Raw genomic sequence first — 368,505 nt, forward strand, 5'->3', positions numbered from 1 at the left:
TGCCGTTGGTAATGATGGCGGCGATTTCCTCCTGGGTCATCCGATTGCCTACGCCAATCAATGCAGGTCCTACAGCACCGCTAAAGTCTGCCGCATGGCAACCGATGCATTGCGCTTGGGCAATGGACATGGCTGGATCATCAGCTTCAATAATCGCCGCTGCTTTTTTGAGCGGATTAGGCCGCGGCTCTCCTCTTTCAATCGCTTCCCTTGCCTTGTCCGCACGTTCGTGATGCTCAGGGATTGTGTTGTTCTCAGCCAGCATGTGCTGGTAATGATCCCAGGAAACGACGGTAAGGTATACGCATGACGCCAACGTTAGCAGCATCAGGGACGAGGCTATGGGACGGCGGTAGAAGCGGCGTTCCTTGCCAGTGTCAAGAAACGGAGCCAGCATCAAGGCGCCAAACATAATTCCCGGGATGCCCATCGTGCCCAGCAGGACGTAATCCTGCGAAACGTATGGATATTTCAGGAATTGATACAAAAAGAGAAAATACCAGTCCGGCATCGGAATAAAGGATGCGTTAGTGGGATCGGCAGGATAACCTAGCGGAGCAGGCTCCGCAATAACCCATACGAGAAACCCGACCAGCACCACGCAGCCGACCATCCATTCCTTTAACAGGAAGTTTGGGATAAAAGCTTCCGATTTTCCCGGAAATGCCGTGTAATCAGGCGGCGTCTGAAACATGCCGGCTTTTTTGACGCGAGAGTCGCCGACAAAGACAACCTTTTCGTTCGATTTATGACCATGAGCCATAAGTAAGCCCTCCCTCCCTTATAGTACGTTCAAAAAGTCCCGCTTAAAGAGGTCCTGAGATGCCTTGTTTCCGAATCATAAGGAAATGCGCAGCCAACATGGCAATCAACGCGCCAGGCAAGAAAAATACGTGAATCGCGAAGAAGCGCGTTAGCGTTTGCGCGCCTACAATGTCGCCGCCGTACAGGAAGTCGGCGATGTAAGGCCCGATGTAAGGAACGGAAGCGGCAATTTCAACCCCTACCTTGGTCGCGTAATAAGCTTTGTTATCCCATGGCAGCAGGTAGCCGGTAAAGCCCAATCCTAACATAATAAAGAAGATGAGCATTCCGACTACCCAGTTCATTTCGCGTGGAGCTTTATACGAGCCCGTGAAGAAAACGCGCAGGGTATGTAGGAACATCATAACAATGACAAGGCTTGCTCCAAAATGGTGCATGCCCCGAACAATCTGGCCAAATGCAACCTGATGCTGCAAAAAGTCAACGCTTGCATAAGCGTGGATGATATCAGGCACATAATACATGGTCAGGAACATGCCGGACAAAATTTGAATTACGGTAATAAAAAACGTCAGACCGCCAAAGCAATACACAAATGCGGAAAAGTGATGCGCGGGATTGACATGCTCCGGCACCTCGTGATCCGCCACGTCTCTCCAAAGCGGCGTAATATCAAGACGTTCATCAATCCAGTTGTATACGTTTTTAAACATCCGAAAATACGCCCCCCTTAGACTCTAGTGTTCGGCTTGATGGCCCCCAAATAAACAATGCCGTCATCAACCTTGACGTCATATTCGTCAAGCGGCAATCTGGCTACCGTAATGTTTTTGCCGTCTCGGGTATAACGGGCATCGTGGCATGGACAATCATATTCATTGTGGCCTTTCGTATTCCAGAAGATCGTGCAGCCCAAATGCTTACATACCGGCGACAAAGCAAAAATTTTGCCTTCGGCATCCCGTGAAATCCAAGCGACCAGCTCCGGCTCGCTTTCATACCACCCGTCAACCTGATGCACTTTGAATTTGAACTCTTGCGGTTCTGTTGTAATCTTGCTCTCTTCAACAACCTTTACGAAAGTCCCTTCACCCTTCTTCACGAGAAGAGGGTCAACTGCAAAACGAACCATCGGCAAAACCGCTCCGCCCATCATAAAAGCTGTAGTGCCTCCTAGCGTATAGGACAAAAATTGACGCCGGGACATTTCTTTTCTCTGAACGGGCCGATGCGCCGACTCATGCTGTTCATGGTTACTCATTTTCTGTTCTAACCCCCTTTGCCAACCATATCTCGCGAATTACTTTCATGGCAGGTACCAAGACATTACTTATCATAGCTTAGGCGTTAGGGAGCGTCAATAATTTGGTCACAATTTTGTGTCAAATACGCAAACTTGTTCAATGATTTGTTAATACTTTGTCACAATTAGATGTTGCTAAAGCTTGTTTTGCCCATAATAGCCCAAAACTATGCACTTACATTTCCATATTGAAAACTATTTCCCGTTCCATAATGACCGGATTATCATAGAGACCTCCCCCTGCGCAGGAAGCTCGTCATCGCTGTTTGGGGAGATAACGGCATCTGCTCCGCAGTGCTCCAGAGCAAGGCTTGCGCTGGCAGCGGCAAGCACGACATATTTAAAGCCCGTTTGGCGCAGCGAATGAATCCATTGGCGCAATGCCTCGTTCAAATGTTCTTCATCCTGGGCGTAATGGCACGCAGGATAGGTGACGACTCTTCCTTTAAAAGGAATTTCAATAAGATCCAGGAGATCGCGAAGCTTCTCCAGCGCCATAGTTGCTTCCGGCGGCGTTTCTGTTCCGTTTAACCCCGTCACCGGCAAAAGGCATGTATCCAGGTAAGGCTGCAGCTCGTCCCAGTCAGAAAGGCTGATATCGCTGAATTTCATTATAACTTCCCCTTCTATGTATAATTAGTTAATATAAATGCACGCTCCTTAAAATCCTTTCCATTTTACATAAGAAAGGCTCCGAATGCCAGAGAAGAAATGCTCTTCCCGCATACGGAGGCCCCCTGGTCAGGTTTGAAGTTCGTTAAGCTGCCGGACTAGAAGATGAAACGTATCCTCGTCGCCAGCAGAAAGCGCATTGTCGATAGCATGCTGAAGCCTGTTTGTCTGAAACCGGAGGACTGCATCATCAAGCACCATCTCCGCTGCCAGTCCCAACATGGCTTCGTACGTCATTTTCATTTTGTCCATAGGATACACCTCCACGCCGGCGCTAAGAGATCCTGAATTCCACCCCTTTTGTCACATAACCCTCCATCGTTTTTTTCATTCGCAGCAAATCGTCCTCTGTCAGCTCCCTGACGACTTTGGCGGGTGAACCCAGCGATAGAGTATAGGGTGGTATTTTTTTGTTCTCTGTAACGATTGAACCGGCTCCTATTAAAGCATATTCACCAATATCGGCGCCGTTAAGTACGATGGCCCCCATTCCGATTAATGTGCCTTTGCCCAATCTGCAGCCATGAATGATGGCGCTATGGCCGACCGAAACCTCGTCCTCTACGATGAGCGGCTGGTTCGTATTGACGTGGCCCACTGTCCCGTCCTGAATATTGCAGCTGTGTCCGATCATAATGGGGGCAAGATCGCCTCTCAGCACCGCATTGAACCATACCGAGCTTTTTTCACCAATTTGCACATCGCCTATTATCTTGGCGCCTTCCGCTATAAAAACATGTTCTGCAACTACAGGATGTATGCCTTTAAACGGCAGCAGCATAAGCCACTCTCCTCCCTCAATATGGGAGTGATTCTAGCAGTGCCTGCTCATCCTGTCAACGTCGGTCTGCAAGCCCTTCTCCCTTTACGATCGCATTTCCGGCTCTCGTCATCCTAAGCACCGTCCCATGAACGGGATGTTCACCGATCCGCAGCAGTCCGAGGTGTAGCATCATCGTCCAGACACGTCTCTCCAGCACGGCTTCGGCGCTATCGTAATAATAAGGCTTTACGAACGGAAGGAGATTTTTTTTGAGCGATTCGGCCGTGACCCATTCCGACGCCAGCGCTTGTATCCAATGGACTAGAGACAACAGATTGGATACCGGCGTTTTATAAAGCTTGAGCCAATACCGGTACAGCCTTTCATCCTCATTACGCGGCGGGTCCGCCAATCTGGCGCGTCCACCTTCCGTTAACGACAATTGCCCTCCGCTCTCCTCCAATGCCCCTATGGACATGCAATAATCATACAGGAGAGAAAAGCGGTCAGGATAATGATTGAAATGCCTGCCATAGCCGAATCTCCACTCGCCCTTTGAAGGAAGCTCCTCCCGGATCGCCATATGCTCTAGCGCCTGTTGAACAAAGCGCTTATACATGGAGCCGTCCGGCATCAGCCCTATTTCATGACGCTGCACGTATTGTAAAAACAAATGGATGTCATCCTTAAGCAGCGTCTGCTCATCCCTATAAAAAGGCGGTTCGTCGCTGTAGACCAGCGCTTCCGCAAATCTTCTGCGCAGCGTTTCCCGGAAACGATGCTTCAAATCGCCGGGCACCTGGAACATATAACGGCTCGGTCCGCTGTAGCCGTTAAACAGCCAGCCCTGATGCTTGAAGCGGGCAATCATATCGCGCGGACTGAAGGGCTGCGGCTCAGGCTGCTGCTTCTTTTTCCGCTGTTTTGATTTGGAAGGAGCATTCTCCGGCGCCTTGGCTTCCCCTTCAAGCCCGAAGCGGCTCTGCTGGGCTCTGGCGATCAAATCTTCCAGACTATATGATTCGCGGCTTTCAAACAATAGCGAATTCAGAAAGCGCAGCTCATCCAGCTTCATTGTATCAATCTGGCTGTCAAATACATCATGCCGGCTGACAGTTGACAAAATAGCTTGAATCAAATCATTTTTTGAATTGCCATTGCACTGGCAACGGTATACGGCGGCTATCCGGCTTAGTTGGCCAATATCCGCATATCCCAGCATATCCGATAAATTCATCATGCTCTCCTTTCTGATGTACCCCAGTAAACAATCACTTGGAGGAACCGGCGTTTTTATCGTGCTGCCTGCATGGAATGCAACAACCTCTTCTAGTACCATTATTGGACAATTCGCAAAATTCATACCCGGAAATCATGCAAAAGCGGGGCCTATTATCTTGCAGTCATACAAAAACAAAAAAATCGCAAGCTCAGGCGGTCCAATTGTCCCGGGAGCTTGCGATCGATATGATGGCTGTAGCTTGGAAGCCTGTTGAGCTTCACAATGATTGAAAATTATGGCAAAGCGACGGAGTCGCCTTCCTTCAAACCTTCCAGCACCTCGGTTTTATCAGAGGTTTCCAGACCGGTCTTAATATCCCTGCGTTCGAATTGACCCGATCCGTTATCCAGCATAACATAAGACGAGGTTGTGTCCTTCATGATGGAAATGGATGGCAAGGTAAGCACATCTTCTTTGCGCGTTGTTTCAATATCACCGGTAAGCGACAAACCCGCAATCAAATATTCGCTTGGCTCAAGTGCAATCGTGACCTCGAACTGGGCCGCCTGATTAAGCGAGTTTTGGTCGGTTCCTGTTTTAGCAAATTTGGATACTTTGGTTACTTTGCCTGTCAGAGGCACTTCCTTCATCGCGGACATCGTAACCTGTACACTCATATCCGGCTTTATGCGGAATACGTCCTGTTCTCCGACAAGAGCTACAAACTCAAGCTTGCTTAAATCAACGATTTTTCCGACATACTGATTATCGCCCAATACCCGGGCTTTTTTCGAAGCAGCGTCAAACAGGAAAATCCCTGTTGCAGGGGAGCGATAGGCCGCTTCCTTCAGCTGCTGTTTCTTTTGCTCAAGGCCTTTTTGCTGAATCGACTTTTTGACATTGTTCAATTCCGTAGTCAAACGGGAAATTTCCCGATTAGCCAGCATTTTTTTGCGGCTTTCTTCGGTCAGATCAGCACCTGCCGTCTCATCGTCTATCGTTTTGAGATAACCCTGCAGTTCCGCCTCAAGAGCCGATTGGCGAAGCTCCGCTTCTTCTTGTGTTATAGCATTATTTAGATCCGTTTGATCCAGTGTGAACAAGATATCGCCGGCATTAACCTGCTGTCCGTCCTCAACCTTCCATTCCGTTACTTTAGAGCTGAATGGCGAATAAACGGAGGTTTCTTGCTCATACAACGATTTCCCCTTAACCTTAACCGTATGCGACAAGGTTTCCTTCGTTACCTGAAAGGTGATGGCATCCATTTCCAACGAAGGATCGGCGATAGGCGCCGGCTTTGATATCGAATAAAGAAAAAAACTGACTCCTGCCAAAACAATAGCAATCACTATCCACTTTATTTTTTTCTTCACTTTCCCTTTCCCCTTTTCTGCAAGTTGATATCCTCCTGCTCCTCAAAACGCCCATTGCATCATTAATCTCGCTTAATAGCTGTTAACGCATCCGTTCTCGAAGCGCTGACCGCTGGATAAATACCGGATAAAATGCCTGTCATGATGGCAAAAGTCATACCAACCGGAATGGCGGAATATGGGATGAAAATAGAAATATCCGTTTGTCCATTATTCAACGAAAGAATTAATGCGTTGATGCTCCAAACAATCCAATAAGAGAATAAAATGCCTAGCAGGCCTCCCAGCAAACCGAGCAATGCAGCCTCAATAATAAACATATTGCGGATCTGCGACAGGTTGGCTCCTAAAACCTTCATAATGCCGATCTGCCTCCGGCGCTGGTAGGTGGACATAGTCATCGCAACAATAATAGAAATGGAAGCAATAATAAGAATAAAGACACCCGCTCCGATTGCTATAGCTTTAAAAACAGCAAACTGCTCTTCCAGCTGTTCCCTTTGCAGCAAATTCGTTTGAGTGGATACCGTCAGCTTCTTCAGCTTTTCTTCAACCTGCTTGACATTTTCTTCAGCGTCTACTTTGATTTTGACGGAATTAAACGTAACTGTGCTTTCCGCGGCATCGGAGGAGGGCTTTAGCTCTGATTTAAGCAGCTCCGCCGTTTCCATCGACACATAAATAGTGCGGTCAAAGGAAATGTTCATATCGCTTTGCCCTTTTGGCTTTTTCAATACGCCAATGACACGGTAAGCCGAGCTTGTCCTTTGTTTGCCGTTCTCATCTGTACTGGTAAATTGAATTTGCTGATTAAACATGGATGTCGGCACGACCATCATATTTCGATATTGCTCCTGCACAGAAGGATCATACGGATTGCGGTCCATCGCATCATACAGCTTTTGCCTGTCATCAGGATCAATAAGCCCCATTGTCGCCCCATAGCTGAGCACAACCCCGGTTACATCGCCGTCATCGGCCTGCCCTTGCATAAAGGTTGAGCCAAAGCTTACGAGACTGTTCAGGTCAGTCGCGATGATATTAGCGCTGCCCTGCTTGTTGTCAACCGTCGCATATTGCGTATACTCAAATGGCTGGTACGGGGCAACGGCTTTCACATGCTTCAGGTTTCTCATAATTTCCAGCTTTTGCTCTGTGATCAAGCCTCGTTTTTTAGCTTCATCGCTGCCGCCACCGTTATCGGCCATGACCGTAATCTCATCCATCTTTAAAAATTCATTCAGCTCTGATTCCACAATTTTTTGTGTCGATTCGCCAATGCTCATGGCAAGAATAATGGCGGCGCAGCCAATGGACAAGCCCGCAGCGCACAGCATGGTAACAACCTTGCGGCGCCGGACCTGATCCCAGGACAACCTTGTCAAATCGCTTATTCTCAAGCCAGCACCTCCTCTGCATGCGTTTCCGCAGGAGCATCCGACTTTTCACGGTTAGGCCTAAACGAGGATTCCAGCTTACCGTCCCGCAATGTAAGGATGTGCTGGGTTTGCTGAGCTACCTCGTGTTCATGCGTAACGATAATAAATGTCGTATTCATTGTCTGGTTCAACCGTTTCAAAATTTCCAGAATTTCCTCTTCCGTCTTTGTATCCAGATTACCCGTAGGTTCATCAGCAAAAATAACGGACGGCTCCGTTATCAGCGATCTTGCTATACTGACACGTTGCTGCTGCCCGCCGGACAATTGGGACGGAAACAATTCGGCCTTTTCGGGAATGCCTACCTGCTCAAGCAGCTTCAACGCCTTTTGCTTGCGCAGCGACGGCTTGATCGACTGAAAAACTAGCGGCAATTCAATATTTTCTCGCACCGTCAAATTAGGAAGCAGCTCATAGGCCTGAAAAATAAAGCCGATATGCGTCCTGCGGAACTCAGCCAGTTTATTTTCGCTCATCTTGACAATATCATGATCCGCTATGTAAATATGTCCTTCCGTCGGTTTCATAAGCCCGGCCATCAAATTAAGCAAGGTAGATTTCCCGGAGCCTGAGCTGCCAAGTAAAGCAAACATCTCGCCCTTGCGGACGTGAAAGTTAATTTCCTGCAAAACTAGCGTACTTTCAGTTCCATTTTTGAATGCATGGGATAAGCCTTCTACACGAAGCAATTTCTCCACTCCTTTATGCACACAATCTCTCTTCTAAAAACAGACGAACAAAGCCGCTTAAAACCCTGCAAAAAAACATAAATGTACTTTTTTCCGAACACCCTCTCCATATCTCCGGCCCTAAAAAAATATGCCTTCTGTCATACGCAGAAAGCAGTAACAGGTTTCATTTTTTCCCATAATTACTGCATAAGGCCGTAACGAGAACACTTATTACTTATTTTTACATATTGAAAAGAATCTGCGAATCTCTTTTTACCATATCAGATTTTTACAGAAAAAAAAACGCGACCTTAGTCTACGTTTTTTTTAGTCAGCCTACCGCTTATTCATTTAGATGCCTGGTACAGTTATGCAGCAGCGGATGCCAGGCGTTCACCCGTTTTTCAAGAATGGAGTAGGAAACATTGCCAAGCTTGATATCCTCAAGCCCTTCACACAATTCCAGCAGCATCTGGGCAATAAGGCTTCCATGGGAAACAACAAGAATATTTCTGCCGCTCTCGCGCTCCTCCAGTTTCCGCACAGCCTCCCGGCCGCGCTCTCTAAGGGCCTTGTCGCTTTCAATGCCAAGCTCCCGCTGCTTCCAGTCCAATCCCCATCTGGCCTCACGCTGAGCCAGCGTGGTGCCTTCCGCTTCGCCAAAATGCCTCTCTCTCCAGCGCATATCCGGCTCAAGCAGCGGAATCGACAGCTTGTCAGCAATTACCTTCGCCGTAGCATGCGCCCGTTGCAAATCGCTGGACACAACGGCATCCCAGAGCCGCGACTCCTCTGCAAGGCGTTTAGCCAGTCTGGCAGCCTGCTCCCTGCCTTCGTCATTTAAAGGAATATCGCTTTGGCCTTGTATGATGCCCCGCGCGTTCCAGTCTGTCAAGCCATGTCTGACCAAACCAATTTTCACTCTATTGTTCAACTCCTAGTTTCTTGTTCGGGAAAGCCAATTCAGCGTCAAAAGTGCCATAACAAGACCCAGCAGCGACAAAGCAACGTAATATTGCGGGAAAGCGGGAACGACTTTTAACACAAAGGGATCGCTGATGCTCGCAACCGGAACCTCGGCATAAAAGCCCGCCGCCATGATGCTATTGTCGCCTGTTACATTGCCTGTATCCATCAAGCCGCTTAACTGCATGATTTCCTGTTGCGGCGTAGCGTCGCGGTAATCAAAAACAAATACAAAAAACGCACATGCAAACATGGCCATGCATGCCGCAATGATGATAGCCAGATTTCGGCGGAATGAACGGGAAAATTGATAGCTTTTGCTGGGTACCGGCATCAGCCAGGACTCTTCCGCATAAATTCGGTCCATAACGGAACGATTAATGTGTTCGGACGGTCCAAAAAACGACGGTTCGTTAGCCAGCTCGCCCAGCATTTCGTCGGTGTCCTCCCAATCATGAAATAAAATGGAACAGTGAGGGCAATCCAGCACATGGGCCTCTATCGCAATCCGTTCTTCATTGTCATCATCCATATCCCAGTACTGGGGAAACCGGTTTTGCACCTCAACACATTTCATCATGTATTCATCCTTTCAAAAGGCTCCGATGCGGGAGAATTCCCGAAATAAGGCTCCAGCTGCGACTTGACGCTGGCCCTGGCCCGAAAAAGCAGCGACTTGACCGAACTGACCGTTTGCCCAAGAATGCTGGCGATCTCCTGATAATCTAGTTGTTCGTATTCCCGAAGTATAAGCGCCGAACGCTGCTTCTCCGGCAAGTTGTTAATGGCATCGCGCACCATATCCACCCGTTCATTCCGCAGCAAGCTTTGTTCCGGAGTAGCTTCCATCGGAGCAGCAGGCTCGTAACCGGCCTCATCCAGCGATACATTGGCCGATTTCTGCTTCCTGAGCTCGCTTAATACGGTATTGCGGGCAATCGTATAGAGCCAGGTCGAAAAAGAAGCATCCATTTCCCTGAAAGAATGAAGACTGCGATAGGCTTTATAAAAGGTTTCCGAGCACAAATCCTCAGCCAGCAGCTCAAGCTTTGCGCTTTTCAACATATGAAAGATAAAGGCCATGATTTTTCGCTGGTAACGCCGCATCAGCTCGGAGTACAGTTCGACATTGCCATCCTTTATCTCGCGTATTAACTGGGAATCCGTCATGACAGGCGAACCTCCTCACCTGCAGAATATTCCCGGACCTCTCGATACATTGTACCTGCCCGGATTCAAAAAGTTGCGGTCATTCCATCAAAAACCCAATTCATACGGGTAGGTTAACTATTCGTGTTCCGTAAGCAAATTCCTGCTTCATTCGACATTTGTACCCTCCAGAAGTCATGAAATTATTCTAATAACCCCTTTGAACAAAAAAAAACCACTCCGAGGAGTGGTCATCGTTCATGCCGAACGATACAGTTATTGGATAGGAGTGGAGAGAAACCATACTGTACTTTTATTATATGTATACGCTTCCAAATTGTCAATAAGCGTTTTCATTTTTTATTAAGAAAAAATAAAAGCGCTTTGGAGGGGAAGAAGAGATTTGCACAGAAATATGTGTTTGCTCAAAAATCCCTTGCTCCGCCCCCCATCTCCGTTGAAATCAAGGCCGATTTCTGTTTTGCTGATTTTGTTTCCAGACAAAAACATTTTATTGATGAACGTCATAACCTCGATCGCCGAGCAAGGCAATCGCCAGGTCCAGCTGCTCCTGGCTGCGGAACGAAAGCCGCAAAGTACCAGGCACGTCTTCCCTGCTTTCGATAATTTGCAAATTGCTGAGATTGATCCCGCTATTGCCAAGCTCCGTGGCAATACGTCCGATGATCCCGGGATGATCCGGCACATCCATATAACAATCGTAGACGGAATGAATCATGCCCTTGCGCCTCTCCGGCATCCGGCTGCGGAACTCTCCGGCTTCACGGAAAGCCTGCTCCACCGCTTCGCCGTCCATCGCCTCCAGCTGATTCGCAAACTTCGCCATTTCCGTATTCCAGTCGCGCAGCAGACGCAACAGCACATCGCGGTTATCCAGCAATATATCGCGCCAAAGCGGCGGATCGCCCGAAGCGATCCGGGTAATGTCGCGGAAGCCTCCGGCCGCCAGATTTTCATAGACGCCGTTGCTGTCGTTGTAGCCCTTGATTTGATTGACCAGCGCCACCGCAATGATATGCGGCAAATGGCTGATTGCGCCTACGACATTATCGTGAGAGTCTGCATCAAGCGTTACAATGTTGGCTCTTGTATGCGAAAGCAGCTCCTTCAGCCGGTTCAATGCCTCGGGGGAAGTTGACTTTTCCGGCGTCAGCACATAAAAGGCATTTTCCAGCAAATGATAGGATGCCGCCTCCACGCCAGAGCGTTCGGAACCAGCCATGGGATGGCCTCCGATAAAGCAGGCTTCCCCCAAATTCAGAGAACGGGCATAAGCTGCGACGGAGGCTTTGGTGCTGCCCACATCCGTAATGATGCAGCCCGGCTTTAACGGATATGCGCTAATTTTGTCCAGATATTCCGCCAAATTGCCCACCGGCATGCACAGGAAAATAAAATCCGCTCCGGCAACCGCCTCTTCGATAGAAGTAGTGCCTTCGTCAACAACCCCCCTTTGCACATATTTTTCAACGGAGGAGGCACGGTGCGAATATCCCGTAACCTTAATCCCCGGTTTTCCCTTCAAGCACAGTGCGATGGAGCCGCCGATCAGGCCGACGCCAAATATAGATACTTTTATCATATTAGTTTCTCTGCACCGCCGCTTCCTGAATGACTTGCTCCAGAGCCGCGATAAACTTGGCGTTTTCCTCCGGAGTGCCTACTGATACGCGCACATGGTTCGGATACTTTGCCCAGCCCGAACGAACAATAATGCCTCGTTTGAGCAAGCCTCCAAACACTTCCCCTGAAGGACGCTTGGCGTCAAACATAATAAAGTTGCCATGCGCAGGGAAATAGGTCAATCCGAGCCTGTCAAACTGCTCCCGCATATAGGCGAGACCCTCCAGGTTCTTCTGTCGGCTGCTTGCCACAAACGCATCGTCGCGAAGCGCAGCTTCGGCAGCGGCTTGTGACATCCGCGTCGTATTAAAGGGTTCCCTTACCTGATTGATAGAGCGAACGACATCAGAATGTCCTACGCCATAGCCGATGCGGAGCGCGGCCAGTCCATATGCTTTGGAAAAGGTCCGCAGAATCACCAGATTAGGGTAATGAGGCAGAAGCTTCACTCCGTCGCTGTACGAAGGATCGTCGACAAATTCGCCGTAAGCCTCGTCCAGCACAACCATGACATGCTTCGGCACCGCTGTAAGAAAAGCAACCAGCTCATCATGGCTTACGATGGTGCCGGTGGGGTTGTTGGGGTTGCAGATCCATATCACTTTAGTCCGGTCGGTTACGCGGGCGAGCATCTCCGTCAGATCATGCTTGCCGTCAATTAGCGGCACAGTAATAATGGCGGCATTTTCGACCTCGGCGTTATGCCTGTATTGGGAAAAGGTTTCGTCGGCCATAATGGTTTCATCGCCAGGAGCCAGAAACGCCCGGGCTATCATCAAAATAACTTCACTGGAGCCCGTCCCAAATATAATCTGGTTTGCAGCTACGCCCAGATGCTCCGCCAAGGCAGAGGTCAGAGATACGCTTGCTCCATCGGGATATATGTTGGATCTGGACAGCTCCTGAATCGCTGCTTCTCTCGCCAGCGCGGAGGAGCCTAGCGGATTTTCATTGGAGGCCAGCTTGATCACTTCTGTTAATCCCAGCTCGCGCTTTACATCTTCAATCGGCTTGCCCGGCTGGTAGACTGGCAAGTGGACAATATTGCTTTTAGGCTGCATGCGCCGTTCACCTCTTCAACTTTTTAGTCGGCAAATCAACTATTCCCCATTGTCTCATATCTCTTTCACGATTTAAAGTATAAAACAAGCAAAAACAAGAGTAAACAAAAAAAGAGAGCTGCACCCCCTGCTAGGCATAAGCCGGGCTTGCAGCTCTCTAATTCGTCAAATCTATCATCAGGGCTTATTTTCTGCTTCTCTCCATGTTATTGCAATGAATGGATGAATGCCGTCATTATCCCTTCAGCTGCGAAACAAATTGCCCGATTCTTTGCAGCCCTTCCGCCTTGGTCGCCGGGTCATGCAGCAGAGGAAGCGACTCCTCGATCACTCTTACAATCGCGCTGCCTACAACAACTCCGTCGCAGAGCGCCTCAAAGCGCTCCACCTGCTCCCGGCTGGAAATGCCAAAACCGATGCTGATCGGCAAGTCGGTAGCTTCCTTCACCGTCGCCAAAAAATGATCGATATCGTTGTGAAACTCTGCCCGTACTCCCGTTACGCCAAGGGAGGATACACAATAAACAAATCCTTTTGCCCGTTTGGCGATAGCCGTAACGCGCTCTCGAGAGGTTGGCGCAACAAGCGGAATCAGATGGATACCGTAGTTTTCCGACATTGTACGAACCTCGCTGTCTTCCTCCAACGGCAAATCAGGGATGATCAGTCCGCTGATGCCTTTGTCCTTTACCAGCTCAAAAAATGGCTCCAGCCCGAATTGCAGCACCGGGTTGTAATAGGTAAACAGAATAAGCGGAATGGTTACGCCTTCCGCTCTGGCCCGCTCTGCCATCAGAATGCAGTCGCGGAGCGTGACAGAGCTTCGAAGGGCCCGTTCGGAAGCTCGCTGTATAACAGGACCGTCCGCAAGAGGGTCGGAGTAGGGAACGCCAAGCTCGATCATATCCGCCCCGGATTGCTGCAGCTGCTTCAGGATATCAAGCGACAAATCAAGATCGGGGTCGCCTACCGACACAAACGGCATTAGCGCCGTTTTCCCTTCCTCTCGCAGCCTGGCAAATGTTTGATCAATGAGATTCATGTTCTGCGCCTCCCAAATAACCCATGATTGCTTCTACATCCTTGTCGCCGCGGCCGGAAAGGTTAACAACAACAATTTGGTCCTTGTCCAGTGTTGGAGCCAGCTTAAGCGTTTGTGCAATTGCATGGGCGGACTCCAGCGCCGGTATAATGCCTTCCGTGCGGGAAAGCAGCTGGAGCGCCTCCAGTGCCTCTGCGTCTGTAATCGGCACGTATTCCGCACGCCCCGAATCCTTCAGGTAGGCATGCTCCGGTCCTATGCCGGGATAGTCAAGCCCTGCGGAAATGGAATGCGCGGGCAGCACCTGGCCATGATTGTCCTGAAGGACATAGCTTAGCGAGCCCTGGAAAACGCCGTGGCGGCCCTTGGTCATCGTTGCGGCATGCTCATTGGTGTCCACGCCGCGTCCGGCGGCTTCAACCCCCAGCAAGCGCACGCCCTCATCCTCGACAAACGGATAAAAAATGCCCATCGCATTGCTGCCGCCGCCTACCGCCGCCACCACATAGTCAGGCAAGCGGCCTTCCGCTGCCAGCATCTGCGACCGCGCCTCGTCGCCAATGATGCGCTGGAAGTCGCGCACCATCATCGGATAGGGATGCGGACCCGTAACGGAGCCCAAAATGTAATAGGTGTCCGTTACATGGCTAACCCAATAACGCAGCGTTTCATTGCAGGCATCCTTCAGCGTTCTGGTGCCCGAAGTTACAGGCACAACCTCGGAGCCCAGCAAATTCATGCGAAACACATTCAGCTGCTGCCGCTTCATATCCTCTTCGCCCATAAACACCTTGCATTCCAGCCCTAGCAAAGCCGCAATCGTAGCGGAGGCGACGCCGTGCTGGCCAGCTCCCGTTTCGGCGATAATTTTGGTTTTGCCCATTCGTTTGGCCAATACGCCTTGCCCGATCGTGTTGTTAATTTTGTGCGCGCCCGTATGGTTCAAATCCTCGCGCTTGAGATACACCTTGGCCCCGCCGAGATGCTCCGTCAGCCGGCGCGCGTAATAAAGCGAGGTTGGCCGGCCGGAATAGCGGTATAACAGCTCTTTCACTTCGGCCTGAAACGATTCATCCTTGGAATAATGGGTATAAGCCTCCTCCAGCTCCAGGAGGGCATTCATCAGCGTCTCCGGCACATATCTGCCGCCAAACTTGCCAAACCGTCCGCTGCTGTCCGGTATTTGTGTCATGATTGAATCACCTTTCTCACAAATGCTCTTATTTTGTGTATATCCTTCACTCCGTCTGATTCTACTCCGCTGGACACGTCGACGCCGTCCGGGTTATGGTTCAGCAATAGCTCCTGCACATTCTCCTCGCGGAGTCCTCCCGCTACATAGAGTGGTACGCCCGCTTCCTGCGCCGCTGCCTTGTAAGCCTCAATAACCGCCCAATTAAAGGGATGCCCCGTACCGCCGCCCGGCGCGTCAATCAAGCAAGCATCGATTATACCCCCATAAGGCCGCAGCTTTGCTTCTGCATCGCTCCGCGCCGCCTCATCGCCCGAAGCCGTTTCCTTGACGGAGATGACGCGCCATATCAAAACATCTGGATGGCGGGATTTCAGCTCCCGGCAATAATCCGGCGATTCGTCGCCATGCAGCTGCACAACGTCCAGCGGCGCGATATCCAGAATCCCATCCAGCTCCGGCGGGGCGGCGTTGACAAATACGCCAACGGTTCGCGGCGAAACGCCGCCCGCTCCGCTGATTTCATGCACGCTCCGGATCAATGCAGCGGCCTGCGCCGCACTTACTCTTCTTTTGCTTGGAGCAAAAACAAAGCCGATTTCATGGATGGGCAAACCGTCCATTTCGGCAATGATGCCTTCGTCCCTCAAACCGCAAATTTTGATGCGGGTTTCCCGGCTTGTCATCCCTTCACCGGTCCCATCAAGCTTTCCACGGCTTCACTGACATCAGGCTGGCGCATAAAATGCTCGCCGATCAGCACCCCTTGCGCACCAATGCTTTGCAGATAATCCATATCCCCGTTCCCGGCAATGCCGCTTTCGCTAATGACCAGCACGTTGTCCGGTATGGAGCCGATCAGTCTTTCCGTTGTTTTCAAATCCGTAACAAAGGATTTCAAATCACGGTTGTTAATGCCAACAAGCGTTGCTTTGCCCATGGACAGAACCGAATCCAGCTCTTCCTCGTTATGAACCTCGACCAATACGTCCAGGCCAAGCGCCTTGGCCAAGTCATGGAATTCCTTAAGCTTTTCGTCGGACAAAATAGCAGCAATAAGCAATATGGCATCCGCGCCGATCAGACGCGCCTCATAAATTTGCCGGTAGTCGATCGTAAAATCTTTGCGAAGCAGCGGCAGAGAGACCGCCTCCCTGACCTGGGTCAAGTAATCATTCGCGCCTTGAAAATAATCTCTATCCGTCAAAACGGAAATGCAGTCCGCACCTGCCGCTTCATAAGAAGACGCCAGCTGTACGGGATGAAAATCCGGCCGGATCAGCCCTTTGGAGGGGGAAGCCTTTTTCACCTCGGCAATCAGTCCCATATCGCGCTTGCGCCGGTTTGCCGAAAGCGCGTTTTCAAAACCGCGGCAAGGCTGAAGCTCCGCAATGCGGCGCTCGCAATCCGCCAGCCAGAACGAGGCGGCAAGCTCCTCAACCTCGGCTTTTTTGGTGGTAACGATTTTATCTAGAAACATGGGCCAACTCCCCTGTCATTTGAATTAACTGCTCCAGCTTGGCGGAGGCTTTGCCTGTGTCGATTATTTGCCCTGCAAGCTTTGCTCCTTCAGCGATGGATGAAGCCAAACCGCCGATATAGATGCACGCGCCGGCATTGGCAAGCACGATATCGCGGTAGGCCCCTGTTTCCTCGCCGAGGAATACACGGCGAATGAGAGCCGCGTTAACGTCTGCTTCTCCGCCTTTTACGTCCTCGATGGAATACCGGGCAAAACCAAGCTCCTCCGGTGTTACATCATAGGTTTTCACTACGCCGTTTTTCAGCTCAGATACCTGCGTCGGCGCGGATATGCTGATTTCGTCCAGGCCGTCATGGCTGCTCACAACAAGCGCCTGACGCAAGCCAAGCTCGCCCAGCACCTCTGCAATCGTTTCCGTGCGGGAGCGGTCGTACAGCCCCAAGAGCTGGCGGTCGGCTCCCGCCGGATTGGTCAGCGGTCCCAGCATATTGAATATGGTCCGCACTCCCAGCTCCCGGCGCGGTCCGGCTGCATGCTTCAGCGAAGGATGGTACAGCTGGGCGAACATAAAGCAAATGCCTATTTCCCGGAGGCACTCCGCGGCGGCTTCCGGAGACAGGTCCAGCTTGACGCCCAGCGCCTCCAAAACGTCCGCGCTCCCGGATTTTCCCGACATGGCGCGGTTCCCGTGTTTGGCTACCTTGATTCCGGCCGCCGCCGCTATAATGGAAGAAGCCGTTGAAATGTTAAATTTATGAATGCCCGAGCCGCCCGTTCCGCATGTGTCCAGCAGCTCCTTATAGTCCGTCACCACATGGCTGGAATGCTGTCTCATCGCCGCAGCGAATCCTGTAATTTCGTCCTTTGTTTCACCCTTCATTCGCAGCGCCGTTGCAACAGCGGCTATTTGCGCAGCCGTTGCTTCGCCGCTCATGATACAGCTCATTACAGCGGTTGCCTCTTCCCGGCCAAGGCTGCGGCCTTCCATCAAAGCGCCAAGCGCTCTTTGCATCGTAAGTGGAGAGTTCATATTAAACCTTCTCCCTTCCGGCAGGAACCTCGTAATCGGAATTAATGGAAGAGCCGGAAAAAGGCTTCCCCGCAGCAGGAGTTAATTCGCCAAAGCTGGCTTCAGCCGCTCGAATGGCCTTTAAAAGCGCCTTGGCTTTATTGATCGTTTCCATGTATTCATTTTCCGGCACAGAATCCCATACAATCCCCGCTCCGCTCTGAACATAAGCCTTTCCGTTTTTAAAAATGATCGTCCGAATTGTGATGCACGTATCCATCGTGCCGCCAAAGCCCAAATAGCCGATTGCTCCAGCATAAGCGCCGCGCGCTTCATTCTCAAGCTCCGCAATGATTTCCATTGCGCGCAGCTTGGGCGCTCCCGATACGGTTCCCGCAGGCAAGCAGGAGATGAAGGCATCAAAAAAGTCTTTATCCGGGCTCAGCTTGCCCGATACATTGGAAACAATATGCATGACATGAGAATAACGCTCAATCTCCATAAAAGAATCGCATTTCACCGTACCAAACCTAGACACCCGGCCAATATCATTTCTTCCCAAATCCACCAGCATCAAATGCTCCGCCCGTTCCTTCTCGTCGGCAAGCAAATCGCGCTCCAGCGCTTCATCCTCCTCCGGCGTTGCGCCGCGGGGTCTGGTGCCTGCAATCGGCCTTGTCTCCACATGATCGCCGCGGATTTTGACAAGCGCTTCAGGCGAAGTGCCTACAATAACCTCTTCTCCCATCTTCAAATAGTACATATAAGGGGAAGGATTCATCGTTCGCAAAACGCGGTAAACAGCCAGCGGGTCTACCTCCGTTTCAACGCTGAAGCGCTGCGACAGCACCACTTGAAAAATATCGCCCGCGCGTATATATTCCTTGGCGCTTTCAACGTTCGCAATAAACTGCTCCTTCGTCAAATTGGATTGTACATTGCCGAGCTCAGGGTCCGGAGGATAGGTCCCGCTCATGGACGGCAGAGCCTTTATCGGCTCTCTGAGCCGGCTAATCAATCGATTCAGCTTGGCTGATGTATCATTATAGCTTTTTTCTATATCAGCATCGGTTGCGCCCGCAGGAATATGGACATTGCCGATGATTTGCAGCTGCTGCTTGAAATGGTCAAAAACGATAACCTGATCGCAAAACATAAATTGCAAGTCGTCCATGTCCAGATCATCCGTTTTATGAGGCGGCAAATTTTCATAATATTGAAGCAGGTCGTATCCAAAAAATCCGATGGCCCCTCCGGTAAAGGGCGGCAGCTCCGGCAGAGCCGGACTTCTGAACGAACGCAGCTTGGCTTTAAGCAGCTCAATCGGCTTATCGTCCAGCACCGTTGTTTCTCCTCCGTGCTCCAGCACCATCTTGCCGTTTTTTCCATGCAGCTTCAGAAAAGGGTCGTTGCCGATAAAGGAATATCGCGCCCATTTGGCGCCCCCTTCTACGCTCTCCAGCAAAAAGGCGTGTTCCTCGCGCGCAAATTGCTGAAAAATCGAAATTGGCGTTTCCGTATCCGCCATCACATGTCGGACAATGGGAATCAGATTATATGTTTCCGCCAGCTTTTGAACCTGCTTCAATTCGTTTGACATTGCAAACAACCTCCATCCATCAAATAAAATCTCATTTTCGCCCAATAAAAAAGCCCCTGCCTGAGCAGGGGGGCTTGTGATAGGAGAATGATGAAGATGGCTGTTGATGTTCTGCAGCCCTGCAATACGGTAAAGACCAACAGCAAAGAGAAGCATGTTTAGTTCATCCCGAACTCTCTGCTCAAGCCTTCTGGCTCTTATCTGATCTACCTTCTTGCACTCGCTCTATGCTCTTCTCATCTCGTCTCAGCTAAAAACCTGCTCTGCTCTAACTCATTCTATGCGTATTAATATAATTCAAAAGGATGCCCCGCGTCAACCGCTAGTTAAGGTTGTTCAAAAAGTTAACTTCCCATTACACGGCAAGCCTGGCGTACAGCCAGCATCGGAACAGGGTGTTTTACTTGCTCAAATCCGGTCGAAGCGCCTTGGCGCCCCCAAGATAAATATGCTTGATGTCACGCTGCGACTTGTCCGTATTTACCGTTACCATAAGCCGGATACAACGCTCAAGGCTGCCCTTTACAGGAACCTCCAAAGCGCACATCAAGGGCACAAGCTCCCAGCCAGGCAGCTGGCGGATGCTTTGTGCCGGGAAAGCCTGGTCCAGATCGCCCGTCACCGTAATCAATACACTGCAAATATCCTCAGGCAGCACCTCGTTTTGAGCCATAACTTCCATAACCATGGTTTTGGTCGCATCGGCAATTTGCGCCGCATCATTGGCTTCAACCGTAACTGCTCCACGTATTCCCCGTACACTCATAGCTGTTTATGCCTCCCGTTTTAATTCCTCAACGATTTCCCTCACCCACGCTAACGGAACATCCGGCTTGATCTCGACAGAACCAATTGAAGTCGGAACAACAAAAACGGCTGTGCCCTCCGAAAATTTCTTGTCGTGCATCAGCGCCGCCATAATGGCATCGGTATCCATATGCGCCGGCACGGCAACCGGCAAGCCGCAGCTCTGAAGCGCTCGCTTCGTGGTTTCATAAACCTCGACAGGCGCGCCATATCGCACGCCAAGCTTCGCGGAGCCAATCATGCCGATAGAAATCGCCTCGCCATGCTGCAGCTCGTTGTAGCCAGCCACAGCCTCCAGCGCATGACCGATTGTATGGCCCAAATTCAGAATGGCGCGCAAGCCGCTTTCCCGTTCATCCTGCGAAACCACATTCGCTTTCACTCCGCAGCCCTTGAACAAGGCGTAACCCAAGGCGTCGGCATCCAGCTCTAGCAGCCGGTTTGCATTTTCCTCACACCAGGCTGTAAACTCCGCATCCCAGATCAGGCCGTGTTTAACGACCTCGGCAAGTCCCGAAGAAACCTCGCGTGGCGGCAGCGTTTTGAGCGTAGACAGATCATACAGGACAAACTCCGGCTGATGAAAAGCTCCGATAATGTTTTTGGCAAGGGGATGGTTAACCGCAACCTTGCCGCCGACACTGCTGTCATGAGCCAGAATCGTTGTAGGAATTTGAATAAATTTAATTCCACGCATATAGGATGCTGCCGCAAACCCGGCCAAATCGCCAACCACGCCGCCCCCTAAAGCAACAATGGCAGACTTGCGGTCCAAGCCCGCTTCCAGCGCTTTGGTGACCAGTTCCTCCAGCATAGCCAAGCTTTTGGAGCTTTCGCCGGACGGCACAGCCGCAGCTGCCACCGTGAAGCCGCCTTGCGCCAGATTGGCAGACAAAGCTTCCAAATAATGCGGGGCAACCTTGCTGTCGGTCACAATCATAAGAGGAGACTTGGTGCTTACGCCATGTTTTATAAAGTAGGAGGAAGCCTCCTGCAGAAGGCCCTCTCCTATATAGATGGGATAGGAACGGTCGCCAAGATCAACGTGTACGCTGCGCATCGTCTAATACCGCTCCAATTGCTCTTGATAGCTTTTCAGATTGGCGCGAATTTCCTCCATGGAGTCTCCGCCAAACTTCTCCAGGAATGCTTTGGCCACTTCCCAGGCCACAACATGCTCCATCACAACGCTTGCAGCCGGAACGGCGCAGCTGTCGGAACGCTCAACCTGTGCGGTAAAAGGCTCCTTAGTGTCGATATCTACGCTCCTGAGCGGCTTGTACAAGGTTGGAATCGGCTTCATAACGCCGCGAACGACAATTTGCTCGCCATTTGTCATGCCGCCTTCAAAGCCGCCAAGACGGTTAGAGGCGCGATGGTATCCCTTCTCCTCGTTATACATGATTTCATCATGCACCTGAGAGCCCCGCAAACGGGCCGCTTCAAAGCCGATGCCAATTTCGCAGCCTTTGAAGGCATTAATGGAAACAACGGCTCCGGCAATTCGTCCATCCAGCTTGCGGTCCCATTGGACATGGCTGCCAAGACCAATCGGAACGCCTTCGACGATACATTCAACAATGCCGCCGATGGAATCGCCTTCAGCCTTGATTTGATCAATGTACGCGGTCATTTTTTCCTCGGTCTCCTTGTCCACCACGCGAACGGAGGATTCCTCCGTCAGACGGATCAGCTCATCTACGGGAAGCTGATTGGGCGGAGCCTGAATTTCGCCGATGGAAATCACTTGTCCGGCAACCTTGATGCCAAACTCGGCCAGAAGCTGACGGGCAACAGCCCCGACGGCAACGCGCGCAGCCGTCTCGCGAGCGCTTGAACGCTCCAATACGTTGCGCAGATCCTTCAGGTTGTATTTCAAGCCGCCGTTCAAATCGGCGTGGCCGGGGCGAGGACGATGCACACGGCGTTTTTCCTCGTCGCTGCCTTCAATGGGTTCAATGTTCATAACGGAAGTCCAGTGCTTCCAGTCATTGTTTTCTACAACCAATGCAACAGGAGCGCCTGTTGTCCGGCCATGACGAACGCCGCCAACAATAGCTGCCGTATCCTTTTCGATTTGCATTCTGCGGCCGCGGCCGTGACCCTTCTGCCGACGATGAAGCTGGAAATTCAGCTCTTCAAAATCAAGGGTCAGATTGCTTGGCAATCCCTCTATAATGGCGGTCAGCTGCGGACCGTGGGTTTCTCCAGCTGTCAAATAGCGTAAACTCAAGTAAAAGCTCCTCCTTCAATGCCAGGCCAGTTGGCGTCAGGCGTTGTCTTTATCCCGTAACATCTTTGCTCATTATAGTACAGCACCGACCGTTTGACAAGAAAACTATTTTTTTGCTTCAACGCGTCAGAGCAAATGGGCAAAAAGGAGCCGGGAGCCCATTTCAGCAATGGATTCCCGGCTTCGGCCGCCGTTATTGATGAGGCTGCAGAACGTCCCGCCTGGCCGCTGTTGCGGCCAAACCCGCGTCCATGCTCCGTGTCCAGACCTTCATCAATTCCTTCATTTGCCTTCCCTCTAAACCAATAATTTGCGCGCATTCCTGTATCGTAATGTCTCCTCGGCGATAAGCAGAAATGACTTTGCGCTTGTCCATTGTCCGTCTCCCTCCATATCCAGGAGCTGCTGCTTTTAAAACATGCACAGGAAGTGCCTGTTCCTAGTATAGGAGAAGTTGAAAGGGGCTATACCCGGCGATAAAAAAACGTATCCGCCGTTTCAAAGCCATATTGCGCCGGAGAAAAAATTTGTTCCGTGCTTCCAACAAACAGAAGTCCTCCCGGACGGAGCGCAGCGGAAAATTTATGATAGAGCGAATGCTTGGCTTCCTCTGTAAAATAGATCATAACATTCCTGCACACAATGAGGTCAAAGCCGCTGTCGAACTTATCATGCAGCAAATTTTGCTGACGGAAGGTTACGGCTTTCTTCAGCTTGTCCGACACATGGAAAGCGCCCTCCGACTCGGAAAAATATTGCTTGCGGCATTTAGCCGGAACGTCGCGGAGAGATCGCTCCAGATAGACGCCTTCCTGAGCTTTGGCCAACACGCCGTTATCAAGATCGGTGGCAAGGAGCATCGATTTTTCCAAAACGCCCAGCTCCGACAAAATCATCGCCAGCGTATAAGGCTCCTCGCCTGTGGAGCAAGCGGCGCTCCAAATTTTCGGCTTGGCGCTGTGCTGAATCATCTTGGGCAAAAATGTATTCATCAGCACCTCCCATCTTCCCGGGTTGCGCCAAAATTCGGAAACGTTGATGGTCATCCGATCCAAAAATTCATTCATTAGCGCGCGGCTTGATTCCAGCGCTTCGCCATAGGCCGCAAAGGTGGAATAGCCGTGCTTCATGCGGAGTGTAGTGAGACGCCGTTTCATTTGCGCTTCCTTATACTGCGACAAATCAATATCCGTTTTCCGTTTGATGCGTGTAATAAACTGTATGAAATCCTGGTCCTCGGACATATTGGCCTCCTGGTCGCGTGGCTAAATCCACCGCTGAATGCTATGCTCGTATTCCACAAGCTCGTGAGGGGCAAAAAACAAGCTGATTTCGCGTTTTGCGTTTTCCGGCGAATCGGAACCGTGAATCAAATTAAAGTTGGTATGTACGGCAAAGTCGGAGCGAATCGTGCCAGGAGCCGCATCGACGGCATTGGTTTTTCCAATCAACGCTCTGGTCAGGGCAATAGCATTATCTCCGCTCCATACCATGGCAAATACCGGACCGGATGAAATAAAAGACAGCAGCCGCTCATAAAAATCTTTGCCTTTATGCTCGGCATAATGATTTTCCGCAAGCTCTCGCGAAATGACCATGAATTTCGCTGCTTTCAGCTGCAGCCCCTTGCGTTCAAACCGGGAAACAATTTCACCGATAAGTCCGCGCTGGACGCCGTCTGGTTTGATCATTAGAAATGTCTGTTCCATGCCCACTTCATCCCTCCATTTATTAATAATTACGCTTGCCCACAAAATGGGCGATGTCGATCAGGTTTTTGCGAGCGGGAATCGCAGGCAAATCGTTAAGGGCTTCAAGCGCTTTGGCAATATAGCGATTCGCCATTTCGTCCGCCAGCTCTCCTCCTTCGCTGTTCCTGATAAGCGTAATAGCCCTGCGCGTGTCAGCCATCCCTTCCTGTGAACGAATCATACTGATTTCGTTTAACAAGGGACCGCGAATCTTCTGATCCCTCAGCGCAAGCAATACAGGAAGCGTTATATTGCCTTGCCGCATATCAGAGCCTGGCGGTTTGCCGATCTGCTTTTCTGTGCCGTACAAATCAAGCAAATCATCACGGATTTGAAAAGCCATCCCGACGTTGTAGCCAAACCGGTATAGCGCGCTGGAATGCGTCCGGCTTACCCCCGTCGCCACTGCCCCAAGCTCACAGCTGATTGCGATCAGCAATGCCGTTTTTCTGCGAATGCGCAGCAAATATTGACGCATGGTTTGCTCCGTGTTGAAAAAATCGCGGATTTGCTCCATCTCGCCAATACACATTTGCACAAGCGCTTTGGATAATAGCTGATGAATCCGGGGATTGGGAAGCTCCGTTGCTATGCTGAGAGCTCGGCCATGTATATAGTCTCCCGTATACATCGCGATACGGTTGTCCCACTTCGATTTAACGGTGGGCTGCCCTCTGCGGGTGTCTGCGTCATCAATGACATCGTCATGGACAAGCGAAGCCATATGTATCAGCTCAAGCGGAACGGCAACCCGCTTCAGCACATCGAGATTGTAGTCTCCGAATTTCCCTGCAAGCAGCACGAACACGGGCCTTATTCGCTTGCCGCCCGCTTTCAGCAGGTGCATGGACGCTTCGCTGAGCAGCATATGGTCATCGCTGACGCTGCGCTCCAGCTCCTGCTCGATCACAGATAGATCGCCTTTCATTTTGGCATACAGATCTAATAGTTTCATTCCTTCACCTTTAGAGGGGATTGTAGTTCCAAAAAGGATAACTTGACGTCCTGCGGCAGCAGCTCCATCTCTTTGGCTAGCCGGAAATAAAGCTCCAGCCCTTCTTGCAGCCGAGGGCAAAAATCGTATTGCAGCGTTTCAAAATACATGCGCCAATAGTCGCGCGTTCCGCCAAGCCGCGAGCAAGCTTCGTCAACAAGCGGCTCCGTCTCAGCGCAGTTTCTGATTCTGCATTCTTTAAGTAAGCGATATACATCCGCAATGCCGTCCGGGTTTTTCTCCACCGCTTCCTTGCGTGCGGCTACGACGGCATAGGTCATGCCCAGCCCCGTCCATTCCTGCCACAGCTGGCCAAGATCCAAAACCTCGTAGGAATGGTTTTGCCAGGAGGCGGCAATGGCAGGGTCCCCGATCAGCAATGCAGCATCCGCTGTTTTCAGCATTTCATCCAGATTCGGCTCCGCCGGGATATAGCTGGGATTACACTGAAATCGTTTAGCCATAATGATTTTCAGCAAATTGACCGACGTTTCGGATGTTGTCGTGACGGCAATGGTGCCTGGCTTTGCCTTGGCGATCGGCTGCTTCAAAAACAGCAAAATGGAATGGACCCGTCCAACCGTGCCAACCGACAAGCCGGGAAGCAGCGTATATTGATCGACATGTTTTCCATAAGAAAAAGAGGATATCGCCGATACGTCCAGCTCTCCGGCAGACAACATTCCATTTAGCTTCGAAGGCACTGCGGCTACCAGCCGGTAAAGCCCGTCCATTCCTTTGTCATCCAGGCCATGAAATAACGGCCAGGCATTTGCGTAATCAATTTCACCGATGATGATCGGGCGTTTCAAGCCCATACTGCTCATCTCCCCATCTTCTGTACAAATCATGCTCCACATCCATGCTGTCCAGTACTTTGCCAACAAGGAAATTGATCATCTCATCCATGCTTTGCGGCTTATAGTAAAAAGCGGGCATGGCAGGAAGAATTGTAACGCCAAGCCTTGCCAGGGTCAACATGTTTTCCAGATGAATCGCGTGCAGGGGCGTTTCCCGCGGCACCAGCAGCAGCCGCCGCCTCTCCTTAAGCATAACATCTGCGGCTCTTGTCATCAGATCGTCGGATATGCCGTGAGCGATGGATGACAAAGTTCCCATAGAGCAAGGGGCCACCACCATTCCGCTAACGCGGAAGGAGCCGCTTGCTATAGATGCCCCGATGTCGCTATTGGGATGATAAACCAGCCTTCCATTGACAACGAACTCCCCAAAGCGGTCTTGAAGCATTTGAGGACGCTTGGATGCTTGCCAGCCCATTTCTTCCTTCAGTACCCGCCATCCGGCTTCCGTTACGACAAGATGAACCTCTTTGTCGCGCTTCAGCAGCTCCTCCGCCAATCTAATCCCATATATGGAGCCGCTGGCTCCGGTAATGCCGACAACCCACCTGTTATGGTGCGGGGCAGTTCCCTTTTGTTTCTCTGCCATTAACGAAACACCACCACATCGAGCAGCGCAAAGGCGAACAGCACGACGCTAAGCGTCCCGTTCATACCGAAAAACGCCGTTTGCACCCGGGATAAATCATCTGCCCTGACCATGTAATGCTGATAAAAAAGCAGCGCCAGCGAAAGCAGGACGCCAGCCAAATAAAGCCAGCCCAAATCGGCTACCCAGAACAGCGCCACAAACCCGATCCCAGTTACAATATGCAAGGCCCGGGCGATCCAAAGCGCGCCTGAGAGGCCGAACCTTGCCGGAATGGAATGAACGCCGTTGCTGCGGTCGTATTCATAATCCTGAGTCGCGTAAACAATATCAAAACCCGCGATCCAAAGCGCAACCGTGCCGAACAAAATCCAAGCGGCAGGATGAATTTGCCCGGTTACCGACAGCCAGCCGCCCAGCGGCGACAGGGCGATGGTTACGCCAAGAAACAAATGGCAAAGCCATGTAAAACGTTTTGTGTAGGAATAGATAACGAGAAAAAAAACAGCGATCGGCATTAATTGCATGGCGATCGGGTCCAGATTGGCCGCTCCGAGAAACAGCATGCCGAAGGATATCGCTACAAAAAGCAGCACCTCTGCGGATTTTAATATTCCGGCAGGCAAGGCGCGGTCTTTTGTCCTTGGATTTTTTAGATCTATCGCCTTGTCGATTAACCGGTTAAGGCTCATGGCGGCGCTTCTTGCGCCAAACATGGCCAAGGAAATCCAGCCAATTTCCGCCCATGACGGCAGACGATTATCCAGAACGATAGTGCCCAAAATTGCGCCCAGATAAGCAAACGGGAGCGCAAAGATGGTATGTTCAAACTTAATCATTTCAAGAATAATGCGTAATTTGCGTATCATTGCCCAATTTCAGATCCCTTCGTTCCCATATGAAGAGCGGCTACGCCGCCAAAGAACAAAGAAATATCGATTTTCTCCAAGCCGGCCTGCGTATAAAGCTCCGCCAGCTCCTTATGGTTCGGAAACAGCTTCAGGGAATCCGGAAGCCACTGATATTCCTTAAATCTTTTTGCAAGCAGTTTGCCGAATTGCGGCATTACCCGCTCGAAATAAAAATAATAAATGCTTTTGAACGGCTGCCAGGTAGGCTTGGACAGCTCCAGGCAAACGACCTTGCCGCCAGGTCTGACAACTCTGGTCATTTCTTTGAGCACCTGCAAATAATCAGGCACATTGCGCAGGCCAAAGCCGACGGTCACATAGTCAAAGCTGTTGTCTGCAAACGGCAGGCTCATCGCATTGCCCTGCACCAGCTCGATGCTGTTCTGCAAGCCGGAAGCTGCAATTTTCTCGCGGCCAACCTGCAGCATATTGTGGCTGAAGTCAAGACCTACAATTCTTCCGCTTTCGCTCGCCTTTGCAAGGTCAATGGTCCAATCGCAGGTTCCGCAGCAAATATCCAGCGCATCGTCGCCTGGCTTGACAGCCATTTTGTTCATCGTAAATTTGCGCCAGGCCTTATGTCTGCGGAAGCTGATGACGTCATTCATGAAGTCATATTTGGGCGCAACCGTCTCAAACAGGGCATGTACATGGCTTTTGGCGTCGTTGCTCACGGTTTCACCTCGTTTCGTTAAGTGCGGGCCAAGCGCCAAGCTTGCTGGCAAAATGGTCCACTATGCTGTTCAGCTCGCCGGCCAGTCCTCCTGATTCAAGCCTTGCCGCCACGCTGCTAACAGCATCAGCGGCTTGCCTGAACTTAGCCGCAAGCTGGCTTGTTACGTCGTATTTCTGAACGAGCTCGAAAAAATGCCCATGATCCGTTTTGCCGTAAGCCAGCTGATGGCGCTCCTCTTCATTGCCGACCTGAAGAAGATGCCAGTAAGCCCAGCCCTGCTCGAAACGGTCAGGGTTTTCACTGCGTCCGATTTCCTCGATCGCAACCTCGCAACGGGCAACGCCTCCCAGCAGCTCCGGCCATAAACGCGCGGATTGCCCGTTCAGCAAATTCGCAAAATGCTGAAACATCTCGCTCTTCAGCTCAACAGCATAACCATAATACTCGTCGGCGTTTATTTTCAATCCCCGCATCCGAGTGTACAGATTAACCTTGATGCGATTGACCTCGCATACCGCCTGGCTTAGTCTGGCTATCATGTCGATTTGCCCCGCAGCCGCAAGCAAATGATAGAAACGGGCGCTGAAGTAGTCCCCGGCAAGGACGTTAAGCTGTCTCGTTCTCATTTTGCTTTCCCGTTGCTTGCGGGTATCCACATCAATCAAGTCATGGGTATCCATGCCAAGCTGTACCAAAGATGTCGCTAGCGTGTACAACTCACTGCGCCCCTTGATGGCGCCATCCTGCTCCAGCGCCGCGTAAAGTATGCGCAACCTGGGACTTGACAGCGGGGGCAGCTCCGCATGGCTTTGAATCATATCGTGTTTAGTGTAGTGTTCCGCCAGTTCCGGAATACGGTAAGTTTTCATGGTAGAAGCCTCCGAACATAAATAACAGGATTGCCGCCCGATAATCTAAATTATTATAGCATAAACTGCACAAAAGGTCATACAGCTTGCCATCGTTTCATCAAAATCTATCCAGCGGCGTCGCAATATAGCCTGAGGATGCTCCAAACCGCTCCTTCCAGGCATCAGTAAGCCTTAATCGGAGCCGTTTGCGCCATACTTCATCGTGCACAGGATTAATCTGCGCAAGAGCGTCCAGCTCATCCTTCAGCCATGTGTCTTCCGCTCTTACGTCCATGACGGCAAGCAGCCTTCGCTCGGCTCCATAGCCGCTTTCCGTTATCCGAAACAAAAGACGCTTCACATTGTCAAGCTGGCCGAAGGACAGGGCAATAAACGACTTTGCGTCGTCAAACCAGGCCTCAGGTCTTCCTTCATCAGCAGAAACGCGAAGCTCCAGCGTCAATACGGAGCCGTTCCATTCCACTCTTCCCAAACGCTCCTTAAGCTGCACTCCGGCCAGCACCTCTACCAGATTGCCATCGCCCAGCCGCTCTGGCGCTTCATGGTGAATTGCGGGAAGAACGCCTTCCCTGCTGCCGAGCCCGTCCAGCGCCAGTCCCAGAAACATGGTAACAACCAGCGTGGCTACGCCAGCTTTCAACCATGGCATTATGCTTCGCAACCCGCAGCGCCTCCCACAATGGATATAATAACCATTTTGTTCATTCTGCGCCGCTTCCATACGGCTCACAGAAATCCCTACTCCATTGTACGAAGACGCTTGGCTCATTATGACGCTTGTCTTCAAGCTTGCTAAACCGTTTTCGGATTCCAGCACGCCAAAAACAAAAAGCAGGCTGCGCCTGCTTCCTCTCTGTTGCTTTTATTGCTTTTATTGATCCGTTTCCACCGTTCCGTATTTGGTCATTACGGTAGCTTTGCCTCTAATCTTGATGGCAGAGGTGTGATCGGTAAATTGACAGATCAGCACTTCATTGCGGTCAAGCTTCTCCATATGATGAAATCTTGTATCTTGCCCGCGGGTGAGACCGATGACTTGCACTCCCTGGTCCTTCGCTTTGATGACTACATAATCGCCAACCGTCGGTTCCATGATGTTATCTCCGCCCTTCCTGTTCCCAAGGCTTGTTTACAAACACGCCTAATGAAAAATTATAGAACAAGTTCTCCCAATGCGCAACGGTGACGTCAGCTAATAGGAAACGGCCTCCGGACACCGCCGTTTATAAAGCAAACGGCTTCTATGGTGAAAATGATGCAAAAACGCTCAAAACGTTGACCGTTCGAGCGTTTATGCCATCATATACGTTAATTGGATACAAGGTCTTTAAGCGATTTACCTGGTTTGAATGCCGGCATTTTGCTTGCGGCGATATCGATTTCTTCGCCTGTTTGCGGGTTGCGGCCTTTACGGGCTTGACGCTCGCGCACCTCGAAATTACCGAAACCAACCAGTTGAACCTTGTCACCGCTTTGCAGCGCATCGGAGATGGCTTCAAAAACAGCGTCCACCGCCTTAGTTGCATCCTTCTTGGACAACTCGGACAGCTCGGCCACTTTGTTGATCAGATCAGTCTTGTTCATTTTCTCACCTCCTTAAAAGTTTGCCAAGCAAACTTGGCTTCGTAAGCATCGGCTTTGAGTTTGCGAAGCAAACTTGGCTTCGTAAGCATCGGCTTTGAGTTTGTGATCTTATCCCTCTTATTAACGGAAAACTTGAAATATATACCTTTTCGACCGAACAAACCTATAGTAATACAGCAGAATGGCAATTTCAAGTGCCAATGCCTCCAAACAAGCCAAAGCCGCCCCTGGCAATTAAGCGGGGCGGCTTGATTTATGGGCGTTATACGCCCGATTATTGAAGTTGCATTGTCTCCCGAAACCTAGAGAATAATCGCAATCAGTCCGCCGGAGCCTTCATTGATGATGCGGCCCAGCGTTTCCTGAAGCTTGTAGCGGGCATTATCCGGCATCATGGCAATTTTGCCCTGAATGCCTTCCCTCACGATGGAATGAAGCGAACGGCCGAAGATGTCGGATTCCCAAATTTTGATCGGATCGTTTTCGAAATCCTGCATCAGGTAACGCACCAGCTCTTCGCTTTGCTTCTCGGTGCCGATAATCGGCGCAAACTCCGATTCCACGTCGACCCGTATCATATGGATGGACGGCGCCGTTGCCTTAAGCCTTACGCCAAAGCGCGAACCCTGTCTGATGAGCTCCGGCTCGTCAAGCGCCATTTCTGCAAGCGATGGAGCCGCGATGCCGTATCCGGTTGTTTTGACCATCTCCAGCGCTTCCGCAAAGCGGTCGTATTCCCGCTTGGCGTGGGAGAAATCCTGCATCAGCTGGAGCAGATGGTCTTTGCCGCGGATTTCGACGCCAACAACCTCCATCAAAATTTGGTCATACAGCTCGTCGGGCGCATACAAGTCGATTTCGGCCACGCCTTGCCCCATGTTCATTCCGCTCAGACCTGCCCGAGCAATAAAATCATAATCCATAAATTGGCTTACGACCCGGTCAACATCGCGTAATCTCCGGATGTCCTTTACTGTGTCGCGCACCGAATTTTCATAATTGCTGCGCAGCCAATGATTTTCGTTCAGCACCATGACCCAGCTTGGAAGATTGACATTGACTTCATGCACAGGGAATTCATAAAGCACTTCCCTCAGAACAGCCAAGCCTTCCTCCTCGCCCATCGTTGCGGCGCTGATCGCCATAACCGGAATATCGTATTTGGCCTGGAGCTCGCTGCGGAGCTGCTGCGTCTCTTCGCTTTTGGGACGGGTGGAGTTGATGATGAGCACAAATGGCTTGCCAACTTCCTTTAATTCCTCTATCACTCTTTCTTCGGCAACAACATAGGAGCTGCGAGGTATTTCAGCAATGCTGCCATCTGTCGTCACCACCACGCCAAGCGTGGAGTGCTCCTGAATAACTTTGCGGGTGCCGATTTCGGCAGCTTCCTGGAACGGGATCGGCTCTTCAAACCATGGCGTCGTAATCATGCGCGGGCCGTTTTCATCCTCGTAGCCTTTGGCGCCCTCCACCGCATATCCGACACAATCCACCAAACGAACATTCACCTCAAGTCCATCCGCCACCTTCAGCTGAACGGCTTGATTAGGCACGAATTTTGGCTCGGTCGTCATAATGGTTTTGCCTGCGGCGCTTTGCGGCAGCTCGTCAACGGCTCTGGCCCGGTCCGATTCATTTGCAATGTTAGGCAAAACAACCGTTTCCATAAACCGCTTGATAAACGTTGATTTGCCTGTGCGAACCGCACCTACCACGCCGAGGTAAATATCCCCGCCGGTACGTTCGGCTATGTCCTTGAAAATGTCCACTTTCTCCACTGAATATCCCCTCCCAATTGAATTTCCGGTTCGCCGCCTTCCACCGGACAAAAGGGCAGGCCAGCGACGCAACTCGTACATGCTTTTTGGACTAGTAACATCTTATGTCCAGACTGTCCAAATATGCTTATTTCCTCTACGAAAATTGTTGTTATTTTCCCGTCGCGAGCTTCGCAGTCTTCCCTTCCAAGATTGAAATATATGAAAGCCCTGGCTGAACTATGTCGCGGAAATAAAAAAATCTCTTCCCGGGTTAGGAAGAGATTTCATATCGATGGGCTTAAGCATGGAGTATAGCTCAGCTCTTGACCGCAACGGGCTCGCCGTCTTCATTCAAACGGTAAGCCGGCGATTTGACGGGTACAAATTCGGTATTGTCAATAAGCAGCCTGCGCAAATCTTCGTTTTTCCATAAGGAAACATCCTCCTCGCGCTGCAGGCGCTGCATGATGTCAATCCCGTAATCGATAAAAACGGTTCCTTCATCATCCAGCATTGCCGGAAGCGTACCGCCCGAAAACATGCTTTTTATAACAGGCTGCTTGCCTCCCAACGCCTCAAAATCAATACCGTAAAAGCCTGGGTAGAGGGCTTCTGACAGCGGAGGTTTTCCATTGGCGGCCACATAGCTGCTAACGCGCTTCTGCAAATCATTAACTTGCTGAAAAGAAACGATGTCCTGCAAGCGGATTAACGGCTTGCTTTCCTCGTCGATAATAAGAAAATAATAGTTTCCTCCATTTTCAAAGGCAGCCGCGGGAATCGAGCTGATGTAGCCCTTGCCCTGAAGCTTTTTGAAATCAAGCCTGAATTTCTCATACACCGGCACTTCCTTGCTGGCATTGACCATCGGAAGCAGCCCCTGCTCGCTGTAATATTGATCAACAGCCGACTGAATATTGCGCACCGCCTCCTTTGGCGGAGCAGATTGGCTGTTTTCCTTGGGATATAGACAGCCGGAAGTCAACATTAGCAGAATCGCACAAGCAAGCGCGGCAGCGGGCTTGCCTACAATGCGACGAATCGCCCTATTTGCAGCCACTGTCATGTTAATTCCTCCATTTCGTTACCATAAGTCATCTTCCTGCTGGCGCGCCAGCTGTCTTGCAACCGCAGCGCGAAGCGGATCGGGCGGAATTTCAACTTCGCAATTACCGTTCGCTCTGGCTTGACATGACAAACGCATGCCTTGTTCTTCTAATCCGGCAAGCTTTCGGCTCTCTATATCGCCAACCGGCAGAAGCTTGCTTCCCGGGAGTACTTGAACCTTGCACATAAAACAGGAGGCTTTACCGCCGCAGCGCGTGGCGATATGAACGCCTGCGCGTCTTGCCGCATCAAGAAGCGTTGTGCCTTTGCGTACCTTTATCGACCGGCCTGAAGGCTGGAAGCGTATTTCAGCGTCCAATCCCTATCACCGCCCTCTTCCTGATTTATCCAATTATGAACCTGCGTGACATATCCATTCGGAAATCCATTTCGCTCCTCGATCGCATTCATAGCGGTCCAATGCTTTTCCCGATGGAGCGACATTCCGCCAACGATGGTTTCCACTCTGTCCGCCCTGCCTCGAAGCGCATTGAACCATAGCTCATGCGCAAGCGGCACCAGCGTTATGGACTCACCATCGCCAAACGTTACAGCTTCACCCAGAGGGAGCAGCACCTCTTTTACTTCAACCCGGTACCGGCAGCCCATAGCCGCGACTTGAAACCCGGCCACAAGCTCCACGCGCCAGCCTCCTACTGCATAATGGCTCAGGGTTGAGCGGTAAATATCACTTTCACTGTAATGAGGAGTATTCAGTGCATACTGCTTCAGTCTGTGATGAAGCTCCGCTCCGTCCTCATCGTCGCAATAAAGATCCAGATCCCGCGGAGACGAAGCAAGGGGCAAGCCGCGAAGCATAAGCGCCGCGCTTCCCCCTGTTACCCAAAGATCATTGCCGGCCGCTTGGACAATTTGAGTCAGTGCATCATGAAGGGGTAATTGTGTAGTCATGTCCAGCACACCTCTAGAAATACGTTTTATTTACGGCGGCAATCCGGCCGGCGCCTTCCTTGACGACGGCCTGGCAGCCAAGGCGGAAACCTTCTTCAAACTCCTCAGGCTCCAGCCGGTCCCATTCCTCGTCCGTCACTTCCTCCAGAAACTCCGCCCCTTCCGTGACAAGGCATCTGCATCTGGCACAGGTCCCGCGCGTACAGGAGAAGCTCCAGTCAATTTTGTGCTTGATAGCGTGATCCAGCAGCGTCAATCCGGACTCCGCCGGAACCTCAGCCGTTATCGTTTTTCCCTTTAGCTCAATCATAGGTTACCTTCCTTTGCTTTTGACAACATGGCTTTATGTAAACATCCACCCTGAACAGAATGACTAAATAATTGAAAAGAATCCGTAAATAAATCCGAAAACGAGTAAAATAAACGCTACAATCGATAAAACAACCTTCAGCACGCCTTTCGTTTTTGCCCTGGCGAACGTAATCAGGAAAGCGGCAATTGCCATTAAGCCAATGCCTACAAACGAAATCCACATCTTAGTCATCGGATCCATTATGATACCATTCTCCTAATCTATGTCGAATTTATGCTTTTCATTATAGCATCAGGCCAAAAAAAGGACAAAAGGTTAAACCAAAAACGGGACTGTCCAAAAAGTCTGTTACGGTGAATCATAATTCAGCAAAACCGGTTCCTGCCGGAAAAGGATGTCTTGGAAGCTCAAACATTTTTGTACGCTTTTTTTGATCCTATTTTTTACTGGATAAAAGCGGACAAAAAAACTCGCCCTCAAGACACCCTTTCCCCTCCGGTCCTCTCTGCTGAATCCTTATTCATTCCGCTTGACTTTTCGGACAGCCCCGTTTTGACAGACCTTTGCCGCCTGACCGCCAGCCTTTATTTTTTCAACATCATTTTGACCAGCGATTCCATATTGGACGGACTTAAGCCACTGGCTTTGACCGCTTTGACAATATCGTTTATTGCGCCATCCGGCACTTTAATATTGGCCATGTCTGCCACTTGCTTGATCAGCTTGCGAAGCTCAGCCTCGTTTTTCATCGTGTTTGCGTCAACGCCGCTGGCCAGCTTTTTGACAGCACTTTCGGAAATGCTTTTGCCGGTCTTTTTGTTGATGGCGCCAAGGATATCCTTCGGCGTTCCTTTCGACAAATGCTTCACCCTCCTCGACGATAAGTTCCTGACATCATATGAGGAGGGATAACCGATGGTGTAGGCGCGGGCTTATCCGATGCTTTCAATCTCGTGCGTTTTGAGCCGTCCCATCAGTTGTTCCACAGCGGCCTTTGGTTCTTTGCCTTGAAACAAAACCTCATACAATTGATGGGTGATTGGCATTTCCACGCCAAAACGCTGTGCCATTTCATAGGCGGCTTTAGTCGTGCGCACGCCTTCAACAACCATGCCCATCTTCTCCAGCACGACGGGCAGCGGAGTGCCGTCAGCCAGCATGGAGCCGGCCCGCCAGTTGCGGCTGTGGGTGCTGGTGCAAGTGACGACCAAGTCGCCAACGCCGGCAAGGCCCGCAAAGGTCAACAGGTTAGCGCCCATAGCTGCGCCCAGCCTGCCGATTTCCGCGAGTCCCCGTGTCAGCAAAGCCGCCTTGGCGTTATCGCCAAATTTCAAACCGTCCGACAAGCCGGCGCCCAGCGCAATAATATTTTTGATGGCGCCGGCAACTTCAACGCCAATGACGTCGGGATTGGTATACACGCGAAAGTCGGAATTCATCAAAGCATCCTGAGCCTTCTCGGCTTCCTCCAGTTGCTCGGCGGCAACCACAATTGTCGTAGGCTGCTTGCGGATCACCTCTTCCGCATGGCTGGGTCCGGACAACACAACGATAGATGCTTGCGGCCTGTTCAGCTCCTCCGCCAATACAGCAGACATTCGCTTCAGGCTTTGCTCCTCGAAGCCTTTGGTTGCGTGAACAACCAGCGCATGAGCCGGGAGCCACTCTGCCGCTTGCTTTGCGACCTGCCGCATGGCGGAGGAAGGAGCAACAAATAACGCAAGCTCCGCTCCCGTAAGAGCCTCCTCCATGCTGGAGGTTGCCGTTATAAGCGGCGGCAGCTCGCATCCAGGCAAATATTTGCCATTGAAGCGAGTCGTATTGATTTCACTAGCCTGCTCCGCGCTACGGGTCCACAAATAGACGGAATAGCCGTTGGCAGCAAGTACCGAAGCCAGAGCGGTGCCCCAGCTTCCGGCCACTAATACAGCAGCTTTGCGTCCCTCAGATGATGGATTCAAAGTCATATGCATTACGCTCCTTTTTTGGCGCCCAGCTTATTTTCAGTTCCCTTAACCAGCTTGACAATATTGCTGCGGTGACGGAAAAACGCAAACAGGCAAAACGCCAACGTTCCATAAAACAGCGGCATGGGATAACCCAGCAGCAGCACAAATAATGGGGTTAACAGGGCAAACAGAAGAGAGCCCAGCGACACATAACGCGTCAGTACAATGGACGCTATTGCGACGATGCCGGCATAAAGAGCGGGCAGGAAACAAAGCACCACCACAATTCCGATTGCAGTAGCGATTCCTTTGCCGCCTTTAAAGCCAAACCAGATCGGCCAGTTATGTCCCGTGATGGCGGCCAGCCCGCATAAAACGGGAATCCAGCTGTTATCCCCTAACCAATGTCCGATGCCTACGGCCGCTATGCCTTTAACGATATCCAGAGCAAAAACGGCAATGCCGGGTCCTTTGCCTAAAACCCGGAGCGTATTGGTCGCTCCCGCATTGCCGCTGCCATGTTGTCTGATGTCAATGCCTTTAACCCATTTGGCAATGACAATACTGAACGATACAGAACCAAGCAAATAACTGATGACAATTGCGATAACGTTTAAGACCAACTTTCTTCTCCCCTAGTCCTCGTCTGATTTCCTGCGCGTAAAGATTCGGACTGGCGTGCCCTCAAAATTAAACGCGGCTCTAATTTTATTTTCAAGATAACGCTCATAGGAAAAATGCATCAGATCCGGATCATTAACAAAACAAACGATGGTTGGCGGCTTGGTGGATACCTGAGTCACATAATTGATTCGCAGACGCTTGCCTTTATCCGTCGGCGGCGGATTAATCGCCACCGCATCCGAAACAACATCGTTCAGCAGATGCGTCTGAATACGCAGCGCATGCTGCTCGGATACATGATTGACAACGGGAAGCAGCTTATGTAAGCGCTGTTTGGTCAAGGCCGACAGGAATACTACAGGCGCATAGGTCATAAACAGGAAGTGATCGCGAATTTTTTGCGTAAAACTCGCCATCGTTTTTTCATCCTTTTCGACCGCATCCCATTTATTCACGACAAAAACAGAAGCTTTGCCCGCTTCATGAGCATATCCGGCAATATGCTTGTCCTGTTCAATGATGCCTTCTTCGCCGTTAATAAGCACCAAAACAACGTCAGCGCGTTCGATTGCCTTCATTGCGCGCATAACGCTGTATTTCTCTGTTGTTTCATAAACCTTGCCCCGCTTGCGCATGCCCGCTGTATCTATAAGCACATATTTTTGCCCGTCATGCTGAAAAGGGGTGTCGATAGCATCGCGTGTTGTTCCGGCCACGTTGCTGACAATAACCCGGTCTTCGCCGAGCAGCGCATTAACTAGCGACGACTTGCCTACATTGGGGCGTCCAATCAGAGCAACGCGGATGACGTCTTCCTCATAGCCGTCGTCTTCAAGCTCGGGCAGCAGGTCGGTAGCTGCGTCCAGCAAATCTCCGATACCGATACCATGCGAGCCGGAAATAGGGACAGGTTCGCCAAAGCCGAGGCCATAGAACTCATAAATTTCGTCTCTGCGGCTTTCGTTGTCCACCTTGTTTACCGCAACCACCACAGGCTTACGGGAGCGGAACAGCATCTGGCCAACTTCTTCATCGGAATGGGTCAAGCCGCTTTTGGCATCTACCATAAAAATGATGACATCAGCCTCTTCGACGGCCAGCTCCGCTTGCATCCGAACCGACTTCATAATTTCATCTTCGCCATCAATTTCGATGCCGCCGGTATCTATGATGCTGAACGGCTTGCCGTTCCACTCGCCAGTTCCGTAAATGCGATCGCGCGTTACGCCAGGTTTATCCTCAACAATTGCCAGCCGATCGCCTATTATTCGATTAAATATAGTCGATTTCCCCACATTGGGCCGCCCGACGATGGCGATAACAGGTCTAGCCATAATTGGTTTTTCACTCCTTCAATGTTACTCACGTTACCCATCATAGCAAAAAACGATGAACTTGGCTAACAAATACTTTACAGCAGTTGTATTATTTTAACGATGATTAACCAGGATCATGGTTCCGTTTTTTAAATCATGGGCGCTTGCGTCCAAAATTTTTTCCAGCAAAAACGCGGACGACTGCAGTTCCTTTTCATCCTCCGCTATAAAGATAGGGGCGCCGCCGCCAACCTTGGATGGATGGACGGAAACAACCGCAACAATTTCACCCATGCTCCTCCGCCTCCTTCCGGTTAACAGCCGATTCCGTTGGCATTCGCACCGCGGACTCCAGTATAGGCACCCTTTTGACCACTTCTACTCCTTTATGTCCATCCAACTCTTGAGGCAACACAAATACGGCAAGGCTGCCGTTTTTCATATCCAGTTTGGCAAGCGGCACCAAAGCCGGTTCTCCATCATCGCGATATACGCCTAATATAGTCGCAAGATCGTAAAGAATAGCCTGGCGTTGCCCAAGGTTCGACAATGTGGCTTTGCCGTTGGCGTTAAAGGGTTTGATAACAAATCCCATACCGCGCTCCATCATAATGGCTTGATTTTCCTGAAGCCCAACATTCATAATATAGATGCCGGATACGAAAAGGTCTGGACCGACAACCTCGATTTTACCCAATTGAACGTCCGCAATATGGCTGATGGACTTGCCCGACTTTAATTTCAGCACAATAAGCAAAGACAAAAGTCCGGCAGCAATGCCGTACCAGATCGATAGCATAATCGCAAACAGACTGGTTAGCAAAGCCGTCATTATCACCAAATAGTTGCGGCCTTCAAAAACCATCGCTATCCCTTCAATGTAAGTACTGCCTCTGCCAACCAGCTCCAGACTGTCGATTTTTGTTAGCGTGTCCCGCTCCATTTTACGTACATCCCTGAATTGCTGGGCGGCCAGCGTCAAAAAGGTTATCGCCGTATAATCTTTATTGAACAATGCCGGAACGGCAACCGCTCCAAGAGCTGCTGCAATGACGCCAAGCGAAATATGAATGATTCGCCCATGCGGATAGGTAGGGTATTGTCTATAATCCGTTTTGAGCATGACCAGCCTGGCGATAATGCCAAACATAATACCTAAAAGAACACCGATCAAATGATGATTTTCCGTAAAAAAACGGCTCATAGCTCCCTCATCCTCCCTTTGGACCCAATCGCGCAAAAATGCGGCTTAGTCTTAAGCCGCCGGCCTTTGCCAAAGCTTGAGCGCCATTACCGCATATTGCGACGGCATATGACAGCAAAACAATGTCCCACCAGCGCGCCGAACCCATCACCGCATAATAAGAGCCCTGGTCCAGCCATGCCGCAAAACCTTCCCCCAGCACTGAGCACCATATCAGAAGTCCCGGTTGCCTGCGGACATCGCTAATTAATAAGCTGACCAATAGTCCGCACAAAACCGGTATGTCCCATCCGGGCTTGAGCCAAGCCAAAAATGGCTCATAGCTGTACAAGCTGTGCAAGCAGCCCCAAATTAATGACAGCAGACAAGCTACCATGACAAGGTAGCAGCTTCCCGTAAAAGTGCTGCGTGCAAATAAGCTGACAATGCCCGCCAGCATCAGCGGGATTGCGAACGGCTGGATATACACAATACCTTGAACGGGCAATTTCCAGGCAGGGAGAACATACAAAATCAGGGTTAATGCTGCTATGACACAGATGGAGACATTGGATAGGCCGGGGGCCACATATGGCTTCCAGCCGGTAGCCAAAAGAATACAACCGGCTAGCAAAAGCAGACAAGCGATATATCCTGGCATCATAATAGTTCACCTCGCGTCTACCTATTATGGCCCAAAGAAAAGAGGCTATTCCTGCAAATTGCTGCAGGAATAGCCTCTATAGAAATTACAAATTACTTCAATTTGCTAAGCTTATCGCCGAAACGCTCGCCCAGGGAATAGCTCATGCTGGAGCTGTTCAGGCTTACGTTAGGATTGTTGATTTCTTCCATCTTAGGAGCACGCGGAGTACGAGGGGCGCGAGAATCGCGCTCTCCTTTTGGAGCCGAAGCCGGCTGCTCCGGTGCTTCCTCGGTTTCCTTAATGCTGAGGGAAACGCGTTTTTCAGCTGCATTGAAGTCAAGAACTTTAGCTTTAACTTCTTGACCTTCCGTCAACACCTCGTGCGGAGTTCCGATATGACGGTGTGCAATTTGGGAAATATGAACCAGGCCTTCAACGCCAGGAGCAATTTCTACAAACGCGCCAAACGTTACAATACGGCGAACGGTGCCTTCAACAATATCGCCAATGTTGAATTGGCCGGCAGCCGTATCCCATGGACCCGGTTGAGCTGCTTTAACGCTCAAGCTGATTTTGCCAGCGGCTGGATCAACTTTAAGCACTTTAACGTTCAGCTTTTGGCCTTCGGATACAACATCCTTCGGATGAGCAACATGCTGCCAGGACAGCTCGGATACGTGAACCAGGCCGTCTACGCCGCCGATATCAACAAACGCGCCAAATGGAGTCAGGCGTTGAACCGTCCCTTCAAGCTCTTGGCCAACTTGAATGGAGCCGATTACTTGCTGTTTGTTTTGCTCGAACTCAGCGTCCAGCACGTCTTTTTGGGAAAGGATTACTTTTTTGTTTTCAACGTCGATTTCTTTCACTTTTACGCGAAGCGTACGGCCTTTGTAGTCGCTGAAATCTTCAACGAAATGACGCTCTACCATGGAAGCCGGAATGAAGCCGCGAACGCCAACATCGGCAACCAGACCGCCCTTTACAACGTCAGCTACAACAACTTCAAATACTTCGCCGGATTCAAAGCGGCTTTGCAGCTCATCCCAAGCCTTTTCTCCGTCAACAAGCTTTTTGGAAAGAACCAGGCTTTCCTTGTTGTCGTCAATGCTGACAACCTTCAATTCAACCTCTTGGCCAACCTGTACAGCATCAGCCGCATTTTCCAATTGAACGGAAGAAAGCTCACGCAGCGGAATAACACCGTCATATTTATATCCAAGGCTTACGTAAGCTTGGTTATCTTCGATTTTGACGATAGTGCCTTTTACGGAATCGCCTTTTTTCAAAGACACGAAATTATCCATTGCGTCTTGAGTAACTTCCTCCGCAACGGTTTCTTGCACATTGATCTCTTCTGACATTGAAATAACCTCCTCAGTTCATACCCCAACTTTATTTAAATCCGATGGACGAAGCCCTATCGGCATTTAAAACAACTTAAACAAAAAAAACATTAACCATATTGCTTTGCCGTCTTATGAATGCCATCCATAATAATTTCCGTCGCGCGCTCCAGCTGATCGCCCTCGAAGTCTTCCATGCGGGCCGCCAAATCGATGGGTTCGCCATAGCAGACATACATTTTGCGAAAAGGCTTATACGTGCCCACAATAGCGACAGGAACAATCAGCCCTCCGCCTCGCAATGCGATCATGGCCGCTCCTTTTTTGGCCGCTCCTGTATGGCTGCGCGAGCCTTCTGGAAAGATAGCAAGCATTTTGCCTTCCTTCAAAAAGGTAATCGCGGACTTGATCGCTTCTTTACTGACGCCGCCCCGTTTGACGGGGAACGCGCCGAATGAAGTAATTAGCGATCCAAAAACCGGAATTCGGAACAGCTCCTCTTTAGCCATAAACAGCACCTGACGTTCCACCTTGACGCCAATCGTAGGCGGGTCAAAGTTGCTGATATGGTTTGACGCCAGAATAACGGCCCCGGAGGATGGTATATTGTGCAAGCCTTTTGGCTCAAGACGGAATAAAACAGCGTAAATCGCATTAAGTAAGGATCGAAAAATGACATATAACATAGTTTACTTCGCCTCCGCCAATTTGGTTCGGCTCATTTTGACAATTGCGTCAACGACCTCGTCTATGGTCATGTCGCTGCTGTCCAGTTCAATGGCGTCGGAAGCTTTAAGAAGCGGAGCAAGCTCGCGCTGCTCGTCCAATCTGTCCCTCTCGGCAATCTCTTCCTGCAGCTGCTGAAGCGTTACGACGGCTTCCTGACCCAATTCCTTGAATCTGCGCAGCGCGCGCTCCTTGACAGAGGCAGTAAGAAACACCTTAAGTTCGGCATCCGGCAACACATGCGTGCCGATATCCCTTCCATCCATCACGATCCCTTTGCGCAACGCCATGTTGCGCTGCATTACGCCAAGCACTTCGCGCACAATACCGCTTGCGGCATAATGAGAAACCGCCCCGGTAACCTCTCTGGTGCGAATCAATGAGGTAACGTCCTCTCCGTTCATATAAACGAATTGTCCGTTTGCCCCCGGTTTCAGCACGATGTCCAGGCTTTTCATAAACTGCGTAAGCCTTTCTTCATCGTCTGCAGCTAATCCTTGGCGCTGAGCGCCTAACGTTACTGCCCTGTACATCGAACCTGTATCGACATACACATATCCCAATTGCGCGGCGACCATTCTTGCAACCGTGCTTTTGCCCGCGCCTGCCGGCCCGTCAATTGCAACATTGATCAAATCGCTGTCGCCATCTTGCTGCACCACGTACAGTCAACCTCCTTTAATCAAGGCAAGACGCGCTTTCAAAGAAAAAGCAGGCATTGCCTGCGAACGTGAAAATTATACCACACTATCCCCCAAGATGCAAAAGAGAAGCGCTAGCCAAGAGAGGTTCCCTCCCATCTGGCAGCGCTTGTAAGCCACTCTCTTATCGTCTCGTTCTGTAATGCCAGCTGCGATAAAACGATGGCTGCAAGCAGCGCCAATACGGCAATACGCGCCACTTTCATCGCCTTGTCCATACGGGCGGCAAGCTTCTCCTTGCTATGTAGCAACGCGTTAAGTTTTGACAACATCCTATTTTCCCTCCACTGCTGCAGAATGGAATTAGGTTGCTCCAATAATGGTTCACTCATTCAACGATTGCGATATTCCAGCTGCCTTTCAAAGCAATAACGAATAATTTTTTGCCGCTCGGAGTCGGAAATATCAATGAATTTAATCATGGCTTGTCTGCGCCCGCTTTCCAACTCCTTGATCCGGACCACCTCGGCCGTAAAAGAAGCATGGTCAACCGAGCCGTTTTTGTAAGGAAGCAGCAGCCAGCACTGAATGGCGTCTTCGCTTTTCAGCCCTTGCGGTTCGCGATAGAGAAAGGATATTCCTCCTCCGCCAACATCATCCGTTTTGCAAACAAAACGGCCTTTCCCGGAAATCTTGACGGCCAGCTCCAATTCCGCCGGCACGCGCAAAAAACTGCGCCGCTGAACCCTCGTCATTTTTTCGGGGTCCGGCTTCATGATTTTGACAAGACGGACGCCATCCTCCTTAAAGCCGATGACATGAGAGTCAAAGTAATGTTTAACTCCGTCGGCTTCCACAAAAAAAACCGACATTTCGTCACCAAGATACAGCCTCTTGGTCCGACCGGTCTTTTCATTTAATGGATATTCGATTAAAAGGCCGTCTTCTTCTTCATCTGCGATCCTGGATTTGTACTCCACTGCAGCTTCCGATTCATCGGAGGAAGCAATGTGATAATAAAGCATGGTATTAACTTTTGGCAACAAAATAGCTCCCCTCCCGTATACCAGACATTATAGCATGCCTGTGGTCGGGGAGCTATAAGAGGTTGCTCAAATTAGAACCTGTCTTAAGCCGCCGCCTTTTTGTCCTCAGGGCTAATAGGCTCAATGGCTTCCTCGTAGCCCGTGTCCGCGTTAATATAAATTTTATACAGGTAGCCGTTAATGCCGCCGGTAAATTCATGGCAGAGCACTTCTTCGCCCATCTCGTTTTTAATAAGCGCCAGTTCCTCGCCGGATACCTTCATTTCCGGATTTAGAGACTTCCTCGCCTGCTCCTTCGACATAATGGGGCTTGGCATTTCGCGTTTGCGGTGCTCATACACATAATCGTTTGCTTGCATGGCAACGACCTCGCCTTTGTCCAATGCAACCTTGACAGTCAGCTTTTCAGGATAAATCAATACGCCGTTTTGTGTTGCAACGTAAGTAAAGCTTCCCGAATCTCCATATTGGTCATAGCTGACTGGCTTCATTCCTTTGAAATCATGACTGTCGAGAAATTGATCCGCTGCAATGCGCGCCTTCTGGAAATCTACTGTGCTTTGACCGATTTCCCGGCCGTTTCGGTAGGACAGAAGCTGCCCCCCTTTTGCTGTATATTCCAGCTGGATCAAAGAGCCATTGCTTTCCGTCTGCGCGGAGTAAGACGCGTATTCAGTGTCCTTGCCATTTTCCCCAACCTGAATGCCCGAAGCATCCATACCCAAAAAAGAGGCTGCCTTCGTTTTGATAGTATCGGCGGTAACCGGCTCGCCGGAGAGAAGCTTGATGGAACGCCGTTCATACATGCTGCTGACGGACGGACCCCAATCCAGCTCTGGGTATGCGCTCACCTTTTTGTCCATAGACCTTAATCCGTCCACAATCAGGTTCCCGCTATTGGCCTGATCAGCCGCAATAGCTACCTCTACATCCATCCATCTCAAATTGCTGGCGATGACGTCCTGCTGCATCCGGTTCAAATCTTGCACAATTTCGCCGGACTTATCATACAATGCCTTTAACGTCTTGAATTCACCCTCCGTCAGGGGTTGGCTGGACAAATCGCGGACTGCGGTTTTGTAGGCGAAATTGGAAATGTGGGACAAGAAGTTTTCAGCTTCCGTAAACGGCAAAAAGCTTAGCGGCAGCTGGCTGATTTCATTTTGCGCCTGGCTGGTCAGCCTCCACACATTAACAAGGCCTTTACGGTGAAAGTCCTTTGAAGTGGAATTTACCGCAAGCGTATTGCCCAACTGCTCATGCAGCTTGTCGACATGAAAAGCAAGATCGTGAAATGCCCGCTGATATTGATTTTCCGCTTTAATCAAAATCGAGTTTTTTTCCTGATGCTCCTGATACCCCCAGAATAACGCGCCGGTCAGCAAAACGGCGAGCACGGGAAACATAATGGAGCTAAGCCTGCGATATACCATACAAAAAGCTCCTTTCTCGTTCCAAACCTGCCATTAGTTTGGATTGGAAAAAGGAGCTTTATGCATCCATTGCCTGTTTAACTGCCTCTTCATATTGACCGTTTCATTACAAGCCAGCGTGCTCCTCGATATCGAGGTCGCTGCTGTTGTTGCAAATGCACTGGCGAAAGCCGGTTTCAACGCTTCCTTTTTCCTTCCGGCCTCGCAGCACAAACTTTTCGCCGCATACATTGCAGCGAATGGTTACCTTGATCCTTGCGGTGTCCATATCTGCCTCCTTTGGTCAGTCATTAAACCACTATAGAGGTTGTTCAAAAAGTCCGCTTTTTGAACACGCACTAATAGCCAGTATGGACGGAAGCCTTACAATTTAATCTCATCTTCCCGTCTAACAAACCGAAACGGAGAGCGGCTGGTGGCAGAGTTCATCTTGTGCAGCCCCCACATCCAGAGAAGTACCATAAAAGGGATAATGAACCAAATCCAGACCTGCTCCAAAGCAAGCAATATCCAGTCATATACGCCATGCAGCAGCAATGGCAGCAGCAACGAAGTGGAAAGTAACCATCTTCTGGATTTCAGTTTTGTTGAAAACTTGGCCTTGCCCAAATAATAACCCATCATAACGCCGAACAACGCATGGCCGGATACGGGCAAAAGCGCCCTCAGCAGCAGTTGGCCGAAGGATGAGGTGGAATACATGGCATAGAGGACGTTCTCCATGGTAGCGAAACCAAGCGATATGGATGCCGCATAAAGGATGCCGTCGTATGGCTCGTCAAATTCAGTATGATTGTAGATAACGTGAAACAAAACAAACCACTTAACAAATTCCTCTACGCCTGCCGATTGTATAAAGGTTGTAGCAAGCAGCATATCCTCGCCAAAATAAATCTCCAAGCCCCGCTGAATAACCATGATGGGCACCACAACCAACACACCCAGCAAAAACATGCGTACGATCATATGAATTGGCTCGGCATCGTATTTGTCGCGCAAATACAAATAGGTAAGCAACGATACGCCTGGCGCAATCGCTGCAATTAAGATAGAAAACAACACCACGCGCGTCCCTGCTTTCTTGTTATCCCTGTCCGGAAGGACGGGAACAGAAATGACACTGTCATGCCTTAATTATACATGGGCAAAGCTTTCCCGGAAATAGCAAATACTGTCGCGGAGACGAAAAAGGGCATCGGCGGTAACAACCCGCCGTTGCCCTGTCATGTAAGTGATGAATCAAAAGGAAAAATGGCCGCATATCTCCCGAATCGCGTACTCTGGCATAATTAATTTCCCATATTCCTCCAGCATAGCATAAGTGACCGAGGTTGCTTCGCCATACTCCGCCAATAGCGCAATGACGCCATGATACTGAGGAGGTTCCATGCCTGCAGGCTCAAGTGTCAAAATCCATTTGCCGTTGTAGGAGAACAATTGGCCTCCCTCCGTTAAACCGGAGCGTTTAAGCTGCTCGGCTGCGGAAATGACATCCTCGAAATCCCTGAATGCATACATAACCACATCGCTTTGCTCCATCGTTACTTCCATGTCCAGAATGTCATCATCGGCATCGTCAAAATCATCTCTGCCATGTTCGTCCGATGAACGATTGAGTTTGCCGCGTGTTACAATGATCACCATACCTTGAGCCGGCATAGCCAACACTTCCACCGCCAGCGGGCCGGATGCTTCAAAACCCAGCTCTGTATATGCCTGGTCCATCATTTCCATAAAAAGCTCTTGAAGCTTGGGCGGTTCGCGCCACATATCATCCTTATGGATCCCCCGCTCCAGCAAATCGTCAAATGTCAGGAAAATCCGTATCCGGTCCTGACTCAGCCGCTCGATCTTCATGATAGGATCCTCCTTTGCAGCGTCTATCGTAATAGCGTATGAAGCCGCATTTTAATGGTGAATAAAATGGACTTTTTACGTTATGCCTTTACTTTACCATGTTCGAACGGCAAATGCACTAGGATTGAAGGAATAATGGACGAAAAAGAATCGGCCCGCCAAAGCCCCGCTTGGGCTGTGCTGACCGATTCTCTGTACCAAAATCATGATCTAGTGCATTGCGGCGGAGGCTTCCGCTTTAATTTTATCCACTTCCTGTTTCACTTCGGGGTCGCTCTGAATCCATTGCTCCATCTGCATCCACGTTTCACGGGAAGATTTATCCGTTTTTCCGGCATCGCGAGTTGACGATTTGGATAGCTGCTGCGAGCTGCCGTTTTTGGAGCGGAGCATGCTTCCCACCATTTTGCCCGTTGCCGCATGGCAAATGCCGCTCATAGCGCCTGCGGCCCAGGCGACAGCTCCTGGACGCTTGCGGGCCATATACAATGTAGCACCTGCCCCAATCAGTCCGCCAAGTAATAATCCGCGCCACTTCATCAGTGTTGCACCTCATTTCAAATGAATTACAACTATTAGTGTCTCATGGCGGGAGGCCGGCCATTCCCTCTAAATTCAGGAAATTGTCCTTGCTTATACGCTGCCCTTTGTTAGCGCGGCAAGCTCCAGCTTGTCCAGTATCATTCCGTATTCATTGCTCATTTCAAAATGGGAGGGCATGGGAAGAGAATCGAAATAAGCTGCAAGAGTTTCCCCTGAATGAAACCAGTCGCCTGGCTCCGGCGGTTTAAGCTCCACATCGTCCCAGGCATCCCTTAGCTCAGGACTATACAGAAGCGGCGCATCCTTTTTCAATTTTCCTCCCGCCAGCTTCTCTACAGGGGGAATACGCGGAGGCATATTTTTTTGAAACAGAGAAGGGGCGTAATCCGCCCTGGACCCCGTGTGCCTGACCGCCGCCGCAAAGCAGCGCGCACCATGCAGTACAGCAGGAATACCGAACAACATGGCATACAGCCTTTTGCCAAACTCGATTCGCTCGCTGATATCTCTGAATTTTTCGATAATCAAGCCTGCAAGCTGCAAGCCGGAGCCGCTTTTTCCATCACTTGTGCCAACCCCGTAGGGGAACACGACTCCGTTAAGCTGCAGGATGGATTGGAGCTCTGTTATCAGGGAATGAACCGCAGGTTTGTAGGCAGGATTCTGTACAACCCGGCCTTCAATAAAATGCTGCTCATTAATAATTAGCGCAACGGACAGGAGCGCTGAATCTCCCTCACGCAAAAACTGCGACCAGACCGGCCCCATAAAGGAGGAAACGCCAAGTCCAGGCAGCAAATGAAACAAGCTGCGTCCTTCCCTGCGGCTCCATTGATAAAGTAAAAGCTGGGGGTAGGCGTCTCCGAATATAAGCGCGTTGCATCGCTCCAGAAAGTGAAACAGCTCTTTCCTCTGCGGCTCCTTTAACAGCCGGGGCAGCCATTCGCCCTTGAGATCCGTCATATTCCAGCCGCCGTTACGCGACACCAGATGGGCCAAAAGCGACCAGTGCAGCTCCGGCGAATGAAAATAAACGGTGCGGTACGCCTCTGTCCGGGTCACATTATTGCGGTTGTGACGCCTTGTTTCCCCAATGATATGGTTCAGCAGCTCCCGCTCCTCCGGCTGCCAATCCCTTGGCGTCCCTATACGGTTTTTCCGCTCTGCCTGCTTTAAGCCCTCCAGGAGGCGGTATCCCGCTCCAACGGACAACACAGGGGGCGCAGCATGCTGGAGAAGCTCCCTGGAGTACTGGAACGCCTTGAATTTGCCCGCCGTATAGGCAGCAGCGGCAGCGGGAAGCTCAAGCAAATAACGCAGCCAATTCACGACTCTCGACCCCCTGCGCAAACATTTCGGCAAAACCCTGCTACCTATAAGTTTGCGCAGAAAAAAACTTTATAAGCATGGAAGGAACTTCAACGAAACATTCCCCACAGCTTGAGCAGATGGAACGTATTGTTAGGATCGATTTTTTGGGCTATAACAAACGCAACAATACCATCTTCCTGGGATTCTGTAAGCTTCTCCTGCAGAATAACAGAGGCGGATTTCACAAGCCTCCGCACCTTCGCCCGATCCTGAAGATCATGCTTGGTTACGTGAGCCAGCAGACCCCGAATGCGTTCCTTCACTGCCGGGTTTTTCATTTTTTGCTTTACGCGTTCTACAAACTGCGGTTTAATGCCGTAATTCTGATAACTCATTAGTTCTGCACCTCCACTAGGGCATAGTTCCTCAATGACTAAACTATATGCCAAAGGAGAGGCGTTGTTTCCTAATCCAATTGCTCGCTCTGAAATAAACCATCCTTAAGTATGGTTTCCCTCAGCGCCTTATATGTATCTCCGCTCCAGAAACCATCGCTTTCCGTAAGCTCGCCGGCGTCCTCCCGTGCAATTTCAAGCCATTCATAATCGCTGACCAAATCTGCAATTTTGAATTCCGGCAACCCGCTTTGCTTTGTTCCAAAAAAATCCCCGGGTCCTCTCAGCTCCAAATCCCTTCTTGCCACCTCAAACCCGTCCGTCGTTTCCGTCATTACCTTCATCCTTTGACGCCCCGTCTCCGATTTAGGGTCCGCAATCAGAATGCAATGGGATTGATGCTCGCCCCGTCCCACTCTTCCTCGCAGCTGGTGCAATTGGGACAGTCCGAAACGCTCCGCGTCCATAATGATGATTAACGTTGCATTTGGGACATCCACTCCGACTTCAACAACCGTAGTTGCAACCAGCACCTGACAGCTATTGCTGGCAAACTCGCCCATTGCCTCTTCCTTCTCCGCAGCCGTGAGCCGGCCATGAAGCAGGCCGACCTTCAGCTCGGGACATGCCTGCTGGAATTGCATATAGGCATCAATGGCATTTTGCACATCCAGCTTGTCCGACTCCTCGATCAAGGGACAGATCACGTAAGACTGGCGGCCCGCCGCGGCTTCTTTTCGGACAAAAGAAATCACCCTGTCCAGCGCATTATGCTTCACCCAATAGGTTTTGATCGGTTTTCTGCCCTTGGGCATTTCCTTAAGCGTAGAAACATCCATATCGCCAAAAGCCGTAATGGCCAGCGTGCGCGGTATAGGAGTAGCCGTCATTGTCAACACATCGGGGCTGATGCCTTTGCGGCGCAGCACGCTTCGCTGATTAACGCCAAAACGATGCTGCTCATCCGTCACAACCAGGCCTAGACTATGAAAAACAACCGGCTCCTGAATCAAGGCATGCGTTCCGACAACAACATGAACGATGCCCATTTGCAAACCTGCGATGACGTCCCTCTTTTTACGATCGCTCAAGCTGCCTGTAAGCAGCCCCACCACAATGCCCGTCCCTTGGAACAAGCGCTCCAGCGACCTGACATGCTGCTCGGCCAAAATTTCCGTAGGCACCATAAGCGCGCCCTGATGGCCTGCTTTAAAGCTGCCGAACAATGCAATGGCTGCAACTACCGTTTTGCCTGAGCCCACATCGCCTTGCAGAAGCCGGTTCATTGCGCTGCCGCGGCGCATATCGGTTAAAATTTCGTTGACGACTTTCTTTTGCGCATCCGTTAGCTCAAAAGGAAGCGTGGAAGCAAATTCTCGAATAGACGCACTGTCGATGACATGGGCGATGCCGTCCTTTCTTCTTTTGCCCAAGGAGCGATAGGCTTGAAGCTTGAGCTGAAAGAGAAACAGCTCCTCATAGACCATTCGGCGTCTCGCTTCCTGGCCTTGCTTGACGTCATCCGGCAAATGGATCAGCTCCACAGCCTTGGCTCTGCTCATTAGCCGATGCTTCTCAACCAATTGTGCCGGAAGCACCTCTGGAATCCATTCTCCATACTGCTCAAGCGCGGCTCCAATCAGCTTGCGGATCCAGCCTTGCGTCAAATTGCCGCCTATGGAATAAACGGGTTGAAGACTGCCTGCCCGGCCGCCCCCCGCAGCGTCGGCGAACTCGGAATGTGTCACCGTTATTTGCAGCCGCTGCTGCTCCCATTTTCCGGTCAATATTATTTCACGGGATAACGTCAGCTGCTCCGCCAGATAATGGCGGTTAAACCATACCGCTGTAACTAAAAGACCGCCAACCTCCACCTTGCAGGTCAGACGATTTTTTGCCCGGCCGTAACGCTGAAGCATGGGCATGCCTCGAATAATGCCTAGAACCGTCGCTTTTTCTCCGTTCTTCACCTCGGACAAATCGACTATGCGATAATCCTCATACCGAAACGGAAAATGGTTCAGCAAATCCTGTATTGTATAGATGCCAAAGGCGTGAAGCTCCCCCTCTTTCAGGGCGCTCACGCCTTTCAATTTCCTGACTGTTATTTCATTAAGATTATTCATAAATGCTCACACCTTGTATGCAAATACGGCCGATGTTCCCGGTCCTGTATGCGTGCCAATGACGGCGCCTACGGTTGCATAAGTAATAGACTCAACGTTTAATACTTCCCTTACCTTTGCCTCCAGCTCATCTGAGTTATCCAGCTCGTCCGTTCCCGCTATCGTTACGGCAACAGGATCATTTCCAAACTGCTCCTGCAGCATTTCGCCAATTCGCGCAATCGCTTTTTTAATTCCGCGCGCCTTATCGGCAGGCATAACGGTGCCTGTCGCCTTGTCCAGCGTCAATATCGGCTTAATATTCAGAATGGAGCCGATCAATGCTGCCGCTTTGCCGATTCGTCCGCCCTTGCGGAGCCATTCCAATGAATCCACGAGGAAATAGATACGCGTTTTTTGCTGCAGCTCTTTGATTGCGGCAAGTATTTCTTCCTTGGATTTACCCTCCTTGGCCATCCGGGCCGCCAGCATAACCTGTAAGCCTATGCCGCAGGAAGCGGAGCAGGAATCCACGATTTCGATATCCCCCTCCTGCTCCAGCATGGATTTGGCAATCGTCGCGGATTGATGCGTGCCGCTGAGCACGGACGCAAGATGAATGGAAATAATGGAGCAGCCCGGCTCCTCCGTCAGCAAGCGCTCATACACCTCCGAAAAATCCAGCGGCGACGGCTGCGACGTCGTGGGCTGTACCTGCGACGTTTTTAGCTTGGCGTAAAATTGATCCGCCGTCAGCGTCACGGCATCCAGGTAGGTTTCCTCTCCAAACAGCACCTGCAAGGGAACAACTGTAATATCCAGCCCTTCTTTTAGCTCCGCCGGAATATCGGATGTGCTGTCAGTCACAATTCTTACCTTGCTCATGGCATGACCTCCAAATAATCAATATTGGCATTACTCAACGCCAAACAGGTATGGGTAAAGAGGCTGTCCGCCTCGTTGAACTTCGATTTCAAGGTCGGGATATTGATTCTGCGCCCAATCGCAAATAGCCGCAGTATCGTCATTATCCGCCTCCTCGCCTGTCAGGATAGTCAGCAGGTCTCCGCCATCTGCCAGCATGGTGCCAAGCAGCGACGTGCAAGCTTCCACAAGATCCGCATGGGAGACTACAATCGCTTTTTCCCGAATGCCAATATAGTGGCCTTCCTTTACATCAACGCCATCTATTGAGGTATCCCTTACCGCTTTAGTAACCTGCCCCGATACAATGCCTTGCGCCGCCCCGCTCATCCAATCCAGATTGCGCTGAGGGGACTCGTCCTCCTTGAAGGAGAGAACGGCCGCCAGACCTTGCAAAATAGTTTTCGTTGGTATGACCGTAACGTCTCGTTCGCTCAGCTCGGCAGCTTGCTCAGCCGCAAGAATAATATTTCCATTGTTCGGCAAAAGAAAAATATGATCTGCCGATAACGCATCAATTGCTTTCAGGAAATCCTCCGTGCTGGGATTCATGGTTTGACCGCCGGACAATACGGTGTCAACATCGCTGGCCAGAAAAATATCTGCAATGCCATCTCCCATTGCAACGGCAATCATGCCATAAGGAGCCTTCTCATAAGCCTGGCTTGGATTGAACTCGTTAACGGCGCCGCCTGCAAGCAGCTCGGCTCCAGACAAATCCGCAGTTGCCAATTCCTCTTGCTCCAGCAAATCACGGTGCTGCTCTCTCATATTCAAAATATGAATATCAATCAATTCGCCATAAGGAAGCGAAAAATTGAGCACGTCCCCAGGCTTCCGCGAATGAACATGAACCTTAATAATGTCATCGTCGGCAATAACCAGAATGGAATCTCCGTCCCGCTCCAGCTGTTTTTTGTAAGCGGATTCATCAAATAACACCGGGGCTTTTCCCGCATGCTTGCGATCAATGAAAAATTCCATATCGTAAAGGAACTCGATATCCTCTGTCGAAAGGCGCGACTGGGCAGAGGAATAATCCTTCTGCGCAAGCCCGCGGCTTCCGGCCGGGAGCGCAACTTCGTCCGGCATTGCAGCTTCCGAAGGCTGCATATAAAGCTCCTGGTAACCGGAGTTTTCCCTTTCGGAAAGGCTTCTCACAAAGCCCTCATAAATATAAACGAGACCTTGCCCGCCGGAATCCACTACGCCAACCTGCTTTAAAACCGGCAGCAGATCCGGCGTTTTTTGCAACGCTTCATTGGCTTTGCGGTACACTTCCTGCATCAAATCGGCAACATCGCTTGAGCGTCTGGCATAATGGACAGCATGTTTAGCCGCTTCTCTCGCAACAGTCAGAATCGTTCCTTCAACAGGCTTGACCACGGCTTTATACGCCATGTCTACGCCATGCTGAAGCGCCGCAGCCAAATCGGCGGCGGTTGCCTCCTGATGGCTGGACAACGATTTGGCCATGCCGCGAAACAGCTGCGACAAAATAACGCCCGAATTGCCCCTGGCGCCCATCAGCAATCCTTTGGACAAGGCTTCCGCGCTTTTACCGATATGATCGGAAGGTTTGCTTCTCAGCTCCCTCACGCCTGAGCCCATCGTCAAATTCATGTTGGTTCCCGTGTCTCCGTCTGGAACCGGAAAAACATTTAATGCATTAACGCGTTCCGCGTTGTTTTGCAACAGCTCCGCACCGAGCAATGCCATTGCGGCAAAGTCCGATCCGTTAATAGAGCGCTTACCCAATGAAAATTCCCCTTCCGCTACCTGGATACCCTTACATCCTGCACAAAAATATGAACTCCGTCAACCTGCAGGCCAATTACATTATTCAGAACGTATTCAACTTTGGATTGAATATTGTGAGCGACCTCGGAAATTTTGGTACCGTAACTTACGATAATATAAAGATCGATATGCAGCTTGCCGTTTTCCCGTCTGATCTCTACGCCGCGAGACATATTCTCGCGTCCAAGCAATTCTGCAATGCCGTCCTTCAGCCCTTTGCGGGAAGCCATGCCGACAAGCCCATAACAATCCAAGGCTGCGGAGCCGGCCAACAGGCTTATGCAATGATCTGAAACGTAAACGGAGCCAAGCTCGCTTTGAAGCTGCAGTGACATGGTAACACACTCCTTACTCCACTAGTATGAACCAAGTCTTATTGTACTATAAAGAACGACGTTATTGAAGTCCGTACAGAAATTCATTCCATTTTCCTCACATTTGGGTTGAAGAGAACTCGTCTTTATGATACGATATTCAAGTGTGTTCAGCGTAAAGCTCAATGATCGTCCTGAAGTGGCGCCGTATTGGCTTCGCGATGAATGATCGGTTCGGCATGTATGAACTTGAATATGTTTACTTGAATTATGCTTAGGAGGTGTAGTCATGTCCCGCAAATGTTATCTGACTGGCAAGTCGCCGCGTCAAGGCAACAACGTATCCCACGCCAATAACAAAACACGCCGTTCTTGGGGAGTCAACGTGCAGAAGGTTCGCATTCTTGTTGACGGTAAACCAAAACGCGTCTATGTGAGCGCCCGCGCTCTGAAATCCGGCAAAGTGACACGCGTATAGTTTCGGCTTGCGTGCATAGACAAAAGCACCTGTATCCCAGGTGCTTTTATTTTTTTGCCTCATCGCCAATAATGCCCGGAAGCATCAACTTTTCTGAAAAGTGTTCAGGATGGCTTTTACAAACCCGCCTAGAAATTTGGGCAGCTTGATCGTATAAAACTTCATGCCTCTTCCCTCCTCGGACACGCTCATGGAATAACTCCGCAACAATTCCATCACTATATGTAATCATCCTATGCGAAGGCATATTGTCCTATTCCATTGCAAGCGCTCCAAAAAGCATCATCTAGGCCGCTCCCGACATAAAATCGGGATTATCCCGTATAAACAGCACTGCGGTAAAAATGATGGCGGCGGCAAAATAAAAAATAAGGGCCAGGACTACGAACAATATCCGCAGCCCTGTCGTTTCCACCTTGCGAAAATACAGAATTCCCATTAAAAGAGCCAGCAGCGAAAACAAATATTTGATAAAGTGGTCCAGTTGGCTGAATACGGCCAGGAAAAGCCCGGCAAGCAGGCTGTACAGAAATACTCTCAGTATGGTTTTGATCCGCTCATTCATAGCCCTACCGCCCTAGCGCAATGCCGCGATTGCGGCGGCACGGTCTGATTGTCCAAATACGGCATTGCCCGCAACTAACACATTTGCGCCTGCTTCGCGAATGCCCGGGGCCGTAACCGGATTGACGCCTCCATCTACCTGAACATATACGCCGTCAAGTCCCCGCTCCTCCAGCATCGTTTTGACCTGGCGCAGCTTCACCAGAGAATAGGGAATAAAGCTTTGCCCGCCGAATCCCGGATTAACCGTCATCACGAGCACAAGATCCAGGTCATGGATAATGGGCTCCAGAACGGAAACCGGAGTTGCGGGATTAATAGCAACGCCCGCTGGCAAACCTCGCTCCTTGATCCAATGAATGGTCCGGTGAAGATGCGTACAAGCTTCGGCATGCACGGTAATCCGGCTAGCCCCTGCCGCAACATAATCAGCCAGTGACAGCTCCGGCTGCTGAATCATCAGATGAACATCAAAAGGAAGCGTTGTTGCGGCGCGGACTGCCGCAATAACAGGCGGGCCAAAGGTCAGGTTCGGAACAAAATGTCCGTCCATGACATCCACGTGGATCCAGTCCGCGCCGGCTTTTTCTGCACTGGCTATTTCTTCTCCCAAGCGGGAAAAATCCGCTGACAATATGGAAGGCGCAATCAAGGTCATGGCAGTTAGTACCTCCGTTTAGTATCTTTCATCTCTTCCATAAACAATAAATAGTGATCATATCGGCTTTTGGCCACGGTCCCTTCTCCCACAGCGGCAATGACGGCGCAGCCAGGCTCGTGGACATGAGTGCAGCCGCGAAATTTGCAGCTCGGCGAAAGCTCCCTCATTTCTACAAAACAATAACTTAAATCCTGTATGCCAAGCTCGTGAAAATCAAGCTGGCTGAAGCCAGGCGTATCCGCAACCAGACCGCCCCCGATATTAATCAGTTCAACATGGCGCGTCGTATGCTTCCCACGGCCGAGGCGGCTGCTGATTTCATTCGTTTCCAGATCAAGTCCCGGCACAATAGCATTCAGAAGCGAGGATTTGCCAACGCCGGATTGACCCGCAAACACGGCCAAATGCCCCCGAAGCCGCTCCTGCAGCTGCTCTACGCCGTCCCCTTTGCGCGAGCTGGTGCCAAATACCTCGTAGCCCAGCGCCCCGTAAATACGGTTGACGGACTCCGCTGCCGCTTTGGCTTCGGCCGTTTCCTCGCCTTCTTCCTCCAGATCCTGCTTGCTAAGACAAAGCAAGGCGGGAATGCCGGCATGCTCGATATGAACGAGAAACTTGTCCAGCAGCTGCAAGTTCAGGTCGGGCTCTGACACGGAAAACACCAGAATGGCCAAATCAACGTTGGCCACCGGCGGGCGAATCAGCTCCGATGTCCGGGGAAGGAGCTCCTCTACGGTTCCTTCCCCATTTTCAGTCAGGCTGTAGCGCACGCGATCGCCAACTAAAGGAGACTCTCCACGCTTCTTAAAAATCCCTCTGGCGCGGCATTGAACCGTCTCCTCATCAACGTCGCCATCACTCGACCGCACATAATAGTAGCCGCTTAATGCCTTGACGATCACTCCGCTCAGCATGCCCGCAGCGCCGTCGCTAGCCTTCATTGCCATTGCCTTGTTCTGATCCGTTTTCATCATTATCTCCATTTACCTCCGCTTGCGCAGGCTGTTCCTCTTCCTGGCTCGGTTCCTCTGTTTGCGGCGGCGGCTCCTGCCCTGGTATTTCAAGACCTGGCGAATGGTTGCCGGACAACGCATCCTCATACCTTATTTCCTTGATATCCATAAAGTTTCCGTCACGAAGCACGGATACTCGGGCTACGGTATCCGGCGCCATTATAACCGTTACCGGTATATCCACCGTACCGCTAATCGTTTGAGTTCCCGCATCAATATTTTCGCCGGTTGCATCGGAATAAAGAATTTGAACCTTGCTGGATTTCCCCGAAACTGCGGGTGAAATCCGGACAGTAAAGACATAAGAGATTGCATCCGCAGGCAAGCCTGTGCTGACCTTGAGCTTTACATTGGTACCCTTGGCGACCATTTCGCCGGGCAATATTTCTTTATCGCCCACTTCCTGGAGCGTTATATGATCCTTTTTGTGCAGGTAGCTTGGAACATAGCTAATATCGCTTTCCTCCAGCACCAGCTCCAGAGAGCTGAGCAGCGTTCTTGCGTTTGAAAGCTTCATATCTATGAGATCGGGCATTTTGACCTGCTCCCTGCCTTGGCTTACCACAAAGTTGATTTCATCCGTCTCCGGATTAATCATTTCTCCTCGTTCCGGGCTTTGGCTAAGGATCGTTCCCGGCTCCTCTTCGCTGAACTCTTGCTTCACCTTAATCCGGTCCTCGGATATCCCCAGACCCGTCAGTTCATCCTTAGCCTCCTGAAGCAGACGTCCTACATATTGCTTCAGCTCCTTAAGCTCAGGACCATCGCTGACGGTCAGCTGAATAGTCGTGCCTTTTTTGGCATTCATATTCTTTTTGGACTGCTCCATCACTATATCCTTAGGGATATCTTTGCTAAATTCGCGGGTTACGGGGTCTTCCACCCGAAGCCCCTCCGCCTCCAGCTTCTCACGAGCCTCGGTCTCCGTTATGCCGACTACATAAGGAATCTTGACCTCCTCCGTGTCAAGCTGCTTGAGCAGCCACCGGAAGCCCATAATAAGCAAAAAGAGCAATACCAGCGTAATACCCGCAACGATTAGCGGCTTTCGCCAACTGCTTCGCTGTGGAGAAGCTTCAGCCGGTGAAACCGCCGCTCCTGCTCCAGACGGCTTATTGCCCCCCGACGAGCGAATATCCTGTTGTTTGTTTTCAGGACGGTACATAGGTTCATCACTCCGAATCGCCGGCATCACTTTTGTTTCATCCAAATCGTTAAAGGTCTGGAACACGATTGGAGGTTCGTTCAGCCGTTCTTCTAACAGGCAAGTATCCAAATCCTCCTGCATATCCCGTGCTGTCGCATATCTCTCAGCCGGATTTTTACGCATAGCCTTCAAAATAATATTTTCCACGCTTTGCGGGATATGCGGATTAACCAGACGCGGATCTTCAAATGACTCCTGCAAATGCTTCAGCGCGACACTTATTGGACTTTCTCCCAAAAAAGGCAGCTTAGCTGTAAGCATCTGGTAAATGACAATGCCAAGGGAATATAAATCCGATTTTTCTCCCGTGTTGATGCCTTTGGCATGCTCCGGAGAAAAATAATGGACCGAGCCCACAACAGAGCCTGTATGTGTTATCGTCGATGAGGTAACCGCTCGGGCAATGCCAAAATCCGTTACCTTGACTCGACCGTTGTTTCCGATAAGTATGTTATGAGGTTTAATATCCCGGTGAATAATGTGATTCTGATGCGCATGATCCAGAGCATCGCATATTTGCGCTGCAATGCGCACGGCCTCCTGCACTTGAAGCGGCGCGCGCTCTTGAATGATTTCATTCAAATTGTGGCCTTCCACGTATTCCATAACAATATAATGCGTATCGTCCTCTTGTCCTACATCGTATATGCTGACGACGTTGGGATGAGACAAAGCGGCGGCGGATTGCGCTTCTCTCCTGAATCTGCGAATAAATTCTTCATCGTTGACGAACTGCTGCCTGAGCACCTTGACCGCGACATTGCGATTAAGCAATACGTCGTGGGCTTTGTAAACAAGCGCCATGCCGCCGCCGCCGACTCTGGATAAAATTTCGTATCTTCCGCCCAAATCATGTCCTATCATACAGCCTCCTCCTTCCGCTTCGCGCCGGCTGCTTCCTGCAGAAGAACGACTGTTACATTGTCTTCTCCCCCCGCTTCAAGCGCTTGCTGAATGAGTTGGTCCGCTTTAGCCGCAAGATCGTCGCTTTCCTGGGCCAATACGGCCAAAATTTGTTCCTCGCTGACCATATTGGTCAAGCCATCGCTGCAGAGCAGCAGCATATCCTCAGCATCCCACGAAAGCGACTGCACATCAATGTCCACATGCGCGTCGGTGCCGATAGCTCTGGTCAGTACATTTTTGCGGGGATGGTTGGCTGCTTCCTCATAGCTAAGCTGGCCCGATTTGAGCAGTTCGTTCACAAGAGAATGGTCCTCGGTCAAAAGACTTAGCTTCTCCTTGGAAATCCGATAGGCGCGGCTATCCCCGACATGGCCAATAACGGCGCTTCCGCCCCCCAGCAAGGCGGCAACAACAGTTGTCCCCATGCTGTGGTAGCGTTCATTGCGGGAAGCCATCCCATAAACCTTCTCATTGGCTTCCGCAATGGCCTGGCGAACCAGCATTTTGGCTTCCTCCTGGGAAACCTCTGCTTTCTCATGCTGGCGCTCCAGCATATTGCAGAAGGAATCTACAGCCAGCTTGCTAGCCACATCCCCGGCTTGATGCCCGCCCATGCCGTCGGCCACAATGGCATACGTAAGTCCGCCGGAAAGCTGGCCGACCCAGGCATGATCTTCATTTACGTGTCTTACCCGTCCGATATTGCTGCGATTTGCCGTTAACAAAAAACTATCACCTCGCCGTGGACTCCATATGTTTCGCTCTTAACTGGCCGCATGCGGCCGCTATATCATGTCCTTGCTCTCTGCGTATGGTTACATTGATTTTATTGCGCTCCAGCACTCTCTGGAATTCAAAAATATCCTCGCGCGGCGTGCGGACATAGTTGCGCTCCGGCACGTGGTTGACGGGAATCAGATTGACGTGGCAGAGCATATCCTTGAGCACGTCGGCAAGCTCCTGAGCATGCTCGGCGCTGTCGTTTACGCCGCCAATCAACGCATATTCAAACGACATTCTGCGTCCCGTTTTGGCAATGTAGTAACGGCAAGCTTCCATTACATCCTCAAAAGGATACCGCCGGTTGACCGGCATCAGCTTGCTTCTTAATTTGTCATTGGGAGCGTGAATCGAAAGCGCCAGATTGATTTGCGTGTTTTCATCCGCAAATTTGTACATGCTGGGCACTATGCCGCTTGTGGAAACCGTAATGTGGCGCTGCCCGATATTAAGTCCTTTTTCGTGAATCATCAGCCGCAGAAAGGTCATAGTGGCGTCATAATTTTCGAAAGGCTCGCCTGACCCCATAATAACGATGCTTGAAATGCGCTCGCCTGTAGCGTCCAGCATTTGCTGGGCCGTTACGACCTGGGCCACGATTTCGCCCGCGGTCAGATTACGTTTCAAGCCGCCAAGCGTCGAAGCGCAAAATGTACAGCCGATCCGGCAGCCTACCTGCGTCGTTACGCAAATGCTATTGCCGTAGCTATGTCTCATAATTACCGTTTCAATCGCATGGGCGTCATGCAGGCCGAACAAAAACTTTACGGTACCGTCGCGCGATTCGAATTTTGTTATTTCCTGAAGCGTAACAAACTGAAAATGCTCATCCAGCTTCCTTCTCAATTCCTTGGACAAGTTGGACATGTCCTCGAATGTGCTGACCCGCTTCACATAAATCCAGTCAAACAGCTGGTCGCCGCGAAATGCGGACTCGCCGTTTTCTTTCATCCAATCGCGAATCTGCTCTAATGTATAATCATAAATAAACGGTTTCATCTCATCACACCTGTATTTAAATTAGACAGCAGCAGCAATGCCGGCTGATGCCGTCGTTTTATTCTACCACAAACGTCCATGCCGAGCCATAATCGCGGTTTTGCGCCTTGTATTAAACCGTTACACGCGCCTTTTCATGCGGGCAATAAAAAATCCGTCGCTGCCAAAATGCTGCGGAAGCAGCTGAAGCTGTCCATCAAAGGTTTCATCAATCAGACCTGCGGCAGTCAGCCGTTCAAGCAGAGGCTTGGGCCAATTTGCATCCAATTCAAAATGGGGATGGTCGCTGAGAAAACGCTGGATTTGATCCTCGTTTTCCTCACGCAGCATCGTGCAGGTGCTGTACACAAAAGTGCCTCCAGGCTTGACCAGATCGCAAACCGCATCCAGAAGGGAACGCTGGATGGCGGAAATATCGGCGACATCGCCTGCCGTTTTGGTCCATTTGATCTCCGGCTTGCGGCGGATAACGCCAAAGCCCGAGCAAGGAGCGTCCAGCAAAACGGCGTCCATGGAAGCAGGAGCAAAAATCTCGCTCAGCTTAAGCGCGTCGCCGGTTGTTGCCTCCACATTACGAAGCTTTAGCCTTTCGGTTTGACCCGCAATGATTTTTCGTTTGTGGGCATGCAGATCATTTGCCCAAACCTTTCCTTTTCCGCCCATCAGCTCAGCCAGATGCGAGCTTTTGCCTCCGGGCGCCGCACAGCAGTCCAGCACCTTCATGCCGGATTCGGGGGCAACGACCTCCGCAACCAGCATGGAGCTTTCATCCTGGAGCGACCAGCGCCCGCCCGCATAACCTGCAAGCTCGGTCAGGTTGCCTCCGCCGCGAACCGCAATGCCGGATGGTGTTAACGGGGAAGCTTCGCCTTCAAGACCGGCCTCCTTGAGCTCTGCAAGCACCTCCTCCAAGGTGGCAGCCAGCGGGTTGACCCGGATGCCGGCATGCGGCGCTTCGTTGCCGGAAGCGCACATCGCTTCCGTCGCCTCAATGCCAAACTGTGCGCTCCACTTTTCCACCAGCCATAACGGATAGGAATGGCGCAGCGCAATAGTTTGCGCTATATCCGGCAGGCTGATCAGCTCCGGCTTTAAATCAGCGCGATTCCGGTCAATGCTGCGCAGCACGCCGTTCACCATGCCCGCTATTCCGCCATGCCCGCGGCGTTTGGCGATTTCCACCGCCTCGTTAACGGCTGCATGCGTCGGAATGCGGTCCAGATACAACAGCTGATAAGCGCTAAGCCGCAGCAGCTGGTGCACCCAGCCCTGCAGCTTGCCAACCCCTTTTGCCACAAAGCGGTCCAGCCAATAATCAAGCGTCGCTTGCCTGCTGATAGTTCCATATACAAGCTCCGTGGCTAACGCGGCGTCGCTGCGCGACAACCCCGCTTCCTGGAGTGTTTTGTTGATCTGCAAGTTACTGTACGCGCCGGAGGTTTCAACTCGCACAAGGATGGTTAAGGCGGCTTCACGGGCGGTTCCAAGCGCAGCCTTGCCGGAGCGTTGCTTGCCCCGCTGTCCGCCCCCGCCCCGACCCGGGCGCGGCTGGCGGCTCATCGTCCGTCTCCTTCGCCAAAGACCGCTCCAGGCGAAAGACGGGAGCCTTTAAGCCATTCCGAAGCTTTCATGACAACCTTGCCTGCTGGCTGAATGTCCTTTAGCAGCAGTCGCCCTTCGCCGCATTGCACCACGATGCCTTCAGAGCCGGTTTCAACAACCGTGCCCGGCGCGATCCCGGACGAAGTTGCCCCGCCCCCCTGCATTGGCGAGCAGGACCAGATTTTGAACGTTTCCCCATTAAGAAGCGTAAACGCTCCCGCCATTGGATACAGGCCGCGGGTCTGGTTGAAAAGACTGCGCGCGCTTTTTCCCCAATCTATACGTTCGTCCTCTCTTGTCAGGTTGGGGGCGTAGGTAGCCAAGGAATCATCCTGAGGGATCGCTTTTGCCGTGCCGTCCAGTATGGAAGGCAGCGTTTTGATGAGCAGCTCCGCTCCCGCGATGCTAAGCTTGCTGAACATAGTCCCGGAATGATCGCTATCTTCAATCGGCAGCTCCACGCTGCTGATCATATCCCCGGTGTCCAGCCCCTCCGCCATATACATAAGGGTCACGCCCGTTGATGGCTCGCCGTTTATAATAGAACGCTGAATGGGCGCTCCGCCGCGATATCCCGGCAGCAGCGAGCCGTGAACGTTGATACAGCGGTACCGGGGCATTTCAAGCACCGCCTTGGGCAGAATCTGGCCATAAGCCGCCGTCACAATGAGATCAGGCGCGTAGGCCCGCAGCTCCTCCACCGCCTCCGGGTTACGCATACGCTCCGGCTGCAGCACCGGCAATCCAAAACCTAAAGCCGCCTCCTTTACAGGAGAAGGCGTCAGCAACTTCTTGCGGCCTTTCGGCCGGTCGGGCTGGGTAACAACGGCAACAACATTGTACCCTTCATCCAGAAGGGCACGCAAAGAAGGGACGGCGAAATCCGGCGTCCCCATAAATACGATACGCATAACCTTATTCGCCGCCTTTTCTTGGTCTTTCCGAAATGTCGTAAATGCTTTCCGCCAAGTCGGTAAATAAAATGCCGTTCAAATGGTCGATTTCATGCTGGAAGGCGCGCGCAAAAAAACCGCTGGCATTTACGCTAAACGTATTGCCGTCGCTGTCTTGTCCCTGCACGACGATAGTGTCCGCGCGGCGTACATCTCCGTTCAAATTCGGAATGCTGAGGCAGCCCTCCGGTCCGAATTGCTCGCCTTCCCGGGATACGATGACCGGATTCACCATTTCCACCAGCCCGTGATCGTCTCCCACGTCAACAACGATTACTCGTTTGGATATGCCCACCTGCGGCGCGGCCAGCCCAACGCCCTCCGCATCGTACATCGTTTCAGCCATGTCCTTCAGCAGCTTTTTGAGATTGGCGTTGAACTTCGTCACCTCCCTGGCGACCTCGCGCAATACCGGATCAGGGTCCTTTACTATCAATCTGATGCTCATCTTTCGTTCCCATCCTTTGTTTTGATCTATTCCTTGGCATATCCTATTTAAAAATCCTTATAAAATTACCTGCGGATCGACGTCCACGCTAAACTGCACGGTATTGCCCGCCGCGCCTTCCGTAAAAGGCTTCAGAGCCAGCCGTACAAGCGAGGATATGTCGATGCTTCCCCGATATTTTATCACACATTGAAACCGGTAGCGATCTTTCATTCTCGAGATTGGAGAGGAGACGGGGCCCAGCACTTCTATTGCTCGTGGAAAACCGCCGGAAAGCGGCATTAATAACCCCTCATGCTCCGCCAGCGCCCGCAGCTCCGCAGCAAAGCCTTCGCTGACTGATGCCAGCAAAGGCAGCTGCTCATGCGACATTGTAATTAATACAAGTCTGCAGTATGGAGGGTACCCCATGTTCGCCCGATGGCTCAGCTCCTCGCGCAGGAACGCCTCGTAATCATGCTGCTGCGCCGTCGTTATGGCATAGTGCTCAGGGGCATAGCTCTGCACAACAACCTCGCCGGGCAGCTGGTGGCGGCCCGCTCGGCCCGCTACCTGAGTCAGCAGCTGAAAGGTGCGCTCGGCCGCCCGGAAATCGGGCAGATGCAGCGACGTATCCGCCGCAATGACGCCTACGAGCGTCACGTAAGGAAAATCCAGTCCTTTCGCCACCATTTGCGTTCCCAGCAGCACGTCCGCCTTACGTTCTCCAAACTGCTTCAGCAGCTTTTCATGGCTGTTCTTCTGGCTTGTTGTATCCACATCCATCCGAATAACCTTTATGCCGGGAAACAGCTTGGACAACTCTTCTTCAACCCGCTGCGTGCCCGTGCCAAAATAACGGATGTTTTCACTCTCGCAGGAGGGACACTTGGACGGAGCTCCCTCCGCATGACCGCAATAATGGCAGCGCAGCACGCGCGTTTTTTGATGGAAGGTTAGCGAAATGTCGCAATGGGGACATGTGGAGGTATAGCCGCAGGAGCGGCACATCACAAAGGTGGAATAGCCTCTCCTGTTCAGCAGCAGCACGGACTGCTCTCCGCGCTCCAGCCTGTCGGCAAGAGCGGAATGCAGCTTGCGGCTGAACATGGAGCGGTTGCCCTCGCGAAGCTCCTCGCGCATATCCACGACTTCAACCTGCGGCAGCGGTCTGCCTCCCACCCGGTCCCGCATAGGCAGCAGCGCCGGCTCCTCGCCTGCCGCGGGAATGCGGCTGGCAGCAGCATAGGTTTCAAGCGACGGCGTTGCGGAGCCAAGCACTACGGCGGCGCCGTGCTGCATCGCCCGTCTTACCGCAACATCCCGCGCATGATATTTCGGACTTTCCTCCTGCTTGTAGGATGACTCATGCTCTTCGTCGATAATAATAAGCCCAATGCTGGAAAATGGCGCAAAAATCGCGGAGCGGGCGCCAATCGCCACCTGCGCGGCGCCGCTGCGGATTTTGCGCCATTCGTCAAAACGCTCGCCGCTGGACAAACGGCTGTGCAGAACAGCCACAGCATTGCCGAAACGGCCTTTGAAGCGCTCCACCATTTGAGGCGTTAACGAAATTTCGGGCACCAGCACAATAGCTTGCCGCCCCGAATCCAGGCAATGCCTGATGCTTTGCAAATAAACCTCGGTTTTTCCGCTGCCGGTCACGCCATGCAGCAGCATAGTTCGGGCTTTGGCCCCGTCGAGCGCCCGCCTGATCGTCCCATAGACTTTGTCTTGCCCTTCAGTCAGCGGCAGCGGTTCTGTCGCCGCAAAGCTTCTATCGCCATATGGATCGCGCGATTTCTCCACCTCGCGCAACGCTACCAGCCCTTTGTCGGCCAAAGCCTTGATGCTGGAAGCCGCAGCCCCCGAGGCGGCTGCAAGCTCCTGAAGAGGCATCGGCTCTCCACGTTCAAGAAGACAAAGCAGGGCAAGACGCTGCTTTGCCGCACGCGGGGGGAATTGTTCCGCAGCTGTGGCAGCGGCGGCCGGATCAACATCCAAAAACACCGTCAATACGCGCCGGACGGACAACCGATCGCGAATAGCCGACGTTTGCTGAAGGTCCCCGCTTCGCAAAGCCGCCTTTACAGCAGAGGTATATTGAGGATACCTCTCCAGCAATGCATCCAGCCTGACAGTTCCGCCAGACGCGCTGACCCATTCCAGAAGCTCCGGCGGCAAGCCGCAGCTCTCCCCATATTCGCCCAAAGAAACTTTCCGTTCTTCTTTGCCCTTTAACGCAGCGGGAATCATCGCCTGAAGCGCTTGAATGCGGGAGCAGCAATATTTGTCGCTCATCCATCGGGAAAGCTCCACCAGATCGGGCAGGAGAGGCGGCAAGGCGTCCAGCAGCTCCGCTATCGGCTTGAGACGGCTGCCCTCAAGCGATGATGATTCCGCCAGTCCGATAACAAAGCCTTGCAGCACCCTGCCCCCAAAAGGGACGCCAACGCGGCTGCCGCATTCAATCCATGGCTCCATCCCTTCAGGAACCAAATAATCAAAAGGCCTGTCGTTCTGCCGGCTAGGCACATCCACAATGACTTTGGCAATCATTCACCTAGTCCTCCGAATGGCGTCGACGCAAGCCTTGCAGCCATTATGGCCATCAGACGTCCGGCCAGCTCCCGCTTCGGCATAACGGGATAACGCTCCACCAGTCCATTATGATCAAAAACGGATACGGCATTTGTATCCACGTTAAACCCGGCGCCTGCCATGCCGATATCGTTCGCAATGATCAAATCGCAATTTTTGCGTTTGAGCTTGTCCATGGCGTAATGATCCAGCTGCTCCGTTTCGGCGGCAAATCCGACCAGCAATTGCCCCTTTTTGCGTTCACCCAGCAGCTGCAAAATATCCGTTGTACGCTCAAGCTCCAGCTGATAGCGATCACCGGTTTTTTTCAGCTTCTCGCGGTGGACCTGAACAGGCCGGTAATCTGCGACGGCCGCCGCTTTAATAACAATATCCGACTCATCAAAACGATCCAGCACCGCCTCCAGCATATCCTGGGCCGAAACAACCGGCACAACGGCGACGCCCGCCGGCGCTTGACCGGAGGTGCGGCCGGCAACCAGGGTAACATCGGCTCCCATGAGCTTTGCGGCTTCAGCCAACGCAAAGCCCATTTTGCCGGAGGAATCATTAGTCAAATAACGCACCGGATCAAGCCGCTCGATCGTGCCGCCCGCCGTAATCAATACACGCTTCCCGCGCAGCGCATCGGATTTGGCAAACAAATTGTTGGCAGCCAAAACGATATCCTTGGGCTCCGCTAGTCTGCCTTTTGCAACATACCCGCATGCCAGCTGTCCTGTTCCAGGCTCGACGAATAAAGCACCGCGCTGAGCCAGCTTATTCATGTTTTCAACAACGGCGGGATGCTCGTACATATGTACGTTCATGGCAGGCGCAATCAATACCGGGCAAGTTACGGCCAGCATCGTTGTGCTGACCATATCGTCGGCCAGTCCATTTGCCAGCTTTCCGATTATATTGGCGGTTGCAGGCGCTATAATGGCCAGGTCGGCATGATCAGCCAGATGGATATGAGAAACAACAGATGGGTCCTGCTCATCGAATGTATCAACAAAAACATGATTTCGAGATAATGTCTGCAGGGTAAGCGGCGTAATAAATTGGGTGGCGGAACGGGTCATCAGAACATGCACATTCGCTCCGGCCTGCACCAGCTTGCTGCACAACGCCGCTCCCTTGTAGGCGGCAATTCCGCCCGTAATGCCAAGCAATACGGTTTTGCCCTGAATCATGATGACATCTCCTGTTCATTCTGGGGCGTGCCTTAAACCTCCACAGTGGTAAGACATGCCCTGGTTGGTGTTACCAGTTATTGCGCTCTCTGAGACCGGAAATATGTGCGACATGATGTCTGGCATGCCAGGTTACATATCCTAAATAATATGAAAGCTTAAACTGGCGGCCTTTGCCGGGATGATAAAATTCGCGTTCGAAATCCGCACGGTCCAATGAACGAAGAAGCAGCGCCCATCTGGCACAGGTGCCTTCAATCATGCTGATGCTGGTTTCAGTCGGGGCATGCAGGCCGTCTTCGGTAGCCGCCCACGCCTCCTCATCAAACGGTTTAATGGTTGGATTGGATTCTGTCAAGGCAAGCTTGAAGCGGCTATAGTTGTTAATAATGGCGTCGGCCAAATGATGAACAACCTGTCTGGAAGACCATCCGCCCTTGCGGTATGCAAGATCCAATTGAGAATCATCCAGTCCGCTTATCGTTTCACGCAGCACCTTAGGCAGCTCCTCCAGCTCGGAAATCCACTTTTCCTGTCTCGCCGCATTCATGCCTTCAAACCGGTAACGCCCAATAGGATAACGCAATGCATCCATAACAAATCCCTCCTGAATATTAGTATATAAGTTGAGCAAAAGAGTCTCAGCAGTGTGGGCCGGCGTGTGAGAAGTTCTTCCGGGAACACAAGCGACCGCTTAAAACGTTCTAGAAGAACGTTACTTCGTAAGCATATGCTTTTCTCCAGAACCCCTCACACTCTGGCCTGATGCTACTGTTCTTTTGTTCGACTTATATTAGATAGTTCACGACGCCAATGCCAACTAACATAACACCAAACACAATGACAAAAGCAAGGATTGCCCGGCTCCAGAACGAACTTTCTGTATTGGAATGGCTCCGCAGCCGCTCAACCTCGGCCTCCAGTGACTTTACCCTCTCCAGCAGCTCCTTGTTATCGGGGGCATGCTCGCGGCGGGTTTCGGAATCAGGCAATGGTTCCACCTCTTCCTTTTATCTCTTTAAGCTCCTTGCGCAGGATTTGAATCTCGACAATCAGCTCATCCAGCTTGGCAGAGGTTTTGGATTGATCAATAGCAGAGCGAATAATGAATAGCAAAAGCCACAAAAAAAGCGCAACGCCTCCAATAGCCAAAGCATAAACAAGTATTCCCAGACCGAAGGAACTATCCACGTTTTCCCACCTCCCATTTGTACAAAAAAAGAGGTGTCTACTGTTGCCAGCGCGCACCCCTTTTTCTGAATTAATACTGATCATGCTGCTTTTTGGAGACGTTATTCTTCCTTGCTGGCGATTGTTTCGACCTGCACAATGTCACCGTAAATTTCTTCCAGCGCCACGCCTACAAATTTGTGAGAGCGCGGATTGACCAGCTCTGTTTTTTCACCGTTGCGCAGCATGCGGGCTCTTCTGGAGGCCGCTACGACCAACGTATATTTGCTGTCAACCTTTTTCACCATTTCATCAATGGACGGATATAACATTGTACATTCTCCTCACTCAAGCTTTCTCGATTGCCGTTCTCATATGGGCTACAGTCGGCATAACCCGGTAGCCCTTGCAATGCTCTGCAATAATAATACTGCGAATACGGTCGCTTGCAGCATCGATTTCGTCGTTAACAACGGCGTAATCATAATGGCTGAGAAGCCCCAGCTCTCTGTTCGCTTCGTTCATTCGGCGTTCGATGGTATCCTTGGTTTCCGTGCCTCGACCTGTAATGCGTTCCTTAAGCACGTCAAACGACGGCGGCAGCAGAAAGATAAAAATGGCCTCCTGGAACTTTTCCTTTACCTTCAACGCGCCTTGTACATCAATTTCCAGAATGACATCTCTGCCGCTCGCCAGGGTCGTATCCACAAAATCACGGGGCGTGCCGTAGTAGTTGCCTACATATTCAGCATGCTCAAGCAAGGCATCCCGCTTGATCATATCCTGAAACTGTTCTCTGGTTCTGAAAAAATAGTTGACTCCATCTATCTCGCCCTGTCTCGGCTGCCTGGTGGTAGCGGACACCGAATATACAAGTTCGGGCATCCGTTTCCGCAGCGCGGCGCATACCGTGCCTTTGCCTACTCCGGCAGGACCGGACAAAACAATTAACAATCCCATTTGCTCCAAGCTCCCCGTACTATTCGTCGTTATCGTCATCCTTGGTGGACAAACGATGGGCAACCGTCTCCGGTTGAACCGCTGATAAAATAACATGGTCGCTGTCCGTAATGATGACAGCCCGGGTACGGCGTCCGTAAGTTGCGTCAATCAGCATATGACGGTCGCGCGCCTCCTGAATAATTCGTTTGATTGGAGCCGATTCCGGACTCACAATAGAAATAATGCGATTCGCCGAAACGATATTGCCGAATCCGATATTAATCAGCTTTATAGCCAAGCCAGATCCCCCTCCGCGTTCGTTATGAACGCAACTGTCCCATTTCCAACATCCACGGCATACATGCGAGAAAACATTTCTAGTTTAGTTTGGACAAAAAAACGAACAAGCAAACGTATTTTCCCGCCTGCTCCGACTCGTATGCCTATTTTAATTGATTTTGAAGCCATGAACAAGCAAAAAATAACATGGCAGCGTCACTTTTGATAAATCGGCTATTATTTTTTTGTTTTTTGCCACACATAACGGGTTAGTTGAACCGCCATATCATGGTACATAAAAGGTGTTATCAAATAAATGCCGTTAAAATGAGGCAACGCCGCATCCAGCAGCTCCTGAGCGATCCGAACGCCCTCCGCCCGGCCGGCTTCGCCTTCCAATCCCGCCATGCGCTTGCGTACCTCGTCCGAAAGCTGAATGCCGGGCACCTCGTTATGCAAATATTCCGCGTTGCGTCCGTTGGCGAGCGGCATAATGCCGATAAATACCGGCACGCCGATATTTTTGGTCGCTTCCGCAATCCGCACCATCAGCTCGGGATCATAAACGGGCTGCGTCATAATATAGTCGGCCCCTGATGACACCTTGCGCTCCAGACGCTGCACGGCCTTGTCCAGATGCTTCACATTGGGATTAAACGCCGCGCCCACGATAAAGTTTGCTTTTTGCTTAAGCGGCTTGCCCGAAAATGCCGTCCCTTCGTTTAACTGCTTGATCATGCGGATCATTTCGAAGGAGGTCAAATCATAAACCGAGCTGGAGTCCGGCAAATCGCCAAACCTGGCGGGGTCGCCCGTGACAGCCAAAACATGGTTGATGCCCAGCGCATCCAATCCCATCATGTGGGACTGCGTGCCGATCAGGTTCCGGTCTCGTGCCGCGATATGGACAAGCGGCGTAATATCGACCTGCTCCCGCAGCAGCGCCCCCAGCGCCAGATTGCTCATGCGCGTGACGGCAAGCGAGTTGTCGGCCATGGTGATCGCATCGGCGTTAACGGCTTTCAAAGCAGCTGCTCCCGCCATAAACCGGCTAATATCCAGATCGCGAGGCGGGTCCAGCTCCACAATAACGGTATGGCGCTGCTTCACGAGATCAACGATGGTTTGAGGAGCGTCTCCGCCCGTTCTGGAAAACTTTCCTGCTGTTGAAGCCTGGTTCGGCGCAGATTCTGCAACTGCCGCTTTAGGCCGTTGAATGGCTGCTTCCGACTGAGGGGCGTAGCCCTCAATTGCCGCAGCCATAGCGGCTACATGCTCCGGCGTGGTGCCGCAGCAGCCGCCGATAATTTTGACGCCGCGATCGGCAAAACGGCGCGCGCACTCTCCGAAGTATTGAGCGCCTGCCGAATAGCTGTATTTGCCATCGACATAATCCGGTATACCGGCATTGGGATATACCGACAGCGGCAAATGGACCGGCCCTTCAATGGACTCTACCGCCTTCAAAATGCCGTTAGGACCGCTATGGCAGTTGAAGCCAACGACATCGGCGCCAAGCTTCTTCAATTGCTGGAACGCATCGGCCAGCGCTACGCCGTCACGAGTGCGGCCGCTATCCTCAACCGCAAACTGGCATATGACGGGGATATCCCCTATTTTTCGGGCGATGGACAAAGCAAGCTTCATTTCCTTCAGGTCATAGAAGGTTTCGAGCAGCAGGCCGTCCGCTCCCGCCTCCACCAGCGCTGTCATCTGGCGTTCATAGGCTTCCTCCACCTTGGAGGTGCGAACGTTATTAAGCTTGCCATCCCGCACCGATCCAATAGAGCCTATAACAAAGGCATCTTCGCCAACTGCGGAGCGGGCAATCGCCACTCCGGCCCGGTTAATGGCCTCCATCTGGTCCTCTAGCCCGTATTTAGCCAGCTTCACCAGGTTGGCGGAATACGTATTGGTCTCGATGATTCGCGCTCCTGCTTCATAATATAGCCGATGCACATTTTGGATTACCTCGGGGCGAAGAACGTTTAATTCCTCATAGGAAACTCCGATCGGAAAACCAAGCTGATACAGGTACGTGCCCATCGCACCGTCCCCGATCAGGATGCGCTCCTTAAGCGCCTCGCGCAAACTTTCTCTCTGACGTTCCACTTCTTCCGTTAACCTCCTCTACCTTTTCCCGGAAAATACGACTGCGGCCGGTCCCGTCATATAGACATGGTTGTCTTCTTCATTCCACTCAATAAACAAATCTCCGCCCTTCAGCGACACCGTCGATTGACGGTCCGAAACACCGTTCAGCACGGATGCTACCAGGGTTGCGCAAGCGCCGGTGCCGCAAGCCAGCGTTGGACCCGCTCCGCGCTCCCATACCCTCATGTCCGCTTGCGAGCGGGAATTTACCGTTACAAATTCGACATTGATCCGGCGCGGGAACAAGGGATGATTCTCCAGCTTGGGTCCCCAGGTTTCCAGATCAAAGCTTGCTGCGTCGTCCACATAAATAACGCAGTGGGGATTGCCCATAGATACAGCAGTGAAGAGGAACGTCTTCCCGTCCACCTCGACAGGGTAATTAACAACCGGATCGGCATCAATGGTGGTAGGAACCTGCAGGCCATTCAGCACCGGCTGCCCCATGTCGACGCGTACGGTCTGAACCTTGCCGCCCTCAACCGTCAGGCCAACCTTTTGCACGCCCGCTCCCAGTGTTTTTATCGTAATTTCCGTTTTGTCGGTCATTCCATTGTCATACACGTATTTGGCTACGCAGCGGATTGCATTGCCGCATTGCTCGGCTTCCGAACCGTCGGAATTGATTATGCGCATGGCAAAATCCGAATTGTCCGAAGGCAAAATATAAACCAGGCCGTCCGCTCCAATGCCGAAGAAGCGATTGCAAAGGTCAAGCGCCAGCTCCGATGCGTTCCCTGGAAGCTCTTGTTCACCTGCTACTACAATAAAATCATTGCCCAACCCATGCATTTTGGTAAAATTCATTCCGTTTCCTCTCCTTCAGCGATTGCCTGGCAAGCCTGCACGCGTGTCCCATAGACTATTCTCCGTGCGTCTCGCCTCTCTATTATTCCTATTAGCATACCTTAAAGACGAGAGAAACGCTATTCACAATTTGCATCAACATTTGCATAAAAAAACCGGGAGGCTGGCTTAATCTCGCCCCCCGGCTGCATTATGATTGCATAATTTGCACTTTTTGAACTCCCGTCTTTCGCTTTAACGGGATACTGTCTGAGGACCGAGAGGCCATTTTGCGTTTTTCCCTTTTCCCGGTTTGCCAAGCACGCTTCCGATGCCCATAACAAATGATGGAATGCCGGCGGCCACAAATACGAGACACCATTCCCGCAGGCCTATCGGAACGGTTTTGAATATAGGCTGGAGCGCTTCAATGTACAGAACGCCCAGCATCAGCAGCAGCGAGGACAATACCGCCAGCACCAAATATTTATTTTGAAGGGGGTTGCGATGAAAAATGGATCTGGAGCTCCTGCAATCAAACACATGGATCAGCTGCGCCATAACGAGGGTGGCAAACGCTACCGTCTGCGCCGTCATCAAGCCCTGAGGACTGGAGCCAGCCTCCTTCAGCGTAATCCAGAACGCGCCCAGCGTGCATATGCCGATCAGGATCCCGCGACTAATGATTTTCCAGCCTAATCGTCTGGAAAAAATACTTTCTTTGGCTTGCCGCGGCTTTTGCTGCATCAGATCCTTCTCCGCCTGATCGACGCCCAGCGCCATAGCAGGGAGGCCGTCCGTCACCAGGTTGACCCATAAAATCTGGATGGGAACAAGGGGCAGCGGCAGTCCCGCCATCATCGCAAGGAACATGACGAGAATTTCTCCGACATTCGACGCCAGAAGATAACGGATAAACTTGCGAATATTTTCATAGATGCCGCGTCCCTCTTCAATCGCCGCCGCAATCGTAGAGAAGTTGTCATCGCCCAGCACAAGCGACGATGCTTCCTTGGACACATCCGTACCCGTGATGCCCATAGCAATCCCGATATCCGCCGCCTTGATTGCCGGCGCGTCGTTTACGCCGTCGCCGGTCATCGCCACCACATGTCCTCTGCGCTGGAGCGCCTTGACGATGCGAAGCTTATGCTCCGGCGAAACTCTGGCAAACACGTAAACGTTGTCCACAACGCGATCAAGCTCGTCTTCGCTCAGAGCCTGAAGCTGCTTGCCGCTCATTGAAATACCGCCTCGCGGAATAATGCCAAGCTGTCCTGCGATCGCTTCGGCCGTCAGCTGATGGTCCCCGGTTATCATGACGGTTTTGATGCCCGCTCTGCGGCAAGTAACGATAGCCTCCTTCACCTCTCGTCTCGGCGGATCAATCATTCCGGTCAAGCCGACAAAAATAAGGCCGTTTTCAGCTTCGCCTTCCGTTTCACAGCGTTCATTCGGCTTCAGCTCCCGATAAGCAAAGCCAAGCACGCGAAGCGCCGATTGGGCCATCCCTTCTCCCGCCTCGGCGACCTTCCGCTTGAGCGTCGAAGTAAACGGCATGACCTTGCCGTCCCACAGCACATACGTGCACAGATCCATCAAGGAATCCGGCGCTCCCTTTGTGCAAAGCAGCTTTCCGCCCTGATGGGACAAAATGACCGACATTCGTTTACGCTCGGAGTCAAACGGAAATTCCTTTACCCGGGTATAGAGCTTTTCCAGCGATCTGGCGGATGAACCCAGCTTCTCCGCCAGAACGGCGAGCGCTCCTTCGGTAGGGTCGCCGCTCAGGCTCCACTCCGCTGCTGACTCCATGCCCTTGCGCTTTTTGGATTCCTCCTGCTCTTTGCGCTCCAATCTTGCGTTATTGCATAACGCCCCGATCTGCAGCAATCGCTTCAGCGGCTGCTCTCCCTTTATATCCAGCGGTTTTCCATCCTGAAAAATACCGCCCGACGGCTCGTACCCCTCGCCTGTTACCTGCAGGCTGCGGCCGCCCAGCCATACGGAGGTTACTGTCATTTTGTTCTGAGTCAGGGTGCCCGTTTTGTCAGAGCAGATGACGGAGGCGCAGCCCAGCGTTTCCACGGAGGGCAGCCTGCGCACAATCGCCTTTCGCTTGATCATCCGCTGCACGCCAAGCGCCAGCGCGATCGTTACAATTGCAGGCAGCCCCTCCGGAATGGCCGCCACGGCAAGACTGACGCCTGCCAGGAACATGCCGTAAGCCGGCTGTCCATGCAAAATCCCTGCAACCACCACCATGACGGTGAGGCCAATGGCTACGGCTATCAATATTTTGCCAAGCTGCTCCAGGCGATGCTGAAGCGGCGTTTCCATGCTTTGCGCGTCTTGAATCATTTCTGCGATTTTGCCCATTTCCGTTGCCATGCCGGTACGCACGACAACCCCTTTGGCCGTGCCGCGCGTCAGCATCGTACCCATAAATCCGATATTCCGCTGGTCGCCAAGCGGCAAATCCGCCTCGTGGATCGCATCTGTATATTTGCCAACGGGAACCGATTCTCCCGTCAGCGCCGATTCCTCGACATAGCAGCTATTGCATTCAATAAAGCGAATATCTGCCGGAATGCGGTCGCCGCTCTCCAGATAGACAATATCGCCCGCTACCAGCTCTCGTGCGGCAATGCTGCGCAGCTCGCCTTCCCGATACACCTTGGCGGTCGGAGCGGACAGCTCCTTGAGCGCGCGCAGGGAGCGCTCCGCGCGGAATTCCTGGGCAAAGCCAAGCACCGCATTTATGACGATGATGGCAATAATCGTGATGGCGTCAAGGTATTCGCCCAGCAGGCCGGATATAAGAGTGGCTCCCATCAGAATCAGCACCATAAAATCTTTGAACTGATTCAGGAACAAAACGAGAGGAGATATCTTTTTTCCTTCCGAAAGTTCATTATGACCTTGCTGGGCCAGCAGTTCCGAGGCTTGACCGGCCTCAAGCCCTTTTTCCAGCGAGCTTCCGAGCGCTTGGGACAGCTCCTCCGCGCTTAGTTGATGCCACTTTTTTTGCTCCATGTTCCCTTTCCCTCCCGTAGATCGCCTATTACGGTGACATTCCCAACCTAAACAACCTCGTTACAAAGCTTGTCAAATGGTTGTTAATCAAGACAATGGAAGTTCAAAAAGTTCGGTTTTCAGTGCCGAGAAGATGGAATGAAGCTAGAAATCGAGGACCGGAGCGTAGTGATAGCTACGTGAGGACCTCAAATGTTTCTGAAAGAAACATACTTCGTAAGCATATGCTTCTTTCGGCTGAATTCCATATTCGACGTCAGCCATGCCGCCAGGCATGACCTGCAATGGAAAGCGGACTTTTTGAACAACCTATATAGGGAATGTATTCGGACAGCCTATAAAATATCCCAGCAGCACTTAAGTTTTTGTCCGTAATATGGCATGATAGAGTCATACTGCAAGAAGAAAGGAAACAAGCAACATGTCATTAGACGGTATTGTTACTGCCGCGATCGCGCACGAGCTGCAGCGCTGCGTTGGCGCGCGCATTCATAAAATTCATCAGCCGACGAGCCACGAGCTGGTGCTTAGTATTCGAGGCGGAGGATTTGGAGGAAAGCTGCTATTGTCCGCTAATCCTACCTATCCGCGCGTCCATTTTACCAATGCGGCTTATAGCAACCCGCTGGAAGCCCCTATGTTCTGCATGCTGCTCCGCAAGCATTGCGAAGGCGGCGTCATTACCGCCGTTTCCCAGGTAGGACGGGAACGCATCCTCCATATCGGGGTCAGACACCGGGACGAGCTTGGCGATACCTCGCACAAAACGATTATCGTAGAAATTATGGGAAGGCACAGCAATATTATTTTGACGGACACCGGCTCGGGAATGATTCATGACGGCATTCATCATGTAACGCCCGCCATCAGCAGTCATCGCATCATCTTGCCGGGCAGCCTGTACACACCGCCGCCTCATCAGGGGAAAACAGACCCTCTGACTGTTGTCAGCGAAGCCGCCTTCCTTGAATGCCTGACTGCGCAGGAGGACAGCGACGCTCCAATGCATAAAGCGCTTGTGGACGCATTCAGCGGCATAAGCCCCCTGCTGGCGAAGGAGATGGTGCATCGCGCGTCAAAAGGCGGAAATCAGCCGGAGCCGTCCTCCCTCTGGAGCAGCTTTAATGACTTGATGGAAGTGGCAAGAAATCATGTCTTCACACCCGTCATCGCGACGCAACGCAGCAGCGGAAAAGCTTTTTTCTCCATTACGGAGCTGACTCATATTGAGGATGCGGAGGTCCAATCGTTCCCATCGGCAAGCGAATGCCTGGAGGATTTCTACGGGGACAAAGCGGAGCGCGACACCGTCAAGCAGCGCGCTGCGGACCTGATCCGGTTTGTGCAGAATGAACGGGCCAAAAACGGCCTCAAAATCAAAAAGCTGCAGGATACGCTGCAGGAAGCCAAGGATGCCGAAAAATACCGCGTGCTGGGCGAGCTGCTGACCGCCTATATGCATAATTTCAATCGTGGCGACAGCGAAATAACGGTGATCAACTTTTATGATGAAAACGGGGCGGAAGTAACGATCCCTCTTGACCCGCAGCTGTCGCCTTCCGAAAATGCACAAAAATATTTCCGCCGTTATACCAAACATCGCAACAGCGTTTCGATTGTCAAGGAGCAGATGGAAATGGCGGAAAACGAAATCACGTATTTCGAAAGTCTGCTTCAGCAGCTGGAAAACGCCTCTCTTGGCGATATCGAGGAAATACGGGACGAGCTGGTCCAGCAGGGCTATATGAGGGAGCGTCACAAGCGCGGCCCGAAACGCAAAAAAACGGGAAAACCCTCCCTGTTATGTTATACATCCTCGGAGGGCATCTCCGTCTATGTCGGCAAAAACAATACGCAAAACGAATATTTGACCAACCGGCTTGCTGCCGCCTCTGATACATGGCTGCATACCAAGGATATTCCCGGCTCCCACGTCGTTATCAGGGGTACCGGCTTTGGAGATGCAACGCTGGAGGAAGCCGCCATGCTGGCAGCCCATTACAGCCAGGCTAAAGCGTCCAGCCTGGTGCCAGTGGATTATACTCAAATCAGGCATGTGCGCAAGCCAAGCGGAGCGAAACCCGGCTTTGTCATTTACGACAATCAGAAAACGCTGTTTATTACTCCCGATGAAGGCCGTATAAAGGGGCTTGCCTCGGAAATCAAGGCTTAATGCGTAAAAAAACGGAAGCATCCTCATGCCTGCGACAGGCCGTTGGATGCTTCCATTTTTTATGGTCGCTATATTTTTTGTATGTTGGCTATAAATGGCTTGCCGATGGCTGGCGGCGTAGAGCCTCCAATTCTTCAACCCTGCTCAAGGGCACATTTCGGCTCCCCAGGTCGCCATGGTAGCTTTGATTGCCGCGCAAGCCGTGAAAGTCGGAGCCGCCTGTCTCCAGTATGCCGCACCGTTTAGCCATGGCCGAATAACGCTTCTCTTCCGCGGGGCCATGATCGGAATGAAAAACCTCCACGCCGTCCGCACCGCTGCGGCAAAGCTCCTCCACTAATTCATCCGCTCCATAGAGTCCCGGATGAGCGATGACGGCGACGCCTCCCGCTTCCTTAATCCAGCCGATAGCCTCCAAAGGATGCACTCGCGACTGAGAGACATAGGCGGCAGCTCCTTCCGCAAGATAAACGCGGAAGGCCTCCTCCATATCGGAAACAAAACCGTTATCGATCAGCGCTTGTGCAATATGAGGACGGCCTATGGTGAGCGCGGATAAAGACTCAGGACCAACTCCTGCTCTCTTCATTGCCGCCGCATGTACATCAGCCATTTGCACGGGCAAGCCCAACTGCCGCAGCTTGCTCAAAATCTCTTCATTTCGATGGGAACGGCCGCCTCGAAGACGGATAAGCCTCGACAGCCATTGTTCATTACCGTTATCCGTGAAATAACCCAGCACATGAATGTCCTGCCCTCCGGCATTTGTGCTTAATTCGACGCCAGGTACAATTTGTATGCCCAGCTTCATACCTGCCGCCTGCGCCTCCGCAACTCCGGCTATCGTATCATGATCCGTTATCGCAATAGCGGCCAATCCGGCTTTTACCGCCATCGCTACTACTTCCCCCGGAGCGTGCAAGCCGTCCGACGCTGTAGTATGGGAATGCAAATCTGCGAGCTTTGTTATAGCCATTGCTGTAAATCCCTCTCTCTCAAAAAAGTTAGGAAGGTAACGGCTGAAATAGGCAGCAAGGCCGATTTCAAATAAATAGAATAAAACTGGCGCTTGAACGTGGTATCGCTTAGCTCGATTATTTTAATCAGTCCCAGAGCAATCTCATGCTTGACGGAGGAAGAGGACAAGATGGAAATGCCAAGTCCAGCTTCGACCGCCGACTTAACCGCGCCTGTGCTGCCCAGCTCCATCCCGATTTTCATGGTGGCGGGATTCATGCCTCTGCGGACAAGCTCATCCTCCATAACCTGCCGGGTGCCGGAGCCCTTTTCCCTCAAAACAAAAACATGCTCCAACGCCTCCTCAAGCGTCGCTTTGCCGACTGACGCCAGCGGATGGCTGCTTGCGGCAACAAGAACAAGCTCATCGTTCATTACAGCCTCCATATGCATATCAGGATGGCTGACTGGCGCCTCCACCAAGCCAAAGTTGAGCTGATGGTTCAAAATTTCGTCCAATATTTGCGTTGTGTTCATAACCTTCATGCTGATTGCTATTTGAGGATATTCCTGGCCAAAAGGCCCCAATAACCGCGGCAAAATGTATTCTCCGATGGTAAGGCTGGAGCCTAGCAGCAGCTTGCCCTTAAGCTGGCGCGTAAAAGCCGACATAGCCTGATCCGTGTTCCGTATCAGCTCTATGCTGCTTTTTGCATACGGCATCAAGGCAAGGCCGGCTTCGGTCAATTCGATTCGTTTCGTTGAACGTTGCAGCAGCTTTGTCCCAAAATAGTCCTCCAGCGATTGAACCTGCATCGTCACAGCAGGCTGAGTCATATGCAAAGCTTGAGCGGCGGCGGAAAAGCTGCCGCGCTCCGCTACGGTATAAAAGATGTGCAGCTGATGAAAGTTGAGTGCCATAAGGTCCAATCCGTCCTTTCTTCTTGCTGTTATTATACTACAATGCAGGTAACCAATTGTACACAAAACGACAGAAAGCGCCATCCCTCAAGGAGGCGCTTGTCTCCGCTTTGCTAAGCTTTGTTTTTAAGCTTTGCTCTGCATTGCTGTATTGAAGCAGGCCGGATTTATTTCCGCTTGCGGCTATTTTTGACCAGTGTCATGCGGCGAGAATGGCGCAGCCAGGAATAATAGGATTTAAGGTCCCTAAGCTCGATTGTTTCCGACATTCGCCCAAGAAACGTAACAACAATCATTTTTTGCAGAGGATTGCCAAGCAAATCCATATCATTGGGCGCATCCGAAAATTCGGCGACAAACACCAAATCGCCATCGATTAAATAAACATCTTCCTCGTTTCGATAATAGGATTCAACCCGTCCCTTCTTCAAACATTCCCATAAAAATTCGGCAATGTCGTCGTATCCGGTATTGGCGCTTTCCACACGGTCCAGCCAGCGGGTTTGGGCATGATTCGTAATGATAATGTCGGATATTTTTTTGTCGCCAAGCTCTACATAAAAAGCCTCATATGTATTCCATCTTCTAGTCATTTTATCCTTCATATCGTCCCGCACTCCTTCTACAGAACCAGTTCTTTATGCCTATATATCTAGTGCCTATTTTACCATGTCCGTCCGATATTTCAACAAAAAAATAAACGGAAGGCATAAATGTAAATAAATGTATTTAAATTCAAATAAATAACGCTTTTGCACCAGAAATTTCCGATACAAAAGCGTTATTTCCTCGTCTATTGAAAACGCTTGGCTACAAGCTGTAAAATCTGGTTTTATCTTCGCTGTCCTTGGTGTATTCCGTCTTCAGCTCGCTTCGATAGGAACGCTCGACCTTGCGCACGAAGGAAAGCCGCGACATTTGCTTGACTGCTTCCTCCGCCCTGTCGGCATTCATGTACAACACCACGTAATGAAGTTTTCTGGACATGTAATGAACATTCCCGAAACGCTCCAGGGATCGTGCTGCCTTCAAATCGCTAACCCATACAATAAAGCCTGTCCGATCCGGCAACATGCCTTCTTCCCCCTTACAGAAATTATCCGCAGCCGCCGCTTCCGCAGCCGCATGAGCCGCCGCTTCCGCAACCGCCCCCGCCCTTTTCGTTACCGGGGACTTTGATGGTATGCGATACCGATTCGGCGATAATCGTCGCCATATCATGCAGCATATCATCAACCGCTGCTTCCGCCAGCTTGAAGCGCCGAACCTCCTCCAGCTCCCCTAGCGCTTTTTCCGCTTCTTTCACCTTGCCGCGCGCCTCGTGGAAGTCGGGATGAAAGCGGCCAAAACGCTCGCAGTCCGCAAACTGCTCCTTGGCTTTCAGAAAAGCGGCCTGAAGCTTTTTGGCTTCCGCGCTTTCGTTTACGGCTTTTTTCCAGTATGCATATTCGGCTACTTCAGCCGATAAATTAACCATATCGCCCAACTCATAAGCTTTGAGCAGCAATGACGCCATATCTAGTGAAGCATAGGCGTCTTCTGTCAGATGTGCAGCCGAGTCTCTATATTCGGCAACCGCCATTGATCCACCTCTTTCCTCCAGCTTGCTATTACATTATCACATAACAAACTATTAGCCAATAGATGAAGGGTAAGTTCGGCAGCTGGCATTATTGCCGCTTTCTGCCGTTTGCCGCCTCCGTCGGGAGCACCAGTCTGATTTCATCCCATTGCTCCGGTCCCAAAACATGATTTTCCAGCTTACGCTCGCCGTACAGCCTGCCGCTTACCGCCCACTCATTTCCCCGCTGCTCCGTCGCTTCAGGAATAAACAAAACGCTCCTCCCCTCCAGGGAAAGTTCAACCGCGGTTTCCAGGGAAATCGCCTTTGCAATTAGCTCCCTGCTGGTGGAGGGATGATAGGAGCGGCGCTGCTTCAGCCACATCGCCGGAACGGCAGCTATTTTTTCGCTAAAAGCATGATGCATGTCCCGATTTATCTCCAGCCGGTATAGCCCTGCCCGATCCTGCTCCAGCCGCATAGGAACAGTCTGCTGTGGAATCCCTGGGAACTGCTGAGACCGCTGCTGGTTTGGAAGCCGGATGATTTCCAAAAAACATGGCTGCGAGCTATAGCTGCTTTGCAGAGACTCGCCCGATTTTTGGGGACCGGATTTTTCTATACCGCAGAAGGAGGATCGCTTGGAGCCTTTATGCACCCAGCTTTGATGCCATTGCTGCAGCATGTTATGCACAGCTTCCGGAAGGCTCTCCCTCCCGCTTATGTTTTGCAGAATAGCTTCGATTTCCTCCAATTGCGCGCCTCTCCCCAGCTTCCAATGAAGACGGTTTTCGGACAGGCGGTATAGCGTAAACCAATCATCGCTTACCCGGTCTGCTATTTCCTCCAGCTGCCAGCGAATAGAGCCGCTTATTTGCGGTCCCGCAAGTATCTCGCCGTCAGGCTGGAGCATCACTTCATTTTCAATAACATGGCTGAAGGGACGCCAGCGAAATACAGCTTCGGGCTTTTCACCCTCTATATAACCGCTCTCAAGCCAGCCGCACTCACAAAACAAATCCAGCCAGTTTTGCGCGTATTGAAGCTGCTCCATAACCGCCTCCCGGCCCTCGCCTGCCGCAATATCGTCAACGAAGCGAGGTTCTGCGTACAAATCCTGAACGCGGCGCCAGCTGCCATCCTGAATCCGGCACATTCTCGCCCCGCAATGAGCGGCAGCGCCGGCGGCTGGAAAAATCAAATCGCACAGCCAGCTTCTCAGCTCTATTTCCCTTGCTTGTTCGTCTTGCTTCAGCCATAGCTCAAGCGCAACTTCGTTTATGCAAAAGCCCTTGTCACCGGCAATCAGCAAACGGAGTCCCAAGGCCGCCTCAAGCAGCAGCGCAACGCTTGGGGAATAGCCGCATTCCTCCTTGACGCCAAAGCCAAATGCTTGAAGAGCATCCCGCGAAAACGGGAAAGCACGCTCCAGCCTGTCGCTCATTTTGCGAGATAAGACGCCTTTTGCCGTAAAACCGGCTGAAGGCTCACGGCTAAGCCGCGACAAGCCATACAGCAGCGCTCTGCCCAATGGCAGCGTGCCGCCAGTTCCTGTGCCCGCTTGGCCAGCTTGCAGAGAAGCAGCGGGATAAACGTCGCCGCAGCAGGGCGAAGAAGATGCAGAGAGCGGTAACAAACACGGCAATAAGGCCGCATAAAGATCGCTTGGAGCAAAGATGAAGCGTTCGCCCCATGCCTTGCCGAGCGCAAACAAAAAACCTCCGCGCTCCAATGCATCCAGCCCCAGCCTGATTTCCGCCCCGGTCAAAGCGGAGCGCTCCCGCAATATGACAACAAGGGCCTCCTCTTCGACAGGTGAAGCGCCATGCAGATCCATATGCAATTGCAGCACTTGAAGCTCCGCCGCGCTTAATTCCTCCAACGGCTTGCCTGAAGCAGCCAGCCTCAACGCCTCATCCCAATCAACGGCAGTCAAGCTTCCTTCTACGGAGCCTTTAAGCCAAAAATATTCACAGTTGAGCAGCTGCTCCTCCGTGAGCTTTTCCGCGACTTCCTTCAGCCTCATGATGTCGGCCTCCCGGCTTCGGAGACAGGTTCCGCCTCCCCCTGCTCCGCCATCCGCTCGTAGACATACCCTTGCTCCATCATAAATAGCTGGCGCTTGAGTGCAAACTGTGTTTCCTTTGTCCCCTCTGTAACAATGCTGTAGAACCAGGCCTTATTGCTTCCCGCCTTGGGCCGCAGCAGCCTGCCGATCCGCTGCGCTTCCTCTTGCCTGGAGCCAAAGCTTCCCGACAGCTGAATCGCAACGGCCGCATCGGGCAAATCAATGGCCAGATTGGCCACTTTGGACACAACAAGTACCGAAATATCGCCTCGTTTGAAGCGGCTATACAACTCCGCTCTTTCCTGCGGCGGCACTTCTCCGGTTAATATCGGCGCGTTCAGGCTTTGCGCAATGTCATTCAGCTGCTTCAAATATTGGCCGATAACCAAGGCTGGCTTGCCCTCATGCTGACGCAAAAGCCGTTTTACAATTCCAAGCTTGTTATGATTTTCGGCCGCTATCCGAAGCTGGCCCCTGCCCCCGGCCGCATGGTAAAGCTTCCGCTGCGACGGGTGAAGCGGAACGGTAATTTCCTTGCAGCTGACAGAAGAGATGTAACCCCCAAGCTCCGCATCCTTCCATGCCATGTCGTACAGCTTGGGTCCGATCAGGGAATACACGTCCTCGGCGCAGCCGTCCTCGCGAACCAGTGTTGCCGTAAGACCCAGCCTTCTTGTCGCTTGAATGGAAGCAGTCATTCGGAATACCGGCGCCGGCAGCAAATGAACCTCGTCATATATGACAAGCCCCCAGTCCCGTTTGGTCAACAGCTCCATATGACGGTATTCATCCCCTGCGGTCGCGCGCCGGGTCAGCAAATTGTAAGTCGCTATCGTCACGGGAGCAATCTCGCGCTGCTTGCCGCTGTAAATGCCGATGGAGGAAATGTCCAGCGTTGTTTTGTCCAGAAGCTCGTCACGCCACTGGAGCGCGGCGCTGTGGCTGGAAGCAAGAATGAGCGCCGCTGCTCCGACGCCTGCCAAAGCCGCTAAACCAACAACCGTTTTTCCAGTGCCGCAGGGCAATACAGCAACTCCGCTTCCACTCTGGACGGCCCCTTCCTGCAGGAAGCGGTCCACGGCTGCTGCCTGATACGGACGCAGGCTAAAAGGACGGCCGCGCAGCGTCAGCTTCCGCAGCCCGATATCCAGCGCTTCGCCGTCATGATAGCCGGCATAATCCAATACAGGGTAGCCGAGGCGCGTCAGCTCTTGCTTGAGAAGTCCGCGGCAGTGCCCGTGAAGCACCCATTCGCCTTCTGCTGTTTTGTCCTTGATCCAATCGGCTAGCTGCTTTTGCTGCGCTAACTGCGACAGAAGCGCTGTATCGCCGCCAAGCACCAGTTCTCCTTCCCTCAGCTGCAGTCTAAGCTTGCCAAAGCGTTGTCCCCAGCCCCGGAGCGTCGCCGCGGCGGTAAAGGGCAATCCGTACCGTGCATGACGCTCCAGGCACTCCAATGCGTTTTGCCAGGAAACGCCCGCGCTCATGGCATTCCACAAAGCAAGCGGCGTAAGCCTGTAGGTATGCAGGCTGCCCACCGTTTTGACAACCTCTCCAAACATCAGCAGCTGTTCGCGCGCTTCGCGCGCCGTTTCTATTTGCTCATCCAGCAGAACGGTCATATCGGATTGAACGATTAATGCGCCTTTGCCAGCTGTCATAGTCAACAACCCTCATTTCTATATTCTTTCATCAGTATGAAGGGTTTTTCGCCATTTTATCCCTACGGATAGTGGCGCCGATAATTTGCCGGATTGCGGTCCTGTATAGTAAGATGAAAAAATGGAGACATCATTTTATTTATTTGCTGGAGGCATTTGACCCATGAGAAAGCTTTTTACATCTATAATCGCCATGTTGTCTCTCCTGCTCGCCAGCTGCGCCGCTTCCAATTCCGAGGCAACACCAACTGTCAAAAGCGATACCTGGTATCCCGTTTCCGGCTATGTGGATGGAGATACATTCAAAATAGACACGGGCTCCGGACATGCTGTTATTCGAATGCTGTACATTGATACGCCCGAAGCCAAAAAGGAAAATACGCCGGTCGAGCCTTTTGGACCGGAAGCCTCGCAGCTAACTGCCCAGCTGCTGGAGGACTCCGGAGAAGTCCGCTTGACCTTCGATAAAGAAATCAAGGACCATTCTAACCGGACGTTAGCGATTGTTGAGCTGAAGGACGGCGCCATTCTGAACGAGCTGCTGCTCCAGGAAGGCCTTGCCAAAGTGATGATTATTGAGCCCAATACCAAAATGGAAAACGTCTATAAACAATTGGAGCAAGAAGCCAAGCAAAACAAGCTGGGAATCTGGAGTACGGGCACCGAAACCAGCCAAAGCGATTTGCCGGTGCGCAAGGCTCAGCAGGTCGGCATTGAGCTGAAAGTGGACAAGCAGGCCGAGCTTGTGACCATTACGAATACGTCCCCTCAAGCCATTGATCTGGACGGCTGGAAGCTGATTAGCGTTCGGGGAAACCAGACCTATACCTTTGAGCCTTACATGCTGGATGGACAAGAAAGCCTCATTCTCGCTTCGGGCGAACATGCTGTTGCTAAAGAAGGCGTCTTGTTATGGGAAGTCAACAATGTATGGAGCAACAATGAATCCGACCCCGCCGAGCTGTATAATGACAAAAATGAGCTTGTAGCGCTATGGGAAGACGAATGATCCTTCGTCCTCCCGCGTTGCAAGCTCATTTGTATAACCGGGACAGCGGGCCGCCGACTTTCACGATCCTCTCTCCCCCGTATCCCAATCCATCTTCCAATCCTTATGGCTCAACCGAATCCGCCACGTAGTTCTCCGCCATGGCAATCATCAGCTCCGCCGCTTTTAACATGGCCCGCTCGTCAAAGTCAAACATGGGATGATGGTGAGAATAAACCGCTCCGCATTCCGGATTTCCGGCGCCAACAAACATAAAACAGCCAGGCTTCTCCAGCAAATAATAGGAGAAGTCCTCCGCAACCGTCAGAGGCTCCGATTCGGTCACATGCTCATCGCCGAAAACGGTCTCCGCCACCTTGAAATATCGGGCCGCTTCCGCTTCATTGTTAACGACTGGCGGATAACCGATGCGCATGTCGTAGTGGAAGGAGGCGCCATGCATTTCGCAGGTATGTCTGATTATCGTCTCCAGCCTCTGACGTGCCAGAAGGCGCGTATCTTCGTCAAAGGAGCGGACAGTGCCTTTGATTACACATTTTTCGGCAATGACGTTTGTGGTTGTTCCCGCCTGGAAGGAGCCGAAGGTTACGACGGAGGGCTGATTGGGGCTAATATTGCGGCTAACAATTGTTTGTGCCGCTTGCACAAGCGCAGACCCAATCATAACGGTATCCGTTGTTTGATGCGGCATGCCTCCATGGCCGCCCCGGCCGACAATTTCCAGAACAAATTCATCGGCCGCGCTCATTAAAGCGCCGGCGCGCGAGAAGGAAGAGCCGTAAGCCAGCGGCGTCCACAAATGAACGCCATAAATAACATCAACGCCTTCAAGCGCTCCGTCGCGGATCATTTCGATCGCTCCGCCAGGCGTTACCTCTTCCGCTGGCTGGAACAAGAGCCGCCGCTCTCCCCGCAGATATGCCTTGTTTTCCCAGTAGAAGCCGGCAATGGCCAGCAGAGCGGCCGTATGTCCGTCATGTCCGCACGCGTGCATGACGCCGGGCACTTTTGAGGCGTAATCGCAGTTTTTTTGATCCTGAATCGGCAAAGCGTCCATATCGGCGCGCAGCGCTACGACGGGGCCGGGCAATTGCCCTTTAATGGAAACGATCAGCCCGTTGCCTCCTATTCCCTCCGTAACCTCGCAGCCTGCCTTCTTCAGCTGGCTGCTGATCCAGGCTGACGTCCCCTTCTCTTGAAAGGAAATCTCGGGATATTGATGCAAATGACGGCGCCAGGCGACCATTTGGTCGTAATGCTCCGATAGCCAATCCTTTGCCACGCTGTTCAGCTTCATTTGGCGCAGCCTCCTTTTTTTAAAATTGCCCTCTGGCGTAGTCTTCTTCTATTAACAAGTGTACCAGCAATGAATCCAATAACTCCATCCTTTTTTCAATTTCCCGCGCCGCTCTTCGCAAGCAAGCCCCTGTTATCCATTTGACGCCCCGCATTATGCCGACTAAGGCTTGCGCTGACTGGGGAAACATACTATCATGGGTAAAGAATGCACAACATATGATTGATGAATTTGGGAGGAACTGTGATGATCATTGAAAACTCCGGGCTGAATGGCCTTCAGAGCGAACTTGCGCATTTGGATAATGAGGCTGAAAAAGCCGGTTTTGTTCGGTGGCAATGGGAATATTACCGCGCTACATATGATTTGAAGCTGGTTGATCGGGCTAGCGGAAATGAATATTTTCTGCGTCTGAATACGCGCGCAGTGGAAGGCAAGCTGGAATCTCCCCATGCCGTGCTTGTTATCGAGGCTGTTTACATCGGCCGCGCCACCTTCCCGCACGGCATGGAATACGAATCTCCGGTTCCCCAGCATATTTTGGACACAGCCGAACAGCGCCTTGCTCAATTGAAGAAAGCGCTGCTTTAGAGACTCACCATGAAAGCGACAGAAAAAGCCAGCCGGGGAAGGCCTGACTTTTTGCTCCTCATCATGACACTTCTGCTTGTCGGATTTGGTCTGGTGATGGTTTTCAGCGCCAGCTCCGGCATTGCTGCAGTAGAGGCCAAGTTTCAAAACGATCCTTTATATTTTACAAAAAAGCAACTCGCCTTTGCAGTTCTTGGCCTTTTTTCAATGTTTTGGGCGATGAATGTACGCTATCAGGCATTTAAAAAGGGCTATATTCTTTTTTTTATTCCTGTTGTCATCATGCTCATACTGGTTCCGATCGTCAGCGACCCGCTTCATGGCGCGCGAAGCTGGTTTAGAATCGGCTCCTTTGGTATTCAGCCAACAGAACCAGCCAAGCTTGCACTTATCCTTTACATGGGCGCGTTAATCGCCAAAAAAGGCGAGAAATTCCGCGATTTCAAGCGCGGCCTGCTGCCGGTTATTGTTATTGTCAGTTTTATATGCGGACTTATTATGCTGCAGCCTGACCTTGGCTCCTGCCTGGTTCTGGCTACCTGCGCACTCGTCATGATCATTGCGAGCGGGGCCAATTTGAAGCAGGTTTTTGCAGTAGGGGCCATTGGGAGCGTCGTTCTGACACTGCTAGTCAGCATATCCATGGCCATTAATCCAAAAGCCTGGGTATACCGGATCAAGCGGATTACCTCCTTTATGGACCCCGAAGCCCATGCACAGGATGGAGCGTTTCAGGTTACTTCATCTCTGCAGGCGTTAAGCCATGGCGGCTTGACGGGCGCAGGCTTTGGAGAAAGCGTACAAAAGCTTCACTACTTGACATTTGCGTACAATGACTTTATTTTTGCGGTAATCGCAGAGGAATTTGGTTTTATCGGCAGTGCTATTTTCCTGCTGTTTTTTCTGTTTTTCCTGTGGCGCGGGCTGATCGTTTCCCTCAGATGTCCCGACATGTACGGGACGGTTGTGGGGGTCGGGATCGTAGCGCTGCTTGCCGTACAAGCCTTCATCAACATCGGAGGCGTAACGTCAACCATTCCGCTTACAGGCGTTACGCTGCCCTTTATAAGCTACGGCGGCTCCTCCCTGCTGTTCTGTCTGTTCGGCATGGGCATTTTGCTCAGCATATCCAGAGAATCCAACCGGCTCGAACCCTCTGGCGACAAACGCAGATCACGGACTTGATTGTACCGCATCAGCTCATTTCTAACCAAATATGCAAACGGCGCCCCCTGTTGTCAGGAGGCGCCGTTTTGGTTATCCGTATTATTTCAACCGTAGCTGCGGCTCTTCTACTTCCTCTTCCTTGAAAGCAACGCCTTCCACCTTGACGTTCACTTCAACGACCTGCAAACCAGTCATGTTTTCCACGGATTCGCGCACATTAAGCTGCAATTGGCGGCAAACCTCCTGAATCGGAATGCCGTAATGTACGATAATGCGCAAATCGATGGCGGCTTCTAACTGACCGACCTCAACCGAAACGCCTTTTTGTACGTTTTTGCCGCTAAGCCGTTTTGCCAAACCTTCTGATATGCCGCCCGACATGGCGGCAATACCCGGCGTTTCGAGTGCTGCAAGTCCTGCTATGGTAGCTACTACATCGTCGGAAATTCGGATAATGCCTGTTTGAAGTTCTTCGGTCATGTCATTCACTCCTCGTATTTGCCATATATGTTCATTGTAATAGAACGGAAGGCGCGAAGCAAGGCGAATAACCCCGTCCACAATGGTTCTCTTCGACAAAAAAAAAGCAGACTCCGAGGAGTCTACCCTTTACGTTCCATAGCTTCATATAACACAGCAAGATTGCGTTCCAGCTTGCTGACGATTTCTTTGCCCGCTAGCTCGCCGATCAGTCCGGCGCGAGTAGCAAAATCGACTTGACGGGACAAGCCGTACATTTGAGTATCCAATACCTCTTCATAAAGTGGACAATGACGAGTCGTCAGGTTTTCCATCTGAACTTCAATCAGCTTCTCTATCTTACTCGCGTCTTCCTGAAGAAGACGAAGCGCTCTTTCATGCAGAACATCAGTGATTTCCGGTGCAGTCATACTTCTCCCCCCTGTGCGCGTCCCCGCCAGCATCTATATCCTTTATATTAGACGAAAACCGGGGAATACACAAGGACAAAACAAATGAGCGCCCCCTCCTAAAGGAAGAAGCGCCCATTTAATGAAACATAATGTTATTCAGCAACAATATTTACATTCAAATTATGCTTGGCGAACACTTCAGCCATTGCTTTTTTGGCTTCGTCGGCATCTGGACCATGTACATGCAGCTCATAGTCATGGCCTCCCACCAGAGTAGTGAACAGACCCAAAATGCTTTTTACATCGATATATTTGCTTTCGGCTTGAAGAACGATTGAGGATGTAAATTTGCCGGCTGTTTGAGAAATTTCTACGATAGCTGCGTTATTGGACATGGGAGATCCCTCCAGTTAGATTAGTAAAGCTTACCTTTCCATCATGATAACCCGAATCCACCTATCCATCAATAGGTTTTGCGAAATTAAAGACTTCATTTTCAATTATTTCAAGTTATCGGGGTTTAGCCCTTCCAGCTCTGGAATAACAAAAAGACCGTCCTTGCGAATCAGCACATCGTCAAAATAAATGTCGCCCCCGCCGTATTCCGGTCGCTGGATCAGGACCAAATCCCAATGCACCGCGGAGCGGTTCCCGTTATCCGTCTCCTCGTAAGCCTGGCCCGGCGTAAAATGCAGGCTTCCCGCGATTTTTTCATCAAACAACGTATCGTTCATGGGATGAAGGATATGCGGGTGGAAGCCGATAGCGAATTCGCCGATAAAGCGAGCTCCTTCGTCCGTATCCAAAATTTCGTTCAAACGCGCGGAGTCGTTACTTTCCGCTTTGACGATTTTGCCATCCTTAAACGTAAACACGATGTTCTGAAACGTAACGCCAGAGTATACGCTAGGCGTATTGTATGAAATGGTTCCTTGCACGGAATTCCGCACCGGAGCCGAAAACACTTCTCCGTCCGGGATATTGCGATGACCTGAGCATTTTTTAGAGCCAATGCCCTTGATGGAAAACGTCAAGTCTGTTCCGGGAGCTACGATGCGTACCCGGTCCGTACGATCCATTAGATTTTTGAGCGGCTCCATCGCTTGCTCCATTTTGGCATAATCCAGATTGCAGACGTCAAAATAGAAGTTTTCAAACGCATCAGTGCTCATTTGCGCCAATTGCGCCATCGACGGGCTTGGATAGCGAAGCACAACCCACTTTGTATGCTTGAGGCGCTGCTCCATATGTACGGGCGTATTGTAGATCAGATTGTAAAGCCTCATCTTTTCCTCAGGCACATCGGACAATTCATTCACATTGTCCCCAGATCTGACTGCAATGTAGCCTTGCATCTGCTTCATTCGCTCCAGATCATGCTTCGCCCAAAGCTCAAGGCTTTCCTTTGTGGAATGGGTCAGCAGCGTACGCAGCATGGAACGGTCCATCGTATCCAGGAACGCGTTTCCGCCCCGTTTTGCCACTTCTTCAATCAGGCATTTCGTTAATTCTCGCTCGTTGCCGATCATATGAATCAGAACATTTTCGCCCGGCTGGACATCAATGGAATATTGCACCAGGTTGCGGGCCAGCGTCTGCAATCGCGGATCTCTCATTGGTTATTTGCTCCTTCATGGTTAGACATGTCTTCAACATACCTAACATCCTACCATGATTTTCATTTCAATGCACTTTAGTCGCTCACAGTTTTCAAAAATGCTGAAACCGAATTGACGTGCTCCGCGTCTCATGCATCGGGACGCCGTTCCGCTTGTAATTAAATTCTGTATTTTCCATCATTTTTAGAGGAAGCAGCTTTTTGCGATGAATGCCGAGCTGATAGACGGACGTGGCGTTCAAGGTTGCCAGCATGCCTTCAAGCTCCTCCTTTGCCTTCAGCAGCGTCTGCTCTCTCAATGCAGTCGTCTCGCGGCTTGCTGCTGACATGCCTATCCCGTTTAATTCAGCCAGCCCGTCCCGCAAATGCTGCCGCCAGCGCTCTGTCGTTTCCTCCGGCTTGCCCTTTATTTGAAGCCAAATTATATCTTCTGCGGGAAACTCGCCGTCTCCCTGTCCTTCGCGATTTATCGCCACGCCGTCGTTGCCGCGGTTTAACCTGGCTAGCACATCGGCCGGATTGCCGTAGAGCGCATGCTGCCCCTCTGCCTGCAAGGTGAGCTGATGATGGTCCACGACCTTTCCTTCAAACGTTTGCGGCTTGTTCATAACCCCCTCGTTCATTCCCATTGTGAGCGATCCGGCAAATGAAAACTCGTCTAATGCAGCCAGTCCCGAATAAGAAAGACTTAGCCATTCCTGTGGCGTTCGGCGCTCCGTCATTCCCGCGCATCCCCAGACCATTAATAAAGCCAGTAGAGCAGCGCTTAACCTGATCCAGCGCAGCCTGCTATTTTTACCCATCCTTATTCACCTCGTCAGCCGTCTTGTCATAGGGAGGTATACTTTCCTTGCCCTATAGCTATCACTACTTAGGGTTTGTGTTATGGGACCGTAATATTCTCAAAAAAAAGACGCCCTTCATGCATGTCCTGCTGCTACAGGATTGCGATTCGGGCGTCAGCCAACCATTATGCAGTTTCTGCCTCTGTTTTTGGCATCGTACAAGGCCATATCCGCCCTGTAAAACAGCGATTCAACACTGATCTTCTCATGATCCAGCGCCCATTCCGAAACACCGCAGGATACGGTTACGGACGGCTCCGTTTCCTCAAGCACCCTCTGCCTGATCCGTTCTGCAATGAGCTGGGCCTGCTCCTTGCGCACATCGGGCAAATAAACTGCAAGCTCCTCGCCCCCCCAACGCGCCGCTATGTCCCCCTGGCGGATTACACTTTTAATAATTTCGCTAACTTTAATTAATATCTGATCGCCCACCTGGTGGCCAAACGTATCGTTTACCTGCTTGAAATAATCAATATCCACCAATATAAGCGAACCAAACGCATCTTTATGCAGCCTGTTTTGAATTTGCTCATCCAGATAATGTCTGGCATGCAGACCCGTCAAATTATCCGTAATGACCATTCTTCTCACCTCCGCATGCAGAGAAGCATTGGTGACAGCGAGTCCGATATGCGTGCTCATAACCTGCAGCAGCTTATAGTTTTCGTAGGAGAAAAAATTAGGAACCTTGTTGGCGACAAATATAACTCCCACCACCTCGCCTTCCACAAAAATAGGCGTGGCAATCAATGAACGAGAGCCTGTATTATCCATTAGCTTGGATGTGACAACCCTTGTATTCCAGTAGTCGGAAATAATTAAAGGTTCCTTTGTACGATAAATGATGCCGCAAAAGCCGTATTCCGTAGAAAACGCCTCTCTGGACATGGCCGGGATATTGCTGGCCTTAACTTCAAAAATCCCGTTGCTTCTATCTAATTGCAATACACAGCAATAATCTGCTTCGAATATGGTCAGGAGCTCATCGGTTGCAAACTGGAAAATTTCTTTCAGACGCAACGATTGGTTAAGACGTTTGGTCATTTCATTAATAAGCCTCAGCTCGTTGATCAGCAAATTCGACTGCTCGTATAGCTTGGCGTTTTCAAACGCGGAGCCCGCAGTATCGGCAAGCAGCAAAAATGCGGGCAGGTTCGTCTCATCCCACTTCTCCGCTTCCATGGAAATGCACAAAACGCCATACGCCGCCTGCTTTCCCGTTAGCGGAACCGCAAGGCGCATATTGCCATGTCGGTCATGCTCCCTTGCAGGCTTGCCGTCCAGAAACGCCTTGGCGACGATATCATGCGCCGTGTTGCGGAAGACAAGAGGTTTAACCCGGGGATCGCCTTCAACGTAATCCTGGGAAAGAAACAAATTGACTTGCGATTGCGGATAAAGCGCTTCGAGACTTTGCAGCATTTCCGAAAGCACCTTGGTGGCGTCGATCTGGTCATAGAGCTTTTTGGCAGTCAGGAACAAGGCGTCTCTGCGGCTTGCCTCACGGTCCGACCTCTCTTGCTGCTCCATAATTTCCTTTACATAAAGATGCTCAAAGCTTCGGTAAAACAAGCTTCGAAAATGAAGTGCGCCAGACTGCAGCTCGCCGGCCGGAAGCCCCGCGTCGGTGACGGCGGCATACGCCAGCAGCGCAAATATTCCATCATTGGTCCGCCTTCGCAGAGGAATGGCGCAAGCTTGAAGGTTCTCAACCGCTGCAATGCGGGTTTCATTGCTACGCAATGCGGCCCTCAAAGCCTCGTTCACAACAGCGTCAAGGCCTGCACTGGCTTCAAGCTCCATTCTGCCGGCAGCACCGTGACATTGAAGCGATATGCTGTATAATCGATAGAGCCCGCTTTTGAAAGCAGGCAGCTCGTCATTTTCCGATTTCCACTGAAGAAAGCTTTCTTCCAGCAAGGACGGAAGATAAGGCTCGTCCGCGTCATGAATATCTTCATTGGTAATCCAAATGGGATGATTCATCTTCCATTCATTAACCATGCAGCGTCCAACCCTTTCCTTTATAACCAGGGAGATAAGCTTTTCTATTCAGTATCATACTTTATTTTTAAGAATTTTGCACTAGCAATATCCAAATTATATAGGACTTTAGGCGCGTCAGCCTATATTGCCTTTAGTCATTGCCATTAAACATTTGCTTTCTCCCCTTCAAGCTGTCAATTTTTCTTACATATAAGCTGAATCCCCTTTATGTCGCTACACAGGATTCACTTGACATTTCTGTTGAATTTCATATAATATAAGTTGTTGGAAATATGGGCGTACGGTTTTGTGTCACCCTCAGGAGTAGGACTCGCAAGCAAGCCAGCGGCTGAAGTGTTTGCTTGGGACGAGCAATTGTCCGTAGAGTGTTATTCCGCGCAACACAACCCCATTCTCAAAATTTACTTTGATGAAGGAGTTAATAAGACACATGTCACGTTATACTGGACCTAAATTTAAATTAAGCCGCCGCCTCGGCATTTCCCTGAGCGGAACAGGCAAAGACTTGAAACGCCCATTCCCTCCTGGTCAACATGGACCTAACCAACGCAGAAAAATCAGCGGTTACGGCGTTCAATTGCAAGAGAAACAAAAGCTTCGCCACATGTACGGTTTGAACGAGAAGCAATTCCGCAACCTGTACGACAAAGCGGCTAAGCAAAAAGGTAAAGCCGGCGAAAACTTCCTGGCCCTGCTGGAAAGCCGTCTGGACAACCTTGTATACCGTTTGGCATTTGCCAACTCCCGTGCAGGCGCGCGTCAGCTCGTTGCTCATGGACACATTACAGTAAACGGCAAAAAAGTTGATATCGCATCCTACACTGTTTCCGTAGGCGATGTAATCAGCTTGCGCGAGCGCAGCCGCTCACTGAAATCCGTTAAAGAAGCAATTGAAGCTCGTCATCACCTTCCTAACTACATTGAATTCAACGAGCAAGCTGTTGAAGGCAAGTACATCCGCCTTCCAGACCGCTCCGAGCTTACGCAAGAGATCGACGAGAAACAAATCGTCGAATTCTACAGCCGTTAAGCCAAATTCCAGAACAACCTTGCATGTCTTGGACATGCAAGGTTGTTTTTTTTGATTAATCGTTACTGCCCACATTAGCCTTGCGCTGGATGAGCCGACACGGATTGCACTCCGTGCGTCTACATCTTTTTAGTGCTAAAGTCCCGTTTTTTTCCACAACAAATAAACAGCATGGCAGGCATGCTGTTTATTTGTAAAAAGCTTTAGGTTCAAGCCGGATCTGTCGTATCCAGCGCTTTGATGTTCCTGGCAATAGCAGCCGCTGCTTCCCCGCTTATTGCAGGCTTTGCTTGCGCCGGCGCTTCAGACGCCTTGCTTGAAGGCGCAATCGCTTTGGAGGTCAACCCCTGAATGAGCTGATTGACGTCGATGCCGGATACGCTCTTCAGCATTTCAGGCGCTGTTGACATAAGCGAAGTGACATAGTTGCTCAGGCGAGCCGCCCCTTCCCCATTGCCGGTATCCACAACTGTCAGCTTGTCAATGGAGCTGATCGGCTCAGCAACCTTGCCAGCAAGCTCAGGCAGCATTTTGACGATGATATCGAGGACTGCCGCTTCTCCGAACTTGGCAAACGCATCCGCCAGCTTTTCCTTCGCTTCCGCTTCCGCAAGACCGCGCAAACGAATAACTTCCGCTTCCGCCGTACCTTTGGCCCGCTCCGCGTCCGCTACCGCAAGACCCTCCAGACGCTTTTGCTCCGCTTGGGCCTTCGCTTCCGCTTCGATGCGGTATTGAAGCGCGTCGGCTTCACGCAATTGCTTGGCTTTGTTCGCTTCCGCCGCTTGCTCTACCGCATAACGGTCGGCATCCGCTTTTTTCTTAACCTCAGCGTCGTATTGCTTCTCGCGACGCAAAATTTCTTTTGCTTCAAGATCGATTTCACGCTCTTTGCGAACCAGCTCAACCTTCATTTGCTCCTCGACCACGCTTTGTTTGGCGCGGGCTTCCTGAATGGAATACGCCTGGTCCGCTTCCGCTTTAGCCGTATCCTGATCACGTTTAAAGGAAGCAACCTTCATTTCTTTATCTTTTTCGGCTTCCGCTATATTGGTATCGCGCAGCAGCTCCGCTTTTTGCCCCGCTTCCGCCGCATGCGCCTTTTGGATACGCGCGTCGCGCACCGCTTCGGCTTCCGCAATTTCGGCGTCGCGCTTTACCGCTGCAATACGCGGTTTGCCCAGCGCGTCCAGATAACCATGCTTATCGCGCAAATCCTTGATTGTAAAGGAAACGATCTGCAGGCCCATCTTCTTCAGATCCTTCGCAGCTACGCCCTGAACCTCCTGCGCAAACTTGTCCCGGTTCCGGTAAACCTCCTCTACCGTCATCGAGCCCAGAATGGCTCTCAGGTGACCCTCCAGCACTTCCTGAGCTTCTCCTTTAAGCGCTTCCGTAGGCTTGCCCAAAAATTGCTCCGCAGCTGTCGCCACATCATCGATGGCTCCCCCGATTTTAATAATCGCGACGCCGTCCGCCATGACAGGAACGCCTTGCTCCGTGTATACCTCGGGAGTGGAAACGTCCAGTTTATGGGAAAGCAAGGATAGAAACTCCGCTTTTTGGAAAACCGGCAAAATAAATGCGCCGCCGCCCCGGATAATTTTTACTTTACGGCCAGATTCGTCAACCAGCGTATTGCGGCTCCCCAGAAACGATCCCGTAATCAGCATCGCCTCATCGGGGCTAACCGTTTTGTATCTGGCCCAAAACGCCAGACCCAATACAACCAGCACAGCAACAACAATAATTGGAATTGACAACCACTCAATGTCTCCCATACCATATCTCCTTTCATGTACGGGCTGCCAGTCCGGGTAACGGAAACAAATCCGAGATGGCCGGACCGGCCGCCCTTAGACGTTCAGGTCGATTTCCGATACGTAAAGCACGCTGTCCTTCACTTCCACCACGACAACACGGGCCGAGGAAGGAATTTCTTTGTTGTCGAAGCTTGCGGCAATCTGGTTGGTATGGCCGGCGCCAACTTTGACCAATACCTCGCCGTAGCCTGCTGCAGGGATGGGGACTGTGACATCGCCCAATGCTCCAGACAGCGACTGCATGGTAAAGCCAATCGAATTTTCGCTATTCTCCATTGGCTTCACATACAGGAAGAAGACGGCTATGCCCGCAACAACGGCTATGAGCAGCGAAATCAAACCGACGGGCCAAGCTCCCAGCGATGTATAGCGGGAGAGCATTACGCCGGCACCGCCAAACACCGTGATTCCTCCCACCAGCGTCATCGGCTGTAGAAAATCCAACGACAAGAAGTCAAAAATGCCGTCCAGCAAATCGCCGAAAATGACGCTGACTAGAGCATAAACAACTCCACCGATCAAACACGCCATATACAGGCCTTCCATCTTCCTCCTCCTTCACATGTATCATCCATAACCTGCTATCATTTCCTTATTATTTACGCTATAGCGTGAAAAAGGTTTCAATAATAACTGCCGAATTTCGACAGAACCGTCCAAAGCTATGAGGGAGACGTTTTGAACAAGCTCTATAATACAAGCTTGACGAATTTGCGTTTGCCCACCTGCAGCACGTCGCCGGCTTGCGGCGTCACGTCAGCGGCAGGATCACTCCATTTTTCTTCATTAATACGTACAGCGCCCTGTTGAATGCTGCGTCTTGCTTCGCTTGCCGACGATTGCAAGCCCAATATCACAAGCAGCCTCGCCAGCTTAATACTACCGTTCGCAAGCTCCTCCGCAGGCACGGTGACCTCCTCGATGTCCTCCGGCAACGCCCGTTTCTGGAAAACGGTAATGAAATTTTGCTGGGCGGCTTCCGCTTCCTCTTGCCCATGGTACATACGGACGAAGGAATGAGCAAGCGCCATCTTGGCATCGCGAGGATGGACGCTGCCGTTTTCCAGCCCCGCCTTCAGCGCGGCAAGCTCCTCCTTGCCGATATCGGTAACCAGCTCATAATATTTAAGCATAAACTCGTCAGGAATCGACATTGATTTACCGTAAATCTGGCCTGCATCTTCGTCGATTCCGATGTAGTTGCCCAAGCTTTTGCTCATCTTGTTTACTCCGTCAAGCCCTTCCAGCAGCGGCATCGTAATTGCAACCTGGGCTTCCTTGCCATATTCCTTCTGAAGAGTGCGGCCCATCAGCAGGTTGAATTTCTGATCCGTTCCGCCAAGCTCCACATCGCTATCCATCGCCACGGAATCATAACCTTGCATCAGCGGGTAGAAAAATTCATGGATGCTTATAGGAAGCCCGTTGGTATAGCGTTTGGTAAAATCATCTCTTTCCAGCATTCGGGCAACCGTTAATTTAGCCGCGAGTGTAACAACGTCCGCAAATTGCATAGGCGCCAGCCAATGGGAGTTGAAAAACAGCTTCGTTTTTTCCTCATCCAAAATTTTAAATATTTGCTTCTGGTAGGTCTCCGCATTTCGTTTGACATCCTCGGGAGTAAGCTGCTTCCGCGTCTCCGACTTGCCCGTAGGATCGCCGATTTGGCCCGTAAAGTCGCCAATCAGCAGCTGCACCTCATGTCCCAATTCCTGAAACTGGCGCAGCTTGTGCAGAACGACGGTATGTCCGACGTGAATGTCCGGCGCCGAAGGGTCCAGTCCCAGCTTAACCTTCAACGGTTGTCCCTTGCTAATCGATTTGATCAGCTTCTCCTTCAACGCTTCCTCCGGCACTATTTCAACAGCGCCTCTTTTCAGCGTATCCAGCTGCCTTTCCACCTCTGCCTGCTGCTCAGGCGTCAACTCTTTCCACTCTGCCATAAAACTTTTCCTCCCTTTCATGCGTCCAATAATAAAATACGTGCTGAAGCAGTCTTGCGAAAACACAAAAAATCCTTCCAGCCCCAAGGGACGAGAAGGATTAGCTCGCGGTACCACCCTCGTTAGAGACATGTCTGAGCCAGCTAAGATAGTTCAAAAAGTCCATTTTTGATCACGACACATGACCTTTCTGAACACATACTTATTGGAATCGACGCGCTCTCACTTCGTTGCTTGATAACGGAGCTTCACTCCGAAACGGACTACTGAGGGGCCGGCCCCGTTCCTCCGTTTGGCTCTGGACGGTAATTCAACAAGCGGCGCCAGCCGGTTCGCACCAACCACCGGCTCTCTGGGCTTTAACGTCACGCTTCCTACTGATGTCCTTCATCGCCTTAAATATATAGACTTTTATACCATAGGCCCTACCGGAAGTCAATTGTTCCTGTGAAGCGCCGCTCATGTACCATTTGGCGATTTATGCTATAATAAAAATGCTATTTTGGAGGAGGAGACTAAAGAATGCAAGAGGAACAGCAATCACCGCCCAAACCATACAGCAAGTGGCGGCTATTTGGACTGATTTCATTTATCACTGTAAAGTGGATTATTTATTTCGGAATATTCTTCGGCTTGCTGGCGGGCGGAGCGGTAACGGGGTATGTCGCCGCGCTCGTCAAGGATGAGGAAATCCGGCCAGAAGCGGAAATTCAAAATAAAGTCGGCGAATATTCCATGACCGGGTATGTCTATTTCCGTGACGACTCTCTTGTGGGACAGCTTCGTACGGATGAAGACCGCATTGTCGTTGAATACGACGACATCCCGCAAAACGTCATTGACGCCTTGCTGGCGATTGAGGACAACGAGTTTTTTGAACATAGCGGCGTTAGCATCAACGGCTTGGGCCGGGCTGTCAAGCAAAAGCTCTTTAATGAAGATACGCAAACGGGCGGAAGCACGCTTACCCAGCAGCTTGCGCGTCGTGTCTTTCTAAGTCTTGATCAGACGGATAGCCGTAAAATAAAAGAAATTTTCCTTTCCTTGCGGATGGAGCGATTTTTAACAAAGGAAGAAATATTGGCTGCTTACTTGAACAAAATGCCGTTTGGCAACGGCTCCAACGGCTATCAGGTATTTGGCATTCAAGCTGCGGCAAAGGGCATTTTCGGCATCACCGACCTGAAGCAGCTGAATGTTGCGCAATCCGCCTATTTGGCAGGTTTGCCGCAGCTGCCTTCCCTGTACAATGCGTTTACAGGCTCCGGCAAGTTTAATGAAGCCGGCTTCGAGCGGGCCATGAAGCGGCAGCAGCGGGTGCTGACCCAAATGCTGGCCAAAGGACGAATCACGCAGGCGCAGTATGATGAAGCCACGAAATTCGATCTGAAGGCTTCACTGGCTCCGCCAGCCGAAAAAGCGTATACGACCTATCCATATCTCATGCTGGAAGCGGAGCGCCAGGCGGCGGAAGCTTTGCTGCTGCAGCAAAATCCGGAGATGACAAAGGCCGATCTGCGCAAGAAGGAAAATTCGCAGCTGATCGAGGAAGCCCGAGACCAGCTTCTTCGCGGCGGGTACCATGTTTATACGACCATTGACAAGCAGGTCTACAGCATCATGAGGGAAATCGGCAGCAACCCGGACAATTTCTCCCCTTACAGCGAAACCAAAGGGCTGGAGCAAATTGCCGCCATGATGATCGACCACAAAAGCGGCGCTATTATCAGCATGCTGGAGGGCCGCGATTTTTACGAAGAGCAGATGAATTTTGCGACACAAATGATTCGCCAGCCAGGCTCAGCCATGAAGACGCTAGCGGCATATTTACCCGCTATCGACAAAGGGCTTGTGCAGCCGGCCAGCATTTTGGACGACGCGCCCGTTGTTCTGAAGGACGGCCAAAAAGGCTATCATATACCAATGAACGTTAACCGCAAATTCGCCGGACTTGTGACAGCGCGCGAAGCGCTTAACAAATCAATGAATTTGCCCGCTCTTAAAATTTTCAACGAGGAATTAACGATTCCGGTTGCTCTGGATTTTGTCAGAAGCCTTGGCATTACTACGCTGACGCCTGAGGACGAAGGTGCTCAAACCGGCGTTATCGGCGGCTTGCGACAGGGCGTTTCCGTTGAGGAAATGACCAATGCCTACGGTGCAATACCAAACGGCGGCGTCTTAAACGATGCCTATATGATTGAAAAAATTACCGATGCCAACGGTAAAATCGTATACGAGCATAAAGATAATCCAAAGCAGGTATTTTCGGAGCAAACGGCCTTTTTGATGACGGATATGCTTCGGACCGTCATTTCGGATCGTTCCGGAACAGGCAATTCCTTGACCAAGCAGTTTAAGCAATACGGAAAAATACCGATTGCCGGCAAAACGGGCACAACCCAAAGCTATGGCGACGTCTGGTTCGTTGGCTTCTCTCCAGACGTTACCCTTGGCGTATGGGCTGGCTACGAGGAGCAAATCAATGCTTTGTCCAATGACGGACGAACAAGAGCCCGCTCCATTTGGGCGCTCATTATGAACCAGGTATCGGAGCAAAAACCGGAAATATTCGCCACCGAGGCGTTCCCTCAGCCCGATGGAATCGTCAAAGCAACTGTATCGTCTGCCAGCGGACTTCTGCCTACAGCCTTGACGAGAGAAGCCGGCATGACAGTTACCGACTGGTTTAATAAGCAATATCTGCCTAAAAAACAGGACGACGCTTTGGTCAAAATGGCTTATATTACGTACGAAGGCGTTAACTATGTGCCAAATGAGCTGACCCCGGCTGATATGCTCAAGGAAAAGGTCGTTATCAAGCGCAAAAAACCGCTTGACGAGCTGATGGATGAGATTAAGCAGGCCCAATCCAAGCTGCCGGGCAAAGATCGCCGTTCAATGGAAATTTATTTGCCGGCAGATGCAGGCAACGATGCGCCGTCCAAGACCGATCCGCGCAAGGACGACGGAGCGAATCCTGCACCGCCAAATGATGCCAAGCTGACTGTGGCTGGAGAAGGCAATTTGACGATCACCTTTACCGGAAGCAGCTCGCCGGATGTTGTAGGCTACAGACTTTATCGTTCCGTTAACGGCGGGCCATTTGCCAAAACGGGCGATTCCATCCTGCTAGACGGAGAATATGTATTCAAAGTAACCGCTTCTCCGCTTGAAAAAACCTCCTATTATGTCGCTGCGGTTGATGTAGTCGGCAAGGAGTCAGGATCAACTCCAGGTATGGAATACGGCGCTTCGCCAATTGTTCCTGAAATACCTGAGCTGCCTGAAATACCGGGTATTCCTGGATCGCCGGGCAATGACGGCGGCGGCAACGCCGGTGGTGAAAACAATTCCGGAGGTTCGGAGGCCGTAACGGCTCCGGGAGCGCCAAGCGGCCTGCACGCGGAAAGCACCGATCTTGGCGTTACTCTGAGCTGGGCATCCAATCCCGTTTCGGACCAAGTCGTTCAATACAGTGTTTACTACAGCGCTGCTAACGACAGCCATTACGTCAAGCTGGCTTCCACCAGTCAAACCAGCTTTGAGCATGCGTCGCCTATGATATCGGGAGCGTATTATATCGTAGCTGAAAATAGCGCAGGCGCCTCAACGCCTTCGGCTAAAATCGTCATTGGCGGCTAATCTCCGCCTTGACGATTTTCCCTAAGCGGCGCATGAATAGCGTATGAAAAAGCCTCAATCTCCACTGAACGCGGAGATTGAGGCTTTTTTTGTAGCGTATAGCTGGGAGCGTGGTTTTTTTACATTTTTACATTGTTGAACTACTGTTGCGGACTTTTGCTCCAGGTCGCTTTCACCGCTTTCACTCAGTCCGCGCTCTACTCCCTATCCTTGTCTTGTACGTCCTTTAATCCTCGATTGTGGACAAATCTCCAGTCGGCAAGTCAAGCTCCCATGCTTTAAGCACGCGACGCATAATTTTGCCGCTGCGCGTTTTCGGCAGCTTATCCTTAAACTCAATTTCCCGCGGAGCGGCATGAGCGGACAAACCCGCTTTGACAAAGGATGATATGTCCTTCTTTAACTCCTCGGAGGGCTGGAAGCCTTCTCTAAGCGCGATAAACGCTTTGATAATCTCTCCCCGCACGGGGTCGGGCTTACCGATAACCCCTGCCTCCGCCACAGCGGGATGCTCAACCAGCTTGCTTTCGACCTCAAACGGTCCAACCCTCTCCCCCGACGTATTGATAACGTCGTCTATGCGGCCTTGAAACCAGAAATAGCCGTCTTCGTCCATATAAGCGGAATCGCCGGATACATACCAGCCCTTGATCCTGAAATATTCGCTATATTTGCTTTCGTTGTTCCACACTTTGCGCATCATGGACGGCCAGGGCACCGCTATTGCCAAATTGCCCATCCGGTAAGGCGGCAGGACATTGCCCCCGTCGTCGATAATAGCGGCTTTTACGCCGGGAATCGGCTTGCCCATAGAGCCTGGTTTAATATCCATGGCGGGATAATTGCAAATAAGCTGCGCGCCGGTTTCCGTCATCCACCAGGTATCATGAATGCGCTGCCCATATACTTTAAGTCCCCAGCGCACAACCTCCGGATTAAGCGGTTCTCCAACGCTAAGCACATGACGAAGGCTTGAGAGATCATAGTCTTTGACCAGATGATCGCCCGCTCCCATCAGCATGCGGAAAGCCGTTGGCGCGCTGTACCATACCGTGACGCCGTATTTTTGAATGACGCCGTACCAGTCGCCAGGGCTGAAGCGTCCTCCCCGCACGACCATCGTTACAGCATTCAGCCAAGGAGCAAAAATACCGTATGAGGTGCCTGTTACCCAGCCGGGATCCGCTGTGCACCAATAAACATCATCTTCACGCAGGTCCAGCACAATGCGGCCGGTATAATAATGTTGAACCATTGCATTCTGGACATGAAAAACACCCTTTGGCTTGCCGGTGGAGCCTGATGTATAATGGAGAATAAGACCGTCTTCCCGGTCAAGCCATACGATATCGGCTTGATCGGACGCTTCGTTGACTGCATCCTTGTAGCTGATTAAACCGGAATCCTCCGGTATATCACCGCCATACACAATAATATGCTTCAAAAGAGGCAGCTCCTCCCTCTTAATGCGAGGCAGCAGCGCGGGAGTGGTTACGATAGCGACTGCGCCGCTATCCTGCAGCCGGTCCTTCACCGCTGTTTCCATAAAGGCTTCAAACAGCGGGCCAACAACAGCGCCAATCTTTAGCGCTCCAAGCACGCTGGCATACAGCTCCGGCGTTCGCGGCATAAAAATGAATACCCGCTCGCCCATTGTTATGCCAAGCTTGCCCAGCACATTGGCGAAGCGGTTAGACAATTTCGCCAAATCGCGGAAGGTGTACGTTTCATCACGTACGCCATCGCTGTAATGAAGGGCTGCTTTATCGCCTTTTCCGGCTTCCACGTGGCGGTCAATCGCCTCGTAAGCCATGTTCACCTTGCCTGTGGTATGCCAACTGAACTGCTTTTCAACTTCCTCCCAAGAGAAGGAAGCCACTGCTTCGTCGTATTGCTTGAGATGACTGTTTGCTGCTGTTGCCGGTATACGTTCCTGATGCAAGTTGACCATGGATTCACTCTCCTATCCATTCCTATTGTGATCAGAAAAGAGTATGCGCTTACAAAATTGCCTACCCCATTATAGCACAATTAAATTCATTTTCACTACGGTTTTAACTCCTTATGAAAGGGGCAACTGTGATATGGAGCACCGCAAGTATTATCAACAGATAGAGCTGCCGGACAGAAATAGCGGCTCGCTCGTTCTTGAAGGTCCAGTACCGCCGGAGCAGCTGGCTGCCTATGAAATGCATCCTTCCCTCCACGCATTCCGCCGTCCCGCGGAGCAGCATGAAGCCTTGATTGAAATTGCCGGGCTACCGGAGGGAAGAATCATTATCGCGCGCAACGGGGCAACCATTGTGGGATATGTCACGTTTCATTATCCGGATGAGCTTGAGCGCTGGTCAGAAGGCGGCATGACGGATTTGCTGGAGCTTGGGGCCGTAGAGGTAGCTAAGGACTACCGCTCGCTTAGCTTGGGTAAAAAAATGATTTCCCTTGCTTTCGACAAGGAACAGCTGGAAAACATGATCGTTTTTACAACGGAATATTATTGGCATTGGGATTTGGAGGGGACCGGGCTGAACGTCTGGGATTACCGCTCCATGATGGAAAAGCTGATGAAATCCGCCGGCATGATCTGGTACGCCACGGACGACCCTGAAATCTGCTCCCATCCCGCTAACTGTTTAATGGTTCGCATTGGCAAGGAAGTGCCGTTGGACTCCATCCAGCAGTTTGACAGCGTACGCTTCCGTAACCGCTACATGTACTGATATGAAACCGCTCCAGGCGGGAAAGGACTTGAGGACTCTATGAATGGGAATGCTTATTTCTTTCATCATCGTGCTGCGGAAGCTTATAAATTTAACGAGGAACATCCCTTTGATCCTGTCAGGTTAATGTTGAGCATAGACCTGTTAAAGGAAGCCGGCGCCCTAAAGGATGAGGAAATAAGGGAGCCTGACGTTGAAGCTAGCGACGAGCTGCTAGCTCTCGCCCATCGAACGGATTATATACAAGCAGTCAAGCAACTCGACAATGAAGCCGATCCCCGCAGCAAAAGCGTGTTAAGCGAGCAATTCGGGCTTCAGGATGGGGACGATACCCCTTTTTTCCCTGGCCTGCATGGAGCTGCCTCCAGCATCGTGTCGGGCACCGTATCCGCCGCAGCAGCTGTTATGAGCGGCAAGGTTCAGCATGCCTACCATATGGCCGGCGGGCTACATCATGCCTTTCCGGATCGTGCTGCGGGGTTTTGCGTCTATAACGATGCGGCCATAGCTATAGCCTACATTCGGCACCACTACAAGGCAAAGGTTTTGTACATCGACACGGACGTTCATCATGGCGACGGCGTTCAGTGGTGCTTTTACGACGATCCCGAGGTTTGCACCTATTCCATTCATGAAACGGGAAAATTTCTGTTTCCCGGAACGGGATATGTTTATGAAAAAGGAACGGATAAAGGATTTGGCAGCTGTGTCAATCTCCCTCTGGAGCCTTACACCGAGGATGATTCGTGGCTGGAATGCTTTGAGGGCAGCTTGAGGAAGGTCGTGGCCAGCTTTCAGCCCGATGTCATTTTGAGCCAACACGGCTGTGATGCCCACGCCTTTGATCCATTGTCTCATATTCATTGCAGCATGAACATTTATTCGCGCATACCTGCCCTTATTCATCAATTAGCCCATGACCATTGCCAAGGCCGCTGGATTGCCGTAGGAGGAGGCGGATACGACCACTGGCGCGTAGTACCGCGCGCCTGGTCAATGGTTTGGCTGGAGATGACCGATCACAAACTGGCACGGGAAATCGCAAACCATAAAAAGCTGAGGCTGCCAGGCGGCTGGCTGAAGCGCTGGAGGATGCGCAGCCCGTTTCCTCTGCCCCGTTATTGGCTCGACGAAAAAAAGGACATTCCCGCTATACCTAGACGCGAGCAAATAACCGAAGCCAACCGTTCCATGCTGGCAATTGCCATTCAAGACCTTTAACGGCAAAAAGAAAGAGACTGCCCGAAAAGTCTGTTACGGTGAATAATGATTCAGCAAACCGGTACCTACCGAAAAAGGGTGTCTTGGAAGCTCAAACATTTTTGTCCACTTTATTTTGATCCAATTTTTTAGTGGATAAAAGCGGACAAAAAAACTCGCCCTCAAGACACCCTTTTCCCTCCGGTCCTCTCTGCTGAATCATTATTACTTCCGCTTGACTTTTCGGACAGTCTCTTTCGATACGATAAAACGGACTTTTTGAAGCCCGTTTATAAGCCTTTAACGATTTCCTGAATCATCAGGAATGAATGCTCCGAGGCTTGTATAGTAAATTCCGCAAAGTTAACATGTGCTGAACCATCCGCCTTGTCCGACATGGAGCGAATGACGACAAAAGGCGTTTCATTCATATCGCATACCTGGGCGACTGCGGCGCCTTCCATCTCGGCGCAAGCTCCGCCGAAAGTACGATACAGCTCATCCACAACGCTTCTGCTGGCGATAAATTGATCGCCCGATAATACCTTTCCAACCAGGCAGCGGCCGGTAAACAAGTTTTCTCCTGCCTCCTGCGCCAGCCGTACCAATGTTTTGTCAGCAACATATTCAGAACGGGCCTGATATGGAATTTCGCCACGCTTAAAGCCTAGCGGCGTCACGTCAACATCATGCTGAATGCAGCTTGAGGAAATAACGATGTCCCCAATAGCAAGCTTGGGGTCCAGCGCTCCCGCAACTCCTGTAAACAATATGCTGGTTGCTCCCGCATCCAGCATGGCTTGCGTACAAACAGCCGCGTTAACTTTTCCAACACCAGATTTACAGAAAATAACGTCCTTGCCGTAAAAATGGCCTTCATAAAACGAAATGCCTGCTTTTACAAAATGCGACGCCTTTTTGACCTGCTGATGCAGCAGCTCGATTTCTTCATTCATAGCGCCGATGATACCGATTTTCTGATTGGACATGTTGCCTAAATGCCTCCAACTGACTGGCGAACCACTATTTCATGCGGCAATACAACCTTGGATTGCTCTACATTTTCTTTTTTCATCAATTTGGTCAAAAGACGCATGGAAACAGCGCCAATATCGTACATTGGCTGTGCTACCGCAGTCAATTGAGGACGGACCATGGAGGCCATCCGGCTATTGTCCACGCTAATAATGGAAATGTCGCCAGGCACCTGCAGACCTGAATCCTGAATGCAATGAATGGCGCCAATCGCCATTTCGTCCGTTGCGGAAAAAACCGCAGTCGGGCGCTCAGGCAGCTCAATAAAATATTTCATGGCTTCCACGCCGGATTCATAACGGTAGTTGCCAATTCGAACCAGGCTTTCATCATAAGCAATGCCTGCGGATTCCAATGCGCTTTTATAGCCTTGGAATCTGGCATAACCGTTAGAAGGGTCCTGAAGAGTGCCGCTTATCATTGCGATTTTGCGGTGGCCCTGATCAATCAGCTTCATTACGGCATCATAAGCAGCCGCTTCATGGTTAATGTCCACGGAAGGAATGACATTATGGTCATCGCTTGTCGCGCAAAGCACGATAGGAACATTAGCGCTTTTGAACGCGCCAACATGATCCTCCGTCACGGCTCCGCCCATAAAGAGCAAGCCGTCTACCTGCTTCTCCAGGAGCGTGTTAATGACGCGGATTTCCTTATCCTTTTTCTTGTCGGCATTGCACAAAATAATATTATAGTGATACATATTGGCAATATCTTCTATACCACGCGCAACTTCCGCGAAAATAGCGTTGGAAATGTCGGGAATAACGACGCCAACCGTCGTGGTTTTTTTGCTTGCGAGACCACGGGCAACCGCATTGGGGCGATAGCCGAGACGCTCGATTGCTTCATAAACCTTTTTTCGGGTAGCCGGCTTCACATTGGGGTTGTTGTTGACGACCCGGGAAACCGTAGCCATGGATACACCTGCTTCTCTTGCTACATCATAAATTGTTACCGTCACGGATTCTCTCCCCATTTGCTCAGATTTTTAATCTATCGCTCGACGCATATTAACGTAATCATACGACAAATTATTACTTTTCGCAATGTTACCGTGAAAATGGAATGAAAACGGCGCAAGCCAGATGAATCCAAATCAACCTGTAAAGGCTGCTATATAAGTGGAAAAAGGCCTATGTATGCAACTGGCGGCGGCTTAACTGCCCCAGCCGTTTTTTCAAATCCGCCAGCCATGTCTCGTCGTTCAGGCTTTGAGCCAATAAGTACATGTCCAGCAGCGCATTGATCCGGTGAGTGATAAGCTCCTCAACGTCTTGCGTTTCGGGACGGACTTTGTTTACCTTGGCCTCCACTAACAAATCTGCCCATTCATTGCATTCATTAAACAGGAAGGTCTGTTTTCCCGGCTCAGAACCAAGTCCGGCAATCAGTCCGGTCAGATCCGGCTTGACTTCAGGAATGACTTCGCTTCTGCTGCATGATTGGCAGGAGAAGATTGGTACGTTATCAATTTCAACTTTGCCGGAGTAAATGACCGTACGCAGCTTCATGGTCATCATTTCTCCGCAATTGCATTTTTTCCGCAAGTGGGTCCACTCCTATCCTTCTAATAGCGTGGTAACGCTATCCATTCTTACATGTGCATAATGAGACAGAGTAAATTATTCGACCTTTTTTGCCAAAACTCCTGCTTGTCTGACGTATGTAATTTTTGCTACAATCCGACCCTTAAAAAGACCGTTTTTCCTTCTCCGTCCAACGTCTCCACCGTGTCCTTACGAACGGAACGGATACAAAAAGACACCAGATGGCGGCTCCGATCATATCATTGCGAAGATCAGCGGCGTCCATCAGCCTTCCACCAACAAACTGCTGATGATATTCGTCCGTCACCCCGTATAAACCGCAAAGCAGTATAATCAGAAGCTTGAAAACAATCCGGTCGCTGCGCCGGCCAAAGCCGTAATCAAAAGCCGCAGCCAATATAAAATAGGCAACAAAATGGCCCCAGTTAAAGTCCGTCATAAATGGAAACAGCTTCTGGAACAATGGCAGCACGCTGCCGATTTCATCTCCTGTGCGAGAAGACAACCAAAAGATGACGCCCATCCAGATGAAGGCGGGAATAAATCGAGCCGCGCGCCGTAGCCAATCTCTGCTAGCGGCTTTATGGATTTGCTTCATGATAGCTCCTTCGTTACAATGAATTTGTAGGATTTATTAATACGATCGTATGGATTTTGCTCTCTTTTATTGAAGCTCTTTTAAAAAAACACTCACTTTAGGAGGAATTGGAGCATGACGTTGCAGAACAAAACCGTCATCTGCCTGCTGGATGATGAATTTGAGGATCTGGAGCTGTGGTATCCCGTTTATCGGGTCAGGGAAGCCGGAGCAACTGTATTGTATGCAGGGCCGCAAAAAGGGAAAACCCATATTGGCAAATATGGCGTGCCTGCCGTTGCCGATTTGTCCTTCGACGAGGTTTCAAGCAGCGATATCGCCGGGCTTCTGGTGCCGGGAGGCTGGGCGCCGGACAAGCTGCGGCGTTATCCCAAAGTGCTTCAGCTTGTTCAGGAGCTGAATGCGCAGGATAAACCGATCGGTCAAATCTGCCACGCAGGCTGGGTATTGATTTCCGCCAAAATTTTGGAGGGCAGAAGGGTTACCTCAACACCTGGCATCCGTGATGATATGGAGAATGCAGGAGCAGCCTGGTACGACGAAGCAGTTGTTGTGGACGGCAATCTGATTTCAGCCCGCCGCCCGCCCGATCTGCCGCCTTATGCCAAAGCGTTTGTTGATGCGCTGGAACAGCGAATGGGTTAACCATTCGCTGTTTTTTCATCCAACTTATCCATAAAGATTTGCAGCTCCGCGATCAGCTCGCGGCTAGTGCGGCAGCGCTGAAGCTTTTCCCCAATTCCGCTGCATGCCTTGCGTTCAGTCAGCAGTACTCTTTCTTTCATCGGCAGAATGGAATGCGCCGACATGCTGAGCCCGTCCACATCCAGACTGAGCCATAACGGTAAAGCTCGCATATCCCCCGCCAATTCGCCGCATACGCCAACCCGAATGCCTTGCGCCTTTGCAGCATCCACTGTCAGCTTCAGCATCCGAAGCAAAGCGGGATGAAACGGCTCATACAGATGTGAAATCTCCTCGTTCATCCGGTCTACAGCCAGTGTAAATTGCACTAAATCATTTGTTCCGATACTGAAAAAATCAACCTCACATGCCAGCAAATCCGCAATCATAACAGCCGCTGGCACCTCAATCATAATACCGACCTCAACATCCCTGTCATAATCCAGACCTTCCGCATCCAGCTCGCTTTTGGCCTCGGCCAACACTTCGTTGGCAGCCCGCACCTCATCTACTGATGTAATTAGCGGATACATCAGCTTAATATTTCCATAAGCGCTTGCTCGCAATATAGCGCGAAGCTGCGTCTTGAACAAATCCTTTCGATCCAGCGAAATTCGAATGGCGCGGTATCCCATAAAAGGGTTATCCTCTTCCGGGTGCTGGAAATAATCCAGATGTTTATCGCCGCCAATGTCCAGCGTGCGAATGACCAGATTTTCCCCGCCCAGCTTTTCCGCCACGCTGCGGTAGACAGCTAACTGCTCCTCTTCCTTCGGAAAGCGATTGCGGTCCATGTACAGAAATTCGGTGCGGAACAACCCAACGCCCGCCGCCCCTCCGGCCAAAGCAATATCCAGCTCTTTCAGGGAGCTGATATTGGCATCCAGCCTTAGCGCTTTTCCGTCCGGCGTAATCGAAGGGGTGTTCACCAAATGCTGAAGCCGCCGCTTGTCATCGCTCTGCCGTTGCTGGAGCTGCCTGTAAAAAGAGATGGTATCCTGATCGGGCTCAATATAGACCGCCCCGTCCGTACCGTTGATGATTAATGACTGTCCCGTTGTTATCGGCTCCTTTAAGGCGGCCTCTACGCCAACAACCAGCGGAATGCCAAGCGCGCGCGCCATGATGGAAGTATGGGAGGTTGTGCTGCCCGCAAGCGTCACGATACCTAATACATGATCGGAATTAGTATTGACCAGCTGGGAAGGAGACAGCTCCTTTGCAATGAGAATAAACGGCTGCGTATCCGACGGCAGCTTGATTTCGGGAACTCCCAGCAGATGCTTGAGCAGCCGGTTGCCAACATCCTTGATATCCAGCGCGCGCTCCTTCATATAATCGTCATCAAGCAAATCAAACATGGTGACGAAATGATCTATCGCTTCCTTGACGGCAACCTCGGCCGCTTTGTATTGCCGTTGAATAATGCCTTGAATTTCATTCATGAAAACAGGATCGTCCAAAATGGCGATATGCGCATCGAAAATATGGGATTCTTCCCGTCCGACCACCTCGCACAGCTCATCTCTGATTTGCTGAATTTCGTGTTTGGATGTTCGGATGCCCTCATAGACCCGTTCAAACTCTCTGGCGAAATCAGCCACATCGATTCGCTGCTCGGGCACCTCCCATTCCCAGTTCGGCAGCACAAACGCTTTGCCGATCGCTATACCCGGCGAAGCTCCAATCCCTGTAATCATTTTCTTTCCCCTCCACTGTTTCTCTCTTTAAGTACAACAGACATGACCGAGGACTGTCCCTTTTTGACCGCTTTAAACGGCGCATACCGCCAGGACTGCACCATATCGGGATTTGTAATAACCATGGGCGTTGCCAGCGATTTGCTTTCCTTGCGAATGCGCTGCAAATTAAAACGCACTAGCAGCATGCCGGGGGTGACCTCGTCGCCTTCGCCAACCATCGCCTCGAAATACCCTTTTCCAGCTAGCCCGGACGTATCAATCCCGATGTGCAGCAGCACCTCAAGTCCCTCCGGCGTTCGGATGCCGAGCGCGTGCATCGTAGGATAGATATGCATAATTGTCCCTTTTACAGGGGAAACCAGCTCCCCCCTATCCGGGAGGAAAGCAACCCCTTGCCCAACCAGCTTGCCCGAAAAAATGGGGTCTGGCACTTCCTCCAGCGGAATCATGCGCCCTTGCATAGGCGAGTGGAACAACACCTGCTCCTGATCGCGCTGTATCGCCTTCAGCATTTCCGCCCGAATCAATTCTGAATAAGTTCCGAAAACAACCTGCACATGTCCCCCGCCAAGCTGTATGACGCCGGCCGCGCCCAAGCTGCGCAAGGCGTTAATGTCCAATACGCGCTCATTAGCCAGCTTTAGCCGAAGACGCGTAATGCAAGATTCCATCTGGACAATATTTTGCTTGCCGCCGATGGCCTGCAGAATAAGAGGGGCGCGGTAAGGAATGTCGCCCGCCCATTCATCCAGCTGCGAGCCCTCCTCGCGTCCAGGCGTCGGAATGCGGAATCTGCGAATGGCCCATCGGAACAAGGTGTAATACAACACGCTGACGACGATGCCAATGGGAAGGATCAGCCAGCCACGGGTAGCCAAATGCTGATTGAGCAAATAATCAATTGCTCCTGCTGAAAATGAAAAGCCGTGCAAAATGCCTAGCTCATAGGTAACCCACATAATAATGCCGGACAAAATAGCGTGCACGATATACAGATACGGAGCGACAAACAGGAATGCAAACTCCACCGGCTCCGTCACTCCGGTTAAAAAGGAGGCCAACGCCGCATAAAGAAACGTTTTGCGGATTTTGGGCTTTAAATCCTCGCGCGCCTCATGAATAATGGCAAACGCGATAGCGGGTAATGCAAACATCATGGTGGGATATAACCCCGCCATATAAGAGCCCGCCGTTGGATCGCCGGCAAAGAAACGAGGCAGATCGCCATAGACAATATTTCCAGCCGCCGTTTCGTAACCTCCGATCTGAAACCAGAAAACGTGGCTTACCAAATGATGCAGCCCGAAAATTACGAGAATTCTTTGAATAAAGCCAAATAAAAAAACACCAAAACCGCCGCTTTCTTCCGTCAGCTTTCCAAGCGCAATAAGCAAATGCTCCAGTTGGGGAGCAAAATTAATCATTCCGATGGCAAACAGGAGCGACATTACGCTCATAAAAAGCGGCACAAATCTCGGGCCGCCAAAAAATTGAATATATTCCGGCAGTCTTAGATCCTTAAACCGTTCGTGGCTCATCCCTGAGGCGATGCCGATTATGGCTCCGATTAATACGGTTGTTTCGATATCAGGATTGGCCGAGCTTGTAATGCCGCTGTAGATAAACATTCCTACTAGCGAAGCAAGTCCGGCGGAAAGCGCATTTCCCGTCATGCCTAAAGCTATCCCTACTGCAAATATATACGGTAAATATAAAAATATAACATCGCTTGCGGCGCGCAAATGCTGGGACATGTCGGGCAAACCTATGTAATCCCACGGCAGTTGGCTCAGGCTGAGAAACACCGCGGCTGCCGGTAATACGATCATTGGCAGCATAAAAGCCCGGCCCAACTGCTGCAGGTTTCCCATAAATGACATAATGAACCTCCTACCAGGGACAAAATGGATAAATTACAATTTACAAGCCAGAAAGCGCTCCCTTTTTCTCTCTCTCGATGTTACGCGCTCCGTTGCTTTTTGTCAAAATACTTTTGCATGAAAATAAAGGGGCATTAAAAAGCGGGCCGATCCGGCCCGCTTTGTTGATGATTCTTGGACTGCGACAGTCAGGAGCGATTGTTAAAACCGGCTTTTAACGGTTGCCGCCCTGATATCCGCCTTGGCTGTTATTTTGCCAGCCGCCGAAATGCGAGATCACCGGACCTGCTTGTTCATAAGCATGAGTCGCTTGATAAACCGGGTTTAACGGCGTTTGGGAATGTGCTGGCGTCCCGAAATTTTGGGATGCATTCATGTTTCCGTATGGCTGCCCCGCCATCGGCGTTTGAGCCTGCTGCTGGTAACCAATAGTTGACGGTTGGTACAGTGAATGTTGCCCGCCGTATTGTTGCTGCGTGCCGGCTTGATAGCCGACATGGGCGATAACCGGTCCTACATCGCCAAATGCCGTTGCCGGCGAGCTTGCATGGCTCTGTACTTGCCCGTGCGACACATACGATTGGTTCGAAACAGCCGGCTGCGTATACATACGGGAAATAGGAGCAGCTTGCTGCATGCCTCCAAAACCTCCGGATTGCATGCCGGAATATCCGCCTTGCGGGTTGCCTACAATGGAATTGGACTGTTGATTAAACGTAGGCTGGCTGAGCTGGCCCTGATAATGGGATTGCACATAACCGCTTGGCTGGTATTGCTGCTGTTGCTGAAAACCTTGTCCCTGATACGAACCAGACTGCTGCGAAAATTGATTCACGTAAAGTCCTCCTTGGCCTAAGCTTAGGGTCTTCCGTCTGGAAGCCTTTCTTATTGTGCTGGAGAACCGGTCATTTTATTACCGTCAGGTTTTGGATTTTCCATTCGGGAGCAAAATGGAGTCTTCTACTTTAATGCAGCGGTCCATAATAACTCTTAGTCCGCCCTTTCCGGCAATCGCAGCAGCGTCCTCGTTTAATACGCCGAGCTGAAGCCAGAGCGTCTTCGCGCCAATGGCAACGGCCTCCTCCGCAACGGGAGGCGTATGCTCGCTGCGCCTGAACACATTAACAATGTCCACCGGGACCGGAACGTCGCCAAGCGATTTGTAGCTTTTTTGCCCCAGGATGGCTTCGGCATTGGGGTTAACCGGAATAATGGTGTATCCCTTCTTCATCATAGCCTCCGAAACCATGTAGGAAACGCGCTCCGGATTATCCGACAGTCCCACAACGGCAATGGTTTGACTTTCATTCAAAATATCGCGTATTTCCTCCCGCGAAGGATTCTGGAATGTCATCGCTAACCCCTCATTTCCTGATTATGCGTTATTCTCCCTGTCCCGCTTCAACCCATTCCACTTGTGCGCCCAGCGCCTTCAAATGGTCAAAATAAATGGGATAAGACTTCGCAACATGATGCGCATCGCGAATTCTGATCGGCTTTTTGGAGCGAAGGCCAACAATGGTAAGCGCCATAATGACGCGATGGTCGAAATGTGCGTTAATTTCCACTCCGCCCTCCACGCCTTCCGGCCGGCCATGCACGATAATTTCACTCTGGCGCTCCTCTACGGAAGCTCCCGCCTTGCGCAGCTCGTTCAAATAATCGGTAATGCGGTCGCATTCCTTGTACCGTAAATTTTCTACATTATAGAAGCGGGAGGTACCTTCCGCAAACACGGCCGCAGCCACCATGGCCAAAACAGCGTCTGTGGCGTTATCGCCGTCATACTCCACAGCTTTCAGCTTGCCGTTGCCTTTAATGGTAACGATATCGTTATTGTGGCTCAGCGGCACCTCCATCATGCGAAGCACGTCCACAACGGCGCGTTCTCCTTGCTTGCTGTTTTCCACGAGGCGGTGCACAGTGATATCGGACTCCGTAACGGCGGCAGCAGCCAAAATGGCAGCGGAGCCGGGATAATCTCCCTGCACGGAATACGTTTTGGCGGCATAACGCTGATTGCCCGGTACGCGGAAACGCATGTAATCCTCGTCTGCATGAATGACGATGCCCGCTTGCTCCAGCACCTCCAGCGTTTGACCAACAACCACCTTGGATTTCAGATCATGCAGCACCTCGATTTCACTATCTTCCGCCAGAAGTGGCGTCAGGAAAAGCAGCGCGCTTAAAAATTGGGAGCTGATGTTGCCGGATACTTGAATATGCCCGCCCTTAGGTGAACCGCCCTTAATGTTGATCGGCAGTTTGCCTTCCCTATGCTCGATGGAAACGCCCATACTTATAAGCGATTGAATCAAATCATCGTGGGGCCGTTTTCCAAGCGATTCCGGGTAACGGTTAATAAAAGTAACATCAGGACATAAACTTGCAATTGCCATCAAAAACCGGAGAACGGCTCCCGCATTTCCAACATCCAGTTCTTTAACAGGCTTTGGATTCCGACCAAACCCCGTAATGACGATTTTTTCGTCATCCTCTTCCACAATTGCGCCCAAATCGCGGATACAACGACGCATAGCATCACTGTCCTCGCTATGTGCGGGATAATAAATCGTGCTGGTGCCCTCCGCCAAAGCGGCAACGAGCAAATAACGGGTCGTATAATTTTTGGAGGAAAGCGCCTGCAGCTCTCCTTGAAGCTTGGGCGTTGGCGTTACGATAACATCCATGATAGGCGATATCTCCTTTATTTAGACAATAGATTGGGGTGTTTTTCCAGTAGAGCCTTCATAATAAGATTAGCAACTTCTTCTGTAGATAACGAGGTTGTGTCAAGGCTCAGGTGAGCAAAGTCGTATGCGTTTCTGCGTTGCTGCATCAGCGTACGAACGCGCGTTTCAACATCGCCTTGCAGCAGCGGACGCCCCTTGTCGCCCATCACTCTGGCGATAATGGTTTCCGGGTCAGCAGTGAGCGCCACCACAAAACCATTCTTGAGCATGGTCTCGCAATTATGCTTTCGCAGCACAGCCCCGCCGCCGGTAGCGATAACAGCCGGTTCAGGTTCAATCAGAAGGCGCCTCAATGTATGCGCTTCGATATCCCGGAATGCATCTTCCCCGTCGCTGGCGAAGATGTCGGCGATGCTTCGGCCCTCCGATAGAACGATCTCTTCGTCGGCGTCCTTTCGGCTCCAGCCAAGCCGTTCGCTAAGCAAGCTGCACACGCTGGATTTGCCTGTTCCCATAAATCCGACGAGCACCAGCTTGTTTGTTGCTGTCGATTCCATAAGGTTCATCCTCACATCATATCATTTTTTTGCTAGCACGGGGTATAAAAAAACGGATTAAGCCGTATGGTGAATAAGGAGTCCCTTTATTCCATTTTTTCAGGAGTGATGTTGATATGACGGGCGATGCCGCCTACCCTTCAGCCGATTCCGTGGAACGGCGCATCCGTACCATTCTGGATGTCCAGCACCCTCTATGCCGAGAGGACGTTGTATGGATGCTGGGTTACATTAAAAAAAAGGTGGCTGACGTCGACCCAGCTATGCTGAATCTGTCGCAGCCACGTTTATTGCTTAACTTTCTTGCTTTCGCCGAAGCTTCGATGGCGCTGATCGAACGAAGACATTATTCCGACCAGGAAGCCGGAAGGCTTCGGCGTTGGCTGGCGGAGGCCTCATACGGCCTGACCGCCGAAAAAAGAGATTAGGACTGCAGCCAGTTGAAGTGGAAGGTGCCTTCCTTGTCAACGCGCTTGAACGTATGAGCGCCGAAGTAGTCGCGCTGCGCCTGAAGCAGGTTGGCAGGCAGACGCTCGGTGCGGTAGCTGTCGAAATAAGCCAGCGCGCTGGAGAATGCAGGAACCGGTACGCCGCATCCTACGGCTGCCGATACAACCTCGCGCCATGCGCCTTGGTACGATTCCACGATGTCCTTGAAGTAAGGATCCAGCAGAAGGTTGCGCAATTCCGGATCACGGTCGTACGCGTCCTTGATGTTTTGCAGGAAGCGGGCGCGGATAATGCAGCCGCCGCGGAAAATCATGGCGATGTCGCCGTAACGCAAATCCCAGCCGTACTCCTCCGATGCGGCGCGCATTTGAGCGAAGCCTTGAGCATAGGAGCAAATTTTGCTGGCGAACAGAGCTTTGCGAACTGCTTCGATAAAGGCCGCTTTGTCGCCTTGGAACGGAGCCTTTTTCGGGCCGCTCAGCACTTTGCTTGCAGCGACGCGCTCTTCCTTCATAGCGGACAGGAAGCGGGTAAATACGGATTCTGTAATGATGGAAAGCGGAACTCCGAGATCCAATGCGCTTTGGCTTGTCCATTTGCCAGTTCCCTTTTGACCCGCGGAATCCAAAATAACGTCAACCATCGGCTTGCCGGTTTCAGGATCGTATTTGGCGAAAATATCGCGCGTAATTTCGATCAGGTAGCTGTCAAGCTCCCCTTTATTCCACTCCATAAAGATTTCATGAAGCTCTTCCACGCCCAGACCCAGCACGTTTTGAAGCAAGTCGTAAGCTTCGCAGATCAGCTGCATGTCGCCGTATTCGATGCCGTTGTGCACCATCTTCACATAGTGGCCTGCGCCGTCCGGACCGATGTACGTACAGCAAGCATCCTCGCCAACCTTTGCAGAAATTGCTGTCAGGATAGGCTCAACAAGCTCATAAGCCGATTTTTGTCCGCCTGGCATGATGGACGGGCCTTTCAGCGCGCCTTCTTCGCCGCCGGATACGCCTGTGCCGATAAAGCGGAAGCCTTTGGCTTCAAGCTCTTTGCTGCGGCGCTGCGTGTCAGGGAAATAAGCGTTGCCGCCGTCGATAATGATATCGCCTTGGTCCAGGAACGGCACCAGGGAATCGATTGTAGCGTCAGTACCTGCGCCGGCTTGAACCATGATCAGGATTTTGCGCGGCGTTTCGAGCGATTGCACAAACTCTTCAATTGTATACGTAGGGGTCAGGTTTTTGCCTGCCGCTTCTTTTACGAGATCATCCGTTTTTTCGCGGGAACGGTTGTAGACCGATACCGTGAAGCCTCTGCTTTCGATATTAAGGGCAAGGTTTTTACCCATTACAGCAAGTCCAATTACACCAATTTGTTGTTTTGACATCAGGTTTTTCCATCCTTCATCTTTATTTTAGGTGGCAATAGCTTTATTCTACTCTTTTTAAGCCAATATGAAAACCGTTTGCCCCGAAAAAGGTCATTTTGAAGCCATCAAAATTATTGAAGCGTAGCTTCAGTTTTACTTATGAACCGCAGCTTTTTTCGCCCCGTAATGGAATCCCTTTATTTGGTTGGCCCCTTTAGGCGCTGCCTGATATAATAGATGGATTCAGCTGGAAGCCGGGCGTCGCTATTAAGCGTGTCGGCTTGGCATAGATACGGGATGGAATACTGGAGGCTTTCTGGATGTCAAAAGGACTTGGATATGCATTGCTTGCTTATTTGGCTTGGGGATTTCTGCCGCTGTACTGGAAGGCGCTTGACCAGGTGTCCGCATGGCAAATATTAGGACACCGGGTTGTCTGGTCGGCCGTTTTTGTCGCCATTCTGCTTGCTGCAACCCGTAAATTCCGGGCTTTTGCAACGGCGCTGAAGAACAAAAAAACGGTTTTTTTGGTTATCGCGTCTTCGCTGCTCATCAGCTGCAACTGGCTTGTTTTTATTTGGGCCGTCAACAACGGACATATGGTGGAAAGCAGCCTTGGCTACTATATGAATCCGTTGCTTAACGTGCTGCTTGGCGTGCTTTTCCTCAAGGAAAAACTGCATGCCGGGCAATGGGCCGCTATCGCTCTAGCCACAACAGGCGTTGTCATCGTTACAGTCGAGCATGGAAGATTGCCATGGATTTCGCTTGTGCTTGCAGGGTCCTTTGCTCTTTATGGTCTATTGAAGAAAAAAACCGGGCTTGCCTCCACCATTGGTCTGGCCTGGGAAACGGCTTTTGTTACGCCGATTGCTGCCGGTTATCTGCTTTATGTGCAAAATGCCGGAACTTCGGGAACAGATGCGTTAAGCACAGGCGGCTGGATACTGCTCTTGCTGGCGGGCGCCGCTACGGTGATGCCATTATATTGGTTTGCGCAAGCTACAAGAACGCTGCCTCTTTCCACGATCGGAATTATCCAATACATCGCTCCTACAATTACGCTTGTTATTGGCGTTGCGATTTATAAGGAAAGCTTCGACGCCGCCCGCCTGGTCAGCTTCGGCTTTATCTGGTGCGCTCTGCTCGTCTATACGATATCCTCTTACCGCTTTTCGCTTCGTGCGGCAAAGGCGCATATTTAAGAGGCTGCTCTAACTGTTCACTTTCCATTACAAGTCATACCTGAACACATAGAAATCAAGGCATAACGTATTAAGCCCATCAAAAAAAACGGTTCTTATCCCATCCTTCCGGATGAATAAGAACCGTTTTTTTACGGGCAGAAAACGCCGTCATCATCCCTTGTTACCTCCATGCCATACGCTGCGGGCAGCCTATTTTCATTCGTCTTTAAGATTTGAATGCCTTACTATAGCTCCAGCTGCAGCATTTCGCTTCTTAAGCCGCGAAGCTTATCTTTGGAGGCTGCAACCGCTTCCTCGTCACCGGATTCCAAAGCCTCGTGCAAAACGGCCAGCTCGTAGTCCAACTCGTACCTTAGCACCAAAGCTCTTTCCTCCGCACGCTTCGATTGAAAAGCCTTGATCATTTCTTCTATAGTGACAGACGGCTTTTTCTGATAAATAATGCGATGCTCCATGCCAGACACCTCCACAAGTCGAATAATTTCACCGAACATAATGCTTTCAATGACAATTTGACGATCCTTGATGCGTTTGACAACTGCATGTCCGCGGGAGTCATTAATCAGCTTTTCAAGCAGCTCCGAAAGCTTTTCATCCTTGATCACGTAGTCTCCGACTATTCGGTACCGGCTGCCGAGACGCTGGAATTGCAGCTTTACCAGCTTGCGGCCGGTGCGGATTGAAACCAGGAATTGTCCTTCGGTTTCGCTCCAGTATAAAGAGTAACCTTCCTGAATGAGCTCGCGGATCAAATTCTGGATTTGCCGGCGTTCGAACCGCAACTCCAAATTGCAATATTCGACCTCGTAGTTCTTGTTCACGGCAATCCCTCCCCCAATTAACGGAATGTTCAGATAATTTGTTCTTATCATTATCTTATACTTCATCTTATGTTATGGCAACTTGGTTTATTGACTAATTTTATTGCTGCTTGCACGATTATTGCTAAGGGAAGGACAAGCGAGGGGAATGATTCAGGACTTGGCCGCCTATTCCCCCCTTGAGCAGTCACACTTTGGCCTATGCTTGTTTTTATCAGTCAACTTTTATTACTTTCTCTTATCGTTTGATAAAGTGATTTCCTCTACTGCTTTTTCCCAAAGGATTTCGCGGCTTTCTCCATTGACCTTCCATTCAATGATACCTTGAGCAGCGCTTCGTCCGACAATCAGACGATCAGGAATGCCAAACAAATCGGCATCCTTTAATTTTACCCCTGGCCGTTCATTCCGCTCGTCCACCAGCACGTCGAGATTAGCGGAGCTTAACGCCTTTGCCAATTTTTCTGCCAGTTGCCGCTGCTCCGCATCAGCGATTGCGATTACCACAAGATGAACATTATACGGCGCAACCTCACGCGGCCAGACTATGCCCGTTTCGCTGCCATGCTGCTCTACCAATGCGGCCATCAAGCGCGATACGCCAATTCCGTAGCAGCCCATCACATAGTGGCTTTGCCGTCCGCCGCGATCCTGAAACGAAGCGTTAAGCGGAACGCTGTATTTGATGCCAAGCTTAAAAACATGGCCTACTTCAATGCCCCGGCGAAAGACCAGCTTCCCCCGGCTGCATGTTGGACATGCTTCTCCTTCCTTAACATTGCGAAAATCCCCGACAGACAACGGCTGAAAATCAACGCCGGGCCTGACTCCGCCAAGATGCCAATCCTTCTCCCGGGCCCCGACTAAGGCGTTTTCCATTGCCATAACGGCTTCATCGGCATAAACAGGAATATTAAGGCCGATTGGCCCGGCAAACCCTTTGGCCGAACTCGTAGCCGCTACTGTAACATCGGCGCCCGCCAGCTCCACCATCACGGCTCCGACAGCCTGTTGCAGCTTTGTTTCATTAACCTCATGGTCGCCTCGGACAAGAACCGCTATCGGCTTGCCGTCCGCTTCATAAATGAGCGTTTTGATGATTTCCTGGGGTTCGATGCCAAGAAGCCCGCATAATTCCGGTATCGTGGAGGCGTCAGGCGTATGAAGGCGTTGACGTGAATCCGCTATTCCGTTAATTTCTCTAGCGTTGTTTGCCCCATCGCCGCTTTTGCCAGGCGTCCTGCCCGAGGCTTTCTCCAGATTCGCTCCGTATTCACAGCAGGAACAGGTTACGACGGTGTCTTCGCCAATGTCCGCCAGCGCCATAAACTCATGCGTTCCGCCGGCATCTCCAATTGCGCCTCCATCGGCTTCGACAGCAAGATAATTCAAGCCAGCCCTGGAGAAAATCGCCCTGTATGCCTGAAACATGGCTTCATAGGAGACATCCAGACCCTCCATGTCTTCGCTGAAGGAATAGGCGTCCATCATCACAAATTCGCGGCCCCGCAGAAGCCCAAAGCGCGGTCTTTTTTCATCGCGAAATTTAGTGCCGATCTGATATAGCGTTAGCGGCAATTGCTTGTACGAATCCACATCGCCATGTATCAGCGCCGTCACCACCTCTTCATGAGTGGGACCAAGAGCAAATTCCCGATTATTCCGATCCTTGACCCGCATCAGCTCCGGGCCGTAATCGTCATATCGTCCGCTCTGCCGCCAAAGATCGGCCGGCTGCATCACAGGCATGGTTACCTCCTGCGCACCGGCGGCGTCCAGTTCCTCTCGAATGATGTTCTCAAGCTTGCGCAGCACTCTTCGCCCAAGCGGCATATACGTATATACACCAGAGGCAAGCTGGCGAATCATTCCGCCGCGCAGCAGCAAACGATGGCTAAGCGCCTCTGCCTCGGCAGGCGTCTCGCGAAGGGTCGGCATTAGCTGTTTGCTTTGATAATGGATCATGTTTCCACACTCCCTGCTTCTATAATGGTTAAAGACTCGTTCAAAATAGCCCGAAAACACAAAAAAGAGCATATTCGCCAGGGACGAATATGCTCGTGGTACCACCCTGTTGCCGTACATAACACATCTGTGGCGTTATTGTACGCTTCATTGTTATAACGGAATGTTCTATTCCGTCAGCGCTTGTTCCATAGGGAGTCGCTGAGGCTGCAAGGCGGGAGCTGCGGTTCCTCTGATGAATGCCTTTCAGCGGCGGCATTCTCTCTGTAATCAGCGCCTTCCGTTGCTATATCCTTGATCATGGCCTTTGGGATATTATGGTTTTTATCATTCTAGACAGGAAAACGCAATTTGTCAAGCACTTTAAAAATTATGCTCTAAAGAAGTTGATGACTGATTAATTTTGACCGTAACGGGTCCTTGATTCCGTAAACCATTTCTGACTTTATGGGATTGACCTTTGCTATTTACGGCGCAAACGTAATAATTAGTTCCGGCCTGTACTCCGTTCCTCCTGCTTGCTCTCCACTTTCAGCACGTCAGAAGCTAGCCCTACTGGGACATGGAGTTTGTCCGCAGCGGGCAAAATTCCATCGGCAATTCCAATAGCTTAAAATTCCAAACACTAGTAACATGATGACCAAAAAGCCAATGGCTGCTATACTGTGTAAATGTCCCGAGACCAAATTTCCGAACTTCCCCTTTATGGAAATATTATCAGTATTTGATATAGGTCAAAAACACAAGAAAGAGGCGTCCAGCGTAAGTTCGAAAGACTTTCTGAACAACCCCCGTTGATAGCTACTACATGATGAAACAGTACATCTCGTCTTGCTTATCTTCCGAGATTTCGACAGAGGAGTCTATATCATCAGCGTGTCTTATCCTTGGAATTACAGTGGAGCTAAGTTCATGCTCTGCGGGTTTTAGTATTTTCAGACTGAACATTAAGTCCAAATCCTCTACTACTCTCGGGAGAACAGTGGATAGAAGATCAGCGTCCCCAACTGCTCTGACTAGAAAACTAGAGGATAAATGATGCTCCCCGTCTATCCTTACCGTGACACTTGAGTTAATAAAGTCAGATATTACAAATAGGCTGGAAGGTAAATCATCATTTTGGGCAGAACGTATCGTAACCGCTCCACTAAAATCACGATATGACCTTACAATAACAGAGCAATCTTTGTCAGGAGTGTTGACCATAATGTAGGATGGAAAAGTACTGCATCCTGCTCCACGGACCTCCAATGTTCCCGCCATATCAATGTAAGGCCTTACGATTATGGAACCTTGTCTCTCGGGAGTATTCACGGTAACTGAGAAACTCAGGTCCTCCGCCATAGAACCAAATACAAAAAGTAAGGCTTCCAAATCAAAGTGTGGTCTTATATATATGGATACTGGAATTTCCGGCTTAGATATCTGTACCAGACTCTTTAGATCATCTGCGGCGTTTAATCGAATCATTACTCTGCTTGGCATATCTTCTCTGTCGCTCTGTACGATAACCATGCTACAAGGCAATGTATCGCGACTGACATGAACAGAGGAACCCAAATCTTCCACGGAAGGTTCGTAAGGATCTCTTACAAAAACACTTCCTGGAACATCTTGCGTCTCTAGGTAATTAGAGACTACTACGGAGCTCTCAATTACTTTGGAACCCAAGCCAACAATGAATACACTACTTCTAATTTCTTCTTTCTTTATACTGTAGACCACAGGGTCGTAATATTCAATTTCCAAGCTCGGGAAAAGATCGCTTTCCCTTGAGCCGTATTGTTTGTATGCACCTACGGCAAATTCGTCCAGTGTCCTGAGCATGAAACCGTTATGCTCTCGGCGTCCTTCGTACCACTCTTCTATATAGGAGGTTAAATCAATTTCGTTAAGTCCTGCATAAGTTCCGCTATCATACGTTTTAATCAAAGCTCCTTGACTTGGTTGATTACCCCATGTCAACCCGTACTCTGTCCAAATCTCCCCAACGGGTATATCATACAAACCAATGGGGATAGCGGGTCTTGAATTTAGCCTATGCAATACTAATGTTGCCTTCTTTATCTTTTTGTCCAAAGGAATAGAGTCGATCCTGAATCGCAAGAACCCCCTGTATCTATTCCCTTCTGAGGATCCTGCTCCCACAAACAAATCGTGGTCTCTGCCGTAGTTAAATCTGGGATTTGATTCCCTTACATGTGTGTCCTCAATCGGACTAAGAACCATTTTCACTAAAGGCGGCTCTACAAGCTCTAGTTGTACTTTCATTCGGTTATGATGCCTAATTCTGATAATTGAATCCAGATCATAGGAGTGGTTAATGATAACTGTGCCATTTAGATCATTGTAATGAGCCCCTATGATAGATAGCTTAATCGGCATCTTATTCCAAAAAGAGGGTTTGTTTTGTTGTATTTCATTATCTTCAGGCATCATGTCCTCCGCCCCACTCCATTGCATTGGAATCGAACCATTAATCTGGGTCCGCTACTACAACTATTTCTTCTATTCCTGCACCTGGTGCGCTACCAAGGACTGTAACTACTCGCGCAAAAAACGTTACTTCCTCGCCATGTCCAAGGGTTTCAGGGAATATCAATTCCTTGTCAGTTTGGAACAGTTTATTTGATTTGCTAAGCTCCACTTTCGCCCCAACAGGAAACGATGACTGCTCTCTCCACAGACGAATGTCCTTGATGTTTGTTCCTGTTTTATTAATAAGCCTGATTGGGTAAGTATCCGATATTTGCCCTGCTATCATAATACCTGCATCCAAGTACTGTAAGACTTCCTCAAGATCGGTAGAGTAATATCCCCCCAGTTCATCTGCAAACATAAGTCCAGAATACTCCCCTACAAAGTTAACGGTTCCATGGCTCTCTCTGCCGAGCTTGTCCTTTACTACAACGGTCAAGGTGTTGTTAGTGCCTATATTGATTTCATTACTCCTAAACGATCTAGTCCATGTGATAGGCGGGTGGGCAAGGCCTGTGAATTCCCCATCCACCTGTGCTGCGGGGTGTATTTGTTTGCCATTAAGGAGGACTTTTAGAGAAACCGTATCCCCGTCAGAGTCATCTATTGTCGCTTGCGCCCTCATCCCTAACATAGACACGATTACGCTAGGAGCGGTATTGATAAGAGTGACTGTGCCGCTATTGATTACAGTGGTTCCGTTATCCTGTTCCACTGTAACCCTGATAGTATATGGATTGTCACTGGTCACATATTGACTTTTTATTACAGCGTGATCGCTTACAGCAGCCTTTCCCCACGAACTCCATGGCTTTAGTTCCCCATGTCCTTCCATCTCCACTTTATAGCGATAGTTCATGTACTTCTCCCCCTCCACTCTTAAATTAAGAGGCCTGTCAGAGGGCACGTCACTCCAGGTTATTACATCAACGTCTCCGTCCAAAAAGTCGATTGGTTTGAACGTATCGTATGTCTCCGTTACCATTACGTTTACCTTATCCGGACTATCTGTCCAAGAGTGAATCTCATATGGACCGTTTATAGATTGCCATCCGGACTGAGGAATCACAAGTGAATTGACGATACCATGCTTGTGAAAATCAGAAGCTGTTGCATTTGTACCCAAGCTGATCCATGCGCCATTTGAGTAAGTTTTAAATAAACCCTCATGCTTGATCAGGAATACATCAGGAAAAGCGGATATAACATCGTTATAGATTTCTAGCTCGTCAATATCGCAAACAGTGCCTCCATTTCCAGTAAGCCCCCCCAACGTTACATAAGAATAAGTATGGATAAAATCATTACTTATCGCTGCGCTTGCTACTGCATTCGGGGTGCTCATATCGTCTACATAGAGTTTCACATTATCTGTACCGATTTTACCATCCCAGGTAAAAAGAATATCATGCCACTGGTTATCGGCAATATTCTGTGTTGATTGTACGTAAACAATAGGCAGTCCAACTCCTCCAAAGCCAAAATACACCCCCCCTGTTCTCCAGTCTACACATGCAGTCATTCCACGTTGGGTTGCATATGCAGTAAGAGTTCCCATAAAATAAGCCCAGGTTGTGTCAAGCCTTGCTTTTCTAATTTTAACTCTAATGGAAACTGCTCCAGTTAAAGTAAGCCCGTTAATCTGCACTCTGTTTGTTGTTCCATTAAATCTCCTTGCGTTGCCGCTCACTCCCTGAATGACCGTACTGCCGTTATTTGTTCCAACGAAGTTCCCTTTACTGTCTACCAAGTTGCCGCCTGATTCATCCATCTTGAACCAAGCCACGCCACAGCGTTGCATATTATCGACTGTATTAGCCATATAAACCCCCTTCACTGTACATGGATTGATTTAGTTGGTATAGCCGAGGTAACCGGCGTTACAAAGACTTTTCCCGCACCTGACGAGTAGCTGGATGTAGAGTTAAATCGATGTGTCGAAACATCTTCTGTCCACTCCTCCGGTGTCATTACCCCATGTTGATCTAAGATCGACTTTGTAAGGAAGTTTCCTACGGCTCTCCACTCCATAAATCCAGGGAAAAACTTGAAATAATGACTATCCTTGAATATGACTGAACGATCTGGCTGATTAGAAATGACATCGTTATATACCTCCAGCCCATCTAACGTTGCAAGGAGAAAATTGGAATTAGCTTCAGGGTTTTTACCTATCGTAAGGTTAAAGCCAGGTGCAGCAGTCTCGTTTCTTTTAGCCGTTTTTCGAGATTTGGGGTTAACCATATCATCTACAAAAAAACGAGCACCTTCCACATTAGTGGTCCCATCCCAAGTGAAAAGAACATCATGCCACTCATTGTCACAGATATCTATACCTGAACCCAAATTAATATTAAGGTCGCTCCATCCCCTTGCATCAAGAACAGCTATTGCTAAATGTCCGGCTGGCTCGACTGAACAATAAATTCCATTTCTAATAGTCGCATCAACTGCATTTCCCCACACAACCTGAGCAACTGCAGGCCTGCTTGCTTTTTTAATTCTAAATCTCACGCTCTTTTTTCCTAAAGGGATGACTGGGTTGTTAAATGTGATGTAGCTGCTGCTTCCATTAAAGTTCCGAGCATTTCCGCTAACTCCGGGTACACTAGTAGTCCCGAAATTTGTTCCGACGAAATTGCCTTTACTATCCACTAAATTGCCGGTAGATTCATCCATCTTGAACCAAGCCACACCACAGCGGTCCATATTAACTATTGTACTAGCCACATGAGCCCTCCTTTACTGTACGTGGATTGATTTTGCAGGTATTACCGTTGTGACTGGCGTCACCAAAACTGTCCCAGCCCCCGATGAATAGCTGGCTATAGAGTTAAATGCATGAGAAAAAACATCCCTGGTCCATTCCTCTAGAGAGTCCTCGCCGTATTGATCCAAAATTGACTTAGTTAGTGACGCTCCAACTGATCTCCACTCCATATACTCAGGGAAAAATGTTAGATAACTTCCGTTCTTGTGAATGAGCGATCGGTCAGGCTGAGTCGTTATGACATCGTTATATATCTCTAGCTCATCTAGTTGCCCTCTAAAGTAATAAGGATATCCTCCCCAACCTAGGCGCAGATTTACCGTATGAATTTCGCCGGGAAAACTCTTCGTATTCATTGCCTTTGGTGTTATCAGGTCATCCACATACAACTTCAAGCCATTTAGATTTGATGTACCATCCCATGTAAAAAGGACATCATGCCATAGGTTATCTGAAATATTTAGATGCGATACGTAAACAGCTTGCGTTGCAAATATCATGCCAAAATAAAGGTTTCCCTGATAAACAAAACATACCAACCCTCCGCCGGTTGTTAGATTGGTACCCCTAGTATCAAGAACAAATGCATAGTCGCCTGCGGGAGATATCTGATTTGTTTTAATTCTGAATCTCACGCTCTTTTTCCCTACAGGTATGACTCTTCCATTAAATTGAACCACGTTGTTAATACCGTTAAAATTTCTCGCATTGCCTGAAGTACCTGGAACTATCGTTGTTCCTGTGTTGGTTCCAACAAACGCCCCTTTGCTGTCTATCAGGTTGCCTGAGGCCTCGTCCATCTTAAACCAGGCTACCCCGTACCTATCCATGTTTATCGCTGTACTAGCCATATCCCTTACCCCTCAGTTCGCATTCTGATAATTCTATCCCAGTCATTCAGTTTGATTGTAGACTTCCATATGTGTCCGCCGCCAATAGTTCCATCCTCAACCATGAGGTTATTCTCCACTGTATCTAAAGGCGCGGTGGGGAATATGGAAAAATTAAAGGAATAGTCGGTATTTCGAGCTAAAAGAACATCCTTATCTTCATCACTGATTTGGAGTTCAACCCTGCCAAACAAATCCACTTCTGCATCTGCCCATCTTACAGTACCTAGAGAAAAGTTATGTTTAGTGATTAGATCAGTCGTATGTGGACCAGCCCCCTCCAGAAATCTGAGATACCTGGTGAGACCAATCTCTTTACCTGTTAGCATGTAATTATAGTTATTTCTTATCTGAAAATCTGCTCGCTCCACACTCCAAATCCTAAACTCATCCAGAAGGCCGTTGAAAGGTCGAGATGAAGCAAATCCGCAACCAAGCACTATATTGTGAAACTTTGTTGGAAACGAAGTGTAATTTTCCAGCTCAAATACTTTTGCACCATTAAGGTACCCTTTATAAGTCATTTCTGCAACATTCCAGGTTACGGCCAAGTGATTCCAAGTATTAGGCTTAAGTCCAATTTTAATGAAGTAACCGCCTGAGTAAACACCAGAATCGTTACCCATAATTGCACTTAAATTACCTGCTGCATCGTACTCTACCCGAAAACCTATATTCCCTCCGTTAGCCCCATTAGTGCTAATTGGATTCCGATAGTTGGCCAGATCATAATTCTTCATCCAGAACTCAATAGTCCCTTGTTGAGTAAAGGGCATCTCACCAATCGTTAAAAGAGATCCGTTATTAAATTCCAGCGCATGCTTGTTGTTTCTCGCCATGTCACCTCACCGCCCACATTAATTTTCCGCCAACGCCTTTCTTGAGCGGAGTCTCAAACTCAGATATTTCAGTTCCGTTTTTCTTAAAAAGCAACTGCCCTTCCAAGTCAGTATCCGCTACAATACTAACTTGTAAGTTTACAGGAGCATTGTACGGAATTGTTACAATTGCTTTGATACTGAACTGGACTCCGCTTACATCAAGCTTAGTCTTCCATCCGAAATTAAACGCAGTTATGCGAGTAGGAAACTTGTGTGTATCGCTATGCCCTCTGGAGGACCATGCCTCTGCATCCTTGAACGCAATTACGTCATTGTAAGGATGAAATTGACCCGTTAGATAATATTCTTTATTTCCTACTCTGTACACGATCTCATAAAGTGAGCCATTTAATTTAAAAAACCCTCCGCCTACTTCGTAGTACAGCCTCATCCCGTGTCCAATTAGACCAAATCTAATGAGTTTATCGCGCTTAATGGAATAGAAATCAGACCTTTGTTTCGTATTGATGTCATATTCATAAAGACAAGTGCCATCGATGTACTCTCCTATCCATGTATAATCTTGTTCTACAATCGAGTATGGACTTATGTTGGCTAACAATGCAGCTGCCTCCTCCATGGTTGTCCTGTATTACACAAACTGGAATGTTGTTCTTGAACGGAAGTTAACCAAACCCTGAGATGCATTTCCTGGTATTCGGCATTGCAGGGTTACTTTAACGAAATTCCCTTTAGAATTTGCTAAAGAACCGTCGTTGGCCACCCCAAGTATGCTAACCTCTCCGTTTGTTGTTGTGTGAGGAGCTGTGTTAGGTGTAGAATTCACTCCGTTAAATGTTGTGCTTCCTGATGCCTTTAAAGGATGAGCTACAGGTTGGTTGGTTAAAGCGTCCCACCCTACTTTATGGAAAGTGGAATCTTTTTGGTCTACCTTAACCTCAATCCATTGACCCTCCACCAATTCTCCTGTATTGCCGCCATGTTCGTCCTTTGTCATAAATACAGCATTCTGCATGTCAGGGACATCCGTGTCCCCTTTGCGGTTGTTCCAAATCAAAAATTCGAAGCCTTGGGACACTTCCGATGCATTAACTACACCTATATCCCAGCGATTTATTTGTTGATTGTCCTGGTTTGTTGCCGCATACCAAGACACGAGTGGTTGATTGGCCATTTTATATTCCCCTTTGCTTTTGTGTTGGTAGAGCGACTACTCGTCCCCTACCTGCTTAAGTAATGCCTGAATAAGTTTCAACATTTCATCTTGTTTGGCTTCCATCTTCCTGACGGCTTGTAGTAAGTCAACCTTTTCGAAGTTACTCTCGTTATTTAATGAAATCTCTGTTCTAGACAAAAATACACCTCCCGTCGTCCTATTCATTATAGGAGTCAGGGAGGTGCTTTTAACTTATACGAGAACTGCAGTTGATAATACCTTGGTGGTAGTGCCAGCCTCCAGAAACAGCTTGACCCTTACCCCGGTGGCGTTCTCCATGTTATACATTTTGCTATTGAATTCGGATAAGATAAATCCGGCATAATCATAAGATAGTTGTACACTTACATCTCCCTCAAACTCAGCAGTAACCATCGTATAGTAAGAGTACTCCGGCAGCAGGACTGTGTCGAGAACGACAGAACCGCTTTGACTAGGATTGAGCAACGCTAGTTCTCCGTTAGAATTTATACCTACGTTATCCATTGATTCCAGGTAGGTAGTGCCGTCAAATCTTTCAATTACGATGTTATTGAACTTCTCTCTTTGTCCCATTGTTATGGCAGTATTATGGAATATCATCTTAGCAATGGCTATTTTGGTTTGTTTAAGGTCTTCAGCCACCTTGTAAAGGGAAGCGTCCATTATCTCCTTGTCCGAAATAGTGTAGTTGACGGTCGCCTTATCAAGCATAGCGCTGGCAATTCCATCGGCAGTCTTGCTATAGAATTGAAATTGGAATCGTGTTCCTTCCGGAGATAAAACTGTGCTATCTGCGTTCAAGTCCGACCACTCGGACCAATTGCCGTTAATAAAGGTGCGTGTTTGGATGTTGTATTGTTGCCCATCAGATGTAATCTGAGCATCCATTGTAGTGAACCTACAAAGATATCCGGAGTCTAACACAGAGGATCTATACCAACCCTCATTCTTAGTGTATAACCCCGCCTGAGCATGTAGCTCTAGCGGCAGTTTATCCGTTACCTTTATATGCAAGCTCTGTGACGGGATGTCTGTGTACGTAACTACCCCCTTATGACTGACTTCTCTCAGGAGCTTGCTGTTTATAGCAGCCAAACTGCGCATGCCATGGTTTTCTAGAACTTCAATTAGTTCTGTATCCGACAAAGGTAAAACAGCTACTTCTTGCCACTTCCCTTCGTGAACTTTTTTGAGTTGGCCTCCATCATTCCAAAGGGCCAGCATACCTCTCAGATAAGCGGAAGATATGGTTGGTTCTGGCCATACAATGTTTCTATAAATAGTATCAGAAAAAATTGCTATGTAACCTCCACCTCCTCCTCCTCCTCCCCCCCAACAGTTGGAGTTTGATGTCCCGCCCGCTCCACCCGCTGTAGCGTTGGCTGCGCCAGCAGCAATTGTAGCATTACTCCCCGCCTGCGCGCCTCCTCCCCCACCGTTGCAGCGAAATCCCCCACTAGCCGTTCCGCGTATAGCTCCACTCCACCAGCCCGGCTGCCCGTTTCCAGCTGCTGTGTTAGTGGGTGCTCTAAATACAGGAGGCGTTCCTGTTCCGCTAAGGTTTCCTGTACCACCGGATGCATTGCACCCTACTTTATAGTCCGTCATCCCCTTGATTAAAACAGCATGTATGATCGCAGTGCCTCCTGCTCCACCTCCTGCTCCGGGTAATCCCCATAGTGTTCCGTCAGCAGTACCATGACTGTTTATTTCACCATTAGTTATATCTAGAACTTGGCAGGTGATATAAACGATACCCCCGCCTGTACTGCGGGGATTAGTGACCCCGCTGTGCGGTGAACCACTGCCGCCAGCCCCTCCGAAAGTCATCCGTTTCGTTAAATCGATGGCACCTAGGCCTACTCCTCCTATACCTCCATTACCTACTGAGGGAGACCTACCTCCGGCGCCACCTGAGAATTGATTGGCTCCACCTCCGCCACCGGAGCCTACATAGTTCGTGCCAGAGGCGCTGCCTGAACCAATTCTGCCGTTTGTAGGCGAGGCTGCACCATAGTAGAAACCTTTACCAGTAGCACTAATGGTACCGTCTACTTGCAATGTACCGGAGACGTCAATAGCCAATATCCCCCCAACTGTTCCATCGTATGGTACAGGAGATACGGTTGCGCCTGATTTTACTACAAGGTTAGAAAACGAAACGACTTTGACCATCTGAAGAATACACGCGGGCAATTGTGCCTTGGTTATGATCCCCCCAATTGGTTCTGACAAGGTAAAATCACGCCCATTGACGTGAGTAATCTTCAAGCGCCCATAATTTCCAATGACCGCCCTGTCGGTTCCCCCGCTAACATGTACAATAACCGTATCGCCAATCTCAAAGTCCCCGCCGTATTTCCCAAGTTTGGATTCATCAGCAGTCACAGTCAGGAGATCATCTGTGATAGAAATTATTCTGGCACAAGTATTAACTCCCGTCATGTCAGACTGTATGGCAACATCCCCTAAAGCAGTAGAGCTATAAGCTTCTACAGCTTGTATCTCCATCATTCCCGTGGAGATATCTGTAGACTCTCCGACAGTACCTGTACCTAAATCGCGGGAGGTTAAGCCGATCTTATTTTTTCGAGAAACGTCATAGAACGAGAATTTACCGGATGTGTATGATTCATCCATAATATCAATAAGCTTTATGGTATCCCGCCAAACCGTTATGTTAGAGCCATCCATGTGCAGCTTGAATACATAGGGCTGATTTTCCAATAAGATATAATTCAGGGAGGTCAATTTCTCATAGTCACCTGATTTTATTTTGAAGATTTCAATGACATTGCCGTATATACTTCCATCCCTGTCTCTTCCCAAATTCCGCTTGAATGAGAGCAGATAGCCTGATGTAAGATCCGCATTCATATGGAACCCAAAATAGACTTCCTGCATCTTTCCGTGCAGAGAAAATGAAAGAATGGCCTCTAGATCCGAGTAGTCCATGTGAGACGAATAGCCTTGTAGGAACCCTCCACCTGCTCCTGTTACTGATTCTGTCAACATGGGCAGGCCATTACTTCTTAAATCCACAGTATTCCAAGCGAGTTCGTCCAGATCGCCGTAATGGTCATCCACGGACTTTAACATTCGTTTTGCTAGCACTACTCCACCATTAAAAATGGTACCCTCGTATGTGCCTCGATCAAAATCAGTTTGAGTCTCCAGGCTCCAGTTACGTATATAACCTTCTAAAGCATCCAGCCTTTGTTTGATAGAGTAATAAGGCGCTGCTGCCTCTGACATGTCGTCTATTAGCTTGCGGATAGTAGTCATTTCTTCTTCGGCAATTCCAACGGGTATCCAACCAGTTGCCGTATACCTGTAAAACTTGTTTTCGTCTTTTACGATACGAATGTCGTCCAGAACATTAGCTTCTGCAGGCAGGTCATCCTTGCCTTGTACTGCTGGTTTTAAGCTAAATTGTTTAAATTGATCTATGGATTCCTGAGCTTTAAGCAAGGCCTCTTCCGCTTTGTCGTCAGACGCACTTGCTACTTGAGAAGCGATATTGGCAACAGACCTAGCGTTGTCGGCAGTCGTTCTAGCCATGGTAGCGGAACTAACAGCAGTACTGGAATCTGATTTAGCTTGACTAGCTTTAGCATCAATTCCGTTAGCTGTATTCCTTGCTTCAATTGCTATGTTCTCAGCCCATTGGGATAAGGAAGCAGCACTACGGGCCACTGTTAGGGCATCGTCGGCATCGTTCATAGCTTGAGTAGCTTTTTCATCTAAACCTTCTGCGATTTCTTTAGCGCTTGCAGCGACCAGTTGGGCCTGCGCAGCTTTTCCATCAACACCGTCAGCCACATTTTTTGCCTCATTTGCAATAACCAAGCTAGCGGCGGAATTTGACAACGCCTGATCTGCTTTCCCATCCACGCTGTTTGCTATATTTTTAGCCTGATTTGCTATCGTCTCGGATGATGTAGCCCTAGTTAAAGCGGTGTCGGATTTAGTATCTGCTGAGCTTGCTTGACTTAGCGCACGGGATGCATCTGAAACAGCACTGCTTAAACTTCCGCTCATACTATCAGCCGTATCTTTTGCTGCAGTCGCCATAATCAAAGACTTTGAAGCGTTAGCATTAGCTTTAGTGATATCGTCTTCAAATCCATTTGCTTTAACACGAGCCAAATCAGCCGCGCTCTTGGCCGCATCAGCTTTTGATACAGCCGAATTTACCTTTGTATTTAATTCTATTGAGAGGCCATTTACTAAAGACTTAGTCTCATTAGCCATAATAATAGCTGCAGAGGAATTATTGGACGTAGATGCAAAATCCCCCTCCAAAGACATCACCCTGGCAAGAGCTTCTTCCGCTTTATTGTCGACTCCATTAGCAGTTGTTAAAGCTAATTCAGCTTTGTTCTTTGCCTCTGTGGCCTTGGCGTCAGTAATTAACAATTGATTATAAAGTTGATCTGTTGTTACGTCCCCCTCTACCGGTGTCGGGAGATTTTCCAGCGCCTCTTCCACTGCCGAAGCCATAGCATAAGCTATATCCGCCGTATGGTTAGCTTTAGTAGCCGTGCTCTTGGCCAAAACCACGTCAGACTTTACAACAGGAATGTCTATATTGTATGAGCTCTGTACGTTAGAAGCGATGAGATGAGCCTCGCTAGCTCTCTCCATGGCCGTCTGTGCAAGTTCCGTTGCATTGGACGTGCTTTCACTCATCCATTCCTCAAGAGCTGCTGTTCTATCCAAAGCCGACTGCGCTTTAGCGTCTGCTGCGGTCACCTTAGTATTCATTCCGATCAGGCTAGATTCCACTGAGAGGGTTTTAACAAGTGCAGTGTCTGCTTTGCCTGAAGCAGTGGATATTTGGGCATTCAGGCTTTCGGCCAAACTACTTGCTGAATTAGCTTTACTCATTGCATTCGTTGCTTGAGAAAAGGCGTTATCCGCTGTGTTTATTGCGTTAGCTGCATTAAAATTGGCCTGTTCCGCCGTCGCAATTATATCTCTCATTGCATCTGAATCTATGTCCAAAGCATCCAAGTCATCCCTAAGTTCTTTAATAAGTGCCAATGCCTCCTCGGTCATCCCATGATGATCGGACCACACGACATCAACCTTGTTTTTGTTTATTTTGTGCTCTTCGCTGAAATGGCTATCCCTTAAAACGCCTTTTCGAATCTGTTCCCCACGAAGACCTGCAAAACCGCGAGTTCCTGCCAATAAATCCACATCCTTTCGCAAAAAAAATGGGGTGAGCCCCACGTCTGAATTAAGTACATTAAGTATGAACATTATAGGGAATGATTAGAGGTTTTTTTCGTCAAGAGCGTAATGATTTGCGGTTCCAGGTCACAATTTAGACAAAACACTAAAAGAAAACAACATACAAAAAATGCCTGCATCATTTCGATGCAGACATAAAGAAGGTTTGATTCTTCAGACCGGATATTTAACTAGCCAACGGCTGCGAGGCTTTATCCAGATAGAGGAAACGGAACACAAGGCTTAATGCGGCTAGACAGAGAATGCCGCCAGCCAAATAAGGCAAGCCCAGCTCCACTGTAAAAAGCAGCGATCCCATCATCGGTCCCGCTATACGTCCCAAGCTGTCCATAGATGAGCTTAGTCCGGAAGCAACCCCTTGGCCCACCGTCGTTTTCTGAGTAATCAGCGACGTCACGCAAGGGCGAATCAACGCATTGCCGATTCCGAAAATGGCCAGCGACGTAATGGCCCACCATAGGGAATGCGCAAACAGAAGCAGGAAAAAGCCAATCGCGGATATCACTAGTCCCGCCATAATATAGTGCGGCTCCTGGCCTTTGCGGATGCGCCTGCGCACAACGCCGCCTTGGACAAGAGCGCCAACAAAGCCGCAAACAAAAAACAGCAGCCCGACCTGCAGAGGCGTCACGCCAAAGCGCTGTATGCCAAAAAACTGCAAGGTTGCCTCCATGCCCGCCAGCGTAAAGGTAACGAAAAAGGCTAGAATATATAAATATTTAAGCGGTCCGCGAAATGCGGTCCATCTGGATACGGCCTTGGTCTGGCTGTTTTTGCGTTTCTCTGGCGGCAGTGACTCCCCCAGCTTGGCGGCTGCCAGCAGAAAGGTTATGAACGCCAGCGCCGATGCGGCAAAAAACGGCATTTCCAATGATATTACACTCAGAAAACCTCCTACCGCAGGGCCAAAGGTAAAGCCAAGACCAATGGACATGCCCACAAGCCCCATCCCTTTGGTGCGTTCCTCGGGAGGCGTAATATCGGCCACGTAAGCTACGATAACAGAGGCCACTGCTCCTGAAAACAGGCCGCCCATCGCACGGGAAAGGTACATTAGCAGCAAATTGCCAGAGGATAGTCCAAACAGCAAAAAGCTGGCGGAAAAGCCTAAAAGGCCAATCAATATAATCTTCCTGCGGCCGATTCGATCCGACCAGTTGCCCCAGAGCGGAGACAACAGAAAGGAAATAGCAGAATAAAGCGCCAGCATGCGTCCGGTATGTAATTCCGCGCCTTCTTTGTCGGCTGCCAAAATAATTTCCGGCATAACCGGGATGATAATGCCAAACCCGATAAAGGTAATCATCAATATCGCCATTACGATTAATAGACGTTTATCTTTCATATTTCAATCCCCCTGTCCATATATCCTATCACATTTACAACAAAATAACCTTGCATTCCCTCTTGTTTTTGTTATACTCAACTTTGTTTGTACATCTAATCAATGAAAGGCAGGGATTACGACAATGGATCATACTAAAACTCCGCTATTTACAGCGCTTCGCCACCATGCGGAGAATAATCCCGTTCAGTTTCACATCCCCGGTCACAAAAAAGGACTGGGCAGCGACTCCGAATTCCGAGCTTTTATCGGCGACAACGCCTTGTCGATCGATTTGATCAATATAGCGCCTCTGGATGATCTGCACCAGCCAACAGCCGTCATTGCGGAAGCTCAAGCTCTCGCTGCTGATGCTTTCGGCTCCGATTATACTTATTTTTCCGTTCAAGGCACCAGCGGGGCCATCATGACGATGATTATGACGGTATGCTCGCCCGGTGACAAAATTATCGTGCCACGAAATATTCACAAATCCATTATGGCAGCCATCATTTTCGCCGGAGCTAGACCTGTTTTCATCTCGCCGGCAAGGGACAGCAATTTGGGAATCGATCACGGGATCACGACACGCGCCGTTCGCCGCGCTCTTGAGCGCCATCCCGACGCTAAAGCCGTTTTGGTCATCAACCCCACTTATTATGGCATCTGTGCCAATCTGAAAGAAATTGTAGAGCTTGTCCACAGCTACGACATTCCTGTATTGGTTGACGAGGCGCATGGCGTTTTGATTCATTTCCATGAAAAGCTTCCTATGTCAGCCATGGAGGCCGGAGCGGACATGGCGGCTACCAGCGTCCACAAGCTGGGCGGCTCCATGACGCAAAGCTCGGTATTAAACATTCGCAAGGGCAGAATTAACCCGCATCGCGTACAAACGATTATCAGCATGCTGACAACAACCTCCACCTCCTATATCCTGCTGTCCTCGCTGGATACGTCGAGACGCAATCTGGCGCTGCACGGACATGATATTGCGGAGAAGGCCATCGCTCTTGCAAGCAGCGCCCGCGAGCAAATCAACGAAATAGAAGGCCTGTATTGCTTCGGCAAGGAAATTTTGGGCGATGAAGCTACCTTTGATTATGACCCGACAAAAGTAACCGTTCACGTGCGTCATCTTGGCATTACCGGATACGAGACGGAAAACTGGCTTCGCGAGCATTACAATCTGGAAATCGAGCTAAGCGATATGTACAACATCCTGTGCCTAGTGACGCCGGGCGATAACGAAGAGTCGATCGCCAAGCTGATTGAAGCGCTCAAAGGCTTGTCGGAAGCCTTCCACGAAGGAGCAGAAGCGCGTGAGCTGGTTGTCAAAATTCCTGAAATCCCGCAATTGTCGCTAACGCCGCGTGATGCCTTTTACGCTGAAACAGAGGTTGTTCCGTTTAAGGAATCCGCCGGCCGAATCATTGCGGAATTTATTTACGTCTACCCGCCGGGCATCCCTATCCTTCTTCCAGGCGAAGTCATCTCGCAAAAAAATATCGACTACATCGTGGATCACGTGGAGGTCGGCTTGCCTGTCAAAGGCCCCGAGGACCGCAGCATCCAGAATGTTAAGGTTATTGTGGAGGAAACGGCCATTTTCTAAGCCGTTCCTTCACAAAAAAAGGCATCCCGCGACGAAACCGTCGAATAGGGTTGCCTTTTTCTTATGCCAATCGTTCAGGATTGGTCTTTACGCTTCGCCGTTTTCGGTTTTTGCGATTTCTTCGTAGATTGCCGTTACGCGCTCCCACTCGGCGTCATCCTCGATGCCTACCAGGTAAGCCTCGTCGTTTTCTTCTTCAATGCGGAAAATAACGCCGTCTTCCTCTGGATTTTGACGATCCAGCAATACGGCATATGCATTATTTTCGGATTCAAATGTATACACCATGACCATTTCGCGTTCTTCGCCTTCATCGTTGGAAACGATAAAAACATGCTCTTCGTGCTCATGATCATGTCCGCAGCCGCAATCTTCACCATGCTGATGCTCGCTCATGATTGTTACCCCATTTCAGTGAATTAATCATACCTGCCCATCGTACCATGACAGCTTACAGCGGGTCAAATATATGCTTTATTTTAGCAGCAGAAAAAATAGCTATAATTGAAGTATCCGTAGCACAACCTATATTTGCAGCTGTAAGATGGATATTAGCCTGTTATACAGAAGGAGAAACATAGTATGAAATCTGTTCTTTCCGATTGCGAAGATCATCTTTTTTCCATTGAATGCGAGGATATTATTTTACGTGAATTTTTGCCCTCTGATCTGGAGTCCTTTCATTCTCTCACATGGCAGCCTGAAATCCACGACTATTTGCCCGGCTGGAATGTCTCGAAGGAGCAGCGGGAGGAGTGGTTTTTCAATTATGAGCTACCGGAGAACAAGCAATTTTTGAGCGCGGTATCCAATAATGAAGACATTGGCGCACTTAGGCTGCGGCTGGCCATTATTTTGAAGGAGACTGGAGAATTGATCGGCTGGTGTTGTTCAGGAATAAAGGATGAATTGCCCTCGCCAAACCGGGAAATCATGTACGCCATCTCCAGGGACTACCGGAATAAAGGACTCACAACCCAGGCTGCACGAGGAATGATTACCTTTTTATTTGAAAAAACAGACATCAAGACGCTTAACGCTATTGCTCTTACAACTAACCTATCATCCAATAAAGTAATCCAAAAATGCGGCTTCGCCTTTCAGAACGTCATCGAGCTGGATGACGAGCCATACAATCATTACACTCTCGAAAAAGAGGCCTGGGATGGCGGGCTCTAGAAAAATCAAAAACCCCCAACCGCTGTTTGGCGGATTTGGGGGCTTTGGCTTATATTCACTGATTGCGGCTTACGGATTTCTTGAAGTAATCAGCTTTTCCGAAACAACAAACCATTCGTCCGTACTGGACTGCTTCATATGAAATTTAACGGTGTATTTCCCTACCGCATCGAATTTGTAATCAAACTCCTGCGTGACAAACCAGAAATTATCCGCCTGCTTGTCTATCGTTTTGCTTTCGATTAGCTTTTCCTTGTCGGAAGGGTCCGTAATCGTTATTTTCACTGCACTGATATCGGTTGTAACATTGTCAATTTGGGCGAATACTTTTATTTTACCCTGGTAACCTTTGTCGACCATGCCAAAGGGAGAGTTCCCGTTGTACATGAACATGTGAACGTTGGGCTTGCTCAAAACCGCTTTTTTGGCATTGTTGTCCCAGTCCAGCATTGCGCCAAGCGTTACCGCCATTTGCCGGAGCGGCAAATAGGATCTTCCTTCAATCAACACCCCGCCTTCGTCAAATTCCGCTCCATTTACGATGACCTTCATCTTCTGGGAAGCGGTATTGGCAAAAATCATGCTCCCTCCCCATAACGACAGCAGCATCAACAAAATCGCTACTTTTCTGAACCTCATTGCTGCTCTAACCTCCATCCGCCTGATCTGGATGTTAGTTTATACTCAAGCTTTATCGTAAAGTTGCGAGCTTTATTAAACTTTTTTAACCTGAATCAGAAAAAACCGAATTTGTCAAATGCTGTTGAAAGCTGCGCTTGCCTGGGAAATAATCCAGTCTATTTCCTGTTTTAATATTCCTGCATTTACGGAAAGGGAGATTGTCAACTCTCCCCCACTTTTGATACAGTGTAGGAAAGAATGTTGGAAGGGAAGGTTTCCATGAGAGTAACCATGGCGGGAACCGGCAGCGCTTTTGCCAAAAAATACGATAATAACAACGCGCTAATCCAAGCGGAGGGCCATACGCTGCTTGTTGATTGCGGTATTACGCTTCCCAAAGCGTTATATGAAATGGGACATAGCTTTGATGAGCTTGACGCTGTGCTGATCAGCCACATTCATGGCGATCATGTTGGGGGGCTGGAGGAGCTGGCCTTCCAAATGATGTTTAAATACAGCCGAAAGCCTGTCCTTTATATAGAAGAACGCTTGGTGGCGCCGCTATGGGAGCAAACGCTGCGAGGAGGGATGACGCAAGGCCCGCTTGGCAGCCTGGACGATTTTTTTGACGTTCGCCCGCTTAAGGAGGGCGTAAGCTATACGCTGTTTCCCGGCTTGACGGTGGAGCTGATTAAGACGCGGCATATCCCGGGCAAAGACAGCTTTTCGTTCCTGTTTAACAATAAGCTGTTCTATACGGCGGATATGCGCTTTGACGCCGGGCTTCTGACAAGCCTGCTTGCGGAAGGGCGCGCGGAAACGATCCTCCATGACTGCCAGTTTGAGGCCCCGGGAGCTGTTCATGCTTGCCTGGACGAGCTGCTGACGTTGCCCCCGGACATTCAGGAGAAGGTTTGGCTGATGCATTACGGCGATGCTATGGAGGATTACCGTGGCAAGACAGGAAAAATGAGGTTTGTAGAGCAGCGCGTGGCTTATGAATTCTGATCCATTATCGACGATTTGCTAAACCGGCAAATGCCGGCACAGCAACAAAAACGCTTGAAGGCTTCTAAGCCTTCAAGCGTTTTTGTTGTCCTGCAGCCATATAAGCTGCTGCACGTTTGATAAGTGCAGCGCGTCTATGCTGCGTCAGAGAGATAGTCTGTTGCTCAGAACAAGGGAAGCTGATCCAGATTGTTAGTAGGATCGCCATCCGCATCTCCCCGAATGTACAAATCGCCATCCTTGCCTTTAAACACATTAACGCCGGCAATGACGCCGTTTTGCACCTCTTGAAGGGCAGTAGGATAATCCAGCACCCTGCCGTTGTCCGTTTTGAAGGAAATCAAGTCTCCGTCGCCGTTTTTCTGAACAGCTACAAAGGTTTCACGCTTATTCTGAACACCCTGACCATTGTTATCCAACTGGTAAACCTCCCGTTGAAAGCATTTTCTGCATACGAATATACTATGCCACGGGGTTGTATTACTTATTCTTTCTTTTTGCGCCGCGGCCGGGAGCTGGCTTCGACCTTTTACTTCTGGCCTGTTTTCCATTCCGCGGACTCTTGCCCATCAATCTATCGGAAATCCTCAAGGAGGACCGCAAGCTGCGTCCTCTTGCATTTACCGGAAAACCGGTAAATTGGCTGACGACTGCCGCAAGAGGGCCGCTAATGCTACTAGTGGTATCATCACCGCTGCTTTGTTCATTTCGGGCTGCAACAACGGCCCACAGGGCAACCGCATCCGCGATAACAACCAAAATGGCGGCCAGCAATGCCAAATCATCGGCAGTTAATTCGTTTGGAGTTTCTTCGCTCTCCTGTTTTCTCGGCATCCCCCATTCCCCGCCCATCCAACTGGTATGATAGCAGTCTATTCAATCCAGCCGGGATGGTTTGGGCGAATAGGCAAGAACAGGTATCAATGAGGTAGAAAACGCCGAATTAACTCCTTTTGCAGCTCCCATACTTTGACGCTGAGATCAACGGGGTATTTCTCCGGATTCAGCTTGCGTAAATATTCAGGCCAAAATAGCGCAAGCTGCGTTTGATGATACTCCCGTATGTCCTCCAGATCAGGCAGCGCGGCAACTAGCTCCCCGTTCTGGAACACAGGCTCCAGCATGGGAATCGCCTCGTAGTCATCTACATATTTGTGAAGGTAGGGGTGCTGGGGATCAAACAGCTTGATCGCCTCTCCCTTCGCCACATCCGTTTCATCGCTTAGCGCAATATAGTCCGCCTCCGCCTTGCCTGTGGTTCGATCCACGATCCGGTAAACGTTTTTGACGCCTGGAATGGTTACCTTCTCGGGGTTGCCGGATATTTTGATAACCGGCTGCCATTCGCCTTCTTCTTCCTTGGCTGTAAGCTTGTAGACGCCGCCCAGCGCAGGATTGTCCGCTGCCGTTATAAGCTGCGTTCCAACGCCCCAGGAATCAATTGCGGCGCCTTGCGCCTTCAGGTTGAGCATTATGTTTTCGTCCAGGTCATTGGAAGCTACGATTTGAACATATTCCAGTCCCGCCCGATCCAGCATGGCCCGTGCCTTCTTGGAGAGATATGCAAGGTCGCCGCTGTCCAGGCGGATGCCGCGCATTCTTTTGCCCCTGCTCTCCAGCTCCTTGGCTATCCTGATCGCGCCCGGCACGCCGCTTTTGAGCGTATCATAGGTGTCAACCAGCAAGGTTACGCCATCCGGCAGGCTGTCGGCATAACGCTGGAACGCCTCGTCCTCGCTGGCATGGAATTGGACCCATGCATGAGCGTGGGTGCCCTTGACCGGGATGCCGAACAGCATGCCCGCTCTCATGTTGGACGTCGCATGGAAGCCGGAGATGTAGGCTGCCCGCGCCCCCCACATGGCCGCATCCGCCTCCTGGGCGCGCCGGGTCCCAAATTCCATCAAGGTATCCTCCGGGGCGACGCCTTTGATTCGGGCTGCTTTTGTCGCGATCAGCGTCTGGTAATTAACGAAGTTAAGAATGGCCGTTTCGATCAATTGCGCTTCAAAAATAGTGCCCTCCACCCTGATGAGTGGTTCGTTTGCAAAAACAAGCGCGCCTTCTCTCACGGCAAACAAATGCCCGCTAAAGCGAAACTGGCGAAGCTCCTCCAAAAATGCCGGCTCGTAATTTTCTTCTTGCTCCGCCAAAAAACGAAGCTCCTCCTCGCCAAAAGAAAGACCTTCAATATAACGCACCACCCGCTCCAATCCGGCAAATACGGCAAAACCGTTGCCAAAGGGCAGCTTGCGGAAATACATATCGAACACAACACGGCGATGCATCGTACCTTGCTTCCAGTGAGCGTACATCATATTAATCTGATATTTGTCCGTATGCAGCGTCAAATTGTTATAGCTCATCGTCAGCCCTCCCGTTCCTCAATACCTCCGCCCCCAGACATCCCCGAAAATGGCCTAAAGCCCATTCATGCCCGGCAGGATTAAAGCTGGCAACCGCATCCTCGTGAACCTTGACAACAAAGCCTTTGTTATAAGCATCTACGGCTGTATGGAGCACGCAAATATCGGTGCAGACGCCTATCAGATGAAGTTCCGTTATCCCTCTTGCGCGCAGCCGCAATTCAAGATCGGTGCCGCAAAAAGCGCTATAACGTGTTTTGTCCATCCAATAGATGGTATCCTTGTGTTGCTTGTAAACCTCGCTTAGTTTTCCGTAAAGCTCCCTGCCCTCTGTGCCCCTAATATTATGGGGGGGAAACAAGGCTGTTTCGGGATGATAACGATCGTCCGCTTCATGCAGGTCTACTGCCATCACAACCTCGTCGCCCGCTTCGGCAAACTGTTTCGTCAATTGGCAAATCCGGTCTTCAATAGCAATGGCCGGATCGCCGCAAGACAATTTCCCCACAACAAAATCAACGGTGTAATCAATGACGATTAATGCTTTCATTGTAATCCCTCCATCAAAAAGTTATTTTAATAGTATTATTGGGACAATATCAGAATTTCAAAAAAACAGGCAGAAGCCGCTTCACTCTCAGCTCTATACGCCTAAATGTTAGAAACAAGCATCCGGCGCTATACCTGAAATTTTGGGATTAGCTTATATGACTTCTGCATCAGCCGGCCGCCGTCAGCGTTGCTTCATGCAGGCGCGGATCATGTATAGATAGACAACAGCGGAGGCATATGCTCCGTAAATCGGTATAGCTGGGCTGCCCGCTGTGAATACCGGTTGGACAGCTTCTTTTCTCCTTTATGATCCAATACCTCTTCAATTATGCCCTTCCGGCTTTGCGTCGATGTGATTTTGCGAATAAAATTACGCTCCTGAAATTCTGGCACAACGGTTTGGATCACCTGGTATAGCTCGCTGATCGTAAATTCCTCGGGAAGGAATTCTTTAGCAATTGTAGTGGTCAGCATTTTTTGCTGTACCCTATGGAAGGCGTCGCTCAAAATTTCCCGGTGATCAAACGCAAGCTCCATGTTCAACGCTTCGTGGTATGGAAAAAGTCTGACATCCGCCGCATCGTCGCTGGCCGATCTTCCCGCAAGCAGCTTTTCGTTAACGAGAGCAAAAAAAGCATGAGAGATCATCCAGCCGCGAGGGTCTCTCCCGGGTGTGCTGTACACGCCGAAATATTCCATATGGATACGGTCGACGCCCGTTTCCTCCTGAAGCTCCCGCTTGGCGCAATCGTACATGCTTTCATCTTCCCCGCAGAAGCCGCCCGGCAGCGCCCAGGCTCCGGCAAACGGCCATCGCTTCCGCTGAATAAGCATGACTTGCAGCTCGCGGTCCGGCAGCGCCTTTTTCCCGGCGGCCTTTTCCTTTGTTTCAATCGTAAAAATAACAATATCGCTTGGAGCCCCATCCGGCGTCCGATAATTGCTGGGAGAATATGTGGTCTGATTTTCGATCAAGACGGTCAACTCCTTCAGTCGTGTTTTTCCGCTGTCAGCTTACTTTCAGTAGCGGGAAAACCATCTCGTTATGCTAGTGAATCCAATGTTATTAACTTTTTGATAATATCATTATGACACAATAAAATGATTTGTCAACTGCTGGATGTCCATTTTTATTTATTATACAGGATTTTCTGATATCCTTACATGTGCACTTTGAAGGAAGTGTCCCTCTTGCAAATATCTGATAGTAACTATTTGTATAGATTATTTTTTTACGGATAAAGCCGCATCCATCTTGGCTGCCGTTGCATCGCGCGAACGCTGCATTCGTTGTTAAGTATAAGGCTCGAGTATATGAGAAATTTTATTAAGTTGTAAAGAAGCTATAAAGAATGGTTTATTTGGTCAGGTGTTCGATGGGGAATTTTATATCGAACGAGAGAAGAGAAACACTCGACAGCCGCAATGAGTTAACGGAGGATGGCATAATCGTTACTATCAATATTCGCAAAAACAACAAGACGAATGAAACTGTAATTCAGCAGATAGAATACATTCCCACATGGGTCTATCGTGATAAGGTAGAAGGACAATCCCGATATACTTACCGCATTCTTCCCGTAGACGCTTTTCTTGATAGCGGTGATCTGTCTGAGGTGTTTAAATCTACGGCGTGTAGACACACCCGATAGACGGAGGTTCGAGCCATGAGAGGTATGAAAAGGCGATTGCCGCGCCGAAAAATAATCGTATTGCTAAGTCTTCCACTCATGATCGGCTTGCTCTGGTCTCTCAAATCGCCATTAGCACCGGACAAGCTGTTGTATAGCGCACGGCAGATGTTTGATGATGAATCAGCTAAACCCGCTCCAATCTTCGGTTCTGCTCCCTTTGTCATCGTTCTTGATGCAGGTCATGGCGGACATGACCCTGGCGCAGACGGCGCAAGCGGCCAGTATGAAAAGGATTTTACGCAAGCGATCACGCAGAAGGTTTATCAGCTGCTTTTAAAAGAATCGGCTTTCATACCATATATGACACGAACAGAGCATACGTCTATTGAGTTGGAGGATCGTGCCGCTTTTGCTAATTCGCAGCGAGCGGATGCCTTTTTATCCATTCATGGCAATACGTTCCCAGAAGAGCCAACCGTCTCAGGCACAGAAATCTATTACTACAAACCGGACAGTGTTGCGTTTGCCCAGACCTTGCAGAGGGCGGTTGTGAAGGCAAGCGGCTTTAAAGATAGGGGCATCAAAAAAGAGGAATGGCGGGTGCTCCGCCTTAGTGAAGTTCCCGCGGCATTGCTGGAGGTCGGCTTCTTGACCAATGCCCGGGAGGAGTCCTATTTACTTGGAGAAAAGGGACAGAATACAATTGCTCAAGGTATTGTTGCTGGGTTGAGAAATTATTTAGACATCAGATAAAGGAATCCACCCAGCAATAACAAAAAATAATGATAAAAAAACATTGTCACCTATTTAGCGTGATAAAAAAAGTTTAGCGATGCTTGCAAAAGCAGCAGGTTAAGGAATATTTTTATTTGCATCTTTCCGACACAAAAACAATATATAACATCATTTTCTATTATGATTTTTCAAATAGAGGGTATCATTCATTAAAAAGAGCCACCCTATTGGATGACCCTTGATTAATCTATTATTTACCTATTACAACTCTACTATAGTAAAAATATACTGGGCTGTATTTGAATGATCCGAACTCGTTTGTCCTCTCACTTGAAAGTAATATGTGTGAGTAAGTGTTGATCCGAGAGTGTCGAGCGTCATATAATCAAGTCCACCCTGACCAGTATCCGCCCCCGAGGCAAATGGGTAGAGCCACCCACCAGATTCAACTGCAGCATGAAAATCATAATTCAATCCAGCTGGCGATTGTAGTGTTATTCTATATATTCCTGGTTTTGTTACTGTGAAAGAGTACCAATCCACATCAACAGCCGAATTAATTGTTGTTGAAACCCCATTTATTGGGCCATTCAACGAATGTACGGTTTGGTATGTGTCGGCCCAGCCGTCATAGGCATATACAGAACTGGCACCAAACAATACATGACGGACATAACTGCACTTATGACAAGCTTTTTACTAAATCTCTTGATCATGTATGCTTCACTCCTTGACATGTTTAGATGCCGGACATATATTTTAATCCAAATTTACCATATATTGCTTTGATTACTAATGGGGCTAAATAACCGTAATTTGTCGTTTTAGGAGCGATATTGTCGAATGAGCGTAATATTCTGTTTATCTATTGATTAGGCATCTTCATTCGTCCCCAAGACACTTTTTTTAGGTTTTTACAAAGCCCATATAAAACAAAAGAAGCCTTGTGTACCAAGGCTTCCCAGGTATGATCTGTAGTGGGCTCGAACCACTGACCCCCACCCTGTCAAGATGGTGCTCTCCCAGCTGAGCTAACAGATCATGTATTAAGTTTCGACAAGAAATAATATACCAAATGAATACAGACTCGTCAACCGTTTTACTAAAATTCTTGTTTTTTGATTTGTTGGACTAAAAAATGGAACTTAGAAACTTCGCCCAATATGGTTATAGAAATTTTCAATCGTTTTTAATGTGCGAACCTTCACTTTGTTGATCACATACTCAAATGACCCACAAGAAGGTCACTTTTCCAAAGTAACCTTCTTATAGATCACAGTTCACCTTTTAATTAGCGTACTTCTTCTATAAACTTGTTAACCATTAAACTTTCCAGAACTCTTAGCGATAAAACAATTGCCATTATCCTCGATTGCTATAGTCTCATCGGTTGACACTTCATTGATTGTATATTGTTTTGTTTGTACCTACTGGTACTTATTAGAGAAAACTTTAGTTGAAGTCGTTGTTTCATCAACTGAGAACTCCTCAACACTTCCCGGTTCAAAATCCATGTTGTCAGCACTTTCAACAGAGACATTCTACATATATCCATCCAAATATTAACACTAAGAAAAAAGAGGGGATTTCTGTCACGCATATACGTATATTACAAATACTTAATCCCCTACAATTACACCAGTAAGACCTAAATTGCTCATAACGTTAGATAGTTTGCTAGAAATAAATAGTTGCTGTCCGTCAAACTCCCCACCTCCGCTTAGAACACCGGTTAATTTAGAGCCAGTCTTGCCATTATAAGTAGCGTTTGGATAATATGTCGGTGAACCGCTGTCACCTGCTTGAGCATCCGCTGCAACCGCAAATTGATTTGAGAGGTTTACGGTACCTAATGATGTGACCTGAGTATACGATACAGTGCCATAAGTAATCGTACCACATGTGACTCCTGTAGATATACCTGATTTACAAACGACTGCACCAGTGGTGTAAATTAAGCCTGTATTTATGTCCACTACGTTTGCATCTCCGTATATTTTCCCAGATTCATTATTTATGTTTACAGCAATACCAAGAGCATCTGTATTACCCGAAAGTTGTCGAACTGTAACTGTACCCAGACTCAGCCCGCCTTGGGTAAACCATTCTCCAAGTCCACTTGCGCAGTGACCAGCCGTTACAATAAAACGTTTACCAGCGTTGACTCCGGTAAAGGCTGTTGTACATTTTCCTGAGTTAGATGTATTTACTATTTCAAGTCCTCCGTAAACTGGCCTTGTATAAGCCGATCTACTTAAACCATTAATACCATTAGCCTCTCTAACGTCATATAACTGTTTGTTAAATTTGTTACTTAAAATCTCATTAACTCTTTCGTAATTATTCTCGGTTGCAATAACTATTTTGTTCTCTTTTGTAGATATTGCTGTAAACCAGTCACTAATCTCTGCGTTCACCAATTCATTATCAATCTGCGAGTGTATTTTTTCCAATTCATTATATGAGAATGTAACATCGTAGAATACGATATCCCCTTTTTCGGGTAAGTCAGAAAACACTTTAATTAGTTTATCTCTTGACTTTCCTTTCGACACCAATCCAATCTTTAAGACTCCATTTTTTTCATGATGGTCAAAATACATACCTCCATACGAGTCCGCTATGTCAATGATATTTTCAATATTCTCCTGGAGCTTTGATGCTTCATCAATTTTTATAATCCGTTTCTCCAATAATGCTAGTTCTTCATCTGTTAATAGAGCCCCATATTTCTCCTGGGCTTTCGAGGAAAAGAGTTTTCCATTAATTGAACCTAGTTCAGTATCTATCGGTGGGAATCCTAGCTGTTTGCGGAAATCATTTGACTTACTTACTTCTTGAGCAGTTAAGTTGCTAAACCTGTCGTCACTGACACTTCCATTACTTGCCCAAGCAGTAGAAGCAAAAACCAGTGACACCAACAAAAAGATTATTGCAACCTTCCTAAATCGATACACTAATATCCCTCCAGTAGTAATGATAGTGTTTACCACACTTCATAGACATATTAACATTTGGTAGGTATTGGGTCAACCATATTATGGAACTTATGTATCTTGTTGTCGTTGTAAATTTTACATATATGATTTTCATACATATATCCCAACCATAGAGTGATGGTGGCAGGCCGTCATCAGCTTGTAATGAAGCGCCAGCATCTAGAGGGGATTCGCTCTGCTAACGGTAAGCCTGTCTCCGCACCTTTGCCCCGACTGGCACCGCAGCAGGTTACACAGCGGGAACTCTCAGTCAACGAATAGTTACTAGAGTAGGGAGTCCCGTCATGGTCGTCATACAAGAATGTCTGAAAGATTCATTTGAACAAAACGGATGGAGCCGAATCCCGGAAATTCTGTATAAGCATGCGGAAGACGCAGCCAAGCACAACCATTCGTATCTAGAATTGCAGTTCGGAAGAATACTTCCATGCGCCAGCGTTTTCTATAGACCTCAAGTGCTTTGAGAGGAAAAGTCTGGTGATTGGTAATGTTCAAATAGGCACCTTTGTAGTTGGCAAGGGAATCCTGCCCTCCTCAGTTGTAAATGTGCATTCTTCATCTTTTTTTAAACGAATATCAACGACAGCAGCAATCGCAAAAAAGCGATCCTTTGGGCTGTCCTTCTCGTCCCATAGCGGGGAAAGGCACATGGTAATAGGAATCTTGTCTACCTGGCTCCTTCATGAGTCGAAAAAACGGTAACTCTCCTATTTTTATTAGTGTTGGTGCAAATACCCTTAACCGAAAAAAAGTACAGATAATTAATCTTTTGAAGATTTTTGAAAATTCTTTTGAAACCATTAGAACTGTTTGGAAGTATAATGTGGACTGTAAGATAAATTACTTTATTTTTTGGGGGGAATAATCAATGAAAAAGCTTCTACTTGTACTGACCGCCGTTTCCACCCTGCTACTGTCCGCATGTGGTGCAGCGCAGAACAACAACGAAGGCACAGTAAATGAATCAAAAGAAACCGCAGGAGCACCTGCTGAAGGTAGCGAAAATGCCGCTCCAACTGAGGCTGCTAAAGAAGAAAAAAACGAAGCAATCGAGGTTGACAAAGGATTATTCAACAATGAGGTTACGTTGCCCGCCAGCATGTTTGAAGGGCAAGCCTATGAAGAAATAGTTGCCCAAGCCAAAGAGGAAGGCATTGACGAGGTCATTCAGAATGATGACGGATCAGTCACTTACAAAATGTCTAAATCCGTTTACAAAAAGATGATGGATGAAATGGAAAAAGGCATGCTTGATTACGTTAGTGAGTTAAAAAGCGGCGAAAATTTTGCCTCCATCAAGGATGTGACTCATAATAAAACATTTTCCGAGTTTACTTTGATTGTGGATAAAGCAGCTTACGAAGGCGGATTTGATGGCATGGCGTCACTGGGTATTGTGGTTGTTGCTTCCTACTACCAATTGTTTAGCGGCGTTTCTTCCGATGATTTAAAAATTACCATTAACGCGCAGGATGAGGCGACAAAAGAAATATTCAACACACGAGTATATCCCGAAGCGTTAGAGCAATAGAGCAACAGAACAACAAATCAATAGATCAATAGTTGATTAGTTAATATTAATAAAGCATACAGCAGGCTCATTAATCAATAGGGATTAATGAGCCTGGTTTACAATCTGCCCCAACTAAATACGCGCTGCCGAACTTATTTGTAATACAGGAGCTGGCCCGACACGGAAGCAAAATTATCTCTAGAGGATCCTCCATTTCTAAATGAAAGCCTGATGGCTGCTTCCTCCCCCACAGAGAGATCATCGGGAATTGCTCCCGAGGCCGTTGCGATAACATAACCCCGATCGTCATAAAAGCTGAGTTCAACCCCTTGATTAGTCCTGCTTCCAGATGAACTGCGCCAATTAAAATCTGCCGTGACAGATGAGGAGCTTCTCACTTGAATGTTGTCCACTCTGTATTCCCACGTTTCAATTGCACCAAAAGCAGATGAACCGCTATCCTTCCACTGCGTCGTAGCGGCAAAAATGCATACCACTACGGCGACAATCGAAACAACAATGAACGTAAAGATCTTTTCAATGGCATAAGGCTTTCTGATTTTGTCAGTCATCAGGACATGACCGCATTGCGGACAATGCGTGAGGTTCTCAGGATAATACATCTTGCAGGAATAACAGATACTGCTTAATTTCGTATTTACGCTACTATTCATGTTAGTGTTATTCGTCTTCCCTTCTATTGCCCGCTTTTATATCATCCAGCAGCTCGATTATTTTTGCCACTCCCAAGCTCAATGCCCCGCCTATAACACTTGCTATAACAACGCCCATCCCGATTATCCACTCACCTGTCGCAAATACAAATACCCCCCAAAAAATGCCGACAATTAAAGCCAAATAACCAGAAATATAAAGGAGGTCAATAACGAACATTCCTTCACCTTTTCTTCTTTGGAACTTATTCAAGTCAAAGGGCTTATCGGTGTAAAGCGGCATATACTCCTCCCTCTTGGCTTGACTCCGATCCGAATTCTGCTTTTGGATTGACGGGTCCCCCATTCTTTTCAACCTCCTCATCTGAACTAAACCTCTCCCATTCTCTTCTAAGATTATCACATTTCCTTCCATTCTTCTCCACACAAACTCCAAATAGATAGGTTATACTGCAAATTGGGAGTGATTGGGATGAAGCATATTTTAGTTATTGAAGACGATCCTGATATTCAGGAGATGTTATGCGCCTATTTGAGGGATGCCGGTTATACGGTGGGAGCTGCGGGGGATGGCCTTGAAGCGCTTGACCTGTTTCATAAGGAAAAATGGGATTTGATCCTGCTGGACATTATGCTGCCCAAAATTAACGGCTACGGCGTTTGCGAGCTGATTCGGCGCGAATCCACCCTCCCCGTCATGATGCTGACTGCGCTTGATTCGGAGGAGCATCAGCTTAAAGGCTTTGATTTAAACGTCGATGATTACGTCACAAAGCCGTTTTCCATGCCGGTTCTGCTTCGAAAAATAGCGGCGATTCTGCGGCGCGCCGGCGGCGAGGATAACCAAAGTCGGATGTTGGCTTACAAGGATTTGACGCTTGATCTGGATGCCTATAGCCTGACGGTCGCAGATCATCAGCTGGAATTGACCAGCCGGGAGTTCGAGCTGCTGAAGGAGCTGCTGCAAAATCAGGGGCGAGTGTTAACGCGTTCCGTTTTGCTCGGCAAGCTGTGGAATTATGATTTTTTGGGCGATGAACGAATCGTGGATACCCACATTAAAAATTTGCGAAAAAAACTGGATCGCGATTATATTGAAACGGTTCGGGGGGTGGGATATCGTGTTGCGAAAGCTAATTAGCAGGCTAGCGGGCAGCCTGACGACACGCATTTTTGTAATTACGGCGTTGGTTCTGACAACGGCCTGCTGTTTGACGTATGCTTTTATCGTTTGGGCCGCCCCAATAACGTATACTTCAATGATGAACAACGAGCTTGTGCAGCGCTCGGAGCAATTGGTCAATGAATTGAGTCTGATCTCTACGGAAGATAGCGGCCCGTTGCTCTCACGGTTTATTTTGGAAACAGGCGCAGAGGTGAAGGTTGTTGATGAAGAAGGCAAAAGTGTCGTTCCCACACTTTCCATGGGGAACAAGGAGCCAGAAAACAGCCAGTCTGAACGATCCTCATCTTCGCCTTATCTCATGAGCGTTGACCATGATCAAGGCACCATCACAACTTTGCAATCCACGGTCGAAGTGATGGATGCAATCAATGATATAGAAATGTCGGACAGGACCATGTCGGATGTAGTAATGACGGTTTCAGATTATGACGCCTCTTACCCTGTTACCTTTCGAAACTCCACCGAGCCGTATACGCTGACCGTATTGGCTGGCACCGATGTCGCCAACCAGACCAAGCAAGCACTGGAGCAGGTATGGCCTTATTTGGCGCTGGTTGTGCTCGGCATTTCGGTGTTAGGCGCATTGCTGTATTCCCGGTTTATTACCAAACCTATCGTGCGGCTTAGCGCAATCTCTCAGCAAATGGCCGATCTGGACTTCACCTGGAAAAGCAAGGATACCCGCTCCGATGAAATCGGCGTTTTGGGCCGCAATCTGGATGAGCTTTCCGGACGTCTGTCCTCTGCGCTGGCACAATTGCAAAACGCCAATGACTCTTTGTCGCGGGAGCTTGACCGTAAGCAAAGGCTGGACAAGCAGCGGACGTCCTTTTTTTCGGCTGCCTCGCATGAATTAAAAACACCCCTCACCGTCTTGAAAGGCCAGCTATCCGGCATGCTGGCCGGCGTTGATATTTACAGAAACCGCGACAAATACCTGCTCCGCTCTCTCGCCGTAACAAACCGCATGGAGGCGCTGGTAATCGAAATGCTGGCGATTTCCAGACTGGACAATACGGATGTTGAGTTCAAACGGGAATTGGTTGTTTTATCGTCCGTGCTTCTTTCTCAAACCGAGCAATGCACGGAATTGGCGGAGCAAAAGGGACAGTCGCTTGACGTCCATATTGCTCCTGGATTAACAACCAGCGGAGATGAAGCTATGTTGAGCCGTGCCATTGCCAATCTTTTGACCAATGCTATCTTTTATTCGCCGGAGGGAGCAGCCATCGCTGTTTCCCTGCTGCCGGACGGACCCCAATCTATTTTGACCATTGTCAATAGCAACGCCTCCATCCCGGAGGAGGATTTGCCTCATTTATTCGAGGCCTTTTACCGGGTAGAATCCTCACGGAACCGGGACAGCGGCGGAAGCGGGCTGGGGCTCTATATCGTCAAAAAAATTCTGGACCGGCACGGAGCGTCATGCCAAATACGGAATACGGGCAATCAAGTCAGAGTAACCGTTACTTTTAAAGATGATTCGGAGCTTGCTTTTTAGTCGATGGTAACTTCGAATTCTTTTACATAAACAGCATTGCCGGTCACCTCGATCACATTTCCATCCTCGCTCACGGACACGCCGACCCTCCCGTTTCGGCCGATTTCCTGGCCTTGTTCAATTAAAAGCTCAAGGGGAGCATTTTGCTTGTTGATGTATCTGGCATAATAGGCTCCCATAACCCCCGATGCCGTCCCCGTCACAGGGTCCTCGATGGTGCCTGAATATGGAGAGGAAAAATGCCGTGCGTGCATATGCGCGTTGACATCATAGGTTTCCAGACAAAACGGATGGATCGACGCTTTCGGCATTTCCTTCAGGATCGACGGGAATCGATTGTTGTCGGGTACCATACGCTTGAAAGCTTCAAGACGCTTAACGGGAATCAGTAACGTCCATGTGCCCGTGCTTCCATATACGGTTGGCAGCTCCGTTGCAATATCGCTCTCTTGGAGCCCCATAGCGTCAGCCAGCTCTTTAAGCGATCCGTTAAACGGCTGAAACTGAGGCGCGGCTTGTCTCATCGTCATATAGAGGCCATCCTTGGAATGAAAGCGTATCGGTAAAATACCTGCTTTTGTTTCCAGGGTCAGGCTGGATTTTTCATGTAGCAGCCCCCTTGTTTTTAAAGCGTACAGGGTCGCCATTGTGGCATGGCCGCAAAGATTAATTTCATGACCCGGCGTAAAAAAGGCAATTTTCAAATCCGCCTGATCCGATGACAACGGGAACGCCGTTTCGTTAAAGCCAACCCGCTCTGCCACCTTCTGCATTTGTTCCTCCGTAAGCGCCTCTCCCCCCAGGACCACCCCTGCCGGATTTCCCATATCGGGAACATCGCTAAACGCGTCATAATGATACACCTTTACCTTGTTCAAATGCCCACCCCCATCTTATGTATACTGTTTATTTTAACAATTACGGATGAAATTGAAAGCTGCCGGCAAAAGAAACGTTTTCGGATACTCCATGAAAACTACATATGAACTCCAAACCGCCTTCAAACAATAGCTTTAAGCTGGATGCATGGCCGTCACATAATAGAAAGGAAGGGTGACACATGCAATTTACTTTAGACCGGCTCGGAATGATTTATCCTTCGGGCAAGCAAGCGTTAAAAAATATCAATATGACGTTGGAGGCCCCTAATCTGATTGGTCTGCTAGGCCCAAACGGGGCTGGAAAATCGACCCTTATGGGACTGCTGACAGCAGGCCTTAAGCCCTCGGAAGGGTCCATTTCCATGAATGGAAGCCCCCTGCTCTCCCAAGAAAAAGAGCTAAAAGCCAAGCTGGGCTACCTGCCCCAAACCTTTGGTTTGTTTGACGAATTGACGGTTTGGCAGTTCCTGGACTACATGTCCGCGTTAAAAGGCATTTCGGCCAGCAAGGAAGCCATACGCCAAGCTATTGCCGATACCGGCCTGGAGGATAAACAGAAAAGCCGCATCCGCACGCTCTCCGGCGGCCAGCGCCAACGCGTCGGCATCGCCCAGGCTTTGCTGGGAGAGCCTGAATTATTAATTTTGGACGAGCCAACGGTAGGCCTCGACCCGCAGGAGCGCATCCGGTTTCGCAATTTGTTTTCACGTATCGCGCAGAACAGGATCGTCCTCCTGTCCACTCATATCATTGAGGATGTTCAGTCCGTGTGCAACCGTCTGATCGTCATCAAGGATGGCATGCTTTTGTTTAACGGCAGCCCGGAGGAGCTTATTTTGCTAGCGCAGGGGCATGTCGGCAGCTTTATGGAAAATGAAGCAAATAAGGCGGACAGCAGCATTCGGATTACATCCCGAATCAATACCTCGCGCGGCATATGCTGCCGGGGCGTAGCCGACCGACTGCCCGGTTATGCGGAGTCCGCGGAACCAACACTTGAAGAAGCCTATTTGTTTCTGCTTGAAAAAGGAGGCAGCGGAAAATGAGAGTTGTTTCCTTGCTGCGGGTAGAAATCCGCAGGCTGCTGCTAAACCGGATGACCTGGTTTATGTCGCTTCTGATCATCAGCTCCCCCGCATTGGGGCTGACGCTTTATCGGCCTATCTCTTCAACTGCCGGAAGCGGCTATTCCACCTCCATCAGCGGCACTTTTATCGCCAACCCTGCTTTGGCGGGCGCAATAGCGGGCGCCATACTCTTGGCTGTGCTAACGGCGATGGAGTTCAGCCGGCCCGCCCGTCATCGCATGAATGCGTTGACGGATGCTGTTATTTCCCCGTTTCAGGGTGCTGTTGTTCGAACAATCTCGCTGCTCATAACTGCCGCAGTCATACAAGGCTTAACGCTGCTGGCTTGGCTGCCGTTTACTTTAGTCCAAACCGGAGCCATTTTCCAGCTTGATGTATACGTGTCGCTTTATTTGGCCATTATGCTGCCTGCGATGATTTTTGCCGTTTTGATGACTGCCTCAGCTTATCTCCTTACCTATCGTATGGATCTGACTTTAGCTCTGTTTGCGTTTTTTGCGCTGCTGAGCTTGACGGTTTGGGATGAAAATTGGCTGCTTCGATGGATTAATCCTTCCATTTATTATGTATCCGACGCCTTTAGCACGTCCCGTTTGCTGCGTTATATTCTTTGGAACCGCCTGCTCTGGGGGACTATTTTGTCCAGCATCTGGTTATTATCCTGCCTAAGCATTCGGCGCTATGGCAAAGGCTTAGTTCGTTCAGCTACCATCAATGTTCGAAAAGGCTATATCCCTGCATTATCTGCGCTGCTTATTGTCTTCGGATGGATGGCCTATACCGGTCAGCCCTTTCTGGATCATAGTAAAATGGAGCTAGATTCCAACAGCAAACGTTTTCTATACAGCGACGAGTTTGTAACGATTTCGTCCATTCACGTCAAAGCGTTTCCCGATTTCACCAGAGCACGCCAGCATGGAATCGCGGAGTATCAACTGCAGAACAGCAGCGAAAAACCGCAAACGATCGCTTTTTCGATTAATCCCGGCTATTCCCTTTCTTCGGCATCCGTCAACGGCAATCCTGCAGTTTTCCGGGATTTACATAACGACGAGGAAAACAGAAAAACGATAGAGGTAGATATTCCGGGCGACAAGGAAATTGAAGTTACACTGGAGTATGGCGGGTTTCCGCAGGAATGGAACATTCTGGCGCTCCGTCAAGGCCTGGACTCGCAAATTAGCAGGGACTATCTCTATTTGGCCAATCAGGATTTCGCCCCTATTCCCCGGGACTTGATTTGGGGTAGCGACGAACCTAATCCCTACTATATTGAGGTTGACCTCCCTTCAGGCATGACGCCCGTTGTTTTCGGGACGGAAACCGCTCAGTCGGTTGGCAAAAGTAGCGATGGCTCCATACGCTGGTCCATTGAGACCAACGGCGCGAGTGTTATCCTGTACGGGGGGGATTATATGTCCCGCCAGATTGACGCGGCCGGCATTCAGGTAGATTTTTGGCATAGCGCCAAGCATAACGTCTTGATGAATGCCTTTGATGCCGATGATGTCATCCGCCAGGTGTTTCAATATTGCACCAGCAAATACGGGCCGTTGCAATTTTACAAGGACAACAAAATGAGAATTATCGAAATCGGCTCTGCGGGAGGCGGTTATGCTAGTCAAGGAGCCAGCGTGATGGGTGAAGACAGCTTTAGCGCGCGAGGGTTTCAAGACATGCGCAAAGGGGCTGGCGGCAATGAAGTGCTGGCGCATGAAATCATTCACCAGTGGTGGGGCCTTGGCAATATGTTTGCCCAAGACGACAGTGAACGGAGCTGGTCCTCGGAAGGACTTACCGTCTATACGACTTATCGTCTAATGAAGGAGCAATATGGAGAGGCTTACGCCAGGGAAAATTATGTGGACAAGTGGCAAGCCGAGGTAGACGATTATTATCAAAACTTCTACATCCGAAATCCGGCCTTTCTGGACAAATTGCCAAAAGCCTATCGGACCCGCATGGACAACGGGGTTGCCCAGATGAAGCAATATTCCGAAATGCCCCTAAAACTGCTGAAGGCCGAGCAGCTTGTTGGCGGAGAGCAAAAAATGGACGACATTTTGCACGCCTTGTTTAATCGGGAAATAGACTATGCCTCCCCCTTTTTGACGTATCAGCAATTTTTGGACGCCTGCGGCCTAACAAAGGAGGATTTGGAGCTTGGGTAAACTATTCCGTTATGAACTGCGCCTGATTGCATTCAACCGCTTTTATATTGGTTTTTTCGCCGTTTCTCTTTGCTTCGGCTGGCTGATCTTAAGCACTGGAACCATTCAGGGCGTGGCGCATACCGCTCCGTTTTCGCCATGGAGCTTTGGCAGCTATTTGACAGACTTGATGCCCCTGCTGTCCATTGCGTTGCTCTTTATGGTGTGGAGCTTCGACTCTGGTCAAGCCCGCCGGGCTAAACCATTGCTTAACGCGGCAACCATTGCGCCATTCCGCCATGCGGCGGTCAAATGCGCTGCGGCCGCAACAGCCTGGCTGCTGCTGTCAGCCGCAATCATGCTGCTTGGCATCGGTTTTCTGATTTTTATATTCGGCAACGCCGTCTCCATACCGGCACTGCTGGCTCCGGCCGTATCTATTTTACTGCCGGTAATACTCTTTTTAATGGGATCGGGCCTTCTTGCCCTGTCCCGCAGCCGGAAGATTTTTTTAGGACTTCCCCCAGCCCTGCTGGCGCTGCATTTGCTCCCTCTGCCATCGTGGATGCACCTGTTGGCGACTAATTTTTATTCGACTTACCCGCTGCATATGGATATGGTTGATCCCGGCTTTACCGTACCTGTTTCTTTTATTGCCGGTAAACTGGGATATACCCTGGCGGGAATGATCATGCTTGCGCTTGCATTGCGCAAAAAATATTCATGTCACACGTGAGTCTATGCAGCCTCCGTGCAGAGGATAATGATAAAATTAACAATCATTTTTATCACATCTGCAACCTATCGGAAAAACCTGCCGTCTAAGGATATGCAGCTGCAAAAAACGGACGAGGTGACGACATGAAGAAAAAACCTATTTTAATTTTGGCCATTACAGCTCTGATGATGCTTGTCCTGGGACAGAGCGTATTTGCTTTTTCCGACACGGGCAGCAATCCCAATGCCGAAAAAATCAAAGCGTTGAAGGAAAGAGGCATTCTTAGCGGCACTGGCAGCGACCAGTTCAAGCCTGATAGCGAATTAACCTACGCCGCCGCAATCTCCATGCTGGTAAAAGCTTTTGACCTGAACCTTGACAATACCAACTTTATAAAGAAACCGGAGGCAACCGACAGCTTCCCGAACCTCAGCAATGATGCCTGGTATTCCGAAGCCTTCATTATCGCGCAATTAAATGATCTTGACATTCCTAGCGACGTTAAAGCAAATGATCCGGTGACCAAAGAGCAATTCGCCCATCACCTGTTCCAGGCCATCAATACAACCGGACAATATGCAATGATTAAAATGTGGATGATCATCAACGATGAGGACGATGTCACACCTGGCTACATGACCAATATTCAAAACGTATTGCTGACAAAAATCGCCGAGGTGGACAAAGACGGAAACTTCAACCCTAAAAAAGCCATCACTCGCGGCGAAGCTGCCGGCTGGCTGTATGAAGGCTTGAATTTCGTGGAGAAGCACACAGCACTCGAGCCTCAGCCCGAATATCCGCAATATGACATCAAACTGGACGTAAAGGCGGTTAATGACGACATCAACAAAGTAACCCTGTCGGCTGAAGTGCCTCACCCAGGCCACGGCTTCCGTATTTCCTCCATCGCTTTTGAAGGCGATCAGGCGATTATCTATACGGAGCCTATCCTTCCGGAGCCGGACAAAATGTATCCGCAAGTGATCACAACGGTCGAGGTGGCGACTTATGTCGATGCGGCCTTCAAGCCAGTACTGGCTGACGATCTGTACAGCATCGAAGGTTCTGAAGGATCGGATCAACCCATTTCCGAGCAGCACCCCCTGCAATAAATTAACCCGTAACCTGCAAAAAATAAGCTGCACCTTTGTACACTTTTGTACAGTACGGTGCAGCTTTTTTCATTTTGGACACGCGGGGTCAATCCCGGATTTCCCAATCAATCGGTTCAATGCCTTGCTGCATCAAAAATTCATTAGCCTTGGAAAACGGCTTGCTGCCAAAAAAACCGGTGCGTGCAGACAGAGGGCTTGGATGCGCGGATTCGATAATAAAGTGACGCGAGGTGTCGATTGCGGCTTTTTTAGCCTGTGCATGCCTGCCCCACAAAACAAAAACAATCGGTGTCTCGCGTTCGTTCAGCAGGCTGATGATGCGATCCGTAAATATCTCCCAGCCTAGCTTCTGGTGAGAAGCCGCTTGACCATCCTCTACCGTCAGCACCGTGTTGAGCAGCAGCACGCCTTGCTTTGCCCATGCCTCAAGCTCGCCATGCGCGGGAGCGCGATGGCCCAGGTCCGTCTCCAGCTCCTTAAAAATGTTTTTAAGCGAAGGCGGCTGCTTGACTCCCCTTCTCACAGAGAAGCAAAGTCCATGAGATTGTCCTTCTCCATGATAGGGGTCCTGCCCCAGTATCAACACCTTAACCTTGCTGTATGGCGTAAAATGAAGAGCGTTAAAAACATCCTCCTTCGGAGGATATATTTTTTTCTCCTCATAATATGGCTCTATTAATGCCCAAAGCTTCTGTAAATAAGGCTTTTCAAGCTCATCCTGCAGCTTGCTACGCCAATCATTATCCGGCAAGTCAATCATGCTATGGTTCCTCCCGTTACGAATATTGCTTTTTTACATACTATTCTATTATACCATAAGCCTCTTCTATTAAAGGAACTCCACTTTATACCTTCGTCTGGAATAATGCTATACTTGGATAAGTATTTAAAATAATTGACTACATCCACCATAAGCAGGGAGTTTAAGAGATGATTGAAAAACTGCGGGGCCATTTTCGCCGACGCCGCAACGTGTGGGTTATTTTGGTTGCAATTGCGGTTATGACCGGTCTGCATATCGCTTGGCTTCATTATTTTTCGACCGCTTCGTACGGGCAGATCGACAAAGGCCGGCTTGATTTACGGGACTGGGATGCAAAAAGCAAGCAAGTTCTGGATCTGAACGGAGAATGGGCCTTTTACCCGCATACGTTTTTAATAGATGAACATGATACTTCATCGATAGCTGACACGCCCTTATGGCTAACCGTTCCCGGCTCCTGGGAAAATGCGTTTAGCAAAGAAAAAAACCGTACCTTCGGCTACGGCACTTACCGGTTATCCATTCAGCTGCAGCCCGGTGACGAGCAGACTTACGCCATTCGCGCAACAAGCGTGCTTACGGCATCGGAGCTTTATATCAACGGCCAATATGCGGGCGGTTCCGGGCAACCGGCAGCGCTAAAGGAAAGCTATACGCCGCTCAACCTGCCGTATACCGTTGAAGCCGAACCGGACGAGCACGGATTCATTGAAGTGGCTCTTCACGTCTCCAACTATATATTTACGCCTTCCGGCGGCATAGAGCTTTCCATGCAGTTCGGTGAAAAAAATACAATCCTCAACCGGGTCCGTCTGTCCGAGACTATGCAGCAAATCGTGTTTACCGTTTTTTTATCCCACGCACTGTATGCGGCGCTGCTTTATTTTATGGGGATTAAAAAGTCCAGCCTGATTAATCTCTCCATCGTTTTATTATCCCTGTCGATTGCGCTGGCGGGCAACAACGACAAGCTGTTGTTTGAATGGTTTCCGCTTTCCTATGGTTGGGATTTTCGCATAAAAGGCATTTGTTTGGCCATTGGAGGAGTGGCCGCAATCCGGGGAACGCTTCCGCCTTCGGACTTGCGCTGGGTTAATGTCATTCGCCGTTTATTTACGGGCATCGGCGTTATGCTTGTTGTATATAGCTTATTCAATCAACAGAACGTTTCCAGTATTAGCTATATTTTATTTCCGTTGTTTGTCATTGCTTGCGCCGTTATAGCTTTTTACGCCATGCTGCGCCTGCATAGATCCGGGATGCGCCGGGACTTGTTTTTAACGCTGCTGTTCGCTTCCTTGTTCAACGCGATTATATGGCAATACATAGCTTTGTTTGCCGGCATCAATGCGATCTTTTATCCTGTTGATTTGCTTATTTCGATTTTCTGCATATCAGCCATTTTGTTCAAAAACCATCTGCAAATTGCCGAACGGAATAAAACATTGGCTGCCAAGCTTCAGCAGGAGGACAAGCTCAAGGATGAATTTTTGGCTCATACCTCGCATGAATTGCGCAACCCGCTTCACGGCATCTTGAATTTATCCCATACCGTGCTGGAGCGGGACTACAACGTATTAGGCCACAAAAGCATTGTTGATCTGCAAACGGTGCTTTCGATCGGCAGGCGCATGAACATTCTGCTTGGCGACTTGCTGGATGTATCCAAATTAAAGGGCACCGGCATTCAATTGCATAAAAGCGAAATAAATTTGCATGAAATTGTAGAAAAAACAATCGGCTCGCTGCACTTTCTTTCAGACAGCAGACCCGTCATTGTTGTAAATGAAGTTCCAGCCCGTCTAAAGCCGGTTTACGCCGACGAAAACCGGCTCGCTCAAATTTTGTTCAACCTGCTGCACAATGCTATTAAATATACGCCGGAGGGTGAAATTGCAGTTAGCGTCCAGGTACAAAACGGCATGGCCGCCATCGCAGTCCGGGATACCGGAATCGGCATTGCTCCTGAAAAGCTTGAGCTGTTATTTCAGCCTTACCAACAGGGGAATATCGGCGATCACCCGCAAGGAAGCGGATTTGGATTAGGTCTCGGCATCTGCAAGCAGCTTGTTGAATTGCATGGCAGCAGCTTGACGGTTGAATCCAGGGAAGAACACGGTTCTATTTTCCAATTTTCCTTACCCTTAGTGAATAAGCAAGCAGATAGAAATGAAGAAACGCGGGTTGAAAGTGATCAAGCCGTTTATGAAAGATATGTTGAAGAAGGCCGCGAAGGGACTGGTAGTGACGGAGCTGAAACGGTCGGCGAGAGTTCATTTGAGACAGATGCAAATAACGCCTTGCTCTCCTCTCCTATTATGGAAGCAGCAAAGCTGACTGCTGTCGCGCGTGAAGCAGAAGAAAAAGAAGCAAGACGCCTTTCGGTTGGCGACAATGAAAATCCGACCGCCATCTTGGCAGTTGACGATGACCCCGTCAACCTGCAAGTGATCAGCAATATTTTGGCTTTGGATAGAGATATTGAGGTGTATACCACAACAAGCGCCCTGGAGGCTCTGGAGAAGCTAAGGGAGAGGCGTTGGTCCCTCGTTATATCCGACGTGATGATGCCGGAGATGTCCGGCTATACCTTGACCAGCCTGATCCGGGACAGCTTTGAAATGCACGAGCTGCCCGTGCTGCTGTTGACTGCCCGCAACCAGCCTGAGAATGTGGAGGCCGGACTGTTGGCCGGAGCCAGCGATTACATCGCCAAGCCGGTTAACGCAATTGAGCTGCGCGCAAGAGTTCGCATGCTGCTACGATTAAAACGCTCCGTACGCGAGCGGCTTAATCTGGAGGCCGCTTGGCTGCAGGCGCAAATCAAACCCCATTTTATTATGAACACGCTGAATTCCATCGTTGCATTAAGCACCGTCGATCAGCATAAAATGACGCAGCTAGTCGAGGAATTTTCCGTCTACCTGCGCTCCAGCTATGAAATGCACAACACGGCCCAGGAAATAAGCTTGTCACAGGAGTTAAAGCTCGTTAAAGCGTATTTGCGCATTCAGGTAGAGCGTTTTGATGAACGCTTATGTATTCAATGGGAGCTTGATGGAGAGCCCGATATGACCATTCCGCCGCTTATCATTCAGCCATTGGTCGAAAATGCCGTTACACACGGTATCCTGTCGCGCAACTGCGGCGGACTTGTCTGCATATCCATAATGGACAATGGAAGCACCGTGTTGTTTAAAGTTTCCGATAACGGCATCGGCATGAGCAAGGAGCAAATCCAGCTACAGCTTAGCGGTAAAGGCGACAGCGGCGTCGGTCTCTACAACACCCACCTGCGGGTACGCCAAATCAACGGCAAAGGCCTCACTATCACCAGTCGACCAGGTGACGGAACTACGGTTTCTTTTGAGCTTCCTAAAGGCTAGAGATTGGTTACGAAACATACAAATAAGCAACCATAACGTAGTGCATATAAATTGAGCCTTTTAAATTAACTATGTGAAAGCCAAGCAGCTTGTTACAAAAGATTTATTAAATGAAAAGAGACCCATTTTAGTGAAAGGGTCTCTTTTGCCTTACAGCAGATAATAGGGTGCCCTAGACTGGCATCACTTCCCCAAAACCCTTTACAACTCGGAAGGCGGGAAAATATTCCTGTTCGTTTATTCTGCGTTACTGACTTTCATAATGTCCATAAAAGGTACTTTGGTTAATTCTCCGTTGTATTCGACATGGACAAGTTTTGTACGCGAATCCAAATAAGTTATGACGCCCTTAACCTGGTCTTCCCAGCCCCATACCTCAAGTTGCACTGTTGTTCCTTCATCCTTGGCTTCCACTAGGCGCTCCCCCAGCTCTTCCAAGACGTATTCGTCTCTTGTCGGCCTCTTAGCCTTTACCTTCGCCATTTTTGCTTCCTCCATTTTGTTTTAGACTTTTAGCAAGTTGATCTGTATACTTCGCTAGTCGGTTTCCGATTTCCGCTTTCAGTGCTTCCCTTGTGATACCAAATCGGTTTTCGTAAACACGGCAAAGATATTTATGGTACAAAATGCCATCATCAGTAACATCAGCAAAGACCTGGATGTTTCTTGATTTCAAGTCCCGTTTTAGGGTGTAATAATCATCCGTTACCGAAAACATAATGACCTCTAGGCAACGAGCAAGGAGTTCTTTTAATGGGATGTTTGCGGTCCTAATTTGATCAATACCCCGATGAAGCATCGAAATGATGTTTGGACACATTACAAAATCACGTATCATTGTCATTTCTTCTGAAGTTGGCATTCCAACGATCTTAGCTTGATGATGCTGCTCATATTGTTCCTTGTGTTCCGTGAGTAACATTTTGGTTTTCCATCGTTCATTCCCATCTATCTTGGTCATTTGAAATGCCCTCCTATCTGCCCAGCTCTTTCACGGGCAACGCCTGAATTAAGCAATGATGATGTTCGCATAATGTAGGCATCTCCAAAACGACCTTTTATCTCATCCGTGACCAACTCCAGATCAAATTGCTTTGCTCGATCTTCAAATAGGTCAAGTTGCTGGATTTTGTCGGAGGACAGACCTGTTAAAACAATCGCAATATGGCTAACCGGCATCCCCTGCCAATATTGATCAAAAAGCGTCTGAACAGCATTGACTAAATCATGAGTTAGTGATGTTGGACGTATCAGCGTCATTTGCCGGTTAAATACATCCTCCCGCTGCCCGTTCGTTTCACCAACTCCAAGGGCAACTACTCTGCCTTGTACTCCCAAGCTACGTGCCCGCCTGCCAACTTCTATGCATAGCTCCAGCAATACAACTTCTATATCTCCCGGCGACTGTATAGGGATGCTCTAAGCGCTTTTCCGTGGCTCACAGACTTGAGTGGAGTGGCTATTGACGGCACAACGGGACTGGGGTCAATGCCGTTGGCCGTCTGCCAATAATACTCCGCTTGGATATCGGATTGTTTCCCCATCATCCGGCACATCATCTTTTAAAAAACGGGCAGCTCAAGCTTTGCTATATCTCCGATGGTGCGTAGACCTTGCATCGTAAATCTTGCCGTCATCCGGGAAGCAACCATGAACATATTACTGACTGGCAGCGGCCATAAATCCCGCTCGATGTTAGTTGCGTTCAACTGAAAAATGCCTTCAGGCCGTTTTTGGGCAAAGTTATCTGTTGCCGTTTTCGCAAGGACCTTTGTGGGGCCAATTCCGATCCTTGAAAGCATGCCAGTTGAAAGTTCAACATTATGTTGTATCTTTCGTGCAATCTCTTCAGCAGAACCGTAAAGGGTAACTGATCCTGTCACATCCAGGAATTGCTCATCAATTGAATAAGTCTCCACCAGTTCTGTAAATCACTCAAAGATGCTTGTAATAAACAATGAGATGCTAATATATCGCTGCATGCGAGGGCGAATAATAATTAGGTCTTTGCATATCGCCAAAGCCTCGCCTACCCTGCCTGGCTGTTGTTACGCCACGCGATTTTGCAATTGGGCAGGCGGCTAATATGATACCGCTTCTTCGCTCCGCATCGCCAACTGCAACTGGTTTATCTTTATATTCTGGATGGGCTGACTTCTCCACACTGGCATAAAATGATTGTCCATCGATCAACAATATAGACCGTTTTCCGTAATCCATCTCCCCCACCCTATCGCGAACGTTTGTTCTTATTATATGCAAATGTATGTTCGGTATGCAATGGCAAAAAAATACCTGTTCCAAAGTATTTCTAATTGCATCCTGATATGTATTCAAACAAAAAAATCCCGCCATCTAATAGACAGTGAGATTTGATGGGAAAGCAAGAACATGAGAAGGAGCACACCTGTTACTGATTGTAAGTTTTTCCCTTCATAATTCGACAATAAAAGTTACGTGATTTTACAAAACAAGGACTTGGGTCTCATGCCCTATTATGGATTATTGTGGTATATTTAAAGTGAGACAGCTGGCCAGCTTCTTAAAAAATCACATCCGGAGGAACTGATGAAGATTAGAAAAATATTCGCAGTTATTATTGCCGTATGTATGTTGACGTTTGCACAATCTGCTTATGCCGAATCAATCCAACCTACTGCCATTGGAATCGGGGACACTCCTGCAACTGCAATTCAAATTACACCTAACTTAGGGTACCTAACTCTATTTCTCTCTAATCAAGCAGATGTTGATTATTTTAAATGGAAAAACACTTCTAGCTCCCCTATTTTCATAAATTTCTCATTACAATCACCCGCAACAGCAGTCTATGACTTCGAGTTTTTCATTAAATACCCTACCGGGACAAGTAGCGCTCCGGTTCAAGCCCTTGATGTAGGCTACGGAAAGCTTGTAAGCAACATATATCTACCACCAAACTGTGAGATTTTTTTCATGGTTAAAGCAACAGTATTTAATAGCCCTACAGATCTTTATCAAGTAGCTTTTAGCACTAGAAGTATTGATTTTTAAAAAACCAGATAGTCTACTTTAAAAAATCAATTACTAAAATGCCCGCCGTCCTAATGGATAGCGGGCCTTGTTATTTTAGTATTCGCTCACTTCAAACATCAGAATACGATCAAATAGTAGATAGTCTTTGCGGTTTTTAAAAGGGCCTTTATTATTGTCATGCTTATTGATAGCGTATGAAGCTTTGCCTGATCCGGCTTGTTTCAATTCATACCAATCAATAAAAGCATTTACTTCCTGCATGCTGAGGTCATATTCTCTTTCGATGCCACCTGCTAGGTGAACTGTTAAGAGCGCACGATCAGCAACAGGGTTTTCAACAAATATATTCACTTCATTTGAATGAGGAGATTCTTCATCTACTGGATTTAAAGAGGTTACATAAAAGGTGTTATTCAGTCCAGGCTTAATATTAGGAATTGTATATTCTGTTGAACTGATCGGTTTATCGTTAATTTTTACACCATTATGGTAGATGTTATAAACTGAGCCCTTATTAATAGAGGCCGTCCATGATAAATTAACAGTTTCTCCAACAAGTGAGCCAATTAAATTAGTCGGTTCAATTGGTGCCGCATAGTAGAATTCAAATTCATGCACATTGACTGTATCCTTACTTAAATTCATTAAGGCAATTCCAGTTACACTATCCAAGTTAGAGTTAAACTCCACAATTTCACCGTTACCGCTATTATTTTCAGAATGTAAAAGCGTTTGAGAAAAATAGCTTATGTTCATGGTTCCTGATGATTGAAGCCTTACAGCTTTCAATGGATAACCTCTACCTGAAGCACCAATGTTTAAATACCATCCCCCTTTTAATGGATAGTATGTATCGCTATCACCATCTGTTACCAGAGTGGTTGTTGTCTGAAACACGTTTCCTTGCCCTAAATATACATTCATAGGTCTTCCAAGTGTGCCTGCACCTTCATAAGCAAATACAGGTGTAACAATTACACAAATAGCAAGTAATAGCACCATAAATGATATTCCAACTTTTTTCACTTTCCAATCATCTCCTAGATGTTTTTTCAAGCATACGCCAGAAATTCAACGAAGAACAGTCTGATATTTAGAATATATTTCCTATACAATAAAGAGTTAATAAAAAAAATCCCACCATCCTAATGGACAGTGGAATTTGTTATGTTTTAATATTCACTTACTTCAAAAGTTAATATCCGGTCAAATAAGATGTATTCTTTGCGGCTCTTGAATGGGCCTTTATTATTGTCGTGCTTGTTAATTGCATACGAAGCCTTTCCTGTTCCTTCTTGTTTCGCCTCATACCAATTAATAAAGTCATTAACTTCTTGCATGCTGAGGTCATATTCCTTTTCAAGACCAGTAGTCAAGGTCACAACAAAAATTGCACGGCTGTCTGTTGGTTGTTCAGGAGTTAGAGTCGGTTCAGGTGTTGCAGTTGGAGTAGGCTCAGGTTCAACAAAATCAGGGTCTGACAACTCTCCATTAGTATCTATATCAATTGCGTCAAACACAAAATTGACAACTGATGAAGAAGATTTCACGAATTCAATAGTCACTTGATGGTATCCTGATGACATATTTGTTTTTTCATAAAGCAAGACTTGTGTAAGGCCTGTAATTGCATATGCGGAAAATGTATCGGTTGCTCCATCAATAGTAATATTCATAGCGTTGGATTTATCCGATCTTATCGAGCCAATTATTCTAAGTTTCGAGCCTTTAAAAGTAAAACTAACTGTTGATCCTTCAACAGTAGCAACATGGTTTGAATTATTATAGTATAGCTCCGAATCACCATAACCACTGGAAGTCCAGGTTCCCTCATAAGAAAACAAACTATTTGTGTCATCATACCGACTCCAGCCATTCTCAGGAGACTTCAATTGATCACCAATTGCGGCAGCGTTGGAGATTGAAGGGATTCCCAGTAAAGCTACCATTAATGTGAGAAAAAATGCCGTAATTATTTTCATTTTTTTGTAACTCTTCAAATTATGTCACTCCTCTGTTTGTTTGATTAAATTTTATATAAGATAAATCCAAAATAACAGTCTGTTTGTTTTTTCCATTTAGCAGTATGTTTAAGAGTTACAAGTAGTTATTCCTGAACTTCTACTCAAAGAAAAAGCCCGCCATCCTAATGGACAGCGGGTTTATTGTTTCTACTATGGAAGAACTGTTATTATTTATTCCCATGAGTATTGCTCTGGGTCCACCTCCAAATTCAATTCAATCAACTTTTCGCGGTTAACGAGCCGAATTCTTTATTTAGTTTTTATTTAGTACGGATTTAATGTTTATGATTACTGGAATAACTTTGTTTCAGTCAAAACAATGTCAACTTGGTCATTGTGAGTTCCAAACTCACCAGTACTAATCCCTTCAAATAAAACCTCCAACTTTAGTACCCCGGACAAATCAACATTTTCTTTGCTGGATCTCCACCAGTTAATTGTTCAGATTTAAAAATTTCAACGCCATCACCAAGAATGGTGACTCTTCCGCGCGCGGCAAAGTTTTTGGTGTAGTCATCTATCCCAATTAATGATGTCAATCTCTTATAATCGCCATTCAAGTTATGTGATACTTTTCCGCTATCGCTGCCATAAAGAATGATTCCCATCCCATTTAAGTACTTAGTTCCAGCAATGTGGAAATTGTAACCAGCTGGATAAGTCCATTCTTTGAAGTAAAGGTTCTTAATTGCATTCCCTTCCGCTCTTGCATATTCAAGATCGGTAATGTATTTAGATCTTCTGCTGCTACTTTGCCAGTAACGATCCCGCTTGCGACTTCAATTTTATATACACATATTAACTGTTCTGCTGTGAAAATTTCTTTTTTTACTTGACTTAAATTTAACGAGTTAACCTCATTAATTAAAACTTCCTCAACTACAGATGAACCTGATGCACTCTCTCCTCCAGGAGTTTTATCTTAATCACCCCGCTGTCAAATCCTACTTTTTTTCCAAGCAATTCAGAAATTTCTATTACTGGAAAATAAGAAGATCCATTGTATGCAAGTGATGCATTTATAAGAGTAACCTTTTGCCCATACAATTCCACACTATAGTCTGTCCGAACAGATGCTGTGACGCGTTCAATTACGCTCGTTGCCGCAGCCGTACCAGCGGTAGCAAACATTGCTCCCGCTACAAATGAAATGATCATTTTCTTCATTTTTCGATACCGCATTTTTTTTGAAACAATTATAACATAGAGCCTTTGAGTTGAGTACAGATTGGAGAGTAGTCTCCCAAGCGTCACAAGACTACATCTGATCTGGAAAGCAATAGATCAAAATTTCGCCCCCAAAATGTCCCCAAAAACAAAAATAACGCCTAAGCGTAGATTTTGTGCTATAAAATTTCACTTATAAAAAACAAAAAAACCCCTTATGTATCAAGGGATTTCAGCTTAAAGCTATGGTGCCGAGGACGGGAATCGAACCCGTACGGTGGTCACCCACCGCAGGATTTTAAGTCCTGTGCGTCTGCCAGTTCCGCCACCCCGGCATGTGGAGATACTTGTGAACAAATGGTGGGCCCTGAGGGACTCGAACCCCCGACCAATCGGTTATGAGCCGACCGCTCTAACCAACTGAGCTAAGGGCCCTCGAATAACGTTTATGTCAACGCTTGATCGAAGTTTTGGTTGCGGGGGCAGGATTTGAACCTGCGGCCTTCGGGTTATGAGCCCGACGAGCTACCGAGCTGCTCCACCCCGCGACATTATTCCATTCATTTCATGTATCTTTAATGGCGACTTAATTAATATACTATAATATCCCACCAATAGTCAACACTTTTTTCATTTTTATTTTTAAGGCAAATAACGTATGCCGTATCTGCCGCTACGGGCCCGGTAAATTTCGATTTCACGAGGGCTGTCATAGCCGTATATCCACCAGTCATTTTCCATTCTGCGCTGCAAACAACCAGCCTGAAATTTGGTATCGTACAGCCTGAGCCAATAAATCCACTTCATCGTTTATGACCTCCCATTGCCTGTACCTCATACACTAGAAGAGATGCTGAACTTATAATGCCCAATTCTGCTAAATTCAAGCATGAAATTGTTCGTTAAACGTTACAAGGCCATCCTCACTGTGTTAGGAAACGCAGTGAAGATGGCCTTGTGCATCATCATGTTATTATGCATCCAGATGTTTAAAAGGGATATTATTTCGTAAGCCTCTTATTCAGTGGTTGCTTGTTCTGTTGTTTCTTCTGTTGCTTCTGTAGCAGGCTCCGCTTCCGCTTCGCCAGAGGCCGCTTCCAGCGCCTTCCGTTTGGCTTCTTCATCGTCAGAGAAACGCGCTACGCCTCCGCCTTCGCCAGACTCGCTCTGGCCTTGCAGGATGGCGTTGCCCCTTGTTTCCCATTCGGCCATTGCCTCAGCAACCGTTTTGGAGCCGTCCCTGATGTTTTCAAACAATTGGTAGCCGATATTCGATACTTCCCAAATGTTTGGCTTTTCGCTATAGATATTATCCATATTGGTAGTTGCGGGCGGGAGCGGCGTCAGCAGCGTAAACGCGTCAATATTATAGCTCATTCCGCCCACCGGCAGAAGGAACTCCTTACGCGCCACCAGCTCGTAGTTGCTTCTGGATTTCAGCTTTGCCCATTCCTTGCTGTTTGAGAATTTGATAAACTCCCAGGCATCAGCAGCGTTTTGGGCCTTGGCATTGATGCCCATCAGCTGGCTTAATCCAATATTTCCTCCGGCACTCGGGTTGTTAGGGCTTGTAGGAACCGTTACAATATCCCAATCCACCATTTCAAAATTACTGATGCTTGCAGCATTATCCGAAAACTTCTTTAATTCATTCACATAGGTGGAATCGCTAACCATCATGGCAACCTTGCCTTGCACAAACAAATCACCGTAGAAGGGGTCGCTTCCGCCTTCATTGCTAATTTTTTCATACATTTGATTCATAAACTCTTGATTCGGTACAATTTTTTCATCGTACAATGAAACGATTTGCTCGGTTGCTTTAATCCATTGCTCGCTGTTAACCATCATGTTTTCAGCTTTGTCGTCCCACATTTTCAGTTGAAGCGCATTTGCATAATTTTGCACATCACTGTAAGGATCCGATGACCAGCGGTTCAGCATAAATCCGAAGGTGCGATCTTCACCTTCGCCGTTTGCCACCTGACGCGCTTTAGCAAAAACCTCGCTCCACTCCATCTTGTCTGTAGGCGGTTCGACACCAAGATCGGCAAATATCTTTTTATTGTAATACAATGCCGAAGAAGTAAAGGATGGCGTCAAAGCAAACACTTGATTGTCGCCAAGCGCTTTGATGCCGTCAATAACGGTAGGCACATAGTCGGACAAATCAAATTTATCTTTGGCAATAAGCGGGTCCAACGGTTGAAGTAAATTATCCTGCGTAAATTTGCGCAGCATGCTGTAGTCGATAACGACGAGGTCAACCGGATTTTGGCCGGTCATCATTTCTTTCATTTTTTCGTAAGGGTCAGGCTGCTTGGCCGGCTCATCCGGGCTTGTAGACTGGAATCGCTGGTCTTCATAATTAATGGCCCCTACAATTTCAAACTTGATGTTGGGATGATTGTATTCATAAATGTCGGTATATTGCTGGCGAAAATAAGGCTCGCTGTCCGAGCCGCCGTACAAAACGCCAATGCGCAAAACGCGGTTTTCAGCATCCGAGGGGGTATTGCTCCCGCTGCAAGCAGCGAGAGTGCCCGTAACCATCGTTAGGGCCATACCTGTTTTTACCCATTTTGACAAGCCCGTTTTGATCATATTATTTGGCTTCATGATCGTTTCCCCCTAGAGATTTTGGCGACGAGATAATAATTTTTTCCCCGTCGAATTCCATGGATGCTTTATCTTTGATGCCTAAGGATGTCAGGTACTCTTTCGGAATTTGAAGGCGCCCTACACGATCGACAACGACATAAGCTTCATGGACCGTTCCCAGCTTTCCGCCTTGGAAAGGCAGCTCTCCGCCTTCCGTAATATTGGGGTTGCGTTTAATAAACTCCGTGCTTGTCAATCCATCCCGTATAGCCACTACCCGGTCTACCTTGCCCGCCAGCGTCATGTCATGCGTAACGATAACAATCGTTACACCGAGCTCCTGATTCAGCTTGCGGAAAATGCCCATAATCATATCCGATGTCGCGGTATCGACGGAGCCTGTCGGTTCGTCAGCAAGCAGTAGCTTGGGACGATTGCACAGCGAGATGGCGATGGCTACACGCTGCTGCTCGCCGCCTGAAAGCTGATGCAGCTTGTTGTTCATACGGTGGCCCAGACCAACCCATTCCAGCAGCTGCTTGGCGTATGGACGATCCATCTTGCCGGAAAGCATCATCGGCATTTCTACATTTTCCAAGGCGGTCAGGTAAGGCAGCAGGTTGCGGGCATTATTCTGCCAAATAAAACCGACGGTATCTCTTTTATATTTCACAAGATCCTCTTCGGAAATTTTGAGCAAATCCCACTGGCCGACTCTCACCTGTCCCGCAGAAGGGCGGTCAAGACCGCCCAGCGTATTCAGAAGAGTCGATTTGCCGCTGCCGCTGTTGCCGATAATCGCCATCAGCTCGCCGGCTTCTACTGTCAAATTCAAGCCTTGGAGGGCAACAACCTCAAGATCATCTGTTTTGTAAATTTTAACAAGACCTTCGCAATGAATCATCTGACGTTAACTCTCCTCTCCCATTTTGACCGCTTGATGCACTCGAAGACTGCGAATGCGCAGGAAGAGCAGCAGCGCCCCGATAATCATCATAAAGCCAACAACGATAAACAGCTGGTTTGTATCGCTGGCCTCAAATACGACCCGGAATGGCGGAACGGTCTCCGCCACATTATCGGCGGTTTGCAGGAATGGAAGGAAAACCAGACTGACCCCTTTGCCAATCAAAACGCCGAGGCCAATTGCAAGGCCTGCTGTAAACACTTGCTCCAGCAGCAGCATGCCGGTTAATTGCCTGCGGGAGAGTCCCATGGCGCGCAATACGCCGAACTGAACCGAACGCCCCGACAGGTTGAAGAACCAATAAAGAATATAACCAGCCAGCGTAATGACAACCGACACCAGGAAGCCTAAGCTCAATATGCCGAATACTCCGCCTCTCGTTGGATGTTTCGCTTGGGTGACCAACTCGCTTCCAACATCCTTGACGGACACCAGCTCAATGTTTTGCTTCTGAAGCTCTTCTACAACCGAAGCTACCGATGCATCAGGCTTCATTTTGAGCCACACTTCATAAGGAATCATCGGAAGCTGATCAAAAATATAATCCAGATTGGCGATAACAAACGGCGATTTGTCCGGGTATTGGGTAGGCCAATATGGCAAGATGCCTACAACCGAAAATTCAAGCATACCATCCGTAAAGCCAACCGAAATGGTATCTCCCAGCTTGAGCTGGTATTTCTCCGCAACACTTGTCGGAATAATCGCGGCATGCTCATAGAGCCCCAGATTAGCCAAATAATGAAACGGATGAACAGGGTACAAATCATCGCGGAACCATGCGACCTTGGAAAAATCCGTATTATCGATGCCAAGAATACTCCCCTGACCAATCGACTTGCCGGAAATAACAACATTTCCTTTAGTCTTCAGCACGCGCGCGGCGGCTTCTACGCCGTCAAGCTGGCGATAGATTTCAAACGGCGGCTCGTTATACAGGATTTTGGTTGGTGTGGGGGCTTGATTGCCTCCGCCGCCTGGATTTCCGCCGCCTCCATTGCCTCCTCCGCCGTTGCCCCCGCCTTGGTTGCCTCCTCCGCTGTTCCCCCCGCCTTGGTTGCCTCCTCCGGAAGGTCTCGTCGCTTCGGGAGTACCGTCCCATGCGCTCTGAATAATGACATCCGAGCCATATTTGTACAAGGTTCGCTCCGTGGAGTTCAGATCAATGGTCCTTGCTGCCGATGCGTTATAGACACCAAGACCCAGCGTAAGCACAAGCAAAATCATGAGCGGATAATACCCTTTGGATGAGCGCGACAGCTGAGTCAGCGTCAAATAAAGCGGTACCGGCAGAAACTTCCTGCCGAGCCAGTTAAACAGGCTCAACAGCCATGGGAACACCCGCAGGAAAAATAATCCTAGCGAAAAGATAGCAAGCGCCGGCACAAAAAATAGAAACGGCTGAACATTAAGCTGATCGGTGGTCATGCCGGTTTGAAACGTCAGCATTTGCCGTTCGTTGAACATATACCATCCATAAGCGGACGCCAGCAGGAGCAGCACATCAAGGAACCAGCGCTGCCAAACCGGCTTCCGGTCAGAACGGGCAAGCTCCTGCTTGTAGCTGACTATGGATGAGCGGGCGTAAATAACCGCCGGAATGACCGTTGCCAGAATCGCCAGCAGCACCGCCGCGCCGCCTGCGATCATCGCTTCTGTCGAAAAGCCGACCGGAATCGATTTCCGGTTGACGAAGGAGAGAAAGCCGTTTGCAGAACCGATGCTTTTGGCCATAAACCAGCCCATAAACGGTCCCGTTGCCAGCGCAATCGCCCCCAGCAGCAAACCCTCCAGCAAATAAATCCATATAATTTGCCGAGTGCCTGCGCCCCGGCTTCGCAATACGGCAATATCGCTTCTTTGCTTGTCAAGCGACTGCCTTGCATTCATTGCAATAAAGAAAAAGACCATTGCAATCATCGGTGCAGCCAATGTAAACAACATGGTTTGCAGCTGCAGGCTTTGTCTTTTGAACTCCGTCAAAGTAGATGCAAAGGAAATTTCCACTCGTGTATCTTTAAGAATCTGATACAGCTCGACATCCAGACGATTAAGCGTCCGTCCAAGCGGAGAAAGCTGGCTGGTCTGCACCTCGGACAAATCAAAGGCGTAATACCAGCTTCCGTTGTGAAGCGGAATTTTGAACTTTTCTAGCAGCAGCTTCTGGAAGGTATCGCCGCTCACCAGCAGCGTGCTCAGCTGGCCTTCCAGACCCTGATACCAATAGGAATCTGTAGCATCCAGCGGGTTATAAGCTCCTACAATCTTGACCCGCAGCGTCAGATTCAATCCGCCGTATACAGGGTATTCAAAAATATCGCCGATATGGACGTCGTTGCGGAACATGGCCTCCTCCAGCATGACGGCTTCAATCAATTCACCGTTGCCAGGCGTGTCTGAAAACCATTTACCCTGCACGATTTCGGTATGATCGACAAGTCCTGACATCGTTGCCAGTGCGAGCTGGCGGCTGCGGCCGGCATCCACCTTGGTGGGATCCTCCGGCGACAAATCCGCGCTGCGGATAGAGTATAGATTGAGATAGGTGTCATAAGAAAAGCCAATCTCGTCAGGCACCTTTTCTTTAATATAGCCCTCCAGAGAAGATAGCGCGGCCAGATCGGTCGCCTGCCCCGGCGTTGACTGGTAGCGCACAAGCAAGGAGCCAGCAGGCAGTCCTGTGCTTTTTTCTTGCAGCGACTGCGCCACAACCCGCTTCAGCGCGCCGTCCGCATACATCGGAATGCTGGTCGCAAACGCTACAGCCATAATGAGACCCGCCAGCGTACTAAGGGTTAGCCAGCGAGTATTCCACATTTTGCGGAATAGGAATCGGAACAGCGGAATACCCATGGCTTATCGACCTACGACTTTCTGTCCAGGCTTTAGCCCCTGCAATATTTCGACGTCGACTGCTGTTTGCTGGCCAACCTCAACGTCAACCTCTCGCTTGCCGTCTTCATCTACAACCTGCACGTACGTTCTGGAGCCGATGCTGCGCAATGCGGATGGCGGAATTACGATTGCATCTTTGGTTCGCTTCGTAATGACTTTAATGGAAATAGGAGTACCCCGATTCAAGCCTGCAGGCAGATCTTTGACATCAATTAACATAAAATCTTCGGGACGCTCCAGCTTGTTTTCCCCGTCACTTCCGCCGCCGTTATTGTTGTTTTCTTCGCTTTTGACCGGCAGCGTCTTGACTTTACCTACAAAATTGCCGACATTGCTGATGCTGACGAGGGCTTCCATACCCGGCGCTACCTTTTCAAGCTCGTTTTTTGTCAGCTTTGAGGCAGGAGTAATAAGCGCGGTATCGGCTACGATGGCAATCGGAGCATACTTTTTGATTACATCGCCTTTTTTTGCGGTTACCGATACGATGGTGCCGGAGAATGGAGCATACAAAACCGCCTTGTTGATCTCCTCCTCCAAATCGGCCAGCTTTTGCCGCTTTTCTTCAAAAGCAATTTGTTTCGTTTCAAAGTCCAGCGGGTCCATCTCATCGCGTTCGCGAAGCGTCTGCTTCATTTCGTTTTCTTGAGCCTTGAAGGAAATTCGCTCCAGACGAAGCGATTTTTTCAGCTCCTCGACATCCAGCTCGGCGATAACATCGCCCGCCTGAACCTTATCGCCAACCTTGATATAAAGCTCCTTCAGGTTTTTCCCGTCAAGGGTAAAATGCATCGTCTCCTCTTCCAGGGAGATCAGCTTGCCGATCAAAGAAATTTCAGTATTAAGATCTTTGGTTTTGACCTCGTATTCCGGCTTTTTGGAAATTTGCGCCGGAACGATTTCCGGCAGCACCTCCTCTTCCTTTTCATCGGGAAGCAAGGCACATCCGCTGGTAAAGGCCAGCGAAGCGCTTAGAGCAATAATCATTGAGCGTTTAAATAAACTTTCCGTCCACCATTTCATAGACATGGTCGGCAACCTCCAAAATCGTAGGATCATGTGTAGTCATACAAATAGAAACGTGTTCAGTAGCAATAATATTTTGAAAGACCGCCATAATTTGAGCGGACATTCCTGTATCCAGCTCAGCGGTTGGCTCATCCGCCAGCAGCAATAAAGGCCTATGGGCAATCGCCTTGGCGATCGCAACCCGCTGCTGCTCGCCCCCGGACATCTCGAAGGGACGGTGATGCATCCGTTTGCCCAGGCCTACCAGCTCCAGACATTCAACCACTCTGCTTTTCCATTCCGAACGCGGCTTTCCCGCCATGCGGAGAGAAAGCTCAACATTTTCATACGCGGACAACAACGGCATCAGGGCAAATGCCTGGAAAATAAAGCCCATATCCTTGCGCCTCACCAGCGTGCGCTGGTCGTCATTCATTTTGCTGAAGGGCTTATCCCTGAACAGAATTTCGCCTTTGCTTGGCGTATCCAGTCCGCCCAGACAATTAAGCAGCGTCGTTTTGCCGGAGCCGGAGCGGCCCTTAAGCATGACAAGCTGCTTCTGCTTTACTTCCATTTGAATGCCTTTTAGCACATGCAGGGCATTGCCGCCTACCTGGAAAATACGCTCTACCTGGTTGACGACCAAAAGCTTGCCTTGATTGTGCGAAGCGGCTTTCTGAACGGCTTCCCTTGTCTCAACCGCTTGCTCACCGTCCAGACTGACGTCTTCTTCGCCGGTTTGCGGAGCGGCTTCTGTCTCCATTCCTTGAGAAATGGCCATTGATCTCCTCACTCCCCTCTTTGGAGCTTTAAGAGGTTGTTCAAAGCAAACCTTTTGAACACGCACCTTCATACACTCCAAAATCTCTGTATGTATTCATAATTCTAATCTACCATCTTAGACGATGCTCATGTAGAAAAAGTTACAAATTCCCTCAATCATTTCATCATTTTTTGAAAAAAAATCCCTTTTGCGGAGTCATGCGGCATAAACGCATGTCTTCCAGCGCAAAAGGGACGGTTTGTTTGCCTTGTGATTATCGTTACACCTTTACCTTAAACTTGGCGGTTGAACCATTCAACTCGGTTACGATTTCATCCAGTCTGAGCGCCGCTGCATTGATGTTGTCCATCAGAGCAAGCTGTTCCTCTGTCGCAGCCGCTACCGTCTCTGCTTTTTGCAGATTTTGAGAAGCGGTGTGCGCAGTTTGATCCATGGACGCGCTTACTTGCTCCGAGCTTGCGGACATTTGCTGGGCGATTGCGGAATTTTCCTGAAGCTGCTCTGCCATCCCGGCAATTGCGGATGCGATAACGTCAAGATTATGCACCACATCCCTTACCCGCTCTCCTCCGATGGCAACCTCACGCTGGCTTTCTCCCATATAGCGGGATGCTTGGCCAATTTCGTCTCTCGTCAGACCTATCAGCTCGTTGATTCCTTCCGCGGACTCCATCGAATTTGCAGCCAGCTTGCGAATTTCGCCCGCTACAACTGCAAAACCACGTCCTTGTTCACCGGCCCTTGCCGCCTCAATTGAAGCATTAAGCGACAAAATATTTGTTTGACTCGCAAACGCGGTAATATTTTCAACAATTTCCCCGATTTGGCGCGAACGATTTTCCAGGGAACCGATGATGCCGGACAACGTGCCGATCGTGGCGCTGATTCCGTTCATCTGCTCCACCAGCCGTTCCAATGCTTGCTGTCCTTCCTGGCTTTGAATGGACGTTGTAACGGAATGATCCGCCAAGACGGAGGTATTGGTTGCAATCCGGCTAATGCCAACGGCCATCTCCTCCATCGCCCGCGACGCCTCGTCCGCGCCCCTCGCTTGCGTCTCCGAGCCGCTTGCAACCTCCTGCACATTGGCAGCGACATGCTGTGCTGCAGTTGAAGATTCGGATGCAGCGGACAACAGCATGGACGAGGATTGCGACACCTCGCGCGTGCCGCTTACAATTCCGGCAATTAACGCATTCATGCTTTGAATCATTTGATCCACCGATCTTGAGATTTGCCCGATTTCATCCGTTCCGTATTTGAGCTCGGCGGACGCTGTCAAGTCGCCTGCTCCAACCTGCGCCGTTTTGCGCACAACGGAGCGGATCGTCCTCGCAATTTGCCTGACAATAACAGCTATTATAGCGCTTAGCGTCAGCGTAACCAGAGCAATGGCTGTATACAATAGAAGCTGGGACGACTCCATGCTTTCCTTGATTTCATCCATACGCTGCTCCATATATGCATCTATAATTCCGTCAATCTCGTCTACACCGCTCCGGCCAGTTAAAAAATCCTGCTGAAAGCTATCGCTTACATCAAGCTTGCCACCCGCCTCCACTGCTTGGACAGCTCGTTCGCTCCATCTTGGAAAATGAACATGAAATTGCTCAAAAATAGAGCCTGCCGTTTTTCCTGAACCGGGATAGGTTAAATCCAGCAAATTCGCATCCTCCATAACCAGCTTTGCTTTTTCGATATTATCGATTGCCTGGTCCCGGTTCAGCACCAAATCATTTTTCGCCCGCTCTCTGTCCGCTTGTTCCAGTTGGCCTGATGCAAGCTCCAAATAAGCGGAATACGACTGATACATATCCCGGTCTCCATTTAAAACAAATGAATTAACCTGAGTAGCTATGTTGTAGATATCCCTGGCCATAGTGTTGTACATATCGCGCTGCTGGCCCAGCAGAACGATACTGGATACAGCGTAGCAAAATATTGGAATCGCACCGATCAGAATAAGCTTCATGCGTAGTGATAATTTCATTATGGACCACCCTCTCGCTCTAGTTGCTTGCAAACTTTATATCGGCATTTTTACTTCTTTTCAATATCTCATTTCAGATAAAAATTAAAATGCCTTTGTACCGTCAGAAGCGGCACAAAGGCATCCTGTTTCTTATGCATTTATTTCGTCAATTATTTCATTAACGGCCGTATTGATCGGGGTTTTCCTTCCAGCCATTCAGCTTGTCCAAATCCCCTGACGAAACAATGCCGCGCTGGTGGGCTGTTTCGATCAAGGCCGTATAATTGCTTAACGTTTCAAGCGTAAAGCCGTCGTCCGCAAAGGCTTGAGCTGCTGCCGGGAACTGATAAGTAAAGATGGCCAGTACGGCTACAACCTCTGCTCCAGCCTCGCGAACGGCTTGCGCCGCCTTAAGCGAGCTGCCTCCGGTGGAAATCAAGTCCTCGATAACAACCACCTTTTGGCCGGGCAAAATTTGGCCCTCAATCTGATTTTTCTTTCCATGTCCCTTTGCTTTGTCGCGAATGTACGCCATAGGCAAATTCAGCTTTTGCGATACAAACGCTGCATGAGGGATGCCCGCCGTCGACGTGCCGGCGATCACCTCTGTGTCGGGGAATCGCTCAGAGATGATGGATGCAAAGCCTTCAGCGATTAAATCCCGAATGTCGGGAAAAGACATCGTCAGCCGGTTATCGCAATAAATCGGCGACTTCAGCCCTGACGTCCAGGTGAACGGTTCGCCGGGGCTTAAAGCGACCGCGCCAATGTCCAGCAGCTTGCCTGCGATTGCTGCCGGCAGCTCCGATAACGTTATTTTACTCATACGGATATCAACTCCTCAATGATGGACTGTATGGCTTCCCTTGGGCTAGGCGCAGCCGTTATGGGCCGGCCGATTACCATATAATCTGTGCCTTGGGCAATGGCCTGCGAAGGAGTCATGATGCGAGTCTGATCATTCAAGGCAGCGCCCGCCGGACGAATGCCGGGAGTTACCGTTGCAAAAGCTGCGCCGCATGCTTCTTTTACGGAAACGACCTCGGCAGGTGAAGAAACGACGCCGTCCAGCCCTGAGGCTTTGGCCAGCTTTGCGTATGCAATGACGGAATCCTCCACGCTGCCGGTTATGCCGATTTCATGATTCAGCACCTCACGGCTTGTGCTGGTCAATTGAGTAACGGCAATCACCTGGGGGCGTTTGGCTCCAGCCGTCAACGCCTGATCAACACCCTCGAGACAAGCCTCCATCATCGCGGACCCGCCGGCTGCGTGAACGTTGAACATATCTGCGCCAAGCGATGTGATGCTATGGGCGCCGCCTTTTACCGTATTGGGAATATCATGCATTTTGACATCCAGAAAAACGTAATAGCCGCGAGTTTTGAGGCTTTCCACAAAGGCTGGTCCTGCAGCGTAAAAGAGCTGCATGCCCACCTTCATGTAGCACGGAATGCCCCGCAGCTCCTCCAGCAAACGTTCGGCCTCTCCGGCATTGCTGTAATCCAGCGCAACCATAATGCGCTTTGCCGCTTCTTCCTTTGTCAGACTCATTTCTTTTCCCCTTCCCAGACCAAGAGCAACCCCCTTGAAAACGCCGTTCGCCAAGTCCGCTATCCTCCTGCTGCTGATAATCGGTGTTTAGGAACAATGCTTTAAGGGTGTTGCTCTCCAATCTTCCTGTTAATTCAATTATTTCTGTGAAGCTACCGGCATGGAATGCGACGAAAAGTTGATTGTCTCCAGCATCCGGAGCAATGCGCGCACCGTATCCAGGGAGGTCATGCAGACCACTCCGTTTTCAACCGCTTCACGGCGAATGCGGAAGCCGTCGCGCTCAGGCGTTTTGCCTTTGGTAAGCGTATTGACCACAAAGTTGGCTTTGCCTTCACGGACCAGATCCAGAATATTAGGCGAGCCTTCGCTCAGCTTGTTGACGCGGGTGACATACAGACCAGCCGCTTCAAGCGCGTCAGCCGTTCCGCCCGTTGCATAAATTTTGTAGCCTATATTATAGAAGCCGCGCAGCAATTCTGTTGCTTCCGCTTTGTCCTTGTCCGCAACCGTCGCTACGATAGCGCCGGAGTTTGGAATTTTCATGCCTGCGCCAATCAGCCCTTTGAACAAGGCTTTAGCGTATTGCACGTCGCGGCCCATCACCTCGCCCGTCGATTTCATCTCCGGCGTCAGCGTCGGGTCAACGCGGCGCAGCTTGGCGAAGGAGAATACCGGAACCTTGACGGAGACATATTCGTCCTCCGGCCACAGTCCATCCTTATGTCCAAGATCAGCCAGCTTGGTGCCCAAAATCGCTTGCGTAGCCAGATTTGCCATCGGCAGATTGGTTACTTTGCTCAGGAACGGCACAGTACGCGAGGAACGCGGGTTTACCTCGATGACGTACACTTGCTCGTTGTGGATTACGAACTGGATGTTGACCAGACCGATAACCTCAAGCTCCTTGGCGATTTTGATCGTAATGTCCACAATTTGCGACTTGATCTCTTCGGAAAGCGATTGTGGCGGGTATACCGCGATGGAATCGCCGGAGTGCACGCCTGCGCGCTCGACATGCTCCATGATGCCCGGAATCAGTACCGTTTCGCCATCGCAAATGGCGTCAACCTCAGCTTCTTTGCCCAGCATATAACGGTCGATCAAAACGGGATGCTCCGGATTAATTTTGACGGCAACCTCCATGTAGCTGAGCAGCTCTTCATCGGAGTACACGATTTCCATAGCGCGTCCGCCCAAAACGTAGGAAGGACGAACCAGAACGGGATATCCCAGCTTTTGCGCGGTCACTACCGCTTCGTCAACCGAAGTTACCGTGCTGCCTTCAGGCTGGGCAATGTCCAGCTTGCGAAGCAAAGCTTCGAATTTTTTGCGGTCCTCCGCAGCGTCGATGCTCTCCAGGCTGGAGCCCAAAATGCGTACGCCCGCTTTTGTTAGCGGAGCAGCCAGGTTGATTGCCGTTTGTCCGCCGAACTGCACAATTACGCCGATTGGCTTTTCCTGCTCGATAACGTTAAGCACATCCTCCAGGAACAGCGGCTCGAAGTACAGCCGGTCGGAGGTGCTGAAGTCGGTGGAAACCGTCTCCGGGTTGTTGTTGATAATAACAGCTTCATAGCCTGCTTTTTGGATCGCCCATACGGCATGCACCGTGGAATAGTCAAACTCGATGCCTTGGCCGATACGAATTGGACCGGAGCCTAGAACCAATACCTTCTGCTTTTGAGTTTCAATCACTTCGTTTTCCACTTCATAAGTGGAGTAGTAATAAGGCGTGGTGGCTTCAAACTCGGCGGCGCAGGTATCAACCATTTTGTACACCGGCTTAAATCCATTATCCAGACGAAGCTTGCGAACCTCGCCTTCTGTCGTATGGCTGCCGTTCGGGAAGCCTTCATTGCGAATTTCCGAAATGGAGCGGTCGGAGAAGCCCTTGCGCTTCGCTTCGTACAGCGTCGCAGGAGACAAGGTCGCTTCCTTGCGCAGACGATCCTCGAACGCTACGATGCTTTGAATTTTGTCCAGGAACCACCAGTCAATTTTGGTAATATCCTGAATGTCTTGCAGGCTGTAGCCTCTGCGGAACGCTTCCGCCACCAGGAACATGCGCTCGTCGTCCGGCTTTTCCAGGCGGGTGCGAAGAACCTCTTCGCTTAAGCTCGCCGCTTCCTTCAGATGCAGGCGATGCACGCCGATTTCCAGCGAGCGAACCGCTTTATGAATAGACTCTTCAAAGGTACGGCCAATCGCCATAACTTCGCCTGTCGCCTTCATTTGAGTGCCCAGCTTGCGGTTGGCGTTTACGAATTTATCAAACGGCCAGCGCGGAATTTTGGATACGATGTAATCCAGCGTTGGCTCGAAGCAAGCGTAGGTTTGGCCCGTAACCGGGTTAACCAGCTCATCCAGCGTGTAGCCGACAGCGATTTTGGCTGCCATTTTGGCAATCGGGTAGCCCGTTGCTTTGGAAGCCAGCGCCGAGGAGCGGCTAACGCGCGGGTTAACTTCGATTACATAATATTGATAGCTATGCGGATCAAGCGCAAATTGCACGTTGCAGCCGCCTTCGATGTTCAGCGCTCTGATGATTTTGAGCGATGCGGAGCGCAGCATTTGATATTCACGGTCAGACAAGGTCTGCGACGGAGCAACAACGATGCTGTCGCCCGTGTGGACGCCAACCGGGTCGAAATTTTCCATATTGCAGACGACGATACAGTTGTCGTTGGCATCGCGCATGACTTCATATTCTACTTCCTTCATGCCGGCAATCGATTTTTCAATCAGACATTGGCTGATCGGGCTGTAGCGAATACCGGAAGCTACGATTTCGCGCAGCTCTTCCTCATTGGCGCAAATGCCGCCGCCAGTTCCGCCCAGCGTGTAGGCAGGACGAACGATGATGGGATAACCGATGGTATTGGCGAAGTCAACCGCGTCTTCAACCGTCGTTACAATTTCGCTCTCTGGCACCGGCTGCTCCAGCTCGCGCATCAGATCACGGAACAAATCGCGGTCCTCTGCTTTTTCGATCGCTGTCAGCTGTGTACCCAGCAGCTTTACGTTTTCGCGCTCCAGCACGCCTGCGCGGGCCAGTTCAACCGCCATGTTCAAGCCGGTTTGACCGCCAAGCGTAGGCAGCAAGCCGTCCGGACGCTCTTGACGAATGATTTGCGAAACAAAATCAAGCGTAATAGGCTCGATATAAACCTTGTCCGCCATATTGGTGTCCGTCATAATCGTTGCAGGGTTGCTGTTGATCAGCACAACCTCGTAGCCTTCTTCCTTCAAAGCCTGGCAAGCCTGAGTTCCTGCATAGTCGAACTCCGCCGCTTGTCCGATAACAATAGGGCCGGAGCCAATCACGAGAATTTTTTTCAGTTCATTATTTCTGGGCATACTGAAGCTCTCCTTTCAACGTCTCCGACAACACGGCCTGACGAGGTTTTTGCGGGTTAGTGGCCTTGTGCTTGCGAATCATGTCCAGGAATTCGTCAAACAGATAGCTGGAATCAAAAGGTCCGGGAGCAGCCTCCGGATGGTATTGTACGGAGAAAGCAGGATAGCTGTTATGCTTCAGGCCTTCAATCGTTTTGTCATTGTTGTTAATATGCGTAACGGATAACCCTGTGTTGGCAATTGTATCCTCCAGCACAGTATAGCCGTGGTTTTGCGATGTAATATAGCAACGGCCGGAGGACAATTCTTTCACGGGGTGGTTGCCGCCGCGATGGCCGAATTTAAGCTTGGTTGTATCGGCTCCGCAAGCCAGGGCGAACAGCTGATGGCCCAGACAGATGCCGAAAATCGGATATTCGCCCAGCAGCTCGGAAATCATTTTGACGGCATGCGGCACGTCTTTAGGGTCCCCAGGGCCGTTGGACAGCTGAATGCCGTCGGGTACCAGCCGGCGGATTTCATCCGCAGTTGTGTCATGCGGCACAACGACAACATCACAGCCGCGCTCCGTCAATTCACGCAGGATACCGCTTTTGGCGCCGAAGTCAACCAACACGATCCGCTCTCCTTTGCCGGGGCTGGAGAACACATGCTTGGTGGACGTGCGGGCAACTTGATCACGCATCAAGGAAGTTGCGCCCAGACGCTCTGTCAATTCCTCAACCGACTCATTGCCAGTTGTGATCAGGCCTCTCATGGTGCCGTAGTGACGAAGCTTGCGCGTCAGCATGCGGGTATCGATGTCGCTGATGCCGGGAATGCCGTATTCCTTAAGCAATTGGCCCAGCGAATATTGCGCGCGCCAGTTGCTTGGCACCGGCTCATGACGGCGAACGACGAAGCCGTGAATAAACGGGCGAATGCTTTCGAAGTCGTCACGCGTAATGCCGTAGTTCCCGATCAGCGGATAAGTCATCGTTACAATCTGTCCGCAATACGATGGATCGGACAATACCTCCTGATAGCCTGTAATGCCTGTATTAAAAACCACCTCGCCCGCCATTTGCGCTTCCGCGCCAAAGGAAAGGCCGGTGAACAATGTACCGTCTTCCAGCAACAATCTTGCCTGCATTCCATTCACTCCTCTGATGTTCATTTGCTCTGTTCCGACCAAACCAGCTTGCCGTCCACAATGGTGTGAACCGGCCAGCCCTGAAGCTTCCAGCCGCCAAACGGCGTGTTATTGCTTTTTGACAGGAAGGTCTGTGGATCTACTTCTTTTTCACTGTCCAGATCTACAATGGTAATATCCCCCGGAGCGCCTACCGTCAGCCTTCCCGTATTAAGGGAGAAGACGCGCGCCGGGTCCTCCGTCATACGCTTCAGCAGGAAGCTGAGCGTCCACTTTCCGGTGGCTACAAATTGGGTATAGAGCAGCGGGAACGCCGTCTCGAAACCAACGATGCCAAACGGCGCAAGATCAACCCCGCGCGCTTTCTCCTCCGCGCTATGCGGCGCGTGATCCGTAACGATCATGTCGATCGTGCCGTCCTCAAGCCCCTGAATGACCGCCTGCACATCGCGCGGCGTGCGAAGTGGCGGGTTCATTTTCCAATTGGCGTCGTCAAGGCCCGGAATGTCCTCGTCGCTAAGCACCAGATGATGGGGACAAACCTCAGCCGTTACGGAAATACCCACTGACTTGGCCAATCGGATCAACCGGACCGATTGCTCTGTGCTTACGTGGCATACATGGTAGTGCACGCCTGTCGCTTCCGCAAGAAGCACATCGCGCCCGACATGAATGGCTTCCGATTCGTTCGGAATTCCCTTGATGCCATGCTTGCGGGAAAACTCGCCTTCTGATGCCCAAGCTCCCTCAACCAGCGAGTCGTCCTCACAGTGAGCGATAACCGGCATATCCAGCGACTTCGCTAGCGCCATGGCGTTTTTCATCATTTGCGCGTTCTGAACGCCTACCCCGTCGTCGGTAAAGCCGATGGCTCCCGCTTCCTTCAGGGCGGCAAAATCAGTCAGCTCGCGTCCCAGCTCGTTTTTTGTAATAGCAGCGTAAGGCAGCACCTTGACGATCGCTTCCTTCTCCGCTTTCCGGAGTACATATTGCACGGTTTCCGGCGTATCAATGACCGGTCTCGTATTGGGCATGCAGGCGATTGTTGTAAAACCGCCCTTTGCCGCCGAACGCGAGCCTGTTGCGATATCTTCCTTATGTTCAAAGCCAGGGTCCCGCAAATGAACGTGCATATCGATAAAGCCTGGCGATACCAGCTTCCCTTCGGCATCTATAACCTCGGCGTTTCCTGTGTCCGCCTTTTCGCTTCCATCTACGATACTGGAAATAACTCCGTCCGCCAATTGAATGTGGCAAGCCTGCAGAGCGCCTTTTTCCTCGTTCCAAATCTTGCCGTTAATAATCCACAAAGACATACTGTTTATTAACCTCCGATTTCATAGCTTCTCCCCGGCATGCTGCCGAGTAACCGCTTTGATGCACTGCTGTCATGAACCGCAACGGCGCATCAGGTCAACGCGCGTTCGATAACCGCCATCCGGATCGGCACGCCGTTTTCCATCTGGGGAAAAATGCGGGACTGCGGATGCTCCACCAGATCGCCGTCAATTTCCACGTTCCGGTTAACCGGAGCGGGGTGCATAATAATGGCGTGGTCTGCTATGGATTTGGCGCGCTCCACGGTAAGACCGTATTGCTCGCGGTATTCCTCCGCCGATTTGATCATGCCGCTATCATGGCGCTCCAGCTGAACGCGCAGCATCATGACAACATCAGCCTTGATTGCTTCATCCATTGTAACATACGGTACGTCAAGCTCGCGGGCTTGCATGTTTTGCGGCGCGCAGAAGCTGACGTTGGCGCCAAACTTGCGAAGCGCGTACAGATTGGATCTTGCGACCCGGCTATGCAAAATGTCTCCGATGATCGATACGTTCAGGCCGGCCAGATTGCCGAACTGCTTCCGCATCGTATACAAATCCAGCAGCGCTTGCGTAGGATGCTCGTTATTGCCGTCGCCAGCGTTGACCAGCGGAACCTTGATGCTTTCCGCAAGCTCCGCGAGCAAGCCGATTGGCTTGAGGCGAATGACGCCTACGTCGATGCCCATAGATTCCAGCGTGCGGACCGTATCGTAAATGGATTCGCCCTTTTCGACGCTGGAGGCGGCGGCTGCAAAGTTGATGACCTCCGCGCCAAGCCTTTTTTCCGCTACTTCGAAGGAAAAGCGGGTGCGCGTGCTGTTTTCAAAAAACATGTTGGCCGCAATGTTGCCCTGCAGCTCCTTATGGATTTTGACCGGATGGTTTTCCCAATAAGCGGCACGATCCAGAATGCTTTCAATTTCGTCCCTGCCAAGCTCTTTAAGACCTAACAAACTGCGTTGCTTCAGCTGCGTCAGCGTCATACGGCCTGCCCCCTTTGATGAATGATGATTACTTCGTCTGAATCGTCGATTTCATGAAGCGAAACCTCGATTTGCTCTTGTCTGGAGGTGGGAACGTTTTTGCCAACAAAGTCGGGCCGGATAGGAAGCTCTCTGTGACCTCGGTCAACGAGGGCCGCCAGTTGAATGCTTTGCGGTCTGCCGCAATCCATCAACGCGTCCATCGCGGCGCGAATGGTTCGGCCCGTGTACAGCACATCGTCGAAAAGAATAATGATTTTGTCCTTTACGCTCAGCGGCGAAAGCCCCGTTGATTGCGGCTCCCTGCCAGCCTTGCCTTCCGGCAGCCGGTCATCTCGATATCCCGTAATGTCCAGCTCCGTGACCGGAACCGGCTTGCCTTCGATTTCGGCAATCCGCTCCGCTACCCTGTTCGCCAGGTAAATGCCGCGCGTGCGTATGCCCACGATGATGCAATTTTCGATACCCTTATTCTTTTCGACAATTTCATGCGCAATACGGGTCAATGCCCTGCGTATCGCCGTTTCGTCCATGATGACCAAACGCTCTTCGTCCGCCATGGCCTTGTCTCCTTTCGACCTTGCTGGTTTTACCGTCAATCAGGTGGTGAATTGCGCTTTTATTGCACGGCCAAGCCGTATAAGCGCTCAAAAAAACTCCTTGCGGAGTCCGCAAGGAGTTTGTGATTAGTCACGAAAGAAAACGTGTTGCACCGAACCTCTTGTCCGCTGCTCTCGCAAGGAGGGTACAGACAAAGACGGCTCTCCGTTTTCACTTCACCATTCGACCATTATTCACGACACCTTGCCAGCCTCACGGGACTGACTTAAAGGTTCTGCTCTGTATCATAGGAATTATCCCACGTTCGACAAGGTATGTCAAGCGGGATAGTGCTATTGTTTACAGAGTCAGCTGGCGAATGCGGTCAACGGCTTTTTCAGTATTTTCCAGGCTTCCAAACGCTGTCAGGCGGAAATATCCCTGTCCGCTTTGCCCAAAGCCGACACCCGGCGTGCCTACGATATGAGCTTCGCCCAGCAGCTTGTCGAAAAAGCTCCAGGAGTCCATTCCGCTAGGTGTTTTTAGCCAGATATACGGAGCGTTCACACCCCCGTAAACCTCAAGGCCGATGGATGCAAGACCTTCGCGAATGATGCCTGCATTTGTCATGTAATAATTCACAAGCGATGCTATTTGCTCCTTGCCCTCCGGCGAATAGATGGCTGCCGCGCCGCGTTGCGTTACATAAGATACGCCGTTGAACTTGGTTGTATGGCGGCGATTCCACAGATCGTTGACAAGCACCGTGTTGCCCGCAGCATCAAAACCTTTGATGTCGCGCGGAACAACCGTGTAGGCGCAGCGCACGCCGGTAAATCCGGCCGTTTTGGAAAAGCTGCGGAACTCAATTGCCACTTCCTTGGCGCCTTCAATTTCGTAGATGCTGTGCGGAACATCCTTTTCCTGAATAAACGCCTCGTAGGCGGAGTCAAACAGGATCAGGCAGTTGTTTTCTCTCGCATAGTCCACCCAAACCTTCAGCTCGTCCTTCGTCAGCGTCATGCCCGTCGGATTGTTGGGGTAGCAAAGGTAAATCAGATCTACCTTTTGCGTTGGGAGGCTTGGCTTGAATTGGTTTTCCGCCGTGCACTCCAGATAAACAATATTGTTGTAGCGCTTTGTATCGGGATTAAAGGAGCCAGAACGGCCCGCCATAACGTTAGTGTCCACATATACGGGATAAACCGGGTCCTGAACGGCAACGATGGCGTCATTGCTGAAAATTTCCTGAATATTGCCGACATCGCATTTGGAGCCGTCGCTGACGAAAACCTCGTGAAGCGCCAGATCGATGCCGCGCGATTTGTAGTCATTTTCGATAATGGCTTTTACCAAAAAGTCATAGCCTTGCTCCGGGCCGTAACCGCGGAAGGAGCCTGGCTCTGCCAGCTCATCCACAGCCGCATGCATGGCGTTCAGCACGGAGCTTGGCAAGCCGCGCGTTACGTCGCCGATGCCAAGGCTTATAATTTCCGCATTGGGGTTATTTTGTATAAAGGCCGTGCGTCGTTTGGCGATTTCAGAAAATAGGTAGCTGCCCTGCAGCTCCAAATAATTTTGATTAATGGTTGTCAAGTTTTCTCACCTGTCCCTTAATGGATCGATTGATTGGATTTAGGTTAAGAATAACCCACTTCAACTCTCAACATAATGAACAATATGAGCAAAAGTTTGTACTTATTTGGGTCTCACCGAGAAATCGCCGAATGACGGTTACTGAAAAAAAACCTCAAACCCAGAAGAGGCTTGAGGTTTCTTCCGCCTGCACGTCCAGCGTAACCCTTTGACATGTAGTCTTTGACGTATAGCTCTTTGATGTGTAATTAATACTTCTGCAAACCCGGGGCCGAATGATTGCGATGTGCTGGTCTTCAGGGCTGTAAGCACTATGAATGCATGTCTGCGATGTGATGGGTCTGCAAGGCTGCAAGCTTGCGGACAGAAATGGCCGTTAGAAGCCAATTATGATTAAAATCAACTGCCTAAAGGACATCCGTGACCGTAAGCCCTGTTTTTCACCGCGTAAAACCAGCTTTTGAGCATCTAACGGACAAAGATGACCGCTATATGAAGCAAAATCAGCTTTTTGAGGCTCTGACGGTCATCCGTGACCGCTAACCGTCTTGCCAATTTTCATTATACAACAGGCTTGCCACGATGAGATCAGCTTGCACATGCAAGACCAGCCTCAGTTCCTGACAGACCAGCCTCAGTCCATGCCAGACCAGCGTCCTAACGCGAACGAAGAGATAACATTACATGCTGAAAATCATCGGGCAACGACGCTGTAAAGTGAAGCCGTTCCCCGCTGCGGGGATGTGTAAAACCCAACTCCGCGGCATGCAGCGCCTGGCCGTTCAGATCAACCGTTTTGCTTCGGCCATAGACCGGGTCTCCAGCCATGGGATAACCGATATATTTCATGTGCACGCGAATCTGGTGCGTTCGGCCCGTTTCCAGCTTCAGCTCCAGCAGCGTATAATCGCCAAGCCGTTCCAGCACGGTAAAATGGGTCACGGCTTCCTTGCTGTTGCGGTCCGTCACCGCAAACAGCTTGCGGTCCTGACCGTCTCTGCCGATAGGCGCGTCAATGGTACCTTGGTCATGCGGCATATTGCCGTGCACCAGAGCAATATACGTCCGGCTTACGGAATGCTCCTTGAGCTGCTCCGCTAGAGAAACGTGCGCCAAATCGTTTTTGGCGGCCATAAGCAAGCCCGTTGTATCCTTGTCGATCCGATGAACGATACCCGGACGCAATACTCCATTGATGCCGGAGAGGTCTTTGCAATGATGCATGAGCGCATTAACAACCGTTCCTGAGGCATGTCCCGGAGCGGGATGCACAACCATGCCGCGCGGCTTGTTGATGACGATGACGTCAGAGTCCTCATACACGATATCCAGAGGGATGTCCTCCGCCACAATTTCCGGCTCTTCCGCAGCCGGAACGTCAACCTGCACCTGATCGCCCAACGTCAGCTTGTAATTGGCTTTTACAAGACGTCCGTTTACAGAAACCGCGCCGGACTTGATCCATTCCTGTACCTGGGTGCGGGAAATACCGCCCTCTCCTTCCTCTTCCAGCCGATCCACTATGTACTTATCTATTCTGTCGCCAATGCCAGTGCTCTCAGCCTGCCATTCCAGACGATTTTCCGAATGCTCGCTATTCATGCTGCGCCTGCTCCTTACCCTCTGCTTCATTTAATGCCTTTTTCTCGTCCCTAGCTCCCAATAAGGTGTCCAACAGAATCAATGCTACCCCGCACACAATGCCGGAATCCGCAATGTTGAATATCGGGAACGTATAGCTTCCAAAATTAAATTGAAAAAAGTCCACCACTTCGCCAAAACGAACCCGGTCGATAAAGTTGCCGATTGCTCCGCCAAGCACAAGCGCCAGACCAGCGAGCAATATGCCCTTTCCTTTATTGCGCATCATCTGCATGTACCAAACCAGGCCGATCAAAATAATAACGGTAATAATGATAAAAAAGATGCGCTGCTCCTGCAAAATGCCAAAAGCGGCACCTTTGTTACGATGTGAGGTAATCAGAAAAAAATTGCCTATTACGCTGAACGATTCGTATTGATTCATTTCCACAACAATCCATTTTTTCGTAAAAAAGTCCACGATCAGGACCACAACCGCCAGCAGGTAATAATACAAAGAACGCATGTTATCACTCCTATGGAAATCTATGCAAACGGACTTGCGTACACGCCCTAGTGTAGCATAACGGCTAAGGTGGAATCCAGTGAAGCCAGTCCGCCTGTTGTCTGAACAAGCGGTCTTCCATGCATCTCCTTAGTGAAAAGGGCATCAAGCGCACATGCTAATAAAGGTTGTTCAATAAGTCTGCTTTCAGCTAGCTTTATTCCAGCATTTCTGCCCTAAAAACAACCTTTTTGAACCCGCATCTTTTTGAACCCGCATTTATTCAAGCTGCAACCTTTTTTACATTGTCTTAAGGAAGGTGCCCGTATGTCAAAAACAATCGATCCTCGAATAACGTCCCTCCGGCGCAGACTGGAGCAGGAACGCGAAGACATCAGGGAACGAATCCAAAGCGGAGAGCGCTACGGCTTGTCCCAATCCATGCGCGACTGGACAGGCGAGCTTAGTCCCATCGACAATCATCCTGCAGATATGGCAAGTGAAATGTATGAACGGGAAAAGGATCAAACGCTGCTTGAGCGCGAGCATCTGCATCTGGAGCGAATCGAAGCCGCCTTGGCAGCAATGGATCGCAAAAGCTATGGCCTTTGCGCAGCATGCGGCGAGCCTATTCCGGCTGAACGGCTTGAGGCGATGCCGGACAGCCTTTATTGCGTCAGGCACGCGGCTATGCTGGAGGCCCACGCTCCCGACATCGCTCCAACAGGCGATTTGTCGCCGGCTATGGGCCGCGCGGGTATTGACCGTCCAGAGCATAGCAGGCCCCAAAACGAATTTTCCTGGCAAACGGTCGAAAAATGGGGCAACTCCGATTCTCCGGCGATGTCCCAGCATCGGGAAGTGGATAATTACGATGATCTTGGCGGCGACGATGAAGAGCTGGCAGGCTGCGTGGAAGCAATGGAAAGCTTTCTTGCTACCGACATTACCGGCAGACACGTAACCATTGTCCGCAACTCCCATTATGACGACTATATGCACAGCAACGAAGGCGACCATACCCTTGAGGAATAAGGCCGCCTTCCCGCTTCAGCCGGAGCATATGCAAGCCCGCTTAGGGAAGCATTGGAAAGCTTTTGCTATCAATAGCCCTTCCCTTCCAGCTGGATTTGTACGATTTTTACAATTTCCGCAATGTAGTCCCCGATAATGGGCAGGTTAAGCGCGCCCAGCAGCTGCAGCAAATACAATATGGTTGCCGCAAAAAACGTAAATCCGATCGCTATACCGACGCCGCGAGCGGTGCCTGCCAGCAAATTCCGCCATATCAGGCTGAATGGCCGGTTAAGCAGGTCCACATATTCCGCAATATGGGTCCTTTCCATCTCGGATGCAATATGCTCCATTCGTTTGTTAAGAACGCCCAGCGATTTCTCCAGCGCATTCAAATTTTGCGGTTCCCCGTTTGCGCCAGACGGCAAGCCGTTACTTCCGCGTCCTCGCTTATTACCGCCCCGTTCGCTCATGTCAGAAATCACCTCCAGCAACAGGGGAAGCCTGCCTCCCGCCGTCACAAGGCAGCGGGGCAGGCTTCCTGTCTCCATACTATATCCTTAACCCTTGATGAAAATGCCTATTTGCTTTTCACCCGCGTCTACGGTTTCCATACCTTCAACTACCCCGTATTCAACGTTTTGAAGCAGCACATTTTCGAAAAGAACATGACGGAAGGCTTCGAGAGCCGCCTGCAGCTCGCTATCCACGTTCAAGACCAGCTCGACCCGTTTTTCGATCGGCAAATCCTGCTTTTTCCGGTTATCCTGAACGGCGCGAATAACCTCTCTCACCCAGCCCTCCTGTTCAAGCTCAGGCGTGATGTCCGTATTAAGCGCAACCGTTACGCCGCCTGCAGATGCGGATGCAAAGCCGCTTTTTGCCTGTTTCTCCACAAGCAGCTCCTCCAGCGGAATATGGAATACATCCTCCTCCGAGGTGGTGAAAACAAAGGTACCGCCGGATACAACCGCCGCAGCTTCTTCAGGGCTAAGCGCCTTTAACGCTGCCTGAATCGGGCCAACGAGCTTGCCGTATTTTTTGCCGCCCACCTTCAAATTCAGCTTCAGTGTAAAATCAACAAAGCCGCTGTCGGATTGCTGGACGGTTATTTGCTTAACGTTGATTTCATCCTTGATGATTTCTTCATAATCCGCAAGAGCGAAGTCTCGGTCCAGCGAAAGAATCAGCTCGGATAACGGCTGGCGCGTTTTGATGGAGGTTTCGTTGCGCACGTTGCGCGCAAGCTCAACAATTCCTTTAGCGCTATCCATATCACGCTCCAGCGTTTCGTCGACCAACGAAGCATCACATACCGGAAAGGTTGTCAAATGAACGCTTCCTTCACCGCCCAGGTTACGATAGACATCATCTGCCAGCAGCGGAGTATACGGTGCAATCAGCTTGGAAAGCGTCAGCAGCACCTCACGAAGCGTTCCGTAAGCCGCCACCTTGTCGGGAGATAACCCGCTGCCCCAGAACCGGTCGCGCGAGCGGCGGATGTACCAGTTGCTCATCTCGTCCACAAACAGCTCGATTGCTTTGGCCGGATTCAGGAAGTCGTTGGCCTCCAGCCCTTTTGTTACAGTAACAATCAGGCTGTTCAGACGGGAGATGATCCAGCGGTCCAGCTTATTGTCCGAAGCTTTTGCTTCATGCTCCTTGTAGTCGTAACCGTCGATAGACGCATACAAGGCATAGAAGGCATGCGTATTGACAATGGTGTCGATTACTTTGGATTTAGCCTCGCTTACGATGCCTTTGGAGAAGCGTTTGCTGTTCCACGGCGCGCTGTCAGACAGCAATGCCCAGCGGAATGCGTCCGTTCCAAACTCATTGATGATTTCCCAAGGATCAATAACATTGCCTTTTGATTTGGACATCTTTTGTCCGTTTTCGTCCAGGATATGACCCGTCGAAATAACGGCCTTATAAGGCGCTTTGCCGTTGTAGAGCGTCGATACGGCCAACAGGCTGAAGAACCAGCCGCGCGTTTGGTCGATGCCTTCGCAAATCATGTCCGCCGGATATTGCTCGCTGAATTGCTCCTCATTGGCGAAGGGATGATGCTGCTGGGCAAACGGCATGGAGCCGCTGTCGAACCAGACGTCGATAACCTCGGATGTCCGGCGCATGACCGCACCTTCCGCAAACGGGGATTTCAAAAGAATGTCATCCACGTAAGGCTTATGCAGCTCGATATCCTCCGCAACCTCGCCTACGGCGCGAGCCCGTAAATCGGCGATGCTGTCCGGCGCGTATTCCTTGCCCGTTGCCTCGCACACCCATACATTAAGCGGCGTTCCCCAATAACGGTTGCGGCTGATGTTCCAGTCCACCAGATCCTCAAGAAATTTTCCGAAGCGGCCTTCGCGGATGTGGCCGGGATACCAGTCAACACTGTTGTTGTTGGCGATCAGCTGATCCTTCACCTTGGTTGTTTCAATAAACCAGCTCTCCGTCGCATAATAGAGCAGCGGCGATTTGCAGCGCCAGCAGAACGGATAGCTGTGCTCATAACGCTCTTTGGAATAGAGCAGCCCTTTTTCGCTCAGCATTTTGACGATATCCACATCGCAATCCTTAACGAAGCGGCCTGCCAGATCGGTGACTTCATCGACATAACGTCCGGCGTTGTTAACTACGCTCAGCATGCTGATGCCGTTTTGGCGGGAAACCTTGTAGTCGTCTTCGCCATGGGCCGGGGCAATATGAACGATGCCCGTACCGCTCGAATCGCTGACGAAGTCGCCGGGAATAACGATATGACCTTTTTCGATGGCTACATAACGGAACGGCGGCTCGTAGGACTGCCCAACCAGCTCCGCGCCTTTTATTGTCGACAGGATTTCGTAGTTTTCCTTCAGCACATTTTCGGCCAGCGCTTTTGCCACAATATACACTTCGCCGTCTTTGGCCGCGCGCACATAATCAAGCTCGGGATTAACGGCAAGCGCAACGTTGGCAGGAAGCGTCCAAGGCGTTGTCGTCCAAGCCAGCACGTATTCGCCGCTGGACGAAAGCTTGAATTTGGCGGTTGCGCTCAAATCCTTGACATCCTCATACCCCTGGGCAACCTCGTGCGAGCTAAGCGTTGTCTGACAGCAAGGACAATACGGGCTGACACGGTGTCCGCGGTACAGAAGCCCTTTTTTATGAATGTTGGACAGGATGTGCCATACGCTTTCGATGTATTCATTTTTGAGCGTAATATACGGATTATCGAGATCCGTCCAATAGGCGATCGCTTCCGTCAGATCGCGCCACTGCTTTTCGTATTCAAACACGCTGTCTTTACATTTTTTTATGAAGGCTTCAACGCCGTAATTTTCGATTTCCTGCTTGCCGGAGATGCCTAGCTGCTTCTCTACGCCAAGCTCGACCGGAAGACCATGCGTATCCCAGCCTGCTTTGCGCACGACGCGATAGCCGGACATCGTTTTGTAGCGGCAAATAAAGTCCTTGATGACGCGTCCCAGCACATGGCCGATATGGGGCGCTCCGTTTGCCGTTGGCGGACCCTCATAGAAAACAAAATTAGGGCTGCCTTTGCGATTTTCGATGGATTGCTTAAACGTATCCTCTTCCTGCCATTGCTTCAATACCCTCAGCTCGCGGCTGCGCGCGCGTTCCTTAACGTCTACACGTTGCATGCTTCTTCTCCCTTTCTTTTGACAAAATAAAAACCCCGCCCCTGTAAAAGGGACGAGGCTATAGCTCGCGATACCACCCTGATTCCGCATAATTCTTCGCAATGAGCGAACAACGCCTGGCTGGGCTTTAATGCCTGCCGGCTGCGGCACTTAGCTGCGGACATTCATCCGCACTCCCTGTAACGGGGGACGCCGTCGACGCTTACTAACCTTCTTCAGAAGAACGTTCCAAAAGGCGGTAAAGCCGAATTTTTGAACATCGTCTGCAAGCAGGTTTCTGCGCCGCTTCTCGGAGAGGATATTCCGCTAGGGTTCAAACGCCGTTTTTCAGCAATACACGGCTCTCTGGGGAATGAAATCAAAGCGTACTTGTTCTCGTCATCGAAGTTATAGTGTAATCCATTTGTATACGTTTAGTTATAGCGTATGTTGCAGCCACTTGTCAAACGGTTCTTGGGACGGCTTGGTTGGACGGCTTCATAAAAAAGATATAGCCATGCCGGATTAGGCATGGCTGTTCAACTAATGAGTCCGATAAAGCCCGGGCCGCCAGGCATATCTTACCCTCTAAGAAGCTCGCGGTCAGCCTCTCGGCCTTGTGAATCCAGCGAATCCCAGCCATCCTGGGACAAAAGCTCAAGCTGAGCCTCAACGAGCGTCCGGAAACGCGCGCGATAGATAGAAGCCTGCTTTTTCAATTCCTCAACCTCAAGCGCAACCTTACGGGATTTATTCAAGGATTCATTAATAATCCGGTCTGCGTTCTTTTCCGCTTCCTTGATAATAAGCTGCGCTTCCTTCTTGGCATTGTTGCGCACCTCGTCGGCAGCTTCCTGGGCTACAATAATTGTTTTGCTCAACGTTTCTTCAATGTTGGAGAAATGGTTCAATCTCTCCTGCAGCCCTAACATCCCGTTCTGGAGCTCTTTATTTTCACGAATGAGCGCTTCATAATCCTTGATGACCTGATCCAAAAACTCATTTACTTCATCCTCGTCATATCCGCGCAATCTCCGGGAAAATTCCTTGTTATGTATGTCCAATGGCGTAAGCGGCATTGGCGCACCTCCTAATCACATATGGTCTCTGGGCAGGCGCTTACTGCTCCGCTCGATATACGCCGCCAGCTTTCTGAGAGTAGAGATTCGACAGCGCCTTCCCTTTTTCCTGCTGTGCCGCAAAACAATTTATGCGCAAAAGTCATTATTTCCGACAACAATTTGTCTTAAAACGCCAAAGAGAGCAGATGCTGCCGATTTTTGATAAAAATATCCGGCAGGCCAAGCATTGATGCCTCTTTTTCATACGAGCCTTAAAACCAGTTTATGAATATTCAAAAACAGCCAGGCAGCTGTGGTAAAACCACTGCCGCTTGGCTTCTACATGTCACACATATTTGCCGATCTTCACTCTGATCCTGCCTTTTTTTGTTACGCCGTCAACCTCTAGCACCTTGAAGCGGCCAAAGCCTTTGAAGGAAACAACATCGCCTTCATGCAGCTGCTGCGACGGATCTTCCTCCGTCTTCCAGTTTACCCGGCAACGTCCCGCACGGATAGGCTCCACGATTTTGGTTCGGCTGATCCGGTACACATCGCTGGCAATCCCGTCAAGGCGCATGGAAGCAACCGTTAGGCCCATCTCCTCCAAGGTCTGGGAAACGGGCAAAAGGTCGGTTAACGGCAGGACATCCGTCAATACGGAGGAGCGGTGAACCTGGCGAAGATGCACATCCAGATAATCCGCAATCTCCTCGCATACAACGACATGAGCAAACATCTCATGGACATGGATATCGCCAATCCGGTCGCGCTTGATGCCAAGTCCCAGCACAGCGCCCAGGAAGTCTCCATGGTCCAGCTCCAGTCCAGCCCCGCCCGGAGCTTCGACGCGAAGGATTGCAATACCGGCGGATTCCCCGTCCAGGCTATAGTAGTCGGGAGCGATCAATGCACGCTTCCGCTCCGCATCGGGGTAGCCGCCGTCCAGCCGCAGTCCGATATCCAGATTGCGCGCCGCCAGCGTGCTTAGGATATGAGCTTGTCTGGGATCCAAAAAATCGGTCCGCTTCAGCTCATGCAGCCGGGCGGACCTTTCCAGCCATTCCATAGCTCTGTCGACAAAGGGTTTTTCGTCGGGGTGAAAATGCTGATAGATAGCAGGCTTCATTGAGGGTCCCCTTAAACCATTTTAAACAGGAAAATAAGAACCGACTGAATGCCAATTGAAATAAAATGAAGCGCCAGCAAGGCAACGATTGGCGACAGGTCGATCACACCGCCGATCGGGGGAATAAACTTGCGGAAGATGCCGACGTACGGCTCCACGATCTTACCCAGCATTTGGCCAATAAAGCTTTCACGCGCATTGGGAAACCAGGATAGAAGCACGTATCCAAAAATCAGATACCGGTAAATCTCCAAAGCGGTTCCTACAAAATTCAAAATAAATAGTTCCAACCCAAGGTCACCTCATTTTGTTGTAATCAATCTCCTCTGCCAACATTTCCGTAATGGTGCCTTGTATTTCAACCGAATCAGGCGTACACAGAAAGATATTGGGGCCAAGCTTGGAAATGCTGCCGCTTAAAGCGTACACTGTCCCGCTCAGGAAATCAACAATTCTCAAAGCCAGGTCGCTGCGGACTCTTTGCAAATTAACGATAACGGCTCTGCGGTTCCTCAGATGATCCGCAATTTCCTGCGCCTCATCATAAGAACGCGGCTCGCTAAGAACCACTCGCGTATTTTTTTGCGAATGGATGCTTACTACATTTCCGCCGCCGCTTATAGCATTGTTTTTCGAAGAATTTCTACGCGCCTCGAACGGCGAGGTTTCAACTTCTTGTTCATCCGTTGTCTGGACTCGCTCTCGCTCAATGACTTCCTCTTCCTCCTGCAAGCCGAAAAAGTTCATAAACTTGTTCATCAGGCCCATAACTCATTCCTCCTCTTTTCCAACCAGAATGGTACCCAATCTGACCCAGGTCGCACCTTCCTCTATGGCTACTTCAAAATCATTAGACATCCCCATCGACAAATGAATCAGCTCATGACCAAAGGAAGATTTTTTCTGGGCTTCCCCGAGCAATTCCCGCAGAGCCCGGAATACCGGTCTTGTTTCTTCAGGCTCAGCCTCGTAAGGAGCCATTGTCATCAAACCGATAGGCTTGATAGAGGGAAACGCCCGCAGGCTGTCCAGAAAGGGCAGCAGCTCCTGTGGCTGGATTCCTTGCTTGGAGGCTTCGCCGGATACATTCACCTGAATAAAACACGGGACCTCAACCTGCAAAGCAGACGCGCTTTTGTGAATAGCTTCCGCAAGCGACAGCCTGTCCAGCGAATGAATGTATGTAAATTTGCCTATGACGTCCTTGGCTTTATTGGATTGCAGCGAGCCGATAAAATGCCACACAGGTTTATCCTCTGCTGCTTCCTCTCCGCCGTTCATTGCAACCCACTTATTTTTTGCGTCCTGCCACCGGTTTTCGCCAAGATGCCGCAGTCCGCCCTGAAAGGCTTCGCGCGCCCGCTCCAGCGAGACATATTTGGTCACCGCAATGACATGAACGTCCTCCCGCCGTCTGCCGGACCGCTGACAAGCTGCATCAATTCTGGCTTCAACGTCTTGAATATGCTCCTGAATCCGTTTCATCACTTTCACCTTTCCGCCATGCCTAAAAAACTGGCCATACGTCCCGTTTTGCCCCCCTCCATCCGGTGGGAGTAAAACAAATCACACCTGCAACCGGTGCACCACTTGCTTAATTCGATACGACTCGGCAAAATTCCTGCTTTTATCATAATCTGTCGGTTTATTTCTTTCAAGTTCAGCCTGGCTTTGCCGTCAGTTGAAAGCTCCATCGCTTCATGGGCGGCTGTAGGCTCAAGCTCCATCCCTTCAATCAGCTTTGCCATCTGCTCGATAACGGGTCCGTCAACCTCATAACAGCAAGCTCCAATGGCCGGCCCAACCGCCGCCAGCATATCGTTTGGAGATGAACCGTATTCTCTTGCCATCAAATCGATAGTGGTTTGCGCAATGGCACCCGCCGTTCCGCGCCAGCCGGCATGAGCCAGTCCAATCGCCTCATTGACGGGATCATAAAAATAAAGCGGAACGCAATCCGCATAAAGTGAGGTCAGCAGCACGCCTTTAACATCCGTAACAAGAGCGTCGCAGCCAAGCAGCGTATCCTGCAAGGAAAACCTGCCCTTGCCGCGCTCTGCGGACGTTACCTTGACCGCTCTGGACCCATGAACCTGCTCCCCGCATGTCCAGGCGTCGAAGCTCCAGCCAAGGCTTTCCGCAACCAGCTGTCTGTTTTTGATAACATCAGCGTCCTCGTCGCCCACATGCAGCCCCAGATTCAATGTATGCCACGGCTCGCGGCTGACTCCTCCATGCCTGCCGGTAAAGCCTGCGCTAAGTCCTTCATGCTTCTCCATCCAGCCATTCAGCAAAAAAAGGGTTGTATCATTATCCGATGTTTGCTCTGTGCTCCCTTTGTTACTGGCCTTTACCTCTTTATTCTCAGCCTTTAATTGAAACGGTTCCATAATTCCCCTCCGTCCAGCAATAATCCTGATGATGCGTATAGATAACTAAAGTGTACTCAATTCGGACGGCAACTTGCAAATGATCATGGAAAACGGATCCCGCCTTTGTGGACCGGCAGGCTACTCAAGGTGGCCATCGTTTTATCATCCATGAAAATCTTCATCCTCGCTTTTCAGAACCTTGGTCTCCTCCATCCGGACCAATACAACGTCCGCTCCAATCTTTACAATGTTGCGCCAAGGAATGACGATTTCGGTGCCGTTGCTGCCAAACAGGCCAAATACTTTTGTATATTGCGGCACAACTATGGAGTCAATGCGACCCTGCCGCAAATCCAGTTCAAGGTCGCTAATATGGCCCAGCTTTTTTCCGTCAACGATATTAATAACATCCTTGGATTGAAAATCGGATATTTTCATAACGGCTCACCTTCATTTCCGCCGGAGCTTTGTCTCCGCAAGTTTGTATTAGTATATGAGCCGTCCGCCCAAAATGTCCCCTTCCGTAAAAACAAGCCGTATAATCAACAAAAGGCTGCCGCGCATCATCGCGCAGCAGCCTTTTGTTGAAACCAATCATTTTCGGGGCGCTATCGTTATATGAACGAAGCATTAACAAGCTATGCTAATCAGGCTCATTCAGGTCTTGACATGCTTCTGCATCTGGCCAATCGCCGATTTTTCCAGCCTGGAGACCTGAGCTTGCGAGATGCCGATTTCATCAGCTACCTCCATCTGGGTTTTTCCTTCAAAAAAACGCATGGACAGAATCATTTTTTCTCTGTCGTTCAGCTTTTGCATCGCTTCCCGCAGGGCGATTTCCTCGATCCAGGAAACATCCTTGTTCCGTTCGTCGCTAATTTGGTCCATTACATAGATGGGGTCTCCGCCGTCATGATAGATGGGCTCAAACAAGGAAACCGGGTCCTGGATGGCATCCAGCGCAAAAACGACATCCTCCTTCGGCACATTCAGCGCTTCCGATATTTCAAAGATCGTTGGTTCTCTTGAATTACGGTTGGTCAAGCTGTCGCGCACCTGAAGCGCCTTGTATGCAATATCCCGCAGGCTTCGTGAAACCCGAATGGGGTTATTGTCTCTCAAGTAACGGCGGATTTCGCCGATAATCATCGGTACGGCATAGGTGGAAAATTTGACATTTTGGCCAAGGTCGAAATTATCGATCGCCTTCATGAGTCCGATGCAGCCAACCTGGAACAGGTCGTCCACAAACTCTCCCCTGTTGTTGAACCGCTGGATAACGCTTAGTACAAGCCGCAGATTTCCGTTGACTAATTTTTCTCTTGCCGTCCATTCCTTCCGTGTTTGCAGCGCTGTAAACAATTCGCGCATTTCGACATTCGTCAGAACAGGCAGCTTCGCAGTATCTACTCCACAGATCTCGACTTTGTTTCGGGTCAACATCATTACCTCCCAAGGAGAAACATTAATCTACATTATCTCCCGGGGTCCTCATTTTATTCCTTTTTCGAAACCATGCAGGCAACCCTTGCCGGCCTGTTTTGACGCCATAACACGCCGCTGCCATCCCTGTCAAATGCCGCTTTATAAAGCGCGTTGCAGCAGCAATAATTGAGCATTTTCGCTCCAAACCTGACTATGATTACTCCTGCAAAATTTCTGCGAAGCGGTAAGATTAAACCATTTTGTTGAACTCCTTGCGCAAACGCTTGATGATTCGCTTTTCCAGCCGCGAAATATAGGACTGCGATATGCCAAGCATATCTGCAACATCTTTTTGCGTTTTTTCCTCTCCGTCCGCAAGTCCAAAACGAAGCTCCATAATAATCCGCTCGCGCTCCGACAGCTTGTCGAGCGCCTTGTGCAGCAGCTTGCGATCCACCTGCTCCTCAATATTCCGGTAGATCGTGTCGTTTTCCGTTCCCAATACGTCGGAAAGCAGCAGCTCATTGCCGTCCCAGTCGATGTTCAATGGCTCGTCAAAAGAAACCTCCGTGCGCGTCTTGCTGTTGCGGCGCAAATACATCAAAATTTCATTTTCAATGCATCGGGACGCATAGGTGGCAAGCTTGATCTTTTTTTCGGGATCAAACGTGTTGACGGCCTTGATCAGTCCAATCGCGCCGATAGATACCAGGTCTTCGATATGAATGCCCGTATTTTCGAACTTGCGGGCGATGTAAACGACCAGCCGCAAATTGCGTTCGATCAGCATAGCCCGGATGGCAGCATCGCCGGAGGGAAGCTTCTCCAGCAAATATTCCTCTTCCTCGCGGGTCAGCGGCGGCGGAAGCGCCTCGCTGCCGCCAATATAATAGAGCTCCTCGCTTTTTAGCCCAAATAAAAACAACACACGATAATAATACAACTGCAATACGAGCTTATACTTGACGAGCATTAGGCCCATCCCTCCCCGATGAATTGTGCGGATTTTTCTGTTACTGCTGTACCATTGACGGATGGATAATCGCTTGATAAGCACCGTCTGCAGCAAGCTTGCCGCCGTCCAAACCAATAAGCACCTTGCTTGTTTCATAAACTTGTCCATTGCGATTGATCTCAACAGAATCCGGCTTGACCGCCAGCATAAACTGCGAGCCGCGATTGATACCCCGGAACGGAACCAGCCTTAGACGATCCTGCCAGGCAAAAGGCTCCGAATCCAAACCAGCAATCAGCCGGTCGACCTGACTGTCGCGTATTCCCTTCAGCCAAGCAGGCGGCAGCTCGTTCTCCCAATTGGACGCCTCCATCACCATGACCGGCGTACGCGTCAGCGGGTCATACAATTGGTTGCCGGTGTCGATCAGCCCCTTGCATGTACAGGTCGCAGAGCCGATAACAACGGTTACCTCGGCGATATGCTGCTGCACCAGCTCCTTCTCTCGTTTTCCTCTCAGAACCGAACGAAACAGATAGAGGCCAATGAGAAAAGCGGCTACCAAATAAAAAAGGCCCATCTTGAATTCCGCAGTTACGCTCCCGCTGACCAGTGAAATCGTTCTCCACATTTCCCCCGAGCCTTGCATGGTCAAATAATAGAGTCCGATAATCGCTCCCGCAGCAACAAAATTTACGCAATAAAAAGCTGCCGTTATTGCCGAAAAATGCTGCAATGAACGGAATCCAAACGCAATCCAGAGCATGAATAGCGAAAAAAGCACCTTGATCCCTAGCGAAAAAAGAAATGACAGTTGCGGAAACAAGGTAAGGGCTACGTAGCTTGCGCCAAAAGCGGAGGCAGCCAAAATTCGCCACTTGCTGGGTCGCATATTTCTAACCCACGCCGTCGTCAGCAGCACAGCGCCGTCTACGAGCAGCTCTCGCAAAAACAAGATGTCAATATAAATGGCCATGTGTAGTCCTTCCTACGTTTGGAGTTACATCGGGCAGCACTCGGCGCGGAGAACGATTGAGACTAGTATAGGTTAATCCTATTTCAAAGTCTGTCTATTCATGACGGCTGAAGGCCTCTTTTTTTGTCGAGGAGGCATATAAAAAACGCCTCTTCGTATAAATACGAAAAGGCGTTGTTCATTTTTATGTCTCTATTCGGTTCGCGTTGCGATTAACGATCGTTGCGAGGCTGCTTGCGCAGGAAGGCCGGAATTTCAAGCTGGTCGCTGGATACGCCAGCGCCAAAAGGCTTAACGCTTGCGTTGCTTGCTGACTGTCGGACATCCTGCTGCTCAACCGGCTGGCTAGCGCCTCTGCGCGTGGTAGCGGCAGGCATAGCCTTGGCTTCAAATCCGGTGGCTATGACCGTAACCTTGATTTCATCCTTCATTTCCTCTTGAATCATAGCGCCAAAAATCATGTTGACGTCCTGATCGGATGCCGAAATGACAATTTCCGCAGCTTCGTTAACTTCGTACAGGGACAGGTTGCTGCCGCCCGTAATATTCATGATAACGCCGCGCGCGCCGTCAATCGACGTTTCCAGAAGCGGGCTCATAATCGCTTTTCGAGCTGCCTCCGCTGCGCGATTTTCGCCGGAAGCAATACCAATGCCCATCAGAGCGGAGCCGCGCTCCGTCATAATGGTTTTTACGTCGGCAAAGTCAAGGTTGATGAGGGCCGGCTCGGCAATCAGATCGGAAATACCCTGAACGGCCTGACGAAGAACGTTGTCCGCCTCGCGGAACGCCTCCAGCATTGGCGTCTTTTTGTCGACGATCTCAAGTAGGCGGTCATTCGGAATTACGATCAGCGTATCTACCTTTTCCTTCAAGGCTTCAATACCTTGCTCCGCTTGACTGGAACGCTTGCGGCCTTCGAAGGTAAACGGCCGCGTCACGACGCCAACCGTCAACGCCCCGCATTCACGAGCGATTTCGGCGATAACGGGAGCCGCTCCCGTACCAGTGCCGCCGCCCATGCCTGCCGTTACAAATACCATATCGGAGCCCTTGAGCTGATTCATAATCAGCTCGCGTGATTCCTCAGCCGCTTTATGACCAACCTCCGGATTAGCTCCTGCTCCAAGGCCGCGGGTCAGCTTGTCCCCGATTTGAAGCTTATGCTCCGACTTTGCCAGGTTTAACGCCTGTGCGTCGGTATTTACAGTAATGAATTCTACGCCTTTTACTCCATTTTCAATCATTCGGTTGACGGCATTGCTGCCGCCTCCGCCAACGCCAATGACTTTTATTTGTGCAAGCTGTTCAAGCTCCAAGTCGAATTCCAACATCGTCATGTGTCCCCCAGTCAAATAAATTCATTAAACATATTTTTGATTCGCTCAAACATACCGGGTTTGGATGTGGCTGGAGAACTCGCCTTGCGGCTTGAAGCTTTCTTCATGGCGCCGGCACCTTTTGCTCCCATAAATTTCGATACGTATTGAATCATGCCAACCCCGCTGCTGTATGCGGAATCCTTTACCCCGATGTAATCGGGCAGCGCAACGCGGACAGTGGCTTCCAGCTCCGCCTGCGCAAGCGCAACCGTGCCCGGAAGGGCAGCCGCGCCGCCCGTCAGCACATAGCCGTTGACTTTATCGCCATATCCCAGCCTGCGCACTTCCTGGCGGATCAACTGGAAAATTTCCTGCATGCGCGGCTCGATAATGCTGGCCAGATCGCGCTGCGTAAATTCCTTCTCCAGATTGGTGCCCATGCGCATAACTTTGAATTTGACGTCATCCGCCGCATCGGCCGCGCTCGCGCAGCCGTATTTCAGCTTGAATTTTTCAGCATGCTCCGTTTGCGTGCGCAAGCCGTAAGCGATATCGTTCGTTACGAATTCCCCGCCGATAGGCAGACTGGATACAGCTGCCAGGCCACCCTGCTCGAATACCGCTATCGTACAGGAACCGGCTCCGATATCCGCCAGCACCGTTCCAATGCTTCGCTCGTCCTTCGTAAGAGACATCATGCCGGAAGCAAGCGACAGAAGGATAACGCCGGAAATGCGCAAGCCCGCTTTTTCCACGCAGCGCATCAAATTATGAATGGCTGTTTTTGCTCCTGTAACGATTGTTGCCTCCACCTCAAGGCGGACGCCGATCATGCCCCTGGGATCCGAAATGCCTTCCAGACCGTCCACTAGATATTGCTTGGGCACAAGATTGATAATTTCCCGCTCCGGCGGCAGCGCGACCACCTTGGCCGCTTGCAGAACCCGTTCAATGTCCTCTTCACCGATTTCCCTGTCCTCATTGGATACGGCAACGACGCCATGATTGGTTTGCAGGCCGATATGATTGCCTTGAATACCGACATAAACGTCCGATATTTGAATGCCGACCATCCGCTCCGCATGCTCTACCGCGCTGCGAATCGACTTGACGGTCTGGTCAATATCAACAATTGCTCCCTTGCGAATACCCTCCGAGTCGGCAGAACCCACTCCAATAATATTAATGGCTCCGTCGTTCATTTCTCCAATAATAGCTCGAACCTTGGATGTACCGATGTCCAAACTAACGATGATGTCATTGCTGCTCAACCCGCGGCACCTCCGTTTCTTAAAAATAATAAGTGCGTTTATATAGTCGCGGTCTCTAACAAGTCTATCTACATATTCAACGTGCTTAATTATTTCCCTCTTTTTTGTTTCAACATTTTTTTCAGAAATGTTTCAGAAAATGTCGAGAGAAAGCTTGTCCTGCGCCTCTATTACGAAGAATACGCTGTAAATCCGCATTTTCGGGCAGGTATACGACTGTATGAAATTGTAGTACATAAGATTTTAACATTCTTTGCGGAAGAAAAGTAGCCACTTAGGACCCAGATTCCACATTTTCTCCCTCACTGGAAAAAGGTACATACGTGTCGGCCAGCAGCATTGTAATCTTCCCAGGCTCTTGCGTTTCAATAACAGCGTTTAATGCTTCTATTTTTTCAGGCAGCACGGAAACAGCCGTGATGACCTCGAATTTGGTTCTCGTAAACATCCGGATCCGGTCAGGATAAGCCTTGGACGGAATCGGGGATATTTCGGACAAATCCGATAGCTGCTTCTCCGGAATAAGCGCCAGCTGCTTGGTCAGCTCCAGCTTGACGGGGTCTTCCTGCTCCCATCCGGTCAGGACGGGTTTGTTCATGAGACCCGCTCCATCCTTGGGCGCGGCAACGCTTGTGCCGCTTGACAGCAATGCGGACAAGGCTCCATCCGCCGTTAGCTCAAAAGCAACAACGGGATGTTCAGTAACTGTAATTTTTACAACTCCGGGAAATATTTTTGTAACCTTTGCCTCTTTAACCTGAGTAAGCTCCTTAACCGCCGCTTCGATCGCCCCCGAGGAGGTTTGGAAAAAAGCGTCGCCTTTGGCAATCGGAATCACACTCCCAATCTGGGCCGCGGTTGCGTATTGATTGCCCGTTATTTGGATTTCCGATATTTTGCTGATAGAGGAATTGAAAAAAAGCACAGCAAGCAAAGCCGCAAACAGCAGAATCAAAATCGCAAGCAGCTTTTTGTTGCCCTTCCGCTTGCGTTCCGGTTCTTTCAGTACAGGCATTTGGGTGTTCACAGCTTGTCCATCATCTCCTCAAAACAGCGGCTTCTCTCTGCCCTTAGTGAATACGCAAGAGGAAGCCGAATGTTTCTATCGTTCATTTCATAGAATTAATTATTAGGCACTGGCGAATATCTTGAAATGGTTGCTCCAAGCCGCTTCAGCATCTCCTCGATCCGGTCGTAGCCCCTGTCGATATGATGCACCTGCTCCACCACCGTGCGTCCCTGCGCCGCCAGACCGGCAATGACCAGCGCTGCTCCAGCCCGCAAATCCGTCGCCTCCACAGTAGCGCCGTAAAGCCGGGAAACGCCCCGAATAAAAGCTGCATTCATATCAACGCGGATATCGGCTCCCATCCGGGATAATTCATCAACATGCTTGAGCCGCCCTTCAAAAATCGTTTCCTTCATGACGCTGACGCCGTCCGCCAAAGCCAGCAGCACCATGACCTGCGATTGCAGATCTGTCGGAAAAGCAGGATAAGGCGAGGTAACAATTCTTTCAATAGCTTTTGGCCTTGCCGCCCCATCGACCCTTATTATATCATCGTCGATCGAGATTTGAACACCTGCGCGGCGCAGAACGTGAATAAGAGAGGACAAATGGGTCGGCTGCGTATCCAGCAGCGTCACGGCGCCGCGGGTCGCCGCAGCCGCAACCATGATGGTGCCCGCCACAATCCGATCCGGTATAATGCCGTATTTGCATGGCGTCAGCGAAGCAACACCCTCCACCGTAATGGTATCCGTGCCCGCTCCGATAATTTTTGCCCCCATTTCAATAAGGAAGGCTTGCAAATCGACGATTTCCGGCTCGCGCGCCGCATTATTGATCGTTGTCCGCCCTTCGGCCATTACGGCAGCCATCATAATGTTTTCCGTCGCCCCCACGCTTGGAAACGCTAGATGGATATCGCAGCCAATCAGCTTGTCAGCGCGGCAAATGATTTTGTTGCCGGTTTCCTCGATTACTGCCCCAAGGTCCTTAAGCCCCTGCAGGTGCAAATCGATTTTTCTTTCGCCGATGGCGCAGCCTCCGGGCAAATAAACCTGCGCCTCGCCAAACCGCGACAGAAGCGGGCCCATTAGAAAAATAGAGGAGCGCATCTGTTTCATTAAGTTTTCCGGCACATGAGAGGTATGAAGCGACGAAGTGTCAAGCGTCACTATCCCGTCGCCATGCTCCGCTCTGCAACCCAATTCGCGCAAAATGTTCAGCATCACGTCGATGTCCAGCAAATGGGGCACGCGTTCAAGAGTCGTCGTGCCTTCCGCCAGCAGGCTGGCGGCCAGAATCGGCAAAGCGGCATTTTTTGCTCCTTGGATCGCTATGGTTCCTGAGAGAGGTTTCCCGCCTTCAATCACCAATTTATCCAATGTATCACCTCCGAATTACCGCTCGCCCACCACCAATACGTCCGGCACCGGCGTGTTTGCGAAAAGACGGCTTCACGGTGCTTTTGGATATGGGCCATGAGGGCGAGTACCTCACCAACTCTCCTGTTTCCAGCAGAAAATCAGCATACATGTAACAAAAATGCGCGGCGCGTCACATCCCGGGTCGTTGGCTTTGACATTGCAGCCCGCCGGCCGGTCCGTCGTCCCCCCCGCGGACTCTGGAACCGGGACAGCTTTTGCCGGGCAAATGCCAACGACTTCTGATCAAGCAAGCGGCGCCTGCAGCTGCAGAAGCCGGGATGGCGGTCACGAATATAATGTATCCTATGCCCTGCCGGAGAGTTATGTGACAAACGCCTATGGCCTGCCGGCTCCCCTATCTGGAATATCGCGATATGTTTAACAGAATGCCAAGAGCGGTCAGCAGCAGCGTCAAGGAAGAACCTCCGTAGCTGACCAGCGGCAGCGTTATGCCTGTGACGGGCATCATGCCGATTACGACTCCGATATTGATCAGCACCTGAACGCCGATGATGCCGGTAATGCCCACGGCCAGCAAGCTGCCGAAGGTATCCGGGGCAAATATCGCTGCGCGTATGCCGCGCCAGATGACAATCAGAAACAGCAAAATTAACATCGTCCCGCCCAGAAAACCAAGCTCCTCCGCCAAAATAGAAAAGATGAAGTCGGTTTGCGGCTCCGGCAAATAGCTGAACTTCTGCCTGCTCATGCCAAGTCCAAGCCCTACAAGGCCGCCAGGGCCAATCGCAAACAGCGACTGGATGATCTGATAGCCTCCGCCGAGCGGATCGGACCAAGGGTCCAAAAAGGAGGTAATACGCTGCAGCCGGTAAGGAGCCGCCAGAATCAGACCAACTAATCCGGCCACGCCAACAAGAGCGAGACTCCCCAGATGAACGAGCCTTGCCCCTGCGGTAAAAATCAGAATGAGCGAAGCGCCAACCATGACCGCGCCCGTGCCAAGATCGGGCTGCAGCATAATGAGTCCAAATGCCAGGCCGACAAGACCAAGCGGCGGAAGAAGACCTCGCGTAAAGCTTGTAATATCTCCCTGCTTCTCAGATAACCATTTTGAAAGAAACAGAATCATCGCCAGCTTCATAAATTCAGAAGGCTGAATACCGAAGGAGCTGATGCCGAGCCAGCTTCTGGCTCCGCCACGCACGACTCCGACGCCGGGAATAAGGACAAGCACAAGAAGTCCAAAGCAAGCAAGCAGCGCAATCGGCGCCCATTTTCTCCAGACTGAATAATGATAATTCATTGTCATAAACAGCGCCCCGGCGCCAAGACCGGCAAACAGCAGCTGCCGCTTGACATAATAGTAGCGGTCGCCGAATTCATGGAATGCCAGCACGGCGCTGGCGCTGTAGACCATAACCAAGCCGATTGACAATATAAGTCCAATGGCTGCAAGCAGCCAAATATCCGGAGCCGAACGGGCTTTGGCCATAACGGACACACCTCTTATCCTGCTGAAGTAGGGACAAGCCCCCTACTTACAAGGTATGCGCCGATTGCTTAAAAATGATCCCTCTCTGCTCATAGGATTTAAACATATCCCAGCTTGCGCAGGCGGGAGAGAGCAAAACGATGTCGCCGGGCTCAGCCATAGAGGCGGCAAGCTTTACGGCTTCTCGCAGTGCGCTTTCGGCGTCACCCTCATCGTTTACCGTTTTTACAGCAGTTAAACCTGCCAGTCCCGCTATATTCTCCAGCTTTGCTCTTGTTTGTCCCAGCGCAACCAGACCTTTCAGCCCGCGAAACAGCGGCAGCAGCTCCATGTAGTCGGAGCCTCTGTCCAAGCCGCCCGCGATGAGCACAACCGGCTTTTTCAGCGATTGCACGGACATGGTTGTCGCTGTAGGATTAGTTGCTTTGGAATCATTGTAGTATTCAACGCCCTGCTTCTCGCAAACATACTCCAGACGATGCTCAACCGCCTTGAAGGTACGGAGCGGCTCCGCAAGCAGCTCCGGCGCAACGCCCGCCGCCAGACAAGCGGCAGCAGCAGCCATCGCATTGGCTGTATTGTGGATGCCGGGAACGCCCAGCTCGCTTACCGCCGCGACAACAACGGGCTCCGCTCCTGTGGCAGCCTCTGCTACAGCCTCTGCTACAGCCTCTGCTGCAGTGTCAGCGATTAAGCCCCCCTCGCCTAACCCCGCACCTGGCGATGCTGCCATAACTCCGGCAGACGCATGTGCCCGGTATACGATATGGCGCTCCGGCTCCTCCTGACCCGACTTGCCGGGAACAACGCCCTTTTCGTAGGGAGGTTCGATATACACGCCGGCGGGCAGCCTTTCGTACAGGGAGAATGGTAGCAATCTGGACTTTAAGCCCTCCGCCGCCTTTCGGCAGAAAGGGTCGTCCCAATTCAGGACAGCGAAATCATCATCATCCTGATTGGCAAACAGCTTAAGCTTGGAGGCGACGTAGTCCTCCATGTCTCCGTGATAGTCCAGATGAGTCTCCGCTACATTGAGAAGAAGAGCAACCTTAGGCTTAAATGACACGGTTCCCTTTAGCTGGAAGCTGCTTAGCTCCGCAACAATCCACTTCCATTCATTATTCTCCGAAACAGCAGCTACATCGCAAAGAGGCACGCCAATGTTGCCCGCAACGATATTGGAAACCCCTGCGCTCTGGAGCAAGTGGCCTATCATAGAGGTTGTTGTCGTTTTACCGTTAGAGCCGGTGATGCCGATAATGGGTATGGAGGACAGCTGGCTTGCAATCTCTACCTCTGTCACAATATCGACGCCCAGCTCCTGCGCCCGTTTTACTGGCGGAGCGGAATACGGTATGCCTGGATTTTTGACCAGCAGCGATGTGTCCGAATCAATAAGATCGTCGGGATGATGACCGCAAATAACGGTTATTCCGGCCTGCTCAAGCTCGTCGGCCTCGGGACACAGATGACGCTCCTTAAGATCGTTGACAACGACCTCGGCTCCCATACCCGCCAGCGCATTCGCTACGCTGAACCCGCTTCTGGCCATCCCCAGAACAACTACCTTGCGGCCCTTATAAATTGATGAGTGACTCATAACGACATCCCTTTCTGATGTGCTTATGCTGTATAAAAGACAGCTCCATTCCTGCGGACAAGAATGACCCTTAGGAGCTATTTTCGACGACAAATCAATGTGTAGCGGACATTGACGTCCGTAACCCCTCTAAATCCCGCCCATATGCGCCACATTGGAGCGCTAAAGGACACGGGTGACCGTTTCTCAAGAAAAATCCAGCACTCTCACTCTATAACGGTCATAAATGACCGACAGAAGCTAGAAATCGAGAACCGGAGCGTAGCGGAAGCTACGTGAGGATCGTAGATTTCGGCTGAATGCCATATTCGCCGCCGGCCATGACGCCAGTCATGACCCGTAATGGGAGGCGGACTTTTTGAACATCCTCTTCCAATGAAAGTTCAAAAAGTTCGGTTCCCAGTACCAAGAAGATGGCATGAAGCTAGAAAATGAGTAGCGGAGCTTAGTCTAAACTAAGTGAGCAACGGAATTTTCGGCTGAATGCCATATTCGCCGCCGGCCATGACGCCAGTCATGACCCGTAATGGGAAGCGGACTTTTTGAACATCCTCTATAGCGCTAGGAGGAGGCCTAGTGCTGCTAGCAGCAGTCCCACACTCCAGAAAACCGCAACGACCTTCCACTCCGACCAGCCCACCAGCTCGAAATGATGGTGAATCGGGCTCATTTTGAAAATACGTTTTCCCCTCAGCTTAAAGGAGCCTACCTGCAAAATGACGGACAGCATCTCCATAACGAATACGCCGCCGATTACAATAAGCAATAGCTCCATTTTGGTCAAAATAGCGACGGCGGCAATCCCGCCCCCGATGCCGAGCGAGCCCATATCGCCCATAAACACCTTTGCGGGATGCGCGTTATAGACTAAGAAACCAAGCACGCCTCCCACCATCGCAGCGGAGAATACGGCAGATTCATGAGACAGCAGCTGAAGCGCAATGACGGCAAACGCTCCAAAAGCGATTGCGCTGGTTCCCGCCAGCAAGCCGTCAAGGCCGTCCGTGAAGTTGACGGCATTACTAGCTCCGAACAGGATGATGACAACAAAGGGATAATAAAACCAGCCCATGTCAAACCCCCAGCTTGTGCCGGGAACGGAGATCATCGTGCTATGGTCCATATTGTAGAGCAAGGCGCAAACAACAAGCGCAAACAAAAGCTGTCCCGCCAGCTTTTGCTTGGCAGTCAGGCCCAATGAACGCTTGAACACGATTTTGATATAATCGTCGAGAAATCCGACTAGTCCAAATCCGAAGGAGGCTGTCAGCAGCACCCAAAATTCGGGGGTTTTGTCCGAGAAACGAAGAAAGGCCACCAGCATAGCGATCATTATAATAATGCCGCCCATCGTTGGGGTGCCGCTTTTTTTCAAATGGCTCTGAGGACCCTCCTCGCGAATTTGTTGGCCAAACTTCAGTCTGCGCAGCAAAGGAATAAACAGAGGGCCAAGCAAAACGGCCAGCAAAAATGAAGTCCCGGCAGAAAACAGGATAACCATCATATCCATGTCCTTATCCCTCCTCCGTCAAAGCTTGGACAATCTGCTCCATCGCCATACCCCGGGAGCCCTTGACCAGCACCAGATCCTGAGGCAGCAGCCGTTCACGCAGCCAAGCCGCAAGTTCGTCCTTGCTGTCAAAATGGCGGACCAGCCCCTCTGAAGCAGCCTCCGGCAGGCTTTGCAGCGCCGCCCGGTGCGTATGCTCCGACAACGGGCCATAGGTCAGCAGCGCCTCGGCCTTTCCTGAGGCTATATAAGCCCCGACCTCGCCATGCATGGCCGCTTCATCTGGCCCCAGCTCCAGCATATCGCCAAGCACCAGCCAGCGGCGGCTGTAGCCGGATAACCCCGCCACCAGGTCGATTGCCGCGCGGGTCGAGGTTGGACTGGCGTTGTAGGCATCGTTGAGCATGGCGGCGCCGTTAAACGCCTCAACCTTCTCCAGACGCATGCTTGTCAGCTTTAGCGAGGCAAACCCTGAGGCGATTGCCGAGGCGGGAACGCCAAAAATTCTAGCCGCAGCAATGGCAGCCAAAGCATTGCTTATATTGTGGCGGCCCGGAACAGGAACCCGCACCGTGCCAACGCTGCTGGGCACGCCCCCTTGCAGCACCATAAAGCTGCTTCCCGCTGCATCCAGCTCAATATCCGCGGCTGTCCACAAATTGCCGCTTCCAAGACCAAAGGTGCGAAGCTGTACGCCTTCCGGCGGGCCAAGCCTCTCCAGCTCCGCAGCAAGCAGCGGCTCGTCGCCGTTATAGAGCAACACGCCGCCTTCCGCAAGCCCGCCCTTTATTTCCAGCTTAGCTTTGGCGATGCCTGCTCTGGAGCCCAAATGCTCCATATGGGATTCGCCAATGTTCGTTACGATGGCAACATCCGGCTGGGCGATGTCAGTCAACAGCGCAATTTCGCCGAAGCCGCTCATGCCCATTTCCAATACGGCAACCTCCGTATCCTCGTCCATGGAGAGCAGCGTAAGCGGAAGGCCGATTTCATTGTTGAGATTGCCCTTCGTTTTAAGTACGCGGTATTGCGTGGAGAGCAGCGCCGCAGTCATATCTTTGGTTGTTGTTTTGCCGTTGCTGCCGGTGATGGCGACGATCCGGGCCATCAGCTCGCTCCGGTATCCGGCGGCCAGCTTCTGCAGCGCCGCCAGCGTGTCCTTCACCAGCAGGAACGGCATGCCGGCCGCAACCAAATCCTCCGGCATCTCTTTACCGCGCTGCCACAGCATGGCTTTTGCCCCGGCCGCCGCCGCAGCCTGGGCAAAATCATGTCCGTCAAAATTTTCTCCTACGATGGGAACAAACAGCTCTCCGCTTCCGACTGCGCGGGAATCTGTCATAATACCCGCCAGAAGCAGCTCCCTGCTTCCTCCTTTTTGCGCCGCCCCGCATAGGGACGCGATTTGTCCAGCCGTTCTTTTAATCAATGTAAAATTCCCCTTATGGCTTCCATCGCCGTTATTCGATCATCAAACGGGAACGTTTGTCCGCCTATCAGCTGATAGGTTTCATGACCTTTCCCCGCAATCAATACTACATCTCCTTGGCTTGCCATTTCAACCGCTTTTTCAATCGCTTTCCTCCGGTCCGTCACCAGCGCGTATTGCGAAGGCGAAAGACCCGCCTGGATAAGTCCTGCTTCAATCTCCGATATAATGGAATCGGGATTTTCGCTTCTTGGATTGTCGGAGGTAACGATGACGTAGTCGGAATACTCCGCCGCTATTTGGCCCATGACGGGCCGTTTGGTCCTGTCGCGGTCGCCGCCGCAGCCAAACACGGTGATGGTCCTTCGGGCCGCAAACTCCTTGACCGCAGCCAGCACGTTGCGCAGGCCGTCGGGCGTATGGGCGTAATCCACAATAACCGAAAAGGGCTGGCCCAGGTCAACCGTTTCGACGCGGCCCGGTACTCCCTGAATGCTTTCCAGCGAAGTCTTTATATCAGCCAGCGAAATGCCCTCCAGCAAGGAAGCGGCAATAGCGGCCAGCGCGTTGTAGACATTAAACCTGCCCGGCATCCTGAGCTTGATCGCCGCCGTTCCGCCAAATCCGCTTACCGTAAAGGAGCTGCCTTCCGCCGAAATCACGATATCGCTTGCTGTAATATCAGCGGCGTTATCCAGGCCGTACGTAATGACCTCCGCTGAGGTAAGCCTGCGAAAAACAGCGGAAGCTTCGTCATCCGCATTGAGAATAGCGTATGAGCGCTCATGCTGCGGGTCTCCATAGGCATTGCCCAGCCGGGAAAAAAGCAGCCCCTTGGCCGCGGCATAGTTTTCCATTGAACCATGATAATCCAGATGATCCTGCGTCAGGTTGGTGAAAATTGCGCTGCGGAACTTGCAGCCCTTCACCCTTCCCTGCTCCAGGGCGTGCGAGGAAACCTCCATGGCGCAATACTGGACGCCCTCATTCAGCATCTCCCGCAGCAGCCGCTGCAATTGATGGGTTTCCGGCGTTGTGCCGGACATAGGCAGCCTTTGTCCGCTATACCTCGCTTCGATCGTCCCGATTACGCCTGCGGTTCGCTTGCAATCATTTAATATTTTTTCCAGCAAATACGTGGTTGTCGTTTTTCCGTTGGTCCCTGTGACGCCAATCACCTTAATCTCGCCGCTTGGATGGCCATAGACATAATCCGCAATAATGGAAGCAGCCAGCCTGCTGTCCTTCACGATCAATTGAGGGGTATCCAGCTCAAGGCGCCGCTCTGCCACAATGGCTGACGCCCCCCTGCTGACAGCCTCCTGTGCAAAATTATGCCCATCCGCCCGCTCTCCCTTGACGCATAAAAACAGCATACCCGCCTGGACCGTCCTGGAATCCTTCTCCAGCCCGATAAACTCCGTATCCCCGTCTCCGATAATCTCCGCCGCAACCAGCCTTTTTGCAAGCTCGCTCAGTTTCATGCCAACCAGCCTCCCCGATTACTCTGACGGGATACTATATGCCGCCCAGAGCAATCGCGTTAATTGCCAGTATGGTCAATGTGAATGCGTTATATCATCCTCGTCGCCCAAATAAATGCGAATGGTTGTGCCGCGGTCGACGCGTTCTCCTGCGGCAGGCGCCTGGCGAATGACATATTTGCCAGTACCGGCTGTTGTCAGGCTGAAGTTCATGTTCAAATCCTCGTACAAATCGGATACTGACTTGCCGATCAGATTGGGAACGGCAACGATAGGCGTTTCCCCATACCGGTACAGCCGGTCTATCTGGCCAGCGCGTCGCGGAACCTCAAGAATTTGCAAGGCGTCCTCCATAATATTGCGGACGATCGGCGCGGCCACCAAGCCCCCGAATTGAATGCCTTGAGGATTATCTACAGCAACATAGATCACTATTTGGGGATCATCCGCCGGTGCAAACCCGACAAAAGATACAATATGCTCGTTTGGCGAATAACGTCCGTTGATGACCTTTTGGGCCGTGCCTGTTTTGCCGCCTACCCTATAGCCGTCGATAAACGCATTGCGGCCCGTCCCTTTTGCCACGACGCTTTCCAGCGCTTCTCGCACTTTTTTGGAGGTTTCCTCGGATATGACGGTGCGGACAGCCTCCGGCTGGATTTCCTTTACCGTTTCTCCCGTATCCCGGTTAATGAGTGCTTTAGTGACATGAGGTTTATATAACACGCCTCCATTAATAGCAGCCGACACGGCGGTTATTTGCTGTATAGGCGTGACGGAGACGCCTTGGCCAAAGGCTGTTGTTGCCAGCTCCACCGGCCCGACCTGGCTCAGCTTAAACAGGATGCCGTTTTCCTCGCCATTGATGTCAATGCCTGTTTTGGAGCCAAAGCCGAAGTTTTTAATGTAGCTGAACAACGTTTCCTTGCCCAAGCGATTGCCTAACGTGACAAAGCCGGGGTTGCAGGAGTTTTCGACAACCTCAAGGAAGGTCTGGCTGCCATGGCCGCCTTTTTTCCAGCAGCGCAGCCGCGCCCCGCCAATTTCAATCGCGCCGGGATCAAAAAACCGCTCGTTCTGCAAATCCACCTTGCCTTCCTCCAGCGCCGCTGCAAGCGTAATAATTTTGAAGGTGGAGCCTGGCTCGTAGGTCATCCAGATAGGAAGGTTCCGGTTATATACTTCGGAAGCCACCTCCCGGTATTTGTCCGGTTCATAGGAAGGGCGGCTTGCCATGCCCAAAATTTCTCCTGTTTTCGGGTTCATCGCAATCGCAATCGCGCTATTTGCCTGCAGCCCCGTCATAGCGCTATCAAGCTCGCGCTCCATGACTGTTTGAATATTTTTGTCAATGGTAAGCTGCAGCGTCAAGCCCTCCATCGGCTCCACATAGGTATCGGAGGAATTGGGCATTTGACGTCCGGCGGCATCCGACAGGAAGGATACGTTGCCCTGCTTGCCCCTTAACTCGTCGTCGTATTTGGCTTCAATTCCCGTCAAGCCTTGATTGTCAATGCCGGTAAAGCCCAGCAGATGGGCAGCAAGGCCTCCGTAAGGATAAAACCGTTTATTGTCCTCCGCCACCACAATGCCGGGCAAGCCCAAAGCGCGAATTTCCTCCGCCTTCTCCGGCGTCATTTTACGCCCGCCGGGCCCTAGCTGTACGATCAGCTTTTTGGTTTTGATTTTTTCCAAAATCTTCTCTTGCGACATATCCAGCAGAGGAGCAAGCTTGCCAGCCACAGACTCGTGCTCCTTGACCTGCACCGGTATGGCCCATACAGTTGGAGTGGTCACATTATATGCCAGCTGAATGCCATTCCTGTCCCATACCTCGCCGCGCTTAGCGGCATAGGGAATGTCTCTGCGCCAGGAATTTTCCGCCCGCTCCGCAAGCTCCGAGCCTTTCCACAGCTGCACATAACCAAGCCTTGCGCATAAAGCGATAAAGGCGATGCCCGCAAGGATCATCACCAGAAACAATCTTCGTCTTACCGTAACGCCGGATACCTTCATAAAAGCTTCCCCCTCCGCCCGCTAGTTCGCTAGGGAGCGTACGCTAACGCTCATTCCCAGCCTATTCGGGACAAGAGGGGGATAGAACAAGCCATGCACGGACTACAGGGTCAATTTTCTCCGCCCTGCACGCCCTCCGGCAAACCTGCCGGGTCTGAATCAGCCGGCGTGGAGGAATTACCATTTCCCGCTGACGCGCTCTCGCCAGACTGCTCGCCATCAGCCGGCGCGCCTTCGCTTTGGCTGTCGCCTTCGCCCTGTCTCTGACCGTCAGCTCCTTCCTCGCCGACCTCTGAAGGAGGCACGTAAGCATCGGAGCCTTCCGGCGGCGACAGCGATACGCGAACGAACCGTTCACCGTTTTTCTCCTCAACCTGCTGGGCGTACACATAGCCGGTCCCTTCCGGAATCAGCTTGACGCCTATGAGCGAGGTCAGCTCCAGCGCATCTCTAAGCGACACGCCGGTCAGGTCGGGAATTGCCAGGTTTTGCTTTTGCTCTGTAATTAGATAAACGGCTTGGGTCGGATGGACTATGGAGCCCGCTTTTGGAATCTGGCTAATGACCATGGAGCCATTTCCGACAAACTCCGGCTGAAATCCTTTGGACGTCAGCTCAGACTTGGCTTGGGCCACGCCCAGATCCACGAGATCCGGCACCGAAATCATAGCGTCCTTTCCGCCAGCCGGGGTATCATCTGAGATGTAGTTTGGAGCTACCCCCATCTTGCGCAGGCTTTTCAGCACAATTTCCTTAAAGGCCGGCGCCGCAACGGCGCCGCCGCCGCTTACAACGGGGTCATTTGGTTCGTCGACCGCAACGTAAAGCACGATTTTGGGATTGTCCACCGGCGCGTAGCCAATAAAGGAAACCAAAAATTTGGTGGTGGAGTAACCGCCATTGATCCACTTTTGGGCCGTACCGGTTTTACCCGCTACGCGGTAGCCTTCAATATAGGCGTTTTTACCGCTGCCCTTCTCCTGGTCGGATACAACCTGCTCCAGGTATTGGCTGACCTGTCTGGAGGTTTCCTCCGAGATAACCTGACGAACCAGCTTGGGCTCGTGAACCGTCTTGGTTTGTGTGACGGGGTCCGTAATGCTTTTGACCACATGAGGCTCCATCAGCCTGCCTCCGTTGGCTACCGCAGCAACTGCGGCAACCTGCTGTATCGCTGTAACGGAAACGCCTTGTCCATAAGAGGCGTCCGCGATTTCCCGGTTGTACCGGAAGTTAACTCTTCCGGCCAGCTCGTTTGTCAGCTCAATGCCTGTTTTGCTCCCGAATCCGAATCTTGTAAAATAATCCCTCAGCTTGTCCGCGCCCAGACGTTCAAAGCCCAGCTTAACAAAGGCTACGTTACTGGAATATTTTAAACCATCCAGAAACGTGATGGTGCCCCAGCCCTTCCGGTTATGGTCGCGGATCGGACGCGGCTCTCCCGGCACGGTAATGCTGCCGGACTGATAAGGCTCGTCGGGATCAAACACGCCTTCCTCCACCGCGGCGGCAAGCGTAGCGATTTTGAACGTAGACCCTGGCTCGTATAGCGAGCCTACCGCATGGTTGAAGTAATTGGCATATGGATATTTGCTGTATTCGTTAGGGTTGTAATCCGGCATGTTCGCCATAGCCAATATTTCCATCGTGTTGGGATCAGCCGCAATTGCGGTGGCGCTTTTGGGTGAATATTTGGCAACGATCTCACGTAGCGCCTCCTCCACGTAATGCTGAATGTCGCTATCAATCGTTAACTGGACATCGCTGCCGTTTTCCGGCCCCTTGTAGTCAAACTTGCCTTTGGCGAGCTGAACCCACTTGCCGTCTTTTTCATAATGCACATAGCCGTCCTGCCCCACCAGTTGATCGTCAAAATAAGCTTCAATCCCTGTTTTATTGACGCCATCCTGACTGACGTACCCGACAAGCTGGGAAGCCAGCTGGTTGCGGGGATAATAACGCTTCAGCGTCTCCTGGATGTAAATACCGGCATCCGCCGTTTTTTTGGCTTCGCGCAAACTTGCCTTCAGTTTATCGTTAGCCTCAGTCAGCTTGTCCGCCTTTTCTTTGTCAATGCCCCAGCCGCCTTTGCGAATCTCTCGCTGGACATAGTAATTGCCGGAATCGTTTTTGGCAGTCACATAGGATAAGGCTTCATCCTTGGTCAAGCCTAACGTCTCTTGAAGCGCAGCCGCCACCTCATTTGCGATCTCCTGTTCATTGATCAATTTGGGATTTACCGACACATTGTAGGCGATTGTATCCATCGCCAGCACGTTGCCTTCCCTGTCCGTAATGCTCCCCCTTTTTGCCGTTAACGTTTCTTCCGTAGCCCAACGCTGCTTTGCTATATCAAGCCAATAATCGTCTACAATCTGCCAATAATAGATTCTGCCAATCAAAACGAGAAAAAGGAGGGTAATGATCCCTCCAAATAATAGCGTGCGCATTCTTATCCTTTTAATCATAGCCGCTCACCTATTCAGACATGACCGTCTGGCGGTCGCTGTCGCCCTTTTTCACTGTAATACCCTTATCCAAGCTGCTTGTCATGCCTTGCGTCTCCGCCATCTTGCGGATACGCTCGGGATCGCTCAACATCTCAACCTGCCGCTTCAATTCTGCCATTTCTACGTTCATGGTCTGCTGCTCGTTCGTTAGCTGTCTGATTTGCAGATTCATATCATAGATTTGTGCATAGCGGAAAATGATTACGCTGGCCACTACAACGCACACCAGAACGGTAAACAAGTATAGCAGTTTTTCCTGTACAGGCAAAGACTTTCTTTTGACAACTTTTCTCTTCGTTTCACGAATCCTATAATCCTGCTCTTGCTTCCGTTTGGGTTGTAGAGCCAGGTTTCCATTTATATACGCCATTGCACAATCCCCCTTGTCATATAAGTTGAAACCTAAAAATGTAGCGAGTTAGCCGCCGTATCAATAGATTTACATTTTTTCCGCAATTCTCAGCTTTGCTGATCTGGCGCGCTGATTCCGCTCCAGCTCCTCCTCGCCAGGTACGATTGGTTTGCGGCTCACCAGTTTCAAGATGCCTTTTTTGCCGCAAACGCAGATCGGAAAGTCGGGAGGACAGGTGCATTTCTCCAAATAACCTGCAAAAATGCTTTTACAAATTCGATCCTCCAGCGAGTGGAAGGTGATGACCGAAATTCTACCCCCGGGAGCCAGGCATTGGATCGCCGCTTCCAGCGCTTCCTCCTCGGCTCCCAGCTCGTCATTGACGGCAATGCGGAGCGCCTGGAAGGAACGCCTTGCGGGATGCGGACCAGTCCGTCTCGTTGCTGCCGGTATGGCGTTTTTCACCAGCTCGGCTAGCTCAAGCGTGCTTTCAATCGGCGCAACAGCTCTTGCTTTGACAATGCTGCGAGCTATGGAACGCGCAAACTTCTCCTCGCCGTACCGGTCCAGAATGCGGGCAATATCTCGTTCTTCCCATTCGTTCACGATGATTCGAGCCGTCAACGTTTCCTCACGGTCCATTCTCATATCTAGCGGCGCATCATGGTTGTAGCTGAAACCCCGCTCCGCTTCGTCCAATTGAGGGCTGGATACGCCAAGATCGAACAGGAAGCCGTCCACCTGCGGTACACCGTCCTTCATGGGCACGCCGCAGCCGGCGAGCTCTTCCTTCAAGTAACGAAAGTTGCTCCGAACAAGCGTGACCTTGTCCATATAAGGGGCAAGCCGCTTGCGGGCGTTGTCCAGCGCCCAATCGTCCTGATCGAAGGCGATAAGCCTGCCGCCTTCTCCCAGAGAGGAAACAATCAACTCACTATGGCCCGCGCCGCCAAGCGTACAATCGACGTATATGCCGTTTGGCTTGATGGCAAGCCCCGCCACCGTCTCCTCCAATAATACCGTTGTGTGCTGAAACACGCCTTGCAGCCTCCTTGCTGATTATGTTTGTCAGAAGTTGATATCGAAATCGGAAAGCGTTTCTGCGATTTCGTTAAATTTCTGTTCAGATTGCTCATAGTAGCCGTCCCAAAGACTTTTACTCCAGATTTCCATCCGTCCCGATACGCCAAGCACCATGCAATCCTTGTCCAGCTTGGCATAGTCGCGCAGATGTGCGGGTATGTTTACCCTTCCCTGCTTATCGAGCTCGCATTCTGTAGCGCCGGAGAAAAAAAACCGGGTAAAAGCGCGGGCATCGGATTTCATAAGCGGCAGCGACTTCAGCTTTTGCTCCAGTACGCTCCATTCGCTCATGGGGTAAACAAACAAGCAATTATCGAGGCCTCGTGTTGCGATAAAGGTTGGTCCCAGGGCTTCGCGGAATTTGGAAGGAATAATCAGACGTCCCTTCTCGTCTATACTGTGCTGATATTCGCCCAAAAACATAATTCCGCTCCACTCCTTCCCCCAAACACTCCACTTCGCTCCACTTTCCTCCACCTGATAACACTATTTCGCCACATAAAATAAAAATCCTGCTTTAGTAAGCAGGATTTTTAGAAATTTAATTTATGAGGTTAATTTCCGGATGGCTGCCCGGCATTGCGGAGAAAGGCAAAGCAAATCAAGGCAAGTCAAGGTAGATCAAGGCAGATCAAGGAATCAATGCTCGTTCCAGCTATCCAGATAGGCAATTTGCTGAGGCGTCAGGCTGTCAATGCCAAAGCCAAGCGATTCAAGCTTCAGACGGGCAACCTCCTGATCCAGCTCGTAAGGCACGTTTACGACTTTATTGCCGATCGCTTTATATTGCTCGTTTACATATTTAAGCGACATCGCTTGCAGCGCAAAGGTCATATCCATAATTTCCGCCGGATGTCCGTCACCCGCAGCCAGGTTGACCAGACGGCCTTCCGCAAGCAGATACAGGCTGCGTCCATCCTTTAACTGATATTCCTCGATGTTGCGGCGAACGACGCGTTTGCCATTCGACATGGCCTCCAGCTCCACTTTATTCACTTCAACGTCAAAATGGCCGGCATTGGACAGGATAGCGCCGTTTTTCATCACCTCGTAATGCTTGCCGGTAATGACATCGCGGTTGCCCGTTACTGTAACGAAGAGGTCGCCCAGCTTGGCTGCTTCCAGCATTGGCATAACGGCAAAGCCGTCCATATAGGCCTCAACGGCCTTGATTGCATCGATTTCCGTCACAATGACGTTGGCGCCAAGTCCTTTGGCGCGCATCGCCACGCCTTTTCCGCACCAGCCGTAGCCTACAACTACAACTGTTTTGCCTGCAACAACAAGATTAGTTGTCCGGTTAATACCATCGAACACAGATTGTCCAGTACCATAGCGGTTGTCGAACAAATATTTACAGTAAGCATCATTTACGGCTACCATCGGAAACCCTAAAGAACCTTCCTTTTCAAGAGCCTTCAGGCGGATAACCCCGGTTGTTGTTTCTTCCGCACCGCCGCGCAAATTGACCGCATGCTCCTTGCTTTCGGAATGAAGCAGAGTCACCAGGTCGCCGCCGTCGTCAATCAACAGATCCGGCTTGCATTCAAGCGCCTTCATGTTCAATTGCTTGAACTCCTCCGGCGTAGGATCGTATTTGGCAAAAACCGTGATGCCGTCTTCGACAAGAGCCGCGCATACATCGTCTTGAGTGGATAACGGGTTGCTTCCCGTAATCGTAACCTCTGCTCCTCCGGCTTGAACGACCTTGGCCAGGTAAGCCGTTTTGGCCTCCAGATGCAATGATATCGCAACCTTCAGGCCTTTAAACGGAAGCTCCTCTTGAAATTGCTTTTTGATTTCATTCAGAACAGGCATATGAGCGCTCGCCCATGCGATTTTCAAATGTCCTTCCGGCGCCAGCGCCAAATCCTTAATGATGCTATTTTCCTTGCTTGTCATTACTATTCGCCTCCTAATAATAAGAAAACTCAACTTTTATCCGGCAACGGCTAGCCTCAAAACTTATAAATAAACGACTTCGTGTCCGCCTGTCAGGCGGTATGGCGCAGCCAGCAGCTTGGTCAGCCATTCATCTCCATACCGGTTCCAATAAGCCGCCATGGTCAACACGCGTTCCTGCAGCTTTCCGTTAGGCGCAAGCGATAACCGGACCCGGTCAAGCTGGCGGGTGGCGGCTTCAAACTGCTTGTTGTGCGCATCAACCGTTTTGCCTTCCATATAGTTGATTTGCTCCACGATTTTGGCCAGATTGGTTTCGCCCAGCTTGGCCAAGCCCGGCTGTATGGATGCCGCAAGCTCCAGCAATTGGCTATAGTGCTCCGTAAAGCTCACCCTGACTGCCTCAAAGCGGCTCTCCAGAGACAGATTATCCTGCCGCTTCAGCCACTCGTCCTTGCGCTCCTGGAATCTTTCTACGACATCAGAAAACGTCAGCTCGTATTTATCCATGTTTTTGGCGATCACGCCTTCAACCAGCGTATACGACATGCGAGGCGCAATGATTGGCATCTCCATGCCCATCGCCTTAAAGGCGCCTGCAGTTAATGCCCAATATGCAATTTCACCGGGCCCAAGCACGGTGGACAAAACAGGCAGCAAATAGTCCTGCATAAGCGGACGAGTCATAACATTATTGCTTAACTGCCATGGCTCCTGGTCCGCCAGCTTAAGCAATTCCTCAAGCGTCCAGCTTTCGCTTTCCTTGCGGTCATGGAACCTGCCGTCCTTTTTGAACAGCAGAAGTCTTTCATCCCCGCGCTCCTTATGGAACAGAAACAGGTTGGCGCCGCCAGGATGCACATCCGCCTGCAGCGTATAACCCAGGGACTGGATATAACGGGCCGACTCGTGGTACGTTTCCTCCAACTCGTCATTTTGCTCCAGCAGTTTCCTGAACATACCGGCTTCAAGCTCCCTGACGCCGCGATCGTCGGCATCCAGCAGCACAAGTCCTTCCTCCGAAAAAAGATGCAGCATCAGCCGGGAAAACATATCCGACAAGGAAGCCGCTCCTTGCGCCAGCCCTGTAAGCTTTTCCAAAATATACGGCTTGAACTCGGAATGCGGCAATGCCGCCTCTAATTCCGCTATAACGGATTCCCATTGCTCCTGCTCCAGCTTTGTCCGGCTGACCGCCGTCCTTGCTCCTTCTGGGCGGGTTATTGCCAGCTTGCGCAGCTCCTGCTCCTGCGTCACAACAAACGTATGATTCGCCTCGTCCCAGTCATGGTCTTCGCCCGCTACCCAAAACACCGGCACAATAGTGGCGCCCAGCTTCTTGGACGCCTCGCGAGCCGCACCGATAATGGACACCGCTTTATGAATAACGAGCAGCGGTCCCGTCCAAAGCCCCGCCTGTTGTCCTCCAACGACAACCGGCGCGCCCTCCGCGATTGCTTTAATCGCAGTTAAGGTTGCTTCAGAGGCCCCATGACGCCGATTGTAGCTCATCAGAACATCGCCCAGCGCAGCCGCATCAACCCGGCCTGCGCCAGATGCCTTCAATCTATTAAACCGCCGTGCCCAATCCCCCTCATTTCCGGGATGGTAACCAAACCATGCAGCCAGCCTTTCATCCGACCGATCTACATAAGCCTTTGTCAAAGGCTGTGCAATTGGCGGTTGGTACGTATCTGTTGCAGTCATTCTGCCATCGCCCCCACCTTCGTCATAACGATCTTCTATTTCATTGTTCATAATTTGCCAAAAAGCAACGCCAAAGCTCATTGTACAGGAATTTGCGACCTTCCGTCAAAGCAAAAACGCCCCCGCATAAACGGAGGCATTGCTCAAAAAGCAATAACAAAGGATTTCCCGATTGCAACAAGCATCAGAATGATATACAAAACCGAGGTAAGAAAAAACGTCATCCGCCATACGGCCCGAAAAATGCGTTTGGCGTTTACGGCTCCCCTTTTGCGGAATTGGGCGTTGCCAAGCAATCCTCCGCCTAGCAGCATCATCAGCAAAATTCCATAAAAACCAAAGTTTGTATTAAGCATAACAACAAATAAAGCGCCGACGCACGGGATTAAAAATGCGGTAGAAACGTCCATTGCCATTAGAAGGGCTTTCTTCCGATCCTGTATGTATGCTCCATAGCCAAAAAATACAATTGCAAACGGCAGAAGGGGTATAATTGCGAGTGCGGCGTAAATGGATTTGAAAACATCCCAAATTGCGCCCATATTTCTTCACTCCTTTCTGTCAGGTCAAGGCATTATGGTCATTGCCGCTATGAGGTCTGTCACCGCACGGTTGAGCGGCGCAGGCTTTTCATATTGATTGGCGAGTGAGATGATGGCTCCATTAATGGATTGTATTTCTGTCTCCTTGCCATTGCGAACATCGCTTAACATAGAAGAAACATTTTCAGACGTTCTGCTGCAAACCAGAAGCAGCTCCTCCCACGTGTTTTGGCCAGGCTTCAAGCCCGCCTCCATAAGGATGAGACGGCTTTCTTCATGCAGCCTCCTCATCAGCTCAAGACGGCGGGGATGACGCGGCAATTCCCCGTTTGAAACGTCAAACAATGCCGTCAGCGGATTAATAACAGAATTGATGAGCAATTTATAATAAATGCGGTTATGAATTTCATTCGACAGAAACGAGGAAAATCCTGCCTTCCCCAGTGCATCCAGCAACATTTTTTGTTGATATTTCCAAGGATTCGTTCCCTTCTCTCCATTTTCGGGAAAATCTCCAATCCAAATCTCGCCTTTTCCGGTATGCAACACTTCATTTAGACCGATTCGTCTTGCTCCCGCAGCCGTTACGGCAGCAAATACCGGAATGGCTCCGTTAGTCGCATCCGCTATTTTGTGTAAATGGCCGATTCCATTCTGCATACACAGTATGGCTGCACGTCCGCCAACCCTCTCTCCAAGGAGCCGCAAAGCATGCAGCAGCTCGTCCTCCAGCTGGGTTTGCTTGACAGTCAGTAGCAGCCAATGAAAACAGCCGCTATCATCATTTTGTAGAAAGCGAGGGCTCTCGCAGCCGCGCCCATTTTGAACCGCCAGACCGCCTATCCATTCCCCTTCAACTCTGGCAACTAATTCATCTTTTTGCTCGCTGCCTTCATTCACCTCTCTCAGTCTGATTCCTTCACGATTTATTAAGTCTGCTTGCTCCGGGGTCCTCGTCCATACCGTAGCTGGGCTTCCGCCCAGCGACATGCGGGAGGCAAGCAGCAGCCCGATTGAACCGCCGCCAATTATATGAATTTTCAAAAAATCCCCCTCATTCCGCTCTTTGCTCTTTGTTTCGTATTATAGCGTGCAGCCAATCAACTTGAAAAGCCCGCCGTTTGAATAACGGCGGGCTTTCAACCAAGTGACGGAACCTATTCAATCCGTTCCAAATTTCCGTTGGCATCCATTTTAAAGCGCGGTTTTGCATCGTCCTCTTCTGTCAAAACAGTAAGTCTGCGAGCACGATCCATAATCTGAATCAATGTTTTGTAATCGTCGTTGACGGTCCGGTAATCGGTTTGTGCGCTGTTCACTTCATGCGACAACCGTTCGTTTTCCGCGCGAAGCCGAATCAACTCTTCTTCCCTGTCTTTTACTTCTCTTTCAAAAGATCGGATTTGACGAGACAATTCTTGATACGTTGTTTTCCATGTACGCAGAAAACGAATGACCGCATCGATAGACAACCCTTCATCAAGGCTTCCGATATCGCCTTTGAATCCGCGTTCATCCTGCTCCAGCACGGCAAGTGATGATACTTGCGATGTTGCGGCAACATTTTGCTTTCTCAAATAACTGCGCTTCTGGCGCTGCTGCTTGGCAATCTGGATGGCATCCTCGTAACGCTTGCGTACACAGCTGTTCCAGCGAAAACCGCAGGCCGCCGCCGTGCGGGCAATCCGTTCTCCAACTTCCTCAAAAGCAGCAAGCTGGGTACTTCCTTCTCTAATATGGCGCAGCGTAACCTCGGCGAGAATAAGATCGTCGTCCGGACTCCACGCATCTTGTCTGACTGCTGTCATGCAACAAAAACCTCCTAACGTAAAGGCGCTTACTTATCTCTATGCTCTTGGTAGAGTTCATAGAATCTATCGGATACTAATTTGTATAACCATTTTTACGGCTGCTCATACATGATATTCTGCATTCATGTACAAACTAAACATACAACCATTCATAAAGGCCGCTGGAGAATAATTTGAAAAGGATTACAATAAAAATGATATTTATCACAGTTTTCGGTTTACACTCCAAAGCGCAACCGTTATAATGAGGGGTAGAAAATGGCTTGAGGGGGATTATTATGGCACGCATGTATCGGGTGCTGGGCTTCTGGTGCCTAGTTATCGGACTTATGGCTTTTGCCGGTCATATGACTGAGTTTGCTCTTCTGTTTTTTGCGCAAGCCGTCGCATTTGTATTTCTGGGCTATTTGAACTTCTCCGAAAGAACATACATATTGATGTTCTGGGGATACATGGCGATTTCGTTTGTCGGATTTACTTATTGGTCCGTCTTCAAGCTGGATTTGCCTTTTTAACAATAAAAAGAGAAAAACGCCGTACGGCGACAGGAGCTGTCCTAGGAGGACAGCTCCTTTTGCTGTGTTCAGGAGCAGACGCAATTCGCCTTCCCCCTTTTGGCGGCAAAGGATATAATAGGTAGGACTGACGCATAAGCTAGTCTAGGGAGGGAGAATTCTGTTGATTAGCAACGTCAATGTAAAAACGGCTTCGGCAACGCTCCTGCTCCTGCTCGTTTATGTATTTTTGACTGCTACATGGCCAGCCATGGCGGAGCGCAGCGAAGCCCCAAAAAACGACGATGTACACGGCATGCTTGAGAAAAGCCTGTCCGTAGCCGAAATTGATAAGGAAATGGTCCGGATAACGCAGGAAAAGCAACAACTGCTGGAATCCATGACTGAAACGGATGCCGAATTAGCCCGGCAATCTCTAAAGCTTGAACAAAAACGCGAGCAAGCCGGAAAGGTGCTGCGAACGTATTATATGGGCGAGCATGACAGGTTGTTCGCCTCTCTGTTGTCGTCGGATTCATGGACTTCTTTTTTTACAATATTGGACTATATCGACCTCATTATTACTCATGATAAACAAACATTGGATAAATACATTGGGGAATATCGAGGCCTTCAGGAGCGTCAAGCGGCGCAGGAAGCCAAGCAGCTGGAACTGCTGGCTATGGAAAACAGGCTCAAGCTGCAGCGGCAACGCGTCACGGAGCTGGAGCGCGAGCTTGCGGATCAGCTTGCGGGACGAACGGACAGCGAGCGGCTGCTGTTGTTGATGAAGGAGTTAAACAAATTTTGGGAAGAAAAAGGACTTGCAGAGGTTCGTACATATTTTAAAGCCTTGTCATCCGCGATGGGCAAGCTGCCGGAATGGGTGCAGGACAATAAGGATTTGCTGCATATTAAAGGATTCCAATACACCATTACGGTACCAGAAGACAAATTGAATCAATTTTTAAGAGAGCAGAATGACGTTTTTAATGATTTTGCCTTCCGCTTTGAGGAGGGTCTGATTACGGCATCCGGCAAACGGGACAATATCGAAATTGCCATATCCGGCCATTACAGCGTTCAGGACGAGCCCAAAAACGGCATCCTTTTTCATGTGGATGACCTGCTCTTTAACGGATTTACGTTGCCCGACACAACAAGAGCCGCACTCGAAAAGGAGTTTGATCTGGGCTTTTATCCCGGGCTGATGATTTCTTTCCTTAAAGCCAAGGAGGTTGAAATAAAGGATGGCGAGCTAATTATTCGCCTGACGTTATCTCTGTAGAATCCGCAGCCGCCAGACGCTCCGGGAAACGGCTCCAGTCCCCTCCAGGCAGCATCTCAAGCTCCTCCTGCCAGCGCTGCCAGCGAAGCGGCCAATCAGCGTCAGTTCGCGGCATGCTCTGCTCGGGCAGCTTGGCGCTGGCGGCTTCGTACCACCAGACTGGCGGCGATAAGGTACGAGGCAGCACGCCGCCGATTTCGGCATACAGGGACGCCCTGACGGGAAGCTTGGCGGAATATTCGTAAGCGAGTCGGCCCGCATCCGTTCCCGTCACTTCCTCGATCCACAACATGGCTTCAACAGCCGCTTTGCTTCTGGAGGATACGGTAAAGCTGCTTCCCCCGAGCCAGGCATAAGGCAAAACTCTTTTGTCGGGAAGCAGCTTTTCTCTTGAGGATTCCGGCAGCTTGGCATATTGCTCCCACGTCATCATAAAGGCGAGCACCAAATCCTTTTCAATCAGCTCTTGCAGCATCTCCTGCGAGCCTTTTCCTGCCTCCGCCAGCGTCAAGCGTGAAGCGTCCAGCCATTCCAGCCCCTGCCGCTGACGTTCGGTCATCCCTTCCAGATTAAGAAGAGCCTCTCCTTTGCCATAGAAAGCCATGCACCACAATAATAGCTGTCTTAATTCCCCTCTATTTGCCTCTGCAAGGGAAAGGTACGATCCATCGGGACTTGTGAGCGCAGAGGCTGCTTCCTGTAAGGAAGCTTCATCGCGCGGAGGGTCCTTCAGTCCGCTTTTGGCCAGCAAACGTTTATTCCAGAGAAGCAAATCGGGATTCGCTTCCTTCGGAACTCCCCACAAATAGCCGTTCCAGCGCAGAGGCTCTGTGAGACCCGCCAGCTGATCGGATAAAGCATCCACGCTCATCAGGCTTTCCGCCGGCTTCAAATAACCCTTTACAGCAAAGGGCAAAACCCAGCCATTATCCATCAGCATCACGTCGGAAGCCAGCCCGCTCCGGCTTTGCTCCAGCCATTTGCCGTAAAGGCCTTCCGCCTCCCCTTCATTATGAATATGCACCGTTATGTAGGGATATTTGGCCATAAAGCCTTCGTTGTATTCCAATAGCTGAATATAGGCTTCCTTAGGCAAGGAAACGTTTACATTTAGTTCAACATCCCGAACCGGGTAGCGTTGTCCGCTGGCGGGCACAACCGGCTCCTCGTGCTTCAATAATTGACCGGCATTCCAGCTGAAATCGAGTCCACGGGTTAAAAAAAGCAGCAACAAGGCAACAAGCGCCAGCGCGCCGGCTGCAATGGGCAAATATTTGCGAGAAGACACCCTATTCTTCCTCTCCGATTCCTTTGTTGCGTATAGGATATCAGGATTAGGACCATTTGTCCAAGGCGATTTCCGCAAAAAGGGGCTGGCCGAAAAGTCTTTTACGGTAGATAACTATTCAGCAAAACCGGTCTCTCCCTGAAAAGGATGTCTTGGAAGCTCAAACATTTTTGTCCGCGCTCAAGACACCCTTTCCCGTCCGATCCTCTCTGCTGAATAGTTATTCGTTTAGAGTAAATCTGCAGCAAACTGTGCCAATCTGGAGCGTTCCCCCTTCTCCAGCGTAATATGGCCGCTAATGCTTTCTTGTTTGAAGCGTTCCACTGTATGCGTTAATCCGTTGCTGACGGAGTCCAGATAAGGATGGTCTATTTGGCCGGGATCGCCAAGCAGCACGATTTTGCTGCCTTCGCCCACGCGTGAAACAATCGTTTTGACTTCATGCCGCGTCAGGTTTTGCGCCTCGTCAATAATGATGAATTGTCCCGGTATGGAGCGGCCCCGGATGTAGGTCAACGCTTCAACCTGTATACTTCCCATACCCATCAATATTTTTTCGATATCGCCTGCTTTTTTTGTATCAAACAAATATTCAAGGTTATCATAAATCGGCTGCATCCACGGTCTCAGCTTTTCCTCCTTTTCGCCAGGCAAATAACCGATATCCTTGCCCATAGGCACCACGGGTCTTGCAATCAGCAGCTTTTTGTACTTGTGCTCATCCTCCACTTTAAGCAAGCCAGCCGCAAGCGCCAGAAGCGTTTTTCCCGTTCCCGCTTTTCCTGAAAGCGTCACAAGAGGAATATCATCGCTTAGCAGCAGCTCTAGCGCCATTCGCTGCTGCGCATTGCGGGCGGTAATGCCCCATACGGGGTCATTGCTCAGGAAAAGCGGCTCCAGCCTGGCGCCGTCCAGGCTTACCTTAAGCAGCGCGGATTTGCTGGTTCCCATCTCGTCGCGAAGAATGACGAACTCATTGGGATAAAGGGCGCTGCGAAGCTGGAGATGGCTGACGCTAAGAAATCTGTACGTATAAAATTCATCGATAACGGAGGGATGAACATGCAAGGTCAAGCAGCCTCCGTATAATTCGGAAAATTCCACAACCCGATCGGACAAATAATCCTGTGCTTCAAGTCCCAATACATCCGCCTTGATGCGAACCAGCACATCCTTGCTTATAAGCACGACGCTGCGGCGTTCTTCCTCCGGCAGCTTCTCCTGCTCCAGATGATAGTTTAACGCAACCGCCAAAATCCGGTTGTCGCTTGACATCTCACCAAACATCTCTTGTACCCGCATAAAGCTCCGGTGATTCAGCTCAACCTTAAGCACCCCGCCGCCCGGCAAGCTGATGCCTTCATGCAGGCGTCCCAGCTCTCTCATGCCGTCAAGCAGCCTGGAAACCGATCGCGCATTCCGGCCTAGCTCGTCTGCCAGCCTTTTTTTGGAATCAATCTCCTCAAGCACGACTGCCGGTATAATCAGCTCGTTGTCATGAAAGGAATAAAGGCTTTGAGGATCGTGCAGCAGCACATTTGTATCGAGCACGAAAATTTTTTTCATGTAAACCCTCCCGGCATCATAAATGCGTTTCATACATAGCCTTGGCTGACGGCGGACAAACTACAGAGCAAGAGCAATACAACCAATAATGAGGTGGCTTACATGTCCAAATGGGTATTGGCGACATTGACCGCTGCGCTGATTTTGACGGGGTGCGGCAATGGAGCAGGCAATAATAGACCCCCGGCCGAAACACCCGGCAATAATGTTCAAGCTCAGCAAAATGAACCCGGCAAAAAGCTGATTGAGGATCCCAAAGCTGTAGAGCTCCATCTGGAGGAGCTTGCCGCAAGCGTCGACGGTGTCGAAGCGGCGCATTGCGTCGTTATCGGCAACACCGCCATCGTAGGTCTTGATGTAGGCGGCGAGGTCGAACGCTCACGCGTCGGAACAATTAAATATGCGGTTGCCGAAGCATTCCGCAACGACCCTTACGGAATCGACGCCTTTGTTACGGCAGATTTGGATATGTCCAACCGGCTTGCCGAAATTCGGGAGGACATCGTCAAGGGCCGCCCTGTTGCAGGATTTGCCGAAGAGCTTGCCGACATGATCGGACGCCTTGTCCCTCAGCTTCCGCGCTACCTGTCGCCCGTTCAGCCTGATCCCGATGCCATTGACCGTGTGCTTCAGCCTATAGAAGGCAAAAGCAGGGGGAAATAAGTAAAGCTTTTGTAAACCTCCCCCCAGAGACAGAGAAAGCCTAGCGATGGTTGCAGCCATCGCTAGGCTTTCTTGCGGCCTCATTTCCATTGCTGGAAACTCGTCCATCTCTATGGGCAATGCAGATTCCTTCCACAGCACGGCGGGGCCGCTTGAACGAGAGCATGGAGCTGATTGTGAGCTTTCTTTCGCCTCGCGCATCGGTCATCCGCATACCCTCCCTGGAACCCGGATTAATAAAGCTGTTTTACACCCTTATTATAACCAGTATATGTACCGGAGTCTACGGTCATTCAGCCATTTTGGAGCTTAATGCCGCCTTAACCTCCTCCAGACTGGTTTTATCCGCATAAACATAGGGACTTCTCCATACCCCTTCCAGAGACATAAAGGAGAGATCAGCGCTGCGCACGCCAACGTAGGTTTCCAGCATACGCCGGATTTCCGATTCCGGCATATCCGTATCGATATTGGCGCTGGCTGCTTCAATAACCGATCCAACCTTCGTTAATCCGCCCAGCGATATCAGCTTGTCCAAAATGGCGCTGATAACCTCGCTTTGACGGCGCCCGCGATCAAAGTCGCTGGATTCCTGACCGCCGCGATTGGATTTGCGATAACGGACAAAATCAAGCGCTTTATCTCCATCCAGCGTTTGAAAACCTGGCTCCAGATCAATGTTCGTTCCGTCAGCATTGTCTATATACTTCATGCGGATATCGACGTTTACGCCGACGCCTCCAACGGCGTCCACCACATCGGAGAAGCCTTGGAAATTGATGCTTGCGGCGTATTTGATTTCAATGCCTAAATATTTGCCTAACACATCCCGCACTGCTTTTTTGCCGGCAAGATCGGCATCCTCGCGATCCTTGCCTTCCTTGCGCGCCGCGCTGTAGAAATCGGCATAAAAGGCATTGGCCTTGCGTGGCCGATAACCTTCCACATCTATATAGGTATCGCGCGGAATTGATATGACGGTTGCCGTTTTAGAGCCGGGAGCAAATGCAGCAACCTTGATGACGTCCGTATTGAGAGAACCGCCTTTAGGCCTCGCGTCCAGTCCAAGAAAAACAAAGGCTACCGGCTTTTCCTTGACGGATTCCTGAATAGGCACCTGGGTTGCTTTGTTCTCATCGATTCCAATATCTGTAATCGCATCATTTGTTTTCATGACCAGATAACCGAGATAAAGTGCAATAGCAACCAGCAGCGTCAAAAAAATACTGAAAAAAATCGTTAGAAACCGGGGTTTCTTTTTTGTTTTTTTCTTCTTTTTTACCAAGCCGCGAACTTCGGAACGCGGGGGCATTGATTTTCCTTCTTGACTCATATGTACCACCTACAATGGTTGTATTGAACGACCCTTGACACCATTATTGGCTTTCGGGCCGATCTTTTCCGGGAGCGCTTTTTTTGTTTCTCCGTTTGTCATACATTTGGCGTCCGCGAAGCATCAGCATCATAAGAACGGCAATGCTCATACACTGGATAATAGGCAATTTGTCTACTTGCAGTATCATAAGAACAAAGGAACCAATTACCATCAGCAAATAGACCATGACTTCTTTCAAAATAGGAAGCTTCTGCCCTGGCCGGAAAACCTGGTTAAATATAAAAATAGTAAAACCCAAAATCAATAGATAAGATACCAGCTTATGATCGCTAAGCCATGCCTGCATGTTCATATCCTCCCAGCACAATACTAATGCGCTGCCGAAGGTTGCCCCCCGGCAGCGCCGATTGAATATAGAGGTTGTTCAAAAAAAGGAAATGTTTTTGAAATTCCTAAACGCTAGCCTGCGACATCTTGCGATGTTTCTCGGCGCGTTCGCGCTCGCTTTTAACCAGTATCTTTTTGCGCAAACGAATGCTTTTTGGAGTAATCTCGCAATATTCATCATCGTTCAAATATTCCAGTGCATGCTCCAAGGAGAAAATAACCGGCGTTTTCAGCTTAACCGTATCATCCTTGCCTGCGGAACGAACGTTGGACAGCTGTTTTTCCTTGCAAATGTTGACGATGATGTCATTGTCGCGGTTATGCTCCCCAACAATCATGCCTTCATAAATTTCGGTACCCGGCTCAAGGAACATCAGACCGCGGTCTTCAACGCCCAGCATGCCGTAGAAGGTGGACGTTCCGTTTTCACTGGCAACCAATACGCCTTGATGGCGTCCGCCAACACCAGCACCTGCAAGCGGTCCGTAGCTGTCGAAAGCGTGATTCATAATGCCGTAACCGCGCGTCAGTGTCAGGAAAGACGTGCGGTATCCAATCAATCCGCGAGCAGGAATAATAAATTCCAGGCGAACCTGACCGTTACCGTTGTTGATCATGTTGACCATCTCCGCCTTACGGGTTCCGAGGCTTTCCATAACCGCCCCCATGCTTTCCTCCGGCACGTCGATCAGCAAACGTTCGTATGGCTCCTGCTTTTTACCGTCAATTTCCTTGATAATAACTTCCGGCTTGGACACTTGCAGCTCATAGCCTTCACGACGCATATTTTCGATCAAAATCCCCAGATGGAGCTCGCCGCGGCCGGACACGACAAAGGCGTCAGGGCTTTCCGTTTCGTCAACGCGCAACGCAACATCAGTCTCCAGCTCCTTGAACAAACGCTCGCGCAGCTTGCGGGAGGTAACCCACTTGCCTTCGCGTCCTGCAAACGGGCTGTTATTGACAAGGAACGTCATTTGCAGCGTTGGCTCGTCGATCTTCAATACAGGAAGCGCTTCAGGGTTTTGAAGATCCGCGATCGTTTCTCCGATGTTGATTTCGCGGATACCGGCAATCGCCACAATGTCTCCAGCGCCGGCCTCCGGAATTTCAATTCGTTTCAGACCCTGGAAGCCAAACAGCTTTTCAATCCGCGCTTGTTTGACTGCTCCGTCGCGGTTAATAACGGCAACAGGCTGGCCTTGCAAAATTTTTCCGCGGTTAACGCGGCCAATCGCAATGCGGCCCAAATATTCATTGTAGTCAAGCAGGGTAACAAGAAATTGCATGGGCTTGTCAACATCCTCCGTAGGAGCAGGAATATGGCCCACAATTGTTTCATACAACGCCATCATGTTGCCGTCCTGCTTCGCGGGATCAGACTCCATACTGGAAGTGCCCATCAATGCGGAAGCATAAACAACAGGGAATTCCAGCTGTTCATCGTTGGCGCCGAGCTCGATAAAGAGATCCAGTACTTCGTCGATAACTTCCTCCGGGCGCGCGTTGGGACGGTCGATTTTGTTAACAACAACGATAGGCGTCAATTGACTCTCAAGCGCCTTGCGCAATACAAACTTGGTTTGCGGCATACAGCCTTCAAATGCGTCGACAACGAGCAAAACGCCGTCAACCATTTTCATAATACGCTCAACCTCGCCGCCAAAGTCGGCGTGGCCTGGTGTGTCCATAATGTTGATATGGTAGTTTTTGTACGTAATAGCGGTATTTTTGGCCAAAATGGTAATGCCGCGTTCCCGTTCCAGATCATTGGAGTCCATTGCCCGCTCTTGAACTGCTTCATGCTCTCTGAAGGTTCCGGATTGTTGAAGCAGCTTGTCAACCAATGTTGTTTTGCCGTGGTCGACGTGAGCGATAATTGCGATATTACGTATGTTTTCTCTTGCTTGCATAAATGATGATCCACTCCAATGTTTTATTTATAGAACTGCTACTAGCACGAACTACCTTGCTTGCTTCCTACCAACGCTTGCGCTTGCCGAACATCAGGAAGGCTCCGGCGGCAATAAAGAGCGCGGCGACGAGATAAACGCCCCAGCTCCACATCAGCATAACGACAAAAAACAGCACCGATGCGGCGGCCAATACAATTGCAGCCGTGAATACAATGCGCGGAACCGAGGAACCGAACATGTAATATTCGTAAAGACCGATGGCTGCCCCCAAAATGAATAACGGCCACAGATATTTCAGGCTGTCCCAACCGACAATGTTGCAAATGATAAACAATACTGCGTAAGACACAAGCATTCCGCCAGGCGCCAGCATAACAGCCGGAACAACTCTGCCGAAATAGAGTACATGCAGCAGCACTCCCGGAATCAAAACAAGCAAAGGCCAGAAGATGGCGCCCAAAAGACTGAATACACCAGCTTTGCCAAGCAAGATCAAGACCCCGACCAACAGCAAAATAATCCCGGCGGAATATTTGTTTTTAGGCATATCCATTCCGCTCCTTACAACCTCATTCGCAATGGGAAGCGAAAGTCGGCAGATTTTATCTTTATTAGTTTATAGGAAGTGAAGCAAAAAAACCAGTGCGCAGAGTGTAACTTTCGCAAAAAAAAGCCGCCGCATGATGAGCGGCGGCAGGACAGCCCTTGCCTGGCCTAAATTACTGAGCCCTCCGGATCATTATGGAAGCTGCGATAACAAAGGGCACGCATAACAGCGGAATAAGCTCGGACAGCATTTTGGAGCCGTGAAACAACAGCTCGTTCAGCCCGGGGTCCTGCATGAGCATTTCTCCGGATGCAAAAGCCAGCAAGGCGGCTCCGATGTAAGACAATGCGGGAAATTTAATAAGCAGCGTTCCCAGCAATTGGCTGCCCCATACAATCATCGGTATACTTAACGCGATTCCAAGCAAAATAAGAACAAGGTCTCCGCCGGCAACAGCAGCTATAGCCAATACATTGTCCAGGCTCATAACAAAATCAGCGGTTACGATCGTCCAGATGGCAGCGCCGATCGACCTATTGTTTTTGATGCTGTGGCTTTCCCCCGCATGTCCGGCATCTGTTAGGAGCTTGACCGCAATGTAAAGCAGCAAAAGGCCTCCTGCGGCCTGCAAAAACGGTATTTTCAGCAATTGAAGCGCCACGACGGTCAACAGGCAGCGCAGAACCACTGCAGCCATTGCGCCCCACCAGACGGCTCTCTTGCGCTGCCGCGCGGGCAGATGCTGGCTGGCCATGGCGATTACGATGGCATTGTCCCCGCTCAACAATACATTAATGAGCATGATTTCGAGAAAAATAATGACATTTTCCACGGTTGTCCCCCCTCCTATGTTCAGAGTTATGAACAAGCCTTGGAGAATATGTCCAAAAATAATGAACCTCTCTTTTCTATTGGACAAAATTGGTGTAGACTTCATTTAGACTTCTAGCTATTCAGACATAAGGAAAGGAGGAATTATTCCTATGGATTTTTTCTCGGTCGAATTTTTCACCTCGCTTGCCATTATTGTTTTTACAGACCTGATCCTGGCCGGGGACAATGCCATTGTTATAGGGCTCGCCGCCCGCAACCTGCCTAAGGAGCAGCAGAAAAAGGCTGTTATCTGGGGAACGCTGGGAGCTGTGGGCATCCGGGTAATCGCCACGCTGCTGGTCGTTTATTTGCTCAATGTGCCATGGCTCAATCTGGTTGGCGGCTTGCTTCTAATATGGATCGCTTACAAACTGGTGGTACAGGAAAATGATCACGGGGACGTTAAAGCCGGCAATACTCTGCTGCAGTCGATTCGCACGATCATCATCGCGGACGCCGCAATGGGCATCGACAATGTGCTGGCTGTTGCGGGAGCGGCTCACGGCAATACCGTACTCGTTGTTTTGGGCTTGCTAATCAGCGTGCCTATCGTGGTTTGGGGAAGCACCTTGTTCATCAAGCTCATCAATCGCTTCCAATGGATCGTTTACGTTGGGTCAGCCGTCCTGGCCTTCACCGCGTCCAAAATGATTTCGCACGAGCATAAATTAGGCGGAGCGCTTGACAGCAACCCTGTCATTTATTGGTCCTTTATCGCAGTTGTCGTTGCGGTAACGGTCTATCTGGGCTATTGGACCAACAAACGCAAACAAGCCGCCGCATTGGCACAAAAAAGCAGACAATCCCATTAGGATTGCCTGCTTTTTTTATTTTTATCTGCGGAGACTCAAACACTCAGGTACTCCTTTAAGCTATTTGATATTCCATTGAGCTTCAGACACACCCTAGAACCAGCTGTCTTCTCCCGCCTGAGCAGCGCTGTTGTCGCTGTTTGGGGTAAGCATGAGCGTTTCCGTATTTTGCAAGGCGACGGCAATTTTGTCGTCAAGCTCCTTCATGCCGGCCTCGATTCGCTCCACAACCCGCATGTTGGGATTTGTGCTGGGCGATTTGGGCAGGAACAGCGTGCAGCAGTCCTCGTACGGCAAAATCGACGTTTCGTACGTGCCGATCTTTACGGCTAGATTTATAATTTCCTGCTTGTCCATCATAATCAGCGGCTTGAGCATAGGCAATGCAGCAGCCCTGCCGATCACATTCATGCTGGGAAGCGTCTGGCTTGCAACCTGGCCCAGGCTTTCGCCGGTTACGATGCCAAGGGCTCCGTGGCGCTCTGCGAGCTGCTCCGTTATGCGCAGCATCGCTCTTCGCATCAGCGTAATGATCAGATGCTCCTGGCCGGCCTGAACAAGCGAGGTTTGAATATCGGTAAACGGCACAAGATGCAGCTTGATCGGCGTTCCGCTGAAATAGGAAAGCCTTTTTGACAGTTCAATTACTTTGTCCGTCGCTTGCTGGCTTGTAAAGGGATAGCTGTGAAAATGAACGGCCTCCAGCTCAAGCCCCTTGCGCATGGCCATCCACCCTGCCACAGGGCTGTCGATGCCTCCTGAGAGCAGCAGCATCGCCTTGCCGTTGGAGCCAAAAGGAAAACCGCCAACCGCTGGAATGACCTCGCAGAAAATATAAGCGGATTCCTCCTGAATATCGACGCGAAGCTCCACCTCGGGCTCCCGTACATTAACGGATAGCTCGGGAAAGGCGCGCAGCACATGCGCCCCGACCAGATGATTCATCTCTTGCGAATTGTGAGGAAACTTTTTCCAGGCCCGCTTGACGCTCATCTTGAAGGTTTTCGGCGGTGTAGAAAGAGCGGACATAACCGCAAGCGCCGCCGCGCGAATGTCCTCCAGATCGGGAGAACAGCTTCGGACGGGGCTGAGTGAGGTCAGGCCAAACAGCTCCTTAAGCCGATCCGCTACCGGGCCGTAAGGATGGCCGTTCAGGCGAACGTAAAGCCGGCCATACGTTTTCCAGTAGGTGACTCCTTCAAAGCCTGTCAGTGCGTTTTTGACCTGCCGCAGCATCTTTTTCTCGAATTGATTGCGGTTTCTGCCCTTCATGGTCAAATCGCCATAGCGCAAAACCAATTGATCGTATACCACTATCAGGTACTCCTCCCCAAATGCTTCAGTTGACTGATGATGCTTTCAAGCGCTTTGATCAGCACATCGACATGCGCCTCGCGGTGACAGTTGCCAAAGCTTATTCGAACGCCTCCGGATGCTTGCGACGGACTTGCGCCCAATGCCAGCAGCACGCGGCTTGGCTTGCTGTCCTTGGAAGAACAAGCAGAGCGCGTCGAGGCCAAAATGCCATGCTGCTCCAGCATATGAATAATGACCTCCGGCTTCATGCCGGGGTACGAAAAGTGCACGATATGAGGAGCAAGCGGCTCCGCCCCGTTTACTTTCAGCTCGGGCGTTGCCTCTGCAAATGCTCGCAGCTTGTCCCTAAGGGGCTTCATGGCCGCAGCGGATGCTTCGGCGCCCTCGGCTGCCAGCCTGACAGCCTTGGCTGCTGCAACGATCGACGGCACGTTTTCGGTACCGGGACGCAGCCCAAACTCCTGCGAGCCTCCCGAGAGCAGCGGCTGGAGCGTAATGCCTTCCTTCACATAAAGCAGCCCTACCCCCCTGGGTCCGCCAAGCTTGTGTGCAGACGCGCTAAGCAGGTGGATGCCGCAGCCTTCGATATCAAGCGGCAGCTTGCCTATGCTTTGTACCGCATCCACATGAAAAAGCGTCCTCGGACGGCTGCTCAGCAAACGGCCAATTTCCTGAATGGGCTGAACGGTGCCGATTTCGTTATTCACATGCATAATGCTGACCAGGATAGTTTCGTCCGTTAACGCGGCCTCCACATCGGATACCGATACATGGCCCTCCCGCCCTACAGGCAGAAACGTCACCTTAAAGCCTTCCTCCTGAAGCTGAAGCATGGATTCGTGTACAGAGGCATGCTCGATGGCCGTTGTAATGATATGCTTGCCGCGGTTGCGGTATTGTCTTGCCGCGCCCTTAACGGCTAAATTGTTGGATTCCGTTCCCCCGGATGTAAACAGCCAGTTGCCCGACGCGGTCCCCAGCTTTTCAGCAACCAGCGTCCTGGATCGCTGAATGAGCTTGGCTGCCTGAATACCGCCTTCATGCAGCGAAGAGGGGTTGAAATAAATTTGCCGCGTTACCTCCAGCAATGTATCCGCCACCTCGCTCAGAAGCGGTGCCGACGCGCTGTAATCCATATACAGCTTCTCCTTCATGCCGCGTACCTCCCTTCCTCCAATGAAAAGAAAAGGATCGCCGCCTGCGCTGCTTCCGTACGAACGGAGCGCCGGCCGTGATCCCGTTGCAAACTAATCTTTCGCCTTATGCTTTGGCCTGCTGGACCTTGACGACATACCGCTGTGTTTCTTGCGGAAGCTCTTCCATCCGGGAGAGCAGCTCTTCGTCAGAGTAAATCCCCAGCCGGTCCATCCGGCCTGGTCCGGCGTTGTAGGCTGCCAGAGCAGTCAGCTCATTGCCGTTATATTTGCGCAAAAGCAGCGACAAATATTTGGTGCCGCCATCAACGTTTTGGACTGGATCAAAGGAGTCTTGCACACCTAGCCCTCTCGCCGTTCCGTCCATAAGCTGCATCAGTCCCTTGGCTCCCGCATGGGATTCCGCTTGAGCATCAAAGCCGGATTCCGTAGCAATAACCGCAGCTATCAGCGAGCTGGACACGCCGTATTTGGCAGACGCCGTTTCGATAAGTCCGGCATACGCCGCCGCGTTTCCTCCAAGCTGTTGCCAGTCGGCAGCTTCATAGCCGCTCCTGTGCTCCACGTCGCTCAACAGACTTGCCCAGATGGGATAATAGCTTGCGGACTCAGCGTTCACACGTCCCCACAACCCCCCATCTCCCGTCCATACCGGCTGGCCCGATGAATCCAGGCCCATCATCTCTTCGATGCCAGCGGCATCGGGGCTGTTGGAAGCAGAACCAATGGAAGCGGAGCTATCGTTCGCGGAGGAGAGCTGCGCGGACAATATTGTATTAAAAACGGAAGATGCCCCGTCACTGTTCTTTTCGTCTTTCCTGGCCGTTGAGCCGAAGCTCAGGCTTGGTGCCAGCTGCGATTGCAGCATTGTTCGCAATGTGCGGGGATCCATTCCCATTATGACGCCTCCCTGTTCTTTCGCCTTCTACAGAAAGTATATCGGTTTCCATTGTACATGTTTTTAGCTCTTGCGGCTAGTCCAACGTTGAACGCCCCGTAAGGTTGAGAAAAAGCTTATACAGACACAATAGGCTTTTGCCCCCGAAACCCTGACATGTAATGGAGATTCCGTCTTTTGGCGAATATGCGCATTGGCCCTTCAGCATTTGCTATGTGAAGCGGCTAGCCCCAAAATGAGCGACCAGATGCTGAATGAAAGCGGCTGTGGATGGCCCCGGATAAATGTCCTTGCGGCAGACGACGCCGATGATTTGCCCCGGAACCGGATCTGTAATCGGCAGAGCCTGCATCTGATAGTCCTGCAGATTCGCTACATAAGAAGCGGGCAGCACAGCGCCGCCTACGCCGCGTCGAGCTAGCTCAAGCAGGGAGTCCAGTGTGGACACCTCCACCTGCGGCCGCAGGATGAAGCCTGCTTCCGCGCAATAAGCGTCGATCATCTGGCGGACGAGAAATTTGGGCTGGAGCAGCACAACCGGGTGGCGCTGCAGCTCCGCCAGCTTCACTGTAGCTTGTCCGTATAAAGGGTGGCCTGATGAGATAACGAGCTGCAGCGTTTCGCGAAACAACGGAACGCTTTCCAGCAGCTCGTCCTTGAAGGGAAGAAACACGACGCCGATATCAAGCCGGTTGGCGAGCAGGCCTTCCCGGGTTTCCTCGGTAGCCAGCTCGGTAACCGACAGCTCGATGCCCGGAAAGGTCTCATGGAAGCTGATGAGCGCCGACGTCAGCAGATGGTTGCCGGAGCAGCCGATCCGCAGTTGTCCGCGTTTTAGTCCCCGCAGCTCGTCCAAAGCAAGCTGGGCCTGCTCCAGCTCATGGAAGACGTTTAGCGCATGACGGCGCAGGATGTGCCCGGCTTCCGACATGTACACTTTTTTCCCAATACGGACAAATAAAGATGCGCCGACCCGCTGCTCCAGCAGCGCTATCTGATGACTAAGGGTCGGCTGGCTGATGCCGAGCCGTTCCGCCGCTTTGGTAAAGTGCAGCTCCTGACAGACAGCCAGAAAATATTCGAGCAGCCGATGATCCATCAGAATCACCCTTTCTCTAGTATCATAGATCACAACTATGATCTTAATTGAAAATACCAGATTGATCAATGAATGGGCATCCCTTAAAGTAGATAAATAAATCCATACGGATGTCCGTATGAAAGGTGGAGCCTGACGATGCAGCAGCCTATAAAAATGGAACGGACCGGCAATCCAAAAGCCAAGCCTGCACTGACAGATATGCAGCTTGGCTTCGGCCAATATTTTAGCGATCATATGTTTCTGATGGATTATACGGATGGACAAGGCTGGCATGATCCGCGTATTGTTCCTTATGCGCCTTTGATGCTTGACCCAGCTTCAATGGTATTTCACTATGGGCAAGCCGTATTTGAAGGGATGAAGGCGTATCGGACAACCGACGGCGAGGCGCAGCTTTTTCTGCCGGAGCGCAATGCGGAACGGCTAAACCGTTCGCTGGAGAGGTTAAGTATGCCGCCTCTTGAGCCAGGTCAACTGCTGAACGCGGTACGGACGCTCGTTCATGTTGATCAGGACTGGATTCCTCGGCAAGAGGGCACTTCGCTATACATACGCCCCTTTGTCATTGCAACGGAAGCTGCGTTTGGCGTGCGTCCGTCCTCGCGCTATTTGTTCACGATTGTGCTGTCGCCAGTGGGCGCTTATTTTCAAGAAGGGCTCCAGCCGGTCGATATTTTGGCGGAAGCGCAGGATGTGAGGGCGGTGCGCGGAGGTACAGGATCAGCGAAGACAGCGGCCAATTACGCCGGTGCACTGAGAGCGCAAGTGGAGGCGCGCGCAGCCGGATGCTCACAGGTGCTGTGGCTGGACGCGTTGGAGCGCAAATATATTGAGGAGGTTGGCAGCATGAACGTATTTTTCCGGATCGCCGGACACGTCTATACGCCTTCGCTGACGGGGTCTATTCTGGAAGGCGTGACCCGGGGCGCAGTGATGGAGCTGCTGGATGACTGGGATGTACCGTGCATAGCCCGCCCCATTTCGCTGGATGAAGTGCTGGAGGCTGCCGAAGCCGGGACGCTGGAGGAAGCGTTTGGCACGGGGACGGCGGCTGTCATTTCTCCGATCGGCGGCATTCGCTGGAAGGACCGGTTTATACCGATCAACGGTCGTCAGGTCGGAGATCTGTCGCAGAAGCTTTACGATACAATGACGGGCATTCAGCGCGGCTTGATCCGGGACGTATATGGCTGGACGACGCGTATTTAGGCACAGGCTGCAGATAAACGCTAGAAGTGCAGGGGCTGTCTGAAAAGGCAAGCGGAACGAATAATGAATCATTATTCACCGTAACAGACTTTTTGGACAGCCCCTGACGGTCAAATACTAATTTCTATTGTTGGCATTCCCTAGATTCATCTTAACCCGCTTACTTTTGGTCACCCTCATCTGGACTTCCCCCATCGTTCCTATAGCTATTCTTCTCGCGGGACCCCTTCTTGTAGTCCATTTCGATATCTTGGCCTCCAGGATAGGAAGCAGGAGTAGAGGTGTTATTTGCATTTCTTTGTACTGCACCTTGGTTTATTTGCCCGCCCTGGTTACCAGGCGTATAGCCTTGGCGGTTCGGTTGCACACTCTGATTGCCAGGCGCGTAGCCTTGCTGGTTCGGATGCACAACTTGATTGCCAGGCGCATAGCCTTGGCGGTTCGGTTGTACGCCCTGATTGCCAGGCGCGTAGCCTTGCTGGTTCGGATGCGCTCCCTGATTGCCAGGCGCGTAGCCTTGGTGGTTCGGATGCCTTCCCTGATTGCCAGGCGCGTAGCCTTGCTGGTTCGGATGCACACCCTGATTGCCAGACGCATAGCCTTGCTGGTTCGGTTGCCTTCCTTGATTGCCAGGCGCATAGCCTTGGTGCTTAGGTTGGCCCTGCATAGGCTGGCCTGCTGGCGGGAAGCCTTGATGATTAGGCTGATGCGATGTCCAGTTCGCTGGCGCAGCATGAGGATTCACTGGCATGTTATGCGGATGTGCCGCGCCATATGGATTCACGCCGCTGTTCGGCATTCCTCCCGCATTTGGCATTCCGCCGCCGTTTGGCATCCTTCCCGCATTTGACATCCCTCCGGCATTTCCGGAATTCCAGCCGGGGCCGCCTGGAGCAGCCGGCGATCCCGGGCCGGGGTTTAGCGGAGGATTTCCTTGCCATTTGCCGTTAATCCATGTAACGGCAAACGAGATGGCGCCCAGAATCAGCAGCGCGATGACTTTAAACAATGCATCCTGATCGCTCAGATCCATAAAAATAGCTTTGATTGCAACGATGACCAGCACGGCGGAGCCAAACCATTTGAACAGCCCCTCGCGATAGTAGGCTCCCCATAATACCAGAATCAAAGCGTATACGCCCCATACGATAGAAAGCGTCAAAGCCATATACACCTTTGGCAGGTCGGTTAAATATTCAGTAAAAACATTCTGGACTTGACGGGCCATCAAACCTCCCACGATCAAGTGGGAGAACAGCGCAAACAATCGTGACAAAATACGTACTCCGCTGTCGGACAGGCCTGGCACCTTGAAGGTTTTTGCATAATAGAAGCCTAAAGCGGCAAGCGCCATCCAGGCGATCGCGCCCCAATTCAGAAATGGAATATATACGCCAAACCATTCGCCGCGCGGCGTCCACCAGGTGACCGAATACCAGTAAACACCAAGATATAGCCAAATGATAGCGGCTATGATTGTTGCGGGATACCAGCGCCAGATCCGTCCGATAGCCGTCAGCAGCGCAACATACAGTGTCCAGATCAGTACCCTGACCAAAACGCTTTCGTTCAGCGTATTCAGCGACATCAAAATGAGCACAACTCCGGTTATCGTAAAGCTGATTGCGGGTACCGACATTTTTCCGCTGAGCCTTGAAATCACCAGACCCGAAAACGTATAGAGCAAGCCCATGCCCAAAATAACATAGCCATAGCTGAGTGTGCTTCCCCAGATGAACAACGCCCATACGCCAAACAATACTCCGTTAAAGGCATTCAAATATAAATCGGTGCCCTCGAAGCTGGACTTGCTCTTCCAGGAAGAAAGAAGCAGGCCCACTGTATAGAACAGATAAACGGCAACGGCGTATCGCATCGGCATGTTCCAAATTCCGGTGGTCGCAGGAAAATAGTGAATAAAGTAAACGAAATAGAGCACCCAGCTCCCCAGGAAGCCTACGATCCGAAGCTCAAGCCAGCCCTTCACAATACTGAGATAAAGAAAAGCCACATTCAATACTAGCAGATATAGGAATAATGCAAACACAGCATCCCTATCCGGGCGAAGCAGCAGCGGAGCCAGCAAACCGCCCAACAAGGCAATGTTCATCAGCATGCGGGATTGAAACTTGTAGGCATAATAGGTAATTCCCGCCGTAATAGCCGTCATACCCAGCAGCACCAGCAGCGGCGACCACATGTCGTAATAAATTCCCGCAAAGGAAAAGGTGGCGTACAGAATACAAGCGCCGATGCCGAGCAAAATTTCACCAATCATAACCCCTTTTGGCTTTTGGGCAAGCTTGGCTCCAACAATTGCAAAACCAATGCCCCCCGCCAGACCAAAGCCGATTTTCATAACGTTGGTGATCCAGCCTTTTTCAACTGAATATTGAAACAAAGTGATAAAAGCAGCAACAACGAACAGGGCCCCCAGCAGCGATGCCCAATGCTTTCTTAAAAGCTCTCTCATTGTGATCTCCTCCTCGTCTTTTTATCCAGCCATTTCAAGCCTCCATACAGGAGCAGGAACATGGCAATAGCAACAAGCTCCAATTGAAGCAAATACCAGGGCCAAGGCGCCAAGACATCCAGCAAAGAAGCGGTTGACGGCTTACGCGCCAAAAACATAAAGTTGGTCGTTCCGGTAAGTCCGTTCACAATAGCGGCAGGAACGGCAAGAATGTGCAGCCAGATCCAAGCCTCGGCCGTTGAACGCAGGGTGGGACGATATTGCCGAACTGCAACTGCATATACAGCCGTTGCCATAATCCCGATATGAGCGATAAAAAATTGAAAATAACGGAACTGAGGAAACGTCTCATCCAGATTCGGCGTCAGCAAAGCCTGCAGCGCTCCCAGCGTTCCCAGAAAAACAATGACAGGAAGCAGGGATTTCCACCCGGTCAAAAGCAATAATGCGGACAGCAGCAGGGTGAGGCTGCACAGCTGGAACGGTAGCGAGCCTGCCCACCAGCTTCCTTCAAAAACGTAGGATAGCTGCAAGGAAACCTCGCAAAGCAGCAAAATTGCCGCTAAGCCCTTGCGAAACGCTTTGTCTGCCCTTGGGCTTCTGAGCGCCCTGCGGCCTGCAGCAATGCCTAGCAAAACCAGAGCCGCTGCTGCCAAAGCAGCATAATGCGCCCCGGAAAAAGCTTCAAACATGCCGTCCCACATCCTTCCGCGTTTAAGAGATGCTTACGTTTTAGTACCAGGCCTTAAACTTATCTTACCTTTATTTGCATAAAAAAATAGTACCAACTATTCATGGTACTATTCCTTGTCCCTTTCTTTGTCCTTTGCCCCATCCAGCAGGCCAAGCTCCCGCGCTTTGCCGGCGGCCTCCTTGGAGCCTTGCGCGCCAAGCTTCCGCAGGATGTTTCCTACGTGGTTTTTAACGGTACGCAGCGTAATAAACAGCTTGTCTGCGATTTGCGGCTGGGAATAGCCTTCATCAATTAGACTTAACAATTGAAGCTCGGATGGCGTAATAAGATCGCCAACCTTTCTGGCTTCAAATTCACGCTCGATTCCCTTCAGCCTTCTGAATTCCTCGCGCAGCTGCTCTGCCGCCGCAGGACTTATGGGCGATTGCTTGGCATAAGCGGCGCGTATGGCGTCCGGCAGGTTTTCAAAGCTTGATTTGAGCTGGTAATCAATCGCGCCGGCCTGGAACGATTTCAGAATCAGCTCTTTTTCCTCCATGGAGGTTAACATAATGATGCGGGCGCCGGTCGAAATCGCCGTCTCCTCCGCCAGTTTGACGCCTTCGGGCTTGCCGTCGATCATAATGTCCATCAGCATCACGTCCACACCTGCCGATGCGTCGCCGTCCATTTTGCCAAGCGCCTGCCTCAGCTCTTCCCCATCTTTGGCTGACCATATTAATTGAATATCGGGCAAGGAGCCTAAAAAATCAACAAGACCGCGCCGCCAGTCGGGATCATCCTCCAGAAGCCCAACCCTTATCATCATATCGCCATTCAATGCAGGTCACTCCTCCTAGTTAATATAAATGTAACGTAAAACGGTTTTTTTGAAACCTATGCTTTCAATTATTGACGAAACGCCTGAATCGCCCGCTTGGGAAGCGAAATAGTGAAGATCGCTCCTTCTCCGGGACGGCTGCGCAAATATAGCGAGCCTTTATGCTTCCGGGCAACATGATAGGAATAGGACAACCCAAGCCCGAAGTTGCCGCCGCGGCGTTTGGTTGTATAAAAGGGCTCGAATACGTTCATCCGCTGTTTCCGGCTTAAGCCCGGCCCATTGTCCGCCACTTGAATCAGAAGCTCGCGCTTGGTCGACTCCAGGGTAATACGCAGCCTGGCGCCTTCGCGCCCCTCCATCGCTTCAAATGCATTTAGCACCAGATTGCTGAAGGCCTCGGCAAGCTGATCCTTGTCTACAACACACATCCAGCCCTCCTCAAGGCTGGACTCCACGCTGGCGGAACGCGCAGCGGGCTTAAGCTGCTCCATCGTTTCGGCAAGCAAAACGGTCAAATCGCAGGTTTCCGGCTTCAGTTCCAAATCCTCCGTTTTGCGATGAACCCGTCTGATCATTTCCTCCATGTGGCGAGACGCCGCAAGCACGGCTTCAACATCCTTCAGCAATTCCTCCTGTGAGGTTGCAAGGGCGTGCCGCTTCATTTTTTCTCCAAAAAGCCTCAGCTTGCCTACATCGTTTTTGATGGCGTGATTCAACATCGCCGTTCCCGACGTTACCGCTCTGAGCGTGGAATCATAGCGCCGGCGATCAATCAGGATGCGCATGCCCATAAACCCGTATGTAAATAGTCCAATAACAAACACAGCAGACGACAAACCTACAATCCATGTATTATATACCCACATTCGCAGCATGCCCATGGTGGGGAGAATATAGTTCATGAACATGACAAACAAAGCAGGCGGCAAAACCGCAAAGCAAAGAATCCAGTGCGTCCGCGCATAGAGCGAAGGCGGCACCCGTTTGGATAAAACAAGCGCCGTGCTTGCCAAAATATACGGCACAGCCCACCAGACAACAATTTTATACGATATGGGATACATCGTATTATAATAGGGCGTAAAAAGCAGACAGAGGATGATGGGCAGCAGCAGAAGCGCCGGCAGCGCAAGTCTGATTTTTTTTGGTATAGGAAGCTCGCTATACGATACTGCAAACATCAATAAAAAATATGGGATGCCATAATAGGAAAAAAGCGAGGATACAGCCTGCATCTCATACAACAGAGCTTGCATGCCCGGACTTGCGCCCGCCTTTACGGCCTGGGGCAGCCAATGCATATCCAGCACAGCCGCAAGCGCGCCCGCTCCTCCGCTAAAGGAAAAAGCCCCTAACCAGCGATTGACCGGAGAACGCGGCTCCGATATCCATATAATAGCAGCGATTGCCCATAAAACAAACAATACAAACAGCATAGCCAGACTCCTTCGCAAAAGGCTGTTCAATGACTCAAGGGGTAGGGCTCCTTACAGAGCGTTATTTCCTGCCCAAATATAAGGTCTCCTGGCAATAACGGCGCGCCATCGCCTGAAAAAAGGCCGATTGCACGGAAATAACCGCAAGAAGAAGCAAATTTTTAATGGCTTGACGAACGCGTTCATTACATTGAGACAAAGCAGGCACAGCCGCTTCGGCGCGCCGGCGTATCTCATTTTCCAGCCGTCTGGCCGTTCGCCGGTCAGAGGCCAGATCGTTTTTCAGCTCTTCATAAATATCGGCATAGGCGGCATAAATATCAAGCGGCGACAGCCGGCTGCCGTATACGGAGCAGCCCTCCAGCCCTTCATCCGACATAAAAACAATCGAAAACAAACGCCGGAGCGATTCAAAATCAAGGTTTGTTTTCAAGTCGTCAATTATGAGCAAAAGAGCAGCCTGGTCAAGCGAATATTTTTTTCCGGCCTGCGGGGATTCAAAATAATCCTTGAAATCGCGTTTTACCCAATTTTGCAGCGATGTAGCTGCGGGACAAGCATATTCCGCCAGCTGTCCAAGCTCCGCAATTTCATGAAGCGATAATCCCTTTCGATCGCCGCTTCTCATTAGCTTTTCAACAATGGAGGGGAGCGGCTCGGGAAGGCCCCCTCCGCTCCGTTCCACGGCGCTCGTCATGGAGAGTTTCCAGGCCTGCCGCAATATATCCGCCGTTTTTTGCTTCTCGCCGCATTTTAAGGAAACTAGCACTTCTGCCAGCTCGCTTCTGGTCATTCTAAAGCCCTCCATGCATCTGCTCCCCCCTCCATCAAACATCCATTCCATGAACAAGTTCTTATGAACTCATCTTAAGCTTGTAAATTTCATATGTAAAGCAGAGAGAAACAGGGAGAACCTTGCTCTTTCCCCCAAATTTGACCCAATTCGGACCAAAAACGCTCATATTGTTTCTTTTGGCAGTTGTCATAAGCTGTAATCTTTAGCTATAGTTATTCATAAGCAAAAAAAATTCAAATGAAAAAAGGTAGTGAGACGCCGACATGGATATTGGTATAGGAATTAATTTACTCATGATTGCCCTTCTTATTTTATTAACTGCATTTTTTGTTGCGACAGAGTTTGCGATCGTCAAGGTGCGCTCGAGTCGAATTGATCAGTTGGTACAGGAGGGCCGGAAGAACGCGTTAGCCGTTCAGAAGGTTACGGGCAATCTGGATGCCTATTTGTCGGCATGCCAGCTCGGCATTACAATTACCGCGCTTGGCCTTGGCTTTTTGGGAGAGCCGACAGTAGAAAAAATTCTTTTACCTTTATTTACAGATATTCAGCTGGGAGACGCTCTCAGCCATGCATTAGCCATTGCAATCGCTTTTATATTTATTACGTTTCTGCACGTCGTGGTTGGCGAGCTGGCCCCTAAATCATGGGCTATTCAAAAGGCGGAATTCATTACCTTTATGACAGCCCGGCCGATTATCTTTTTCCACAAGGTGATGTTCCCGTTTATTTGGGTGCTTAACGGCTCAGCCAACGGACTGGTTCGCATGTTTGGGTTAAGGCCCATGAAGGAGCACGAGGAAGCCCATTCCGAGGAAGAAATCCAGATCATCCTGAATGAAAGCTACCAAAGCGGTCTTATCAATAATACGGAATACGGCTATGTTAGCCGCATCTTCGCTTTCGACGAGCTGCTAGCCAAAGAAATCATGGTGCCGCGCACCGATATGATTTGCCTTTATACCAATAATACACTGCAAGAAAATCTGGATATTATTCGCAAGGAGCAATATACGCGTTTTCCGGTTGCTTCGGAGAGCAAGGACAATATTGTCGGCATGATCAATACCAAGCAGCTGTTCCTGTCACATGAGGAAAACAAGGAAACCGACTTTAAAGCGTTGATTCATCCCGTACTAAGCGTATCGGAGGTTACTCCGGTCAAAACGCTGCTAAAGCGGATGCAGCAGGAACGCGTCCATATCGCAATCCTTGTTGACGAATATGGCGGCACCTCCGGCCTCATCACGATTGAAGATATTTTGGAGGAAATCGTTGGCGAAATTCGGGATGAATTCGATGCCGACGAGCGAAAGGAAATCGAGCAGCTTGCCGAAAACTGTTATTTGCTGGACGGCAAGGTTCTGCTTGACGAACTGGGCGAAATATCGGGACACAGCTTCGAGGATGAAGAAGTGGATACAATCGGCGGCTGGCTGTACAGCAAGCTCCAGGATCCCAAGCCCGGCAAAATTTATCAGCATGAAAATCTCAAATTCATTATCCGCGAAACAGGCAAAAACCGGATTCGCAAAATCGAGCTGCTGATCGAGCAGCATGAGCTGGAAAGCGAAACCGCATAATAATTGCCTCATCTATACCTATATACCAGGCTGCCGCCAGAGCTGTTTAACCCGCTCATGGCGGCTTTTTTACTGTCTATATAAGTTGAACAAAAGAAAAGTAGCGACAGGCCAGAGTGTGAGGGGTTCTGGAGAAAAGCATATGCTTACGAAGTAACGTTCTTCCAGAACGTTTTAAGCGGTCGCTTGTGTTCCCGGATTTCACCATTTGAACCTATCATTCAGGGAAATCTGGGAACAACTGCGATCGGAAGAACTTTTCACACGCCGGCCTACACCGCTGAAACTCTTTTGTTCAACTTATATAGTTTCCCATGATAATCGCAGCATTTTTTGAAAATTTAAACTTCGCCAAAACGCTTGCAATTCTTTTAAAACCTGTGCATAATACATTATGTAGAAAGCGCGATGAACAACATCGCGGAATACAAAAATATGCCGTTGTAGCTCAACTGGTAGAGCAACTGACTTGTAATCAGTAGGTTGGGGGTTCAAGTCCTCTCGACGGCATCACTAAAAAACGCCAATTGCTTCTGCAACAGGCGTTTTTTGTTATGATGCTTTATTCATCGGGCTCATCCCACTTTTTGGAGTAAGCTTTTTTTGTCACCCACAAAGTGACCCATGTAACCAGGACAATAATGACGATTGTCCAAAACCAAACGGCGCCTGGAACATCCCCCATTGCCGCACCTCCTTTTCTAGGCTGCTTTTTTAATGCAACCGTTTTCCTCGTCCGATCTATTTTACATGATTTTTATCACAAAAAGTAACCGTAATTTAGACAAATTTTAGAACAATATTCTTTTTATGAGGAGATGAACCTTCTATGGACTTTCAGCTTGATTTGATCGATACCAAGATTGAATGCTTCGAGGCCTACAGCATCAAAGAGCTGGAGAAACAAATACAAGCCGCCATCGAAATCAACAAGGCGTTATTGCTGGATGCTTATGCCGTTCAACACAACACCGTCTTTCATCCCGGCAAGGAAAAAATGATGTATACGGCCGTTGTTCATTTCAAATTAAGCAGGGCTGTATGAAAAGTCAAGGGCAACGAATAAATATTCAGCAAAATCGGTCCCTCCCGGAAAAGGGTGTCTTGGAAGCTCAAACCTATTTGTCCGCTTTAATTTGATCCTGCCGCCTGGATGGCTTTCTCCATTTTGAGATGCGTTTCCTTGACGATATCGGCAATTTGCTCTCTGGTAGGGTTTTCGACATGAATCCCTGCAAGCACCGTAACCGTAACGCCTAGCCGGGAGGCGGCCATCGCCGCCAGCTCCTGCGCCAGCTCGCCTTCACGATGGCCGGGCAGCTGCTGGAGAGCGGTTACGACTTCGCCCTCGTTATTCCAGTAAGCAGTTGCCGCTGCGCCAATGTGAGCGTCTCCCCCTGTAATCAGAAACGCAATGTCCTTCCCCATCATGACGGTTTGTATGTGGATTAGCGACAACGTGAATGCCTCCCTTCCTTTTAGACCTCTTCTTATCCTTAGATACCTTAGTTTTACCGTTTAAGCAAACTGCCCACCAGCACCTCGGAGACCAGCCACTTGCGAAAAATAATAAATAAAAGGATCGGCGGTAAAGCAACAATTCCCGCCAGCAGCAGAACAAAGTGATAATACCCGTCAGCAAACAGAGAAAATTGCTGGCCCATATTCCAAATCATCATTAGGGGCGATTGCATCGACGGATCTGAAATATAAACCCTGGAAGGCATCGAGGCTTCCCACATCGCCACAAACTGAAGCACGCCGAGAGCAAGTATCGTTTTCCACATTTTGGGGATGAATAGCGAAACAAAAGTGGATATCTCTCCTCTGCCCTCGCGCTCTGCCTGCGTTTTGAGATGGCCATAGCGACTGTTAAAGATGGCTTTTAAAACAAACACGGAAATGAATGGCTGAAAGCCGGCCAATAAGACCGGGAAAATGGTGTTTACCATGCCTAAACGCTGATACATCAAATAATCATGAATGCTTATGGTTGTTGTTACACATGCCGCAAGGAGCAAACAGATCCGATAAACCATGCCTCCCGGCAATTTGCGTACCGTAAGCGGGTATGCCATCAACGTTATAGATATAACTGAAAACAGGGTTACAATCAAATAACCAACGCCGTACTGCAGCATGCCAAACAGGGATAACGCATCCGGAACGCGGGCTGGATACGGAGCGGCGCCCAGATGAGGATAAACATATAACTGATATAGCAAAAACAGCGCCAATACCGCCGCTATAAGGCCGATGGCGTATCCGGCAACACCTTTTGTCCCACTGTATGCGTGCGAAACAGAAGGCGAAGGCTCCTCCTGCGGAAACAAATTTCCCTTAAAGAGATTTCGGATCAGAAAATAGGCCAGGGCCATAAAGAGAGCATTTACGGAAAGCTGAATAAGCCAGGCAGCCGAAGCCAAACTGAAGTTCACCATCATAAAGCCTTGCCTGAATATGAAGAAATCAACGGTTTCCTTACCGCCAATAACGATCGGGTCTAGAAAGGAATCCAGCAGCTCCCGGTCTGTCGTAAGCATAAAGGCCGCTTGAACCAGAATAGCCGCTGCTACGGCTCTTGCAGCAGGTTCAGCCGTTGACTTCCAATACCCTCCGGCTGATACATGAAGCTGCTTGGTATTGTCTAGGCTGTTTCGTTTGGCTGTTATTGCTCCAAGCGCAACAATAAGGGTTATGCCGCCGTATTTTATCGTATAAAGCAGTATAGGAACTAGCCACAAATAGATCGGATAAAGGAGACCTCCATCTCCCTCAGCTCCCAATGGATGTCCCAAAAACAGTTGAAGATAGTGCAGCCCCAGATACGCCAAAATGGTTGAAGGAATAAAATAAGGAAATACCATAATAGCCGAAATCCAATGTCTGGTGCGAGCCGATGCAATGCCGCTAACGGCCAGAGCAGCCAAAAAGGCCGCTGCGCCTGAAAAGACCAGAAAGCTCAGCTTGAGCTGGACCGTGTTGGCTATAGCTTCAGCGAAATCAGTATGTTGAAACAGCTCCGCAAAGTTGGAAAAGCCAATCCAATCGCTGTCCAAGACACCTTTAAAAAATTCAAAGTCTTTAAAAGCCACCAATAAACCATAGATAACAGGCATGCCTTTAAATAACAACAGATACAGGATGACAGGAACAATAATGAGGTAATGGATCCAATATTGCGCGATAGTCTGACTAATGGTCCGTCGGGGCATGCCGCCAGGATCGTTTTTCGTTCCAGGCGATTCCATTAAATTCATTCCAACACTCCTAACGTATGGCAATTTTGCTATAATGCTACCATACTCCACCAGCTTTTCCTATGAATTTAATGATGGGCACGACCTGCAAAAACCTCTGTCAGCTGTCTTTCCCGATTTTTTTCAATGCCGCAGTTCCGATAAAGCTTCCTGCCGAAGCAATAATTAAGCTAGAATAGACGAGCTTCAACGCAAAATAAATGCCCGTCCCTGCAACCATATCCAAGAGGAGAAATCTTTTTATTGTTGAACCCTTGATTACAATAAATACAACCTTGCCACTTTTTATTAGCCTCACTCTTTTTCACACACCTTTATCAAATAAGAGAAGATATGTGAAAATAGCTTGCCATAGTCGGCCTAATTCGGCAGCCAGCAGGAGAAGACTGAGCCTTTGTGCATTTCGCTTTCTACGGTAATGTCGCCGCCCATCAGCTGGATGAACCGCTGGCTGATGGCAAGACCAAGGCCGGTCCCCCCATATTTGCGAGTAGTTGAGGCGTCCGCCTGCGTAAAGGGCTGAAACAGCTTTGCGATCAATAGAGAATTCATCCAAAGCATTGTCGATGTTACTCAACACGCTTGGCCTAGTTCGCTCCTAACCGGCATTGGATTCGCCTAATAACCCGATGAATGCATCCACAATCCGAGGATCAAAATGCTTGCCTCGTTGTTTCGTTATTTCGACCATTGCTTCTTCCGGTGTCCAGGCTCGTTTGTATGGACGTTCATGGGTCAATGCGTCGTAAAAATCAGCCAGCGCAACAATCCTTGCTTCAAGCGGTATTTCTTCTCCTTGCAGCCCAAGAGGATAACCGGAGCCATCCCATTTTTCATGATGAGACATCGCGATGACCTGGGCCATCTTCAATATGCCGAAGGAGCTGCCGTCCAGTATGCTGGAACCAATTGTGGTATGCGACTTCATTCGTTCAAATTCCTCTGGTGCAAATCGCCCGGGCTTAAGCAAAATATCATCGGGAATGCCAATTTTTCCGATATCATGCAAGGGAGCTGCCAGCCGGATCAAGCTGGCCCTTTCTTTGGGGAGCCCTAATCGTTCAGCGATCACCCCTGATAATGTCCCTACCCGCTGCGTGTGGTCTCCAGTCATATCGTCGCGATATTCAGCCGCGCGGCCTAGAAGCTGGAGCATCTCCAATTGCGCCTGCTCCAGCTTTTTTGTCCTCTCCTTGACCTTTTCCTCAAGCTGATTGTTATAGTGCAGCAATTGCTGGTGCAGGAAGCGGGTTTTCAGCAAATTGGATATCCGAAGAATGACCTCCATCCGATCATACGGCTTGGTCAAAAAGTCGTTAACCCCTGCCTGCAAGCCTTGCTGCCTCGCCTCCGTGGTCAAATCGGCCGTCAGCATCAAGACCGGCAAATAGTCGTCGGGTCCCAATCTCTCTTGAATTATTTTCAAAATTGCAAGTCCGTCCATCCCCGGCATATGCAGGTCCAGCAAAACAATATCGGGCTCCACTTCCCCAAGCAATCGTTCGACTTGAAGAGAATCCATCGTGCTATGTACATTTTTAAAGCCAGCCCGTCCCAATATCCGTTCCAGAAGACTGACATTATACTCTTGATCATCTACAATCAGAATCTTCCCCGTCATGATGTCCATTATAAAGGCTCCATTCCTGCATCTTCTCTACTTTGTTAATGCCGCATGTATCTTCCCAAGCAATCTGTCCAGGTCAACCGGCTTGGTGTCGAAATCGTCACAGCCCGCGCGATAAGCCTCCTTCTCATCGCCTGCCATCGCATGGGCTGTCAAGACAATAATGGGAATGCGTTTTGTGTCCTCCATATTTTTGAGCTGTCGCGTTGCTTCCCATCCATCCATAACAGGCAGGCTCAAATCCATTAAAATCAAGTCGGGATGTTGCTGTTGCGCCAGATCAATCCCTTCCTTCCCGTCTTCAGCCGTCAAAACCCGAAAGCCCTTCCTGCTCAATCGGCGGGAAAGCATATCGCGATTCATTTCGTTATCCTCTACCAGAAGAATAGTCTGCATGTTGCTCCTCCATTCCATTGACGCTTATTCATTTTCAGGCTCCGGAGCAATAAACCTGCCGATTTCAGCCAATAACGATTTGTGATCAAGCGAGCCTTTTTGAATAACGCCTTTTACATATCCATTCAGCTTTAGGCGGTCTGCAGCCGTAATCGATTTTGCCGTCACAACAACTACCGGTATCGCGCTCCAGGCGTCCCGCTTGCGAAGCTCAACAATGAACTGAAACCCGTCCATTTCCGGCATCATAAGGTCAAGCAGGATCATTTTGGGCACAACCTTTTCCATGCTATCCAGCGCAACAAGGCCATTGGAGGCCTGATTTACGAAATAGCCCTCTTTTTGCAATAACCGCGTAAGCAGCTCGCTTGTTGCCGCATCATCCTCGATGACCAAAATGGTATGATCCCTATGCTTAGACACGTATTTATCCATTACCTGAACAAGATGCTCCCGGCTGATCGGCTTTGTCAGAAATTCGGAGGCGCCCAGGCTAAAGCCCAGCTGATTGTCATCGGTCATGGAACAAATCACAACGGGAATGCTCCTCAGCTCGGGATCGCTTTTGATAGCGGATAACACGCTCCAGCCGTCCATGCTTGGCATAAGAATATCCAGACAGATCACTTTCGGACGAAGGTTCCTTGCCAGCTCCAGCCCCTCTTGCCCGCTAGAAGCAAAGGCAAGCGACCATCCTTCTCCCGCAAGATAACGCTTCATTAATTGATGATTAAGAGGCTCGTCGTCGATTAGCAAAATGCTGACCCCGCTGTGATAGGCCGTGTAGGCCTGTTCGTCTGTTTGCTCTTCATTGCCTGAATCGCCATCTACTGCGGACGGAAGCCAGCATGTAAACAAGCTCCCTGCGCCAAGCTCGCTTTCCACATGGATAGTCCCCCCCAGCAGCTCGCAAAAGCTGTGGCTTATCGCAAGTCCAAGACCGGTTCCGCCATATTTGCGTGTTGTGGAGGAGTCTGCTTGCATAAAGGGCTGAAACAGCTTTCCGACCTGCTCAGGCGTCATCCCGATCCCAGTGTCTTTAATACGGAAGCTATAGCCTGTCCGATTGTTTCGAAGCTCGCGTTGCACCTCAAGAGACAAGGTGCCGTTTTGCGTAAATTTGCTTGCGTTGCTGAGCAGATTAATCAGGATTTGACGTATTTTTGTGACATCCGTCGTGATTTCGCCTTGCTCAAGACTGCTCTCCAATACATTTCCGTTTTTTTCGATGAGAGGTTTCACGGTTGTGATGACATCCTGAATAAGTGCTGAAAGCTCAAAGGTCTCCAGATGAACCTCCATTTTGCCAGCTTCGACCTTGGAGATGTCCAGAATATCGTTAATCAGCGCCAATAAATGCTTGCCTGCATTTCTGATTTTACCCAGATCTTCTACAAAAACCTGCTCGCCAAGCTCCTCCGCTTCTTCCGACAGCATTTCGCTGTAGCCTATAATTGCATTGAGAGGCGTGCGCAATTCATGACTCATATTGGCCAAAAACTGGCTTTTAATCATGTTCGCCTTGATCGCTTCGTCACGCGCCTGCTCCAGCTGCGCGGTCCGTACCTGCACCAGCTGCTCCAGATTTTCATTGAGCACCCGCAAATTCTGATTCATCTGATAAATCTCGTCCGTTTTCTCTTGAATCTGTGAATCTTTAGTAGAAAATTTGTTGGAAATATAAATGCCAAGCAGCGAAAATGCCAGCGTAAATAAAGTACCCGTTGAAATCAAATAACCGAGCCACTGCTGATCCAGCAAAATGCCCATCGAGGACTGCGATTTATTGCCTAAATAAAATTGAGCTGCCGCCATGCCCGTGTAATGCATGCCTGCAATCGCAGCACCCATAATCAATGCGCTGCCCAGCTTTTTCACCGCCGCGCCGCGTTCGCCCTTGCGGAAGAAAAAGGATAGCCACAGTGCGGCGATTGCGGCTACTAAAGCAATAATAATAGACAAAATAACGTACAGGGGATTATATGTAATGTCGATAAGCATGGCGGCCATTCCGATATAATGCATGGCGACAATTCCGCTTGCGAGCAGCACGCCGGCGACAAGAAGCTGCCGAAGCGTGACATGGTCCCGGCCTACAATATACAAGGCAATGAACGAAGCAAGAATAGCTGCGATGACTGACAAAACGACTATAAAAAGATCATACGCGACGGGGAACGGAAAGGAAAACGCAAGCATGCCGACAAAATGCATCGACCATATGCCCATCCCCATGGCAAAAGCCCCGTAGGACAGCCAAAACCAACGGGACCGCCCGGCCGATGTCGCGATTCTCCCTACCAGATGAAGCACCGTATAACAAGCCAGCGTAGCTACGATATAAGAAAAAACAACCAATAATGAATCATATGAACCGTGAATGTGTTCGATCTCGATGTGCCTCCCTCATCTGCAAAACTAATAGAATGTAAAAAACGTTATCCCCTTCATTCAAATTGCTGTCTTAACGTTCGGCCCAAGGCATCAAGCTTAATAATTTCCTGATCAATCTGCTCGGCCCGCTCCATCTGTTGATCACTCCAGGCCCGTAAACCATCCATTGCTTTGAAGCTTTCTTCAATAACACGTGAAATATGATGCATCTCATCCACCGTGCCCATAGTTTCGCCGCTAATCTCCATCATCATGTTGTGCATAGAAAGAGTAAATTGCATCATATGCTGAGTCAGTACGCTCATTTTTTCGAATTCAGCTTTGTAACGAGCAATATCGCTTGAGAATTGAGCAACAGCCGCATACCCCTGATTCACGTGACCCGCATTGGCAGCTCCCTCTTTACGCAATGCAAACATGATTCCCTGGATTTCGTCCGATGCCTGGCGGCTTTGCTCCGACAGCTTGCGTATCTCCCCGGCTACCACGGAAAATCCCGCTCCGTATTCCCCGGCTCGCGCTGCCTCTATTGAAGCATTTAACGCAAGCAGCTTGGTCTGATCGGCAATGCTCTGAATCACTTGAACCTTGTCTTGCGCTTGCTCAGTTGCAACGAGCAGCCTATCTATTGCTCCTAATAAAGCACTAACAATATTATATACATCCATATTGCGCTTCTCCATCGCTGAAAGCAAGCCCCGATTTCCGGCCATTGCCTCTTCAACCGTATAGGCCTCCTGCTTCATCGTTTCCGACGCTTCCAATGCGTGCTGAGTGGACTGATTGATACGAGACAAGTTTTGATCCACCTGCTCCAGCACTTGACTCTGCTTGCCAAAGCCGCCCGTCACATTCTCAAACGTATGTCTCATATACTGGCTTGCCGCAAGGTTGGATTTTGAGGTTTCGGAGATGACAGAGGTCGCAGAACGAATATGCTGTGATTGCTGTTCCACCTGCTCTAGCAAAACAGAAACCATCTCTTCTTTTTTCCTTTTTTCCGACTCAAGCTGCTTCGTCCATTTCTGCTTGGAATACGTCTGAAAGGTTGTTGCGCTAGAGGTAAGCAGCAGAAACAACGCATGAACAACCAGCATCAGGAACGGATAATCCTTAACGCCAAATACCAATTCCGGAAACAGAAAAAAACCAGCAATATGCTGGATGGCAAAAATAACGGTCATCATCAAAGTAAGTTTAATCTTTTCATAATAAACGGCAACAGCCAGCACCATAAAAATAGAAAAGTGATATTCAACGCCTCCGCCTCCGCCGCTGATCATCGCTATGCTGGATAATGTCAGAGTTAGCGTATTCAGCCATGGCATCCAGCCATGGCTTTTGCTTCGACGATAAATCCATGCCGCCATCATTAATGTAATAAAAGGAGCAGCCGCAAGCCAATACCGGCCTGTCTGCGTCGCAGCATTCAACGCTTCTCCGGAATTATGCATGCTTCCGTGTCCCCCTGCGGGCAAATACGGCTCCAACATAAAAATAACTATGCTTAACCCTGTGCTCAAAGCTGATAAAACCAGCATCAGCTTATTCTTTTTCCAATCCATTCTGCTTTCTTCCTCCTAGTCCCAGCTATATGTAATCAAATCTGTATTGTACTGAATACATTTGAAACTTTTCTGAACACGGCTTATACATTTCTGCTACCACAAGACGCATTTTGCGTATTGTCCATATTGGTTTACTATATACTACATATATCTGCAGCTAGAACAGGAGAGAGTCCATGAGAAAGTTAAACATCTTTATCCGGGTTTGTATTGCGATTTTGCTCGCGCTTGGCATCATTTATTTAAGCTCGCTCGTTCCATTTATTTTCACTCCGCTGTTATCATTTTTCAGTATCATTATTACGCCGCTTCTCATATCCGGCTTTTTCTACTATTTACTGAGGCCCCTGATCAGCTATCTGGAGAGAAAAAAATTAAACCGCACTATATCCATTCTGCTGCTATATGCGATCAGCTTTGTTCTGCTCGTTTTCTTTTTCATCGGCGTTTGGCCAGCCTTGAAAACTCAATTGCAGAACCTTGCGCATAACGCGCCTTATTTGATCAGCTCCACAAATAAACACATTGATCAGTTGATGCAAAATGAGCTCGTAGCTTCGTGGGTGCCTGAGGATATCAATATTTCAGAGAAAATTACCGAATACCTGAACAAAGGCTTTATATGGGTCAGCAATTCTGTAACGGGGATGTTTGGATTTTTATCCAACTTCGCAATCGTCCTATTCACCTTCCCGATTATGCTTTTCTACATGTTAAAAGAAGGCAGCAAGTTCAAAAACAGTCTTGTCCGTCTTTTCCCGGCCCGATACAGAGAGGATGGACGATCCGTTCTGGATGACATTGATCAGGCGCTTAGCGACTTTATCGTTGGTCGCGTCATTGTTAACGTGGCGTTAGGCGTGCTGATGTACATCGGCTTTCTCATTATTGGACTTCCCTACGCATTGCTATTAACGGTGATTGCGGTATTAATGAACTTTATCCCGTTTTTTGGCGCCATCCTTTCGAGCATACCGATTGTAATCGTTGGTTTAATCGAATCGCCCGCTACGGCTATTTGGTCGCTTATCATCATCCTCGCCGCGCAGCAGGTTCAGGATAATTTAATTGCGCCTTACGTATTTGGCAAAAAGCTGTCCATCCATCCGTTGACCACCATTGTTCTCGTGTTGGTTGGCGGCGATATAGCGGGCATTGTTGGTTTCCTGCTCGTCATTCCGGTTTATGTCATTGTCAAAATCGTAGCTGTCAAAATGTATGAGCTATACATTAAAACGCGCGGCAGCAAAGAGGAAACGCCTCCGGCTCAGCCCTGATCGCAAGTAACAATTCGCGCATACGTATTTGTTGTCATCAATGAAAAACAGCCTGCTCCTTGGAAGGAGCGGGCTGTTTTTGGAATGGACTAAGGAGCAAGCTGCTAACTTTTGCTTATACTCCCTTAAATCCGCCTAAAAAGTTATTGTAATAAGAATAACACCCAACACAATATAAACTATACCACTAATTCTATAACGTCTTATTTGTGCTTTAGTGGGTTTCTTCTTTAAAGTATTCAAAGCAGTTGTCTTTACAAAAAAAGCCGGAAATGCTACAACTAAAGCCCCACCTACTACTAACAACAGAAAAATAAAGCCTGCTAAAACCATCTTGCTTAGATCGGAGGAAAACGAATGGGCAATCAACCCGTTACAATACAAGACAGGCATCGGTTTTTAGTTTATCAATCCATGGATTACATAGAAGAGCATCTGAATGAAAAGCTTTCACTCCAAATGATGGCGGAGCAGGCCGCCTACTCGCCATTTCATTTTCATCGTCTTTTTAAAGCGGTTACAGGCGAAAAGCTCAACGATTATGTCAAACGAACTCGTTTGGAGCGCGCACTACTCAAAACTATACTTTTCCATGATCAAAGTCTCTCGGAAATAGCCATAGACTGCGGCTTTTCTTCGATCGGCGATTTTTCCCGTTCATTCAAAGGTTACTTTGGAAAAAACGCTTCCTGGTTTAGAGAGCAAAGCTATGATAACAATCGCAAGATTTGTGAAGTCGATCGCAAGATTGCCGAAAGATATTTTGATACAACCTATTACAATAGAATTAGTCCGGACGGAACAACGCGCGTTGAAGCAAAAAGAGCGTTAAAGGTTACCGTAAAACAACTGCCCTCTTACCATGTCATCTACGATCGGTGTATCGGAGGATCGGATTTTTACTTTGATCAAGAAAGGAATCAAGAAAGCATACGGCAGGCGTTTGTGAAGGTTTTGAGCTTGTCCAGGTTAAAATCAAATGCCGTTTATCAAGCCATGAACATCGGAATCCCATCTCCTTATCCTTTTCCTTTACTTGGAGATCAGGGACGTTGCAGAAGGTATGATGCTTGTGTAACGATTCCTGCAAATGCGGATGTTAATGGAGATGAGGCAATAGGCAGCCGGCGGCTTGCTGGCGGATTATATGGTGTCATTCAAATTGACAAACAAGCCAGCCTGTATCCTTTCATCCTGGAATTCTTTTTGTATGAGTGGCTCCCCGCAAGCGGATTTGTTCTGGATGATAGCAGGCCTGTGCTAGAGCTATTCCCCGTGTCCGATGTCGGACATGCAATCTATATAGATTGCTGCATTCCAATTATAAAATGAAGGTAGGAGCGATGTCCTGTGAATGTTCAAACGACAGCTCTCGATGCTTTATTTCTGGTAGGCATCACAACCGAAACAAATGACTCAAGCGGCAGAGACTACGCAAATTTGACAAACGCTCTCATCAAGCGTTTAGGCGACATTCCCGGCCGTAAAAACAATACCTTATATCTTTTCTCCACGTTCTCCGAGGACTATATGCCCGGGCGGGCATTCACCCTTTTTGCCGGCGTTGAATCAGAGGAGCAGGAGCTGCTGCCGGACGGTATGTCGTGTAAACATGTACATGCTCATCAATACGCGGTTATTTCTCATAACGGCCCTCTGCGCACTACAGGCCAAACCGTAGATTTTTTTCAAAAGCAGTGGCTGCCGAATAGCGATTATGTGGAGGCTTCTCCATTCTTTTTTCAAAAAGGAGAGCTCTTGGGGAGTGATGGGCCAGCCAACGAAATAGAGATATGGTTTCCTGTTGTCTTAAAAAAAGAAACACAAGCTGCAGCGCCTAGCACTGTTCCTTCTTTAAAATATGATGGAGGCTTTATCCATGTGTTGTGGGACTATCATGAAGCGGCTTCGGAATGGTACGCCCGGCATTTTCTTTGGAAAAGCGGCGAGACGTTTTCCTCCCCCTCGGAAAAGCTGACCCGGCATGCGTTTGGCACCTGGATAAAGTCCGTTTTATCCGAAAACGGGCCGCATCCTGATTTGGTTGAGCGCGGAGTCGATTCCCATATACGCTGGTGCTGGAATACGAAGGATATAGTGGCGGCTCATCACTATTTTAAGGAACATGGGGTTCGCGTATCAGACATCTATTGGGGTCCGGGGGAACGTTATTATTTCGAGCTTTGGGCGACTTATGAAGGAACACGTCTGACCGTTTGCGGGTACCCGGAGCTTGAACAGGATTATGGAGCTAGGCTTTGTCCCGGTTGGGTTCGTATAGGAGTAAGAGATGTAGAAGCAGCCATGGAATGGTACCAAAAGTATGTCGGCATGTCTGTCGTCAAGGATCAGCCCGAACAAGGCTGGGCACTGATGTCCCTCGGGGTAGAGCATCATCCGGGAACCTCCTTATGGTGGCTGGAAACACTGCCCCCGAATGCATATACAGGGGCAATTAGCGGGACGGCTGCTCCCTACTGCGTCCTTCATGATAAGTGGGTATTTCAAAACTATCATCAATTTTTGCTGGACAACGATGTACCTGTTTCCGACATTTCCGGTAATCTAAACGGCTTTGCGCGGTTCCATTTCTTCGATCCTGACGGAAACCGGTTTAATATTCAAAAATATTAAGGAGCATAAAGCGTTTCCACTCCTATAAGTCCATACGGCAATCGGAATCAATGTCTTTTATGGAGAGCGCTGCGGTGGAGCTGATCCACCGCGCCTCCCTTATTATTCAAGCAACGTTTCATACGTTAGGTTGTATTTACTTCGAGCATATACGTCCAGCACTTCCTACCGACCTAACACTTCCTAGCTACTAACACTTGCTACCGGCTAACACTTGCTATATCCGCAATTGCCGCATTGCTTGCAGCCCTCGATGTTGATTAAAGATGCCAAGCCGCAGGATGGGCAAAGATCAAGCGAATTGTCCTTCTTAAAGCCTCCTTCATACGGAGGAAGGGAATCGCCTTGCGACAAAAAAGGCTGGGGCTGCTCTTCTTCCGGCCGCTCTTGATACTTCACATCAGCTCTACGCTCCAAATGCTCTGAAGAATCACCATTTCGCTGCTCAGCGAAGCTTATATGCTGCTCCAGCGCCTTCGCCACCGCATCGGCGATCGACTCGACCCGATTGGCGCCAAAGCCGATGGAGCCCGACCCGCCAATTCCTTTTAAATGCTTGATCAACAGCTCGACCTTATGTCCATGGTCTCCGTATCTCAGAAACAAGGAGCAGACCCGGCCTAATGCCTCCGCCATGGCAAACACATCGGAGCCCGCCTTGCCCACATTCAGAAAAATTTCGCCCGGCGAGCCGGAAAGATCATTAATCGTAATATAGGCCATGCCAAATGGCGTATTGATTTTGTACGTCGCGCCCCGCAGCACCTGCGGACGGCTCTTATACGCCTTGTCTAATGTACGTTTGCCTCCAGACTCCACCCGATGTGCCGGCATATCGTCTGGCCGCTGATCTCCTGTCTTTTCTTCCTTGATATGTTCTTGCTCCAGTTTTGGCTCCTGCTCTCCCGCCTCCTCCCGCTCCTCCGTATCCCGCTCCTCCGTCGTGGACAATACCTGCACATCCCGGCTCCCGTCGCGGTAGATCGTTACACCCTTGCAGCCAAGCTCATAGGCCATTTCGTAAAGCTCTTTCGTCTCCTCTATTGTAAAATCATTAGGACAATTGGCCGTTTTTGATATCGAGCTGTCCACCCAGCGCTGAATGGCCGCCTGCACCCGAATATGATCTTTTGCCGATAAATCCATAGCCGTAACAAAATAATCCGGCAGCTCTTCACCAGGATGAGCATCCTTCCACTGCTGTGCGATGGGAACAAATTGCTTATCGAAGCCCAGCCTGCTTTGACGGAAATATTGGAAGGCAAAATACGGCTCGATGCCCGTCGAGGTGCCAACCATCGTCCCCGTGCTGCCCGTTGGCGCCTGCGTCAGCACCGTCACGTTGCGAATGCCGTATTGCATAATCGCCTCGCCAACTTCAGGATATTGTGAGATCAGCCCCTTCATAAAGCCGCTCTGAAGAAAAAGCTCCGCGTCAAAAGCGGGAAAGGCTCCTTTTTCAGCAGCAAGCTCTGCCGATGCCAAATAGGCTTCGCGCGCCATAAATCCATAAAGCTTCTCAAGAAAATGAAGGCATTCCTGGCTGCCATAACGGATTTGCAGCTTGATCAGCAGTTCTGCAAGGCCCATCGTACCAAGCCCGATCCTTCGCTCCTTCTTCTGGTTCGCTTCATTTTGAGGAAAATGATACGGAGTGGCGTCGATGACATTATCAAGAAATCGCACCGACCAGCGAGTAACCTTTGATAGCTCCTCCCAATCCACATCCTCTTTTCCTTCGTCATAAAAACGGGAAAGATTAATGGCCGAGAGGTTGCAAACGCCCCAGCCGGGCAGTCCTTGTTCACCGCAGGGATTAGTACTATTGATGGGATTAAAATACCAGCTATTAGACATTTCATTGTAATATTCCATAAAAACGACGCCGGGCTCTGCCGATTTCCAGGCCGACTCCATGATGATATGCCAAATGTCACGGGCGGAAAGCGTTTTGTACAACACCACCTCTTTGCCAAGCGCCTTCCAGGCGTCAAGGTCCCCGGTCCATAGCTCGTCATAATCGGGGTCTTTTGTATCTGGGAATACGAGGTTCCACTCCAAATCCTCTTTGACCGCCCGCATAAAAGCATTGCTGACGCATACCGACAGGTTGGCATTAGTCACCTGACCCATGCTTTGCTTCACCGTAATGAATTCCAGCAGGTCGGGATGCCAATCGTTGATCATCAGCATCAAGGCGCCGCGCCGGCTGCCGCCTTGCTCGATCAGCCCCGTCGTATAGCTGAATAAACCTCCCCACGATACTGCGCCGCTGGACGTTCCGTTAACTCCTGCAACAACGGTTCTTCTTGGACGAAGCGAGGACAGATTGAAGCCAACGCCTCCGCCGCGAGCCATAATTTCCGTCATATTAGCAAGCGACTCCATGATGCCGCCCCGGCTGTCCTTTGGCGAAGGAATGACATAACAGTTGAATAGCGTCAGCTCCTCGCTAGTCCCTGCTCCAGCCGCAATTCTGCCCCCGGGAACCAGCTTGAAGCCGTCCAGCATTTCTCTGAACTTTCCTCTCCATTCCCGCGCCTTTTCTTCTGTTTGTTCTACAGCGGATATGGCATCCGCAATTCGATCCCACATCTCCCCGGGCGTTGTTTCAAGCGGATGCGACAGCTTGGTCAAGTCACTGTCCAGCGTATCCCCGTTTCGCAGCTTCACCTTAACCTTGCTTCCCGAACGCTCCGTTACCTCGCCAACCTCCTTGACCGGAAACCTGGAATCCTCTTTTACAAGAGCCAGTACCAGATCGCCAGGCTTCACCCCGGAAGAATCCTCATGCTTCAATGCGTACCTGTCCAAAAATATTTTTTCGCCCAGTCCCTCCAGCCTCGTCATAACTGTTTCCCTCCATCTCCTAAAAATAGGCCAACAAAACAGCACAAAACCAACATATAGTATGATACATCCATTTTAGCACACAATATATTGATTATCAGTTTGTTTTTATCCTTTATTATGTTTATTACAGAAGAGGGCAATACTACTTGGGAGCTCTATTTTTTTGTTTTTTATCACGACTTATCGGGAGGGTGAACGCCATGAACGACCTATCGTCTAATGAACAAGCATCAACCGGCTCCAGACGCAAGCTGAACGAGCTGGTTGAGCTGCATTTTGAAACCGGCTGGCATCAGGAATTGCAAAATCGCATCCAGCGCGGAGGCCCTTGGGATGATTGGACGTTATATCAATTAACGATGGAGGCCGAGCAGGCGAGGCGCGTAGAAAGCTTTGAGCAGCTGCAATGCCTAAGAGCGCTCCCCGATCTTACGCCTATGCCCCATCAGATCGGGACAGCCAGCAAGGTGCTTCACGAGATGGGCGGACGCGCCATTCTCGCCGATGAGGTTGGTTTGGGCAAAACGATAGAAGCCGGCCTCGTTCTCAAAGAATATATGGTTCGCGGCCTTGTTTCCAAAGCGCTGATTCTCGTCCCGGCCTCGCTTGTCCTTCAATGGGTGCGTGAGCTGAACCAGAAATTCGGCATCCCCGCCGTTGCGCAAAAAAAGGCGTATACCTGGGGCTATGATGTTGTCGTTGCATCTATGGACACCGCCAAGCGCGATCCGCATCGGGAAACGGTGTTAGGCACGGACTACGATCTTATCATCATCGACGAGGCCCATAAGCTCAAAAACAAAAAAACAACCAACTACCAATTCGCCACATTGCTCCGCAAAAAATATTGCTTGCTGCTAACGGCCACGCCTATCCAGAATGACCTGGATGAGCTATATAACCTCATTACTCTGCTGAAGCCCGGCCAGCTAGGCGGTCAAAGCCAGTTTGCGGCCAACTTCGTCGTGGAAAAGCGGCTGCCCAAAAACGAGGATCAGCTCCAGGAGGTATTATCCGGCGTCATGATTCGCAATCGGCGCGGCGACGGCGGCATCCATTTTACAAAACGCCATGTCAAAAACATACCGCTTGAGCTTTCGCCAGAGGAAAAAGCGCTTTACGATGCCGTGACCGGATTTGTGCGGGAGCGCTACGACGAAAGCGGCGGCGATATGAGCAGCATGCTTTCTCTTGTAACGCTTCAGCGCGAGGTATGCAGCAGCCGGGACGCTGTTTTTTTGACGCTGGTCAACCTGTTCAAAAAAACGTCCGAGGACTCTCCGCTTCGCCCGAAAATTTGGGAGCTGGTCGAAAAAATCCGCAGCATTACCGCCAATACCAAAGCTGAAAAGGTGCTGGAGCTGGTAAAGGAAATGAACGAAAAGGTCATCATTTTTACGGAATATCGGGCGACTCAGGAATATTTGCTCCAGTTTTTCCGCAGCCATGGCCTAAGCGCCGTTCCCTATCGCGGCGGCATGAACCGGGGCAAAAAGGACTGGATGATGGACCTGTTCCGCGGCCGCGCTCAGGTTTTGATTGCGACGGAGGCTGGCGGCGAAGGCATCAATTTGCAATTTTGCCACCATATGATCAACTTTGATTTGCCATGGAATCCCATGCGGGTGGAGCAGCGAATCGGCCGGGTGCATCGTCTGGGGCAGACCAAGGACGTTCGCATCTACAATCTATGCACGCTTGGCACGATCGAGGAGCATATCGTTAATCTTTTGCATGAAAAAATCAATTTGTTCGAGCTGGTCATCGGGGAGCTGGATCATATTTTGGAGAAGCTGGAAGGCGGGGGCACGATGGAGCAGCGTCTGGCCAAAATGCTCCTGGAGTCCGGCAACGAGCAGGAGCTCCAACAAAATCTGAGAGAGCTCGGCAGCTCGTTAAGTCAGCTAAGCAGCGAGGCCCAAAGCAGCGACATGCCGCTTAAAAGCAAAGCCCAAAAGCCGGATGTTGTGCTAAATCTGGACCGCCTTGGCGCAACCGTGGAGGTGAATAAATGAACGAAAAGCAAATTCATCGTTTTGTCGGGCGGTTTCTGGAGGCGACGGGCTGCTCCATTATAGAAAAATCCCCGGCGCATTATATGGTCAAGCTGTCGCCCCAGGCTGACCGGGAATTAACGAATCGCCCTTATTACTGGAGCTTTGTGGACCGGGTAGGCTCGGAGCCGGAAACGATGACATTTCTTTTTGTCACGGACAAGCAGCGTTACGACAACGTCAGCGCAACCGTAACCGGCTCGGCGGCAGGCGCTGCTGCGCCAGCAGGGACAGCTCCCCCTGCAACCGCTCTTCCATCTGGCGGAAATGCGACCGAAAGCGGAGCAGCTATCGGCCATAACGAAGCAAGCGGGAACGCGGCAGCCGTTTCCGGCACCACAGCTGCCAACGGCTTATCGCCATCCGCGACGGGAGCCGACGCGGCAGCTAACGCTTCGTCCGTTCAAGGCGCAACGGATGCCGCGCTTGCCCGGTCGTTTGGTTTTGTGCAAAGCAATTTGGCAACGGGCGTTCGAATTCCGCGCGAGGACTTGTATTTTGGAGCGGGAAAGCTTGAGCGGCTGTTCGGGGCGGCCAAAGCAAGCGGCAGCTATGTATGCTTGTTCCAGGAGCCGGAGCGCAAAGGCATCAGCCCCTTCAGCTCCACACCCTATACGGCATGGCTGGGAGTCAATATTAAGGTTGAATTTTGCTGCGACCGGAAGCGGGAGGAAATCTACAGCTTTGGCGTGTCGCTTGCTACCGGCAACTGCCTGGAGTCGTTTTACGATATGCTGCTGTCGCACAAGCTGACTCCCCGCCTGCCGGCTAATGTTCATATGACCAAAAACGGCATCTCCTATGGAAAAGCGTTATCTATTGTCGAAGCTGCGCTGGAGCGCAAATTGAAAAACCAAAGCTATACGTGGGCGGAGGAAGCGTCGGCAAGGCTCGCAGAGGAGCTTGAACGCATTGATTCCTATTACAGCCCTATTGTCGAACACGCGACCGATGAAAACAAAGGACCGGTTCAGGAGCAATACCAGCAGCGACGATCAGAAATCAAATGGCAATATGAGCCAAGGGTGACGGCTTCCGCTATTAACTGCGGTCTTTTCCATCTGGAAGGCATTCATTAAAGAAGAACAGACGGGAATCGCACATATCCGGCAAAAAAAGACGGATTAATCACCGGCATGGCGCGACAGGTTGCAACAGCCTTCTTGCAGCTTGTCCCCTACAATAAAAAGAGGATAGCAAAAACAAGTTGAGGTGTAATAAATGAGCAAAAAAAATCGTACCCGAATAATCGCGGCTTCCATTGCCGCTTCGCTGATGCTTTCACTGATGGCCCCTTATGTCTCTGCAGAAGCGGACAGCAGCGATGATTTGCCTGTATCGGCTCCCGTTTACGCTTTGTCCGAAACGCCTCTAGAGTCACAAGCTAAAGAATGGATTGGAGCATTGGCTGAGGAAGGAGGAAAAACCTCGCCTTTTGCAGCCTGGAAAAATGCCACACTGGAAACCTCGCCAATCGGGCCGGGAACCCATAGCTGGATCGTGCTTGTGAAGAAAAAGGCGGAAACGTTAGGTTATTTGGTTATTCATGCCAAGGAGGAGGGCGGATTTCAGCTTGGCGAATACGGTACGGGGGAATGGCCTCTATTTAATGAACATTCGCTGAAGCTTTCAGGAATACAACTACAGCCCATTATAAAAGCCAGATCGGAGCGGGTTTATATTCATCCCCTTCTGAATGCCTGGAGAGTAACGGATGGAGCAACGGTGCATTACATGGATGCCATTACCGGGGAGATGCTGCCTGCGGACGATGACAGATGGGACAAGCAAAGAGCGCAAGCGGAGAATTCGGCAGTGGGGGAAAAACGGGCCGGAACGGCCGATGCCCATGGCAAATTGGCGGCAAGCCTCGCCGTGCCTTCCTTCAATCCTTACGAAACCTTGCCGTGGTTAACCCGCAAGCCGCTTAAGCTGGACGGGCCGGACAAGCTTGCCGCTGTTTTGAACGATTTAACAAAAGAGCAAAAAATGCGTTACACCACGTTGAGCTTTGACAATGCTTATCGCGCAGTCTGGTCCGTGGTTGGATTTAATAAATGGAGCGATAACCAGATTTATGTCGCGCTTGATTCCGATGAGCAAGGCGCTGACCGCCGCTACATCCCGGCGGAATGGCTGCTTGCGATAGGCGATTTCTATAAATAAGCGAATACAAAGGGCTAACGCTGCCGTCCGCTTCTGCCCCTCCACCAAAGCATAAGCCCAAGCGGTCCCCAGCCGAACCAGCGAGTCAGCCAAGGCTCTCTGCCGGCCTTGGCCTCCGTCCGGGCTTGTTTGCGCACGTCGCGCGGCGTCTCCATATAGGATACAAACTGCTCCGTCATAAATTTCACAAGCTCATCGCCTTTTACTTTTGCCATTTCTGCACCTCCTTCTTGGACATTGAAAAATCGCTACATATAAAGGCTTCCCCATTCTTTCTCCCTGTAACCATGCATGACTTTGCCTGTAAAAAGACACGCTAATAACAGCATTCCTCTAAGCTCGGAATGCATGAATTGGTGGAGGGCGATCTCTTTATGCGACTTGTTCTGATTTTTTGTACATTTATAGCCTTATGCCAGCCCGTTGCTGCCGCTGGACAAAGCAGTAATGCCATTCACGAAACGCGCCCAGGCTACGATGAAGGCTGGACGATGCCAAGAACCTCGGTCATTATTGATGTTGGTCATGGCGGAATTGACGGCGGCGCGTTTTATGGAGATACACTGGAAAAAGACATTAATCTGGCCATCGCCAAAAAGCTGTATTTGCTTCTGCAAAGCCAAGGCATACCTGCCGTTATGAACCGGACCGGAGATTATGCGCTTAGCGATGACAACCGCTGGCATCAGACATCCTCTCGCCATCGCCGCGATTTGTCTCAGCGCCGCCAGCTGACAGATGAAATCAACAGCGAAATTTTGGTTAGCCTGCACGTCAATTCGGTGAAAAATAAATCCCGTCGTGGCCCGCTGGTGCTTCATCAAGCGCAGGGCGAAAGCGCCTTGTTGGCCTTTTGCCTGCAAAATGCGTTAAACCGCCAGCAGCAAACAGCCGGAACAGCCCGCGAGGGGAAGCCGTTTTATTTGCTGCGGCGGGTCGATCAGCCTTCGGTCATTGTGGAGATGGGCTTTATAAGCAATGCGGAGGATCGGAGCATGCTGACGGATTCAAGGAGACAGCTTGAAATTGCTCAAGCGATCGCCTCAGGGATTTGGCAATACAAATGGATCGCTCATTGATCCGTTAACCATCTGGGATAGCTTGACGACGGCAGCTTCATTCTGAAGGTCGGGTAAGCTCAGCTTTAAGACAGCCGCCGTTTTTTTGCCGGGAGGTCCGACATGTCCGATGGTGACGCAATCCCCGCGGCTTTTTAGCTGCTTGCGCAGCTCGGTTACTTGCTTCGCAATATGCTGCTCGGTATATACATCGTCAAGAAACACATGATTGGAGACGATCGGGAGACCAATTTCCTCCGCCACCTTGGGAATAACGGTTTTGAAGGTAGTTCGGCTATCCAGAAAAAACAGCCCGCGCTCCTTGCATACGCCAAGCACAATCCGCATCACTCTTTCGTCAGCTGTCACCTTGGACCCCATGTGATTATTCATGCCGATAGCATAAGGCACATTGTCAATGGCGTCCTCCACCCGCTTGCGAATTTCATCATCGCTCAAATCCGTTGTAATTGCACCTGGACCAAGCCAACTTTTGAGCCCTTTGTTAGGCTCCATCGGCATATGGACTATGACATCATGGCCCCGGCGGTGTGCCTCTTCCGCATCCTGCTTTGTTGTAGGCATAAACGGCATAACAGCCGCCGTAAACTTCACCGGAAGCTGAAGCATGTCCTCTGTGCCATTCATTCCGTTGCCAAAATCATCAATGACGATCGCGAGCCTTCGCTCCTCTTGTTTACTCCGTTCCCCCTCGTCTCGTCCAGTCTTCTCAAAACCAGCTGCTTCCGCTACTTGCGGGACCAACAAGCAAAAACCAATAATGGCCGCCAGTCCGATACGGGCCATTTTTACTGTCATGACATATCCCTCCGCTTCTGCACAATAATGCGCATATTACCATATCTCCATATCCTTCATAGTATGGATGAACATTCAGGAAAATATGCTCAGAAACGGCCGCTGCAATTACAGCGGAGAGAGCTGGCATGTGCAAGGCTCTTCTGATCCCAAATGCTCTTAAATTCCCTTGTGCAATTAGCTGAAAATTGGAACTTTTCATTCTCGCTTGACCTGCTCTAATCCGCCATGCTATTATAACTTACGTTGCAGAAAACATATGCGGTCGTGGCGGAATTGGCAGACGCGCTAGATTCAGGTTCTAGTGTCAGCAATGACGTGGAGGTTCGAGTCCTCTCGACCGCACCATATCTTCCCTAACATCAAGCTTCCTTCGCTAATCAGTAGATGGGAAGTTTTTTTATTTGTGGTAATAAACAAAACCTGCAGTCCCCCTCGCGCTTCCGGGAACTACAGGCTTCATTTAAAAATGGGATGACACGCCTTCCCATTACTCCTGCTGAAGGTACTACGGTTATTGGTCTCATGCATTTGCTTGCTTTAACGAAATCCCTTCCACCCGTATATTAATTGCTTCGATGGTAAGCCCGGTGAGGTGTTCAACCGTTTCTTTTACATTATGCTTGAGCTCCCTGCACACCTCCTGAATTTTCACGCCATACTTCACAACAATTTTTATGTTGATTTCAAGCGTAGAGCGATCCACTTTCAGATCAATTCCGTTTTGCAGACTGCCTCCGCTCAGTTTATTGGTTATACCCTCCAGCCAACTGGTTGGCATTGAAGCGATTCCGCCCGTCATCTTTGCAGCCATTCCTACGAGCTTGGACAACACAACCGTCGAAATATGGGTAGAACCCGCTACAGTTTGCAATTTCATCAAAAAACCTCCCTTTTGTCGTTTCTCGTGTCATTCCTTATGTCGATGATTTAAAACCATTAAAAAACGTATCCAGCACTAGCTCCGCCGCTTTGTTTTTGGCGATATGTCCGTCTTGAACCTGCTGCCAGGTAAGAAAAAGCAAGCTGTACAATACATCCGCGATCCACTCCCGTTGGTGAGCCTTGCGAAAATAGCCCCTCTCCTGCAATAGCTCGATGTTGCGCAGCAGCGGCTCTCTCAGCTTTTTGTCCGCCTCTTCGATTTCTTTATTGTAATGAACCGAAGCATCGTGACCTAAAAAATAAATTTTGTCTCCGATAGGAATTAACGCCTTGATCAGCTCCGGAAAATAGCTCTCGTAACGTTCCTCCTGGAACGTTATGGAGCCTACAATATCGGTGACGACCTCGATTGCCCGAAAACCCAATTGAGCCATCAGTTGCTCACGGCTGTCTACATATCGGTGCAGGGTTGCGATGCCAATGCCCGCCCGTTCCGCTATTTCCGCCATGGAGGCGCCCGGCTTTTCAATCAGGAGCGATGTTGCCGCATCAAGTATCGCATTATAACGGCTTTGCTTAACCGCTGACATATCCTTTTTAATTTCAAGCTCCTCCTTGCTTCATTTTGTATTTTGAAACAAAGTACTATCAATTGATTATATAATAAATCATTTCCAAGCAATATACAAGCAAGCTTGCTGCTGTCAGGAACGCGATTTCACCAATTTGGAGCGTTAAAGGACACGGATGACCGTTGCTCTAGGAAACTCCAGCCATATCAGGCTATAACGGACATTAATGACCAGCAAGAGACGGGTGACGTCAACACTCCTCTTCATGTTCAAACTGTTACTTCCGTATTCAGTAACCTGCTTGCTCTAAGCTAAACGCTGATTATTAGGTAAAGCTTTAATCTATGGTATAATTCTTTTCAAAATATTGTTAGTTGGAGGTTTTATGGTGCATATTAGAGGACTTATTTTAGAGGGATATTCACATGCAGGAAAGACGTCTGTTCTAAAAGCTCTGAAGCTGCTTCAAGCACAGGATGAATCATCAGAGCGAAGCATCATTGTTCTTAGCGAGCATTACTCCCAACTATTAAATAATGTTCATGGAGAATTTAAATGTTTAAATCGCGATGAACATCTTCATGTATTGAAGGAACGGGTTGACATGTTAAAACAACTAAATGGATGGGCAACCTATTTAGGTCCAGATGCATCCAAGGGATCTAGAGGAATATTTTTTATATTGGAAAGATTCCATTTGAATCACAGAGTGGCATTCCCTGCAGAATCTTTATATGAAATTGAAAAAATTGAAAATGATTTGCTTCTGCTTGGCGCTAAATGTGCATTATTAACCGTTTCACCCGAGAACATAGAGCAAAGAATGCAAACCCGAACGCCTCACGAATGGAAAAACAAAACAAAAAACGAGATCAGAAAATCAGCCGATGAGTTTTTACATACTCAATCAGAACTACGTAAACAATCTTCTTTATCTATCCTGCCAACTATAGAGATAAATACGGATAATAAGGATTGGGCTGCATACGCAAAGGAATTAATGGATTTATTAATATGATATGAATATACAGGTCAGGCATAATCGAATAAAGAAAAGGAACTATCTAAAAAGCAGCTTTAAGTTTACGCCCGGCAAAAGGAATAAGCCCAGGAATGTTGATTTTTCGGCATTCCCGGGCCTGAAATTATGGTTTAATTTATTTAAAAAGACTATCTGGACAGCAGCTTTTCAAATATTGAGCACCTATTCAATATCGAACAACTATCCAATATCGACCATCTTTTGCATATCGGACAGCTTTTCAATATCAAGCAGCCTTCCGCTCTCATTTACTTTTTTTACTGGGGGCGTTTGTGCAAATTTTCACCCTGGCGCAATGCGCTACAGCTTCACCGGCTGCATTAGCCCGTCGGCCCCGAAGGAAATCGGAGCAATACACGTTTCGCGGTGATAGCCTTTTCCCTCCTTGAAGCGGGTAAGCGGCGTTACGAAGCGGTGATAGGCCATTTTGTATTCATCCTTGCCAGGCTCCTGCATAATGGAATGATGGCCGGTTCCCAGCATTTCCTTCTCCGGGTTTTTGACCAAGACAGGATAATGATACGTAACAGGACCGTATAAATGCTCCGAGGTTCCATATTTAACATGGTAGTTTTCGCTGCCGGTATCGTCGCACGACCATGTGAAGTGATACAATCCGCCGCGCTTAAGCACCGTTACGGCCTCCCTGAAATCCTCCAGCCCATCCAGGTTTGACATCGTTTCTTCACGTACGCTGATCATATCGTCATTAAGCTCGACAATCGCTCCGTCGCCGTTGCCAAACAGCATGTAGGCGGCTCCGCCTTCTTCGCTGTAGATGGAAGGGTCGATCGTTTGGCCCATTTTGATTCCCAGACGTTTCATCTGCTCCATCGTAATAAGCGGCTCCGGCTGAGCGGTGTAAGGACCTGCCGGATGATCGGCAACCGCAACGCCTATTGCGCTAACGCCGTTTGCTTCTTTGCCGCAGAAATAGTAATAATATTTGCCGTTGCGGGTTGCGATCGCGGGAGCCCAAGCGCTTCCGGTGGCCCATGGCACTTCAGGCGAAAGCAGGTCCACTATAACGCCTTCATCCTTCCAAACTTTGAGATCGGGCGAGGAAAAAACATGGAATTGCGTACCCGACCAGCCCTCGAAGCCGTCCGTTGTCGGATAAAGATAATAACGATCGCCAAATTTGGCCAGATCAGGATCGGCGAATTGGCCCGGCAATACTTGATGGCCGTCGCCATAAGCCGCCAGCAGCAGGCTGCTTTCCTCCGCCGTAATTGGAATAACGCCACCATGGCGTTTTTTGTTTTTGCCCAAATCAAAATCTGCGTCCTCAAGCACGCGGAATTCTCCGCTGTCCAGATCGCTGGTTAGCAGCGGCAAATATCCTTTGCCCTCGGCAAAACGGTCTATAATGAGGCACCATTCATCGCGATCATTCATTTTGAAAATTTGCGGGCCTTCCACGCCCATAATGGCTTCCAGCGTTGGCGCTTTCAACAGAGCAAAAGCATCCTTGTCCAACGTCGCGCCTTTTTCCATGGTAATATTTTTGGTCGTTTCATCCTTGGAAAACCGGTAATAAGCGCCTCCATGAGCAATAATCGTGGTATCGATAATATGATTTTCGCGCTCTATATAAAGCTCTGTTGGCGTGAAGGAGCGGAAATCGGTTGTTCTGGCGCTATAGATTTTGTGCTTCCGCTCGGTTTCGCCCGGCCCTTGCGTTGCGGACGCCCAGAATACGAGGAAATTGCCGGCTTGCTCGTCGTAAATAACCTCCGGGGCCCATACGCAGCCCGCATCCGGGACGCCAACGGTAACCGCCCAAGGCTGTGACCAGTTGACGAGATCGGACGATTCCCACAGAATCAGATCGCGGCTGCCTTCGTGGGCTGCAACTCCCCAGCCTTTGCCGTTTGCTATGCGAAGATCCGTCGCGATCAAATAAAACGATTTATTTAGTGGCGAGCGAACAAGAAACGGGTCTCGCACGCCTTTTTCCCCTAATCCGGAGCGCAGTACGGGCTGGCCTCCGTTCAAATCCTTCCAGTGCAAGCCGTCTTCGCTGTATGAAAAATAAACCTGCTCGCCAATCGGCTCTTCGCCGATAAAGTGAGCCAGCAAATAGCCGCTGTACGTTAAATCCTGAGCTGACATTAAACTTCCTCCCTAATGGCCAATGCCTACAAATAATTGGAATCATGGACAGCCATGACCTCTTCCATTGTAACCGATTTCACTGGCGCAAAGAAGAAAAAATTCATTTTTACCTGAATCGTCACTTCTTGCAACACTTCTTGCAATACATAAAGCGGCTCCGCTCTGCCGACGACGACAGGAGCGGAGCCGCTTAATCGTTTTTACGAATAAAATACTTAAAGTGGAGGATCGGCATGCAGCTCGCGATCCGCTTCCGTCCATTCCCACCGGGTAAACGTTACCTGCAAGGAGTCTCCGACCGGGCTGCACACCATCGGCCCCGCCTTAATGCCTTCGGGATAAGGAAATCTGGCCACCCTTACGGTCTGCCAGCCGTGCCTGCTGCTGCGTGCCCGAATAATAACGCCGTCATTTATAATCGAAGCCCGAATCGTCACTTCCTCTCCATCCCAATCGGGAACCGGGGTAAGCGACCAGTCGGAAAAGCCGTCCGTAACGACAATCGCAAGGCAAGGAACGCCGTCGTTCATCTCAATCCCCGCCTTGATCCATTGCTCCTCCCCACGATAAAGCAGAATTCCGGCTTGATCGTACAGCTGCGTAAAGGACTCCAGACGAAACGTTACCTCCACCGCGGATTCCTTATTCCAATCACTCAACAAGGCATGTCCATTATCATGTACGAAGCCATAAAGAGTATGTCTCCAATAATCGCTTTCCTTCTCGGCCGTAACAATAAGATGGCCCCCATCCTGATAAACCGATTGTGGCGAACGGGTCCATGTCCCTTCCTCCCACCTTACATTTCTTCTCATCATGTTGTGCCCCTTTCTAACCTAAATCTAGATATCCCGGGTCTTCGTCTGAAACCGGCTGGCTACCTGGGACAGCAGATCGACATCCTTCGTCGACAACGTGCTTGCAATCGACATTAAAGTCTGGAAGGGTGGATAACGCTCCGTTTCGCTCTGCACGGGCCCCCACTCTTCCGTGATATTCCAGGATGTCTGAGCGTCTCCCGGTGATTTTCCAAGCAGCAGCCAATCGAGCGATACCTCGAACTCCTCCGCAATGGCAATCAGTGCTTTTGTCCCTGGCGTAGAGGACCTTTTTTCACTTTCCCAATCCCCTACATTTCCAGCCGATACATGAATTCTGGCGGAAAATTCCGCCATAGTCAATCCGTGTTTTTTCCTCAAATATTTAATTCTTCCTTTAATTCCATCCATGATTATCACTCCTGTCCTTCTTTAACCAGGAAAATAGTCCATATACAATATTCACCTTAGTCACACGTAAATACGTAAAATTTAATTGTAATTAATCGTTTTTACGATTATAATGTCGGAAACAGGGCAATTTTTCCTATTGACTAATTAGTTAATCTTTTTTTATTCCATCTCCATCCATTCCTAGCGAACACTGAACAACAGAGGTGATCTCCCAAACTCCAGCATAACAACTTTGACCATCAGGTAAGGAGGATGAAAATCACAATGTCAGGCTCAATGTCCACCGATGACCCCTTGCTGGAAATGTATCTCTTCGAATCAACACAATTAATTGAACAATTGGAAGCCACCTTTTTACGCTGTGAATCCGCAAACAGCTTTAATACCGAAGCGATCGGTGAAATATTCCGCCATATGCACACCATTAAAGGCTCTGCCGCCATGATGTCCATCATGAGCATTTCGGAGGCCGCGCATATTATTGAAGATTTATTTTATCGCATTCGGGAAAACAGCTCCGCCCCCCATGATTTTGATACCCTATTTGAGTTGATATGGGATGGACTTGACTTCATCAAAGTCGAAACCCATAAAATCCGCAACGGCAATCAAGCAGACGGCGATCCCTCGGGTATTGTTGCAGCCGTCACCCGATATTTGGAGACCTTCTCCGCAGATACGGCTCCCGAATACAGCTATGAGGCAACCGTTACCTTTACGCCCGACTGCCTTATGGAAAACGTTCGCGCCTACGCTCTGGTGCACCAGCTTCGGGAATATATGACGATCATCAGCTTTATTCCGGAGGATATTGCAGAAAATGAACAAAGCGCCGAAGCCATTCGCAAAAACGGGTTTGTTTTCATTCTGCAAAGCAGAGAAGCAGAAGAGCAAATCATGGCGCATATCGAACAAACCGCCTATATCCAGGAAGTCCGGCTTTCTCCCGTCTATGACACAGCGACAGCTTTTGAGAGCGCTTCTACCTCTGAGTGGGATCGGACTGCCGGCAGCCAAAGAGATAAAAACAGCGACTCCCCTAAACAAATGCCAGTAATGAGAGAACCCCTCGTCTCATCCATGATCAGCGTCAATGTAGACAAGCTTGACAAGCTTATGGATCTCGTAGGCGAAATGGTTATTGCCGAAGCGATGGTAACCCAGCACGAATCGTTAAGGAATATCGTCTCCGAGCATTTTCTGAAATCGGCAGCCCATCTGCGCAAAATTACCGGAGAGCTGCAGGATGTCGTCATGTCAATTCGCATGGTTCCATTAACCACGACCTTTCAAAAGATGCATCGCGTAATCCGGGATATGGGCAAAAATCTGGGCAAAGAGGTTCAAATCCAGATCAATGGCGAGGAAACGGAAGTAGATAAAAACATCATTGAGCAAATTTCCGATCCTCTCATGCACCTGGTCCGAAATGCGGTCGATCATGGCCTGGAAAGCAGTCAGGAACGCGCCAGCTCGGGCAAACCTCTGGCGGGAACGATTACCCTGGAGGCAAAAAACGCCGGAAGCGATGTTCTGATCATCGTCAAGGATGACGGCAAAGGACTGGACAAAGCAAAAATTATGCGTCGTGCGCTGGAGCAAGGCATGATTCAGGAAGATTCCCCCGAGCTCAGCGACAAAGAAATTTATAACTTGATCTTTTTACCTGGCTTCTCGACCAAGGAAGATGTTACCCAATATAGCGGACGCGGCGTAGGCATGGATGTTGCTTTCCGAAACATTGAACAGATTGGGGGCGCCATTCTGGTAGAAAGCCTCCCAGGCTCCGGCACAACGATTTCACTAAAGATTCCGTTGACGCTTGCCATCATTGACGGGATGAATATAAAAGTGGGCGGTTCGCATTATACGCTGCCAACCACCTCTATCCAGGAATCCTTTAAGCCAAAAGCCCAGGATCTGCTCTATGATCCCGACGGCAATGAAATGATCATGGTGCGCGGCGAATGTTTTCCCATTCTTCGTCTGGACGAACGGCTCAACACCGGCGGCAGTACCTGCAATATTTCCCAAGGCGTGTTAGTCATGATACAGCAGGATGAACGAAAGGTTTGCGTCCTGGTGGACGAGCTCCTGGGACAACAGCAGGTCGTCGTCAAGACTCTCCCGCCATACATAAAAAAAATCAAACCTATTAAAGAGCTTGCCGGCTGCACGCTGCTTGGGGACGGCAGCATCAGTCTGATCCTGGACCCTGCCGCGTTAGTGAGCGGCGCTGTTCGAGCCAGAACGCCGGCCTTGTCCTCACTTCACTAAAGGAGCTGACATTCATGAAACAAAGCCCTCTCCAGGACCTTGAACTGGAAGAAGATTCACTCAAAAACAAATATTTGACGTTTGCTCTAGGTTCCGAGGTGTATGGAATCGAAATCCGCTACGTTACCGAAATTATCGGCGTCCAGTCGATAACGCCGGTGCCCGAGCTGCCGGAATACATTAAAGGCATCATCAATCTGCGCGGCAAAATCATTCCCGTCATGGATGTACGCCTGCGCTTCCGAAAGCCATTCCGGGAATACAACGACCGGACCTGCATTATTGTCGTGGATATTAAAGAAATATCCATTGGCCTCATTGTTGATGCGGTTGCTGAAGTTATGACGATAGAGGAAAGCAATATTGTATCTCCTCCCGATCTCAACCAGCTCAGCCGGCGTTATATCCAGGGCATCGGAAAATCAGGCGACGAAGTGAAGCTTTTACTTAATTGCGACGAACTGCTTAATCATCAAGAAACGGAAAACCTGTCCGCCATCGGCCAGGTCTAACTCAGGGAGGCTAATCCAATGAAGTGGATTTACAACATGAAAATTTCCAAAAAGCTAACCATCGCATTTATTCTTGTAGCCTTGCTGGCAGGCATCGTAGGCGCCATCGGCGTTATGAATCTCAAAAAAATTGACACGGACTACAGTAATATGTACGTTGATTACGGCATCTCCATCGGCGATCTGGGCGAAGCAGGCATCCGGTTCCAAAACAACCGGGCAACGGTGCGACGCATCCTGATGTCGGATAAAACCTCGGACATGCAAAAGCTGTTTTCCGATATCCAGCAGCGGGACGCCGACATCGCCAAAAGTCTGGATTCCTTCGAAAGCAGCATCAAAGCTGACGGCACCCGTGATGTCTTTCTTTCTTTAAAAAGCAATTTCGAAGAATACCAGACCATCCGCGACGACGCCATAAACCTGGCGATTTCCGGCAGAATAGCGGAAGGGATCGCGGAGCTTGAAAAATCCCAGCCTATCTCCGACGCAGTCAGCGACTTGCTGAACCAGTTGTTTGAAGAGAAACAATCCAGCGGACTGAGGGTATCCGGCGATTTGAGCAAACAATCCAATACCACGGTACTCACAATGGTTGCTGTCGTTATTTTTGCCATCGTGGTTGCGCTTGCCCTGGGCATCTTTATTTCCCGCATCATTAGCAATCCCATCACCAAATTGATCAAGGTGGCGGATCTTATTGCCGACGGCGATCTGGATGTCGATATCGAAATCAACAGCAAGGACGAGGTTGGTACGCTTGCAGCGGCTTTCCGCAAGCTTTCCAGCAATACAAATGAAGCTTTGCTCAGCATTCAGAACGCTTCGGAGCAGGTTGCATCCGGAGCCCAGCAAATTTCCGAAACCGGAATGGTATTGTCGCAAGGCGCGGCTGAGCAAGCAAGCTCGGTGCAGCAGCTGACGGCATCTCTGGAGGAAATCTCCAATCAGACCCGTATTAACGCTGACACGGCCGTCCAAGCCAATCAACTAGCCGAAGAGGCCCGCGACAACGCTCTTCAAGGCAACCAGCAGATGCAAGGCATGCTTACGGCCATGGATGAAATCAATACCTCTTCCGAAAACATTTCTAAAATTATTAAAGTTATTGACGAAATTGCTTTCCAAACGAACATATTAGCTCTTAATGCCGCTGTGGAAGCCGCACGCGCAGGTCAGCATGGCAAAGGCTTTGCCGTTGTAGCCGAGGAAGTCCGCAATCTGGCCGCTCGCTCCGCAGGTGCCGCCAAGGAAACAACGGACATGATTGAAGGCTCCATCAAAAAAGTGAAGGACGGCATGCATATCGCTGGAGAAACAGCCGCAGCGCTGGATAAAATCGTAACCGGCATTACCCGTGCCGCCAGTCTGGTCGGCAGCATTACGGATGCCTCCAACGAGCAAGCCGCTGGCATCTCTCAAGTGAATCAAGGCATCATTCAGGTATCGCAGGTTGTTCAGACCAACTCCGCAACTTCAGAGGAAAGCGCCGCAGCCAGCGAACAATTGGCTGGACAAGCGGAAGTGCTGAAGGAGCAGGTAAGCCGCTTTAACCTTCGCAAAGGCAGCCGCATATCCGGCTACCGCGATCTTGAAGAGCTGAATCCCGATATTGTACGTATGCTGGAAAACATGTCTGAGCGCAATCGGGGCGTTTCCCATGATGCGCATTCCGCTAACGCCGGAGGGCGGAATGCCAAAGGGCCTGGCCGTATTTTGCTAAGTGACAACGAGTTTGGAAAATACGGATGACGCTGTCCATAACGAACCGCGAATTCCGGCAATTGGCAGACTACATTAAAGCCCATTGCGGCATTCACCTCAAGGATGAAAAAAAAATATTGCTGGCCAGCAGACTGGAAACTGTATTGCTGCAGCATCGCCTGGACAGCTTCACCGATTACTTTTATTATCTGAAGGCCGACCGCACCGGCGAAGCTTTGTCGATGCTCGTTGAACGAATAACGACGAATCACACCTATTTTATGAGAGAGCCCGAGCATTTTCATTATTTGGAGCAGCACGTTCTTCCACAGCTGTGCGGAAGCATACCTGACCGGGATTTGCGCATATGGAGCGCAGGCTGCTCCTCCGGCGAGGAGCCTTATACATTAGCTATGATTCTGGACCGTTATTTCAAGAGCATGCTTATGATGCAAAAATGGGATCGAAAGGTGCTCGCAACCGACCTATCTCCCGCTGTTTTGGCCAAAGCCGCCAAAGGCGTTTATTCGCCCCAGGCGGTGCAGGCTTTGCCTCAAACCTGGCAGAGCGCATATTTCAGCCGAACGACCGACGGCAAATGTCAGGTTGTTGATTCCTTAAAACGGGAAGTGATCTTCCGCAAATTCAATTTAATGGAAGAAAGTTTTCCGTTTCGCAAAAAGTTTCACGTCGTCTTTTGCCGCAACGTTATGATCTATTTTGATGCCGATACAAAGCTGCGTTTGCTGCGGCGTTTTCTGGACATTACCGAACCCGGCGGTTATTTGTTTATGAGCCACACTGAATCTCTGGATTCGCGGCTTACCGGCTACCGGTATGTAAGGCCCGCCGTTTATCAAAAAGAATAAGCCGTTTTATCGGCCGTGACGGGAGGCTCAGCGTGACGACCAAACGCCCGATCAAGGTGCTGATTGTGGACGATTCCTTGCTGTTTCGCGAGGTAATCGACCGCGGCATCTCGACAGATCCGTATATTACAACCGTTCCCTCTGCTAAAGATCCATTCGACGCAAGAGACAAGCTGCTGCAATATCATCCCGATGTAATGGTGTGCGACGTTGAAATGCCGCGTATGAACGGCATCGACTTCATCCGCCGTCTGCTCCCCCAATATCCGCTGCCGATTATCGTTGTAAGCGGGGCAAATCAAGCTGTGCTTGATGCTATGTCAGCTGGCGCGGTGGAATTTGTGCCAAAGCCGGACATGAAATCAACGCAGGATGTTGGGCGATTTATACAGGAGCTGATTGCAAAAATAAAAATAGCCGCCGGCTCAACAGTAAGCCGAAGCCGTCTGGCTTCAGCTCCGGCTGCCTCATCCCGCCAGCATGCGGCTGTGGACAAATCCTTAGGCAAGGATCCATTAATTGCAATAGGCGCCTCCACCGGAGGAATTGAAGCCATTGATGTGCTTCTACGCTCCCTGCCTTCAACCATGCCGGGAATTGTCATTGTTCAGCATATACCGCCGCAATTTTCGCGCATGTTCGCTGAACGTCTGAATGCCAGTTTGCCCTTTACTGTTCAGGAAGCAAAAGATGGCGATTTGGTAAAGCCTGGGCATGTGTACATCGCTCCCGGCGATTTCCATATGGATGTTGTCAAAGCGGGCAGCACATTCAAAATTCGCTGTTACTCCGGGAGCAAGGTCAACGGGCATTGCCCCTCCATCGATATTCTTTTTCAATCGGTGGCCAAAGAAGCCGGCAATGCGGCCATTGGCATTATATTGACTGGAATGGGCTATGACGGGGCCAGAGGCTTGCTGGCCATGCGCAGGCGTGGCGCTCGCACCTTGGCGCAGGACGAAGCTTCATCCGTCGTCTACGGTATGCCTAAGGCCGCTTTTGAGCTCGGGGCCGCGGAGAAACAAGTCCCCCTTTCAAAAATGAGTCAAACGCTTCTGTCCCTGATCTGATATTCCCAATCTGTAAAGTATCAAGGGACCAAAGAAACGATTGTTACTTTATAGGAAATTATATCAAAAAGGATGTCTCAATGGGAGAAGACATCCTTTTTTTGTATCTTATTGTTCGCTTAATCATTGCTGTGAATCGGGAACACGCACAAAAAAGCGACTGCCCAATATATTCCAGGGCAGCCGCTTTTCCTTCTTTATCGCAACGTTTGCAAATAATCATCCAAACGGCCAAGCGTTTCGTCAATGCCTTGCTCCATGCCCATCTCCAGCACCTGGCGGAGCGCTTCCTCCGAATCATAGCGAGCCTTGCTAATAAGCAAAGTCCGGTTGCCTTCCATCGGTTTAAATTCCCACACATTATGCGATGGCGGCATATTTTCAGCAATGTTGCCTTCCGCATCCGAGAAGTAATCTGTGTGTTGAATTTCTTTAGGTGCGTCAATGCTTTTGTAAATGCTTTTTCCCCAGGATTCCATACCGAAAAATTCACCTTGACCTTCATCCTTGCAGGTCATGCAATAGTGCCAGACTCCTCCAGGACGAAAATCAACGGTGCAATACGTCAGCTCCCATCCACGAGGTCCCCACCAGTGCTTGAGATGCTCCGCTGAGGAATGTACTTCGAATACAAGCTCTTGCGGCGCGTCAAATTCCCTCTCCAAAGTCAGCAACGTGCCTTCAACCTTCAGCTTTAATTTGTTTCCCATTTGGCGATCCCTCCGAGATAACATGTTTGGTTTGCTCTTGTGCCTTGAGCTGCTGCAAATAGCGGTCGAGCCCGTCATAGCGCTCTCCCCATAAGGTGCGGTAGCTTTCAAGCCACTGGTCCATTTCTTGCAGCGGTTCGGTTCTTAACATGTACCTGCGCCGGTTGGCCTCTGCCTTGACCTCCACCAGACCGAAATCCAGCAGTGTTCGAAGATGCTTGGATGCCTGGGGCTGTCGAATGCTTAGCTTGACTGCAATGTCCCCTACAGTCATAGCGCTGCTTAGCAGCAGCTCAACAATGCGCAATCGGCTCGGATCGGATAAAGCCTGGAAAATGCTTGCGTTCATTTCCATCCTCTCCTTCTTCCAAAGCCCGAGGCCGAAACAGCAGCATAAGACATCTGCCGTCACCCCTCACAGGAAATATACCACACAAGGAATATTCCTGTAAAGGAATATTCACTGGAGGGAATTAAATTTTAAATCTTTCAACCTGCGCCTGAAGCTTCTCGGCAAGGCTGGATAGCATCGCCGCCGAAGCGTCTACCTCCTCGGTTGCTGCAAGCTGCTCTTCCGATGCGGCTGACATGCTTTGCGCTCCTCCCACCGTTGTATTGGCGATTTCCACCAGCCTTTCCATTGCTTTAGCCAGCTTTTCAGCCTGCTGCGACAAGCTGACTGCATTGTCCGAAACCCCTTCAATCGCAAGCATGGTTTGACCGGCGGACTGTTCAATGCCGCCAAAGGCTTGTCCTGCGCTGCGGACAAGCTCCGTTCCTTTAGCTACCTCCGCGCTTGTTTCCTCCATGGTTATAGTCGCATTTTCCATTTGCCTCAATATTTGATTGATAAGCACGGAAATTTGTCCAACCGATTCTGCCGAACGCTCCGACAGCTTTCTGACGGAAGCGGCGACAACCGCAAAGCCCCGTCCGTGCTCCCCGGCTCGCGCAGCTTCAATGGCGGCGTTAAGTGCCAGCAAATTGGTTTCTCCGGCAATAGCAGTAATAATATCCAGTATAGACTCGATTTCATGCGACAAGCTGTTTAAGTCATGTACAATCGCCGATAAAGCAGCAACCTTATTATATACGATGGCCATTTGATCATTGCTTAACGCGATTGTTTTTCCGCCTTCATCCGCAAGAGCCGAGGAATGGGCGGCGACCTCCAAGACATGCTCGCTATTTCGCGCGATCTCTGTCAAGTGCTCCGATATGACGTGAATGCCATCCGAGCTGTCCTCCAGTTGATTAAGCTGCTGCTCGGCGCCATCTGTGAGCTCCTGAATGATGGAGACCGTTTGCTCGCTCGCCCTGCCTGTTTCCTGGGCTCCCGCTGACAGCTGAACGGACGAGGAAGCCACCTGGCCGGAAGCATGATTAACCTCCGCAATCAGCGTTCGCAGATTTTGTGTCATTTCATCAAAATCGCGCGCCAGGGAACCAATCTCATCCTTGCTGCGATAGTTCAACGGTTGAACGGTCAAATCTCCTTCCGACACGCGATGCACCCGGGCGCTTAATGCGGCGAGCGGCCTAATCCGGATTCCTATGTACAAATAAACAGCTGCGGCGGCCACAAAAAATACAACAGCACCTGTTATAAAGGGCATCTTTACAATATCCATCGTACGTTCATGAATAATAGAAGCGTCAAAGTTGATGGCCATCAAAGCAACGATTTCATTATTTGGATCATGAGCTTTATAAATGGGGCCATAGCCTGTCATCAGACTTGTGTTATCGAAGGTAAAAACGCTGGAGTACATGGAGTGTTTCCGGGATTTGATCATTTCTTGCGCATCTGGGTCAAAAAAGAAGGCGTCCCCGGCCTTGTATCCGCGAGCCTTCAAATTTTGATCAGCTGCAATGATAGTTCCGTCCAACGACAAAATAAATACTTCCTTGAACAATGACTTATGCTCAACCGTCCAGTTCAGCCGTTCCTCCAAAGCGGCCAAGCCCGAACCGTCTCCTTTCAGTAGTGCTTCAATATCGCCGGGATTAACAAGACCCGTCGTAATGTTGGCGCAACCAACAAGCTCAATGCCAACCGCCGCCTCGACCTGCCGATAAGCCGTATTGTAGCTGAATATTCCGATTGCCGCGCCTACCAGCACCAAAAGCCCGATGATGGCGGTTGTAATTTTTTGAGCTAATCCCATACCGAACACACAATCCATCCCCTTATGTTTATGCATGCCTATTATTATAAGGGTGAGCAGGGGACGGTAATTGTAATTAATATCATATTAATGAACAAATATTTGTTGGTTTCATGCAGTTTTTTGCTATCCTTTCCAACAAAATTACGTTTGTGTTGTTTAAGCAATATTTTTTCTTTTTTGATGGTTGCGAAAAGGACCAAATCTGTTTACTATAAGCAATACAGGTTGGATTAGCGACATGTGTTGGTTTGACCTACAAACAGAGATTAAGAGGAGAGAAATCACATTATGGCAAACGTTTTGGTAATTAAAGCTAACGATCGTCCCGCTGACCAAGCTGTTAGCGTTAAAATGTATGACGCTTTTGTTAAAAGCTATAAGGAAAGCCATTCCGGCGATAACGTAACGGAGCTTGATTTGTTCAAGGAAGCTCTTCCAGACTACGGCAATGTTGCCATGACCGGCCTTTTCAAGCTGAATGCAGGCATGGAGCCAACTGCCGAAGAGGCTCAAGGCGCTGCAACCGTTAAAAAATACCTGGACCTGTTCCTGGCTGCCGACAAAGTTGTATTTGCTTTCCCGACATGGAATACAGTTGTTCCGGCACCTCTGGTTAACTTCATCAGCTACATTTCCCAAGCTGGCGTTACGTTTAAATATACGGAAGCAGGCCCTGTTGGTTTGGCCGGCGACAAAAAAGTGCTTTTGCTGAACGCTCGCGGCAGCGACTACAGCTTGCCGCAAATGCAGCCATATGAAGTAGCTGTTAAATACGTAGCTACAGCTCTGAACCTTCTGGGCATTCAAAGCCCTGAAGTCATTGTTATCGAAGGCCATAATCAATATCCGGACCGTTCCGCTGAAATCGTTGCAGACGGCATTGCCAGAACAGCAGCAGCAGCTGCTTCGTTCTAAGTTTCCAATACCTCAATGCTTAAAAAAAGAAAACAGTCTCCTCCTTCGCAAACGAAGAGCAGACTGTTTTCTTTTGTTTACAGGGATGTAAGCTTATCAGAAACTTCCGACAGATATTGCTTCAATACGGCTTGATCGGTATAACCGTTTATGCCGCCAAAGATCAGCTGCTCGGCAACCTCTATGCCAACAAATTCGTAAATGCCGGTACTGGACGTTTGTTTGAGCGAGTTCGTCATTCCCACGCCGTCATAATATTCTTTTGGCGAACCGTGCGTATTGATGATAACTCCTTTTTTACCGCCTAGCAGCTTGTCGATGCCGCCTGATTCATTGTATTGATAAGCAAACCCATAGGAGAAGGCGCGGTCTACGTAACCTTTAATAATGGCAGGAAGACCGGTCCACCAGATGGGATAGATAAAAGTGATCAAATCCGCTTTTTTAATAAATTCTTGTTCTGCGGCAATATCGCTTGGCACGTTGCCTCCATGCAGCGCAGCCAGATCTTCTGAAGACAATACGGGGTTAAAGCCGAGCTTGTACAAATCGCGAACGACAACCTCGTGTCCCTTGGATTCCAAAGCGGAAACCGCCGTTTTCAGAATGGCCTCATTAAAGCTTCCTTCATTGGGATGTGCATATACTACCAGAACGTTCATAGATAAATGGCCTCCTTATGTGCATTCTCATAATGTGATGTCGTTTGACCTCACGAATGTAACTATACTAGTTACATTAAAAGCTGTCAAACCATTTTTGAACGTTTTTTTATTTCTTGCACCACATGCTCCAGCGTAGTTTGCGCCAAGGAACGTTCCAGCTCAGATTGGGCATGACTAAGCGAACCATGCAAAACATCCTGAATATTGGACCCTATCGGACAATCCGGATTGCTGTTTTGATGAATGGAGAACAAATCTTGTTTCTCCGGCGGCTCAACAGCCCGAAGCAAGTCCAGCAGCGTAATTTGTGAAACCGGCTTTAGCAGCCGGATTCCCGTTACGCCGGGACGCGATTCGATCAGCTTCGCCTTACCCAGCATACTCATTAGTTTACGGATAACGGCAGGATTTGTATTCACGCTGGAAGCGATATATTCGCTGGTAACCTGTCCTTCAAAGATATGAACCATAGATAGGATATGCGCGGCAACAGTCATTCTGCTGCTGATCATGCAAGCACCCCCCTGTCATTTTCGTCATTGTATCCTCGCGCCAAATAGAAGTCAACAAACCTCCCGTTCGCCCAAAAATAAAAGCAGCGCCAAAAGCGGCATTGCGCAGCCGATCCAGACCGATAATCCCCAGCCGAATACGGCGGTCAACAGGGCCGCAAAGGTTAGCGGGCGGATCAAGCCTCTGTCGGCATAACGCCCCACAATTGGAGCCGCTGCAGCACCGCCAACGCCAACCAGAGCAAAAAAGGCAATCCCTTTCTGCGACAAGCCATAAGCATCTGACAGATAAAGCGGCGCCGCCGTCCAAAAGAGACTAAAGGCGCCAAACAGGCTGGCCTGGCACAGGGCTCTTCGCCGCAGCACCGGAGTCTCCTTCAGCAGAGTCCACAAGGAAGCAAGCAGTTTTCCATAGCTGCTCCCGATGGAGGGCTGCCTCTCTGGAAGTGCAGAGATCAACAAAACAGCCAACAATGCGGAGACAGCCGCAGAGCCCATAAAAAGCGGACGCCAGCCCCATTCATCGGCAACCAGGCTGGCCACGGGGCGAGCCAGCATAATACCAAGCAGCAATCCGCTCATGACCTTGCCCACGACGCGGCCGCGTTGATCCTCAGGAGCCAAATACGCAGCAAACGGCACAAGCACCTGGGCAACGACCGAACCAAGGCCAATCAGCAGCGATGATGCCAAAAACATCGTTGCATTCGGCGACCATGCCGCACCAAGCAGCGCCATGACCGCAAGGGCCAGAGAAGCCGACACAAGAGTCCGGTTTTCTACCCTTTTCAGACGAGGAAGACCCCGCAGCATAAAAACTAAAGAAAACATTCTGTCGGCATCATATGAGCTGCTGCTTGAAAGTGGCTTTGACAATGTCACAATTGAAAAAATCGCGGAACGCGCCGGGGTTGGCAAAGCGAGCATTTACAAATGGTGGCCGAATAAAGCGGCCGTTATTATGGACGGTTTTTTTGCCGCTGCGGCAGACCGGCTTCCCTTGCCCGATTTCGGTACGGCGGTGGAGGACATTTACGTCCATGCTTCAGGGCTGTGCCGGTTTATAAGCAGTGCAGAGGGGAAAATGATTACAGAAATTATCGGCCAGGGGCAGATGGACGCCGCTCTTGCCGAAGCATACCGGACACGTTACATTGTGCCGCGCCGGCTGGAGGCGATTCAATTATTGGAGCGTGGAGTGCAGAGGGGCGAGCTTAGGGAAAACCTGGACAAGGAATTAAGCGTTGATTTGCTGTACGGTCCCATTTTCTACCGCCTTCTTGTCACCGGCGAACCCATTGACGACTTTTATGTCAGATCCATTGTTGATGAGGTTTTTAAAGGTTTTCGTTCTTAACGGGCCACGTTCAAGGATGACTTAATCAACCCGTTTAATGGGCACAAAATAGTCCATCTGATTATAGCCCATCGCTTTGGCAGCCGTAGGCGGCGTTGGTATAGTACCCAGATAAACCCGGGAATCATCCTCGGCAAAACAGCCTTTTTCTTTTATAAATTGCTTGATTGCCGTAATTGTATCCGTACTGTCCTGACCGTCGATTTCGCTCGCGACCGCATACAAGCCGCCCGGAAAATCCACAACCTCAAAGCCTTCAGGCACCTGCATGCCTTCGCTGTGGACGTAATACCAGACAAAGCCGCCGCGTTCGTTGTCCTGCCACAAAAAGTCTTTGGGATAAATGCCGCGTTCCAGTGTGCTGAACCACTCGTCAAAGGCTTCAAGCTTGCCGTCGCCAAACATGCCGCATTGCGACGAGACCATTTTGCAGGGGGGAATTTCTAATACCCGAACATATTCCATATTCTCTTCTCCTCCGGACTGGAAATTGACGTCATGACAGATAACGCTTTCACCACTATAAGTCAGTATTCTGAAAATGTCTGGAATATTTATCACAGTTTGCTAATTTGTTCTTCGCTCCATTGCCATAACCGTTTTGCCGCTTCGTCATCAATCGCCCTTCCGGAAAGCGTTTGCTGTTTTTTCTTATAATAGTAGTTGCCGCTTGCAGTGCCGCCTTCCTGTGATGAAGCCAAATATAACGTGGTTTCGGCGCCTTCCAGCGGCGTCAGAAAAAATGGCCGGAGGAGCGCATAAACGCTTTTGCCAAACCCCGTTTCCCGATTAACGCCCAGCGACGTGCCAACCGCACCGGGATGCAGACAATTAACTGTTACGCTAGTGCCCTCCAAGCGGCGTGCAAGCTCTCTTGTAAACAAAATGTTAGCCAGCTTGGACTGGGCATACCCCTTCACGACATTAAAGCCACGCTGCAAATTCATGTCATCAAAATGGATATGGCCGACCTTGTAAGCTCCGGAGGAAACGACAACAATTCTCCCTTGCGGCGAAGCGTGAAGCAGCCCAAGCAGCTCGGTTGTCAGCAAAAAATGGCCTAAATGATTAACGCCCAGCATGCTTTCATATCCGTCATCCGTTAACTGCCGCTTTAAAGAGACAACGCCAGCATTGTTGATCAACACATCCAGCCGCGAATAACGCTCCGCAACTGAGGCGCAAAAAGCTCGGATGCTTGCAAAATTGCCCAAATCACAAAGCATCAGCTCGATATGGGCAGCTCCGCTTTCAGCCAGTGCCTTAGCTCGCGCCTCCTCCCCCCGCTGCCTGCTGCGGCAAGCCATAATAACCTCGGCCCCGGCTTTGGCAAGCTCAATAACGGCTGCCAGCCCCATTCCGGCATTGGCGCCGGTAACAATCACAACTTTTCCAGTCATGCTTTTCAACGGACTCGCCCCCTTCTCCCAATAGATCATTTTGGTCGTGATTTTAGCGTAAAACATTCCATTGCCGGAAACAAGATGATTTCCTTTACATTTTCAAAAAAACAAACTTTAAGTTAGTTACTTGATTTATGTATGATCTAGGCGTATAATCTAGGAGTAAACCCATTTATTGCATGAGGAGGCCATTTAGAATGTCCAAATTAAACATCGGAATTATTCTGGGCAGTACGCGTGAAGGACGTGTTAGCCCTCAAGTCGGAGAATGGATCAAAAAAATCGCAGATGAGCGCGGGGATGCGAACTACGAAATCGTGGATATCGCCGACTACCGTTTGCCTCTTCTGGGAGAAGCCGACGCTTCGGAGCAAGCCGCAGCGTGGAATAACAAGCTTGCAAGTCTGGACGGCTTTGTCTTTATCGTTCAAGAATATAATCACAGCATAACAGCAGCACTCAAAAATGCACTGGATTATGCACGCGATGCCTGGAACAACAAGGCCGCTGGCATTGTCAGCTATGGCTCCGTAGGCGGCGCACGCGCTGCAGAGCATCTTCGCGGCATTCTTGGAGAGTTGTCCGTTGCCGATGTTCGCGTACATCCTGCATTATCTCTGTTTACCGATTTCGAGAATGGAACCTTTAAACCTGCCGATCTGCATTTGACTAACGTAAACGGCATGCTGGATCAAGTGCTTGCCTGGAGCGGAGCGCTTAAAACCATTCGCTCTTAACCTACTGCGACATAGATGCTTTCCTGAATAAAAAACCGTCAACTGCTCCTCACGGAACAATTGACGGTTTTTCTGACTGCAAGAGTCTTTTACTCAATCGGTCTTTGCCGAATCAAGGCTGTAACGATGTCCTCCATGGCGCTGCCCCCGTCGCCAACAAACCGGACCTGGAACAATGCCTCGCCCTCTTGCCAAAAATAGCTGACAAAATCCGTTTCGTCCGGGCTGCTAAGGGCGCCGTCAATTTTATAGGGCTCCGTTCGGAACACCTCTTGTCCTCCCAGCCGAACCACGGATACAGGGGCTGTAAAGCGCTGACCGTCAATTCTTTCAAAGGAGGCGGCGCCGCTATTTTTCAGCTCCTGGATTATCGTATTGCTTTTGGTCTGCTTAAAGCTAAATTTCTGTATGCCGTCCGTTTCTTCATCCGCTTCTCCATTGCTTGCTTCAGCCTCTGGCAGTGCATACCCGATCGATAAAACCCGTTTGTCTAGCTCTGTTTTGTCGTTCGCATACCCGAAATTAACCATTGACGTATAAGCCGCGTCGGTTGCCATATAATGATTTAACACCTGAATCGGAAGCTTTGGCGTAAAGCCTAGAGCATCTACACCTCTCCAAACATCGTCCGTATCGTAAATAGCGGCATTAAGCAAATTTTCATTAACCAATGGCTTTGATAACGGAAGCTCCGGCTTCTTCATGGATGATACAAGCTCCCGAACGATTGTGCCATCCTCTTTTCCGAATGGTCCCATCCTATATTGAATGTCTTCATCCATCCAGAAGTACTGTACATAATTAACCTTCCCTCGGCTTATCTCCGCCTTTAGCACATCAATGCCATTAATATGTTCAGTTTGCTTTGAGAGTTTAAGAGCGGCCTCGGCTGTCGTTGAAGCATCCCGAATAGCATTGGTTTCTTCCGCTTTAAATTTTTCATTTTCTTCCATGGCGCTGTACGCCTGTTCAATACCCGGACCTCCAAGCTCTGCGGTAAAACTCCAGTTATTCTTTTCTCCCCCGATAGATCGGAAAGCGATTCTTATGCGATTCAATTTTTCTTCTCCATCCCTATTCTGGACCATCGACAGAGAGGCTGATTCAAAGGAGTAGACATCTGGAAGCACCTCAGGAACTTTAAAGGAAAAATCGGCCATAGCAATTGCCTTTTCGAGGTTGTTGTAAGTCCGCGAACCTGATGGCTCAAATAAAACGACATTTTCGGCCAGCCTGCTATCCAATAATGATCCATCCGGACGGCTATTGTCCGGCGTTGCCGCATTCGTCAACGTACCAGCGCAAATGGCAATAACACATAATATGGAAGCTGCCGTTAGCTTATAAGAACCCTTTTTATACCCTTTGATCATAATTAATCTCCTTTCGAGCTGCTTGCGGGCGCCCGCCCCGTATAAACCTATGGCCTGCCCCTGCTCCTGTCTGGATGCAAATGTTTTCAGTACCTCAAGAATGGTTTGCCCGTACGACAACACCTCGCGCGGGTCAAGAGCATTCAGCACACAAGCGTCGCAGGCAAGCTCCCTGTCAGCCTTCATTTTATGTATAGCCAGCCAGACAAGGGGATTCATCCAATGAATAGCTATTGCCACGCTCCCTAGCCAATTCCAGAGAACATCGTATCTTTTGCGATGCGCTAATTCATGCATAAGAACATGCCTTAACTGAGTTCCGCTCAAGGATCGGCACAAAGCCTCGGGGATATATACTTTTGGCCGAAATACGCCATATATAAAAGGGCCCGATGTTACAGCTCCTCCCGTATAAAGCCGGATTTCCCCCTTTATTCCCAGCTTGCTTCGACATTCCTCCATGATGTCAGTCAAGGAGGAAGCCTCTACTGGGCGCATTCCTTTAAACATTTGCTTCAATCTCAAGCCGTGCCTGATAATAACAGCAAAAAAGGTCATAACGCCCGCAAGCCAGAGCCAGGCAAAAAGGCCAAGCACAACATTCGTTTTTTTCTCCGCCTCCAGCGTCCATTCCCCGCCGGGTTGAGCGAGAGAGGTTACCCCCTCCTCTGCCTGCTCGCTCCTTTCCTCCAGTGAGGCCGCTGGCTGCTGCATGACTGGCGATACCGGTATTGCTTCATCGCTGCCGCTGGAGGAAAAAGACAATACTTGTCGCATGTCTATATTCGTCAATTGCATGAGACTAAAGGGGCTGCTTGGAAAAGCGGGCAGCAGCAGCCGAATTAATACGACCAGCCAAAGTACATGTCTGACCCGGGCCGAAAACCGGTGACGAAACAGAGCAATCGCCGCAAGGACGGCCAATATGGTTATGCTGCCTCCAAGCGTCGAATACAAAAACCATTTAAATGCGCCTTCTACCATATTCCTATTCTTCCTCTCGGAACAAGCGTGCCGCCGGATCAGGCTTTCGGGGCATCATCATTTTTCTTTTGTTTGCTTTCCAATATTTTTTGAAGCTGTTCTATTTCCTTTTGTGACAATTCGGCTTCCTCCAAAAAATTGGTGACAAGCAAATTGGAAACCCCGCCAAAAACGCGCTTGATAAAGGAGCGGCTTTCCGCCAAAACACATTCCTTTTCCGATAAAAGCGGGAAATAGTTGTAGCTTCGGCCTGTTTTCGTAAAGGCAATCACGTTTTTTTTCAAAAGCCGGTTAATAAACGTACGGATCGTCTGATCGCTCCACTGGATTTCCTCCGGCAGCTGCTCCATGATTTGTTCCGCAGTCACAGGATTCCTTTTCCAAATGACCTTCATGATTTCCCATTCCGATTCCGATATTTTTGGAATTCCATCCATGTGCACACCCCCTTCTCTTCAACTATTACAGTTGTAAATTTATCTCCCGAATATAATATTACATTTGTAATTTCAATAAGTCAACTGATAGCTCCCTTGCTTTCTCTCCCGGTATAAAAGTAAAGCGCCGTTCCATTCCCACCATATGAGCACAAAAAAACCGCCATTGCTTCAGCAACGACGGACCGGATCTATAGGAATGAATCCTGTATTTGTCCATTAAAATCAGATTAATTGAGCGAATTGTTTGGCCTGAAGCTCTAGCTGCTCCGCTTCTTTGCCGATCTCCTTGAAGCCGTCTACAGCTTCCTGAATGCGGTTGCGGTTTTCCATAATGGCAGTTTGGGATTGAGAAGTCCCTTTGGCAATATCAGCAACCTGCGCTGTCACAGCCTCCAGATTGCCGTTCACTTCTTTTACTGCCTGCTCGACCTGTTTGGAAAGCTTGCGGACTTCATCGGCAACAACATTAAAGCCTCGTCCGAATTCTCCGGCATGAGCCGCCTCAATCGCCGCATTCAAGGCTAGCAGGTTAGTCTGTGAGGAAATCTCCTTGATGGTTTGCAGAATTCCCCGCATGGCGCTCACTTTTTCCTTGAGCCGATCCAGCGATTGCATATTTTCCTCGGCGCTTTGGACTACCCGCTCCATAGTCACCTCTATTTCATGATTGCGGGCGATGCCCGCCTCCGTTCGATCGTACAATGCTTCGGCCATGCCAATCAAACCTTTTGTTACCTCGCCCACTGCCTCTTCTCGCTGCGTAATGTCCGTTGCAATTTTGATAACGCCGCACACGATGCCTTCAGCATCAAAAACCGGTGTATACGTTGCCTCGAAGCACAATATCTTTTTACTTTTGTGAACGCGGAAAATCTTTTCCTGAACAGGGCGCCCATCGTTGAGCTTTTTCCAAAAAGCGGCATACTCAGGGCTATCTACAAACGAGGAGCTGCAAAATTGCCGATGATGCATGCCGGGCATTTCAGCAGCCTCATATCCCATCGCCCGGGCAAAATGATGGTTTACCCAAAGCACCTTGCCTTGCAAATCAAATTCAATCATAGCCAGCGAATTTTCAATTGCGGCCAAAACGGCTGACTCATTCAACACTTGGGTGCTAACCGGAATATCCTTTTTTTGCTCTAACATTCAGCATCCCTCTTTACTAGGATTTAGTCATGATGCGGATTTCTTGAAATGTCTCCCAGTCCTATAATAATCATTAAAATGGCAAATCGGACATGTAGCAACGCATGAATAATAGTGCAGCGCAACAATCATTATATGCCTATTCCATTTTTTCTACAATGAAAAAAGCCTTGATGAAAAAATTACGCGTTCACAGCATCCATTCCTCCGTTTTCCTCCATGGAAACTGCCTCTCAATAGACTGCAACAGCTGCATAATGATAACTCAACTGAAAATCGTCCTGCAACTTCGCCCTTGCACCTACAGTTACTGGAGGTTGTAAAATGGAGTCAGGAGGAGAGAACAGATGAACAATATATGTTATTCCATCGGAAAGTTTTCCGAATTGAGCGGCATTTCGATACGCACACTTCATTATTATGAGGAAGCCGGATTGCTGCGCCCGGATCGTCAGAAAAACGGACATCGGATTTATGGTACCGGGGATCTGATCACCTTGCAAAAAATTATCGGATTAAAATCGCTTGGTTTCTCACTTGAACGCATTCGCAAATTTATTCATCAAAGTGAGCAGGAACTGGGCTTGGCCGAAACATTGCAGCTGCAGCAAAAAGCGCTGCAGGCCTCACGGGCCGAACTGGACAAATCGCTTGAGATATTAGGTCGGCTGTTAACGATCGTACAAGATGAGGGTGAACTGGAGCATGAGATGTTGTTCCTTCTGCTTCGGAACATGCTAAGGGAAGAAAAGCAGCGCAGCTGGGCGGCCGAGCATTTGTCGGAGGAAACCGCAACAGCCTTGTTTGGTCTCTCCCAGGATGCCGCGGCTGAACTAGACCGGGAGATGCTTGCCTTTGCCGAAGCCGTCAAACAATTATCAACAGGAAAGCCGGATACTCTGGAGGCCGAGGAAATGCTAAATTTCTATTTACAAAGGATTCTTGGATTTCTGGATGAAAAAGCGTTAGTAAACATTGCACAAGTTCCAGAAGAGCAGCACGAGCACCTGAATCAACTGGTGGATATGCCGTTTAATGAGCGGGAGACTGCGTGGCTGGATGAAGCGCTGGCGCATTATGCAAGCAAATTCGGTCTTCCAGGTATCGACGGGCAGGACGACGGATAGCTGGCAGCAGAGTAAAAATAATGACGAAAGGAAGCGGACATTTAAATGAAATTATTTGAGTATGTTTTGCTTATTGCCTCTATTTTGGGTTGTCTATATCTTATTTGGGCAAACTCCCGCGTCCGTCCGCGAACGGCGCTTATTATTTTCGCTTCTTTGCTCGGAACCCTGTTCCTTCATTTGGTGATCGAACACTTCCGTTGGCTCATGGTGCCTGTATACGGAATTGTTATCGTTGCAGCGATCGGCTGTATACTCAAAATACGCAATTACGCCTCCCTCCAACCGAAACGTCTCAAATCAGTCTTGCTCAGCCTGTGTGCGCTGCTTGCGGGAGGACTTACTGTGGCAATGACAGGTTTTTTGCCGCTATTTCAATTTGAGAAACCAAGCGGCCCCTATCGTGTAGGCGTAATTGACTATACATGGACCGATTCTGGACGTTCATTAGCAAATGGATCAAACCGTCGGTTAAATGTGCGAATATGGTATCCGGCGAGTGATGAGCCTTCAACACCTGCATACTATATTCCTCAAGCTGATTTATTTATCGAAGCAGTAAAAAAACAATATGGACTGTGGTCTTTGCTACTGAGCAGCTATCGACGGCTTGAAATTCCCGCTCAATATGCGGCTCCTTTTTATAACAATGCCGATCCTGTCCCTGCTATAGTCTATTTGCACGGCAATCATCTCGGCACCCGGTTTACAAGCACTTTCCAAGCCATTGATTTAGCAAGCCATGGCTACATGGTCATAGCGATTGAGCATCCCGGGACCGCATTTTTAAGTGTATTCGATAAGGACAACTACACCCCGTTCACTAATTTGTTCACTGAATTGCCGGCTCAATTCAGTGCCCATAATGCCGTTTCTATTCCGCTGCTAGAAGAAATGCATTCCGATGTGCAGTTTGTATTGGATTATATTCAAGACATTGATCATCACGACTCCAATTCTCTGCTTGCGAATCGAATGGACCCTGATCGAATCGCATTGGTTGGGCATTCCTTCGGCGGCGCGGCTGCTGCGCATATTCTGGCCCACTCAACAACTGTCAAAGCCGCTGTTAATCTCGATGGTTATTTGTATGGTGAATATCCGGACGAAGCTCCACAGAAGCCACTGCTGATCATAAATGGCGGTTTGGATATCGAAGGCTTAGAGGAAACGATGAATGGTTTGGAAGAGGAGCGAGAGATTCGCAATCGCATGCTGGGCGATACAGGGCTGGAAGTGACTCTTCCGAAAGCCGGGCACTTGAACTTCACTGATCTGCCGCTTTATTCGCCTTTGCTGAAAATACTTGCTCCTGATCCTAAAGAGCAGCATCGCTTGATTAATGAGCAGACCTTGCAGTTTTTAAAGAAGCATTTGTAGAAATGATTCAGCGAATTTCTACAATCTCCGTATGCACAAAAAAATCCTGAGTCGTCCATGGACGATTCAGGATGCTGTTTATTGAATCGATGCGGTCAAGAGGACTCGAACCTCCACGTCATTGCTGACACTAGAACCTGAATCTAGCGCGTCTGCCAATTCCGCCATGACCGCATATTTTGTTTCAACGAAAAATAATATACCATATATCGATAAGGCTCGTCAACTCTAGTTGCGAAATTTTGTCATTCGCTGCACATCTCCTATAATAAGAGAAGATACATAGGAAAGAAAGGTGGATATCCTAGCATGAATGAAACACCATTAGCCCGGCTGGAAGCCGGACTGACGGCGCAAGGCCTTGATGCCGCGCTGATCACGGACCCCAAGCACATTTATTATTTAACCGGCTTTGCAAGCAATCCGCATGAGCGTTTTCTCGGACTTATCCTGACCCCCGGACAAGAGCCGCTGTTGATCGTACCTGCTCTTGACGCCGATGACGCCGCAGCGGCCTCGTCTGTCAAAAATATCGCCACACACTCCGATACGGATAATCCCTATTCCCTGCTGCATCGTTATCAGGGGCAGCTAAAAAAGATGGGACTGGAAAAGGATTATGTTACAGTATCCCGCTACGAGCAGCTGACCGCTGCGCTTGGTTCCGTTGAATTTGCGGATATCGGCTCTCTTCTACGTTCGCTGCGGGTGAAGAAAACCCCGAAAGAGGTCGTGCGAATCCGCCGCGCGATTGCTTTAATCGAAGAGGTTCTTACGCAAGGCTTGTCTCATGTACGCGCAGGCGTTACCGAAATCGAGCTGGTTGCCGAGATGGAATACCGAATGAAGAAGCTGGGAGCTGACGGTCCTTCCTTTGATACGATGGTATTGTCGGGACCAAAAACAGGCTTGCCCCATGGAACGCCCGGAGATCGAAAGCTTCAGCATGGCGATTTGCTGATGTTTGATATGGGCGTGTACGCCGAGGGCTATGCCTCCGATATTACCCGCACCTTTGCATTCGGCGCTGTTTCTCCCGAGTTAAAAAAAATGTATGACACTGTGCTGGAGGCTAACCTGGCTGCGATTCGCGCCGCGAAACCCGGCCTGCCCTGCGCCGATGTAGACCGTGCCGCACGAGCGGTCATTGAAGCCGCAGGCTATGGGGAACGTTTCGTTCATCGGGTCGGGCATGGGCTTGGCCTTGATATTCATGAATATCCCTCCTTACATGCACAAAACCAGGACCCGTTGCAGGAAGGCTGCGTGTTTACAATCGAACCCGGCATCTATATTGCCGGGGCCGGCGGCGTACGTATTGAGGATGACGTAATTGTTACCTCCAACGGAGTCGAGGTATTAACCAGCTATCCGAAGGAGCTAATCATTTTGGGATAAATGGACTTATGCGTGCATCCGCATGAGGGCCACAATTGGCAGCATGCCTTCCTCTCATTATCAGTATGTTGTTGGCATGTGCCCATTTACGTTGTCCATATGTTGATGCGGCCAACGGACAAAAACGTCCATCAGCTCGCCATTCCAAACCACATTTTTACACAAAATGTGGTTTGGAGGAGCTGCAACGGACGTTTTTTACCGCTATACTTCAAAAATCCAAGTATTATGGCGGGTAATGGACGTTTTTGTCTGCTGCCAATTTGTCTTTTATCCACCCATTTTATACAAATATGCCTACGTGAATAGAAGCTTTCTTTTTCTATTTAAACACTTCCGTTTGCGGAACGTATAGTTTCAATAAGATTTTTGCTTTTGAGCTGTGCTACCGAATAACGCATCGTTCCCCATGTAATTGCAAATAAAAACAGCGTGCATAAAATAATGGAGAACCATGGAAATGTATATTCAAATTGTACAGAAACCAAAACTGCCTTATAAATCAGAAATGAGAAAACAACGCCCAAAGGCAGCCCTATCAAAAGTGATTTTAATGAACATAACAGGCTTTCCAGATTTAGCATTCGTTTCAACCCATCATATGACATCCCCGCGCTTTGTAAAATGGCAAATTCTTGAGCACGAGAACGTACGTTTACTGAGATTGTACTAATGACATTAGTTAAACCGATTAACGTTAGCATACCGATAAATCCATAGGTAAACATCAAAATCAAATCGGCTAAATTGCGCAATGTTTCATTGGTTCTTTTAGCATCTATTATTTCCAGGAACATTCCGTTTTCTCTACTCCATAAGTCCAATTCATTAACGATGCTTCCGGCATATTGCATGAACCCCTCTGTATGCTGCGGATTTACAAACCACGAATAATTAATTGCATCGAGTTTGGGTACCAAGATGTTAATATCGGTAGTCTCGACATCATACATCATCTCATCGGGCACCTGCTCTTGCTTCAATTCACCATGCAGAGGCAACTGAATAGCCGAGTTGTGGTCATCTACTAAAGTTAACGCCTGAAAATTCCATACAAAAGGGGCGTATTCATGCAGCTCCAGTTCTGTTCCATCACCAATGCCTACATAATAGCTGTTATGATTAATTAATAGATTGGAGCCGAGTGGAACTCCTGCTTGCTGGCATAGCAGATTGTAATGTTTTGTGTCGGTTACGATGAGGCGAACCGGAAGCGTATAGCCCGATGAATCATGGGTATAGCCAAAGCAGTTGAGGGAATCGCGCATTTCCGGGGTAACCGAATCAAGCTTTATAAACGATTGATAAACAAGGTTATTGCTGCCAAGCCCAAATACATCGGTGTCTGGAAAGTCGCGCATTTTTTCGGTAATCTGCTCTCCATAGCTATTGTTAATAAAAGCATCATTCGCACGGCTTGAAAGCTTAACGACAACATCGGCGCCAGCGTTTGCTCCCGCGTTTAATAAAACGGTTGTTTCTGTCATCATTGTTCCAAAACTGTTCACAATAATAAAGAGAACGATACTCGCGGCAAGCGAAACAACCGCTGTACGGTAATTGCGCTTGCTGCGTTTCAGGGATTTAACTGCAAGCTCGCCCTCAAATCCAAACCATCTTTGAATAAAGGGGCTTGTACGAAGCTGTCTTGCTTTAATCTTTATATCTCCTGCTCCTCGAATGGCGTCGATAGCAGCAATTTTTGCTGCTTTTCTAGCGGGTACCCATGCTGATATCAAGACCGTTATAAAGGCAACAAGTGCGGACAAAAAAATGGCCTGCCAGGATACAACAAAATCAACGGCGAGAACAACTCCGGAATCCGTAAATAAAAGCTCCCCAAATCCGGTAAGATACATACTGGCGATTTTCAGCCCCACAAACTCTACAAGCAATCCAAAGACAATACCCAAAGGAATACCTGCACAACAAAGCAGGATGCCTTCATAAAGAACAGTCTCAATGATTTGCTTTTTTGTAGCGCCGACACTTTTAAGTATGCCAAATTGTACAGTGCGTTCACTCGCACTGACACGAAAAGCATTAGATACAACAATTACTGAAAAAGTAATGACCAATATTTCCAAAGCTATAGCCATAAAAATCAGAGTAATGCTATAAAATATTTTATTTTGCAGCCCGGAGAATGCTTCAATTCCACTTGCAACAAAACCGCTTACGGCAGTTATCATGGCCGTTGACAACATAATGCCAATAAGTGTCCAAATCGTGCGATTGCGGGTGACGGCAAGTTGGCTGTAAGCCAATTGTGCAGTAAGCTTCACTGACGTATCACCTCGTCTTTTAGAATGTTGCCATCGCCTATGGTAATCACCCTGTCCGCTTGTAAGGCAATCTGTTCATCATGCGTAATGATAAGGAGTGTTTGATTGTAACGCTTGTTTGATAACTTGAGAAGATCAATAATATCACGACTGGATTTGCTATCAAGATTGCCAGTGGGCTCGTCTGCAAGAATAATAGCAGGGTCATTGATTAAAGCTCTGCCGATTGCAACTCTTTGCTGCTGTCCCCCGGAAAGTTCATTGGGCAAATGATTATTGCGATTAGACAAACCGATAGTCTCAAGAATGGCCTTTAGCTTATCATGATCCGGCTTGCGATTATCAAGCAAGCGGGGCAGCATAATGTTTTCTTCAGCCGTCAGTGTGGGAATCAAATTGTAGAATTGGTAGATAACTCCGATATTTCTCCGACGAAAAATGGACATCTCGCTCTCATCCAGTTTGTGGATTTCATTTCCATCAATGGAGACGCTTCCGGATGTGGGGCGGTCAACACCGCCAATCAGGTGCATAAGCGTTGATTTACCAGATCCAGATGTCCCGACTATCGCTACAAATTCTCCTTTTTCCACACTAAAGCTCACACCATTTAATGCTGTTACGATTGTCGTTTCTTTGCCGTATATTTTTGTTAGCTCACTGACCTGTAAAATTGACATTTGTTTTTCTCCTTCTCTCTTTGATAAGAAAAACGATAACAAGTTAAAATGACTTTACGGTGACTTTTACGTTATTGAAAATGACGGATTATTCATTTAAAAAACTTGAGCGTAAAAACTGCGCCAGTATCATTTCCCCTATCAATTCGAATATCGCCATTTTGACCTCTCATTATAGCAAGAGCCAGCGGTAGCCCGATGCCATACCCCTCCTTGCGTCGTGATCCTTTATATTTTTTAAATGCATTTGAAATTTCAGCATTAGTCATTCCCGCTCCGCTATCTATAACGGAAATCCATGTGCAAATAGGATTAGTGCCCATATCCAGGCGTATAATCCCGCCTTCCGGAGAATGCTCAGAGGCATTTTTGATAATATTGGTCAATGCTTCCGCAGTCCAGCGCATATCACAGAAAAAAACCGTTTCATTATTGACTTCAACCTTTTGATTTTTTACATCAAGAACTATTTTCAAAGGTTCAAGGGCGAGGTTGATGAGTAAGGGGGATTGAATTCTTTCTCTTGAAAATCGGATGATGCCTGCGTCTATTTTTGCCATTTTTAAAAATGCAGATACAAGCCAGTCCATTCGAGCCAGGCTCAATTTTATATTAGTAATAAACTCCGCCTGTTTATCCGAAGGTGCGCTATCCAATAAATCAATCATAATTAACATGGAAGTAAGCGGCGTTTTCAACTGATGAGAAATATTAGTTAACATATCAACCATAAGTTTTTGGTCACGCTCGAGTACATTAACCTGCTCGCTTCTGCGATTTGCCAGGGTATGAATATCATTTTTAAGCATAGAAAAAAGATCGGATCGATTATCGCGCAAGTCAATATCTTGACCATCAATAATTTTTCGAATGTCCTCGGATAACTTTTTTATTTCACGTTTTCTAATCCACACGGTAGCCTATCCCCCTAACCGTTTTAATCTCCAATGCATCCCCGAGCTTTTCCCGTAACCGCTTGATATATACGGTCAATGTATTATCCTCTACAAAATTACCCGTTGAATCCCAAATATGCTCCAAAATCTGCAGCCGGGTCAGCAATTGACCTTTATTTTGTGCAAATGTCAGCAATAAGCGATATTCCAAAGCGGTTAGTTCAATCAGTGTTTTGTTCATATACGTTTTTCCCGCTGCCGTATCAATTGTAATGCCGCCTAAACTTAAAACAGTTGTTTGGCTTGCTTCGCTATAGAGGCTGAGTGTACGTTTTATTCTTGCAAAAAGCTCGCGCAAGCGAAATGGTTTTATTATATAATCAGCGGCGCCTGACTCAAAAGCCCGGACTATGTTCCCTTCATCATCAACAACCGTTAAAAAAATAATGGCCGTATCTGTGGCTTTAAGCATTTCTTTTACATCAAACCCGCTTCCATCCGGCAGTTGCATATCCAGTATAGCAAGATCGAATCTATTCTCCAGTATGTGCATTTGGGCTTCGCATACACTATTGCCGTGGATGACAGCGTAACCTTCTTGCTCAAGTGCGTATACAAGCCCAGAGACAATGATTGGATCATCTTCAACAAGTAAGATACGTTTCAAAGGTCAACAGCCTCCATTCCTTCTTCAAAACATCTTTAACGCAAATAAGCAGCACCTGTCGAGGCACTGCAAACTTCAGTTACTCATTCACATATGAAAAAAGCCGCATCTTCATTGGTTTGGTACCAATAAAAATACAGCTTACACTTTAAATGCGGTCGAGAGGACTCGAACCTCCACGTCATTGCTGACACTAGAACCTGAATCTAGCGCGTCTGCCAATTCCGCCACGACCGCATATTTAGTTACGAAAAATAATATTTTACTATATATTCACGTTTGCGTCAACATTTTTTTATCGAGTTCCACGTAAATGATATGGTAAACAAACTAATCAAACAAGTCGCCTAATACATCCAGCATATTTTTTTTCTTTTTTGGTCTGCCATATTTATCGTAGCCATATTTCCCTTGGCCCCCATATTTATCATTACGATATTGGCCTTTGCCGTAATACTCCTGGCCGTAGCCTTCGTTGCCGGAACCGCCTTGCGGATAACCTGCGTTTGGAGGAGCTTGTCCAAAGACCGGCGATTGATTCGGGTAACTGCTTCCTTGCGGCTGCTTGGACGGAGCATTGTATGGATTTCCCGCTCCGGGACTGCCTTGTGGAAACGGCTCATAAGCCTGACGCTCCAGCCGCTCGTAGTCATCACGCACCTCGCGAACGCCCTGCATCAGCTTCTCCAATTCGCCTCGATCCAGCCAGACGCCTTTGCAGTCCGGGCAAACGTCGATCAATACATCATCCTTAACGACTTCCCTCATCCGCACATCATCGCAAACCGGACATTTCATTGGACACTCTCCTCCCGATTGTTAAACCATTTCAACAAATATTATAAGGATGGCCGTTCCTCGGATTCTGGCAGATATTGATAAGAGCGGCTAAGCTTTACTACCCGTCTGCTGGGCTTGCGAATCACGACAGAAGAGTCGTCCCAAGCTACCACAATGCCCAAAACATCGTTGCTTTCAATCCCGTCCCTGACGACTCTGACCGTTTCACCCGATTGGCGGAACCGGTCCAACTGCTCCTCGGCTACCATAACTTCCCTCCCAAAAATGTGCAAAGCAAGCTGCTTCATATACATTAACTTAAGTTTGTACAAATAACATACTTCGTAAGCATAAAAGAAAGCCCTGTGCGACAACAAAACCTCAATGTTTGCATACGCAAAACATTGAGGTCCGTTTCAAACCTAACTACATTATTTATTCGCACCCGCCGGCAGCTTGCGCGATATTATCCTACATGCTCCTTGGAGTCATTGGTTTCATACCATTCATCCAACACACGGGATGACATAACCCGCTTGCCGATATAATCGACTTGTTTTTCCGAAAACTGTTCGTGCCATTCCATGGAGAGCTCTTCGCACAACTTAACAATCGTCAGCAGCTCCGACCATGCAACATAACGTTTGTACCAGAAAAACTGCGGATGTTCAATCATATAAGGATACAGGTCGTCAAACTCCGTATGCTTGCAATCCAATGCCCTCTCGAAGTGCGTTTTGGCATCGGCCAGCTTCAACTGAATAAAATCAGGTGACATTTCCCCCATCTCTTGTGCCTCCCCTCGATCACTTAACCCCTATTATAAGCCATAATCAAGCTGCGGAAAAGAGCTAACGCACTGGTACATCTTACTCAAAATGAATTTCGCCGTTCTCCAGCGACTTGATTTTGACCAGGGATTCTACGTTGATGCCTTGCTCTCTCAATGTTCGACCGCCGGCTTGAAATGATTTTTCGACTACGATGCCCATACCTGCCAGCTTGGCGCCGGAGCGTTCAATAATTTTGATTAATCCCCGAGCCGCATCGCCGTTAGCTATAATATCATCAATAAACAATACATGATCATCCTTGGACAAAAACTGCTTGGAGACCATAATGTCGGTAACCATTCCCTTTGTAAAAGATGGCACGCGTTCGCAATACGCGTCCGGGTCGGCAATAAGCGTTTTTTTGCGTCTGGCGAATACCAGCGGAACGCTAAGCACATAGGCTGTGGCAAACGCCGCAGGAATGCCGGATGATTCAACCGTTATAACCTTAGTTATTTTTTGCTCGCGGAATCGATTGGCGAACTCCTGTCCCATCTCCATCGTCAATGCCGGGTCGACCTGATGATTGATGATGGCGTCCATCCTCAATACATCATTTGACAAAACTGACGATTCTTCCAAAATACGCTGCTTCAACTTTTCCATATTCATAACCTCCGCCAATAATCCCTTTCCGATAAAGTACCATAGGATGAGCAAAATGCGCAACCTGACATCACAACCGGACGCCATAAAACCGATAAATAAAATAAAGAGGCTATTCATTTGCCAAAATGCCGAAAAAGCAAGCAACCTCCGGCACCTGCCATGCGTTAAATATAATAAGAGAAAACCTTGCTGGGAGGAAACCATATGAAAATCAAAAAAACGTATTATCATCATGTTATGCAGTGGGCAGCATTATCGGCCCTGCTTCTCCTTCTGGCAAGCTGCCAAAGCGCTCCGCAGAATACTACGGTTAAGCCGGAAAGCATTCCTGAAGCAAGCGAAGCCGCAAAAGGACCCCAGCAAGCGTACCTCGAGAGCAGCCAAGAGGAAGAAGCAGAAGAAGAGCAGACGGAATGGAGTAATCAAGCCGAAGATATTGAAGGTCACAGCTCGGCGGAAACCTCTTCATTAAACAAAAACAAGCGCGATGAATCCAATCTATGGGAAGATGGAAACCCACAGCTTGGCGGTGTTCTTATTGGCAGCACAAAAAAGCAGCTTGAGAAGCAATTTGGACAAGCTCTGGACAGCTATAAGCTGGAGGACGGCAAGGAGCAGATAACGATATACGAATACAGCGGCTTTTCTGTCGGCTTTGGACCGGACGGCACCGTCAGTCTGGTTGAAATCTATGACAGCGAGGTGGATTCAGGGCTCAACGGCCTGGTTGTTGGCGATCCCCGCGAAACTGCTATCAAGCTGCTGGGGCAGCCTGGATCGCAAAGCGGCTATTTGCTGACCTACTCCGACGATGACGCCTCCTTGCGGCTGGATGTTGATCCCTCCACCAACGAAATTGTATCCATCAAGCTAATCGCAAGCAGCTGATCGCCCCCCTCCATTTTTCAGCTTTTAGGCATGTCCCGCTTTTCCCGCACATACCCTCTTTAATATAGGCAAGAGGGATCGGAGGGAACGCGGGCATGTGGAGGTCATTGGGCAAAACGCTGCAAATCGCCGCAACCTATATGGGTACCATTGTTGGAGCCGGCTTTGCGACAGGACAGGAAATTTTGCAATTTTTTACCCGTTTCGGTTATTGGGGAACGGCTACGATCGCGCTGGCAACCATACTTTTTATATGGCTCGGGGCAAAAATGATGCTGATTGCAAGCGATATATCCGCCAAATCGTACGAGGATTTGAACAAAGCGTTGTTTGGAGAAAAATACGGCCGGTTGATCAGCTATTTTATGCTGGTTATTTTGCTTGGCGTCACCGCCGTCATGCTGGCGGGCGCAGGCGCCATTTTTTACGAGCATTGGAATATTTCTTATCAGGCCGGCTTACTGGCGACCATGGCCTTTTCTTTTCTTTTGCTTCGAAAAGGGATGAAAGCCATCCTGGCCGTTAATTCAGTTGTTGTGCCCGTCATGCTGGTTTTTACCGTATTTGTTATCATTGACACCTTTAATACTCCCGGTGCAGGCAGATTTACTACGCTAACCACCGATTATTCCGTATGGGCCGCATGGGCCTCCCCGTTTCTGTACACTGCTTTTAACCTATCGCTTGCCCAGGCGGTGCTTGTTCCGCTCGGCGCAGAAATCAAAGACCGTAAAACAATTATTTGGGGCTCCTGGATCGGGGGCATCGGCATAGGGTTCATGCTGTTGGCCGGACACATAGCATTGTCGCTTCACATGCCCGGCATTCAGCAATTCGCCATTCCGATGGGGGGTATAGCCAGAGGGCTTGGCTACTATGTGCAGCTGATTTATATCTTTATTATTTTTGCTGAAATATTTACAACGCTGATCGCCGATATCTACGGCTTGACGCTCCAGCTTCAGGAGCGTCTTAAATGGCCGCGCGAGATGCTTACGTTCGCCGTCCTGGCCGTTTGTTATTTTACAAGCCAAATCGGCTTTGGCACGCTGCTCTCTATCCTCTATCCGATATTCGGTCTGATCAGCCTGGGATGGCTGCTGCTTATCATATCCAAACGAATGAAATTAGGCGGCCTTTAAAGGGCCTGGACTTTGTATGCCGAGCTTGGGTTTTAATCTTGTGTTTCAAGCTTGTGTTTTAAGCTTCTGCTTTAAGCCAATTGAACGGCTCCGATATCCAGCAGCTTCGCCGAGGGATTGGCGGCAAGCAACTCATCGCGAATATGCTCATGGCATGTAAATAATACAATTTGCCGCTCCGCGGACAACCCCGAAATCAATTGAGCCGATGAGCGCAGCCTGCGCCGGTCGAAATTAACAAACAGGTCGTCCAGCAGCAGCGGCAATGTATTACCGCCTGCAACCTCTCTTGCAAGAGCAAGCCTCATGCACAAGTACAGCTGCTCTGCCGTTCCACGGCTCAACAAGGAGCTGTCTATCCGCATATGCTCTCTGCTCTCCAATTGTATAGACGCCCGTTCGGGAGACGCTAGCACTCTCCGGTAGCGACCCTCCGTTAATTGCTCCACATAGGCTGAAGCATTTCTCAATACGGCCGGTTGACGCTCTTGCTCGTATTTACGTCTCGTTGCGGCAATAAGTGCCTGTGAAAGAGCCAAAACGGCATACCTCTCCATATGGGCATCCAATGAAGCCTGGGCCATCTCGCGCTCCTCCAGCAGCTGCTGGCGCTTCGTGCTTTGAAGCAATCTCTCAAGCTCCGCCCGCCGGCTTCCCCGCCGCTCCAGAAGCTCCCGTTGACGTTCCTTTACTGAATTCAGCTCCGCTTGGGCCATTTCCAGCTTTTGTTGAAGGGCTTCCTCATCGGCGCTTTTAAGCAATGCCTCAAGTTTGCTAATAAACTCCGGCAGAAGGCCAGCCTTAAACTCGATGCCCAGCTTCAAATCCTCATCATCAAGCTCCTTCAGCCTGCCGAAATCCTTGATCGCCTGCTCCACAGCCTCATCGCCGGACAAGCCGCAACGCTCCAGCAATTGAAGGCGCTCTTCGCTCAGATAGGCTATGCGCTCCAACGACTCCGCCATTTCATGCTCCAGCTCACGCAAGCCGGCATCCAGTGCCAAAGCTTTGTCCCGGGCAGCGGCATGGCGTTTAATATCAGCCTGCAGCAGCCGGAGGACAGCTGCTTCCTCGTGTTCGCCACGACGCAGCGCCGATTTCGATTTTTGACATAGGGACCATACCGCTGCTTCAAACGCTTCAAGCTCTGTGTCCCTTTGTTTTATCCGCTCCGTCAAACGGTCATACTGTCTCAAATGCTGCAAGGCAGACTCCGCCAGATCAAACGTTTCCAATACAGCGGAAGGCGACATGGATTCCGGCAACGCACGCTTGCCAAGCCAGCTTTTCCACTGAATGGACTCCAATTCCATTTCCGCTTTAAGCTCCTGAAGCTTTTCCTGCCGTTCGGACATGTATTGCTCCAGGCTTTGAAGCCGTCTTTGCGCGTCTGCAAGCTCCGTTTCAAGCCGGCTTTCATCCTGCAAAGCTCCAACCGTTTCCTGCACAAGCGTCTTAAGTCTGGACCTAAGCTGCAATGCCGCAATCATTCCGTCTTCGCCGTTCACCCTGCCCATCCATTCATCAGCCGCAGGGCCTGGCTGCTCCAGCAGCTTGGCCAGCGCATCCCTGACAGCGCGTTCAGTCCCATCGTCATAACCTGCCGGATTTGCTTCCTGGCGTTTCTCTCCGCTTCGCCGCGATCTTGTGCCCGCGCGTGAACTTTCCTGCCTGGAGCGCCTCAGCCCGCCATATCCCAATGACGTAACGGAAGCCGCGAGCAGCGCTGCTGATGAAATCCAGACTGCAAGAGACCACTTATCGGCCGTTCCTGTCACGGCAATCGCCAACGCAACAGCTCCCAGCGCCAGACCCAGCAAAGGCAAAATAAGCGGGGGCGGTTTTCCCGTTGATTGCCGTACCTCTGCCCGGTCGACTAAACGGGACGCGCTTTGCCTGCGTGCAGTCTCCATATCTGCCAGGCGGAAGGCTTCATCAAGAGCGTTCCAGGCAAGAATGAGCTGCGAGGAATCCAGCGGCTGCAAGGAAAAACCGTTTCCGCTGCCGCGGCGTCCCGAAGCAACAGCAAACAAGCGTTCCTCCGCAGCTTTTACACGTTCAGCCTGTTCTCTTGCCTGGAGGCGGTACGTTTCCAGTTCACCCGTCAGCCTTTCCGCCTTATGCTGCGCAACGGAAGACAGCTCCCGGCAAGACCTGACATAGTCGCGATCAGGCACCGTCACAGCCAGCTGCCGCAGCTGGCGCTCTGTCCAATGCGGCGAGATGGAGGCCATCATGGACCCGATAACTTCATCCAGGCTTTTCCGCTCATTATCCCATTCATTTCTTTGGTGGCGCAAATCCCTCATCCGCCCGGAGTCCTCCAGCAGCTCTGCCGTCTCCTCCTCCAATGCAATCAGCGACTCATCGAAAAACAGCAATTCCCTTTCCGAGCGCCTGAGCGCCTTATTCCGGCTTAATTGGGATACCCGCTCCTCGACTATTCGCCTCTCTTCCTGAAGCTGCTGCCAGGTCTGCCCAAAGCCTGCCGGCAGCAATCCGGCATAAGCAAGCCCCTCCCGCTCGGCGCTGAGCTCCATCCTGCGCAGCCAAAGCGGCCGAACTGCCGTTGCCTTGCGCAATAGCCGCACCTGGCCTTCATTCTCTTCCAGCGCACGCTCCAGCCCGCCCATCTCCAGCTCGGCCGCTTCCGCCTCTGCAAGCAGCTCGTTATAAGCGGCAATGCCGTCGCCCAGGCTGCGCAGCTCGCTGTCCAGCGACTCCACGGCTTTAGCCCCGTGATAAAGCTTTTGATTGCTTCCCCTCGGTTTGAACAGTTCCTCCAGCTCAGCCGCTATTTTTTTCTCCGCAGCCGCAACTGCCCGGCCTTCTTCCCAGCCCGCCTGATACAGGTAGCGGCCAAGCTCTTCCCCCGACAACGCTCCGGCCTCGCGAAGCTCGCTTAAGGTAACGGCATATAGATGGCGAAAAAGGCGTTCGTTGACGCCGCCAAGAAATTGCTTCTCCCAAACGGCTTGCTCTAGCCAGCCATCGTCCGCCCTATCCAAATCCTGCGATTGCTTCTCCTGATCCTTGCCAAGCCCCAGCCGTTTTAGACTCAATTTTCCGGCTGGACCATCCGCGTAACGCTCCAGCACATAGGAGGCATTTCCGTCATCAGAAAAAAGCAGCCGGCCGCCATGCCGTCCTCCGGCAACAGGCTCCATCCGCTCCGCAGGCAAATTGCGCCTTGCGAATCCATAAAGCATGCTTCTCAAGAAGCCAAAAACGGTGCTTTTCCCGGCTTCATTTGGTCCAAAAACGATAATAACCGGCGCATCAAGCTCAATGCGCCGGTTATTCAGTTGGCCAAAACCATCAATATGCGCCTCCAGCAAACGCATGTTCAGCCCTCCAATGCTTACTCATTCCGCCGACCCGCCGTTAATTGGACGGCCAGCTCGCGCGCCTCCTCCAGCAATCGGAGTGGAAGCGCCTCCCTCAGCTCCCGGCTCCGCCGGCCCAGCTTTCCATGACTGGCCAGCTCGCCAAGCGCAGAGGAAGCAAAGCGGCGCCATTCTTCCTCATTGGCCTCCAGCTGCATGCCAAGCCTGTAAAGCTCGCCGGCAAAGCTGTCCTCCTGCAGCAAGGCTTGCCAATCCGTCATTGCGCCCGTTTCAATCTCCAGACTATAGATATAAACCCAAGCCTCTCCCTGAGCAGGCTCCAGCTCCCTTTGCAGGCTTTCCAGCAAGGCGGCTGCCGCTGTTTGCTCTGCCAGCTCGCCATGCAAGGCTCCCCTGCCGTTCAGGATCAGCCGGAGCATGACCGGCCTGCCTCCGCTCTGGCCTCCAATATCGTCAGCCAGCTTCATCAATTGATCCAGCAGCTCTTGTTCGGTTTCGGCACCGGCAATCGACAGCTCCGCCACCTCCCACAAAACCGGCCCAAGCGGTGAAAAAGCCAGCTCAGCGAGGCCGTCTTCGCCGACCCTTGCTACGTAACAGCCTTTAACGCCTCTCTCCCGGGGATTTCTGCCCTGCGTGTTTCCAGGGTATACAATACAAGGATGAGCCTCATTCAGTATCTCGCGCTTGTGGATGTGACCAAGCGCCCAATAGTCAAAGCCGCTTTGCTTCAGCTCGTCCAGCCGGCATGGAGCGTAGGAGTCATGTTCAGCATCTCCGCCTACATTGCCATGGAGCATAGCAATATGATACGGCCCGTCCTCTCTTCTGCTATATTGAGGCACGAGATTTCGCGTTACTGCCCGCTCGCCATAGGAAATGCCATAGATATATGCAGCAAGCTCCCCGTCCCGCCGATAGGCCGGTTTGCACTCCACTGCCTCTGCCCCGAAAATGTGGACATTGGAGGGAAGCGTCAGTGCCGCCCTTCGTCCACCCAAATGATCATGATTGCCATGAATGACATAAATACCAACGCCATGCCGATCCAGCTTCTCCCATTCCCTGACAAGCGCAAGCTGCGCCTTGAGCGAACGGTCAGCCTCGTCAAACAGATCTCCCGCAATAACGATAAAATCAGCATTTTCCGCTATCGCGGTTTCCGTAAGCCTCTGCAATGCAACAAAGGTTGCTTCAGACAGCGCATCCCGCACGGCGGCAGGCGTTTTGGTCAACCCCCGAAACGGACTGTCCAGATGCAGATCGGCCGCATGGATAAAGGTGAAGGGAACCCCCATTTTTCCTCCTGTCCCGACCGGAAGAGGTTACTCCGCCGCCGGCAAAATGTTGGTATATACTTTTTGAAGCTGCGCTATGACGCGTTGGAGGGAATAGGCCTTTTTGGCTTTGTCCCAGGCTGCGCGCGCCAGATTATGGCGGAAGATGGGATCGGAAACGACCTTCTCTAATGCATCCGCCAAAGCGTCGTGATCCTCGACGGGCACCAGCAATCCGTTTACCCCGTCCTGAATCTGCTCCGATATGCCGCCCACATTGGTGCCGACCAGCGCCAGCCAGCATAATGCGGCTTCCGCAAACACCGAACCAAACGCTTCCGCGCGGGACGGCAGCACGAACACATCAAAAAACGGCATAAATTCCTCTGGATGAAGCATGTATCCGTAAAAAATAATATCGTCGTACAAATCAAGGCTTTGGGCAAGCTGCTCCAGCTCGTTGCGCACCGGGCCGTCGCCGATAATATGCAGTACGAAGGGACAACCCCGCTTTTTCAGCTCGGCGCATGCCCGCAGCAGAACGTCAAGCCCCTTTGCAGGCACAAGCCGGCAGACCGTTATCAGCTGAGGCACCGCATTTTCGTGGGCGATGGGCTTAAACCGCTTTTCATCAAAGCCATTGGGAATTACCTTGATTTTTTCAGGCTGATCCATATGCTGCGCCAAATAAGAGCGAAACGATTCCGAAGCTGTCATGATCAGATCAACCTTGGACTCCAGCTCTCGATAAATGGAGGTCAAAAACCGATGCTCCGTACCGCCTTCGCTAATCTTTCCGTTCAGCATCAGCTCGCTTTCGTAGCTGGAGTGAATGGTCATAACCAGCGGAGTATCGGGATAAATATGCTTCATGGCAAGCGCCGCGATGGGATGATGGGCATGGATAACGTCATACGACCTGGACATGCGCAGACGCGTCCACCAAATGTAATCCTTGTATGTCTGCATATATTTGTCAACCAGCGGATTGCCGGAGAATTGCGTGTAATCAAACGTTTGGAACGACACTTCCTCAGAGCCCTTGCTCCGTACTCTTTTGGGAATGGAGAAAAGATCCATTTCCCACCCCAGCTTCTGAAAGCGCTCCAGGATATAAGGAACCATCGACGATACGCCCCCCGGCTGCTCCGGCGGGAAAAACAAAGCTTGCAATATATTCATTCCATCACTCCCGATAATGCGATTTCCTTATCTTTCAAAATATGATATACTAGAACATATGTTTCTGTAAAGACACTCATGTACATAAATTGAACAAAAGGAAGGCAGCAACAGGCCAGAGTGTGAAGAGTTCTGGAGAAAAGCATATGCTTACGAAGTAACGTTCTTCCAGAACGTTTTAAGCGGTCGCTTGTGTTCCCGGATTTCACCATTATTCCTTATGATTCAGGGGAATCTGGGAACAACTGCGATCGGAAGAATTTTTCACATGGCGGCCTACACTGCTGAACTCTTTTGTTCAATTTATGTACTCCCATTCCAATGCAACGGTGGTTGACTATGACATTAATGCAGTGGCTTTCCGGTCCGAACGGACATCTGTTCTCCGCCTTTTCCATAGGCGTCATTTTAATGCTGATGATTTTTATGTCCCTCAAAATTCATGCCAGCTACCGCAGCAAAAGCATTTATACGCTGCTGATCGGAACGCTCGGAGCGATGATTGCCGATCAAGGCCTCAAGGCTTATCTTGCTTCCTCGGCCCAGCCGTCAAGCGAATGGCTCCCGCTTGCCTCCATGCTTCTTACTATCATTACATTCATTATTATAAACTTTGTGTTTATGAAGTTATATACCTTGAGGACCGCCAAGGTCAAAATCATGCCTTTTATCCTAATGATCGCGGCCGGCCTGGCCCTTGGAGCGGTTCAGCTATTCCTTGGTTCTTATAGTACGGCCGAGCAAGCAGGGAAAATCCTTTTTCCGATGCTAGATGTATACAGCATTGTTGTTGTTCTTGTTATTTTGCTTGCCACGCGCAGCGTAGATATGAATGTAAAGTATTATGCCAGCCTGATTACTGTATTTGTAGCGGAGCTGATGCGAATGGCGGACGGGTATGTATTCAAGGGAGAGCAGCCATGGGCCATTTTGCTGGTTCAGCTGCTGCCTCTTCTTTATTGCTGCCTGCTGTTTATGCTTTTGTTCGAATGGGTTATTGACCGTCTGTTATCCACTTATCAGTCTGCTATAGCGGATGGGTTAACCGGCCTCTACATCCGCAGACACTTTAATAAAAAGGCAAACCAGCTGATGGAACGCGGCGGCATTGCAATCATTTTTTGCGACATCGACAACTTCAAGAGACTGAACGATACCGAAGGCCATGCCAAGGCGGATACGGTATTAAAGCGCGTTGCGGATATATTGAAGGAAGAATCGTCAGGCTTGGGCCATGCCGGACGCTACGGCGGCGAAGAACTGCTTGCCTGCATCCGGACTGAGGGCTGCAAACCGGATCAAGTGGCGGAAAATATTCGCAAACGGGTTGAAGCCGAAACCATTGTAACGGTCAGTATAGGCTACAGCACCGTTAAAACGGCCGATTCGGTAGAATTGATGGTTAAGCAAGCCGATGATGCTATGTATTATTCCAAAACAACCGGCAAAAACAAAGTGACCGCCTACAAAGCTTCCCTTCCTACCGCCAAAGGCTCTGCCTGAGGCGGCTAGGCTTTTGGAAGAAAAACTCCCTGCCAACTATTTAGTTGAGCTTATGTACATAGAAAAAAGAACCTGCTTGCGCAAGCTCTTGTAGGTCTAATCTCTGAGAGGTATAAGCAATTCCACCGGTTCTTCCTCCAAATGATGCTCATCCACATAAAACAACTCCAGACAAACCGCATTTTCATGCCGCTTCAGTCCTTGCTCCAGCATCCAGGCATTTAGCTGCTCGTAGGCTTCGCCAATTCGTTTGTTGGAGCTTGCAACCATGGCATACCGATGCTCCGGAATTGTAAACTGCACCATACCCTCCGGTATCTCTTCCATATGATCCGTTTCATAGCAAGCCCAATATGACGCAAAGGCTTCATTGCCAAAATACGGACTATACACCACCGTGGATTTGATTTCACCATTAAACTCGTGTCTTCTTGCCAGAAACTCGCTTTGCAATCGGATGGTTTCGTCCGGAAACTGCGAATAGGGTCCGCTATAATTGAGGCCTATCAGATTAAGGGCAGGTTTTGTTACAATGTAACAGTTTTCCACACATTCTTCCTCCTTTTGATCGGGTAAAAGAACAATAGTGCCAGAAAAAACCTTCCATGCCCCTAGTTTACCACTATTGATGCAAGAAGGATAGTGCCGTAACCGTTCATTCCTCTTCCAGTCTTTTCATAAAATCTTCCATTGCGCTATAGCCTTGCTGACGCAAATACCAATTGTTAGCCGCAGCTTCTATCAAACCAGCCACATCTCTGCCCGGCTGAAGCTGAATTTCAAAATGGGGAATTTGTACGCCCATGTATTCTACAAACTTTGGCGGCACCTCAAGATCGTTGTTCAAATCGTTATCACGCCATTTGGTCAGCTCGATATCCAGCGTAATGCGCGTTTCGTCCTGAAATGCCCGGCGGCCGTACAGTCTTACCACATTGACCAGCCCAACGCTGCGCAGTGCAAGAAATTCCTTCGTTTTCCCATTGTGGCTGCCCAGAAGCGTTTGTCCGCTCAGCTTTTTCAATACAATAATATCATCTGCTACAAGCCTGTGACCGCGGCGGATAAGCGTATGCGCCGTTTCGCTTTTTCCTACTCCCGATTTGCCGCGCATCAAAATGCCAATGCCCGATACATTGAGACATACTCCATGAATCGCAATCTCCGGAGCTAGCTCCTTAAGCAAATAAGCATCCAGCATGCCCAGGAAAGAGGCAGTAGGTTCATTTGTGCGGAGCAGAGGAATACGCTCCTCATCGCAATATTTGGTCAAATATTTGAGGCCTTCCTGACCGCTGGTTACGATAAAGCAAGGGGGATGATATTTGACAATGTTGCCAATGTGATGATTGCGCTCCTCCTCGGTCAATGCCAGCAGATAGGTCACTTCTTTTTTGCCAAGCACCTGAACATGCTCCTGAGGAAAATAATCAAAATAACCTACAAACTCCAGACCTGGCCGATACGCGCGGGCTTTTGATATGGTGCGGCCCAGCTTGTCCTCTCCGGCCAATACCTCCAGGTTAAAGCGGCGGGCTAATTCCCCTACCTCTATGCTTTTCATGAGCCTTGCCCCTCTCTCTGTGTGCCTAAATTATGTACTTTTACTTTATCCGCTGCAGTGATTTTTTTCAATCATGAGAGAATATATAAGTTGAACAAAAGAGTCTCAGCGGTGTGGGCCGGCGTGTGAGAAGTTCTTCCGATCGCAATTGTTCCCAGATTTCTCTGAATCGACTTTTCAAAGGGTGAAATCCGGGAACACAAGCGACCGCTTAAAACGTTCTGGAAGAACGTTACTTCGTAAGCATATGCTTTTCTCCAGAACCCCTCACACTCTGGCCTGATGCTACTTTTCTCTTGAGTGCAACTTATATAAAGATTTTGTGGGGAGGCCAAGCTTCCGCACATTATGCAAAATCGCTCCCGATCTGCCGTCGCGGCGTAGTCGGGAGCGATTTCTGTTAATAAGCTTTAGAAATTAAACACAAAGTCATCATCCGTAAGAGGCTCGATATGAATGGTTTTGACATAACCGTTGCCTTTTTTGGAGAAAAAGTCATGCTGCTTCGTATGCGTGCTAATCCCGTTGAATACAATCGGGTTAACCGGCTCCTCAGGGAAATGAGGCTCCAGGCCAAGGTTCATTAACGCTTTGTTGGCATTGTAGCGAACGTAAACCTTAACCTCCTCCTCAAGCCCAATGGAGCTGTACAAATCATCGGTGTAAACAACCTCGTTGTTATACAATTCCATCAGCAGAGCGTAAAGCTCAATTTTGAGCGACTCCTGTTCTTCAGCCGTAAAGGTGGCAAACAGCTCCTGTGCCAACACGCCGACATACAAGCCGTGAATGCTTTCGTCGCGCAAGATAAGGTCGATAATTTCGCCGCTGCTTGTCATTTTGCCTTGGCCCGCCAAATAAAGCGGGTAGAAAAAGCCGCTATAGAACAGGTAGCTTTCCAGGAAAACGGAAGCTGCCATCGCTTTGTACAGCCCTTTTGCATCGCTGATGCTTGTATACCAGGCAGAAATTAATTCCGCTTTTTTCTGGAGCTGGGGATTTTCATCCACCCATTTAAAAATCGCGTCGATTTCCTCGCCGGAAGCCAGCGTTGTAAAAATGCTGCTGTACGACTTGGCATGGATTTGCTCCATCATGGACATAAACGCCAGCACCGCCTTGCGCTGCAAGCCTTCAACATGCTCCAAAATTTTCGGCATGCCAACTCCGCCCTGGATCGTATCCAGCAAGGTCAGTCCGCCGAGCACATGCTTGTACAAAGTGCGTTCGTCGTCTGTCATCGCCATCCAGTCCATTTTGTCATCGGAAAGCGGAATTTCATCGTCCGTCCAGAATTGCATAATATTTTGCTGCCAGAACGTAAGCGTAAAATCATCGTCCGGGCGGTTCCAGTTTACGGCTTTCATGATCCACATGCTCCTTTTTGCTTCGCACTTATAGATTACAGGTCGCTATCGTTATACTGCGCAGCTTGTGCATTCCTCAACGGACAGGCGTTTCGTGCGGGTATAATAGAGGGATTTCAAACCCTTCTGCGCTGCATAAACGTAGAAACGCGCCAATTCTCGGGTTGTCACATTGCTGTTGACATGCAGTACGGTAGAAATACCTTGGTCGATATGCTGGGTAATTTCCGCAATCAGATCAATCAGCTTGAACTGGTCAATGTTATAAGCCGATTTGTAATAGAAATAATTATCCTGTGCCAGATAAGGCATCGGGTAATAGGTTGTCGAGTTGGCGTAAGTCCGCGTTTCGATATGCTCTACAATCGGCATTACGCTGGAAGTTGCATTTTGAATATAGGAAATGCTTTGTGTTGGCGCAATGGCCAGACGGTAAGCATGATACAGCCCATGCTGTGCTACTTTATCCTTCAGCTCCGCCCAGTCCTGTGGCGATGGAATGTCCATGCCCTGGAACAGCTCTTTCACGCGATCTGTTTGAGGACGGAAATCCTTTTCGATATACCGTGTAAAATAAGTGCCCTTGGCATATTCCGAACGGTCAAAATCTTTAAAGGTTTCGCCGCGCTCCTTGGCGATTTCCATACTTTTTTCCAGCGAGTAGAAGTTCATCATCATAAAGAACGTATTGGCAAAATCTTTGGCTTCTTCGCTCTCGTACGAAATTTTGTTTTTGGCCAGATAGCCGTTCAGGTTCATGGCGCCAAGCCCTACGGAATGCAGCTCTTCATTGGCCTTGCGCACGCCCGGAGCGTTGTCGATTTTGGACAAATCGCTGACGGTTGTGAGTGCCTCGATGCCAACTTTTACGGAATCCTTCACCTTGCCATGCTCCATAACGTTGACGATATTCAGCGATGCCAGGTTGCAGCTGATGTCGCGGCGGATAGCATCCTCATAGCCGTAATCGTTAATTTCCGAAGTCTCCTGCAGCTGGAAAATCTCTGTACACAGGTTGGACATTTTGACGGAGCCGATATCCTTGAGCGCATGCACGTTGTTGGCATTTGACTTGTTCATGATGTACGGGTAACCGGATTCCAGCTGAATGGATGCGATTTTGGTCAGCATGTCGCGCGCGTTCATAACTGTTTTTTTGGTTACTTTATCGTTAGCCAGCAGTTCCTCGTACATAACGTCCATGTCCATGTCGTCCAGATGTTGTCCGTATGCCTTGTGCACGGAATGCGGTCCAAACACAACAAGCGGTTTGTTGGCCGCAGCCAGCTCGTAGAACTTGTTAGGAATGATCAATCCGATAGACAACGTTTTGATACGGGATTTTTCGTCGGCATTGATTTTTTTGCAATCCAGGAACTCGATAATGTCCCAGCCAAAAATGTTGTAATATCCAGCGCCGGAGCCTTTGCGCTGCCCCATCTGATCCGCGTAGGAAAATGCGTCCTCCATCAGCTTCAGGACAGGCATAATGCCTTTTGCAGCTCCCTCAACGCCTTTGATCGGCTCGCCGCGTCCGCGCAGCTTGGACAGGTTAACCGCCACACCGCCTCCGATTTTGGACAGCTGCATGCAGGTTCCCAGCACATAGTTGATGGAATTGAGCGAATCGTCCATTTCCAGCAGGAAGCAGGAAACCATCTCGCCGCGGCGGCTCTTGCCCGCGTTCAGGAACGTTGGCGTAGCCGGCTGCAGCCGCTGCTCGATCATCGCTTCCGCAATCCGCAGCGCCCTGTCGGCATCGCCTTCGCCCAGATGCAGCGCCACGATGGAAACGCGGTCGCTGTACTGCTCCAGGTATTTGGACTTGTCGTTTGTCTTCATCGCATAGTCCTTGTAGAACTTGGACGCCGCCATGTACGACTGGAACTGGAAGCCTCTTCCCTCCGTCAGATTGAACACCGCTTCAACCTGCTCATATGTATATTTTTTAAAGACGTCGTCGTAATAGTCGTTTTGAATTAAATAATCCAGCTTTTCCTTGAGCGAGCCAAACTTCACGCTTTTTTGCTCAACCTCGGCCATAAAAGCGGCGACCGCTTCCTTGTCCTTTTCCAATTGATAAAAACCGTCCGCTCCGCGCTGCATAAGCTGATTGTTCAGTTCAATGTGCTTCACTTCGCTTTGTTTCGCCTCGTCTCTTTGACCACTTTGGCTATCGGCAGCAACTATCGCCTCATCCGCCCCCGCTTCAATGTTTAATTCCTCATAGAGCTTCAATGGCACGCACCCTTTCAACAAAATTTTCCCGATCCTGATTGGTCCCCGACAACTCAAATTTCAGAATAACCGGCACATCGTATTTGGATGAAATGGTATCCGCGCTTTTGGCAAAGCCCGGTCCCCAGTTCCGATTGCCGCTGGCCGATACACCCCTCAGCATGACGTGGTTGGTCTCCAAAAAGTGGTTAACTCGTTCCGGGACTTGTCCAAACCCGGTCGTATACGTAACGAGTACAAACGGCTCGTTCACTTCCTGTTGCTCGTCAATTTGTACGGCACGCATATTCAGCTTGTTGATAAACCGTTTTACGTTGCCTGTTTTGGAATCATAAACAACTAGCATGACACGCCTCTCCCTTGCGGAATTGTAGAGGTTGTTCAAATGGCCCGCCGCTCATCAAAAAGCACTGAAAACCGAACGATTTAAACACGCACTCATCGCAATCAAAAAGCGCTTCCGGCCTCTATCGGAGTCAGATGCGCTTGTTGTTATGCATCATAGCTTTCAAGCAGAAATTCAAATCCACATCAACATCTAGTTGGTGTATCTGAATTCTACATCAACATATAGGTTCCGTCAATGTAAAAAATGGCATCTGCTCTATTCTATGTCCCACAGGTTTTTTGGGTGACTCGACTATTTTAACAGATAAAGTTATGATGGAACAGTACCATTTTTTGAAATGTTCGGAGGTTGAATGGAATGGCGAAATTAACGTCTGCCGAGGCAAAATTGCTGCTTGAGGAGCTGTGCCGGGACGCAGGGCGCGAGGCGCCCGAATTGGGACTTTATATACAGGAGCTGGAGCGGGCAGTCCGTGAATTGAAGCTGGCTGCTGTACGCCGATCATCGGGTTGGGAGTCCATGAACAGCCGTTTGAAGGACGCTTTGCGGGAATAGAGAAATAAAGAAAATTGAATGCTGCGGAATCTGGGTACTGCGTTCAGGCTGTGACTTAACTCGTCTAGGACTGAAGCAGCTTGTACGATAAATCGAACAAAACACGCGGTTACCCAGCCTGGCGAGGGCTGTTTGTACGATTATTCGTACAAACCGAGCCGCTACGCTGACAGGCAGGGGCTGTTTGTACGGTTATTCGTACAAACCGAGCCGCTACGCTGCCAAGCAGGGGCTGTTTGTACGGTTATTCGTACAAAACGAGCCGCTACGCTGACAGGCAGGGGCTGTTTGTACGATTATTCGTACAAAACGAGCCGCTACGCTGACAGGCAAGGGCTGTTTGTACGGTTATTCGTACAAAACGAGCCGCCACGTTGCTAGGCAGGGGCTGTTTGTACGGTTATTCGTACAAACCGAGCCGCTACGCTGACAGGCAAGGGCTGTTTGTACGGTTATTCGTACAAACCGAGCCGCTACGCTGCTAGGCAGAGGCTGTTTGTACGATTATTCGTACAAACCCGAGCCGCCACGCTGCTAGGCAGGGGCTGTTTGTACGTTTATTCGTACAAACCGAGCCGCCACGCTGCTAGGCAGGGGCTGTTTGTACGGTTATTCGTACAAACCGAGCCGCTACGCTGACAGGCAAGGGCTGTTTGTACGATCATTCGTACAAAGCGATCAGCTACGAAGCGAAGCATCAAGTTTGTGCTGAAAGTTGCACAAACTTGATGCTTTCAGGCCATAGCAAACGGGGGTGTGCGATATTTCGACACCCCCGTTTGCTAGTTGCATATCTTTATTAGCGACAATATCTAAATGAAGCTATCCTGCCTCTGCATTAACACAATTCCTGTTTGAAGTATCATACCTGCATTAAAGCATTTCCTGCACTAACACAATTCCTGTTTGAGGTATCATACCTGCATTAAAGTATTTCCTGCACCAACTGCCTTACCTGCATTAACGCAACGCAATGCCGCATGAGCTAATGAAATCCGTTAGGACGCCGCAATAATTGTAATCTCGCGCATCATTTGATCGCAGCAAAAAACAGTCTTTCGGAATGTTCATGAGGCCGCTCCAGCTTGAAGTCGGCATATTGGTCTACTTTTGAGAAACCCGCTTTGCGCAATGCCGAAACGATCCAGTCGGGGTCATAGGCGCGCTGCACATGCGTTTCCAGAAATCTCGCATATCTGCCGTCGCCCTCCCGGGCAAAAATAGACAGATTATGCTGGATGCGGCAAGGCTCCGGCTCAAAGTCGCAGGTCCAGATGTAGGAGATATCCCGTTCGTCCAGCACAAAGGGCTGCTCTTCGCTATAACGAATCAGCGTTTCGCGCGGATGAACATCAAACAGGAAAGAGCCGCCGTCTTTAAGCGCGGCGAAGGTGGAGCGGAATGCCGCTTCCACATCAGCTTTCTCCGTCAAATAATTAATGCAGTCGCAAAAAGAAATGACCGCGTCTACGGGCTCTGCAAGCTCCCAGGAGGCCATGTCCTGCTGCAGCCACCGGATTGTCCCTGCACGCGGGCGAACCGCCTGCTGCGGCGATTCATCCCATTTGCTGCGGGCGACGGACAGCATCTCCGATGATAGGTCAATGCCGTAAACGTGAAAGCCGGAGCGCGCCAGCGGAATGGCCAGACTGCCCGTTCCGCAGCCCAAATCCGCAACCGAAGCCGGCATGCCGTAACGCGACCAGCATTCCCGGGCAAAGCCCAGCCAGTCGGCATAAGGCATATCCTCCATCAGCTGGTCGTAGACCAGCGCGAATTGACCGTAGGAGCCGCTCATTTCCCAGCTTCTCCCCTGGCATTCCCACTCGCTTCCGACGACGCAGTTCCATTCGCTCTCGGCGACACATTCCCACTCGTTTCCGACGACGCAGTTCCATTCGCTCTCGGCAACGTATTCACATTGGCTCCCGATGACTTATTCACATCGGCTCCCAGTGACGCCGTTTCATCGCCGCCGAGGTTATCCTCGGCCTGAGCTTCCGTCAAATAGGTCCAGCTTCCCTTTTGAGTAATAAGCCCCTCCCGCAGCAGCTTGCCAAGCGCCCGTTTAAAAGCAGATTTGCTGATGCCAAAACGCTGCTTGATAATATCGGGATCCGTTTCATCGGAATACGGCATGCCGCCGTTTGGACGTTCCTTCAGAAAAGCCAAAAGCCGATCCGCATCCAGCTCGCGCCCAACCTCTTTTTTCTCCGACATGGACAAATTGACTCTGCCATCCTCGCGGATAAACGTAACACGCGCGCGGACGCGCTCCCCAAGCCGAAGCGCCCTGGTCCGCTCCGGTGCAGGAATCATTCCGTAAACGCCAAAACCAACCACGCCGCCGTCAAGGATGACGAAGCTGCCCATTTGAAGCGTTTTGGTCACCCAGCCTTCCACCCACTGATTGCGCCACGCTTCCGGCGCGGCGAACACAAGCGGCGACAGCTCTTCTTCAAATGCGATTTTGGCTACAAGACGGCCGATCTTGTCATGCTTCATCACGACAAACACCTCATCGCCGGGAAGAGGACGGTAAGCAATGCTCTCCGGCAGCTCGGACAGCGGGAGCAAAAGCTGTCTGCCAAGTCCCATTTCCAAAAAGCAGCCAAGCTTGGGATGAACGTCCGCAACCTTCAGGCGGGCCAGCTCGCCCAGCTGAAGAAGCGGCTTTTTCATCGTGGCCGCAAGGCGGTCCTCGGAATCAAAAAAGATAAAAGCATCAATCGTAGCGCCGATAGAAGGCTTGGAGCCTACCAGCTCCGTGTAATGGAGCAGCACCTCGTTTCCTTCTTCATCAACAAGAAAATAGCCGTATGGCGATACTTCACGCAACACCTTTAACGGTCTGGTAGTTCCCGCTGTCAAAGTCATGCAAACTCCACGACCTTGGCGTCGGACCACAAGCGCTCAATATTGTAATAATCGCGCTCCTCGCGATGAAACACATGCACGATTACGTCGCCCAGGTCAATCAGTACCCAGCGCGCGCTGTCCATGCCTTCCAGACCGCGAATGCGCGCGCCGCTTTTTTCCGCCTGCTTTCGTATCTCGGTAGCGATGGCTTGCACTTGAACATCGGAATTACCGCTGCAAATGACAAAATAGTCGGCAACAAGCGAAACTTCCTTCAGGTTAAGCGCCACAACATTAATCGCCTTTTTATCTTCAGCGGCATCCACCGCAATTTTGAGCAATTCATCGGACTGTATTGCCATTCTTCAGCCTCCAGTTTGGCTTGAGCAAAGCAAGCCGTATATGTTTTTATTGAGAAGATTACTCTTTATTCAGGCTTCTAAGCAGATCATTTCTCGCTTCGATGGTAAGGGGATATATCAGCCTGCCCCTCTGCATCAGCACGCCAATCGTTGCCTCCAGGCCTGCAAGGATAGCGCTATCCAGACTTTTTTCGCTTAAGCTGCGGATGTTATCCACGCCCGGAAAATCACGCCCCGGCTCGATGTAATCGGCCAGCCATACGATTTTCTCCAGCTTGGACATGCCGCCGCGACCTGAGGTATGGAACCGGATCGCATTCAGCACATCCTCGTCGTCCACCCCAAACCTCGTTTTGGCTTCCCAAGCGCCTGCAGGGGCATGCCATAGCTCTTTATCATAGGCCAGCCAATCATCGCCAAGCCCGTTGTCGGCAATTACGGCAGCCAAACGGTCGGTTGCCCAAAATTTAGCCACGTCATGCAAGATGGACGCAAGCTCTGCACGCTCCGGGTCGCCCCCGAACCGTTCCGCAAGCAGAATAGACGTTGCCATCACGCCTTCGGTATGAATCCACCGGCGTTCCGGCATTTCCGCCTTGACAGCTTCAATCATCTCCGCGCGTTCCATACCAACCATGCCTCCTGATTAACTGATGGACCGCCTCCGGCAGCAAATAGCGGACAGAGCGGCCTTCCCGAAGCTGCTTCCTCAGCGCCGTTGACGAGATACCTATAGCCGGCATCTCCGCCGCTATCAGCCTTTCCTTCAAAAACCGGGGAAGCGCAGCCACATCCGCCTTCTCCGACGGACGCTCCAGCCCGATAAAGAACACCAGTGCAGCCAGCTCCTCTACAGCATGCCATCGCGGCAAATCATTAATGCGGTCCGAGCCGATAATATAAAAAAAAGCATGCTGCGGATAGAGCGACGTCAGCTCCTTCACCGTATCGATGGAATAACTGACGCCGCCTCTTTTTAATTCAATATCGGAGCATGTAAAGGCGGGATTGTCATTGATTGCGGCACGCACCATCTCAAGCCTCGACTCCGCCGGCACGGCAGGGCCATTATCCTTTAATGGAGGGCCGCTGGTCGGAATAAACCAGACCTCGTCCAGTCCGCAGCAATCCCTAGCCGTTTCGGCGGCAATGAGATGTCCGGTATGGATGGGGTCGAAGGTGCCGCCCATGATGCCTATTTTAGCCAATTGCTCCCACCTCTTCTTCTCCTAAATCGAGAGCCGGATCATTACCGCGAACGCGGCAGCTCGATTTTTTTGTTGTCGCGGGATTCCTTATACAGGACGATCGTTTTGCCGATTACTTGCACCAGCTCCGCTCCGGCCGCTTGCGATACCTCAACCCCGATTTCCTTGGGATCGTCGCTGCAATTATTGAGCACGGATACCTTGATCAGCTCTCTTACTTCCAGCGCTTCCTGAATATGACGCACCAGATGATCGTTTGTTCCGCCTTTGCCCACTTGGAAAATGGGGTCCAGATGATGCGCCTGCGAGCGCAAATAACGTTTTTGCTTTCCTGTCAGCATGTTCCTATTCCTTCTTTCATCATTGTTCCATAAAATAATTTTCAAACACAGCAAGGGGCGAAAAGGCGGTGCAAGATGACCTTATACTGGTTTTCAGGCACGCCCTAACGTGGCCAACACTGTTTCCTTCATGACCTCGACCGGCGCCGGAACGCCCGTCCAATATTCGAAGGCGTAGGCGCCTTGATATATAAACATGCCGAGTCCGCCGTGAATACGGCAGCCGCGCTCCTCCGCCTGGCGAAGAAACTCCGTTTTGAGCGGATTATAAATCAAATCGCTGGCGACAGCGCCCGGCTTCAGCCAAGCACCCGGAATCGGCGTTTCCCCGGGATGCGGAAACATGCCCACCGACGTCGTATTAATGACAATATCGGCATCGCTGCAAGCGTCCTTCAGGGCATCATAAGGAATTCCGGCAACGCCCGCTTCCACCCCGCCTAGGTCTTTGGCCAAGTCATATGCCTTGTCGGCTGTCCGGTTCGCAATGACAACTTCCCGGGGGTTTTCCCGCAGCAACGCATAAATAATACCGCGCGAAGCTCCGCCGGCTCCAAGCACAACGATTTTTTTGCCCGACAATCGGGGCTCCGCCTCTTCCTTCAAAGAGCGGACATAGCCTATCCCATCCGTATTATAGCCGACAAGACGGCCGTTGTCGTTAACAATCGTATTCACCGCGCCAATCGCCTTGGCGTCGGGATGGATATCGTCCAGCAGTTCCATCACCGCCAGCTTATGGGGAATCGTAACATTCACACCCCGGATTCCCATGGCGCGTACGCCTGTCACAAAGCCTTCCAGCTTATCCGGCGTAATATGAAATGCGGCATAAGCGCCATTAATGCCGCTTTCCCGAAATGCGGCATTCATCATCAGCGGAGATTTGGACTGGATGACGGGATCGCCAATAACGGCATAAAGCGTTGTGTGGCTATCAATACCAGGATCAAGCCGTCTTTCCGTCATATCCGTTCCCCCTTATGTCTCTAGATCATGGAAGGGCGCAGGAGCACCTTGACCCCTTTGGGGGCATAAACGTCTATCTGCGCGCCGCTTTGTCCATTGGCCTGGATCCAGCCAAGACCGGCGACAAAAATATCCTGCTTCTCCCCGCTTCGCACGCGAAGCGAATGCCTTGTCCATTCCGGAATCGACTCCAGCTCCTCACGGCTTGGCGCTCCCAGCAGCTCTCCCTTATGCTCGCTATAAAGCTCGTCCGCACGCTCCAGCTTTGTCCGGTGCACGTTAAGCGCATTGGAAATATAGAGGGTAAAGGATTGCCGTTCCCCCTCCACAAAGTCAAAGCGAACCAAGCTGCCCAGAAACAGCGTTTGCTGTTCGTTTAGCTGATATACCAGCGGCTTGATCGGCTTGTCCGGCAGCAATGAGCCCAAAAAGCTGCGCGGCACAACCTCCGTCATTCTGCTGGTGTAAACAATACCCGGCGTATCAATGACAGCTTTGCCATCGTCCAGCGGGATATAAATGGCGTCAAGCGTTGTGCCTGGATACCGGGAGGTCGTCAGCTCTCTCTCCAGATCGCTATAATCCCGGATGAGACGATTAATCAGAGTCGATTTGCCGACATTGGTAGCGCCTACCACATACACGTCGCGGTCCTTGCGATGCTTCTCCAGCGCTTCAATGACATGCTCAAAGCCAATATTGCGTTTGGCGCTGCACAGGATGACATCCACAGTGCGCAAGCCCTGCTCCTTGGCAGTCCGCTGCACCCAGTTGCGAATCCGGTTCATGTTTAAGCCCTTTGGCAGCAAATCGATTTTGTTCACGACGAGCAATACGGGATTGTTGCCCACAAAGCGCTGAAGGCCGGAAATCAGGCTGCCCTCAAAATCGTACAGGTCAACGATATGAATAACCAGACTGTCGGTTGAGCCAATGCTGCCAAGCAGCCGCAAAAAGTCGTCCTGATCAATCGCTACGGATGAAGCTTCATTATAATGGGTAATACGGAAGCAGCGCTGGCAAATAACCGGCTCGCGCGCGGCAGCGGACTCCGGCAAATAACCCGGCAATTCGCTGCTCTGCGATTGCAGCGCAACGCCGCAGCCTGCGCAGGCTGCTCCTTCTTCCTTAATATGCTTGCTCATGATTGCTTATCCTCCTCATACCATAACCCGCGCCGGCGAAGCCTTGTCAGCGCGTACTTCTCGATTTTCCGATTTACCCTTGTCATCATGCCTTCATCGGCAGGAGAGATCGGCGCAACCAGAATTGTGTGCAGACCCAGCCGGTTGCCGCCAAGCACGTCTGTCATCATCTGGTCTCCAATCATTGCCGTCTGGCCAGGCTCCAGCTGAAGCAAAGCCAGCGCTTTCCGAAAGGCCTGCTGCGACGGCTTCCTTGCAGCATGCAGAAACGGTATATCAAGCGGGACGGCAAAATTGCCGACCCTTGTTTTATTATTATTGGACACAATAACGACCCGGAATCCCGCCGCCTTGACTTTATCCAGCCAAACAATAAGCTCGGGCGTTGCCAGCGGCTCCCTTGCCCCTACAAGCGTGTTGTCCAAATCCGTTATAATTCCCCGCACTCCATGCAAATACAGCTCGTCCAGATCAATATCGTATACCGAATGAACACGTTTCTTCGGCACCAATCTTTCAAACATAACCGTAATCCCTCAGCTTTCTACCTGCTATCTTACGAAACTATAACATACAATGACAATTTGTTGCAAAAAAAATACCGCCGAATCACCGTCCGGCGGCAGCTGTTTTTATTCATGTTTTAGGGGATGAACAACCTTTTACTCATTTTATTTCCCCTATCAAATAATTGACCTTTTGCACAAAACGTTCGGTTTCATCTTTTGTGGCATTGCCGGCTCCGTATTTGGCTCTTTCGAAGCTCTCGAGCACGTAACGGAAATCCTCCTTCAGCGGCTTGCGGCTTTGCGACCAGCGCTGCACTGCTTCCCGAAGCGTTTCGTGCTCTTCGCGCTGTAGCCCCCGCCGCTTGCAGAAGCGCAGAAGCTTGCCCGTTTCCGCAACAATCAGCTCATTGCCGGAATAATTGCGTCCTGAAAGCTTTCGGTAAAGCAAAACCAGTCCGCCAAAACGCCGGATGGCGATCCAGCCTAACCCCATTACGCCGATGCTTGCCGCCGAAATCCAAACCCATGTATAATCCCCTTGCGATTCGTTGACCGGGGACGGCTCAACCTCCGGCTCTTGAGCCTCGGAAGTATCAATATCCGGAAGAATGGGCTCTACGCCTTCCGGCATGGAATAAGGAAAACTGAATCCGGCAGTCGGCTCAAACGGAATCCAGCCGTACCCCTCGAAATAAATTTCAACCCACGAATGCGCATCGGAGTTGCGGACTGTATACGTGCCTGCGCCGTCAGGATTAAAATCCTCCATCATTTCGCCTGGCACCATCATCTGATCCGCTGGAAGCGCGCCAGGGGCAAAGCCCTTGACCCAGCGGGCCGGCATGTCAAGCGAACGGGCCATTACTGCCATCGCGGTAGAGAAATAGTCGCAATATCCCTCCCACAATTCAAACAGGAATTGGTCGACAAAGTCTGTGCTTTCGCCAGTCAATTTGGTTAAATCAGGTTTGTTGTTGTACGCGTAGTTGCTGCGCAGATAGGTCTCCAGCAGCTTGGCCTTGTCATAGGCCGTTGTTCCTTCCGCCGTAATGTCCGCTGCCAGCTGCGCAACCCGGGACGGCAGCGTCTCCGGCAATTTGGTATACATGCTCTGAAGAAGGGGCTCCTCAAATGCGGCTTTGCTTTTTCTCAATGCCGCTTCATCCAGAACCGTCACCTGCGATGAAATAGAATAGACAGCTGGGTAACGAGTCCCCTCGGGAGACAATAGCTCCCATTGAGCCGGGGACCAGACCATGGCAAATGGAAACAGCTCGTTTTCTCCGTTAACCCAGTTTACCTTGGATATTGCAGATGCGCCGAATAAAACAGGATATTCATCTTCCCTGATCATCGTCACGGTCTGATTCACTTCCACCGTTTCGGCAAGGGACCGTAAATTATCCGGAAAATCCATGTTTTTTCCTACATTTATTGCATCGCCCGCTTTACGCGGAGACACGCTATCGCTCCAGCCTGCGCCCGTGTAAAGGTCCTTGGATTCTCCGCGCCAGTAGCTGCGGCGGGTCGTGGTAACCGTCATCATGGGTGAATAGTCATAGTCGAAGCCGCCGCCCAATGCCCCGTCATCCCGGCTATAGCCTGAGCTGGCATTGCCATTGGCCGAGGAAGCCTCCCGAATAATCGCCTTTTCGCCCAAAAAGATGGAAACTTCCTCGCCTCGCGCGTTTTTCCAAAGCGTATAGGGGTCCTGCAATAGCGGAGGCAGCGACGGCATATTGACACCGATGAGCATCAGCAAGGACAGGACGATTACAGCTGGCGAGAACAAGCCTACCGGATATTCAAGCAGCTCCTTCCAGCTGGAGGGATGCCTTCGTTGTAAATGCGCCAGATGATTGACCACGAGCCAGATCAGCCCCGAAAAAACAACGACAGCGACGTTGTCCCATAGCCAGATTGGCGTAAAGGAATCCGCTACGGTCAATAGCAGCACGCCGGCGCCAACAATTCCGAACAATCGGGGCCGCGTAATCGACCAGGAGCCAATCAGCATCTGAAGCGCCATTAGCGCAAGCCCAAACCAGATGAAGGGATGCAGCTGGGCCAGATGCTGCTGCAGCCACCATAGCCATTCGCCCGGCTCGGACGAGGCGGGCGGCAGAACAACCCATTCCTTTCTGGCCAGCCTGAACACAATTATTATCGTTGCCGTAAGCTGCAAAAAGGAACGAAGCAGCCACATGGATAAAGGGACAATAAAATGAATAATAGCTACAGCAGCAATGGTATAATAGCTGATGGCAAAGCTCTCGGGCCACCAATAACCTTCAAATACGGAGAGGCATGCGCATATAATAGCGCCTACAAACAGCGCCGACAGGCGCTCGTACCATGTTCCTTCATATAAGGCAGCAATTCGCCGCATTCCTTTCTTCATGCGATGCCGCTCCCTTCCAGAAGAGTAGGCAGCTCTTGCAAATGCCGGACTGTATGCACGGTCAAACCTCGCGTGCGAAGCAAATGCTGCCAGGCCACATTGCCGCTTATCCTGTCCGTTCCGGAGCCGACATGTATGAGACAAGGCTGGATGCCTTTGCGGGAAAGCCACTCCATAGCTTGCACGATGCCGCTTCCTCCTTCTCCCGAAATGACAACCGCGAAGGAGCCCGGCTCGATTACGCTATCCGCCCGCAGCAATGAAGCGTACAGCGCAACGGGCGAATCCGCGTCAACCGAAGTTAGATGCTTCATACTCAGGCTGCGCTGCTCCATCCCCGACTTTGGCGGGAGTATCGTCATGCTTTCGCCAACCGACACAAGTCCCATCGCCGTGTCATCCTTGAGGCCGTGCTCCATAAAGGAGGCCGCTATGGAAACCGCAAGCTCAAAGCGTTCTTCGGATTGTCCAGCGTATGAGGATAACCGGCGATCCAGAATAACCAGGGTGCGAGGCAGCGACTCCCGCTCAAAGGCTTTTGATTTCCATTGGCCGGTTTTGGCTGTGGCATTCCAGTGAATCCGTGAAAGGCGGTCTCCGTAATGATATTCCCGCACGCCATTAATTTGCGTTGTTTCTTTGGCCGAGCGCGAAGCGGAAGCCTGAGAATACGGCCCTTTTACACCTTGCCGAAACCCAACCCATGCTTTCAGAGCAACAATCTGAGGCTGAATGCTGAACGTCTGCTCCGCCACAAAGCTGCCTTCGTGCTCGAATAGTCCAAAAACATCATAAGATACGCATTCCGTCCGCTGGAATCGGTATTCTCCCCGTTGAAGCGGAGGCGTCTGGTAGGATACATTGCCCGCGCGTTTCCAGTTAGGCACGTAGGACGTTTCAAATTGAAGCAATTTCCCGTTTTCCCGCTGAAGCTGGTCGCGAACAATAACATAAGGCACAGGATAAAAACCGGGAATGCGAATATACAGCTTGACTTCCATTGTAGTGCCTGCGCTTAAAGCCCCTTGCTTCAGGTTAGTTCCTCCACTGATAACCCTGGACCCGTTCACTCTGGCTATGCCGCTCCATCTTCCCAGCAGCAAATAGATAAGCAAAAGGCTCAGAATAACCAGCAGCATCAGCGCTGTTTTACCGCCTTGAAACAGAAAGTATAAGACGCAGCCGAAATACGCGGCAGCTGCCAGAAGCCAGCGAGTCTTTTGGCTCATTGGTTTCATCATAGCCCTATCTCTCCAGACGAACAGGCACTTTAACCGATTCAATAATCTGTTGAAGGATTGATTCGGCCTTCAGTCCGTTCATGCGAGCTTCTGTTCTCAGCACAATCCGGTGGCACAATACATAAGGGGCCAGCGATTTCACGTCATCCGGCGTCACAAAGCTGCGCTGGCGCAGGTAAGCGCTCGCTTTGGCCGCACGCGACAATGAAATCGCCGCACGGGGACTTGCTCCGAGAAGCACCTGGGCGTGCTCCCGCGTCCCGCGAACCAGGTTCACCAAATATTTGGCTACTGCATCGTCAATATGGACGGCCATGGCCTGCTCTTGTATTTCCATCAAGTTTTGCGTATCCAGCACCTGCTGCACGCGATCCGAAGGATGATGAGTGTCGGGCGAAGCTATCATGCGCTGCTCGTCGGATTCAGCAGGGTAACCCAGCGACAGCTTCATCATAAACCGGTCAAGCTGCGCCTCCGGCAGCGTATAGGTGCCTTCAAATTCGATCGGATTTTGCGTAGCGAGAAGAGTAAAGGGCTTTGGCAGCTCGTAGGTCTCCCCATCCACCGTAACATGCCCCTCCTCCATGGCCTCCAGCAAGGCCGACTGGGTTTTGGTCGTCGCCCGGTTAATCTCGTCCGCCAGCAATATATTCGTCATGACGGGGCCCGGCCGAAACAGGAAAGCTTCCTGTTTGGGATGATAGATTGAAACGCCGGTTATATCGGTAGGCAGCAAATCGGGATTGCACTGGATTCTACGGAATTGCCCTCCTACGGTTTTGGCAAGCGCTTTGACCAGCTGGGTCTTTCCCGTGCCCGGCACATCCTCCAGCAGCACGTGGCCCCCAGCCAGCACAGCGATTAAAAGTCTTTCTATCTCCTCATGCTTTCCCAGGATACAAGAATCTAATTGCGATAAAATAAATGAGCATGATTGCATATCAGCAGAACGGATATCCATAAATCAACCTCCCGGAAAAATATGAGCTCCCCTCTATTTTACCGTATGGTATTCACCTGTACAAATTTCGGCATTCCAAAAAAAATTGGAGAATCCCACAGGATTCCCCAAAACTTACGGAATTCTCAGCCTTTAGGCCTTATGACAAGGGCCGCAAGGAATGAAAAGATGATAGCCGCCGATATGCCGGCGCTTGTCACCTTAAAGATGCCGGAAATAACGCCGATCCACCCTTGGCTGTGCAGCTCCGTCAAAGCTCCGTGCACAAGCGCGTTGCCAAAGCTTGTAATAGGTACGGTTGCGCCGGCGCCGGCAAATTTAATCAACGGCTCGTAGAGATCAAGCCCGTCCACGATAGCCCCGATGACAACCAGCGTCGCCATGGTATGGGCGGGCGTCAGCTTCAGCACGTCAAACATCAGCTGTCCCAATACGCAGATAGCGCCGCCAACAAGGAACGCCCATAAAAAAATCATGCCTCTCCCCCCTCTCCATTACCCGCCGTGATGGCAACGGCATGGGCAATACCGGGAATGCTTTCTCCTTGCTGGAACGATATCGGGGACAAAAGCGCTCCGGTGGCCACAACCAAAATCCGCTTCAGCTCGCCCTTTGCCAGCCGCTTCAGCAAATGTCCATACGTAACGACCGCCGAGCAGGCGCAGCCGCTGCCTCCGGCTTGAACCTTTTGCTTCTCGACATCGTATACCAAAAGCCCGCAATCGTTAAATTCGGTATGGTCCATCGGAACGCCATTTTTCATCAGCAGCTCCTTGGCAATAGGATGTCCTACGCCTGCCAGGTCGCCGGTCACAATCAAATCATAATCGCCGGGGGAGCGCCCCGTATCATTGAAATGGGCCTGTATTGTATCCACTGCGGCCGGAGCCATCGCGGCGCCCATATTAAAGGGGTCCTTGATGCCGAGATCCACGACCTTGCCGATGGTTGCGCATTCGACAACAGGCCCGTTGCCTTGCGCGGCCACAAGCGCGGCGCCGGCGCCAGTTACCGTAAACTGGGCTGTCGGGGGTTTCTGAGAGCCGTATTCCGTAGGATACCGGAACTGCTTCTCCGCCGTGCAGTTATGGCTTGCAGTACCCGCCAGCACCCGCTCCGCGGCGCCGCTGTCCACAAGCTGGCAAGCCAGCGCAAGCGATTCCATGGAGGTGGAGCAGGCTCCAAAGACGCCGATATAAGGCGCTCCGATGGCTCTTGCGGCAAAGCTGCTGCTAATGATCTGGTTCATCAAATCCCCGCCGACATAAAACTGGACATCCTGCCGCGACAACCCGGCTTTTTGAACGGCGAATTCAGAAGCCTGCTCCAGGAGAAGGCGCTCCGCCTTTTCCCAGCTTTTTTGCTGCATATCCAATTCCGGGTGGACCAGATCAAAGGATTCCGCCAATGGCCCGCTGCCCTCCTCCGGCCCCACGACGGAGGACGCTCCAATAATGACCGGCCGGTTTGCAAACCACCAGGACTGCTTGCCCTTCAGCATCTTATTGCCCTCCCGTGCCAAGAATCAGATGCGCGATCCCGACAAAAAAAGCGGCGACAGTGCCGTAGACGATAACTGCTCCCGCAAGCTTGAACATATTGCCGCCAACGCCCAGCACCAGCCCTTCGCTTCGATGCTCCAGCGCGGCGGAGCACATGGAATTGGCAAACCCCGTGACCGGCACGGCTGAACCGGCGCCAGCAAACTGGGCAAGCTTGTCATAAACGCCGAGGCTTGTCAAAATAACCGACAGCAGAATCATCACCGCCACGGTTGGATTGGACGCCTGCTCCGGAGTCATGTTCATCAGATGCATAAACAGCTCTGTTACCGCTTGTCCCACCAGGCAGATGCTTCCGCCCACCAGAAATGCCTTCAAGCAATTTCCGAGGATGGAGCGAGGCGGCTCTTTTTCTTTTGCATATACTTGATATTCCTTGGGCGACATGGCCATTTTGTCAAAGCGGCCCGCGCCGTTTTTTGCAGTTGCCAATTCTGTTCCCTCCTTACCCGCTGCGGCTTTCGGAAGCTAATCCGGCCGCTGTCTGCCTTCCCCTTCATTATTTGTTATTTTTCCATTCGTTATGCCAAGTTCGGCTTCCCAGCGCCATGCAAAAAACCAGCCTGGCTTTTTTGCCGGCTGGTTCCATGCATCTATCTATGATTTCCAAATGCCGCCCGAACGCTTCCACTTATCCACCATCATCTCGTAGAACCGCCCCAATGGAACACTGAGCATTTCCTGCGAGATATGAATCGGCGCATCAACCAGTGTATTGTTCAGATTCATCAGCCATCTTTTGAAGCGCGGCTGCTTTTGGAGAAAGGCTTGCGGGTCACGAAGCTTGATGCTGATCCATCGCTGCCCGGAATATTCGGTAATCCCGATATCTTCAATTTCGTCCCAAGCGATGGTGCCTGCCGAAACATAAGAGGAATCGTCAATAATGCCTTCTTCATTAATAAACAGGGATGGCTTCCTGCCAAGCAGTCTGGCCAAAAAGAAAACAAACGCCGCGCCGAAAAAAAGAATGCTTATTACACCGATAATCCCTTCAATCCAACCGCCGGAAAGGATCATCCATATGCCAATGGCGACAAATGCAAAACTGCCCAGAGAAAATAGCGCCATCCTCTTTTTGTCAGGATATTCTGCATAGCTAAAGGGTTGCTGTTGAACGTTATTGGTTTTCCCGTTGCTCTGTTTGTGTTCAATCATCGTTTAAAATGGCTCCTCCTTGTCCTCTCCCCCGCCTCCATCCGTTCATGCAGCCAGTCGGAAAATCCGGGGGACATCAATCCCTTTCATTGTTAAACAGATTTTCTGATTTGAAAACGGCCCAGACCAAAAATAAGACTGAGGTAACAGGAATCGCCATTGTCAAGCCCATTTACGATCAAGCCGCCTTATGAGCGGCGGATAATGCGCCAAAAATGCAAAAAAGACCTCCGCGCCGGAGGCCTTTCTCTCTTGCATTTGTTATGATTCAACTCCCCGGAAATGCCTATGCCATCAAGCCTGCCGCCGAAAAAACCTTGTCGTACCCCGCCTTGGAGCGTTGTGCAAGCTCTTCGGGCGTTCCAGCCGGAGTCTCCGCACTCAAAATCTCCTGCGTGACGGGGCCCCGATAACCAATTTCATGCAGCGCCTTCAGAAAACCGGCCAAATCAATGACGCCTTCGCCTGGATACAAGCGGCCATTGTCCAACGCCTCCTCGACAGGCACATCAGGCGCATCGTTTAAGTGCACGTGTATGATTTGATCCGGGGACAGCTTTACTATATCGTTAACATTCAATCCGTTGGTATACCAATGATAGGAATCGTACAGCAAGCCGACGTTAGGCTCTCCGATACAGCTGATCCAGTCGAGCGTTTCCTCCACTGTCCAGATAAAGGGATTGCTCCAGCGAGTCCGCAGATGATGCGGCCCAACAAACTCAAGGCCAAGCGAAATGCCGTACGCTCCCAGAATTTGCGCGCAAGTCCGAAGCCTGCGCGTTGCCAGGACCATAAAATGGGCAGTCTTGTGGTCGGTGGACGGCAAAATATACGTACAGCAGCGGGTGCAGCCAAGCTCTCTTGCGGAAGCAGCCACCGCAGAAAGCTCTTCCAGCCCCTTCAAAAAGGCCTCCTCCGTCGTTCTCCATTCCACGCTTAACCCGATGGAGCCAATAACAACGCCATTCTCTGCAAGCAGCGCACGCGCGCCTTCCGCGCCATATTGGCGCACAAGGGCAGCCGCATCCAGATCGACTGCTTGGAAGCCGTATTTTCCGGCAAGCCGGATTAGCTGCTCCTGACTTTCCAAAGCGCCCAGACCCGCGCTCGACAATCCTCTCAGCATTTTAATAACCTCCTTGGCTGTAAGTACGAACAAGCTCTATCTCTATCCCTTTTCTATGATAGAATAGAACACAGATCAAAGCGCGCTTTTTTTTCGATAAACATCTCAAATTTTCGGAGGGTCCCCGTTCTATCATGACCTATTATCCCGATTACTTAACAACCTACCCCAATATGGACACGGCAAATCCGCTCCATATCAGCCTGAATTCGCTGCCGGGCGGCTTTCGGCGGCATCGTCATAATTTTTTGGAGTTTTCTTATGTAATAGAAGGCAAAGGCTCGGAGACCGTCAACGGAAGCCGGCATGCCATGGAAGCCGGCATCTTTACCTTCGTGCTGCCCTATCAGACCCATGAGCTGTTCACCGATCCCGGAGAAACGCTGAAATTATATAATTGCATGTTCAGTATGGATTTATTGCTGGAGGGTGCCGGCCATTCGTCCCTGCACGGGCTGCTGGAGGATACGGCAACCCCGCCTTACGTGCGGCTTGAAGGCGATAACAAAATCAGAATGAGGCATCTGGTGGAGGATATGTATCACGAATACAATGGCAATGAGACATGGCGGAACGCCATGCTTCAGCTGCGGCTGAAGGAGATTCTGATCTTGTTCGACCGCGCCCGGAGATTATCCCGCGGCGTTGAAGAGGAATTAATGGAACAACGGGGCGGGAAACGCTCCTCCACATGGTCAATTATCGCCTACATCCATACTCAATATCAGGAGGAGCTTACGTTATCCCGGCTGTCACAGCGGTTTGCAATGAGCGCTTCCCGCATCAGCGAAGTCATCAAGGAAGCAACAGGCCAAACCTTCCTGCAATTTCTTCACGATCTGCGCATTCGGCACGCCTGCGGCCTTCTAGCCTCAACGGAGCTATCCGTTTCCGAGGTTGCGCTGGAATGTGGTTATGGATCATACGGCACCTTCTCCCGCGTGTTCCGCGCAGTCAAAGGAATGGCCCCCAAGGAATACCGGACCGCTATCGGTAAAATACAGTGTTAATTACAAACACAAGAACAAAGATGATATAAAGAACAACTGAAATGATCCGCATCGTGCGTTTGTCCACTGCTGCACGCTCCTTCCCGCGTTCATTGACATCCCTGCTGTATTGTATGCCGGCAAGGGCGATTGCGGAATAAAGATACGATGCTGGGGAAAGGGGCTTTAGGCTTACTCATGTCAACACTTACACCATCGGCTGCCAAACAAGCCGTTTTCGAAGCCATTGCAAGATCGGTCAAATTATCAAAGCTGGAGCTCCACCGTTCATTCAGCCTTACCGGCAGCAGCATGGCGCGCGTACTGGACGAGCTGATTGCCCACGGGCTTATCCGGGAAAATGGCTACGGCCCTTCCACTGGCGGCCGAAGACCTATCCTATACGAACTAAACCCGGAATACGGCTATTTGCTGGGACTGGAGGTATCGCGAACCTACTCCGCAATTGGGCTTTTCGACATGGCCTTGCAGCCGCTGGCTAGCCATAAATGGAATATGGATGAAAGCATGAATCCCGGAGCCTTGATTACCGCGGTAAAACGATGGATCGGACGGGCGATTTCAAGATTGTCCATCCCGAGGGAAAAACTGATCGGTCTTGGCATCGGTTCAGTAGGACCGCTAGACCGTGACAGCGGCATGCTGCTAAACACCAATCATTTTCATGCACAGGGCTGGAAAAACATCCCTCTCCGCTCCATGATGGAAGAAGCATTAGGCATAAAGGTCGTATTGGAAAGCGGAGCAAGCGCAGCCTTGATCGGAGAGCATTGGTCCCTAAAGGAGGAAATGCCTGATCATATGCTGTACGTGCACGTAGGAGCGGGTATTCGCTCAGCGATGATGTCAGACGGAAGAATTGTGCGCGGCGCTGCCGATATGGAGGAATCCATTGGAGGAATGATTATTCAGAGCAGCGGCCCCACGTCGGACTCGCCTCAAACATTTGGGATTTTAAAGGATTTTGTAACGCTTAAGGCATTGGAGAAAGCCGATTTCCCGACATTGCTGCAGTCATTGCAAAACAATGATCCACATATCGAACAACTCTTTATGCAATCCGCCAATTATTTAGGCATTGGCCTAGCCAACATTATTAACATGGTGCATCCCGAAAAAATTATTTTGGGCGGTCCGCTGGTTCATTCCAGCAGCAGGTATTACGAAACCGCCATCGCAACGGCCGTGAGCCATATTTATTCCGATTCCGGCTACCGCCCCCGCTTTTCGCAAGGCCAGCTGAAGGAGCAGGCCGTTGCAGCAGGAGCCGCTGTTATTATGCTTAAGGAATTGGGATTGTGAAAAAACATCCCGCCAATGACAGGAGCCTGCCAATCACTCAGGAAACCGTTCCTTGGGAGTGAAGGAGCAGGCTCCTTTTTGCCAAAAGCGGTCGTTCACCATGGAGGCCTCGATAGCGGCTTTTCCATTGGGTCGCAGCGCCTATACTTTTACCTTTCGGTTAAGCAAATAGCTGATGCCGGCAAGCAATAGCACTACGATTACCGCATCTAAGGCAAATGACGCCCAATTAATGGAATCCAGACCGCCAAACGATACGGTTGCGGTGCCGTTTTCCTCTAAAATTTGAAAGCCGATAACGTCTGTGTCTCCCCCTCCATTGCTAGACGGGAACAACCAGGCTTGCAGCATAGACAAGCCCGCGGCAATGCCAAAAAATACAGTTATGCCAAGCCAGGCTCCGCCTTTTCCTTTTATCGTTTCTGTAACTGTCATGGAGAAAAATAGCAGCGCCGTCAGGCAAACGCTAAACCAGATGATAGTGAACAAAATGCTGAACCAGCCCGATGCCGTTATATTTTCTTTTGCAATTTGAAGAAGCGTTGCTTCGAACCCTCCCCAGGAGGCCAATACAGCATCATAAAGCACATAGACGCCAATTAAAGCAAGCTCGATCCCGATTAACATAGCAAAAGGCGTTATAGCCGCATATACGGAAGGCAGCGGCAATAATCTGCGGCTATAGGACGTGATATTTTTCCGATAGGTGTTGCAAACCAAAACAAAGCCAAGCACGCCGGTCATAATAATAAGCATGATCGAGCTCGTATAAATAGTAATGAATCCCCAATCCTTCCATTTGCCTACAGTCAAAATGGCAGCCAGCCCGGCAAGGAGGATGATGGCTCCTGCACTAAGCAATGTAGCATTTTTTTTGACATCATATTTGAATAAATGAATCATTCCGCATAAACCTCCTTAAACCACTCTTGTACGCTTTTTCCATGTTTCTCGCGAATGTCGTCCACGCCTTCATGGGCAACGAGCTGACCATCCTTAATCAAAATAACTTCATCGAATATACGCTCGATGTCGCGAATGAGATGAGTCGAAACGATAAGGCAGCTATCCTCCGAATAATAATTGACGATAGCATCCAATATTTTCTCCCTCGCCACAGGATCGACGCCGCCGATAGGTTCATCCAGCAAATAGAGGGAAGCCTTTCTTGAAAGCGCCAACGTCAATTGCAGACGCTCGTTCATCCCCTTTGACAGGGACGTTACCTTTTGAGAGCGATCGAGCTTCATAAAATGCAGCATTTCCTCGGCTTTGACTTCATCAAAATCAGGATAAAAGTCCCGAAAAAATGAAATTGCATCCCCGACCTTCATCCAAGGCTCCGTCAAGGGCCGGTCCGGCATAAAGGAAACCAGCCTTTTTGAGGCCGTGCAAACTTTATCACCGCACACCCGGATTTGACCTTCCTTGGAATGCAGCAAACCTGCCGCAAGCTTCATTAACGTTGTTTTTCCGCTACCGTTGCTGCCCAGCAGCCCCACAATTTTGCCTGCATCAACCTTGAAGGAAATATCCTTCAGCGCCGACTTGCTGCCATAATTTTTAGATATATTGTGCAATTCCAGTATTGACTGCATATCAGTTCCCCTCCTCTGTTTGTCCTTGCTGCCTGATTGCATCGGAAACCAGCTCCACGATATCCCTTTCGCCAAAGCCAAGCTCCTTCATGCCTGTCACAAAATGGTCAAGCAGCGCTCCTGCCATATCTTTTTTAATCGACAATATTTTCGACTCCTCACTGGTTACGTATCTGCCCATGCCTCGTCTAGTTTCCACAATTCCTTCGCGCTCCAGCTCCTGAAAAGTGCGCTGTATCGTATTGGGGTTAATTTGAAGCTCAGCCGCCAGCTCCCTCACTGACTCTATCTTGTCTCCCGGTCCAAGCTTGCCAACGACGATTTGTCTTTTGATATAGTTAATGATTTGCAGATAGATCGGCAAATTGTTGTCAAAATCAATAGGCACAACGAGTTCGGCTCCTTTCTGTATTGGTGTTATAGTTACATAGTACACTAGATCATCACTGTTGTAAAGCATCCTTTTGGACTATTGCCACTGTCGAATTTTGGCTGGTATAATAATACAATTTACTTCACCAACTTCCTAAAGGAGTGTTTTTATGACTAATCAACAGCAAGCAGCCCTGGAGGCCATGACGTCCTGGCTGGCCGATGAACAGGAGCTGGGCAAAATTCCTTACAAGATTGAGCACGCAGGAGAATTCATGCTGCATGAAATGAAATATTATCTTTTTAAATATAAGAAAAAAATGCTTAGCTCCTGGCTGTTGGGAGTATGCGGCGGGTATGAATCCCCGGAAGACACGGAGCATTGCGGCCATATATTCAGTGAGATGCAGCCTTATAACCCCGCTACAGCCGTTGAAGAAGCAACCAAAATGGTGGAGATGATCCGGGAATACTGGATGCAGCGCGCTGCGGAATACGAAAACGCCTCCGGCAATGGTCCTAACGGGGATGACGACGATGAAAACGGCGCGGGTGGGATCTTTAACGGCTTTGTGCTGCTGAACTCTGTGGAATTTGACCGGGAGGAAATAATAGCAAGGCTTCAACAGGATTGGAACATTGTTGTAACGGAAGAAGAGGATGATGAGGACAACAGCGGCGAGTCCGCAAACCATGAAAACCCGGGAGAGCATGATGACGGCAGCGGTCCCGCCCCTCTTGTTTTTGAAGCGGAGGGCAGCATGCTCGCGGTCAGCTTTATCCCTGCTCCCGTGCCTGACAACGAGGCGGTACATAATGCCGGCAGCAATTATTTGTGGCCGCAGGCGGAGGAGGTAACCAAAACCCATGTCGCCCATCTAATAATTGCTGTCATCCCGCGTGAAAGCTCTCCGATGGAAAACGGCACAAATTATGTAAAGCTGGCTTCGAGCTGTCTCAAGCTTCCAAACGCCATTGGCCTTTATTCCTCCGGAACCGTTTTTCAACCGGAGTTCTTTCAGGATGTGACGGAAGCGATGAAGGAGGATGACCTTTTCCCTCTGCTCAACCTGGTCTACTTCGGCCTGGTTCGCAGTGAAAATGGCGTCAGCGGCTATACAATCGGGTTAAATTCGTTTGGCAAGGATGAAATCGAGGTGCTGGAAAGCCCTGCTTCGCCTTCCGAGCTGCGAGAGTTTCTTATTGATATATCGGGATATGTCGTGGAATACGATGTCAAGCTTCGCCACGGCGAAACGATTGGTTTTTCCGAGGAGCAGAAGCTTGCGATCACCCGCTCGGAGGGTGTTAATATTGGCGGGCAAACCTTAAAGATTCAATATATTTAATGGAAATAAAGATTTCCATAGTTACCGGGACGATAATCGTCCCGGTTTTTTTGTACTTAAAATTGTTAAGCCAGTTCGCTTATATATCACTATAATTTTATTTTTTAAGGGCTGTTCCTATAAAAATTTAAACAACTAACGAAATGTTTACACATATTTTAAAGCCGGAATTTGCGTAGTATACTTGCCTAAAAAGGGGGCGTTTGTCATAGATGATATTGATTTTAACATTCTGGATATTTTGAAAAACAACAGCCGAATGACCAGCTCCGAAATAAGTAAAATGGTCCATCTATCCGTGCCCTCCGTTTCGGACAGAATACGGAAGCTGGAGCGTAATGGCGTGATCAGCAGCTTTACCGTTAAGCTTGGCCGCGAGCATATGGGCCAAAATTGCATCGTTTTTATTTTCGTGCAAATACAGGGCTCCTCCGAAACCAGTCATTTTCGAAATACGATTATTCAATCGCCGCAAGTATTAGAGTGCCATCATATTTCGGGGGAATACGATTATCTGCTAAAGGTTGCAGTTGATCAGCTCTCGCAATTGGAGGATTTTATTACAAATACATTAAAGGCCAATCATAATGTGGTGAGGTCCAATACGATTTTTATATTATCGACCTTGAAAGAAGAATAGGGAGAGCTGCTCATGAACTGGGAATGGCTGTTAAAAGGAGCTTTGCTTGGTTTTTCCATTGCAGCTCCGGTGGGTCCCATCAGCATTTTATGTATAAAGAATACTTTGCGTTTCGGGTTTAAAACGGGGGTATTCAGCGGACTTGGAGCAGCAACGGCTGATGCAGCGTATGGAATAATCGCTGGCTGCGGCTTAACCGCCATTATGGTTGCTTTGACTGACTACACCCTCATATTGCAGGCATCAGGAGGACTGTTTATTTGCCTGATCGGCATTAAAACGCTGTTAAAGCCCGCAGAAGAAATGACGGCGGATTCCCCCGGCATCAAAAATGCGATCCGTTCTTTTATGGTGACATTGCTGCTTACGTTGTCCAATCCCATGACTATTGTTTTTTTCATTGGAGTTTTCACTGCTTCCGGCGTGGCGGGTTCACAATCGGGACTGGACATCCCTCTTATGGTTGGCGGGGTCTTTATCGGTTCAGCAGGCTGGTGGATAGGATTAACGGGAGCCATTGCTCTTTTAAGAAGGAATATGACACACAGTTGGATGAAGCGGCTGTCTCTTTTCAACAAAATGTCCGGCCTTGTTATGCTTGCCTTTGGGCTTTACGGGCTTTATCATTCAACCTATTCCTTATTCTAAAACACGACAAGCGGGGCTGTCCGAAAAGTCTGTTACGGTGAATAAATATTCAGCAAAACCGGTACCTGCTGAATAGTTATTCGTTTCACGTGACTTTTCGGACAGGCCCCTTCCTGTCCATTTGAACGCGACTTGATTACTGGATTGCAGCGCTTTTATTCACTAACAGCGCCATCGCCTTCAACAGGCATGGATGGCTCTGCCAGCTCATCTGATCCCGCAGGCATGGTTGGTTCCGCCAGCTCATCAGATCCCGCAGGCATCGTTGGCTCGGTCAGCTCGTTGTTTTCTGCCGGCATCGTTGGCTCTGCCAGCTCGTTTGTTTCAGCCGGCGCTCCATCGCCCTCCAGCCCCGTTTCTCCTCCTGCATTGTTGCCTCCGCCGGAATTCATGCCGCCGTCCACGTTGCCGGACCCTTCCGTATTGGTGCCGCTGCCAGCGCCCGCATTGCCGTTTGTATTGTTACAGGCTGCTGCGCCAAAAATCAGCGCCGCGCATAATGTAGCGGTTAGCAGTAGCTTTGTCATCCCTTGAGCCTTCGTTCTTTTTTTCATTTTGTTTCCTCCTGAAAGTTAAGGTATAGTTTTTTTGTTGTATGGCCGCCTATGACTACTTACCCCCGGCAAACAGCAATGAAACGCCGCAAACCATGAGAAAATGTTCAGAAAAAGTCTTCCATTCTGTTATACTTGACATAATTACGTATGTTGGAGATGGAGAACAGTCTATGAAACAATCAAAAAAAATTTTGATTATTGAGGACGAACGGGATATGGCGCGAATTATATCCCTTTATCTGGATAAACAAGGCTATGAAGCAAAAACGGCGAATACCGCCGTGCAAGGACTGCTTGAGCTGGCTTCCTGGCAGCCTCACTATATCATTCTGGATATCGGCCTGCCTGATCTGGACGGCATTGAGGTTTGCCGCCGCATCCGCGAAATAAGCGATGTGCCTGTGTTGATTTTAAGCGCCAGGGGCAGCAGCACCGACAAGGTGCTTGGTCTCGGCTTTGGCGCGGACGATTATATGACGAAGCCGTTTGAGCTGGCAGAGCTTGCGGCACGGATTGCCGCTTATTTTCGCAGGCATGACGGACAAGTTTCCTCCCGCAAGGGTGATGCCGATGCCATTAACGCGGGACCACTGTCCATGAACCGCAAGCAATATACTGCTGCAATGGGCGGAAACGAGCTAATGTTGTCCGCCAAGGAATTTGAGCTGTTATATCATTTGGCATCGCACAGCAACCAGGTTTTTTCCAAAAGCCGACTGCTGGATGCCGTATGGGGCCTTGAGAGCCACGGCGATGAAAACACGGTTACCGTATACATCCGCAGATTGCGCGAAAAGCTGGAGGCCGATCCCTCCAATCCCGCTTATTTGATCACGGTTTGGGGAGTCGGTTATAAATTCAGCGCAGGCGAAGGATAGGAGGAGCGTTTTGTCATGCTTGAACAAGGGATGAAGCGAATGCTTCTGCTCGCCTCGTTATGCCTTCTTTTGATTGTGGCGGGGAGCGCAATGTTATACGGAGAGTTAAGATACGGCGATCCGCTGGAAAAAAGCGCAGCCATTGTCAACCGGGTTACGGCGCAAGCAAGCGACATCATGGTTTTACTGGAGGATTATGCCGACAATGCTGCTACGCTTGCTCCCTATGGGGATCAGCTTGGGTCCATGGCAAAGGAAACGGGGATGCGCATCAAAGCAGCTTTTCTCGACGGGACCTTGTATTTTGACTCTGACATGGATGCGGGAACCTTGCTGGATGGTTTATTACGCGGCGAAGAGCCGCTCAAGCTGGACATCATCACTGAATCACATTACCGGCTGCAGCATGTAGGAGGCGGCGTCTATTCTGTCGCCTTGCCCGTTGTAAGCAGCAAAACCGGCATTCAGACCGGTAATGCCGTAATCTATGCACCCTCCGAATTAATCAAGCAATGGAGCCCATCCGGAGCTCACGCTTTGCCTCTTTGGCTAATCGGCTGCGGATTGACCGGGTTAATCGCGCTGCTTCTTTTTTATGCAAGGACAATAAAAATCTATATCCTGAGGCCAGTTATGATCTTGCGCAGCCATTCCGAGGCCATCCTTCAGGGCAATTACAACGAAAGCGCGGTCCATAACCGCGATGATGAAATTGGAGAGCTGTACGGCGTATTCGATCAAATGAGAACGGAAATCCGCTACTTGCATGAATCGCGTTTAAGGAAGGATCAAGCTCAAAAGGAGCTGATCACCAACATCTCCCATGACCTGAAAACCCCGCTGGCTGTTGCCAGAGCCTACACGGAGCTTATGCGCGGAGAAGAAGCCGCTTTGTCGCCGTCCGTTAAGGAATATGTAGAAGTAATGGATGTTCATACACGAAAAATGTCCGCTTTGATCGAGGATTTGATGCTGCATGCCATGAGCGAGCTGGGGCAAATATCGGTTAAGCCGGAGGAAATCTATAGCCGGGAGTTGTTTCAGCTTATGGCGGAATCTGCCGCCAGCTTTGTTATCGCGCATGGCATCCGTTTTCGTCCGCCGTCATCCGTTCCCGATGTGCTGATTCGCGGCGATGCCGTGCGGCTGGAGCAAGTGATCGGCAATTTAATTGCCAATGCCATTAAACATACCGAACGCGGCGGTACCATTTCCATGGATATCATACTCGATGAAGGCAAGCTGGTTACAACGGTGTCGGATACGGGCCAGGGCATATCGCCGGAGGACATGCCTTTCCTGTTCCACCGATATTATCAAGGGAGCCCGGCCAAGGGAGAAGACCTCGTTTCCGGCACAGGCAACGGATTAGGCTTGTCCATATGCAAGCATATTATTGAGGAGCACGGCGGTACAATAAGCTTCCGCAGCGAAAAAAACAAGGGCACCGCCTTCACCTTTACATTGCCGTTAAGCGGATAATTCCCTTGCAATAACAAAGCGGCTCCTCTGTAAGGATTTATTCATAATTTGATAAGCTCCTATATATATCTGCTCCCTATACTCCTTAATAGATGTAGTTCAAAAGGTTTGCTTCCTTGCTCAAAGGCGGACTTTTGCAACACGCATTTATACAACCATCAAGGAGGATTTTATATGACATCGCCCCATCCCCCATCCGCCATTTTGACTGCAGACGGGCTTTGCAAAACCTATTCTTCAGGCAACCAGCAGCACCATGCTGTAAGAAATGTAACGGTAGACATTGTTGAAGGTGAATTTACGGTCATTATGGGCAATTCCGGCTCGGGAAAATCCAGCCTTCTCTATTTGCTAAGCGGGCTTGAGCAAGCAACGGCTGGCCACGTCCTGTTTAAGGGCAAGGACATCCATGCCCTGCCTCAGAAGGAGCTAGCGAAGTTCCGGGCCAAGGAAATGGGCTATATCTATCAAAGCATCAACCTCATTCCCGATTTGACGCTGCTGGAAAATGTATCATTGCCCGGTTATGTCGCGGGGCGCCCAAAGGCCGAAGTCAAGCGGGAAGCCGCGGCGCTGCTGGAGCAAATGGGACTGGCTTCGGAGTCGGGAAGACTGCCGATGCAAACGTCAGGCGGCCAGCAGCAAAGAGGAGCGATCGCCAGAGCCTTAATTAACAAGCCTCCTCTTTTGTTCGCGGACGAGCCTACAGGAAGTCTGAACTATGATCAAGGCGTATCCGTATTGAACCTGCTGACGAAGCTGAATCATGGCGGGCAATCCATCGTTATGGTCACGCATGATATTAAAGCCGCCTGCCGGGGCGACCGGATCATTGTTATTTCCGATGGCAAGATAAGCGGCGATATCCAGCTGGGCCGTTACGACGGGGGCGATATGAGCGAGCGCGAAAGCATTGTATTTGCTTTTGCAACCAAGGAGGGGCGCCCGTGAATGCTCTTGCAACTCTGATTCTGGGCGAGCTCAGACGCAAAAAAATGCAAAGTCTGCTCATGGCCCTGCTGCTGCTTTTATCCACCTGGTTGTCGGCAACCTCCATTATTTTGATGAATCAGTCGCAAAACCGGTTTCAGCAGCTATTCGATAGCTCCAATGCGCCGCATGAAATGGTTATTCTGGACTCCGGCAAACATAATCCCGATGAAATTCATTCCTGGTGGCAAAGCCGCAGCGAGGCTGAGCCCTCTTCCTTGCTGCCGTATCGGACTCTCAATAAAGTAAGCCTTGGAGACAAAACTATCTCAAACCTCTATGTCTATATGATCAATACGCCGGACAAAGAGCAAAAGGTGGACAAGCTACAATTTGTACAAGGCGAACAGCAGGGGGTCCCTCAGCCCGGAACAGTTTGGGTTCCTTCCTCTCTTGCTTACGGAAGCGGCATTGAAATCGGCGACGCCTTGACGTTTGGCAGCGGCGATGACGTGTTCCAGTTGAAGGTTTCCGCTGTCGTTATCGACATTCCCTTTGGCGCCCCTTTTTCAACCACGGCCCGCATTTGGATGAATCCGCAGGATTACAAGGAGCAGTCTGGTTCAGCTTTGACCGGCAATGAACGCTATATGTTCGGCATTCGTTATCAGGATTACAGCCAAAGCACCGCCCTCTGGAATGAGCTGGCTGCAAAGCTTGGAAAGCCTTATCTGGAATCCAAAATCAGCTATGAGGAGATCGTTTCCTTCTATCTGGTCATGAATAAGCTAATCGGGTTCATTATGATGGTGTTAGGCATTATCATGCTGATGATCGCTTTAGTTACAATTGGTTTTACGATCTCGGACGCCATTCTGGCGCAATATCGCAAAATCGGCATTTTAAAAGCGATTGGCATGACCTCCTCCGGAACTATTTTAATCTTTGTGCTTCAATATACGTTCCTTGCGCTGCTAGGCGTAGCGCCAGGCGTGGTGCTAAGCGGAGCAACCTCACGGCTGATTGCGGATTTGACGCTTTCTAATCTGAAAACCGAAAACACTGGACTTGGCCTGGAGGATATGATTGTGTTAGGCGTGGTCGGAATCGTTATTTTGCTGCTGGCGGCAGGTTTCTCCTACGTATTTGCCCGCAAAACGGCAGCTATTATGCCGGCCCAGGCAATCCGTTACGGAATGTCGGAAAAGAATAGCTCGCGAAAGGGCAAAGTCACAAATACCTCCGGCGGCACATGGCCGCGTTTTGACCGCTATCCCTTTTTTGCGGCAATCGGTCTCCGTCATCTGAAGCAAAATGTCAAGGGCAGCACCCTGATTGCAATCATCACTGTCACAGCATCGGCTGCCATCACGCTTGGCTTCGTACTGGTGACAAGTCTGCTTGCCATTCATCAATCGGCTGGCAAATGGGGTTATGATAACTCGGATATTTCCGTTTCCATTGTAAACGATGCTTCCTTCTCCAGAGAAATCTTTAACCAAACGTTGCAAAACGATGAGCGTATTGCCTCCTTCGGATGGATGAGCGGCGCTACGGGCGTATATGTCTCCGGTGAGCCGGGAAGCCTTAGTGTCAGCATTTTGGACGGAAGCTACGAAGGCCTTGGTTTTGAAACGCTGGAGGGCAGAAATCCCGTTAATCGCAATGAAATTGCAATCGGCATAAAGGTGGCGGAAAATCGGGGGTTGCATATCGGAGACAGAATGGAGCTGTATATCGGAGGCAAAAAAGTATCCCTTTTGGTCAGCGGCATCTACCAGGCCATCTCTAATAGGTCGATGTCTGCGCGAATAACGTCCGATGTTCCACTGGATGAAGTCAACACGGGAATTACCGATGCCTCTGCCTTTATCCAGCTTAAGGACGGTGTGTCAGCCGACCTTGTTGCCAGGGAACTCCAGGATCAATACCAAACCGAATTAACCGTTGAAACCCAAAAATCGCTTCTGGATTCCGTTTTCAAGGAAGCGGTTGACAATTTGCTGCTGCCCATGTTTTTTGTAGGCTTCCTGTTCCTTGGCGTATCCGCCATTATTGTCTACAGCATTTGCCGCATTGGCATTCGCACGATGCTGAAAACCTACGGCATCTACAAAACAATCGGCATGACCTCTCGCAGCATCAGGCTCTCCATCTCCTGCGGGATTGCCCTTTTGTCCGCCGCAGGCGCGGTCATCGGCGCAATAACGGGCATCTGGCTGCTTACCTCTCTGCTTGAATTTATGATGCGGGATTACGGCATGGCCGAGCTGCCGCTGGTGCTGCAATGGCCAGGCATTATCGTTGCGGCCAGCCTCAGCATTGTGCCTGCATTTGCCGGCTCCTGGATATCCTCGCGCATCCTTGAATTTTTGTCGCCGCGCGAGCTTGTTATTGAATAGTAGGGACATACGGGACTGTCCGAAAAGTATGTTGCGGTGAATGATTATTCAACAAAACCGGTCCCTACCGGAAAAGGGTGTCTTGGAGGCTCAAACCTATTTGCCCGCATTATTTTGACCTATTTTTTAGCGGATAAAAACGGACAAAAAAAACTCGCCCTCAAGACACCCTTTCCTCTCCGGTCCTCTCCTGAATCATTATTCGTGGAGCTTGACTTTTCGGACAATCCCATTCCTTCAATTGTTATTCTGTTTTATTTTCGCTCCAGAATGTAGACGCCTTTAGCCGGGATGCGGCATTCTCCGCTGAATGTGTTCCCGGACAAAAGATCCTTCAGTGATTCGCCTCCAAGGTTTACGACGCTTTCTTCGGCATTGTGGTTCAGAATGAACAAGAAGGTTTTGTCGCCTTTCTGCCGCTCCTTCACCTCGACGCCAGCCGTCGGCGGCAGCAGCGCCCCGATGCCTGCTTCCTTGCAGACATGCCCCAGGAACGTCCCCATAAACGCCTCGTCAGGGCTGGTCGCTACATACCAGGCTTTGCCTTTGCCAAAGCGGTTGACGGTCAGGGCCGGCATGCCCTTATAAAAGTCGCTGCCATATTCCGCAACAACCTCCGCGCCTTCCGTATGGATCAAGTCACAGAGAATACTGCAAGTATAGTTTCCGTTCAGCCCCTGCGCCAAACCGCCATCGGCGCGGGTCCCTTGCTCGCCGGAAAGCCCGGGCGGCTGGACGGGCACAAGCTCGTTTGTTTGTCCAGGCAGCAAAGCGTCGATTTCCTCCGCCCATATCCCCAGCAGCTTACGCAGCTTGCCGGGGTAACCGCCGGTCGTCACGATATCGTTTTCATTGACGATACCGCTAAAATACGTCGTAATAAACGTGCCGCCCCGCTCCACAAACGCCTCGATTTTCTCCGCAAAGCCAGGTTTGATCATATACATGACCGGCGCTATCACAAGTTCATAGTTCTCCAGATCCTCTTCTACGCCAATCAGGTCGCAGGAAATATTTTGCTCATACAAGGCCCGGTAATAGCGATGCACCTCGTCCACATACTTCAGCGCCACGCTGGGACCGCTTGACAGCTCCACCGCCCAGCGGTTTTCCCAATCGAACAAAATGGCGGCTCTGGCTGCGCTGCGGCTGTCCAGAACGGTGTCGCCCAGCATTTTCAGCTCATGCCCCAGCTCGGCGCATTCACGGAAAACACGGGTATGCTCGTGTCCGACATGCTCGATGACCGCGCCATGATATTTCTCGCAAGCGCCGATAGAGCGCCTAAGCTGGAAGAACATGACGGTATCCGCGCCATGCGCCACCGCCTGCCAGCTCCAGAGGCGCATGACGCCGGGACGCTTCAGTGAGTTATACGGCTGCCAGTTTTGCTGGCTCGGTGTTTGCTCCATCAGCATAAACGGCTGACCGCTTTTTAAGCCGCGCATCAAAGAATGCGTCATTGACGTATAGCTTGGAGGCGTATCAATGGAAGGATAGTTGTCCCAGGACACCACATCCATTTCCTTGGCCCATTTAAAATAATCCAGCTCCGGGTATGTGCCCATCAGATTGGTAGTAATCGGAGTATCCTTGTCATAACGGCGGATCGCTTCATACTCCAGCTTGTAGCAGTCAAGCAGACTGTCGGACTGGAAGCGGCGGTAGTCCAGTGAAATGCTCTGGAAGCAGGTGCGATTGCCGCCCCATTCCTCGCTAAGCGCATTTGGCGGCACGATTTCGTCCCATTCGTAGAAGGTATGTCCCCAAAAGCGGGTATACCAGGCTTTATTCAGCGCCTCCAACGATTGGTAACGCTTCTGGAGCCAGACGCGGAAGGCTTCCGCGCAATTGTCGCAATAGCAATAGCCGCCATATTCATTGGAAATATGCCAGATGACAAGACCAGGCAGATCATAATAACGCTCAGCCAGCTTACCTGCGATTGCTGCGGAATAGCTGCGGTAAACGGGACTGTTGGGGCAAGAATTATGACGTCCGCCAAATTTTCGCTTCCGCCCCTCGTAGTCCACCCGGGTTACCTCGGGATAACGCTTCGCCATCCAAGCGGGATGAGCCCCGGTAGCCGTGGCGAGGCAAATCGCAACATTATCCTTTTGCAAGCGATGAATGATGCGGTCAAGCTCGGAAAAGTCATAGGTATCTTCGCTTGGCTGTATGCCGGCCCAGGAAAAAACATTAACGGTTGCGACATCAATATCCGCCAAGCGGAACAAACGCAGGTCTTCCTCCATAACAGAGGCATCCCATTGCTCGGGGTTATAATCGCCCCCATACCAAAGCTTCGGTAATTTGCTGCTGATCATATTCTGTTACCTCTCCCTTCAATCAACTTCAATTCAACTGAAACAAAGATAAACGCACATCGCCGCTTAACGTAATATAGAAATCATGATCCATGCCCTCAGAAAGCTTCAGCGGGATTTCAATATCGGTCCAGCCTTGGTCACTTCCGTTTACCGCAATACTTCCAAGCTTCTCGCAGTTTGGCGATCCGCCTAACAAAATCCCGCCTTCGCCTGCAGCATGGACACGTCCTCTCCAGCACGACGCTTCCGTCAAAAGAGACCTGTTTACATCCCGATAAGCCAGCCAGCCGTTTTTACCATCGGTTACGGCAACGCAAAATCCGCCCTCCTTGTTTTCATCCAAATAAACGCCTTCATAATCGTCATAGGTATCCCCGGATGTGGGGAGGGTCAAATTACGCGAAGGAATGATTTCTCCCTCAATATCAAGCGTTGCGGCAGAACGGACATCTTCACTGGAAGCAGAGGCCATAAAGGTATAGCGGGCTTTTTCCAGACAAAATTTACTCCGGGTCACATCCCAAATGGCCAAGTCATCGACTGGAGCGGTCAGTTCAACGACTTCGCTTTGACCTGGCTGGATAAGCACGCGCTTGAAGGCCGTCAGCTTCTTAAGAGGCCGCTCGACGCGCGAGCCTTCCACTGACACATAGAGCTGCACAACCTCTTCCGCCGGGATATCCGACAAATTGGTAACCGTCAGCTTTGCCGTAACGCCTCCCGCAGGCAAACCGACTGTATTTTCTCCGTTAACCCCTGCGTTGGCATTAAGAGCAATGTCATTTGTCAGCTCCAGATTCCCATATCGGAACTCCCCGTAAGAAAGACCATGTCCAAAAGGATACAGCGGCTTGCCTTCATGATACAGGTATGTCAATTTGCTCTTCCTGATATCGTAGTCCAGCAGAATGCCAAGCTGCTCTTCAGAAGCATACCAGGTCATGTTCAGGCGCCCTGCCGGCGAGTAGTCGCCGAACAATACGGAAGCAAGAGCGTTCCCCAGCTCCTGTCCGCCATGGCTGGCATACAGAATGGCAGGAATGCGCTCCGCCAGTTCACCCAGCACAAACGGATAACTTCCGATAATGACAACCACAGTGCGCGGATTGACATCCAGCACGGCATTAATCAATGCTTGCTGGGAAGCCGGAAGCTCCAGACCGGGGCGGTCGATTTCTTCCTTGCCGTTGATTAGCGGATTGTTGCCAACCACAATAACCGCCGTTTCCGCAGTACGGGCAGCTTCAACCGCTTCAGCCAAACCGTTATGCACAACGGTTTTTTGGAGGACCGCTGCTTGTATTTCCTGCTTTTCCTGTTTTTCATGCTTCTCCTGTTCATCACAATTACCTTCAGCTGGATGTTTCTCTTGCTTGGCAACAGCCAATGGCCCGCCGGCTGCTGGCGCAATAATTGCGTCCCCGTTCCATGCTGTCATTTCCTTTTTGGCTTCATCATAGTGGAAAACTTCCTTGACGAACCAGCCATATGCTTCATCAGAAACAGCCGCCAAAAAAGCATCGTCGGCGCTGGATAACAGCTTGCCCGTGGCAAAACTTCGCAGCGTCAGGCTGCCCCAGCCCCAATCGGTTATGCGAAAAGGCTCCGCTGCCGCTCCGGGTTCGCCAACTGCAAGCCGGCTGCCGGCTCCCGGCTCCAGCAGCAAAGGTTTTCCATCTGCTGTATGGAAAACAACAACATCATCGCCGATGGCATGGATGACGCCGCCCCCGGCCAAACGCGATTTAATGCCGTCTACCGGCGTTACGGCATACGGAAGACTGCCGGAATACCAGTCGCGGTACACCACATCGGCCAGCGGCCCAATGACGGCAACTCCGCCGCTTACCGGTAGCCGGGCGCCTTCATCCCCGCCGGATTCGGCAATATTCCCTGCCGCAAGCGGCAGCAAGCCGCCTTCGTTTTTGAGCAAAACAAAGCTTTCAAGAGCCGCTTGCCTGGACAAAGCCGCATGCTCGGGAGCGCCAACCTTGGCATCGGGAATATCACTATACGGATTGTCCTCCGCTGGATCGAATTCGCCCAGCATAAAGCGGACGCGGAACGTATTGCGAAGCGCGGTATCCAGATCGCTTTCCTGCAGCAATCCCTCCGCCAGCGCTTCTCGAATAGCGCGGCAAGTCGTTTCCTTTTCATCCGTGATGCTGTCAATTCCCGCTTTGATGGCATGGGCTACGGCTTCTTTGTATGTTTCATAATAATGATGGTCGTTTACGATGCCCAGCAAATCACCGGCATCGCTTACGATAAAGCCGTCCATTCCCCACTCTTCCTTAACCACGGCCTTGACGTCATCCAGCAATATGGTTGGCACGCCGTTTACGGCATTATAGGAGGTCATCATCGATTTGGCGCCGCCTTGCACAAATGCCGGTTTAAACGCCGCCTGATAATATTCCTTCATATTGCGGGGATCAATGCTGGCGGAGCAGCTTCCCCGATTGATTTCGTTATTGTTGCCGATAAAATGCTTCAGCGTAGCGATCGCTTTGAAATAACGGGGATGATCCCCTTGAATGCCTTGAACAAGCGCCGCCGTTAATTCTCCGGTCAGTCTCGGATCTTCGCCGTAGGCCTCCTCCGTACGACCCCAGCGGGGATCACGCTCCATATCGACGGTCGGAGCCCACAGCGTCAAGCCGTTCATCTCGGGATTACGCTGATAGAACACGCGGGCCTCGTCACCGATGGCCGAACCAACCTTTTTCATCAGCTCCGGATTCCAGGTGCAGCCAAGCCCGATCGGCTGCGGATACACCGTTGCTTCTCCCAGCCAGGCCATGCCATGAGCCGCTTCTGTCCCGTGCTTGTATGCTTTGACGCCCAGCCGCTCAATAGCCGGCTGGTATTGCACCATGGATTCTATTTTTTCCTCCAGCGTCAAATGCGAGACCAAATCCTTTGCCCTTTCGTCGGGGGGCAGCTCCGTATTTTGAAATAAATATGCTGTTGCACTCACTTTCTCTCTCCTCCCTAAAAGTTGCCGCAACCCGAAAGAAACGGGTCACCCACGCTCTTTAACTTCGTTCATTTACTTCTTGCTCAACCGCTTCTGCCTCATAACTGCCGTCGCCCGGATAAAACAGCCGCAACGATCGCTGGACGCATCCGTCCTGCAGCCGCTGCGGCTCTTCTGTCAACTCTATAGCGCGATAGTAAACGCCAAGCTTGCTTGGCCGCCCGGCACTGATACCGTATTGCCTGCTGCGGCAGCTTGCGCGCCCGATGAAACGGTCAGGCTGCCTTCATGACCCTTAACGACCAGGGAGAACGGCTTGCCCGCTCCTTCGGCGGAGACGGCAATTTCATTGCTGGAGCGTTTGGCTGTTATGGTCAGCTCAGCTACGCCCTCTGTATTGTAAACGACCGTGGAAGCTTCGGCTCCATCCTCCAGCGCATAAAGCTCAAGACGCACATTGTCAGCAAAGTCGTAGTCCGGCTTGCCGTCTACCGACCCAATCGCAAGCAGCGTATTAGGACGGACAAATAGCGGCAGGCTGAAGAAATCATAGGTTTCCTTGCGCCATGAGCCGCCTTCCACCGTTTCGCCTTTCAAGAGGCTGGTCCATTTGCCCCTTGGCAGGTAATAGGACACCCCGCCGTCCTCCGACAGCACCGGCGCTACAAGCAGGCTATCGCCCAGCATGTACTGGCGGTCCAGCGTTTCGCAGGTCGGATCATCCTGGAATTCCAGCACCATGGCGCGCATCGCAGGCACGCCTTGCTGATTAGCCTGGATTGCGGTGCGGAACAGATAAGGCATAAGCGAACCTTTCAGCTTCGTAAAGAAGCGCGTTACGTCAACCGCTTCATTGTCGTACTCCCAAGGCACCCGATAGGAACGGCTGCCATGCAGACGGCTATGGCTGGACAACAGGCCAAACGCAAGCCAGCGCTTGAATACATGGGCAGGCGATCTATTTTCAAAGCCGCCAATGTCATGGCTCCAGAAGCCAAAGCCGGACAAGCCCAGCGACAAGCCGCCTCTCAAGCTTTCCGCCATAGATTCATAGTCGGAATCGCAGTCTCCGCCCCAGTGAACCGGGAACTTCTGACCGCCTGCTGTAGCGGAACGGGCAAATACCGCCGCTTGATTCCGTCCCAGCTTTTCCTCCAATACGCCAAATACCACTTTATTGTAGAGATACGTATAGTAGTTGTGCATTTTTTGCGGATTGGAGCCGTCATGATATACAACGTCAACCGGAATACGCTCGCCGAAGTCCGTCTTGAAGCTGTCGACGCCCATGTCCACAAGCTCGCGGAGGTACGAGGCATACCATTCGCAGGCGGCCGGATTAGTAAAATCAACAAGCGCCATGCCGGGCTGCCACATATCCCATTGCCATACGTCGCCATTTGCTTTTTTCACGAGATAGCCGTTGCTTTTGCCTTCCTCAAACAACCGGGAACGCTGTGCGATATAAGGATTGATCCAGACGCAAATGTTCAAGCCGCGCTCCTTCAGCCTTTTCAGCATACCTGCGGGATCCGGGAAAATACGCTCATCCCATACAAAATCCGTCCAGTGGAATTCGCGCATCCAGAAACAGTCGAAGTGGAAAACGCGCAGCGGCAAATCTCTTTCCGCCATGCCCTCCACGAAGGAATTGACGGTAGCTTCGTCATAATTGGTCGTAAACGACGTGGACAGCCACAGGCCAAACGTCCATGCCGGCGGCAGCGCGGGCTTGCCAGTCAAATCCGTATATTTGTTCAGCACGCCCTTCATGTCCGGGCCGTCGATAATAAAGTATTCCAGCGATTCGCCTTCAACGCTGAATTGCACCTTTTTCACTTTTTCAGAAGCGATCTCCAGCGATACCAGCTCCGGCTGATTGATAAATACGCCGTACCCTTTATTGGTTATGTAAAACGGAATATTTTTGTAGGACTGCTCCGAGCTTGTCCCGCCGTCCTTGTTCCACAGATCAACGGATTGGCCATTGCGGACAAAAGAGGTAAAGCGTTCGCCAAGGCCATACACCCACTCGCCTACGCCAAGGTCCAGCTCTTCGCGCACATAGGTTTTGCCGTCTTTGGCGGATGTAATATAGGCCATCGACTTTTGCTTGCTGCCCGTCAAACGTTCGCCATTGCGGACGAAGTCTACGCGCCAGGTCGGCCCTTTATGGATGATAACCTCCAGATTCCCGCTTTTCAGGCTGGCTGCTTCTTCAGTTTCCTCAATAATGGCCTGGCTTTCGTCAGCTGCGGACAATTCAAAAGCGGGGCCGTGATCCACCACTCCGGCATGATGGACCAGCTTTACGCCAATAACGCCGGGAAGAGGCGAATGGAAATGAACCGTCAGAAGCATCGTATCCAGCATGTTCGCCCGCGACAAAATAGGACGAGGAGCGGCATAAGCGGTCAAACGTCCGTCTCTTTGCTCAAAATCATGCGCCTGCACCGCGCCAAGCACATTATAGCCATCCCGAATCATCCAGTTACCGTCTGTAAACTTCAACGTGCACACCAGCCCTTCAAAAGGTTTAATTTGTCATTTTCAAACTCACTTACTTGCAGTATACTGATAAGTAAACGCTTTAACTAACAGGATTTTGCCTGTTTGTAGCACTATTTTGATTATTCATAAGATAAACCTGCATTCAAAGCATCATGGCAGCAAAATAGAACAATACGTCGCAAGGTTGAACATCCTCTGAAGGGAGCTGTCTGGCATGGTAATGGATGTGATGGAAAAACAGGCGTTAAAAGAAAACCGGCTGCACGGTAGTCACCAATTTCCGCTTGCTGCATATATGATGGGGCCAATCGGACCTGGCGCGCCTGTTCTGGACTGCCATTGGCATTCAGAAGCCGAGCTGTTTTATGTAACGGAAGGCGGGGTACTCATGCAAATAGGCGGCGAATACTTTCCCCTTCGCGCTGGAGAAGCCGTCTTTATTGATGGCGGAGAAATTCACGCTGGGTATGCGCTGGAGGATTTGTCTTGCTCCTACTGCGCTGTTGTGTTTGATCTGGATTTCCTTTCCAGTGCAAGCTTTGATGCCGTTCAGGAGAAGTATATTTCCCCGCTGCAGGAAAGAAGCCGTACTCTTCCCCGCCCCATTACAAGGGATCAGGCATGGGGACGCAGTCTTTTAGCTTTAATTGAATGGTTTATGGAGGTCTGCTGCGGGGAAAAACCAGGCTACGAAATCGCTGCCAAGGGACTGCTATATTTGATGCTTCATGATTTAACCGCAACTGACCAGCTTTGCAACCGCAGTGAACGTGAAGAAACGTCTCAAATGCAGTTCAAGCTGGACCGGCTGAAATCCGTCATCGGTCATATGCAGCTAAACTATCAGCGCCCTATTCGGATTTCGGAGCTGGCGGAGCAAATCCCGATGAGTGAAGGGCAATTTTGCCGTTTTTTCAAGGCTATGACTCGACAGACGCCCATTGAATATTTAAACGCTTATCGCATCCGCAAGGCGGCTGAGCTGCTGGAGAAGCCCCATGCCAAAATCGCTAATGTCGCCATGGACGTTGGCTTTGATCATATCAGCTATTTTGTCAAAGTGTTTCGCGCAAGAATGCAATGCACCCCTTCGGAGTATCGCAAACGTGTGCAGGCTGGAGAGTAAGCGCCGGATAGTGAGTCTGCCTGCTTGACGGAGTCTCAGCGCCGGAGGTAAGTCAAGCTGCTTGACGGAAAAGAACGCCGGAGGGTAGGTCTGGCTGCTAGATTGGCTGCTTGACGGATTGGCCGCTCTTACGGACATTTGTGGCCGCTAGAGCTGCTTTTTGACATTTTTCCACATTATAAAGGACATCCGCGGCCGTTAGAGCTCAATTTCATTCAATTGTCATTGAATTTTACTTCCTTACGGACACCAGTGTCTATGCTTGACCCACAATGCTTCCAAAAAACTGGATGTTGAAAACATAGCTACCCAACGAAGGTTCTCTCCGTTAT

345 protein-coding genes, 8 tRNA genes, 2 pseudogenes and 2 other annotated features (1 of these 357 running past the window's edge) are annotated in these 368,505 nt (G+C 50.1%); of the genes and pseudogenes, 68 read left to right on the forward strand and 287 right to left on the reverse strand.

Features of this window, described 5'->3' with window-relative positions; translation table 11 throughout:
• From A7K91_RS14340 to A7K91_RS14665, 65 genes are all read right to left on the reverse strand, one after another.
• Positions 1-763, reverse strand: partial view of a menaquinol-cytochrome c reductase cytochrome b/c subunit gene (locus A7K91_RS14340; protein ID WP_068683856.1) — the 5' portion only. It extends 92 nt beyond the left edge of the window; only the first 763 of its 855 coding nucleotides appear in the window; the start codon lies at positions 761-763; its stop codon lies off the left edge, out of view.
• Between the two features lie 43 nt (positions 764-806).
• Positions 807-1,478 carry a menaquinol-cytochrome c reductase cytochrome b subunit gene (gene qcrB, locus A7K91_RS14345; protein WP_068683858.1) on the reverse strand — a complete coding sequence of 224 codons (672 nt, stop codon included), beginning with the start codon at positions 1,476-1,478 and terminating at the stop codon, positions 807-809.
• Between the two features lie 17 nt (positions 1,479-1,495).
• Positions 1,496-2,026 carry a Rieske 2Fe-2S domain-containing protein gene (locus A7K91_RS14350; RefSeq protein ID WP_068683860.1) on the reverse strand — a complete coding sequence of 177 codons (531 nt, stop codon included), beginning with the start codon at positions 2,024-2,026 and terminating at the stop codon, positions 1,496-1,498.
• A 237-nt stretch (positions 2,027-2,263) separates the two neighbouring features.
• Positions 2,264-2,680: a DUF2487 family protein gene (locus A7K91_RS14355; RefSeq protein WP_068683862.1), complete on the reverse strand. Its 417-nt coding sequence runs from the start codon at positions 2,678-2,680 to the stop codon at positions 2,264-2,266.
• A 129-nt stretch (positions 2,681-2,809) separates the two neighbouring features.
• Positions 2,810-2,992 (reverse strand): IDEAL domain-containing protein, encoded by a 183-nt coding sequence (locus tag A7K91_RS14360; protein ID WP_068683864.1) that lies wholly within the window; start codon positions 2,990-2,992, stop codon positions 2,810-2,812.
• Between the two features lie 22 nt (positions 2,993-3,014).
• Complete coding sequence (locus tag A7K91_RS14365; protein ID WP_068683866.1) at positions 3,015-3,521, reverse strand: gamma carbonic anhydrase family protein; 507 nt, start codon at positions 3,519-3,521, stop codon at positions 3,015-3,017.
• A 55-nt stretch (positions 3,522-3,576) separates the two neighbouring features.
• The gene (locus A7K91_RS14370; RefSeq protein ID WP_342671737.1) at positions 3,577-4,743 is read right to left on the reverse strand and encodes a hypothetical protein; all 1,167 of its coding nucleotides are present in this window, start codon (positions 4,741-4,743) and stop codon (positions 3,577-3,579) included.
• Between the two features lie 275 nt (positions 4,744-5,018).
• Positions 5,019-6,101 (reverse strand): efflux RND transporter periplasmic adaptor subunit, encoded by a 1,083-nt coding sequence (locus A7K91_RS14380; RefSeq protein ID WP_068683879.1) that lies wholly within the window; start codon positions 6,099-6,101, stop codon positions 5,019-5,021.
• Positions 6,102-6,163: 62 nt separating this feature from the next.
• Positions 6,164-7,501 (reverse strand): ABC transporter permease, encoded by a 1,338-nt coding sequence (locus tag A7K91_RS14385; RefSeq protein WP_068683881.1) that lies wholly within the window; start codon positions 7,499-7,501, stop codon positions 6,164-6,166.
• On the reverse strand, positions 7,498-8,229 hold the full coding sequence (locus A7K91_RS14390; protein ID WP_068684471.1) for an ABC transporter ATP-binding protein: 732 nt from the start codon (positions 8,227-8,229) through the stop codon (positions 7,498-7,500). Before A7K91_RS14390 ends, A7K91_RS14385 begins: the two co-directional genes overlap by 4 nt.
• A 325-nt stretch (positions 8,230-8,554) precedes the next feature.
• Entirely contained in the window at positions 8,555-9,133 is a 579-nt protein-coding gene (locus A7K91_RS14395) for a histidine phosphatase family protein (protein WP_068683882.1), read from the reverse strand.
• A 15-nt stretch (positions 9,134-9,148) separates the two neighbouring features.
• Entirely contained in the window at positions 9,149-9,757 is a 609-nt protein-coding gene (locus A7K91_RS14400; protein ID WP_156739563.1) for an anti-sigma factor family protein, read from the reverse strand.
• Positions 9,754-10,347, reverse strand: a complete 594-nt coding sequence (locus A7K91_RS14405; RefSeq protein ID WP_068683884.1) for an RNA polymerase sigma factor — start codon at positions 10,345-10,347, stop codon at positions 9,754-9,756. Before A7K91_RS14405 ends, A7K91_RS14400 begins: the two co-directional genes overlap by 4 nt.
• Positions 10,348-10,837: 490 nt before the next feature.
• A complete protein-coding gene (locus A7K91_RS14410; protein WP_068683886.1) occupies positions 10,838-11,929 on the reverse strand; it encodes a prephenate dehydrogenase in 1,092 nt (363 codons plus the stop codon).
• A 1-nt stretch (position 11,930) separates the two neighbouring features.
• Positions 11,931-13,031, reverse strand: coding sequence for a histidinol-phosphate transaminase (hisC, locus tag A7K91_RS14415; RefSeq protein ID WP_068683887.1), 1,101 nt, complete (start codon positions 13,029-13,031; stop codon positions 11,931-11,933).
• 235 nt (positions 13,032-13,266) lie between these two features.
• Positions 13,267-14,073, reverse strand: coding sequence for a tryptophan synthase subunit alpha (gene trpA / locus A7K91_RS14420; protein ID WP_068683889.1), 807 nt, complete (start codon positions 14,071-14,073; stop codon positions 13,267-13,269).
• A complete protein-coding gene (gene trpB / locus A7K91_RS14425) occupies positions 14,060-15,265 on the reverse strand; it encodes a tryptophan synthase subunit beta (protein WP_068683891.1) in 1,206 nt (401 codons plus the stop codon). The genes trpA and trpB overlap by 14 nt, the downstream gene beginning before the upstream one ends.
• Positions 15,262-15,951 carry a phosphoribosylanthranilate isomerase gene (locus A7K91_RS14430; protein ID WP_068683893.1) on the reverse strand — a complete coding sequence of 230 codons (690 nt, stop codon included), beginning with the start codon at positions 15,949-15,951 and terminating at the stop codon, positions 15,262-15,264. The genes trpB and A7K91_RS14430 overlap by 4 nt, the downstream gene beginning before the upstream one ends.
• Complete coding sequence (trpC, locus tag A7K91_RS14435; protein ID WP_068683895.1) at positions 15,948-16,745, reverse strand: indole-3-glycerol phosphate synthase TrpC; 798 nt, start codon at positions 16,743-16,745, stop codon at positions 15,948-15,950. Before trpC ends, A7K91_RS14430 begins: the two co-directional genes overlap by 4 nt.
• The gene (gene trpD, locus A7K91_RS14440; RefSeq protein WP_068683897.1) at positions 16,732-17,778 is read right to left on the reverse strand and encodes an anthranilate phosphoribosyltransferase; all 1,047 of its coding nucleotides are present in this window, start codon (positions 17,776-17,778) and stop codon (positions 16,732-16,734) included. The genes trpC and trpD overlap by 14 nt, the downstream gene beginning before the upstream one ends.
• Before the next feature lies 1 nt (position 17,779).
• A complete protein-coding gene (gene trpE / locus A7K91_RS14445; protein WP_068684473.1) occupies positions 17,780-19,357 on the reverse strand; it encodes an anthranilate synthase component I in 1,578 nt (525 codons plus the stop codon).
• A 400-nt stretch (positions 19,358-19,757) separates the two neighbouring features.
• Positions 19,758-20,123, reverse strand: a complete 366-nt coding sequence (gene aroH / locus A7K91_RS14450; protein WP_068683899.1) for a chorismate mutase — start codon at positions 20,121-20,123, stop codon at positions 19,758-19,760.
• Between the two features lie 6 nt (positions 20,124-20,129).
• On the reverse strand, positions 20,130-21,224 hold the full coding sequence (gene aroB, locus A7K91_RS14455) for a 3-dehydroquinate synthase (protein WP_068683901.1): 1,095 nt from the start codon (positions 21,222-21,224) through the stop codon (positions 20,130-20,132).
• Between the two features lie 3 nt (positions 21,225-21,227).
• Positions 21,228-22,397 (reverse strand): chorismate synthase, encoded by a 1,170-nt coding sequence (aroC, locus tag A7K91_RS14460; protein WP_068683903.1) that lies wholly within the window; start codon positions 22,395-22,397, stop codon positions 21,228-21,230.
• Between the two features lie 193 nt (positions 22,398-22,590).
• Positions 22,591-22,773, reverse strand: a complete 183-nt coding sequence (locus A7K91_RS26110) for a hypothetical protein (protein WP_082967468.1) — start codon at positions 22,771-22,773, stop codon at positions 22,591-22,593.
• Between the two features lie 88 nt (positions 22,774-22,861).
• Positions 22,862-23,641 (reverse strand): CheR family methyltransferase, encoded by a 780-nt coding sequence (locus A7K91_RS14470; protein WP_068683907.1) that lies wholly within the window; start codon positions 23,639-23,641, stop codon positions 22,862-22,864.
• A 21-nt stretch (positions 23,642-23,662) separates the two neighbouring features.
• Positions 23,663-24,106 (reverse strand): nucleoside-diphosphate kinase, encoded by a 444-nt coding sequence (ndk, locus tag A7K91_RS14475; RefSeq protein ID WP_068684475.1) that lies wholly within the window; start codon positions 24,104-24,106, stop codon positions 23,663-23,665.
• A 22-nt stretch (positions 24,107-24,128) separates the two neighbouring features.
• Entirely contained in the window at positions 24,129-25,103 is a 975-nt protein-coding gene (locus tag A7K91_RS14480) for a polyprenyl synthetase family protein (protein WP_068683909.1), read from the reverse strand.
• Positions 25,100-25,960 carry a menaquinone biosynthesis protein gene (locus tag A7K91_RS14485; RefSeq protein ID WP_068683911.1) on the reverse strand — a complete coding sequence of 287 codons (861 nt, stop codon included), beginning with the start codon at positions 25,958-25,960 and terminating at the stop codon, positions 25,100-25,102. Before A7K91_RS14485 ends, A7K91_RS14480 begins: the two co-directional genes overlap by 4 nt.
• The gene (locus A7K91_RS14490; protein WP_068683913.1) at positions 25,929-26,591 is read right to left on the reverse strand and encodes a UbiX family flavin prenyltransferase; all 663 of its coding nucleotides are present in this window, start codon (positions 26,589-26,591) and stop codon (positions 25,929-25,931) included. Before A7K91_RS14490 ends, A7K91_RS14485 begins: the two co-directional genes overlap by 32 nt.
• The gene (locus tag A7K91_RS14495; protein ID WP_068683918.1) at positions 26,591-27,460 is read right to left on the reverse strand and encodes a UbiA-like polyprenyltransferase; all 870 of its coding nucleotides are present in this window, start codon (positions 27,458-27,460) and stop codon (positions 26,591-26,593) included. Before A7K91_RS14495 ends, A7K91_RS14490 begins: the two co-directional genes overlap by 1 nt.
• Positions 27,457-28,176, reverse strand: coding sequence for a demethylmenaquinone methyltransferase (locus tag A7K91_RS14500; protein WP_156739567.1), 720 nt, complete (start codon positions 28,174-28,176; stop codon positions 27,457-27,459). The genes A7K91_RS14495 and A7K91_RS14500 overlap by 4 nt, the downstream gene beginning before the upstream one ends.
• A 4-nt stretch (positions 28,177-28,180) precedes the next feature.
• Positions 28,181-29,047 carry a heptaprenyl diphosphate synthase component 1 gene (locus A7K91_RS14505; RefSeq protein ID WP_068683920.1) on the reverse strand — a complete coding sequence of 289 codons (867 nt, stop codon included), beginning with the start codon at positions 29,045-29,047 and terminating at the stop codon, positions 28,181-28,183.
• A 100-nt stretch (positions 29,048-29,147) separates the two neighbouring features.
• Positions 29,148-29,711 (reverse strand): hypothetical protein, encoded by a 564-nt coding sequence (locus A7K91_RS14510; RefSeq protein ID WP_068683922.1) that lies wholly within the window; start codon positions 29,709-29,711, stop codon positions 29,148-29,150.
• Positions 29,712-29,921: 210 nt separating this feature from the next.
• A complete protein-coding gene (mtrB, locus tag A7K91_RS14515) occupies positions 29,922-30,143 on the reverse strand; it encodes a trp RNA-binding attenuation protein MtrB (RefSeq protein WP_068683923.1) in 222 nt (73 codons plus the stop codon).
• Between the two features lie 215 nt (positions 30,144-30,358).
• On the reverse strand, positions 30,359-30,634 hold the full coding sequence (locus A7K91_RS14520) for an HU family DNA-binding protein (protein ID WP_068683925.1): 276 nt from the start codon (positions 30,632-30,634) through the stop codon (positions 30,359-30,361).
• A gap of 302 nt (positions 30,635-30,936) precedes the next feature.
• Entirely contained in the window at positions 30,937-32,415 is a 1,479-nt protein-coding gene (spoIVA, locus tag A7K91_RS14530) for a stage IV sporulation protein A (RefSeq protein WP_068683927.1), read from the reverse strand.
• A gap of 298 nt (positions 32,416-32,713) precedes the next feature.
• Positions 32,714-33,463, reverse strand: a complete 750-nt coding sequence (locus A7K91_RS14535) for a hypothetical protein (protein WP_068683929.1) — start codon at positions 33,461-33,463, stop codon at positions 32,714-32,716.
• An 18-nt stretch (positions 33,464-33,481) separates the two neighbouring features.
• Complete coding sequence (locus A7K91_RS14540; protein WP_068683933.1) at positions 33,482-33,823, reverse strand: 2Fe-2S iron-sulfur cluster-binding protein; 342 nt, start codon at positions 33,821-33,823, stop codon at positions 33,482-33,484.
• On the reverse strand, positions 33,781-34,416 hold the full coding sequence (locus A7K91_RS14545; RefSeq protein ID WP_068683936.1) for a nucleotidyltransferase family protein: 636 nt from the start codon (positions 34,414-34,416) through the stop codon (positions 33,781-33,783). The genes A7K91_RS14540 and A7K91_RS14545 overlap by 43 nt, the downstream gene beginning before the upstream one ends.
• 13 nt (positions 34,417-34,429) lie before the next feature.
• Complete coding sequence (locus tag A7K91_RS14550; RefSeq protein WP_068683937.1) at positions 34,430-34,726, reverse strand: 2Fe-2S iron-sulfur cluster-binding protein; 297 nt, start codon at positions 34,724-34,726, stop codon at positions 34,430-34,432.
• 63 nt (positions 34,727-34,789) lie between these two features.
• Positions 34,790-34,969, reverse strand: a complete 180-nt coding sequence (locus A7K91_RS14555; protein WP_068683942.1) for a DUF2768 family protein — start codon at positions 34,967-34,969, stop codon at positions 34,790-34,792.
• Positions 34,970-35,313: 344 nt separating this feature from the next.
• Positions 35,314-35,589 (reverse strand): stage VI sporulation protein F, encoded by a 276-nt coding sequence (locus tag A7K91_RS14560; RefSeq protein ID WP_068683943.1) that lies wholly within the window; start codon positions 35,587-35,589, stop codon positions 35,314-35,316.
• Between the two features lie 72 nt (positions 35,590-35,661).
• Entirely contained in the window at positions 35,662-36,696 is a 1,035-nt protein-coding gene (locus A7K91_RS14565; RefSeq protein WP_068683944.1) for an NAD(P)H-dependent glycerol-3-phosphate dehydrogenase, read from the reverse strand.
• Positions 36,697-36,701: 5 nt separating this feature from the next.
• Complete coding sequence (gene plsY / locus A7K91_RS14570) at positions 36,702-37,301, reverse strand: glycerol-3-phosphate 1-O-acyltransferase PlsY (protein WP_068683945.1); 600 nt, start codon at positions 37,299-37,301, stop codon at positions 36,702-36,704.
• 12 nt (positions 37,302-37,313) lie between these two features.
• Complete coding sequence (der, locus tag A7K91_RS14575; RefSeq protein ID WP_068683946.1) at positions 37,314-38,636, reverse strand: ribosome biogenesis GTPase Der; 1,323 nt, start codon at positions 38,634-38,636, stop codon at positions 37,314-37,316.
• A gap of 96 nt (positions 38,637-38,732) precedes the next feature.
• Positions 38,733-38,912 carry a capping complex subunit for YIEGIA gene (locus A7K91_RS14580; protein ID WP_068683948.1) on the reverse strand — a complete coding sequence of 60 codons (180 nt, stop codon included), beginning with the start codon at positions 38,910-38,912 and terminating at the stop codon, positions 38,733-38,735.
• Complete coding sequence (locus A7K91_RS14585; protein ID WP_068683950.1) at positions 38,905-39,822, reverse strand: YIEGIA family protein; 918 nt, start codon at positions 39,820-39,822, stop codon at positions 38,905-38,907. The genes A7K91_RS14580 and A7K91_RS14585 overlap by 8 nt, the downstream gene beginning before the upstream one ends.
• A 7-nt stretch (positions 39,823-39,829) precedes the next feature.
• Complete coding sequence (locus tag A7K91_RS14590) at positions 39,830-40,465, reverse strand: YphA family membrane protein (RefSeq protein WP_068683951.1); 636 nt, start codon at positions 40,463-40,465, stop codon at positions 39,830-39,832.
• Positions 40,466-40,557: 92 nt separating this feature from the next.
• Positions 40,558-41,811: a 30S ribosomal protein S1 gene (gene rpsA, locus A7K91_RS14595; protein ID WP_068683953.1), complete on the reverse strand. Its 1,254-nt coding sequence runs from the start codon at positions 41,809-41,811 to the stop codon at positions 40,558-40,560.
• A gap of 92 nt (positions 41,812-41,903) precedes the next feature.
• A complete protein-coding gene (locus A7K91_RS14600; RefSeq protein WP_068683956.1) occupies positions 41,904-42,479 on the reverse strand; it encodes a lysophospholipid acyltransferase family protein in 576 nt (191 codons plus the stop codon).
• A gap of 3 nt (positions 42,480-42,482) precedes the next feature.
• Positions 42,483-43,187, reverse strand: coding sequence for a (d)CMP kinase (gene cmk, locus A7K91_RS14605; protein WP_068683958.1), 705 nt, complete (start codon positions 43,185-43,187; stop codon positions 42,483-42,485).
• A gap of 107 nt (positions 43,188-43,294) precedes the next feature.
• A complete protein-coding gene (locus A7K91_RS14610; protein WP_068683960.1) occupies positions 43,295-43,492 on the reverse strand; it encodes a hypothetical protein in 198 nt (65 codons plus the stop codon).
• A 60-nt stretch (positions 43,493-43,552) separates the two neighbouring features.
• On the reverse strand, positions 43,553-44,206 hold the full coding sequence (locus A7K91_RS14615) for a flagellar brake protein (RefSeq protein WP_068683962.1): 654 nt from the start codon (positions 44,204-44,206) through the stop codon (positions 43,553-43,555).
• Positions 44,207-44,289: 83 nt separating this feature from the next.
• Positions 44,290-45,639, reverse strand: a complete 1,350-nt coding sequence (ypeB, locus tag A7K91_RS14620; protein ID WP_068683966.1) for a germination protein YpeB — start codon at positions 45,637-45,639, stop codon at positions 44,290-44,292.
• Between the two features lie 106 nt (positions 45,640-45,745).
• Complete coding sequence (locus tag A7K91_RS26730; protein ID WP_169833415.1) at positions 45,746-45,907, reverse strand: hypothetical protein; 162 nt, start codon at positions 45,905-45,907, stop codon at positions 45,746-45,748.
• 95 nt (positions 45,908-46,002) lie between these two features.
• Positions 46,003-46,704 (reverse strand): glutamic-type intramembrane protease PrsW, encoded by a 702-nt coding sequence (gene prsW, locus A7K91_RS14625; RefSeq protein WP_068683977.1) that lies wholly within the window; start codon positions 46,702-46,704, stop codon positions 46,003-46,005.
• Positions 46,705-46,878: 174 nt separating this feature from the next.
• Positions 46,879-47,496, reverse strand: a complete 618-nt coding sequence (locus tag A7K91_RS14630) for a genetic competence negative regulator (protein WP_068683978.1) — start codon at positions 47,494-47,496, stop codon at positions 46,879-46,881.
• Positions 47,497-47,706: 210 nt separating this feature from the next.
• Positions 47,707-48,036 carry a hypothetical protein gene (locus tag A7K91_RS14635; protein WP_068683979.1) on the reverse strand — a complete coding sequence of 110 codons (330 nt, stop codon included), beginning with the start codon at positions 48,034-48,036 and terminating at the stop codon, positions 47,707-47,709.
• Between the two features lie 93 nt (positions 48,037-48,129).
• The gene (locus A7K91_RS14640; protein ID WP_245697530.1) at positions 48,130-49,368 is read right to left on the reverse strand and encodes a DUF2515 family protein; all 1,239 of its coding nucleotides are present in this window, start codon (positions 49,366-49,368) and stop codon (positions 48,130-48,132) included.
• An 89-nt stretch (positions 49,369-49,457) separates the two neighbouring features.
• Positions 49,458-49,745, reverse strand: a complete 288-nt coding sequence (locus A7K91_RS14645) for a stage VI sporulation protein F (protein ID WP_068683982.1) — start codon at positions 49,743-49,745, stop codon at positions 49,458-49,460.
• Between the two features lie 71 nt (positions 49,746-49,816).
• A complete protein-coding gene (recG, locus tag A7K91_RS14650; protein WP_068683983.1) occupies positions 49,817-51,871 on the reverse strand; it encodes an ATP-dependent DNA helicase RecG in 2,055 nt (684 codons plus the stop codon).
• A 6-nt stretch (positions 51,872-51,877) separates the two neighbouring features.
• A complete protein-coding gene (locus A7K91_RS14655; RefSeq protein ID WP_068683984.1) occupies positions 51,878-52,735 on the reverse strand; it encodes a DegV family protein in 858 nt (285 codons plus the stop codon).
• 30 nt (positions 52,736-52,765) lie between these two features.
• Entirely contained in the window at positions 52,766-54,493 is a 1,728-nt protein-coding gene (locus A7K91_RS14660) for a DAK2 domain-containing protein (RefSeq protein ID WP_068684479.1), read from the reverse strand.
• A gap of 56 nt (positions 54,494-54,549) precedes the next feature.
• Entirely contained in the window at positions 54,550-54,909 is a 360-nt protein-coding gene (locus A7K91_RS14665) for an Asp23/Gls24 family envelope stress response protein (RefSeq protein WP_068683986.1), read from the reverse strand.
• Between the two features lie 268 nt (positions 54,910-55,177).
• Between A7K91_RS14665 and rpmB the strand changes: the two genes are divergently transcribed.
• Positions 55,178-55,366 (forward strand): 50S ribosomal protein L28, encoded by a 189-nt coding sequence (gene rpmB / locus A7K91_RS14670; protein WP_068683988.1) that lies wholly within the window; start codon positions 55,178-55,180, stop codon positions 55,364-55,366.
• An 84-nt stretch (positions 55,367-55,450) separates the two neighbouring features.
• On the opposite strand, the gene spoVM is transcribed toward rpmB, so the two are convergent.
• The 21 genes from spoVM to A7K91_RS14775 form a co-directional block, all read right to left on the reverse strand.
• Positions 55,451-55,531: a stage V sporulation protein SpoVM gene (gene spoVM, locus A7K91_RS14675; protein ID WP_040711006.1), complete on the reverse strand. Its 81-nt coding sequence runs from the start codon at positions 55,529-55,531 to the stop codon at positions 55,451-55,453.
• A 121-nt stretch (positions 55,532-55,652) separates the two neighbouring features.
• Entirely contained in the window at positions 55,653-55,931 is a 279-nt protein-coding gene (locus A7K91_RS14680; protein ID WP_068683993.1) for a hypothetical protein, read from the reverse strand.
• Positions 55,932-55,943: 12 nt separating this feature from the next.
• Positions 55,944-56,588 carry a ribulose-phosphate 3-epimerase gene (gene rpe, locus A7K91_RS14685; protein WP_068683995.1) on the reverse strand — a complete coding sequence of 215 codons (645 nt, stop codon included), beginning with the start codon at positions 56,586-56,588 and terminating at the stop codon, positions 55,944-55,946.
• 5 nt (positions 56,589-56,593) lie between these two features.
• The gene (gene rsgA / locus A7K91_RS14690; RefSeq protein ID WP_068684481.1) at positions 56,594-57,505 is read right to left on the reverse strand and encodes a ribosome small subunit-dependent GTPase A; all 912 of its coding nucleotides are present in this window, start codon (positions 57,503-57,505) and stop codon (positions 56,594-56,596) included.
• Between the two features lie 16 nt (positions 57,506-57,521).
• Positions 57,522-59,675 carry a Stk1 family PASTA domain-containing Ser/Thr kinase gene (gene pknB / locus A7K91_RS14695; RefSeq protein ID WP_068683997.1) on the reverse strand — a complete coding sequence of 718 codons (2,154 nt, stop codon included), beginning with the start codon at positions 59,673-59,675 and terminating at the stop codon, positions 57,522-57,524.
• Positions 59,672-60,442, reverse strand: a complete 771-nt coding sequence (locus A7K91_RS14700) for a Stp1/IreP family PP2C-type Ser/Thr phosphatase (RefSeq protein WP_068683999.1) — start codon at positions 60,440-60,442, stop codon at positions 59,672-59,674. The genes pknB and A7K91_RS14700 overlap by 4 nt, the downstream gene beginning before the upstream one ends.
• A gap of 7 nt (positions 60,443-60,449) precedes the next feature.
• Complete coding sequence (gene rlmN / locus A7K91_RS14705; RefSeq protein WP_068684000.1) at positions 60,450-61,496, reverse strand: dual-specificity RNA methyltransferase RlmN; 1,047 nt, start codon at positions 61,494-61,496, stop codon at positions 60,450-60,452.
• 120 nt (positions 61,497-61,616) lie between these two features.
• Positions 61,617-63,056: a 16S rRNA (cytosine(967)-C(5))-methyltransferase RsmB gene (gene rsmB, locus A7K91_RS14710; RefSeq protein ID WP_068684001.1), complete on the reverse strand. Its 1,440-nt coding sequence runs from the start codon at positions 63,054-63,056 to the stop codon at positions 61,617-61,619.
• Positions 63,053-64,009, reverse strand: a complete 957-nt coding sequence (gene fmt / locus A7K91_RS14715) for a methionyl-tRNA formyltransferase (protein WP_068684002.1) — start codon at positions 64,007-64,009, stop codon at positions 63,053-63,055. Before fmt ends, rsmB begins: the two co-directional genes overlap by 4 nt.
• A gap of 4 nt (positions 64,010-64,013) precedes the next feature.
• Positions 64,014-64,499: a peptide deformylase gene (def, locus tag A7K91_RS14720; RefSeq protein WP_068684003.1), complete on the reverse strand. Its 486-nt coding sequence runs from the start codon at positions 64,497-64,499 to the stop codon at positions 64,014-64,016.
• Positions 64,500-64,556: 57 nt separating this feature from the next.
• Positions 64,557-67,037, reverse strand: coding sequence for a primosomal protein N' (gene priA, locus A7K91_RS14725; protein WP_068684005.1), 2,481 nt, complete (start codon positions 67,035-67,037; stop codon positions 64,557-64,559).
• Positions 67,034-68,254 (reverse strand): bifunctional phosphopantothenoylcysteine decarboxylase/phosphopantothenate--cysteine ligase CoaBC, encoded by a 1,221-nt coding sequence (coaBC, locus tag A7K91_RS14730; protein WP_068684006.1) that lies wholly within the window; start codon positions 68,252-68,254, stop codon positions 67,034-67,036. Before coaBC ends, priA begins: the two co-directional genes overlap by 4 nt.
• A gap of 70 nt (positions 68,255-68,324) precedes the next feature.
• Complete coding sequence (locus A7K91_RS14735; protein ID WP_068684007.1) at positions 68,325-68,849, reverse strand: YfiT family bacillithiol transferase; 525 nt, start codon at positions 68,847-68,849, stop codon at positions 68,325-68,327.
• 193 nt (positions 68,850-69,042) lie between these two features.
• Positions 69,043-69,246: a hypothetical protein gene (locus tag A7K91_RS14740; RefSeq protein ID WP_068684008.1), complete on the reverse strand. Its 204-nt coding sequence runs from the start codon at positions 69,244-69,246 to the stop codon at positions 69,043-69,045.
• On the reverse strand, positions 69,239-69,445 hold the full coding sequence (locus A7K91_RS14745; RefSeq protein ID WP_068684010.1) for a hypothetical protein: 207 nt from the start codon (positions 69,443-69,445) through the stop codon (positions 69,239-69,241). Before A7K91_RS14745 ends, A7K91_RS14740 begins: the two co-directional genes overlap by 8 nt.
• A 101-nt stretch (positions 69,446-69,546) precedes the next feature.
• A complete protein-coding gene (rpoZ, locus tag A7K91_RS14750) occupies positions 69,547-69,756 on the reverse strand; it encodes a DNA-directed RNA polymerase subunit omega (RefSeq protein WP_068684013.1) in 210 nt (69 codons plus the stop codon).
• Positions 69,757-69,772: 16 nt separating this feature from the next.
• Positions 69,773-70,384 carry a guanylate kinase gene (gmk, locus tag A7K91_RS14755; RefSeq protein ID WP_068684014.1) on the reverse strand — a complete coding sequence of 204 codons (612 nt, stop codon included), beginning with the start codon at positions 70,382-70,384 and terminating at the stop codon, positions 69,773-69,775.
• A 19-nt stretch (positions 70,385-70,403) separates the two neighbouring features.
• Positions 70,404-70,664, reverse strand: coding sequence for an extracellular matrix/biofilm regulator RemA (gene remA / locus A7K91_RS14760; protein ID WP_005548256.1), 261 nt, complete (start codon positions 70,662-70,664; stop codon positions 70,404-70,406).
• A 218-nt stretch (positions 70,665-70,882) separates the two neighbouring features.
• Entirely contained in the window at positions 70,883-72,757 is a 1,875-nt protein-coding gene (locus A7K91_RS14765) for a bifunctional homocysteine S-methyltransferase/methylenetetrahydrofolate reductase (RefSeq protein WP_281198631.1), read from the reverse strand.
• 18 nt (positions 72,758-72,775) lie between these two features.
• The gene (dapF, locus tag A7K91_RS14770; RefSeq protein ID WP_068684015.1) at positions 72,776-73,606 is read right to left on the reverse strand and encodes a diaminopimelate epimerase; all 831 of its coding nucleotides are present in this window, start codon (positions 73,604-73,606) and stop codon (positions 72,776-72,778) included.
• Between the two features lie 234 nt (positions 73,607-73,840).
• Positions 73,841-76,621 carry a calcium-translocating P-type ATPase, SERCA-type gene (locus A7K91_RS14775; RefSeq protein ID WP_068684016.1) on the reverse strand — a complete coding sequence of 927 codons (2,781 nt, stop codon included), beginning with the start codon at positions 76,619-76,621 and terminating at the stop codon, positions 73,841-73,843.
• Between the two features lie 421 nt (positions 76,622-77,042).
• Here A7K91_RS14775 and A7K91_RS14780 point away from each other — a divergent pair, with 421 nt between their 5' ends.
• Entirely contained in the window at positions 77,043-78,794 is a 1,752-nt protein-coding gene (locus A7K91_RS14780; RefSeq protein WP_068684019.1) for an Rqc2 family fibronectin-binding protein, read from the forward strand.
• 88 nt (positions 78,795-78,882) lie between these two features.
• Here A7K91_RS14780 and A7K91_RS14785 read toward each other — a convergent pair whose 3' ends face one another.
• The 7 genes from A7K91_RS14785 to A7K91_RS14815 all read right to left on the reverse strand — a co-directional run bounded on the left by A7K91_RS14785 (position 78,883) and on the right by A7K91_RS14815 (position 85,962).
• Positions 78,883-79,770, reverse strand: coding sequence for a PHP domain-containing protein (locus tag A7K91_RS14785; RefSeq protein WP_211274532.1), 888 nt, complete (start codon positions 79,768-79,770; stop codon positions 78,883-78,885).
• Complete coding sequence (locus A7K91_RS14790) at positions 79,761-80,672, reverse strand: selenium metabolism-associated LysR family transcriptional regulator (RefSeq protein WP_068684487.1); 912 nt, start codon at positions 80,670-80,672, stop codon at positions 79,761-79,763. Before A7K91_RS14790 ends, A7K91_RS14785 begins: the two co-directional genes overlap by 10 nt.
• 167 nt (positions 80,673-80,839) lie before the next feature.
• Positions 80,840-81,277: a hypothetical protein gene (locus A7K91_RS14795; RefSeq protein WP_068684021.1), complete on the reverse strand. Its 438-nt coding sequence runs from the start codon at positions 81,275-81,277 to the stop codon at positions 80,840-80,842.
• Between the two features lie 205 nt (positions 81,278-81,482).
• Entirely contained in the window at positions 81,483-81,746 is a 264-nt protein-coding gene (locus A7K91_RS14800; RefSeq protein ID WP_068684023.1) for a YlbG family protein, read from the reverse strand.
• Positions 81,747-81,768: 22 nt separating this feature from the next.
• Positions 81,769-82,254, reverse strand: coding sequence for a YlbF/YmcA family competence regulator (locus tag A7K91_RS14805; protein WP_068684026.1), 486 nt, complete (start codon positions 82,252-82,254; stop codon positions 81,769-81,771).
• An 88-nt stretch (positions 82,255-82,342) separates the two neighbouring features.
• On the reverse strand, positions 82,343-84,259 hold the full coding sequence (locus A7K91_RS14810) for a hypothetical protein (RefSeq protein WP_068684027.1): 1,917 nt from the start codon (positions 84,257-84,259) through the stop codon (positions 82,343-82,345).
• Positions 84,256-85,962, reverse strand: coding sequence for a DNA repair helicase XPB (locus A7K91_RS14815; RefSeq protein ID WP_068684029.1), 1,707 nt, complete (start codon positions 85,960-85,962; stop codon positions 84,256-84,258). The genes A7K91_RS14810 and A7K91_RS14815 overlap by 4 nt, the downstream gene beginning before the upstream one ends.
• Before the next feature lie 163 nt (positions 85,963-86,125).
• On the opposite strand from A7K91_RS14815, the gene A7K91_RS14820 reads away from it, so the two are divergent.
• Positions 86,126-86,971: a thermonuclease family protein gene (locus A7K91_RS14820; protein WP_068684030.1), complete on the forward strand. Its 846-nt coding sequence runs from the start codon at positions 86,126-86,128 to the stop codon at positions 86,969-86,971.
• 103 nt (positions 86,972-87,074) lie between these two features.
• On the opposite strand, the gene A7K91_RS14825 is transcribed toward A7K91_RS14820, so the two are convergent.
• Positions 87,075-88,268, reverse strand: a complete 1,194-nt coding sequence (locus tag A7K91_RS14825; RefSeq protein ID WP_068684031.1) for an amidohydrolase — start codon at positions 88,266-88,268, stop codon at positions 87,075-87,077.
• A gap of 246 nt (positions 88,269-88,514) precedes the next feature.
• Here A7K91_RS14825 and A7K91_RS14830 point away from each other — a divergent pair, with 246 nt between their 5' ends.
• Both A7K91_RS14830 and ftsW read left to right on the forward strand, forming a co-directional pair.
• Positions 88,515-88,859, forward strand: a complete 345-nt coding sequence (locus A7K91_RS14830) for a YugN family protein (RefSeq protein WP_068684033.1) — start codon at positions 88,515-88,517, stop codon at positions 88,857-88,859.
• 9 nt (positions 88,860-88,868) lie between these two features.
• Positions 88,869-90,044 (forward strand): putative lipid II flippase FtsW, encoded by a 1,176-nt coding sequence (gene ftsW, locus A7K91_RS14835; RefSeq protein WP_068684035.1) that lies wholly within the window; start codon positions 88,869-88,871, stop codon positions 90,042-90,044.
• Positions 90,045-90,125: 81 nt separating this feature from the next.
• Here ftsW and A7K91_RS14840 read toward each other — a convergent pair whose 3' ends face one another.
• From A7K91_RS14840 to A7K91_RS14865, 6 genes are all read right to left on the reverse strand, one after another.
• Positions 90,126-90,506 carry an Asp23/Gls24 family envelope stress response protein gene (locus tag A7K91_RS14840; RefSeq protein ID WP_068684037.1) on the reverse strand — a complete coding sequence of 127 codons (381 nt, stop codon included), beginning with the start codon at positions 90,504-90,506 and terminating at the stop codon, positions 90,126-90,128.
• A 122-nt stretch (positions 90,507-90,628) separates the two neighbouring features.
• Positions 90,629-90,916: an Fpa/YlaN family protein gene (locus tag A7K91_RS14845; protein WP_068684039.1), complete on the reverse strand. Its 288-nt coding sequence runs from the start codon at positions 90,914-90,916 to the stop codon at positions 90,629-90,631.
• A gap of 134 nt (positions 90,917-91,050) precedes the next feature.
• Positions 91,051-91,293: an HPr family phosphocarrier protein gene (locus A7K91_RS14850; protein ID WP_068684041.1), complete on the reverse strand. Its 243-nt coding sequence runs from the start codon at positions 91,291-91,293 to the stop codon at positions 91,051-91,053.
• Between the two features lie 105 nt (positions 91,294-91,398).
• Positions 91,399-92,514, reverse strand: coding sequence for an aminopeptidase (locus tag A7K91_RS14855; protein WP_068684043.1), 1,116 nt, complete (start codon positions 92,512-92,514; stop codon positions 91,399-91,401).
• Positions 92,515-92,608: 94 nt separating this feature from the next.
• Positions 92,609-93,319: a hypothetical protein gene (locus tag A7K91_RS14860; protein ID WP_156739569.1), complete on the reverse strand. Its 711-nt coding sequence runs from the start codon at positions 93,317-93,319 to the stop codon at positions 92,609-92,611.
• A gap of 156 nt (positions 93,320-93,475) precedes the next feature.
• Entirely contained in the window at positions 93,476-95,365 is a 1,890-nt protein-coding gene (locus A7K91_RS14865) for a sensor domain-containing diguanylate cyclase (RefSeq protein ID WP_068684047.1), read from the reverse strand.
• Between the two features lie 433 nt (positions 95,366-95,798).
• Here A7K91_RS14865 and rpsD point away from each other — a divergent pair, with 433 nt between their 5' ends.
• Positions 95,799-96,398, forward strand: a complete 600-nt coding sequence (gene rpsD, locus A7K91_RS14870) for a 30S ribosomal protein S4 (protein WP_068684048.1) — start codon at positions 95,799-95,801, stop codon at positions 96,396-96,398.
• A 209-nt stretch (positions 96,399-96,607) separates the two neighbouring features.
• Here the strand turns inward: rpsD and A7K91_RS14875 are convergent, their stop codons facing one another.
• The 3 genes from A7K91_RS14875 to tyrS form a co-directional block, all read right to left on the reverse strand.
• Positions 96,608-98,179 (reverse strand): flotillin lipid rafts scaffold protein FloT, encoded by a 1,572-nt coding sequence (locus A7K91_RS14875; protein ID WP_068684051.1) that lies wholly within the window; start codon positions 98,177-98,179, stop codon positions 96,608-96,610.
• Between the two features lie 75 nt (positions 98,180-98,254).
• Positions 98,255-98,767 carry an NfeD family membrane protein gene (locus A7K91_RS14880; protein ID WP_068684053.1) on the reverse strand — a complete coding sequence of 171 codons (513 nt, stop codon included), beginning with the start codon at positions 98,765-98,767 and terminating at the stop codon, positions 98,255-98,257.
• Positions 98,768-98,910: 143 nt separating this feature from the next.
• The gene (gene tyrS / locus A7K91_RS14885; RefSeq protein ID WP_082967470.1) at positions 98,911-100,164 is read right to left on the reverse strand and encodes a tyrosine--tRNA ligase; all 1,254 of its coding nucleotides are present in this window, start codon (positions 100,162-100,164) and stop codon (positions 98,911-98,913) included.
• Between the two features lie 83 nt (positions 100,165-100,247).
• Positions 100,248-100,564: a binding site (T-box leader), on the reverse strand.
• Between the two features lie 122 nt (positions 100,565-100,686).
• On the opposite strand from tyrS, the gene A7K91_RS14890 reads away from it, so the two are divergent.
• The gene (locus tag A7K91_RS14890) at positions 100,687-103,809 is read left to right on the forward strand and encodes a transglycosylase domain-containing protein (RefSeq protein ID WP_068684055.1); all 3,123 of its coding nucleotides are present in this window, start codon (positions 100,687-100,689) and stop codon (positions 103,807-103,809) included.
• Between the two features lie 226 nt (positions 103,810-104,035).
• Here the strand turns inward: A7K91_RS14890 and acsA are convergent, their stop codons facing one another.
• Entirely contained in the window at positions 104,036-105,760 is a 1,725-nt protein-coding gene (gene acsA, locus A7K91_RS14895; RefSeq protein ID WP_068684056.1) for an acetate--CoA ligase, read from the reverse strand.
• Between the two features lie 133 nt (positions 105,761-105,893).
• Between acsA and A7K91_RS14900 the strand changes: the two genes are divergently transcribed.
• A complete protein-coding gene (locus A7K91_RS14900; protein ID WP_068684057.1) occupies positions 105,894-106,529 on the forward strand; it encodes a GNAT family N-acetyltransferase in 636 nt (211 codons plus the stop codon).
• A 39-nt stretch (positions 106,530-106,568) separates the two neighbouring features.
• Positions 106,569-107,750, forward strand: coding sequence for an acetoin utilization protein AcuC (locus tag A7K91_RS14905; protein WP_068684058.1), 1,182 nt, complete (start codon positions 106,569-106,571; stop codon positions 107,748-107,750).
• A gap of 269 nt (positions 107,751-108,019) precedes the next feature.
• Here A7K91_RS14905 and A7K91_RS14910 read toward each other — a convergent pair whose 3' ends face one another.
• From A7K91_RS14910 to A7K91_RS14925, 4 genes are all read right to left on the reverse strand, one after another.
• The gene (locus A7K91_RS14910) at positions 108,020-108,718 is read right to left on the reverse strand and encodes a 5'-methylthioadenosine/adenosylhomocysteine nucleosidase (protein ID WP_068684059.1); all 699 of its coding nucleotides are present in this window, start codon (positions 108,716-108,718) and stop codon (positions 108,020-108,022) included.
• Positions 108,719-108,723: 5 nt separating this feature from the next.
• Positions 108,724-109,728, reverse strand: coding sequence for a catabolite control protein A (ccpA, locus tag A7K91_RS14915; RefSeq protein ID WP_068684060.1), 1,005 nt, complete (start codon positions 109,726-109,728; stop codon positions 108,724-108,726).
• 172 nt (positions 109,729-109,900) lie between these two features.
• Positions 109,901-110,278: a hypothetical protein gene (locus tag A7K91_RS14920; protein WP_342671738.1), complete on the reverse strand. Its 378-nt coding sequence runs from the start codon at positions 110,276-110,278 to the stop codon at positions 109,901-109,903.
• Between the two features lie 178 nt (positions 110,279-110,456).
• Positions 110,457-110,912, reverse strand: coding sequence for a VanZ family protein (locus A7K91_RS14925; protein ID WP_068684064.1), 456 nt, complete (start codon positions 110,910-110,912; stop codon positions 110,457-110,459).
• A gap of 114 nt (positions 110,913-111,026) precedes the next feature.
• Between A7K91_RS14925 and A7K91_RS14930 the strand changes: the two genes are divergently transcribed.
• The gene (locus tag A7K91_RS14930) at positions 111,027-111,557 is read left to right on the forward strand and encodes a type 1 glutamine amidotransferase domain-containing protein (protein ID WP_068684066.1); all 531 of its coding nucleotides are present in this window, start codon (positions 111,027-111,029) and stop codon (positions 111,555-111,557) included.
• Here the strand turns inward: A7K91_RS14930 and ptsP are convergent.
• From ptsP to A7K91_RS14960, 6 genes are all read right to left on the reverse strand, one after another.
• Positions 111,554-113,296 (reverse strand): phosphoenolpyruvate--protein phosphotransferase, encoded by a 1,743-nt coding sequence (ptsP, locus tag A7K91_RS14935; protein ID WP_068684068.1) that lies wholly within the window; start codon positions 113,294-113,296, stop codon positions 111,554-111,556. The two genes, A7K91_RS14930 and ptsP, sit on opposite strands and share 4 nt — an antisense overlap.
• A complete protein-coding gene (locus A7K91_RS14940) occupies positions 113,293-115,179 on the reverse strand; it encodes a glucose PTS transporter subunit IIA (RefSeq protein ID WP_068684070.1) in 1,887 nt (628 codons plus the stop codon). Before A7K91_RS14940 ends, ptsP begins: the two co-directional genes overlap by 4 nt.
• A 214-nt stretch (positions 115,180-115,393) precedes the next feature.
• Complete coding sequence (locus A7K91_RS14945) at positions 115,394-116,014, reverse strand: hypothetical protein (RefSeq protein ID WP_068684072.1); 621 nt, start codon at positions 116,012-116,014, stop codon at positions 115,394-115,396.
• A gap of 84 nt (positions 116,015-116,098) precedes the next feature.
• The gene (locus A7K91_RS14950) at positions 116,099-116,533 is read right to left on the reverse strand and encodes a CoA-binding protein (RefSeq protein WP_068684074.1); all 435 of its coding nucleotides are present in this window, start codon (positions 116,531-116,533) and stop codon (positions 116,099-116,101) included.
• 28 nt (positions 116,534-116,561) lie between these two features.
• On the reverse strand, positions 116,562-117,869 hold the full coding sequence (gene aroA / locus A7K91_RS14955; RefSeq protein WP_068684076.1) for a 3-phosphoshikimate 1-carboxyvinyltransferase: 1,308 nt from the start codon (positions 117,867-117,869) through the stop codon (positions 116,562-116,564).
• Between the two features lie 17 nt (positions 117,870-117,886).
• The gene (locus A7K91_RS14960; RefSeq protein ID WP_068684078.1) at positions 117,887-118,429 is read right to left on the reverse strand and encodes a shikimate kinase; all 543 of its coding nucleotides are present in this window, start codon (positions 118,427-118,429) and stop codon (positions 117,887-117,889) included.
• A 116-nt stretch (positions 118,430-118,545) separates the two neighbouring features.
• On the opposite strand from A7K91_RS14960, the gene A7K91_RS14965 reads away from it, so the two are divergent.
• Positions 118,546-118,857 carry a hypothetical protein gene (locus A7K91_RS14965; RefSeq protein ID WP_068684080.1) on the forward strand — a complete coding sequence of 104 codons (312 nt, stop codon included), beginning with the start codon at positions 118,546-118,548 and terminating at the stop codon, positions 118,855-118,857.
• Here A7K91_RS14965 and gndA read toward each other — a convergent pair.
• On the reverse strand, positions 118,854-120,266 hold the full coding sequence (gene gndA, locus A7K91_RS14970; RefSeq protein WP_068684082.1) for an NADP-dependent phosphogluconate dehydrogenase: 1,413 nt from the start codon (positions 120,264-120,266) through the stop codon (positions 118,854-118,856). The two genes, A7K91_RS14965 and gndA, sit on opposite strands and share 4 nt — an antisense overlap.
• 302 nt (positions 120,267-120,568) lie before the next feature.
• Here gndA and rarD point away from each other — a divergent pair, with 302 nt between their 5' ends.
• Positions 120,569-121,453 carry an EamA family transporter RarD gene (gene rarD, locus A7K91_RS14975; protein ID WP_068684084.1) on the forward strand — a complete coding sequence of 295 codons (885 nt, stop codon included), beginning with the start codon at positions 120,569-120,571 and terminating at the stop codon, positions 121,451-121,453.
• Positions 121,454-121,680: 227 nt separating this feature from the next.
• Here rarD and A7K91_RS14980 read toward each other — a convergent pair whose 3' ends face one another.
• The 12 genes from A7K91_RS14980 to A7K91_RS15030 all read right to left on the reverse strand — a co-directional run bounded on the left by A7K91_RS14980 (position 121,681) and on the right by A7K91_RS15030 (position 139,024).
• Positions 121,681-122,277 (reverse strand): hypothetical protein, encoded by a 597-nt coding sequence (locus tag A7K91_RS14980; RefSeq protein ID WP_068684086.1) that lies wholly within the window; start codon positions 122,275-122,277, stop codon positions 121,681-121,683.
• Between the two features lie 228 nt (positions 122,278-122,505).
• A complete protein-coding gene (locus tag A7K91_RS14985; protein WP_068684088.1) occupies positions 122,506-124,242 on the reverse strand; it encodes a proline--tRNA ligase in 1,737 nt (578 codons plus the stop codon).
• An 804-nt stretch (positions 124,243-125,046) separates the two neighbouring features.
• A complete protein-coding gene (locus tag A7K91_RS14990; RefSeq protein ID WP_169833416.1) occupies positions 125,047-126,681 on the reverse strand; it encodes a DNRLRE domain-containing protein in 1,635 nt (544 codons plus the stop codon).
• Between the two features lie 37 nt (positions 126,682-126,718).
• Entirely contained in the window at positions 126,719-128,542 is a 1,824-nt protein-coding gene (locus A7K91_RS14995) for a LamG-like jellyroll fold domain-containing protein (protein ID WP_068684092.1), read from the reverse strand.
• 11 nt (positions 128,543-128,553) lie between these two features.
• Positions 128,554-129,450: a LamG-like jellyroll fold domain-containing protein gene (locus A7K91_RS15000; protein WP_068684094.1), complete on the reverse strand. Its 897-nt coding sequence runs from the start codon at positions 129,448-129,450 to the stop codon at positions 128,554-128,556.
• 12 nt (positions 129,451-129,462) lie between these two features.
• Positions 129,463-130,341 (reverse strand): LamG-like jellyroll fold domain-containing protein, encoded by an 879-nt coding sequence (locus A7K91_RS15005; protein WP_068684096.1) that lies wholly within the window; start codon positions 130,339-130,341, stop codon positions 129,463-129,465.
• A 5-nt stretch (positions 130,342-130,346) separates the two neighbouring features.
• Entirely contained in the window at positions 130,347-131,219 is an 873-nt protein-coding gene (locus tag A7K91_RS15010; protein ID WP_068684098.1) for a LamG domain-containing protein, read from the reverse strand.
• Position 131,220: 1 nt separating this feature from the next.
• Positions 131,221-131,823 carry a hypothetical protein gene (locus A7K91_RS15015; protein ID WP_068684100.1) on the reverse strand — a complete coding sequence of 201 codons (603 nt, stop codon included), beginning with the start codon at positions 131,821-131,823 and terminating at the stop codon, positions 131,221-131,223.
• 30 nt (positions 131,824-131,853) lie between these two features.
• Positions 131,854-132,396, reverse strand: a complete 543-nt coding sequence (locus A7K91_RS15020; RefSeq protein ID WP_068684102.1) for a hypothetical protein — start codon at positions 132,394-132,396, stop codon at positions 131,854-131,856.
• Between the two features lie 36 nt (positions 132,397-132,432).
• The gene (locus A7K91_RS26460; RefSeq protein WP_156739573.1) at positions 132,433-132,576 is read right to left on the reverse strand and encodes a hypothetical protein; all 144 of its coding nucleotides are present in this window, start codon (positions 132,574-132,576) and stop codon (positions 132,433-132,435) included.
• 54 nt (positions 132,577-132,630) lie between these two features.
• A complete protein-coding gene (locus tag A7K91_RS15025) occupies positions 132,631-137,616 on the reverse strand; it encodes a hypothetical protein (protein ID WP_068684104.1) in 4,986 nt (1,661 codons plus the stop codon).
• Positions 137,617-137,845: 229 nt separating this feature from the next.
• On the reverse strand, positions 137,846-139,024 hold the full coding sequence (locus tag A7K91_RS15030) for an MFS transporter (protein ID WP_068684106.1): 1,179 nt from the start codon (positions 139,022-139,024) through the stop codon (positions 137,846-137,848).
• A gap of 124 nt (positions 139,025-139,148) precedes the next feature.
• On the opposite strand from A7K91_RS15030, the gene A7K91_RS15035 reads away from it, so the two are divergent.
• A complete protein-coding gene (locus A7K91_RS15035) occupies positions 139,149-140,618 on the forward strand; it encodes an aminotransferase class I/II-fold pyridoxal phosphate-dependent enzyme (RefSeq protein WP_068684108.1) in 1,470 nt (489 codons plus the stop codon).
• Between the two features lie 87 nt (positions 140,619-140,705).
• Here the strand turns inward: A7K91_RS15035 and A7K91_RS15040 are convergent, their stop codons facing one another.
• Positions 140,706-141,014, reverse strand: coding sequence for a DUF1292 domain-containing protein (locus tag A7K91_RS15040; protein ID WP_068684110.1), 309 nt, complete (start codon positions 141,012-141,014; stop codon positions 140,706-140,708).
• 186 nt (positions 141,015-141,200) lie between these two features.
• On the opposite strand from A7K91_RS15040, the gene A7K91_RS15045 reads away from it, so the two are divergent.
• Complete coding sequence (locus tag A7K91_RS15045) at positions 141,201-141,797, forward strand: GNAT family N-acetyltransferase (protein ID WP_068684112.1); 597 nt, start codon at positions 141,201-141,203, stop codon at positions 141,795-141,797.
• Positions 141,798-141,866: 69 nt separating this feature from the next.
• On the opposite strand, the gene A7K91_RS15050 is transcribed toward A7K91_RS15045, so the two are convergent.
• The gene (locus tag A7K91_RS15050; RefSeq protein WP_068684114.1) at positions 141,867-142,436 is read right to left on the reverse strand and encodes a stalk domain-containing protein; all 570 of its coding nucleotides are present in this window, start codon (positions 142,434-142,436) and stop codon (positions 141,867-141,869) included.
• Between the two features lie 261 nt (positions 142,437-142,697).
• Here A7K91_RS15050 and A7K91_RS15055 point away from each other — a divergent pair, with 261 nt between their 5' ends.
• A complete protein-coding gene (locus tag A7K91_RS15055) occupies positions 142,698-143,426 on the forward strand; it encodes an MBL fold metallo-hydrolase (protein ID WP_082967471.1) in 729 nt (242 codons plus the stop codon).
• A 164-nt stretch (positions 143,427-143,590) separates the two neighbouring features.
• On the opposite strand, the gene A7K91_RS15060 is transcribed toward A7K91_RS15055, so the two are convergent.
• The 5 genes from A7K91_RS15060 to A7K91_RS15080 form a co-directional block, all read right to left on the reverse strand.
• Positions 143,591-143,845 (reverse strand): DUF3892 domain-containing protein, encoded by a 255-nt coding sequence (locus A7K91_RS15060; protein WP_068684118.1) that lies wholly within the window; start codon positions 143,843-143,845, stop codon positions 143,591-143,593.
• 61 nt (positions 143,846-143,906) lie between these two features.
• A complete protein-coding gene (locus A7K91_RS26735; protein WP_068684120.1) occupies positions 143,907-144,260 on the reverse strand; it encodes a hypothetical protein in 354 nt (117 codons plus the stop codon).
• Between the two features lie 86 nt (positions 144,261-144,346).
• A complete protein-coding gene (locus tag A7K91_RS15070) occupies positions 144,347-145,792 on the reverse strand; it encodes a nicotinate phosphoribosyltransferase (protein WP_068684122.1) in 1,446 nt (481 codons plus the stop codon).
• The gene (locus tag A7K91_RS15075) at positions 145,782-146,342 is read right to left on the reverse strand and encodes a cysteine hydrolase family protein (RefSeq protein ID WP_068684124.1); all 561 of its coding nucleotides are present in this window, start codon (positions 146,340-146,342) and stop codon (positions 145,782-145,784) included. The genes A7K91_RS15070 and A7K91_RS15075 overlap by 11 nt, the downstream gene beginning before the upstream one ends.
• Positions 146,343-146,551: 209 nt before the next feature.
• On the reverse strand, positions 146,552-147,319 hold the full coding sequence (locus tag A7K91_RS15080; RefSeq protein ID WP_082967473.1) for an NUDIX domain-containing protein: 768 nt from the start codon (positions 147,317-147,319) through the stop codon (positions 146,552-146,554).
• Between the two features lie 692 nt (positions 147,320-148,011).
• Between A7K91_RS15080 and A7K91_RS15090 the strand changes: the two genes are divergently transcribed.
• Positions 148,012-148,731: an N-acetylmuramoyl-L-alanine amidase family protein gene (locus A7K91_RS15090; protein WP_068684130.1), complete on the forward strand. Its 720-nt coding sequence runs from the start codon at positions 148,012-148,014 to the stop codon at positions 148,729-148,731.
• Between the two features lie 950 nt (positions 148,732-149,681).
• On the opposite strand, the gene A7K91_RS15095 is transcribed toward A7K91_RS15090, so the two are convergent.
• Both A7K91_RS15095 and A7K91_RS15100 read right to left on the reverse strand, forming a co-directional pair.
• Positions 149,682-149,754: transfer RNA gene (locus tag A7K91_RS15095), tRNA-Val, on the reverse strand.
• A gap of 578 nt (positions 149,755-150,332) precedes the next feature.
• Complete coding sequence (locus A7K91_RS15100; RefSeq protein WP_068684132.1) at positions 150,333-151,670, reverse strand: S1 family peptidase; 1,338 nt, start codon at positions 151,668-151,670, stop codon at positions 150,333-150,335.
• A gap of 910 nt (positions 151,671-152,580) precedes the next feature.
• Between A7K91_RS15100 and A7K91_RS15110 the strand changes: the two genes are divergently transcribed.
• The gene (locus A7K91_RS15110; RefSeq protein WP_068684136.1) at positions 152,581-153,243 is read left to right on the forward strand and encodes a hypothetical protein; all 663 of its coding nucleotides are present in this window, start codon (positions 152,581-152,583) and stop codon (positions 153,241-153,243) included.
• Between the two features lie 134 nt (positions 153,244-153,377).
• Here the strand turns inward: A7K91_RS15110 and A7K91_RS15115 are convergent, their stop codons facing one another.
• Entirely contained in the window at positions 153,378-153,797 is a 420-nt protein-coding gene (locus A7K91_RS15115; RefSeq protein WP_068684138.1) for a hypothetical protein, read from the reverse strand.
• Between the two features lie 109 nt (positions 153,798-153,906).
• Positions 153,907-154,314 carry a hypothetical protein gene (locus tag A7K91_RS15120; RefSeq protein WP_156739578.1) on the reverse strand — a complete coding sequence of 136 codons (408 nt, stop codon included), beginning with the start codon at positions 154,312-154,314 and terminating at the stop codon, positions 153,907-153,909.
• Between the two features lie 57 nt (positions 154,315-154,371).
• On the opposite strand from A7K91_RS15120, the gene A7K91_RS15125 reads away from it, so the two are divergent.
• Positions 154,372-155,040 (forward strand): response regulator transcription factor, encoded by a 669-nt coding sequence (locus A7K91_RS15125; RefSeq protein ID WP_068684142.1) that lies wholly within the window; start codon positions 154,372-154,374, stop codon positions 155,038-155,040.
• On the forward strand, positions 155,021-156,586 hold the full coding sequence (locus A7K91_RS15130) for a sensor histidine kinase (RefSeq protein WP_082967474.1): 1,566 nt from the start codon (positions 155,021-155,023) through the stop codon (positions 156,584-156,586). Before A7K91_RS15125 ends, A7K91_RS15130 begins: the two co-directional genes overlap by 20 nt.
• Here the strand turns inward: A7K91_RS15130 and A7K91_RS15135 are convergent.
• The gene (locus A7K91_RS15135; protein WP_082967475.1) at positions 156,583-157,464 is read right to left on the reverse strand and encodes a PhzF family phenazine biosynthesis isomerase; all 882 of its coding nucleotides are present in this window, start codon (positions 157,462-157,464) and stop codon (positions 156,583-156,585) included. The genes A7K91_RS15130 and A7K91_RS15135 overlap by 4 nt on opposite strands.
• Positions 157,465-157,646: 182 nt before the next feature.
• On the opposite strand from A7K91_RS15135, the gene A7K91_RS15140 reads away from it, so the two are divergent.
• From A7K91_RS15140 to A7K91_RS15155, 4 genes are all read left to right on the forward strand, one after another.
• Positions 157,647-158,513, forward strand: coding sequence for an ATP-binding cassette domain-containing protein (locus tag A7K91_RS15140; RefSeq protein ID WP_068684144.1), 867 nt, complete (start codon positions 157,647-157,649; stop codon positions 158,511-158,513).
• Positions 158,510-160,726 carry a M1 aminopeptidase family protein gene (locus A7K91_RS15145; protein ID WP_068684146.1) on the forward strand — a complete coding sequence of 739 codons (2,217 nt, stop codon included), beginning with the start codon at positions 158,510-158,512 and terminating at the stop codon, positions 160,724-160,726. The genes A7K91_RS15140 and A7K91_RS15145 overlap by 4 nt, the downstream gene beginning before the upstream one ends.
• Positions 160,719-161,441: a hypothetical protein gene (locus tag A7K91_RS15150; RefSeq protein WP_068684148.1), complete on the forward strand. Its 723-nt coding sequence runs from the start codon at positions 160,719-160,721 to the stop codon at positions 161,439-161,441. The genes A7K91_RS15145 and A7K91_RS15150 overlap by 8 nt, the downstream gene beginning before the upstream one ends.
• Before the next feature lie 125 nt (positions 161,442-161,566).
• Positions 161,567-162,538 carry an S-layer homology domain-containing protein gene (locus A7K91_RS15155; protein WP_068684150.1) on the forward strand — a complete coding sequence of 324 codons (972 nt, stop codon included), beginning with the start codon at positions 161,567-161,569 and terminating at the stop codon, positions 162,536-162,538.
• An 88-nt stretch (positions 162,539-162,626) separates the two neighbouring features.
• On the opposite strand, the gene ung is transcribed toward A7K91_RS15155, so the two are convergent.
• Complete coding sequence (ung, locus tag A7K91_RS15160) at positions 162,627-163,301, reverse strand: uracil-DNA glycosylase (protein WP_068684152.1); 675 nt, start codon at positions 163,299-163,301, stop codon at positions 162,627-162,629.
• Positions 163,302-163,471: 170 nt separating this feature from the next.
• Between ung and A7K91_RS15165 the strand changes: the two genes are divergently transcribed.
• On the forward strand, positions 163,472-166,690 hold the full coding sequence (locus tag A7K91_RS15165) for an ATP-binding protein (protein WP_068684154.1): 3,219 nt from the start codon (positions 163,472-163,474) through the stop codon (positions 166,688-166,690).
• Positions 166,691-166,927: 237 nt separating this feature from the next.
• Here A7K91_RS15165 and A7K91_RS15170 read toward each other — a convergent pair whose 3' ends face one another.
• From A7K91_RS15170 to A7K91_RS27395, 5 genes are all read right to left on the reverse strand, one after another.
• Positions 166,928-167,173, reverse strand: coding sequence for a YolD-like family protein (locus A7K91_RS15170; protein ID WP_068684156.1), 246 nt, complete (start codon positions 167,171-167,173; stop codon positions 166,928-166,930).
• Complete coding sequence (locus tag A7K91_RS15175; RefSeq protein WP_068684158.1) at positions 167,154-167,651, reverse strand: YhjD family protein; 498 nt, start codon at positions 167,649-167,651, stop codon at positions 167,154-167,156. Before A7K91_RS15175 ends, A7K91_RS15170 begins: the two co-directional genes overlap by 20 nt.
• A complete protein-coding gene (locus A7K91_RS27385; protein ID WP_342671742.1) occupies positions 167,648-168,106 on the reverse strand; it encodes a DinB/UmuC family translesion DNA polymerase in 459 nt (152 codons plus the stop codon). Before A7K91_RS27385 ends, A7K91_RS15175 begins: the two co-directional genes overlap by 4 nt.
• Before the next feature lie 146 nt (positions 168,107-168,252).
• Entirely contained in the window at positions 168,253-168,573 is a 321-nt protein-coding gene (locus A7K91_RS27390; RefSeq protein ID WP_342671739.1) for a Y-family DNA polymerase, read from the reverse strand.
• An 82-nt stretch (positions 168,574-168,655) separates the two neighbouring features.
• Positions 168,656-168,910 carry a Y-family DNA polymerase gene (locus tag A7K91_RS27395; protein ID WP_342671740.1) on the reverse strand — a complete coding sequence of 85 codons (255 nt, stop codon included), beginning with the start codon at positions 168,908-168,910 and terminating at the stop codon, positions 168,656-168,658.
• 348 nt (positions 168,911-169,258) lie between these two features.
• On the opposite strand from A7K91_RS27395, the gene A7K91_RS15185 reads away from it, so the two are divergent.
• Complete coding sequence (locus A7K91_RS15185; RefSeq protein WP_068684160.1) at positions 169,259-169,723, forward strand: hypothetical protein; 465 nt, start codon at positions 169,259-169,261, stop codon at positions 169,721-169,723.
• 75 nt (positions 169,724-169,798) lie between these two features.
• Here the strand turns inward: A7K91_RS15185 and A7K91_RS27085 are convergent, their stop codons facing one another.
• From A7K91_RS27085 to lspA, 24 genes are all read right to left on the reverse strand, one after another.
• Positions 169,799-170,731, reverse strand: a complete 933-nt coding sequence (locus tag A7K91_RS27085) for a fibronectin type III domain-containing protein (protein ID WP_068684162.1) — start codon at positions 170,729-170,731, stop codon at positions 169,799-169,801.
• 146 nt (positions 170,732-170,877) lie between these two features.
• Positions 170,878-171,705, reverse strand: coding sequence for a bacterial surface protein (locus A7K91_RS15195; RefSeq protein ID WP_245697532.1), 828 nt, complete (start codon positions 171,703-171,705; stop codon positions 170,878-170,880).
• A 410-nt stretch (positions 171,706-172,115) separates the two neighbouring features.
• Positions 172,116-172,457, reverse strand: coding sequence for an NPCBM/NEW2 domain-containing protein (locus tag A7K91_RS26120; protein ID WP_082967476.1), 342 nt, complete (start codon positions 172,455-172,457; stop codon positions 172,116-172,118).
• Between the two features lie 151 nt (positions 172,458-172,608).
• Positions 172,609-172,896, reverse strand: a complete 288-nt coding sequence (locus A7K91_RS15200; RefSeq protein WP_068684164.1) for a hypothetical protein — start codon at positions 172,894-172,896, stop codon at positions 172,609-172,611.
• Positions 172,897-173,142: 246 nt separating this feature from the next.
• Positions 173,143-173,231: transfer RNA gene (locus tag A7K91_RS15205), tRNA-Leu, on the reverse strand.
• A 23-nt stretch (positions 173,232-173,254) separates the two neighbouring features.
• A tRNA-Ile gene (locus tag A7K91_RS15210) sits at positions 173,255-173,331 on the reverse strand.
• A gap of 36 nt (positions 173,332-173,367) precedes the next feature.
• Positions 173,368-173,444: transfer RNA gene (locus tag A7K91_RS15215), tRNA-Met, on the reverse strand.
• A gap of 94 nt (positions 173,445-173,538) precedes the next feature.
• The gene (locus A7K91_RS26740; protein WP_169833417.1) at positions 173,539-173,703 is read right to left on the reverse strand and encodes a hypothetical protein; all 165 of its coding nucleotides are present in this window, start codon (positions 173,701-173,703) and stop codon (positions 173,539-173,541) included.
• Between the two features lie 210 nt (positions 173,704-173,913).
• Positions 173,914-175,515: an ABC transporter substrate-binding protein gene (locus A7K91_RS15220; protein ID WP_068684166.1), complete on the reverse strand. Its 1,602-nt coding sequence runs from the start codon at positions 175,513-175,515 to the stop codon at positions 173,914-173,916.
• Entirely contained in the window at positions 175,502-176,401 is a 900-nt protein-coding gene (locus A7K91_RS15225; protein ID WP_068684168.1) for an ABC transporter ATP-binding protein, read from the reverse strand. Before A7K91_RS15225 ends, A7K91_RS15220 begins: the two co-directional genes overlap by 14 nt.
• 6 nt (positions 176,402-176,407) lie before the next feature.
• Positions 176,408-179,317, reverse strand: coding sequence for an ABC transporter permease (locus A7K91_RS15230; protein WP_068684170.1), 2,910 nt, complete (start codon positions 179,315-179,317; stop codon positions 176,408-176,410).
• 3 nt (positions 179,318-179,320) lie between these two features.
• Positions 179,321-180,388, reverse strand: a complete 1,068-nt coding sequence (locus A7K91_RS15235; protein WP_068684172.1) for an efflux RND transporter periplasmic adaptor subunit — start codon at positions 180,386-180,388, stop codon at positions 179,321-179,323.
• Positions 180,354-181,148 (reverse strand): ABC transporter ATP-binding protein, encoded by a 795-nt coding sequence (locus A7K91_RS15240; RefSeq protein WP_082967477.1) that lies wholly within the window; start codon positions 181,146-181,148, stop codon positions 180,354-180,356. The genes A7K91_RS15235 and A7K91_RS15240 overlap by 35 nt, the downstream gene beginning before the upstream one ends.
• 262 nt (positions 181,149-181,410) lie before the next feature.
• Complete coding sequence (locus A7K91_RS15245; RefSeq protein ID WP_082967478.1) at positions 181,411-183,141, reverse strand: methyl-accepting chemotaxis protein; 1,731 nt, start codon at positions 183,139-183,141, stop codon at positions 181,411-181,413.
• A gap of 160 nt (positions 183,142-183,301) precedes the next feature.
• On the reverse strand, positions 183,302-183,949 hold the full coding sequence (pyrE, locus tag A7K91_RS15250; protein WP_068684176.1) for an orotate phosphoribosyltransferase: 648 nt from the start codon (positions 183,947-183,949) through the stop codon (positions 183,302-183,304).
• Positions 183,946-184,677 (reverse strand): orotidine-5'-phosphate decarboxylase, encoded by a 732-nt coding sequence (gene pyrF, locus A7K91_RS15255; protein WP_068684496.1) that lies wholly within the window; start codon positions 184,675-184,677, stop codon positions 183,946-183,948. Before pyrF ends, pyrE begins: the two co-directional genes overlap by 4 nt.
• Positions 184,678-184,815: 138 nt before the next feature.
• Positions 184,816-188,037 (reverse strand): carbamoyl-phosphate synthase large subunit, encoded by a 3,222-nt coding sequence (gene carB, locus A7K91_RS15260; RefSeq protein ID WP_068684178.1) that lies wholly within the window; start codon positions 188,035-188,037, stop codon positions 184,816-184,818.
• A complete protein-coding gene (locus A7K91_RS15265; RefSeq protein WP_068684180.1) occupies positions 188,024-189,169 on the reverse strand; it encodes a carbamoyl phosphate synthase small subunit in 1,146 nt (381 codons plus the stop codon). Before A7K91_RS15265 ends, carB begins: the two co-directional genes overlap by 14 nt.
• A gap of 20 nt (positions 189,170-189,189) precedes the next feature.
• Positions 189,190-190,485 carry a dihydroorotase gene (locus A7K91_RS15270; RefSeq protein WP_068684183.1) on the reverse strand — a complete coding sequence of 432 codons (1,296 nt, stop codon included), beginning with the start codon at positions 190,483-190,485 and terminating at the stop codon, positions 189,190-189,192.
• A 92-nt stretch (positions 190,486-190,577) separates the two neighbouring features.
• Positions 190,578-191,477, reverse strand: coding sequence for an aspartate carbamoyltransferase catalytic subunit (locus A7K91_RS15275; RefSeq protein WP_068684185.1), 900 nt, complete (start codon positions 191,475-191,477; stop codon positions 190,578-190,580).
• Positions 191,474-192,037 (reverse strand): bifunctional pyr operon transcriptional regulator/uracil phosphoribosyltransferase PyrR, encoded by a 564-nt coding sequence (gene pyrR / locus A7K91_RS15280; RefSeq protein WP_068684187.1) that lies wholly within the window; start codon positions 192,035-192,037, stop codon positions 191,474-191,476. The genes A7K91_RS15275 and pyrR overlap by 4 nt, the downstream gene beginning before the upstream one ends.
• 340 nt (positions 192,038-192,377) lie before the next feature.
• Positions 192,378-193,613 carry an LL-diaminopimelate aminotransferase gene (locus A7K91_RS15285; RefSeq protein ID WP_068684189.1) on the reverse strand — a complete coding sequence of 412 codons (1,236 nt, stop codon included), beginning with the start codon at positions 193,611-193,613 and terminating at the stop codon, positions 192,378-192,380.
• A 657-nt stretch (positions 193,614-194,270) separates the two neighbouring features.
• Entirely contained in the window at positions 194,271-195,215 is a 945-nt protein-coding gene (locus tag A7K91_RS15290) for an RluA family pseudouridine synthase (protein ID WP_068684191.1), read from the reverse strand.
• On the reverse strand, positions 195,208-195,720 hold the full coding sequence (lspA, locus tag A7K91_RS15295) for a signal peptidase II (RefSeq protein WP_068684193.1): 513 nt from the start codon (positions 195,718-195,720) through the stop codon (positions 195,208-195,210). The genes A7K91_RS15290 and lspA overlap by 8 nt, the downstream gene beginning before the upstream one ends.
• 306 nt (positions 195,721-196,026) lie before the next feature.
• Between lspA and A7K91_RS15300 the strand changes: the two genes are divergently transcribed.
• The gene (locus A7K91_RS15300; RefSeq protein WP_068684194.1) at positions 196,027-196,734 is read left to right on the forward strand and encodes a TraR/DksA C4-type zinc finger protein; all 708 of its coding nucleotides are present in this window, start codon (positions 196,027-196,029) and stop codon (positions 196,732-196,734) included.
• Between the two features lie 68 nt (positions 196,735-196,802).
• On the opposite strand, the gene A7K91_RS15305 is transcribed toward A7K91_RS15300, so the two are convergent.
• The 31 genes from A7K91_RS15305 to A7K91_RS15455 all read right to left on the reverse strand — a co-directional run bounded on the left by A7K91_RS15305 (position 196,803) and on the right by A7K91_RS15455 (position 232,685).
• A complete protein-coding gene (locus tag A7K91_RS15305; protein WP_245697535.1) occupies positions 196,803-197,186 on the reverse strand; it encodes a DUF5665 domain-containing protein in 384 nt (127 codons plus the stop codon).
• Positions 197,187-197,273: 87 nt separating this feature from the next.
• Positions 197,274-200,366 (reverse strand): isoleucine--tRNA ligase, encoded by a 3,093-nt coding sequence (gene ileS / locus A7K91_RS15310; RefSeq protein WP_068684196.1) that lies wholly within the window; start codon positions 200,364-200,366, stop codon positions 197,274-197,276.
• Between the two features lie 45 nt (positions 200,367-200,411).
• Positions 200,412-200,757 (reverse strand) — a binding site (T-box leader).
• A 169-nt stretch (positions 200,758-200,926) separates the two neighbouring features.
• Entirely contained in the window at positions 200,927-201,424 is a 498-nt protein-coding gene (locus tag A7K91_RS15315; protein ID WP_068684198.1) for a DivIVA domain-containing protein, read from the reverse strand.
• A 328-nt stretch (positions 201,425-201,752) separates the two neighbouring features.
• Positions 201,753-202,535 (reverse strand): YlmH family RNA-binding protein, encoded by a 783-nt coding sequence (locus tag A7K91_RS15320; protein ID WP_068684200.1) that lies wholly within the window; start codon positions 202,533-202,535, stop codon positions 201,753-201,755.
• Positions 202,536-202,546: 11 nt separating this feature from the next.
• Entirely contained in the window at positions 202,547-202,825 is a 279-nt protein-coding gene (locus A7K91_RS15325) for a YggT family protein (protein WP_068684202.1), read from the reverse strand.
• Between the two features lie 7 nt (positions 202,826-202,832).
• Entirely contained in the window at positions 202,833-203,303 is a 471-nt protein-coding gene (locus tag A7K91_RS15330; protein WP_068684204.1) for a cell division protein SepF, read from the reverse strand.
• A 3-nt stretch (positions 203,304-203,306) separates the two neighbouring features.
• Positions 203,307-204,020, reverse strand: a complete 714-nt coding sequence (locus A7K91_RS15335) for a YggS family pyridoxal phosphate-dependent enzyme (protein ID WP_068684498.1) — start codon at positions 204,018-204,020, stop codon at positions 203,307-203,309.
• A 5-nt stretch (positions 204,021-204,025) separates the two neighbouring features.
• Entirely contained in the window at positions 204,026-204,925 is a 900-nt protein-coding gene (pgeF, locus tag A7K91_RS15340; RefSeq protein WP_082967479.1) for a peptidoglycan editing factor PgeF, read from the reverse strand.
• Between the two features lie 144 nt (positions 204,926-205,069).
• Positions 205,070-205,345, reverse strand: a complete 276-nt coding sequence (locus A7K91_RS15345) for a YlmC/YmxH family sporulation protein (RefSeq protein ID WP_068684206.1) — start codon at positions 205,343-205,345, stop codon at positions 205,070-205,072.
• Between the two features lie 219 nt (positions 205,346-205,564).
• Entirely contained in the window at positions 205,565-206,347 is a 783-nt protein-coding gene (gene sigG / locus A7K91_RS15350; RefSeq protein WP_068684502.1) for an RNA polymerase sporulation sigma factor SigG, read from the reverse strand.
• Positions 206,348-206,582: 235 nt separating this feature from the next.
• Entirely contained in the window at positions 206,583-207,305 is a 723-nt protein-coding gene (sigE, locus tag A7K91_RS15355) for an RNA polymerase sporulation sigma factor SigE (protein WP_068684208.1), read from the reverse strand.
• 40 nt (positions 207,306-207,345) lie between these two features.
• A complete protein-coding gene (gene spoIIGA, locus A7K91_RS15360) occupies positions 207,346-208,263 on the reverse strand; it encodes a sigma-E processing peptidase SpoIIGA (RefSeq protein ID WP_068684210.1) in 918 nt (305 codons plus the stop codon).
• A 212-nt stretch (positions 208,264-208,475) separates the two neighbouring features.
• Positions 208,476-209,597 (reverse strand): cell division protein FtsZ, encoded by a 1,122-nt coding sequence (ftsZ, locus tag A7K91_RS15365; RefSeq protein WP_068684212.1) that lies wholly within the window; start codon positions 209,595-209,597, stop codon positions 208,476-208,478.
• Positions 209,598-209,614: 17 nt separating this feature from the next.
• Positions 209,615-210,856 (reverse strand): cell division protein FtsA, encoded by a 1,242-nt coding sequence (gene ftsA, locus A7K91_RS15370; RefSeq protein WP_068684214.1) that lies wholly within the window; start codon positions 210,854-210,856, stop codon positions 209,615-209,617.
• A 274-nt stretch (positions 210,857-211,130) separates the two neighbouring features.
• Positions 211,131-211,883 carry a cell division protein FtsQ/DivIB gene (locus tag A7K91_RS15375; protein ID WP_211274533.1) on the reverse strand — a complete coding sequence of 251 codons (753 nt, stop codon included), beginning with the start codon at positions 211,881-211,883 and terminating at the stop codon, positions 211,131-211,133.
• A 95-nt stretch (positions 211,884-211,978) separates the two neighbouring features.
• Positions 211,979-213,247, reverse strand: a complete 1,269-nt coding sequence (murA, locus tag A7K91_RS15380) for a UDP-N-acetylglucosamine 1-carboxyvinyltransferase (RefSeq protein ID WP_068684218.1) — start codon at positions 213,245-213,247, stop codon at positions 211,979-211,981.
• 397 nt (positions 213,248-213,644) lie between these two features.
• Entirely contained in the window at positions 213,645-214,742 is a 1,098-nt protein-coding gene (gene spoVE, locus A7K91_RS15385) for a stage V sporulation protein E (RefSeq protein ID WP_068684220.1), read from the reverse strand.
• Between the two features lie 46 nt (positions 214,743-214,788).
• Positions 214,789-216,342 (reverse strand): UDP-N-acetylmuramoyl-L-alanine--D-glutamate ligase, encoded by a 1,554-nt coding sequence (gene murD, locus A7K91_RS15390; protein WP_068684222.1) that lies wholly within the window; start codon positions 216,340-216,342, stop codon positions 214,789-214,791.
• Positions 216,343-216,895: 553 nt separating this feature from the next.
• Positions 216,896-217,852, reverse strand: coding sequence for a phospho-N-acetylmuramoyl-pentapeptide-transferase (mraY, locus tag A7K91_RS15395; RefSeq protein WP_068684224.1), 957 nt, complete (start codon positions 217,850-217,852; stop codon positions 216,896-216,898).
• Between the two features lie 4 nt (positions 217,853-217,856).
• A complete protein-coding gene (locus A7K91_RS15400; RefSeq protein WP_068684226.1) occupies positions 217,857-219,281 on the reverse strand; it encodes a UDP-N-acetylmuramoyl-tripeptide--D-alanyl-D-alanine ligase in 1,425 nt (474 codons plus the stop codon).
• On the reverse strand, positions 219,278-220,765 hold the full coding sequence (locus A7K91_RS15405; RefSeq protein WP_068684228.1) for a UDP-N-acetylmuramoyl-L-alanyl-D-glutamate--2,6-diaminopimelate ligase: 1,488 nt from the start codon (positions 220,763-220,765) through the stop codon (positions 219,278-219,280). Before A7K91_RS15405 ends, A7K91_RS15400 begins: the two co-directional genes overlap by 4 nt.
• Before the next feature lie 75 nt (positions 220,766-220,840).
• On the reverse strand, positions 220,841-222,781 hold the full coding sequence (locus tag A7K91_RS15410) for a stage V sporulation protein D (protein ID WP_068684230.1): 1,941 nt from the start codon (positions 222,779-222,781) through the stop codon (positions 220,841-220,843).
• A gap of 110 nt (positions 222,782-222,891) precedes the next feature.
• Positions 222,892-225,249: a penicillin-binding transpeptidase domain-containing protein gene (locus A7K91_RS15415; protein ID WP_082967480.1), complete on the reverse strand. Its 2,358-nt coding sequence runs from the start codon at positions 225,247-225,249 to the stop codon at positions 222,892-222,894.
• Between the two features lie 10 nt (positions 225,250-225,259).
• Positions 225,260-225,661 (reverse strand): cell division protein FtsL, encoded by a 402-nt coding sequence (gene ftsL, locus A7K91_RS15420; RefSeq protein WP_068684231.1) that lies wholly within the window; start codon positions 225,659-225,661, stop codon positions 225,260-225,262.
• A gap of 69 nt (positions 225,662-225,730) precedes the next feature.
• Positions 225,731-226,681 carry a 16S rRNA (cytosine(1402)-N(4))-methyltransferase RsmH gene (gene rsmH, locus A7K91_RS15425; RefSeq protein ID WP_068684233.1) on the reverse strand — a complete coding sequence of 317 codons (951 nt, stop codon included), beginning with the start codon at positions 226,679-226,681 and terminating at the stop codon, positions 225,731-225,733.
• Between the two features lie 30 nt (positions 226,682-226,711).
• The gene (gene mraZ, locus A7K91_RS15430) at positions 226,712-227,149 is read right to left on the reverse strand and encodes a division/cell wall cluster transcriptional repressor MraZ (RefSeq protein WP_068684235.1); all 438 of its coding nucleotides are present in this window, start codon (positions 227,147-227,149) and stop codon (positions 226,712-226,714) included.
• A gap of 216 nt (positions 227,150-227,365) precedes the next feature.
• Complete coding sequence (locus A7K91_RS15435; RefSeq protein WP_068684237.1) at positions 227,366-228,628, reverse strand: adenosylhomocysteinase; 1,263 nt, start codon at positions 228,626-228,628, stop codon at positions 227,366-227,368.
• 63 nt (positions 228,629-228,691) lie between these two features.
• On the reverse strand, positions 228,692-230,335 hold the full coding sequence (gene bshC / locus A7K91_RS15440; RefSeq protein ID WP_068684506.1) for a bacillithiol biosynthesis cysteine-adding enzyme BshC: 1,644 nt from the start codon (positions 230,333-230,335) through the stop codon (positions 228,692-228,694).
• A 143-nt stretch (positions 230,336-230,478) separates the two neighbouring features.
• A complete protein-coding gene (locus tag A7K91_RS15445) occupies positions 230,479-230,877 on the reverse strand; it encodes a DUF3397 domain-containing protein (RefSeq protein ID WP_068684239.1) in 399 nt (132 codons plus the stop codon).
• Between the two features lie 24 nt (positions 230,878-230,901).
• The gene (locus A7K91_RS15450) at positions 230,902-231,921 is read right to left on the reverse strand and encodes a ketopantoate reductase family protein (RefSeq protein WP_068684241.1); all 1,020 of its coding nucleotides are present in this window, start codon (positions 231,919-231,921) and stop codon (positions 230,902-230,904) included.
• 113 nt (positions 231,922-232,034) lie between these two features.
• The gene (locus A7K91_RS15455; RefSeq protein ID WP_068684243.1) at positions 232,035-232,685 is read right to left on the reverse strand and encodes an RsfA family transcriptional regulator; all 651 of its coding nucleotides are present in this window, start codon (positions 232,683-232,685) and stop codon (positions 232,035-232,037) included.
• Positions 232,686-232,966: 281 nt separating this feature from the next.
• Between A7K91_RS15455 and A7K91_RS15460 the strand changes: the two genes are divergently transcribed.
• Both A7K91_RS15460 and A7K91_RS15465 read left to right on the forward strand, forming a co-directional pair.
• Complete coding sequence (locus A7K91_RS15460) at positions 232,967-233,203, forward strand: DUF2626 domain-containing protein (protein WP_068684245.1); 237 nt, start codon at positions 232,967-232,969, stop codon at positions 233,201-233,203.
• A 163-nt stretch (positions 233,204-233,366) separates the two neighbouring features.
• Positions 233,367-234,470 (forward strand): coiled-coil domain-containing protein, encoded by a 1,104-nt coding sequence (locus A7K91_RS15465; protein WP_082967481.1) that lies wholly within the window; start codon positions 233,367-233,369, stop codon positions 234,468-234,470.
• Here the strand turns inward: A7K91_RS15465 and A7K91_RS15470 are convergent.
• Both A7K91_RS15470 and A7K91_RS15475 read right to left on the reverse strand, forming a co-directional pair.
• Positions 234,445-235,758: an ABC transporter substrate-binding protein gene (locus A7K91_RS15470; protein WP_068684247.1), complete on the reverse strand. Its 1,314-nt coding sequence runs from the start codon at positions 235,756-235,758 to the stop codon at positions 234,445-234,447. The genes A7K91_RS15465 and A7K91_RS15470 overlap by 26 nt on opposite strands.
• A 228-nt stretch (positions 235,759-235,986) precedes the next feature.
• Positions 235,987-237,324 (reverse strand): PhoH family protein, encoded by a 1,338-nt coding sequence (locus A7K91_RS15475; protein WP_068684249.1) that lies wholly within the window; start codon positions 237,322-237,324, stop codon positions 235,987-235,989.
• 102 nt (positions 237,325-237,426) lie between these two features.
• Here A7K91_RS15475 and A7K91_RS15480 point away from each other — a divergent pair, with 102 nt between their 5' ends.
• A complete protein-coding gene (locus tag A7K91_RS15480) occupies positions 237,427-237,987 on the forward strand; it encodes a YhcN/YlaJ family sporulation lipoprotein (protein WP_068684251.1) in 561 nt (186 codons plus the stop codon).
• 40 nt (positions 237,988-238,027) lie between these two features.
• On the opposite strand, the gene A7K91_RS26470 is transcribed toward A7K91_RS15480, so the two are convergent.
• From A7K91_RS26470 to A7K91_RS15505, 6 genes are all read right to left on the reverse strand, one after another.
• On the reverse strand, positions 238,028-238,195 hold the full coding sequence (locus A7K91_RS26470; RefSeq protein WP_156739582.1) for a hypothetical protein: 168 nt from the start codon (positions 238,193-238,195) through the stop codon (positions 238,028-238,030).
• Positions 238,196-238,276: 81 nt separating this feature from the next.
• Complete coding sequence (locus tag A7K91_RS15485) at positions 238,277-239,320, reverse strand: LCP family protein (protein ID WP_068684253.1); 1,044 nt, start codon at positions 239,318-239,320, stop codon at positions 238,277-238,279.
• Between the two features lie 43 nt (positions 239,321-239,363).
• On the reverse strand, positions 239,364-239,669 hold the full coding sequence (locus tag A7K91_RS15490; RefSeq protein WP_068684255.1) for a YlaH-like family protein: 306 nt from the start codon (positions 239,667-239,669) through the stop codon (positions 239,364-239,366).
• A gap of 106 nt (positions 239,670-239,775) precedes the next feature.
• Positions 239,776-241,623 carry a translational GTPase TypA gene (gene typA / locus A7K91_RS15495; RefSeq protein WP_068684257.1) on the reverse strand — a complete coding sequence of 616 codons (1,848 nt, stop codon included), beginning with the start codon at positions 241,621-241,623 and terminating at the stop codon, positions 239,776-239,778.
• A gap of 67 nt (positions 241,624-241,690) precedes the next feature.
• Positions 241,691-242,173, reverse strand: coding sequence for a hypothetical protein (locus tag A7K91_RS15500; RefSeq protein WP_068684259.1), 483 nt, complete (start codon positions 242,171-242,173; stop codon positions 241,691-241,693).
• Positions 242,174-242,345: 172 nt separating this feature from the next.
• Positions 242,346-243,005, reverse strand: coding sequence for a TerC family protein (locus A7K91_RS15505; RefSeq protein ID WP_068684261.1), 660 nt, complete (start codon positions 243,003-243,005; stop codon positions 242,346-242,348).
• Positions 243,006-243,156: 151 nt separating this feature from the next.
• Here A7K91_RS15505 and A7K91_RS15510 point away from each other — a divergent pair, with 151 nt between their 5' ends.
• Positions 243,157-243,858, forward strand: a complete 702-nt coding sequence (locus A7K91_RS15510) for a TerC family protein (RefSeq protein WP_068684263.1) — start codon at positions 243,157-243,159, stop codon at positions 243,856-243,858.
• 93 nt (positions 243,859-243,951) lie between these two features.
• On the opposite strand, the gene thiI is transcribed toward A7K91_RS15510, so the two are convergent.
• From thiI to A7K91_RS15530, 4 genes are all read right to left on the reverse strand, one after another.
• Complete coding sequence (gene thiI, locus A7K91_RS15515; RefSeq protein WP_068684265.1) at positions 243,952-245,172, reverse strand: tRNA uracil 4-sulfurtransferase ThiI; 1,221 nt, start codon at positions 245,170-245,172, stop codon at positions 243,952-243,954.
• Positions 245,173-245,174: 2 nt separating this feature from the next.
• Positions 245,175-246,329, reverse strand: a complete 1,155-nt coding sequence (locus A7K91_RS15520; RefSeq protein ID WP_068684267.1) for a cysteine desulfurase family protein — start codon at positions 246,327-246,329, stop codon at positions 245,175-245,177.
• A 106-nt stretch (positions 246,330-246,435) separates the two neighbouring features.
• Entirely contained in the window at positions 246,436-247,227 is a 792-nt protein-coding gene (locus tag A7K91_RS15525) for a lytic transglycosylase domain-containing protein (protein ID WP_068684270.1), read from the reverse strand.
• A gap of 211 nt (positions 247,228-247,438) precedes the next feature.
• Positions 247,439-248,326 (reverse strand): LysR family transcriptional regulator, encoded by an 888-nt coding sequence (locus A7K91_RS15530; RefSeq protein ID WP_068684510.1) that lies wholly within the window; start codon positions 248,324-248,326, stop codon positions 247,439-247,441.
• A gap of 138 nt (positions 248,327-248,464) precedes the next feature.
• On the opposite strand from A7K91_RS15530, the gene A7K91_RS15535 reads away from it, so the two are divergent.
• Positions 248,465-249,538 carry a branched-chain amino acid aminotransferase gene (locus A7K91_RS15535; RefSeq protein ID WP_068684272.1) on the forward strand — a complete coding sequence of 358 codons (1,074 nt, stop codon included), beginning with the start codon at positions 248,465-248,467 and terminating at the stop codon, positions 249,536-249,538.
• Between the two features lie 160 nt (positions 249,539-249,698).
• Here A7K91_RS15535 and A7K91_RS15540 read toward each other — a convergent pair whose 3' ends face one another.
• From A7K91_RS15540 to A7K91_RS15560, 5 genes are all read right to left on the reverse strand, one after another.
• Positions 249,699-252,011, reverse strand: a complete 2,313-nt coding sequence (locus tag A7K91_RS15540) for a DUF2339 domain-containing protein (RefSeq protein WP_068684274.1) — start codon at positions 252,009-252,011, stop codon at positions 249,699-249,701.
• Entirely contained in the window at positions 252,008-252,703 is a 696-nt protein-coding gene (locus A7K91_RS15545; RefSeq protein WP_169833418.1) for a YwaF family protein, read from the reverse strand. The genes A7K91_RS15540 and A7K91_RS15545 overlap by 4 nt, the downstream gene beginning before the upstream one ends.
• A 108-nt stretch (positions 252,704-252,811) precedes the next feature.
• Positions 252,812-253,525, reverse strand: a complete 714-nt coding sequence (locus A7K91_RS15550) for a response regulator transcription factor (RefSeq protein WP_245697537.1) — start codon at positions 253,523-253,525, stop codon at positions 252,812-252,814.
• A 68-nt stretch (positions 253,526-253,593) separates the two neighbouring features.
• A complete protein-coding gene (locus A7K91_RS15555) occupies positions 253,594-254,964 on the reverse strand; it encodes a sensor histidine kinase (protein ID WP_068684278.1) in 1,371 nt (456 codons plus the stop codon).
• A gap of 61 nt (positions 254,965-255,025) precedes the next feature.
• A complete protein-coding gene (locus A7K91_RS15560) occupies positions 255,026-255,757 on the reverse strand; it encodes a DUF1836 domain-containing protein (RefSeq protein ID WP_169833419.1) in 732 nt (243 codons plus the stop codon).
• Between the two features lie 266 nt (positions 255,758-256,023).
• Between A7K91_RS15560 and A7K91_RS15565 the strand changes: the two genes are divergently transcribed.
• Together A7K91_RS15565 and A7K91_RS15570 are read left to right on the forward strand one after the other, a co-directional pair.
• Positions 256,024-257,343, forward strand: coding sequence for a hemolysin family protein (locus A7K91_RS15565; RefSeq protein ID WP_068684281.1), 1,320 nt, complete (start codon positions 256,024-256,026; stop codon positions 257,341-257,343).
• Positions 257,344-257,780: 437 nt separating this feature from the next.
• Positions 257,781-257,853, forward strand: a tRNA-Thr gene (locus A7K91_RS15570).
• Positions 257,854-257,905: 52 nt separating this feature from the next.
• Here A7K91_RS15570 and A7K91_RS27285 read toward each other — a convergent pair.
• The gene (locus A7K91_RS27285; protein WP_281198635.1) at positions 257,906-258,028 is read right to left on the reverse strand and encodes a hypothetical protein; all 123 of its coding nucleotides are present in this window, start codon (positions 258,026-258,028) and stop codon (positions 257,906-257,908) included.
• Between the two features lie 144 nt (positions 258,029-258,172).
• On the opposite strand from A7K91_RS27285, the gene A7K91_RS15575 reads away from it, so the two are divergent.
• Complete coding sequence (locus tag A7K91_RS15575; RefSeq protein ID WP_068684283.1) at positions 258,173-258,388, forward strand: DUF2536 family protein; 216 nt, start codon at positions 258,173-258,175, stop codon at positions 258,386-258,388.
• An 86-nt stretch (positions 258,389-258,474) separates the two neighbouring features.
• On the opposite strand, the gene lpdD is transcribed toward A7K91_RS15575, so the two are convergent.
• The 7 genes from lpdD to A7K91_RS15615 all read right to left on the reverse strand — a co-directional run bounded on the left by lpdD (position 258,475) and on the right by A7K91_RS15615 (position 266,585).
• Positions 258,475-258,801, reverse strand: a complete 327-nt coding sequence (gene lpdD / locus A7K91_RS15580; protein ID WP_211274534.1) for a prenylated flavin chaperone LpdD — start codon at positions 258,799-258,801, stop codon at positions 258,475-258,477.
• A 53-nt stretch (positions 258,802-258,854) separates the two neighbouring features.
• Entirely contained in the window at positions 258,855-260,603 is a 1,749-nt protein-coding gene (locus A7K91_RS15585) for a hypothetical protein (RefSeq protein ID WP_068684285.1), read from the reverse strand.
• 360 nt (positions 260,604-260,963) lie between these two features.
• Positions 260,964-261,143, reverse strand: a complete 180-nt coding sequence (locus A7K91_RS15595) for an ATP-binding protein (protein ID WP_245697539.1) — start codon at positions 261,141-261,143, stop codon at positions 260,964-260,966.
• Between the two features lie 58 nt (positions 261,144-261,201).
• Complete coding sequence (locus tag A7K91_RS15600) at positions 261,202-262,233, reverse strand: HD-GYP domain-containing protein (RefSeq protein ID WP_082967483.1); 1,032 nt, start codon at positions 262,231-262,233, stop codon at positions 261,202-261,204.
• Positions 262,234-262,260: 27 nt separating this feature from the next.
• The gene (locus A7K91_RS15605; RefSeq protein WP_068684291.1) at positions 262,261-262,626 is read right to left on the reverse strand and encodes a response regulator; all 366 of its coding nucleotides are present in this window, start codon (positions 262,624-262,626) and stop codon (positions 262,261-262,263) included.
• Positions 262,627-262,650: 24 nt separating this feature from the next.
• The gene (locus tag A7K91_RS15610) at positions 262,651-264,861 is read right to left on the reverse strand and encodes a hybrid sensor histidine kinase/response regulator (protein WP_156739584.1); all 2,211 of its coding nucleotides are present in this window, start codon (positions 264,859-264,861) and stop codon (positions 262,651-262,653) included.
• A 212-nt stretch (positions 264,862-265,073) separates the two neighbouring features.
• Positions 265,074-266,585, reverse strand: a complete 1,512-nt coding sequence (locus A7K91_RS15615; RefSeq protein ID WP_068684295.1) for a methyl-accepting chemotaxis protein — start codon at positions 266,583-266,585, stop codon at positions 265,074-265,076.
• 179 nt (positions 266,586-266,764) lie between these two features.
• Here A7K91_RS15615 and A7K91_RS15620 point away from each other — a divergent pair, with 179 nt between their 5' ends.
• On the forward strand, positions 266,765-267,865 hold the full coding sequence (locus tag A7K91_RS15620) for an AI-2E family transporter (RefSeq protein WP_068684297.1): 1,101 nt from the start codon (positions 266,765-266,767) through the stop codon (positions 267,863-267,865).
• Positions 267,866-268,000: 135 nt separating this feature from the next.
• On the opposite strand, the gene A7K91_RS27490 is transcribed toward A7K91_RS15620, so the two are convergent.
• Entirely contained in the window at positions 268,001-268,258 is a 258-nt protein-coding gene (locus A7K91_RS27490) for a DUF6199 family natural product biosynthesis protein (RefSeq protein WP_483823616.1), read from the reverse strand.
• Between A7K91_RS27490 and A7K91_RS15625 the strand changes: the two genes are divergently transcribed.
• Both A7K91_RS15625 and A7K91_RS15630 read left to right on the forward strand, forming a co-directional pair.
• The gene (locus tag A7K91_RS15625; RefSeq protein WP_068684299.1) at positions 268,223-269,197 is read left to right on the forward strand and encodes a helix-turn-helix domain-containing protein; all 975 of its coding nucleotides are present in this window, start codon (positions 268,223-268,225) and stop codon (positions 269,195-269,197) included. The genes A7K91_RS27490 and A7K91_RS15625 overlap by 36 nt on opposite strands.
• 18 nt (positions 269,198-269,215) lie before the next feature.
• Positions 269,216-270,499 carry an effector binding domain-containing protein gene (locus tag A7K91_RS15630; protein WP_068684302.1) on the forward strand — a complete coding sequence of 428 codons (1,284 nt, stop codon included), beginning with the start codon at positions 269,216-269,218 and terminating at the stop codon, positions 270,497-270,499.
• 207 nt (positions 270,500-270,706) lie between these two features.
• Here the strand turns inward: A7K91_RS15630 and A7K91_RS15635 are convergent, their stop codons facing one another.
• Complete coding sequence (locus A7K91_RS15635) at positions 270,707-273,349, reverse strand: adenosylcobalamin-dependent ribonucleoside-diphosphate reductase (protein WP_068684304.1); 2,643 nt, start codon at positions 273,347-273,349, stop codon at positions 270,707-270,709.
• Between the two features lie 203 nt (positions 273,350-273,552).
• Here A7K91_RS15635 and A7K91_RS15640 point away from each other — a divergent pair, with 203 nt between their 5' ends.
• The 3 genes from A7K91_RS15640 (at position 273,553) to A7K91_RS15650 (ending at position 277,572) form a co-directional block, all read left to right on the forward strand.
• Positions 273,553-275,367, forward strand: a complete 1,815-nt coding sequence (locus tag A7K91_RS15640; protein WP_068684306.1) for a DEAD/DEAH box helicase — start codon at positions 273,553-273,555, stop codon at positions 275,365-275,367.
• Positions 275,364-276,485, forward strand: coding sequence for a YqhG family protein (locus A7K91_RS15645; RefSeq protein ID WP_068684308.1), 1,122 nt, complete (start codon positions 275,364-275,366; stop codon positions 276,483-276,485). The genes A7K91_RS15640 and A7K91_RS15645 overlap by 4 nt, the downstream gene beginning before the upstream one ends.
• Before the next feature lie 142 nt (positions 276,486-276,627).
• On the forward strand, positions 276,628-277,572 hold the full coding sequence (locus A7K91_RS15650; RefSeq protein ID WP_068684310.1) for a hypothetical protein: 945 nt from the start codon (positions 276,628-276,630) through the stop codon (positions 277,570-277,572).
• 14 nt (positions 277,573-277,586) lie between these two features.
• Here A7K91_RS15650 and A7K91_RS15655 read toward each other — a convergent pair whose 3' ends face one another.
• Complete coding sequence (locus tag A7K91_RS15655; RefSeq protein WP_068684312.1) at positions 277,587-277,787, reverse strand: YqzE family protein; 201 nt, start codon at positions 277,785-277,787, stop codon at positions 277,587-277,589.
• A gap of 159 nt (positions 277,788-277,946) precedes the next feature.
• Between A7K91_RS15655 and A7K91_RS15660 the strand changes: the two genes are divergently transcribed.
• Positions 277,947-278,651, forward strand: a complete 705-nt coding sequence (locus tag A7K91_RS15660) for an N-acetylmuramoyl-L-alanine amidase family protein (RefSeq protein ID WP_245697541.1) — start codon at positions 277,947-277,949, stop codon at positions 278,649-278,651.
• On the opposite strand, the gene A7K91_RS15665 is transcribed toward A7K91_RS15660, so the two are convergent.
• Positions 278,616-279,449 carry a divergent polysaccharide deacetylase family protein gene (locus A7K91_RS15665; protein WP_245697543.1) on the reverse strand — a complete coding sequence of 278 codons (834 nt, stop codon included), beginning with the start codon at positions 279,447-279,449 and terminating at the stop codon, positions 278,616-278,618. The two genes, A7K91_RS15660 and A7K91_RS15665, sit on opposite strands and share 36 nt — an antisense overlap.
• Positions 279,450-279,710: 261 nt before the next feature.
• Here A7K91_RS15665 and A7K91_RS15670 point away from each other — a divergent pair.
• Positions 279,711-279,797: transfer RNA gene (locus A7K91_RS15670), tRNA-Leu, on the forward strand.
• A 175-nt stretch (positions 279,798-279,972) separates the two neighbouring features.
• On the opposite strand, the gene A7K91_RS15675 is transcribed toward A7K91_RS15670, so the two are convergent.
• The gene (locus A7K91_RS15675; protein WP_068684317.1) at positions 279,973-280,329 is read right to left on the reverse strand and encodes an Asp23/Gls24 family envelope stress response protein; all 357 of its coding nucleotides are present in this window, start codon (positions 280,327-280,329) and stop codon (positions 279,973-279,975) included.
• A gap of 37 nt (positions 280,330-280,366) precedes the next feature.
• On the reverse strand, positions 280,367-280,936 hold the full coding sequence (locus A7K91_RS15680) for a TetR/AcrR family transcriptional regulator (RefSeq protein WP_068684319.1): 570 nt from the start codon (positions 280,934-280,936) through the stop codon (positions 280,367-280,369).
• A gap of 355 nt (positions 280,937-281,291) precedes the next feature.
• Here A7K91_RS15680 and A7K91_RS15685 point away from each other — a divergent pair, with 355 nt between their 5' ends.
• Positions 281,292-281,924 (forward strand): hypothetical protein, encoded by a 633-nt coding sequence (locus tag A7K91_RS15685; RefSeq protein ID WP_245697545.1) that lies wholly within the window; start codon positions 281,292-281,294, stop codon positions 281,922-281,924.
• 324 nt (positions 281,925-282,248) lie between these two features.
• On the opposite strand, the gene A7K91_RS15690 is transcribed toward A7K91_RS15685, so the two are convergent.
• The 3 genes from A7K91_RS15690 to A7K91_RS15700 form a co-directional block, all read right to left on the reverse strand.
• Positions 282,249-284,063 (reverse strand): glycoside hydrolase family 43 protein, encoded by a 1,815-nt coding sequence (locus tag A7K91_RS15690; RefSeq protein ID WP_068684321.1) that lies wholly within the window; start codon positions 284,061-284,063, stop codon positions 282,249-282,251.
• A gap of 218 nt (positions 284,064-284,281) precedes the next feature.
• Positions 284,282-284,884 (reverse strand): DUF1349 domain-containing protein, encoded by a 603-nt coding sequence (locus A7K91_RS15695; RefSeq protein WP_068684323.1) that lies wholly within the window; start codon positions 284,882-284,884, stop codon positions 284,282-284,284.
• Between the two features lie 24 nt (positions 284,885-284,908).
• Positions 284,909-285,295, reverse strand: coding sequence for a helix-turn-helix domain-containing protein (locus A7K91_RS15700; RefSeq protein ID WP_068684325.1), 387 nt, complete (start codon positions 285,293-285,295; stop codon positions 284,909-284,911).
• A gap of 267 nt (positions 285,296-285,562) precedes the next feature.
• Between A7K91_RS15700 and A7K91_RS15705 the strand changes: the two genes are divergently transcribed.
• From A7K91_RS15705 to A7K91_RS15725, 5 genes are read left to right on the forward strand one after another with little or no spacing between them, the layout of a single operon-like run.
• Positions 285,563-287,575, forward strand: a complete 2,013-nt coding sequence (locus A7K91_RS15705; protein WP_082967484.1) for a chemotaxis protein CheA — start codon at positions 285,563-285,565, stop codon at positions 287,573-287,575.
• A 14-nt stretch (positions 287,576-287,589) separates the two neighbouring features.
• Entirely contained in the window at positions 287,590-288,087 is a 498-nt protein-coding gene (locus A7K91_RS15710; RefSeq protein WP_068684327.1) for a chemotaxis protein CheW, read from the forward strand.
• 18 nt (positions 288,088-288,105) lie between these two features.
• Complete coding sequence (locus A7K91_RS15715) at positions 288,106-289,839, forward strand: methyl-accepting chemotaxis protein (protein ID WP_068684329.1); 1,734 nt, start codon at positions 288,106-288,108, stop codon at positions 289,837-289,839.
• Complete coding sequence (locus A7K91_RS15720; protein ID WP_068684331.1) at positions 289,836-290,660, forward strand: CheR family methyltransferase; 825 nt, start codon at positions 289,836-289,838, stop codon at positions 290,658-290,660. The genes A7K91_RS15715 and A7K91_RS15720 overlap by 4 nt, the downstream gene beginning before the upstream one ends.
• Positions 290,661-290,692: 32 nt before the next feature.
• Entirely contained in the window at positions 290,693-291,730 is a 1,038-nt protein-coding gene (locus tag A7K91_RS15725; RefSeq protein ID WP_068684333.1) for a protein-glutamate methylesterase/protein-glutamine glutaminase, read from the forward strand.
• Positions 291,731-291,927: 197 nt separating this feature from the next.
• On the opposite strand, the gene A7K91_RS15730 is transcribed toward A7K91_RS15725, so the two are convergent.
• The 3 genes from A7K91_RS15730 to A7K91_RS15740 all read right to left on the reverse strand — a co-directional run bounded on the left by A7K91_RS15730 (position 291,928) and on the right by A7K91_RS15740 (position 294,608).
• Positions 291,928-292,440: an SRPBCC domain-containing protein gene (locus A7K91_RS15730; protein ID WP_068684335.1), complete on the reverse strand. Its 513-nt coding sequence runs from the start codon at positions 292,438-292,440 to the stop codon at positions 291,928-291,930.
• The gene (locus A7K91_RS15735) at positions 292,412-292,789 is read right to left on the reverse strand and encodes an ArsR/SmtB family transcription factor (protein WP_068684336.1); all 378 of its coding nucleotides are present in this window, start codon (positions 292,787-292,789) and stop codon (positions 292,412-292,414) included. Before A7K91_RS15735 ends, A7K91_RS15730 begins: the two co-directional genes overlap by 29 nt.
• A 124-nt stretch (positions 292,790-292,913) precedes the next feature.
• Positions 292,914-294,608, reverse strand: coding sequence for a methyl-accepting chemotaxis protein (locus tag A7K91_RS15740; RefSeq protein ID WP_068684524.1), 1,695 nt, complete (start codon positions 294,606-294,608; stop codon positions 292,914-292,916).
• Between the two features lie 291 nt (positions 294,609-294,899).
• Here A7K91_RS15740 and A7K91_RS15745 point away from each other — a divergent pair, with 291 nt between their 5' ends.
• Positions 294,900-295,526, forward strand: coding sequence for an FMN-dependent NADH-azoreductase (locus A7K91_RS15745; protein WP_068684337.1), 627 nt, complete (start codon positions 294,900-294,902; stop codon positions 295,524-295,526).
• A gap of 77 nt (positions 295,527-295,603) precedes the next feature.
• Here the strand turns inward: A7K91_RS15745 and A7K91_RS15750 are convergent, their stop codons facing one another.
• From A7K91_RS15750 to A7K91_RS15760, 3 genes are all read right to left on the reverse strand, one after another.
• Positions 295,604-296,188 carry an NAD(P)H-dependent oxidoreductase gene (locus A7K91_RS15750; protein WP_068684338.1) on the reverse strand — a complete coding sequence of 195 codons (585 nt, stop codon included), beginning with the start codon at positions 296,186-296,188 and terminating at the stop codon, positions 295,604-295,606.
• Positions 296,189-296,274: 86 nt separating this feature from the next.
• Positions 296,275-296,703, reverse strand: coding sequence for an Rrf2 family transcriptional regulator (locus A7K91_RS15755; protein WP_068684339.1), 429 nt, complete (start codon positions 296,701-296,703; stop codon positions 296,275-296,277).
• Positions 296,704-296,754: 51 nt separating this feature from the next.
• Complete coding sequence (locus A7K91_RS15760) at positions 296,755-297,534, reverse strand: MFS transporter (protein ID WP_082967485.1); 780 nt, start codon at positions 297,532-297,534, stop codon at positions 296,755-296,757.
• On the opposite strand from A7K91_RS15760, the gene A7K91_RS15765 reads away from it, so the two are divergent.
• Positions 297,440-298,060 (forward strand): TetR/AcrR family transcriptional regulator, encoded by a 621-nt coding sequence (locus A7K91_RS15765; RefSeq protein ID WP_068684343.1) that lies wholly within the window; start codon positions 297,440-297,442, stop codon positions 298,058-298,060. The genes A7K91_RS15760 and A7K91_RS15765 overlap by 95 nt on opposite strands.
• A 21-nt stretch (positions 298,061-298,081) precedes the next feature.
• On the opposite strand, the gene A7K91_RS15770 is transcribed toward A7K91_RS15765, so the two are convergent.
• The gene (locus tag A7K91_RS15770) at positions 298,082-298,525 is read right to left on the reverse strand and encodes a GyrI-like domain-containing protein (RefSeq protein WP_068684345.1); all 444 of its coding nucleotides are present in this window, start codon (positions 298,523-298,525) and stop codon (positions 298,082-298,084) included.
• 92 nt (positions 298,526-298,617) lie between these two features.
• Complete coding sequence (locus A7K91_RS15775) at positions 298,618-299,460, reverse strand: SDR family oxidoreductase (protein WP_068684526.1); 843 nt, start codon at positions 299,458-299,460, stop codon at positions 298,618-298,620.
• Positions 299,461-299,660: 200 nt separating this feature from the next.
• On the opposite strand from A7K91_RS15775, the gene A7K91_RS15780 reads away from it, so the two are divergent.
• Positions 299,661-300,200, forward strand: a complete 540-nt coding sequence (locus A7K91_RS15780) for an NADPH-dependent FMN reductase (RefSeq protein WP_068684347.1) — start codon at positions 299,661-299,663, stop codon at positions 300,198-300,200.
• A gap of 89 nt (positions 300,201-300,289) precedes the next feature.
• Here A7K91_RS15780 and A7K91_RS15785 read toward each other — a convergent pair whose 3' ends face one another.
• The 3 genes from A7K91_RS15785 to A7K91_RS15795 form a co-directional block, all read right to left on the reverse strand.
• Entirely contained in the window at positions 300,290-302,557 is a 2,268-nt protein-coding gene (locus A7K91_RS15785; RefSeq protein ID WP_068684349.1) for a M56 family metallopeptidase, read from the reverse strand.
• A gap of 38 nt (positions 302,558-302,595) precedes the next feature.
• Positions 302,596-302,994, reverse strand: coding sequence for a BlaI/MecI/CopY family transcriptional regulator (locus A7K91_RS15790; protein WP_068684351.1), 399 nt, complete (start codon positions 302,992-302,994; stop codon positions 302,596-302,598).
• A gap of 225 nt (positions 302,995-303,219) precedes the next feature.
• A complete protein-coding gene (locus A7K91_RS15795; protein ID WP_068684353.1) occupies positions 303,220-304,146 on the reverse strand; it encodes a methyl-accepting chemotaxis protein in 927 nt (308 codons plus the stop codon).
• A gap of 347 nt (positions 304,147-304,493) precedes the next feature.
• Here A7K91_RS15795 and A7K91_RS15800 point away from each other — a divergent pair, with 347 nt between their 5' ends.
• Both A7K91_RS15800 and A7K91_RS15805 read left to right on the forward strand, forming a co-directional pair.
• Positions 304,494-305,273, forward strand: coding sequence for a MerR family transcriptional regulator (locus A7K91_RS15800; protein WP_068684356.1), 780 nt, complete (start codon positions 304,494-304,496; stop codon positions 305,271-305,273).
• Positions 305,274-305,318: 45 nt separating this feature from the next.
• Positions 305,319-306,653, forward strand: a complete 1,335-nt coding sequence (locus A7K91_RS15805; RefSeq protein ID WP_068684357.1) for an alpha/beta hydrolase family protein — start codon at positions 305,319-305,321, stop codon at positions 306,651-306,653.
• A gap of 90 nt (positions 306,654-306,743) precedes the next feature.
• On the opposite strand, the gene A7K91_RS15810 is transcribed toward A7K91_RS15805, so the two are convergent.
• Positions 306,744-306,827, reverse strand: a tRNA-Leu gene (locus tag A7K91_RS15810).
• 135 nt (positions 306,828-306,962) lie between these two features.
• Here A7K91_RS15810 and A7K91_RS15815 point away from each other — a divergent pair.
• Positions 306,963-308,051, forward strand: a complete 1,089-nt coding sequence (locus tag A7K91_RS15815; RefSeq protein ID WP_068684358.1) for a M24 family metallopeptidase — start codon at positions 306,963-306,965, stop codon at positions 308,049-308,051.
• Between the two features lie 326 nt (positions 308,052-308,377).
• Here A7K91_RS15815 and A7K91_RS15820 read toward each other — a convergent pair whose 3' ends face one another.
• From A7K91_RS15820 to A7K91_RS15860, 9 genes and pseudogenes are all read right to left on the reverse strand, one after another.
• The gene (locus tag A7K91_RS15820; RefSeq protein ID WP_068684359.1) at positions 308,378-310,336 is read right to left on the reverse strand and encodes an ABC transporter permease; all 1,959 of its coding nucleotides are present in this window, start codon (positions 310,334-310,336) and stop codon (positions 308,378-308,380) included.
• Positions 310,333-311,016, reverse strand: a complete 684-nt coding sequence (locus A7K91_RS15825) for an ABC transporter ATP-binding protein (RefSeq protein ID WP_068684360.1) — start codon at positions 311,014-311,016, stop codon at positions 310,333-310,335. Before A7K91_RS15825 ends, A7K91_RS15820 begins: the two co-directional genes overlap by 4 nt.
• A 92-nt stretch (positions 311,017-311,108) precedes the next feature.
• A complete protein-coding gene (locus A7K91_RS15830) occupies positions 311,109-311,930 on the reverse strand; it encodes a sensor histidine kinase (RefSeq protein WP_068684361.1) in 822 nt (273 codons plus the stop codon).
• Positions 311,920-312,579: a response regulator transcription factor gene (locus A7K91_RS15835; protein ID WP_068684363.1), complete on the reverse strand. Its 660-nt coding sequence runs from the start codon at positions 312,577-312,579 to the stop codon at positions 311,920-311,922. The genes A7K91_RS15830 and A7K91_RS15835 overlap by 11 nt, the downstream gene beginning before the upstream one ends.
• Before the next feature lie 153 nt (positions 312,580-312,732).
• Positions 312,733-312,816: transfer RNA gene (locus A7K91_RS15840), tRNA-Leu, on the reverse strand.
• Between the two features lie 416 nt (positions 312,817-313,232).
• Positions 313,233-313,377 (reverse strand): annotated as a pseudogene (locus A7K91_RS27090) (TFIIB-type zinc ribbon-containing protein); the annotation flags it as partial.
• Positions 313,378-313,418: 41 nt separating this feature from the next.
• Positions 313,419-313,628: a hypothetical protein gene (locus A7K91_RS15850; protein ID WP_068684367.1), complete on the reverse strand. Its 210-nt coding sequence runs from the start codon at positions 313,626-313,628 to the stop codon at positions 313,419-313,421.
• Between the two features lie 197 nt (positions 313,629-313,825).
• A complete protein-coding gene (locus tag A7K91_RS15855; protein WP_068684369.1) occupies positions 313,826-314,146 on the reverse strand; it encodes a hypothetical protein in 321 nt (106 codons plus the stop codon).
• 82 nt (positions 314,147-314,228) lie between these two features.
• The gene (locus tag A7K91_RS15860; RefSeq protein ID WP_068684528.1) at positions 314,229-314,798 is read right to left on the reverse strand and encodes a xanthine phosphoribosyltransferase; all 570 of its coding nucleotides are present in this window, start codon (positions 314,796-314,798) and stop codon (positions 314,229-314,231) included.
• 207 nt (positions 314,799-315,005) lie between these two features.
• On the opposite strand from A7K91_RS15860, the gene A7K91_RS15865 reads away from it, so the two are divergent.
• The gene (locus tag A7K91_RS15865) at positions 315,006-315,689 is read left to right on the forward strand and encodes a hypothetical protein (RefSeq protein ID WP_068684371.1); all 684 of its coding nucleotides are present in this window, start codon (positions 315,006-315,008) and stop codon (positions 315,687-315,689) included.
• Positions 315,690-315,784: 95 nt separating this feature from the next.
• Positions 315,785-316,831, forward strand: coding sequence for a YkvI family membrane protein (locus A7K91_RS15870; protein WP_068684373.1), 1,047 nt, complete (start codon positions 315,785-315,787; stop codon positions 316,829-316,831).
• 71 nt (positions 316,832-316,902) lie between these two features.
• Here the strand turns inward: A7K91_RS15870 and A7K91_RS15875 are convergent, their stop codons facing one another.
• Genes A7K91_RS15875 through A7K91_RS15885 form a run of 3 tightly spaced genes read right to left on the reverse strand, consistent with a single transcriptional unit; the run spans position 316,903 to position 322,637 of the window.
• Positions 316,903-320,175, reverse strand: a complete 3,273-nt coding sequence (locus A7K91_RS15875; RefSeq protein ID WP_068684375.1) for an AAA family ATPase — start codon at positions 320,173-320,175, stop codon at positions 316,903-316,905.
• A gap of 17 nt (positions 320,176-320,192) precedes the next feature.
• Positions 320,193-321,476 carry a metallophosphoesterase family protein gene (locus tag A7K91_RS15880; protein ID WP_068684377.1) on the reverse strand — a complete coding sequence of 428 codons (1,284 nt, stop codon included), beginning with the start codon at positions 321,474-321,476 and terminating at the stop codon, positions 320,193-320,195.
• 27 nt (positions 321,477-321,503) lie between these two features.
• Positions 321,504-322,637: a glycosyltransferase family 4 protein gene (locus A7K91_RS15885; protein WP_068684379.1), complete on the reverse strand. Its 1,134-nt coding sequence runs from the start codon at positions 322,635-322,637 to the stop codon at positions 321,504-321,506.
• A gap of 339 nt (positions 322,638-322,976) precedes the next feature.
• Between A7K91_RS15885 and A7K91_RS15890 the strand changes: the two genes are divergently transcribed.
• The gene (locus A7K91_RS15890) at positions 322,977-324,140 is read left to right on the forward strand and encodes a GGDEF domain-containing protein (protein WP_068684381.1); all 1,164 of its coding nucleotides are present in this window, start codon (positions 322,977-322,979) and stop codon (positions 324,138-324,140) included.
• Positions 324,141-324,236: 96 nt separating this feature from the next.
• On the opposite strand, the gene A7K91_RS15895 is transcribed toward A7K91_RS15890, so the two are convergent.
• The 5 genes from A7K91_RS15895 to nrdI all read right to left on the reverse strand — a co-directional run bounded on the left by A7K91_RS15895 (position 324,237) and on the right by nrdI (position 329,655).
• On the reverse strand, positions 324,237-324,689 hold the full coding sequence (locus A7K91_RS15895; RefSeq protein WP_068684383.1) for a GyrI-like domain-containing protein: 453 nt from the start codon (positions 324,687-324,689) through the stop codon (positions 324,237-324,239).
• A 106-nt stretch (positions 324,690-324,795) separates the two neighbouring features.
• On the reverse strand, positions 324,796-325,704 hold the full coding sequence (hprK, locus tag A7K91_RS15900; RefSeq protein WP_068684385.1) for an HPr(Ser) kinase/phosphatase: 909 nt from the start codon (positions 325,702-325,704) through the stop codon (positions 324,796-324,798).
• A 410-nt stretch (positions 325,705-326,114) separates the two neighbouring features.
• Positions 326,115-327,071, reverse strand: a complete 957-nt coding sequence (gene nrdF, locus A7K91_RS15905; protein WP_068684387.1) for a class 1b ribonucleoside-diphosphate reductase subunit beta — start codon at positions 327,069-327,071, stop codon at positions 326,115-326,117.
• Positions 327,072-327,122: 51 nt separating this feature from the next.
• Positions 327,123-329,207 carry a class 1b ribonucleoside-diphosphate reductase subunit alpha gene (gene nrdE, locus A7K91_RS15910; protein WP_068684530.1) on the reverse strand — a complete coding sequence of 695 codons (2,085 nt, stop codon included), beginning with the start codon at positions 329,205-329,207 and terminating at the stop codon, positions 327,123-327,125.
• A gap of 88 nt (positions 329,208-329,295) precedes the next feature.
• Complete coding sequence (gene nrdI / locus A7K91_RS15915) at positions 329,296-329,655, reverse strand: class Ib ribonucleoside-diphosphate reductase assembly flavoprotein NrdI (protein WP_068684389.1); 360 nt, start codon at positions 329,653-329,655, stop codon at positions 329,296-329,298.
• 360 nt (positions 329,656-330,015) lie between these two features.
• Here nrdI and A7K91_RS15920 point away from each other — a divergent pair, with 360 nt between their 5' ends.
• Positions 330,016-330,213 carry a hypothetical protein gene (locus A7K91_RS15920; RefSeq protein WP_068684391.1) on the forward strand — a complete coding sequence of 66 codons (198 nt, stop codon included), beginning with the start codon at positions 330,016-330,018 and terminating at the stop codon, positions 330,211-330,213.
• A gap of 1,030 nt (positions 330,214-331,243) precedes the next feature.
• Here A7K91_RS15920 and A7K91_RS15925 read toward each other — a convergent pair.
• From A7K91_RS15925 to A7K91_RS16005, 17 genes and pseudogenes are all read right to left on the reverse strand, one after another.
• Positions 331,244-332,011, reverse strand: coding sequence for a class I SAM-dependent DNA methyltransferase (locus tag A7K91_RS15925; RefSeq protein ID WP_068684393.1), 768 nt, complete (start codon positions 332,009-332,011; stop codon positions 331,244-331,246).
• A gap of 167 nt (positions 332,012-332,178) precedes the next feature.
• Positions 332,179-333,090 (reverse strand): annotated as a pseudogene (locus A7K91_RS15930) (CvfB family protein); the annotation flags it as partial.
• Positions 333,087-333,434 carry a ribosome silencing factor gene (gene rsfS / locus A7K91_RS15935; protein ID WP_068684395.1) on the reverse strand — a complete coding sequence of 116 codons (348 nt, stop codon included), beginning with the start codon at positions 333,432-333,434 and terminating at the stop codon, positions 333,087-333,089. The pseudogene A7K91_RS15930 and the gene rsfS, both read right to left, overlap by 4 nt.
• A gap of 58 nt (positions 333,435-333,492) precedes the next feature.
• The gene (yqeK, locus tag A7K91_RS15940) at positions 333,493-334,062 is read right to left on the reverse strand and encodes a bis(5'-nucleosyl)-tetraphosphatase (symmetrical) YqeK (RefSeq protein ID WP_068684397.1); all 570 of its coding nucleotides are present in this window, start codon (positions 334,060-334,062) and stop codon (positions 333,493-333,495) included.
• A complete protein-coding gene (nadD, locus tag A7K91_RS15945) occupies positions 334,040-334,642 on the reverse strand; it encodes a nicotinate-nucleotide adenylyltransferase (protein WP_082967487.1) in 603 nt (200 codons plus the stop codon). Before nadD ends, yqeK begins: the two co-directional genes overlap by 23 nt.
• A gap of 41 nt (positions 334,643-334,683) precedes the next feature.
• The gene (gene yhbY / locus A7K91_RS15950) at positions 334,684-334,983 is read right to left on the reverse strand and encodes a ribosome assembly RNA-binding protein YhbY (protein ID WP_068684399.1); all 300 of its coding nucleotides are present in this window, start codon (positions 334,981-334,983) and stop codon (positions 334,684-334,686) included.
• A 93-nt stretch (positions 334,984-335,076) separates the two neighbouring features.
• A complete protein-coding gene (gene aroE / locus A7K91_RS15955) occupies positions 335,077-335,952 on the reverse strand; it encodes a shikimate dehydrogenase (protein ID WP_068684401.1) in 876 nt (291 codons plus the stop codon).
• 20 nt (positions 335,953-335,972) lie between these two features.
• Complete coding sequence (yqeH, locus tag A7K91_RS15960; RefSeq protein ID WP_068684403.1) at positions 335,973-337,097, reverse strand: ribosome biogenesis GTPase YqeH; 1,125 nt, start codon at positions 337,095-337,097, stop codon at positions 335,973-335,975.
• The gene (locus A7K91_RS15965; RefSeq protein WP_068684405.1) at positions 337,094-337,621 is read right to left on the reverse strand and encodes a YqeG family HAD IIIA-type phosphatase; all 528 of its coding nucleotides are present in this window, start codon (positions 337,619-337,621) and stop codon (positions 337,094-337,096) included. The genes yqeH and A7K91_RS15965 overlap by 4 nt, the downstream gene beginning before the upstream one ends.
• A gap of 142 nt (positions 337,622-337,763) precedes the next feature.
• Complete coding sequence (locus A7K91_RS15970) at positions 337,764-340,007, reverse strand: transglutaminase TgpA family protein (RefSeq protein WP_068684407.1); 2,244 nt, start codon at positions 340,005-340,007, stop codon at positions 337,764-337,766.
• Entirely contained in the window at positions 340,004-341,248 is a 1,245-nt protein-coding gene (locus tag A7K91_RS15975; protein ID WP_068684409.1) for a DUF58 domain-containing protein, read from the reverse strand. Before A7K91_RS15975 ends, A7K91_RS15970 begins: the two co-directional genes overlap by 4 nt.
• A gap of 4 nt (positions 341,249-341,252) precedes the next feature.
• Entirely contained in the window at positions 341,253-342,209 is a 957-nt protein-coding gene (locus A7K91_RS15980) for an AAA family ATPase (protein ID WP_068684411.1), read from the reverse strand.
• 125 nt (positions 342,210-342,334) lie between these two features.
• On the reverse strand, positions 342,335-342,685 hold the full coding sequence (gene spoVAE, locus A7K91_RS15985) for a stage V sporulation protein AE (RefSeq protein WP_068684413.1): 351 nt from the start codon (positions 342,683-342,685) through the stop codon (positions 342,335-342,337).
• Positions 342,682-343,710, reverse strand: a complete 1,029-nt coding sequence (gene spoVAD / locus A7K91_RS15990; protein WP_068684415.1) for a stage V sporulation protein AD — start codon at positions 343,708-343,710, stop codon at positions 342,682-342,684. The genes spoVAE and spoVAD overlap by 4 nt, the downstream gene beginning before the upstream one ends.
• A gap of 1 nt (position 343,711) precedes the next feature.
• Complete coding sequence (gene spoVAC / locus A7K91_RS15995; RefSeq protein ID WP_068684417.1) at positions 343,712-344,203, reverse strand: stage V sporulation protein AC; 492 nt, start codon at positions 344,201-344,203, stop codon at positions 343,712-343,714.
• 165 nt (positions 344,204-344,368) lie between these two features.
• Entirely contained in the window at positions 344,369-344,929 is a 561-nt protein-coding gene (locus tag A7K91_RS16000) for an STM3941 family protein (protein WP_068684419.1), read from the reverse strand.
• A 286-nt stretch (positions 344,930-345,215) separates the two neighbouring features.
• A complete protein-coding gene (locus A7K91_RS16005; RefSeq protein WP_068684421.1) occupies positions 345,216-346,058 on the reverse strand; it encodes a sugar phosphate isomerase/epimerase family protein in 843 nt (280 codons plus the stop codon).
• Positions 346,059-346,192: 134 nt separating this feature from the next.
• On the opposite strand from A7K91_RS16005, the gene A7K91_RS16010 reads away from it, so the two are divergent.
• A complete protein-coding gene (locus A7K91_RS16010; RefSeq protein ID WP_068684423.1) occupies positions 346,193-347,068 on the forward strand; it encodes an AraC family transcriptional regulator in 876 nt (291 codons plus the stop codon).
• Between the two features lie 177 nt (positions 347,069-347,245).
• Positions 347,246-348,370: an ROK family protein gene (locus A7K91_RS16015; RefSeq protein WP_068684425.1), complete on the forward strand. Its 1,125-nt coding sequence runs from the start codon at positions 347,246-347,248 to the stop codon at positions 348,368-348,370.
• A gap of 141 nt (positions 348,371-348,511) precedes the next feature.
• Here A7K91_RS16015 and A7K91_RS16020 read toward each other — a convergent pair whose 3' ends face one another.
• From A7K91_RS16020 to A7K91_RS16030, 3 genes are read right to left on the reverse strand one after another with little or no spacing between them, the layout of a single operon-like run.
• A complete protein-coding gene (locus tag A7K91_RS16020) occupies positions 348,512-349,273 on the reverse strand; it encodes a hypothetical protein (RefSeq protein ID WP_068684427.1) in 762 nt (253 codons plus the stop codon).
• Positions 349,270-349,968, reverse strand: coding sequence for an ABC transporter ATP-binding protein (locus tag A7K91_RS16025; RefSeq protein WP_068684429.1), 699 nt, complete (start codon positions 349,966-349,968; stop codon positions 349,270-349,272). Before A7K91_RS16025 ends, A7K91_RS16020 begins: the two co-directional genes overlap by 4 nt.
• Position 349,969: 1 nt before the next feature.
• Complete coding sequence (locus A7K91_RS16030) at positions 349,970-350,356, reverse strand: GntR family transcriptional regulator (RefSeq protein ID WP_068684431.1); 387 nt, start codon at positions 350,354-350,356, stop codon at positions 349,970-349,972.
• 154 nt (positions 350,357-350,510) lie between these two features.
• Between A7K91_RS16030 and A7K91_RS16035 the strand changes: the two genes are divergently transcribed.
• The 3 genes from A7K91_RS16035 (at position 350,511) to A7K91_RS16045 (ending at position 352,977) form a co-directional block, all read left to right on the forward strand.
• Positions 350,511-351,689 (forward strand): DUF4261 domain-containing protein, encoded by a 1,179-nt coding sequence (locus A7K91_RS16035; RefSeq protein ID WP_068684433.1) that lies wholly within the window; start codon positions 350,511-350,513, stop codon positions 351,687-351,689.
• 184 nt (positions 351,690-351,873) lie between these two features.
• Positions 351,874-352,329 carry an Lrp/AsnC family transcriptional regulator gene (locus tag A7K91_RS16040; protein ID WP_245697547.1) on the forward strand — a complete coding sequence of 152 codons (456 nt, stop codon included), beginning with the start codon at positions 351,874-351,876 and terminating at the stop codon, positions 352,327-352,329.
• Between the two features lie 12 nt (positions 352,330-352,341).
• Positions 352,342-352,977, forward strand: a complete 636-nt coding sequence (locus tag A7K91_RS16045; RefSeq protein ID WP_068684435.1) for a LysE family translocator — start codon at positions 352,342-352,344, stop codon at positions 352,975-352,977.
• Between the two features lie 155 nt (positions 352,978-353,132).
• Here A7K91_RS16045 and A7K91_RS16050 read toward each other — a convergent pair whose 3' ends face one another.
• Positions 353,133-353,531: a hypothetical protein gene (locus A7K91_RS16050; RefSeq protein WP_068684437.1), complete on the reverse strand. Its 399-nt coding sequence runs from the start codon at positions 353,529-353,531 to the stop codon at positions 353,133-353,135.
• Positions 353,532-353,704: 173 nt separating this feature from the next.
• Here A7K91_RS16050 and A7K91_RS16055 point away from each other — a divergent pair, with 173 nt between their 5' ends.
• The 4 genes from A7K91_RS16055 to A7K91_RS16070 all read left to right on the forward strand — a co-directional run bounded on the left by A7K91_RS16055 (position 353,705) and on the right by A7K91_RS16070 (position 359,226).
• Positions 353,705-354,412 carry a response regulator transcription factor gene (locus A7K91_RS16055; protein ID WP_068684439.1) on the forward strand — a complete coding sequence of 236 codons (708 nt, stop codon included), beginning with the start codon at positions 353,705-353,707 and terminating at the stop codon, positions 354,410-354,412.
• A gap of 15 nt (positions 354,413-354,427) precedes the next feature.
• Entirely contained in the window at positions 354,428-355,894 is a 1,467-nt protein-coding gene (locus tag A7K91_RS16060) for a sensor histidine kinase (protein WP_068684441.1), read from the forward strand.
• Between the two features lie 174 nt (positions 355,895-356,068).
• Positions 356,069-356,845, forward strand: coding sequence for an ABC transporter ATP-binding protein (locus tag A7K91_RS16065; RefSeq protein WP_068684443.1), 777 nt, complete (start codon positions 356,069-356,071; stop codon positions 356,843-356,845).
• Positions 356,842-359,226: an ABC transporter permease gene (locus A7K91_RS16070; protein ID WP_068684446.1), complete on the forward strand. Its 2,385-nt coding sequence runs from the start codon at positions 356,842-356,844 to the stop codon at positions 359,224-359,226. The genes A7K91_RS16065 and A7K91_RS16070 overlap by 4 nt, the downstream gene beginning before the upstream one ends.
• A 254-nt stretch (positions 359,227-359,480) precedes the next feature.
• Here A7K91_RS16070 and A7K91_RS16075 read toward each other — a convergent pair whose 3' ends face one another.
• The 3 genes from A7K91_RS16075 to yicI form a co-directional block, all read right to left on the reverse strand.
• Positions 359,481-361,553: a beta-galactosidase gene (locus A7K91_RS16075; RefSeq protein WP_068684448.1), complete on the reverse strand. Its 2,073-nt coding sequence runs from the start codon at positions 361,551-361,553 to the stop codon at positions 359,481-359,483.
• Between the two features lie 28 nt (positions 361,554-361,581).
• On the reverse strand, positions 361,582-364,536 hold the full coding sequence (locus tag A7K91_RS16080) for a glycoside hydrolase family 3 C-terminal domain-containing protein (RefSeq protein ID WP_068684450.1): 2,955 nt from the start codon (positions 364,534-364,536) through the stop codon (positions 361,582-361,584).
• Between the two features lie 183 nt (positions 364,537-364,719).
• The gene (gene yicI, locus A7K91_RS16085; RefSeq protein ID WP_068684451.1) at positions 364,720-367,047 is read right to left on the reverse strand and encodes an alpha-xylosidase; all 2,328 of its coding nucleotides are present in this window, start codon (positions 367,045-367,047) and stop codon (positions 364,720-364,722) included.
• A gap of 214 nt (positions 367,048-367,261) precedes the next feature.
• On the opposite strand from yicI, the gene A7K91_RS16090 reads away from it, so the two are divergent.
• Entirely contained in the window at positions 367,262-368,173 is a 912-nt protein-coding gene (locus A7K91_RS16090; RefSeq protein WP_342671741.1) for a helix-turn-helix domain-containing protein, read from the forward strand.
• The last annotated feature ends 332 nt before the right edge of the window (positions 368,174-368,505 follow it).

This window comes from Paenibacillus oryzae (genome assembly GCF_001675045.1).
Lineage (GTDB): Bacteria > Bacillota > Bacilli > Paenibacillales > Paenibacillaceae > Pristimantibacillus > Pristimantibacillus oryzae.

Bases quoted from the DNA above. Each gene is read 5' to 3' on its own strand.
- qcrB (WP_068683858.1), bottom strand. From the start codon at position 1,478: ATGTTTAAAAACGTATACAACTGGATTGATGAACGTCTTGATATTACG.
- A7K91_RS14350 (WP_068683860.1), bottom strand. From the start codon at position 2,026: ATGAGTAACCATGAACAGCATGAGTCGGCGCATCGGCCCGTTCAGAGA.
- A7K91_RS14355 (WP_068683862.1), bottom strand. From the start codon at position 2,680: ATGAAATTCAGCGATATCAGCCTTTCTGACTGGGACGAGCTGCAGCCT.
- A7K91_RS14360 (WP_068683864.1), bottom strand. From the start codon at position 2,992: ATGGACAAAATGAAAATGACGTACGAAGCCATGTTGGGACTGGCAGCG.
- A7K91_RS14365 (WP_068683866.1), bottom strand. From the start codon at position 3,521: ATGCTGCTGCCGTTTAAAGGCATACATCCTGTAGTTGCAGAACATGTT.
- A7K91_RS14370 (WP_342671737.1), bottom strand. From the start codon at position 4,743: ATGATGAATTTATCGGATATGCTGGGATATGCGGATATTGGCCAACTA.
- A7K91_RS14400 (WP_156739563.1), bottom strand. From the start codon at position 9,757: ATGATGAAATGTGTTGAGGTGCAAAACCGGTTTCCCCAGTACTGGGAT.
- A7K91_RS14405 (WP_068683884.1), bottom strand. From the start codon at position 10,347: ATGACGGATTCCCAGTTAATACGCGAGATAAAGGATGGCAATGTCGAA.
- A7K91_RS14410 (WP_068683886.1), bottom strand. From the start codon at position 11,929: ATGATAAAAGTATCTATATTTGGCGTCGGCCTGATCGGCGGCTCCATC.
- hisC (WP_068683887.1), bottom strand. From the start codon at position 13,031: ATGCAGCCTAAAAGCAATATTGTCCACTTGCCAGTCTACCAGCCGGGC.
- trpA (WP_068683889.1), bottom strand. From the start codon at position 14,073: ATGAATCTCATTGATCAAACATTTGCCAGGCTGCGAGAGGAAGGGAAA.
- trpB (WP_068683891.1), bottom strand. From the start codon at position 15,265: ATGACACAAATACCGGACAGCAGCGGACGGTTTGGCAAGTTTGGCGGC.
- A7K91_RS14430 (WP_068683893.1), bottom strand. From the start codon at position 15,951: ATGACAAGCCGGGAAACCCGCATCAAAATTTGCGGTTTGAGGGACGAA.
- trpC (WP_068683895.1), bottom strand. From the start codon at position 16,745: ATGTTTCTAGATAAAATCGTTACCACCAAAAAAGCCGAGGTTGAGGAG.
- trpD (WP_068683897.1), bottom strand. From the start codon at position 17,778: ATGAACTCTCCACTTACGATGCAAAGAGCGCTTGGCGCTTTGATGGAA.
- trpE (WP_068684473.1), bottom strand. From the start codon at position 19,357: ATGTCAAACGAATTGAAGCAGGTTCAAAAGCTGGCGGAAACATATAAT.
- aroH (WP_068683899.1), bottom strand. From the start codon at position 20,123: ATGAGTGTACGGGGAATACGTGGAGCAGTTACGGTTGAAGCCAATGAT.
- aroB (WP_068683901.1), bottom strand. From the start codon at position 21,224: ATGCGCAGCGTACACGTTGATCTTGGCGACCGTTCCTATCCCATCTAT.
- A7K91_RS26110 (WP_082967468.1), bottom strand. From the start codon at position 22,773: ATGGACAAGCGCAAAGTCATTTCTGCTTATCGCCGAGGAGACATTACG.
- A7K91_RS14470 (WP_068683907.1), bottom strand. From the start codon at position 23,641: ATGTCCGAGGACCAGGATTTCATACAGTTTATTACACGCATCAAACGG.
- ndk (WP_068684475.1), bottom strand. From the start codon at position 24,106: ATGGAACAGACATTTCTAATGATCAAACCAGACGGCGTCCAGCGCGGA.
- A7K91_RS14480 (WP_068683909.1), bottom strand. From the start codon at position 25,103: ATGAAACTATTAGATCTGTATGCCAAAATGAAAGGCGATCTATCTGTG.
- A7K91_RS14485 (WP_068683911.1), bottom strand. From the start codon at position 25,960: ATGGGCTTGAAACGCCCGATCATCATCGGTGAAATTGATTACGCAAAT.
- A7K91_RS14490 (WP_068683913.1), bottom strand. From the start codon at position 26,591: ATGGCAGAGAAACAAAAGGGAACTGCCCCGCACCATAACAGGTGGGTT.
- A7K91_RS14495 (WP_068683918.1), bottom strand. From the start codon at position 27,460: ATGATACGCAAATTACGCATTATTCTTGAAATGATTAAGTTTGAACAT.
- A7K91_RS14505 (WP_068683920.1), bottom strand. From the start codon at position 29,047: ATGAAAACTTACCGTATTCCGGAACTGGCGGAACACTACACTAAACAC.
- mtrB (WP_068683923.1), bottom strand. From the start codon at position 30,143: ATGGAACCGACGGTTGGCGATTATGTAGTCATCAAAGCGAAGGACCAG.
- A7K91_RS14520 (WP_068683925.1), bottom strand. From the start codon at position 30,634: ATGAACAAGACTGATCTGATCAACAAAGTGGCCGAGCTGTCCGAGTTG.
- A7K91_RS14535 (WP_068683929.1), bottom strand. From the start codon at position 33,463: ATGACAGTGGCTGCAAATAGGGCGATTCGTCGCATTGTAGGCAAGCCC.
- A7K91_RS14545 (WP_068683936.1), bottom strand. From the start codon at position 34,416: ATGACTACACAATTACCCCTTCATGATGCACTGACTCAAATTGTCCAA.
- A7K91_RS14550 (WP_068683937.1), bottom strand. From the start codon at position 34,726: ATGATTGAGCTAAAGGGAAAAACGATAACGGCTGAGGTTCCGGCGGAG.
- A7K91_RS14555 (WP_068683942.1), bottom strand. From the start codon at position 34,969: ATGGATCCGATGACTAAGATGTGGATTTCGTTTGTAGGCATTGGCTTA.
- A7K91_RS14565 (WP_068683944.1), bottom strand. From the start codon at position 36,696: ATGACTTTGAATCCATCATCTGAGGGACGCAAAGCTGCTGTATTAGTG.
- der (WP_068683946.1), bottom strand. From the start codon at position 38,636: ATGGCTAGACCTGTTATCGCCATCGTCGGGCGGCCCAATGTGGGGAAA.
- A7K91_RS14580 (WP_068683948.1), bottom strand. From the start codon at position 38,912: ATGGGTGAAATTGTTGCGGTTGTTTCCGTCCATCCATCCAAGGTTGGC.
- A7K91_RS14585 (WP_068683950.1), bottom strand. From the start codon at position 39,822: ATGAGCCGTTTTTTTACGGAAAATCATCATTTGATCGGTGTTCTTTTA.
- A7K91_RS14590 (WP_068683951.1), bottom strand. From the start codon at position 40,465: ATGATGCCAGGATATATCGCTTGTCTGCTTTTGCTAGCCGGTTGTATT.
- rpsA (WP_068683953.1), bottom strand. From the start codon at position 41,811: ATGTCAGAAGAGATCAATGTGCAAGAAACCGTTGCGGAGGAAGTTACT.
- A7K91_RS14600 (WP_068683956.1), bottom strand. From the start codon at position 42,479: ATGTTATATGTCATTTTTCGATCCTTACTTAATGCGATTTACGCTGTT.
- A7K91_RS14610 (WP_068683960.1), bottom strand. From the start codon at position 43,492: ATGTTGTCAAAACTTAACGCGTTGCTACATAGCAAGGAGAAGCTTGCC.
- ypeB (WP_068683966.1), bottom strand. From the start codon at position 45,639: ATGGTATATCGCAGGCTTAGCTCCATTATGTTTCCCGTGCTCGCCGTT.
- A7K91_RS26730 (WP_169833415.1), bottom strand. From the start codon at position 45,907: ATGGACACCGCAAGGATCAAGGTAACCATTCGCTGCAATGTATGCGGC.
- A7K91_RS14630 (WP_068683978.1), bottom strand. From the start codon at position 47,496: ATGAAGATCGAGCGGCTGAGTCAGGACCGGATACGGATTTTCCTGACA.
- A7K91_RS14635 (WP_068683979.1), bottom strand. From the start codon at position 48,036: ATGAAGTGGCGCGGATTATTACTTGGCGGACTGATTGGGGCAGGTGCT.
- A7K91_RS14645 (WP_068683982.1), bottom strand. From the start codon at position 49,745: ATGAGTTATCAGAATTACGGCATTAAACCGCAGTTTGTAGAACGCGTA.
- recG (WP_068683983.1), bottom strand. From the start codon at position 51,871: ATGAATAATCTTAATGAAATAACAGTCAGGAAATTGAAAGGCGTGAGC.
- A7K91_RS14655 (WP_068683984.1), bottom strand. From the start codon at position 52,735: ATGAGCAAGGTAAGAATTGTGACTGACAGCACATCCGATATTCCGGCG.
- A7K91_RS14660 (WP_068684479.1), bottom strand. From the start codon at position 54,493: ATGGCATTGCTCGGTGCGGAGCTGTTGCAAAACAACGCGGAACGCGTT.
- A7K91_RS14665 (WP_068683986.1), bottom strand. From the start codon at position 54,909: ATGTCACTGCAGCTTCAAAGCGAGCTTGGCTCCGTTTACGTTTCAGAT.
- rpmB (WP_068683988.1), top strand. From the start codon at position 55,178: ATGTCCCGCAAATGTTATCTGACTGGCAAGTCGCCGCGTCAAGGCAAC.
- spoVM (WP_040711006.1), bottom strand. From the start codon at position 55,531: ATGAAGTTTTATACGATCAAGCTGCCCAAATTTCTAGGCGGGTTTGTA.
- A7K91_RS14680 (WP_068683993.1), bottom strand. From the start codon at position 55,931: ATGAATGAGCGGATCAAAACCATACTGAGAGTATTTCTGTACAGCCTG.
- rpe (WP_068683995.1), bottom strand. From the start codon at position 56,588: ATGACCTTGATTGCGCCTTCCATATTGTCAGCGGATTTTTCCCGCTTG.
- rsgA (WP_068684481.1), bottom strand. From the start codon at position 57,505: ATGCTGAGCGGAGTGATCGTCAAGGCATTAAGCGGCTACTATTATGTG.
- pknB (WP_068683997.1), bottom strand. From the start codon at position 59,675: ATGATAGGACATGATTTGGGCGGAAGATACGAAATTTTATCCAGAGTC.
- rlmN (WP_068684000.1), bottom strand. From the start codon at position 61,496: ATGAAACCGTTTATTTATGATTATACATTAGAGCAGATTCGCGATTGG.
- rsmB (WP_068684001.1), bottom strand. From the start codon at position 63,056: ATGAGCCGCCAGCCGCGCCCGGGTCGGGGCGGGGGCGGACAGCGGGGC.
- fmt (WP_068684002.1), bottom strand. From the start codon at position 64,009: ATGCGTATCGTATTTATGGGGACGCCGGATTTCGCCGTCCCTTCTTTG.
- def (WP_068684003.1), bottom strand. From the start codon at position 64,499: ATGAGCATCAGATTGATAGTAAAGGACCCTGATCCGGTATTGCGCGAG.
- priA (WP_068684005.1), bottom strand. From the start codon at position 67,037: ATGATTGCCAAAGTCATTGTGGATGTGCCTAGCCGGCAGAACGACAGG.
- coaBC (WP_068684006.1), bottom strand. From the start codon at position 68,254: ATGATTCAGGGCAAAACCGTATTGCTTGGCATTACGGGCGGAATTGCC.
- A7K91_RS14735 (WP_068684007.1), bottom strand. From the start codon at position 68,849: ATGGATGCATTGCGTTATCCTATTGGGCGTTACCGGTTTGAAGGCATG.
- rpoZ (WP_068684013.1), bottom strand. From the start codon at position 69,756: ATGTTATATCCGTCCATTGATGAAATGGTGAAAAAGGTTGACAGCAAA.
- gmk (WP_068684014.1), bottom strand. From the start codon at position 70,384: ATGGGATTGTTAATTGTTTTGTCCGGTCCTGCCGGAGTAGGCAAAGGC.
- dapF (WP_068684015.1), bottom strand. From the start codon at position 73,606: ATGAATTTTACCAAAATGCATGGGTTGGGCAATGATTTTATTGTAGTA.
- A7K91_RS14775 (WP_068684016.1), bottom strand. From the start codon at position 76,621: ATGGAGCAAAAAAAGTGGCATCAACTAAGCGCGGAGGAGCTGTCCCAA.
- A7K91_RS14780 (WP_068684019.1), top strand. From the start codon at position 77,043: ATGTCATTAGACGGTATTGTTACTGCCGCGATCGCGCACGAGCTGCAG.
- A7K91_RS14785 (WP_211274532.1), bottom strand. From the start codon at position 79,770: ATGGCTATAACAAAGCTCGCAGATTTGCATTCCCATACTACAGCGTCG.
- A7K91_RS14790 (WP_068684487.1), bottom strand. From the start codon at position 80,672: ATGGCACTCAACTTTCATCAGCTGCACATCTTTTATACCGTAGCGGAG.
- A7K91_RS14795 (WP_068684021.1), bottom strand. From the start codon at position 81,277: ATGAAGGATAAAATGACTAGAAGATGGAATACATATGAGGCTTTTTAT.
- A7K91_RS14800 (WP_068684023.1), bottom strand. From the start codon at position 81,746: ATGTTGCCGGATCGGACAGGCTTTATTGTATGGGTTAGCGATTTGAAG.
- A7K91_RS14805 (WP_068684026.1), bottom strand. From the start codon at position 82,254: ATGGCGGTTGCCGAATATAGAGACTCGGCTGCACATCTGACAGAAGAC.
- A7K91_RS14810 (WP_068684027.1), bottom strand. From the start codon at position 84,259: ATGAGGCTGAAGGAAGTCGCGGAAAAGCTCACGGAGGAGCAGCTGCTC.
- A7K91_RS14815 (WP_068684029.1), bottom strand. From the start codon at position 85,962: ATGACAGCTGGCAAAGGCGCATTAATCGTTCAATCCGATATGACCGTT.
- A7K91_RS14820 (WP_068684030.1), top strand. From the start codon at position 86,126: ATGAGAAAGCTTTTTACATCTATAATCGCCATGTTGTCTCTCCTGCTC.
- A7K91_RS14825 (WP_068684031.1), bottom strand. From the start codon at position 88,268: ATGAAGCTGAACAGCGTGGCAAAGGATTGGCTATCGGAGCATTACGAC.
- A7K91_RS14830 (WP_068684033.1), top strand. From the start codon at position 88,515: ATGATCATTGAAAACTCCGGGCTGAATGGCCTTCAGAGCGAACTTGCG.
- ftsW (WP_068684035.1), top strand. From the start codon at position 88,869: ATGAAAGCGACAGAAAAAGCCAGCCGGGGAAGGCCTGACTTTTTGCTC.
- A7K91_RS14840 (WP_068684037.1), bottom strand. From the start codon at position 90,506: ATGACCGAAGAACTTCAAACAGGCATTATCCGAATTTCCGACGATGTA.
- A7K91_RS14845 (WP_068684039.1), bottom strand. From the start codon at position 90,916: ATGACTGCACCGGAAATCACTGATGTTCTGCATGAAAGAGCGCTTCGT.
- A7K91_RS14850 (WP_068684041.1), bottom strand. From the start codon at position 91,293: ATGTCCAATAACGCAGCTATCGTAGAAATTTCTCAAACAGCCGGCAAA.
- A7K91_RS14855 (WP_068684043.1), bottom strand. From the start codon at position 92,514: ATGAGAGATCCGCGATTGCAGACGCTGGCCCGCAACCTGGTGCAATAT.
- A7K91_RS14860 (WP_156739569.1), bottom strand. From the start codon at position 93,319: ATGGGTAAAAATAGCAGGCTGCGCTGGATCAGGTTAAGCGCTGCTCTA.
- A7K91_RS14865 (WP_068684047.1), bottom strand. From the start codon at position 95,365: ATGGTTAATGAATGGAAGATGAATCATCCCATTTGGATTACCAATGAA.
- rpsD (WP_068684048.1), top strand. From the start codon at position 95,799: ATGTCACGTTATACTGGACCTAAATTTAAATTAAGCCGCCGCCTCGGC.
- A7K91_RS14875 (WP_068684051.1), bottom strand. From the start codon at position 98,179: ATGGGAGACATTGAGTGGTTGTCAATTCCAATTATTGTTGTTGCTGTG.
- A7K91_RS14880 (WP_068684053.1), bottom strand. From the start codon at position 98,767: ATGGAAGGCCTGTATATGGCGTGTTTGATCGGTGGAGTTGTTTATGCT.
- tyrS (WP_082967470.1), bottom strand. From the start codon at position 100,164: ATGGCAGAGTGGAAAGAGTTGACGCCTGAGCAGCAGGCAGAGGTGGAA.
- A7K91_RS14890 (WP_068684055.1), top strand. From the start codon at position 100,687: ATGCAAGAGGAACAGCAATCACCGCCCAAACCATACAGCAAGTGGCGG.
- acsA (WP_068684056.1), bottom strand. From the start codon at position 105,760: ATGGTCAACTTGCATCAGGAACGTATACCGGCAACAGCAGCAAACAGT.
- A7K91_RS14900 (WP_068684057.1), top strand. From the start codon at position 105,894: ATGGAGCACCGCAAGTATTATCAACAGATAGAGCTGCCGGACAGAAAT.
- A7K91_RS14905 (WP_068684058.1), top strand. From the start codon at position 106,569: ATGAATGGGAATGCTTATTTCTTTCATCATCGTGCTGCGGAAGCTTAT.
- A7K91_RS14910 (WP_068684059.1), bottom strand. From the start codon at position 108,718: ATGTCCAATCAGAAAATCGGTATCATCGGCGCTATGAATGAAGAAATC.
- A7K91_RS14920 (WP_342671738.1), bottom strand. From the start codon at position 110,278: ATGAAGCTGCGTACGGTCATTTACTCCGGCAAAGTTGAAATTGATAAC.
- A7K91_RS14925 (WP_068684064.1), bottom strand. From the start codon at position 110,912: ATGAAGCAAATCCATAAAGCCGCTAGCAGAGATTGGCTACGGCGCGCG.
- A7K91_RS14930 (WP_068684066.1), top strand. From the start codon at position 111,027: ATGACGTTGCAGAACAAAACCGTCATCTGCCTGCTGGATGATGAATTT.
- ptsP (WP_068684068.1), bottom strand. From the start codon at position 113,296: ATGATTACAGGGATTGGAGCTTCGCCGGGTATAGCGATCGGCAAAGCG.
- A7K91_RS14940 (WP_068684070.1), bottom strand. From the start codon at position 115,179: ATGTCATTTATGGGAAACCTGCAGCAGTTGGGCCGGGCTTTTATGCTG.
- A7K91_RS14950 (WP_068684074.1), bottom strand. From the start codon at position 116,533: ATGACATTCCAGAATCCTTCGCGGGAGGAAATACGCGATATTTTGAAT.
- aroA (WP_068684076.1), bottom strand. From the start codon at position 117,869: ATGGATGTTATCGTAACGCCAACGCCCAAGCTTCAAGGAGAGCTGCAG.
- A7K91_RS14960 (WP_068684078.1), bottom strand. From the start codon at position 118,429: ATGGAATCGACAGCAACAAACAAGCTGGTGCTCGTCGGATTTATGGGA.
- A7K91_RS14965 (WP_068684080.1), top strand. From the start codon at position 118,546: ATGACGGGCGATGCCGCCTACCCTTCAGCCGATTCCGTGGAACGGCGC.
- gndA (WP_068684082.1), bottom strand. From the start codon at position 120,266: ATGTCAAAACAACAAATTGGTGTAATTGGACTTGCTGTAATGGGTAAA.
- rarD (WP_068684084.1), top strand. From the start codon at position 120,569: ATGTCAAAAGGACTTGGATATGCATTGCTTGCTTATTTGGCTTGGGGA.
- A7K91_RS14985 (WP_068684088.1), bottom strand. From the start codon at position 124,242: ATGATCCATTATCAAAGCAAACAGCTAATGCCGACCCTTCGCGAGACG.
- A7K91_RS14990 (WP_169833416.1), bottom strand. From the start codon at position 126,681: ATGATGCCTGAAGATAATGAAATACAACAAAACAAACCCTCTTTTTGG.
- A7K91_RS14995 (WP_068684092.1), bottom strand. From the start codon at position 128,542: ATGGCTAATACAGTCGATAATATGCAACGCTGTGGCGTGGCTTGGTTC.
- A7K91_RS15005 (WP_068684096.1), bottom strand. From the start codon at position 130,341: ATGGCTAGTACAGCGATAAACATGGATAGGTACGGGGTAGCCTGGTTT.
- A7K91_RS15010 (WP_068684098.1), bottom strand. From the start codon at position 131,219: ATGGCGAGAAACAACAAGCATGCGCTGGAATTTAATAACGGATCTCTT.
- A7K91_RS15020 (WP_068684102.1), bottom strand. From the start codon at position 132,396: ATGGCCAATCAACCACTCGTGTCTTGGTATGCGGCAACAAACCAGGAC.
- A7K91_RS15030 (WP_068684106.1), bottom strand. From the start codon at position 139,024: ATGAAAGATAAACGTCTATTAATCGTAATGGCGATATTGATGATTACC.
- A7K91_RS15035 (WP_068684108.1), top strand. From the start codon at position 139,149: ATGGATCATACTAAAACTCCGCTATTTACAGCGCTTCGCCACCATGCG.
- A7K91_RS15040 (WP_068684110.1), bottom strand. From the start codon at position 141,014: ATGAGCGAGCATCAGCATGGTGAAGATTGCGGCTGCGGACATGATCAT.
- A7K91_RS15045 (WP_068684112.1), top strand. From the start codon at position 141,201: ATGAAATCTGTTCTTTCCGATTGCGAAGATCATCTTTTTTCCATTGAA.
- A7K91_RS15050 (WP_068684114.1), bottom strand. From the start codon at position 142,436: ATGAGGTTCAGAAAAGTAGCGATTTTGTTGATGCTGCTGTCGTTATGG.
- A7K91_RS15055 (WP_082967471.1), top strand. From the start codon at position 142,698: ATGAGAGTAACCATGGCGGGAACCGGCAGCGCTTTTGCCAAAAAATAC.
- A7K91_RS26735 (WP_068684120.1), bottom strand. From the start codon at position 144,260: ATGCCGAGAAAACAGGAGAGCGAAGAAACTCCAAACGAATTAACTGCC.
- A7K91_RS15070 (WP_068684122.1), bottom strand. From the start codon at position 145,792: ATGAGCTATAACAATTTGACGCTGCATACGGACAAATATCAGATTAAT.
- A7K91_RS15075 (WP_068684124.1), bottom strand. From the start codon at position 146,342: ATGAAAGCATTAATCGTCATTGATTACACCGTTGATTTTGTTGTGGGG.
- A7K91_RS15090 (WP_068684130.1), top strand. From the start codon at position 148,012: ATGAGAGGTATGAAAAGGCGATTGCCGCGCCGAAAAATAATCGTATTG.
- A7K91_RS15110 (WP_068684136.1), top strand. From the start codon at position 152,581: ATGAAAAAGCTTCTACTTGTACTGACCGCCGTTTCCACCCTGCTACTG.
- A7K91_RS15115 (WP_068684138.1), bottom strand. From the start codon at position 153,797: ATGACTGACAAAATCAGAAAGCCTTATGCCATTGAAAAGATCTTTACG.
- A7K91_RS15120 (WP_156739578.1), bottom strand. From the start codon at position 154,314: ATGGAAGGAAATGTGATAATCTTAGAAGAGAATGGGAGAGGTTTAGTT.
- A7K91_RS15125 (WP_068684142.1), top strand. From the start codon at position 154,372: ATGAAGCATATTTTAGTTATTGAAGACGATCCTGATATTCAGGAGATG.
- A7K91_RS15140 (WP_068684144.1), top strand. From the start codon at position 157,647: ATGCAATTTACTTTAGACCGGCTCGGAATGATTTATCCTTCGGGCAAG.
- A7K91_RS15145 (WP_068684146.1), top strand. From the start codon at position 158,510: ATGAGAGTTGTTTCCTTGCTGCGGGTAGAAATCCGCAGGCTGCTGCTA.
- A7K91_RS15155 (WP_068684150.1), top strand. From the start codon at position 161,567: ATGAAGAAAAAACCTATTTTAATTTTGGCCATTACAGCTCTGATGATG.
- ung (WP_068684152.1), bottom strand. From the start codon at position 163,301: ATGATTGACTTGCCGGATAATGATTGGCGTAGCAAGCTGCAGGATGAG.
- A7K91_RS15165 (WP_068684154.1), top strand. From the start codon at position 163,472: ATGATTGAAAAACTGCGGGGCCATTTTCGCCGACGCCGCAACGTGTGG.
- A7K91_RS15170 (WP_068684156.1), bottom strand. From the start codon at position 167,173: ATGGCGAAGGTAAAGGCTAAGAGGCCGACAAGAGACGAATACGTCTTG.
- A7K91_RS15175 (WP_068684158.1), bottom strand. From the start codon at position 167,651: ATGACCAAGATAGATGGGAATGAACGATGGAAAACCAAAATGTTACTC.
- A7K91_RS27395 (WP_342671740.1), bottom strand. From the start codon at position 168,910: ATGGATTACGGAAAACGGTCTATATTGTTGATCGATGGACAATCATTT.
- A7K91_RS15185 (WP_068684160.1), top strand. From the start codon at position 169,259: ATGAAGATTAGAAAAATATTCGCAGTTATTATTGCCGTATGTATGTTG.
- A7K91_RS15200 (WP_068684164.1), bottom strand. From the start codon at position 172,896: ATGAAGAAAATGATCATTTCATTTGTAGCGGGAGCAATGTTTGCTACC.
- A7K91_RS26740 (WP_169833417.1), bottom strand. From the start codon at position 173,703: ATGAAGTGGATTTATTGGCTCAGGCTGTACGATACCAAATTTCAGGCT.
- A7K91_RS15220 (WP_068684166.1), bottom strand. From the start codon at position 175,515: ATGAAGCCAAATAATATGATCAAAACGGGCTTGTCAAAATGGGTAAAA.
- A7K91_RS15225 (WP_068684168.1), bottom strand. From the start codon at position 176,401: ATGATTCATTGCGAAGGTCTTGTTAAAATTTACAAAACAGATGATCTT.
- A7K91_RS15230 (WP_068684170.1), bottom strand. From the start codon at position 179,317: ATGGGTATTCCGCTGTTCCGATTCCTATTCCGCAAAATGTGGAATACT.
- A7K91_RS15235 (WP_068684172.1), bottom strand. From the start codon at position 180,388: ATGTCTATGAAATGGTGGACGGAAAGTTTATTTAAACGCTCAATGATT.
- A7K91_RS15240 (WP_082967477.1), bottom strand. From the start codon at position 181,148: ATGGCCATTTCTCAAGGAATGGAGACAGAAGCCGCTCCGCAAACCGGC.
- A7K91_RS15245 (WP_082967478.1), bottom strand. From the start codon at position 183,141: ATGAAATTATCACTACGCATGAAGCTTATTCTGATCGGTGCGATTCCA.
- pyrE (WP_068684176.1), bottom strand. From the start codon at position 183,949: ATGAGTAAAATAACGTTATCGGAGCTGCCGGCAGCAATCGCAGGCAAG.
- pyrF (WP_068684496.1), bottom strand. From the start codon at position 184,677: ATGAGTCTGACAAAGGAAGAAGCGGCAAAGCGCATTATGGTTGCGCTG.
- carB (WP_068684178.1), bottom strand. From the start codon at position 188,037: ATGCCCAGAAATAATGAACTGAAAAAAATTCTCGTGATTGGCTCCGGC.
- A7K91_RS15265 (WP_068684180.1), bottom strand. From the start codon at position 189,169: ATGCAGGCAAGATTGTTGCTGGAAGACGGTACATTGTTCACCGGCCTT.
- A7K91_RS15270 (WP_068684183.1), bottom strand. From the start codon at position 190,485: ATGTCTTTGTGGATTATTAACGGCAAGATTTGGAACGAGGAAAAAGGC.
- A7K91_RS15275 (WP_068684185.1), bottom strand. From the start codon at position 191,477: ATGACGCTGACGCAGCTGAAGCAACGCAGTTTGTTAGGTCTTAAAGAG.
- pyrR (WP_068684187.1), bottom strand. From the start codon at position 192,037: ATGGCGGACGAAGAGCGTTTGGTCATCATGGACGAAACGGCGATACGC.
- A7K91_RS15290 (WP_068684191.1), bottom strand. From the start codon at position 195,215: ATGAATAGCGAGCATTCGGAAAATCGTCTGGAATGGCAGGCTGAGAGC.
- lspA (WP_068684193.1), bottom strand. From the start codon at position 195,720: ATGCGTTCTTTGTATTATTACCTGCTGGCGGTTGTGGTCCTGATCGTG.
- A7K91_RS15300 (WP_068684194.1), top strand. From the start codon at position 196,027: ATGTCAAAAACAATCGATCCTCGAATAACGTCCCTCCGGCGCAGACTG.
- A7K91_RS15305 (WP_245697535.1), bottom strand. From the start codon at position 197,186: ATGAGCGAACGGGGCGGTAATAAGCGAGGACGCGGAAGTAACGGCTTG.
- ileS (WP_068684196.1), bottom strand. From the start codon at position 200,366: ATGCAACGTGTAGACGTTAAGGAACGCGCGCGCAGCCGCGAGCTGAGG.
- A7K91_RS15315 (WP_068684198.1), bottom strand. From the start codon at position 201,424: ATGCCGCTTACGCCATTGGACATACATAACAAGGAATTTTCCCGGAGA.
- A7K91_RS15320 (WP_068684200.1), bottom strand. From the start codon at position 202,535: ATGAAGCCTGCTATCTATCAGCATTTTCACCCCGACGAAAAACCCTTT.
- A7K91_RS15330 (WP_068684204.1), bottom strand. From the start codon at position 203,303: ATGGGCCTGATGAACAAGTTTATGAACTTTTTCGGCTTGCAGGAGGAA.
- A7K91_RS15335 (WP_068684498.1), bottom strand. From the start codon at position 204,020: ATGAAACGGATTCAGGAGCATATTCAAGACGTTGAAGCCAGAATTGAT.
- pgeF (WP_082967479.1), bottom strand. From the start codon at position 204,925: ATGGAACCGTTTCAATTAAAGGCTGAGAATAAAGAGGTAAAGGCCAGT.
- A7K91_RS15345 (WP_068684206.1), bottom strand. From the start codon at position 205,345: ATGAAAATATCCGATTTTCAATCCAAGGATGTTATTAATATCGTTGAC.
- sigE (WP_068684208.1), bottom strand. From the start codon at position 207,305: ATGCTCGTCAAGTATAAGCTCGTATTGCAGTTGTATTATTATCGTGTG.
- spoIIGA (WP_068684210.1), bottom strand. From the start codon at position 208,263: ATGGCCATTTATATTGACATCTTGTTTTTGCGAGAGCTGCTCGTAGAC.
- ftsZ (WP_068684212.1), bottom strand. From the start codon at position 209,597: ATGTTGGAATTCGACTTGGAGCTTGAACAGCTTGCACAAATAAAAGTC.
- spoVE (WP_068684220.1), bottom strand. From the start codon at position 214,742: ATGGCCAAAGCCCGTTCGGCTCCGGATATTTGGCTGCTTGCAGCCATT.
- murD (WP_068684222.1), bottom strand. From the start codon at position 216,342: ATGAGTCACTCATCAATTTATAAGGGCCGCAAGGTAGTTGTTCTGGGG.
- mraY (WP_068684224.1), bottom strand. From the start codon at position 217,852: ATGGATATGATGGTTATCCTGTTTTCTGCCGGGACTTCATTTTTGCTG.
- A7K91_RS15405 (WP_068684228.1), bottom strand. From the start codon at position 220,765: ATGAAACTGAGCGAGCTTGCAAAAAGGCTGGTTGCGGCGGAGATTATC.
- A7K91_RS15410 (WP_068684230.1), bottom strand. From the start codon at position 222,781: ATGAAGGTATCCGGCGTTACGGTAAGACGAAGATTGTTTCTGGTGATG.
- A7K91_RS15415 (WP_082967480.1), bottom strand. From the start codon at position 225,249: ATGATTAAAAGGATAAGAATGCGCACGCTATTATTTGGAGGGATCATT.
- ftsL (WP_068684231.1), bottom strand. From the start codon at position 225,661: ATGGCGTATATAAATGGAAACCTGGCTCTACAACCCAAACGGAAGCAA.
- mraZ (WP_068684235.1), bottom strand. From the start codon at position 227,149: ATGTTTTTGGGCGAATATCAGCACAGTATAGACGAGAAGGGACGTCTG.
- A7K91_RS15435 (WP_068684237.1), bottom strand. From the start codon at position 228,628: ATGACAAGCAAGGAAAATAGCATCATTAAGGATTTGGCGCTGGCGCCG.
- bshC (WP_068684506.1), bottom strand. From the start codon at position 230,335: ATGACTGCAACAGATACGTACCAACCGCCAATTGCACAGCCTTTGACA.
- A7K91_RS15445 (WP_068684239.1), bottom strand. From the start codon at position 230,877: ATGGGCGCAATTTGGGATGTTTTCAAATCCATTTACGCCGCACTCGCA.
- A7K91_RS15455 (WP_068684243.1), bottom strand. From the start codon at position 232,685: ATGACAGCAGTCAGACAAGATGCGTGGAGTCCGGACGACGATCTTATT.
- A7K91_RS15460 (WP_068684245.1), top strand. From the start codon at position 232,967: ATGGCACGCATGTATCGGGTGCTGGGCTTCTGGTGCCTAGTTATCGGA.
- A7K91_RS15475 (WP_068684249.1), bottom strand. From the start codon at position 237,324: ATGAAAAAAATTTTCGTGCTCGATACAAATGTGCTGCTGCACGATCCT.
- A7K91_RS15480 (WP_068684251.1), top strand. From the start codon at position 237,427: ATGTCCAAATGGGTATTGGCGACATTGACCGCTGCGCTGATTTTGACG.
- A7K91_RS26470 (WP_156739582.1), bottom strand. From the start codon at position 238,195: ATGACCGATGCGCGAGGCGAAAGAAAGCTCACAATCAGCTCCATGCTC.
- A7K91_RS15485 (WP_068684253.1), bottom strand. From the start codon at position 239,320: ATGAGTCAAGAAGGAAAATCAATGCCCCCGCGTTCCGAAGTTCGCGGC.
- A7K91_RS15490 (WP_068684255.1), bottom strand. From the start codon at position 239,669: ATGCAGGCATGGCTTAGCGATCATAAGCTGGTATCTTATCTATTGATT.
- typA (WP_068684257.1), bottom strand. From the start codon at position 241,623: ATGCAAGCAAGAGAAAACATACGTAATATCGCAATTATCGCTCACGTC.
- A7K91_RS15500 (WP_068684259.1), bottom strand. From the start codon at position 242,173: ATGCCTAAAAACAAATATTCCGCCGGGATTATTTTGCTGTTGGTCGGG.
- A7K91_RS15510 (WP_068684263.1), top strand. From the start codon at position 243,157: ATGGATTTTTTCTCGGTCGAATTTTTCACCTCGCTTGCCATTATTGTT.
- A7K91_RS15520 (WP_068684267.1), bottom strand. From the start codon at position 246,329: ATGAAGGAGAAGCTGTATATGGATTACAGCGCGTCGGCACCGCTTCTG.
- A7K91_RS15525 (WP_068684270.1), bottom strand. From the start codon at position 247,227: ATGGGAATGGATCCCCGCACATTGCGAACAATGCTGCAATCGCAGCTG.
- A7K91_RS15530 (WP_068684510.1), bottom strand. From the start codon at position 248,326: ATGGATCATCGGCTGCTCGAATATTTTCTGGCTGTCTGTCAGGAGCTG.
- A7K91_RS15535 (WP_068684272.1), top strand. From the start codon at position 248,465: ATGCAGCAGCCTATAAAAATGGAACGGACCGGCAATCCAAAAGCCAAG.
- A7K91_RS15540 (WP_068684274.1), bottom strand. From the start codon at position 252,011: ATGAGAGAGCTTTTAAGAAAGCATTGGGCATCGCTGCTGGGGGCCCTG.
- A7K91_RS15545 (WP_169833418.1), bottom strand. From the start codon at position 252,703: ATGTTTGAAGCTTTTTCCGGGGCGCATTATGCTGCTTTGGCAGCAGCG.
- A7K91_RS15555 (WP_068684278.1), bottom strand. From the start codon at position 254,964: ATGCTGTTTGTATTGTTTGTTTTATGGGCAATCGCTGCTATTATATGG.
- A7K91_RS15560 (WP_169833419.1), bottom strand. From the start codon at position 255,757: ATGACCAGAAGCGAGCTGGCAGAAGTGCTAGTTTCCTTAAAATGCGGC.
- A7K91_RS15565 (WP_068684281.1), top strand. From the start codon at position 256,024: ATGGATATTGGTATAGGAATTAATTTACTCATGATTGCCCTTCTTATT.
- A7K91_RS27285 (WP_281198635.1), bottom strand. From the start codon at position 258,028: ATGGGGGATGTTCCAGGCGCCGTTTGGTTTTGGACAATCGTCATTATT.
- A7K91_RS15575 (WP_068684283.1), top strand. From the start codon at position 258,173: ATGGACTTTCAGCTTGATTTGATCGATACCAAGATTGAATGCTTCGAG.
- A7K91_RS15585 (WP_068684285.1), bottom strand. From the start codon at position 260,603: ATGAATTTAATGGAATCGCCTGGAACGAAAAACGATCCTGGCGGCATG.
- A7K91_RS15600 (WP_082967483.1), bottom strand. From the start codon at position 262,233: ATGGACATCATGACGGGGAAGATTCTGATTGTAGATGATCAAGAGTAT.
- A7K91_RS15605 (WP_068684291.1), bottom strand. From the start codon at position 262,626: ATGCAGACTATTCTTCTGGTAGAGGATAACGAAATGAATCGCGATATG.
- A7K91_RS15610 (WP_156739584.1), bottom strand. From the start codon at position 264,861: ATGGGGATGGGCATATGGTCGATGCATTTTGTCGGCATGCTTGCGTTT.
- A7K91_RS15615 (WP_068684295.1), bottom strand. From the start codon at position 266,585: ATGGATTGGAAAAAGAATAAGCTGATGCTGGTTTTATCAGCTTTGAGC.
- A7K91_RS15620 (WP_068684297.1), top strand. From the start codon at position 266,765: ATGAGAAAGTTAAACATCTTTATCCGGGTTTGTATTGCGATTTTGCTC.
- A7K91_RS15625 (WP_068684299.1), top strand. From the start codon at position 268,223: ATGGGCAATCAACCCGTTACAATACAAGACAGGCATCGGTTTTTAGTT.
- A7K91_RS27490 (WP_483823616.1), bottom strand. From the start codon at position 268,258: ATGCCTGTCTTGTATTGTAACGGGTTGATTGCCCATTCGTTTTCCTCC.
- A7K91_RS15635 (WP_068684304.1), bottom strand. From the start codon at position 273,349: ATGACGAGGCTGGAGGGACTGGGCGAAAAAATATTTTTGGACAGGTAC.
- A7K91_RS15640 (WP_068684306.1), top strand. From the start codon at position 273,553: ATGAACGACCTATCGTCTAATGAACAAGCATCAACCGGCTCCAGACGC.
- A7K91_RS15645 (WP_068684308.1), top strand. From the start codon at position 275,364: ATGAACGAAAAGCAAATTCATCGTTTTGTCGGGCGGTTTCTGGAGGCG.
- A7K91_RS15650 (WP_068684310.1), top strand. From the start codon at position 276,628: ATGAGCAAAAAAAATCGTACCCGAATAATCGCGGCTTCCATTGCCGCT.
- A7K91_RS15655 (WP_068684312.1), bottom strand. From the start codon at position 277,787: ATGGCAAAAGTAAAAGGCGATGAGCTTGTGAAATTTATGACGGAGCAG.
- A7K91_RS15660 (WP_245697541.1), top strand. From the start codon at position 277,947: ATGCGACTTGTTCTGATTTTTTGTACATTTATAGCCTTATGCCAGCCC.
- A7K91_RS15665 (WP_245697543.1), bottom strand. From the start codon at position 279,449: ATGACAGTAAAAATGGCCCGTATCGGACTGGCGGCCATTATTGGTTTT.
- A7K91_RS15675 (WP_068684317.1), bottom strand. From the start codon at position 280,329: ATGAAATTGCAAACTGTAGCGGGTTCTACCCATATTTCGACGGTTGTG.
- A7K91_RS15685 (WP_245697545.1), top strand. From the start codon at position 281,292: ATGGTGCATATTAGAGGACTTATTTTAGAGGGATATTCACATGCAGGA.
- A7K91_RS15690 (WP_068684321.1), bottom strand. From the start codon at position 284,063: ATGTCAGCTCAGGATTTAACGTACAGCGGCTATTTGCTGGCTCACTTT.
- A7K91_RS15695 (WP_068684323.1), bottom strand. From the start codon at position 284,884: ATGATGAGAAGAAATGTAAGGTGGGAGGAAGGGACATGGACCCGTTCG.
- A7K91_RS15700 (WP_068684325.1), bottom strand. From the start codon at position 285,295: ATGGATGGAATTAAAGGAAGAATTAAATATTTGAGGAAAAAACACGGA.
- A7K91_RS15705 (WP_082967484.1), top strand. From the start codon at position 285,563: ATGTCAGGCTCAATGTCCACCGATGACCCCTTGCTGGAAATGTATCTC.
- A7K91_RS15710 (WP_068684327.1), top strand. From the start codon at position 287,590: ATGAAACAAAGCCCTCTCCAGGACCTTGAACTGGAAGAAGATTCACTC.
- A7K91_RS15715 (WP_068684329.1), top strand. From the start codon at position 288,106: ATGAAGTGGATTTACAACATGAAAATTTCCAAAAAGCTAACCATCGCA.
- A7K91_RS15720 (WP_068684331.1), top strand. From the start codon at position 289,836: ATGACGCTGTCCATAACGAACCGCGAATTCCGGCAATTGGCAGACTAC.
- A7K91_RS15730 (WP_068684335.1), bottom strand. From the start codon at position 292,440: ATGGGAAACAAATTAAAGCTGAAGGTTGAAGGCACGTTGCTGACTTTG.
- A7K91_RS15735 (WP_068684336.1), bottom strand. From the start codon at position 292,789: ATGAACGCAAGCATTTTCCAGGCTTTATCCGATCCGAGCCGATTGCGC.
- A7K91_RS15740 (WP_068684524.1), bottom strand. From the start codon at position 294,608: ATGGGATTAGCTCAAAAAATTACAACCGCCATCATCGGGCTTTTGGTG.
- A7K91_RS15745 (WP_068684337.1), top strand. From the start codon at position 294,900: ATGGCAAACGTTTTGGTAATTAAAGCTAACGATCGTCCCGCTGACCAA.
- A7K91_RS15750 (WP_068684338.1), bottom strand. From the start codon at position 296,188: ATGAACGTTCTGGTAGTATATGCACATCCCAATGAAGGAAGCTTTAAT.
- A7K91_RS15755 (WP_068684339.1), bottom strand. From the start codon at position 296,703: ATGATCAGCAGCAGAATGACTGTTGCCGCGCATATCCTATCTATGGTT.
- A7K91_RS15765 (WP_068684343.1), top strand. From the start codon at position 297,440: ATGACCGCAAGGGCCAGAGAAGCCGACACAAGAGTCCGGTTTTCTACC.
- A7K91_RS15760 (WP_082967485.1), bottom strand. From the start codon at position 297,534: ATGTTTTCTTTAGTTTTTATGCTGCGGGGTCTTCCTCGTCTGAAAAGG.
- A7K91_RS15770 (WP_068684345.1), bottom strand. From the start codon at position 298,525: ATGGAATATGTTCGGGTATTAGAAATTCCCCCCTGCAAAATGGTCTCG.
- A7K91_RS15775 (WP_068684526.1), bottom strand. From the start codon at position 299,460: ATGACTGGAAAAGTTGTGATTGTTACCGGCGCCAATGCCGGAATGGGG.
- A7K91_RS15780 (WP_068684347.1), top strand. From the start codon at position 299,661: ATGTCCAAATTAAACATCGGAATTATTCTGGGCAGTACGCGTGAAGGA.
- A7K91_RS15785 (WP_068684349.1), bottom strand. From the start codon at position 302,557: ATGGTAGAAGGCGCATTTAAATGGTTTTTGTATTCGACGCTTGGAGGC.
- A7K91_RS15790 (WP_068684351.1), bottom strand. From the start codon at position 302,994: ATGGATGGAATTCCAAAAATATCGGAATCGGAATGGGAAATCATGAAG.
- A7K91_RS15795 (WP_068684353.1), bottom strand. From the start codon at position 304,146: ATGTTAGAGCAAAAAAAGGATATTCCGGTTAGCACCCAAGTGTTGAAT.
- A7K91_RS15800 (WP_068684356.1), top strand. From the start codon at position 304,494: ATGAACAATATATGTTATTCCATCGGAAAGTTTTCCGAATTGAGCGGC.
- A7K91_RS15805 (WP_068684357.1), top strand. From the start codon at position 305,319: ATGAAATTATTTGAGTATGTTTTGCTTATTGCCTCTATTTTGGGTTGT.
- A7K91_RS15815 (WP_068684358.1), top strand. From the start codon at position 306,963: ATGAATGAAACACCATTAGCCCGGCTGGAAGCCGGACTGACGGCGCAA.
- A7K91_RS15825 (WP_068684360.1), bottom strand. From the start codon at position 311,016: ATGTCAATTTTACAGGTCAGTGAGCTAACAAAAATATACGGCAAAGAA.
- A7K91_RS15850 (WP_068684367.1), bottom strand. From the start codon at position 313,628: ATGGTAGCCGAGGAGCAGTTGGACCGGTTCCGCCAATCGGGTGAAACG.
- A7K91_RS15855 (WP_068684369.1), bottom strand. From the start codon at position 314,146: ATGGGGGAAATGTCACCTGATTTTATTCAGTTGAAGCTGGCCGATGCC.
- A7K91_RS15860 (WP_068684528.1), bottom strand. From the start codon at position 314,798: ATGGAAAAGTTGAAGCAGCGTATTTTGGAAGAATCGTCAGTTTTGTCA.
- A7K91_RS15865 (WP_068684371.1), top strand. From the start codon at position 315,006: ATGAAAATCAAAAAAACGTATTATCATCATGTTATGCAGTGGGCAGCA.
- A7K91_RS15870 (WP_068684373.1), top strand. From the start codon at position 315,785: ATGTGGAGGTCATTGGGCAAAACGCTGCAAATCGCCGCAACCTATATG.
- A7K91_RS15875 (WP_068684375.1), bottom strand. From the start codon at position 320,175: ATGCGTTTGCTGGAGGCGCATATTGATGGTTTTGGCCAACTGAATAAC.
- A7K91_RS15880 (WP_068684377.1), bottom strand. From the start codon at position 321,476: ATGGGGGTTCCCTTCACCTTTATCCATGCGGCCGATCTGCATCTGGAC.
- A7K91_RS15885 (WP_068684379.1), bottom strand. From the start codon at position 322,637: ATGAATATATTGCAAGCTTTGTTTTTCCCGCCGGAGCAGCCGGGGGGC.
- A7K91_RS15890 (WP_068684381.1), top strand. From the start codon at position 322,977: ATGACATTAATGCAGTGGCTTTCCGGTCCGAACGGACATCTGTTCTCC.
- hprK (WP_068684385.1), bottom strand. From the start codon at position 325,704: ATGAAAAGCATAGAGGTAGGGGAATTAGCCCGCCGCTTTAACCTGGAG.
- nrdF (WP_068684387.1), bottom strand. From the start codon at position 327,071: ATGAAAGCCGTAAACTGGAACCGCCCGGACGATGATTTTACGCTTACG.
- nrdI (WP_068684389.1), bottom strand. From the start codon at position 329,655: ATGCTAGTTGTTTATGATTCCAAAACAGGCAACGTAAAACGGTTTATC.
- A7K91_RS15920 (WP_068684391.1), top strand. From the start codon at position 330,016: ATGGCGAAATTAACGTCTGCCGAGGCAAAATTGCTGCTTGAGGAGCTG.
- A7K91_RS15925 (WP_068684393.1), bottom strand. From the start codon at position 332,011: ATGAGCGGCTCCTACGGTCAATTCGCGCTGGTCTACGACCAGCTGATG.
- rsfS (WP_068684395.1), bottom strand. From the start codon at position 333,434: ATGGCAATACAGTCCGATGAATTGCTCAAAATTGCGGTGGATGCCGCT.
- yqeK (WP_068684397.1), bottom strand. From the start codon at position 334,062: ATGGAACGCGCGGAGATGATTGAAGCTGTCAAGGCGGAAATGCCGGAA.
- yhbY (WP_068684399.1), bottom strand. From the start codon at position 334,983: ATGCTGACAGGAAAGCAAAAACGTTATTTGCGCTCGCAGGCGCATCAT.
- aroE (WP_068684401.1), bottom strand. From the start codon at position 335,952: ATGACGGAAAGACGGCTTGATCCTGGTATTGATAGCCACACAACGCTT.
- yqeH (WP_068684403.1), bottom strand. From the start codon at position 337,097: ATGAGCAAGCATATTAAGGAAGAAGGAGCAGCCTGCGCAGGCTGCGGC.
- A7K91_RS15965 (WP_068684405.1), bottom strand. From the start codon at position 337,621: ATGTTTGAAAGATTGGTGCCGAAGAAACGTGTTCATTCGGTATACGAT.
- A7K91_RS15970 (WP_068684407.1), bottom strand. From the start codon at position 340,007: ATGAAGAAAGGAATGCGGCGAATTGCTGCCTTATATGAAGGAACATGG.
- A7K91_RS15975 (WP_068684409.1), bottom strand. From the start codon at position 341,248: ATGATGAAACCAATGAGCCAAAAGACTCGCTGGCTTCTGGCAGCTGCC.
- A7K91_RS15980 (WP_068684411.1), bottom strand. From the start codon at position 342,209: ATGGATATCCGTTCTGCTGATATGCAATCATGCTCATTTATTTTATCG.
- spoVAE (WP_068684413.1), bottom strand. From the start codon at position 342,685: ATGATTTTTTTATGGGCGTTCCTTGTTGGCGGCGCTATCTGCGTATTG.
- spoVAD (WP_068684415.1), bottom strand. From the start codon at position 343,710: ATGCTGAAGGGCAAGCAGTCCTGGTGGTTTGCAAACCGGCCGGTCATT.
- A7K91_RS16000 (WP_068684419.1), bottom strand. From the start codon at position 344,929: ATGATTGAACACAAACAGAGCAACGGGAAAACCAATAACGTTCAACAG.
- A7K91_RS16005 (WP_068684421.1), bottom strand. From the start codon at position 346,058: ATGCTGAGAGGATTGTCGAGCGCGGGTCTGGGCGCTTTGGAAAGTCAG.
- A7K91_RS16010 (WP_068684423.1), top strand. From the start codon at position 346,193: ATGACCTATTATCCCGATTACTTAACAACCTACCCCAATATGGACACG.
- A7K91_RS16015 (WP_068684425.1), top strand. From the start codon at position 347,246: ATGTCAACACTTACACCATCGGCTGCCAAACAAGCCGTTTTCGAAGCC.
- A7K91_RS16020 (WP_068684427.1), bottom strand. From the start codon at position 349,273: ATGATTCATTTATTCAAATATGATGTCAAAAAAAATGCTACATTGCTT.
- A7K91_RS16025 (WP_068684429.1), bottom strand. From the start codon at position 349,968: ATGCAGTCAATACTGGAATTGCACAATATATCTAAAAATTATGGCAGC.
- A7K91_RS16035 (WP_068684433.1), top strand. From the start codon at position 350,511: ATGACTAATCAACAGCAAGCAGCCCTGGAGGCCATGACGTCCTGGCTG.
- A7K91_RS16045 (WP_068684435.1), top strand. From the start codon at position 352,342: ATGAACTGGGAATGGCTGTTAAAAGGAGCTTTGCTTGGTTTTTCCATT.
- A7K91_RS16050 (WP_068684437.1), bottom strand. From the start codon at position 353,531: ATGAAAAAAAGAACGAAGGCTCAAGGGATGACAAAGCTACTGCTAACC.
- A7K91_RS16055 (WP_068684439.1), top strand. From the start codon at position 353,705: ATGAAACAATCAAAAAAAATTTTGATTATTGAGGACGAACGGGATATG.
- A7K91_RS16060 (WP_068684441.1), top strand. From the start codon at position 354,428: ATGCTTGAACAAGGGATGAAGCGAATGCTTCTGCTCGCCTCGTTATGC.
- A7K91_RS16065 (WP_068684443.1), top strand. From the start codon at position 356,069: ATGACATCGCCCCATCCCCCATCCGCCATTTTGACTGCAGACGGGCTT.
- A7K91_RS16075 (WP_068684448.1), bottom strand. From the start codon at position 361,553: ATGATCAGCAGCAAATTACCGAAGCTTTGGTATGGGGGCGATTATAAC.
- A7K91_RS16090 (WP_342671741.1), top strand. From the start codon at position 367,262: ATGGTAATGGATGTGATGGAAAAACAGGCGTTAAAAGAAAACCGGCTG.